General features: G+C 73.6%; 415 protein-coding genes, 7 tRNA genes, 3 rRNA genes, 3 pseudogenes and 3 riboswitches (2 of these 431 only partly in view). Of the genes and pseudogenes, 252 read left to right on the top strand and 176 right to left on the bottom strand.

All coding sequences use genetic code 11. The features are described from left to right. Together E4U91_RS06760 and E4U91_RS06755 are read left to right on the top strand one after the other, a co-directional pair. Window positions 1-1155, top strand: the 3' portion of a protein-coding gene (locus tag E4U91_RS06760; RefSeq protein WP_137305981.1) for an acetylornithine transaminase. The gene continues 45 nt to the left of window position 1, outside the view; 1155 of the gene's 1200 nt are visible here — the last part of the coding sequence; its start codon lies off the left edge, out of view; it ends in the stop codon at window positions 1153-1155. A gap of 7 nt (window positions 1156-1162) precedes the next feature. Next, a complete protein-coding gene (locus E4U91_RS06755) occupies window positions 1163-1711 on the top strand; it encodes an arginine repressor (protein ID WP_137305980.1) in 549 nt (182 codons plus the stop codon). A gap of 162 nt (window positions 1712-1873) precedes the next feature. Here E4U91_RS06755 and E4U91_RS06750 read toward each other — a convergent pair whose 3' ends face one another. The 5 genes from E4U91_RS06750 to E4U91_RS06730 form a co-directional block, all read right to left on the bottom strand. Continuing rightward, the gene (locus E4U91_RS06750) at window positions 1874-2665 is read right to left on the bottom strand and encodes an FAD:protein FMN transferase (protein ID WP_137310700.1); all 792 of its coding nucleotides are present in this window, start codon (window positions 2663-2665) and stop codon (window positions 1874-1876) included. A 4-nt stretch (window positions 2666-2669) separates the two neighbouring features. Next, the gene (locus E4U91_RS06745; protein WP_174867762.1) at window positions 2670-3455 is read right to left on the bottom strand and encodes an FMN-binding protein; all 786 of its coding nucleotides are present in this window, start codon (window positions 3453-3455) and stop codon (window positions 2670-2672) included. A 79-nt stretch (window positions 3456-3534) separates the two neighbouring features. After that, window positions 3535-4917, bottom strand: coding sequence for a ferredoxin reductase family protein (locus tag E4U91_RS06740; protein ID WP_168218074.1), 1383 nt, complete (start codon window positions 4915-4917; stop codon window positions 3535-3537). A 75-nt stretch (window positions 4918-4992) separates the two neighbouring features. After that, entirely contained in the window at window positions 4993-5508 is a 516-nt protein-coding gene (locus E4U91_RS06735) for an FMN-binding protein (protein ID WP_137305979.1), read from the bottom strand. Between the two features lie 6 nt (window positions 5509-5514). After that, window positions 5515-6870, bottom strand: a complete 1356-nt coding sequence (locus E4U91_RS06730) for a ferredoxin reductase family protein (protein ID WP_137305978.1) — start codon at window positions 6868-6870, stop codon at window positions 5515-5517. Between the two features lie 149 nt (window positions 6871-7019). Between E4U91_RS06730 and E4U91_RS06725 the strand changes: the two genes are divergently transcribed. Together E4U91_RS06725 and E4U91_RS06720 are read left to right on the top strand one after the other, a co-directional pair. After that, window positions 7020-7760, top strand: a complete 741-nt coding sequence (locus E4U91_RS06725) for a response regulator transcription factor (RefSeq protein WP_137305977.1) — start codon at window positions 7020-7022, stop codon at window positions 7758-7760. After that, window positions 7757-9244, top strand: coding sequence for a sensor histidine kinase (locus E4U91_RS06720; RefSeq protein ID WP_241678521.1), 1488 nt, complete (start codon window positions 7757-7759; stop codon window positions 9242-9244). Before E4U91_RS06725 ends, E4U91_RS06720 begins: the two co-directional genes overlap by 4 nt. Before the next feature lie 39 nt (window positions 9245-9283). Here E4U91_RS06720 and E4U91_RS06715 read toward each other — a convergent pair whose 3' ends face one another. The 3 genes from E4U91_RS06715 to E4U91_RS06705 form a co-directional block, all read right to left on the bottom strand. After that, the gene (locus E4U91_RS06715) at window positions 9284-9994 is read right to left on the bottom strand and encodes a L,D-transpeptidase family protein (RefSeq protein ID WP_137305976.1); all 711 of its coding nucleotides are present in this window, start codon (window positions 9992-9994) and stop codon (window positions 9284-9286) included. A 3-nt stretch (window positions 9995-9997) separates the two neighbouring features. Further along, window positions 9998-10585 carry a pyridoxamine 5'-phosphate oxidase family protein gene (locus E4U91_RS06710; RefSeq protein WP_137305975.1) on the bottom strand — a complete coding sequence of 196 codons (588 nt, stop codon included), beginning with the start codon at window positions 10583-10585 and terminating at the stop codon, window positions 9998-10000. Window positions 10586-10703: 118 nt separating this feature from the next. Continuing rightward, window positions 10704-11561: a hypothetical protein gene (locus E4U91_RS06705; RefSeq protein WP_137305974.1), complete on the bottom strand. Its 858-nt coding sequence runs from the start codon at window positions 11559-11561 to the stop codon at window positions 10704-10706. Between the two features lie 231 nt (window positions 11562-11792). Here E4U91_RS06705 and argH point away from each other — a divergent pair, with 231 nt between their 5' ends. The 4 genes from argH to E4U91_RS06685 all read left to right on the top strand — a co-directional run bounded on the left by argH (window position 11793) and on the right by E4U91_RS06685 (window position 16431). Continuing rightward, window positions 11793-13220 (top strand): argininosuccinate lyase, encoded by a 1428-nt coding sequence (gene argH / locus E4U91_RS06700; RefSeq protein WP_137305973.1) that lies wholly within the window; start codon window positions 11793-11795, stop codon window positions 13218-13220. A 72-nt stretch (window positions 13221-13292) separates the two neighbouring features. Continuing rightward, entirely contained in the window at window positions 13293-14264 is a 972-nt protein-coding gene (locus E4U91_RS06695) for an aldo/keto reductase (RefSeq protein WP_137305972.1), read from the top strand. A gap of 98 nt (window positions 14265-14362) precedes the next feature. Then, complete coding sequence (locus E4U91_RS06690) at window positions 14363-14911, top strand: TetR/AcrR family transcriptional regulator (protein ID WP_137305971.1); 549 nt, start codon at window positions 14363-14365, stop codon at window positions 14909-14911. After that, entirely contained in the window at window positions 14908-16431 is a 1524-nt protein-coding gene (locus E4U91_RS06685) for an MFS transporter (protein WP_137305970.1), read from the top strand. The genes E4U91_RS06690 and E4U91_RS06685 overlap by 4 nt, the downstream gene beginning before the upstream one ends. 184 nt (window positions 16432-16615) lie before the next feature. Here the strand turns inward: E4U91_RS06685 and E4U91_RS06680 are convergent, their stop codons facing one another. Then, on the bottom strand, window positions 16616-17287 hold the full coding sequence (locus E4U91_RS06680) for a lysophospholipid acyltransferase family protein (RefSeq protein WP_137310697.1): 672 nt from the start codon (window positions 17285-17287) through the stop codon (window positions 16616-16618). Window positions 17288-17644: 357 nt separating this feature from the next. Here E4U91_RS06680 and E4U91_RS06675 point away from each other — a divergent pair, with 357 nt between their 5' ends. The 3 genes from E4U91_RS06675 to E4U91_RS06665 all read left to right on the top strand — a co-directional run bounded on the left by E4U91_RS06675 (window position 17645) and on the right by E4U91_RS06665 (window position 19959). After that, window positions 17645-18811 (top strand): glycerophosphodiester phosphodiesterase, encoded by a 1167-nt coding sequence (locus tag E4U91_RS06675; RefSeq protein ID WP_137305969.1) that lies wholly within the window; start codon window positions 17645-17647, stop codon window positions 18809-18811. 110 nt (window positions 18812-18921) lie between these two features. Beyond that, window positions 18922-19416, top strand: a complete 495-nt coding sequence (locus tag E4U91_RS06670) for an RNA polymerase sigma factor (protein WP_422070932.1) — start codon at window positions 18922-18924, stop codon at window positions 19414-19416. Window positions 19417-19461: 45 nt separating this feature from the next. Next, window positions 19462-19959 carry a GNAT family N-acetyltransferase gene (locus tag E4U91_RS06665; RefSeq protein WP_137305967.1) on the top strand — a complete coding sequence of 166 codons (498 nt, stop codon included), beginning with the start codon at window positions 19462-19464 and terminating at the stop codon, window positions 19957-19959. Between the two features lie 14 nt (window positions 19960-19973). On the opposite strand, the gene E4U91_RS06660 is transcribed toward E4U91_RS06665, so the two are convergent. Together E4U91_RS06660 and E4U91_RS06655 are read right to left on the bottom strand one after the other, a co-directional pair. Then, window positions 19974-20432, bottom strand: a complete 459-nt coding sequence (locus tag E4U91_RS06660) for a hypothetical protein (RefSeq protein ID WP_137305966.1) — start codon at window positions 20430-20432, stop codon at window positions 19974-19976. Continuing rightward, the gene (locus tag E4U91_RS06655; protein ID WP_137305965.1) at window positions 20413-20772 is read right to left on the bottom strand and encodes a hypothetical protein; all 360 of its coding nucleotides are present in this window, start codon (window positions 20770-20772) and stop codon (window positions 20413-20415) included. Before E4U91_RS06655 ends, E4U91_RS06660 begins: the two co-directional genes overlap by 20 nt. Before the next feature lie 91 nt (window positions 20773-20863). Here E4U91_RS06655 and E4U91_RS06650 point away from each other — a divergent pair, with 91 nt between their 5' ends. The 9 genes from E4U91_RS06650 to E4U91_RS06610 all read left to right on the top strand — a co-directional run bounded on the left by E4U91_RS06650 (window position 20864) and on the right by E4U91_RS06610 (window position 33530). Then, window positions 20864-21514: an HAD-IA family hydrolase gene (locus E4U91_RS06650; RefSeq protein WP_137305964.1), complete on the top strand. Its 651-nt coding sequence runs from the start codon at window positions 20864-20866 to the stop codon at window positions 21512-21514. 411 nt (window positions 21515-21925) lie between these two features. Further along, the gene (locus E4U91_RS06645) at window positions 21926-22969 is read left to right on the top strand and encodes a methionine ABC transporter ATP-binding protein (RefSeq protein ID WP_067235375.1); all 1044 of its coding nucleotides are present in this window, start codon (window positions 21926-21928) and stop codon (window positions 22967-22969) included. Then, window positions 22966-23691, top strand: coding sequence for a methionine ABC transporter permease (locus E4U91_RS06640; protein WP_137305963.1), 726 nt, complete (start codon window positions 22966-22968; stop codon window positions 23689-23691). Before E4U91_RS06645 ends, E4U91_RS06640 begins: the two co-directional genes overlap by 4 nt. A 66-nt stretch (window positions 23692-23757) precedes the next feature. Next, window positions 23758-24597, top strand: coding sequence for a MetQ/NlpA family ABC transporter substrate-binding protein (locus E4U91_RS06635; protein ID WP_137305962.1), 840 nt, complete (start codon window positions 23758-23760; stop codon window positions 24595-24597). Between the two features lie 128 nt (window positions 24598-24725). Then, entirely contained in the window at window positions 24726-25364 is a 639-nt protein-coding gene (locus tag E4U91_RS06630) for a GNAT family N-acetyltransferase (protein WP_137305961.1), read from the top strand. A 205-nt stretch (window positions 25365-25569) separates the two neighbouring features. Further along, on the top strand, window positions 25570-26784 hold the full coding sequence (gene cbiE / locus E4U91_RS06625; RefSeq protein ID WP_137305960.1) for a precorrin-6y C5,15-methyltransferase (decarboxylating) subunit CbiE: 1215 nt from the start codon (window positions 25570-25572) through the stop codon (window positions 26782-26784). Window positions 26785-27130: 346 nt separating this feature from the next. Continuing rightward, window positions 27131-31168 (top strand): nicotinate-nucleotide--dimethylbenzimidazole phosphoribosyltransferase, encoded by a 4038-nt coding sequence (cobT, locus tag E4U91_RS06620; RefSeq protein ID WP_137305959.1) that lies wholly within the window; start codon window positions 27131-27133, stop codon window positions 31166-31168. A gap of 237 nt (window positions 31169-31405) precedes the next feature. Further along, a complete protein-coding gene (gene cobA, locus E4U91_RS06615; RefSeq protein ID WP_137305958.1) occupies window positions 31406-32647 on the top strand; it encodes a uroporphyrinogen-III C-methyltransferase in 1242 nt (413 codons plus the stop codon). A gap of 64 nt (window positions 32648-32711) precedes the next feature. Then, window positions 32712-33530: a TrmH family RNA methyltransferase gene (locus E4U91_RS06610; protein ID WP_137305957.1), complete on the top strand. Its 819-nt coding sequence runs from the start codon at window positions 32712-32714 to the stop codon at window positions 33528-33530. Here E4U91_RS06610 and E4U91_RS06605 read toward each other — a convergent pair. Further along, window positions 33497-35023 carry a serine/threonine-protein kinase gene (locus E4U91_RS06605; protein WP_168218248.1) on the bottom strand — a complete coding sequence of 509 codons (1527 nt, stop codon included), beginning with the start codon at window positions 35021-35023 and terminating at the stop codon, window positions 33497-33499. The genes E4U91_RS06610 and E4U91_RS06605 overlap by 34 nt on opposite strands. A gap of 196 nt (window positions 35024-35219) precedes the next feature. On the opposite strand from E4U91_RS06605, the gene E4U91_RS06600 reads away from it, so the two are divergent. From E4U91_RS06600 to E4U91_RS06585, 4 genes are all read left to right on the top strand, one after another. Next, window positions 35220-35495: a hypothetical protein gene (locus E4U91_RS06600; RefSeq protein WP_137305955.1), complete on the top strand. Its 276-nt coding sequence runs from the start codon at window positions 35220-35222 to the stop codon at window positions 35493-35495. 197 nt (window positions 35496-35692) lie between these two features. Continuing rightward, window positions 35693-35899 carry a hypothetical protein gene (locus E4U91_RS06595; RefSeq protein ID WP_137305954.1) on the top strand — a complete coding sequence of 69 codons (207 nt, stop codon included), beginning with the start codon at window positions 35693-35695 and terminating at the stop codon, window positions 35897-35899. Window positions 35900-36502: 603 nt separating this feature from the next. Then, window positions 36503-37435, top strand: coding sequence for a phosphotransferase enzyme family protein (locus tag E4U91_RS06590; protein WP_137305953.1), 933 nt, complete (start codon window positions 36503-36505; stop codon window positions 37433-37435). Window positions 37436-37515: 80 nt separating this feature from the next. Beyond that, on the top strand, window positions 37516-37809 hold the full coding sequence (locus E4U91_RS06585; RefSeq protein ID WP_079084145.1) for a TFIIB-type zinc ribbon-containing protein: 294 nt from the start codon (window positions 37516-37518) through the stop codon (window positions 37807-37809). Window positions 37810-37859: 50 nt separating this feature from the next. Here the strand turns inward: E4U91_RS06585 and E4U91_RS06580 are convergent. From E4U91_RS06580 to E4U91_RS06560, 5 genes are all read right to left on the bottom strand, one after another. Then, window positions 37860-37931: transfer RNA gene (locus E4U91_RS06580), tRNA-Val, on the bottom strand. A gap of 34 nt (window positions 37932-37965) precedes the next feature. After that, a tRNA-Val gene (locus tag E4U91_RS06575) sits at window positions 37966-38037 on the bottom strand. A 23-nt stretch (window positions 38038-38060) separates the two neighbouring features. After that, window positions 38061-38132 (bottom strand) — tRNA-Val (locus E4U91_RS06570). A 1-nt stretch (window position 38133) separates the two neighbouring features. Continuing rightward, window positions 38134-38207 (bottom strand) — tRNA-Cys (locus E4U91_RS06565). Window positions 38208-38244: 37 nt separating this feature from the next. Beyond that, window positions 38245-38317 (bottom strand) — tRNA-Gly (locus tag E4U91_RS06560). A 197-nt stretch (window positions 38318-38514) separates the two neighbouring features. Between E4U91_RS06560 and E4U91_RS06555 the strand changes: the two genes are divergently transcribed. Genes E4U91_RS06555 through E4U91_RS06545 form a run of 3 tightly spaced genes read left to right on the top strand, consistent with a single transcriptional unit; the run spans window position 38515 to window position 41266 of the window. Then, window positions 38515-39570, top strand: a complete 1056-nt coding sequence (locus E4U91_RS06555) for a chorismate-binding protein (RefSeq protein ID WP_137305952.1) — start codon at window positions 38515-38517, stop codon at window positions 39568-39570. Next, entirely contained in the window at window positions 39567-40388 is an 822-nt protein-coding gene (locus E4U91_RS06550; protein WP_137305951.1) for an aminotransferase class IV, read from the top strand. The genes E4U91_RS06555 and E4U91_RS06550 overlap by 4 nt, the downstream gene beginning before the upstream one ends. Window positions 40389-40441: 53 nt before the next feature. Then, window positions 40442-41266 (top strand): GNAT family N-acetyltransferase, encoded by an 825-nt coding sequence (locus E4U91_RS06545; protein ID WP_174867761.1) that lies wholly within the window; start codon window positions 40442-40444, stop codon window positions 41264-41266. Between the two features lie 7 nt (window positions 41267-41273). Here the strand turns inward: E4U91_RS06545 and E4U91_RS06540 are convergent, their stop codons facing one another. Beyond that, window positions 41274-41861: a DsbA family protein gene (locus E4U91_RS06540; RefSeq protein WP_241678520.1), complete on the bottom strand. Its 588-nt coding sequence runs from the start codon at window positions 41859-41861 to the stop codon at window positions 41274-41276. Between the two features lie 197 nt (window positions 41862-42058). On the opposite strand from E4U91_RS06540, the gene E4U91_RS06535 reads away from it, so the two are divergent. Both E4U91_RS06535 and E4U91_RS38030 read left to right on the top strand, forming a co-directional pair. Further along, window positions 42059-42505, top strand: a complete 447-nt coding sequence (locus tag E4U91_RS06535; protein ID WP_137305949.1) for a hypothetical protein — start codon at window positions 42059-42061, stop codon at window positions 42503-42505. A 170-nt stretch (window positions 42506-42675) separates the two neighbouring features. Further along, the gene (locus E4U91_RS38030) at window positions 42676-42840 is read left to right on the top strand and encodes a hypothetical protein (protein WP_168218073.1); all 165 of its coding nucleotides are present in this window, start codon (window positions 42676-42678) and stop codon (window positions 42838-42840) included. Between the two features lie 111 nt (window positions 42841-42951). On the opposite strand, the gene E4U91_RS06530 is transcribed toward E4U91_RS38030, so the two are convergent. Then, window positions 42952-43512, bottom strand: coding sequence for a CGNR zinc finger domain-containing protein (locus E4U91_RS06530; protein ID WP_067235421.1), 561 nt, complete (start codon window positions 43510-43512; stop codon window positions 42952-42954). A gap of 238 nt (window positions 43513-43750) precedes the next feature. After that, a complete protein-coding gene (locus tag E4U91_RS06525) occupies window positions 43751-44164 on the bottom strand; it encodes an SsgA family sporulation/cell division regulator (RefSeq protein ID WP_004002642.1) in 414 nt (137 codons plus the stop codon). A gap of 191 nt (window positions 44165-44355) precedes the next feature. Here E4U91_RS06525 and E4U91_RS06520 point away from each other — a divergent pair, with 191 nt between their 5' ends. From E4U91_RS06520 to E4U91_RS06490, 7 genes are all read left to right on the top strand, one after another. Beyond that, a complete protein-coding gene (locus E4U91_RS06520) occupies window positions 44356-44820 on the top strand; it encodes a TIGR02611 family protein (RefSeq protein ID WP_137305948.1) in 465 nt (154 codons plus the stop codon). A gap of 75 nt (window positions 44821-44895) precedes the next feature. After that, window positions 44896-44970 (top strand) — tRNA-Val (locus E4U91_RS06515). 268 nt (window positions 44971-45238) lie between these two features. After that, the gene (locus tag E4U91_RS06510) at window positions 45239-46528 is read left to right on the top strand and encodes an ABC transporter substrate-binding protein (RefSeq protein WP_137305947.1); all 1290 of its coding nucleotides are present in this window, start codon (window positions 45239-45241) and stop codon (window positions 46526-46528) included. 14 nt (window positions 46529-46542) lie between these two features. Further along, complete coding sequence (locus E4U91_RS06505; RefSeq protein WP_137305946.1) at window positions 46543-47499, top strand: carbohydrate ABC transporter permease; 957 nt, start codon at window positions 46543-46545, stop codon at window positions 47497-47499. Further along, the gene (locus E4U91_RS06500) at window positions 47496-48371 is read left to right on the top strand and encodes a carbohydrate ABC transporter permease (protein ID WP_137305945.1); all 876 of its coding nucleotides are present in this window, start codon (window positions 47496-47498) and stop codon (window positions 48369-48371) included. The genes E4U91_RS06505 and E4U91_RS06500 overlap by 4 nt, the downstream gene beginning before the upstream one ends. 10 nt (window positions 48372-48381) lie before the next feature. Further along, window positions 48382-48978, top strand: a complete 597-nt coding sequence (locus tag E4U91_RS06495) for a hypothetical protein (protein WP_137305944.1) — start codon at window positions 48382-48384, stop codon at window positions 48976-48978. Window positions 48979-49098: 120 nt separating this feature from the next. Beyond that, entirely contained in the window at window positions 49099-51834 is a 2736-nt protein-coding gene (locus E4U91_RS06490) for an exo-rhamnogalacturonan lyase family protein (RefSeq protein WP_137305943.1), read from the top strand. Between the two features lie 73 nt (window positions 51835-51907). Here E4U91_RS06490 and E4U91_RS06485 read toward each other — a convergent pair whose 3' ends face one another. Then, window positions 51908-54436 carry an SCO7613 C-terminal domain-containing membrane protein gene (locus E4U91_RS06485; protein WP_241678519.1) on the bottom strand — a complete coding sequence of 843 codons (2529 nt, stop codon included), beginning with the start codon at window positions 54434-54436 and terminating at the stop codon, window positions 51908-51910. A 136-nt stretch (window positions 54437-54572) separates the two neighbouring features. On the opposite strand from E4U91_RS06485, the gene E4U91_RS06480 reads away from it, so the two are divergent. Both E4U91_RS06480 and E4U91_RS06475 read left to right on the top strand, forming a co-directional pair. Then, entirely contained in the window at window positions 54573-55028 is a 456-nt protein-coding gene (locus E4U91_RS06480; protein WP_137305941.1) for an SRPBCC family protein, read from the top strand. 39 nt (window positions 55029-55067) lie between these two features. Next, window positions 55068-55139: transfer RNA gene (locus E4U91_RS06475), tRNA-Val, on the top strand. Between the two features lie 82 nt (window positions 55140-55221). Here E4U91_RS06475 and E4U91_RS06470 read toward each other — a convergent pair. Next, window positions 55222-55947 carry a 3'-5' exonuclease gene (locus E4U91_RS06470; RefSeq protein ID WP_137305940.1) on the bottom strand — a complete coding sequence of 242 codons (726 nt, stop codon included), beginning with the start codon at window positions 55945-55947 and terminating at the stop codon, window positions 55222-55224. Window positions 55948-56115: 168 nt separating this feature from the next. On the opposite strand from E4U91_RS06470, the gene E4U91_RS06465 reads away from it, so the two are divergent. The 3 genes from E4U91_RS06465 to thrS all read left to right on the top strand — a co-directional run bounded on the left by E4U91_RS06465 (window position 56116) and on the right by thrS (window position 60010). Then, complete coding sequence (locus E4U91_RS06465; protein WP_137305939.1) at window positions 56116-56682, top strand: DUF4365 domain-containing protein; 567 nt, start codon at window positions 56116-56118, stop codon at window positions 56680-56682. Next, window positions 56679-57905: a hypothetical protein gene (locus E4U91_RS06460; protein ID WP_137305938.1), complete on the top strand. Its 1227-nt coding sequence runs from the start codon at window positions 56679-56681 to the stop codon at window positions 57903-57905. Before E4U91_RS06465 ends, E4U91_RS06460 begins: the two co-directional genes overlap by 4 nt. 128 nt (window positions 57906-58033) lie before the next feature. Then, window positions 58034-60010, top strand: coding sequence for a threonine--tRNA ligase (gene thrS, locus E4U91_RS06455; RefSeq protein ID WP_137305937.1), 1977 nt, complete (start codon window positions 58034-58036; stop codon window positions 60008-60010). A gap of 54 nt (window positions 60011-60064) precedes the next feature. On the opposite strand, the gene E4U91_RS06450 is transcribed toward thrS, so the two are convergent. Beyond that, a complete protein-coding gene (locus E4U91_RS06450; RefSeq protein WP_137305936.1) occupies window positions 60065-60721 on the bottom strand; it encodes a potassium channel family protein in 657 nt (218 codons plus the stop codon). Window positions 60722-60788: 67 nt separating this feature from the next. Here E4U91_RS06450 and E4U91_RS06445 point away from each other — a divergent pair, with 67 nt between their 5' ends. Beyond that, window positions 60789-61349: an HIT family protein gene (locus tag E4U91_RS06445; RefSeq protein WP_137305935.1), complete on the top strand. Its 561-nt coding sequence runs from the start codon at window positions 60789-60791 to the stop codon at window positions 61347-61349. Window positions 61350-61382: 33 nt separating this feature from the next. Here the strand turns inward: E4U91_RS06445 and E4U91_RS06440 are convergent, their stop codons facing one another. Further along, on the bottom strand, window positions 61383-63044 hold the full coding sequence (locus E4U91_RS06440) for a hypothetical protein (protein WP_137310695.1): 1662 nt from the start codon (window positions 63042-63044) through the stop codon (window positions 61383-61385). 227 nt (window positions 63045-63271) lie between these two features. Continuing rightward, entirely contained in the window at window positions 63272-65467 is a 2196-nt protein-coding gene (locus E4U91_RS06435; protein WP_137305934.1) for an elongation factor G-like protein EF-G2, read from the bottom strand. A gap of 246 nt (window positions 65468-65713) precedes the next feature. On the opposite strand from E4U91_RS06435, the gene pgsA reads away from it, so the two are divergent. From pgsA to E4U91_RS06355, 15 genes are all read left to right on the top strand, one after another. Further along, a complete protein-coding gene (gene pgsA, locus E4U91_RS06430) occupies window positions 65714-66448 on the top strand; it encodes a phosphatidylinositol phosphate synthase (RefSeq protein ID WP_137310694.1) in 735 nt (244 codons plus the stop codon). Then, window positions 66445-67362 (top strand): phosphatidylinositol mannoside acyltransferase, encoded by a 918-nt coding sequence (locus E4U91_RS06425; RefSeq protein ID WP_137305933.1) that lies wholly within the window; start codon window positions 66445-66447, stop codon window positions 67360-67362. The genes pgsA and E4U91_RS06425 overlap by 4 nt, the downstream gene beginning before the upstream one ends. Next, complete coding sequence (locus E4U91_RS06420; protein ID WP_137305932.1) at window positions 67359-68528, top strand: glycosyltransferase family 4 protein; 1170 nt, start codon at window positions 67359-67361, stop codon at window positions 68526-68528. Before E4U91_RS06425 ends, E4U91_RS06420 begins: the two co-directional genes overlap by 4 nt. A gap of 146 nt (window positions 68529-68674) precedes the next feature. Continuing rightward, window positions 68675-69217, top strand: a complete 543-nt coding sequence (locus E4U91_RS06415) for a LemA family protein (protein WP_137305931.1) — start codon at window positions 68675-68677, stop codon at window positions 69215-69217. Between the two features lie 161 nt (window positions 69218-69378). Further along, complete coding sequence (gene pdxS, locus E4U91_RS06410; protein ID WP_137310693.1) at window positions 69379-70284, top strand: pyridoxal 5'-phosphate synthase lyase subunit PdxS; 906 nt, start codon at window positions 69379-69381, stop codon at window positions 70282-70284. Between the two features lie 6 nt (window positions 70285-70290). Next, window positions 70291-70899, top strand: a complete 609-nt coding sequence (gene pdxT / locus E4U91_RS06405) for a pyridoxal 5'-phosphate synthase glutaminase subunit PdxT (protein ID WP_137305930.1) — start codon at window positions 70291-70293, stop codon at window positions 70897-70899. A gap of 48 nt (window positions 70900-70947) precedes the next feature. Further along, window positions 70948-71700 (top strand): YebC/PmpR family DNA-binding transcriptional regulator, encoded by a 753-nt coding sequence (locus E4U91_RS06400; RefSeq protein WP_137305929.1) that lies wholly within the window; start codon window positions 70948-70950, stop codon window positions 71698-71700. 143 nt (window positions 71701-71843) lie between these two features. Beyond that, on the top strand, window positions 71844-72383 hold the full coding sequence (gene ruvC / locus E4U91_RS06395; RefSeq protein WP_137305928.1) for a crossover junction endodeoxyribonuclease RuvC: 540 nt from the start codon (window positions 71844-71846) through the stop codon (window positions 72381-72383). Beyond that, window positions 72380-72985 carry a Holliday junction branch migration protein RuvA gene (gene ruvA / locus E4U91_RS06390; protein WP_137305927.1) on the top strand — a complete coding sequence of 202 codons (606 nt, stop codon included), beginning with the start codon at window positions 72380-72382 and terminating at the stop codon, window positions 72983-72985. Before ruvC ends, ruvA begins: the two co-directional genes overlap by 4 nt. Window positions 72986-73134: 149 nt before the next feature. After that, window positions 73135-74223 carry a Holliday junction branch migration DNA helicase RuvB gene (ruvB, locus tag E4U91_RS06385; protein ID WP_137305926.1) on the top strand — a complete coding sequence of 363 codons (1089 nt, stop codon included), beginning with the start codon at window positions 73135-73137 and terminating at the stop codon, window positions 74221-74223. A 187-nt stretch (window positions 74224-74410) separates the two neighbouring features. Beyond that, window positions 74411-74908 carry a preprotein translocase subunit YajC gene (gene yajC, locus E4U91_RS06380; RefSeq protein ID WP_137305925.1) on the top strand — a complete coding sequence of 166 codons (498 nt, stop codon included), beginning with the start codon at window positions 74411-74413 and terminating at the stop codon, window positions 74906-74908. A 134-nt stretch (window positions 74909-75042) separates the two neighbouring features. After that, window positions 75043-76809 carry a protein translocase subunit SecD gene (secD, locus tag E4U91_RS06375; protein ID WP_174867760.1) on the top strand — a complete coding sequence of 589 codons (1767 nt, stop codon included), beginning with the start codon at window positions 75043-75045 and terminating at the stop codon, window positions 76807-76809. A gap of 3 nt (window positions 76810-76812) precedes the next feature. Next, entirely contained in the window at window positions 76813-77934 is a 1122-nt protein-coding gene (secF, locus tag E4U91_RS06370; protein WP_137305924.1) for a protein translocase subunit SecF, read from the top strand. Further along, a complete protein-coding gene (locus E4U91_RS06365) occupies window positions 77931-78470 on the top strand; it encodes an adenine phosphoribosyltransferase (RefSeq protein WP_137305923.1) in 540 nt (179 codons plus the stop codon). Before secF ends, E4U91_RS06365 begins: the two co-directional genes overlap by 4 nt. Before the next feature lie 187 nt (window positions 78471-78657). Further along, a complete protein-coding gene (locus tag E4U91_RS06355) occupies window positions 78658-81270 on the top strand; it encodes a RelA/SpoT family protein (protein ID WP_137305922.1) in 2613 nt (870 codons plus the stop codon). Between the two features lie 85 nt (window positions 81271-81355). Here the strand turns inward: E4U91_RS06355 and E4U91_RS06350 are convergent, their stop codons facing one another. Both E4U91_RS06350 and E4U91_RS06345 read right to left on the bottom strand, forming a co-directional pair. Beyond that, window positions 81356-82585 (bottom strand): DUF349 domain-containing protein, encoded by a 1230-nt coding sequence (locus tag E4U91_RS06350; protein WP_137305921.1) that lies wholly within the window; start codon window positions 82583-82585, stop codon window positions 81356-81358. 144 nt (window positions 82586-82729) lie between these two features. Further along, window positions 82730-83545 carry a peptidylprolyl isomerase gene (locus tag E4U91_RS06345; RefSeq protein WP_137305920.1) on the bottom strand — a complete coding sequence of 272 codons (816 nt, stop codon included), beginning with the start codon at window positions 83543-83545 and terminating at the stop codon, window positions 82730-82732. A gap of 129 nt (window positions 83546-83674) precedes the next feature. On the opposite strand from E4U91_RS06345, the gene E4U91_RS06340 reads away from it, so the two are divergent. The 19 genes from E4U91_RS06340 to nusB all read left to right on the top strand — a co-directional run bounded on the left by E4U91_RS06340 (window position 83675) and on the right by nusB (window position 102924). Further along, complete coding sequence (locus E4U91_RS06340; protein WP_137305919.1) at window positions 83675-84397, top strand: MBL fold metallo-hydrolase; 723 nt, start codon at window positions 83675-83677, stop codon at window positions 84395-84397. Between the two features lie 13 nt (window positions 84398-84410). Then, on the top strand, window positions 84411-85673 hold the full coding sequence (gene hisS, locus E4U91_RS06335; protein WP_137305918.1) for a histidine--tRNA ligase: 1263 nt from the start codon (window positions 84411-84413) through the stop codon (window positions 85671-85673). Window positions 85674-85941: 268 nt separating this feature from the next. Continuing rightward, entirely contained in the window at window positions 85942-86601 is a 660-nt protein-coding gene (locus E4U91_RS06330; RefSeq protein ID WP_137305917.1) for a vitamin K epoxide reductase family protein, read from the top strand. Window positions 86602-86644: 43 nt separating this feature from the next. Beyond that, window positions 86645-88000, top strand: a complete 1356-nt coding sequence (locus E4U91_RS06325; protein ID WP_137305916.1) for a replication-associated recombination protein A — start codon at window positions 86645-86647, stop codon at window positions 87998-88000. Between the two features lie 298 nt (window positions 88001-88298). Continuing rightward, window positions 88299-88913 (top strand): 30S ribosomal protein S4, encoded by a 615-nt coding sequence (rpsD, locus tag E4U91_RS06320; RefSeq protein WP_067235497.1) that lies wholly within the window; start codon window positions 88299-88301, stop codon window positions 88911-88913. Window positions 88914-89093: 180 nt separating this feature from the next. Beyond that, window positions 89094-89525 (top strand): DUF948 domain-containing protein, encoded by a 432-nt coding sequence (locus E4U91_RS06315; RefSeq protein WP_067235500.1) that lies wholly within the window; start codon window positions 89094-89096, stop codon window positions 89523-89525. A gap of 12 nt (window positions 89526-89537) precedes the next feature. Beyond that, on the top strand, window positions 89538-89882 hold the full coding sequence (locus E4U91_RS06310; RefSeq protein ID WP_137302273.1) for a hypothetical protein: 345 nt from the start codon (window positions 89538-89540) through the stop codon (window positions 89880-89882). Further along, window positions 89882-92554 carry an alanine--tRNA ligase gene (gene alaS / locus E4U91_RS06305; protein ID WP_137305915.1) on the top strand — a complete coding sequence of 891 codons (2673 nt, stop codon included), beginning with the start codon at window positions 89882-89884 and terminating at the stop codon, window positions 92552-92554. The genes E4U91_RS06310 and alaS overlap by 1 nt, the downstream gene beginning before the upstream one ends. Window positions 92555-92627: 73 nt before the next feature. After that, on the top strand, window positions 92628-93092 hold the full coding sequence (ruvX, locus tag E4U91_RS06300; protein WP_067235508.1) for a Holliday junction resolvase RuvX: 465 nt from the start codon (window positions 92628-92630) through the stop codon (window positions 93090-93092). A gap of 122 nt (window positions 93093-93214) precedes the next feature. Next, entirely contained in the window at window positions 93215-95029 is a 1815-nt protein-coding gene (gene mltG / locus E4U91_RS06295) for an endolytic transglycosylase MltG (RefSeq protein ID WP_137305914.1), read from the top strand. After that, entirely contained in the window at window positions 95010-95849 is an 840-nt protein-coding gene (locus tag E4U91_RS06290; protein WP_137305913.1) for a shikimate dehydrogenase, read from the top strand. Before mltG (E4U91_RS06295) ends, E4U91_RS06290 begins: the two co-directional genes overlap by 20 nt. A gap of 62 nt (window positions 95850-95911) precedes the next feature. Further along, entirely contained in the window at window positions 95912-96340 is a 429-nt protein-coding gene (locus E4U91_RS06285; RefSeq protein WP_241678518.1) for a hypothetical protein, read from the top strand. A 232-nt stretch (window positions 96341-96572) separates the two neighbouring features. Then, window positions 96573-97757, top strand: a complete 1185-nt coding sequence (aroC, locus tag E4U91_RS06280) for a chorismate synthase (RefSeq protein WP_137305912.1) — start codon at window positions 96573-96575, stop codon at window positions 97755-97757. Continuing rightward, complete coding sequence (locus E4U91_RS06275) at window positions 97754-98269, top strand: shikimate kinase (protein WP_137305911.1); 516 nt, start codon at window positions 97754-97756, stop codon at window positions 98267-98269. Before aroC ends, E4U91_RS06275 begins: the two co-directional genes overlap by 4 nt. Further along, window positions 98266-99357 carry a 3-dehydroquinate synthase gene (gene aroB / locus E4U91_RS06270; protein ID WP_137305910.1) on the top strand — a complete coding sequence of 364 codons (1092 nt, stop codon included), beginning with the start codon at window positions 98266-98268 and terminating at the stop codon, window positions 99355-99357. The genes E4U91_RS06275 and aroB overlap by 4 nt, the downstream gene beginning before the upstream one ends. A 162-nt stretch (window positions 99358-99519) precedes the next feature. Beyond that, entirely contained in the window at window positions 99520-100641 is a 1122-nt protein-coding gene (locus E4U91_RS06265; RefSeq protein WP_137305909.1) for an AAA family ATPase, read from the top strand. A 118-nt stretch (window positions 100642-100759) separates the two neighbouring features. Further along, window positions 100760-101866, top strand: a complete 1107-nt coding sequence (locus tag E4U91_RS06260) for an aminopeptidase P family protein (protein ID WP_137305908.1) — start codon at window positions 100760-100762, stop codon at window positions 101864-101866. A gap of 60 nt (window positions 101867-101926) precedes the next feature. Continuing rightward, a complete protein-coding gene (gene efp / locus E4U91_RS06255) occupies window positions 101927-102493 on the top strand; it encodes an elongation factor P (RefSeq protein ID WP_067235525.1) in 567 nt (188 codons plus the stop codon). A 2-nt stretch (window positions 102494-102495) separates the two neighbouring features. After that, entirely contained in the window at window positions 102496-102924 is a 429-nt protein-coding gene (nusB, locus tag E4U91_RS06250; RefSeq protein WP_067235528.1) for a transcription antitermination factor NusB, read from the top strand. 144 nt (window positions 102925-103068) lie between these two features. Here the strand turns inward: nusB and bldD are convergent, their stop codons facing one another. After that, window positions 103069-103572 carry a transcriptional regulator BldD gene (gene bldD / locus E4U91_RS06245; RefSeq protein ID WP_137305907.1) on the bottom strand — a complete coding sequence of 168 codons (504 nt, stop codon included), beginning with the start codon at window positions 103570-103572 and terminating at the stop codon, window positions 103069-103071. Between the two features lie 299 nt (window positions 103573-103871). Here bldD and pyrR point away from each other — a divergent pair, with 299 nt between their 5' ends. From pyrR to E4U91_RS06175, 14 genes are all read left to right on the top strand, one after another. Further along, window positions 103872-104486 (top strand): bifunctional pyr operon transcriptional regulator/uracil phosphoribosyltransferase PyrR, encoded by a 615-nt coding sequence (gene pyrR / locus E4U91_RS06240; RefSeq protein WP_137305906.1) that lies wholly within the window; start codon window positions 103872-103874, stop codon window positions 104484-104486. 92 nt (window positions 104487-104578) lie between these two features. Then, entirely contained in the window at window positions 104579-105559 is a 981-nt protein-coding gene (locus E4U91_RS06235; RefSeq protein ID WP_067235535.1) for an aspartate carbamoyltransferase catalytic subunit, read from the top strand. Between the two features lie 5 nt (window positions 105560-105564). After that, a complete protein-coding gene (locus tag E4U91_RS06230) occupies window positions 105565-106851 on the top strand; it encodes a dihydroorotase (RefSeq protein ID WP_137305905.1) in 1287 nt (428 codons plus the stop codon). Beyond that, entirely contained in the window at window positions 106848-107414 is a 567-nt protein-coding gene (locus E4U91_RS06225) for a PH-like domain-containing protein (protein ID WP_137305904.1), read from the top strand. The genes E4U91_RS06230 and E4U91_RS06225 overlap by 4 nt, the downstream gene beginning before the upstream one ends. Continuing rightward, complete coding sequence (gene carA, locus E4U91_RS06220) at window positions 107411-108568, top strand: glutamine-hydrolyzing carbamoyl-phosphate synthase small subunit (RefSeq protein WP_137305903.1); 1158 nt, start codon at window positions 107411-107413, stop codon at window positions 108566-108568. Before E4U91_RS06225 ends, carA begins: the two co-directional genes overlap by 4 nt. Beyond that, window positions 108561-111869 carry a carbamoyl-phosphate synthase large subunit gene (gene carB, locus E4U91_RS06215; RefSeq protein ID WP_137305902.1) on the top strand — a complete coding sequence of 1103 codons (3309 nt, stop codon included), beginning with the start codon at window positions 108561-108563 and terminating at the stop codon, window positions 111867-111869. The genes carA and carB overlap by 8 nt, the downstream gene beginning before the upstream one ends. A 66-nt stretch (window positions 111870-111935) precedes the next feature. Continuing rightward, entirely contained in the window at window positions 111936-113093 is a 1158-nt protein-coding gene (locus tag E4U91_RS06210; RefSeq protein ID WP_137305901.1) for a quinone-dependent dihydroorotate dehydrogenase, read from the top strand. Next, window positions 113090-113935, top strand: a complete 846-nt coding sequence (gene pyrF, locus E4U91_RS06205) for an orotidine-5'-phosphate decarboxylase (protein ID WP_168218072.1) — start codon at window positions 113090-113092, stop codon at window positions 113933-113935. Before E4U91_RS06210 ends, pyrF begins: the two co-directional genes overlap by 4 nt. 324 nt (window positions 113936-114259) lie before the next feature. Further along, entirely contained in the window at window positions 114260-114583 is a 324-nt protein-coding gene (locus E4U91_RS06200; RefSeq protein WP_003977346.1) for an integration host factor, read from the top strand. Window positions 114584-114643: 60 nt separating this feature from the next. Then, entirely contained in the window at window positions 114644-115237 is a 594-nt protein-coding gene (gene gmk / locus E4U91_RS06195) for a guanylate kinase (RefSeq protein ID WP_137305900.1), read from the top strand. A gap of 95 nt (window positions 115238-115332) precedes the next feature. Beyond that, window positions 115333-115605, top strand: coding sequence for a DNA-directed RNA polymerase subunit omega (gene rpoZ / locus E4U91_RS06190; RefSeq protein WP_003977348.1), 273 nt, complete (start codon window positions 115333-115335; stop codon window positions 115603-115605). Between the two features lie 132 nt (window positions 115606-115737). Continuing rightward, a complete protein-coding gene (coaBC, locus tag E4U91_RS06185; RefSeq protein WP_137305899.1) occupies window positions 115738-116940 on the top strand; it encodes a bifunctional phosphopantothenoylcysteine decarboxylase/phosphopantothenate--cysteine ligase CoaBC in 1203 nt (400 codons plus the stop codon). Window positions 116941-117178: 238 nt separating this feature from the next. Continuing rightward, the gene (gene metK, locus E4U91_RS06180) at window positions 117179-118402 is read left to right on the top strand and encodes a methionine adenosyltransferase (RefSeq protein ID WP_137305898.1); all 1224 of its coding nucleotides are present in this window, start codon (window positions 117179-117181) and stop codon (window positions 118400-118402) included. Window positions 118403-118530: 128 nt separating this feature from the next. Then, entirely contained in the window at window positions 118531-120699 is a 2169-nt protein-coding gene (locus E4U91_RS06175) for a primosomal protein N' (protein WP_137305897.1), read from the top strand. 127 nt (window positions 120700-120826) lie between these two features. Here E4U91_RS06175 and E4U91_RS06170 read toward each other — a convergent pair whose 3' ends face one another. Further along, entirely contained in the window at window positions 120827-121369 is a 543-nt protein-coding gene (locus tag E4U91_RS06170; RefSeq protein WP_137305896.1) for a hypothetical protein, read from the bottom strand. A gap of 206 nt (window positions 121370-121575) precedes the next feature. Between E4U91_RS06170 and fmt the strand changes: the two genes are divergently transcribed. The 10 genes from fmt to E4U91_RS06120 all read left to right on the top strand — a co-directional run bounded on the left by fmt (window position 121576) and on the right by E4U91_RS06120 (window position 133834). Further along, complete coding sequence (fmt, locus tag E4U91_RS06165) at window positions 121576-122508, top strand: methionyl-tRNA formyltransferase (RefSeq protein ID WP_137305895.1); 933 nt, start codon at window positions 121576-121578, stop codon at window positions 122506-122508. A gap of 56 nt (window positions 122509-122564) precedes the next feature. Then, the gene (locus tag E4U91_RS06160) at window positions 122565-123974 is read left to right on the top strand and encodes an RsmB/NOP family class I SAM-dependent RNA methyltransferase (RefSeq protein ID WP_137305894.1); all 1410 of its coding nucleotides are present in this window, start codon (window positions 122565-122567) and stop codon (window positions 123972-123974) included. A 203-nt stretch (window positions 123975-124177) separates the two neighbouring features. Further along, window positions 124178-124864 (top strand): ribulose-phosphate 3-epimerase, encoded by a 687-nt coding sequence (gene rpe / locus E4U91_RS06155; RefSeq protein ID WP_137305893.1) that lies wholly within the window; start codon window positions 124178-124180, stop codon window positions 124862-124864. A 92-nt stretch (window positions 124865-124956) separates the two neighbouring features. After that, window positions 124957-126000 carry a sugar-binding transcriptional regulator gene (locus tag E4U91_RS06150; RefSeq protein WP_137305892.1) on the top strand — a complete coding sequence of 348 codons (1044 nt, stop codon included), beginning with the start codon at window positions 124957-124959 and terminating at the stop codon, window positions 125998-126000. Window positions 126001-126230: 230 nt separating this feature from the next. Beyond that, on the top strand, window positions 126231-127682 hold the full coding sequence (locus tag E4U91_RS06145; protein ID WP_137305891.1) for a GuaB1 family IMP dehydrogenase-related protein: 1452 nt from the start codon (window positions 126231-126233) through the stop codon (window positions 127680-127682). Between the two features lie 252 nt (window positions 127683-127934). Next, window positions 127935-129410 carry an amino acid permease gene (locus E4U91_RS06140; protein WP_137305890.1) on the top strand — a complete coding sequence of 492 codons (1476 nt, stop codon included), beginning with the start codon at window positions 127935-127937 and terminating at the stop codon, window positions 129408-129410. 10 nt (window positions 129411-129420) lie between these two features. After that, a complete protein-coding gene (locus tag E4U91_RS06135; RefSeq protein WP_137305889.1) occupies window positions 129421-129873 on the top strand; it encodes an Lrp/AsnC family transcriptional regulator in 453 nt (150 codons plus the stop codon). A gap of 123 nt (window positions 129874-129996) precedes the next feature. Continuing rightward, window positions 129997-131181, top strand: a complete 1185-nt coding sequence (locus tag E4U91_RS06130; RefSeq protein WP_137305888.1) for an MFS transporter — start codon at window positions 129997-129999, stop codon at window positions 131179-131181. A gap of 111 nt (window positions 131182-131292) precedes the next feature. Further along, complete coding sequence (locus E4U91_RS06125) at window positions 131293-132081, top strand: carbon-nitrogen hydrolase family protein (protein WP_137305887.1); 789 nt, start codon at window positions 131293-131295, stop codon at window positions 132079-132081. A 55-nt stretch (window positions 132082-132136) separates the two neighbouring features. Further along, window positions 132137-133834: a flavin monoamine oxidase family protein gene (locus tag E4U91_RS06120; RefSeq protein WP_137305886.1), complete on the top strand. Its 1698-nt coding sequence runs from the start codon at window positions 132137-132139 to the stop codon at window positions 133832-133834. A gap of 40 nt (window positions 133835-133874) precedes the next feature. Here the strand turns inward: E4U91_RS06120 and E4U91_RS06115 are convergent, their stop codons facing one another. Both E4U91_RS06115 and E4U91_RS06110 read right to left on the bottom strand, forming a co-directional pair. Next, on the bottom strand, window positions 133875-134561 hold the full coding sequence (locus E4U91_RS06115) for a DUF5995 family protein (protein WP_137305885.1): 687 nt from the start codon (window positions 134559-134561) through the stop codon (window positions 133875-133877). 92 nt (window positions 134562-134653) lie between these two features. Continuing rightward, entirely contained in the window at window positions 134654-136093 is a 1440-nt protein-coding gene (locus E4U91_RS06110) for a uracil-xanthine permease family protein (RefSeq protein ID WP_241678516.1), read from the bottom strand. Between the two features lie 124 nt (window positions 136094-136217). On the opposite strand from E4U91_RS06110, the gene E4U91_RS06105 reads away from it, so the two are divergent. After that, window positions 136218-136676, top strand: a complete 459-nt coding sequence (locus E4U91_RS06105; RefSeq protein WP_137305884.1) for an acyl-CoA thioesterase — start codon at window positions 136218-136220, stop codon at window positions 136674-136676. On the opposite strand, the gene E4U91_RS06100 is transcribed toward E4U91_RS06105, so the two are convergent. After that, window positions 136636-137847: an MFS transporter gene (locus tag E4U91_RS06100; protein WP_137305883.1), complete on the bottom strand. Its 1212-nt coding sequence runs from the start codon at window positions 137845-137847 to the stop codon at window positions 136636-136638. The genes E4U91_RS06105 and E4U91_RS06100 overlap by 41 nt on opposite strands. Window positions 137848-137984: 137 nt before the next feature. Here E4U91_RS06100 and E4U91_RS06095 point away from each other — a divergent pair, with 137 nt between their 5' ends. Continuing rightward, complete coding sequence (locus E4U91_RS06095; RefSeq protein ID WP_137305882.1) at window positions 137985-139283, top strand: ROK family transcriptional regulator; 1299 nt, start codon at window positions 137985-137987, stop codon at window positions 139281-139283. Between the two features lie 118 nt (window positions 139284-139401). Here the strand turns inward: E4U91_RS06095 and E4U91_RS06090 are convergent, their stop codons facing one another. Beyond that, entirely contained in the window at window positions 139402-141813 is a 2412-nt protein-coding gene (locus E4U91_RS06090) for a chitinase C-terminal domain-containing protein (RefSeq protein ID WP_137305881.1), read from the bottom strand. A gap of 232 nt (window positions 141814-142045) precedes the next feature. After that, a riboswitch (FMN riboswitch) is annotated at window positions 142046-142176 on the top strand. A 145-nt stretch (window positions 142177-142321) separates the two neighbouring features. On the opposite strand from E4U91_RS06090, the gene E4U91_RS06085 reads away from it, so the two are divergent. From E4U91_RS06085 to E4U91_RS06045, 9 genes are all read left to right on the top strand, one after another. After that, complete coding sequence (locus E4U91_RS06085; protein ID WP_137305880.1) at window positions 142322-142936, top strand: riboflavin synthase; 615 nt, start codon at window positions 142322-142324, stop codon at window positions 142934-142936. Then, entirely contained in the window at window positions 142933-143574 is a 642-nt protein-coding gene (locus E4U91_RS06080) for a nicotinamide mononucleotide transporter family protein (RefSeq protein ID WP_137305879.1), read from the top strand. The genes E4U91_RS06085 and E4U91_RS06080 overlap by 4 nt, the downstream gene beginning before the upstream one ends. Then, entirely contained in the window at window positions 143571-144860 is a 1290-nt protein-coding gene (locus E4U91_RS06075; RefSeq protein ID WP_137305878.1) for a bifunctional 3,4-dihydroxy-2-butanone-4-phosphate synthase/GTP cyclohydrolase II, read from the top strand. The genes E4U91_RS06080 and E4U91_RS06075 overlap by 4 nt, the downstream gene beginning before the upstream one ends. A 58-nt stretch (window positions 144861-144918) precedes the next feature. Continuing rightward, the gene (ribH, locus tag E4U91_RS06070) at window positions 144919-145404 is read left to right on the top strand and encodes a 6,7-dimethyl-8-ribityllumazine synthase (protein ID WP_137305877.1); all 486 of its coding nucleotides are present in this window, start codon (window positions 144919-144921) and stop codon (window positions 145402-145404) included. A gap of 34 nt (window positions 145405-145438) precedes the next feature. Beyond that, complete coding sequence (locus tag E4U91_RS06065) at window positions 145439-145711, top strand: phosphoribosyl-ATP diphosphatase (protein ID WP_137305876.1); 273 nt, start codon at window positions 145439-145441, stop codon at window positions 145709-145711. A gap of 72 nt (window positions 145712-145783) precedes the next feature. Next, window positions 145784-146632: an ATP phosphoribosyltransferase gene (gene hisG, locus E4U91_RS06060; protein ID WP_137305875.1), complete on the top strand. Its 849-nt coding sequence runs from the start codon at window positions 145784-145786 to the stop codon at window positions 146630-146632. A gap of 77 nt (window positions 146633-146709) precedes the next feature. Continuing rightward, window positions 146710-147174: a PH domain-containing protein gene (locus E4U91_RS06055; RefSeq protein WP_137305874.1), complete on the top strand. Its 465-nt coding sequence runs from the start codon at window positions 146710-146712 to the stop codon at window positions 147172-147174. A 220-nt stretch (window positions 147175-147394) separates the two neighbouring features. After that, window positions 147395-148720: a hemolysin family protein gene (locus E4U91_RS06050; protein ID WP_137305873.1), complete on the top strand. Its 1326-nt coding sequence runs from the start codon at window positions 147395-147397 to the stop codon at window positions 148718-148720. Beyond that, entirely contained in the window at window positions 148717-149808 is a 1092-nt protein-coding gene (locus E4U91_RS06045) for a hemolysin family protein (RefSeq protein WP_137305872.1), read from the top strand. The genes E4U91_RS06050 and E4U91_RS06045 overlap by 4 nt, the downstream gene beginning before the upstream one ends. 27 nt (window positions 149809-149835) lie before the next feature. Here the strand turns inward: E4U91_RS06045 and E4U91_RS06040 are convergent, their stop codons facing one another. Both E4U91_RS06040 and E4U91_RS06035 read right to left on the bottom strand, forming a co-directional pair. After that, entirely contained in the window at window positions 149836-151707 is a 1872-nt protein-coding gene (locus tag E4U91_RS06040; protein WP_137305871.1) for an AAA family ATPase, read from the bottom strand. Between the two features lie 444 nt (window positions 151708-152151). Continuing rightward, entirely contained in the window at window positions 152152-152778 is a 627-nt protein-coding gene (locus E4U91_RS06035; protein WP_137305869.1) for a uridine kinase family protein, read from the bottom strand. 187 nt (window positions 152779-152965) lie between these two features. Between E4U91_RS06035 and E4U91_RS06030 the strand changes: the two genes are divergently transcribed. The 3 genes from E4U91_RS06030 to E4U91_RS06020 all read left to right on the top strand — a co-directional run bounded on the left by E4U91_RS06030 (window position 152966) and on the right by E4U91_RS06020 (window position 155396). Further along, window positions 152966-154369 (top strand): peptidase C39 family protein, encoded by a 1404-nt coding sequence (locus tag E4U91_RS06030; RefSeq protein ID WP_137305867.1) that lies wholly within the window; start codon window positions 152966-152968, stop codon window positions 154367-154369. Between the two features lie 162 nt (window positions 154370-154531). Then, the gene (locus tag E4U91_RS06025; RefSeq protein ID WP_137305865.1) at window positions 154532-154675 is read left to right on the top strand and encodes an SCO1431 family membrane protein; all 144 of its coding nucleotides are present in this window, start codon (window positions 154532-154534) and stop codon (window positions 154673-154675) included. Between the two features lie 61 nt (window positions 154676-154736). Next, a complete protein-coding gene (locus E4U91_RS06020; protein WP_137305863.1) occupies window positions 154737-155396 on the top strand; it encodes a TetR/AcrR family transcriptional regulator in 660 nt (219 codons plus the stop codon). A 103-nt stretch (window positions 155397-155499) separates the two neighbouring features. On the opposite strand, the gene E4U91_RS06015 is transcribed toward E4U91_RS06020, so the two are convergent. The 3 genes from E4U91_RS06015 to E4U91_RS06005 form a co-directional block, all read right to left on the bottom strand. Beyond that, the gene (locus E4U91_RS06015) at window positions 155500-156738 is read right to left on the bottom strand and encodes a glycoside hydrolase family 18 protein (protein WP_137305861.1); all 1239 of its coding nucleotides are present in this window, start codon (window positions 156736-156738) and stop codon (window positions 155500-155502) included. Window positions 156739-156898: 160 nt separating this feature from the next. Further along, complete coding sequence (locus E4U91_RS06010; protein ID WP_241678515.1) at window positions 156899-157162, bottom strand: hypothetical protein; 264 nt, start codon at window positions 157160-157162, stop codon at window positions 156899-156901. 219 nt (window positions 157163-157381) lie between these two features. Further along, window positions 157382-157840: a hypothetical protein gene (locus tag E4U91_RS06005; protein ID WP_137305859.1), complete on the bottom strand. Its 459-nt coding sequence runs from the start codon at window positions 157838-157840 to the stop codon at window positions 157382-157384. A 264-nt stretch (window positions 157841-158104) separates the two neighbouring features. On the opposite strand from E4U91_RS06005, the gene E4U91_RS06000 reads away from it, so the two are divergent. The 4 genes from E4U91_RS06000 to fxsA all read left to right on the top strand — a co-directional run bounded on the left by E4U91_RS06000 (window position 158105) and on the right by fxsA (window position 162265). Beyond that, the gene (locus tag E4U91_RS06000; protein WP_067235638.1) at window positions 158105-158545 is read left to right on the top strand and encodes an Lrp/AsnC family transcriptional regulator; all 441 of its coding nucleotides are present in this window, start codon (window positions 158105-158107) and stop codon (window positions 158543-158545) included. A 49-nt stretch (window positions 158546-158594) separates the two neighbouring features. Beyond that, the gene (locus E4U91_RS05995) at window positions 158595-160196 is read left to right on the top strand and encodes an amidohydrolase (RefSeq protein WP_137305857.1); all 1602 of its coding nucleotides are present in this window, start codon (window positions 158595-158597) and stop codon (window positions 160194-160196) included. A 592-nt stretch (window positions 160197-160788) separates the two neighbouring features. Further along, entirely contained in the window at window positions 160789-161592 is an 804-nt protein-coding gene (locus E4U91_RS05990) for a polyprenol monophosphomannose synthase (RefSeq protein ID WP_137305855.1), read from the top strand. 103 nt (window positions 161593-161695) lie between these two features. Then, window positions 161696-162265, top strand: a complete 570-nt coding sequence (gene fxsA, locus E4U91_RS05985) for an FxsA family membrane protein (RefSeq protein WP_137305853.1) — start codon at window positions 161696-161698, stop codon at window positions 162263-162265. A gap of 136 nt (window positions 162266-162401) precedes the next feature. Here fxsA and E4U91_RS05980 read toward each other — a convergent pair whose 3' ends face one another. The 4 genes from E4U91_RS05980 to yczE all read right to left on the bottom strand — a co-directional run bounded on the left by E4U91_RS05980 (window position 162402) and on the right by yczE (window position 165912). Next, the gene (locus E4U91_RS05980; protein ID WP_020128921.1) at window positions 162402-162776 is read right to left on the bottom strand and encodes an RNA polymerase-binding protein RbpA; all 375 of its coding nucleotides are present in this window, start codon (window positions 162774-162776) and stop codon (window positions 162402-162404) included. Window positions 162777-163054: 278 nt separating this feature from the next. Next, on the bottom strand, window positions 163055-164419 hold the full coding sequence (locus E4U91_RS05975; protein WP_137305851.1) for an MFS transporter: 1365 nt from the start codon (window positions 164417-164419) through the stop codon (window positions 163055-163057). A 63-nt stretch (window positions 164420-164482) separates the two neighbouring features. Beyond that, a complete protein-coding gene (locus E4U91_RS05970; protein ID WP_137305849.1) occupies window positions 164483-165250 on the bottom strand; it encodes a glycerophosphodiester phosphodiesterase family protein in 768 nt (255 codons plus the stop codon). Next, on the bottom strand, window positions 165247-165912 hold the full coding sequence (yczE, locus tag E4U91_RS05965; protein ID WP_137305847.1) for a membrane protein YczE: 666 nt from the start codon (window positions 165910-165912) through the stop codon (window positions 165247-165249). The genes E4U91_RS05970 and yczE overlap by 4 nt, the downstream gene beginning before the upstream one ends. A gap of 99 nt (window positions 165913-166011) precedes the next feature. On the opposite strand from yczE, the gene E4U91_RS05960 reads away from it, so the two are divergent. Continuing rightward, a complete protein-coding gene (locus E4U91_RS05960; RefSeq protein WP_137305845.1) occupies window positions 166012-167514 on the top strand; it encodes an SCO1417 family PLP biosynthesis transcription factor in 1503 nt (500 codons plus the stop codon). Window positions 167515-167622: 108 nt separating this feature from the next. Here E4U91_RS05960 and E4U91_RS05955 read toward each other — a convergent pair whose 3' ends face one another. Further along, window positions 167623-169299, bottom strand: coding sequence for a hypothetical protein (locus tag E4U91_RS05955; RefSeq protein ID WP_137305843.1), 1677 nt, complete (start codon window positions 169297-169299; stop codon window positions 167623-167625). 64 nt (window positions 169300-169363) lie between these two features. Further along, on the bottom strand, window positions 169364-169558 hold the full coding sequence (locus tag E4U91_RS05950) for a hypothetical protein (protein ID WP_007380617.1): 195 nt from the start codon (window positions 169556-169558) through the stop codon (window positions 169364-169366). Between the two features lie 265 nt (window positions 169559-169823). On the opposite strand from E4U91_RS05950, the gene E4U91_RS05945 reads away from it, so the two are divergent. From E4U91_RS05945 to E4U91_RS38885, 6 genes and pseudogenes are all read left to right on the top strand, one after another. After that, window positions 169824-170216 carry an ankyrin repeat domain-containing protein gene (locus E4U91_RS05945; RefSeq protein ID WP_137305841.1) on the top strand — a complete coding sequence of 131 codons (393 nt, stop codon included), beginning with the start codon at window positions 169824-169826 and terminating at the stop codon, window positions 170214-170216. A 359-nt stretch (window positions 170217-170575) separates the two neighbouring features. Continuing rightward, window positions 170576-171994 (top strand): HEAT repeat domain-containing protein, encoded by a 1419-nt coding sequence (locus E4U91_RS05940; protein ID WP_137305839.1) that lies wholly within the window; start codon window positions 170576-170578, stop codon window positions 171992-171994. Between the two features lie 189 nt (window positions 171995-172183). After that, complete coding sequence (locus E4U91_RS05935) at window positions 172184-173311, top strand: glycosyltransferase family 4 protein (protein WP_137305837.1); 1128 nt, start codon at window positions 172184-172186, stop codon at window positions 173309-173311. After that, window positions 173308-174480, top strand: coding sequence for a glycosyltransferase (locus tag E4U91_RS05930; protein ID WP_137305835.1), 1173 nt, complete (start codon window positions 173308-173310; stop codon window positions 174478-174480). The genes E4U91_RS05935 and E4U91_RS05930 overlap by 4 nt, the downstream gene beginning before the upstream one ends. Continuing rightward, a pseudogene (locus E4U91_RS38890) lies at window positions 174477-174689 on the top strand (GDSL-type esterase/lipase family protein); the annotation flags it as partial. The gene E4U91_RS05930 and the pseudogene E4U91_RS38890, both read left to right, overlap by 4 nt. A 162-nt stretch (window positions 174690-174851) precedes the next feature. Continuing rightward, window positions 174852-175508, top strand: a pseudogene (locus E4U91_RS38885) (GDSL-type esterase/lipase family protein); the annotation flags it as partial. Window positions 175509-175606: 98 nt separating this feature from the next. Here E4U91_RS38885 and E4U91_RS05920 read toward each other — a convergent pair. The 5 genes from E4U91_RS05920 to E4U91_RS05900 are packed head-to-tail and all read right to left on the bottom strand — an operon-like array spanning window position 175607 to window position 180012. Continuing rightward, window positions 175607-176476, bottom strand: a complete 870-nt coding sequence (locus E4U91_RS05920; RefSeq protein WP_137305833.1) for a 5-oxoprolinase subunit C family protein — start codon at window positions 176474-176476, stop codon at window positions 175607-175609. Next, a complete protein-coding gene (locus E4U91_RS05915) occupies window positions 176473-177117 on the bottom strand; it encodes a 5-oxoprolinase subunit B family protein (RefSeq protein WP_137310688.1) in 645 nt (214 codons plus the stop codon). The genes E4U91_RS05920 and E4U91_RS05915 overlap by 4 nt, the downstream gene beginning before the upstream one ends. Before the next feature lie 2 nt (window positions 177118-177119). Continuing rightward, window positions 177120-177878: a LamB/YcsF family protein gene (locus tag E4U91_RS05910; RefSeq protein ID WP_137305831.1), complete on the bottom strand. Its 759-nt coding sequence runs from the start codon at window positions 177876-177878 to the stop codon at window positions 177120-177122. A 20-nt stretch (window positions 177879-177898) separates the two neighbouring features. Then, complete coding sequence (locus E4U91_RS05905) at window positions 177899-178720, bottom strand: putative hydro-lyase (RefSeq protein WP_137305829.1); 822 nt, start codon at window positions 178718-178720, stop codon at window positions 177899-177901. Beyond that, window positions 178717-180012 (bottom strand): MFS transporter, encoded by a 1296-nt coding sequence (locus E4U91_RS05900; protein WP_137305827.1) that lies wholly within the window; start codon window positions 180010-180012, stop codon window positions 178717-178719. Before E4U91_RS05900 ends, E4U91_RS05905 begins: the two co-directional genes overlap by 4 nt. Before the next feature lie 180 nt (window positions 180013-180192). Here E4U91_RS05900 and E4U91_RS05895 point away from each other — a divergent pair, with 180 nt between their 5' ends. The 5 genes from E4U91_RS05895 (at window position 180193) to E4U91_RS05875 (ending at window position 188537) form a co-directional block, all read left to right on the top strand. Continuing rightward, the gene (locus tag E4U91_RS05895; protein WP_137305825.1) at window positions 180193-180900 is read left to right on the top strand and encodes a GntR family transcriptional regulator; all 708 of its coding nucleotides are present in this window, start codon (window positions 180193-180195) and stop codon (window positions 180898-180900) included. Window positions 180901-181233: 333 nt separating this feature from the next. Further along, window positions 181234-182760 carry a hypothetical protein gene (locus E4U91_RS05890; protein WP_137305823.1) on the top strand — a complete coding sequence of 509 codons (1527 nt, stop codon included), beginning with the start codon at window positions 181234-181236 and terminating at the stop codon, window positions 182758-182760. Next, window positions 182760-182945 carry a hypothetical protein gene (locus E4U91_RS05885; protein WP_137305821.1) on the top strand — a complete coding sequence of 62 codons (186 nt, stop codon included), beginning with the start codon at window positions 182760-182762 and terminating at the stop codon, window positions 182943-182945. The genes E4U91_RS05890 and E4U91_RS05885 overlap by 1 nt, the downstream gene beginning before the upstream one ends. After that, a complete protein-coding gene (locus E4U91_RS05880; protein ID WP_137305819.1) occupies window positions 182942-183829 on the top strand; it encodes a hypothetical protein in 888 nt (295 codons plus the stop codon). The genes E4U91_RS05885 and E4U91_RS05880 overlap by 4 nt, the downstream gene beginning before the upstream one ends. A 73-nt stretch (window positions 183830-183902) precedes the next feature. Continuing rightward, complete coding sequence (locus E4U91_RS05875; protein WP_137305817.1) at window positions 183903-188537, top strand: coiled-coil domain-containing protein; 4635 nt, start codon at window positions 183903-183905, stop codon at window positions 188535-188537. Between the two features lie 101 nt (window positions 188538-188638). Here E4U91_RS05875 and E4U91_RS05870 read toward each other — a convergent pair whose 3' ends face one another. Further along, window positions 188639-189286 (bottom strand): hypothetical protein, encoded by a 648-nt coding sequence (locus tag E4U91_RS05870; RefSeq protein WP_137310687.1) that lies wholly within the window; start codon window positions 189284-189286, stop codon window positions 188639-188641. A gap of 416 nt (window positions 189287-189702) precedes the next feature. On the opposite strand from E4U91_RS05870, the gene E4U91_RS05865 reads away from it, so the two are divergent. From E4U91_RS05865 to E4U91_RS05850, 4 genes are all read left to right on the top strand, one after another. Continuing rightward, on the top strand, window positions 189703-192645 hold the full coding sequence (locus E4U91_RS05865) for a nitrate- and nitrite sensing domain-containing protein (protein ID WP_137305815.1): 2943 nt from the start codon (window positions 189703-189705) through the stop codon (window positions 192643-192645). Next, window positions 192642-193076 (top strand): roadblock/LC7 domain-containing protein, encoded by a 435-nt coding sequence (locus E4U91_RS05860; RefSeq protein WP_137305813.1) that lies wholly within the window; start codon window positions 192642-192644, stop codon window positions 193074-193076. Before E4U91_RS05865 ends, E4U91_RS05860 begins: the two co-directional genes overlap by 4 nt. A gap of 9 nt (window positions 193077-193085) precedes the next feature. Continuing rightward, a complete protein-coding gene (locus tag E4U91_RS05855) occupies window positions 193086-193481 on the top strand; it encodes a DUF742 domain-containing protein (RefSeq protein WP_137305811.1) in 396 nt (131 codons plus the stop codon). Window positions 193482-193626: 145 nt separating this feature from the next. After that, window positions 193627-194232, top strand: a complete 606-nt coding sequence (locus E4U91_RS05850) for a GTP-binding protein (protein WP_137305809.1) — start codon at window positions 193627-193629, stop codon at window positions 194230-194232. A 129-nt stretch (window positions 194233-194361) separates the two neighbouring features. On the opposite strand, the gene glpK is transcribed toward E4U91_RS05850, so the two are convergent. Both glpK and E4U91_RS05840 read right to left on the bottom strand, forming a co-directional pair. After that, window positions 194362-195882 (bottom strand): glycerol kinase GlpK, encoded by a 1521-nt coding sequence (glpK, locus tag E4U91_RS05845; protein ID WP_137305807.1) that lies wholly within the window; start codon window positions 195880-195882, stop codon window positions 194362-194364. A 418-nt stretch (window positions 195883-196300) separates the two neighbouring features. Then, a complete protein-coding gene (locus E4U91_RS05840) occupies window positions 196301-197968 on the bottom strand; it encodes a GGDEF domain-containing protein (RefSeq protein ID WP_137305805.1) in 1668 nt (555 codons plus the stop codon). Between the two features lie 147 nt (window positions 197969-198115). On the opposite strand from E4U91_RS05840, the gene E4U91_RS05835 reads away from it, so the two are divergent. Together E4U91_RS05835 and E4U91_RS05830 are read left to right on the top strand one after the other, a co-directional pair. Beyond that, entirely contained in the window at window positions 198116-198967 is an 852-nt protein-coding gene (locus tag E4U91_RS05835; protein WP_137310686.1) for a M15 family metallopeptidase, read from the top strand. Between the two features lie 38 nt (window positions 198968-199005). After that, entirely contained in the window at window positions 199006-199542 is a 537-nt protein-coding gene (locus E4U91_RS05830) for an NUDIX domain-containing protein (protein WP_137305803.1), read from the top strand. Between the two features lie 18 nt (window positions 199543-199560). On the opposite strand, the gene E4U91_RS05825 is transcribed toward E4U91_RS05830, so the two are convergent. Further along, on the bottom strand, window positions 199561-201927 hold the full coding sequence (locus E4U91_RS05825) for a glycoside hydrolase family 31 protein (RefSeq protein WP_137305801.1): 2367 nt from the start codon (window positions 201925-201927) through the stop codon (window positions 199561-199563). 212 nt (window positions 201928-202139) lie between these two features. On the opposite strand from E4U91_RS05825, the gene E4U91_RS05820 reads away from it, so the two are divergent. Both E4U91_RS05820 and E4U91_RS05815 read left to right on the top strand, forming a co-directional pair. Beyond that, window positions 202140-204107 (top strand): acetoacetate--CoA ligase, encoded by a 1968-nt coding sequence (locus tag E4U91_RS05820; RefSeq protein ID WP_137305799.1) that lies wholly within the window; start codon window positions 202140-202142, stop codon window positions 204105-204107. A gap of 141 nt (window positions 204108-204248) precedes the next feature. Continuing rightward, window positions 204249-205142 carry a hypothetical protein gene (locus tag E4U91_RS05815; RefSeq protein ID WP_137305797.1) on the top strand — a complete coding sequence of 298 codons (894 nt, stop codon included), beginning with the start codon at window positions 204249-204251 and terminating at the stop codon, window positions 205140-205142. An 84-nt stretch (window positions 205143-205226) separates the two neighbouring features. Here the strand turns inward: E4U91_RS05815 and ptsP are convergent, their stop codons facing one another. Both ptsP and E4U91_RS05805 read right to left on the bottom strand, forming a co-directional pair. Beyond that, on the bottom strand, window positions 205227-206897 hold the full coding sequence (ptsP, locus tag E4U91_RS05810) for a phosphoenolpyruvate--protein phosphotransferase (protein ID WP_137305795.1): 1671 nt from the start codon (window positions 206895-206897) through the stop codon (window positions 205227-205229). Window positions 206898-207013: 116 nt separating this feature from the next. Continuing rightward, entirely contained in the window at window positions 207014-207463 is a 450-nt protein-coding gene (locus E4U91_RS05805) for a PTS sugar transporter subunit IIA (RefSeq protein WP_137305793.1), read from the bottom strand. A 580-nt stretch (window positions 207464-208043) separates the two neighbouring features. Between E4U91_RS05805 and E4U91_RS05795 the strand changes: the two genes are divergently transcribed. The 13 genes from E4U91_RS05795 (at window position 208044) to E4U91_RS05735 (ending at window position 223440) form a co-directional block, all read left to right on the top strand. Continuing rightward, window positions 208044-209569: ribosomal RNA gene (locus tag E4U91_RS05795) — 16S ribosomal RNA — on the top strand. 271 nt (window positions 209570-209840) lie between these two features. Continuing rightward, window positions 209841-212962 (top strand): 23S ribosomal RNA (locus E4U91_RS05790). 70 nt (window positions 212963-213032) lie between these two features. Next, window positions 213033-213149 (top strand): 5S ribosomal RNA (rrf, locus tag E4U91_RS05785). The 16S, 23S and 5S rRNA genes sit together here, the layout of an rRNA operon. 107 nt (window positions 213150-213256) lie before the next feature. Continuing rightward, on the top strand, window positions 213257-213865 hold the full coding sequence (gene clsA / locus E4U91_RS05780) for a cardiolipin synthase ClsA (protein ID WP_137305789.1): 609 nt from the start codon (window positions 213257-213259) through the stop codon (window positions 213863-213865). 113 nt (window positions 213866-213978) lie between these two features. Next, on the top strand, window positions 213979-216474 hold the full coding sequence (locus E4U91_RS05775; RefSeq protein ID WP_137305787.1) for a mannose-1-phosphate guanyltransferase: 2496 nt from the start codon (window positions 213979-213981) through the stop codon (window positions 216472-216474). A gap of 99 nt (window positions 216475-216573) precedes the next feature. Further along, window positions 216574-217479, top strand: coding sequence for a DUF881 domain-containing protein (locus E4U91_RS05770; protein ID WP_137305785.1), 906 nt, complete (start codon window positions 216574-216576; stop codon window positions 217477-217479). Then, window positions 217476-217808, top strand: coding sequence for a small basic family protein (locus tag E4U91_RS05765; RefSeq protein WP_067227382.1), 333 nt, complete (start codon window positions 217476-217478; stop codon window positions 217806-217808). Before E4U91_RS05770 ends, E4U91_RS05765 begins: the two co-directional genes overlap by 4 nt. A 5-nt stretch (window positions 217809-217813) precedes the next feature. Continuing rightward, complete coding sequence (locus E4U91_RS05760) at window positions 217814-218653, top strand: DUF881 domain-containing protein (RefSeq protein WP_137305783.1); 840 nt, start codon at window positions 217814-217816, stop codon at window positions 218651-218653. A gap of 82 nt (window positions 218654-218735) precedes the next feature. Then, window positions 218736-219611, top strand: coding sequence for an FHA domain-containing protein (locus tag E4U91_RS05755; protein WP_137305781.1), 876 nt, complete (start codon window positions 218736-218738; stop codon window positions 219609-219611). Window positions 219612-219655: 44 nt separating this feature from the next. Continuing rightward, a complete protein-coding gene (ftsR, locus tag E4U91_RS05750; RefSeq protein WP_137305779.1) occupies window positions 219656-220396 on the top strand; it encodes a transcriptional regulator FtsR in 741 nt (246 codons plus the stop codon). Window positions 220397-220510: 114 nt separating this feature from the next. Beyond that, window positions 220511-220984: a bifunctional nuclease family protein gene (locus E4U91_RS05745; protein WP_026253112.1), complete on the top strand. Its 474-nt coding sequence runs from the start codon at window positions 220511-220513 to the stop codon at window positions 220982-220984. Between the two features lie 285 nt (window positions 220985-221269). Next, on the top strand, window positions 221270-221914 hold the full coding sequence (locus tag E4U91_RS05740; RefSeq protein ID WP_137305777.1) for a MerR family transcriptional regulator: 645 nt from the start codon (window positions 221270-221272) through the stop codon (window positions 221912-221914). A gap of 101 nt (window positions 221915-222015) precedes the next feature. Further along, a complete protein-coding gene (locus tag E4U91_RS05735; RefSeq protein WP_137305775.1) occupies window positions 222016-223440 on the top strand; it encodes a DNA polymerase IV in 1425 nt (474 codons plus the stop codon). A 776-nt stretch (window positions 223441-224216) separates the two neighbouring features. Here the strand turns inward: E4U91_RS05735 and E4U91_RS05730 are convergent. Beyond that, complete coding sequence (locus E4U91_RS05730; protein WP_174867758.1) at window positions 224217-224591, bottom strand: PRC-barrel domain-containing protein; 375 nt, start codon at window positions 224589-224591, stop codon at window positions 224217-224219. Window positions 224592-224713: 122 nt separating this feature from the next. Continuing rightward, window positions 224714-224808: riboswitch (glycine riboswitch) on the top strand. Between the two features lie 176 nt (window positions 224809-224984). Here E4U91_RS05730 and gcvP point away from each other — a divergent pair. Further along, on the top strand, window positions 224985-227870 hold the full coding sequence (gene gcvP, locus E4U91_RS05725; protein WP_137305773.1) for an aminomethyl-transferring glycine dehydrogenase: 2886 nt from the start codon (window positions 224985-224987) through the stop codon (window positions 227868-227870). A 98-nt stretch (window positions 227871-227968) separates the two neighbouring features. Here the strand turns inward: gcvP and E4U91_RS05720 are convergent, their stop codons facing one another. Then, complete coding sequence (locus E4U91_RS05720; protein WP_137305771.1) at window positions 227969-229924, bottom strand: APC family permease; 1956 nt, start codon at window positions 229922-229924, stop codon at window positions 227969-227971. A gap of 350 nt (window positions 229925-230274) precedes the next feature. Between E4U91_RS05720 and E4U91_RS05715 the strand changes: the two genes are divergently transcribed. The 4 genes from E4U91_RS05715 (at window position 230275) to E4U91_RS05700 (ending at window position 234507) form a co-directional block, all read left to right on the top strand. After that, complete coding sequence (locus E4U91_RS05715) at window positions 230275-231570, top strand: extracellular solute-binding protein (protein WP_137310684.1); 1296 nt, start codon at window positions 230275-230277, stop codon at window positions 231568-231570. 6 nt (window positions 231571-231576) lie between these two features. Then, on the top strand, window positions 231577-232575 hold the full coding sequence (locus E4U91_RS05710) for a carbohydrate ABC transporter permease (protein WP_137305769.1): 999 nt from the start codon (window positions 231577-231579) through the stop codon (window positions 232573-232575). Between the two features lie 62 nt (window positions 232576-232637). Further along, window positions 232638-233402: a carbohydrate ABC transporter permease gene (locus E4U91_RS05705; protein WP_241678828.1), complete on the top strand. Its 765-nt coding sequence runs from the start codon at window positions 232638-232640 to the stop codon at window positions 233400-233402. Between the two features lie 55 nt (window positions 233403-233457). Beyond that, window positions 233458-234507, top strand: coding sequence for an endo-1,4-beta-xylanase (locus tag E4U91_RS05700; RefSeq protein ID WP_137305765.1), 1050 nt, complete (start codon window positions 233458-233460; stop codon window positions 234505-234507). Here the strand turns inward: E4U91_RS05700 and E4U91_RS05695 are convergent. The 3 genes from E4U91_RS05695 to E4U91_RS05685 form a co-directional block, all read right to left on the bottom strand. Then, window positions 234480-235493, bottom strand: coding sequence for a LacI family DNA-binding transcriptional regulator (locus E4U91_RS05695; RefSeq protein WP_241678827.1), 1014 nt, complete (start codon window positions 235491-235493; stop codon window positions 234480-234482). The genes E4U91_RS05700 and E4U91_RS05695 overlap by 28 nt on opposite strands. Window positions 235494-235851: 358 nt before the next feature. Continuing rightward, on the bottom strand, window positions 235852-236058 hold the full coding sequence (locus E4U91_RS05690) for a DUF5999 family protein (RefSeq protein WP_137305761.1): 207 nt from the start codon (window positions 236056-236058) through the stop codon (window positions 235852-235854). A gap of 420 nt (window positions 236059-236478) precedes the next feature. Continuing rightward, window positions 236479-237057: a hypothetical protein gene (locus tag E4U91_RS05685; protein ID WP_137305759.1), complete on the bottom strand. Its 579-nt coding sequence runs from the start codon at window positions 237055-237057 to the stop codon at window positions 236479-236481. Between the two features lie 549 nt (window positions 237058-237606). On the opposite strand from E4U91_RS05685, the gene E4U91_RS05680 reads away from it, so the two are divergent. Both E4U91_RS05680 and E4U91_RS05675 read left to right on the top strand, forming a co-directional pair. Then, window positions 237607-239124 carry a glutamate-cysteine ligase family protein gene (locus E4U91_RS05680; protein ID WP_137305757.1) on the top strand — a complete coding sequence of 506 codons (1518 nt, stop codon included), beginning with the start codon at window positions 237607-237609 and terminating at the stop codon, window positions 239122-239124. 210 nt (window positions 239125-239334) lie between these two features. Next, a complete protein-coding gene (locus E4U91_RS05675; protein ID WP_241678514.1) occupies window positions 239335-240138 on the top strand; it encodes a CPBP family intramembrane glutamic endopeptidase in 804 nt (267 codons plus the stop codon). A gap of 31 nt (window positions 240139-240169) precedes the next feature. Here the strand turns inward: E4U91_RS05675 and E4U91_RS05670 are convergent, their stop codons facing one another. Further along, the gene (locus tag E4U91_RS05670) at window positions 240170-240982 is read right to left on the bottom strand and encodes a PhzF family phenazine biosynthesis protein (protein ID WP_137305755.1); all 813 of its coding nucleotides are present in this window, start codon (window positions 240980-240982) and stop codon (window positions 240170-240172) included. Window positions 240983-241101: 119 nt separating this feature from the next. On the opposite strand from E4U91_RS05670, the gene E4U91_RS05665 reads away from it, so the two are divergent. The 4 genes from E4U91_RS05665 to E4U91_RS05650 all read left to right on the top strand — a co-directional run bounded on the left by E4U91_RS05665 (window position 241102) and on the right by E4U91_RS05650 (window position 244935). Further along, a complete protein-coding gene (locus tag E4U91_RS05665; protein ID WP_241678513.1) occupies window positions 241102-242139 on the top strand; it encodes an NAD-dependent epimerase/dehydratase family protein in 1038 nt (345 codons plus the stop codon). Between the two features lie 131 nt (window positions 242140-242270). Further along, complete coding sequence (locus tag E4U91_RS05660) at window positions 242271-242912, top strand: PadR family transcriptional regulator (protein ID WP_137305753.1); 642 nt, start codon at window positions 242271-242273, stop codon at window positions 242910-242912. Window positions 242913-243112: 200 nt separating this feature from the next. Then, on the top strand, window positions 243113-243769 hold the full coding sequence (locus tag E4U91_RS05655; protein ID WP_422070888.1) for a Clp protease N-terminal domain-containing protein: 657 nt from the start codon (window positions 243113-243115) through the stop codon (window positions 243767-243769). A 167-nt stretch (window positions 243770-243936) separates the two neighbouring features. Beyond that, complete coding sequence (locus E4U91_RS05650; protein WP_174867757.1) at window positions 243937-244935, top strand: EamA family transporter; 999 nt, start codon at window positions 243937-243939, stop codon at window positions 244933-244935. A gap of 32 nt (window positions 244936-244967) precedes the next feature. On the opposite strand, the gene E4U91_RS05645 is transcribed toward E4U91_RS05650, so the two are convergent. Continuing rightward, window positions 244968-245678, bottom strand: a complete 711-nt coding sequence (locus E4U91_RS05645; protein WP_174867756.1) for a pyridoxamine 5'-phosphate oxidase family protein — start codon at window positions 245676-245678, stop codon at window positions 244968-244970. A gap of 23 nt (window positions 245679-245701) precedes the next feature. On the opposite strand from E4U91_RS05645, the gene E4U91_RS05640 reads away from it, so the two are divergent. Beyond that, window positions 245702-247033 carry an aminotransferase class I/II-fold pyridoxal phosphate-dependent enzyme gene (locus tag E4U91_RS05640; protein WP_137305749.1) on the top strand — a complete coding sequence of 444 codons (1332 nt, stop codon included), beginning with the start codon at window positions 245702-245704 and terminating at the stop codon, window positions 247031-247033. Window positions 247034-247054: 21 nt separating this feature from the next. On the opposite strand, the gene E4U91_RS05635 is transcribed toward E4U91_RS05640, so the two are convergent. Next, window positions 247055-248050 (bottom strand): DMT family transporter, encoded by a 996-nt coding sequence (locus E4U91_RS05635; protein ID WP_137305747.1) that lies wholly within the window; start codon window positions 248048-248050, stop codon window positions 247055-247057. Between the two features lie 74 nt (window positions 248051-248124). Here E4U91_RS05635 and E4U91_RS05630 point away from each other — a divergent pair, with 74 nt between their 5' ends. Next, window positions 248125-249027 carry a LysR family transcriptional regulator gene (locus E4U91_RS05630; protein ID WP_137305745.1) on the top strand — a complete coding sequence of 301 codons (903 nt, stop codon included), beginning with the start codon at window positions 248125-248127 and terminating at the stop codon, window positions 249025-249027. Between the two features lie 181 nt (window positions 249028-249208). Here the strand turns inward: E4U91_RS05630 and E4U91_RS05625 are convergent, their stop codons facing one another. Together E4U91_RS05625 and E4U91_RS05620 are read right to left on the bottom strand one after the other, a co-directional pair. After that, window positions 249209-249676: a pyridoxamine 5'-phosphate oxidase family protein gene (locus tag E4U91_RS05625; RefSeq protein ID WP_137305743.1), complete on the bottom strand. Its 468-nt coding sequence runs from the start codon at window positions 249674-249676 to the stop codon at window positions 249209-249211. A 124-nt stretch (window positions 249677-249800) separates the two neighbouring features. Next, the gene (locus E4U91_RS05620) at window positions 249801-250292 is read right to left on the bottom strand and encodes a Rieske (2Fe-2S) protein (RefSeq protein WP_137305741.1); all 492 of its coding nucleotides are present in this window, start codon (window positions 250290-250292) and stop codon (window positions 249801-249803) included. Window positions 250293-250500: 208 nt separating this feature from the next. Here E4U91_RS05620 and E4U91_RS05615 point away from each other — a divergent pair, with 208 nt between their 5' ends. Both E4U91_RS05615 and E4U91_RS05610 read left to right on the top strand, forming a co-directional pair. Then, window positions 250501-251265 (top strand): HipA family kinase, encoded by a 765-nt coding sequence (locus E4U91_RS05615; protein ID WP_137305739.1) that lies wholly within the window; start codon window positions 250501-250503, stop codon window positions 251263-251265. Further along, complete coding sequence (locus E4U91_RS05610) at window positions 251262-251711, top strand: DUF3037 domain-containing protein (RefSeq protein WP_137305737.1); 450 nt, start codon at window positions 251262-251264, stop codon at window positions 251709-251711. Before E4U91_RS05615 ends, E4U91_RS05610 begins: the two co-directional genes overlap by 4 nt. Before the next feature lie 250 nt (window positions 251712-251961). Here the strand turns inward: E4U91_RS05610 and E4U91_RS05605 are convergent, their stop codons facing one another. Beyond that, window positions 251962-252432: an excalibur calcium-binding protein gene (locus E4U91_RS05605; protein WP_137305735.1), complete on the bottom strand. Its 471-nt coding sequence runs from the start codon at window positions 252430-252432 to the stop codon at window positions 251962-251964. Window positions 252433-252740: 308 nt separating this feature from the next. Here E4U91_RS05605 and fabG point away from each other — a divergent pair, with 308 nt between their 5' ends. The 5 genes from fabG to E4U91_RS05580 all read left to right on the top strand — a co-directional run bounded on the left by fabG (window position 252741) and on the right by E4U91_RS05580 (window position 257544). Further along, complete coding sequence (gene fabG, locus E4U91_RS05600; RefSeq protein WP_137305733.1) at window positions 252741-253502, top strand: 3-oxoacyl-ACP reductase FabG; 762 nt, start codon at window positions 252741-252743, stop codon at window positions 253500-253502. 11 nt (window positions 253503-253513) lie between these two features. Then, on the top strand, window positions 253514-254266 hold the full coding sequence (locus tag E4U91_RS05595) for an SDR family oxidoreductase (RefSeq protein WP_174867755.1): 753 nt from the start codon (window positions 253514-253516) through the stop codon (window positions 254264-254266). A gap of 230 nt (window positions 254267-254496) precedes the next feature. Beyond that, window positions 254497-256080, top strand: coding sequence for an ABC transporter substrate-binding protein (locus E4U91_RS05590; RefSeq protein ID WP_137305729.1), 1584 nt, complete (start codon window positions 254497-254499; stop codon window positions 256078-256080). A 77-nt stretch (window positions 256081-256157) separates the two neighbouring features. After that, window positions 256158-256841 (top strand): uracil-DNA glycosylase, encoded by a 684-nt coding sequence (gene ung, locus E4U91_RS05585; protein WP_137305727.1) that lies wholly within the window; start codon window positions 256158-256160, stop codon window positions 256839-256841. A gap of 208 nt (window positions 256842-257049) precedes the next feature. Then, window positions 257050-257544, top strand: coding sequence for a hypothetical protein (locus tag E4U91_RS05580; RefSeq protein ID WP_137310679.1), 495 nt, complete (start codon window positions 257050-257052; stop codon window positions 257542-257544). Between the two features lie 33 nt (window positions 257545-257577). Here the strand turns inward: E4U91_RS05580 and E4U91_RS05575 are convergent, their stop codons facing one another. Together E4U91_RS05575 and E4U91_RS05570 are read right to left on the bottom strand one after the other, a co-directional pair. Beyond that, window positions 257578-258051, bottom strand: a complete 474-nt coding sequence (locus tag E4U91_RS05575; protein ID WP_338326662.1) for a hypothetical protein — start codon at window positions 258049-258051, stop codon at window positions 257578-257580. Window positions 258052-258147: 96 nt separating this feature from the next. Beyond that, window positions 258148-258666 carry a DinB family protein gene (locus E4U91_RS05570; RefSeq protein WP_137305725.1) on the bottom strand — a complete coding sequence of 173 codons (519 nt, stop codon included), beginning with the start codon at window positions 258664-258666 and terminating at the stop codon, window positions 258148-258150. 130 nt (window positions 258667-258796) lie between these two features. On the opposite strand from E4U91_RS05570, the gene E4U91_RS05565 reads away from it, so the two are divergent. Then, a complete protein-coding gene (locus tag E4U91_RS05565; RefSeq protein WP_137305723.1) occupies window positions 258797-259708 on the top strand; it encodes a Gfo/Idh/MocA family protein in 912 nt (303 codons plus the stop codon). On the opposite strand, the gene lnt is transcribed toward E4U91_RS05565, so the two are convergent. The 6 genes from lnt to E4U91_RS05535 all read right to left on the bottom strand — a co-directional run bounded on the left by lnt (window position 259626) and on the right by E4U91_RS05535 (window position 264417). Next, on the bottom strand, window positions 259626-261197 hold the full coding sequence (gene lnt, locus E4U91_RS05560) for an apolipoprotein N-acyltransferase (RefSeq protein ID WP_137305721.1): 1572 nt from the start codon (window positions 261195-261197) through the stop codon (window positions 259626-259628). The genes E4U91_RS05565 and lnt overlap by 83 nt on opposite strands. A gap of 142 nt (window positions 261198-261339) precedes the next feature. Continuing rightward, a complete protein-coding gene (locus E4U91_RS05555; protein ID WP_137305719.1) occupies window positions 261340-261819 on the bottom strand; it encodes a nuclear transport factor 2 family protein in 480 nt (159 codons plus the stop codon). Window positions 261820-261881: 62 nt separating this feature from the next. Beyond that, window positions 261882-262487: a chloramphenicol phosphotransferase CPT family protein gene (locus tag E4U91_RS05550; protein WP_137305717.1), complete on the bottom strand. Its 606-nt coding sequence runs from the start codon at window positions 262485-262487 to the stop codon at window positions 261882-261884. A 44-nt stretch (window positions 262488-262531) separates the two neighbouring features. Further along, window positions 262532-262711, bottom strand: coding sequence for a hypothetical protein (locus tag E4U91_RS05545; protein WP_137305715.1), 180 nt, complete (start codon window positions 262709-262711; stop codon window positions 262532-262534). 128 nt (window positions 262712-262839) lie between these two features. Beyond that, window positions 262840-263715, bottom strand: coding sequence for an undecaprenyl-diphosphate phosphatase (locus E4U91_RS05540; protein ID WP_137305713.1), 876 nt, complete (start codon window positions 263713-263715; stop codon window positions 262840-262842). Between the two features lie 231 nt (window positions 263716-263946). After that, window positions 263947-264417, bottom strand: coding sequence for a winged helix-turn-helix transcriptional regulator (locus E4U91_RS05535; RefSeq protein ID WP_137305711.1), 471 nt, complete (start codon window positions 264415-264417; stop codon window positions 263947-263949). 105 nt (window positions 264418-264522) lie between these two features. Here E4U91_RS05535 and E4U91_RS05530 point away from each other — a divergent pair, with 105 nt between their 5' ends. Continuing rightward, window positions 264523-265692, top strand: a complete 1170-nt coding sequence (locus E4U91_RS05530; protein WP_137305709.1) for a thiolase family protein — start codon at window positions 264523-264525, stop codon at window positions 265690-265692. Window positions 265693-265750: 58 nt separating this feature from the next. Here the strand turns inward: E4U91_RS05530 and E4U91_RS05525 are convergent, their stop codons facing one another. Continuing rightward, the gene (locus E4U91_RS05525) at window positions 265751-266560 is read right to left on the bottom strand and encodes a TVP38/TMEM64 family protein (RefSeq protein ID WP_137305707.1); all 810 of its coding nucleotides are present in this window, start codon (window positions 266558-266560) and stop codon (window positions 265751-265753) included. Between the two features lie 49 nt (window positions 266561-266609). On the opposite strand from E4U91_RS05525, the gene E4U91_RS05520 reads away from it, so the two are divergent. Together E4U91_RS05520 and E4U91_RS05515 are read left to right on the top strand one after the other, a co-directional pair. Beyond that, window positions 266610-267368 (top strand): DNA alkylation repair protein, encoded by a 759-nt coding sequence (locus E4U91_RS05520; RefSeq protein WP_137305705.1) that lies wholly within the window; start codon window positions 266610-266612, stop codon window positions 267366-267368. 43 nt (window positions 267369-267411) lie between these two features. Continuing rightward, entirely contained in the window at window positions 267412-268257 is an 846-nt protein-coding gene (locus E4U91_RS05515; protein WP_137305703.1) for a spermidine synthase, read from the top strand. On the opposite strand, the gene E4U91_RS05510 is transcribed toward E4U91_RS05515, so the two are convergent. After that, window positions 268219-269610 (bottom strand): MFS transporter, encoded by a 1392-nt coding sequence (locus E4U91_RS05510; protein WP_137305701.1) that lies wholly within the window; start codon window positions 269608-269610, stop codon window positions 268219-268221. The two genes, E4U91_RS05515 and E4U91_RS05510, sit on opposite strands and share 39 nt — an antisense overlap. Window positions 269611-269717: 107 nt before the next feature. Further along, window positions 269718-270764: a DUF8017 domain-containing protein gene (locus E4U91_RS05505; RefSeq protein WP_137305699.1), complete on the bottom strand. Its 1047-nt coding sequence runs from the start codon at window positions 270762-270764 to the stop codon at window positions 269718-269720. Between the two features lie 141 nt (window positions 270765-270905). Between E4U91_RS05505 and E4U91_RS05500 the strand changes: the two genes are divergently transcribed. Continuing rightward, window positions 270906-271343 (top strand): DUF4442 domain-containing protein, encoded by a 438-nt coding sequence (locus E4U91_RS05500; RefSeq protein ID WP_137310677.1) that lies wholly within the window; start codon window positions 270906-270908, stop codon window positions 271341-271343. A 57-nt stretch (window positions 271344-271400) separates the two neighbouring features. Here the strand turns inward: E4U91_RS05500 and E4U91_RS05495 are convergent, their stop codons facing one another. Both E4U91_RS05495 and galU read right to left on the bottom strand, forming a co-directional pair. After that, window positions 271401-272135, bottom strand: coding sequence for a dienelactone hydrolase family protein (locus E4U91_RS05495; protein WP_137305697.1), 735 nt, complete (start codon window positions 272133-272135; stop codon window positions 271401-271403). A gap of 217 nt (window positions 272136-272352) precedes the next feature. Continuing rightward, window positions 272353-273306, bottom strand: coding sequence for a UTP--glucose-1-phosphate uridylyltransferase GalU (galU, locus tag E4U91_RS05490; protein ID WP_137305695.1), 954 nt, complete (start codon window positions 273304-273306; stop codon window positions 272353-272355). A 592-nt stretch (window positions 273307-273898) separates the two neighbouring features. Between galU and E4U91_RS05485 the strand changes: the two genes are divergently transcribed. Together E4U91_RS05485 and E4U91_RS05480 are read left to right on the top strand one after the other, a co-directional pair. Further along, complete coding sequence (locus E4U91_RS05485; protein WP_241678512.1) at window positions 273899-275554, top strand: RICIN domain-containing protein; 1656 nt, start codon at window positions 273899-273901, stop codon at window positions 275552-275554. A 137-nt stretch (window positions 275555-275691) separates the two neighbouring features. After that, window positions 275692-276351: a DedA family protein gene (locus E4U91_RS05480; RefSeq protein ID WP_137305692.1), complete on the top strand. Its 660-nt coding sequence runs from the start codon at window positions 275692-275694 to the stop codon at window positions 276349-276351. 127 nt (window positions 276352-276478) lie between these two features. Here the strand turns inward: E4U91_RS05480 and E4U91_RS05475 are convergent, their stop codons facing one another. Further along, entirely contained in the window at window positions 276479-277006 is a 528-nt protein-coding gene (locus tag E4U91_RS05475; protein WP_137305690.1) for a gamma carbonic anhydrase family protein, read from the bottom strand. A gap of 108 nt (window positions 277007-277114) precedes the next feature. Between E4U91_RS05475 and E4U91_RS05470 the strand changes: the two genes are divergently transcribed. Then, a complete protein-coding gene (locus tag E4U91_RS05470; RefSeq protein ID WP_241678511.1) occupies window positions 277115-277993 on the top strand; it encodes an acyltransferase in 879 nt (292 codons plus the stop codon). Window positions 277994-278186: 193 nt separating this feature from the next. Here the strand turns inward: E4U91_RS05470 and E4U91_RS05465 are convergent, their stop codons facing one another. Further along, complete coding sequence (locus tag E4U91_RS05465; protein WP_137305688.1) at window positions 278187-279044, bottom strand: DMT family transporter; 858 nt, start codon at window positions 279042-279044, stop codon at window positions 278187-278189. 106 nt (window positions 279045-279150) lie between these two features. On the opposite strand from E4U91_RS05465, the gene E4U91_RS05460 reads away from it, so the two are divergent. Beyond that, window positions 279151-279723: a helix-turn-helix domain-containing protein gene (locus tag E4U91_RS05460; RefSeq protein ID WP_137305686.1), complete on the top strand. Its 573-nt coding sequence runs from the start codon at window positions 279151-279153 to the stop codon at window positions 279721-279723. A gap of 68 nt (window positions 279724-279791) precedes the next feature. Then, window positions 279792-280352 (top strand): YbaK/EbsC family protein, encoded by a 561-nt coding sequence (locus E4U91_RS05455; protein ID WP_137305685.1) that lies wholly within the window; start codon window positions 279792-279794, stop codon window positions 280350-280352. A gap of 302 nt (window positions 280353-280654) precedes the next feature. Here the strand turns inward: E4U91_RS05455 and E4U91_RS05450 are convergent, their stop codons facing one another. Beyond that, entirely contained in the window at window positions 280655-281824 is a 1170-nt protein-coding gene (locus E4U91_RS05450) for a cation diffusion facilitator family transporter (RefSeq protein ID WP_422070887.1), read from the bottom strand. A gap of 64 nt (window positions 281825-281888) precedes the next feature. On the opposite strand from E4U91_RS05450, the gene E4U91_RS05445 reads away from it, so the two are divergent. After that, on the top strand, window positions 281889-282248 hold the full coding sequence (locus E4U91_RS05445; protein WP_137305684.1) for an ArsR/SmtB family transcription factor: 360 nt from the start codon (window positions 281889-281891) through the stop codon (window positions 282246-282248). Between the two features lie 197 nt (window positions 282249-282445). On the opposite strand, the gene E4U91_RS05440 is transcribed toward E4U91_RS05445, so the two are convergent. Next, window positions 282446-282856 carry a CoA-binding protein gene (locus E4U91_RS05440; RefSeq protein ID WP_137305683.1) on the bottom strand — a complete coding sequence of 137 codons (411 nt, stop codon included), beginning with the start codon at window positions 282854-282856 and terminating at the stop codon, window positions 282446-282448. Between the two features lie 188 nt (window positions 282857-283044). On the opposite strand from E4U91_RS05440, the gene E4U91_RS05435 reads away from it, so the two are divergent. From E4U91_RS05435 to E4U91_RS05415, 5 genes are all read left to right on the top strand, one after another. Further along, the gene (locus E4U91_RS05435; RefSeq protein WP_137305682.1) at window positions 283045-283773 is read left to right on the top strand and encodes a hypothetical protein; all 729 of its coding nucleotides are present in this window, start codon (window positions 283045-283047) and stop codon (window positions 283771-283773) included. 72 nt (window positions 283774-283845) lie between these two features. Beyond that, window positions 283846-284415 (top strand): SixA phosphatase family protein, encoded by a 570-nt coding sequence (locus E4U91_RS05430; protein ID WP_137305681.1) that lies wholly within the window; start codon window positions 283846-283848, stop codon window positions 284413-284415. 9 nt (window positions 284416-284424) lie between these two features. Then, a complete protein-coding gene (locus tag E4U91_RS05425; RefSeq protein WP_137305680.1) occupies window positions 284425-285051 on the top strand; it encodes a YigZ family protein in 627 nt (208 codons plus the stop codon). A 130-nt stretch (window positions 285052-285181) separates the two neighbouring features. Then, on the top strand, window positions 285182-286345 hold the full coding sequence (locus E4U91_RS05420; RefSeq protein WP_137305678.1) for an exonuclease SbcCD subunit D: 1164 nt from the start codon (window positions 285182-285184) through the stop codon (window positions 286343-286345). Beyond that, the gene (locus E4U91_RS05415) at window positions 286342-289332 is read left to right on the top strand and encodes an AAA family ATPase (protein WP_137305676.1); all 2991 of its coding nucleotides are present in this window, start codon (window positions 286342-286344) and stop codon (window positions 289330-289332) included. Before E4U91_RS05420 ends, E4U91_RS05415 begins: the two co-directional genes overlap by 4 nt. On the opposite strand, the gene E4U91_RS05410 is transcribed toward E4U91_RS05415, so the two are convergent. Next, entirely contained in the window at window positions 289326-289772 is a 447-nt protein-coding gene (locus tag E4U91_RS05410) for an Lrp/AsnC family transcriptional regulator (protein ID WP_137305674.1), read from the bottom strand. The genes E4U91_RS05415 and E4U91_RS05410 overlap by 7 nt on opposite strands. A gap of 157 nt (window positions 289773-289929) precedes the next feature. Here E4U91_RS05410 and E4U91_RS05405 point away from each other — a divergent pair, with 157 nt between their 5' ends. Further along, a complete protein-coding gene (locus tag E4U91_RS05405; protein WP_137305672.1) occupies window positions 289930-290445 on the top strand; it encodes a rhodanese-like domain-containing protein in 516 nt (171 codons plus the stop codon). Between the two features lie 74 nt (window positions 290446-290519). Here E4U91_RS05405 and E4U91_RS05400 read toward each other — a convergent pair whose 3' ends face one another. Continuing rightward, window positions 290520-292214, bottom strand: coding sequence for a DUF885 domain-containing protein (locus E4U91_RS05400; RefSeq protein WP_137305670.1), 1695 nt, complete (start codon window positions 292212-292214; stop codon window positions 290520-290522). A 48-nt stretch (window positions 292215-292262) separates the two neighbouring features. Continuing rightward, complete coding sequence (locus E4U91_RS05395) at window positions 292263-292757, bottom strand: Lrp/AsnC family transcriptional regulator (protein WP_137305668.1); 495 nt, start codon at window positions 292755-292757, stop codon at window positions 292263-292265. Window positions 292758-292817: 60 nt separating this feature from the next. On the opposite strand from E4U91_RS05395, the gene E4U91_RS05390 reads away from it, so the two are divergent. After that, a complete protein-coding gene (locus tag E4U91_RS05390; RefSeq protein ID WP_137305666.1) occupies window positions 292818-294038 on the top strand; it encodes a trans-sulfuration enzyme family protein in 1221 nt (406 codons plus the stop codon). Window positions 294039-294138: 100 nt separating this feature from the next. On the opposite strand, the gene E4U91_RS05385 is transcribed toward E4U91_RS05390, so the two are convergent. The 4 genes from E4U91_RS05385 to E4U91_RS05370 form a co-directional block, all read right to left on the bottom strand. Beyond that, on the bottom strand, window positions 294139-295542 hold the full coding sequence (locus E4U91_RS05385) for a GNAT family N-acetyltransferase (RefSeq protein ID WP_174867754.1): 1404 nt from the start codon (window positions 295540-295542) through the stop codon (window positions 294139-294141). Between the two features lie 195 nt (window positions 295543-295737). Further along, the gene (locus E4U91_RS05380; RefSeq protein WP_137305664.1) at window positions 295738-297324 is read right to left on the bottom strand and encodes an alkaline phosphatase D family protein; all 1587 of its coding nucleotides are present in this window, start codon (window positions 297322-297324) and stop codon (window positions 295738-295740) included. Between the two features lie 162 nt (window positions 297325-297486). Further along, window positions 297487-298317, bottom strand: a complete 831-nt coding sequence (locus E4U91_RS05375; RefSeq protein WP_137305662.1) for an alpha/beta fold hydrolase — start codon at window positions 298315-298317, stop codon at window positions 297487-297489. A 155-nt stretch (window positions 298318-298472) separates the two neighbouring features. Next, the gene (locus E4U91_RS05370) at window positions 298473-299126 is read right to left on the bottom strand and encodes an NADPH-dependent F420 reductase (RefSeq protein ID WP_137305660.1); all 654 of its coding nucleotides are present in this window, start codon (window positions 299124-299126) and stop codon (window positions 298473-298475) included. A gap of 258 nt (window positions 299127-299384) precedes the next feature. On the opposite strand from E4U91_RS05370, the gene E4U91_RS05365 reads away from it, so the two are divergent. Together E4U91_RS05365 and E4U91_RS05360 are read left to right on the top strand one after the other, a co-directional pair. Then, entirely contained in the window at window positions 299385-300266 is an 882-nt protein-coding gene (locus E4U91_RS05365; protein ID WP_137305658.1) for an RNA polymerase sigma-70 factor, read from the top strand. Window positions 300267-300510: 244 nt separating this feature from the next. Further along, window positions 300511-301272: a GntR family transcriptional regulator gene (locus E4U91_RS05360; protein WP_137305656.1), complete on the top strand. Its 762-nt coding sequence runs from the start codon at window positions 300511-300513 to the stop codon at window positions 301270-301272. 175 nt (window positions 301273-301447) lie between these two features. Here the strand turns inward: E4U91_RS05360 and E4U91_RS05355 are convergent, their stop codons facing one another. Next, entirely contained in the window at window positions 301448-302605 is a 1158-nt protein-coding gene (locus E4U91_RS05355; protein WP_137305654.1) for an ROK family transcriptional regulator, read from the bottom strand. 156 nt (window positions 302606-302761) lie between these two features. On the opposite strand from E4U91_RS05355, the gene E4U91_RS05350 reads away from it, so the two are divergent. After that, complete coding sequence (locus E4U91_RS05350) at window positions 302762-303202, top strand: hypothetical protein (protein WP_241678510.1); 441 nt, start codon at window positions 302762-302764, stop codon at window positions 303200-303202. Here the strand turns inward: E4U91_RS05350 and mug are convergent. From mug to bioB, 12 genes are all read right to left on the bottom strand, one after another. Beyond that, on the bottom strand, window positions 303180-303812 hold the full coding sequence (gene mug, locus E4U91_RS05345; protein WP_241678509.1) for a G/U mismatch-specific DNA glycosylase: 633 nt from the start codon (window positions 303810-303812) through the stop codon (window positions 303180-303182). The genes E4U91_RS05350 and mug overlap by 23 nt on opposite strands. 30 nt (window positions 303813-303842) lie before the next feature. Further along, the gene (gene purB / locus E4U91_RS05340) at window positions 303843-305285 is read right to left on the bottom strand and encodes an adenylosuccinate lyase (RefSeq protein WP_137305652.1); all 1443 of its coding nucleotides are present in this window, start codon (window positions 305283-305285) and stop codon (window positions 303843-303845) included. A 96-nt stretch (window positions 305286-305381) separates the two neighbouring features. Further along, on the bottom strand, window positions 305382-306179 hold the full coding sequence (locus tag E4U91_RS05335; RefSeq protein WP_137305650.1) for an SGNH/GDSL hydrolase family protein: 798 nt from the start codon (window positions 306177-306179) through the stop codon (window positions 305382-305384). 88 nt (window positions 306180-306267) lie between these two features. Continuing rightward, window positions 306268-307281, bottom strand: a complete 1014-nt coding sequence (locus tag E4U91_RS05330) for a hemolysin family protein (protein WP_137305648.1) — start codon at window positions 307279-307281, stop codon at window positions 306268-306270. Next, entirely contained in the window at window positions 307278-308612 is a 1335-nt protein-coding gene (locus E4U91_RS05325) for a hemolysin family protein (protein ID WP_137305646.1), read from the bottom strand. The genes E4U91_RS05330 and E4U91_RS05325 overlap by 4 nt, the downstream gene beginning before the upstream one ends. A gap of 177 nt (window positions 308613-308789) precedes the next feature. Next, entirely contained in the window at window positions 308790-309212 is a 423-nt protein-coding gene (locus tag E4U91_RS05320) for a GNAT family N-acetyltransferase (RefSeq protein WP_137305644.1), read from the bottom strand. Between the two features lie 75 nt (window positions 309213-309287). Beyond that, complete coding sequence (locus tag E4U91_RS05315; protein ID WP_137305642.1) at window positions 309288-311855, bottom strand: ABC transporter permease; 2568 nt, start codon at window positions 311853-311855, stop codon at window positions 309288-309290. Window positions 311856-311859: 4 nt separating this feature from the next. Then, a complete protein-coding gene (locus E4U91_RS05310; RefSeq protein ID WP_241678508.1) occupies window positions 311860-312717 on the bottom strand; it encodes an ABC transporter ATP-binding protein in 858 nt (285 codons plus the stop codon). A gap of 293 nt (window positions 312718-313010) precedes the next feature. Next, window positions 313011-313679, bottom strand: a complete 669-nt coding sequence (locus E4U91_RS05300) for a class I SAM-dependent methyltransferase (RefSeq protein WP_137305640.1) — start codon at window positions 313677-313679, stop codon at window positions 313011-313013. Window positions 313680-313803: 124 nt separating this feature from the next. Beyond that, window positions 313804-314520, bottom strand: a complete 717-nt coding sequence (bioD, locus tag E4U91_RS05295; protein ID WP_137310673.1) for a dethiobiotin synthase — start codon at window positions 314518-314520, stop codon at window positions 313804-313806. A gap of 2 nt (window positions 314521-314522) precedes the next feature. Further along, entirely contained in the window at window positions 314523-315803 is a 1281-nt protein-coding gene (locus E4U91_RS05290; protein ID WP_137305638.1) for an adenosylmethionine--8-amino-7-oxononanoate transaminase, read from the bottom strand. After that, complete coding sequence (gene bioB / locus E4U91_RS05285; RefSeq protein ID WP_137305636.1) at window positions 315796-317046, bottom strand: biotin synthase BioB; 1251 nt, start codon at window positions 317044-317046, stop codon at window positions 315796-315798. The genes E4U91_RS05290 and bioB overlap by 8 nt, the downstream gene beginning before the upstream one ends. Before the next feature lie 148 nt (window positions 317047-317194). Between bioB and E4U91_RS05280 the strand changes: the two genes are divergently transcribed. Continuing rightward, window positions 317195-318322 (top strand): 8-amino-7-oxononanoate synthase, encoded by a 1128-nt coding sequence (locus tag E4U91_RS05280; RefSeq protein ID WP_137305634.1) that lies wholly within the window; start codon window positions 317195-317197, stop codon window positions 318320-318322. Between the two features lie 39 nt (window positions 318323-318361). Here E4U91_RS05280 and E4U91_RS05275 read toward each other — a convergent pair whose 3' ends face one another. Then, a complete protein-coding gene (locus E4U91_RS05275) occupies window positions 318362-318586 on the bottom strand; it encodes a DUF397 domain-containing protein (protein WP_137305632.1) in 225 nt (74 codons plus the stop codon). 9 nt (window positions 318587-318595) lie between these two features. After that, window positions 318596-319456 (bottom strand): helix-turn-helix domain-containing protein, encoded by an 861-nt coding sequence (locus tag E4U91_RS05270; RefSeq protein ID WP_137305630.1) that lies wholly within the window; start codon window positions 319454-319456, stop codon window positions 318596-318598. Between the two features lie 214 nt (window positions 319457-319670). Between E4U91_RS05270 and E4U91_RS05265 the strand changes: the two genes are divergently transcribed. Then, on the top strand, window positions 319671-320171 hold the full coding sequence (locus E4U91_RS05265) for an ATP-binding protein (RefSeq protein ID WP_137305628.1): 501 nt from the start codon (window positions 319671-319673) through the stop codon (window positions 320169-320171). 267 nt (window positions 320172-320438) lie between these two features. Here the strand turns inward: E4U91_RS05265 and E4U91_RS05260 are convergent, their stop codons facing one another. Both E4U91_RS05260 and E4U91_RS05255 read right to left on the bottom strand, forming a co-directional pair. Next, entirely contained in the window at window positions 320439-320912 is a 474-nt protein-coding gene (locus tag E4U91_RS05260; RefSeq protein WP_137305626.1) for a C40 family peptidase, read from the bottom strand. 3 nt (window positions 320913-320915) lie between these two features. After that, window positions 320916-321056, bottom strand: a riboswitch (cyclic di-AMP (ydaO/yuaA leader). Window positions 321057-321443: 387 nt separating this feature from the next. After that, complete coding sequence (locus E4U91_RS05255) at window positions 321444-321761, bottom strand: hypothetical protein (protein WP_137305624.1); 318 nt, start codon at window positions 321759-321761, stop codon at window positions 321444-321446. A 73-nt stretch (window positions 321762-321834) separates the two neighbouring features. Between E4U91_RS05255 and E4U91_RS05250 the strand changes: the two genes are divergently transcribed. Then, on the top strand, window positions 321835-322113 hold the full coding sequence (locus E4U91_RS05250; RefSeq protein WP_137305622.1) for a type II toxin-antitoxin system Phd/YefM family antitoxin: 279 nt from the start codon (window positions 321835-321837) through the stop codon (window positions 322111-322113). A gap of 363 nt (window positions 322114-322476) precedes the next feature. On the opposite strand, the gene E4U91_RS05245 is transcribed toward E4U91_RS05250, so the two are convergent. Continuing rightward, a complete protein-coding gene (locus E4U91_RS05245) occupies window positions 322477-323481 on the bottom strand; it encodes an ABC transporter permease (RefSeq protein ID WP_137305620.1) in 1005 nt (334 codons plus the stop codon). A gap of 103 nt (window positions 323482-323584) precedes the next feature. Between E4U91_RS05245 and E4U91_RS05240 the strand changes: the two genes are divergently transcribed. The 8 genes from E4U91_RS05240 (at window position 323585) to E4U91_RS05205 (ending at window position 330795) form a co-directional block, all read left to right on the top strand. Continuing rightward, window positions 323585-324211 carry a TetR/AcrR family transcriptional regulator gene (locus E4U91_RS05240; RefSeq protein ID WP_137305619.1) on the top strand — a complete coding sequence of 209 codons (627 nt, stop codon included), beginning with the start codon at window positions 323585-323587 and terminating at the stop codon, window positions 324209-324211. 122 nt (window positions 324212-324333) lie between these two features. After that, entirely contained in the window at window positions 324334-324636 is a 303-nt protein-coding gene (locus E4U91_RS05235) for an urease subunit gamma (RefSeq protein WP_137305617.1), read from the top strand. Window positions 324637-324646: 10 nt separating this feature from the next. Next, window positions 324647-324958, top strand: coding sequence for an urease subunit beta (locus tag E4U91_RS05230; protein ID WP_137305615.1), 312 nt, complete (start codon window positions 324647-324649; stop codon window positions 324956-324958). After that, window positions 324951-326672, top strand: coding sequence for an urease subunit alpha (locus E4U91_RS05225; RefSeq protein ID WP_137305613.1), 1722 nt, complete (start codon window positions 324951-324953; stop codon window positions 326670-326672). Before E4U91_RS05230 ends, E4U91_RS05225 begins: the two co-directional genes overlap by 8 nt. Before the next feature lie 46 nt (window positions 326673-326718). Further along, complete coding sequence (locus tag E4U91_RS05220; protein WP_137305611.1) at window positions 326719-327393, top strand: urease accessory protein UreF; 675 nt, start codon at window positions 326719-326721, stop codon at window positions 327391-327393. Window positions 327394-327565: 172 nt separating this feature from the next. Further along, complete coding sequence (gene ureG, locus E4U91_RS05215) at window positions 327566-328252, top strand: urease accessory protein UreG (RefSeq protein ID WP_137305609.1); 687 nt, start codon at window positions 327566-327568, stop codon at window positions 328250-328252. Beyond that, entirely contained in the window at window positions 328249-329061 is an 813-nt protein-coding gene (locus E4U91_RS05210) for an urease accessory protein UreD (protein ID WP_404767913.1), read from the top strand. The genes ureG and E4U91_RS05210 overlap by 4 nt, the downstream gene beginning before the upstream one ends. Before the next feature lie 138 nt (window positions 329062-329199). Continuing rightward, entirely contained in the window at window positions 329200-330795 is a 1596-nt protein-coding gene (locus E4U91_RS05205; protein ID WP_137305605.1) for an alpha/beta hydrolase, read from the top strand. A gap of 91 nt (window positions 330796-330886) precedes the next feature. On the opposite strand, the gene E4U91_RS05200 is transcribed toward E4U91_RS05205, so the two are convergent. The 6 genes from E4U91_RS05200 to E4U91_RS05175 all read right to left on the bottom strand — a co-directional run bounded on the left by E4U91_RS05200 (window position 330887) and on the right by E4U91_RS05175 (window position 338404). Beyond that, a complete protein-coding gene (locus E4U91_RS05200) occupies window positions 330887-331612 on the bottom strand; it encodes a lysophospholipid acyltransferase family protein (protein WP_137305604.1) in 726 nt (241 codons plus the stop codon). Between the two features lie 156 nt (window positions 331613-331768). After that, on the bottom strand, window positions 331769-333010 hold the full coding sequence (locus E4U91_RS05195; RefSeq protein ID WP_137305602.1) for a PP2C family protein-serine/threonine phosphatase: 1242 nt from the start codon (window positions 333008-333010) through the stop codon (window positions 331769-331771). A 100-nt stretch (window positions 333011-333110) separates the two neighbouring features. Next, window positions 333111-335591: a SpoIIE family protein phosphatase gene (locus E4U91_RS05190; RefSeq protein ID WP_137305600.1), complete on the bottom strand. Its 2481-nt coding sequence runs from the start codon at window positions 335589-335591 to the stop codon at window positions 333111-333113. A gap of 148 nt (window positions 335592-335739) precedes the next feature. Continuing rightward, window positions 335740-336966 carry an ornithine--oxo-acid transaminase gene (gene rocD / locus E4U91_RS05185; protein WP_137305598.1) on the bottom strand — a complete coding sequence of 409 codons (1227 nt, stop codon included), beginning with the start codon at window positions 336964-336966 and terminating at the stop codon, window positions 335740-335742. Beyond that, window positions 336966-337775: a dimethylargininase gene (gene ddaH / locus E4U91_RS05180; RefSeq protein WP_137305596.1), complete on the bottom strand. Its 810-nt coding sequence runs from the start codon at window positions 337773-337775 to the stop codon at window positions 336966-336968. Before ddaH ends, rocD begins: the two co-directional genes overlap by 1 nt. Window positions 337776-337912: 137 nt before the next feature. After that, on the bottom strand, window positions 337913-338404 hold the full coding sequence (locus tag E4U91_RS05175) for an Lrp/AsnC family transcriptional regulator (protein WP_137305594.1): 492 nt from the start codon (window positions 338402-338404) through the stop codon (window positions 337913-337915). Window positions 338405-338492: 88 nt separating this feature from the next. Here E4U91_RS05175 and E4U91_RS05170 point away from each other — a divergent pair, with 88 nt between their 5' ends. From E4U91_RS05170 to E4U91_RS05155, 4 genes are read left to right on the top strand one after another with little or no spacing between them, the layout of a single operon-like run. Beyond that, a complete protein-coding gene (locus E4U91_RS05170) occupies window positions 338493-339245 on the top strand; it encodes a LytR/AlgR family response regulator transcription factor (RefSeq protein WP_137305592.1) in 753 nt (250 codons plus the stop codon). A gap of 2 nt (window positions 339246-339247) precedes the next feature. Further along, entirely contained in the window at window positions 339248-339631 is a 384-nt protein-coding gene (locus tag E4U91_RS05165) for a hypothetical protein (protein WP_137305590.1), read from the top strand. 18 nt (window positions 339632-339649) lie between these two features. Further along, entirely contained in the window at window positions 339650-341365 is a 1716-nt protein-coding gene (locus E4U91_RS05160; protein WP_137305588.1) for a sodium/solute symporter, read from the top strand. Further along, on the top strand, window positions 341362-342567 hold the full coding sequence (locus tag E4U91_RS05155; protein WP_137305586.1) for a sensor histidine kinase: 1206 nt from the start codon (window positions 341362-341364) through the stop codon (window positions 342565-342567). The genes E4U91_RS05160 and E4U91_RS05155 overlap by 4 nt, the downstream gene beginning before the upstream one ends. An 18-nt stretch (window positions 342568-342585) precedes the next feature. Here the strand turns inward: E4U91_RS05155 and E4U91_RS05150 are convergent, their stop codons facing one another. From E4U91_RS05150 to E4U91_RS05130, 5 genes are all read right to left on the bottom strand, one after another. Beyond that, window positions 342586-342753 carry a hypothetical protein gene (locus tag E4U91_RS05150; RefSeq protein ID WP_107119452.1) on the bottom strand — a complete coding sequence of 56 codons (168 nt, stop codon included), beginning with the start codon at window positions 342751-342753 and terminating at the stop codon, window positions 342586-342588. Between the two features lie 67 nt (window positions 342754-342820). After that, window positions 342821-343771, bottom strand: coding sequence for a cytochrome c oxidase assembly protein (locus E4U91_RS05145; protein ID WP_137305584.1), 951 nt, complete (start codon window positions 343769-343771; stop codon window positions 342821-342823). Between the two features lie 140 nt (window positions 343772-343911). Further along, a complete protein-coding gene (locus tag E4U91_RS05140; RefSeq protein ID WP_137305582.1) occupies window positions 343912-344937 on the bottom strand; it encodes a 6-phosphofructokinase in 1026 nt (341 codons plus the stop codon). A gap of 168 nt (window positions 344938-345105) precedes the next feature. Continuing rightward, a complete protein-coding gene (locus tag E4U91_RS05135; RefSeq protein ID WP_137305580.1) occupies window positions 345106-345834 on the bottom strand; it encodes a type 1 glutamine amidotransferase in 729 nt (242 codons plus the stop codon). Window positions 345835-345850: 16 nt separating this feature from the next. Further along, window positions 345851-347089 (bottom strand): MurT ligase domain-containing protein, encoded by a 1239-nt coding sequence (locus E4U91_RS05130; RefSeq protein WP_137305578.1) that lies wholly within the window; start codon window positions 347087-347089, stop codon window positions 345851-345853. A 188-nt stretch (window positions 347090-347277) separates the two neighbouring features. Between E4U91_RS05130 and def the strand changes: the two genes are divergently transcribed. Then, complete coding sequence (def, locus tag E4U91_RS05125) at window positions 347278-347817, top strand: peptide deformylase (RefSeq protein WP_137305576.1); 540 nt, start codon at window positions 347278-347280, stop codon at window positions 347815-347817. Between the two features lie 70 nt (window positions 347818-347887). On the opposite strand, the gene E4U91_RS05120 is transcribed toward def, so the two are convergent. Beyond that, entirely contained in the window at window positions 347888-348544 is a 657-nt protein-coding gene (locus E4U91_RS05120; RefSeq protein WP_137305574.1) for a TetR/AcrR family transcriptional regulator, read from the bottom strand. A 174-nt stretch (window positions 348545-348718) separates the two neighbouring features. Between E4U91_RS05120 and E4U91_RS05115 the strand changes: the two genes are divergently transcribed. Then, a complete protein-coding gene (locus tag E4U91_RS05115; protein WP_137305572.1) occupies window positions 348719-349945 on the top strand; it encodes an acyl-CoA dehydrogenase family protein in 1227 nt (408 codons plus the stop codon). Between the two features lie 81 nt (window positions 349946-350026). On the opposite strand, the gene E4U91_RS05110 is transcribed toward E4U91_RS05115, so the two are convergent. From E4U91_RS05110 to E4U91_RS05090, 5 genes are all read right to left on the bottom strand, one after another. Further along, window positions 350027-350260, bottom strand: coding sequence for a DUF6213 family protein (locus E4U91_RS05110; protein ID WP_067227582.1), 234 nt, complete (start codon window positions 350258-350260; stop codon window positions 350027-350029). Between the two features lie 25 nt (window positions 350261-350285). Continuing rightward, entirely contained in the window at window positions 350286-351671 is a 1386-nt protein-coding gene (locus tag E4U91_RS05105) for an NADP-dependent succinic semialdehyde dehydrogenase (protein ID WP_137305570.1), read from the bottom strand. Between the two features lie 92 nt (window positions 351672-351763). After that, on the bottom strand, window positions 351764-352228 hold the full coding sequence (locus E4U91_RS05100) for an NUDIX hydrolase (protein ID WP_137305568.1): 465 nt from the start codon (window positions 352226-352228) through the stop codon (window positions 351764-351766). Next, window positions 352225-353763, bottom strand: a complete 1539-nt coding sequence (locus E4U91_RS05095; protein ID WP_137305566.1) for an ATP-dependent DNA ligase — start codon at window positions 353761-353763, stop codon at window positions 352225-352227. Before E4U91_RS05095 ends, E4U91_RS05100 begins: the two co-directional genes overlap by 4 nt. A gap of 29 nt (window positions 353764-353792) precedes the next feature. Further along, window positions 353793-354788 carry an NAD(P)/FAD-dependent oxidoreductase gene (locus E4U91_RS05090; protein ID WP_137305564.1) on the bottom strand — a complete coding sequence of 332 codons (996 nt, stop codon included), beginning with the start codon at window positions 354786-354788 and terminating at the stop codon, window positions 353793-353795. Window positions 354789-354866: 78 nt separating this feature from the next. On the opposite strand from E4U91_RS05090, the gene E4U91_RS05085 reads away from it, so the two are divergent. The 6 genes from E4U91_RS05085 (at window position 354867) to E4U91_RS05060 (ending at window position 360181) form a co-directional block, all read left to right on the top strand. Further along, a complete protein-coding gene (locus tag E4U91_RS05085; RefSeq protein ID WP_137305562.1) occupies window positions 354867-355451 on the top strand; it encodes a helix-turn-helix domain-containing protein in 585 nt (194 codons plus the stop codon). Window positions 355452-355580: 129 nt separating this feature from the next. Then, on the top strand, window positions 355581-356558 hold the full coding sequence (locus tag E4U91_RS05080) for an NADPH:quinone oxidoreductase family protein (RefSeq protein ID WP_137305560.1): 978 nt from the start codon (window positions 355581-355583) through the stop codon (window positions 356556-356558). Next, a complete protein-coding gene (locus E4U91_RS05075) occupies window positions 356555-357745 on the top strand; it encodes an acyl-CoA dehydrogenase family protein (protein ID WP_137305558.1) in 1191 nt (396 codons plus the stop codon). Before E4U91_RS05080 ends, E4U91_RS05075 begins: the two co-directional genes overlap by 4 nt. Continuing rightward, window positions 357742-358827 carry an acyl-CoA dehydrogenase family protein gene (locus E4U91_RS05070; RefSeq protein ID WP_137305556.1) on the top strand — a complete coding sequence of 362 codons (1086 nt, stop codon included), beginning with the start codon at window positions 357742-357744 and terminating at the stop codon, window positions 358825-358827. The genes E4U91_RS05075 and E4U91_RS05070 overlap by 4 nt, the downstream gene beginning before the upstream one ends. Before the next feature lie 181 nt (window positions 358828-359008). Next, the gene (locus tag E4U91_RS05065; RefSeq protein ID WP_137305554.1) at window positions 359009-359866 is read left to right on the top strand and encodes a phosphatidylinositol-specific phospholipase C/glycerophosphodiester phosphodiesterase family protein; all 858 of its coding nucleotides are present in this window, start codon (window positions 359009-359011) and stop codon (window positions 359864-359866) included. A gap of 120 nt (window positions 359867-359986) precedes the next feature. Next, window positions 359987-360181, top strand: coding sequence for a hypothetical protein (locus E4U91_RS05060; RefSeq protein ID WP_137299993.1), 195 nt, complete (start codon window positions 359987-359989; stop codon window positions 360179-360181). Window positions 360182-360193: 12 nt separating this feature from the next. Here the strand turns inward: E4U91_RS05060 and E4U91_RS05055 are convergent, their stop codons facing one another. Then, the gene (locus E4U91_RS05055; protein WP_137310672.1) at window positions 360194-361429 is read right to left on the bottom strand and encodes a phosphodiester glycosidase family protein; all 1236 of its coding nucleotides are present in this window, start codon (window positions 361427-361429) and stop codon (window positions 360194-360196) included. Window positions 361430-361924: 495 nt separating this feature from the next. Between E4U91_RS05055 and E4U91_RS05050 the strand changes: the two genes are divergently transcribed. Then, window positions 361925-362422: a hypothetical protein gene (locus E4U91_RS05050; protein ID WP_137305552.1), complete on the top strand. Its 498-nt coding sequence runs from the start codon at window positions 361925-361927 to the stop codon at window positions 362420-362422. 100 nt (window positions 362423-362522) lie between these two features. Here E4U91_RS05050 and E4U91_RS39555 read toward each other — a convergent pair whose 3' ends face one another. Both E4U91_RS39555 and E4U91_RS05045 read right to left on the bottom strand, forming a co-directional pair. Then, on the bottom strand, window positions 362523-362651 hold the full coding sequence (locus E4U91_RS39555) for a hypothetical protein (RefSeq protein WP_266813053.1): 129 nt from the start codon (window positions 362649-362651) through the stop codon (window positions 362523-362525). 84 nt (window positions 362652-362735) lie between these two features. Further along, a complete protein-coding gene (locus E4U91_RS05045; RefSeq protein ID WP_137305550.1) occupies window positions 362736-363692 on the bottom strand; it encodes an AraC family transcriptional regulator in 957 nt (318 codons plus the stop codon). A gap of 221 nt (window positions 363693-363913) precedes the next feature. On the opposite strand from E4U91_RS05045, the gene E4U91_RS05040 reads away from it, so the two are divergent. Then, window positions 363914-364303, top strand: coding sequence for an ANTAR domain-containing protein (locus E4U91_RS05040; protein WP_241678507.1), 390 nt, complete (start codon window positions 363914-363916; stop codon window positions 364301-364303). Window positions 364304-364381: 78 nt separating this feature from the next. Here the strand turns inward: E4U91_RS05040 and E4U91_RS05035 are convergent, their stop codons facing one another. From E4U91_RS05035 to E4U91_RS39895, 5 genes and pseudogenes are all read right to left on the bottom strand, one after another. Beyond that, on the bottom strand, window positions 364382-364546 hold the full coding sequence (locus E4U91_RS05035; RefSeq protein WP_137305548.1) for a response regulator transcription factor: 165 nt from the start codon (window positions 364544-364546) through the stop codon (window positions 364382-364384). A gap of 42 nt (window positions 364547-364588) precedes the next feature. Further along, on the bottom strand, window positions 364589-365176 hold the full coding sequence (locus tag E4U91_RS05030) for a hypothetical protein (RefSeq protein ID WP_137305546.1): 588 nt from the start codon (window positions 365174-365176) through the stop codon (window positions 364589-364591). 586 nt (window positions 365177-365762) lie between these two features. Then, window positions 365763-368441, bottom strand: a complete 2679-nt coding sequence (locus E4U91_RS05025; RefSeq protein ID WP_137305544.1) for a hypothetical protein — start codon at window positions 368439-368441, stop codon at window positions 365763-365765. Between the two features lie 170 nt (window positions 368442-368611). After that, window positions 368612-369193, bottom strand: a complete 582-nt coding sequence (locus tag E4U91_RS39900) for an MFS transporter (RefSeq protein ID WP_422070947.1) — start codon at window positions 369191-369193, stop codon at window positions 368612-368614. A gap of 82 nt (window positions 369194-369275) precedes the next feature. After that, window positions 369276-369467 (bottom strand): annotated as a pseudogene (locus E4U91_RS39895) (MFS transporter); the annotation flags it as partial. 228 nt (window positions 369468-369695) lie between these two features. Between E4U91_RS39895 and E4U91_RS05010 the strand changes: the two are divergent. Further along, window positions 369696-370661, top strand: a complete 966-nt coding sequence (locus tag E4U91_RS05010; RefSeq protein WP_137305542.1) for a D-2-hydroxyacid dehydrogenase family protein — start codon at window positions 369696-369698, stop codon at window positions 370659-370661. Between the two features lie 52 nt (window positions 370662-370713). On the opposite strand, the gene E4U91_RS05005 is transcribed toward E4U91_RS05010, so the two are convergent. The 5 genes from E4U91_RS05005 to xylB all read right to left on the bottom strand — a co-directional run bounded on the left by E4U91_RS05005 (window position 370714) and on the right by xylB (window position 378843). After that, a complete protein-coding gene (locus tag E4U91_RS05005; protein ID WP_168218071.1) occupies window positions 370714-372600 on the bottom strand; it encodes a rhamnogalacturonan lyase in 1887 nt (628 codons plus the stop codon). Between the two features lie 192 nt (window positions 372601-372792). Beyond that, the gene (gene exaC, locus E4U91_RS05000) at window positions 372793-374316 is read right to left on the bottom strand and encodes an acetaldehyde dehydrogenase ExaC (protein WP_137305540.1); all 1524 of its coding nucleotides are present in this window, start codon (window positions 374314-374316) and stop codon (window positions 372793-372795) included. A gap of 116 nt (window positions 374317-374432) precedes the next feature. Next, on the bottom strand, window positions 374433-375770 hold the full coding sequence (locus E4U91_RS04995) for a GAF domain-containing protein (RefSeq protein WP_137305538.1): 1338 nt from the start codon (window positions 375768-375770) through the stop codon (window positions 374433-374435). A 94-nt stretch (window positions 375771-375864) separates the two neighbouring features. Then, window positions 375865-377073, bottom strand: a complete 1209-nt coding sequence (locus E4U91_RS04990; RefSeq protein ID WP_137305536.1) for an ROK family transcriptional regulator — start codon at window positions 377071-377073, stop codon at window positions 375865-375867. A gap of 333 nt (window positions 377074-377406) precedes the next feature. Continuing rightward, window positions 377407-378843 carry a xylulokinase gene (gene xylB, locus E4U91_RS04985; protein ID WP_137305534.1) on the bottom strand — a complete coding sequence of 479 codons (1437 nt, stop codon included), beginning with the start codon at window positions 378841-378843 and terminating at the stop codon, window positions 377407-377409. 117 nt (window positions 378844-378960) lie between these two features. Here xylB and xylA point away from each other — a divergent pair, with 117 nt between their 5' ends. Together xylA and E4U91_RS38880 are read left to right on the top strand one after the other, a co-directional pair. Next, a complete protein-coding gene (gene xylA, locus E4U91_RS04980; RefSeq protein ID WP_137305532.1) occupies window positions 378961-380127 on the top strand; it encodes a xylose isomerase in 1167 nt (388 codons plus the stop codon). Window positions 380128-380302: 175 nt separating this feature from the next. Then, on the top strand, window positions 380303-380896 hold the full coding sequence (locus tag E4U91_RS38880) for a hypothetical protein (protein WP_241678506.1): 594 nt from the start codon (window positions 380303-380305) through the stop codon (window positions 380894-380896). A 36-nt stretch (window positions 380897-380932) separates the two neighbouring features. Here the strand turns inward: E4U91_RS38880 and E4U91_RS04970 are convergent, their stop codons facing one another. The 3 genes from E4U91_RS04970 to E4U91_RS04960 form a co-directional block, all read right to left on the bottom strand. Further along, the gene (locus E4U91_RS04970; protein ID WP_137305530.1) at window positions 380933-382276 is read right to left on the bottom strand and encodes an esterase-like activity of phytase family protein; all 1344 of its coding nucleotides are present in this window, start codon (window positions 382274-382276) and stop codon (window positions 380933-380935) included. Between the two features lie 264 nt (window positions 382277-382540). Further along, the gene (locus E4U91_RS04965; protein WP_137305528.1) at window positions 382541-383881 is read right to left on the bottom strand and encodes an SWIM zinc finger family protein; all 1341 of its coding nucleotides are present in this window, start codon (window positions 383879-383881) and stop codon (window positions 382541-382543) included. Further along, the gene (locus E4U91_RS04960) at window positions 383878-386970 is read right to left on the bottom strand and encodes a DEAD/DEAH box helicase (RefSeq protein WP_137310668.1); all 3093 of its coding nucleotides are present in this window, start codon (window positions 386968-386970) and stop codon (window positions 383878-383880) included. The genes E4U91_RS04965 and E4U91_RS04960 overlap by 4 nt, the downstream gene beginning before the upstream one ends. Window positions 386971-387244: 274 nt before the next feature. On the opposite strand from E4U91_RS04960, the gene E4U91_RS04955 reads away from it, so the two are divergent. Continuing rightward, the gene (locus E4U91_RS04955; protein ID WP_067227620.1) at window positions 387245-387427 is read left to right on the top strand and encodes a hypothetical protein; all 183 of its coding nucleotides are present in this window, start codon (window positions 387245-387247) and stop codon (window positions 387425-387427) included. A gap of 26 nt (window positions 387428-387453) precedes the next feature. On the opposite strand, the gene E4U91_RS04950 is transcribed toward E4U91_RS04955, so the two are convergent. The 3 genes from E4U91_RS04950 to E4U91_RS04940 form a co-directional block, all read right to left on the bottom strand. Further along, window positions 387454-388845, bottom strand: coding sequence for a tannase/feruloyl esterase family alpha/beta hydrolase (locus E4U91_RS04950; RefSeq protein ID WP_137305527.1), 1392 nt, complete (start codon window positions 388843-388845; stop codon window positions 387454-387456). Window positions 388846-389195: 350 nt separating this feature from the next. Beyond that, on the bottom strand, window positions 389196-390086 hold the full coding sequence (locus E4U91_RS04945) for a hypothetical protein (protein ID WP_137305525.1): 891 nt from the start codon (window positions 390084-390086) through the stop codon (window positions 389196-389198). 138 nt (window positions 390087-390224) lie between these two features. Continuing rightward, window positions 390225-390575 (bottom strand): hypothetical protein, encoded by a 351-nt coding sequence (locus tag E4U91_RS04940; RefSeq protein ID WP_137305523.1) that lies wholly within the window; start codon window positions 390573-390575, stop codon window positions 390225-390227. A gap of 111 nt (window positions 390576-390686) precedes the next feature. On the opposite strand from E4U91_RS04940, the gene E4U91_RS04935 reads away from it, so the two are divergent. Beyond that, window positions 390687-391568 carry an oxygenase MpaB family protein gene (locus E4U91_RS04935; protein WP_168218069.1) on the top strand — a complete coding sequence of 294 codons (882 nt, stop codon included), beginning with the start codon at window positions 390687-390689 and terminating at the stop codon, window positions 391566-391568. A gap of 71 nt (window positions 391569-391639) precedes the next feature. On the opposite strand, the gene E4U91_RS04930 is transcribed toward E4U91_RS04935, so the two are convergent. Further along, window positions 391640-392686 carry a chitinase gene (locus tag E4U91_RS04930; RefSeq protein WP_137305521.1) on the bottom strand — a complete coding sequence of 349 codons (1047 nt, stop codon included), beginning with the start codon at window positions 392684-392686 and terminating at the stop codon, window positions 391640-391642. Between the two features lie 248 nt (window positions 392687-392934). Here E4U91_RS04930 and E4U91_RS04925 point away from each other — a divergent pair, with 248 nt between their 5' ends. From E4U91_RS04925 to E4U91_RS04915, 3 genes are all read left to right on the top strand, one after another. After that, window positions 392935-393822, top strand: a complete 888-nt coding sequence (locus E4U91_RS04925; protein WP_137305519.1) for a prohibitin family protein — start codon at window positions 392935-392937, stop codon at window positions 393820-393822. Window positions 393823-393983: 161 nt separating this feature from the next. Continuing rightward, a complete protein-coding gene (locus tag E4U91_RS04920) occupies window positions 393984-395051 on the top strand; it encodes a hypothetical protein (RefSeq protein ID WP_137305517.1) in 1068 nt (355 codons plus the stop codon). Window positions 395052-395430: 379 nt separating this feature from the next. Continuing rightward, window positions 395431-396420, top strand: coding sequence for an ornithine cyclodeaminase family protein (locus E4U91_RS04915; protein ID WP_137305515.1), 990 nt, complete (start codon window positions 395431-395433; stop codon window positions 396418-396420). A 138-nt stretch (window positions 396421-396558) separates the two neighbouring features. Here the strand turns inward: E4U91_RS04915 and E4U91_RS04910 are convergent, their stop codons facing one another. Beyond that, on the bottom strand, window positions 396559-397854 hold the full coding sequence (locus E4U91_RS04910; protein WP_137305513.1) for a glycoside hydrolase family 6 protein: 1296 nt from the start codon (window positions 397852-397854) through the stop codon (window positions 396559-396561). 58 nt (window positions 397855-397912) lie between these two features. Next, the gene (locus tag E4U91_RS04905) at window positions 397913-398878 is read right to left on the bottom strand and encodes a glycoside hydrolase family 6 protein (protein WP_137305511.1); all 966 of its coding nucleotides are present in this window, start codon (window positions 398876-398878) and stop codon (window positions 397913-397915) included. A 392-nt stretch (window positions 398879-399270) separates the two neighbouring features. Here E4U91_RS04905 and E4U91_RS04900 point away from each other — a divergent pair, with 392 nt between their 5' ends. Continuing rightward, on the top strand, window positions 399271-400284 hold the full coding sequence (locus tag E4U91_RS04900) for a LacI family DNA-binding transcriptional regulator (RefSeq protein ID WP_137305509.1): 1014 nt from the start codon (window positions 399271-399273) through the stop codon (window positions 400282-400284). A 52-nt stretch (window positions 400285-400336) separates the two neighbouring features. Here E4U91_RS04900 and E4U91_RS04895 read toward each other — a convergent pair whose 3' ends face one another. Continuing rightward, a complete protein-coding gene (locus E4U91_RS04895) occupies window positions 400337-400957 on the bottom strand; it encodes a class I SAM-dependent methyltransferase (RefSeq protein WP_404767939.1) in 621 nt (206 codons plus the stop codon). A 163-nt stretch (window positions 400958-401120) separates the two neighbouring features. Here E4U91_RS04895 and E4U91_RS04890 point away from each other — a divergent pair, with 163 nt between their 5' ends. The 5 genes from E4U91_RS04890 (at window position 401121) to E4U91_RS04870 (ending at window position 406203) form a co-directional block, all read left to right on the top strand. Next, complete coding sequence (locus E4U91_RS04890; protein WP_137305506.1) at window positions 401121-401939, top strand: MHYT domain-containing protein; 819 nt, start codon at window positions 401121-401123, stop codon at window positions 401937-401939. Window positions 401940-402099: 160 nt separating this feature from the next. Then, window positions 402100-404712 carry a sensor histidine kinase gene (locus E4U91_RS04885; RefSeq protein WP_137305504.1) on the top strand — a complete coding sequence of 871 codons (2613 nt, stop codon included), beginning with the start codon at window positions 402100-402102 and terminating at the stop codon, window positions 404710-404712. Next, the gene (locus E4U91_RS04880; protein ID WP_137305502.1) at window positions 404709-405146 is read left to right on the top strand and encodes a roadblock/LC7 domain-containing protein; all 438 of its coding nucleotides are present in this window, start codon (window positions 404709-404711) and stop codon (window positions 405144-405146) included. Before E4U91_RS04885 ends, E4U91_RS04880 begins: the two co-directional genes overlap by 4 nt. 22 nt (window positions 405147-405168) lie before the next feature. After that, the gene (locus tag E4U91_RS04875; RefSeq protein ID WP_137305500.1) at window positions 405169-405579 is read left to right on the top strand and encodes a DUF742 domain-containing protein; all 411 of its coding nucleotides are present in this window, start codon (window positions 405169-405171) and stop codon (window positions 405577-405579) included. Between the two features lie 18 nt (window positions 405580-405597). Then, entirely contained in the window at window positions 405598-406203 is a 606-nt protein-coding gene (locus E4U91_RS04870; protein WP_137305498.1) for a GTP-binding protein, read from the top strand. A 119-nt stretch (window positions 406204-406322) separates the two neighbouring features. On the opposite strand, the gene E4U91_RS04865 is transcribed toward E4U91_RS04870, so the two are convergent. After that, window positions 406323-406751: a PPOX class F420-dependent oxidoreductase gene (locus E4U91_RS04865; protein WP_137305496.1), complete on the bottom strand. Its 429-nt coding sequence runs from the start codon at window positions 406749-406751 to the stop codon at window positions 406323-406325. A 124-nt stretch (window positions 406752-406875) separates the two neighbouring features. Between E4U91_RS04865 and E4U91_RS04860 the strand changes: the two genes are divergently transcribed. Together E4U91_RS04860 and E4U91_RS04855 are read left to right on the top strand one after the other, a co-directional pair. Then, window positions 406876-407289: a roadblock/LC7 domain-containing protein gene (locus E4U91_RS04860; protein ID WP_137305494.1), complete on the top strand. Its 414-nt coding sequence runs from the start codon at window positions 406876-406878 to the stop codon at window positions 407287-407289. 123 nt (window positions 407290-407412) lie between these two features. After that, the gene (locus E4U91_RS04855) at window positions 407413-408333 is read left to right on the top strand and encodes a DUF6397 family protein (protein ID WP_137305492.1); all 921 of its coding nucleotides are present in this window, start codon (window positions 407413-407415) and stop codon (window positions 408331-408333) included. A 1-nt stretch (window position 408334) separates the two neighbouring features. Here E4U91_RS04855 and E4U91_RS04850 read toward each other — a convergent pair whose 3' ends face one another. Both E4U91_RS04850 and E4U91_RS04845 read right to left on the bottom strand, forming a co-directional pair. Continuing rightward, window positions 408335-409201 carry an acyl-CoA thioesterase gene (locus E4U91_RS04850; protein WP_137305490.1) on the bottom strand — a complete coding sequence of 289 codons (867 nt, stop codon included), beginning with the start codon at window positions 409199-409201 and terminating at the stop codon, window positions 408335-408337. A 79-nt stretch (window positions 409202-409280) separates the two neighbouring features. Next, window positions 409281-411794 (bottom strand): DEAD/DEAH box helicase, encoded by a 2514-nt coding sequence (locus E4U91_RS04845; RefSeq protein WP_168218068.1) that lies wholly within the window; start codon window positions 411792-411794, stop codon window positions 409281-409283. Window positions 411795-411939: 145 nt separating this feature from the next. On the opposite strand from E4U91_RS04845, the gene E4U91_RS04840 reads away from it, so the two are divergent. After that, on the top strand, window positions 411940-412734 hold the full coding sequence (locus E4U91_RS04840) for a metal-dependent hydrolase (protein ID WP_137305486.1): 795 nt from the start codon (window positions 411940-411942) through the stop codon (window positions 412732-412734). 104 nt (window positions 412735-412838) lie between these two features. Here the strand turns inward: E4U91_RS04840 and E4U91_RS04835 are convergent, their stop codons facing one another. From E4U91_RS04835 to E4U91_RS04815, 5 genes are all read right to left on the bottom strand, one after another. Continuing rightward, the gene (locus tag E4U91_RS04835; protein ID WP_067227662.1) at window positions 412839-413096 is read right to left on the bottom strand and encodes a type B 50S ribosomal protein L31; all 258 of its coding nucleotides are present in this window, start codon (window positions 413094-413096) and stop codon (window positions 412839-412841) included. Window positions 413097-413168: 72 nt separating this feature from the next. Continuing rightward, window positions 413169-413639, bottom strand: coding sequence for a DUF5709 domain-containing protein (locus E4U91_RS04830; RefSeq protein WP_137305484.1), 471 nt, complete (start codon window positions 413637-413639; stop codon window positions 413169-413171). A 306-nt stretch (window positions 413640-413945) separates the two neighbouring features. Continuing rightward, the gene (locus E4U91_RS04825; RefSeq protein WP_137305482.1) at window positions 413946-415727 is read right to left on the bottom strand and encodes an ABC transporter ATP-binding protein; all 1782 of its coding nucleotides are present in this window, start codon (window positions 415725-415727) and stop codon (window positions 413946-413948) included. Then, window positions 415724-417616: an ABC transporter transmembrane domain-containing protein gene (locus tag E4U91_RS04820; RefSeq protein WP_137305480.1), complete on the bottom strand. Its 1893-nt coding sequence runs from the start codon at window positions 417614-417616 to the stop codon at window positions 415724-415726. The genes E4U91_RS04825 and E4U91_RS04820 overlap by 4 nt, the downstream gene beginning before the upstream one ends. A gap of 240 nt (window positions 417617-417856) precedes the next feature. Further along, complete coding sequence (locus E4U91_RS04815; protein WP_137305478.1) at window positions 417857-418306, bottom strand: MarR family winged helix-turn-helix transcriptional regulator; 450 nt, start codon at window positions 418304-418306, stop codon at window positions 417857-417859. A 118-nt stretch (window positions 418307-418424) separates the two neighbouring features. Between E4U91_RS04815 and E4U91_RS04810 the strand changes: the two genes are divergently transcribed. Together E4U91_RS04810 and mltG (E4U91_RS04805) are read left to right on the top strand one after the other, a co-directional pair. After that, a complete protein-coding gene (locus E4U91_RS04810; protein WP_137305476.1) occupies window positions 418425-420257 on the top strand; it encodes an ABC transporter ATP-binding protein in 1833 nt (610 codons plus the stop codon). 43 nt (window positions 420258-420300) lie between these two features. Then, on the top strand, window positions 420301-421146 hold the full coding sequence (mltG, locus tag E4U91_RS04805; protein ID WP_137305474.1) for an endolytic transglycosylase MltG: 846 nt from the start codon (window positions 420301-420303) through the stop codon (window positions 421144-421146). A 13-nt stretch (window positions 421147-421159) separates the two neighbouring features. Here the strand turns inward: mltG (E4U91_RS04805) and E4U91_RS04800 are convergent, their stop codons facing one another. Further along, window positions 421160-422326: an NAD(P)-binding domain-containing protein gene (locus tag E4U91_RS04800; protein WP_137305472.1), complete on the bottom strand. Its 1167-nt coding sequence runs from the start codon at window positions 422324-422326 to the stop codon at window positions 421160-421162. Between the two features lie 76 nt (window positions 422327-422402). On the opposite strand from E4U91_RS04800, the gene E4U91_RS04795 reads away from it, so the two are divergent. Together E4U91_RS04795 and E4U91_RS04790 are read left to right on the top strand one after the other, a co-directional pair. Next, window positions 422403-422831: a YjbQ family protein gene (locus E4U91_RS04795; protein ID WP_137305470.1), complete on the top strand. Its 429-nt coding sequence runs from the start codon at window positions 422403-422405 to the stop codon at window positions 422829-422831. A 95-nt stretch (window positions 422832-422926) separates the two neighbouring features. Then, window positions 422927-423397 carry an SRPBCC domain-containing protein gene (locus E4U91_RS04790; RefSeq protein ID WP_137305468.1) on the top strand — a complete coding sequence of 157 codons (471 nt, stop codon included), beginning with the start codon at window positions 422927-422929 and terminating at the stop codon, window positions 423395-423397. 94 nt (window positions 423398-423491) lie between these two features. Here the strand turns inward: E4U91_RS04790 and E4U91_RS04785 are convergent, their stop codons facing one another. Together E4U91_RS04785 and E4U91_RS04780 are read right to left on the bottom strand one after the other, a co-directional pair. Then, window positions 423492-423881 carry a cold-shock protein gene (locus E4U91_RS04785; protein ID WP_137305466.1) on the bottom strand — a complete coding sequence of 130 codons (390 nt, stop codon included), beginning with the start codon at window positions 423879-423881 and terminating at the stop codon, window positions 423492-423494. A gap of 127 nt (window positions 423882-424008) precedes the next feature. Further along, window positions 424009-424905 carry a LysR family transcriptional regulator gene (locus E4U91_RS04780; RefSeq protein WP_241678505.1) on the bottom strand — a complete coding sequence of 299 codons (897 nt, stop codon included), beginning with the start codon at window positions 424903-424905 and terminating at the stop codon, window positions 424009-424011. Window positions 424906-425099: 194 nt separating this feature from the next. Between E4U91_RS04780 and E4U91_RS04775 the strand changes: the two genes are divergently transcribed. Beyond that, complete coding sequence (locus E4U91_RS04775; RefSeq protein ID WP_174867913.1) at window positions 425100-425960, top strand: EamA family transporter; 861 nt, start codon at window positions 425100-425102, stop codon at window positions 425958-425960. On the opposite strand, the gene E4U91_RS04770 is transcribed toward E4U91_RS04775, so the two are convergent. Further along, window positions 425923-426312 carry a DUF5997 family protein gene (locus E4U91_RS04770; RefSeq protein ID WP_137305462.1) on the bottom strand — a complete coding sequence of 130 codons (390 nt, stop codon included), beginning with the start codon at window positions 426310-426312 and terminating at the stop codon, window positions 425923-425925. The two genes, E4U91_RS04775 and E4U91_RS04770, sit on opposite strands and share 38 nt — an antisense overlap. A gap of 59 nt (window positions 426313-426371) precedes the next feature. Here E4U91_RS04770 and E4U91_RS04765 point away from each other — a divergent pair, with 59 nt between their 5' ends. Further along, window positions 426372-427238, top strand: coding sequence for a LysR family substrate-binding domain-containing protein (locus E4U91_RS04765; protein WP_179959687.1), 867 nt, complete (start codon window positions 426372-426374; stop codon window positions 427236-427238). Between the two features lie 15 nt (window positions 427239-427253). On the opposite strand, the gene E4U91_RS04760 is transcribed toward E4U91_RS04765, so the two are convergent. Continuing rightward, window positions 427254-427730 carry an Lrp/AsnC family transcriptional regulator gene (locus E4U91_RS04760; RefSeq protein ID WP_137299939.1) on the bottom strand — a complete coding sequence of 159 codons (477 nt, stop codon included), beginning with the start codon at window positions 427728-427730 and terminating at the stop codon, window positions 427254-427256. A 293-nt stretch (window positions 427731-428023) separates the two neighbouring features. Between E4U91_RS04760 and E4U91_RS04755 the strand changes: the two genes are divergently transcribed. Further along, window positions 428024-429544: an FUSC family protein gene (locus tag E4U91_RS04755; RefSeq protein ID WP_137305460.1), complete on the top strand. Its 1521-nt coding sequence runs from the start codon at window positions 428024-428026 to the stop codon at window positions 429542-429544. A 181-nt stretch (window positions 429545-429725) separates the two neighbouring features. After that, window positions 429726-430787: a lactonase family protein gene (locus tag E4U91_RS04750; RefSeq protein WP_137305458.1), complete on the top strand. Its 1062-nt coding sequence runs from the start codon at window positions 429726-429728 to the stop codon at window positions 430785-430787. A gap of 113 nt (window positions 430788-430900) precedes the next feature. Here E4U91_RS04750 and E4U91_RS04745 read toward each other — a convergent pair whose 3' ends face one another. The 4 genes from E4U91_RS04745 to E4U91_RS04730 all read right to left on the bottom strand — a co-directional run bounded on the left by E4U91_RS04745 (window position 430901) and on the right by E4U91_RS04730 (window position 434966). Next, on the bottom strand, window positions 430901-431821 hold the full coding sequence (locus E4U91_RS04745; protein ID WP_137305456.1) for a sirohydrochlorin chelatase: 921 nt from the start codon (window positions 431819-431821) through the stop codon (window positions 430901-430903). Between the two features lie 95 nt (window positions 431822-431916). After that, window positions 431917-433050, bottom strand: a complete 1134-nt coding sequence (locus E4U91_RS04740; RefSeq protein ID WP_137305454.1) for an N-acetylglucosamine kinase — start codon at window positions 433048-433050, stop codon at window positions 431917-431919. Beyond that, entirely contained in the window at window positions 433047-433724 is a 678-nt protein-coding gene (locus E4U91_RS04735; RefSeq protein WP_067227687.1) for a uracil-DNA glycosylase, read from the bottom strand. Before E4U91_RS04735 ends, E4U91_RS04740 begins: the two co-directional genes overlap by 4 nt. A gap of 156 nt (window positions 433725-433880) precedes the next feature. Next, window positions 433881-434966: a WD40/YVTN/BNR-like repeat-containing protein gene (locus E4U91_RS04730; protein ID WP_137305452.1), complete on the bottom strand. Its 1086-nt coding sequence runs from the start codon at window positions 434964-434966 to the stop codon at window positions 433881-433883. A 123-nt stretch (window positions 434967-435089) separates the two neighbouring features. Here E4U91_RS04730 and E4U91_RS38025 point away from each other — a divergent pair, with 123 nt between their 5' ends. Both E4U91_RS38025 and E4U91_RS04725 read left to right on the top strand, forming a co-directional pair. Beyond that, a complete protein-coding gene (locus tag E4U91_RS38025) occupies window positions 435090-435230 on the top strand; it encodes a hypothetical protein (protein ID WP_168218067.1) in 141 nt (46 codons plus the stop codon). A gap of 17 nt (window positions 435231-435247) precedes the next feature. After that, window positions 435248-435832, top strand: a complete 585-nt coding sequence (locus E4U91_RS04725; RefSeq protein WP_137305450.1) for an Rv1733c family protein — start codon at window positions 435248-435250, stop codon at window positions 435830-435832. A gap of 19 nt (window positions 435833-435851) precedes the next feature. On the opposite strand, the gene E4U91_RS04720 is transcribed toward E4U91_RS04725, so the two are convergent. Next, complete coding sequence (locus E4U91_RS04720) at window positions 435852-437888, bottom strand: HEAT repeat domain-containing protein (RefSeq protein WP_137305448.1); 2037 nt, start codon at window positions 437886-437888, stop codon at window positions 435852-435854. Between the two features lie 133 nt (window positions 437889-438021). Then, the gene (locus tag E4U91_RS04715; protein ID WP_137305446.1) at window positions 438022-439680 is read right to left on the bottom strand and encodes an acyl-CoA dehydrogenase family protein; all 1659 of its coding nucleotides are present in this window, start codon (window positions 439678-439680) and stop codon (window positions 438022-438024) included. A gap of 73 nt (window positions 439681-439753) precedes the next feature. Here E4U91_RS04715 and E4U91_RS04710 point away from each other — a divergent pair, with 73 nt between their 5' ends. After that, the gene (locus E4U91_RS04710; RefSeq protein ID WP_137305444.1) at window positions 439754-440530 is read left to right on the top strand and encodes a PaaX family transcriptional regulator C-terminal domain-containing protein; all 777 of its coding nucleotides are present in this window, start codon (window positions 439754-439756) and stop codon (window positions 440528-440530) included. Window positions 440531-440630: 100 nt separating this feature from the next. On the opposite strand, the gene E4U91_RS04705 is transcribed toward E4U91_RS04710, so the two are convergent. After that, on the bottom strand, window positions 440631-441431 hold the full coding sequence (locus tag E4U91_RS04705) for a pectate lyase (protein WP_137305442.1): 801 nt from the start codon (window positions 441429-441431) through the stop codon (window positions 440631-440633). Window positions 441432-441471: 40 nt separating this feature from the next. Beyond that, complete coding sequence (locus E4U91_RS04700) at window positions 441472-442464, bottom strand: pectate lyase family protein (RefSeq protein WP_137305440.1); 993 nt, start codon at window positions 442462-442464, stop codon at window positions 441472-441474. A gap of 305 nt (window positions 442465-442769) precedes the next feature. Here E4U91_RS04700 and E4U91_RS04695 point away from each other — a divergent pair, with 305 nt between their 5' ends. From E4U91_RS04695 to E4U91_RS04680, 3 genes are all read left to right on the top strand, one after another. Then, complete coding sequence (locus E4U91_RS04695) at window positions 442770-444128, top strand: extracellular catalytic domain type 1 short-chain-length polyhydroxyalkanoate depolymerase (RefSeq protein ID WP_137305438.1); 1359 nt, start codon at window positions 442770-442772, stop codon at window positions 444126-444128. A 502-nt stretch (window positions 444129-444630) separates the two neighbouring features. Then, window positions 444631-445455, top strand: a complete 825-nt coding sequence (locus E4U91_RS39755) for a hypothetical protein (RefSeq protein WP_174867752.1) — start codon at window positions 444631-444633, stop codon at window positions 445453-445455. Between the two features lie 9 nt (window positions 445456-445464). After that, window positions 445465-449985 (top strand): cation-translocating P-type ATPase, encoded by a 4521-nt coding sequence (locus E4U91_RS04680; RefSeq protein WP_241678504.1) that lies wholly within the window; start codon window positions 445465-445467, stop codon window positions 449983-449985. A 109-nt stretch (window positions 449986-450094) separates the two neighbouring features. On the opposite strand, the gene E4U91_RS04675 is transcribed toward E4U91_RS04680, so the two are convergent. Continuing rightward, complete coding sequence (locus E4U91_RS04675; protein WP_137305434.1) at window positions 450095-451171, bottom strand: NADH:flavin oxidoreductase/NADH oxidase; 1077 nt, start codon at window positions 451169-451171, stop codon at window positions 450095-450097. Between the two features lie 118 nt (window positions 451172-451289). Here E4U91_RS04675 and E4U91_RS04670 point away from each other — a divergent pair, with 118 nt between their 5' ends. Continuing rightward, entirely contained in the window at window positions 451290-451661 is a 372-nt protein-coding gene (locus tag E4U91_RS04670; protein WP_137305432.1) for an ArsR/SmtB family transcription factor, read from the top strand. Window positions 451662-451735: 74 nt separating this feature from the next. Here E4U91_RS04670 and E4U91_RS04665 read toward each other — a convergent pair whose 3' ends face one another. Further along, on the bottom strand, window positions 451736-453094 hold the full coding sequence (locus E4U91_RS04665; RefSeq protein ID WP_137305430.1) for an FAD-dependent oxidoreductase: 1359 nt from the start codon (window positions 453092-453094) through the stop codon (window positions 451736-451738). A 160-nt stretch (window positions 453095-453254) separates the two neighbouring features. After that, window positions 453255-453896, bottom strand: coding sequence for a DUF305 domain-containing protein (locus tag E4U91_RS04660; RefSeq protein ID WP_137305428.1), 642 nt, complete (start codon window positions 453894-453896; stop codon window positions 453255-453257). A gap of 190 nt (window positions 453897-454086) precedes the next feature. On the opposite strand from E4U91_RS04660, the gene E4U91_RS04655 reads away from it, so the two are divergent. Further along, the gene (locus E4U91_RS04655; protein WP_137305426.1) at window positions 454087-455589 is read left to right on the top strand and encodes an LVIVD repeat-containing protein; all 1503 of its coding nucleotides are present in this window, start codon (window positions 454087-454089) and stop codon (window positions 455587-455589) included. 8 nt (window positions 455590-455597) lie between these two features. On the opposite strand, the gene E4U91_RS04650 is transcribed toward E4U91_RS04655, so the two are convergent. Then, window positions 455598-456287 carry a TetR/AcrR family transcriptional regulator gene (locus E4U91_RS04650; RefSeq protein ID WP_137305424.1) on the bottom strand — a complete coding sequence of 230 codons (690 nt, stop codon included), beginning with the start codon at window positions 456285-456287 and terminating at the stop codon, window positions 455598-455600. 134 nt (window positions 456288-456421) lie between these two features. On the opposite strand from E4U91_RS04650, the gene E4U91_RS04645 reads away from it, so the two are divergent. After that, entirely contained in the window at window positions 456422-456679 is a 258-nt protein-coding gene (locus tag E4U91_RS04645) for a DUF2630 family protein (protein ID WP_277755273.1), read from the top strand. A 105-nt stretch (window positions 456680-456784) separates the two neighbouring features. Here the strand turns inward: E4U91_RS04645 and E4U91_RS04640 are convergent, their stop codons facing one another. The 3 genes from E4U91_RS04640 to E4U91_RS04630 form a co-directional block, all read right to left on the bottom strand. Further along, window positions 456785-457483, bottom strand: a complete 699-nt coding sequence (locus tag E4U91_RS04640; protein WP_137305420.1) for an HAD family hydrolase — start codon at window positions 457481-457483, stop codon at window positions 456785-456787. Window positions 457484-457560: 77 nt separating this feature from the next. Next, complete coding sequence (locus E4U91_RS04635; protein WP_137305418.1) at window positions 457561-458250, bottom strand: phosphatase PAP2 family protein; 690 nt, start codon at window positions 458248-458250, stop codon at window positions 457561-457563. Between the two features lie 129 nt (window positions 458251-458379). Beyond that, the gene (locus tag E4U91_RS04630) at window positions 458380-458886 is read right to left on the bottom strand and encodes a winged helix-turn-helix transcriptional regulator (RefSeq protein WP_137305416.1); all 507 of its coding nucleotides are present in this window, start codon (window positions 458884-458886) and stop codon (window positions 458380-458382) included. A 106-nt stretch (window positions 458887-458992) separates the two neighbouring features. On the opposite strand from E4U91_RS04630, the gene E4U91_RS04625 reads away from it, so the two are divergent. Beyond that, window positions 458993-459110, top strand: partial view of an MFS transporter gene (locus tag E4U91_RS04625; protein ID WP_137305414.1) — the 5' end (the start) only. The gene runs 1334 nt beyond the window's last position; only the first 118 of its 1452 coding nucleotides appear in the window; it begins with the start codon at window positions 458993-458995; the stop codon falls past the right edge of the window.

The following is a 459110-nucleotide window of genomic DNA, read 5'->3' as shown; positions in this document are numbered from 1 at the left end:
AACAACTACGGCACGCCCAGGCTGCCGTTGGTCCGCGGGGCGGGCACCCGGGTGTGGGACGCCGGGGACCGCGCGTACCTCGACTTCGTCGGCGGCATCGCCACCAACGCCCTCGGCCACGCCCACCCGGCGATCGTCGAGGCCGTCAGCACGCAGATCGCGTCCCTCGGGCACATCTCCAACTTCTTCATGGCCGAGCCGACCGTCGCCCTCGCCGAACGGCTCCTCCACCTCTTCGGCCGCGACGGCCGGGTGTTCTTCTGCAACTCCGGCGCCGAGGCCAACGAGGCCGCCTTCAAGATCGGCCGGCTGACCGGGCGCACCCACATGGTCGCCACCGAGGGCGGCTTCCACGGCCGCACGATGGGCGCCCTCGCGCTCACCGGACAGCCCGCCAAGCAGGCCCCGTTCCTGCCCCTGCCCGCCGACGTCACCCACGTGCCGTACGGCGACGCGCAGGCCCTCGCGGCCGCGGTCACCGAGGAGACCGCCCTCGTCGTCATCGAGCCCATCCAGGGCGAGAACGGCGTCGTCGTGCCCCCGGCCGGCTACCTCAAGGCCGCCCGGGCGATCACGGCGGCCACCGGCGCGCTGCTCGTCCTCGACGAGGTGCAGACCGGCGTCGGGCGCACCGGGTCCTGGTTCGCCTACCAGGCCCACGAGGGCGTGCTGCCCGACGTGGTCACCCTGGCCAAGCAGCTCGGCGGCGGCCTGCCGCTGGGCGCGACCGTCGCCTTCGGCCGGGCCGCGGACCTGCTGCAACCGGGCCAGCACGGTACGACGTTCGGCGGCAACCCCGTCGCCTGCGCCGCCGGGCTCGCCGTCCTGGACACCATCGCCTCCGAAGGGCTGCTGGAGAACGTCAAGCGGCAGGGCGAGAGGTTGCGCGAGGGGATCGAGGCGCTGAATCACCGGTTGATCGACCATGTCCGGGGCGCGGGCCTGCTCCTGGGTATCGTGCTCACCGAGCCGCTCGCGCCCCAGGTGCAGCAGGCGGCTCAGGAGGCCGGGTTCCTGGTGAACGCGCCCGCCGCCGACGTCGTACGGCTGATGCCGCCGCTGAACCTCGGCGACGACGAGGTGGAGGCGCTTCTGCGGGCGCTGCCCGGCATCCTCGACGCAAGTGCGCACGGGGACGGACGAGCCGGAGAATGAGACGACGATGAGCCAGGCGCAGGACGACCACGGGCACCCGGATGCGGCCGGCCCGGCCGTGCCGCAGACCCGCACCGCACGCCACCGCCGGATCGTGGACATCCTCAACCGGCAACCGGTGCGGTCGCAGAGCCAGTTGGCGAAGCTGCTGGCCGACGACGGGCTGAGCGTCACCCAGGCGACGCTGTCGCGGGACCTGGACGAGCTGAACGCGGTGAAGATCCGCAACACCGACGGCGAGCTCATCTACGCGGTGCCCAGCGAGGGCGGCTTCCGCACCCCGCGGGCCCCGCTCGGGGAGTCGGCCAAGGAGGAGCGGATGCGCCGCCTCTCCTCGGAACTCCTGATCTCCGCGGAGGCCTCGGCCAACCTCGTCGTCCTGCGCACCCCGCCGGGCGCCGCCCAGTTCCTCGCCTCGGCGATCGACCAGGCCGAACTGCACGACATCCTGGGCACGATCGCCGGCGACGACACCCTGCTGCTCATCAGCCGCAACCCGACCGGGGGGCAGGCCCTGGCGGACCACTTGCTTCGCTTGGCCCAGAACGGCCACTGACGCCGGTGCCCGGCTCAGCGAGCGGTCACGGTGGTCGGGCGGCTGCGGGCGCGTGGGGGCTGGTCGCGCAGTTCCCCGCGCCCCTGGGGGTCTAGGGGTGGTGACGGTGGTCGGGCGGCTGCGGGCGCGTGGGGGCTGGTCGCGCAGTTCCCCGCGCCCCTTTCAGCCGAGCCGCGCCGCCAACCCCCCGGTGCACCGCACCTCGTCCCCCGCCGTGATCAGCAGGGCCTCCGTGTCAGGGAGGGAGTCCAGCCAGGTCAGGCCCGCGCGGGAGCCCATTGCGAAGGCTGCCGTGGCCCAGCAGTCCGCCCAGGTCAGGCGGGGGGCGACCACCGTCACGGCCACCAGGTCCGTGACCGCGGAGCGGCCCGAGCGGGGGTCCACGATGTGGGCGCCCCGCTCCGCCGTGCCGGACGTGGCCACCGCCAGCTCGGACACCCCCGCCGCCGAGATGACGGCCGCCAGGCCGCCCGGCCGCAGCGGGTCCGCGACGCCGACCCGCCAGGGCCGGCCGGGCGCGGGCACACCCAGCAACTGGACGTCGCCGCCCCCGTTGACGCTGACCCCGCACACCCCGGGAACCTCCGCGAGCAGCCGCGCGGCGCGCTCCGCGGCCCAGCCCTTCACGATCCCGGTCGGGTCCAGCCGCCCCTGGTAGCGCAGGCTGAACCACCCGTCGCTCGTCCGCTCCGCCCGCGCCCCGAGCTCCAGTACCTCGGCCACCTCGGGAGCGCAGTCGGCGACGGCCAGTTCCCCGCGCGCCAGCCGGGACACCTCGCTGTCGTCGCGGTAGGTGCTGAACACCTCGTCCACCCGGTGCAGCCCCGCGACCGCCGCGTCCAGCGCCCGGCGCACCGCCCCGGGCTCCCCGCCGCGCACGTCGAAGGAGAAGACCGTCCCCATGACGTCCTCCGCGTGCCGCACCGCCACGGGCGCCCCGGCCGGCTCGGTCACCGTGTCAGCCACCGGCCCGGTCCAGCGCGGACTGGAGCGACTTCTTGTAGCCCTCGCTGGTGTACGTGGCCCCGGAGACCGAGTCGATGTCCGCGCTGCCCGCCGCGACGGCCTCCCGGTTGAGCCGCGGGACGGCCAGCGCGGTCTTCTGGTCGCTCTCCCCGCCCTTGGGCGCCTGCACCGCCTCCGCCGCGGTGATCCGCCCGCCGCTTACGGTGACACGAACCTGGACGGGACCGTACTGCGTCTGCGCCACCGCACCGGTCACGGTCCGCGCCGCCCCGGCCGCCGCCCCACCCGCGCCCTGCGAGGCCGGGGCCGACGGCGCGGGCGCGGGCGCCGCCTTCGCCTTGTCGATCGCCGACTGAAGGGACTGGCGGTAGCCCGCGCTGGTGTACGTCGCCCCGGACACCGCGTCGATGTCCGCGCCCTGCGCGGCGACCGCCTCCCGGTTCAGCCTGGGCACCGCGTCGGCGGTGACGGAGTCGCTCCGGCCGCCCTTGGGCGCCTGGACGGCCTCCGCCTTGGTGATCTTCCCGCCCGCGACGGTCAGCCGGACCTGCACGACGCCGTACTGGGTCTGCGCCGCGTCCCCGGTGACCGTGGAGCCCGCGGCGGCACCGGCCCCGCCCTGGGCCGACTCCTGCACCGCACCTGGGGCCCCCGGGGCCGCGCCCGCCGCCGCGGACGCCGGGTCGGACCCGGGCTTCAGCGACAGCAGCAGCACGATCCCGGACACGGTGGCGGCGGTCGTGAGCACGACGCGCCGGATCGGGTGGCTCTTCCTCATCTGTTCCCAAGCTCCTGGTTCCGCGGGTTCGGCGAGTCCTGCGGGGTCCGCAGTCCGCGTGCGAAGGCCGTTGCGGCGCTCACATCTCGAACGACTCGTGGTGGATGCGGCGGGCCGGCACCCCGGCGCCGCGCAGCGCGTCGTACACCGACTGGGCGAAGCCCGCCGGGCCGCACATGAAGACGTCGTGGTGGTCGATGTCCGGGATCTTGCGCTGCAGCGACTCCGCCGAGATGTCGGGCCGCTCCCCGTCCGGGCTGTTCACCGCGTACATCAGCCGCGCCCCGCGCTCGTCGGCGATCTTCGCCAGCTCGTCCCACAGGGCCAGGTCCTGCGTGCTGTTGGCCCGGTACAGCAGCGTGATGTCCCCGGCCGCGCCCGGCAGCGTCTCGAACAGCGCCCGCATCGGGGTGATGCCCACCCCGCCGGCCACCAGCAGCACCTTGCCGCGGCTGCGCCGGGAGGCGGTCAGGGCGCCGTACGGGCCCTCGGCCCACACGCGCGTGCCCGGGGCCAGCTCGCGCAGGGCGGCGCTGTGGTCGCCGATCGCCTTGACCGTGATGCGCAGCAGGTCCGGGCGGGGCGCCGCCGACAGCGAGTACGGGTGGGAGCTGAAGCGCATCCCCGGCGCGAGGAACCGCCACCGGAAGAACTGCCCCGCCTCCGCGCCCATCCGGTGCAGCTTGCGCCCGCCGATCAGCACGGACACGATCCCGGGCGTCTCCTCGATGACCGCCTCGACCCGCATGCGGTGGCGCAGGTTCAGCCGGATCGGGGTGAGGATCCGGTACCACAGGACCAGCGCGGTGACCGTGCCGTACAGCGCGTACCAGGCGGTCCTGGCGGCCGGTTCGACGGCGAAGTCGTTGCCGGTGGTGATCTGGTGCCAGAACGTCAGGAACACCGCGGCGTACGTCATCAGGTGCACGTGGTACCAGGTGTCGTACGGCATCCGCCGGCGCACCCCGCCCGCGGAGACCAGCCCGATGAGGACCAGCAGGCCGGTGCCGATGGCCGCCTTGCCCATGTCCGGCAGCTGGTTGATGGAGTCGACCGTCTGCTGGACGATGTCGCCGAGCGACTTGCCGGCCTGCAGCGCGTACCCCCACATGATGAGGAACACGTGCGCCACCACCAGGCAGAGCGTGTACCGGCCGCTCATCGCGTGCCAGCGCGCCACCCGGTCGGAGCCGACCCGCCGCTCCAGCGCGGGCACCCGCGCCATCTGCAGGACGACCAGGGCCATCAGGTAGCCGGCCAGCAGTCCGGTGATCCGGCCCGCGTTGAGGATGCGGCTGTTGTCGTCCGCGATGGACGGGGTGTTGGCCCACCACAGCCACAGCACGCCCGCCGCGCCCGCCCACACGGCGATCAGCAGCGGGACGGCGGGGGAGCGGCGCGGGCGGATGCGGCGCATCGTCTGGCGGCGGGCGGCACGTCCGCCTGCGATCGTGGTGGTCACGGTTCCTCCGGGGGACTTGACCCTTGGCCCACAGATACGTGCCGCGACGACGGAGTGTTCAGCGCGCCGCCGGGGTCACAGGCCCGCCGCATCCAGCGCGGACTGGAGTGACTCGCGGTAACCGTCACTCGTGTACGTCGCTCCCGACACGGTGTCGATGTCCGCGCCCTGCGCCCGCAGGGCCTCGCTGCGCAACTCGGGGAGGGCGTAGGAGTTGATCTGCTGGTCGCGCGGGTTGTCCTGCGGGTACGTGACCGCCGTGACGTCCGTGAGCCTTCCGTCCGCCACGGTGACGCGGACCTGGACCGGGCCCCAACGGGTCTGCACCGACTCGCCGGTGACGGTCCGCGTGCCGGACGCGCTCCCCCCGCCGGGCCCGGTCGACCCCGATCCGCTCGACCCCGATCCGCTCGACCCGGACCCGCCGGACGCGCCCGCACCCACGCTGCTCGACGGCGCGGGCGCCGGTGCCGCCGCCGGCTCCGGCAGGCCGTGGGGCTTCAGCGACAGCAGCAGGACGAAGGCCGACACGGTGCCGGCGCTCGCCAGCACCACCCGGCGCAGCGGACGGCTCTTCCTCAACGGGTGCACGGTGCCTCACAGTTCGAACGACTCGTGGTGGATCCGCCGGTCCGGCACACCGGCGGCGCGCAACGCCTCGTACACGTCCCGGGCGAAGCCGTGCGGGCCGCAGACGTAGACGTCGCGGCCGGGCAGGTCCGGGACGGCCGCGCGCAGCGACGCGGCGGTGAGCGCGGGGCGCCGGCCGTGCTCGTCGTTGAGCGCGTACAGCACCCGCGCGCCGCGCCATCGGGCGATCGCCTCCAGCTCGCCGCCCAGCGCCAGGTCCTCGGCGCCGTGCGCCCGGTAGAGCAGGGTGACCTCGCCGGGCAGCGTCTCGAACAGCGCCCGCAGCGGGGTGATGCCGACGCCCGCCGCGATCAGCAGGACCTTCGGCGAGGTCTGCCGGCCGGCGGTCAGCGAGCCGTACGGGCCCTCCGCCCACACGCGCGTCCCGGGCCGCAGCAGCGCCACGGCCGCACTGTGGCCGCCGAGCGCCTTCACCGTGATCCGCAGCAGGTCCCCGCGCGGTGGCGCCGACAGCGAATACGGCGTCGACGTCCAGCCCAGCCGGGCGCCGAGGAAGCGCCAGCGGAAGAACTGCCCGGCCCGCGCGTCCAGCCGGTCCAGGTGCCGCCCCCGCACGACGACCGAGTACACGCCCGGCGCCTCCGGGTGAACCGACTCCACCCGCAGCCGGTGCCGCAGGTTGAGCCGGACCGGCACCAGCACCCGGAACCACAGCACCAGCGCGGCGACGCCGAGGTACAGCGCGTACCAGGCGGCCGTGGCCACGGGCCGGCCGTTCAGGTCGTCGCCCAGGGCCAGTTGGTGGCCGAACGCCAGGAACACCGCGGCGTAGGTGAGCAGGTGGACGTAGTACCAGAACTCGTAGCCGGTACGGCGGCGCACCGCGCGCACCGAGGTGACGCCGACCGCGAGGAGGACCACCGTGCCGGCGGTGGCCTTGAGCATCTCGGGGTAGTCCAGGACGACGGTCAGCGCCTCGGCGACCAGCGAGCGGTGGTCCTGGGCCGCGTACCCGGCGAGGACCAGCACGACGTGCGCCACCAGCAGGCAGACCGTGTAGCGGCCCGCCCCCGCGTGCCAGCGGGCCACCCGGTCCGAGCCGATCCGCCGCTCCAGCAGCGGCACCCGCGCCATCAGGCCCACGAGCACCGCGCACGCGTACCCGCACAGCAGCCCCGCGATCCGCCCGGCCCCGGTGAGCCAGCCGGCCGCGCCGACCACCGAGGCGGTGTCCGCCCACCACAGCGCGACCACGGCCGCCGCCCCGGCCCACAGCGCGGCCAGCAGCGGGCCGGCGGGGGAGCGCGGCCGCCCGGCGGCCCGGGGAGGGGCCGTCGGTCGTCGCTCGTACACGGTCGTCATGGGCGGGTCCTTTCGCCTCGTCGCCCGCCACTGTGCGGGCCGAACCTCTGAGCGGGCTCTGAGCGGCCGGTCCGCGCGCGGACTCAGAGGAAACTCAGAGCCGCCCGAGAGGATCCGGGCGCCGTGCAGGGGCGATGCTGGGAGCAGCCATGAACACGACCCGCTCCGGGCGCCCCGCCCTCACCCGCCCCGACGGCACCCCGCTGCGCGTGCTCGTCGTCGACGACGACCCGGACCTCGCCGAGGTGCTCTCCGGCGCCCTGCGCTACGAGGGCTGGCGGATCCGCACCGCCGGCGACGGCGCCTCCGCGCTGGCCGCCGCCCGCGAGCTGCTGCCCGACGCGGTGGTCCTCGACGTGATGCTGCCCGACACCGACGGCTTCGCCGTGCTGCGCGACCTGCACGCCGTGAAGCCGGACGTCTGCGTGCTGTTCCTGACCGCGCGGGACGCCGTCGAGGACCGCATCGCCGGGATCACGGCCGGCGGCGACGACTACGTGACCAAGCCCTTCAGCCTGGAGGAGGTCGTCGCCCGGCTGCGCGGCCTGCTGCGCCGGGCCGGCATGGCCCGCCAGCCGGACGAGGGCCCCCGGCTGGTCGTCGGCGACCTGGTCATGGACGAGGAGGCCCGCGAGGTGACCCGGGCCGGCGAGCTGGTCGAGCTGTCCCCGACCGAGTTCGAACTCCTCCGCTTCCTGATGCGCAACCCCCGCCGCGTCCTGAGCAAGGCCCAGATCCTCGACCGGGTCTGGTCCTACGACTTCGGCGGCCGCGCCCATGTCGTGGAGCTGTACATCTCCTACCTCCGCAAGAAGGTCGACGCCGGCCGCGAGCCGATGATCCACACCGTGCGCGGGGCGGGCTACGTGCTCAAGCCGGCCGCGCAGTGAGGTCCGTCCGGATCGGCCGGCCCGGCTGGCCGCGCACCCTGCGGGCCCGGCTGACCGTCGGGCTCGTGGTGCTGCTCGCCGTCAGCTGCGCGGCGGTGGGCGTGGCCGCCGTGGTCGAGCTGGAACGCTTCCTCACCAGCCGAGTCGACCAGCAGCTGGGCGACGTCGGCACCCGCTTCCCGGCGAGCCTGGAGCACAGCGGCCGGCTCCCCGGCGAGCGCGACGACCACGACGGCGACGAACGCGGCGACACCCGCCACCAGGCCACCGGCACCTTCGGCGCCCGGCTGGTCGACGGGCGGGTCACCAACGCGGCGGTGGTCCGCTCCGGCGACGTGACGGCGGACCTGAACGTCCACCTGACCGCCCGGGACGCGCGGCACCTGGCCGCCGTGCCCGTCGACGGCCGGGGCCACAGCGTGCACCTGTCCGCCCTCGACGACTACCGGGTCTCGGCCGGCCGGGGCCTGGACGGCGACGTGCTGATCACCGGGCTGCCGCTGGAGCCGGTGGAGGCCGCCGTGCACCGGCTGGAGCTGGTCGCCGGCAGCGTCTTCGGCGTCGCGCTCGCGGTCACCGGCGTGGCCGGCGCCCTGTGGGTGCGCTGGTCGCTGCGCCCGCTCAGCCGGGTCGCGGCCACGGCCACCCGGGTCAGCGAACTCCCGCTCGCCAGCGGGGAGGTGGCCCTGCCGCCCCGGGCCCCGGCTGCGGACCCGCGCAGCGAGGTGGGCCGGGTGGCGAGCGCCTTCAATCGCATGCTGGGCCACGTCGAGGACGCGCTGACCAAGCGCCACGCGAGCGAGGAACGGCTGCGCCGCTTCGCCGCCGACGCCAGCCACGAGCTGCGCACCCCGGTGGCCTCGGTGCGCGGCCACGCGGAGCTGGCCCTGCTGCACCCGGGCCCGGTCCCGCCGGAGGTGACCCGGGCCCTGGAGCGGATCGCGGCGGAGTCCTGCCGGATGGGGGAGATGGTCGACGAGATGCTGCTCCTGGCGCGGCTGGACGCGGGCCGCCCGCTGGAGCGCGGCGCGGTGGACCTCACCCGGCTGGTCCTGGACGCCGTCACCGACGCGCGGGCCGCGGGGCCCGGCCACCGCTGGACCCTGGACCTCCCGGAGGAGCCGGTCACCGTGCCCGGCGACGCCCACCGCCTCCAGCAGGTGCTGGCCAACCTGTTGGCCAACGCGCGGTTGCACACACCCGTGGGCACCGCCGTGACGGTGACGCTGCACACCGAGGCGGGCTCCGCCGTCCTCACCGTCCACGACGACGGCCCCGGCATCCCGGACGACGTCCGCCCCTCGGTCTTCGAGCGCTTCACCCGGGCCGACCGCCGCCGCCCGGACGGCTCGGGCGGTGGCGCGGGCCTCGGCCTGTCGATCGTCGCCGCGGTGGTCGAGGCGCACGGCGGGAGCGTGGCGGTGGACAGCGGCCCGGGCGCGACGACGTTCACGGTGCGGCTCGCCGTGGCGGACACCGCGTGAACTCATGGGCTCCGTGAGCCGGTACGCCGTCGGGCCCGGTCAGTACCGGGTGACCGCCGTGGCCCCGCCCGTCGTCCCCACGGCGATGTGCGGCCCCCGCGCGGGATCCGCCCACCGCAGGATCCGCCGCATGTCCGCGGCCGGCACCGACACGCAACCCGCCGTCGCGCCCCGCCCGTTGACGTGCAGAAAGATCCCGGCGCCCCGACCGCGCACCGGAGTGCGGTAGTTGAACCCGATGACCAGCGCGTGGGCGTACTGCGTCGGGTAGAAGACGAGGTGCTCCGACTCCGCCGCCCGGCAGTCCGCCGGGCGCGGGTCGGTCCAGCGGTTGTACGACCGCGAGTCATTGTCCTCGCACCACCACGAGCTCCGGCGCACGGCCCGGTACGGGTACCGCGTCCCGGACGGTGCCGCCCCGGTGCCGAAGGCGAACGGCAGGTCGTACAGCCCGGTCGGCGTCGTGTAGGTGCCCTGCCGGCGCTTCGTCCCCTCGACGAGCCCCTTCGCCCCGAACCGCGCGGACGCCGACCCCCCCTCCACCCAGCGCCCGCCCACCCGGTCCCACCAGGTCACGGTGCCGGTCGTCGAGCCGGTCCGGGCGGCCACGGCGGTGATCAGCTGGGTGCCGCCGCCGGTGTCCCGCATCCGCGTGGGCAGCGGCTGCGGCGGAGCCCCGGCCGCACCGACGGGCGTGGCGCCGAGCAGCAGGAGGGACAGGGACGCGAGGGCGACGGCACCGGGGCGCATGCCTCAGACCGTAGAGGGCGGCAGCGGCAACGGCAGCCCGGGTAGTCCGTCCAGGCTGGTCGCGATGTGGTCCTTCTTGGTGAAGTACGCGCTGAGCGAGGCGTCGTCCTCGCGCGCGAACCGCTTTTCGTGCAGGTCGCGTTCGGCGTCGTAGCTCATGAAGGGCACCGCGTAGCCGCAGGTGTCGCGCACCAGTTCGGCGTGCACGAGGATGACGGCGCGCAGGCCGTGCGGGGTGGGATCGATGCCCGGGAAGTGCGCGAGGAGGCCGGCGAAGCGGGGGTCGTCGCGGAAGACGGGCTCCCCGCGGCCGTGCACCCGCACGATGTTGGGCGGTCCCTGGAAGGCGCACCACATCAGGGTGATCCGGCCGTTCTCCCGCAGGTGGGCGATGGTCTCGGCGTTGGAGCCCGCGAAGTCGAGGTAGGCCACGGTGTGCTCGTCGAGCACGGCGAAGGATCCCTTGAGGCCCTTGGGGGAGAGGTTGATGGTGCCGTCGTCCGAGAGGGGCGCGGTGGCGGTGAAGAAGACCGGCTGGGACTCGATGAAGGTGCGGAGTCTGCCGTCGATGCGCTCGTAAGTCTTTCCCATGTCTAACGATTATCGTGGCGGATGGTTCGGCTGTCTAAGGAATTGGCCGATCATTTCCGCGCACCCCAGTGGCCGCCCCGGCCGGCGCTTCCTGCGGGGCGGCCACCGGCCTGTCACGTCACCGGTTCAACGTGCAGGCGGCCAGGGCGTCGAGGCCCTGGGGCTTGGTGCCCTGGCGGCCGATGGAGATGGCGATGCGGTCGATGGTGGAGACGCGCTTGTCCTTGAGGGGGCCGAGGATGGCGTTCTGGACGAAGTTGGGTCCGCCTTGTCCGACGGTCTTGACGAGGCGGGTGTTGGCTTCGTCGATCTGGGTGCGCAGGAGGGCGAGGTTGCGGTCGACCTCGGCCTTGGCGGAGGCGGGGACGGCGGGGAGCCGGGAGGCGACGTCCGGGCAGGCGATGGTGCCGACACCGGTGTTGCCCGCGTTCCCGGTGTTCCCCGCGTTGCCGTTGCCGCCGGCGTTCCCCGCGTTCCCTGAGTTCCCCTGGCCGGCCGGCGCCTGGGTCGCCGCGCCGCCCGCGCCCCCGGCGCCCAGGGTGCAGGCGGCCAGGGCGTCGAGGCCCTGGGGCTTGGTGCCCTGGCGGCCGATGGAGATGGCGATGCGGTCGATGGTGGAGACGCGCTTGTCCTTGAGGGGGCCGAGGATGGCGTTCTGGACGAAGTTGGGTCCGCCCTGTCCGACGGTCTTGGCAAGGCGGGTGTTGGCTTCGTCGATCTGGGTGCGCAGGAGGGCGAGGTTGCGGTCGACCTCGGCCTTGGCGGAGGCGGGGACGGCGGGGAGCCGGGAGGCGACGTCCGGGCAGGCGATGGTGCCGGGGCCGGCGGCGAGCGTCCGGGCGTCGGCCGCGCCGCCCTTGCCCGGTTCCCCGGCCAGCGCGGAGTTCACCACCACCGCGCCGGTCAGGGCCAGAGCGGCGGCGCCACCGACGATCGCCACACGGCGCTTGTTGTACTTGGGGAGAGCCCTGGACATGCGGAAGCCTCACTTGGGTCGAGAGCGGGTGGGGCGGACGCGGCGCCTGCGTCCAGCGGTGAGTACGGGCAAGCGCTTGCGGGTGTTCAAGGTTGTTCAAGGTTGTTGCGAAAACCCGCATCGCTTCCACCACGGTCGCCGCCACGCGCTCCCTCCTGAATTGACGAATCATGCAGAGCTCTGCATACTCATGCACAACGTGGTGACCGGCAGCGGTGAGGAGCAGCGCAAGTGAGCAGCAACAGCGGTGACGTACGGCTCTGGGGCGGCCGTTTCGCCGACGGCCCCGCCGAGGCCCTGGCCAAGCTGTCCGCGTCCGTCCACTTCGACTGGCGGCTGGCGCCCTACGACATCGCCGGGTCGCGCGCCCACGCGCGCGTGCTGCACAAGGCGGGCCTGCTTACCGAGGACGAGCTGGAGCGCATGATCGCCGGGCTGGACCGGCTGGAGGCGGACGTGGCCTCGGGCGCGTTCGTCGGCACCATCGCCGACGAGGACGTCCACACCGCCCTGGAGCGGGGCCTGCTGGAGCGCCTGGGCCCCGACCTGGGCGGCAAGCTGCGCGCGGGCCGCTCCCGCAACGACCAGGTCGCCACCCTCTTCCGGATGTACCTGCGCGACCACGCCCGCGTCATCGGCGGTCTGGTTGCCGACCTCCAGGAGGCGCTGATCGGCCTGGCCGAGGCCCACCCGGACGTGGCCATGCCCGGCCGCACCCACCTCCAGCACGCCCAGCCGGTGCTGTTCGCCCACCACGTCCTGGCCCACGTGCAGGCGCTGTCCCGGGACGCCGAGCGGCTGCGCCAGTGGGACGCCCGCACGGCCGTCTCGCCGTACGGCTCCGGCGCCCTGGCGGGTTCCTCCCTCGGCCTGGACCCCGAGGCGGTCGCCCAGGACCTCGGCTTCGAGCACGGCAGCGTCGGCAACTCCATCGACGGCACGGCGTCCCGCGACTTCGTCGCCGAGTTCGCCTTCATCGCCGCGATGATCGGCGTGAACCTCAGCCGGATCGCCGAGGAGATCATCATCTGGAACACGAAGGAGTTCTCCTTCGTGACCCTGCACGACGCCTTCTCCACCGGCTCGTCGATCATGCCGCAGAAGAAGAACCCGGACATCGCCGAGCTGGCCCGCGGCAAGAGCGGCCGCCTGATCGGCAACCTGACCGGTCTGCTGGCCACGCTCAAGGCCCTGCCCCTCGCGTACAACCGCGACCTCCAGGAGGACAAGGAGCCGGTCTTCGACTCCTGCGACCAGCTGGAGGTTCTGCTGCCCGCCTTCACCGGCATGGTCGCCACCCTCACCGTCCACCGCGAGCGGCTGGAGGAGCTGGCCCCGGCGGGCTTCTCCCTGGCCACCGACATCGCCGAGTGGCTGGTCAAGCAGGGCGTGCCGTTCCGGGTGGCCCACGAGGTCGCCGGCGAGTGCGTCAAGGCCGCGGAGGCCGAGGGCAAGGAGCTGGACGAGCTGACGGACGAGCAGTTCGCCAAGATCAGCGCCCATCTGACCCCCGAGGTCCGCACCGTCCTCAACGTGCCCGGCGCCCTGGCCTCCCGCAACGGCCGCGGCGGCACGGCCCCGAGCGCCGTCGCGGTCCAGCTGGCCGAGGTGAAGGCCGACGTCGCGGCCCAGCAGGAGTGGGCGAACGCCAAGAGGTGAACGCCGGAACGTGATCCCGGGGCGTCGCGGGTTACGTTGGTCCGGCACCCGCCCGACCGAACGGAGCCCGCGATGCCCTTCGCCCGTCTCGCGACCGCCACGACGCCCACCTGCCACCTCGGGCTGGGCCTCGCCGCCGTCGGACGGCCCGGCTACATCACCCTCGGTCGCGACCGGGACCTGCCCGCCGACCGCAGCGTCGACGCCCTGCGGGCCCGCACCCATGAACTCCTCGACGCCGCCTACGCCCAGGGCGTCCGCTACCTCGACGCCGCCCGCTCCTACGGCCGTTCCGAGGAGTTCCTCGCGGACTGGCTCGCCGCCCGCCCCGACGTCACCGACGTCGTCATCGGCAGCAAGTGGGGCTACACCTACACCGCCGGCTGGTCGGCGGACGCCGAGACCCACGAGGTCAAGGACCACACCCTCGCGACGTACGAGCGCCAGCGCGCCGAGACCGACGCCCTGCTCGGCGACCGCCTCGACCTCTACCAGATCCACTCGGTGACCCCGGACAGCCCCGCCCTCACCGACAAGGAACTCCACGCGCGCCTCGCCGAGGCCGCCGCCGCGGGCCTGACCGTCGGGTTCTCCACCAGTGGCCCCGCCCAGGCCGACGCGATCCGTGCGGCTCTGGAGGTGACCGTCGACGGTGCCCCCCTCTTCCGGACCGTGCAGTCGACGTACAACGCGCTGGAGACCGCGGCGGGCCCCGCCCTCGCCCAGGCGCACGACGCGGGGCTGACCGTCATCGTCAAGGAGGGCATGGCCAACGGCCGCCTCGCGGACCCGCACGCCCCGGCCGCCCTGCGGGCCGTGGCCGAGGAGACCGGCCTCGGCTGCGACGCCGTCGCCCTCGCCCTGGTCCTGAGGCAGCCCTGGGCCGGCGTCGTCCTGTCCGGCGCCGCTACGGCCGCCCAGCTCACGTCCAACCTGCACGCGGCGGCCGTCGACCTGGACGAGGATCAGCTCGCCCGCCTGGCGACGCTCGCCGAGGAACCCCACGCGTACTGGGAGCGGCGCGCACACCTCCCCTGGCACTGAGGAACCCCGCACCCTCCCGCGTCCCCCCTGCGCCCCTCTCCTGACACACGCATGCCCACGGTGAGACATCCATGTCTCAGGTGAGCTACACTCGTCTCATGGCCGTTGATCGTGACCAGGTGCTCCGCAGCGCCGCCGCCCTGCTGACCCGCACCCCCACCGCGACCATGGACGAGGTCGCCAGGGCGGCGGGCATCAGCCGCGCCACCCTGCACCGGCACTTCGCCGGCCGGGACGCGCTCGTCCGCGCGCTGGAGTCGCTCGGCGTCGCGGAGTGCGAGGCGGCGCTCGACCGGGCCCGGCTGGACGACGGGTCCGCCGGGGAGGCGCTGCGCAGACTCGTGCGGGAGATCGAGCCCGCCGCCGGACTGCTCGCCTTCCTCTACGGAGAGAACCAGCTCTGGGAGGACGGCGGCGACGAACCCTGGGCCCGGCTCGACACCCGGATCGCCACCGTGTTCGTCCGCGGTCAGCAGAGCGGCGAGTTCCGCATCGACCTCAGCCCGGCCTGGCTCACCGAGGCGCTCTACGGCCTCGTCGCCTCCTGCGCCTGGGCCACCCAGGCCGGGCGCGTCGCCCCCAAGGACTTCACCCACATGGTCGTCGAGCTGCTGCTCGGCGGCGCACTACGGAGAGAGGAACCATGACCAGCACCCTGCAGCCGGCGCGCACGACCGAGGCGGTGAAGCGCCCGGGCCGCTGGCTCGCGCTGTCCGTCCTGGTGCTCGCCGTGCTGCTGGTGGCCGTCGACGCGACCGTCCTCGGTCTCGCGACCCCCTACATCAGCGAGGACCTCGAGCCCTCCGGCACCCAGCTCCTGTGGATCGGCGACGTGTACTCGTTCGTCATCGCGGGCCTGCTGGTCTCGATGGGCAGCCTCGGCGACCGCATCGGCCGCAAGCGGATCCTCCTCTTCGGCGCCACGGCGTTCGGCGCGCTCTCGGTGCTCAACGCCTACGCCACCACGCCCGAGGCGCTGATCGCCGCCCGCGCCCTGCTGGGCGTCGCCGGCGCGACCCTGATGCCGGCCACCCTGGCCCTGATCCGCCACCTCTTCCACGACCCGCGCGAGCGCAGCCTGGCCGTGGGCATCTGGGGCGCGGCGGCCTCGGCCGGCACGGCGGTCGGCCCGATCGTCGGCGGCTTCCTGCTGGAGCACTTCTGGTGGGGCTCGGTCTTCCTGATCAACCTGCCCGTGATGGCGGTGCTGGTCCTGGTCGGCATCCGCACCCTGCCCGAGTCCCGCAACCCCGACCCGGGCCCCTGGGACCTGCCGAGCGTGCTGCTGTCCCTGGTCGGCATGATCGCCGTGGTGTACGCGGTGAAGGAGGCCGCGGCCCACGGGTTCGCGTGGCCCACCCTGGGCGCTGGCGTCCTGGGCGCCGCCGCGTTGTACGGCTTCGTCCGACGCCAGCTCACTCTGCCGGCGCCGCTGCTGGACATGCGGCTGTTCCGCAACCGCGGGTTCTCCGGGGCGGTGCTGGCCGACCTGCTGACCGTGCTCGGCCTGTCCGGGCTGGTGTTCTTCCTGTCGCAGTTCCTGCAACTGGTGCAGGACCGGCCCCCGTTCGAGGCGGGCCTGGCCGAACTGCCCGCCGCGATCGGCGCCGTGGCCGCGGGCCTGGTGGCCGGCCGCGTGGCGCGCCGCTTCTCGGTGCGCGCGGTGGTCTCCGGCGGCCTCGCGGCGATCGGGCTGGCCCTGGCCGTGATCACGGTGATCGACGCGTCCACCGGCTACCCGCTGCTGGGAGCGGCCCTGCTGGTCGTCGGCGTCGGCGCCGGCTTCTCCTTCACGGTGACGGCCGACGTCATCCTCTCCGCGGTCCCCAAGGACCAGGCGGGCGCGGCCTCGGCGGTCTCCGAGACGGCGTACGAACTGGGCGCGGCCCTGGGCATCGCCGTGCTGGGGTCCATCGTGACGGGCGCCTACCGTGACTTCACCGCACCGGCGGGCACGCCGGCCGGGGCGCACGAGTCACTGGGCGGAGCGGTCGAAGCGGCGTCGCACCTGCCGGCGCCCACCGCGGACACCCTCCTGACCTCGGCCCGCGAAGCCTTCGTCCACGGCCTCCACCTGGCCTCGGGCGCGGGAGCAGCAGTCCTCCTGGTCACAGCGGCAGCAGCCTGGTTCCTCCTGAGGAACCAACACCTGGAATCTGCCGACTGACCAGCACCCTCCCCACCCAGGGGCGCGAGGAACCGCGCACCCAGCCCCAACCCACCCGCACCTGCCGGACGCCGAGCACCGCCCCCACCCAGGGGCGCGAGGAACCGCGCACCCAGCCCCAACCTACCCGCACCCGACCGACCACAGGCACCCGCCGTAGCCTTCCGGCCCAACCCCCGGAGGGCTACGCCGCCTTCGCCTTCGTGGCGTACATGTCCACATACTCCTGCCCCGACAACCGCATGACCTCCGTCATCACGGAGTCCGTCACGGCCCGCAGCACGTACCGGTCGCGGTCCATCCCCTCGTAGCGGGAGAACTCCATCGCCTCGCCGAACCGCACCTTCACCCGGCACGGCCGCGGCATCCCTGACCCGCCCGGCTGGATCTTGTCCGTGCCGATCATGGCGAACGGCACCACCGGCGCACCGGTCATCAGCGTCAGCCGCGCGATACCGGTGCGCCCCCGGTACAGCCGCCCGTCGGGCGAGCGCGTGCCCTCGGGGTAGATCCCGAAGACCCTGCCCTCCTCCAGGATGCGCCGCCCGGTCATCAGCGCGGCCACCCCGCCCTTGCCGCCGTCGCGGTCCACCGGGATCATGCCGACGCCGGTGAAGAACCAGGCCATCAGCCGGCCCTTGATGCCCTTGCCGGTGACGTACTCGTCCTTGCCGATGAAGCAGACCTGACGGTCGCACACCAGGGGCAGGATCATCGAGTCGATGAACGTGAGGTGGTTGCCGGCCAGGATGACCGGTCCGTCGCCCGGGATGTGCTCCACGCCCTCGACCCGGGGGCGGAACATCAGGCGCATGACCGGTCCGAGCACTGCCTTGATGAACACGAAGCGGGACAACGGGCCCTCCGGGGTCAAGGGGGTTCTGTATGAGTCTGTGCAGGTGAGGACGATACTCGCGGGCCGGGGGGTGACGCACATCGGGTTCACCCGCGTCTTACGAGGTATTGACGCACCTTTACCTGCGGCGGCACCCCGTAACGCCCCCGTCACCCGGCCGGAACGTGTGACGGACGTCGCGTTCTCCTCACTCCCCGGGTACCCGTCCGGCCGCACCCGATACCGACGGACCGTCAGCCGTTCGTACCACCACGCGCCATGCGCCGGCACCCGTCCGTTCGGCCCGCCGCCTCCCGTCCGTCATGTCCACGCCCCTACGATCGGCGCGCACCGCACGAGCCGACGGCAGGAGGCGCCATGGGAACGCAGGAGTCGAACCAACAGCAGCGCGGCACCGGACGACGGGCCCTGTTGGGCGCCGCCGTCCTGGGCGCGACCGGGACCGTGCTCGGTCTGCCGGGCACGGCACAGGCCGGTGGGGCGCGGCACACCGGCCGCGGGCTGGGGAGCCTGCCGGTGCCGACGGTCATCGGCCACCGGGGTGCCAGCGGCTACCGCCCCGAGCACACCTTCGGCTCCTACCAGCTGGCCCTGGACCTGGGCGCCGACATCGTCGAGGCCGGCGACCTGGTCCCCACCAAGGACGGCCACCTGGTCTGCCGGCACGAGCCGGAGATCGGCGGCACCACCGACGTCGCCGACCACCCCGAGTTCGCGGGCCGCCGCACCACCAAGGTCCTGGACGGCGTGCCCACCACCGGCTGGTTCACCGAGGACTTCACGCTCGCCGAGCTGAAGACCCTCCGCGCCGTCGAGCGCATCCCGGCGAACCGGCCGCACAACACCCTCTACAACGGCCGCTGGGACATCCCCACCTTCGAGGAAGTCCTCCGGTGGCAGGACGAGCAGACCCGCAGGCGCGGCAAGCAGGTCTGGATCTACCCGGAGACCAAGCACCCCACCTACTTCCGCAAGCTCGGCCTCGGCCTGGAGGAGCGTCTCGCCAAGCTGCTGCGCAAGCACGGCAAGGACAAGCGCCACTCGCCGGTCATCCTGCAGTCGTTCGAGCCGACCAGCATCCAGCGCCTGAACAAGCTGGTCGACAACCCGCTGGTGGTCCTGCTGTCCGGCGCGACCAGTCGTCCCTGGGACTTCGTCGAGACGGGCGACCCGCGCACGGTCGCCGACCTCGTCACCAAGCAGGGCCTGCGCGAGATCGCCTCCTACGCCCAGGGCATCGGCCCCACCCTGGACCTGGTCGTCCCCAAGGACGCGAACGGCAGGCTCACCACGCCGACCAGCCTGGTGAAGGACGCCCACGCGGTCGGCCTGATCCTGCACCCGTACACCATGCGCAACGAGAACCCGTTCCTGCCCGCGGAGTTCCGCAAGGGCACGGACGCCGACGGGTACGGCGACGCCTTCGGCGCCTTCCGCGCGTACTTCGCCACCGGCATCGACGGCGTCTTCACCGACAACCCGGACACGGGCCTGCTCGCGCGCCAGGAGTTCCTCGAGGGCTGACCCCGCGCCCCCGCGCGAACAGGAACGCGCGCCCTCCCATCGAGTGACAGTCGGCCGTCCGGGCAACCCACCGCCCGGGCGGCCGCGTCGTGCCGCACGTGAAGTACGACATGCTCCTCCGGCTCGGCCCTCTCCTCGCCGCCGAGGCGTCGGCCGAGGCCCATGCCACCGGCACCGAACCCGCGGACCTGGAACAGGCCGTCTGGCTCCGGCTCCTGGAACACCTCCGGGCCGACGGACCCCCGGCCGACCCCCACGGCTGGCTGCGCAGGGCGGTGCGCGCCGAGTCCCGCCGCACCCGCCGTACCCACCGCCGGGAACGCCCGTACGACGGCGACCCGGCCGACGACGCGGAGCGCGACCCCGCGCAGCTCGCCCTGACCGCCGCGCGGGGGCGCGCGCTGCGCGCGGCGGTCGGCCGGCTCCCCGGCCGCTGCCCGCGGCTGGTCGAGGCCCTGTTGTCGCCGCGGGACCCGACCTACCGGGAGATCGCGGGGGAGTTGGGTATCTCACAGGGCTCCCTCGGACCGGAACGTTCCAGATGTCTCGGATGTCTGCGGAGATTGCTCGCCACGGAGGTTGCGGCGGGAACGGGGCGGGGATAGGAGTGGGGGACAACCGGTGATCAGGTGAGCGGGAGGCGTGCGCACATGGGCATGAGCGTGACCATCTCGGTGGCGACCGAGCAGGACGCGGAGCAGATCTTCAAGCTCCAGTACCTGTGCTTCCAGAGCGAGGCGGCGCTGTACGGCAACTACCGCATCGACCCGCTCGTGCAGAGCCTGGACTCCGTGCGCGAGGAACTCGCCGCCGACTGCGTGTACGTCGCCCGCCTCGGCGACGAGGTGGTCGGCTCGGTCCGCGGCCGGGTCACCGAGGACGGCGCCGCCGCCATCGGCAAGCTCTGCGTCCACCCCCGTCTGCAGGGCCACGGCATCGGCGCGCGGCTGCTGCGCGCGGCCGAGGCGGCCCTGGAGGGGGAGCGCGGCGCGACCCGGTTCCGCCTCCACGCCGGCCACCGCAGCGAGGGCAACCTGCGCCTGTACCGCCGCGTCGGCTACGAGACGGTGGGCACGGCCCAGGGCACGGACGGCGTGCCGATGATCGTCCTGGAGAAGCAGGCCGGCACCTACGCGGTCACCGCGTGACGGACGGCCGCCCCTCAGCCCTGCGGCGTGCGCTCCGGGTCGCGCGACCTGCGCAGCCAGTACAGGGCGGACACCGGCAGCAGCACCGGGATGAAGACGTAACCCATCCCGTACTTGGACCACACCGTGGCGTCGGGGAACGCGGACGGCTCGATCAGGGTCCAGGTCCCCACGATCAGCACCCCGGCCAGCTCGGCGGCGCAGCACACCTGCGCCGCCCGGCGGGCGCCCTCGCTCCCGCGCACCAGCGTGTAGGTGATGAATCCGTAGACCACGCCCGCCACCGCCGACAGGGAGTACGCCAGCGGCGCCCGGTCGAACTCGGTGGCGATCTGGTACGCGGAGCGCGACACCGCGCCCACCACCATCACGCCGTACAGCCAGACCAGCAGGGTCCCCGGTCCGCTGGTCAACCGCCTGGACCTCCCGGCCGACCCGTCCCCCGTCGCCACCTCAGCCTCCCCAGATGTCATACAGCCGCACCTCCAGCACCGCCAGCACCACACCGCCGGCGGCCGCGGTCACCGAGCCCCAGCGGGTGCGCTCACCCAGCGACATGAAGCCCGCCGCGGGCACGCACGCGAACGCGCCGAGCAGGTACGCCACGAAGATCGTCGTGCCCTGCTCCGGCTTCTCGCCCCGCGCCAGCTGCACGATCCCGATCACCAGCTGCACCAGCGCCAGCACCGAGACCACGGCCATCCCGATGAAGTGCCAGTCCTTCGTCGGCTGGTCACGGTAGGCCGCCCAGCCGCACCACGCGGCGAGCAGCAGCGCGGCGACACCGGTCACCAGCGTCAGGGCATCGAGCATGGGGCGACCTTATTACGGCGCGGGAGCCGCGCCGAGGCCGCCCCCGGTCCACCGCCATGGGGTCTAGACCACTGGGCGTAGGGTCGAGGTCATGACGATCCACGCGCACGCCCTCCTGTTCGACAACGACGGCACCCTCGTCTCCAGCCTCGCCTCGGTGGAGCGCTGCTGGACCAAGTGGGCACGCGAGTACGGCGTCACCGCGGAGGTCTTCGCCGGGATCGCCCTGCACGGCCGCACCGCCGTGGAGATCGTGGGCGACCTGCTGCCCGCCGACCGGGTCGCCGAGGCCGTCGCCCGCGTCGAGCGGCTGGAGGTGGACGACGTGGCCGACGGGGGAGTGGAGCTGCTGCCCGGCACCCGGGACCTGCTCGACGCCCTGCCCGCCGACCGCTGGGCCGTGGTCACCTCCGCCACCCACCGCCTGGCCGCCGCCCGCCTCGACGCCGTGGGCATCCGCCCCAAGACCCTGGTCACCGCCGACGAAGTCACCCACGGCAAGCCCCACCCCGAGCCCTACCTGCTCGCCGCCCGCCAGCTCGGCGTCGACCCGGCCCGCTGCGTGGTCTTCGAGGACGCCCCGGCCGGACTCGCGGCCGGCCGCGCCGCCGGCATGACCACCGTGGCCTTGGCCACAACCCACCGTGCCGAGGAACTCGACGCCGACCTGGTGGTGAGCGACCTGTCGGCCCTGTCGGTGCAGGTCACGGCGGCCGGGATCGAGATCTCCGTCCGCGGGTGAGGGTCGTCCGCGGCCGTCCCGGAACCTGTCCACGGCCGTCCGCAATGCGGACAGTCATGCCGTGTCAGGACCGTCCGTCTGCTTTACTGATCGCATGACCACGACGAGCTGCCGCACCCTTGCGACCGAGGCGACCATGACGCCCGGTGCTCGTTGTATGTGTCGCACGCGCCGAATGTGTGCCTGCTAGAGGGCCCCTGCACCACCTGAGCCTCGCGCCCCGAAGCGAGTGCCCGCTCACGTCCCGCCGTACGCCACGCGTACGCGACTGAGCCCGCCCCCCGCGCACGTGCTCCCCGTGCCCCACCGCGCCCTCGCGCGCGGACGTGCCGCGCCGGGCTGCCTTCGCCCCTGCATGCCCCGTGCCGGCGCCCACGACGCGCCGCGCACTCGACAGTGACGGAAACCCACGTGATCACCACCTCGGGCCTCACCAAGGTCTACCGCTCGCGCGGTCGCGAGGTCACCGCCCTCGACGGCGTCGACCTGCACGTCCGCGAAGGAGAGGTCTACGGCGTCATCGGCCAGTCCGGCGCCGGCAAGTCCTCCCTCATCCGCTGCGTCAACCTGCTCGAACGTCCCACCTCCGGCACCGTCACCGTGGCCGGGCAGGACCTCACCGCCCTCGCCGGGCGCGGACCGCGGGCCGGCAAGGAACTGCGGCGGGCGCGCAGCCGCATCGGCATGGTCTTCCAGCACTTCAACCTGCTCTCCTCGCGGACCGTGCAGGACAACGTCGAACTCCCGCTGGAGATCCTCGGCACCTCCGGCAGGGCCCGCTCCGCCAAGGCGCTGGAACTGCTCGACCTGGTCGGCCTCGCCGACAAGGCCGGCGCCTACCCCGCCCAGCTGTCCGGCGGCCAGAAGCAGCGCGTCGGCATCGCCCGCGCCCTCGCAGGCGACCCCAAGGTGCTGCTCTCCGACGAGGCCACCAGCGCCCTGGACCCCGAGACCACCCGCTCGATCCTCGCGCTGCTGCGCGACCTCAACCGCCAGCTCGGCCTCACCGTCCTGCTCATCACCCACGAGATGGACGTCGTGAAGTCGGTCTGCGACTCCGCGGCCCTCATGGAGAACGGGCGCATCGTGGAGTCCGGCACCGTCAGCGAACTGCTCGCCACCCCCGGCTCCCAGCTGGCCTCGGCGCTCTTCCCGGTCGGCGGCGAGGCCACCGGCGACGACCGCACCGTCCTCGACGTCACCTTCCACGGCGAGCACACCACCCAGCCGGTCGTCTCCCAGCTCGCCCGCACCTACAACATCGACATCTCGATCCTCGGCGCCGCCATCGACACCGTCGGCGGCCTGCAGATCGGCCGGATGCGCATCGAACTGCCCGGCCGCTACGAGGACAACGTCGTCCCGATCGGCTTCCTGCGCGAGAAGGGTCTGCAGATCGACGTCGTCGACTCCGCCGCCCGGCAGACCGCCCTGGTGAAGGAGAGCGCCAAGTGACCTGGAACGAGATGCAGCCCCTGCTGTCCCAGGCCTGTTGGGACACCCTCTACATGGTCGGCTGGTCCACCCTCATCGCCGTCGCCGGCGGACTGCCGCTGGGCATCCTCCTGGTGCTGACCGACCGGGGCGGGCTGCTCCAGAACGTCGTCGCGCAGAAGGTGATCGGGCAGGTCGTGAACATCGCCCGCTCGATGCCGTTCATCATCCTGATGGTCGCGCTCATGGGCTTCACCCGCTGGATCACCGGCACGACCATCGGGCGCGAGGCCGCCATCGTGCCCCTCGCGATCGGCGCCGTCCCGTTCTTCGCGCGGCTCGTCGAGACCGCCGTGCGCGAAGTGGACGGCGGACTGGTCGAGGCCGTGCAGGCCATGGGCGGCAACACCTGGACGATCGTGCGCAAGGTCCTCGTCCCCGAGTCCCTGCCCTCCCTGATCGCCAGCACCACCACCACGGTCGTCGCCCTCATCGGGTACTCCGCGATGGCGGGCACGGTCGGCGCCGGCGGCCTCGGCGACATCGCCATCCGCTACGGCTACCAGCGCTTCGAGACCCAGCTGATGTGGATCACGGTGGCGATCCTCGCGGTCGTCATCTCCCTCATCCAGTTCGCCGGCGACTACGCCGCCCGCTCGCTGCACCGTCGCGACGGCCGGTCCGGACCCGCCCCCAGGCTCCGTCTGCTCAAGGCCGACGCGGCCGCCGGCGAGACCGCCTGACCCCCTCCCAGAACTCCCCGTCCACCCACGACGGGGCCGCTCCACCCTTCAGGAAAGGCACTTTTCGTGCGTAACACCGCCAAGATCACCACCGCCGTCCTCGCTGCCGGAGCCCTCACCTTCGGGCTCTCCGCCTGCGGCTCGGGCTCCGACTCCGACTCCAAGGCCGACGGCGGCGACACCCTCACCGTCGCCGCCACCCCGACCCCCCAGGGCGAGATCCTCACCTACGTCAAGGACCACCTGGCGCAGAAGGCCGGACTTAAGCTGGAGGTCAAGGAGTTCACCGACTACGTGACGCCCAACACGGCCGTCCAGCAGGGCGAGGTGGACGCCAACTACTTCCAGCACCAGCCCTACCTCACCGACTTCAACAAGAAGAACGGCACCGACATCGTGGCCGTGCCCGGTGCGACCGTGCACCTGGAGCCGCTCGGCGTCTACTCCAAGGGCGTCAAGAAGCTCGACGACCTCAAGAAGGGCGCCACCGTCGCCCTGCCGAACGACACCACCAACGAGGCCCGCGCGCTGAAGCTGCTCGCGGCCAACGGCGTCATCGGCCTGAAGTCCGGTGTGGGCTACGACGCGACCCCGAAGGACGTCACCACCAACCCCAAGGGCCTGAAGTTCAAGGAGCTGGAGGCCGCCCAGCTGCCGCGCTCCCTCGGTGACGTCGACGCCGCGGTGATCAACGGCAACTACGCCCTGGAGGCCGACCTCAGCCCGGCCAAGGACGCCATCGCCGCCGAGTCCCCCAAGGACAACCCCTACGGCAACTTCCTCGCCGTCAAGAAGGGCAAGGAGGACGACCCGCGCGTGCAGAAGCTCGCCAAGCTCCTCACCTCGCCCGAGGTCAAGAAGTTCATCGAGGACAAGTACCAGGGCGCCGTCGTCCCGGCGTTCTGACCCCTCACCACCACGGGGTCCACTGCGGAAAAGGCAGTGGACCCCGTGGTGCGGTCAGGTGCTTTCATGCTGCATGCTGGGCAGTTCAGCAGGCCCTGACGGTTCTTCCGAAGGTTACGGAGCGGCGCATGACTGGCACCTTTCCCAACGTCTCCATCAGCACGGAGCGGTTGGTCCTGCGCCCCTTCGAGGACTCCGACGTCGACGCCCTCGCCGAGATGATGAACGACGAATCCGTCGTCGCCTGGACCTCCGTGCCCCACCCCTACACCCGGGCCGACGCCCGCGCCTGGGTCACCGAGGCCGCCCCCGCCGAACGCACCGCCGGCCGCGGCATCGTCTTCGCCGTCACCGAGTTCCTCACCCAGCGCCTGGTCGGCACCGTCCACCTGCGCCACGCCGACTGGCGCGTGCGCTCCGCCGAGATGGGCTACGTCGTCGCCCCCTGGGCCCGCGGCGAGGGCTACGCCAGCGAAGCCGTCCTCGCCACCGCCCAGTGGCTGTTCCACGACCAGAAGTTCGAGCGCCTGGAACTGCGCACCGCCGCCGACAACACCGCCTCCCAGCAGGTCGCCCAGAAGATCGGCTGCATCAGCGAGGGCGTCCTGCGCGGCGCCTGGATAGCGCGCGCCAAGGACGACGGCGGCGCCTGGACGGACGTCCGCACCGACCTCATCGTCTGGAGCCTGCTCCCCGAGGACCTCGAGGGCGTCGCCGACCGGCTCACCGACGGCGACGGCTACCCGTCGTACGACGACTGGAACTGACCGACCGGAACCGACCGGACCTGACCGACCGGAACCGACCGACCGGACGTGGGCGACCAGCGCCGACCGGCCCGAACCGGACGACCGGCATCGACCGCCACCCCGCGGCCCCTCCGACCCGGGACCGCCGTCGCGCCCCGGACCGCGCGACCAGGTACCCTCACGGAGCCCGCAGCCTGCGCACATCCCCGGGAGACTGACGACCATGGCCGACCGCGTCACGGTGATCGGCTGGGACGGCTCACCGCTGACCGCCGCGGCACGTTCCGCACTGGGCGCCGCCACGCTGGTGGCCGGCGCCGCCCACCACCTGGCGCTGCCCGAGGTACCGCCCGCCGCCGAACGCGTCCGCCTCGGCAGCACCGCCCTCGCCGCCCGCCGCATCGCCGGCCACCGCGGCACCGCGGTGGTGTTCGCCGACGGCGACCCCGGCTTCTTCGGCGTCGTACGCACCCTGCGCGCACCGGAGTTCGGCCTCGAGGTCGAGGTCGTGCCCGCCGTGTCCTCGGTGGCCGCCGCCTTCGCCCGCGCCGGGATGCCCTGGGACGACGCCCAGGTGGTCGTCGCCCACCGCCGCACCCTGCGCCGCGCGGTGAACGTGTGCCGCGCCCACGCCAAGGTCGCCGTCCTCACCTCACCCGGCGCCGGCCCCGCCGAACTCGGGCTGCTGCTGGAGGGCGTCCACCGCACCTTCGTGGTCTGCGAGGAACTCGGCACCGACCGCGAGCAGGTCAGCGTCGTCACCTCCGACAAGGCCGCCGACCACATCTGGCGCGACCCCAACGTCGTCATCGTCATCGGCGGCCCGGTCACCCCCGGGGACGACGGCGACTGGATCGCCGGGCGCGACCCGGCGGCGTCAGGGCCGCGCGGCTGGACCCTGCCGGCCGAGGCCTACGGCGGCGGACTCGGCGAGGGCGAGGCGGAGTTGCTGCGCGCCGCCCAACTCGCCCGCCTCGGGCCCCGGATCGGCGACCTGGTCTGGGACATCGGCTGCGCGAGCGGCGCGTTCGCCACCGAGGCCGCGCGGGCCGGCGCCGCCGTGCTCGCCGTCGACCGGGACGCCGAGGCGTGCGCCCGCACCGAGGCCGCCGCCCGCCGCCACGGCGTCCAGCTCCACGTCGTCCACGGCACCGCCCCGCACGTCCTGGAGAACCTGCCCGAACCGGACGTCGTCCGGATCGCCGGCGGCGGCGCGGCCGTCGTCTCCGCGGTCGCCGACCGCCGCCCCCAGCGCATCGTCACCCACGCCATGACCCGTGACGCCGCCGAACTCGTCGGCCGCGACCTGACCGAACACGGCTACCGCGTCGAGTGCGCCCTCATCCAGTCCGTCGAACTCGACACCCGTGCCTGGACGGAGACCGAGCGGAGCGTCGCGTTCCTGCTCAGCGGGGTTCTGCCGGATCGCGCCCCGTGATCCTCTTGTCGTACCGCGCGCGGTAGGGTGGCCGATCGTCGTACCGCTTTCGGGCACCCGGCACCTCGTCGGTCAATGTCCGGAAAACCCATCCGTTTTGGGGTGCGTGTGGTACGGCGTGACCGGAGGACGCGCAACGTGGCGCAGTCCACAGCGGAGCGTCGCGGATCATGCTGTCGCGACGGCCGGACGACCGCGACAATGCCACTGAATGGCTTTGTCGTCTTTTTCGGGCGGGTCGTTCGTGCCGCTGGGCACGGACGCTCGTTCTTCACTACGGGGCGGTCGGTGCGCCGTTCCGGGTGAGCTGGTCGTAGGAGCACTAACCGATGGGCGAGGGGTACGCATGACCGACACCGGCCAGATCCCGGGCGAGGGGCTGCCGGAGAGCGCAGGCACGGTGGAGCAGCCGGGCGTTGTCGAGCCCGGTGCGTACCCCTACCTCTCCGAGACCACCGCCGCCGACGAGGACCTGCTGCTGCCCGGCTCCGGCGGAGCCTGGGGCAACGAGGTGCCGCCGCCCGCGCCGGAACCGGTCCTGGAGGCCCTGCACGAGCCCGGCCCCGCCGAGCCCGGCGTCCACGAGCCAGGCCCGCACGAACTGTCCGGCCGGGACAGCGGCGCCGTCGACCTGACCGCCGTGCGCCGCCCGGTGCCCACCGCGCCGACCACCCCGATCCCGCCGATCACTCCGCGTCGGCCGCTGCACCTGGGCCCGCCGATCCCCGACGCCTCCGCCAGCCCGGTCCGCTCGCTCGCCGACCGCGGCCCCGCGGGCGCGCCGGTGCGCCACCCCGGGCCGCCCGCGACCGGCCCCGAGTACCTCGACGCCCAGCCCACCGGTGACCTGCCCCCGCAGGGCGCCGCGCCGTGGGGCGCCCCGGCTCCGGCCGGCATCCCCGCCGAAACGGTTGGCCCGGTCGCCGCCGCGCAGCACCCGGAGCCGGTGGGCGCGGCCCAGGCCGTCGTCGCCCGCCTGGCCACGGAGGCCATCGCCGCCACGGCCCCCCAGCCGGCCGAGGAGGAGACTCCCGCGGCGCAGGCCGTGGCGGAGGCCGTCGCCGCCGCTCCGGAGAACCCGGGTACGGCTGACGCGGGCGCGCCCGCGGACGTGCCGGTGACCGTGACCGAGGCGGTCGCAGGTGGCGCTGCCGGGGTGCCCGAGGGCGCGGACCAGGCTCCCGCCGAGGACGCCGTTGCCGGTGTGCCTGCGGAGCAGGCGGTCGCCGCTCCGGAGGACGCTGTCGAGCCGGAGACGCCGGAGACGCCGGAGACGCCGGTGACCGGCGCGCCGGAGCCGGTGCAGACGCCTGCGGCGGAGGCCGTCGAGGCCGCGCCGACGGAGGCCGACAGCCCCGAGGCCGTCGAGCCCGCCGAGCCTGGCGATCAGGCTGCCGAGCCCGTCGCCGTCCAGCAGGCGGTTGCCGCCCCTGAGGCGGTGGTCCCGGCGACCGCCGACACGGCCGCGCTGTCCGCGCCGGTGCCCGGCGACGACGCGGTCCCCGCCGTGCCCCCGGCCCCGGCTCAGGAGGCGGTGGCGGTGGCCGTACCGGCCGCACCCCTCGTCGTCCAGACCCCGGAGCCGCAGGCTCTTCCCGAGCTCCAGGAGGCCGAGGCGCCCGCGCAGTTCCCCGAGGCCGTCGAAGCGGCGCCGGTCCAGACGGTCGCCCCGGCGGTCACCGAGGAAGTCACCGAGGAAGCCCACGCCCTCGCGGAGGTCCCGGCCGCGGTTGCCGTCGCCAGCGAGCCGACGGTCGCCGAGGAGGCTCCGGCCCCTGCGGCCGTCCCCGTCGCCCCGCACGCTGAGCCCGCCGTCGCAGACCCTGTCGCCGATGCTCAGCCGCCGACGCACGAGGCCGGCACCACTCCCGACCCCGACCAGCTCGCGCAGCCGTCGACCACGGCAACCGAGCCCCAGGTTCAGCCCCACCCCGAGCCGCAGCCGCAGCCGCAGGGCGAGGCCACGGACCACACCCCGGACGCCGCACCCCTGGCCGCGGACGTCGCGCCCTCCACTCCGGACACACCGGCCGTCCCCGCCCCCCTGGGAGGCCCCGTGCACCTCGACCCCGCAGCCCGGGCGCAGAGCGCGCCCGGTGCTCCCGTGGCGGGCCCGCAGGTGCAGGGCGAGCAGGCCCCGGGCCAGTTCGCGCCGGCCGACGGCGCGGTGCCCGGCGTCCCTACCCCGCCGCACTCCCTCGTCCTGCCGGCCGAAGCCGCACCGGCCGCCGACGCGGTACCGGTTGCCGAAGCCGCACCGGTCGCCGACGCCACCCCGGCCGAGGCAGCACCGCACCCCGCCGCGCCCGCCGCCCCCGCCGTGCACCCGCAGGAGCTCCCGGAGCTGTCGGACCTGCCCCAGGTGCCCCAGACGCCCCAGGCGCCGGAAGCCCCGCAGCCCCCCGCCGCACCGGACCTCGCGACCCCGCCCGCCGACCAGCCCCTGGCAGTCGCGGCAGTCACCCCGGCCGCCCCCGCAGCCCCCGTCGCCGTCCCCGCCCCCCGCGCCGCGGACCCCGCCCCGGTCGCCCCCGCCCCCGCCCACGAGCCCGACCCCGAGGTCGCCCAGAGCGCCGAGGACCTGGACACCAGGGCCGCCGAGCAGGACGAGGAGGACAGCGCGGCGACGCAGGAGGCGGCCCGGCCCACCGGTCCCGCCGCGCCCGGGTACGACGACGCCGAGCGCGAGGCCGTCCTGAAGGTCATGCGTGAGCGCCGGGACATCCGCAACGGCTTCCGCAGCGACCCCATCCCGCACGAGGTGCTGCTGCGCGTCCTGGAGGCCGCGCACACCGCGCCGTCCGTCGGTCACTCCCAGCCCTGGGACTTCGTCGTCATCCGGTCCGCCGAGACCCGCCGCGCGATGCACGAACTGGCGATGCGCCAGCGCGACGCGTACGCGAGGTCGCTGCCCAAGGGCCGGGCGAAGCAGTTCAAGGAACTGAAGATCGAGGCCATCCTCGAGACGCCGGTGAACATCGTGGTCACCGCCGACCCGACCCGCGGCGGCCGCCACACCCTGGGCCGGCACACCCAGCCGCAGATGGCGCCGTACTCCTCGGCCCTCGCGGTCGAGAACCTCTGGCTCGCCGCCCGCGCCGAGGGCCTGGGCGTCGGCTGGGTCAGCTTCTTCGACGAGCGCGAGATGGTCCGCGCGCTGGGGCTCCCCGAGCACCTGGAGGTCGTGGCCTACCTGTGCGTCGGGTACGTCGACGAGTTCCCGGACGAGCCCGAGCTGATGCAGGCCGGCTGGGCCAAGCGCCGCCCGCTGTCCTGGGTCGTGCACGAGGAGACGTACGGGCGGCGGGCGCTGCCCGGCGAGGACCCGCACGACCTGCTCGCCGAGACGGTCGCCGGCATCCGCCCGCTGGACGCCAAGGCGCTCGGCGAGGCGTGGGAGCGGCAGAAGCGCATGACCAAGCCGGCCGGCGCGCTCGGCATGCTGGAGATCATCTCCGCGCAGCTGTCGGGCCTGTCCCGGCAGTGCCCGCCGCCCATCCCGGAGCCCGCGGCCGTCGCGATCTTCGCGGGCGACCACGGGGTGCACGCCCAGGGCGTCACCCCCTGGCCGCAGGAGGTGACCGCCCAGATGGTGGCCAACTTCCTCGGCGGGGGAGCGGTCTGCAACGCCTTCGCCGGCCAGGTGGGCGCCGAGGTCTGCGTGGTCGACGTGGGTGTCGCGTCCGACCTGCCGGCCACCCCCGGCCTGCTGCCCCGCAAGGTCCGGGCCGGCACGTCCGACATGACCACCGGCCCCGCGATGACCCGCGAGGAGGCCAAGCAGGCCATCGAGGTGGGCATCGAGACCGCCCGCGACCTGGTGGCGGCCGGCAACAAGGCGCTGCTCACCGGGGAGATGGGCATTGCCAACACCACCGCGTCGGCCGCGCTGATCTCCGTGTTCACCGGCGCCGACCCGGCCGAGGTGACGGGCCGCGGCACCGGCATCAACGACGAGACCCTGGCCCGCAAGACCGAGGTCGTGCGCCGCGCCCTGGAGTTCCACCAGCCGGACCCGGCCGACCCGATCGGCGTCCTCGCGGCCGTCGGTGGCTTCGAGCACGCGGCGATCGTCGGCCTCCTGCTCGGCGGCGCTTCCCTGCGCACGCCGGTCATCCTGGACGGCGTCAGCGCCGGTGCCGCCGCCCTGGTGGCCCGCGCGATCGCCCCCGAGGTGCTGGCGGCCTGCATCGCGGGCCACCGCAGCGCCGAGCCCGGCCACGTGGCCGCGCTCAACAAGCTGGGCCTGCGCCCCCTGGTCGACCTGGACCTCCGCCTCGGCGAGGGCACCGGCGCCCTGCTCGCCCTGCCGCTGGTGCAGAGCACGGCCCGGGCGATGCACGAGGTGGCCACCTTCGACTCGGCGGGCGTCACCGAGAAGTAGCACCGCACCGCGCCGGGGTCGGCGGGGTACGCGCTCCCGCGTGCCCCCCGGCCCCGCCGTACGCCGCGCGGACGGCTAAAATCCGCACGTCAGGGCCGCTCCACCGCCGCAGCGCCCTTCCCGACCTCGCGGGGACCCCCGGCGTCCCCGTACCGTCGCCCAGGACCTTCGCAGTCGCCCGGGGCCCCGGCAGTCGCCCAGGACCCCGCAAGCCGCCCGGACGAGGAGCCGTACCCCATGGCCGAACACCCCGCCTACCCCGTAGGTCTCCGTCTCACCGGCCGTCGCGTGGTCGTCCTCGGCGGCGGTCAGGTCGCCCAGCGCCGGCTGCCCGCCCTGATCGCGGCGGGCGCGGACGTCCTGCTGGTGTCACCGGAGGCGACCCCGTCCGTCGAGGCCATGGCGGACGCGGGCGAGATCACCTGGGAGCGGCGCGCCTACACCTCGGGCGACCTCGCCGACGCCTGGTACGCCCTGATCGCCACCAGCGACCCCGACGCCAACGCCGCCGCCTCCGCCGAGGCCGAGCGGCACCGCGTCTGGTGCGTGCGCTCCGACGACGCCGACGCGGCCACCGCCTGGACCCCGGCGACGGGCCACAGCGAGGGCGTCACGGTCGCCGTCCTGACCACGAACGCGCGCGGCCGCGACCCGCGGCACACCGCCGCCATCCGTGACGCGGTCGTGGAGGGGCTGCGCGACGGCACGCTCGTCGCCCCGCACCACCGCACCCGCACCCCCGGCGTCGCCCTGGTCGGCGGCGGCCCCGGCGACCCGGACCTGATCACCGTGCGCGGCCGCCGGCTGCTCGCCGAGGCGGACGTCGTCATCGCCGACCGGCTGGGCCCGCGCGACCTGCTCGCCGAACTCCCGCCGCACGTCGAGGTGATCGACGCGGCCAAGATCCCCTACGGCCGGTACATGGCCCAGGAGGCCATCAACAACGCCCTGATCGAGCACGCCCGGCAGGGCAGGTCCGTGGTCCGGCTCAAGGGCGGTGACCCGTACGTCTTCGGCCGGGGCATGGAGGAGCTGCAGGCGCTCGCCGAGGCCGGCATCCCGTGCACCGTGGTCCCCGGCATCTCCAGCTCCATCTCGGTGCCGGGCGCGGCCGGCATCCCCGTCACCCACCGCGGCGTCGCCCACGAGTTCACCGTGGTCAGCGGGCACGTGGCCCCCGACGACGAGCGCTCGCTGGTCGACTGGCCGGCGCTGGCGAAGCTCACCGGCACCCTGGTGGTCCTCATGGGCGTCGACAAGATCGGCCGGATCGCCGAGACGCTCGTGGCGCACGGCAAGTCGCCGGACACCCCGGTCGCCCTGGTCCAGGAGGGCACCACGGCCGCCCAGCGGCGCGTGGACGCCACCCTCGCCACGGTCGCCGAGACGGTCGTCGCCGAGGACGTGAAGCCGCCGGCCGTGATCGTCGTCGGCGAGGTCGTCGCCGTCGGTTCCCGGACCCCCGCGTCAGGCGCGTGACCACGGGCGGCGTGGTCGTTCCCAGCCGTTTGGCACCCCACCCAGGACGAGGCAGTATCACCCCGTGGCCGAACTCATCACCGTCGAGGACCCCGACGACCCGCGCCTGCGCGACTACACCGGACTGACCGACGTCGAGCTGCGCCGCAGGCGCGAGCCGGCCGAGGGCCTGTTCATCGCGGAGGGCGAGAAGGTCATCCGGCGGGCCAAGGACGCGGGCTACGCGATGCGCTCGATGCTCCTGTCCGCCAAGTGGGTCGACGTCATGCGCGACGTCGTCGACGAACTGCCGGCGCCCGTCTACGTGGTCACCCCCGAGCTCGCCGAGCGGGTCACCGGCTACCACGTGCACCGCGGCGCCCTCGCCTCGATGCAGCGCAAGCCCCTGCCCACGGCCACCGAACTCCTGCGCCCCGCCCGCCGGGTCGTCGTCATGGAGTCCGTCAACGACCACACCAACATCGGGGCGATCTTCCGCTCGGCGGCCGCCCTCGGCATGGACGCGGTGCTGCTCTCCCCGGACTGCGCCGACCCGCTGTACCGGCGCAGCGTGAAGGTGTCGATGGGCGCCGTCTTCTCCGTGCCGTACGCCCGGCTCGACACCTGGCCCAAGGGGCTCGGCCCGCTCCGCGAGGAGGGCTTCACGCTGCTCGCCCTCACCCCGGACGAGAAGGCCGTCTCCCTGGACGAGGCGGCCCCGCACCGGATGGACCGCGTCGCGCTGATGCTGGGCGCGGAGGGCGACGGCCTGTCCGCCCGGGCCCTGGCCGCCGCGGACGCATGGGTCCGCATCCCCATGGCGCACGGCGTCGACTCCCTCAACGTCGGCGCCGCGGCCGCGGTCGCCTTCTACGCCGTGGCGACGGGCCGCCCGACGGCCTGACCGCCGTCCCCGGACACGCCCCGCGCCGCGGGAACCTGCCGTACGGCGTCCTGCCGTGCCGCACCGTGCCGTGCCGCATCCTGCCGCACGACGGCCTGCCGTACGACGCCGTGGTGGTCGTCGCCCAGGCCGCGGGCCGGGCCCTGGCAGCCCTGGACGATGCCGATGCCGAGGGCGACCAGCAGCGTCACGACCACGAAGACGAACAGCCGCTGCCGCAGCAGCCGCGGATTGGCCGGCCGCCGCCCGGTCCCGGTGGGCCGGGGCCCCGGACGGCCGGCGCCGTTGCGGGGACCGGGCCGGCCGCCGGTACCGGGCCGGGTGCCACGCCCGGTCGGCGTGCCGCGCCCGCCGGACGGGCTGGTGCGCCCGCCGGTCGGCGTGCCACGTCCGGCCGGGGTGGAGCGGGCGGCCTGGGCGGGCCGCGGCGTACCGGAGCGCGACCCCGGGACGGCGCCCCGCGCGCCGGTCCCGCCGCGCGGCCCGGCGCCGTTGCGGGGGGCGCTCCCGCCCCGCGAGGCGGGTGCCCCGCCGCGGGACGGTGTGCCGGCACCGCCGCCCTGCGGGCGCTGGACCCGCTGCGGATACGTCGGTTCCGACAACCGCCCGGTCGGCCGCTCGGCCTCCAGCGCGCGCGGCACCGGCGGACGCACGTCGCCCGCCCCCTGCGCCTCGCGCGCCGCGATCTCCTTCAGCCGCAGCGAGAGGTCCAGGGTGCTGGGCCGCTCCTCGGGGTCCTTCGCCAGGCAGGCCCGCACCAGCGGCGCGAGGGCGTCGGGCACGCCGTGCAGCTGCGGCTCCTCGTGCACCACCCGGTACAGCATCACCTCGGAACTGCCGTGCCCGAAGGGCGAGTCGGCCATCGCGGCGTAGGCGAGCGTGGCACCGAGGGAGAACACGTCCGTGGCCGGGGTGACCGCGGCCCCGCGCACCTGCTCCGGGGCGAGGAAGCCGGGGGAGCCCACGGCGGTCCCCACGTGCGTGAGCGTCGAGGCACCGGTGGCCCAGGCGATGCCGAAGTCGATGATCCGCGGCCCCTTCGGGGACAGCAGGATGTTGGACGGCTTGAGGTCCCGGTGGACGACACCGGCCTCGTGCACCGCGACCAGCCCCTCCGACAGGGCGGCACCGATGGCGGCGACCTCGGCGGCCCCGATCGGACCCTCGTCGGCGACCTTGTCGTGCAGGGAGGGGCCGGGCACGTACTGGGTGGCGAACCAGGGGCGCTCGGCGTCCAGGTCGGCCGCGACCAGCCGGGCGGTGCACCCGCCGCGGATCCGCCGCGCGGCCGACACCTCGCGCGCGAACCGCGACCGGAACTCCTGGTCCTCCGCGAGATCGGGCCGGATCACCTTCAGGGCGACCCGCTGTCCCTTCTTGTCGGAGCCCAGGTAGACGACGCCCATCCCGCCCGCGCCGAGCCGTCGGTGAAGCCTGAACGAGCCGACGACGCGCGGGTCCTCGCGCCTCAGGCGCATCATCGCCATGTTCATCCCCGCTGCCCGGTCCGTCTGACGTGGCACAGCTTACGTTTCCACGGCCGCTCGCGCGCAGAGGCCGCGCCCTCTCGTCCCGACGGATTGTCAGTGCCGGGTGGGACACTTGAGGGGTGGTCAGAAGGCGGGCGAACAGGGCGCATTCGGCCTGCCCCCGACCTCAACCACTAGTCACAGAAGGGGGATTGGGCCCATGAAGGGTGACCGAGTGGAAATCGTCGTGGACGCCGGGGACACGACGCGCACGTACGAGGTGGTGGCCAGCAGGGCGGGCCGCCGGGTGGAGACGGCGGTGCGCAGGGGGGTGGTCGAAGTGAGCGAAGTCACCCGTACCGGGGTGGTCGTCAGGACGGCCCGGTTCATGGCGAACCGGGTCCTGGCCCTGGTCGAACAGCCGGTCCCGCGCGAGGACGGTTCGGAGATATCGGGCCGGACCGGGCACCCCCTCCGGGAAGACCCCGAGACGTAGGACCCGGTCTCCACCCAGGGGAGTACACCGCCGGGGGTGGCTCATCCTCCGGGAGGCCCGGCAATCGGTACGAGGGCATGACGTCCGCCGGACGCCGCACGCCTAGATTTGAGGTCAAGCGGCGGGTGCAGCACTCGTCCCCCGAGGTCAGACACCCGCCGCTGCAGACGACAACCGACACGGTCAGGAGAGGGACCATGGCCCAGACGGCACCGCGGACGCTGTTCCGCGACGCAGGACGCACGGCGCACGCCGGCTCCCGCCCCCGCCGCCAAGGCCGTCGCCACCCACTGGTGGCGACCCTGATGGCCCTTCCCCTGGCGGCCCTGCTCCTCCTCGTCTTCGACGGCTGGGAGACGGTGGCCACACAGGCGTCGTCCGTGGGCGTGATGCTGGGGCGCTGAGCGGCGACCCCAGGCCCGGAAGAGCGGTCCGGGCGGGGACATCCACCCATGAAACCCCGTGGGGACGGGGGTGCGGCGGACGGCAAAATGCCGGCGCAGCTGGGGAGCTGCGCCGGCATTGCTTTTCCCGGACGACGGCACGGATCCCTCACCTGGCCCCCCTGGCGACCGCGCCCGTCTTGGGCCTTCCCGCACCGAGACCCTGCCCGCCGCAATCTCCGGCTCCGCGCATGCCCAACGCCCTCTCGCACCGGGCCCCCTGCCTGCCGTGATCTCCGGTGCCCTGCATGCCCTCCGCCCTCCCGCGCCCGGGGCGTCCTGCCCACGGCCGTTTCCGACAGCCGCGTATGCCCTCCGTCCTCCCGCGCCGGGGCGTCCTGCCCCCGGCCATTCCCGGCAGCCGCGCACGCCCTCCACCCTCCCGCACCGGGCCGGCCCCACCCGCCGCCCACGTCCTTGGCCCTCCTGCACCTGGGCGCGCCACCCGCCGCTACCCCCGGCGGCCACCCACAGCCTTGGCCTTCCCTCACCGAGTCGCCCGCCCACCGCGCCCCGCCCGGACACCGCCGCCGTCGACCCGCCCCACGCCGTACGCTCGCCCCCATGTCGCCGTCCCCGAGCCTCGCCGCACGTGTGCGGCAGGCAGCTCACCCCGGCCGGGACCTGTCCGGCTGCGTCTGCGAGACGGGCGTGCTCGCCGACCGTCCGGACGCCACCGTCGTCCGGCACGGCTCCCTCGTCGGCAAGGCGCACGCCGCCGGCACCGATCCCGAGGCCCTGGCCGCCCGGCTCCGGGTCGCGGCGCGCCTGCCCGGCGTCCTCCTGCCCCCGGTCACCACGGCACCGGACGGCCGGCCCCGCCCGCACACGCTCTGGCCCTACGGCGCCCCCGTGGACCCCGACGACCCGGACGCCGCCCCCTGGGAGGCCGCCGGCACCCTGCTCGCCCGGCTGCACCGCACCCCCGCCCCGCCCGGCCTGCCCCCGATGCGCGGCCCGGCCAAGGCCGCCGCAGCCGTGCGCCGGCTCCGCCGGACCGTGGGCCCCGGGCACCCGGCCACCGCCCCGGTCCTCGCCGCCTGGGCCGGACTCGACCCCTGGGCCCGCGCCGAGGCCCCCATGCCCGCCGGCGTCCTGTGCCACGGCGACCTCCACCTCGGCCAGCTGGTCCGCCACCCCGCCCCCGACGGCCCGTGGCACCTCATCGACGTCGACGACCTCGGCACCGGCGTGCCCGCCTGGGACCTCGCCCGCCCGGCCGCCTGGTACGCCTGCGGACTGCTCCCGCCCGAGGAATGGGCGCGGTTCCTCGGCGCGTACCGCTCCGCCGGCGGCCCGGCCGTCCCCCCGGACGGCGACCCCTGGCCCGCCCTGGACGTCCCGGCCCGCGCCCTGACCGTGCAGACCGCCGCCCGCTCCGTCACCAAGGCCGCCGCCGAGGACCGCCCGCTGGACGAGGTCGAACAGGCCCTGGTGGACGCCTGCGCCCGGATGGGCGGGCTCCCCGCGTCCCCGGCACCGAATCCGCCGACGTAGGGTGCAACCGACCGCGGCGGGGCAGAGTCTGTCCTGGCGGAACGCGAAGCAGGACCGACCCGCGAGGAGTTGAGCAGACCATGCAGTGTCCGAAGTGCCATGCGGCGATGCACACGTACAACCGCAACGGAGTCCAGATCGAGCAGTGCAGCAACTGCCGGGGAATCTTCCTGGACTACGGCGAGCTGGAGGCGCTGACCCGCCTGGAGTCCCAGTGGTCGCCGGCCGCGCCGCCGGCCCCGCCCGCCCCGCAGGCGTACCCGGCCCCGCCCGCCCCGGCCTGGGGCGCCCCGCAGCACGGCGGTCACCACGGAGGGCACTACGGCGGCCACCACCGCCACAAGAGCTTCGGCCACATGCTGTTCTCCAGCTGAGCCGGACACGACGAAGCCCCCGGTCGCGGGACCGGGGGCTGTTCGCTGTGTGGACGATACTGGGATTGAACCAGTGACCTCTTCCGTGTCAGGGAAGCGCTCTCCCGCTGAGCTAATCGTCCTCGGGACCTCGACCCACGGGTCAAGGGCACTGCGTGCGCGATACTGGGATTGAACCAGTGACCTCTTCCGTGTCAGGGAAGCGCTCTCCCGCTGAGCTAATCGCGCGGGTCGAAGCCGAACGGCTCCAGTGGACGATACTGGGATTGAACCAGTGACCTCTTCCGTGTCAGGGAAGCGCTCTCCCGCTGAGCTAATCGTCCTTGGAGGTGGAGACGGGATTTGAACCCGTGTAGACGGCTTTGCAGGCCGTTGCCTCGCCTCTCGGCCACTCCACCAGGAGTGCAGGGGCCCGGGAAGACCCCTCTTCCTTCGAGCGGACGACGAGGCTCGAACTCGCGACCTCAACCTTGGCAAGGTTGCGCTCTACCAACTGAGCTACGTCCGCCTGTCGGTTCGGTCCGCTCACGCGTCCCGGCGACGTGTTGAACTCTAGCGGATTCCCGGGCCAGTACAAAAACGCGTTTGCGCAGCGTGCTGCCCTGCGTTCCACCGCCGACCAGCTCAGGGCCCCTGACGGTCACGTCCGGGTCACCGCGGGGACGCGCGACCGGACCGCCGCACACCCCTCATAGACTCGACACCGTGCTCGACCTGCCCGCCCTCGCCCGCTTCGGTGACCGCCTCGCCACCGGCCTCCTCGACGTCACCGACGACCCCGCCGCGCTGGACTCGGCCGGCTTCTGGGCCGTCAGCGCCGACTTCGAGGGCCGGCTGGTCTGCGCGCGCTTCGCGGACGTGCGCCACGCGCCCGTGCCCGCACCGGTGCCGGGCCGCTGGCGGGGCCCGTCGGCCGGCGACTGGACGTCCTCGCTGGACGGCGCCGCGTACCAGGAGGGCGTGCGGCGCATCCGCGCGCACATAGCGGCCGGCGAGGTCTACCAGGCCAACCTCTGCCGGGTGCTGTCCGCCCCCGTCGCCCCGGACGCCGACGTCGACGCGCTCACCGCGCTGCTGGCCCGCGGCAACCCGGCGCCGTACGCGGGCACGATCCGGCTGCCCGGGCACGGCGTCGAGATCGCCACCGCCTCCCCCGAGCTCTTCCTGCGCCGGGACGGCCGCACCGTGCTGTCCGGCCCGATCAAGGGCACCGGCCGCACCGAGGCGGACCTGCTCGACAAGGACTACGCCGAGAACGTGATGATCGTCGACCTGGTCCGCAACGACATCGGCCGGGTCTGCGCCACCGGCAGCGTCACCGTGCCGGACCTGTGCGCCGTGGAGAAGCACCCCGGCCTCGTCCACCTCGTCTCCACCGTCCGCGGCGAGCTGCGCGACGGCGCCGGCTGGCCCGAGCTGCTCGCCGCGGCCTTCCCGCCCGGCTCGGTCACCGGAGCGCCCAAGTCCAGCGCCCTGCGGATCATCGACGCGCTGGAGCCGGCACCGCGCGGACCGTACTGCGGCGGCATCGGCTGGGTGGACGCCGACCGGGGGACCGGCGAGCTGGCCGTCGGCATCCGCACCTTCTGGATCGACCGGCCGGAGCCGGACGCCGCGGTGCTGCGCTTCGGCACGGGCGCCGGCATCACCTGGGGGTCCGACCCCGAGGGGGAGTGGCGGGAGACCGAGCTGAAGGCGTCCAGGCTCCTCGCGGTAGCGTCGGGGGCGTACGAGGTGAGTGGAGAGGGACTGCACACGTGAAGATCTGGCTGGACGGCGGGCTCCAGAACACCGACTCCGCCCGCGTCTCCGTCTTCGACCACGGCCTGACCGTGGGCGACGGCGTCTTCGAGACGGTCAAGGCACAGGAGGGCAGGCCGTTCGCCCTCACCCGGCACCTGGACCGGCTCACCCGCTCCGCGCGGGGCCTGGGCCTGCCCGACCCGGACCTCGACGAGGTCCGCCGCGCCTGCGCCGCCGTCCTGGAGGCCGACCCGGTGCCGCTGGGCCGGCTGCGCATCACCTACACCGGCGGGTACGGACCCCTCGGCTCCGACCGGGGCGAGCACGGCCCGACCCTGGTGGTCGCCCTCGGCGGGACCTCCCGCCGCGCCGACACCACCGCCGCGGTCACCGTCCCCTGGACGCGCAACGAACGGGGCGCGGTGACGGGCCTGAAGACCACCTCGTACGCCGAGAACGTGGTCGCGCTCGCCCGCGCGCACGAGCACGGCGCCACCGAGGCGCTGTTCGGCAACACCGTCGGACAGCTCTGCGAGGGCACCGGCTCCAACGTCTTCGTCGTCCTCGACGGTGAGATCCACACCCCGCCGCTGCGCTCCGGCTGCCTGGCGGGCATCACGCGCGCGCTGACGATCGAGTGGACCGGCGCCCAGGAGACCGACCTGCCGCTGGACGTCCTGCGCAGCGCCGACGAGGTCTTCCTGACCTCCACCCTGCGCGACGTGCAGGCCGTGCACCGCGTCGACGACCGCGAACTGCCCGGCGCGCCGGGCCCGGTGACGGCCAAGGCCATGCGCGTCTTCGAGGAGCGGGCGGGCGACGACCTCGACCCCTGATCTCCCGGATATGCAGCTGACCGGTGGGGCGGGCACGGGGTAGAAATCAGCTGATGACCACGACCCTGCGGCCCACCGAGCCGCTCCAGCGAGCCGCCGACGGGGCGGTGTCACGCCACTACCAGGTGTGTGTGAACAGCCGTCCCGTCGGCGAGATACGCCTGTCCACCCACCCCGACTTCGGCCCGGGCGTGGGCCGCATCGACGAGCTGCGCATCGACGAGCCCGACCGCCGTCGCGGCCGGGGCACGGTCGCCGCCCTCGCCGCCGAGGAGGTGGCGCGCGGCTGGGGCTGCCGGATGCTCGAGGTGCGGGTCCCCGCGACGGCACCGGTCGCCCTGCGGCTGGCGACGACGCTCGGCTACGTCCACCGCAACCGCGGCATGGAGAAGACCCTCGGCACGGTGGCCCCCGACCTGCCCGCCGGCAGCCGCGGCAGGCCGCTCACCGAGGCCGAGTACGAACCCTGGCGCGAGCACGGCCTGCGCGAGTACGCGCAGACCTGGATCAGCCGCGGGGTGCCCGAGCGGGAGGCGCTGGCCAAGGCCGAGGCGGACGACCGGCGCCTGCTGCCGCACGGCACCGCCACCGAGAACACGCTGATCAGCGTCCTCGAACACGAGGGCACCCGGGTCGGCACCCTCTGGCTGCACGTCGAGGGGGACCGGGCCTTCGTGTACGACGTGGAGGCGGACCCCGCCTTCCGCGGCCGGGGCCACGGCCGCAGCCTGATGCTGCTGGCCGAGGCCCAGGCGATCGCCGCCGGCGCGCACGTCATCGGGCTCAACGTGTTCGCGGACAACACCCCGGCCGAGCGGCTGTACGAGTCGCTCGGCTACGAACCGGTGGGCTACTCGATGGCCAAGTCCCTGCTCTGACGCCCGCTCAGGAGGACTCGGCCAGCAGCCGGTCGGCGATCTCCTCGACGCGCTCGCGCAGCCCTTCCTGGCTCGTGCCGCCGTCGAGGCGTTCGCCGCCGATGACGTACGTCGGGGTGCCGGTCACGCCGATGGCCTTGCCCTCGGCCTGGTCGGCGTCCACGATCAGGATGTGCCGGCCGTCGATCAGGGCGGTGTCGAACTCCTCCGTGTCCAGCCCGAGTTCCCCGGCGACCTGGACCAGGAAGGGTTCTCCCGTACGGTCCAGCTCCTCCACCCGCTCCAGCACGGCCTCGACGTAGGCCCAGCCCCTGCCCTGCTCCGCGGCCTCCTCGGCGGCCTGCGCGGCGGCGAAGGCGTGCCGGTGCTTGTCCAGCGGGAAGTGCCGCAGCCGCAGCTCCAGCCGGTCGCCGTAGCGCTCCCGCAGGACCCGCAGGTCGGCGAGGGCGCCCCGGCAGTCGGGGCACTGCAGCTCGCACCAGACGTCGAGCACGACGGCGGGGCGGGCGGCGCCGGAGCCGGCGTCGGTGCCGGGGGAGGGGGCCGGGGCGGTGGCGTCGGCGGGGGTGGTGGCGTCGGAGGAGGTGTCGCTCATGCGGCCAGTCTTCCAGCCCGGGGCGCCGCTCCCCAATCCGCGGCGGTCCGGCCCGGGGCGGCACCTGGGGAGGACGCGACCCGGAGATGTCCCTGATGTCCGCTCGGAGCGTGGCCCCGGGACCGTCCGCAGGTGCACGATGGAGGGGCAGGGGACGGTTCCGTCCCCTGGAGCGACCGTGCCCCCTGGAGGACCGGATGATTGCCGAGACCGTGTGTTCCGCCGTCGCCGCGGCCGGCCTGGGCATCGCCGCGGTCACGGCCTACCGCAGGCGTTTCCTCGCCGCGACCCGTATCGCGGCCTACGCGCTCGTCCCGCTCGGCCTGGTCCTGACCGGCGTCGTCGAGTGGCTCGCGGACACCGCCTTCAGCCCGACGGCCTGGGCCGGCTTCGTGCTGCTCGGTGTGGCCTGGGGCCTCTTCGCCCTCACCCGCACCGTGGAGCGCCGCCGGGGCGGCACCCGCAAGGAGCGCAGGGCGGCGGCCAGGTCCGCGCGGCAGGAAGCGGCGGCCCCCGGCGCCTCCGCGCCCTCCCTCGGCACCGCCGCCCCCCGTCCGGCCGCCCGCCCCGCTGCCGCGCCGCGCGCGAACTCCTCCGACGACTTCAGCGACATCGAGGCCATCCTCAAGAAGCACGGCATATGACCGCCGTGGGCGTCCCCGGCCGCCGGCTCCGCTGAAACGACACAGGGGAACGGCAGGTGGACGGAACTGATCACTCCGCGGACGGGAGATCGAGGAAAGGTGCGCCGACCCGCTCATTCCGGGCGTGGTGATCGCGAAGAGGGTGCCCGCTGCGCCATCATCGCCGCGAGATGCTGGACACGACACAGAGCGAGGCACAGACCGACCCCGCGCCGCCGGAGCACGAGCCGCGTGGATGCCTCTTCGCCCTTTCCCAGCCACCGCTGATGATCTTCCTGGCGGTGATCGGGTGTCTGCTGCTCATGGCTGCGCTGCACGACCTGCTGCTGCTGTGAGCCGTACCCGCGGTCCCCGGCGCCACCCGCCGGGGCCGCGTCGGCATCGATCCACGACCCGACGTCCGGCGCGCACGACGCGCGGCGTTACCGCGCTCCCCGCGGCAGGGCTCAGCCGGCCGCTTCCTTGCGGCGGGCCCGGTACGCGGCCACGTGCAGGCGGTTGCCGCAGGTCCGGCTGTCGCAGTACCGGCGCGACCGGTTGCGGGAGAGGTCCACGAAGGCCCGCCGGCAGTCCGGGGCCTCGCAGCGCCGCAGCCGCTCCTGCTCGCCGGCGACCACGAAGAACGCCAGCGCCATCCCGCAGTCGGCGGCCAGGTGGTCGGCGATGGAGGCACCCGGCGCGAAGTAGTGGATGTGCCAGTCGTAGCCGTCGTGGTCGGTGAGCCTCGGCGTGGTGCCGGCGGCCGCCACCAGCTCGTTGATCAGCCCGGCCGCGGTCCGGGGGTCGGTGGCCGCGAAGATCCCGGCGAACCGGCCGCGGACCTTGCGCACCGCCGACAGGTCGAACTCGGACAGCACTCCGACGTCACTGATGTCGTGGCCGCGCACGAACTCCTCGAGGGAGGCGACGTCCGACAGCCCGTCCGGGGTGGTGTCGTCCTCCGGGGCGGTGTTCACCAGATCCACCACGGCATCGAGCGCACACCGGGTGTCGTGGGTGATCAGCACGTTTCGCTCCCTGGCCTGGGGACGGGCGGGCGCCCGCCGATGCTGGCCGATGGTAGCCGCACCTGGCCGCCCCGCGGAGGGTCCGTCCCCGCCGGTTTCCCGCGCGCACGCGCAGGCGCCGCTCCCCGGATCCCTGTGGATCTCCGGGGGACGGCGTCGGCGCGTGCCCTATGCGGTTGTCCTGGCCCGAGCCGTCTCCCCGAGTGGACGGCGCCGGGCGGCTCGTAGGGGCCCCGCTCTAGCTCTCCGCCAGAATGTGCGAGAGCTCCTGGTCGAGGTCGAAATGGCGGTGCTCCGTGCCCGGGGGCACGGCGGCGTCCGTCCGCTTCAGGAAGGACTCCAGCGCCCGGGCCGGGGCCTCGAGCAGGGCCTCGCCCTCGGGCGAGCTCAGGGCGATGCACACGACGCCCTGACCGTGGCTGCGCGACGGCCAGACACGGACGTCGCCGGTACCCGTGGGCCGGTGCAGGCCCTCGGCGAGGAGGTCGCGGGCGAACACCCACTCGACGGTCTCCTCGGCTCCGGTGTGGAAGGTGGCGTGCACGGCGTAGGGGTCGGCCGTGTCGTACCGCAGGCCTGCGGGGACAGGCAGGGATGACTCGCTCGACACAACGAGGCGCAGGTGCAGCTCGCAGCTGACCGTGGTGTTCATAAGCGCCAGGGCCTTTCGCTCAGTGTGCGCTCGGGGATTCGCACGTCGGCGAAATCGACATGCCACCTACGGTGCCGTTGTAAACCCCTCTGAGTGTTTTGCGTGTCTTTACGTAACTCTTCCGGCCGAGGGCGCCTTCGGTGGGTACGACCATTCCGGTGACGTGTTGATCTCCGGTAGGGTCTGGCCGTATGAATACGGGGAGTGACGTGCCGGGCGAGGTCGCCGTGCCGTCGGACGGAGCGGAAGTGGGCGAGGCCAACAGCGGGCAGCACGAGCACGAGGGGCTCGGTTCCCGTGCGCCGGAGTTCGTCAAGGAACGCCGTCTGCTGCATGTGAGCTGGCAGGTCGGCGTCTTCGTGGTCGGCCTCGCGGTCGTCGCGGCCGGCGTGGTGATGCTGCCGCTGCCCGGACCGGGCTGGGTGGTGATCTTCGGCGGCATGGCGATCTGGGCGACCGAGTTCGTCTGGGCCCAGCTGGTGCTCCGCTGGACGAAACGCAAAGTCACCGAGGCGGCCCAGCGGGCCCTCGATCCGCGCGTCCGGCGCCGCAACATCGTCCTGACGTCGATCGGCCTGGTGGTCGTGGGCGTGCTCGTCGGCGTCTACGTGTGGAAGTTCGGGTTCGTCATGCCGTGGAAGATCGAGAACCAGTGAGCCGGGAGGGCGCGCGGGCCGCCCGCCGCTGGTCACAGGCACCCCCTGACATGGGGTAATGTTCTCCGTGCGCCCGGGCGATTAGCTCAGTGGGAGAGCGCTTCGTTCACACCGAAGAGGTCACTGGTTCGAACCCAGTATCGCCCACCACCCACACACCGGCCCGCCTGCGAGAACGCAGGCGGGCCGGTGGCGTTCCCGGTGCCGACGGGTCCCCTTCGGCGGGCCCTGACGGCCGCCTCCGGCCGCTCGGCCTCCCCGCCCGCCCGGCGAGAAAATCCTGCGCGCATCATTGACGCCCTCCCACCCCCCTCGTACCTTGTGCCAGCAAGCGCTTACTTGAAACGATTCACGCGACCGGCACGCGGCACACATGCACCGACATGCAGCAGCGACGACGCTGCGGGGAGGCCCGACTGTGGGAACCAGCAGGGATGTGGAGAGGCGAACGATCCTCAAGGCGGCCGGGGCCTCGGTGGCCGCCTTGGGCCTGGCCGCCACGACGGGCTGCGGGGGGAGCGGCGGCACCTCGGCCGACGGCACGGTGACCCTCCGTTACGCCTGGTGGGGCGGCGAGCCGCGGGCCATCGCCATCAAGAAGACGATCGCGCTGTTCGAGAAGAAGCACCCGAAGATCAGGGTCAAGCCGGAATTCACCGACTACGAGGCGTTCTGGGAGAAGTTCCAGACCCAGGCCTCGGGCGGAAATCCCCCGGACGTATTCCAGAATGCGGTCGGATTCCTGCGCAAGTACGACCGGCGCGGCGTGCTCATGGACCTCAAGTCCCAGGCGGACGCGGGGAATCTGAAGCTGGAGAACTTCCGCAACGGGGTGCTGGCGAACGGTCAGGCCGACGGCAAGCAGATCGCCGTCCCGGTCGGCGCCAACACCATGGCCCTCGTCATCGACCGGAAGGCCTTCGAGAAGGCGGGCGTGCAGGCGAAGTTCGGCTGGACCTGGGACGAGTACTTCGACGCGCTGCAGACCGTGCGGGACAAGCTGAGGATCGCCGGGGACACCGGCTACTTCAGCATCATGTACCTCTACGACCTGTACCTGCGCCAGCACGGCAAGGCCTTCTTCACGGAGGACGGCCTCGGCTTCACGCAGGACGACCTGACGCAGTGGTGGGAGGACGGCTACAAGCGGGTGAAGTCCGGGCTCGTCGCCGACCCGAAGAAGGTCGAGCAGGTCAAGCCCAAGTCCGCGCTGTCGGCGGGGCTCGCCGCCTCCGAGTTCACCTGGGACAACTTCTCCATCCGCTACGAGGGTGAGGGCGAGTCGGACTACGGCCTCGCGCCCATCCCCACCACGGACGGCAAGGACACCGGCCAGTACCTCGGATCGCTGATGCTGAGCGCCTTCGCCGGGACCGAGCACCCCGAGCAGGCGGCCCGGTTCATCGACTTCATGGTCCACGACCCCGAGGTCGGCTCGATCATGGGCTACGACCGCGGCATCCTCGCCACCACCGAGCAGTACGCGGCGTTCACGCCCACCGACCCGACCGCCAAGGGCGTGGCGGCGTACGAGGAGGAGGTCGCCACGGCGGGCGTCCTGGGGAAGATCACCCCGCACCCGTCCGGCGCCGACGTCGTCGAAGCGGCGTTCCTGCGGATCGGCGGCGAGGTCGCCCAGGGCAGGACCAAGCCGCCCGAGGCCGCCAGGACGCTGTTCGGCGAGGCCAAGGCCGCGTTCGCGGGCTGAGGGGACGTACCGCCATGACCCTCGTCAAGGAAGCACCCGCGCGCCCGGCCGGGAAGCGGTCCGCCGCGCCCGTCGCCGGGCGGCGCGGGCGGCGCCGCGAGAACCTCGCCGGCTACCTGTTCATGTCGCCGTGGATCGCGGGCTTCGTGCTCCTCACGGCGGGCCCGATGATCGCGTCCCTCTACTACGCGTTCACCAACTACAACCTGTTCGCGCCGCCGCGCTGGGTCGGTCTCGACAACTTCACGACCATGTTCCAGGACCCGCGCTGGCAGAAGTCGGTGCAGGTCACGCTCAAGTACGTGATCGTGGCCACCCCGCTGAAGCTGCTGCTGGCGCTCGGCGTCGCGCTGCTGCTCGCGCAGCGGCGGCGCGGACAGGCCCTGTACCGGGCCGCGTTCTACCTGCCCTCGCTCATCGGCGCGAGCGTCTCCGTGGGCTTCGTGTGGCGGGCGCTGTTCTCGGACGACGCGGTCGTGGACCGCACCCAGCGGCTCTTCGGCGTCGACGTGGGCGGCTGGATCGGCAACCCCGACTACGTCCTCTACTCCCTGGTCGCCCTCAGCGTCTGGCAGTTCGGCGCCCCGATGGTCATCTTCCTGGCCGGCCTCAAGCAGGTCCCGCGCGAGCTGTACGAGGCCGCCGAGGTGGACGGGGCCGGCCCGCTGCGCAGGTTCTGGAACATCACCCTGCCGATGATTTCCCCCGTGCTGTTCTTCAACGTGCTGCTGGAGTCGATCCACGCGTTCCAGGTGTTCGGCTCCGCGTACGTCGTCTCCGACACCCGGTGCGGTCCCGCCGACGCGACGCTCGTCTACACCTGTTACCTCTACCAGAAGGGCTTCAAGGAGGCCCAGATGGGCTTCGCCTCCGCGATGGCCTGGACGCTGGTGGTCGCGGTGGCGCTCGTCACGGCGGTGCTGTTCTGGTCGCAGAAGAAGTGGGTGCACTACGAGGAGGCCGCCAAGTGACCACCGTGACCAGCCCCGTCGTGCGCACCGCCGGTGAACGGCGGCGCGCCGGCTCGATCGCCTGGCACGTGGGCGCGCTCGTCGTCCTCGCGGTCGTCCTCTACCCCGTGGTGTGGGTGGTCGGCGCCGCGTTCAAGCCGGGCAAGGACATCGTCGCCAGTCTCGACCTGCTGCCGACCGAGCCCGTCGGGGAGAACTTCTCCGGGCTCGCCGACGGCATCTCGGGCATCTCCGTCGGCACCTTCTTCACCAACTCGCTGCTGTACGCGGTCCTCGCCGTGGCCGGTGTGGTGGTGTCCAGCTCGCTGACCGCCTACGCCTTCGCCAAGATCCGGTTCGCCGGACGGAACCTGCTGTTCACCCTGATGATCGGGACGCTGCTGCTGCCGTACCACGTGCTGCTCATCCCGCAGTACGTGATGTTCCGCAAGCTGGAACTGGTCGACACCCTGGTGCCGTTGGTCGCGGGCAAGTTCCTGGCCACGGAGGCGTTCTTCGTCTTCCTGATGGTGCAGTTCATGCGCGGGCTGCCGCGCGAGCTGGACGAGGCCGCCCGGCTCGACGGCTGCGGGCACCTGCGGACCTACTGGTCCGTCGTCCTGCCGCTGAGCAGGCCCGCGATCATCACCAGCGCGATCTTCACCTTCATCAACGCGTGGAACGACTTCATGGGGCCGCTGATCTACCTCAACACGCCGTCCAAGTACACGGTGTCGCTGGGCCTGATGATGTTCCGCGACCAGGAGGGGATCTCCGACTACGGCAGCATGATCGCCATGTCCCTGGTCGCCCTGGTGCCGGTCGTCGCGTTCTTCATGGCCTTCCAGCGCCACCTGATCGACGGCATGGCGACCTCCGGACTGAAGGGCTGAGGCGACCACCATGGCGCAAGCGCGTGTGAAGGCCCGTGCCCGCGGGGAATCCCCGTTCGGCGAGCGCTTCGCGGTCTTCGCCGAGTGCCTGCTCACCGGCGTGTGGATCGCCGTGGCCTGCCTCGGCCTCGTCACCTACCCGGCCGCCTTCGCCGCCGGGGCCCGGCACCTGCGCCACCGTACCGGCCATCTCGCAGGCGGGCTGGGGGAGTTCGTCGCCGACTTCCGCGCCGCGCTGCGCGGCGGGTGGGTCGTCGGGCTCGCCGGGTGGGCGGCGGCGGCCACCGTGTGGGTGGACGTCCGGGCGGCGCGGGGCGGCATCCCCGGCGGGGCGTTCGTGGGGACGGTCGGGCTGTGCGCGCTGCTCGGCGCCGTCGTGGCGCTGCTGCGGGCCGCGGCCGTGTGGACCCCGGACGCGCGCTGGCGGGCGCTCCTCGCGGACGCCGGGCGACGCACCCTGCTCGACCCCGCCGGATCGTTCCTCATCCTTGCCGGGCCGGCCGTGCTCGCCGTGTCCGCCTGGGTCGTCGCGCCGCTGGCGGTCCCGGCCCTCGGGGCCGTCGTTGCGGCCGCGGTCGCCGTGGAGGAGCGCTCGCGGCGCCGTTGACGTGCGGGGGTTCCCCTCGCCGCCGGGCCGACGCCGTTCGCGCCGCCCCTATATCTGTCATGCCCCTGACCAATTGGTCGGCATCCGCCCGCACGACGTCCCGCACGGAAAGGAAGCCCCATGTCCCCCATCCCCCGCAGGTCCCTGCTCAAGGCGGCCGCGGTCGCCGGAGCCGCCGCGCAGTTCAGCTGGGCGCTCGGCGCCGGGGACGCCCAGGCCGCGCCCCCGGCCGCGCCCACCGACGCCGACCCGGTGATCCTCGACTGGCTGGAGGACGGCGGCCTGGGTGCCGCCCCCGGCTCCACCGTCGGTGTGCCCTGGCCCAAGGGCGCCCACCCGGCGGACCGCAGCTTCGCGCTCACCGACGCCGACGGCAGAGGGGTGCCCGTGCAGTCGTGGCCCCTCGCGTACTGGCCCGACGGCTCGCTGAAGTGGACCGCCCACGCGGTCGGTTCGGGCACCGGCGAGCTCACCCTGACCACCGGCACCCCCGCGGCCCCCGACCACCGGGTGACCGTCACCCGGAAGGGCGGCACGATCGACGTCTCCACCGGCGTCGTCACCGTCCGCGTCGGCACGTCCGGCACCACCCTCGTCAAGTCCGTCACCCGCGGGTCCACCGAGATCGCCAGGGACGGCCGGCTCGTCCTGCTCCGCCAGCCGGAGATCGAGGACGGCGACCAGGGCGGCGTCAGGACCGAGCGCTTCGACGGCACCGTCGAGGACGTCACCGTGGAACAGGACGGCCCCGTCCGTGCCGTCGTCCGCATCGACGGCAAGCACCGCAGGGGCAGTCGCAGTTGGCTGCCGTTCTCGATCCGCCTCTACTTCTACGCGGGCGCCGACTCCTTCCGCATGGTGCACACCGTCACCTTCGACGGCCCCCAGGAACCCGGCAGGGCGAGCGGCGACTTCGTCCGCGGGCTCGGGGTGCGCTTCACCGTGCCCCTGCGCGACGCCCCCTACGACCGTCACATCCGCATCGGCGGGGAGGGCACCGGCCTGCTGCGCGAGGCCGTGCAGGGAGTCACCGGACTGCGCCGCGACCCGGGCGCGGCCGTGCAGGCCGCCCAGTACGCGGGCGAGAAGCTGCCCGACCCGTCCACCTGGGACCAGCGGGTCACCACCCGGCTGCAGTACGTTCCCCAGTGGGGCGACTACACCCTCTCCCAGCTCTCCGCCGACGGCTTCACCGTCCGCAAGCGCACCAACAAGGGCCACGGCTGGATCGGTGCCGGCGGCGGCCGACGGGCCTCCGGCTTCGGCTACGTCGGCGGCCCGGGCGGCGGGTTCTCCTTCGGCCTGCGGGACTTCTGGGAGAAGTTCCCCGCCCAGCTCGACATCCGCGGCGCGCAGACCGACGGGGCGGACGTCACCCTGTGGCTCTGGCCGCCCGAGGCCCAGCCCATGGACCTGCGCTTCTACCACGACGGCATGGGCCAGGACACCTACGCCGAACAACTCGAGGGCCTCAACATCACCTACGAGGACCACGAGCCCGGCTTCGGCACCCCCTACGGCATCGCCCGTACCTCCGAACTCCTCTTCTGGGCCAACGCCTCGACACCCACCCCGCAGGAGCTCGCCGCGCAGGTCCAGGCGGTCCGGGTGCCGCCCCAGCTCGCCGCCCCGCCCCGGCAGCTCATCGCGGCCCGCGTGTTCGGCCCCGGCCTGTACGCCGAGCCCGACCGCTCCACCCCCGCCAAGGCGAGGATCGAGGACCACCTCGACTTCCTCTTCACCTACTACAAGGACCAGGTGGAGCAACGCCGTTGGTACGGCTTCTGGGACTACGGCGACATCATGCACACCTACGACACCGTCAGGCACCAGTGGCGGTACGACGTCGGCGGCTACGCCTGGGACAACTCCGAGCTGTCGCCCGACCTGTGGCTCTGGTACGCCTACCTGCGCTCCGGCCGTGCCGACATCTTCCGCTTCGCCGAGGCCATGACCCGGCACACCGGCGAGGTCGACGTCTACCACCTCGGCCGGTGGGCGGGCCTCGGCACCCGGCACGGCGTCCAGCACTACGCCGACAGCGCCAAGCAGCAGCGCATCGCCAACACCACCTACCGGCGCTTCTACTACTTCCTCACCGCCGACGAACGCGTCGGCGACCTCATGCACGCCAACGTCGACTCCGACGAGACGTTCCTCGTCCTCGACCCGCAGCGCAAGGTCCGCACCGACCCCTACACGCCCGACCGGCACGCCCTGTCCATCGGCTTCGGCACCGACTGGAGCGGCCTGGTCTCCGCCTGGCTCACCGAGTGGGAACGCAAGGGCCCGAAGTGGGAGAAGGCCAGGGCGCGCGTCCTGTCGACCATGGAGGGCATCGCCGCCCAGCCCAACGGGTTCGTCCAGGGCAGCGGCCTCTACGACCTCGACACCGGCCGGTTCGCCGTCGCCGCCACCCCCGTCGTGAGCGTCTCGCACCTGTCGGCGGTGTTCGGCCTCAACGAACTGTGCGCCGAACTGATCGACCTGGTCGACATGCCGGCGTTCGAGGAGGCGTACTACGACTACTGCCGCTACTTCAACGCCACCAAGGCGGAGCAGACCGCCCGTTACGGCGCGGACTTCGGCACCCTGCTGCTGTTCCAGGGCCACTCGCGCCTGGACGCCTTCGCCGCCGTGCGCACCGGCGACGACCAGCTCGCCCGGCGGGCCTGGGAGAAGTTCTACCGCTCCGACGGCTACCCGGAGTCCGCGCCCTGGAGGACCGAGCGGGTGACCGGGCCGACCGCCCTGGTGGCCGGCAGCGAGGCGAGCTGGGTGTCCACCAACGACACCGCCCTGTACGGCCTGGCGGCCATCGAGAACCTGGCCCTGCTGGGGGACAGGATGCCGTGACCCCTGAGGGGGGCGACCGGCGGGCGCACCCGGTGCGGGGGCCGCCGGTCGCCTCGTGCCCGGGACGGACGCCTCAGCTCATCCGGCCCAGCACGTCCCGCACCCGCCGGACGTCCCGCAGGCGCCGCTCGTACGTCGCGCCCAGCGCGAGCAGCAGCAGCCCGGCCAGCGCGGGCGGCACCCAGCGGGGCAGCGCGTCGGCGAACTGCACCAGATACGCCGCCAGTTCGTGCAGCGCGGTCAGCACCAGCACCGCACCGCCGAGGACCAGGGGCGCCCGCAGCCGGTGGCGGGCACCGAGCAGTGTGACGAGCAGCGCCGCCGAGCCGAGCAGCAGCGGACGCGGCCAGCCCTCGTCCCGCCACAGCGCGGCGAGGCTCGGCAGCAGCGTCACCGCCAGCCCGGGACCGTACGCCGCCCACGACCCGGTCAGCGGATCCCGGCGCCTGCGCCAGGCGCCGACCAGCAGGGCCGGGACGGTCACCGGCAGGGTGTACGCCTCCGGGGCGGTGACCTCCCACGCGGCCAGCCGCACCCAGGCGGCCAGCGCGAACAGGGCGGCCGCCGCGTAGCCGGCCGAGCGGCGGTCCGGCCGCACCGCCGTCGCCGCAGCGAGCACGCCGAGCGAGGACAGCACCAGGGCCAGCACCGGCGCGTCCGTCACCGCCAGGCCGACCGCCACCAGGGCGGCGACGACGCCCGTCACCTCGCAGGCGCCCCGCGCCGTGGTGGCGAGCCGGGGCGCGACGGCCACCGCGACCGCCGGGACCACCAGGACCAGCAGGGCCGTGTGCGGCGGCTGCCACCCGGCCGCCGCCCCGGTCGCGCAGGCCAGCGCGGTGGCGTACGCCAGGGCCGCGGGCGCCGTCAGCGGGGCGAACCGCGGGCGCGTCGAGGCCGCCGCGTACAGCACGGTCAGGGCGGACAGCACGGTCAGCGTCGCGGTCCGGTCGGCCAGCGCCAGGAAGGCCAGGTCGACCGAGGTGACCAGCGCCAGGACGGTACCGGTCGGCGGGAGGACCGGCAGCGCGAGGACGGCCGCGGTCAGCAGGCCGAGCACCAGCAGCCCAGCCACGTACGGGAGTTCCAGCGCGGCCGGCAGGGACAGTGCCGCCGCCCAGGCGAGCACCGCGGCACCGGCCAGGGCCCGCGGGCGCCACGCGGCGTTCCGCACGAGCAGCGCGAGGGCACCGGCGAGGAGGCCGAGCACCGCGAGCGCCGGACCGGAGTGCGACAGCCAGGGCGCGTGCACGGTCACCGCGTCCCGCGCGTCCGCCGGGCGACCCGACCAGGGCCGGTCCGCCCAGCCGAACGGACCGAACAGGGCCACGGCCACGAGCGGCAGCGCCCACAGCAGGGCGATCCCCTGTACCGCGGCGCAGGCCCAGGCCACACCGAGCCGCACCCGCTCGGGCATCCCCGGGACCCGCAGGGCCGCCAACAGGGCGAGGGCGCCCAGCAGTTCCCCCGGCACCGCCCAGCCGCCGGGCAGCGTGACGCGCAGGACACCGCCGAGCGCGGCGAGGAGCACCAGGATCCCGAGGAGGGCGGTCGCCGTGGGGAGGGTGGTGGTGAGCGGCTGGGCGGGGAGGGTGGGGAGGGCGGGGGAGGGCGTGCCGGGGGCCGCCGGGGCATGTGTGGGACCCGTAGTACTCGTCGCACCCGCACTGCCCGTAGTACCTGTGACGCCCGTAGTGCTCGTGGCACCCGTAGTACCCGGGGCGGCCGTCCCCGCCGTCCGCCAGGCCGCCGTCACCGCCACCGCCGAGGCCGGGAGCAGCAGCGCCGCCGCGCGGGCCGCGGCGCCCGGGCCCGGAGCCGTCCAGGAGAGCCAGAGCGCTCCCAGCAGGCCCCAGCCGCCCGTGCCGTAGGCGCCGATCGCGGCGGTGATCCGTACGGGGCGCAGCGCGGGGGAGGTCACCAGGAGGGCCGCCGCCGCGTCGGCCGTGGCCGTCAGCAGCAGCGCGGCCGAGATGCCGTAGGGGCCCGCGTCGGCCGCGAGCGCGGTGAGCAGCAGGGGGAGTTGGGCGGCGGCCAGCGCGGCCGGCCGCGGCAGGCGCAGCGCGCCCAGGGCGGTGCCGTAGGCCGCCCACGCACCGGCCAGCACGGTCGCCGCCACGGCCGCGTACGCGGTGCCGTCCGTGTCCGCGAGGGCCGCCTCGTGCAGGGCGTAGCCGTCCAGGACCGTCAGGGCCAGCCCCAGTCCGGCCACCGACTCCGCCGTGGAGCGCAGGCCGCGGCGCAGCAGCGGCACCGGCGCCGCGAGCGCCGCCGCGGTCACCGTGCCGAGCACCGCGGCCCGTCCGGCGATCCCCAGGTGTCCCCAGCTGACCAGGGTGAACGCCATCGCCGCGATGGTCAGCAGGACACCGCCGAGCACCAGCAGCACGTTCTGCACGCGGGGCGCGGACGCCTCGGGGCGCGGGACGGTGGCGGGCGCGGGTCCGGTGAAGGGCGGCGCGGCGGGCCCGGGCGCCGCCGACTGGAGGACCGAGACCAGCCAGGCGCGGCGGGCCAGCAACTGGGCGCGGTGCGCGTCCAGTCGGCGCAGCTCGGCGTCGAGGAACCGCAGCTCCTCGGCCGGGGGCGGAAGGTACGTCATGCTTCGGAGTGTGGCCGTGGTCACGCCCCGCGCCATGAGTACCGGTACTCAGGACCGGCCGGGCGAGCTACTCGGTCGAAGTACCGGATCTTCTCGGTCACGGGGGAGTCCGCCGCGTACGGGGAAGACGCAGGTCATGGACTGGACCCACTACCGCTTCGTCAGCCGCTGGCCCCTGCCCGCGCCCGCCCCGGTCGTCTACGCGCTGCTGGAGCGGCCCGAGGACTACCCCCGCTGGTGGCCGCAGGTGCGCGAGGTGACCCGGCTCGACGACACCAGCGGCGTCTTCCGCATCCGCTCCCTGCTGCCGTACGACATGACGTTCACCGCGCGCGAGACGCGCCGCGATCCGGTGGCCGGGGTGCTGGAGACCGCGCTGACCGGCGACATGGAGGGATGGGCCCGCTGGACGGTCACCCCGGCCGCGGGCGGCTGCCTGGCCCGCTACGACCAGGAGGTCGACGTGACCAAGCCGCTGCTGCGGCGCTTCGCCGTGCCGGGACGGCCGCTGTTCCGCGCCAACCACCGGCTGATGATGCGCGCCGGACGGCGCGGACTGCACGAACTGCTCGGCGCGCTCGACGCGGTTTGAAGGATCGCCGAGGGGACCTGTATTGTTCAGTGCGTTCCCGGGCGATTAGCTCAGTGGGAGAGCGCTTCGTTCACACCGAAGAGGTCACTGGTTCGAACCCAGTATCGCCCACCGGGAAAAGGCCGGTCCGCCACAGCGGGCCGGCCTTCTTCGTGCCCCCGCCGCTTCGCGCGGCGCGTCCCGCCGAGTGCCCTCACGCCGCCGCCGGCAGCTCCGGACGCAGGGGCCAGGCCGGGTCCACCGTCTCCTCCTGGCCGCTGCGCGCGAACCACGCCTGCAGGCCCCGCGCCTGCGCCGCGTGCCAGCCCGTCTGCAGCGCGTGCAGCTCGCTGGGGGACAGGCGCTCCAGGCGGCCCGCGAAGCGCCGGCCCAGCGCGCGGACCACCTCCAGCGCGGCCAGCGCGTCCGCCGCCGCGTCGTGCGCCTCGGCCAGGCTCACCTCGTAGTGCGCGCACAGGTCGGTCAGGGTGCGCCGGCCCTTGCGGTAGCGGTCCAGGTGCTTGTCCAGCACCCTCGGGTCGAGCACCACCAGCGCGTCCGGGTCCACCCAGCGGGCCAGCGACGACGCACGGTGCCGGCGCAGCTCGCGGTCGAGCAGCGTCAGGTCGAAGGGCGCGTTCATCACCACCAACGGCCGTCCCGCGGCCGTCTGTTCGGCCAGCAGCTCGGCTATCTCGTACATCACCGGCGCCGGCCAGCGGCCGGTGCGCTGCAGGTGGTCCTCCGTCAGCCCGTGCACCGCCGTCGCCGCCTCCGGCACCGGCACGCCCGGGTTGACCAGCCACCGGCTCACCCGGGGCCGGGCGCCCGCGGTGTCCTGGACGACGAGCGCGGCCGACACGATCCGGTCGCTCTCGACGTCCACCCCCGTCGTCTCCGTGTCGAACGCGGCCAGCGGGCCTTCGTACCAGCAACTCATACCAACCCAACCCCTCTATCAGCCGCGGCAGCTGACGCCCCGTCTTCTGCCCGTTTGGTGATACCCGGGCTGTTTGCGGCGTACGCCGCGAGGAGACAACAGGAGTACGGGTCTTTGCAGTTCAGCGACCCGACGCGGGTATTCACCTGGTTCGGAAGGCTGTTGCCCATGGCGATAGCGCAGCCCGAGCGGGGCGGGCTGCTGCCCGACCGCACGGGTCCTCATCGCGGCACGCTCGCCACCACCGCCTGCATGGAGACCTTGCAGGTCGGTTACCTGCACGCCGTCGCGGCGGCCGCGGGGTGTTCGCTGTCCCAGCCGTTCCCGGACAACGGCATCGACTGGCACGTCAGTCACAGCGCGCCCGGGCACACCGTCGACGACGAGGTGACCATCAAGGTGCAGCTGAAGGCGACGTACCAGATCCCGCCCGGCCCCCCGGGCCGCTCCTTCTCGTTCACGCTCGACAACGACCACCTGAGGAAGCTCGCCCGCACACCGGTCTCGGTGCACAAGATCCTCGTCGTGATGATCGTGCCCCGGTCCCGGGACCAGTGGCTGCGCGCCGGTCACGACCGGCTGGACCTGCGGCACTGCTGCTACTGGGTCAACCTGGCCGGCCACCCGGTCACCGGCCGCACGCGCACCACCGTGCGGATCCCGACGGCACGCATCTTCGACGACCGGGCCCTGTGCGAGATCATGACGCGGGTCGGGACGGGAGGACGACCATGACCCACCGCCCCCCGGAGGACCACCCGCGACCGGTGCGGCCGCACCCGGCCGACGTGCCCCGGGACCGCGCCCCCGAGCCCGGCGACGTCGACCCGGCCGTCCTCGGCGCCCTGCTGCTGCGCCACGGCTGGCGGCGGCGCGGCGGCGCCGCCGGACGCTACGGCCGCTGGACCCCGCCCGGTCCCGGCGCGGCCGGCACCAGTCTGCTCGTGCCCGTCAGCCGCGCCTTCCCCGACAGCGACGACCTGCTCGGGGAGGCGCTGGACGCCCTGGCCCGCAGCGCCTCGCCGTCCGCGCGGGAGGTGTTGGTGTCCCTGGCCGTGCCCAGCGACGAGGTCCGCTGGCGGCGGGACGTGCCCGGCGGGCCCGCCGGGACCGCGTCCTGGACGGCCGAGGAGCGGCTGCGCGCCGCGGCCCGCCGGACCCTGCTGGCCGCGGCCCTCGCGACCCGTGCCCGCGCCGGCTACCACGGCGCCCGCCACCGCCGGACCGCCGCCGCGCTGCTGGAGGGCGTGCTGGTGGGGCCGGCCGCCGGGGGCCGCGCGCTGACCGCGTTCGTGCCGGTCGCGACCGCCCGGGCGCTGGCGGTGCGACTGCACCAGTCCCTGTGCGCGGCCCGCGAGGCCATCGACTACCGGCGGGCCACCGGCGGCATGGACGCCTTCGACAGCGCCGTCGGGGCGGGCGTCAGCCGGGAGCTCACCGAGGCGCTGGTCGCCCTCGTCCAGGGCACGGAGGGCGCCCGGGTCGCCGTCGAGTGGGCGCCCGCCGCGGGCGTCCCCGAGGACTGCGCGGCGAGCGGCGAGCCCGTCGAGTTCTCGCCCGGCGATCTGCCCGCACTGCGCGAGGCCGGCGCCCGCTACCTGCGCGAGGAGCCCGCCGTCACGGTGCGGATCACCGGCACCGTCGTCCGGCTGCGCAGGTCCGGCCCGCGCGGCGAGGGCAGCGTCCGGCTGCGGGTGCTGGCCGGCGCCGAGGTGCCGCACGTCCGCCTCACCCTCGACGAGGACGGCTACCGCACCGCCGGGCAGGCCCACCTCGCCGGTCTGCCCGTGCGGGTGCGGGGCCGGCTGGAGAGCCGGGGCGGCTTCCGCCGGGTCACGGCGGCCTCGGACGTCGAAGCGGTGCAGGTGGACGAGGCGGAACGGGACCGCCTGATGAAGTCCCTCCAGGAGACCGCCGGCACCGCGGCGTTCCTGGCGGAGACCTGCGAGGGGGACTGACGGGCACCGGGCGCCGGTGCGGGGGACCGGAGCACTGGTTTCGCGGTGGGCGGGTGCGGGTCGGTACGATCCCCCTCATGCGTGCGCTCCGGTATGGCGCCGCACCCCCCTTCAGTCAGGAGAGACCGGTGGCAGACGTCCGTGTGATCATCCAACGCGATTCCGAGCGGGAAGAGCGCACGGTGACGACGGGCACCACGGCCGCCGAGCTCTTCGCCGGCGAGCGGTCGGTCATCGCCGCGCGGGTGGGCGGCGAGCTCAGGGACCTGTCGTACGCACTCGCCGACGGCGACGAGGTCGAGGGCGTCGAGCTCTCCTCCGAGGACGGCCTGAACATCCTGCGCCACTCCACCGCGCACGTGATGGCGCAGGCGGTGCAGGAGCTCTTCCCCGAGGCCAAGCTCGGCATCGGCCCGCCCGTCAAGGACGGCTTCTACTACGACTTCGACGTCGAGCGGCCGTTCACGCCCGAGGACCTCAAGGCCGTCGAGAAGAAGATGCAGGAGATCCAGAAGCGGGGCCAGAAGTTCTCCCGCCGGGTCGTGACGGACGAGGCCGCCCGTGAGGAGCTGGCCGACGAGCCGTACAAGCTGGAGCTGATCGGCCTCAAGGGCTCGGCGTCGTCGGACGACGGCGCGGACGTCGAGGTCGGCGCCGGCGAGCTGACGATCTACGACAACCTGGACGCCAAGACCGGCGAGCTGTGCTGGAAGGACCTCTGCCGCGGTCCGCACCTGCCCTCCACCCGCCTCATCCCGGCGTTCAAGCTGATGCGCAACGCTGCCGCCTACTGGCGCGGCAGCGAGAAGAACCCCATGCTCCAGCGCATCTACGGCACCGCCTGGCCGTCCAAGGACGAGCTGAAGCAGTACCTGGACTTCCTCGCCGAGGCGGAGAAGCGCGACCACCGCAAGCTGGGCAGCGAGCTCGACCTGTTCTCCATCCCGGAGCAGATCGGCTCCGGCCTCGCGGTGTTCCACCCCCGCGGCGGCGTCGTCCGCCGGGTCATGGAGGACTACTCGCGCCGCCGCCACGAGGAGGAGGGCTACGAGTTCGTCTACACCCCGCACGCGACGAAGGGGAAGCTCTTCGAGACCTCGGGCCACCTGGACTGGTACGCCGACGGCATGTACCCGCCCATGCAGCTCGACGAGGGCGTGGACTACTACCTCAAGCCCATGAACTGCCCGATGCACAACCTGATCTTCGACGCGCGCGGCCGCTCCTACCGCGAACTGCCGCTGCGCCTCTTCGAGTTCGGGACCGTGTACCGGTACGAGAAGTCGGGCGTCGTGCACGGCCTGACCCGCGCCCGCGGCTTCACCCAGGACGACGCGCACATCTACTGCACCCGTGAGCAGATGTCCGAGGAGCTCGACAAGACGCTCACCTTCGTGCTGAACCTGCTGCGCGACTACGGCCTCACCGACTTCTACCTGGAGCTGTCCACCAAGGACCCGGAGAAGTTCGTCGGCTCCGACGAGGTGTGGGAGGAGGCCACCGAGACGCTGCGCCAGGTCGCCGAGAAGCAGGGCCTGCCCCTGGTGCCGGACCCGGGCGGCGCCGCCTTCTACGGCCCGAAGATCTCCGTGCAGACCAAGGACGCCATCGGCCGCACCTGGCAGATGTCGACCATCCAGCTCGACTTCAACCTGCCGGAGCGCTTCGACCTGGAGTACACCGCGGCCGACGGCTCCAAGCAGCGCCCGGTCATGATCCACCGCGCGCTGTTCGGCTCCATCGAGCGGTTCTTCGCCGTCCTGCTCGAGCACTACGCGGGTGCCTTCCCGGCGTGGCTCGCGCCCGTCCAGGCCCTCGGCATCCCGATCGGCGACGCGCACGTGGAGTACCTGGAGAAATTCGCCGCCGCCGCGAAGAAGCGGGGCCTGCGGGTCGAGGTGGACTCCTCCTCGGACCGCATGCAGAAGAAGATCCGCAACGCCCAGAAGCAGAAGGTGCCCTTCATGGTCATCGCGGGCGACGAGGACATGTCGAACGGCTCGGTGTCCTTCCGCTACCGAGACGGCTCGCAGGAGAACGGCATCCCGTTCGACGAGGCCATCGCCAAGATCGCCCAGGTCGTCGAGGAGCGGACGCAGGTCTGATCCCGGCGGCCGGCCGGTCCGGCGGCCCGACGGTCACGGCCCCCGGGGAGGTGCTCACCTCCCCGGGGGCCGTTCGTCCTCCTCCCGGGAGAACACCTGGATCAGCCACGACGAGAACGAGCCGGTGACCGCGCCCAGCAGCGCCAGCCCGCACGCCATCAGCCCGACCGCGATCAGCCGCCCCACCGGGGTCACCGGGGTGACGTCGCCGTAGCCGACGGTCGCGAGGGTCGAGCAGGCCCACCACACGGAGTCCCCGAAGGTCCTGATCGTCGCCCCGGGCGCACCGCGCTCGTGCTGGTACACGGCGAGGGAGCCGGCGAAGCCGAGCAGCACCGTCGACACCCCGGCGTACGTGATCACGCGCGCGTGCAGCGACAGCCGCGGCTCGCCGTGCCGGCGCTGGACGACCTCGTACAGCCGGACGATCCGCAGTGGGCGCAGCAGCGGCAGCACCACCACCAGGGTGTCCAGCCAGTGCGTGTGCACGAAGCCCAGCCGTCGTCCGCTCAGCCGCCAGCGCACCGCGTAGTCCAGGAGGAACAGGCCCCACGTGGCCACGGTCAGCGTCAGGCACACGTCGTGCCACACCGCGGGCATGCCGGGGACCAGGACGTGGAGGGCGTAGGCGCCGAGGAAGATCAACGAGGCGATTCCGAGCGGCACCTCGGTGCGCTGCTCCCAGCGGGTCTGACGGCTCTCGTGGTCCACCGGCCCAGCTTCGCCCGCGGGGGCCGCGCCGCAACCCCGCCGACACGCCGCGAACGGGCGAAGCCATATGCTGCCTGGTATGACGAGTGAGCCGGAGCAGCAGATCGGAGCGGGGACGCAGGACGCGTTCCAGCGCCTGTGGACGCCCCACCGGATGGCCTACATCCAGGGCGAGGGCAAGCCCAGCGGCCCGGGGGCCGACGACGGCTGTCCCTTCTGCTCACTCCCGGGGAAGTCCGACGAGGACGCCCTGATCGTCGCCCGTGGCGAGCACGTGTACGCGGTGCTGAACCTCTACCCGTACAACGGCGGTCACCTGATGACCGTGCCCTACCGGCACGTCGCCGACTACACCGGCCTCACGGCGGCGGAGACCGTCGAGCTGGCCGAGCTGACCAAGCAGGCGATGACGGCCCTGCGCAGCGCCTCCGGCGCCCACGGCTTCAACATCGGCATGAACCAGGGCGCCGTCGCGGGCGCGGGCATCGCCGCCCACCTGCACCAGCACATCGTCCCGCGCTGGGGCGGCGACACCAACTTCATGCCGGTCGTCGGCCACACCAAGGTCCTGCCCCAACTCCTCGCGGACACCCGCAAGATGCTCGCGGAGGCCTGGCCCACGGCCTGAGCGCGGGCCGCGGCCCGCCGGCCGCACGGCGGCCTACGCGTCGTAGACGTCGACCTTCCTGGGGGTGGGGTCCTGGACCGCCGTGCTCAGGAAGGCCGACCGCGAGCCGAACTTCTCCGTGTCCACGTCGTGCTCCTTGAGCACCTTGATCGCGGCGGCGTGCACCACCCGCAGCACCGGGGTGGCCGCGCGCAGCGCGTCGTCGGCCATGAAGCGGTGGCGCCAGGGCTGGTCGGCCCACGCGTGCCGCAGGCCGAAGGGCTCCGGCAGTCCTATCGAGCCGCCGAGCCAGTTCAGCAGCGGCGGGTACCAGCTGAGCGTCGCCCGCGCGGCGAGGCGGACCACCTCGTCCGGGGTGACCAGCGGCAGCGTGACCTTGCGGGTCTCCCAGAACCGGACGGTCTTGGCGACCTCCTTGGTCGGGGTCTCCGGCTTCGTGGTGAACAGCCCGTTGACCGGGCCGAGCGCGTGGCCCGTGACCTCGATGCGCAGCGTCTCGTGCAGCACCGTCACGGTGATCATCATGGTGATGATCAACTGCCCGTCCCACAGCGGCCACTGCACGCCCAGGTAGTGCCGGTCGCCGCCGCCGAACTGCTGGTTGTTGCAGATGTTCTCTATGGCCGACGGCTTGACCTGGTACGCCTCGACGTCCGTGCCCTCCGGCCGGGCGACCGCCTTGGCGTTCTCCCCGACCGGGGTGACGACCCAGTGCCGCACGCTGGGCGGCGGGAAGCCGCCGGTCTTCAGGCTCTGCCGGTTCAGCAGGGTCAGCTGGTCGTGGATCGCGCGGATCACGGTCCAGCTGCGGAACTCGTGCACGCCCTTGTTCGGGTCGAGGGGCGTCAGCTCCTCGGCGAGGTGCCAGGCGCCCCAGCGCGTGCCCATGCCGAGGATGCCCTTGGGGCCGGCGTAGAAGACGGAGTTGGACTGCTGTTCGGCGCTGAGCCGGGCCAGGGACTGGCGCAGCTGCTCGGCGGCGGTCTGGTTGGGGCTGGTGGGCACGGCCTCGGGGACCTTGGCGCCGATGCTGCTGCCGGCCAGCAGGCTGTCCCAGCGGCCGCGCAGGTCCTGCGCGGTGCCCTCACAGACCCGCTTGGCCAGGAACCACCCGACCACCGGCGCGACGACCGCACCGCGCGCGTACCAGCCCACCAGGCCGCCGAAGGGCATCTTGAGCAGGAACAGCAGCGCCAGGGCGCCGACCGCGAACAGCAGCACGGTGGCCATGCCGGACACCCGCCGGTTGTCCAGCCTGCCCACGGTCGCCCGGAGCTGGAAGACCAGCAGCCACACCAACAGCCCGGGCAGGAACAGCACCCCGAACAGCAGCATGATGCCGGTGAGCTTCTTGTCGCGCTCGCGGCGGATGCGGTTGGCCGCCAGACAGTGCTCGACGACGACCTGCGGCTCGGTGCCGAAGGACTGGATGAGGGGCTTGCGGCCGACGCCCAGCATGCGGTCGACCACCGCCTGCGAGAACGCCTCGCCGAGGTTCGGCCGGAAGATCTTGGCCCAGGAGCGGCCCACGGAGACCGTGGACTGGTGCCACTCGTTGTCGGCCTTCTTGATGTCCTGGACCGGGTTGTCCCGGTAGGCCGCCGACGCCAGCGCGAAGGTCGCCGTCTGCCCCTCGTCGCCCGCCCGCGGCACCTGAGGTCCGAAGAAGTCCGCGTAACTGCCGTCCACGCTCATTCCCCCCAACGCCGCAACGCTCGCTCCTGCGGCCTTCCCGACTTCCGTGCTCCGCACACCTGTTGATCAGGTCATCAGGGTATCCGCCGGCGCGGACGCGCGTCGGCGGACGGCCGAAGCCGCCCGCCGATCCGGAGGGAACCGCTCCGTTCCGGCCCCGGTGCCGGGCGCCCCGGCCGCCCGCCCGGTTGCCCCACCGGCCACTTGGGACCGGCGCGCACCAACCCTCAGCTCTCCCGGGCCTGTTCGCGGACCTTCTCGGCGACCTGCGCCGGCATCGGCTCGTGCCGCACGTACCGGCGGTCGAACCGCGCCGTGCCGTGCGACAGCGAGCGCAGGTCCACCGCGTACCGGCCGATCTCGATCTCGGGCACCTCGGCCCGGATCACCGTCCGCCCGCCCGCGGTCTGTTCGGTGCCCAGCACCCGGCCGCGCCGGCCGGACAGGTCGCTCATCACGGCGCCCACGTAGTCGTCGCCGACCAGCACGCTCACCTCGGCCACCGGCTCCAGCAGGTGGATCCTCGCCTCGGCCGCGGCCTCCCGCAGCGCCAGCGCGCCCGCCGTCTGGAACGCGGCGTCGGAGGAGTCCACCGAGTGCGCCTTGCCGTCGAGGAGCGTGACCCGCACGTCGATCAGCGGGTGGCCGGCCGCCACCCCCTTGGCCGCCTGCGCCCGTACGCCCTTCTCCACCGACGGGATGAACTGGCGCGGCACCGCCCCGCCGACGACCTTGTCCACGAACTCGATGCCCGAGCCGCCCGGCAGCGGCTCCACCTCGATCTCGCAGATGGCGTACTGGCCGTGCCCGCCGGACTGCTTGACGTGCCGCCCGCGCCCGGCCGACCGGTGCGCGAACGTCTCGCGCAGCGACACCCGGTGCGGGACGACGTCGACCTGGACGCCGTAGCGGGTGCGCAGCCGCTCCAGGGCCACGTCGGCGTGCGCCTCGCCCAGGCACCACAGGACGACCTGGTGGGTGTCCTGGTTCTGCTCCAGGCGCATCGTGGGGTCCTCGGCGACCAGCCGGGCCAGGCCCTGGGACAGCTTGTCCTCGTCGGCCTTGCTGTGCGCCTGGATGGCCAGCGGCAGCAGCGGGTCCGGCATCCGCCACGGCTCCATCACCAGCGGGTCGTCCTTGGCGGACAGCGTGTCGCCGGTCTCCGCGCGGGTCAGCTTCGCCACGCACACCAGGTCGCCCGCGACGGCCTGCGGCACCGGGCGCTGCTGCTTGCCGAACGGCATCGACAGCGCGCCGATCCGCTCGTCGAGGTCGTGATCCTCGTGGCCCCGGTCGGTCATGCCGTGCCCCGACACGTGCACCGTCTGGTCGGGCCGCAGCACGCCGGAGAAGACGCGCACCAGCGAGATCCGGCCGACGTACGGGTCGGACGACGTCTTGACGACCTCCGCGACCAGCGGGCCGTCGATGTCGCACGGCTTGATCTCGCGCGGGGTGCCGTCGATCGTGGTCACGCCCGGCGTGGGGTGCTCGAACGGCGTCGGGAAGCCCCGCGTGATCAGCTCCAGCAGCTCCACCGTGCCGATGCCCTGCCGGGCGCCCGCGGCCGCGGGGGCGGCGGCCAGGACGGGGAAGAACGTACCGCGCGCGACGGCCCGCTCCAGGTCCTCGATCAGGGTCTTGACCTCGACCTGCTCACCGCCGAGGTAGCGGTCCATGAGGGTCTCGTCCTCGCTCTCGGCGATGATCCCCTCGATCAGCCGGTTGCGGGCCTGCGTCATGTCCGGCAGCTGCTCCGGGCCCGGCTCGGACTCCTTGCGCTCGCCGGAGGAGTAGTCGAACAGCTTCTGCGACAGCAGCCCGACCAGCCCCGTCACGGGCGCGTGCCCGTCCGGCCCCTGCGGGCCGTGCAGCGGCAGGTACAGCGGCAGCACGGCGTCCGGGTCGTCCCCGCCGAACGTCTCGGCGCACACCCGGGTCATCTCCTCGAAGTCGGCCCGTGCCGCCTCCAGGTGCGTGACGACGATCGCGCGCGGCATGCCGACGGCGGCGCACTCCTCCCACACCATGCGGGTGGAGCCGTCCACGCCGTCCGATGCCGAGACGACGAAGAGGGCCGCGTCCGCCGCGCGCAGACCGGCCCTGAGCTCCCCGACGAAGTCGGCGTACCCGGGGGTGTCGAGGACGTTGACCTTGATGCCGTCCCACTCCAGCGGCACCAGGGAGAGCTGCACCGAGCGCTGCTGGCGGTGCTCGATCTCGTCGTAGTCGGAGACGGTGCCGCCGTCCTCCACGCGGCCCGCCCGGTTCACCGCCCCCGCGGTCAGCGCGAGGGCCTCCACCAAGGTGGTCTTGCCCGATCCCGAGTGGCCGACCAGCACCACATTCCGAAGGGATGCGGGGTGGTCGGCCGCCACTGCCCTGCCGGCGGCTCCGGGGTGTGTCTGTGTCTTGTCGCCCATGATCCTGCCTCCCGTGCACGGTGAGGTCACTGGGGCGCGGCGAAGCGGCGGATCCGCGTGGGGGCGGCTCCGGCGACGCCCGCGGTCCTTCGAGCTTTCCACTCCCGTCACGGTGCGTCCATACGAGGGACCCGAACCCGTCACCCGGCGGCCCGCCGTCCGCGATCGGGCCGTGACCCGGATGCCGTCAGGACGTGACCCCGGCCGCGGGTGCCCGGCCGTCGGACCCCCGCGCGCGTGACTACGATGGGCCAGCCGGGGACCAGCAGGGGTCGCGGCGCCACACCGACCGTCGGGAAGGCCATGCTGAACAAGTACGCGCGTGCATTCTTCACGCGTGTCCTCACACCGTTCGCCGCGTTTCTCATCCGCCGGGGCGTCAGCCCCGACGCCGTCACGCTGATCGGCACCGCCGGCGTGATGGCGGGCGCGCTGGTCTTCTACCCCCGGGGCGAGTTCTTCTGGGGCACCGTCGTCATCACGCTCTTCGTCTTCTCCGACCTCGTCGACGGCAACATGGCCCGCCAGCTGGGCCGTTCCAGCCGCTGGGGCGCCTTCCTCGACTCCACGCTCGACCGGGTCGCCGACGGCGCCATCTTCGGCGGCTTCGCGCTCTGGTACGCCGGCAACGGCGACGACAACGTCCTGTGCGCCGTCTCGATCTTCTGCCTGGCCAGCGGCCAGGTGGTGTCGTACACCAAGGCGCGCGGCGAGTCGATCGGCCTGCCGGTCGCCGTCAACGGACTCGTCGAGCGCGCCGAGCGCCTGGTGATCTCCCTGGTCGCGGCCGGTTTCGCGGGCCTGCACAAGTTCGGCGTGCCCGGCATCCAGTACCTGCTGCCCGTCGCCCTGTGGATCGTCGCCGTCGGCAGCCTCGTCACGCTGGTCCAGCGGGTCGTCACGGTGCGCCGCGAGTCCGCCGAGGCGGAGGCCGCGGCCGCCGCGCAGCCGGGGTCCCAGGGGAGGGAGACCGCCCAGTGAGCGCCCAGGAGCGGCTGACCGACGCGCTGTACGGCCTCGGCTGGGGCACCGTGAAGAAGCTCCCCGAACCCGTCGCGGTGCGCCTGGGCCGCTCGGTCGCCGACCTCGCCTGGAAACGGCGCGGCAAGGGCGTGCAGCGGCTGGAGCGCAACTACGCGCGCGTGGTGCCGGACGCCTCGCCGGAGCGCCTGGCGGAGCTGTCCCGGGCGGGCATGCGGTCCTACCTGCGGTACTGGATGGAGTCCTTCCGGCTGCCCGCCTGGAGCGCCGAGCGCGTCCGCGACGGCTTCGAGCCCAGGGACCTGCACCACCTGACCGACGGCCTCGCCGCCGGCCGGGGCGTCGTCCTCGCCCTGCCGCACCTGGCCAACTGGGACCTGGCCGGCGCCTGGGTCACCACCGCGCTCGGCACGCCGTTCACGACGGTCGCCGAGCGGCTGAAGCCGGAGACGCTCTACGACCGGTTCGTCGCCTACCGCGAGGGCCTCGGCATGGAGGTCCTCCCGCACAGCGGCGGCGCCGCCTTCGGCACCCTCGCCCGCCGGCTGCGCGACGGGGGCCTGGTCTGCCTGGTCGCCGACCGCGACCTGTCCGCCTCCGGCGTCGAGGTCACCTTCTTCGGCGAGACCGCGCGGATGCCCGCCGGGCCCGCCCTGCTCGCCCAGCAGACGGGCGCGCTGCTGCTGCCCGTGACCCTCTGGTACGACGACTCGCCCGTGATGCAGGGCCGGGTCCACCCCCCGATCGAGGTGCCCGCGTCAGGCAACCGGGCCGAGAAGGCGTCCGTCATGACACAGGCGCTGGCCGACGCCTTCGCCACGGGGATCGCCGAGCACCCGGAGGACTGGCACATGCTGCAGCGCTTGTGGGTCGCGGACCTGGAGCCGCGTCCGTCCGAGGGGGAGCCCGCGTGAGGATCGGGATCGTCTGCCCGTACTCCTGGGACGTGCCGGGCGGCGTCCAGTTCCACATCCGCGACCTCGCCGAGTACTTCCTCCGGCTCGGCCACGAGGTGTCCGTCCTCGCCCCCGCCGACGACGACACCCCGCTCCCGCCGTACGTCGTCTCCGCGGGCCGCGCGGTCCCGGTGCCGTACAACGGCTCGGTGGCCCGGCTGAACTTCGGGTTCCTGTCCGCCGCGCGCGTGCGGCGCTGGCTGCACGACGGCGCGTTCGACGTGGTCCACATCCACGAACCGACCTCGCCGTCCCTCGGCCTGCTGACCTGCTGGGCCGCGCAGGGCCCGATCGTCGCCACGTTCCACACGTCCAACCCGCGCTCCAAGGCGATGATCGCCGCCTACGCCATCCTCCAGGCGGCCCTGGAGAAGATCAGCGCCCGGATCGCGGTCAGCGAGTACGCCCGGCGCACGCTGGTGGAACACCTCGGCGGGGACGCCGTCGTCATCCCCAACGGCGTCGACGTCGACTTCTTCGCCGATGCCGACCCGAACCCCGCCTGGCAGGGCGACACCATCGGCTTCATCGGCCGCATCGACGAGCCCCGCAAGGGCCTCCCGGTGCTGATGCGGGCCCTGCCGCAGATCCTCGCCGCCCGCCCCCGGACCCGGCTGCTGATCGCCGGGCGCGGCGACGAGGAGGAGGCGGTCGCCTCCCTGCCGGCCGAGCTGCGCCCGCGGGTGGAGTTCCTGGGCATGGTCAGCGACGAGGACAAGGCGCGCCTGCTGCGCAGCGTCGACCTGTACGTGGCGCCCAACACCGGAGGCGAGAGCTTCGGCATCATCCTGGTCGAGGCGATGTCCGCGGGCGCCCCCGTGCTCGCGTCCGACCTCGACGCCTTCGCCCAGGTCCTCGACCAGGGGGCGGCGGGCGAGCTGTTCACCAACGAGGACGCCGACGCCCTCGCCGAGGCGGCCGTACGGCTCCTCGGCGACCCCTCCCGCCGCGCCGGGCTGAGCGCCCGCGGCAGCGCGCACGTGCGCCGCTTCGACTGGTCCACGGTGGGCGCGGACATCCTCTCGGTGTACGAGACGGTCACGACGGGCGCGGCAGCGGTGGCCGCCACGGACGACCCCCGGCCCCCGGGCCTGCGCTCCCGCTTGGGCCTGGCCCGCGACTGAGCGGACCGTGCCCCGGCCCGTGACGGAGCGGGCCGTGCCCCGGCCCGTGACGGAGCGGGCCACCGCCCGGCCGTGATCGAGGAGGCCGCCGCCACCCTGCGGCCCGCGCCGCGCCTCCCGTCGCCGGCCGCGTACTCTTTCCGCCCGTGACCGCAACCCTCATCTGGATCCTCGTCGCCCTGCTGGCGATCGGCCTCTACCTGAGCTGGACGGCGGGGCGGCTGGACCGGCTGCACGCGCGGATCGACGCGGCGCGGGCGGCGCTGGACGCGCAGTTGCTGCGCCGCGCCTCGGTGGCGCAGGAGGTGGCGACGTCGGGCATCCTCGACCCGGCCGCCTCCATCGTGCTGTACGAGGCCGCGCACGCCGCCCGGCAGGCCGAGGAGGAGCAGCGGGAGGTCGCCGAGAGCGAGCTGAGCCAGGCGCTGCGCGCGGTGTTCGCCGACCCCCGGCAGGTCGAGGTGGTCCGGGAGGCACCGGGCGGCGACGAGGCCGCACGCGAGCTCACCGAGGCGGCCCGGCGCGTGCCGATGGCCCGCCGCTTCCACAACGACGCCGTCGGCGCGGCCCGCCGCCTGCGCGAGCACCGCAAGGTCCGCTGGTTCCGGCTCGCGGGCCACGCGCCGTTCCCCTTGGCCTTCGAGATGGACGACGAGCCGCCCGCCGCCCTGGCCGACCGGGCCGCCTGACCCTCCCCGGGCAGGGGCCCGCACGGCGTCCGCACGGCGTCCGCGGCGCAAAAGGATCCACCGGCTCGGCATTGGCCCTTGCTGTGGACTGGTCCACTCGCGTTTCCTCGGTGCTTGCAGAAACCCCTTCGCCCCAGTGAGGTCACCCCGTGTCCAGCCCCGTGTCCACCACCGAGAACCAGGCTCCCGAGACCGGCACCGCCCGCGTGAAGCGCGGCATGGCCGAGCAGCTCAAGGGCGGCGTCATCATGGACGTCGTCACCCCGGAGCAGGCGAAGATCGCCGAGGACGCGGGCGCCGTCGCCGTCATGGCCCTCGAGCGGGTCCCGGCCGACATCCGCAAGGACGGCGGCGTGGCCCGCATGTCCGACCCGGACATGATCGAGGGCATCATCGAGGCCGTCTCGATCCCGGTCATGGCCAAGTCCCGCATCGGCCACTTCGTCGAGGCCCAGGTCCTGCAGTCCCTCGGCGTCGACTACATCGACGAGTCCGAGGTCCTCACCCCGGCCGACGAGGTCAACCACTCCGACAAGTGGTCCTTCACCACCCCCTTCGTCTGCGGTGCCACCAACCTCGGCGAGGCCCTGCGCCGCATCTCCGAGGGCGCCGCGATGATCCGCTCCAAGGGCGAGGCCGGCACCGGCAACGTCGTCGAGGCGGTCCGCCACCTGCGCCAGATCAAGGGCGACATCGCCCGGCTGCGCGGCCTGGACAACCACGAGCTGTACGCCGCCGCCAAGGAGCTGCGCGCCCCGTACGAGCTGGTCAAGGAGGTCGCCGAGCTGGGCAAGCTCCCGGTGGTCCTCTTCTCCGCCGGTGGCGTCGCCACCCCGGCCGACGCGGCCCTGATGCGCCAGCTCGGCGCCGAGGGCGTGTTCGTCGGCTCCGGCATCTTCAAGTCCGGCGACCCGGCCAAGCGCGCCGCCGCCATCGTGAAGGCCACCACCTTCTACGACGACCCGAAGATCATCGCGGACGCGTCCCGCAACCTCGGCGAGGCCATGGTCGGCATCAACTGCGACGTGCTGCCCGAGTCCGAGCGCTACGCCAACCGCGGCTGGTAACCACCCATGACCGACGCACCTGTCATAGGCGTCCTGGCGCTCCAGGGCGACGTACGGGAGCACCTCATCGCCCTGGCCGCGGCCGACGCCGTGGCCAGGCCGGTGCGGCGCCCGGAGGAACTCGCCGAGGTCGACGGCCTCGTCCTGCCCGGCGGCGAGTCCACCACCATCTCCAAGCTGGCCCTCCTCTTCGGGGTGATGGAGCCGCTGCGCGCACGCGTGCGGGACGGCATGCCGGTCTACGGCACCTGCGCCGGCCTGATCCTGCTCGCCGACAAGATCCTCGACCCGCGCTCGGGCCAGGAGACCGTCGGCGGCATCGACATGATCGTGCGCCGCAACGCCTTCGGCCGGCAGAACGAGTCCTTCGAGGCCGCGGTCGACGTCCGTGGCGTCCCCGGCGACCCCGTGGAGGGCGTCTTCATCCGCGCCCCCTGGGTGGAGTCCGTCGGCGCGGCGGCCGAGGTGCTCGCCGAGCACGAGGGCCACATCGTCGCCGTCCGCCAGGGCAACGCGCTCGCCACGTCGTTCCACCCGGAACTGACCGGCGACCACCGGGTGCACGCCCTGTTCGTCGACATGGTGCGCGCCAACCGGACAGCCGAGTCCTTGTAGGATTCCTGCGTTCGTTGCTGAGATAGGTTACGCGAAGGAGACAGGCAGATGTCCGGCCACTCTAAATGGGCTACGACGAAGCACAAGAAGGCCGTGATCGATGCCAAGCGCGGCAAGCTCTTCGCGAAGCTGATCAAGAACATCGAGGTCGCGGCGCGGATGGGCGGCGCGGACATCGAGGGCAACCCGACGCTGTACGACGCCATCCAGAAGGCGAAGAAGTCGTCGGTCCCGAACAAGAACATCGACTCCGCGGTCAAGCGCGGCGCGGGCCTGGAGGCCGGCGGCGCCGACTACGAGACGATCATGTACGAGGGCTACGGGCCGAACGGCGTCGCGGTGCTCATCGAGTGCCTCACCGACAACCGCAACCGCGCCGCCTCCGAGGTCCGCGTCGCCATGACCCGCAACGGCGGCTCCATGGCCGACCCGGGCTCGGTGTCGTACCTGTTCAACCGCAAGGGCGTCGTGATCGTCCCCAAGGGCGAGCTGACCGAGGACGACGTGCTCGGCGCCGTCCTGGACGCCGGTGCCGAGGAGGTCAACGACCTCGGCGAGACCTTCGAGGTCATCAGCGAGGCCACCGACCTGGTCGCGGTCCGCACCGCCCTCCAGGACGCCGGCATCGACTACGACTCCGCCGACGCCAACTTCGTCCCGACCATGCAGGTCGAACTGGACGAGGACGGCGCCCGCAAGATCTTCAAGCTGATCGACGCGCTGGAGGACAGCGACGACGTGCAGAACGTCTTCGCCAACTTCGACGTCAGCGACGAGGTCATGGAGAAGGTCGACGCGTAGCCGCCCGCGCGGGGCGCAGGGTTCAACGGGCCGACGGGACACACCCGTCGGCCCGTCCCTTTGCGCGGCGTTGTCGGTGGCACCCGATAGCCTGCACAAACAGGCGAACGAGTCGCCGGTCGGGCCGTCGGAGGGAGGGGCGCGTGCGCGTACTGGGGGTGGACCCCGGGCTGACCCGCTGCGGTGTCGGCGTCGTCGAGGGGGTCGCGGGACGGCCGCTCACCATGGTCGGCGTGGGGGTCGTGCGCACTCCCGCGGACGCCGAGCTCAGCCACCGCCTGCTCGCCGTCGAGCGCGGCATCGAGGAGTGGCTGGACGAGCACCGGCCGGAGTTCGTGGCCGTGGAGCGCGTCTTCAGCCAGCACAACGTCCGCACCGTCATGGGCACCGCCCAGGCCAGCGCCGTCGCCATGCTGTGCGCCGCCCGGCGCGGCATCCCCGTCGCCCTGCACACCCCGAGCGAGGTCAAGGCCGCCGTCACCGGCAGCGGCCGCGCGGACAAGGCCCAGGTCGGCGCCATGGTCACCCGGCTGCTGCGGCTCGCCGCGCCGCCGAAGCCCGCCGACGCCGCCGACGCCCTCGCCCTCGCCATCTGCCACATCTGGCGCGCCCCCGCGCAGAACCGGCTGCAGCAGGCCGTCGCCCTGCAGACCGCCAGAACACCGAAAGGCCGCCTCGCATGATCGCCTTCGTCAGCGGCACGGTCGCCGCCCTCGCCCCCGACGCCGCGGTCGTCGAGGTCGGCGGCGTCGGCATGGCCGTCCAGTGCACGCCGAACACGCTCTCCACGCTGCGGCTCGGCCGGCCCGCCAAGCTGCACACCTCCCTGGTGGTCCGCGAGGACTCGCTGACCCTGTACGGCTTCGCCGACGACGACGAGCGGCAGGTCTTCGAGCTGCTGCAGACCGCGAGCGGCGTCGGCCCCCGCCTCGCCCAGGCCATGCTCGCCGTGCACACCCCGGACGCGCTGCGCCGTGCGGTCGCCACCGGGGACGAGAAGGCGCTCACGGCCGTGCCCGGCATCGGCAAGAAGGGCGCCCAGAAGCTGCTGCTCGAACTCAAGGACCGCCTCGGCGAGCCGCTCGGCGCCCCCGCCGTGGGCGCGCCCGTCAGCAGCGGCTGGCGCGACCAGCTGCACGCCGCGCTGATCGGCCTGGGCTACGCGACCCGCGAGGCCGACGAGGCCGTGGCCGCCGTGACCCCCCAGGCCGAGGCCGCCGAGGGCACGCCGCAGGTCGGCGCCCTGCTCAAGGCCGCCCTCCAGACACTGAACAGGGCCCGCTGAGACACCGGCCGAACGCCGACGCCGAACACCGACAGCACCGCTCGCAGAGACACCGACAGCACCAGCACGCCGAACATCGGCAGCACCGCCCGCAGCACCGCCCCTGGAACACGGCCCGCCCGCCGACCCGACCTCCGTAAGGCACACACATGAACTGGGACGACCCGACCGACCCGACCGACACCCCCGCCGCTCCCGCAGCGGAGCGCCTGGTGGACTCGGTCGCCGACCGGGAGGACCAGGCCGTCGAGGCCGCCCTGCGCCCCAAGGACCTGGGCGAGTTCATCGGCCAGGAGAAGGTCCGCGAACAGCTCGACCTGGTGCTGCGCGCCGCACGCGCGCGGGGCGCCACCGCCGACCACGTGCTGCTCTCCGGCGCCCCCGGCCTCGGCAAGACCACCCTGTCGATGATCATCGCGGCCGAGATGGGCGCCCCCATCCGCATCACCTCCGGACCCGCCATCCAGCACGCCGGCGACCTCGCGGCGATCCTGTCCTCCCTCCAGGAGGGCGAGGTCCTCTTCCTCGACGAGATCCACCGCATGTCCCGGCCCGCCGAGGAGATGCTCTACATGGCGATGGAGGACTTCCGCGTCGACGTCATCGTCGGCAAGGGCCCCGGCGCCACCGCCATCCCCCTCGAACTGCCGCCGTTCACCCTGGTCGGCGCCACCACCCGCGCGGGCCTCCTGCCGCCCCCGCTGCGCGACCGCTTCGGCTTCACCGCGCACATGGAGTTCTACGAGCCCGCCGAGCTGCAGCGCGTCATCCACCGATCGGCGCACCTGCTCGACGTCGAGATCGACCCGGCCGGCGCCGCCGAGATCGCCGGACGTTCGCGCGGCACGCCCCGCATCGCCAACCGCCTGCTGCGTCGCGTCCGCGACTACGCGCAGGTCAAGGCGGACGGCGTCATCACCCGCGACATCGCCTCGGCGGCCCTCGCCGTGTACGAGGTCGACGGGCGCGGCCTGGACCGGCTGGACCGCGCCGTCCTGGAGGCCCTGCTGAAGCTGTTCGGCGGCGGCCCGGTCGGCCTGTCGACGCTGGCCGTGGCGGTGGGGGAGGAGCGCGAGACCGTCGAGGAGGTCGCCGAGCCCTTCCTCGTACGGGAGGGACTGCTCGCCCGCACCCCGCGCGGCCGGGTCGCCACCCCGGCCGCCTGGAACCACCTGGGCCTGACCCCGCCCCGCTCGCAGGGCGGCGGAAACGGACAACAGGACCTGTTCGGGGCGTGAGGGGCCCGGGCCCGCGCCCACCGCGGCCCGGACATTCGCGGGGTGAGGAACCCAGGTGCCATGCTGAGCGTTGTTCCTTGCGCGCGGACTCGCTTAGACTCCGCCGATGCCGCCCTCGCGGGCAGCGCGCAAACCCCCAACCATCAGGCCGCTCACCATCGCGGTCGTGTGAAGGAAGTTCCGACCCGTGAGTCTCGTGACCCTCCTCCCGTTCATCGTGCTCATCGGGGCCATGTTCCTGATGACGCGGTCGGCCAAGAAGAAGCAGCAGCAGGCCGCTGCCATGCGGAACGACATGCAGCCCGGCAGCGGCATCCGCACCATCGGGGGCATGTACGCCACGGTCAAGGAGGTCAACGACGACACGGTCCTCGTCGACGCGGGCCCGGGCGTGGAACTGCTCTTCGCGAAGAACGCCATCGGTGCCGTCCTGACCGACGACGAGTACAACCGCATCGTCCACGGCATCGAGCACGACCTGAAGTCCGACGCCGCGGTCGTCCCGGACGACGCCTCCTCCCTCACCGAGACCCCCGACACCGACGGGTCGGCCGACGAAGCTGCCGCCGCCCCCGCCGACAAGTCCGTCGACCTCGGCAAGAAGGACGAGACCGAGGAGCCGGCCGCCGGGGCCGACCCGGCCGTGGAGCCGAAGAAGGCCGACGGCGACTCCGGCGCGAAGTGACCGTGTCCCCGGGCCGCGCGGGCCGCTCCCGCGCGCTCCGGGGTGCCCGCACCTCGCAGCGGATCGACGACACCATGTCATGGCCGTCCCCGCGCTGACCCGGCGCGGAGCGGCCCGAGAGGGAGTACGAGAAGGTGGCAGCACCCAAAAAGGGCAGGAGCGCGAGTGCCCAGAGCAAGCCGGGGCGCTCGCTGGCCCTGATCCTGATCGCCATCGTGGGGCTCACCGGGGGCATGTTCGCCTCCGGGCACACCACCCCGCGCCTCGGCATCGACCTGGCCGGCGGCACGAGCATCACGCTCGAAGCCAAGTCCGGCCAGGAATCCGCGATCAACAAGGCCAACATGGACACCGCGGTCGACATCATGAACCGCCGTGTCAACGGTCTGGGCGTCTCCGAGGCGGAGGTGCAGACCCAGGGTGCCCGCAACATCATCGTGAACATCCCCAAGGGGACGAACTCCGAGGAAGCGCGCGCCCAGGTCGGCACCACCGCCAAGCTCTACTTCCGCCCGGTGCTCGCCACCGAGGCCACCGGCCCGGCCGGCAACGCCTCTCCGAGCGCGTCCCCCAGCGGCTCCGGCAGCCCGTCGCCGAGCGCCTCCGCCACCGGTGAGAAGGCCTCGTCCTCCTCCTCGGAATCCCCGGCGTCCTCGGTATCCTCGAGCCCGTCCGCCTCCGCGACCTCCCAGGGCCGCGCGGTCAGCGACGCGCTGAAGGCCGACTCCTCGCCGTCCGCCAGCCCCTCGGCGAGCAGCAGCGCCGGCGCCTCGACGCCGGACACCACCAAGCTCCAGGCGCAGTACGCCGCCCTGGACTGCTCCAAGAAGTCCGCCCGCACCACCGCCGGCGAGCGCGCCAAGCCCGCCGACCCCACCGTCGGCTGCGGCAAGATGAACGGCGTCTGGTACAAGTACCTGCTCGGCCCCGCCGCCGTCGACGGCACCGAGGTGAAGAAGGCCCAGGCGGTCTACGACACCCAGAACGCCGCCGGCTGGCAGGTCACCATGGACTTCACCGGCAAGGGTGCCAAGAAGTTCGCGGACATCACCGGCAAGCTCGCCCAGAACCAGCAGCCGCAGAACGAGTTCGGCATCGTCCTGGACGGCGAGGTCGTCTCCAGCCCGTACGTCAGCCAGGCCATCACCGGCGGCCAGGCCCAGATCTCCGGCAGCTTCACCCAGGAGGAGGCCCAGAGCCTCGCCAACATGCTGTCCTACGGTGCTCTCCCGCTCTCCTTCAAGGAGCAGAGCGTGACCACCGTGACCGCCGCCCTCGGCGGTGAGCAGCTGCACGCGGGTCTGCTGGCCGGTGCCATCGGCCTCGCGCTGGTGATCATCTACCTGGTGGCCTACTACCGCGGCCTGTCGCTCATCGCGATCGCCTCGCTGCTCGTCTCCGCCGCGCTCACCTACGTGATCATGTCGCTGCTCGGCCCGACCATCGGCTTCGCGCTGAACCTGCCGGCCGTCTGCGGCGCCATCGTCGCCATCGGCATCACGGCGGACTCGTTCATCGTGTTCTTCGAACGCATCCGGGACGAGATCCGCGAGGGCCGCACCCTGCGCCCCTCCGTCGAGCGGGCCTGGCCGCGCGCCCGGCGCACCATCCTGGTCTCCGACTTCGTGTCGTTCCTGGCCGCCGCGGTCCTGTTCATCGTCACCGTCGGCAAGGTCCAGGGCTTCGCGTTCACGCTGGGCCTGACGACCGTCCTCGACGTGGTCGTGGTGTTCTTCTTCACCAAGCCGCTGATGACGCTCGCCGCCCGCCGCCCGTTCTTCGCGAACGGCCACAAGTGGTCCGGCCTCGACCCGAAGAGCCTGGGGGCCAAGCCGCCGCTGCGCCGCACCCGCCGTCCCGCCGGTCCCGTCTCCGGCCCTGTCGACCCCAAGGAAGCGTGAGCGATGTCGAAACTCGGCAACCTCGGCGCCCGACTGCACCGTGGCGAGATCAGCTACGACTTCATCGGTCACCGCAAGATCTGGTACGGCATCTCGATCCTGATCACCATCACGGCCATCCTCGGCCTGGCGGTGCGCGGTCTGAACATGGGCATCGACTTCCAGGGCGGCGCCGTCTTCACCACCCCGAAGACGTCGGTCTCGGTCAGCCAGGCCGAGGAGTACGCCAAGGACGCCTCCGGCCACGACGCGGTCGTGCAGAAGCTCGGCAACGGCGCGCTGCGCATCCAGATCGCCGGCATGGACACCCAGCAGTCCGACCAGATCAAGACCGAGCTGGCCCAGGACTTCAAGGTCGACAAGGAGAAGATCGCCGCCGACCTGGTCGGCCCGAGCTGGGGCGACCAGATCGCCAACAAGGCCTGGCAGGGCCTGGCGATCTTCATGGTCCTGGTCGTGATCTACCTGGCGATCGCCTTCGAGTGGCGCATGGCCATCGCCGCGCTCGTCGCCCTGATCCACGACATCACCATCACCACCGGCATCTACGCCCTCGTCGGCTTCGAGGTCACGCCCGGCACGGTGATCGGTCTGCTGACCATCCTCGGTTACTCGCTGTACGACACGGTCGTGGTGTTCGACTCCCTCAAGGAGCAGACGAAGGACATCACCAAGCAGACCAGGGTCACCTACAGCGAGATCGCCAACCGCTCGATCAACGGCACCCTGGTCCGCTCCATCAACACCACCGTGGTCGCGCTGCTGCCGGTCGCGGGCCTGCTGTTCATCGGCGGCGGCTTCCTCGGCGCGGGCACGCTCAACGACATCTCGCTGTCGCTGTTCGTCGGCCTCGCCGCCGGTGCCTACTCGTCGATCTTCATCGCCACGCCGCTCGTCGCCGACCTCAAGGAGCGCGAGCCGCAGATCAGGGCGCTGCGCAAGCGGGTGCTGGCCAAGCGGGCCCAGGCCGCCTCCGCGGAGGACCTGGTGGAGGCCCGTACGGGCGCCGCCGGTGAGCCCGCCGGTGAGCCCGAGGACGCCACGCCCGCCGTGGTCGGACCGCGCCACCAGCCCGCGTCCCGCGGCCGCGGCCGCGGTGGCCGGCCGTCCGGGAAGCGCCGATGACCGACATCCAGGAGCTGCTGCTCAGCCGGATCCGGGACGTGGCGGACCACCCCGAGCCGGGCGTGGTGTTCAAGGACATCACCCCGCTGCTCGCGGACCCGGCGGCGTTCACCGCGCTCACCGACGCGTTCGCGGAGATCGCCACGCGTACCGGCGCCACCAAGGTCGTCGGCCTGGAGGCCCGGGGCTTCATCCTCGGTGCACCCGTGGCCCTGCGCGCCGGCCTGGGCTTCATCCCGGTGCGCAAGGCGGGCAAGCTCCCGGGCGCCACCCTCAGCCAGGCGTACGACCTGGAGTACGGCTCGGCCGAGATCGAGGTGCACGCCGAGGACCTGGCCGCCGGTGACCGCGTCCTGATCGTCGACGACGTGCTGGCCACCGGCGGCACCGCCGAGGCGTCGATCCAGCTGATCCAGCGCGCGGGCGCCCGGGTCGTCGGCGTCGCCGTGCTGATGGAGCTCGGCTTCCTGCACGGCCGCCCCCGCCTGGAGGCGGCGCTGGACGGCGCACCCCTGGAATCCCTGCTCACCGTGTGACAGGGTGGCCGCAGGCCGAAAGCCGCTGTACCGCGCTGGGGCGGGCCCGGAGGAATCCGGTGCCCGCCCTTCGCGTTTCCCGGGTACACGGCCCTCACAGGCCTGAAGGCGATCCCGCGGTCCGGGATCGCTACGATGGGTGCTCCGGAGCCTGACCGGGGACCCGGATCGCGCACGAGGAGTCCTCTTGCCAGACGAGGCCCAGCACCTGACCGCCGCCAAGCCCGAGGACGCCTCGGCGCCCACGGCGAAGCCCGCGGCGCACGCGCAGGACGACACCCGCGGGCCGGTCGAGCACGACCGCTCCGCGCCGGCCGACCGCGCGGCCGAGGCCCCGCGCCCCAAGCCGTCCCCCGACGCCGGACCCGAGGGCCCTGGCTCCGCCGCGTCCGGACGCCCCTCCCCGGCCGGGACGGACCCCGAGCAGGAGCAGTCGGCCGCGCCCCAGCCGTCCTCCGCGCCCGCGGCCCGGCCGCCCGCCGGCCAGGGCGCCCGCTCCGGCTCCTCCAACCGGGTCCGCGCCCGCCTCGCCCGCCTCGGCGTCCAGCGCGCGAACCCGTACAACCCGGTCCTGGAGCCCCTGCTGCGGATAGTGCGCAGCAACGACCCCAAGATCGAGACGTCCACGCTCCGCCAGATCGAGCGCGCCTACCAGGTCGCCGAGCGCTGGCACCGCGGCCAGAAGCGCAAGAGCGGCGACCCGTACATCACCCACCCCCTCGCGGTGACGACCATCCTCGCCGAGCTGGGCATGGACCCGGCGACCCTGATGGCGGGCCTGCTGCACGACACCGTCGAGGACACCGAGTACGGCCTGGAGGACCTGCGCCGCGACTTCGGCGACGTGGTCGCGCTGCTCGTCGACGGCGTCACCAAGCTGGACAAGGTCAAGTTCGGCGAGGCCGCGCAGGCCGAGACCGTGCGCAAGATGGTCGTCGCCATGGCCAAGGACCCGCGCGTCCTGGTCATCAAGCTCGCCGACCGCCTGCACAACATGCGCACCATGCGCTACCTCAAGCGCGAGAAGCAGGAGAAGAAGGCGCGCGAGACCCTGGAGATCTACGCGCCGCTCGCCCACCGCCTGGGCATGAACACCATCAAGTGGGAACTGGAGGACCTCGCCTTCGCGATCCTCTATCCCAAGATGTACGACGAGATCGTCCGGCTGGTGGCCGAGAGGGCGCCGAAGCGTGACGAGTACCTGGCCATAGTGACCGACGAGGTCCAGGCCGACCTGCGCGCCGCCCGCATCAAGGCGACCGTCACCGGACGCCCCAAGCACTACTACAGCGTCTACCAGAAGATGATCGTCCGCGGCCGTGACTTCGCGGAGATCTACGACCTGGTCGGCATCCGTGTCCTGGTCGACACCGTCCGGGACTGCTACGCCGCCCTCGGCACCGTGCACGCGCGATGGAACCCGGTCCCCGGCCGGTTCAAGGACTACATCGCGATGCCCAAGTTCAACATGTACCAGTCGCTGCACACGACGGTCATCGGGCCCAACGGCAAGCCGGTCGAGCTGCAGATCCGCACCTTCGACATGCACCGCCGCGCCGAGTACGGCATCGCCGCGCACTGGAAGTACAAGCAGGAGGCCGTGGCCGGCGCCTCCAAGGTGCGCACCGACGTACCCAAGGCCGGCAAGAAGGACGACCATCTCAACGACATGGCGTGGCTGCGCCAGCTGCTCGACTGGCAGAAGGAGACGGAGGACCCCAGCGAGTTCCTGGAGTCCCTGCGCTTCGACCTGTCCCGCAACGAGGTCTTCGTCTTCACCCCCAAGGGCGACGTCATCGCGCTCCCGGCCGGGGCGACCCCGGTCGACTTCGCCTACGCGGTCCACACCGAGGTCGGCCACCGGACCATAGGGGCACGCGTCAACGGCCGGCTGGTCCCGCTGGAGTCCACCCTGGACAACGGCGACCTGGTGGAGGTCTTCACCTCCAAGGCGGCCGGCGCAGGCCCCTCCCGCGACTGGCTGGGCTTCGTCAAGTCACCGCGCGCCCGCAACAAGATCCGCGCCTGGTTCTCCAAGGAGCGGCGCGACGAGGCGATCGAGCACGGCAAGGACGCCATCGCCCGAGCCATGCGCAAGCAGAACCTGCCGATCCAGCGCATCCTGACCGGCGACTCCCTGGTCACCCTGGCGCACGAGATGCGCTACCCGGACATCTCCTCGCTGTACGCGGCGATCGGCGAGGGCCACGTGGCCGCGCAGAACGTCGTGCAGAAGCTGGTGCAGGCCCTCGGCGGCGAGGAGGCGGCCACCGAGGAGATGGACGAGGCGGTCCCGCCGTCGCGCACCCGCGGCCGCAAGCGGCGCAGCAGCAACGACCCCGGGGTGGTCGTCAAGGGCGTGGACGACGTGTGGGTCAAGCTGGCCCGCTGCTGCACGCCCGTGCCCGGCGACCCGATCATCGGCTTCGTCACCCGGGGGAGCGGCGTCTCGGTCCACCGCAGCGACTGCGTCAACATCGAGTCGCTCTCCCGGGAGCCCGAGCGCATCCTCGAGGTCGAGTGGGCGCCGACGCAGTCCTCGGTGTTCCTGGTCGCCATCCAGGTCGAGGCGCTGGACCGCTCCCGGCTGCTGTCGGACGTCACCCGCGTGCTGTCCGACCAGCACGTCAACATCCTCTCGGCGGCCGTGCAGACCTCCCGGGACCGGGTGGCCACGTCCCGCTTCACCTTCGAGATGGGCGACCCCAAGCACCTCGGCCACGTCCTGAAGGCCGTCCGCGGCGTGGAGGGCGTGTACGACGTCTACCGGGTCACCTCGGCCCGCCGGCCCTCCGACTGACCGGACCGGCCGGCGCTGTCCGGACACGCGAGGGGCCCCCGTACACCGTGTACGGGGGCCCCTCGCGTGCCGCGCGTGGGCGGGATCAGCCGCCGAACTCGTGCAGGCCCTTGAGCGCCTGGTCCAGCAGGGCCCGGCGGCCCTCCAGCTCACGCTCCAGCTTCTCGGCCCTGGACGTGTTGCCCTGGGCCCGCGCCTGCTCGATCTGGCCCTCGAGCTTGTCCACCGCGGCCTGCAGCTGACCCGTCAGACCCGCGGCACGCGCGCGTGCCTCCGGGTTGGTGCGGCGCCACTCGGCCTCCTCGGCCTCCTGCAGCGCGCGCTCCACGGTGTGCATCCGGCCCTCGACCCGCGGCCGGGCGTCCCGCGGGACGTGACCGATGGCCTCCCACCGCTCGTTGATCGAGCGGAACGCGGCCCGGGCGGCCTTGAGGTCCTCGATGGGGAGCAGCTTCTCGGCCTCCTCGGCCAGCTCCTCCTTCAGCTTCAGGTTCTCCGCCTGCTCGGCGTCGCGCTCGGCGAACACCGAGCTGCGCGCGGCGAAGAAGACGTCCTGGGCACCGCGGAAGCGGTTCCACAGGTCGTCCTCGTGCTCGCGCTGGGCGCGGCCGGCGGCCTTCCACTCGGCCATCAGCTCCCGGTAGCGGGCCGCCGTGGGACCCCAGTCCGTGGAGCCCGACAGCGCCTCGGCCTCGGCGACCAGCCGCTCCTTGACCCGGCGGGCGTCCTCGCGCTGCGCGTCCAGCTGCGCGAAGTGCGCCTTGCGGCGCTTGGAGAACGCCGAGCGCGCGTGCGAGAAGCGGTGCCACAGCTCGTCGTCGGACTTGCGGTCCAGCCGCGGCAGGCCCTTCCAGGTGTCCACCAGGGCCCGCAGCCGCTCACCGGCCGCCCGCCACTGGTCCGACTGGGCCAGCTGCTCCGCCTCGACGACCAGGTCCTCCTTGGCCCGGCGGGCCTCGTCGGACTGCTTGGCCCGCTGCGCCTTGCGCTCCTCGCGGCGCGCCTCGACGGTCTCGACCAGCTTGTCCAGACGCGACCGCAGCGCCTCCAGGTCGCCGACCGCGTGGTGCGCGTCCACCTGCTCGCGGATGTGGCCGATGGCGACCTGGGCGTCCTTGGCGGACAGGTCGGTGGTCCGCACCCGCTTCTCGAGGAGGCCGATCTCGACCACCAGGCCCTCGTACTTGCGCTCGAAATAGGCCAGCGCCTCCTCGGGGGAGCCCGCCTGCCAGGAGCCGACCACCTGCTCGCCGTCGGCCGTACGCACGTACACGGTCCCCGTCTCGTCGACGCGGCCCCACGGGTCGCTGCTCACAGCGCCTCCTCCACATGATGCCTGCGGGGGGTTTCACGGCCCCCGGGCATCGTCCACAGTTTCGTCACGGCCAATCTAGGCGACCGGCAGGGCGCCTGTCCGCATCCCGCACGACCGAAATTGCGCTGCTGGCCGCCCTGGTCGTCAGGATTTCCCGACGGTCGCCTTGTCGATGACCACGGTCGCGTTCGGCGCGCCGTCACCGCCGCCGGTGTTCTCGCCCGCCGCGGCGATCTTCTTGAGGACCTTCATGCCGGCGGCCGAGACCGTACCGAAGGGCGTGTAGCTCGGCGGGAGCTGACTCGCCTGGTAGACCAGGAAGAACTGGCTGCCGCCGGTGTGCGCCTGACCGGTGTTGGCCATCGCGATCGTGCCCGCCGGGTAGGTGTTGTTCTTCAGGCTCGGGTCCTTGAGGTTCTCGTCCGGGAGGGTGTAGCCCGGACCGCCCGAACCGCTGCCCGTGGGGTCGCCGCACTGGAGCACGTAGATGCCGTTGGTCGTCAGGCGGTGGCACTTCGTGTGGTCGAAGTAGCCCTTGCCCGCGAGGAAGGCGAAGGAGTTCACGGTGTGCGGGGCCGCCGACGCCTTCAGCGCCACGTCGATCGCGCCGCAGGTGGTGTCCAGCGTCATCGTGTACTTCGCCGACTTGTCGATCGACATCGCCGGCTCCTTCTTCCAGGTCTGCGTCGCGACCTTGCCGGCGGCCGGCTTCTCGCACGGGTCCTTCGCCGCGCTGGGCGACGGGGCCGTCGACGCGCTCGCGCTCGCCTTGTCGTCCGAGTCGTCCTTCATGACGCCGGTCGTGTACAGCGCCAGGCTGCCCACCAGGACCACGCCGAGCACCGACGCGATCACCGAGGTGCGGACCTTCGCCTTCCGCCGTGCCTCGGTCCGCCGCTGCTGCTGCCGCAAGAACTTCTCCCGGGCGAGCTGTCGCCGCCGCTGTTCCTGGGTGACCACGGGGTTGTCTCCTCATGCGTCCGTCTGTGTGTGCCCCGTACCGTATATGGGTTCGCTGAGGATTCGGCAGCGCCGGTAGGCTCGGGCGCAAGCCGTAGCCACCCGTATCGACACAAACGAAGGACGAACGTGCTCATTGCCGGGTTCCCCGCCGGTGCCTGGGGGACGAACTGCTACCTCGTCGCCCCCGCCCCCGGTGAGGAGTGCGTGATCATCGACCCGGGCCACGAAGCGGCCCCCGGAGTCGAGGAAGCACTCCAGAAGCATCGGCTCAAGCCCGTCGCCGTCGTCCTCACCCACGGCCACCTCGACCACGTGGCCTCGGTCGTCCCCGTGTGCGGCGCGCACGACGTGCCGGCCTGGATCCACCCCGAGGACCGGTACATGATGAGCGACCCCGAGAAGGCGCTCGGCCGGTCGATCGGCCTGCCGCTGCTCGGCGACCTGACGGTGGGCGAGCCGGACGACGTCCGGGAGCTGACCGACGGCGCGCGGCTGGAACTGGCCGGCCTGGAGCTGACCGTCGCGCACGCCCCGGGCCATACCAAGGGGTCGGTGACCTTCGGGCTCCCCGAGAACGCGGACGTCCCCCCGGTGTTCTTCTCGGGCGACCTGCTCTTCGCCGGCTCCATCGGACGCACCGACCTGCCGGGCGGATCCATGGCGGACATGCTCGAGTCGCTGGCCCGCGTGTGCCTGCCGCTCGACGACTCCACCGTGGTGCTGTCCGGCCACGGCCCCCAGACGACCATCGGCCGGGAGCGCACCGCCAACCCGTACCTGCGCCAGGTGGCCGACGGCCGCCAGGACCCCGGCGCGGACACCGGCACCGCTCCCCGACGAGGAATGTGAACGAGAGACTCCCGTGAGCACCTTCCAGGCCCCCAAGGGCACCTACGACCTGATCCCGCCGGACTCCGCGACCTACCTCGCGGTCCGCGAGGCCATCGCCGCCCCGCTGCGCACCTCCGGCTACGGCTACGTCGAGACACCCGGCTTCGAGAACGTCGAGCTGTTCGCCCGCGGTGTCGGCGAGTCCACCGACATCGTGACCAAGGAGATGTACGCCTTCGAGACCAAGGGCGGCGACCGGCTCGCCCTGCGCCCCGAGGGCACCGCCTCCGTGCTGCGCGCCGCCCTGGAGGCCAACCTGCACAAGCAGGGCAACCTCCCGGTCAAGCTCTGGTACTCCGGCTCGTACTACCGCTACGAGAAGCCGCAGAAGGGCCGCTACCGCCACTTCTCCCAGGTCGGCGCCGAGGCCATCGGGGCCGAGGACCCGGCCCTGGACGCCGAGCTGATCATCCTGGCCGACCAGGCCTACCGCTCGCTGGGCCTGCGCTCCTTCCGCATCCTGCTGAACTCGCTCGGCGACAAGGAGTGCCGCCCGGTCTACCGCGAGGCGCTCCAGGCGTTCCTGCGCGGACTGGACCTCGACGAGGACACCCTGCGCCGGGCCGACATCAACCCGCTGCGCGTGCTCGACGACAAGCGGGCCGACGTGCAGAAGCAGCTCACCGGCGCCCCGCTGCTGCGCGACTACCTGTGCGACGCCTGCAAGGCGTACCACGAGGAGGTCCGCGAGCTGATCACCGCCGCGGGCGTCGCCTTCGAGGACGACCCGAGGCTGGTGCGCGGCCTGGACTACTACACGCGCACCACGTTCGAGTTCGTCCACGACGGTCTGGGCGCGCAGTCCGCGGTGGGCGGCGGCGGCCGCTACGACGGCCTGTCCGAGATGATCGGCGGTCCCGCGCTGCCGTCCGTGGGCTGGGCCCTCGGCGTCGACCGCACGGTCCTCGCCCTGGAGGCCGAGGGCGTGCGGCTGGACCTGCCGTCCGCCACCTCGGTCTACGCGGTCCCGCTCGGCGAGGAGGCCCGCCGGGTGCTGTTCGCCAAGGTCACCGAGCTGCGCAAGCTGGGCGTCGCCGCCGACTTCTCCTACGGGAGCAAGGGGCTCAAGGGCGCGATGAAGAACGCCAACCGCAGCGGTGCGCGCTTCACCCTCGTGGCGGGGGAGCGCGACCTCGCCGAGGGCGTCGTCCAGCTGAAGGACATGGAGTCCGGCGAGCAGGTGGCCATCGGCGTGGGCGAGATCGTGGCGGAGCTGGAGTCCCGGCTGGGCTGACCGGCCCGAGGGGGCCGCACAGCGCCGCCCCGAACGTCATCTCCGGGGCCCCGGGACGTCAACCCGGCGGCCCCGGATTCGTCCCCCGGGACGGTTTTCGACGCGGGGGCACGCGGCTCACGGGTGCCCCGCACCACGGCCGGAACCGAACGGTCCGGCCCGTGCGCGCGTATCTCCTTATGCGCAACGAACGGTGACCAGCGGGCCGCGTGCGGCACAATGGCCCTGCCCGAAGCAGGTCCACCTCTCACGTGACGGAACCGGCGGAATGAGCAAGACGACAGTGAAGGACGTCTCCACCGACCCCGAGCCGCAGCACGCCGGGGTCGCCGGACCGCGCGCCCTGGGCGGCAGCCGTGCGTTCGCCATCCTGCTGCTGGTCACCGGCGCGGCCGGGCTGCTCGCCGCGTGGGTCATCACGATCGACAAGTTCAAGCTCCTCGAGGCCAAGGTCGCCGGCACGAGCTTCACCCCCGGCTGCAGCCTGAACCCCGTGGTCTCCTGCGGCAGCGTCATGGAGTCCAAGCAGGCCGCCGCCTTCGGGTTCCCCAACCCGATGCTCGGCCTGGTCACCTACGGCATCGTCCTCTGCGTCGGCATGAGCCTGCTGGCCGGCGCCCGCTTCCCGCGCTGGTACTGGCTGACCTTCAACTTCGGCACGCTCTTCGGGGTGGGCTTCATCACCTGGCTGCAGTTCCAGTCGCTGTACCGGATCAACGCCCTGTGCCTGTGGTGCTGCCTGGCCTGGGTCGCCACGATCATCATGTTCTGGTACGTCACCTCGTTCACCGTGCGCAACGGCCTGCTGCCCGGCCCGCGCTGGCTGAAGGGCTTCTTCAGCGAGTTCACCTGGGTCGTGCCCGTGCTGCACATCGGCATCATCGGCATGCTGATCCTGACCCGCTGGTGGGACTTCTGGACCAGCTGACAGCCCCGAGGGGATTGTCAGTGCGGTGTTCTAGGGTTTCAGGGTGGAGCCCGATCTGTTCACCGCCGCCGCCGAAGAACGCCAGGAGAAGGACCCGTCGGCCAGCCCCCTGGCGGTCCGCATGCGCCCCCGCACCCTCGACGAGGTCGTGGGCCAGCAACACCTGCTGAAACCGGGTTCGCCCCTGCGCCGCCTGGTCGGCGAGGGCGCCAAGGGCCCGGCCGGCCCCTCCTCGGTGATCCTGTGGGGCCCGCCCGGCACCGGCAAGACCACCCTGGCCTACGTCGTCTCCAAGGCCACCAACAAGCGCTTCGTGGAACTGTCCGCGATCACCGCCGGGGTCAAGGAGGTCCGCGCGGTCATCGACGGTGCCCGCCGCGCCTCGGGCGGCTACGGCCAGGAGACCGTCCTCTTCCTCGACGAGATCCACCGCTTCAGCAAGGCCCAGCAGGACTCCCTGCTGCCCGCCGTCGAGAACCGCTGGGTGACGCTGATCGCCGCGACCACCGAGAACCCGTACTTCTCGGTGATCTCCCCGCTGCTGTCCCGCTCGCTGCTGCTCACCCTCGAACCCCTCACCGACGACGACCTGCGCGGCCTGCTGCGCCGCGCCCTCACCGACGAGCGCGGCCTCAAGGGCGCCGTCACCCTCCCCGAGGACACCGAGGCCCACCTCCTGCGCATCGCCGGGGGCGACGCCCGCCGCGCCCTGACCGCGCTGGAGGCCGCCGCCGGGGCCGCCCTCGACCAGGGCGCGGCGCAGATCGACCTCGCCACGCTGGAGCAGACCGTCGACCGGGCCGCCGTCACGTACGACCGCGACGGCGACCAGCACTACGACGTGGCCAGCGCCCTCATCAAGTCCATCCGCGGCTCCGACGTGGACGCCGCCCTGCACTACCTGGCCCGGATGATCGAGGCCGGCGAGGACCCCCGCTTCATCGCCCGCCGCCTGATGATCTCCGCCAGCGAGGACATCGGCCTGGCCGACCCCAACGCCCTGCCGATCGCGGTCGCCGCCGCCCAGGCCGTCGCCATGATCGGCTTCCCCGAGGCCGCGCTCACCCTCAGCCACGCCACCATCGCGCTCGCCCTGGCCCCCAAGTCCAACGCCGCGACCACCGCGATCGGCGCCGCCCTGGACGACGTGCGCAAGGGACTGGCCGGCCCCGTCCCGGCCCACCTGCGCGACGGCCACTACAAGGGCGCCGCCAAGCTCGGGCACGCCCAGGGCTACGTGTACCCGCACGACGTGCCGGAGGGCATCGCCGAGCAGCAGTACGCGCCGGACGCCCTGAAGGACCGCACGTACTACACCCCGACCCGGCACGGCGCGGAGGCGCGGTACGCGGACGCCGTCGAGTGGACCCGCCAGCACCTCGGTCGCAAGCGGTCCTGAGCGGCCTGTAGACTGGTCCGAAGTGCCGAGTCCCGCGCTGTCAGAGCGGGACAACCGGCCGGAGACCCCCTCGGGGGACTCCAGGAGCGTCGCGCACCGTCGAACGGTGTCGCGGGCCGCCCACCACCACCCGGTTCCCGGGACAGGTCGGTGGGCCACTCGCGTGCTGCACGTAGTTGCCCAGACCAGGGGAGCGGCTGCCCGGCAGGTCCCGAGCGGACCCGGCGGGTTTCCCCGGCTGCGGATGCGACCTCCCTGAACCCTGACGAGCCGGAAACAGCGAAAAGAGATTGAGACAGTGGCGAACCAGTCCCGCCCCAAGGTCAAGAAGTCGCGTGCCCTCGGCATCGCGCTGACCCCGAAGGCCGTCAAGTACTTCGAGGCCCGCCCCTACCCGCCGGGCGAGCACGGCCGCGGCCGCAAGCAGAACTCGGACTACAAGGTCCGTCTGCTGGAGAAGCAGCGCCTGCGCGCGCAGTACGACCTCTCCGAGCGTCAGCTCGTCCGCGCCTACGAGCGCGCGTCCAAGGTCCAGGGCAAGACCGGTGAGGCCCTGATCGTGGAGCTCGAGCGCCGTCTCGACGCCCTGGTCCTGCGTTCGGGCATCGCCCGCACCATCTACCAGGCCCGCCAGATGGTCGTCCACGGCCACATCGAGGTCAACGGCCAGAAGGTCGACAAGCCGTCGTTCCGCGTCCGTCCCGACGACGTCGTGATGGTCCGCGAGCGCAGCCGCGAGAAGACCCTCTTCCAGATCGCCCGCGAGGGTGGCTTCGCCCCCGACGGTGAGACCCCGCGCTACCTGCAGGTGAACCTCAAGGCCCTGGCGTTCCGCCTGGACCGCGAGCCGAACCGCAAGGAGATCCCGGTGATCTGCGACGAGCAGCTCGTCGTCGAGTACTACGCCCGCTGATCCGAGATCGACGGTCGTAGACCCGCAGCACCGGAACCCGTCGTCCCGCCGCCCTCCCGGGCGGCCGGGGCGGCGGGTTCTTCCGTCCCCGGCGCCGTCTAATCGAGTACGGAGCGCCACCCCCGGCGCGATAGGCTCGACCCCTGTCAACAGTGACCGAAGAGCGGAAGCGGGTGCGCAGTGTCCGGTGGAGAGGTGGCCGGAATTCTGGTGGCCGTCTTCTGGGCGATCCTGGTCTCCTTCCTCGCCGTCGCGCTGGCGAGGCTGGCCCAGACGCTCAGGGCGACCACCAAGCTCGTGGCGGACGTGACCGACCAGGCCGTCCCGCTGCTGGCCGACGCCTCCGCGGCGGTGCGGTCCGCGCAGACCCAGATCGACCGGGTCGACGCGATCGCCTCGGACGTCCAGGAAGTCACGTCCAACGCCTCCGCGCTCTCGACCACGGTCGCCTCCACCTTCGGGGGCCCGCTGGTCAAGGTCGCCGCCTTCGGCTACGGCGTCCGCCGCGCCCTCGGCGGCCGCAAGGAGAACGCGCCCGCCCGGGAGCCCCGGCGCACGGTGATCGTGGGCCGCACCGTCCCGGCCGCACGGCGGAAGAACCGGCGAAAGTAGGAGCCAGCTCAGATGTTCCGCCGTACCTTCTGGTTCACCTCCGGTGTGGCCGCCGGTGTCTGGGCCACCACCAAGGTGAACCGCAAGATCAAGCAGCTGACGCCCGAGAGCCTCGCCGTCGCCGCCGCCCACAAGGCGCTGGAGACCGGCCAGCGGCTCAAGGACCGGGCCGTCGGCTTCGCGCACGACGTGCGCGACAACATGGCCCAGCGGGAGGATGAGCTGGGGGAGGCGCTGGGCATCAACGCCGCCCCCGAACTCCCCGCACCCCGGCGGTTCACCGCCCTGGAGAACAGCAACCCCTCGCAGTACGTCGCCCCGCCGACGCACTCGTACAACCGGAATGAGGACCACTGATGGAGTCGGCCGAGATTCGCCGCCGTTGGCTGAGCTTCTTCGAGGAGCGCGGGCACACCGTCGTCCCTTCGGCGTCGCTCATCGCGGACGACCCGACTCTGCTCCTCGTCCCCGCCGGCATGGTGCCCTTCAAGCCCTACTTCCTCGGTGAGGTCAAGCCGCCCTTCGACCGCGCCACCAGCGTGCAGAAGTGCGTGCGCACGCCCGACATCGAAGAGGTCGGCAAGACCACCCGGCACGGCACGTTCTTCCAGATGTGCGGCAACTTCTCCTTCGGCGACTACTTCAAGGAAGGCGCCATCAAGCTCGCCTGGGAGCTGCTCACCGGCTCCCAGGACCAGGGCGGTTACGGCCTGGAGCCGGAGAAGCTCTGGATCACCGTCTACCAGGACGACGACGAGGCCGAGCGCATCTGGCACGACGTCGTCGGCGTACCGATGGAGCGCATCCAGCGCCTGGGCAAGAAGGACAACTTCTGGTCCATGGGCGTGCCCGGTCCGTGCGGCCCCTGCTCCGAGATCAACTACGACCGCGGCCCCGAGTTCGGCGTCGAGGGCGGCCCCGCCGTCAACGACGAGCGGTACGTGGAGATCTGGAACCTCGTCTTCATGCAGTACGAGCGCGGCGAGGGCACCGGCAAGGACGACTTCGAGATCCTCGGGGACCTGCCGAGCAAGAACATCGACACCGGTCTCGGCCTCGAACGCCTCGCCATGATCCTGCAGGGCGTGCAGAACATGTACGAGATCGACACCTCGATGGCCGTCATCGACAAGGCCACCGAGCTGACCGGCGTCCGCTACGGCGACGCCCACGCCTCGGACGTGTCCCTGCGCGTGGTCACCGACCACATGCGCACCGCCACCATGCTCATCGGCGACGGCGTCACCCCCGGCAACGAGGGCCGCGGCTACGTGCTGCGCCGCATCATGCGCCGCGCCATCCGCAACATGCGCCTGCTCGGCGCCACCGGACCGGTCGTCCAGGACCTGATCGACACCGTGATCAGGATGATGGGCCGGCAGTACCCCGAGCTCGTCACCGACCGCGAGCGGATCGAGAAGGTGGCCCTCGCCGAGGAGAACGCCTTCCTCAAGACGCTGAAGGCCGGCACCAACATCCTCGACACCGCCGTCACCGAGACCAAGCAGGCCGGCGGCAGCGTCCTGGCCGGCGACAAGGCCTTCCTGCTCCACGACACCTGGGGCTTCCCGATCGACCTCACCCTGGAGATGGCCGCCGAGCAGGGGCTGTCCGTGGACGAGGACGGCTTCCGCCGCCTGATGAAGGAGCAGCGGGAGCGCGCCAAGGCCGACGCCCGGGCCAAGAAGACCGGCCACGCCGACCTCGGTGCCTACCGCGAGATCGCGGACCGGGCCGGCGCCACCGACTTCATCGGCTACACCGACACCGACGCCGAGTCCACGGTCGTCGGCATCCTGGTCGACGGCGCGTCCTCCCCGGCCGCCACCGAGGGCGACGAGGTCGAGATCGTCCTCGACCGCACCCCGTTCTACGCCGAGGGCGGCGGCCAGATCGGCGACACCGGCCGCATCCGGATCGACTCCGGCGCCGTCATCGAGGTCCGCGACTGCCAGAAGCCGGTGCCGGGCGTCTACGTCCACAAGGGCGTCGTCCAGGTCGGCGAGGTCACCGTCGGCGCCAAGGCCCACGCCTCGATCGACTCGCGCCGCCGCACGGCCATCGCCCGCGCCCACTCGGCCACCCACCTGACCCACCAGGCCCTGCGCGACGCCCTCGGCCCGACGGCCGCCCAGGCCGGCTCCGAGAACCAGCCCGGCCGTTTCCGCTTCGACTTCGGCTCCCCGTCCGCCGTGCCGACGGCCGTGATGACCGACGTCGAGCAGAAGATCAACGAGGTGCTCGCCCGCGACCTCGACGTGCGCGCCGACGTCATGGGCATCGACGAGGCCAAGAAGCAGGGCGCCATCGCCGAGTTCGGCGAGAAGTACGGCGAGCGGGTCCGCGTCGTGACCATCGGCGACTTCTCCAAGGAACTGTGCGGCGGCACGCACGTGCACAACACCGCCCAGCTGGGCCTGGTGAAGCTGCTCGGCGAGTCCTCCATCGGCTCCGGGGTGCGCCGCATCGAGGCCCTGGTCGGCGTGGACGCCTACAACTTCCTCGCCCGGGAGCACACGGTCGTCGCCCAGCTCCAGGAGCTGATCAAGGGACGTCCGGAGGAGCTGCCGGAGAAGGTCTCCGCGATGCTCGGCAAGCTGAAGGACGCCGAGAAGGAGATCGAGAAGTTCCGCGCCGAGAAGGTCCTGCAGGCCGCCGCCGGTCTCGCCGAGTCCGCCAAGGACGTGCGCGGCGTGGCCGTGGTCACCGGTCAGGTGCCGGACGGGACGACCCCGGACGACCTGCGCAAGCTGGTCCTCGACGTGCGGGGCCGCATCCAGGGCGGACGGGCCGCGGTCGTGGCCCTGTTCACGGTCAACAACGGCAAGCCGCTCACCGTCATTGCCACCAACGAGGCCGCCCGTGAGCGGGGCCTCAAGGCCGGCGACCTGGTCCGCACGGCCGCCAAGACCCTCGGCGGCGGCGGGGGCGGCAAGCCCGACGTCGCCCAGGGCGGCGGCCAGAACCCGGCCGCCGTCGGCGAGGCCGTCGACGCCGTCGAGCGGCTCGTCGCCGACACCGCCAAGTGAGCGCCGCCGGACGGGTGCACGGGGCGGTCCGGTGAACGGCGACGGACGGACCGGAGAGGACGGCGGCCCGGTCATGCGCCGCGGCCGCCGCCTCGCCGTCGACGTCGGGGACGCCCGGATCGGGGTCGCCTCGTGCGACCCCGACGGGATCCTCGCGACGCCGGTGGAGACCGTCCCGGGCCGGGACGTCCCCGCGGCGCACCGCAGGCTGCGGCAACTCGTCGAGGAGTACGAGCCCATCGAGGTCGTCGTCGGTCTCCCGCGCTCCCTCAAGGGGGGCGAGGGCCCGGCGGCGGCCAAGGTCCGCGTCTTCGCCCGGGAACTGGCCCGCATGATCGCGCCGATCGGGGTCAGACTGGTGGACGAGCGCATGACGACCGTGACGGCCAGTCAAGGGCTGCGCGCCTCCGGCGTGAAGTCCAAGAAGGGCCGCTCCGTCATCGATCAGGCGGCCGCAGTGATCATCCTGCAGCAGGCGCTGGAATCCGAACGGGTGTCAGGCAGACCACCCGGCGAGGGCGTCGAAGTGGTCATCTGATCGCGATACGGTAACGTTCCGCGCGATGCGGCGGCGTTCGAACAGCCGCCGCACAGCAAGAGACGGAACGGACGCCGGACCCGCCGGCCGCGTGACCGCCGCCTCGCGGCTCTAGGGGATCGATGACTGAGTATGGCCGGGGCCAGGGCTCCGAACCGTGGCCTCCCGAGGACCCGTTGTACGGGGACGACGGGTGGGGAGGGCAGCAGCCCCACGCGGGCCACCAGCCTGCCCACGGCGGCCAGCAGCAGCACCCGCAGAACCCGCAGCAGCCGCACCAGCAGTCGCAGTACGGCGACTGGAGCGGGCACCAGGGTTACGACCCGGGCCAGCAGCAGTACGACCAGCAGCAGTACGACCAGCAGCAGTACACCGGCGGGCAGTACCAGGGCGGTCACCAGCAGTACCCCGAGCAGCACCAGCAGTACGGCGGCCGGCAGCAGTACCCCCCGGCGGACCAGCAGTACGGCGAGCAGCAGCAGTACGCCCACCAGGGACAGCAGGTGTACCAGCAGGGCGGCTGGGACGGCACCGGCACGCACGCGCACGTGCCGTACGCCGCCGACCCCGGTGACCCCTACGGGCAGCAGCCCGCCGCCTACGGTGCCGAGCAGCCCGACCTCTACGGCACCCAGGACGCCTACCCGCCGCCGGAGCCGCCCGGCCGCCGCGGGGCCGAGCCGGAGCCCGAGGCCGAGCCGCAGGCCGCGACCGACTGGGACCCCGGGCCCGACCGGGGCGAGCACGCCTTCTTCGCGGGCGGCGGGGACACCGTCGCCGACACGGACGACGCCGACGACGACGAGCACGGCGGCGCCGGCCGCCGCGGGCGGGGCGGCAAGGGCGACAAGTCCAAGAAGCGCCGCAACGGCTGTGCCTGCCTGGTGGTGCTGCTGGTGTTCGGCGGCGGCCTCGCGGGCGTCTCGTACGTCGGCTACACCTTCTACCAGAACCGCTACGCCTCGGCCCCCGACTACACGGGCGACGGCACCGGCCAGACCGTCAGCATCGAGGTGCCCAAGGGCGCGGGCGGCGCGGAGATCGGCCGCCGGCTGAAGGAGGCCGGCGTCGTCAGAAGCGTCGACGCCTTCGTGTCGGCGTTCACGCACAACCCCGAGGGCGACAAGATCCAGGCCGGCGCGTACATCCTGAAGAAGCAGATGTCCGCCGCCAGCGCCGTCGAGATGATGCTCGACCCGAAGAGCCAGGCCAACGTGATGGTCAAGCCGGGCCAGCGCAACGTGCAGGTCTACCAGGCCATCGACGACAAGCTCGGCCTGTCCGCCGGCACCACGAAGGGCGTCGCGCGCAAGGAGTACGCCGACCTCGGACTGCCGAGCTGGGCGAAGGCCGGCGAGAACGTCAAGGACCCGCTGGAGGGCTTCCTCTACCCGGGCACCTACGCGGCGGCCAAGGGCATGAAGCCCGAGGCCGTCCTCAAGGAGATGGTCGAGCAGGCCGACGCGGCGTACGCCAAGTACGACCTGACGGCCAAGGCCAAGCAGTTCAAGCTGGACGGCCCGATGCAGGTCATCACGGTGGCGAGCCTGGTCCAGGCCGAGGGCAAGACCATCGACGACTACCGCAAGATGGCCGAGGTCGTCTACAACCGCCTCGACTACTCCAACCCCGAGACCTACGGGTTCCTCCAGTTCGACTCGACGTACAACTACGTCAAGAACCAGAGCAACATCGACATCTCGCTGGCGGAGATCAAGCAGAACAAGGACCCGTACAACACCTACAGCCACAAGGGACTGCCGCCCGGGCCGATCGGCAACCCGGGCGAGACCGCCCTGAAGGCGACGCTCGACCCGACCGACGACGGCTGGTACTACTTCGTGGCGACCGACGGCGTCAGCAAGACCGAGTTCGCCCGCACCCACGCGGACTTCGAGAAGCTCAGGGACAAGTTCAATGCACGCTCGGACGACTGAGGCCCGCCGGGCCGCCGTGCTCGGCAGCCCCATCGCGCACTCCCTCTCCCCGGTGCTGCACCGCGCCGCGTACGACGCGCTGGGCCTGACCGAGTGGACCTACGACCGCTTCGAGGTGGACGAGGCGGCCCTGCCCGGCTTCGTCGACGGCCTCGGCGCCGAGTGGGCGGGACTGTCGCTGACCATGCCGCTCAAGCGGGCCGTCATCCCGCTGCTCGACGGGATCAGCGACACGGCCGCCTCGGTGGAGGCGGTCAACACCCTGGTGTTCACCGGGGACGGCCGCCGCACCGGCGACAACACCGACGTCCCCGGCATGGTCGCCGCCCTGCGCGAACGCGGCATCGAGGAGGTCGGGTCGGCCGCCGTCCTGGGCGCCGGCGCCACCGCCTCCTCCGCGCTCGCGGCCCTGTCCCGCGTGTGCACCGGCGAGGTCGTCGCCTACGTCCGCAGCGAGGCCCGCGCCGCCGAGATGCGCCAGTGGGGCGAGCGGCTGGACGTCGAGCTGCGCACCGCCCGCTGGGAGGACGCCGCCGAGGCGCTGCGGGCCCCGCTGGTGATCGCCACCACCCCGGCCGGAGCGACCGACGCGCTCGCCCACGCCGTACCGGAGCGGCCCGCGACCCTCTTCGACGTGCTCTACGAACCCTGGCCGACCCCACTCGCCGCCCGCTGGTCGATGGCCGGCGGGGCCGTCGTCGGCGGACTCGACCTGCTGGTGCACCAGGCGGTCCTCCAGGTGGAGCAGATGACAGGCCGCGCCCCGGCCCCGCTGGACGCCATGCGGAAAGCGGGCGAACACGCGCTCGCGTCCCGCTAGGATCCCCGTGTTCCGCGGGTGAGCGAACCCCGCGGACGACCGTCACGGGGGGAGCACCGACCATGTCCAGCGTGCCCGCGGACGTCTCACTGGCGTCCGGGAAGTCCGAGATCTTCGAGATCGTCCTGCGGTTCCTGCCGGACTGGATCCAGCACGTGGTGCTGGTGCTGATCCTGCTGGCCGTCGTCGCCTCGTGGGTCCTCAAGCTGAAGCGCAAGCTCGCCCACCGGCGCGCGGTGCGACAGGGCGGGCCCGCCGTCGTGCCGACGACACCGCACCAGGGCAGCGGCGCCGACCACCTGGGGGCCTACGCACCGCAGCAGCAGGCGGCCCGGCAGCCGAGCGGCGCGGACTTCCTCGGGCCCTACGCCCCGCAGCACCGGCCGACGGTCCAGCAGCCCGCGCCCCCGGTCGCCGCTCCCCAGCCGAGCGGCGCCGACTTCCTCGGCTCGTACGCGCCGCCGCGGGCCCCGGGCGACGCCGCGCGGTGACGGCGGCTCCGGCGTCACTGCGTCCGCACCGCTGCCGGCCCTCGGGTCCGCCCTCGCGGCTGCCCCGGTGTCCGCGCCGCCGTCCGCCAGATGGACCGGCGGCCGGGGCGGGGGCCGGGACGTGGGAGGATCGGAGGTGGCGGACCCGGGTCGCGCACCCGGTCACGCCGCTGCCGTGCGCGAGGACGCGCGTACGCAGGGCAGTACCAGGCGCGAGCACTGAGGAGCACCGTTGAGCAGGTTGCGCTGGCTGACCGCGGGGGAGTCCCACGGCCCCGCACTCGTCGCGACGCTGGAGGGCCTCCCGGCCGGCGTGCCGATCACCACGGAGATGGTGGCGGACCACCTGGCCAGGCGGCGGCTCGGCTATGGCCGCGGCGCGCGGATGAAGTTCGAGCGTGACGAGGTCACCTTCCTCGGCGGCGTGCGGCACGGTCTGACCCTCGGCTCCCCGGTGGCGGTCATGGTGGGCAACACCGAGTGGCCCAAGTGGGAGCAGGTCATGGCGGCCGACCCGGTCGACCCGGAGATCTTGGCGGGTCTGGCCCGCAACGCGCCGCTGACCCGGCCCCGCCCCGGCCACGCCGACCTGGCGGGCATGCAGAAGTACGGCTTCGAGGAGGCGCGGCCGATCCTGGAGCGTGCCTCGGCGCGGGAGACGGCCGCCCGCGTGGCGCTGGGTGCGGTGGCGCGTTCGTACCTGAAGGAGACGGTGGGCGTCGAGATCGTCTCCCACGTCGTGGAGCTGTGCTCGGTGAGGGCGCCGCGGGGTGTGTACCCGACGCCGGCCGACGTCGAGCGGCTGGACGCCGACCCGCTGCGCTGCCTGGACGCGGACACCTCGAAGGCGATGGTCGCGGAGGTGGACCAGGCCCACAAGGACGGTGACACGCTCGGCGGTGTGGTCGAGGTGCTGGCCTACGGCGTCCCGGTCGGCCTCGGCTCGCACGTGCACTGGGACCGCAAGCTGGACGCCCGGCTCGCCGGTGCCCTGATGGGCATCCAGGCGATCAAGGGCGTCGAGGTCGGTGACGGGTTCGAGCTGGCCCGGGTGCCCGGTTCCAAGGCGCACGACGAGATCGTGAACACCCCCGAGGGCATCCGCCGCGTCTCCGGCCGCGCGGGCGGCACGGAGGGCGGTCTGAGCACCGGGGAGCTGCTGCGGGTGCGGGCCGCGATGAAGCCGATCGCCACGGTGCCGCGCGCCCTGCAGACCGTCGACGTCACCACCGGCGAGGCCACCCAGGCCCACCACCAGCGCTCGGACGTCTCCGCGGTCCCGGCCGCCGGGATCGTCGCCGAGGCGATGGTGGCGCTGGTCCTGGCCGACGCGGTCGCCGAGAAGTTCGGCGGCGACAGCGTCACCGAGACCCGCCGCAACGCCCGCTCGTACCTCGACTCCCTCCACATCCGATGAGCGGTCCGGTGATCGTCCTGGTCGGCCCGATGGGCGTGGGCAAGTCGACGGTCGGACAGCTGCTGGCCGAGCGGCTCGGCACCGGGTACCGCGACACGGACGACGACATCGTCGCGGCGCAGGGCCGCACCATCGCCGAGATCTTCCTCGACGAGGGCGAACCGGCCTTCCGTGCGCTGGAGAAGGACGCGGTGCGCGACGCGCTGGCCGCGCACACCGGCGTCCTCGCCCTCGGCGGCGGGGCCGTCCTCGACCCGGACACGCGCGCCCTGCTGAAGGACCGCAGCGTGGCCTACCTGTCGATGGACGTCGAGGAGGCGGTCAAGCGCACGGGTCTGAACGCCGCCCGTCCGCTGCTCGCGGTCAACCCGCGCAAGCAGTGGCGCGAGCTGATGGACGCCCGCCGCCACCTGTACGAGGAGGTCGCCACCGTCGTGGTGGCCACCGACGGCCGGACGCCCGAGGACGTCACCCGAGCCGTCCTGGACGCACTGGAGTTGAAGGAAGCATGAGCGAGTCGGTGACGCGGATCCTCGTCGGCGGCAGTGCGGGCAGCGAGCCCTACGAGGTCCTGGTGGGCCGTCAGCTGCTCGGCGAGCTGGCCGGGTTGATCGGGGACCGGGCCAAGCGGGTCGCGGTGATCCACCCCGAGGCGCTCGCCGAGACCGGTGACGCGCTCCGCGCCGATCTGGCCGGGCAGGGCTACGAGGCGGTCGCCATCCAGGTGCCCAACGCCGAGGAGGCCAAGACCGCCGAGGTCGCCGCGTACTGCTGGAAGGCACTCGGCCAGTCCGGCTTCACCCGCACCGACGTCATCGTCGGCGTCGGCGGCGGCGCGACCACGGACCTCGCCGGCTTCGTGGCCGCCACCTGGCTGCGCGGGGTGCGCTGGGTGGCCGTCCCGACCACCGTGCTGGCCATGGTGGACGCGGCGGTCGGCGGCAAGACCGGCATCAACACCGCCGAGGGCAAGAACCTCGTGGGCTCCTTCCACCCGCCCGCGGGCGTGCTGTGCGACCTGGCCGCGCTGGAGTCGCTGCCGGTCCACGACTACGTCTCCGGGCTGGCGGAGATCATCAAGGCGGGCTTCATCGCCGACCCGGTGATCCTGGACCTGATCGAGTCCGACCCGCAGGCGGCGCGCACCCCGGCCGGCCCGCACACGGCCGAGCTGATCGAGCGCTCCATCAAGGTCAAGGCGGACGTGGTGTCGTCCGATCTCAAGGAGTCCGGCCTCCGGGAGATCCTGAACTACGGCCACACCCTCGCCCACGCCATCGAGAAGAACGAGCGCTACAGCTGGCGGCACGGGGCGGCCGTGGCGGTCGGCATGCACTTCGCCGCCGAACTCGGCCGGCTCGCGGGCCGCCTGGACGACGCCACCGCCGACCGCCACCGCACGGTCCTGGAGTCGGTCGGGCTGCCCCTGCACTACCGCTACGACCAGTGGCCCAAGCTGCTGGAGGCGATGAAGGTCGACAAGAAGTCCCGCGGCGACCTGCTGCGCTTCATCGTCCTGGACGGGCTGGCCAAGCCGACCGTCCTGGAGGGACCGGACCCGGCGATCCTGCTCGCCGCGTACGGCGAGGTGGGCGAGTAGGGCCTGAGCGCCCCCCGTGCCCGATCCGCTTCTCCCGTCGGGCACTTCACGACGCCCCCGGCCGTTCACCGAACGACAGCCGGGGGCGGTACCGTTCCGTACGGAGCGGGGCCGGACCCCGCCCTGGACCGAGCCCAGTAGAACGAGACGGAGTGGCACCGGATGCAGCACGCAGTGGGTTCTCCGCTGCCGCCGCCCCACCAGTCGGGGCACGGGCCGATCGCCGGATGGTCACCGGCCGCACACCACCCGGGCCCGCAGCAGCAGCCCGCCCCCGCGCCACCGCCCCCGGGCCGCACCGGCACCCCCTCGGGCCCGGTCCCCCCGGCACCCCCACACGCCCCGGCCCCGCAGCCCCCGGCGCAGGCGCCGCCCCGGCCCGGCGGTCCGGCCCAGCCTCAGGCTCCCGCGCCGCACCACGGTGGTCAGCCGCAGCCGCCGGCCCCGCAGCCGCCGGCTCCCGCGCCGCACCACGGTCATCCGCCGCAGCCTCCGGCCCCCCAGCCGCAGCACGGCGCTCCGCCGCAGCCCCCGGCCCCGCAGCCCCCGGCTCAGGCGCCGCCCCAGCACGGCTCCCCGCCGCAGCCCCCGGCCCCCGCCCCGCAGCACGCCCCCGCCCCGCAGGGGTCACGGCCGCCGGAGACCACCGGTCACCTCCCGTTGCCGCCCGGCGGTCCGGTCGGCATGCCCAGCGTGCCGCCCGCCCCGGTCGCCCCCGACCCGACCACGACCACCCTCGCGGTCCTGCTGATCGGCCCCGCGGGCGCGGGCAAGACCAGCGTGGCCAAGTACTGGGCCGACCACCGCCGGGTGCCCACGGCCCACATCAGCCTCGACGACGTGCGCGAGTGGGTCCGCTCGGGCTTCGCCGACCCCCAGCGCGGGTGGAACGACCACTCGGAGGCGCAGTACCGCCTGGCCCGCCGCACCTGCGGCTTCGCCGCGCGCAACTTCCTGGCCAACGGCATCTCCTGCATCCTCGACGACGCGATCTTCCCCGACCGCCCCGCGGTGGGCCTCGGCGGCTGGAAGCGCCACGTGGGCCCCGGCCTGCTGCCGGTCGTGCTGCTGCCCGGCCTGGAGGTCGTGCTGGAGCGCAACGCCGAGCGCTCGGGCAACCGCCGCCTCACCGACGAGGAAGTGGCCCGCATCCACGGCCGCATGGCCGGCTGGTACGGCTCGGGACTGCCGATCATCGACAACTCGCAGCTGGACGTCCCGGCCACGGCCCAGGTCCTCGACGACATCCTGGCCCGGGCGATGGCGAGCCCGCCGAAGTGGTGACCGACCGGCGCGCCGACCGCCGGACGCGCCGCTGCCCGAACACCACGAGCCCCGCCGCCGGAACACCACCGGCCCCTCCCGAACGGCACGAATCGCCCGCCGCTCCTACGCTCATCTCATGTCAGAGATGCACGCAATCCGCCGCACCCGGCTCAGGGAACGCTGCAGCGCCGCCGGCAGCGCGGCTGCGCTGATCTCGCGCCCGGCCAACGTCCGCTACCTCGCCGGCGCCGCCCCGCGCGACGCGGTGCTGCTCCTCGGCCCCGACGAGGACACCCTCGTCTGTCCGGGCCCGCTGGACGACCGCGCGCCGGGCGGCCGCCTCGACGAGTCCGTCCGGCTGCACACGCTGCCCGGCTCGGCCGGGGACCCCGCCGTCGCCGCCGTCGGCCTGCTCACCGACCGGGACGTCCCCTCCCTGGCCGTCGAGGAACACCACCTCACGGTCTCCCGCCACCGGGCGATCCGCTCCGTCGCGCCCCAGGTGCGCCTCGGCGACCTCGGCGGCGGGGTCGAGCAACTGCGCGTGGTGAAGGACGAGGAGGAGATCTCCAGCATCCGCATCGCCGCCGAGATCGCCGACCAGGCCCTCGGCGAGCTGCTGGAGTCCATCCTCGTCGGCCGCACCGAACGGCACCTCGCCCTGGAACTGGAGCGCAGGCTCGTCGACCACGGCGCCGACGGCCCCGCCTTCCCCACCTCCGTCGGCACCGGCCCGCACTCCGGCCGCGGGGGACACCGGCCCACGGACCGCCGCGTCGAGGAGGGCGACTTCCTCTCCGTGTGCCTGGGGGCGACGTACCGCGGCTACCGCTGTGAGATCGGCCGTACGTTCGTCATCGGCACGGCGCCCGCCGACTGGCAGATCGAGCTGTACGACCTGGTCTTCGCCGCCCAGCGCGCCGGGCGAGAGGCCCTGACCCCGGGCACCGCCTGCCGTGACGTGGACCGTGCCGCACGCCAGGTGCTGGCCTCCGCCGGGCACAGCGAGGGCCTGCCGCGGGCCGTCGGACACGGCGTGGGACTCGAAATCGACGAGGACCCGCAGTTGGCCCCCGCCGCCATGGGTAAACTGGACGCTTGCGTGCCGGTCACCGTCGAACCGGGGGTCCACCTCCCGGGCCGGGGCGGTGTCCGGATCGATGACACGCTCGTCGTGCGCCCCGAGGCGGACGGCGGACCCGAGCTACTCACCATCACGACCAAGGAGCTGCTCGCGCTGTAGGGGCAATCCACCGCGGCGCCTGCCCCGGGGTCGTACGTCAGTCCAGGAGATTCCGCAACCGTGGCTTCCACGAACGACCTCAAGAACGGCCTGGTGCTCAAGCTCGAAGGCGGCCAGCTCTGGTCCGTCGTCGAGTTCCAGCACGTCAAGCCCGGCAAGGGCCCGGCCTTCGTGCGCACCAAGCTCAAGAACGTGCTGTCCGGCAAGGTCGTCGACAAGACGTTCAACGCCGGCGTCAAGGTCGAGACGGCCACTGTCGACAAGCGCGACATGCAGTTCTCGTACATGGACGGCGAGTACTTCGTCTTCATGGACATGGAGACCTACGACCAGCTCATGGTCGACCGCAAGTCCGTGGGCGACGCCGCCAACTTCCTGATCGAGGGCTTCACGGCCACCGTCGCGCAGCACGAGGGCGAGGTCCTCTTCGTCGAGCTGCCGGCCGCCGTCGAGCTCGTCGTCCAGGAGACCGAGCCGGGCCTGCAGGGCGACCGCTCCACCGGTGGCACCAAGCCGGCCACGCTGGAGACCGGTCACCAGATCCAGGTCCCGCTCTTCATCACCACCGGTGAGAAGATCAAGGTCGACACCCGTACCAGCGACTACCTCGGCCGGGTGAACAGCTAACCGTGGCTGCCCGCAACACGGCCCGCAAGCGTGCCTTCCAGATCCTCTTCGAGGGCGACCAGCGCGGCGCCGACGTCCTGACGGTCCTCGCGGACTGGATCCGGCTCTCCCGGGACGACACCCGGCAGCCGCCGGTGAGCGAGTACACGATGCAGCTGGTCGAGGGCTACGCCGAGCAGGCGCGGCGCATCGACGAGCTGATCGCGCAGTACTCGGTCGGCTGGACGCTGGACCGGATGCCCGTCGTGGACCGCAACATCCTGCGTCTCGGGGCCTACGAGCTGATCTGGGTCGACGAGACGCCGGACGCGGTGGTCCTGGACGAGATGGTGCAGCTGGCGAAGGAGTTCTCCACGGACGAGTCGCCGGCCTTCGTCAACGGGCTGCTCGGCCGCCTCAAGGAGCTCAAGCCGTCCCTTCGACGCGCCTAGGACCTGTCGGCCCCAGCCGGCGCCGGCCGGGACGGAGCGTGCACCGCTCCGGCCGGGCGCCGACAGCGAAGCCGCCGGGTGGCCGGAAACCCCCTCAGGGTTCCGGCCACCCGGCGGCAACGTTTCTGCTCGGTGGTGGGGCGCTCAGGCCTCTTCGTGGGTCGCCACCGCGCGACGGGCGTCCGCGTCCAGCACGCCCCAGCTGATCAGCTGCTCGGTGAGGACCGAGGGCGACTGGTCGTAGATGACGGCGAGGGTGCGCAGGTCGTCCTGGCGGATCGAGAGCACCTTGCCGTTGTAGTCACCACGCTGGGACTGGATCGTCGCCGCGTAGCGCTGGAGGGGTCCCGCCTTCTCGACCGGCACGTGGGCCAGCCGCTCCAGGTCCAGGACCAGCTTCGGCGGGGGCTCGGCGGCGCCGCCCGGGGTGGTGCCCGGGAGCAGCTCCTGCACCGGAACGCCGTAGAAGTCCGCCAGCTCGGCGAGGCGCTGCACGGTCACGGCGCGGTCGCCGCGCTCGTACGACCCGACCACGACCGCCTTCCAGCGTCCCTGGGACTTCTCCTCGACACCGTGGAGGGAAAGGCCCTGCTGGGTGCGGATCGCCCGGAGCTTGGCCCCGAGCTGTTTGGCGTATTCGCTGGACATATAGCTCCCCGGCACTGTGTCGACGCGGCCCGGCTTGGTTCCGCACCGCGCGGCTGGTAACTCATTGTGAGGTTACGCAGCGTGATTCTTCTGCGTCAAGCCGAATGGTCCACACCGACGCTTCCGTGGTAACCGCCCCCCGCTGCGCCGACCGGGTGATCCGGTACGGCCGTCGGGGTGACGCAGCGCGTGTCGGGGACCCGGCCCGGGGCCGCCGTGGGGGCCTGCTACCGTGGATGGCGCAAACCCGACGTCCTTTAAGGTCCGTCCCGTGAGGCGGAGAAGGAGGTCCGTTTCTTATGGACACGCACGCCGACGCGCAAGCGTCCGAAGTATCCGAAGCACCTGGGGCACCCGACGCGCAAGCGTCCGACGCCCGGCCCGTTCTCGAGGCCCCCGACATCGCGCGGGTGCTCACGCGCATCGCCCACGAGATCGTCGAGCGCGCCAAGGGCGCCGACGACGTGGTGCTCCTCGGCATCCCGACCCGGGGCGTCTTCCTCGCCCAGCGGCTCGCCGCCAAGCTCGAGCAGATCACCGACCGCACGGTCCCCGTGGGATCGCTCGACATCACCATGTACCGCGACGACCTGCGCATGCACCCGCCGCGCGCGCTCGCCCGCACCGAGATCCCCGGTGACGGCATCGACGGCCGGCTCGTCGTCCTCGTCGACGACGTGCTCTTCTCCGGCCGCACCATCCGCGCCGCCCTGGACGCCCTGAACGACATCGGGCGCCCGCGGGCCGTGCAGCTCGCCGTGCTGGTCGACCGCGGCCACCGCGAACTGCCCATCCGCGCCGACTACGTCGGCAAGAACCTCCCCACGTCGCTGCGGGAGACGGTCAAGGTCCAGCTCGCCGAGGAGGACGGTCGCGACACCGTGCTGCTCGGTGCGAAGCCGGCCGCCCAGTAGCGGTACAGGCGGGTCCGCGCGCCCCGCGGCGCCCCGGCACGCGCCTGTCTGCCCAGAATCTCCCGAATGAACTGCCTTACGGAGCCTGACAGATGCAGCGTCATCTCATCTCGGCCGCCGACCTCACCCGCGACGACGCCGTCCTGATCCTCGACACCGCCGAGGAGATGGCCCGGGTGGCCGACCGTCCCATCAAGAAGCTGCCGACCCTGCGCGGCCGCACGATCGTCAACCTCTTCTTCGAGGACTCCACCCGGACCCGGATCTCCTTCGAGGCCGCCGAGAAGCGGCTGTCCGCCGACGTCATCAACTTCTCCGCCAAGGGCTCCAGCGTCTCCAAGGGCGAGTCCCTGAAGGACACCGCGCAGACCCTGGAGGCCATGGGCGTCGACGCGGTCGTCATCCGGCACGGCGCGTCCGGCGCGCCCTACCGGCTCGCCACCTCCGGCTGGATCGACGCCGCCGTCATCAACGCGGGCGACGGCACCCACCAGCACCCCACCCAGGCCCTGCTGGACGCCTTCACCATGCGCCGCCGGCTGATCGGCCGGGACGCCGGGCTCGGCCAGGACCTGGCCGGCAAGCGCATCACCCTGGTCGGCGACGTCCTGCACAGCCGGGTCGCCCGCTCCAACGTGGACCTGCTGCACACCCTCGGCGCCGAGGTCACCCTGGTCGCCCCGCCCACCCTGGTGCCGGTCGGCGTCGAGCAGTGGCCCTGCGAGGTGTCGTACGACCTCGACAGCACGCTGCCCAAGTCCGACGCGGTGATGATGCTGCGCGTGCAGCGCGAGCGGATGAACGCCGCGTTCTTCCCGACCGAGCGCGAGTACTCGCGGCGCTACGGCCTGGACGGCGAGCGCATGGCGCGGATGCCCGAGCACGCCATCGTGATGCACCCCGGCCCGATGGTCCGCGGCATGGAGATCACCGCCGAGGTCGCCGACTCCGACCGCTGCACGGTCGTCGAGCAGGTCGCCAACGGCGTCTCCATCCGGATGGCCGTCCTCTACCTGCTGCTCGGCGGCAACGAGCCCGCCGTCAGCCACGCCCGCACTGCCGAGGAGAAGTGACCGACATGAGCAAGACCCTGATCCGCGGCGCGAAGGTGCTCGGCGGCGCCCCCCAGGACGTGCTGATCGACGGGCAGACCATCGCCGAGGTCGGCACCGGCCTGAGCGCCGAGGGCGCCGAGGTCGTCGAGGCCGACGGCAAGGTGCTGCTGCCGGGCCTGGTCGACCTGCACACCCACCTGCGCGAGCCCGGCCGCGAGGACTCCGAGACGGTCCTCACCGGCACCCGCGCGGCGGCCTCCGGCGGCTACACCGCGGTGTTCGCCATGGCCAACACCTTCCCCGTCGCCGACACGGCCGGCGTGGTCGAGCAGGTCTACCGGCTCGGACAGCAGCACGGCTACTGCGACGTGCAGCCCATCGGCGCCGTCACCATCGGCCTGGAGGGCCGCAAGCTCGCCGAGCTGGGCGCCATGCACGAGTCGGCGGCCGGCGTCACCGTCTTCTCCGACGACGGCAAGTGCGTCGACGACGCGGTGATCATGCGCCGCGCGCTGGAGTACGTGAAGGCGTTCGGCGGGGTCGTCGCCCAGCACGCCCAGGAGCCGCGGCTCACCGAGGGCGCCCAGATGAACGAGGGCGTCGTCTCCGCCGAGCTGGGCCTGGGCGGCTGGCCGGCCGTCGCCGAGGAGTCGATCATCGCGCGGGACGTGCTGCTCGCCGAGCACGTCGGCTCCCGCGTCCACATCTGCCACCTGTCGACCGCGGGCTCGGTGGAGATCGTCCGCTGGGCCAAGTCCCGCGGCATCCAGGTCACCGCCGAGGTCACCCCGCACCACCTGCTCCTCACCGACGAGCTGGTGCGCAGCTACGACCCGGTCTACAAGGTCAACCCGCCGCTGCGCACCGAGCGCGACGTGCTGGCCCTGCGCGAGGCGCTCGCCGACGGCACGATCGACATCGTCGCCACCGACCACGCCCCGCACCCGCACGAGGACAAGGACTGCGAGTGGGCCGCGGCCGCCATGGGCATGGTCGGCCTGGAGACCGCGCTGTCGGTGGTCCAGGAGACCATGGTGGAGACGGGCCTGCTGGACTGGGCGCAGGTCGCCGACCGGATGAGCGTCAAGCCCGCGGAGATCGGCCGGGCCACGGGCCACGGGCGTCCCGTCTCGGCTGGTGAGCCCGCCAACCTCACGCTGGTCGACACGGCATACCGTGGAGCGGTGGACCCCGCGGGCTTCGCCTCGCGCAGCCGCAACACCCCCTACGAGGGGCGTGAGCTGCCGGGCCGTGTGACGCACACCTGGCTGCGGGGCAAGGCCACGCTCGTCGACGGGAAGCTCACGTGACACCTGTAATCCTGCTGGCCGCCGACCAGAAGTCGGCGGAAGTGACCGACTGGGCCGCCCGCGTCGGCTGGGTCGTCGGCCTCCTGCTGTTCGTCGCGCTCGTCTACTGGCTGATGCGCGAGGGCTGGAAGTGGCGCGGGACGCTCCAGGGCGACCTGCCGGAGCTGCCCACCGCGCCGTCGGCGCCGGGTGCGGCGAGACTGACCATGACCGGCCGCTACCACGGCTCCACCACCGCGGGGCAGTGGCTCGACCGCATCGTGGCGCACGGCCTCGGCACCCGCAGCCGGGTCGAGCTCACCCTGACCGACGCGGGACTGGACGTCGTGCGCCCCGGCGCGAGCGACTTCTTCATCCCGGTCGGCGCGCTGCGGGAGGCCGTGCTCGGCAAGGGCATCGCCGGCAAGGTCCTCACCGAGGGCGGCCTGCTGGTGGTGACCTGGGAGCACGGCGGGCGGCTGATCGACTCCGGCTTCCGCTCGGACCACGCGGCCGAGCACGGCGCCTGGGTCGACGCCATCAACTCCATGATCAACAAGAGCGAAACGGAAGGCGCACGATGACGACCTCCACGAAGGGGAACGCCTCGCAGCGGAAAGGGGTGTCTCCCGCGGTACTCGTCCTGGAGGACGGCCGCGTCTTCCGCGGCCGCGCCTACGGGGCCGTGGGGGAGACGTTCGGCGAGGCGGTGTTCTCCACCGGCATGACCGGCTACCAGGAGACCCTCACCGACCCGTCGTACGACCGGCAGATCGTCGTCGCGACCGCCCCGCAGATCGGCAACACCGGCTGGAACGACGAGGACGACGAGTCCCGGCGCATCTGGGTCTCCGGCTACGTCGTGCGCGACCCCGCGCGCGTGCCGTCCAGCTGGCGCGCCACCCGCTCCCTGGACGACGAGCTGGTCGCCCAGGGCGTGGTCGGCATCTCCGGCATCGACACCCGCGCCCTCACCCGCCACCTGCGCGAGCGCGGCTCCATGCGCGCCGGCGTCTTCTCCGGCGAGGCGATCGCCCCCGACGCCGAGCTCCTCGCACGCGTGCAGGCCCAGCCGCACATGAAGGGCGCGAGCCTCTACGAGGAAGTCGCCACCCAGGAGGCGTACGTCGTCCCCGCGGTCGGCGAGAAGCGGTTCACCGTGGCCGCCATCGACCTCGGCATCAAGGGCATGACCCCGCACCGCATGGCCGAGCGCGGCATCGAGGTGCACGTGCTGCCCGCCACCGCCACCCCCGACGACGTGTACGCCGTCGCCCCGGACGGCGTGTTCTTCTCCAACGGCCCCGGCGACCCCGCGACCGCCGACGGCCCCGTCGCCCTGATGCGTGCCGTCCTGGAGCGCAGGACCCCGCTGTTCGGCATCTGCTTCGGCAACCAGATCCTCGGCCGCGCCCTCGGCTTCGGCACGTACAAGCTGAAGTACGGCCACCGCGGCATCAACCAGCCGGTCCAGGACCGCACCACCGGCAAGGTCGAGGTCACCGCGCACAACCACGGCTTCGCCGTCGACGCGCCGCTCGACAAGGTCAGCGAGACGAAGTTCGGCCGCGCCGAGGTCTCCCACGTCTGCCTGAACGACGACGTCGTGGAGGGCCTGCAGCTGCTCGACCAGCCGGCCTTCTCCGTCCAGTACCACCCCGAAGCGGCCGCCGGCCCGCACGACGCCGCCTACCTGTTCGACCGCTTCGTCTCCCTGATGGAGGGCCAGCGTGCCTAAGCGCACCGATATCCAGTCCGTCCTGGTCATCGGCTCCGGCCCGATCGTCATCGGCCAGGCCGCGGAGTTCGACTACTCCGGCACCCAGGCGTGCCGCGTGCTCAAGGCCGAGGGCCTGCGCGTCGTCCTCGTCAACTCCAATCCGGCGACGATCATGACCGACCCGGAGATCGCCGACGCGACCTACGTCGAGCCGATCACCCCGGAGTTCGTCGAGAAGATCATCGCCAAGGAGCGCCCCGACGCCCTGCTGCCCACCCTGGGCGGTCAGACGGCCCTGAACACCGCCATCTCGCTGCACGAGAACGGCGTCCTGGAGAAGTACGGCGTCGAGCTGATCGGCGCCAAGCCCGAGGCCATCCACAAGGGCGAGGACCGCGACCAGTTCAAGGTGGTCGTGGAGGAGGTCCGCCGCAAGATCGGGCACGGCGAGTCGGCCCGCTCGGTCATCTGCCACACCATGGACGACGTCCTCCAGGGCGTCGAGACCCTCGGCGGCTACCCGGTCGTCGTCCGGCCCTCCTTCACCATGGGCGGCGCCGGTTCCGGCTTCGCCCACGACGAGGAGGAGCTGCGCCGCATCGCCGGCCAGGGCCTCACGCTCTCCCCGACCACCGAGGTCCTCCTGGAGGAGTCCATCCTCGGCTGGAAGGAGTACGAGCTGGAGCTGATGCGCGACAAGCACGACAACGTCGTGGTCGTCTGCTCCATCGAGAACTTCGACCCCATGGGCGTGCACACCGGCGACTCGATCACCGTCGCGCCCGCGATGACCCTGACCGACCGCGAGTACCAGATCCTGCGCGACGTCGGCATCGCCGTGATCCGCGAGGTCGGCGTCGACACCGGCGGCTGCAACATCCAGTTCGCGGTGAACCCCGAGGACGGCCGGGTCATCGTCATCGAGATGAACCCGCGCGTGTCGCGTTCCTCCGCCCTGGCCTCCAAGGCGACCGGCTTCCCCATCGCCAAGATCGCGGCCAAGCTCGCCGTCGGCTACACCCTCGACGAGATCCCCAACGACATCACGCAGGAGACCCCGGCCTCCTTCGAGCCGACGCTCGACTACGTGGTCGTGAAGGCCCCGCGCTTCGCCTTCGAGAAGTTCCCCTCCGCCGACTCCGGCCTCACCACCACCATGAAGTCCGTCGGCGAGGCCATGGCCATCGGCCGCAACTTCCCCGAGGCCTTCCAGAAGGCGCTGCGCTCGCTGGAGAAGAAGGGCAGCCAGTTCACCTTCGTCGGCGAGCCCGGCGACAAGGACGAGCTGCTGCGGGAGGCCGTGCGGCCCACCGACGGCCGGATCAACACCGTCATGCAGGCCATCCGCGCCGGTGCCACCCCCGAGGAGGTCTTCGACCACACGAAGATCGACCCGTGGTTCGTCGACCAGCTCTTCCTGATCAAGGAGATCGCCGACGAGCTGGCCGAGGCCGCCGAGCTCACCCCCGCCCTGCTCGTCGAGGCCAAGCGGCACGGCTTCTCCGACCAGCAGATCGCGGAGATCCGCGGGCTGCGCGAGGACGTCGTGCGCGAGGTGCGGCACGCCCTGGGCGTGCGCCCGGTGTACAAGACGGTCGACACCTGCGCCGCCGAGTTCGCCGCGAAGACCCCGTACTTCTACTCGGCCTACGACGAGGAGAGCGAGGTCGCGCCGCGCGAGAAGCCGGCCGTCATCATCCTCGGCTCCGGCCCCAACCGCATCGGCCAGGGCATCGAGTTCGACTACTCCTGCGTCCACGCCTCCTTCGCGCTGAGCGACGCGGGCTACGAGACGGTGATGGTCAACTGCAACCCGGAGACCGTCTCCACCGACTACGACACCTCCGACCGCCTGTACTTCGAGCCGCTCACGCTCGAGGACGTGCTGGAGATCGTCCACGCCGAGCGGCAGGCCGGCCCGATCGCGGGCGTCGTCGTGCAGCTCGGCGGCCAGACCCCGCTGGGCCTCGCCCAGGCGCTGAAGGACAACGGCGTGCCGATCGTCGGCACCCCGCCCGAGGCCATCCACGCGGCCGAGGACCGGGGCGCCTTCGGCCGGGTGCTGAAGGAGGCCGGCCTGCCGGCCCCCAAGCACGGCACCGCCACCACCTTCACCGAGGCCAAGGCCATCGCCGACGAGATCGGCTACCCGGTCCTGGTCCGCCCGTCGTACGTCCTCGGCGGCCGCGGCATGGAGATCGTCTACGACGAGACCCGCCTGGCCGCGTACATCGAGGAGTCGACCGAGATCAGCCCCACCCGGCCGGTGCTCGTCGACCGCTTCCTGGACGACGCCATCGAGATCGACGTCGACGCCCTCTACGACGGCGAGGAGCTGTACCTCGGCGGCGTCATGGAGCACATCGAGGAGGCCGGCATCCACTCCGGCGACTCGGCGTGCGCCCTGCCCCCGATCACCCTGGGCGGCTTCGACATCAAGCGGCTGCGCGCCTCCACCGAGGCCATCGCCCACGGCGTCGGCGTGCGCGGCCTGATCAACATCCAGTTCGCGATGGCCGGCGACATCCTGTACGTCCTGGAGGCCAACCCGCGCGCCTCCCGTACGGTCCCCTTCACCTCGAAGGCGACCGCGGTGCCGCTCGCCAAGGCCGCCGCCCGCATCTCGCTGGGCGCGACCATCACCGAGCTGCGCGCCGAGGGCCTGCTGCCCGCGCGCGGCGACGGCGGCGAGCTGCCGCTGGACGCGCCGATCTCCGTCAAGGAGGCCGTGCTGCCCTGGAGCCGCTTCCGTGACACCTCCGGCCGCGGCGTCGACACCATCCTCGGCCCGGAGATGCGCTCCACCGGCGAGGTCATGGGCATCGACTCGGTCTTCGGCACGGCCTACGCCAAGTCGCAGGCCGGCGCCTACGGCCCGCTGCCCACCAAGGGCCGCGCGTTCATCTCGGTCGCCAACCGCGACAAGCGCTCGATGATCTTCCCGGCGCGCGAGCTGGTCGCCCACGGCTTCGAGCTGCTGGCCACCTCCGGCACCGCCGAGGTCCTCAAGCGCAACGGCATCAGCGCCACGGTCGTGCGCAAGCAGTCCGAGGGCACCGGCCCGAACGGCGAGAAGACCATCGTCCAGCTCATCCACGACGGCGAGGTCGACCTCATCGTCAACACCCCGTACGGCACCGGCGGCCGCCTGGACGGCTACGACATCCGCACGGCGGCGGTGGCCCGCTCGGTGCCCTGCCTGACCACGGTCCAGGCGCTCGCCGCGGCCGTCCAGGGCATCGACGCCCTCAACCACGGCGACGTGGGCGTCCGCTCCCTGCAGGAACACGCGGAACACCTGACCGCGGCCCGCGACTGACAGCCCACAGGGGGACACCGGAAACGGTGTCCCCCTCCGTCTGAGGACCCCGAGGACCCACCCGAGATGTACGACCTCTTCTTCCGCCTGGTCTTCCGGCGGATGGACCCGGAGCGGGCGCACCACCTGGCCGTCCGCTGGATCCGCCTCGTCGCCCGCGTCCCCGTGCTGCGCACGTTCGCCGCGGCCTTCCTCGCGCCCCGCGCGAAGGAGCTGCGCACCGAGGCGTTCGGCCTGCGGCTGCACAGCCCGTTCGGGCTCGCCGCCGGCTTCGACAAGAACGCCGTCGCGATCGACGGGATGGCGATGCTCGGCTTCGACCACGTCGAGATCGGCACCGTCACCGGCGAGGCCCAGCCCGGCAACCCGAAGAAGCGGCTGTTCCGCCTGGTCGCCGACCGGGCGCTGATCAACCGCATGGGCTTCAACAACGACGGCTCGCTGGCCGTCGCCGCCCGCCTGGCCTCCCGCGAGCCCGTCTTCCGCACGGTCGTCGGCGTCAACATCGGCAAGACCAAGGCCGTCCCGGAGGCGGACGCCGTCGCCGACTACGTGAAGTCGGCCGAGCGGCTCGCGCCCCACGCCGACTACCTGGTCGTCAACGTCTCCTCGCCCAACACGCCCGGGCTGCGCAACCTCCAGGCCACCGAGGCGCTGCGCCCGCTGCTGACCGCCGTGCGCGAGGCCGCCGACCGCGCGGCCCCCGCGCGCCGCGTGCCGCTCCTGGTGAAGATCGCGCCCGACCTGGCCGACGCCGACGTCGACGCGGTCGCCGATCTCGCCGTGGAGCTGGGCCTGGACGGGATCATCGCCACCAACACCACCATCGCGCGCGAGGGACTGGGCCTGCGGTCCGGCCCGGACCTGGTCGGGGAGACCGGCGGCCTGTCCGGCGCACCGCTGAAGGCCCGCTCGCTGGAGGTGCTGCGCCGCCTCCACGCACGCGTGGGCGACCGCGTCACCCTGGTCGGCGTCGGCGGCGTCGAGGACGCCGAGGACGCCTGGCAGCGCATCCTGGCCGGCGCCACCCTGGTCCAGGGCTACAGCGCCTTCATCTACCAGGGGCCCTTCTGGGGCCGCGCGATCCACAAGGGCCTCGTCGCACGCCTGCGCACGAGCCCGTACGCCACCCTCGCCGACGCGGTCGGCGCCGACGTGAGGAACACCGTGAACGGCACGGACACCGGGGACACGACCGTGGGCAGGGCGGGGGCGGCCGGATGAGCGCGCTGGAACCCTTCGGCGCCCGGCTGCGCCGCGCGATGGACGAGCGCGGCCCGCTGTGCGTGGGCATCGACCCGCACGCGTCCCTGCTCCTGGAGTGGGGCCTGAACGACGACGTCGCCGGCCTGGAGCGGTTCAGCCGCACGGTCGTCGAGGCGGTGGCCGACCGGGTCGCCGTGATGAAGCCGCAGAGCGCGTTCTTCGAGCGCTTCGGTTCCCGTGGCGTCGCCGTGCTGGAGACGGTGGTCCGCGAGGCCCGCGCGGCGGGCACCCTGGTCGTGATGGACGCCAAGCGCGGCGACATCGGCTCCACCATGGGCGGGTACGCCGAGGCCTACCTGCACAAGGACGCCCCGCTGTTCTCCGACGCCCTCACGGTGTCGCCCTACCTCGGCTACGGCTCGCTCGGCCCCGCCGTCGCCCTCGCGCGCGAGAGCGGCGCCGGCCTGTTCGTCCTGGCGCTGACCTCCAACCCGGAGGGCGGCGAGGTGCAGCACGCGGTGCGCGCGGACGGCCGCAGCGTCGGCGCGACCATGCTGGCGCACCTGGCGGCCGAGAACGCGGGGGAGCGGCCGCTGGGCTCCTTCGGCGCGGTGGTCGGCGCGACCGTGGGTGACCTCGCCTCGTACGACCTGGACGTCAACGGTCCGCTCCTCGCCCCCGGCGTCGGCGCGCAGGGGGCCACCGCGGCCGACCTCCCGCGGGTGTTCGGGCCGGCGCTGCGCAACGTCGTGCCGAACGTGAGCCGTGGGGTGTTGCGCGAGGGTCCCGACCCGGTCGCGCTGCGTGACGCCGCCCGCAGGTTCGCCGACGGGATCCGGGACGTGGTGGCGGGTGCCTGAATCCGCTCGCGCGTGCGTTCGGATGCTCTGACGAGGGGTTCCGTGTCGGCCGGAGCCCGGATACATCCTCAAATCCCGGGCAGTATGTTCGCAATTGTCCGTCCCGGCTGAGGCTGACCAGGACTTTTCCGCTGTTCTCGCTGACTCCGGCGGACTTGACCGCTAGTCTCCGACGTGTGAGGGCGCCTCCCCCGGCTGGTGGAGCCCCTCCGTACAAGTGGGGGAGGCCGGGCAGGCGTGTTGCTCGTGGCTCCCCAGGTGTGGGGCGTACTAGGTTCCTCACCGGTCCGTATCCGACAGTTCGACATCCGAGGTGACGTAGGCGTGGCTCTTCCGCCCCTTACCCCCGAACAGCGCGCAGCCGCGCTCGAAAAGGCCGCCGCGGCTCGCCGGGAGCGGGCCGAGGTCAAGAATCGACTCAAGCACTCCGGCGCCTCCCTGCACGAGGTCATCAAGCAGGGTCAGGAGAACGACGTCATCGGCAAGATGAAGGTCTCCGCCCTGCTGGAGTCCCTGCCGGGCGTGGGCAAGGTCCGCGCCAAGCAGATCATGGAGCGACTCGGCATCTCCGAGAGCCGTCGCGTGCGCGGCCTCGGTTCCAACCAGATCGCCTCCCTGGAGCGTGAGTTCGGCAGCACCGGCTCCTGACGCCGGCCGTCGCCGGGAAGGGAGTCCCGGGCACACCGGGATTGCTGGAATAATCGCTGCATGGCTGCAACATCCCGGGGGACGACCCCCGAGCCCCCGGACGTACGTCCGCGGCTGACCGTGCTCTCCGGCCCCTCCGGGGTCGGCAAGAGCACGGTCGTCGCCCATATGCGCAAGGAACACCCCGAGGTCTGGCTCTCGGTGTCGGCGACGACCCGCAAGCCCCGCCCCGGTGAGCAGCACGGAGTGCACTACTTCTTCGTCTCCGACGACGAGATGGACAAGCTCATCGCCAACGGCGAGCTGCTGGAGTGGGCCGAGTTCGCCGGCAACCGCTACGGCACGCCCCGCGCGGCCGTGCTGGAGCGGCTGGAGTCCGGGGAACCGGTCCTGCTGGAGATCGACCTCCAGGGCGCCCGGCAGGTCCGCGGCTCCATGCCCGAGGCCCAGCTGGTGTTCCTGGCCCCTCCCTCCTGGGACGAGCTGGTGCGCCGGCTCACCGGGCGCGGCACCGAACGGCCCGAGGTCATCGAGCGCCGGCTGGACGCCGCCAAGGTGGAACTGGCCGCCGAGCCCGAGTTCGACGAGACGCTGGTCAACACCTCCGTCGAGGACGTGGCGCGTGAGCTGCTAGCCTTGATGGATGTGGTGTGACCGGAGTGCTGTGCTCACGCACGCGTGACAGCGGCCCGGCGATCACCACCGTGTTCTGGTTCTTCGTTTCTTTCCCATCCATCGGAAGGTAGAGCGTGTCCTCTTCCATCTCCGCGCCCGAGGGCATCATCAACCCGCCGATCGACGAGCTGCTCGAGGCCACCGACTCGAAGTACAGCCTCGTGATCTACGCGGCCAAGCGGGCCCGCCAGATCAACGCGTACTACTCGCAGCTCGGCGAGGGCCTCCTCGAGTACGTCGGTCCGCTCGTGGACACCCACGTGCACGAGAAGCCGCTCTCGATCGCCCTGCGCGAGATCAACGCGGGCCTGCTCACGTCCGAGGCCATCGAGGGTCCGGCGCAGTAGTACCAGCATCGTGCGAACGGCTCTTCCACGGGCCCGGCAGTTCTCCTGCCGGGCCTGTGGTGTGTCATGGGGTCGTACGGTTGCCGAGCCGTTCCGAATCATGTCGAGCCATTCCGATTCAGGGGAGAGACGGTGGACAAGCCCAAGGTCGTGCTGGGGGTCAGCGGTGGCATCGCCGCCTACAAGGCCTGCGAGCTGCTGAGGAGGTTCACCGAGTCCGGTCATGACGTCCGGGTCGTCCCCACCGCGTCCGCCCTGCACTTCGTCGGCGCCGCCACCTGGTCGGCCCTGTCCGGCAATCCGGTGGCCACCGACGTCTGGGAGGACGTCCACGAGGTCCCGCACGTCCGGATCGGCCAGCACGCCGACCTGGTCGTGGTCGCCCCCGCCACCGCCGACACCCTCGCCCGGGCGGCCCACGGCCTGGCGAACGACCTGCTCACCAACACCCTGCTCACCGCCCGCTGCCCGGTGGTCTTCGCGCCCGCCATGCACACCGAGATGTGGGAGCACCCGGCCACCCGGGAGAACGTGGCGACGCTGCGCCGCCGCGGCAGCGTCGTCATCGAACCCGCCGTGGGCCGTCTCACCGGCGTCGACACCGGCAAGGGCCGGCTGCCCGACCCGGCCGAGATCTTCGAGGTCTGCCGCCGGGTCCTGGCCCGGGGAGCCACCGAGCCCGACCTCGCCGGGCGGCACGTCGTCGTCAGCGCCGGCGGCACCCGCGAGCCGCTCGACCCCGTGCGCTTCCTCGGCAACCGCTCCTCCGGCAAGCAGGGCTACGCCCTCGCCCGCACCGCCGCCGCCCGGGGCGCCCGGGTCACCCTGATCGCGGCGAACACGGGCCTGCCCGACCCGGCGGGCGTCGACGTCGTCCCGGTCGGCACGGCCGTCCAGCTGCGCGAGGCGGTCCTCAAGGCGGCCGCCGACGCCGACGCGGTCGTGATGGCCGCCGCCGTCGCCGATTTCCGGCCCGCCGCCTACGCGGCCGGGAAGATCAAGAAGAAGGACGGCCAGGAGCCCGAGCCGGTCGTGCTGGTGCGCAACCCCGACGTGCTCGCCGAGATCTCCGCCGAACGGAGCCGGGCCGGACAGGTGATCGTCGGCTTCGCCGCCGAGACCGACGACGTCCTCGCCAACGGCCGCACCAAGCTCCGCCGCAAGGGCTGCGACCTGCTCGTGGTCAACGAGGTGGGGGAACGCAAGACCTTCGGCGCCGAGGAGAACGAGGCGGTCGTGCTGGGCGCCGACGGCAGCGAGACGCCCGTGCCGCACGGCCCGAAGGAGGCCCTGGCCGACACGGTGTGGGACCTGGTGCGGGAGCGTCTGGTGTGACGCGTCACCGGACCGGAGCAGCGCCGGAGACCGGCTCGATCCGGGCGTGGCGCCCCTGGCCACGCCGTGCGGCATTGGGCAGAATGCCCCGTGCCGCAGGTCACAGCGCTCCCGAGAGGCGAGACGGTGGGGCCGCGGCCGGGCTCGACCGATAAACTGTCCCCGGACGACGCCGGGCGCAGCCCCCGTCGCGTCCACCAATGATCAGCCAGCAGCCGCTGCAACCCCAGGGAGCGTTGTGTCCCGTCGCCTGTTCACCTCGGAGTCCGTGACCGAGGGTCACCCCGACAAGATCGCTGACCAGATCAGCGACACCATTCTCGACGCGTTGCTGCGCGAGGACCCCACCTCCCGGGTGGCGGTCGAGACCCTGATCACGACCGGCCTGGTGCACGTGGCCGGAGAGGTCACCACGAAGGCCTACGCGCCGATCCCCCAGCTGGTGCGGGAGCGGATCCTCGAGATCGGCTACGACTCCTCGAAGAAGGGCTTCGACGGCGCCTCCTGCGGCGTGTCGGTCTCCATCGGCTCGCAGTCCCCGGACATCGCCCAGGGCGTGGACACGGCGTACGAGACCCGGGTCGAGGGTGCCGCCCGTCGGGACGAGGGGGACGAGCTGGACCGCCAGGGCGCCGGTGACCAGGGCCTGATGTTCGGCTACGCCTCGGACGAGACGCCGACCCTGATGCCGCTGCCGATCTTCCTGGCCCACCGGCTGTCCAAGCGCCTGTCGGACGTGCGCAAGAACGGCACCATCCCCTACCTGCGCCCGGACGGCAAGACGCAGGTCACCATCGAGTACGACGGCGACAAGGCGGTCCGCCTGGACACCGTCGTGGTCTCCTCGCAGCACGCCTCCGACATCGACCTGGAGTCGCTGCTCGCCCCCGACATCCGCGAGTTCGTTGTGGAGCCGGAGCTCAAGGCGCTGCTCGACGAGGGCATCAAGCTCGACACCGAGGGCTACCGCCTGCTGGTCAACCCCACCGGCCGCTTCGAGATCGGCGGCCCGATGGGCGACGCCGGCCTGACCGGCCGCAAGATCATCATCGACACCTACGGCGGCATGGCCCGCCACGGCGGCGGCGCCTTCTCCGGCAAGGACCCGTCCAAGGTGGACCGCTCGGCGGCGTACGCGATGCGCTGGGTCGCCAAGAACGTGGTCGCCGCGGGCCTGGCCTCCCGCTGCGAGGTCCAGGTGGCCTACGCGATCGGCAAGGCCGAGCCGGTGGGCCTGTTCGTGGAGACCTTCGGCACCGAGAAGGTCGACATCGACCGGATCGAGCAGGCCATCGACCAGGTCTTCGACCTGCGCCCGGCCGCGATCATCCGCGACCTGGACCTGCTGCGCCCGATCTACGCCCAGACCGCCGCGTACGGCCACTTCGGCCGTGAGCTGCCCGACTTCACCTGGGAGAAGACGGACCGCGTGGACGCGCTGCGCAAGGCGGCGGGCCTGTAAGTCCGCCCCGCCCGTACGACGGCGAAGGCCCGGTGTCCCCTCGGGGAACCGGGCCTTCGGCCTCTCCGGGCCCGGGCGCCGGTCGTCGTGCCAGTGGTGTGTCAGTGGCGTTTGGTAAGAATGCAAGCGTGAGCAGCGAGAACGGGGTCGGTGAGGGCGGTGCCGAGGGGGCGCCGCCCGAGCAGCTCGCGCTCATCCGGGAGAGCGTCCGCAAGGCCAGGGAGCCGCGGGCCAAGCCGCGCACCTGGCGGGGCGCGGCCCTCGCCGAGCGGCTGCCCGTCGCCCGGGTCCTCGTCGACAAGGGCGTCCTGCACCTCGACCGCTACTTCGACTACGCGGTGCCCGCCGACCTCGACGCCGACGCCCAGCCCGGGGTGCGCGTGCGGGTGCGGTTCGGCGCCGGGCGCGGCCGGGTGCGCGAGGGGCGGCGCGAGGGCGGCGGGCTGATCGACGGCTTCCTGATCGAGCGGCTGCCCGAGTCCGACTACTCCGGGCCGCTCGCCGCGCTCGCCCAGGTCGTGTCGCCCGAGCGGGTGCTGGGCCCGGAGCTGCTGGCCCTCGCCCGAGCCGTCGCCGACCGCTACGCCGGCAGCCTCGCCGACGTCCTCCAGCTCGCCGTGCCGCCGCGCAACGCCCGCGCCGAGCAGCGCCCCTCGCCGGCGCCCCTGCCGCCGCCGCAACGCCCCCAGCCGGGCTCCTGGAGCCGCTACGAGCACGGCGGGGCCTTCCTGGACGCCCTGGCCACCGGAGCCTCCCCACGGGCCGTGTGGAACGCCCTGCCGGGACCCGGGTGGAGCGACGAGCTGGCCCGGGCCGTGGCCGCCACGCTCGCCTCCGGGCGCGGCGCCCTCGTCGTCGTGCCGGACGGGCGGTCCGCCGCGCGCATGGACGCCGCCCTGACGGCCCTGCTGGGCGAGGGACGGCACGCGCTGCTGACCGCGGACGCCGGGCCCGAGAAGCGCTACCGCGAGTGGCTCGCCGTGCGCCGCGGGTCCGTGCGGGCCGTGGTGGGGACCCGCGCCGCCATGTTCGCGCCGGTCCAGGACCTGGGCCTGGTCGCGCTGTGGGACGACGGCGACGACAGCCACAGCGAGCCGCACGCCCCCCAGCCGCACGCCCGCGACGTCCTGCTGCTGCGGGCCGCCCAGGACGGGTGCGGCTTCCTGCTCGGCGGGTGGAGCTGCACGGTCGAGGCCGCCCAGCTCGTGGAGAGCGGCTGGGCCCGGCCGCTGGTCGCGGGCCGCGAGCAGGTGCGCCGCGCGGCTCCGCTCGTGCGGACGGTCGGCGACCTGGACCTCGCGCGCGACGAGGCCGCCCGCGCCGCCCGGCTGCCCACCCTCGCCTGGCAGGTCGTCCGGGACGCGCTGCGCCAGGGACCCGTGCTGGTGCAGGTGCCCCGCCGCGGCTACGTCCCGCGCACCGCCTGCGCCCGGTGCCGGGCCGCCGCGCGCTGCCGGCACTGCTCCGGGCCGCTGGAGGCGCGCGACGGGGGCGCGCTGGCCTGCGGCTGGTGCGGACGCGCGGAGACCGACTGGAGTTGCCCGGAGTGCGGCTCCGTCCGGCTGCGCGCCCAGGTGGTGGGCGCCCGGCGCACCGCCGAGGAGATGGGCCGGGCGTTCCCGGCCGTGCCGGTGCGCACCTCCGGGCGCGAGCACGTGCTGGACACGGTGCCCGCGGCGCCCGCCCTGGTCGTCAGCACCCCCGGGGCCGAGCCGGTGGCCGAGGGCGGGTACGCGGCCGCCCTGCTGCTGGACGGCTGGGCCATGCTCGCCCGTCCCGACCTGCGGGCCGGGGAGGACGCGCTGCGCCGCTGGATCGCCGCCGCCGCGCTGGTGCGTCCCCAGGAGGCCGGCGGGACCGTGGTGGCGCTGGCCGAGCCGACGCTGCGGCCGGTGCAGGCGCTGGTGCGCTGGGACCCCGTCGGGCACGCGGTGCGGGAGCTGGCGGAGCGGGCCGAGCTGGGCTTCCCGCCGGTGTCGCGGATGGCGGCCGTGTCGGGACCCCGGGACGCGGTCATCACGTTCCTCGACGCCGTGGAGCTGCCGGCCGAGGCCGAGGTGCTCGGACCGGTGCCGCTGCCGGTGACCCCGGCCGGCAGCCCCCGGCGCACCGGGGCGCCGCCGCCCGGGGAGCACTGGGACCGGGCCCTGGTCCGGGTGCCACCGGGACGGGGGGCCGCGCTCGCGGCGGCGCTGAAGGCCGCGCAGGCCGCGCGGATGGCGCGGGGCGGGAGCGGCGGCGCCGCGGGGGGCGCGGAGGCGGTACGGGTGCGGATCGATCCGCCGGACATCGGGTGACGGGGGCACCGCCCGGCCGCCGGTCCCGACAGGGCCGCGCCGCCGGCCCGCCGGTCCCGACGGGCCCCGACATGCGGCTGCCCTCCCGGGGCGGCCGGGAGGGCGGGGGAGGAGAGGCGGGGGCGGGTCAGCCGTTGCGCGGGCCCGGGAACGCCGTCGGTCTCACCTCGTCGCGCAGCGCGGGGCTGCCGGCCGTCGGCTGCGTCGGCATCGAACGGGCCGCCGGGACGGTGGGGACCGGGGCGATGCCGGTGCCGACGTTGACCGTGCGGGTCGCCGCGGGCTCCGTGGCCCGGTCCGCGTCGGCCGCCGCCCGGTCCGCCGCGCGGCGGGCGCCGTAGCGCCGGTGCACCGCCTGCTTGGTCACGCCGAGGGCCGAGCCCACCGCGTCCCACGAGAAGCCGAGCGAGCGGTCGAAGTCGACGGCCGCGGTGACCAGGGTCTCGACGCTGTCCCGCAGCTCCTGGGCCAGGCGGACCGTGGGGGCGGGGGCGCGTCCGTAGACGACGAAGCCCGTGGAGGGGCCGGAGCGGCGGGGTCGGTAGACGTTGCCCAGCTGGGCGGTGAGGGTGCGCAGTGCGTCCACCTGCCGGCGGACCCGCTCGATGTCCCGCACCAGCAAGTGCAGGCTCGCCCGGGCCTGGGCGTCGTGGGTTGCGTGGTCGGCCATGAACAAGCCTCTCGAACCGGCGTGAAGAGAAGGTCAACTCCTACGTGACCAACGCGGTCGCGCTCCGCTGGTCACGCTCTGGGGGCGTATGGGCATATGCGTACGCCCCCTGGTGCGGCGCATCGGCGGCCCGCTCCCGCCATAGACTTGTGCGTTGCCCGTCGATTGCCCGTCGTTCGTTCCGTCCGAGAGGTCCGTGTCCTTCCATGAAGCTCGTCTTCGCCGGTACCCCCGAGGTCGCCGTTCCCGCGCTGGACGCTCTGATCTCCTCCGGGCGGCACGAGGTGGCCGCCGTGGTGACGCGGCCCGACGCACCGGCCGGGCGGGGGCGCCGGCTGGTCGCCTCGCCGGTGGCGCAGCGGGCCGAGGAGGCGGGGATCGAGGTGCTGAGGCCGGGGCGGCCGCGCGACCCCGAGTTCCTGGAGCGGCTGCGGCAGATCGCCCCCGACTGCTGCCCCGTCGTCGCCTACGGCGCGCTGCTGCCCAAGGTGGCGCTGGACATCCCCGTGCACGGCTGGGTCAACCTGCACTTCTCGCTGCTGCCCGCCTGGCGCGGGGCCGCGCCCGTGCAGCACGCGCTGATGGCGGGCGACGAGATCACCGGCGCCTCCACCTTCCTCATCGAGGAGGGGCTGGACTCCGGGCCCGTCTACGGCACCCTCACCGAGGAGGTCCGCCCCACGGACACCAGCGGTGACCTGCTGACCCGGCTCGCCTTCGCGGGCGCCGGGCTGCTCGCCGCCACCATGGACGGCATCGAGGACGGCACCCTGCGGGCCGTGCCGCAGCCGGGCGACGGCGTCACCCTCGCCCCGAAGATCACCGTCGAGGACGCCCGGGTCGACTGGGCGGCGCCCGCGCTGCGGGTCGACCGGGTGGTGCGCGGCTGCACCCCCGCCCCCGGCGCCTGGACCACGTTCCGCGGCGAGCGCCTCAAGCTGATCCAGGCCCGGCCCGTGCCGGAGCGCACCGACCTCGCCCCCGGGCAGCTCGCCGTCGGCAAGAACGACGTGTTCGTGGGCACCGGTTCGTACGCCGTGGAGCTGCTGTGGGTGCAGGCCCAGGGCAAGAAGCCGATGCGCGCCGCCGACTGGGCGCGGGGCGTGCGGATCACCGAGGACGAGCGGCTGGGCGCCTGACAGCCACCGCGTAGGCTGGACGGACAGCCCGTTCTGCGATCCGGAGCACCTTTTTCGTGAGCGACCAGCCCCGCCGTCCGCACAAGCCCCACCGCCGCCCCCAGAAGGACCCCGTCCGCATCCTCGCCTTCGAGGCGCTGCGCGCGGTGGACGAGCGGGACGCGTACGCCAACCTCGTGCTGCCGCCGCTGCTGCGCAAGGCCCGCGAGAAGGGCGACTTCGACGGACGGGACGCCGCACTGGCCACCGAGCTGGTGTACGGCACGCTGCGGCGGCAGGGGACGTACGACGCGATCGTCGCCGCCTGCGTGGACCGGCCGCTGCGCGAGGTCGACCCGCCGGTGCTGGACGTGCTCGGACTCGGCGCGCACCAGTTGCTCGGCACCCGGATCCCGCCGCACGCGGCGGTGTCCGCGACCGTCGAGCTGGCCCGGGTCGTGCTCGGCGACGGACGGGCCAAGTTCGTCAACGCCGTGCTGCGCAAGGTGGCCCAGCGCGACCTCGACGGCTGGCTCGAGAAGGTCGCCCCGCCGTACGAGGACGACCCCGAGGATCACCTCGCCGTGGTCCACTCGCACCCCCGCTGGGTCGTCTCCGCCCTGTGGGACTCCCTGGGCGGGTCACGCGCCGGCATCGAGGACCTGCTGGAGGCCGACAACGAGCGGCCCGAGGTCACCCTCGTCGCCCGTCCCGGCCGGTCCACCACCGAGGAACTCCTGCGCGAGGAGGCCGCGGTGGAGGGACGCTGGTCGCCCTACGCCGTGCGGCTCACCGAGGGCGGCGAGCCCGGCGCCGTCGAGGCCGTCCGCGAGGGGCGGGCCGGCGTGCAGGACGAGGGCAGCCAGCTGGTGGCGCTCGCCCTCGCGCACGCGCCCGTGGAGGGCCGTGACGCACTCTGGCTCGACGGGTGCGCCGGACCCGGCGGCAAGGCCGCGCTGCTCGGCGCGCTCGCCGCGGAGCGGGGCGCGGTGCTCCTCGCCTCCGAGAAGCAACCGCACCGGGCCGGTCTCGTGGCGCGGGCGCTCGACGGCAACCCCGGGCCCTACCAGGTCATCACCGCCGACGGGACCCGCCCGCCGTGGCGGCCCGGCTCCTTCGACCGCGTCCTGATGGACGTCCCCTGCACCGGCCTGGGCGCGCTGCGCCGCCGCCCGGAGGCACGGTGGCGCCGCCGCCCCGAGGACCTGGACGGCTTCGCCCCGCTCCAGCGCGAACTGCTGCGCACCGCGCTGGAGTCGGTACGGGTCGGCGGCGTCGTCGGCTACGCCACGTGCTCCCCGCACCTCGCCGAGACCCGGGCGGTCGTGGCGGACGTCCTCAAGCAGTTCCCCGACACGGAACTGCTCGACGCCCGCCCCCTGCTCCCCGACGTACCGGCCCTGGGCGAGGGCCCCGACATCCAACTCTGGCCCCACCTCCACGGCACGGACGCGATGTACCTGGCCTTGATCCGCCGCACAGCCTGACCCACGCACAAAAGGGGCGCGGGGAACTGCGCAACAACCCCCACGCACCGGCACCCAACAACGCACTCCCGCCCCCCCCCCCCCAGGGGCGCGGGGAACTGCGCAACAACCCCCGCCCCCACCCACCCGCACCCGACAACGCACCCCCACCCCACGCACCCCCACCGCCCCAGCCAAGCGCAGCGACATGGCAGGCTTGGGACATGGCCGCGCAGATCAACCCCAGCATCCTGTCCGCCGACTTCGCCCGCCTCGCGGACGAGGCCATGGCGGTCGAGGGAGCCGACTGGCTCCACGTCGACGTGATGGACAACCATTTCGTCCCCAACCTCACCCTCGGCGTGCCGGTCGTGGAGTCCCTGGCCCGGGCGACGGACACCCCGCTGGACTGCCACCTGATGATCGAGGACCCCGACCGGTGGGCCCCCCAGTACGTCGAGGCGGGCGCCTCCTCGGTCACCTTCCACGTGGAGGCCGCCGCCGCCCCGGTGCGCCTGGCCCGCGAGATCCGCGCCAAGGGCGCCCGCGCCTCCATGGCGCTCAAGCCCGCGACGCCCATCGAGCCGTACGAGGACCTGCTCCCCGAGCTCGACATGCTGCTGATCATGACGGTCGAACCGGGCTTCGGCGGCCAGGCCTTCCTCGACATCATGCTCCCCAAGATCCGCCGCACCCGTGAGCTGATCGGCAAGCACGGCCTGCAGCTGTGGCTCCAGGTGGACGGCGGGGTGTCGGCCTCGACGATCGAGCGCTGCGCCGAGGCGGGCGCGGACGTCTTCGTCGCCGGCTCCGCGGTCTACGGCGCCGACGACCCGGCCGAAGCGGTGCGTGCGCTGCGCTCCCGGGCCGAGGCCGCGACCGCCGGAGCGTCCTGGGCGTGCGACCACTGAGCCACAGGTACGTGAACGACTCCCATCCGGGCTGATCGGCCGCGCCGGATCTGCAAGGATGAACGGCGAGTCCAGAGTGTGAACACCAGAGTGTGAACAGCAGTGAGGAGATCGCCGTGTCGGGTATGTCGGCGGGCCGGTCAGCCATGCGGATGGGACCCGCTGAGCTGGTGCAGGCGGCGGCCATGGCCCGCCGCTTCTACCTCGAGGGGAAGTCCAAGATCCAGATCGCCGAGGAGTTCGGCGTCAGCCGCTTCAAGGTGGCCCGCGTTCTGGAGACGGCCCTCGAACGGGATCTCGTGCGCATCGAGATCCGCGTGCCGGCCGAGCTGGACGCCGAGCGCTCCGACGCGCTCCGCGCCCGCTACGGCCTCAGGCACGCCGTCGTGGTCGAGTCCCCGGCCGATGCCGAGGAGACACCCGACCCGGAGAACCTGGGGGAAGTGGCCGCCGACCTGCTCGGCGAACTCCTGAACGAGGGGGACGTACTGGGACTGGCCTGGGGCCGGTCCACCATCCACATGGCGGCGGCGCTGGACCGGCTGCCGCCGTGCACGGTGGTGCAGCTGACGGGCGTGTACGACGCCGGGACCGCCGAGCGCGGCTCGGTCGAGGCGGTGCGCCGGGCCGCCCAGGTCTCCGGCGGCGACGCGCACCCCATCTACGCGCCGATGCTGCTGCCGGACGCGGCCACCGCGGCCGCGCTGCGCAACCAGACCGGGCTCGCCCGGGCCTTCGAGTACTTCGACAAGGTCACCGTCGCCTGTGTCTCCATCGGCTCCTGGGAGCCGGGCATCTCCACGGTGCACGACATGCTCAGCGACGAGGAGCGGGCGCACTACGCCTCGCTCGGCGTCGCCGCGGAGATGTCGGCGCACCTGTTCGACAGCGAGGGGCGGCGCGTCGGACGGGACCTGGGGGAGCGGTGCATCACGGTCAAGGCCGACCAGCTCCGCCGCATCCCCGAGGTGGTGGCGATCGCGGGCGGGCAGCGCAAGGCGGCCGCGATCGACGCGGTGCTGCGGTCGGGGCTCGTCACCAGCCTGGTGACGGACACCTCCGCGGCCGACTACCTGATGACCGCGGGGCCGACCCCCAGGTCCGCGCTGAACCGGGCCGACCCGGACGGCATCTGACCACAGCAGCACAGCAGCACAGCAGCACAGCGCCGAGGAGCCGCGGTGGCAGGGGGACCCGCCGCCGCGGCTCCCGCGCACGCGCCCGTCCTGGAGGATCCTCCCAACGGCCGCTGACCAGCCTGGACGTTCTGCCCGGGTATGACCGCGCGGACGTCATGGGAGAATGAAGTACGTGCTCTTTTCCCCCTGGCACACCTGTCCGGGGGTCACCTCTGATCGACTGGGATGTGCAGCACGTGCGTTTCCTCAACGACATCCAGCCCGCGTACGACCTGACGTACGACGACGTCTTCATGGTGCCGAGCCGCTCCGCGGTCGGATCGCGGCAGGGCGTCGACCTCTCCGCCCCGGACGGCACCGGCACCACGATCCCGCTGGTCGTCGCCAACATGACCGCCATCGCCGGCCGCCGCATGGCCGAGACCGTGGCCCGGCGCGGCGGTCTGGTGGTGATCCCGCAGGACATCCCGATCGACGTCGTCACCGAGGTCGTCGGCTGGGTCAAGAGCCGCCACCTGGTCCTCGACACCCCGATCGTGCTCGCCCCGCACCAGACGGTCGCCGACGCGCTGTCCCTGCTGCCCAAGCGCGCGCACAACGCGGGCGTCGTCGTCGACGCCGAGGGCCGCCCCGTCGGTGTCGTCACCGACCGGGACCTCACCGGCGTCGACCGCTTCACGCAGCTCGAGCTGGTCATGTCCAAGGACCTGCTGCTGCTCGACGCGGACATCGACCCGCGCGAGGCGTTCAACCGGCTCGACGCGGCCAACCGGCGCTACGCCCCGGCCGTCGACGCCGACGGGCGGCTGGCCGGCATCCTCACCCGCAAGGGCGCCCTGCGGGCCACCCTGTACACCCCGGCCGTCGACGCGAACGGCAGGCTGCGCGTCGCGGCGGCCGTCGGCATCAACGGCGACGTGGCCGGCAAGGCCAAGCAGCTGCTCGACGCGGGCGTGGACACCCTCGTCATCGACACCGCGCACGGCCACCAGGAGTCGATGATCAGCGCCGTCCGGCTGGTGCGCGCGCTCGACCCCCAGGTGCCGATCGTGGCGGGCAACATCGTCTCCGCCGAGGGCGTCAGGGACCTGGTCGACGCGGGCGCCGACATCATCAAGGTCGGTGTGGGCCCCGGCGCCATGTGCACCACCCGCATGATGACCGGCGTCGGCCGGCCGCAGTTCTCCGCGGTCCTGGAGTGCGCCGCCGAGGCGCGCAAGTACGGCAAGCACGTGTGGGCCGACGGCGGTGTCCGCCACCCCCGCGACGTGGCGATGGCCCTCGCGGCGGGCGCGTCCAACGTGATGATCGGCTCCTGGTTCTCCGGCACCTACGAGTCGCCGGGCGACCTCCAGCACGACGCCTCCGGACGCCCCTACAAGGAGTCCTTCGGCATGGCCTCCGCGCGGGCCGTGGCCAACCGGACCTCGGAGGAGTCGGCGTACGACCGGGCCCGCAAGGCGCTGTTCGAGGAGGGCATCTCCACCTCGCGCATGTTCCTCGACCCGGCCCGCCCGGGCGTCGAGGACCTGATCGACTCGATCATCGCGGGCGTCCGCTCCTCCTGCACCTACGCCGGCGCCGCCTCCCTGGAGGAGTTCGCCGACAAGGCGGTCGTCGGCATCCAGAGCGCGGCCGGCTACGCCGAGGGCAAGCCGCTGCACGCCAGCTGGAGCTGAACCGGCCGCCCCGCGCGGGCCCGTGGCGCGCAACGCCGCCGGGGGCCCGCGCAACGAACACGCGCGGCGCGCCGAGGAACGCAACGTTCGTGCGGCGAGGCGCAAGGTTGCTGCATTTCACCAGCAACGCCCGGGCTCGTAGGGTTCTGGGCTGTACATAGCTCGGCGGGGACCCCGCTCGGTGGGTCCCTGCTGACGCAGGGCCGCTGCCGGTTCCCCGCCGCCCGGACGGCAGCGACGAAGGAGTCATGCGTGATCGACCAAGGCGCACCCCCGCAAGGGCGCGGTCAGACCGTCCCCCGGACCCCCGGGCTCGGTGCGCGCCTCATGCGCCGCAAGCCCGTGGAAGTGCTGGTCGCCGAGGGCGGCCAGGGCGAGGGCGGAACCCTGCGGCGCTCGCTGGGACTGTGGCAGCTCACCATGATCAGCATCGGTGCCACCCTCGGCACCGGCATCTTCGTCGTGCTCGGCGAGGCGGTCCCCAAGGCCGGTCCCGCGGTCACCCTCTCGTTCGTGATCGCCGGTCTCACCGCGCTGTTCTCGGCCCTGTCCTACGCCGAGCTGGCGGGCACCATCCCGGTCGCCGGCTCCTCGTACTCGTACGCATACGCAACGATGGGCGAGCTGATCGCCTGGGTGTGCGGCTGGTGCCTGGTGCTGGAGTACGGCGTCTCGGTGGCCGCCGTGGCCGTCGGCTGGGGCGAGTACCTCAACGAGCTGCTCGACGGCACGATCGGCGTGACCCTGCCGGACGCCCTGTCCGCCCCGCCCGGCGACGGCGGCGTGTTCAACCTGCCCGCGCTGATCGTCGTCCTGCTCGCCATGGCGTTCCTGCTCGGCGGGGCCCGTGAGTCGGCCCGCGCCAACACCGTCATGGTGGCCGTGAAGATCGCCGCGCTGGTGCTGTTCTGCGCCATCGGCGTGCAGGGGCTGCGCAGCGGCAACTACGAGCACTTCATGCCGCTCGGCATGAGCGGGGTCAGCGCGGCCGGCGCCACGCTGTTCTTCTCGTACATCGGCTTCGACGCCGCCTCCACCGCGGGCGAGGAGGCCAAGGACGCCCAGCGCGACCTGCCCCGCGCGATCATGCTGTCGCTGGTCATCGTCACCGCGCTGTACGTCCTGGTCGCCGCCGTCGCCGTGGGCGCCAAGCCCTGGCGGCAGTTCAACGACTCCGAGGCCGCGCTCGCCCAGATCATGCGCGACGTCACCGGCCAGGGCTTCTGGGCCACGCTGCTCGCGGCCTGCGCGGTCATCGCCATCGCCAGCGTCGTGCTGACCGTGCTCTACGGCCAGACCCGCATCCTCTTCGCGATGTCCCGCGACGGGCTCGTGCCCAAGGTGTTCTCCCGGGTGCACCCGAAGACCGGCGCCCCCCGCGCCAACACCGTGATCGTGTCCCTGTTCTGCGGTGTCCTCGCCGCCGCCGTCCCGCTGGGCCAGCTCGCCGACGCCACCAGCATCGGCACGCTGTTCGCCTTCGCGCTGGTCAACGTGGCCGTCGTGGTGCTGCGCCGGACCCGCCCGCAGATGAACCGCACGTTCCGCGTCCCGCTCTCGCCGCTGCTGCCCGCGCTGGGCTTCGCCTTCTGCCTCTGGATGATGGGCAGCCTGTCCACGGTCACCTGGGTGGTCTTCGGCGTCTGGATGGCGGTCGGGCTCGTGGTCTACTTCAGTTACGGCCACCGCCGTTCCCGTCTCGCCCCGCCCGCACCATCCGAGAAGTGATCGACCGAACGTGCTGAACGATCTCGACGAACGCATCGTGCACGCCCTCGCCGAGGACGCCCGCCGCTCCTACGCGGACATCGGGCACCTGGTCGGCCTGTCCGCGCCCGCCGTCAAGCGGCGCGTGGACCGGCTGCGCGCCACCGGGGCCATCACCGGCTTCACCGTACGGGTCGACCCGGCGGCCCTCGGCTGGCAGACCGAGGGGTTCGTCGAGATCTACTGCCGGCGCCACACCTCCCCGGAGACCATCCAGCGCGGTCTGGAGCGCTACCAGGAGGTGGTGTCCGCGTCCACCGTCACCGGCGACGCGGACGCCGTCGCGCAGGTCTTCGCCGCCGACATGCGCCACTTCGAGCGCGTGCTGGAGCGGATCGCCGGGGAGCCGTTCGTGGAGCGCACCAAGTCCGTGCTGGTGCTCTCCCCCCTGCTGCGGCGCCACTCGGCGGGCTCGCCGACCTGAGGGGGGAAGCCCGGTCCCGCCGTCGGGGGGCCGGGAAACCGCTGGTGCCCCCGTCCGGCCCCGGCCTACGATCGGGACATGACCCGACGACATTGATCCTCCACGAGATCACCTGAGACCCGGCTGACGCGCACCCTGTACGCGTACGCCTTCCTCGACGAGTTCGTCCTGCTGTACCCGGTGTACGCGCTGCTGTTCGCCGACACCGGGCTGTCCCTCTGGCAGATCACCTCCCTGTTCGTGCTCTGGTCGCTGACGGGCGTGGCGCTGGAGGTCCCCTCGGGCGCGTGGGCCGACGCCTTCTCCCGCCGGGCCCTGCTGCGGCTCGGCCCCCTGCTGGGCGCCGTGGGCTTCGCCCTCTGGGTGGCCGTGCCCTCGTACGCGGCCTTCGCGGCCGGGTTCGTGCTGTGGGGTGCCCGCGGCGCGCTCGGCTCGGGCGCGCTGGAGGCGCTGGTCTACGAGGAGCTGGACCGCCTCGGCGCCGCCGACCGCTACGCCCGCGCCATGGGACGGGCCCACGCCGCCGGACAGGTCGCCGTGGTGACGGCGATGGCCCTGGCCGGGCCGGTGCTGGCGTGGGGCGGCTATCCGGCCGTCGGCGCGGCGAGCGTCGCGGCCTGTCTGCTGACCGCGCTGGTCGCGGGCCGCCTGCCGGAGCACCGCACCGGCGACACGGCACTCGAACACTGGGCCGCGAGCCTGCGCTCCGGGCTCGCCGAGGCCCGCCGCGACCGGTCCGTGCGCGGAGCCCTGCTGCTGGTCCCTGCGGTGGCGGCGGTGTGGGGCGCGCTCGACGAGTACACACCCCTGCTGGTCCACGACACCGGGGTTGCGGAGAGCGCCGTACCGTACGCCCTGGTGCTCGTCTGGACCGGGGTGACCGCGGGCAGCCTGCTGGCCGGACCGGGCGGACGGCTCGGTCGCCGGGGCCTCGCCGCGCTGCTGGCGCTCTCGGCGCTCGCGCTGGCCGCCGGCGCGCTCAGCGGCGTCCCGGCGGGCATCGCCCTGGTCGCCGTGGCCTTCGGCGGCTTCCAGCTCGCCACCGTCGTCGCCGACGCCCGCCTCCAGGAGCGCATCGAGGGCACCGGCCGGGCCACCCTCACCTCGCTCGCGGGCCTCGGCACCGAGGCCCTCACCCTCACCGTCTACGGCGGGTACGCCGTCCTCGGCACCACCGCCGCGCACGGCACGGTGTTCGCGGTCTGCGCGGTCCCGTACCTGGTCACGGCCCTGTGCCTGGCCCTGGCACGCGGGCAGCGAAAGATCGTCCGGCGGCCGCGCAACGAATCGCCGCGCGGCGGCCGATGAGCGCAACGAACCGCGCACCAGCGCGCAACGGCTCCGCCTTGTCCGGTTCGCGCGGCCGACCGTACGGTCTACGTGGCCCCCCGACCCCCTCCGCACCGGTGAGGAACACGCATGCGCACAGCCCTGCTCCAGAGCTCCGGCCGCCCGGGCTCGGTCGCCGAGAACCTCAAGGTCCTCGACGAGGCCGCGGGCCGTGCCGCCGCCGCGGGAGCCGGACTGCTGATCACCCCGGAGATGTTCCTGACCGGCTACGCGATCGGCGACGACATCGCCCGCCTGGCCGAGCCCGCCGACGGCGACTCGGCCGACGCGGTCGCCGAGGTGGCCGGCCGGCACGGGCTGGCCGTCGCCTACGGCTACCCCGAGAGGGCGGGGGAGGACGTGTACAACGCCGTGCAGCTGATCTCCGCCGACGGCGTCCGGCTCGCCGGCTACCGCAAGACCCACCTCTTCGGCTGCTTCGAGCGCGACCACTTCACGCCGGGCGCCCAGCAGGTCGTCCAGGCCGAGCTGAACGGGCTCACCGTCGGCCTGCTGATCTGCTATGACGTCGAGTTCCCGGAGAACGTCCGGGCCCACGCCCTCGCGGGCACCGACCTGCTGGTCGTGCCGACGGCGCAGATGCACCCCTACCAGTTCGTGGCCGAGTCGGTGATCCCGGTGCGGGCCTTCGAGAGCCAGATGTACGTCGCCTACGTCAACCGGGTCGGCCCGGAGGGCGACTTCGAGTTCGTCGGGCTGTCCACCCTGGCCGGCCCCGACGGGGTGGCCCGCGCCCGCGCCGGACGCGCCGAGCAGCTGGTGTTCGCCGACGCCGACCCCGTCTTCCTGGCCGCCTCCCGCGAGGCCAACCCGTACCTGAAGGACCGCCGTCCCGGTCTGTACGGGTCCCTGGTCTGACCCCGCCGGCCCGACACCCCCACGCAGTCCCACTTGTGCAAGGAGTCCGTACCCCATGACGTCCACGGTGCCCAACGCCGTCGAGCACACCGACGAGCAGCAGCCGCCGATCACCATGTTCGGCCCGGACTTCCCGTACGCCTATGACGACTTCCTCGCCCACCCGGCGGGCCTCGGGCAGATACCGGCGACCGAGCACGGCACCGAGGTCGCGGTCATCGGCGGCGGCCTGTCCGGTCTGGTGGCGGCGTACGAGCTGATGAAGATGGGCCTGAAGCCGGTCGTCTACGAGGCCGACCAGCTCGGCGGACGGCTGCGCACGGTGGGCTTCGACGGCTGCGACGAGTCGCTCAACTGCGAACTCGGCGCGATGCGCTTCCCGCCGTCCTCCACGGCCCTGCAGCACTACATCGACCTGGTGGGCCTTGCGACCCAGCCCTTCCCCAACCCGCTGGCCGAGGCGACCCCCTCCACGGTCGTCGACCTCAAGGGCGAGTCCCACTACGCCGAGACGATCGACGACCTGCCACAGGTGTACCGGGACGTCGCCGCCGCCTGGGGCAAGTGCCTGGAGGAGGGCGCCGACTTCTCCGACATGAACCGGGCCATGCGCGAGCGCGACGTGCCGCGCATCCGCGAGATCTGGTCCCGGCTGGTCGAGAAGCTCGACAACCAGACGTTCTACGGCTTCCTCTGCGACTCCGAGGCGTTCCGCTCCTTCCGCCACCGCGAGATCTTCGGCCAGGTCGGCTTCGGCACCGGCGGCTGGGACACCGACTTCCCCAACTCGATCCTGGAGATCCTGCGGGTCGTCTACACCGAGGCCGACGACCACCACCGCGGCATCGTCGGCGGCTCGCAGCAGCTGCCGCTGCGCCTGTGGGAGCGCGAGCCGGAGAAGATCGTCCACTGGCCGTACGGCACCTCGCTGAAGTCCCTGCACGCGGCCGGCGAGCCCCGGCCGGCCGTGACGCGGCTGCACCGCACAGCGGGCAACCGGATCACCGTGACGGACGCGCACGGCGACATCCGCACCTACCGGGCGGCGATCTTCACCGCGCAGTCCTGGATGCTGCTGTCGAAGATCCAGTGCGACGACTCGCTGTTCCCGATCGACCACTGGACGGCGATCGAGCGCACGCACTACATGGAGTCCAGCAAGCTGTTCGTGCCGGTGGACCGGCCGTTCTGGCTGGACAAGGACGAGGACACGGGCCGGGACGTCATGTCGATGACGCTCACCGACCGCATGACGCGCGGCACCTACCTGCTGGACAACGGCCCGGACCGGCCCGCCGTCATCTGCCTGTCCTACACCTGGTGCGACGACAGCCTGAAGTGGCTGCCGCTGTCCGCGAACGAGCGGATGGAGGTCATGCTGAAGTCCCTCGGCGAGATCTATCCCAAGGTCGACATCAGGAAGCACATCATCGGCAGCCCGGTGACCGTCTCCTGGGAGAACGAGCCCTACTTCATGGGCGCGTTCAAGGCCAACCTGCCCGGCCACTACCGCTACCAGCGGCGCCTGTTCACCCACTTCGTGCAGGACCGGCTGCCCGAGGACAAGCGGGGCATCTTCCTCGCCGGCGACGACATCTCCTGGACGGCCGGCTGGGCCGAGGGCGCGGTGCAGACCGCCCTGAACGCGGTCTGGGGCGTCATGCACCACCTCGGCGGCGCCACCGACCCGTCCAACCCGGGCCCCGGCGACGTCTACGACGAGATCGCCCCGGTCGAACTGCCCGAGGACTGACCGGGCCGGGGTCCGCGGGGGCGCCGTCCGCGGGGCCGCGTCAGTCGGCCAGCGGGGTCAGCAGCATCCGGCTCGCGAAACCGACCGCCGCGTCCAGGCGGTCGGTGAACCCCTGCGCGACGTCGGGCAGTCCGCGCAGCGCCCACAGGGCGCGGGCCGCCGCCCAGGTGGCCTCGCGGGCCCGCTCCAGGCTCCACGCGCCGAGGAGGTGGGTGAGCGGGTCCGCGATCTGCAGCAGGTCGGGGCCCGGCATCAGCTCCTCGCGGATGTGCTCCTCCAGCGCGATCAGCAGGTCGCCCACCCGGTCGAACTCGTCCTCCAGCTCGCCCGGTTCGCAGCCGAGCGCGTGACAGGCGTCGACCACGGCGAGCGCCAGGTCGTGGCCGATGTGGGCGTTGATCCCGGCCAGCGCGAACTGCAGCGGCCGTACGCCGGGATGGCGCCGCCACTGGAACAGCGGCCGCCAGCAGGCGGGCGGGCGGCGGTCGGAGCAGGCGGCGTCCACGGCCGACAGGTAGCGCTCGGCGAACCGCACGTCCAGCGTGCTCGCCGCGCGCGGGTCCGCGAACCGGCCCGTGTCGAGCTGCCGGTCGACCTCCTGGGTCACGGCCAGGTAGACGCGGTTGAACACCGCGACCCCGTCCCGGGCGGGCAGCGTCGCGGCCAGGGCGCGCATACGGGAGAGGACGGTGTCCACCCCGGTGGTGAGCTGTTCCGAAGGCGGCATGGGACGAAGGGTGGCAGTCCCGGGCCGTGCCGGTGGCCGACCGGCCCGGGACTTCGCCGGAACGGGGGAACCCCGTCCGATGCCGCCCGGGACTACGGCCGGGTGTGCGGGGCCCCTCCGCCACCGGAGCCGGTGTGCGTGTCCGTGTTCGTGTCGTTGTTGTCCGCGTCGTAGGAGCTGGTTCCCTCGTCCAGCAGGGGCTGCTGGGTCTTGAGGTGGGCCGGGGCGAAGGCGCGCAGGGCGTGGTAGCCGGTGATGACGACCAGCGTGCCGAGCGCGATGCCGCTCAGCGAGAAGTTGTCGCTGATCTTCATGGTGACGTTGCCGACGCCGATGACGACGCCCGCGGCGGCCGGGACCAGGTTGAGCGGGTTGCGCAGGTCCACCCCGGCGTTGAGCCAGATCTGCGCGCCGAGCAGGCCGATCATGCCGTAGAGGATCACCGTGATGCCGCCGAGCACCCCGCCGGGGACGGCGGCGACCACCGCGCCGAACTTCGGACACAGGCCGAACAGCAGCGCGAAGCCCGCGGCGGCCCAGTACGCGGCCGTGGAGTAGACCCGGGTCGCGGCCATCACGCCGATGTTCTCGGAGTAGGTGGTGTTGGGCGGGCCGCCCAGCGCGGTGGACAGCATCGAGCCGAGGCCGTCGGCGGAGATCGCCGTGCCGAGCTTGTCGTCCAGCGGGTCGCCGGTCATCTCGCCGACCGCCTTGACGTGCCCGGCGTTCTCCGCGACCAGCGCGATCACCACGGGCAGCGCGACCAGCACCGCCGACCACTGGAACGACGGCCCGTGGAAGGACGGCAGGCCGATCCAGTCGGCGTGGGCCACGCCCGACAGGTCCAGGCGCCAGTGGTCGGTGACCTTGCCGCTCGCGTCGGCCGAGTGGATCCGGCCGAAGACCCGGTCGCCGGCCCAGGACAGGACGTAGCCGAAGACCAGGCCCAGGAAGATGGCGACGCGGGACCAGAAACCGCGCAGGCAGACCACGGCCAGACCGGTGAACAGCATCACCAGCAGGGCGGTCCACTGGTCCTGCGGCCAGTACGTCGACGCGGTGACCGGTGCCAGGTTGAAGCCGATCAGCATGACCACCGCGCCCGTCACCACGGGCGGCATCACGGCGTGGATGATCCGCGCCCCGAAGCGCTGTACGGCGAGCCCGACGGCGAACAGCGCCACGCCGACCACGAACACCGCGCCGGTCACCGTGGCGCTGGTGCCGCCCTGGGCGCGGATCACCGCCGCGACACCGACGAAGGACAGCGAGCAGCCGAGGTAGCTGGGCACCCGGCCGCGGGTCGCCAGCAGGAAGATCACGGTCGCGACGCCCGACATCATGATCGCCAGGTTGGGGTCCAGGCCCATCAGGACGGGTGCCACGAAGGAGGCCCCGAACATGGCCACCACGTGCTGTGCGCCCAGTCCGACCGTCCGGGGCCAGGTGAGCCGCTCGTCGGGGCGGACCACCGCCCCGGGCGCCGGGGTGCGTCCGTCGCCGTGCAGTGTCCAGCGGACGCCAAGATCCATGGTGCGGGTCGCTTTCGTCGTACCGTGCGGTTGTCCGGACCATTGTCACGTGGAACGAGAGGGTGAGCGTCCGCTTAGGATGGGATGCCTGTCCCGTGCACCGAGTTCGCCCAGGAGCGCCCCCGTGACCGCCGAAGCGCCGACCGCCCCCGCCCTGTCGTACGGCCGGCTGATCCCCGTCACCGTCCACTTCGACGACCTGGACGCGCTCGGCCTGCTGCACAACGCGCGCTACCCGCTGCTCGTGGAGCGCGCCTGGACGGAGCTCTGGCAGCAGCACGGGGTGCGGTTCGAGGGCGACTGGGCGGCGGCCGGGGACGCCTGCAACGCGGTGAAGGAACTCCGCGTCACCTACGAGGCCCCCGTCACCCGGCCCGGCACCTACGCCGTGCACCTGTGGCTGGACCGCCTGGGCACCACCGGGCTGACGTACGGCTTCCGCTTCTGCTCGGCCGACGGGGCCACCACCTACGCCCGCGGCACCCGCGTCCTGGTCCGGCTGGACCCGCACACCCTGCGGCCGGCCCCGTGGAGCGACACCCTCAGGACCGCCGGTCGGGAACTGCTGCGGCCGGCCGACTGAGCTTCGGCCGGTTGCGCTCACCGGACCGCAGCACGCCCGCGAAGGCGGCGAGACCGCATGCCAGCACCGTGACCACCGCGAACGACACCGTCAGGTTCGTCGCCTGCGCCACCCCGCCGATCAGGCTCGGGGCGACCAGCCCCGAGGTGTAGGTGATCGTGGCGACACCCGCGATGGCCTGACTCGGGTTGGGGCCGCTGTGGCCCGCCGCCGCGAAGCACAGCGGGACGACCACGGCGATCCCGAGGCCCATCAGCGCGAAGCCGGTCATGGCCACGGCCGGGTGCCCGGCGAGCACGATCATCAGACCGCCGAACGCGGCGAGCACACCGCCGGCCCGCACGGTCCCCACCGAGCCGAACCGGTTGACCACCGCGTCCCCCGCGATGCGGGCCACCGCCATGGTGAGCATGAAGCCGGTCGTGCACGCCGCGGCCAGCCCGGCCGAGGACTCCAGCCGGTCCCGCAGGTACACCGCGGACCAGTCCAGGCTCGCGCCCTCCGCGAACACCGCGCAGAACCCCACCGCGCCGATGAGCAGCGCCGACCGGGGCGGCAGCGCGAACCGCGGGGGCGCCTCGTCCTCCTCGGCCGCCCGCAGGTCCGGCACCCAGCGGCAGACCACCAGGCCCAGCACGGTCAGCACGGCCGCCGCCAGCGCGAAGTGCACCCGGGCGTCCGAGCCGAGGTGGGCGGCGAGGGTGCCCGCCGCCGAGCCGACCAGCGCGCCCGCGCTCCACATGCCGTGCAGCCCGGACATGATCGACTTGCCGAGCCGGTGCTCGACCTCCACGCCCAGGGCGTTCATCGCCACGTCCGCCATCCCCGCGCTGGCGCCGTAGACGAACATCGCCAGGCACAGCGTGAGCAGGTTCGGCGCCAGCGCCGGCAGCACCAGGGACACGGTCCACATCGCGAGCAGGACGCGCAGGGACGCACGGCTGCCGAAGCGGTGCGTGATCCCCCCGGCCAGCGGCATCGCGCAGGAGGCCCCGAACGCCGTGAACGCCAGCGCGAAGCCCAACTGGCCCGAGCTCAGCGAGGCGTGGTCCTGGACCCAGGGCACCCGGGTCGCGAACGTGCCCGTGACGGCGCCGTGCACGGCGAACACGGCCGCCACCGCGTACCGGGCGTGCCGTACCGCGCGCTGTTCGTCCACCACTTCCGTCATCCCGGACCCTCCCCGACGTACGTCTCCCGGTCGTGCCGACGTAAACTATCAGGAACCCTGCCTGATAGATAGCGGGGAGAGAGCGGTTACTCCGACCGCGGCCCCGGTGGCCGCGCCGATCTGGGAGGATCCCCGGCATGCCCGCATCCCCGAGCACCGCCCGGGCCATCAACGACCGGCTCGCGCTGCGCCTGCTCCAGCAGCAGGGCCCGCTCACGGCGGCGCAGCTCAAGCAGCACACCGGCCTGTCCCGGCCGACCGTCGCCGACCTCGTGGACCGGCTCGCCGCGTCCGGCCTGATCCAGGTCGTCGGCGAGGCCGGCGAACAGCGCCGCGGCCCCAACGCCAAGCTCTACGGCATCGTCGCCGACCGCGCCCACCTGGCCGCCCTGGACGTGCGCACCGAGGGCGTCTCGGTGCTGGTCTCCGACCTGGTCGGACGGGTGCTCGGCGAGGCGTCGGTGCCGATCGGCGGCGACACCGGCACCGGACACGCCGTCGAACAGGCGGTGGCGCTCGTGGAGCGGGTGGCGAAGGAGGCGGGCGCCGACCGCCTGCACACCGTGGGGATCGGAGCGCCCGGGCTCATCGACCCGGCCACCGGTGAACTGCGCGACTCCGGGGGCCTGCCCGCCTGGCACCGGCGGCTGGTGGCCGTCCTCCAGGAGCGGCTGCCCGCGGCCCGCGTCACCGTGGAGAACGAGACCAACCTCGCCGCCCTGGCCGAGCAGCGCGACGGCGCGGCCCGGGACCGCGACACCTTCGTGCTGCTGTGGCTGGGCTTCGGCACCGGCGCCGCCGTCGTCCTCGACGGCCATCTGCGCCGGGGCGCCTCCGGCGGCACGGGCGAGATCGGCTTCCTGCCGGTGCCGTGGACGCGGGGCCTGCCGTCGGCGACGGACTGCGCGGGCGGCTTCCACTCCCTGGCCAGCTCGGCGGCGATCACCGAACTGGCCGGGCGGTACGGGGTGACGGCACCGCCCGGCACGGAGGAGCCGCTGGGGGCGGGGCTGGTGCGGGCGGCGGTGCAGGCCGTGTCGGCGGGCGGTGCCGGGGCCGGGGACGCGGGTGTCGTGCCCGTCGGCGTGGCCGGGGCCGGGGGAGCGGGCGTCGGGTCGGCGGGCGGTGCCGCGGGCGCCGGGAGTGCCGAGGGCGGTGCCGGGGCCTTCCTCGACGCCCTCGCCGACCGGGTCGCCCTCGGGGTGGCCTCCGTGGTCGCCGTGCTGGACCCCGGGTGCGTGGTCCTCGGCGGGGAGGTCGGCCATGCGGGCGGGGAGGAGCTGGCCGGCCGGGTGGAGGAGCGGATCCGGCGCATGGCGCCCCTGCCGACCGAGGTGCGCGCCGGCGTCCTGGGCGGCGCCGCGGTGCTGCGCGGGGCGCTGCTGACGGCCCGTGAGGCGGCCCAGGAAGTACTGTTCGCGCCCTTCGACCGCTGAGACCGCGCCCCCGGGCCCTCGGTGGGCTTCGGGGGCGCGGTCCCAGCGGTCGCTGCACGTTGGGAGGCCCGGCGGCGGGCAAGGGCCGTCGTCACCGCCGCCGGGCCCGCTCAGCGGGTCAGCAGGCTCCGAGGTCCTGCCAGACCCCCCACTCGCCCGTGGTGCCGGGCTCCTCGCCCTTGGTCCACCACTTGGCCTTCCACGAGTGCCCCTTGTGGGAGACGACAGTCCCCCCGGGGTACTCGCTCGTGGTGTTCCAGGCGGCCGCCGTGCAGGCGCCGTTGGACGGGGAGGGGCTGCCGGACGGGGAGGGGCTGCCGGAGGGGGAGGGGCTGGTGGACGGTGAAGGGCTGCCGGACGGGCTGGGGCTGCCCGAGGGGGACGGGCTCGGGCTGGTGCCCGGGTTCACCACCGTGGTCCCGCGGGCCAGGTCCCCGGCCAGCGCGTACGTCCGGCCGCCGAACGTCACCGTCCAGTTGGACGGCGTCGACACCGGCAGGTAGTACACGAAGTCCAGCTCCACCGACGCCCCGGGGGCCAGCGTCTGCCAGCTCGGCAGCTTCAGCGACACGCGGTGGTAGTCGCCCTTGAGCCCGCCGACGTTGCTCCCGGTGTGGTCGCTGCGGATCACCGAGGTGCCCCAGCCGGACTGGTCCTTGGCGTTGCCGGGCGCGGAGGTGCCGTAGTCGAACTGGAACTCCGTGCCGCCCGGCAGCGTCACCTGGGTGTTGTTGGTGATCTTCAGCTTGGGGCTGATCGGGTAGTTGGAGTCGCCGAGCGGGAACTGACCGAAGTCCACGCCGATGTCCAGCGCCTGGGTCGGCAGGTCGGTGGTGGCCCGCTTGGCGCCGTACGGGGAGGCCGACTTGAACTTGTCGTACATCGCGGAGGTCAGCGTGGAGCCGGGCTCGTACTGTCCCTTGGCCGCGTTCCAGCCGTAGTCCCCGGCCAGCTCCCACACCATCGTGCCGCCGATGCCGTGGGAGACCACGTAGTCGGCCTTGGCGTTCACCGACTGCTCGTCCTCCGTGGACAGGAACACCTTCTTCTCGGCGTTCCACAGCCAGGGCGCCACCAGCGTGGCGTCGTACTTGCGGGCGTAGGTCCCGGTGAGCTTGGTGCCGGCCGGGAAGCCGTAGCGGGTGACGTAGTCGCCGACGACGCCCTTCTCCAGGTTCTTGGCGTGCCACATCGGGTTGGACCCGGCGGGCGCCTCCCGGCCGGCCGTGTCCTGGTCGTGCCAGAGGTTGTCGATGCCGACGGCGCCGTCGCCGCACTTGGTCAGGCCGGACCCGGCCGGGCAGGTGGTGGTGGCCGCCCTGCCCCACAGGCCGTCGGTGCCGCCGGTGACGTTCTTGAAGCCCCGGGTGTAGTACGGCAGCCCGATGTTGATCCGGCCGGCCGGCATCGACCCGCGGAAGTAGTGGTAGGCCCAGTCGGTGTTCAGGTAGCCGGTGCCGCCGTACTGGGAGGTGGAGTAGACGCCCGCCGCCGCCAGCTCGGCGTCCTTGCCGTCGTCGAAGAGCGAGGCGTTGGGCCCCACGTACTCGTTCCAGGCGCCGTGCAGGTCGTAGGACATGATGTTGACGTAGTCCAGGTACTTCTGGACCTGGAAGGTCTCCATGCCGCGCAGGAGGTAGCCGGAGGAGGGGGCGGCGACCGACAGCAGGTAGTGCCTGCCGTCCGACGCGCCCGCGCGGTCCAGCTTCTCGCGCAGCGTCTTCATCAGCGCCGCGTACCCCTTGACCAGGCCGGCCCGGCGGGCGTTGGACAGGGACCAGTCAAGCGGGTTGCCCGAGTCCTTCATGGTCGTCGGGTACTCGTAGTCGATGTCGACGCCGTTGAAGCCGTACTTCCGGACGAAGTCCACGGCCGAGTTCGCGAACGTGTCGATGCCGGCCTGGTTGACCGAGCCGTCGGCGTTCGTGGCCACGGCGTAGAAGCCGCCGGAGTTCACCCGGGTGCCGCTGTCGTCGAAGTAGCCCCCGGTCTCGGCCCAGCCGCCCACCGAGATCAGCGTCTTGACGTTCGGGTGCTGCTTCTTGAACTTGTTCAGCAGGTTGAAGTGGCCCTGGTACGGCAGCGCCGGGTCCATCTCGGCCCCCGCCACGCCCGGCCAGGTCATCCCGGTCGCCGCGTTGGCCGCGCCGTCGGCGCCCACGGAGATCCGGTTGCCGCCGTCGACGTGCGCGAAGGCGTAGTTGACGTGGGTGACCTTGTCCCACGGGATGTCCGGGGCCAGGTAGGCGGGCGTGCCGTCCTTGCCGGTGCGCCAGCCGGTGAAGTAGCCGATCACCCGGCGCTGGTGGTCGGGGCCCATCTTCTCCCGGCCGGCCGAGTCGTAGACCGAGCAGTACGGGACCTGGACGCCGGGGGTCTGGTACAGCCCGTCGGGTCGGCAGGCCTCCTGGTCGGCGGCCTGCGAGACGGTGGCCGGGAGCCCGGCGAGCAGCAGGCCGGCGATCGCCGCGACGCCCGCGTACAGCGCGGGTCCCGGGCGGCGGCGGGGATGACGTGAGGGGGACGGCACGGTCGGTTCCTCTCCACGGAAGTTGCGCAGACCCTAGAGAGGACTAGACCACTGCGTCAATAGGTATGGACCAATCCCAAGGCATCGGCGCCGGCGGGGAGTTGGCGGTCGGGGCGCAGGGGGCGTCGCGGGAGGATCCGGAGAAGTCCCCACTCGTCGCTTGTGAGCCAGCCCACACGGCTCACCCGCGTGGACGCCGAGCGGTCGTGGCACACTGGCCCTGTACCAACAGCAGCGCACTCCGGGGTCGGTGAAAGTCCGAACCGGCGGTTACAGTCCGCGACCCGGTCGCTTCCAGCGACCGGTTGACCAGGTGGAATTCCTGGACCGACGGTTAAAGTCCGGATGGGAGGCAGTGCGCGGCGGGCGAGCATGCGTGCGCGCCGCCGATCCAGCTCGTCCCCTGGGACGAGTCCGTCCGGCGTCGCTCCCGGCGTTCTCGCGCGTTCCTTCTGTCGTCTCGACAGGCCCCGGAGTCCGTGCCCGAAGAGGCAGGAGGACCCGGGAAGTGTTCACCGGAATCGTCGAAGAGCTGGGCGAGGTCACGGCCGTCGAGACCCTCGACGACGCGTGTCGCTTCCGGCTGCGCGGCCCCGTCGTCACCGACGGCGCGAAGCACGGAGACTCCATCGCCGTCAACGGCGTCTGCCTCACGGTCGTCGAGCACGAGGGCGACGAGTTCACCGCCGACGTCATGGCGGAGACCCTCAACCGCTCCAGCCTCGGCGCCCTCACCGTCGGCTCCCGCGTCAACCTCGAGCGCCCCACCGCCGTGGGCGCGCGCCTCGGCGGGCACATCGTCCAGGGACACGTCGACGGCACCGGCGAGATCGTCGCCCGCACGCCGTCCGAGCACTGGGAGATCGTGGAGATCTCGCTGCCCGCGCACCTGTCCCGGTACGTCGTGGAGAAGGGCTCCATCACCGTCGACGGCATCAGCCTCACGGTCGTCGAGGCGGGCACCGACCGCTTCACCGTCAGCCTCATCCCCACCACCCTCGCCCTGACCACGCTCGGCCGCAAGCAGCCCGGCGACCCGGTCAACCTCGAGGTGGACGTCGTCGCCAAGTACGTCGAGCGCCTGCTCGCGGCGGGACAGGCGGGACAGGAGGCGGCACGGTGAACTGGCTGAACTCCGAGGCCTTCGTCCTCTTCGACCAGCACATCATCTGGTCCGACATGATCGGCAACATCCTGGGCCTGATCGCCCTCGGCCTCGGCTGGCGCCGGTCCCTCATGACCTGGCCCGTGCAGTTCCTGTCCGGCCTGGTGCTGTTCACCGCCTTCTACGGCCACCTCGCCGGCAGCGCCGGCAAGCAGGTCGTCGTCATGGTCGTCGCGCTCTACGGCTGGTGGCAGTGGCAGCGCGGCCGGGGCCGGGCCGACGACGGCCGGATCACCGTCCGCTTCGCCGGCTGGCGCGAGCGCGGCGCGATGCTGGCCGCGGCCGCCGCCGGCACCGTCGCGGTGGCCCTGCTGTTCAAGGCGTACCCCAGCCTGTCCTGGGACCCCTGGCCCGACGCCTACATCTTCGTCGGCACCATCGTCGCCATGTACGCCCAGGCCAAGGGCATGGTCGAGTTCTGGATCGCCTGGCTGCTCGTCGACGTCGTCGGCGTCCCGCTGAACTTCGCCAACGGCTACGCCTTCTCCGGCTTCGTCTACGTCATCTACGGCGCGCTCGTCCTGTGGGGCCTGCGCGACTGGTGGCTGCGCTCCCGCCGGGACCCGCGGCCCACTCTGGAGGGAGCACCGGCATGAGCACGGCACCGATCCTCTACAGCACCGACGGCATCGAGGACTTCGCGCTCGACCCGGTCGAACAGGCCGTCGCCGACATCGCGGCCGGCCGCCCGGTCGTGGTCGTCGACGACGAGGACCGCGAGAACGAGGGCGACCTCGTCATCGCCGCCGAGATGGCCACCCCCGAGATCGTCGCCTTCATGATGAGCGAGTGCCGGGGCCTGATCTGCGTCCCCATGGAGGGCGACGAACTGGACCGGCTCCAGCTGCCGCAGATGGTCCAGGACAACACCGAGTCGATGCAGACCGCCTTCACGGTCTCCGTCGACGCCTCCGGCGCCCACGGCGTCACCACCGGCATCTCCGCCGCCGACCGCGCCACCACCCTGCGGCTCCTCGCGGGCGGCGACGCGGGACCGGGCGACTTCGTCCGCCCCGGCCACGTCTTCCCGCTGCGCGCCCGGCCCGGCGGCGTCCTGGTGCGCAACGGCCACACCGAGGCCGCCGTCGACCTGGCCCGCCTCGCGGGGCTGCGCCCGGCCGGCGCCATCGTGGAGATCGCCGGCGAGGACGGCCGCATGCTGCGGCTGCCCGAGCTGATCCCCTTCGCCCGCAAGCACGGCCTGACGATCATCTCCATCGAGGACCTGATCGCCTACCGCCGCGGCGCCGAGCCCACCGTGCGCCGCGAGGCCGAGGTCCACCTGCCCACCACGCACGGCACCTTCACGGCGTACGGCTACCGCTCCACCGTCGACGGCGTCGAGCACGTCGCCCTGGTCCACGGCGACCTCGGCGACGGCCAGGACGTCCTGGTGCGCATGCACTCCGAGTGCCTGACCGGCGACGTCTTCGGCTCGCTGCGCTGCGACTGCGGCCCCCAGCTCGACGCGGCCCTGGAGCGCGTCCGCGCCGCCGGCCGCGGGGTCGTCGTCTACCTGCGCGGACACGAGGGGCGCGGCATCGGCCTGCTGTCCAAGCTGCGCGCCTACGAACTCCAGGAGCGCGGCCACGACACCCTGGACGCCAACCTGGAGCTCGGCCTGCCCGCCGATGCCCGCGACTACGGCGCCGGCGCGCAGATCCTCACGGACCTCGGCGTGCGCAGCGTGCGCCTGATGACCAACAACCCCGACAAGTCCGACGCGCTGGCCCACCACGGCATCACCGTCTCCGCGAGGGAGCCGATGCCCGTCCAGGCCGACGAGCACAACATCCGCTACCTGCGCACCAAGCGGGACCGGATGGGTCACGACCTGCCCTGGCTGGACACGGCCCCCGTGTCCCCCTGCGGCACCCAGTGACACCGAGCAGGACCCCCAGCGCATCGAGCAACACCCGCACAGGCACTGAAGGAGACACGTGAGCGGCAAGGGTGCACCGGAGCTGTCCGTACGCAATGTGGGCGACCTGCGGGTCGCCGTCATCGCGGCGCAGTGGCACGAGAAGGTGATGGACGGCCTGGTGGACGGCGCCCTGCGCGCCCTGCACGAGCTGGGGATCGACGAGCCGACCCTGCTGCGCGTGCCCGGCAGCTGGGAACTGCCGGTGGTGGCCAAGGTGCTGGCCGGCCGGGGCTACGACGCGATCGTCGCCCTCGGCGTCGTCATCCGCGGCGGCACCCCCCACTTCGACTACGTGTGCCAGGGCGTCACCCAGGGCCTGACCCAGGTCTCCGTGGACACCGGCGTGCCCGTCGGCTTCGGCCTGCTCACCTGCGACACCGAGGAGCAGGCCCTGGACCGCGCGGGTCTGCCGGGCTCGAACGAGGACAAGGGGCACGAGGCGGTGACGGCCGCCGTGGCCACGGCGGCCACGCTCCGCTCAGTATCCGAACCGTGGCACTAGGTCCCGCGGCACAGCGCGTAAAGTGGGCGCCACCATGTCCAAGAAGACGTTCGAGGAGCTCTTCGCCGAGCTCCAGCAGAAGGCCGCCCAGGGCGACCCCGCCACCTCCCGCACCGCCGAGCTGGTCGGCAAGGGGGTCCATGCCATCGGCAAGAAGGTCGTCGAAGAGGCCGCCGAGGTCTGGATGGCCGCCGAGTACGAGGGCAAGGAGGCGGCCGCCGAGGAGATCTCGCAGCTGCTGTACCACGTCCAGGTGATGATGGTCGCCCGCGGGATCTCCCTGGACGACGTCTACGCCCACCTCTGAGCCGTACCGCCCGCCCCATTCAGCGCGTTTCCCAGCGCATCCGCCAGCGAACGAACGAAGGAAGCCGACCTCATGCTGCGCATCGCCGTCCCCAACAAGGGTTCCCTCTCCGGCCCTGCGGCGGACATGCTGCATGAGGCCGGCTACCAGCAGCGCCGCGAGTCCAAGGAACTGCGCATCGTCGACCCGGAGAACGAGGTCGAGTTCTTCTACCTCCGCCCCCGCGACATCGCGATCTACGTCTCCTCCGGCCGCCTCGACATCGGCATCACCGGCCGCGACCTGCTGATCGACTCCGGCGCCAACGCCGAGGAGATCCTCCCGCTCGGCTTCGCCCGCTCCACCTTCCGCTTCGCCTCCAAGCCGGGCACGGCGGACGGCATCGACGACCTGGCGGGCAAGACGGTCGCCACCTCCTACGAGGGCATCGTCGCCAAGCACCTCGCGGACAGCGGCGTCGACGCCTCGGTCGTCCACCTCGACGGCGCCGTGGAGACGGCGATCGAGCTGGGCGTGGCCGAGGTCATCGCGGACGTCGTCGAGACGGGCACCAGCCTGCGCAACGCCGGCCTCGAGGTCTTCGGTGAGCCGATCATGAAGTCCGAGGCCATCGTCGTCCGCCGCACCGGCGCCGACGCCGAGGAGCCCAAGGTGCAGCAGTTCCTGCGCCGCCTCCAGGGCGTCCTGGTCGCCAGGACCTACGTGATGATGGACTACGACTGCCGCGTCGAGCAGCTCGAGAAGGCCGTCGCGCTCACCCCGGGCCTGGAGTCGCCGACGGTCTCCCCGCTGCACAACGAGGGCTGGGTCGCCGTCCGCGCCATGGTCCCCGCCAAGGAGGCCCAGCGGATCATGGACGACCTGTACGCCATCGGCGCCCGGGCCATCCTGACCACGGCCATCCACGCCTGCCGCCTCTGACCCCGGCCGGCCGTCCACGACGGCCGTCCCCGGCCGAGGCCGTCACCACCCCGTCGCCTGTGAGGGACCACCCCCCGATGTCCGACCCGACCCCGCTGCCCGACCTCCCGGTCACCTTCCGGCCGGGCCGCACCCGCGTGATCCTGCTCACCGCGGGCCTCGCCATCTTCGTGGTGATCACGACGATCGCGATGCTCCTGGAACAGCTCGGCCCGGGGGAGCGGCTCAGCTTCATCCTCACCGGCGCGCTGATCTTCGGCGTGCTCGCGCTGCTGGCCCGGGTGCGGGTCGTCGCCGAGGACTCCGGGGTGACCGTGGTCAACATCGCGAGCCGACGGCGCCTGGAGTGGGCGCAGATCCTCCGGGTGAACCTGCGTCCGGGTGATCCCTGGGTGTTCCTCGACCTCAGCGACGGCACCAGCCTGCCCGCGCTCGGCATCCAGCCCGGCGTCGACAAGCAGCAGGCCATCGCGCACGCCCGCACCCTGCGGGCGCTGGCCGAGGCCCGCCCGGTCCACGACCCGGGGCGGCCCCAGGGCTGATCCCGCCCGGGATCCGGGACGGCTCCGGGTGGTTCACCCTGCCCGAAGCGGGCCCGTCCCGATTAACCTGGTGGCGGAGGCGTTGTCGTGCCTCCGCCACTGATGCACCACCCGGACCCAGTGGTTCCCGACTACCCGAGGAGTGACTCCCTCCAGCGATGGACGGATCGTCCTGTAGTACCTGCGCCGCCCCCGTGCGACCTCACGAGGCGGCGGCCCCATGACCATCCCCCTGCTCCTGCTCGCGGCGGCCTTCCTGCTCATCCTGGCCAACGGCTTCTTCGTCGCCGCCGAGTTCGGTCTCGTCACAGTCGAGCGCCCGGAGGCCGAGAAGGCCGCCGCCGAGGGCGACGCGCGTGCCCGTACGGTCGTCGAGTCGCTGCGGCAGCTGTCCTTCCAGCTCTCCGGCACCCAGCTCGGCATCACCATCACCTCCCTCGTCGTCGGCATGCTCGCCGAGCCCGCGCTCGCGGAGCTGCTGCGCGGCCCGTTCACGGCGATCGGCATTCCCACGGGCGCCGTCTCCGGCGTCGCCGTGGTCGTCGGCATGCTGCTGGCCTCCGCCGTGCAGATGGTGATCGGCGAGCTCGTGCCCAAGAACTGGGCCGTGTCCCGGCCGTTGCAGGTCGCCCGCTTCGTGGCGGGCCCCCAGCACGCCTTCGCGCGTCTGTTCCGGCCGGTCATCGCCGGCCTGAACACCGTCGCCAACCGCTTGGTGCGCGCCCTCGGCGTCGAGCCCGCCGACGAGCTGGCGTCCGCCCGCACCCCCGGCGAACTGGTGTCGCTGGCCCGGCACTCCGCCCAGGCGGGCGCCCTCGAACAGGACACGGCCGACCTGTTCGTGCGCACGCTGTCCCTGGCCGAGCTGACCGCGCAGCACGTGATGACCCCGCGCGTGAAGGTCAGCGCCCTGCAGTCGACGGCCACCGCCGAGGACGTGGTCAACCTGACCCGCGCCACCGGCCTGTCCCGCTTCCCCGTCTACCGAGAGAAGATCGACGAGGTCGTCGGCATGGTCCACCTCAAGGACGCCCTGGCCGTCCCGGTCCACGACCGGCTGCGCACCCCCGTGGGCCGCATCGCCCGCCCGGCCCTGCTGGTCCCCGAGACCCTCCCGGTCCAGCCGCTGCTGGCCCGGCTGCGCAGCGAGCAGCCCATCGCCGTCGTCGTCGACGAGTACGGCGGCACGGCGGGCGTGGTGACCCTGGAGGACATCGTCGAGGAGATCGTCGGCGAGGTCCGCGACGAGCACGACGGGCAGGACACGCCAGAGCTGGCCCCCGCCCCGCCGGAGGACGGCCGGCCTGCCTGGGACGTCGACGGCAGCTGCCGCGTCGACGCCCTGCGGCGCATCGGCCTGGCGGTCCCCGAGGGGCCGTACGAGACGGTCGCCGGCCTCGTCGCCGACCTGCTCGGCCGCATCCCGGCCGTCGGCGACCGGACCGAGCTGCCCGGCTGGCGGCTGTCCGTGCGCCGGGTCGGGCACTACCGCGCCGAGCGGATCCGCCTCGTGCGCACCGGGACCGTCGTGGAGGCGGCCCGATGAGCCTGCTGCAACTGCTGTTCGCCGGGCTGCTGGTGCTCGCCAACGGCTTCTTCGTCGGCGCCGAGTTCGCGCTGGTCTCCGTGCGGCGCAGCCAGATCGAACCGCTCGGCACGGCCCGCGCCCGCCAGGTCCTCCACGGCCTGGAGCACCTGCCGCAGATGATGGCCGCGGCCCAGTTCGGCATCACGGTCTGCTCGCTGACCCTGGGCGCGGTCGCCGAGCCGACCGTGGCCCGGCTGCTGGAGCCGCTCTTCGAGGCGGTCCACCTGCCGCACGGCGTGATCCACCCGCTGGGCTACGTCATCGCCCTGGCCGCGGTGGTCTTCTTCCACCTCGTCATCGGCGAGATGGTCCCGAAGAACCTGGCCATGGCCGCGCCCGAGAAGGCCGCGCTGTGGCTCAGCCCCGGCCTCGTCTGGTTCGCCCGGCTGTGCCGGCCGATCACGGTCGCCCTCGGTTTCTGCGCCCAGGGCATCCTGCGGCTCTTCCGCGTCGAGCCCAAGGACGAGGTGGAGGCCGTCGTCACCAGCGAGCAGCTCAACCGGCTGCTGGAGGACTCCGGGCAGGCTGGCCTGCTCGACCCCGAGGAGCAGGAGCGGCTGGAGGACGCCCTGGAGCTGGGCTCCCGCCCGGTGACGGACGTGCTCCTGAAGCGGGAGTCGCTGATCACGGTGCCGCCCTCGGTCACCCCCGGGCAGATCGTGGAGCTCACCGCCCGCACCGGCTACTCGCGCTTCCCGATCGCCGCGGAGAAGAGCGCCAAGGGCACCTTCATGGGCTACCTGCACGTCAAGGACGTCCTCGACCTGGAGGAGTCCGACCGCGCGGTGCCGCAGCAGGTGTGGCGCCCCATGACGACGCTGCGTCCGGAACTCCCGCTGGACGACGCCCTGACCGTCATGCGGCGCGCGGCGACCCACCTCGCGCAGGTGGCGGACGCCGGCGGACGGGTGCTGGGCCTCGTCGCCCTGGAGGACGTCCTGGAACTGCTGGTCGGCGAGGTGCGCGACCCGGCGCACCGCGAGGCGCGCAACGTCCGGCTGACGTCGCCCCGGGTGAGCGGGGAGCCGGAGGAGGCGCTCGCCTAGGGAGCACCGAGGGGCGTGACGAGGGGACTACAGGGCCGAGGGGTCCTGTGGTCCCCGTCCCGACAGCACCTCGCCGTACGCCTGCATCAGGTCCGGCAGCCGCAGGGTGGCCAGGTCGGCGCGAGTCAGCGCCCCGGGGTAGGTCGACAGCCTGAGGTCCCGGTACGCGCAGCTCTTCTCGTACAGCGTCCGCAGGAACCGCCCGTTGCCCAGCTCGTCGATCCACCCCTGGTCCACCACGTGCCCGGCGATCGACCGCAGCTCGTCCAGGGCCTCCTCGTCCCAGAGGTCGCCGTTCTCCGCCGCGAGGACCTTGCCGATCTCGGTGAGTTCGAGCGGCCGGTAGGAGGGGAAGTCCACCCGGCTCGTGAACCGCGAGGACAGTCCCGGGTTGGCGGCGAGCAGCCGGTCCATCCCCTCGGGATAGCCGGCCAGGATGACCACGAGGTGGTCCCGGTTGTCCTCGGCGCGCTTGAGCAGCACCTGCAGCGCCTCGTCGCCGTACGCGTCGCCCTTGCCGTACCCGGTGTTGGACAGTGAATAGGCCTCGTCGACGAAGAGGACACCGCCCAGCGCGGAGTCGATGAGCTCGTTGGCCTTCACGGCCGTCTGGCCCAGGTACTCGCCCACCAGGTCGGCCCGCTGCGCCTCCACGAGGTGGTCGCCGCCGAGCAGCCCGAGCGCGTAGAAGACCCGGCCGAGGATGCGGGCCACGGTGGTCTTGCCGGTGCCGGAGGGCCCGGAGAAGACGAAGTGCCGCTTGGGCGGCTGGACGGGCAGGCCCTGCCCGGCGCGCAGCCGCGCCATGTTCAGCTGCGCGGACAGCGCCTTGACCTGCCGTTTCACGGGCTCCAGGCCCACCATCCGCTCGAGTTCGGCCAAGGCCTCCTCGAGCAGGCCGGGGTCGGTGGGGCCCGCCGGCAGCGACGGCGTCGGGACGGCGGTCTTGTGGCGCGCGGCCCCGCCGGACGCCGGGGGCGGGGCGCCGACCGGGGGCAGGTCGGCGGGCTCGCCCAGCCGCAGGTCCCGGCCCTCGGTACCGAACAGCGGGTCCAGCACGTCCGGCCCGTCCACGCTGTCCTGGCCGAAGCCGCCCAGCGCGATGGCGGCGAAGTCCGCCGGGTCGTCGTCGTACCCGTCGCCCTCGGCGATCGCCGCGAGCCGCGCGGAGGTGTCCATGAACGCCGGGTCGACCCGGTGCACGGCCCGGTACAGGGGGAGCGCGGCGGCCGACCGTCCCGTCCCCTCGTGGGCCCGGGCCAGCCAGTACCGCAGCTCCTTGCGCTGCGGCTGCTCGCTGCGGCACCGCATCAGCGCCGTCGACAGCAGTGGCTCGGCCTGGCCGTACATCTCCAGCCGCACCCGGGCCATGCCGCCGAACAGCCCGGCCTCGATGCCGAGCAGGGGGTCGTCGAGCAGCGGGTCGGTGTGCCGGACCAGCTGCTCCCAGTCCTTGACCAGGTAGGCGCGGCAGGCGTGCAGGAAGCGCACCTGGTGGTCGGTGTCGACCGGGGGCAGTCCGGCGAGCGCCCGGTCCAGCTCCGGCACGTGGCGGCCGTCGAGCCAGTGGGAGGCGTGCGCGAGGAGCAGGTCGCGCGGGCTCTCCAGCACGGGCTGGACCCACCAGCCGAGCCAGTACCAGGAGTTGAGCGTGCGGCGGTGCCGGGCGCGCTGCTCGCCGAAGCGTTCGCGGTGCCGGAACATCCGCAGCAGCGCGGTCGTCGTGTCCACCCGCAGCGCGTGCAGTCCGAGCCAGCCGTCGGCCATGCCCGGGTCGATCCGCACCGCGGTGCGGAACTCCTCCTCCGCCTGGGGATAGGCGCCCATGGTGTAGGCGTCCACGCCTCGCAGCCAGGCGAGGTCGGCCGGGGCCTGAGGGCCCTGGGTGCCGAAGTCCATCACGTCCCCCACAAACCGTGCCCCCGTCGCCCGTCGGCTGCCGTGGTCGAACCGCTGTGCCGCGGAACGGAGTTGAGTGCGGAGCAGCCGTCCGCAGGTCGCACCGATGGCATCGTACCTGCGGGGGAGGGGCCCGCCGTAGGGTGCCGCACGAGCCGTTTGGCGAGGTGGGAGCACGGGGGGCGCGTCGGGCGCGGTGACCCAGGGTGAGCATCCGGCGCCGTGACGGGCCCGGATCGGGGCCCGCGGGGGCCTTTTCGGGGCAGAACGAAGCCCCCGATCACGGGGGAACAACCGGGGGCTTCGCGTCTGCGGGCGGCTACCCTGCCGCACATTGAGAACGTAAGTCCTGTACGGGCCGCCGGTCAAGCGCAGTTGAGGCACTCGGAGAAGTTCCCCCGCAAGGGTCTTCACAGGTTCACCACATCGCGTGCGGACCCTCACTCAGGGTGACGAAGGCCCCGCGCCAGAGGGCGCGGACGGCCCCGGGAGCACCTCGTACCCCTGCTCGGACTGCCGTACCAGCGCGTGCGCGTGGGGCCGCGAGGGATCGGCCGCGAAGTGCGCGCGCTCGGCCGCGACCCAGCCGTCCCAGAACTCCCGCTGCTCCGCTCCGTCCCGCGCGCGGCCCCGCGCCCACGACTCCTCGGGCGGCAGGTCCATCCACAGCAGGCACGCCAGGCTCGGCCGCACCGCACGGCGCCCCACCCCCACGCCCTCCACCAGCACCACGGGTGCCACGGGCAGCGGCCGGGGCGGCCCGTAGCGGCGGGCCCGCCAGTCGTACGGCGCGTAGTGCGCGGTCGTGCCGCGGGCGAGCGGCTCGATCACCTGGGCCCGCAGGCGCCCGGTCCACCCGAACAGGTCGTGGTGGCAGGCGAGGTCGTCGAGGTGGAGCACCGGCGCCCCGCCCAGCGCGGCGGCCACCCGCCCGGCGAACGTCGACTTCCCCGAGCCGGCGTGCCCGTCCACGCCGACCAGGCGGACCGGACCGCAGGACGGGGGGAGCCGGCGGAGCCGGGAGACGAGCGCGTGGACGACGGGGTCGTGGATGGCGGGGTCCTGGGGCATGCGGGGGCGGGAGTGTGCGGCCCGCAGTCTAGTGCCGGCCGCCGCGGGTCCTGCCAGTGGACTCGACCAATGATTCGTGACGCGCGTGGACCGAAGTGCTGGCAGGAGCGGGCGTGGGCGGCCATAGTGGGCGCACCACCGTGCACCCGGACCCGCCCCGACTCCGACACCTGGGGGTCTCCCGCCCATGAGCAGAGCCGAACAGCCGTCCCACAGGGCCCCGCAGCCCTCCCGCAGGACCGTCCTGACCGCCGCGGTCGTCGCCGCCATGACGTCGGCCGCGACGGCCGGCGCCCTGGCCCCGGCCTCCGCCGCCGTCCCCGACGGCCCGGCCGGTCCCGCCGGCCCGGACGCCCCGGCCCGCCCCGTCGACTACCGCTCCTGGACCACGTACGCCGACTGGCGCTCGGGCACCGCGCAGGGCACCCGCCCGGTGGCCGGCGCCCGGCCGGGCCTGGTGATCGCCGCCGCCCACGGCACCGTCGACTACACCGACCCGCACACCGGCACCACCGCGGCCTGGGAGTACGCGACCTGGACCTCGCCGGTGCACCACCTCCCGGTGCCGTCCACGGAGGCCATCGCGTCCTGGAACGCGCACACCCCCGAGGGCACCTGGCTCCAGGTCGAGCTGTCCGGGACGTACTCCGACGGCACCGCGACCCCCTGGTACGTGATGGGCCGCTGGGCGGCCGGCGACCAGGACATCCGCCGCACCTCCGTCGACGACCAGACCGACGGCCGGAGCACCATCTGGACGGACACCTTCTCCATCGACGACGCCTCCACCGGCCTGCGCCTGGCGTCGTACCGGCTGCGCCTGACCCTGTACCGGCGGCCCGGCACGAAGCTCACGCCGACCGTGTGGCGGCTCGGCGCGATGGGCTCCGACATCCCCGACCGCTTCACCGTCCCGGCCAGCGCCCCGGGCCTCGCGCGGGAACTGGCCGTCCCGCGGTACTCGCAGGAGATCCACAAGGGCCAGTACCCCGAGTACGACAACGGCGGCGAGGCCTGGTGCAGCCCCACCTCCTCGCAGATGATCGTCGAGTACTGGGGCGGCCGGCTCACCCCGGAGCAACTGGCCTGGGTCGACCCGTCGTACGCCGACCCGCAGGTCTGCCACGCGGCCCGGTACACCTACGACTACCAGTACGAGGGCTGCGGCAACTGGCCGTTCAACGCGGCCTACGCGGCGACCTTCAAGGACCTCCAGGGCGTCGTCACCCGCCTCGTCTCGCTCACCGACCTGGAGACGCTGGTCGCGGCCGGGGTCCCGGCCATAACGTCCCAGTCGTTCCTGAAGGAGGAGCTCACCGGCGCCGGGTACGGCACCTCCGGGCACCTGATGACGGTGATCGGCTTCACCGCCGACGGCGACGTGATCGCCAACGACCCGGCCTCGCCGAGCGACGAGGCGGTGCGCCGGGTCTACCGGCGCCGGGAGTTCGAGAACATCTGGCTGCGGACCAAGCGCTACAACGCCTCCGGCAAGGTCGTCGGCGGCACCGGCGGCGTCTGCTACCTCTACTTCCCCGCGCACCCCACCCCGCGCCAGCGCAAGGCGCTCGCCGCGGTGGGAGTGCGGTGAGCGGGGGCGGGCGCGCCCGCGTGTGAGCAACCTCTCCGCCGCGAACGGCGCGGACGGTGGCAAGGTGGACGGATCGACCGGGCGGCGCACCCGCCCGGCCGAGCTCGACCGGGGCGAGTCGACCGGACCGCCCCGACCGCACGACCACCGCAGTGAGACGCCATGACCGCACACTCCGCCACCGCCCGCGCCCACGCCCGCACCGGGGGCCCGAAGGACGACGGCCCCCGTACGCTCGAACACCTCGCGGGCTGGACCCTCGTCGTGGTCGTCGCGATGCTGATGACGCAGCTGGGGCTGCTGTAGGGCCCTCCTTGACCTGACATACTGCGGATGTCACCGCCGACCGTTGGAATCAGGGTCGAAATTGAACATCCCGCAGCAGCGTGCCGCCGCCCTCCCCGGGGTGCGCGGAACCGAGCGCTCCGTGGCGCGTCGCGCCGAACTCATCGCCATCGGGCGGAGGTTGTTCGCCGACCGGTCCTACGACGCGCTGTCCATGGACGACATCGCGAAACAGGCGCACGTCGCCAAGGGGCTCATCTACTACTACTTCCGGTCCAAGCGCGGCTACTACCTGGCGATCATCCAGGACTCCGTCGCCGAGCTGGTCTCCTTCGCGGCGGGCGGCGCCGGACTGCCCCCGGTGGACCGCGTGCACCGCACCGTCGACGGCTACCTGCGCTACGCCGAGAACCACCAGGCCGCCTTCCGCACGATCGTCAGCGGCGGGGTCGGCTTCGACGCCGAGGTGCACGCCGTGCGCGACGGCGTGCGGGACGCGATCGTCACGACCATCGCCGAGGGCGCGTACGGCTCCGGCGACATCGCCCCGGTCGCCCGGGTGGGCCTGCTGGCCTGGGTGTGCGGTGTGGAGGGCGCGACGCTCGACTGGATCGACCGCCCCGAGCTGTCCCGCGACACGCTGCGGGAGTACCTGGTGAAGACCCTCGGCGGTGCCCTGCGCGCCATCGAGGAGCTGGACCCGACCCATCCGGCCCCGCGGCCGGCCCGCCGGGACGCCTGAGCCGCGCACCGGCACCGCCCGGCCGTCGTGGGGCCCGGGGGACGCGCGAAGGGCGGAGGCTCGTGGACTCCGCCCGTCGCACCCCGTGGGGGTCCCGGTTCCCCTAGCCGATGGCCTTGATCAGCTCACCGTTGGCCGTGTCGCCGCTGAGCTCCCAGAAGAAGGTCCCGCCCAGCCCCTGCTGGTTCTTGTACGCCGTCTTGGTCGCGATGGTCGCGGGGGTGTCGTAACTCCACCACTCGCTGCCGCACTTGGCGTAGGCCGTGCCGCCGACGGTGCCGGTCGCGGGGCAGCGGCTCTTCAGCACCTTGTAGTCCTCGATGCCGTTCTCGTAGGTGCCCTTCGCCGGGCCGGTCGCGGTGCCGCCGGGCGCCGCCTGGGTGACGCCGGTCCAGCCGCGGCCGTAGAAGCCGATGCCGAGCAGCAGCTTGGCGGCGGGGACGCCGAGGCCCCGGAGCTTGGCGATGGTCGCCGAGGTGTACATGTCCGCCTTGGGGATCCCCGCGTAGGAGGTCAGCGGCGAGTGCGGGGCGGTCGGCCCGGTTGCGTCCCAGGCGCCGAAGTAGTCGTAGGTCATCGGGTTGTACCAGTCCACGTACTGTGCCGCGCCCCCGTAGTCGGCGGCGTCGATCTTGCCGCCCGCGGTGGCGTCGGCCGTGATGGCGGCCGTGACCAGGTTGCCGCTGCCGAACTTGGTGCGCAGGGCGCCCAGCAGGTTCTTGAAGGCCGTCCGCCCGCTGGTGTCGCAGGTGTTGCCGCAGGCGTTGGGGTACTCCCAGTCGATGTCGATGCCGTCGAAGACGTCGGCCCACTTGGAGTTCTCGACCAGGTCGTAGCAGGACTGGGCGAACGCGGCCGGGTTCTTCGCGGCCTCGCCGAAGCCGCTCGACCAGGTCCAGCCGCCGAAGGACCACAGCACCTTCAGGCCCGGGTGCTTCTTCTTCAGCTTGCGCAGCTGGTTGAAGTTGCCGCGCAGTGCCTGGTCCCAGGTGTCGGCGACGCCGTCGACGGACTCGGCGGCGGTGTACGCGCGGTCGGTGGCCGCGTAGGCGTCGCCCATCGCGCACTTGCCGCCGGTGACGTTGCCGAAGGCGTAGTTGATATGCGTCAGCTTCGCCGCGGAGCCGGACGTCTCGACGTTCTTGACCAGGTACTTGCGGTCGTAGGTGCCCCACTCGGTGAAGTAGCCGACGACCTTGGAGCCGGCGGCCGCGGCGCGCGGGGCGGGGCTCGCGGTCGCGGTGCTCGCCCCGGCGCCGGCCAGCAGGCCGACCCCCAGGGCGGTGGTACACAGACCGGCGACGAGTGCGCGGAGTCGGGAGCGGCGGGGGGTGTGCTGCATCGGTGGCTCCTCGTGGGGGAGAGGGGAACGCACGCCGATTGGCATGAACGCGGTAACGCGGTGACCGTGAGCGTAGGAGGACTAGACCAGTACGGTCAATGGTGCGTACCAATTCACCTACGCGGCGCGGTGTCCCGCCCCCACGGGGTCCGGGGGACGGTCAGCGCACGTCGCCCAGCGGGTCCACGGAGGCGCTGAACTGTCCCGGCCGCACCGGCGGCGCCGAGAGCCGCACCCACTCGGGGTCGTGCCGGCCCGGCAGGGTGCGGCCGCGGTCGGCCCACGCCCGCATCAGAGCGCGGTAGATGGGCGGGTCCTGGGGCGGCGCGGGACGCGGCACGGCCCGGGTGACCGGTTCCGCGCCGAGGGGAGCGGGGACGAACAACTGGCGGTGACGCCCGGGAGCGGCAGACGTGGGGGTCATGCCGGGCCAACGCGCGCGGCCGCGGCCGGGTCACCGGCGCACGGGGTCGCGCGTGCGTTCGCGGAGTGCCCCCGGCGCGCGGTCACTTCGCACGGTGCTCCGTCATCGGGGCGTCGGCAGGCCGCACTTGACGGCGCATCAGGACGCACTGGACCCGCACCACGACCTTGCGGAACGTGGCGCGGGGCAGCTGCGGCTGGGAGGTGAGCCGGATCCGGCTCAGGCGGCCTGGCGGCGCATCACCGGCACGCGCATCGGGCGCGAGCCCGGGCCGCCGACGTGGGAGAAGGGCTGCGTGCGCCAGTCGAGTCCCTGAGGGAGCGTCAACAGCAGTGCGGTGTCCTGCTCCTGGGGCTCCACGCTCTCGTCGGCGGGGCGGGCGTCGGACGCCGCGCGGCCGGTCCCGGCACACACCGTGAGCCCGAACGGGTTCCACGGCGAGGCGCACAGCGCGTGCTCCGGCAGGGACTCCTCGTCCGCCAGCAGGGCGATGGGCTGGGCGCAGTCCGGGCAGATCACCCGGTACATCTCGAACGTGTCGTAGGCGTCGAACTCGTCGTCGAACGCGTCGAGTTCAAGGGAGTCGTCGTCGGGTTCGACGCCCTCCGGCTCGGGCTCGACGACGACCGACTGGAGCCGCTTGGACGCGGATCGACCAGGGCGCTTGACACTCTGCATGGGATTCTCCCCCTCGGGCTGGGCCGTGACGGCACTGCGGCCTCGACCACAGCAAGCACTTCCCGCGGGGTCCCGGTGGTAATCACGGGACCATCACGAAGCCCGACCACGGCCTGTGGCGTTCGTCACACGTCCTGCACGGGTGTCGCGGGCCGTCCGCACGGCCCCCGATCCGCGCCCGCCTCCCCGGTCACATCACGAACCGGCCATGACCTGGGCTGCATAGGTATACGTGGAGATCAGCGGCACTGTAGGTTCTGCGCCATGGAGGAGCTGGACCGCCACATCGTGCAGCTGCTCGTCAAGGACGGGCGGATGAGCTACACCGACCTGGGCAAGGCCACGGGCCTGTCCACGTCGGCCGTGCACCAGCGGGTGCGCCGGCTGGAACAGCGGGGCGTGATCCGCGGGTACGCGGCCGTCGTCGACCCCGAGGCCGTCGGGCTGCCCCTGACCGCCTTCATCTCGGTGAAGCCGTTCGACCCGAGCGCCCCCGACGACATCGCCGAACGGCTCGCCGGCGTGCCCGAGATCGAGGCCTGTCACAGCGTGGCCGGCGACGAGAACTACATCCTCAAGGTCCGCGTGGCCACGCCGCACGAGCTGGAGGAGCTGCTGAGCCGGCTCCGGGCCCTGGCCGGCGTCTCCACCCGGACGACGGTCGTCCTGTCCACCCCGTACGAGGCGCGCCCGCCGCGCATCTGACCAGGGGGCCCGGTACGGGGCGGCGGGGGAGAAGCGCGAGACTGTCCCCATGAGTGAACGCACCCCCGAGCCGAAGACCGTCCTGCTTCGCCGCGGAGAGGTCCACAGTCCCGCCGATCCGTTCGCGACCGCGATGGTCGTCGAGCGCGGACAGGTCGCCTGGGTCGGCTCGGAAGGCGCGGCCGACGCCTTCGCGGACGGCGTCGACGAGGTCGTCGACCTCGACGGCGCCCTGGTCACCCCGGCGTTCACGGACGCCCATGTGCACACCACCGCCACCGGCCTCGCCCTGAGCGGCCTCGACCTGTCCGACGCGCCCTCCCTGGAGGCGGCCCTCGTCCGCGTGCGGGAGTTCGCCGCCGCCCGACCGCAGGACAGGGTGCTGCTCGGCCACGGCTGGGACGCCGCCCGCTGGCCCGGCGGCCGCCCGCCCACGCGCGCGGAGCTGGACGAGGCGACCGGGGGCCGCCCCCTGTACCTGTCCCGGATCGACGTGCACTCGGCGGTCGTCACGACGGCCATGCTCGAACTGGCCCCCGGCCTCACCGCGGGCGACGGCCCGCTGACCGCCGACGCCCACCACGCCGTGCGCGCGGCGGCGTTCGCGGCCGTGACGCCCGCCCAGCGCGCCGAGGCCCAGCGCACCGCCCTCGCCCACGCGGCCTCCCTCGGCATCGGCTCGGTCCACGAGTGCGGCGGCCCGGAGATCTCCTCCGAGGACGACTTCACCGGCCTGCTGCGGCTGGCCGCCGAGGAGCCGGGGCCGCGCGTGGTCGGCTACTGGGCCGAGCAGGACGTGGCGAAGGCCCGTGCGCTGGGCGCGGTCGGCGCGGCGGGCGACCTGTTCGTCGACGGCGCCCTCGGCTCGCACACCGCCTGTCTGCACGCCCCCTACACCGACGCGGAGCACACCGGGACCGCCTACCTGGACGCCGAGGCGGTCGCCGCGCACGTCGTCGCCTGCACGGAGGCCGGCCTCCAGGCGGGCTTCCACGCCATCGGCGACGCCGCGGTCACCGCCGTCGTCGAGGGCGTCCGCACGGCCGCCGAAAAGCTGGGCCTCGCCCGGATCCGCGCGGCCCGGCACCGCGTCGAGCACGCCGAGATGCTCACGCCCGAGACCGTGGCGGCCTTCGCCGAGCTGGGCCTGACCGCCTCCGTGCAGCCCGCCTTCGACGCGCTGTGGGGCGGCGAGGACGGCATGTACGCCCAGCGCCTCGGCGCCGAGCGCGCCCGCACGCTCAACCCGTTCGCCGCCCTGCTGCGGGCCGGCGTCCCGCTCGCCTTCGGCTCGGACAGCCCGGTCACCCCGCTCGGCCCCTGGGGCACCGTGCGGGCGGCCGCCTTCCACCGCACCCCCGAGCACCGCGTCTCGGTGCGTGCGGCCTTCACCGCCCACACCCGGGGCGGCTGGCGGGCGGTCGGCCGGGACGACGCCGGCGTGCTGGTGCCCGGCGCACCCGCCGACTACGCGGTGTGGCGCACCGGCGAGCTGGTCGTGCAGGCCCCCGACGACCGGGTCGCCCGCTGGTCCACCGACCCCCGCTCCGGCACGCCCGGCCTGCCCGACCTCAGCCCCGGCCGTGACCTGCCCGTCTGCCTGCGCACGGTCGTCGCGGGCCGGACCGTGTACGTACGCCCGGGCGAGTGACCGGGCCCGGTACGGCGACGGCCGGGCGGGTGATCCGAGGTCACGGCCGCGGCAAGATCACCCGTCCGCCCGTGCCGGGGCCGGCCGCGCCGCATCGGCCCTGACCTGCGCTTCGGCCGAAGATCCGCAGGTCACGTGGTGGTTGACAGCCGACGGCCGCGGGCCGGTAGGTTCGGCGGAGTCCACCACCGGACGCCCCACCGGGGAACCTCCGCGACTCGGCCGCCGCGCCACTGGGTCAGGGACGGCGTGCCGCACCGGCGCACCGCCACTGGGAGCCAGGCTCAGCGCAAGCGCAGCGCCGAGGGAACGTTCCGTCGGCCGGGGAGGTGTGACCCGGGTGGGGCCCGGGCGCTCAGTAGACAACGGCTTCAGGTCGATCCGCAGCCAGCGGGTCCCAGGTCGGCCCGAAGGGCGCCGGGCCCCCATCCGCAGCAGCGCGCGGCCTCCGCCGCCCCACCGGGGGAGCCCCCGAAAGGTGATCTCTTGCCCACCTCGGGGGAAACGGCACCACCTCGCGGTCCTCCTGTCACGTCGGCGCAGGCGAAGGCCACTATGGTGGTCCCCTGCGTACGGACATGAAGGGGCAGCAGTGAACGACGGCGACGGGACCCCCGCGGCACAGGAGCGAGGGAGGAAGTTCGGCCCGCTCGGCACGACCTTGGTGATCATCCCGACCTACAACGAGGCGGAGAACGTCAAGGGCATCGTCGGCCGGGTGCGCGAGGCCGTCCCCGAGGCCCACGTCCTCGTGGCCGACGACAACAGCCCCGACGGCACGGGCAAGCTCGCCGACGAGCTGGCCGCCCACGACGACCAGGTCCACGTCCTGCACCGCAAGGGCAAGGAGGGGCTGGGCGCCGCGTACCTGGCCGGCTTCCGCTGGGGCCTGGAGCAGGGCTACGGCGTGCTCGTCGAGATGGACGCCGACGGCTCCCACCAGCCGGAGGAGCTGCCCCGGCTGCTGACCGCGCTGAAGGGCGCCGACCTGGTCCTGGGCTCCCGCTGGGTGCCCGGCGGGCGCGTGGTGAACTGGCCCAAGTCCCGCGAGTTCCTCTCCCGGGGCGGCAGCACGTACTCGCGGCTCATGCTGGACGTGCCGCTGCGCGACGTCACCGGCGGCTACCGCGCCTTCCGCCGGGAGACCCTCGAAGGGCTCGGCCTCGACGACGTCGCCTCCCAGGGCTACTGCTTCCAGGTCGACCTGGCCCGCCGCGCCGTCAAGGCCGGCTACCACGTGGTCGAGGTCCCCATCACGTTCGTCGAGCGCGCGCTCGGCGACTCCAAGATGAGCCGCGACATCGTCGTGGAGGCACTGTGGCGGGTCACCGCCTGGGGTGTGGGGGCGCGGGTCGGCAAGATCACCGGCAAGGGCGGCGACCGCCCGCAGGAGTGAGGAGGCCCGTCCGCGCCGGCTGCCCGCGGCCCGTGCCGGACTGCTCCGGACCTGGGGGATCGCGCTTATCCCGCGCTGAGCCCCGGCCAGGCACACTGGACGCATGACGACTGGTGCCCCGATCACTTCCTCCTCCTCGTCCTCCGGCCGGCCCCGCCGGTCGCGGCTGCGCACCGTGCTGCCGCTGGCCGTCGTGGCGTGGCTGGTGCTGGAGGTGTGGCTGCTGACCGTGGTCGCGGGCGCGTCGAGCGGGCTGGTCGTCCTGCTGCTGATCGTCGCCGGGGTCGTCCTCGGCTCGGCCGTGATCAAGCGCGCGGGCCGCCGGGCCTTCCAGAACCTGAACGAGGCGCTGAACCGCGGCACGGCCCCCGGCCGGGGCGGCGGCAACGGCCTGATGATGCTCGGCGGCCTGCTGCTGATCCTCCCCGGGCTCGTCTCCGACGTCCTCGGCCTGCTCCTGCTGCTGCCGCCGGTGCAGAAGGCCGTCGGCCGCTACGCCGAGCGCACGGTCGACCAGAAGCTGCGCGCGGCGGTCCCCGGGTCCCTGGGCGACGCCTTCCAGCAGGCCCGTATGCACCACCCGGACGGCAAGGTCGTCCCGGGCGAGGTCGTCCGGCACGACACCGGCACGGACCCGTCCGCGGAGGACCGCCGCCCGCCGCTCACCCGCTGAGCCCGCCGTAGCCGGCGGGAGTCGGGGGAGCGGCGGCCGGGGAACACGCAGAACGACCGCGGGCGCCGTACGTCACCTTCACGTACGGCGCCCGCGGTCGTTGTGCGCGCGGTGCGCTGATCCTGCCGAAAGCCCGCTAGGCGCTCTTGCGGCTGTCCCGGGGATGAACCGCGAGGTTCATCGCCCCGGACCGCAGAACGGCCAGCCGCTCCTCGAGGACCTCTTCGAGTTCCTCGCGCGTGCGCCGCTCCATCAACATGTCCCAGTGCGTACGCGCAGGCTTCGCCTTCTTCTCCTCAGGGCCGTCGCCGTCCACGAGGAGTGCCGGCGCACCGCAGACCTTGCACTCCCACTCCGGCGGGATCTCCGCCTCGACCGAGAAGGGCATCTCGAAGCGGTGCCCCTTCTCGCATGCGTACTCCACGGCCTGGCGGGGGGCCAGGTCGATGCCGCGGTCCGTCTCGTAGCTGGTCACCACGAGGCGCGTGCCGCGAAGAGCTCGCTCACTCATGAATCGTGCCTCCCGGGCTTGTCGCCCACAGGACAGGTGTCGCTGTCGTCGTCATCCGGTCAACGTCCGGTCGGCGGTAAAGATTCCCGTTCCGAGTCCCGTTCCGGGCAATGCGTCGCCGTCGTAGCCGCAGCCTTGTCAACCAGTGCAGTACCCACCGGCGCCCGGTTTGTCACATCTGTTAGGAGATGTCACCCAGTGCTTCGGCATCTTTGACGCGCAGTAACGGTACGCCTGGCAGGCCAAACGCGTACACTACCGCCCTTTCGCCGCCAGCGCTAAATCCTCTCGGGTACGGGATTGCCCGCGTCACCGATCGCTCGCCGTACGGGTACCCGCGCCAGCAGGACGAACCCTATGACGAAGAACGCGACCAGGGAGACGATCGCGTCCCGGTAGCTGCCGGTGACCTGGTAGGTCACGCCGAACAGCAGCGGGCCCAGCCAGCTCATGCCGCGGTCGCTCATCTCGTACGCGGAGAAGTACTCGGCCTCCTTGCCCGGCGGAACCAGGTGGGAGAACAGGGAGCGGGACAGCGCCTGGCTGCCGCCCAGCACCAGCCCGATCGCCGCGGCCAGCGCGAAGAACCCGGCCGGCGCCCCGGCGGGCAGGAAATAGCCGACGGCCAGGACCAGCGTCCAGGCGAGCAGGGAGCCGAGGACGGTCCGCTGGGCGCCGTAGCGGCGGGCCAGCCGTCCCATCCCCAGGGCGCCCGCGACCGCCAGCACCTGCACCAGCAGGACCGCCGTGATCAGCGTGGACTGCCCGAGGCCCAGCTCCTCGGAGCCGTACACCGACGCCTGGGAGATCACCGTCTGGATGCCGTCGTTGTAGACGAGGTAGGCGAGGAGGAAGCCGAGGGTCAGCGGGTGGCGGCGCATGTCGCGGACGGTGGCCACGAGCCGGCGGAACCCCGGCGCGGTCGGCTCCCGGCCGTCGCCCGGGGCGCGGTCCGGCGCCGGTCGGTCGCGCAGCCGCAGCAGCGGCACCAGCGTGAAGCCGCCCCACCACAGCCCCGCCGAGGCCAGACAGATCCGCACCGCCGTCGTCTCGGAGACACCGAAGGAGTCGTGGGCCAGGTAGAGCACCAGGTTGACGACCAGCACCAGCGAGCCCGCCGCGTACCCGAACGCCCAGCCGCGCGAGGACACCGCGTCGCGCTCCTCGGGCGGCGCGATCTGCGGCAGGTAGGAGTTGTAGAGCATCATCGCCACGGACTGGGCCGCGTTCGCCACGACCAGCAGCGCCCCGCCCAGCAGGTAGCGGTCGCCCTGGAGGAAGAACATGCCCGTGGTGGCCGCGGCCCCCAGGTAGGCGGCCGCGCCCAGCAGCGGCTTCTTGCGGCCACTGCGGTCGGCGGCGGCCCCCACCAGCGGCATCACCAGGACGGCCACGACCACCGACAACGACACCGAGTACGCGAAGAACGACCCGGCCCGCACCGGCACGCCCAGCGGGTGGACGTAGCCGTCGGCGTCGGCCGCGTGCCGGGCGACCGACGTGAGGTAGGGGCCGAGGAACACGGTGAGCACGCTCGTCGAGTAGACCGAGCACGCCCAGTCGTAGAAGTACCAGCCACGCTGCTCGCGCCGCCGCCCGGCGGCCCCGTCGGCCGCCGCCGTCCGCACGGTGTCGGTGCTCACCCGTGCCCTCGCTTCCCCGCTGAGGAGTGCCGCGCGTCCGGTCCGGCGGGGGCGGCCGGGCGCTCACGCCCAGGTGCCGCGCTCCTCCATGACCTTGCGCAACGTGTCGATGTGATCGGTCATGATGCCATCGACGCCCAGGTCCAGGAGCCGGTGCATCCGCTCCGGCTCGTTGACCGTCCACACGTGCACCTGCAGCCCGCGCGCGTGGGCGGCGCGCACGAAGCGTGCGTCGACCACCGGCACGCCCGACTGGCTCTCCGGCACCTGGGCCGCCACCGCCGGACGCCGCGGCGCCGCGGGCAGGCCCCAGGAGCGCAGCCGCAGCCCGAGCACGCCCCGGGTGCCGTACGAGGTCGCCAGACGCGGGCCGGCCAGCCGCTGGGCCCGCACCACCCGGGCCTCGGAGAACGACCCCACGCACACCCGGTCCCAGGCGTTCGCCCGGCCGATCAGGTTGAGCAGCGGGTGCAGGGCCGGCTCCGCCTTGAGGTCGACGTTCCAGCGCGCCTCGGGGAAGGCCTCCAGCAGTTCCTCGAAGAGCGGCACCGGCTCCTTGCCCGCCACGCGCGCGTGCCGCACGTCGGACCACAGCAGGTCGGCGATGCGGCCGGCGCCGTCCGTCACCCGGTCCAGCGTCGCGTCGTGGAAGGCGACCAGCTTGCCGTCCCTCGTCGCGTGCACGTCCGTCTCGAGGTAGCGGTAGCCCGCCTCCAGCGCGCGCCGGAACTGCGCCGCGGTGTTCTCCAGGCCGTCCGCGGCACCGCCGCGGTGGGCGAAGGGGATCGGGCCCGGATGGTCGAGGTAGGGGTGGCGTATGAGGGTGGTCACCCGCGCAGTATGGCCCCGCGCGGTGACCCGGTGGCAACCACCGGGCTGCCGTCCGGTGCCGGCCGCACGGCGAACACGCGGAGGAACAGCTGGGCGAGCGGTCCGATCGACAGCGCGTACAGCAGCGTGCCCGCGCCGAGGGTGCCGCCCAGCACGAAGCCGGTCACCACGACCGCCACCTCCACCGCCGTGCGCATCAGCCGGATCGACCGGCCGGTACGGCGGTGCAGCCCCGTCATCAGCCCGTCGCGCGGACCGGGCCCGAAGGAGGCGGCGATGTAGAGGCCCGTGGCCACGCCGTTGAGGACGATCCCGGCCAGCATGAGCGGGACCCGGACGGCGAGCGCGTGCGCCTCCGGGACCAGCGCGAGCGTGGCGTCCATGGCGAGGCCGACCACGAACACGTTGGAGACCGTGCCCAGGCCCGGCCGCTGGCGCAGCGGGATCCACAGCAGCAGCACCACCGCGCCGACCACGATCGACACCACGCCGATCGACAGCCCGGTCCGCTCGGCGAGGCCCTGGTGCAGGACGCCCCACGGCTCCAGACCCAGGCCCGCCTCCACGAGGAGCGCCGAGCTGGCGCCGTACAGCGCGAGCCCGGCGTACAGCTGCACCAGTCGCCGCGTGAGCCGGCGGACGGGACGGTGTGCGGTGGACAAGGGGCCCCCTGGGTGGTCGTCGTGGACTGGCTCATGTCACTCTGTGGCTTGGCGGTACACGCCATCCATGGCCAATTCGGGGAAGGTGGACTGGTAATCATGGCGCAGTGGACCTCGGCGGTGGGCCCCGCGCAGCTCGCCCGGTTGCTCACCTCCCAGCAGGATCGCCCGGCCGGGCCCGGCACCCGGCGCCCGCCGGCCTACCGCGCGCTCGCCGACGGCATCCGCCTGCTCGTCCTGGAGGGGCGCGTCCCGGTCGCCGCCCGCCTGCCCGCCGAACGCGAACTCGCCCTCGCCCTGTCCGTCAGCCGTACGACCGTCGCCGCCGCCTACGAGGCCCTGCGCACCGAGGGCTTCCTGGAGTCCCGGCGCGGCGCCGGCAGCTGGACGGCCGTGCCGGCGGGCAACCCGCTCCCGGCCCGCGGTCTGGAACCCCTGCCCCCGGACGCCCTCGGCTCGATGATCGACCTGGGCTGCGCCTCACTGCCCGCGCCCGAGCCGTGGCTCACGCGCGCGGTGCGGGGCGCCCTGGAGGAGCTGCCGCCGTACGCCCACACGCACGGCGACTACCCGGCCGGGCTGCCCGCGCTGCGCGCGATGATCGCCGAGCGGTACACGGCGCGCGGCATACCGACCATGCCCGAGCAGATCATGGTGACGACCGGCGCGATGGGCGCCATCGACGCGATCTGCCACCTGTTCGCCGGCCGCGGCGAGCGCATCGCCGTCGAGTCGCCCTCCTACGCCAACATCCTCCAGCTCATGCGGGAGACCGGCGCCCGGCTGGTGCCCGTCGCCATGGCCGAGGGGCTCGCGGGCTGGGACCTCGACCGCTGGCGCCAGGTGCTGCGCGAGGCCGCGCCGCGCATCGCGTACGTCGTCGCCGACTTCCACAACCCGACCGGCGCGCTCGCCGACGAGGACCAGCGGCGCCGGCTGGTGGAGGCGGCCCGCTCGGCGGGCACCGTGCTGGTGGCCGACGAGACGATGACCGAGCTGTGGCTCGACGACGACGTGGAGATGCCGCGGCCGGTGTGCGGCTTCGACCCCGCCGGGTCGACCGTGGTCACCGTCGGCTCGGCCAGCAAGGCGTTCTGGGCCGGCATGCGCATCGGCTGGGTGCGGGCGGCCCCCGACGTCATCCGCAGCCTGGTCGCCGCGCGCGCGTACGCCGACCTCGGCACGCCCGTGCTGGAGCAGCTGGCCGTGAACTGGCTGTTCAGCACGGGTGGCTGGGAGCAGGCGGTCGCGCTGCGGCGCGCCCAGGCCCGGGAGAACCGGGACGCCCTCGTCGGGGCGCTGCGGCGCGAGCTGCCCGACTGGGAGTTCTCGGTGCCCCGCGGCGGCCTCACGCTCTGGGTCCGGGCCGGCGGGCTGTCCGGCTCGCGCCTCGCCGAGGCGGGGGAGCGGGTCGGCGTGCGGGTGCCCTCGGGCCCCCGTTTCGGGGTCGACGGCGCTTTCGAGGGGTTCGTCCGGCTGCCGTTCACCGTGGGAGGGGCGGTGGCGGACGAGGCGGCGGCCCGGTTGTCGGCGGCGGCCCGGATCGTGGAGACGGGCGGCACGGTGGGGGCGGCGGAGGGGCCGCGGACGTTCGTGGCGTAAGCCGGGATGGTGGGGGTCGGCCGGTGTGGTCTGCGGGGCGCGGGTGCGCGGTGGCTGGTCGCGCAGTTGCCCGCGCCCCCTGGGATCGGTCTCGTGAACGGAGCCGCGTCAGGAGGACGTGTCCGCCGGGACCGCCTCGGCGGCCAGCGCGGGTTCGGCCTTGATCAACTCCGGCTTGATCAGATCCGCCTTGATCAGGTCCGGCTCGGCCATCGCCGACGGCACAGGTTCCGACGTCGCCGGCTCCGCGTCGGGCAGCGGCTCCTCGTCGGCCGGGGTGCTCTTGGGCGGCAGCAGGTCCAGGACCGCCTGGCGGTGCGCGTCGCTGGTCGCGTCGTCGTAGGGGTCGGGCGTGGCGGGCACCTGGAGCCGGTGCACCGGACCGGTCCCGAGCCGGGCGTACCCCCGCCCCGGCGGCACGTGGTCGACGGGCGTGGTGTGCGGGGGAGCCCCGAGCACCGTCTCCAGTTGCTCCGCCGACGCCGGTCCCAGCACCACACGCGCGCGGGTGTGCTGCCGCACCGGGTCGCTCAGCGCGTCCAGCGCGTCGAACTGCTCGGCCACGACGACCGTGACGAACGCGGCGCGCCCGTGCCGCAGCGGCGCCTGGAGGAGCGACTGCGGGTCCTGGTGGCCGTCGGCCGCCGCGATGTGCGTGAACGTGGTCGGGCGGTCCAGCAGGATCCACAGGGGGCGCCGCGTGTCGTCCGGCGGGGCCTGTCCGGCCTGCCGGGCGCGGTTGGCGGCGATGAGCCGCCGCTCCGTCTCACCGGACGCCCACTCCAGCGCGGCCAGTGCTCCGGCCAGGCCCACCTCGACGCCCAGGACGCCGTCCCGGCCGGTGAGGCACGCGTACTCGCCGGTGCTGCCGCCCTCGACGATCAGGACGTCGCCGTACTGCAGGGCCTGGAGCGCGAGGGAGCGCAGCAGGGTGGAGGTGCCGCTGCCGGGCTGGCCGACCACCAGCAGGTGCGGCTCGGTGGAGCGGATGCCGGTGCGCCAGACGACCGGCGGGACGTCGCGCTGCTCCTCGCCGTGGGTGAGCGGGAGCGTGCGCGGGACGCCGCTGGGGTCGGTGAAGCCGAGGACGGTCTCGCCGGGCGCGGTGACGAAGCGCTGGGCGGCGATGTCGGTGGGCAGCGGGGCGAGGACGCTCACGTCGAGTTCGTTGCCCTCCTCGTCCCAGGAGAAGAGGTACTCGCGGCCCCGGCCCGCCTTGGCGCTGAGCAGGTGCTGCACGCGGGCGCGTGCCTCGGCCTCGCCGTCCGGGAAGTACGCCGGGTAGCGGATCGACAATTGCGCGACGCGGCCGGAGTCGTCGAACTCGTAGGACGAAATGGCCTTCTCCCACTCCCCGCCGTGGGTGTAGAGGGGAGCGGGGTCCTCGGCCGTGGAGAAGAGCGGCACCAGGGCCTCGTAGAGCGCCTGGAGCCGCTGGAGCTGCGACGCGTCGGGGCCCTCGGGCGCCGACGGGGTGCGGTCGCGACCGTGCCAGGCCGCCGCCGCCATCACGGTGATGACGGCGAGCAGCGGCCCGTACGGCATGAGGGCCACCACCAGGACCGCCGAGGCCAGCAGGAACAGCAGTGGCCCGCGCCGGTCCTTGGGGGTCTCCGCCCACCGGCGCCGGCCGGCCGCGGCCAGCCGGCGCATCCCCCGGCTGATGGTGATCAGCGGGTGGAGGACGTCGGTGGCGCTGTCCGCCGCCGTCCGGGCCAGCTCCCGGCTCCGGGCGATCTGCGCGCTGCCTGTGCTCAGGATGCGGGGGAGGGGGCGCCGGGCCACTGCTGTCTCCTGGAGGTGCGTACGGAAGGGACGGTCGGCGGGTGGGACGGCGGGGTGGGCGGCGTCAGAACTTGATGCCGCCGAGGAGGCTCGCCAGGCTCTCGCCGCCGGCCTTGATGCTGGGGGCGATGGCCGTGCTCGCGAGGTAGAAGCCGAACAGGGCCGAGATCAGCGCGTGGGAGGCCTTCAGGCCGTCCTTGCGGAAGAAGATGAAGACGACGATGCCGAGAAGCACGACGCCTGAGATGGACAGGATCATGGGGGATCTCCTGGTGTTCGGTGGGGACAGTCACCATGAGTACTTCCAGGATCACAGGATGTATCTATACGATAAAAGGTGCAACTGAGTGAAATACCCCGGATTTCACCCTGCTGGGGCAGTGTCGCGCGGCACCGTCGCTCCGACGCGTTGCGGCGGACGGCTTCGTCCGTGATCTTTGCCTCGAGCGGCGTCCGGCATGTGCCCGACGAGCCAGTACCCTGACGATTCACCCGAACGGTTGCATGGAGAGGTGGTCCGGCCGATGACTGAAGCCCCCGACCCCGAGGTCGTGGAGCTGGCGACCAAGATCTTCGACCTGGCCCGGCGGGGCCGGACGGAGGAGCTGGTGGCGTACGTCGACGCGGGCGTGCCGGCGAACCTCACCAACGACCGCGGCGACTCCCTGGTCATGCTGGCCGCCTACCACGGCCACGCCGGGGCCGTCCGCGCGCTGCTCGCGCGCGGCGCCGAGGCGGACCGGATCAACGACCGGGGCCAGACCCCGCTCGCCGGGGCCGTCTTCAAGGGGGAGACGGACGTCATCGAAGCGCTGCTGGAGGCCGGGGCGGACCCCGCCGCCGGCACGCCGTCGGCCGTCGACACCGCCCGGATGTTCGGCAAGGCCGACCTCCTGGAGCGGTTCGGCGTCCACTGAGCGACGCGCGCGGGTCGCCCCTTCAGGGCGGCGGCCGGGCGCCGCCGGCCGGGCGCGGACCCGGTATCGGACCAGGCAGGACGACGACCACGGGGGAGGGCGGTACGGGGCCGCCGGAAATTTCGGTCGCGGCAGGGAGAACTGCCGAGTCATCATGACGTCGTGATTCACGGACGCGATGGCTGGGCAGGTGTTGCCGCACCGCGCGGGCCGTGATGCGGCCCGCATGGGCCACCGACGAGAGGCAGGGAGAGATGGTCTGCAGCAAGCAGGAAACGGCGGGCGCCCCGACGTGTTGTCACGCGGCCAGGTAATGCACGTCCCCGGTTGCGTCGACGCTTGATGTGAGGCTGTTTCCCATGTTCGATCCGTTCATAGCGCCCAGCGGTACGCTGCTCGGCCTGCTCCAGCGGGGCCGTGGCGACGGCACACTGCACGCGCTGACCGCCCCGCGCGCCGAGGCGCTCGCGGCCCTGAACCACTGTGTGCTGCGCGACCCCCGCCGCGACTGGCAGGTCGAGAACCGCTCCCTCTACTACGCCCGTCTCTACCTCGACCTCAACGGCGGACTCGACGACATCGAGGCACACCTGTTCGATGTCGAGGACGCCTTCGACACCGAGGAGTGCCGCACCGGCCTCGCCCTCGCGGTGCTCGGCCACCTGGCCTCCTACGGCCGGCGCGACGCCCTGGAACTGCTGCGCCGCTACGCCGCCGCCGGCTCCAACTGGGCCTGGGCGCTCGACGAACTCGCCCTGCGCGACGACGACGCGGGCCTGCGCGCCCTCGCCGCCCCGGTGCTGGCCCGCTTCGGAACCGACGCCGAGGGCGAGGCCGAGCTGGCCGCCGCCGTACGCGACGCCTTCGAGCCCCGGCCCTGGCGGCTGTGGGCCGAGGACCCGCGCGAGTACGTCTCGGCACGCGTGCGTGCCGCCCAGGAGGCCGGCTGCTTCGACCGGTGGCAACGGCAGATGCGCTCCGGCGGGCCCCGGCCCGGCTGGAGCGTGCAGGCCGTGTTCGAGTGGGCCCAGCAGGGCCTGGAACGCGGCTCCGCCCTGCACGTCCCCGCCGCCCGCTGCCTCGTGGCCGTCGCCGGCCCCGAGGACCGCCCGGAGATCGTCCGCGCCGCGCAGGACGGCACCGAGGGAGCCCGGTGCACCGCCCTGCGCTACCTCGCCGACAGCAACGACCCCGACGCCCTCGGCCTGATCGAGACGGCGGTGGCCACGGGCACCACGACCGTGGTGGAGGCCGCCGTCGACGCCTTCGAACGCATGCGCTCCTTCGCCGCCGTCGAGCGCGCCCGCGGCTGGGCCCACCGCCGCGACGCCCTCGGCGCCGCCGCCGGACGGATGCTCGCCTGCCGCGGCGCCCGCAAGGACAGCGACCTGGTCCTCGGCGCCCTGCGCGAGGCCGTCCGCGGCGAGGGCTGCGACGCGCCGACCCTGTGGACCCTGGTCGACGGCGCCGGACGCCTCGGCATCGTCTGCGCGGCACCCCTCCTGCGCCACATCTACCGGGAGACCGCCTCCTCCCACCTGCGCGGCCGCTGCGCCCGGGCGCTCGCCGCGACCGACCCCTCCTTCCCCACCGGCTTCGCCGTCGAGTGCCTGTGGGACTGCGAGGAGGCCACCCGCGAGATCGCCGCCCGGCACGCCGAGACGGGTGACGCCCGCGTGGTGGAGCGACTGCGCCGCCTCGCCGCCGACCCCGCCGAGGAGGACGACGTGCAGACCGTCGTCCGCAGCCGCATCGGACCCGACACGACCGCCCGCTGACGCCCCCGGGGGTGTCCCGGGCGCCGGGCGCACCCGCGCCCGGCGGGTGAACGCGGGACGACCCGCGGGCAGGGCCGGCATGGACGCCGTCCGACCTGCCCGGGTGCGCAGCGCAACGCTCATGGGACGTTTGTCGTCCGGAAAGATCCACGTTGACGCGGGCACGTCCAGCACGGCGACAACACCCGTATGCGTGTCGTCATCGTGACCGAATCCTTTCCCCCCGACGTGAACGGCGTGGCCCACTGCGCGCTCCAGACCGCCCGGCACCTCGTGGATCGCGGTCACTCCCCGCTCGTCGTCGCGCCGGCCACCCCGGCCGGTCCCGGGCCGGACGCCCTCGCGCCCTGCCCCGTCGTCCGTGTCCCCTCCCTGCCGCTCCCGGGCTACCCCCAGGTCCGCGTCGCCCTCCCCAGCCGGCGCGTCACCGCGGCCATCGCCGAGCACCGGGCCGACCTGGTGCACCTGGCCAGCCCGTTCATCCTCGGCGTGCGCGGCATGGCCGCCGCCGCCCGGCTCGGCCTGCCCGCCGTCGCCGTCTACCAGACCGACCTCGGCGGGTACGCCCGCACCTACATGGGCGTCGGCGAGGCCGCGGCCTGGCGGCGGATCCGCTCCGTCCACGCCGCCGCCGACCTCACCCTCGCCCCGTCCAGCGCCGCCCTGCGCGACCTGGAGACGCACGGCGTCCCGCGCGTGAAGCTGTGGCCGCGCGGGGTCGACACCGTCCGCTTCCGCCCCGAGCACCGCGACGAGACCCTGCGCCGCGCCCTCGCCCCGAACGGCGAGCTCCTCGTCGGCTACGTCGGCCGCCTCGCCCCCGAGAAGCACGTCGAACTGCTCGCCGGGGTCTGCGGCCTGCCCGGCGTGAAGGTCGTGGTGGTCGGCGACGGGCCCAGTGAGCCCCACCTGACCGAGGCCCTGCCCGGCGCCGCCTTCCTCGGCCGGCGCACCGGCGACGAGCTCGCCCGGATCTTCGCCTCGCTGGACGTCTTCGCGCACACCGGCCCGTTCGAGACGTTCTGCCAGACCGTGCAGGAGGCCATGGCGAGCGGCGTGCCCGTCGTCGCCCCGGCGGCCGGCGGGCCGCTGGACCTGGTCGCCCACGGGCGCACCGGCCTGCTAGTCCCGCCCCGCGACGCGTCCGCCGTCCGGGACGCGGTCCGCACCCTGGCCGCCGACCCCGACCTGCGCGCCGCCTACGGCGCCGCCGCCCGGGACACCGTCGAGGGCCGCACCTGGGCCGCGATCGGCGACCGGCTCATCGAGCACTACGCCGACGTCCTCGGCGCGCGCCGACCGGTGGTGGCGGCATGAGGACCGAGGGACTGCGGATCGTCCGCCTCGCCAACTTCGTCGCCCCCGCCTCGGGCGGCCTGCGCACGGCCCTGCGCGAACTGGGCAAGGGCTTCCGGGCGGCCGGCCACGAGCCGGTACTCGTCGTGCCGGGCGACCGCCACGACGACCGCGACACCGAGCAGGGCCGGGTCATCACCCTGCCCGGACCGCTGCTGCCGGGCACCGGCGGCTACCGCGTGCTGACCGACCGGCGGCGCGTCGCCGCGCTCCTCGCGGAGCTCGCCCCGGACCGCCTGGAGGTCTCCGACCGCACGACCCTGCGCTGGACGGGCAAGTGGGCGCGGCGCGCCCGGGTCCCCGCCGTGATGGTCTCCCACGAGACCGCCGATGGCGTCCTGCGCACCTGGGGCGTCCCGGAGGCCGCCGCCCGGCGCGCCGCCGACGCGCTCAACGTCCGCACGGCGCACACCTACGCGCGCGTGGTGTGCACCACCGAGTTCGCCGAGCGGGAGTTCGTGCGCATCGGCGCCCGCAACGTGGTGCGGGCCCCGCTCGGCGTGGACCTCGTCGAGCGGCACCCCTCGCTGCGCGAGCCCGGCCTGCGGGCGCGGTACGCGCGTGCCGACCAGGTGCTGCTGGTGACCTGCACCCGGCTGTCCGTCGAGAAGCGGCCCGGCACCGCCCTCGACGCCCTGGAGGCGCTGCTGGCGCGCGGGACGCGGGCCGTGCTGGTGGTCGCCGGCGACGGGCCGCTGCGCCCGCGCCTGGAACAGCGGGCCCGGGAGCGGCGGCTGCCGGTCACCTTCCTCGGGCACCTCTCCGACCGGCGGGCCCTGGGCGCGCTCCAGGCGAGCGCCGACGTCTGCCTGGCCCCGGGTCCCGCGGAGACGTTCGGGCTCGCCGCGCTGGAGGCCATGGCGTGCGGCACGCCCGTCGTGGTCAGCGCCTCCTCCGCGCTGCCCGAGGTGATCGGCTCCGCGGGGGCCACCGCGGTCGACCGGGGCGAGGCCTTCGCGGACGCCGTCGAGGCCCTGCTGGACACCCCGGAACGGGCCCGCCGCGAGGCCGCACGCGCGCGGGCCGAGTGCTTCGGCTGGGACACCGCGGTCGCGGCGTTCCTGGCCGCGCACGACGCCGCCGTGCCGGACCGGCCCGCCCGCCCGATCGTGTCCGGGAGCCGGGGATGAGACCCGTCCGCTTCGTGGCGCTCGGGGACTCGCTGACGGAGGGGGTGGGCGACCCCACGGGCGACGGCTGGCGCGGCTGGGCCGCGCTGCTCGCCGACGGACTCGGCGCCGGGCCCGCGACGCCGGTGCGGTTCACCAACCTCGCCGTCAGCGGGGCCCAGACGCGCGACGTGCTGGAGCGGCAGCTCCCGGCCGCGCTCGGCCTGCGCCCCTAGGGGGTGTCTCGTCGATCAGGCCGGATCAGAGAGCGGCGTCTGGTGCCGTGCATCGCAAGGCGGAGGAGGGCGGCGATGCGGAGCATCGCCAACCGACGACAACGCGGCGAGGCGCGGTGCCAGACGCCGCGAGCCCGGCCTGATCGACGAGACACCCCCTAGGTCGCGGCCGTGGTGGTCGGCGTCAACGACACCCTGCGCCGCACCTTCGACATCCACGCAGTCGCCGCCCGGCTGGACCGCGTGTACGGCGCCCTCGCCGGGCAGGACGCGGTGCTGCTCACCGCCTGTCTGCCCGACCCGGGCGGCGTCCTGGGCCTGCCGGGCGCGCTGGCCCGCCCGCCGGCCCGGCGGCAGCAGGCGGTCAACGCCGTCGTGCACGCCCTGTCCGAGCGGTACGGCGCCGTCCACCTGCACGCTGCGGAGGGCGCCTGGGTCACCGACCGCGCCCTGTGGAGCGCGGACCGGCTGCACCCCGGTGAGCGCGGGCACCGGCACCTGGCCCTGCGCTTCCACGCCCTGCTGGCCGAGGCGGGCCTCGCGCGCGGCGCCGCGCCGTCGGCCGAGCCGGAGTTCCCGGTCCCGACCCGGGCGGCGAGCCTGCGGTGGCTGGCGACGGCGGGCACGGGCTGGGTGCTGCGCCGGTGCACCGACCTGCTGCCGAACCTGCTCACCCTGGCCGCCGACGAGGTGCGCCACCGGGCCCGCGGCACGAGCGCCCACCTCGACCTGCGGGCGAGCGCCGCGGTGTCGGCCGCGCTGGCGGCGGTGACGGTGCCGGAACGGGGGATGCGGCGGAGGGAGGCGGCGTAGGGAGGCCGCGTAGGGAGGCGGCATAGGGCAGTCGGGGTGGTGGCGCGGCGGCTCGGCGCTCGGCGGTCCGGCCACCGGCGACGATGCGGGCCGGCCGCTCAGCGGTGGCGTACGGCCACGAAGCGGAGCGGGGTGCCCGGGGCCGCCTGGGCCGCCGCGGGCAGGTCGGCGGCGCGGACCACGCCGATCACCGGGTAGCCGCCGGTCGTGGGGTGGTCGGCGAGGAACACCACGGGCCGGCCGTCCGGGGGCACCTGGACCGCGCCCAGGACCATGCCCTCGCTGGCCAGCTCACCGGTCAGGGCCCGTTCCAGCGCGGGGCCCTCGGTGCGCAGCCCGATGCGGTTGCTCGCGGAGGACACGCGGTACGCGCGCGTGGTGAAGTCGCGCACCGCCCGCCGCGTGAACCAGTCGTCGCGCGGACCGAGGGTGACGCGCAGGACGAGTTCGGCCGGGGGAGCAGGTTGGGGCGCGACGTCCACGCGCGCGGGGGACGGGACCCAGCACCCCAGCGGGAGCACCGCGCCGTCGGACAGCGGCGGGGGACCGAGCCCCGAGAGCAGGTCGGTGGAGCGGCTGCCGAGCACGCGCTCGACGGCGACGCCCCCGCCGACGGCGACGTAACTGCGCACCCCGGACGTCGCCGTGCCCACGTCCAGCAGCGCGCCGACGGGCACGCGGACGGGCGCGCCCCACGCCACCGGACGGCCATCGACGGTGACCGGGCAGGGCGCGCCGCCCACCGCGACGGTCACCTCGCACCGCGGGCGCAGCGCGCAGCCGGTGAGCGTGGTCTCCAGGACGGCCGCCCCGGAGTGGTTGCCCACCAGCCGGTTGACCAGCGCGGCGGCCGGTGCGTCCAGCGCGCCGGAGCGCGGCACGCCCAGGTGCGCGTGACCGGGCCGGCCCCGGTCCTGGACGGTGGTGAGGGCCCCCGCGCGGACGACGGCGAGCGCACGGTCGGTCATCCGCCCGCCCCCCGCTCCGCCGCGGCGCCCGCCGCCCGGTCGACGAACCGCACGCGCGTGCCCGGCGACAGCAGCGCCGCTGGTACGCGCGCGGCGTCCCACAGCACCGCGTCCGTGGTGCCGATCAGTTGCCAGCCGCCGGGGGAGGAGCGCGGGTACACGCCCGTGTAGGGCCCGGCGAGCGCCACCGCGCCGGCCGGCACGGCGGTGCGCGGAGTCGGGCGGCGCGGCACGTCGTAGCGCGGCGGCAGGCCGGTGAGGTAGCCGAAGCCGGGAGCGAAGCCGCAGAAGGCGACCCGGAACTCGTGACCGGCGTGGATCCGCGCCACCTCACGCTCCGCGACCCCCCAGTGCGCGGCGACCCCGGCCAGGTCCGGCCCGTCGTAGCGCACGGGGATCTCCACCACGTCGCCCTCCCGCGCGGGAGCGGGCGGTACGTCGGAGGCGAGCAGCTCGCGGGCGAGGCGTGCCGGGTCGGCGACGCCGTCGAGCAGGACCGTACGCGCGGCGGGGACGATCTCCCGGGCCGCCAGCAGGCCCTGGGCCCGGCGCCGCAGCAGCTCCGCGTGGAGGGCCTGGGCCTCGGTGCCGGAGGCCAGTTCCACGAGGAGCGCGTCGTCGCCCACGGGCAGCACCCTCATGCTCATGCGAACGCCCCGACCCGCACGCCCGATTCCTCCAGTCGCCGCCGCACCCGGCGCGCGAGGTCCACCGCGCCGGGCGTGTCGCCGTGCACGCACAGGGACCGCGCGCGTACCTCGACCGAGGCGCCCGAGCGGGCGGTGACCCGGCCGTGGCACGCCAGGCCGACCGACCGCTCCACCACGGCACCCGGGTCCTCCACGACGGCGCCCTCCTGCCCGCGCGGCACCAGCGTGCCCGCGTCGGTGTACGCGCGGTCCGCGAACGCCTCCGGGACGGCGCCCAGGCCCGCCTTCCCGGCCAGCTCCAGCAGCCGGGAGCCGGGCAGCCCCAGCACCGGCAGCGCCGGGCCGGCCAGGAGCACGCCCTCGACCACGGCGGCGGCCTGCTCCTCGTCGCGCACCACTCGGTTGTACAGCGCGCCGTGCGGCTTGACGTACGCCACGCGCGCGCCGGCCGCGCGGGCGAACACCTCCAGGGCGCCGATCTGGTACGCCACCTCGGCCGCCAGCTCGGCGGACGGCACGTCCATGGCGCGCCGCCCGAACCCGGCCAGGTCCCGGTAGGAGACCTGCGCGCCGATCGTCACGCCCCGCTCGGCGGCCAGCGCGCACACCCGGCGCATGGTGGCGGCGTCCCCTGCGTGGAAGCCGCACGCCACGTTGGCACTGGTGACGACGGACAGCAGCCCCTCGTCGTCGGTGAGCCGCCAGCGGCCGAAGCCCTCACCGAGGTCGGCGTTCAGATCGATCGCGCTCATGGGGTCATCGTGTCTCCTGCTCAGGCGACGCGGTACTGCTCGTCGCGGGCGTCGGTGAGGAACATCTGTCCCGGCGCGTGCGTGAGGGCGAACGGCGGACGGGAGGCCATGACCGCCGCCTGCGGGGTCACACCGCAGGCCCAGAACACCGGGATGTCGTCCGGCTCGGCGTCCACCGGGTCGCCGAAGTCGGGCCGGCCGAGGTCCTCGATGCCCAGCGCCGACGGGTCGCCGCAGTGCACGGGGCCGCCGTGCACCGCCGGGAGCAGACTGCTCTCCCGGATCGCCGCATCCAGGTGCCGCGGCGGCACCGGACGCATCGAGACCACCATCGGGCCGTGCAGCCGCCCCGCCGACCGGCACTGACGGTCCGTCACGTACATCGGCACGTTGCGGCCCTGCTCGACGTGCCGGATCGGCACGCCGGCCCGGTCCAGCGCCCACTCGAAGGTGAAGCTGCACCCGAGCAGGAACGTCACCAGGTCGTCCCGCCAGTACCCGCGCACGTCCGTCGGCTCGTCCACCAGCCGGCCGTCCTGCCACACCCGGTAGCGCGGCAGGTCGGTGCGCAGGTCGGCGTCGTCGGCCAGCACCGTCGACCAGGAACCGGCGTCGGTGACGTCGAGGACCGGGCAGGGCTTGGGGTTGCGCTGGCAGAACAGCAGCATGTCGTACGCCCAGTCCTGGGGCACCGAGATCAGGTTGGCCTGGGTGCGGCCCGCCGCCACCCCGGCCGTGGGGCCGGTCAGGCCCTCCCGGAAGCGGGCCCGGGCGGCCTGCGGGCTCCACGCGTGCGCGTGCTCGTCGACGAGGGTCACCGGGCGGTCGTCCGTGCGGTTCACACCAGCTCCTTCCCGCGCGTCTCGGGCAGGCCGAGCAGCGCCAGTGCGGCGATCGCGTAGCCGATCGCGCCGAAGACCAGCGCGCCGCCCACGCCCCAGCCGTCGGCCAGGAAACCGACGGTGGTGGGGAAGACGGCGCCGACGGCGCGCCCGGTGTTGTAGGTGAAGCCCTGACCGGTGCCGCGCACGGCGGTCGGGTACAGCTCGCTCAGGTACGACCCGAACCCGCTGAAGATCGCCGACATGCAGAACCCGAGCGGGAAACCGAGCACGAGCAGCAGCGAGTCGGCGCCGCCCGGGATGTTCGCGTACGCCAGGATGCACACCGCCGACAGCAGCGCGAACAGCCAGATGTTGCGGCGCCGGCCCAGCCGGTCGGTGAGGTAGCCGCCGGTCAGGTAGCCGAGGAAGGCGCCCGAGATCAGGAACGTGAGGTAGCCGCCGGTGCCCACCACGGACAGGCCGCGCTCGGACTTCAGGTACGTCGGCACCCAGGTCGCGAGCGTGTAGTAGCCGCCCTGGACGCCGGTGGAGAGCAGCCCCGCGAACACGGTGGTGCGCAGCAGCGGGCCGCGGAAGATCGCCGTGAACGAGCCCTTCTCCGCGCTCCGTTCCCGCGCGGCGGTGGCCTCCGGCGCGTCCTCGACGCGCCGCCTGACCCACACGACGAGCAGCGCGGGCAGCGCGCCCGTCCAGAACATCACCCGCCAGGCGAGGTCGTCGCCGCAGAACGAGAAGACCAGCGTGTACACGATCGCCGCGAGCCCCCAGCCGACGGCCCAGGAGCTCTGGACCGCGCCGAGGGTACGGCCGCGGTGGCGCGCGCTCGCGTACTCGGCGACCAGGATCGCGCCGACCGCCCACTCGCCGCCGAAGCCGAGGCCCTGGAGGGCGCGGAAGACCAGGAGGGTCTCGTAGGTGGGGGCGAAACCGCAGGCGACGGTGAAGACGGCATAGGTCACCACCGTGATCATCAGGGCCCGCACCCGGCCGATCCGGTCGGCCACCACACCGGCGAGGGCGCCGCCGATCGCCGAGACGACGAGGGTCACCGTGGTGAGCAGGCCGGTCCGACCGCTGTCGAGGCCGAAGTGGGCCGCCAGGGCGACCATGCTCAACGGCAGGGTGAAGTAGTCGTACGAGTCCAGCGCATAGCCGCCGAACGCGCCGGCGAAGGCGCGCCGGCCGCGCGGACCGAGGGCGCGCAGCCAGCCGAACGCGCCTGACGCGTCGGCGTGTTCGGCAGCCGGTGGGTGTGGGGTCACGGTCGGGGACGGAGGGGTCGTGCTCATGGAAGCACCTCGCAGAGGGATGACGGAGGGTGCGGGGGTGAGCCGGGCCGTGCTGCGGCGCCGTGGCCTTCCGGCCTTCCGTGGGGACGGGGGCGCCGTGGGCAGCAACGTAGAGGATCGTTGAACGATCCTTCAATACCCCCGTTGTTTCGTTCCTCGGTCTGCGATTGAATTCCGGGCATGGCAGAGCAGCTGGCGGGACTGGCGGACGACCGAGCCCTCCTGGGGCGCACGAGCACGGCCGAGCGCGTCGCCGACATCCTCAGGAGCCGCATCGCCGAGGGCTACTTCCCGCCGGGCACCCGCCTGTCGGAGGACAGCATCGGCGGTGCGCTCGGGGTGTCCCGCAACACCCTGCGCGAGGCGTTCCGGCTGCTCACCCACGAGCGCCTGCTGATCCACGAGCTGAACCGGGGCGTGTTCGTGCGCGTCCTGACCGTGGAGGACGTCGAGGACATCTACCGCACGCGCGCGTTGGTCGAGTGCGCGGTGGTCCGGGGGCTCGGGGAACCGCCGTACGCGCTCGACGGCCTCGCCGGAGCGGTCGCCGAGGGCCAGCGGGCGGTGCGCGAAGGTGACTGGAAATCGCTGGGTACCGCGAACATCCACTTCCACCGGGAACTGGTCGCGCTGGCGGGCAGCGAACGCACCGACGAGCTGATGCGCAGCGTCTTCGCCGAACTGCGCCTGGCCTTCCACGTGGTGGACGACCCGCGCCGGCTGCACGAGCCGTACCTGGCCCGCAACCAGCAGATCCTCCAGGCCCTCCAGGCCGGCGAGGAGGACCGGGCCGAGGAACTGCTCGCCGTGTACCTCGCCGACTCGCTGGAGCGGGTGGTCGAGGTGTACCGGCGCCGGGTGGGGGAGGAGGGGGCGGGGGCGGGCTGAGCGGGCTGAGCGGGCTGAGTGGGGAGCGGGGCGGGACCGGGCCGGTCGGGCGGAGGTCGGGACGGGGCCGGGGCTGACGGGGGAGCGGGCGGGACCGGGCTGACCGGGGAACGGGGCGGGTCAGGGCCGGGCGGGCGGAGGTCGGGGCGGGGCCGGGGCGACCGGGGCGCGGGGCGGAGTGGGGCCGGAGCGGCCGGGGCGCGGGGCGGAGTGGGCTGAGCGGACGCGAGGTGGGGGCCGGTCCGGCCGCCGGAGGCCTCTCGCGCCGCCGTGACGGCCGTGGCATCTGCGTCGTTTGGGTCGATGTCAGACCGAGGACCTAGTCTGTGCACCGTGACTTCGCCTGCATCGACGGACCGTGTTCCGCCCCAGCTCAGCGCGGGGCCGCGTCCCGCGCCGGGGCCGGCCGCCGACGAGGGACTGGCGCGGCGCCTGCGCGCGCTCGCCTGCACCGCGCCGATCCACGACCTCGACGCGCGCAAGGCCAACCTCGCCGGCGAGTACTCGGTCTACGGCATGGCGGAGATCGCCCTCGCCGCGATCGACCTCGTCACGCTCACCATGGACTTCGACACCGGCGCCGACCACGACGAGATCGTGGCCCGCCTCGTCCCGCGCATCGCCGCCCAGGCCCCGCAGCGGCCCGGCGCCGAGCACGAGCGCGTGGCCCGCTGGGTCCTGGAGAACCTGATCAACGTCGGCAGCGTCGACCGCGGCTTCCGCGCCGTGTACGGCACCTTCGCGTCCGACGGCACCTATGTGCGCCGGGACTACGACTTCAAGCTGGTCGAGGAGGTCCCGGGCTACGGCGGCGCGGTCTACCTCCGCACCACCGACGAGGCCGTCAACGTCCTGGTGGGCGCCCTCGACACCGACGTCACCAGCGCCCAGATCGCCGCCGAGGTCAAGCTCGAGGTGCTCATCCGGCGCGGCCGCCTCGCCGACGCCCAGCTGGCCGCCGAGCAGGCCCGCTACCGCACCGTGCAGTACTCGGAGACCCTGCGCAGGGCCCTGGAGGCCACCCGGCGCAACGTCCGCGCGGTGGACTGGCTCAACGCCGTGCCCGACATGATCGCCGAGGCGCTCGACCACGTCGCCGACCGCTACCGCCACGAGAACGCGATCCTCACCAACATCCGCAAGGCTCGCGACGAGTCCGAGGACCCGGAGAACAAGCGCCGCGCCGCCGAGCTCGTCGACATCGTCAAGGACTGCATCCGCCGCCACACCCAGCTGCAGTCCCGCCTGCTGGAGGCCGGCCCCCTCTTCCGCGCGGAGCAGGACCGGCAGGCGTTCGCCACCCCCCTGACGACGTCCGGGCTGGACCTCTACGGCCAGCTCGTCGCGCCCGTGCTGCCGTTGCCGCTGGAGCAGGCGATCCGGGTCACGGACGCGTTCTTCGCCCGTGGGACGGGACTGCGCACCCCCGTGTCCGTGCGGGTGACCGACCTGGTCGACATCCTGCTCACCCCGCCGGTGGAGCGGGAGCACCTGGGCGCGGAGATGCCGGAGCCCGACCTCATCGCCACGCCGGACGACAGCCGGTTCAGCGAGGAGCAGCTGGCCGCCGCCATGGAACTGCTCGACCTCCCGGCGGACGCTCCGCGCAGGCTCTCCGGGCTGCTCGCCGAGGCCCGTCGCAAGGACCGCGAGCTGCCCTACCTGGTCGCGCTGCTCGCCGTGCACGCCGCGAGCCCGCCCGTCGGCACGGCGTACCGGCAGGGCGAGCAGAAGCTGCTGTTCGCCGTGGACGACGGCACCGAGCTGGACGACGAGGAGTTCGGCGGCGCGGACCTGATCGTGGGGACCGCCCTGCTGGACGCGGCCGGCATGGCGGCGGACCGGACGGAGGCGGCGTGATGCCCGACGTCCACCGCGCCACCCGGGCCACCGCCCGGTACGGCACGGCGAACAGCAGCGTCTGCTCGCCCCGCCGGACGCGCACCCGCACCCCCGCCGGGGGCGCCCGCACGCGTGACACAGCCCGCACCCCCGACGGAGTCGTCCGTCGCCCTCGTCCCCTGAGCAAGGAGTTGCCGTCGTGACCGAGCACGTCGAGTGGAGCGACGCGGAGGTCCCCGCCCCGGCGGCCGGTGCCGCCGTCACCCCCGCCGACGCCGCCGACGCGGCGCGGCTCGTCGCCTTCGGGCTCCAGCCCAAGCTGCAGCCCGCCCGCGACCAGGAGTACGCCGACCTGCTGCGGCGCTACCGCGAGGACCCGCCCTTCGCCCGGCTCGCCGACGCCGTCGCCGCCGGGCTCGGCCTGATCGTGCTGGAGGTCTCCGCGCGCGCGGGGATGGCCGTGACCGCGGCCGAGGACTCGGTGTTCGCCGTGCGCATGGGCGACTACGCGCGCCGCACGGCCGCCGACTCCGGCGACCGCTTCCTGCACGGCCTCGCCCACCTCGCGGTCGCCGCGATGGCCTTCCCCCGCCCCGAGGACCTCGCCGACGACGGGTACATCGGGCGGGTCACCGTCAACGGCGTCGACGCGTTCGTGCGCCAGGCGTGCCGCCGCCTGGAGGAGCGCGCCGAGGAGCAGGGCGAGAACACCGACCCGGCCACCGACGCGCCCGGCCTGGAGGCCGCCTGGCGGATCTGGGCCCGCCGCAGCGCCGCCGGTGCCACCAAGGACGCCCGCCGCCTCGCCGGGTCCACCACCGGCATCGTCGGCAAGGCCGTCGCGTTCCTCACCGACTCCGGTTTCCTCCAGCGCACCGGCGACGACAACGGCGGCACGTACCGCACCACGGCCCGCTACCAGCTCCAGGTGCGCGACCTGGCCGGCAGCGCCGCCATGGCCGAGCTGCTGGAGCTGGGCGTCGTCCCGGTCACCGACGGCACACCGTCGCTGCTGCCCCCCGAGGAATCCGACGACCTGCACCTGGTGGCCGACGCCGGACTGCCGTTCCACGCCCCCACCTCCTGATCCCCCGACCACGTCCTTCCCGACCCCGCCCACCGACCCTCCCGAAACGCCAGAAGACTGACGAGAGTCCGCCATGTACGAGCTGTCCCGGGTCCGCCTCTACTCCATCGGGCCGGCCGGTGCGCGCTACGCCGACACCGTGCTCGACCTGCGCGGGGTGGGTGACGTCGTGCCCGACCCCGCCCCCGCGCAGGCGGAGTTCTTCGAGGAGGAGCCGGTCGGCCCGCCGCGCCGTCCCGCGCCCGCCGGCGTGCTCTTCCTGGAGAACGGCGGCGGCAAGTCCGTCCTGCTGAAGCTGATCTTCTCGGTGATGCTGCCGGGCCACCGCAACACCCTCGGCGGCGCCAGCTCCGGCGTGCTGCGCAAGTTCCTGCTCGCCGACGACTGCGGCCACGTGGCCCTGGAATGGCAGCACGTGCAGACCGGCGAGTGCGTCGTCGTCGGCAAGGTCAGCGAGTGGCGCGGCCGCCAGGTGTCCAACGACCCGCGCAAGTTCGCCGAGGCCTGGTACTCCTTCCGCCCCGGGCCCGGACTCGCCCTGGACAACCTCCCCGTCGCCGAGGCCACCGCCGTACGGCCGCCCGTCGAGGGCCAGTCCGGCGCACAGGGCCGCCGGCGCACCATGAAGGGCTTCCGCGACGCCCTCACCGAGGCGGGCAAGGCGTACCCGCACCTGGAGGTGCACTGGGAGGAGATCCACGAGCGCTGGACCGAACACCTCGGCGACCTCGGCCTGGACCCCGAACTCTTCCGCTACCAGCGCGAGATGAACGCCGACGAGGGCGAGGCGGCCGGCCTGTTCGCGGTGAAGAAGGACTCCGACTTCACCGACCTGCTGCTGCGCGCCGTCACCGACACCCGCGACACCGATGGCCTCGCCGACCTCGTCAGCGGCTTCGGCAACAAGCTCGGTCGGCGCGCCGAACTGATCGCCGAGCGGGACTTCACGGCCGGCTCCGTCGACCTGCTCGGCCGGATCGTCGAGGCCGCCGACACCCGCGCGCGGGCCCGGGAGATCCACACGGCCGCCGAGCGCCGCACGCGCACGCTGGCACGACGGCTCTCCGCGCGCGCCGCGCAGGAGCGCGCCCGTGCCGCCGACCTCGCCCAGCGGGTCACCGGTGCCGCCCACGCCGTCACGCACGCCGAGGCCGCCCGCGGGCGCAGCGCGCTCGTCGCCGCCGAACTGGCCTATCGGCACGCCTCGTTGGCGCTCGCCGGGGCCGAGAAGTCCGCCGCCGCGCAGAAGCGTGAACTCGCCGACGCCCGCACCCTGCACGCCGCCTGGCAGGCCGCCGAGGCCGTGCTGCGCCACCGCGCCTCGGCCGACCGCGCCGCGCGCGTGTCCGTGGCGATCCAGGAGGCCGAGCGGGACGCGGCCCCCGCGCTCGCCGCCCGCGCCAAGGCCGCCGTCGACCTCGTCCGGGCCCTGCACGCGGCTGCCGACCGGGCCGAGCACCTCGCCAACGAGGAGGAGGAGCGATCGGCCTCCCTCCAGGACGTCGGCGAGGCGGCCCACCGTGACGCCACCGCCGCCGCCACCGAGGCGCAGCGCGCCCGCAGCGAGGCCGGGCACCTGCGCCAGCGGCTCGCCGAGGTCGAGCAGGAGACTGCCGAGGCCGTCCGGGCCGGCTGGCTCGACGACAGCGCCCCCGACGCCGACCCCGCCCGGGCGGCCCTCGCCGCCAGCGACGCCGAGAAGACGGCCGTCGCCGCCTGGGACACCGCCCGGGAGGCCTCCCGCCGGGCGAGCGAGCACGCGCGCGAGGCCGCCTCCGCCGAGTCCCGCGCCGAACTGACCGCGGCCCGCGCGGCCGACGCGGCGACGGCGGCGCAGCGGTCGTACGACGGGGAGCGCCGCCTCGCCGAGGCGCTGGCCGGCGAGGACCGGCTGGCGGAGCTGCTGGGGCTCACCGACGGCCGCACCAGCATCCCGCGCCCGCGCCACGAGAGCGCGGCCCCGGAGGACGGTGGGAGCCCGGAGGACGGCGCCCTCGCGGCCGAGGACCTCGACCGCTGCGCCGACGAGCTGCGCCAGTTGCTGGACGACGCCGTCGCGTCCGCCGAGCGCCAGCTGTTCGACCTGCGGACGGCGGCCGCCGACGACGCCCGCATCCTCGGCGCCCTCGGCGACGGCGGCCTGCTGCCGCCCGGTCCGGACGTCCTGGCCACCGTCGAGTTCCTCGGCGAGCACGGCATCCCCGCGCTGCCCGGCTGGCGCTACCTCGCCCAGGCCGTCGACCCGGCGGACCATGCGCGGGTGCTGGCCGCGCGCCCCGAGCTGGTCGACGGTGTGATCATCACCGACCCCGACTCGCACGCACGAGCGCGGGAGGCGCTGGGCGACGCCGCCCTGCTGCCGCGCTCCGCGGTCGCCGTCGGCACGGCCGCCGCTTTGCTCGCCCCGACCCCGGCCGAGGACTCCCTCGGCGGAGAGGTGTTCCTCGTCCCGCCGAACCCGGCCATGCACGACGAACACGCCGCCGACGAGGAACGGCAGGCCCTGCGCGCCCGCGCCACCGAGCGCGACGAGGAGATTCGCCGCCTCGCCGCCCGGCTCGGCAAGGACCGGGAACTGTCCGCGCGGCTCACCTCGTGGCGCACCGGCTGCCCGGCCGGCCGGCTCGCCGAACTCGCCCGTGCCGCCGAGGAGGCCCGGGCCTTCACCGAGGAGGCCGAGGCCGAGCTCACCGAGGCACGGACCGTGCGCGCCGAGACCGAGGAGGCAGCCGCCGAGGCCTCCAGGGTGCGGGACGAGAAGCAGGAGGCCGCCCAGAAGGCCCGGCGCGCCGCCGACGCCCTCGCCGGCCTCGCCTTCCGGCTGCGCGAGCGGGCGGGCTGGCAGGCCAGGCTCCGTGAACTCGCCGACGAGGCCACCGGGTCCGAGGCCCGCGCCCAGGTCTGTCTCGAGCGGGCCCGCGCCGCCGACGAGGACCGGCGTGCCGCCCAGCGCGCCGCCGACGACGCCCGCCGCACCGCGCGTGCCCTGCGCGCCGAGCGCGCCGAGGTCGCCGGTGCCCCCGACGACGTACCCCAGGGCGAGGGCGACGAGGCGCCCGACGCGTCCCTGCCCGCCCTGCGCGAGGCCTACCGGGCTGCCTCCCAGCTGTACGAGAAGGTCGGTGTCGGCGCCGACCTGCGCGCCGAGCAGGCCCGCGCGGAGAGCGACGAGAGCGCGGCCCGGGCCGAACTGGACCGGCTGAGCAACAAGGTGCGCACCCGCGCCGAGCAGCTCCTCCAGTCGCCCGACGGCTCCGACGGACCGTCCCGGCAGGCCGCCGCCGCCCGCGCGGAGGAACTGGTGCAGCTCCTGGAGACGCGCGTGTCCAGCGCGAGCGAGCAACTGGGGCGGCTGCGCGGCGAGGCCGAACGGCACGCGCCCGAGGACGGCGAGGCGCACACCGAGCTGTCCGAGGAGCTCCAGCCGCGCGACGCCGAGCACGCCCAGGCCCTGCTGCGCACCGCGACCGCCGAAGTCGCCTCCCGCACCGAGGCGCTGGGCCAGGCCCGCGAGGCGCACGCCGAACTCCTCGACGCCCACCGCGCCGCCGAGGACGCGGCCGGCGGCTTCGACGAGATCGCCGCCATGCTCCGCGACCTGCTGCGCGAACACACCACCGACGAGGAGCAGGAGGAGCCGGAGCCGTACCCCGGCAGCCTGGAGGACGCCCGGCAGTCGGCCGCCGAGACCCGCCGCTCGCTGCGCGGCTGCGCCGCCGACCTGTCCGCGGCCGAGGCCGCCGTGCGCGAGGCGAGCGACGTGCTGGTCCGGCACGCCAACTCCACGCGCTACGAGCAGGTCCGCACCCCCGCACGCCAGCAGATCCGTGAGCTGCCCGCCTCCGCGCTGCCCGAGCACGCGCAGAAGTGGGCCGACGCGTTCGCGCCCCGGCTGCGGGTGCTGACCGACGAGCTGGCGCAACTGGAGCGCAACCGCGACTCGATCGTGGACCGGCTGCGCGGGCTGGTGGAGTCCGCCCTTGCCACCCTGCGGTCCGCGCAGCGGCTCTCCCGGCTGCCCGAGGGGCTCGGCGAGTGGTCCGGACAGGAGTTCTTGCGCATCCGCTTCGAGGAGCCCGACCAGGCCACGCTGACCGAGCGGCTGGGAGAGGTCGTCGACGAGGCCACTCGCGCGGCCGTGAAGAAGAACTCCGACCTGCGGCGCGACGGCATGTCCCTGCTGCTGCGCGGAGTGGCGGCGGCCCTGCAGCCCAAGGGGGTGGCCGTCGAGATCCTCAAGCCGGACGCGGTGCTGCGCGCCGAGCGGGTGCCGGTGGGTCAGATGGGCGACGTGTTCTCCGGCGGCCAGCTGCTGACGGCCGCCATCGCCCTGTACTGCACGATGGCCGCCCTGCGCTCCAACGACCGGGGCCACGACCGCCAGCGGCACGCGGGCACGCTGTTCCTCGACAATCCGATCGGCCGGGCCAACGCCACGTACCTGCTGGAACTCCAGCGTGCGGTGTCCGACGCCCTCGGTGTCCAGCTCCTCTACACCACGGGCCTGTTCGACACCACGGCCCTGGCGGAGTTCCCGCTGGTCATCCGGCTGCGCAACGACGCCGACCTACGGGCGGGCCTGAAGTACATCCGGGTGGAGGAGCATCTGCGGCCGGGCCTGCCGCAGCAGGCCCCCACCGGGGAGACGGTGCACAGCGAGATTACGGCGACGCGGATGTTCAAGCGGCCGGCGCCCACCGGGTCGTAGACCCCGGGCCGGGACCGGCGGCCGTGGCCGCTGCGCGTCCGGTGCGGGTCCGGTGCGGGGCACGTCCGTCAGGAAGTGCCCCGCCCGGTCGTCCGCCTGTCTCAGGAGTGCGACAGCTGCCCGGCGCCGCTCCGCCGGCCTATGCGCCCCTGGGCGCGCTCGGCGGCGCGCTCCTGACGCTGTGCCCGGCGCCGCTCCCGGCGCAGGGCACGGGCGGTGCTGCTCGGGGTGGAGACGACGCCGTGGCGCTGGTTCCACACCTGGCGCGTCACCCAGACGTCGAGCACACCCCACGTGGCGGCGATCGTGCTCACCACACTGCTGATCACCATGGGGAAGGCCAGCCACGACCCGGCCATGGCGCACAGGAACGCCACCATCGCCTGCAGCAGCGTCACGGCGGCGAAGAGCACCGCGCGCACCGCCGCCGTCCGCACCGGGTCCGGCAGGCGTCGCCGCCTGGCCGGCTCCTCCACCCACAGCGGCCGGTACTCGGGCTCCGCCCGGGCACTGTCCCGCACCTCGGCCCGCGCGGCTCTCCCGCCGCGGCGGACCGTCCTCTCGATCCCCACTGCCGTCATCTCTCGGTCCCCCGTCCCCGCCCCCGCATCCACCGGGGCGTCGCGTCGGTCGGCCGTGTCGCGTCCGCTTGCCGGAATACCGCGATCCGGTGCCCCGGGTTCCCGCGACGCCGCCTCGTACGCCACCGCGTCGTCCTCGGGCGCTCCGCGCCGCTCCGCCGTGCCCATCACCGTGTCACTCCCCACCGCCGACAGACCACTCGCCCGGATCACGACCCGGCTCCCCAGTGGCTGCCCGGCTTGCGCTGATATACGCCGCCGCGGGGTCGCATCCGGCTCAACTGGCCGATTCCGCCCCACGTCCCGATGAGAAGGACGAACAAGACGCCCAGAAGATTCCCTCACGACGATAAATTCTGGCCAATTCGCCGTAGCGGTGGCTCCCACCCGATCCCCCCGCCCGTACGCCAGGTGGGGCGGCATCTCCCGCAATGCCCGGACACCTCCCCATGTCCGAGCCCCTGTGCGGAAGTTCGGGTTCCGGACGGCTCTTCGAGTTAACTGTGCGGCGGTAGTAGGCTCGCCCGCGTTTGTTGACGCACACGCGTACCCCCCTCCGCCGGGGGTCCGAGCTGGGGGAGGCCATGCGCTTTCGCGGGAAGTCCATCCGCCGGAAGATCGTGGCGCTGCTCCTCGTGCCGCTGGTGTCCCTCACCGCCATCTGGGTCTTCGCCACGGTGCTCACCGGCCGCGAGGCGAGCAGGCTGTTCTCCGTGTCGACGACCACGGAGAAGGTCGGCTACCCCGTCGAGGACACCATCCGCGGCGTCCAGCAGGAACGCCGCCAGAGCCTCGTCTACCTCGCCGACCCCCGGGCCGCCGGAGCCCTCGACGCCCTGCGCCGCACGCGCACCGCGACGGACAAAGCCGCGGCCGAACTGCGCCGCAACGCCAAGGACTCCGACCTGCGCGACTCCCTCGACCAGGACGACAACGACGGACTGACCGCCGTCCTGGACGCCCTCGGCGGAGTCGACGCCCTGCGCACGAGCGTCGACCAGCGCACGGTCACCCGGGCTCAGGCCCTCGACCTCTACAACCACCTCGTCGACCCCGGCTACGAACTGCTCGCCAAGCTGGACGCCGTCGACAGCGTGGAGATGGACAAGCAGTACCGCGCACTCGTCAACGTCGCCCGGGCCCGCGAACTGGTCTCCCGCGAGGACGCCCTGCTCGGCTCCGCCCTCGTGGCCGGCCGGCTCACCCGCGCCGAGATCCGCGCGGTGTCCGACCTCGAGGCCCAGCGCGAGGCGGTGTACGCCATCAGCCTCCCCCAACTGCCCGACGGGGAGAGCGAACGCTTCGAACGCTTCTGGGCGAACGCCACCACCGCACCGCTGCGCGCCGCCGAACGGGCCGTCGTCACCACCGAACCGGGCGACATGCCGCGCGGGGTGACCGCCCGCGGCTGGGACACCGCCGCCGGCGACGTCCTCCAGGAACTCGGCACCCTCGACGAACAGGCCAACGACCGCTACCAGGACCGCGTCCGCCCGGTCGCCGTCGAAGTCATCCTGAAGGTCGCCGTCGGCGGTGTCCTCGGACTGGTCGCCGTGCTGCTGTCCCTCTTCCTGTCCGTGCGCATCGGCCGCAGCCTCATCCGCGACCTGCGCCAGCTGCGGCTCGACGCCCACGAGGCGTCCGGTGTCCGGCTGCCCAGCGTGATGCGCCGCCTCTCCGCCGGCGAACAGGTCGACGTCGAGACCGAAGTGCCGCGCCTGGAGTACGAGAAGAATGAGATCGGCGAGGTCGCCCAGGCCCTCAACACCCTCCAGCGGGCCGCCGTCGAGGCCGCCGTGAAACAGGCCGAGCTGCGCGCCGGCGTCTCCGAGGTCTTCGTGAACCTCGCGCGCCGCAGCCAGGTCCTGCTGCACAAGCAGCTCACCCTCCTCGACACCATGGAGCGCCGCACCGAGGACACCGACGAGCTCGCCGACCTGTTCCGCCTCGACCACCTGACCACGCGCATGCGCCGCCACGCCGAGGGCCTGGTGATCCTCTCCGGGGCCGCCCCGTCCCGGCAGTGGCGCAAGCCCGTCCAGCTGATGGACATCGTCCGCGCCGCCGTGGCCGAGGTCGAGGACTACGAGCGCATCGAGGTCCGCCGCCTGCCCCGCGTCGCCGTCACCGGTCCCGCCGTCGCCGACCTCACCCACCTCGTGGCCGAACTCCTGGAGAACGCCACGGTGTTCTCCCCGCCGCACACCGCCGTGCAGGTCCTCGGCGAACGCGTCGCCAACGGCTTCACCCTGGAGATCCACGACCGCGGCCTCGGCATGGCCCCCGAGGCCCTGCTCGACGCCAACCTGCGCCTCGCCGAGACCCCCGAGTTCGAACTGTCCGACACCGACCGGCTCGGCCTGTTCGTCGTCAGCCGGCTGGCCCAGCGGCAGAACGTCCGCGTCTCCCTGCAGCCGTCCCCCTACGGCGGCACCACGGCCGTCGTGTTCATCCCGGACGCCCTGCTCACCGACGACGTCCCCGACACCAACGGCATCGGCTTCCGCCTGGACCGTCCACGGCCGCCCAAGGAGAAGGACGGCGCCGACGGCCGCACGGCCGCCGCGGTCCAGCTCCCCGGACTGCCCGCCCCCGTGCTGGACGGCCCGGTCGAGCTCGAGGCGCCCGTCGACCTGGACGCCCTCGCCGGCTTCCCGGACGCGCTGGACGAGGACGACGGCGAGCACGGCGGGCTCTTCCTGCCGCGCCACCCCCTCGTCCGCGCCCACGACGACCGGCCGGCCCCCGCCGACGACCAGCCCCGCGGCCTGCTCGCCCCGCTCGACAGCGCGGCCGGCGACCCCGACGGCCCGGTCGTCCTGCCGCGCCGGACCACTCCGAAGCTGGTCAGCTCGCACGGACGCCCCGTCGGCGACCGCCGGTCCCGGCGCGGCGGGCCCGACGAGGACCCCGCCCGCCGCACGGACGGCGGCTCCCTCGCCCCCCTGCCGACCCGCCGCCGCGGCGCCACGGCACAGATACCGCGGAACGACGCCACGGACGAACAGCCCACCCGTGGTGCAGCGGCACGGACACCGCGGGCCGGCGCCTCCGACGAGCGGCCCACCGGCCGCCCGACGTCCCGCCCGGACCGCGTCCCGGACGGCCCGTCCCGCCCGCCCGCCCTGCCCCAGCGCTCCGCGCAGGACCCGGCCGCGCCCGACCGCCGGGACGAGCGGACCCGACCGGCCGGGCCCCCCGCGCCCCGCCCGGCGGACGCCCCGCCCGCGGGACAGCCGGGCGGCCCCGACGACACCACCGCAGGACCCCCGGCGCACGGGCCCGGCTCCGCCCCGGGCGGCCTGCCCCGACGCGTGCGGCAGGCCAACCTGGCCCCCCAGCTGCGAGAGGGCCCCGCGCGGCGCACCGCCGACCGCCCCGAGCTCGCCGACCGGGACGCCGACGAAGTACGCAGCCGTATGGCCTCGCTCCAGCGCGGCTGGCAGCGCGGCCGCGCAGAGAACGCCGAGGGCGACGACGCCCACCGCGGCACAGCACCACAAGGAACTAAGGGGGACGGTCGATGACCGCACCGAAGGCGACCGGCCACACCGCGACCGAGGGCCACGAGCTGAACTGGCTCCTCGACGAACTCGTCGACCGCGTGGCCAGCATCCGCAAGGCCGTCGTGCTCTCCGGCGACGGCCTGGCGACGGGTGCGTCGAAGGACCTCACGCGTGAGGACAGCGAACACCTGGCCGCCGTGGCCTCCGGGTTCCACAGCCTCGCCAAGGGCGTGGGCCGCCACTTCGACGCGGGCAGCGTCCGGCAGACCGTGGTCGAGCTCGACGACGCGTTCCTGTTCGTCACGGCCGCCGGCGACGGCAGCTGCCTCGCCGTGCTGTCGGACGCCGACTCCGACGTCGGCCAGGTGGCGTACGAGATGACGCTGCTCGTGAAGCGGGTCGGTGTGCATCTGGGGACCGCTCCGCGCACCGATCTGCCCGCCGGTGGGTAGTGGGATGGCATGAGCACAGAGGGTCAGGGACGGAGCCACTGGTTCGACGACGAGGCCGGACCGGTCGTCCGTCCGTACGCCATGACGCGGGGCCGCACCAGCCACGCGGCCCAGCACCGCCTCGACCTGATCGCGGTCGTCGTCGCCGAGCCCGACGCGGACCACCCGGAGACCGACCCCGCGCTGTCCCCGGAGCACGTGGACATCGTCGGACTGTGCCGTGACGCTCCCCAGTCGGTCGCGGAACTCGCCGCCGGACTCGACCTGCCGATCGGCGTCGTCCGGGTCCTCGTCGGCGACCTGGTGGACGCCCGGTTCGTGCACGTCAACCGGCCCGTCCCCCCGGCCGACCTGCCGGACGAGAGCATTCTGCGCGACGTCATCAACGGCCTCCGGGCGCTGTGAGCAGGGCGGGCACGAGATGACGAGGCGACGAGGTGACGAGGTGACCGGCAGACAGCGTCGGGCGGACCGCGGCGGCACCCCCACGGACAGCGTGCGGCCACGTCCCCCCGCCCACCGACCCCCCATCGAGCAGGAGAAGTGACCGATGATCTTCGGGCGATCTGAGCGCGGCAAGCCCCCGGTCGAGCCCGTCACGCTCAAGATCCTGGTGGCCGGCGGTTTCGGCGTGGGCAAGACCACCCTCGTCGGCGCCGTCAGCGAGATCCGACCGCTGCGCACCGAGGAGTTCCTCACCGAGGCCGGGCGGCCCGTCGACGACACGACGGGCGTCGAGGGCAAGCACACCACCACCGTCGCCATGGACTTCGGGCGCATCACCCTGCGCGAGGACCTGGTGCTGTACCTGTTCGGCACCCCCGGGCAGGAACGGTTCTGGTTCATGTGGGACGAGTTGTCCGAGGGCGCGCTCGGTGCCGTGGTCCTGGCCGACACCCGCCGCCTGGAGGACTGCTTCGCGGCCGTCGACTACTTCGAACGGCGCGCCATCCCCTTCGTCGTCGGCGTCAACTGCTTCGAGGGAGCCCCCCGGTACCCCGTCCAGGACGTACGGCGGGCGCTCGACCTGGACGACCACGTGCCCGTGCTGCTGACCGACGCCCGTGACCGCGAGTCGGTCAAGGACGTCCTGGTCGGCGTGGTCCAGCACGCCATGCGGGTCGGCGCCGAGCGCCGACAGACCGTCACGACCTGACCCGCCCGGCGTCGCACCGCGGACCGCGGACACGGCCCGTACCCCCGCCGACAGGGGTACGGGCCGTGGCTCACCGGGCGACCCGCACGCACGCGTAGCGCGAGGTGGTGCACCGCGCGGACCGCGTGCCTACGCGTCGCCGTCCTCGATCCAGCCGAAGCTCCTCTCCACGGCCCGGCGCCAGTGGTGGTACTCGCGCTCCCGCACCGACACGTCCATGGCCGGCGTCCACTCGGCGTCCGGCTGCCAGTGCGCCGCCAGCTCGTCGAGGTCGTTCCACACGCCCGTGGCCAGCCCGGCCGCGTACGCCGCTCCCAGACACGTCGTCTCGGAGACCCTGGGCCGGATCACGGGCACCCCGAGCACGTCGGCCTGGTGCTGCATCAGCAGGTCGTTCCCGGTCATGCCGCCGTCCACCTTCAGGGTGGTGATCTGCACCCCGGAGTCCTGCTGCATGGCGTCCACGACCTCACGCGTCTGCCAGCCGGTGGCCTCCAGCACCGCCCGCGCGAGGTGCGCCTTCGTGACGTAGCGCGTGAGACCGGTGACGACTCCGCGCGCGTCGGGGCGCCAGTACGGCGCGAACAGTCCCGAGAACGCGGGCACGACGTACGCGCCGCCGTTGTCGTCGACGCTCGCCGCCAGGGTCTCGATCTCATCGGCCGTCCGGATGAGGCCGAGCTGGTCGCGGAACCACTGCACCAGCGCGCCCGTTGTCGCGATGGACCCCTCCAGACAGTAGACGGGCGCCTCACCGCCGATCCGGTAGCCCACCGTCGTCAGCAGGCCGTGCTTCGACGCCACCGGCCGGCTGCCGGTGTTGAGCAGCAGGAAACTCCCCGTGCCGTACGTGTTCTTGGCGGTGCCCACGGCGTAGCAGGCCTGGCCGAACACGGCGGCGTGCTGGTCGCCCAGCGCCGCGGCGACCGGTACGCCGTCGAGCACGCCCACCGCCGTGCCGTACACCTCGGCGGAGGACCGGATCTCCGGGAGCACCGCCTCGGGCACGTCCATCGCGGACAGGAGGGAGGGGTCCCACTGGAGGGTCTCCAGGTTCATCAGCAGGGTGCGGCCGGCGTTGGTGACGTCGGTGACGTGCCGGCCGCCGTCCGTGCCTCCGGTGAGGTTCCAGACGAGCCAGGAGTCGATGGTGCCGAAGGCGATCTCCCCGCGCTCGGCGCGCGCCCGCAGCCCCGGCACCCTGTCGAGCAGCCAGGCCACCTTGGGCCCGGAGAAGTAGCTCGCCAGGGGCAGGCCCGTCCGCGCGCGGAAGCGGTCCTGCCCGTCCGGGCCGCCGAGTTCGGCGCACAGCGCGGCGGTCCGGGTGTCCTGCCAGACGATCGCGTTGTGCACGGGCTTGCCGGTGACCCGGTCCCACAGCACCGTCGTCTCGCGCTGGTTGGTGATGCCGAGCGCGCTGATCTGCCCGGCCCGCAGCCCGGCCCGGGCGAGCGCCCCGGCGACCACCGCCTGCACCTTGGCCCAGATCTCGGCGGCGTCGTGCTCCACCCAGCCGGGCTGGGGGAAGATCTGGCGGTGCTCGCGCTGGTCGACGGCGACGATCGCGCCGTCGCGGTCGAAGATGATGCAGCGGCTGGAGGTGGTGCCCTGGTCGATCGCTGCGACGTACCCATCGGCGTGATCCGTCATGGCTACCCCCTCGTGCCGGGTGCAGAAGGCTGCCGCGCAGGGGGTTCCCGCCCGGCCTCCGTGACGAGCGTGCCGTCGTGGCCGAATCGCCGGTGGGGGAGGGGCCGTGGACCGCACGGCACGCGGGACGCATGCCGGGATCCGCCGAGAATGTACGGCGATGTCGGCTGACACCCGGAAGTGTTCACCGGCGGCCAGGGAGCGTCAAGGAGCCCGGCAGCAACGGTTGTTGCGTCCACTCCGACCGAGTGGGAAGGCCGAAAACCGCCCCTCGTGGAGGTCGGTCGACCTCCGGCCGCTCAGCCGTCGCAGTCAGGGGGCGCCGACGGCCCCTCCGGTGGGGAATCCGACCGCGACCTCCGGCCGCCCAGCCCCCGCAGTCACAATCCGACCCACCCCGGCCGGCGGAAGCCGTCCGTCAGCCCAGCCCCGGCTCCGCCCCCACCGGCGCCGACCCGGCCGCCTGCACCGGCAGCGAGCCGCGCCGGATCTCGTGCCCGGGCAGTCCCGCGCGGCCGAGCACCCAACTCGCCCCGTGGAGGGCCTTGGCGGCCCTCTTCAGCGGTGCCAGACGGGCCGCGGCCTCCTGGTGGCCGGCCACGCTGCCCGGCGGGCAGACCACGGTGGCCAGCGACAGGGTCACCGGCCGGCCGGCCGCCGACCACGGCGGGTCCAGCACCGCGGCGGCCACCGGCTCGAGCCCCTCCGGGTCCGCGAGCACCAGGAAGTCGTCCCCGCCGATGTGGCCCACGCGCGTGGCGCCGAACCGGTCGGCCGCCGCCGCGCCGTGCAGGGTGCGCCCGACCGCGCGGATCAGCTCGTCGCCGGCCGCGAACCCGGCCGTGTCGTTGACCTGTTTGAAGTGGTCGACATCCAGCCAGCTCAGGGCGAACGGCCGCCCATCCGCGATCCGCCGGTCCACCTCACCGGTGACCGCGTCCGAACCGGGCAGCCGCGTCAGCGGGTTGAGCCGCGCCGCCTCCTCGACCCGGGTCTCCGCCAGCGCCCGTACCAGGTCCGCCAGCCGTACGACGCCGACGCACCGGCCGTGGCGGTCCACGACGGCCACGTCGTCCGAGGTGCGGTCGCGGTCACCGACCGCCACCACGTCGAGCACCTCCCAGGCGGTGGCGTCGACACCGACCGTGCGGGGCGGATCGCCCAGCTTGGCCGCCGGCCGGTCGGCGTACAGGGCGTGCCCGTAGCGGCCCGACATGGACAGCAGGAAGCGCGACCGGTGCACCGACCGGACCGGCACCCCCGTGCGGTCCACGAGCAGCACGCCGGACACGTCCGGCGATCCCGTCAGCAGCGCCCGGACCTGTCCGGCCGAGGCGGTCACCGGCAGCAGCGCCGCGGGCCGGACGAACTCCCGGACCGACGGCCCCGACCGGGGTGCCGCCACCGCACCGGGGAAGCGCGGCGGAACGTACACGTCCGCGGCCGGCAGCCGGGCCGGCGGCGCGAACAGCTCGCCCTGGGCCAGCTGCGCGCCCGCCGACACCGCGACCGCGCACTGCCGCTCGGTCTCCACGCCCTCCACGGCCAGCAGCGCGCCCAGTTCGTCGCACAGCGTCCGCATCGCCCGTACCGCCGCCGGCCGCCGCAGCAACGACCGGTCGAGCTTGACGAGGTCCGGCGCCATGTCCACGAGCAGCCGCAGGGGCACGTCACCGTCCCCGGCGCCGTCCGCACTGATCCGGAACCCCTGCTCGCGCAGCCCGCCCAGCGCCTCCAGCAGGGCCTGCTGCGGGACGTGCGTGAACGGCGGCACGACGTCCAGCGTCACCTCCCACGGCAGCCGTCCCGAGGCGCGCACGGCGTCGTGCAGCGGGCTGAGCCCGCCGAGGTCGGCCAGCGTGCCCGCGAACACGTTGACGTGCAGCGGCAGCAGCGTCTCCTTGCGCGCGGCCGCCCGGATCGCCGACACGGCCAGCGCGCCGTCGAGTTCCGGGTCGCGGCGGGCCTCCGCGAGGACGTCACCGCCCTCCGGACGGGCGAGTATCTCCAGACCGGCCACGGCGCCGGTGGTCAGGTTGACCACCGGTTGGAAGGCGAAGCGGAGAGTGTCCGTCCAGGAGCGCACGGGAGCATGATGGCGCCGCCGGGGTGCGCCCAGGGCCAGTTCATGAGACGTTCACGCAGGATTCCTGACCGATCACACAGCGTGTGAGGGTCCGTCGTGGAGGACATGACAAAAACTATGGAAGGAAAAGTGACCGGAACCCCCAGGATGCGCCCCGCAGGCTCCACTCGGCCCGTCACCCGGCAGCGGTTCACCCGCTCGGCCTGCGCCGTTCTCACCGCGCTGACCGCCCTGCTGACCGTCGTCGCGGCCCCCGCGACCGCCCGGGCCCACCAGGAACCGAAGGCGCCCGCGGACTTCGTGTCCCTCAGGGCCGTCGACCCGACGATCCTCCAGGACATGCGCTACTCCACCGTCCACAACTTCGTGGGGGAGCGCATCGACGGCTACCGCCGGCCCCTGTGCATCCTCACCCGCCCCGCCGCCGAAGCGCTCCACCAGGCCCAACGGCGCCTCCTGCGCCAGGGCTACACGCTCAAGGTCTACGACTGCTACCGGCCGCAGCGCGCCGTCGACCACTTCGTCCGCTGGGCCGAGGACCTCGACGACCAGGCGATGAAGCAGGAGTTCTACCCGGACGTCGACAAGACACGGCTGTTCGCGGACGGCTACATCGCCGAGAAGTCCGGCCACAGCCGCGGCTCCACCCTGGACCTCACCCTCGTCGAGCTGCCCGCGAGGCCGACTCGGCCCTACCACCCCGGACAGCCGCTCGTGCCGTGCTACGCGCCCCGGGCCGAGCGGTTCCCGGACAACTCCGTGGACATGGGCACCGGGTTCGACTGCTTCGACACCCGCTCCCACACCCTCGACTCCCGCATCCAGGGGGCACAGCGCGCCCACCGGCTGCTGCTGAAGGGCACCCTGGAGAGCCTCGGCTTCGTGAACCTGGCCGAGGAGTGGTGGCACTACACCTTCAAGCCCGAGCCCTACCCGGACACCTACTTCGACTTCCCCGTCTCCGCCGCGTCCCTGTCCCGCGGACAACGAGCCAGGTGAAGAAGACGCCCTCCCCGCGATCGGATACAGTCCGCCGCGTGTCCGAAACTCAGCACACCACTTCGAACTCCGCACAGGATGCGCATTGTTCGCGCTGCGGAGCGCCCTACGGGGAGGGCGTCACCGGCTGGCCCCGCACCTGCTCCGCGTGCGGCACCGTGGCCTACCGCAACCCGTTGCCGGTCGCGATCGCGCTCCAGCCCGTGTACGACACCCAGGGCACCGCCCTGGTCGTCATCACCCGCACCATCGAACCCGCGCGCGGTGGCATCGCCCTGCCCGGCGGCTACATCGACGACCGGGAGGACTGGCGGCAGGCCGTCGTCCGCGAACTGAAGGAGGAGACCGGCATCGACGCCGCGAGCCGTGACGTACGGCTCGTCGACGCGATGAGCTCCCCCGACGGACACCTGCTGCTGTTCGGGCTCCTGCCCGAGCGCCCCGCCGACCGGCTGCCGACCTCGGCCGCGACCGACGAGACCGAGGGCTGGCACCTGCTGCGCCGACCGGAGGAACTCGCCTTCCCCCTGCACACGCACGCGGTGCGGGCGTTCTTCGAGGGCCGCTACATCTGAGTCCGGCCGCGCCCGGGCTCAGCGCCCGGCGAGCCCTCGTACGCGCACGGGGTGGGACGGCTCCCGCACGCCGTCCTCACCCTCCCGTTCGACGACGACCTGGCGGCCCTCCCACCGGGCGACGTACCGCTCGATCTCCGGCTCGCCCCAGCCGTCGCCCGCGTCCCGCACCACCAGGCCCCCGCCCGTCCGGCCCCGGGCGGGCGCCCACACCTCCAGCTCCAGACCGCCGCTCTCCCCGCGGACGGGCAGCACGGCACCCGCGCGTGCGAGCACCGGGATCCGGGACAGCGGCGCGTCCACCAGCACCTGCCCCGGCCCCTGGTACGCCCGCTGCGTCGCCGTGTCGTACCAGAGCCCGCGCGGCAGGTGCACCGCACGCCGGTCGGTACCGGGATCCAGCACCGGCGCCACCAGCAGGGCGTCGCCCAGCAGGAAGGCGTCCCCGCAGTCGCGCAGGGTCCGGTCCTCGGGCGACCCCCACCACAGCGGACGCACGTAGGGCGCCCCCGTGCGCCGCGCCACGTGCGCCAGCGTCACGAAGTACGGCAGCAGCCGCCGGCGCTCCAGCAGCGCCGCACGCGCGTGCGTGAGCACCTCGGCGCCGAACTCCCACGGCTCCCTGCGCCCCGCGCGCGGGCCCGCGTGCGTGCGGAACAACGGCAGGTGGGCGCCCAGCTGGAACCAGCGCAGGAACAGCTCCGGTGACGGGCTGCCGTCGAACCCGCTGACGTCGGGCCCCGAGTAGGGCACCCCGCACAGCCCCAGGCCCACCACCAGGGACAGGGACGCCCGCAGCCCCGGCCAGCCCGTGGCGACGTCCCCGGACCAGGTGCCGCCGTAGCGCTGCAGGCCGGCCCAGCCGGATCGTGAGAACACGAAGGGCCGCTGCTCCGGGGCCAGCTCGCGCACCCCCTCGTACGCGGCCCGCGCCATGCACAGCCCGTACACGTTGTGCGCCTCGCGATGGTCACCGCCCCGCCCGTCCAGCGCGTGCCGGGCCGACCGCGGCAGCGTCGACTCGCCGAACGTCGTGAACGACGTCGGCTCGTTCAGGTCGTGCCGGAACCCCGAGAAGCCCTGCGCGAGCCGCTCGGCGTACAGCCCGCCCCACCACGCGCGCACCCGCGCGTGCGTGAAGTCGGGGTACACCGACTCGCCGGCCCGCACCACACCCTCCACCAGCTGCCCGGAGCCGTCCCGCACGAACGCGTCCTCGGCGAGCCCGCCGTCGTACACCGCGTTGCCGGGCGCCGCCCTGACCGCCGGGTCCACGACCGACACCAGGTGGATCCCGTCGCGCCGCAGCTCGTCCGCCAGCACCGGCAGCTTCGGGAAGCGGTCCCGGTCGACGGTGAACACCTGGTGCTCGTCGTGGTGGTCGACGTCCAGGTGGACGGCGTCCAGCGGCAGCCCGCGCTCCTGGTACCCGGTGACGACCCGCCGCACCTCCTGCTCGCTGCCGAACCCCCAGCGCGCGTGCTGGTGCCCCAGCGCCCACGCCGGCGGCACCGCCGGCGCCCCCGTCAGCGAGGCCCACACCAGCAGCACGCGCGCGGGAGTACCCACCACGACCCAGGAGCGCAGCGGACCGCCCGCCATGCGCAGCTCGCTGCCCCCGGGCCGGTCGTGCCCGGATCCGGCCCCCTCCTCGCCCTCGCGCAGCACGACCGTCCCGTCCCAGGAGTTGTCGTGGAACACCAGGTGCGTGCCCGCGTCGGCCACCACCAGCTGCACCGGCATGGTGAGGTACAGCGGATCGTCGTCCGGCCCGAAGGGACGCCCGGGATCGGTGTTCCACAGGCGGTACGTCCCACCCCGCAGCCGCGGCCCCGAGGCCCGCCCGCCCAGCCCGAAGAACCGCGCGTCCGCCGCCACCTCGGACCGCAGCATCCAGCGCCCCGGCCCCCCGGCCGACGGCTCCCACCAGCGCGGCGGCAGGTCACGCCGCAACCGCACCCCGCCCGGCGTGCACACGTCGACCGCGCCGTGACGCGACACGGTGACCGTGACCCGCTCGGCCACGACCCGCCAGCCGCCGTCCTTGTCGGGCTCCAGCACCGCCCGCGGATCGGGCTCGGGACAGCGGCCGGCCAGCGCGTACGACGGCTCCGGAGCGGCCCCGTCCCAGCCGAGGAACACCGCGCCGTTCACCGCGACCAGCACCCGCAGCCGCGAACGGCCGAAGTGGACGACACCGCCCCCGGGACCCGGCTCGACGTCCCCCACGGCCCCGGGCACCCGCGCGCGCTCGGCACCACGCGTCGGCAGCCCCGAGGCGTCCGCACGCCGCCTGCGCCAGGCGGCCCGCACGGTCCGCACCCCCTGGGCCGCCCCCGCGGAACCGACCGACATCACCGAACGCACCAGGTCACGACCGTCCATGCTGCTCACCCTGCCACTCACCGCCCCACGCGCGGGTGGCGTTCAACTTCCGTTCACCCGTGCCATGGCCACATCTCGATGACACGGACTGTGTGGGGCGCGCCCTGGTGCGGAAGTCGATCACATGGCATCGTCCCTGTCAGCCGCGTCACGCGCACACCCCGCACGTGCGCGGGTGACGCACACGACGCGCACAGTCCGGGAGCCGCCCCATGTCGACCGAGAACCCCCAGCCGCTCTGGCAGCCCGATCCGCAGCGCATCGCCCGTGCGCAGGTGACCAGGTTCCAGACCTGGGCCGCGCAGCGGTACGGAGCCCCCGCGGACGGCGGCTACGCGGCCCTGCACCGCTGGTCCGTCGACGAGCTCGAGACGTTCTGGACGGCCGTCACGGACTGGTTCGACGTCCGGTTCTCGACGCCTCCCGCGCGCGTGCTCGGCGACCGCTCCATGCCCGGCGCCGAGTGGTTCCCCGGCGCCACCCTCAACTACGCCGAGCACGCCCTGCGCGCCGCCGACACCCGCGCGGACGAACCGGCCCTGCTGCACGTCGACGAGTCCCACGAACCCCGCCCGGTCAGCTGGGCCGAGCTGCGCCGCCAGGTCGGCTCCCTGGCCGCCGAACTGCGCGCCCTCGGCGTACGCCCCGGGGACCGCGTCAGCGGCTACCTCCCCAACGTCCCGCAGGCCGTCGTCGCGCTCCTCGCCACCGCCGCCGTGGGCGGCGTCTGGACCTCCTGCGCCCCCGACTTCGGCGCCCGCAGCGTCCTGGACCGCTTCCAGCAGGTCGAACCCGTCGTGCTGTTCACCGTCGACGGCTACCGCTACGGCGGCAAGGAGCACGACCGCCGCGAGGTCGTCGCCGAACTGCGCCGCGAGCTGCCCACCCTGCGCGCCGTCGTGCACATCCCGCTGCTCGGCACCGACGCCCCCGAGGGCGCCCTGGACTGGGCCACCCTGACCGGCGGCGACGCGGAACCCGTCTTCGAGCAGGTGCCCTTCGCCCACCCCCTGTGGGTGCTCTACTCCTCGGGCACCACCGGCCTGCCCAAGGCCATCGTCCAGTCCCAGGGCGGCATCCTCGTCGAGCACCTCAAGCAACTCGGCCTGCACTGCGACCTCGGACCCGAGGACCGCTTCTTCTGGTACACCTCCACCGGCTGGATGATGTGGAACTTCCTCGTCTCCGGCCTCCTCACGGGCACCACGATCGTCCTGTACGACGGCAGCCCCGGCTACCCCGACACCGGCGCCCAGTGGCGCATCGCCGAACGCACCGGCGCCACCCTGTACGGCACCTCCGCCGCGTACGTCATGGCCTGCCGCAAGGCCGGCGTGCACCCCGCGCGTGACTACGACCTGTCCGCGGTGCAGTGCGTGGCCACCACCGGCTCGCCCCTGCCCCCCGACGGCTTCCGCTGGCTGCACGACGAGGTCCGCGACGACCTGTGGATCGCCTCGGTCAGCGGCGGCACGGACGTCTGCTCCTGCTTCGCCGGCGCCGTGCCCACCCTGCCCGTCCACACCGGCGAGCTCCAGGCGCCCGGCCTGGGCACCGACCTGCAGTCCTGGGACCCCGAGGGCCACCCCGTCGTCGACGAGGTCGGCGAACTCGTCGTCACCAACCCCATGCCGTCCATGCCGGTCCACTTCTGGAACGACCCCGACGGCACCCGCTACCACGACAGCTACTTCGCCACCTACCCCGGCGTCTGGCGCCACGGCGACTGGATCACCATCACCGCACGCGGCTCCGTCGTGATCCACGGCCGCTCCGACTCCACGCTCAACCGCCAGGGCGTACGCATGGGCTCCGCCGACATCTACGAAGTCGTCGAACGGCTGCCGGAGATCAAGGAATCCCTGGTCATCGGCATCGAACAGCCCGACGGCGGCTACTGGATGCCGCTCTTCGTGCACCTCGCCCCCGGCGCCGTCCTCGACGATGCGCTGCTCGACCGCATCAAGCGGGCCATCCGCGAGCAGCTCTCCCCGCGCCACCTCCCCGACGAGGTCATCGAGGTCCCGGGCGTCCCGCACACCCTCACCGGCAAACGCATCGAGGTCCCGGTCAAGCGCCTCCTCCAGGGCACACCGCTGGACAAGGCCGTCAACCCCGGCTCCATCGACAACCTGGAACTGCTGCACTTCTACGAGGACCTCGCCCGCAAGCGCTCCTGAGACGACCCCCTCCCACGGCACGCACGGTCACCATGGCGCCCCGCCGACCATGGTGACCTGCGCTTTTCCCTGGACGCGACCGCGTTGTCAGTGCCCCCGGTTACTGTGAGTGAGCATTGACGACTGCGCTCAGGGGGAGACATGGAGTACAGCGACGACCACCACATGAGGCGCTCTCTGCGTCGAGAGATCGCCGGCACCATCGGCCTGCTCACGGACGAGCACGACTTCCGCGCCATGCGGCGCTACCGCAGCTTCACCTTCGACGATCACGCCGCCTACCTGCGGCAGGTCGAGTCACTGCTGAAAACCCGAGCCCTCCAGGGCAACCACACCACCGTGGCACTCTTCGACCCCGTGGAGTACGCCGATTTCTGCACCGAACGCGGCCTCGACCCGGACCTCCCGGCCACCCGCTCCCGCTTCACCGCCGAACTCGCGACCACCGGCCCCGCCCTGCCCTATGAGGGCCAGCCCCTGGCCGATCTCGTCCCCGCCCTCGTCGACGAAGCCGTCCGCCAGGCCACCTGGGAGTACGCCTCCACCCTGCTCGCCCGCTTGGGCTCCTGCGCCTTCTGCGGCGAGGACATCGGCCACGCCGCCTTCACCCGGGCCTCCGACCTCCTCCTGCGGATCCTCGACGCCGCACCACCGGGCGACCGCCACCTCGTGTGCAGCGTCACCGGCACCCCCGAGGCGCTGGTGGCCGTGCTCCGCGCCGAGCGGGCAGCCGACGGCACCACCCGGCTCGACGAGGCCGAGGCCCTGGAGTTCACCACCGTCCTCGCCCTCGGCCTCGCCACCCGGAGCCCCGGCGGCCTCGTCATGCGCACCACCGCACCCGACACCCCCGACCGCGTCTGCGGCTGGCGGATCCGCACCGGAACCCTCGAACCCCTCACCGCCGGAGAGGTCTTCGACGCCTACTGCACCGACGCCCCGTCCGGCGACCTCATCCCACCCGAGTCCGACGTCGACTACTGCGTGCCCCCCGACCTGGGAGAGGAGGGACCCGCACCGGGCCACCGCCACTGAACCCGCACCACCCGGACACACGGAAGGGGCGCCCCACCCCAAGAAGGGGACGCCCCGGACCGTGCACCGCCTACGCGGCCCCGGCTACTCGCCGGACAGCACCGCCTGCGCAGCGGCACGCGCCTCCTCGGCGCTGTCTGTCGCTCGCGCGGCCACCGCGGCCCGCTCGCACTGCGCCAGCGTGTACTTCGCCAGCGTCGCCCGCACGTACGGAATCGAAGCCGCACCCATGGAGAGGGAGGTGACCCCCAGACCGGTCAGCACACACGCGAGCAGCGGGTCGGACGCCGCCTCACCACAGACACCACAGCTCTTGCCCTCGGCCCTGGCCGCCTCCGCGGACAGCGCCACCAGGTCCAGCAGGGCCGGCTGCCAGGGGTCCTGCAGACGGGACACCGCACCCACCTGACGGTCCGCGGCGAAGGTGTACTGCGCGAGGTCGTTCGTGCCCAGCGACAGGAACTCCACCTCCCGCAGGATCGACCGCGCCCGCAGCGCCGCCGACGGGATCTCCACCATCGCGCCGAACTTCGCCCGCAGCCCCGCCTCCCGGCAGGCGTCCGCGAACGCCTTGGCGTCGGCACGGTCCGCCACCATCGGGGCCATCACCTCGAGGTGGACGGGCAGCCCCTCCGCGGCCTTCGCCAGGGCGGTCAGCTGGGTCCGCAGGACCTCCGGGTGGTCCAGCAGCGTCCGCAGCCCCCGCACGCCCAGCGCCGGGTTGGGCTCGTCGCCCGGCGTGAGGAACTCCAGCGGCTTGTCCGCGCCCGCGTCCAGCACCCGCACGACGACCCGCCCCTCGGGGAACGCCTCGAGCACCTGACGGTAGGCCTCGACCTGCTTCTCCTCCGACGGCGCGTTCTTGCTGTCGTCCAGGAAGAGGAACTCCGTACGGAACAGACCGACACCCTCCGCGCCCGCCTCCACGGCCGCAGGGACATCGGCCGGACCGCCGACGTTGGCCAGCAGCGGCACCTTGTGCCCGTCCGCCGTGACACCCGGCCCCGTCGAGGCGGCCAGCGCGGCCCTGCGCTCGGCGGCCGCGGCCTCCAGCTGCGCCTTCTTCTCCTCGCTCGGGTTCACGAAGATCTCACCGCTGCTGCCGTCGACCGCGATCAGCGTGCCCTCGGCCAGCTCACCGGCACCCGGCAGCGCGACCACGGCGGGCACCCCGAGCGCCCGCGCCAGGATCGCGCTGTGACTGGTCGGCCCGCCCTCCTCGGTGACGAAGCCCAACACCAGCGCCGGGTCCAGCAGCGCCGTGTCGGCCGGCGCCAGGTCACGCGCCACCAGCACGTACGGCTCGTCGCTGTCCGGCACGCCCGGCATCGGCACGCCCAGCAGCCGCGCGACGATGCGGTTCCGCACGTCGTCCAGGTCCGCCACCCGGCCGGCCAGGTACTCGCCGGCGTTCGCGAGCAGCTCGCGGTACGCGGCGAACGCGTCGTACACCGCACGCTCGGCCGTGCTGCCGACCGCGATGCGACGCTCGACGTCCGCCATCAGCTCGGGGTCCTGGGCCATCATGGCCTGCGCCTCGAGCACCGCCTGCGCCTCGCCGCCCGCCAGGTTGCCGCGCGCGGTCAGGTCGGCGGCCACGGCGTCCACGGCCTGGCGGGCGCGGCCCTGCTCACGCTCCGCGTCCTGCGGCGGTATCTGCTTGGCCGGCGGCTCCAGGACCGCCGTTCCCATGTGCCGAACCTCGCCGATGGCCACACCGTGGCTCACGCCGACGCCTCGCAGCGTTGTCTCCATCTCACCCGTCTCCGATAGTGCGGCGGGTCCCGCCGCCGCTGTGGTGGTCCTACCTGCCGTCATGACGACGGCGACGGCATCACTGCCGGAAAAGCGTCACTGCAGGGGGAAGCGCGTCACTGCCAGGAGAAGAGGGTGTCCCCGGCCTTCACGTCGCCGCTCTCGCGCAGCTCGCCGAGGGAGTCGGCCGTGGCCTCCAGTGCGACGACGGGGCACACCGCGGACTTGCCGGCGGCCTCCACGGCGGCGGGGTTCCAGCGCACCACGGCCTGACCGCGGGTCACGGTGTCGCCCTTGTTCACGAGGAGCTCGAAACCCTCGCCGTTCAGCTGCACGGTGTCGATGCCGAGGTGGGTGAGCACGCCGTGGCCCTCACTGTCGACGACGACGAAGGCGTGCGGGTGGAGGGAGACGATGACACCGTCCACGGGGGCGACGGCCTCGGAGGGCTCGCGGACCGGGTCGATGGCGGTACCCGGGCCGACCATGGCCCCGGAGAAGACCGGATCCGGCACGGCGGCCAGTCCGATGGCGCGTCCTGCCAGCGGGGACGTCACGGTGGTCATGGGAAGCCTCCCAGAGGAGTGGAGTTGTACATGGGCCGTCACGGCCAGTCCCGGACGGCGCACTGTGCAGCAGGGTATGTCATAGGAAGTACCGGTTCCGCACGAGAGCTACCGATCCGCGACGTGAGCCGTGGTCTAGACCACTAGCCTAATGGATTTGCACGCCGTCCGCGGCCCCCTGTACAGTCGTACTCCTGCTTGGCGATGAGCTACGCGGTTCCGCGTGCCGATCAAGCAGCACCCAACTTGTCGGATCCTATCCAGGGTCGCCTTCCGCATGCCTGCGGGACGGTGGTCAGGGAGACGGAAAAACGCTGATAGAGTTGGGAACACCGAAGGGAAGCGCCCGGAGGAAAGCCGCGAGAGAGTCTCTCGGGTGAGTACAAAGGAAGCGACCGTTCCTTGAGAACTCAACAGCGTGCCAAAAATCAACGCCAGATATGTTGATACCCCGTCTCCGGTCATCACGACCGGGACGAGGTTCCTTTGAAGAAAACACAGCGAGGACGCTGTGAACCGTTGAGCTTATTCCGCTCGACGGTTCCGCTCTCGTGTGTGTGCACCGGATTACCGGTAAACATTCACGGAGAGTTTGATCCTGGCTCAGGACGAACGCTGGCGGCGTGCTTAACACATGCAAGTCGAACGATGAACCACTTCGGTGGGGATTAGTGGCGAACGGGTGAGTAACACGTGGGCAATCTGCCCTTCACTCTGGGACAAGCCCTGGAAACGGGGTCTAATACCGGATATCACTCTTGCAGGCATCTGTGAGGGTCGAAAGCTCCGGCGGTGAAGGATGAGCCCGCGGCCTATCAGCTTGTTGGTGAGGTAACGGCTCACCAAGGCGACGACGGGTAGCCGGCCTGAGAGGGCGACCGGCCACACTGGGACTGAGACACGGCCCAGACTCCTACGGGAGGCAGCAGTGGGGAATATTGCACAATGGGCGAAAGCCTGATGCAGCGACGCCGCGTGAGGGATGACGGCCTTCGGGTTGTAAACCTCTTTCAGCAGGGAAGAAGCGAAAGTGACGGTACCTGCAGAAGAAGCGCCGGCTAACTACGTGCCAGCAGCCGCGGTAATACGTAGGGCGCAAGCGTTGTCCGGAATTATTGGGCGTAAAGAGCTCGTAGGCGGCTTGTCACGTCGGGTGTGAAAGCCCGGGGCTTAACCCCGGGTCTGCATTCGATACGGGCTAGCTAGAGTGTGGTAGGGGAGATCGGAATTCCTGGTGTAGCGGTGAAATGCGCAGATATCAGGAGGAACACCGGTGGCGAAGGCGGATCTCTGGGCCATTACTGACGCTGAGGAGCGAAAGCGTGGGGAGCGAACAGGATTAGATACCCTGGTAGTCCACGCCGTAAACGGTGGGAACTAGGTGTTGGCGACATTCCACGTCGTCGGTGCCGCAGCTAACGCATTAAGTTCCCCGCCTGGGGAGTACGGCCGCAAGGCTAAAACTCAAAGGAATTGACGGGGGCCCGCACAAGCAGCGGAGCATGTGGCTTAATTCGACGCAACGCGAAGAACCTTACCAAGGCTTGACATACACCGGAAACGTCTGGAGACAGGCGCCCCCTTGTGGTCGGTGTACAGGTGGTGCATGGCTGTCGTCAGCTCGTGTCGTGAGATGTTGGGTTAAGTCCCGCAACGAGCGCAACCCTTGTCCTGTGTTGCCAGCATGCCCTTCGGGGTGATGGGGACTCACAGGAGACCGCCGGGGTCAACTCGGAGGAAGGTGGGGACGACGTCAAGTCATCATGCCCCTTATGTCTTGGGCTGCACACGTGCTACAATGGCCGGTACAATGAGCTGCGATACCGTGAGGTGGAGCGAATCTCAAAAAGCCGGTCTCAGTTCGGATTGGGGTCTGCAACTCGACCCCATGAAGTCGGAGTTGCTAGTAATCGCAGATCAGCATTGCTGCGGTGAATACGTTCCCGGGCCTTGTACACACCGCCCGTCACGTCACGAAAGTTGGTAACACCCGAAGCCGGTGGCCCAACCCCTTGTGGGAGGGAGCCGTCGAAGGTGGGACTAGCGATTGGGACGAAGTCGTAACAAGGTAGCCGTACCGGAAGGTGCGGCTGGATCACCTCCTTTCTAAGGAGCACATAGCCGACTGCAAGCAAATGTCTTGCACGGTTGCTCATGGGTGGAACGTTGATTATTCGGCACGGTCGGTCTGAAGGACCCGCTAGTACTGCTTCGGCGTGGAACGTGAGTCTGGATGAACGATCGGGTCGGGCACGCTGTTGGGTGTCTGAGGGAATGAACTTCCTCAGTCGCCGGCCCCAGTGAACTCCGGAGTGATCCGGGGGTGATGGGTGGCTGGTCGTTGTTTGAGAACTGCACAGTGGACGCGAGCATCTGTGGCCAAGTTTTTAAGGGCGCACGGTGGATGCCTTGGCACCAGGAACCGATGAAGGACGTGGGAGGCCGCGATAGTCCCCGGGGAGCCGTCAACCAGGCTTTGATCCGGGGGTTTCCGAATGGGGAAACCCGGCAGTCGTCATGGGCTGTCACCCACTGCTGAACACATAGGCAGTGTGGAGGGAACGAGGGGAAGTGAAACATCTCAGTACCCTCAGGAAGAGAAAACAACCGTGATTCCGGGAGTAGTGGCGAGCGAAACTGGATGAGGCCAAACCGTATGCGTGTGAGACCCGGCAGGGGTTGCGCATACGGGGTTGTGGGATCTCTCTTTCACAGTCTGCCGGCTGTGAGGCGAGTCAGAAACCGTTGATGTAGACGAAGGACATGCGAAAGGTCCGGCGTAGAGGGTAAGACCCCCGTAGTCGAAACGTCAGCGGCTCGTTTGAGAGACACCCAAGTAGCACGGGGCCCGAGAAATCCCGTGTGAATCTGGCGGGACCACCCGCTAAGCCTAAATATTCCCTGGTGACCGATAGCGGATAGTACCGTGAGGGAATGGTGAAAAGTACCCCGGGAGGGGAGTGAAATAGTACCTGAAACCGTGTGCCTACAAGCCGTGGGAGCGTCGGAGTGGAGCTTGCTCCATTCTCGTGACTGCGTGCCTTTTGAAGAATGAGCCTGCGAGTTTGCGGTGTGTTGCGAGGTTAACCCGGGTGGGGTAGCCGTAGCGAAAGCGAGTCCGAACAGGGCGTTTCAGTAGCACGCTCAAGACCCGAAGCGGAGTGATCTAGCCATGGGCAGGTTGAAGCGGAGGTAAGACTTCGTGGAGGACCGAACCCACCAGGGTTGAAAACCTGGGGGATGACCTGTGGTTAGGGGTGAAAGGCCAATCAAACTCCGTGATAGCTGGTTCTCCCCGAAATGCATTTAGGTGCAGCGTCGTGTGTTTCTTGCCGGAGGTAGAGCACTGGATAGGCGATGGGCCCTACCGGGTTACTGACCTTAGCCAAACTCCGAATGCCGGTAAGTGAGAGCGCGGCAGTGAGACTGTGGGGGATAAGCTCCATGGTCGAGAGGGAAACAGCCCAGAGCATCGACTAAGGCCCCTAAGCGTACGCTAAGTGGGAAAGGATGTGGAGTCGCAGAGACAACCAGGAGGTTGGCTTAGAAGCAGCCACCCTTGAAAGAGTGCGTAATAGCTCACTGGTCTAGTGATTCCGCGCCGACAATGTAGCGGGGCTCAAGCGTACCGCCGAAGTCGTGTCATTGCAGCATATACGGCCAACGCCGGCTGTGATGGGTAGGGGAGCGTCGTCTGCCGGGTGAAGCGGCACTGGAAGGTAGTCGTGGACGGTTGACGAGTGAGAATGCAGGCATGAGTAGCGATACACACGTGAGAAACGTGTGCGCCGATTGACTAAGGGTTCCTGGGTCAAGCTGATCTGCCCAGGGTAAGTCGGGACCTAAGGCGAGGCCGACAGGCGTAGTCGATGGATAACCGGTTGATATTCCGGTACCCGCTGTGAAGCGTCAAACATCGAATCCAGTGATGCTAAGGCCGTGAAGCCGCCCTGATCTCTTCGGAGTTGAGGGGAGTGGTGGAGCCGCTGACCCGATCTGGTAGTAGGTGAGTGATGGGGTGACGCAGGAAGGTAGTCCAGCCCGGGCGGTGGTTGTCCCGGGGTAAGGGTGTAGGCCGTGATCCAGGCAAATCCGGATCACACGAGGCTGAGACCTGATGCCGAGCCGATTGTGGTGAAGTGGATGATCCTATGCTGTCGAGAAAAGCCTCTAGCGAGTTTCATGGCGGCCCGTACCCTAAACCGACTCAGGTGGTCAGGTAGAGAATACCGAGGCGTTCGGGTGAACTATGGTTAAGGAACTCGGCAAAATGCCCCCGTAACTTCGGGAGAAGGGGGGCCACATCCGGTGATGAATCTTGCACTCTGAGCTGGGGGGGGCCGCAGAGACCAGCGAGAAGCGACTGTTTACTAAAAACACAGGTCCGTGCGAAGCCGTAAGGCGATGTATACGGACTGACGCCTGCCCGGTGCTGGAACGTTAAGGGGACCGGTTAGCTCCATTTCGGTGGGGCGAAGCTGAGAACTTAAGCGCCAGTAAACGGCGGTGGTAACTATAACCATCCTAAGGTAGCGAAATTCCTTGTCGGGTAAGTTCCGACCTGCACGAATGGCGTAACGACTTCTCGACTGTCTCAACCATAGGCCCGGTGAAATTGCACTACGAGTAAAGATGCTCGTTTCGCGCAGCAGGACGGAAAGACCCCGGGACCTTTACTACAGTTTGATATTGGTGTTCGGTTCGGCTTGTGTAGGATAGCTGGGAGACTTTGAAGCGGCCACGCCAGTGGTTGTGGAGTCGTCGTTGAAATACCAGTCTGGTCGTGCTGGATGTCTAACCTGGGTCCGTGATCCGGATCAGGGACAGTGTCTGATGGGTAGTTTAACTGGGGCGGTTGCCTCCTAAAGGGTAACGGAGGCGCCCAAAGGTTCCCTCAGCCTGGTTGGCAATCAGGTGTTGAGTGTAAGTGCACAAGGGAGCTTGACTGTGAGACCGACGGGTCGAGCAGGGACGAAAGTCGGGACTAGTGATCCGGCGGTGGCTTGTGGAAGCGCCGTCGCTCAACGGATAAAAGGTACCCCGGGGATAACAGGCTGATCTTCCCCAAGAGTCCATATCGACGGGATGGTTTGGCACCTCGATGTCGGCTCGTCGCATCCTGGGGCTGGAGTCGGTCCCAAGGGTTGGGCTGTTCGCCCATTAAAGCGGTACGCGAGCTGGGTTTAGAACGTCGTGAGACAGTTCGGTCCCTATCCGCTGTGCGCGTAGGAGTCTTGAGAAGGGCTGTCCCTAGTACGAGAGGACCGGGACGGACGAACCTCTGGTGTGCCAGTTGTCCTGCCAAGGGCATGGCTGGTTGGCTACGTTCGGGAGGGATAACCGCTGAAAGCATCTAAGCGGGAAGCCTGCTTCGAGATGAGGACTCCCACCCACTTGATGGGGTAAGGCTCCCAGTAGACGACTGGGTTGATAGGCCGGATCTGGAAGCACGGTAACGTGTGGAGGTGACCGGTACTAATAGGCCGAGGGCTTGTCCTCAGTTGCTCGCGTCCACTGTGTTGGTTCTGAAACCACGAACAGCCTTCGGTTGTTGTCTGTTTCATAGTGTTTCGGTGGTCATAGCGTAGGGGAAACGCCCGGTTACATTTCGAACCCGGAAGCTAAGCCTTACAGCGCCGATGGTACTGCAGGGGGGACCCTGTGGGAGAGTAGGACACCGCCGAACTCCTTTTACAGCTCCGGCTCTTGGGCACTGCCCAGGGGTCGGAGCTTTTTTGCGTTGAGGTAAGGTCAGTGAGCATCGTTGGCTCGTTTCCCACTGGAGGCCCCCGGGTGGAGGTCCAGGAGACCCGTGTCCAGACGGACCGGGTCCTCACCATCCCGAACATCCTGAGCATGGCTCGCCTGCTCGGCGTGCCCCTGTTCCTGTGGCTCATTCTGAGGCCCGAGTTCGGCGGCCCCAAGAGCGACGGCTGGGCCCTGCTCGTGCTCGCCCTCAGCGGGATCAGCGACTACCTGGACGGCAAGCTGGCGCGACGCTGGAACCAGATCAGCAGCCTCGGCCGGCTGCTCGACCCGGCCGCGGACCGGCTGTACATCCTCTCCACGCTGGTCGGCCTCACCTGGCGGGAGATCCTGCCGCTCTGGCTGACCGCCGTACTGCTCGCGCGCGAGCTGGTCCTGCTGGTGATGGTGGGCATCCTCCGGCGCCACGGCTATCCGCCGCCCCAGGTGAACTTCCTCGGCAAGGCCGCCACGTTCAACCTGATGTACGCGTTCCCGTTGCTGCTGCTCAGTGACGGAAGCGGATGGATCTCGTCACTCGGAGCCATTTTCGGATGGGCGTTCGCCGGATGGGGTACAACCCTCTATTGGTGGGCAGGAGTGCTGTATGTGGTGCAGGTCCGCCGCCTTGTCCGCGCGGACGCCATGGCCGACTGATCCCGCAGCGTAGCGGTGAGCAATCGCTCGATGAGCCCGCGGCGTGAAAGTGCGGGACAATCTTGACGGGTGAAGTCGGCTCACCGTCGTCTCTGTAGGAGGACGCTTCCGACATGAAGGCCGTCGTGATGGCCGGAGGCGAAGGCACGCGCCTTCGCCCTATGACCTCGAGCATGCCCAAGCCGCTCCTGCCGGTGGCCAACCGGCCGATCATGGAGCACGTTCTGCGGCTGCTCAAAAGGCATGGGCTCAACGAGACCGTCGTCACTGTGCAGTTCCTGGCCTCGCTGGTCAAGAACTACTTCGGTGACGGCGAGGAGCTCGGGATGGAGCTCACGTATGCCAATGAGGAGAAGCCACTCGGTACCGCCGGAAGCGTCAAGAACGCCGAGGAGGCGTTGAAGGACGATGCCTTCCTCGTCATCTCCGGCGATGCCCTGACGGACTTCGACCTCACCGAGCTGATCAACTTCCACAAGGAAAAGGGCGCGCTCGTCACCGTCTGTCTGACGCGGGTGCCCAACCCCCTGGAATTCGGCATCACCATCGTCGATGAAGAGGGCAAGGTCGAGCGCTTCCTGGAGAAGCCGACCTGGGGCCAGGTGTTCTCGGACACCGTGAACACCGGTATCTACGTGATGGAGCCCGAGGTCTTCGACTACGTCGAGGCCGACGTCCCGGTCGACTGGTCCGGCGACGTCTTCCCCCAGCTCATGAAGGAAGGCAAGCCGATCTACGGCTATGTCGCCGAGGGCTACTGGGAGGACGTCGGCACCCACGAGAGCTACGTGAAGGCCCAGGCCGACGTGCTCGAGGGCAAGGTCGACGTCGAACTCGACGGGTTCGAGATCTCGCCCGGGGTGTGGGTGGCCGAGGGCGCCGAGGTGCACCCGGACGCCGTGCTCCGGGGGCCGCTCTACATCGGTGACTACGCCAAGGTGGAGGCCGGCGCCGAGATCCGTGAGCACAGCGTCGTGGGCTCGAACGTGGTCGTCAAGAGCGGTGCCTTCCTGCACAAGTCCGTCGTCCACGACAACGTGTACGTCGGACCGCACAGCAACCTGCGGGGCTGTGTGGTGGGCAAGAACACCGACATCATGCGGGCCGCCCGGATCGAGGACGGCGCCGTCATCGGTGACGAGTGCCTGATCGGTGAAGAATCGATCGTGCAGGGCAACGTCCGCGTCTACCCGTTCAAGACCATCGAGGCCGGCGCGTTCGTCAACACCTCGGTGATCTGGGAGTCGCGCGGCCAGGCGAACCTGTTCGGCGCCCGGGGCGTCTCCGGCATCCTGAACGTCGAGATCACGCCCGAGCTCGCCGTGCGCCTCGCCGGTGCCTACGCGACGACCCTGAAGAAGGGCGCGACGGTCACCACGGCCCGCGACCACTCCCGAGGAGCCCGCGCGCTGAAGCGGGCGGTCATCTCCGCGCTGCAGGCCAGCGCCATCGACGTACGCGACCTGGAGAACGTGCCGCTGCCCGTGGCGCGGCAGCAGACCGCGCGCGGGAGCGCCGGCGGCATCATGATCAGGACGTCGCCCGGGGTGCCCGACTCCGTGGACATCATGTTCTTCGACTCCCAGGGGGCCGACCTCTCCCAGGGCAGCCAGCGCAAGCTCGACCGGGTGTTCGCGCGCCAGGAGTACCGGCGGGCGTTCCCGGGCGAGATCGGTGACCTGCACTTCCCGTCCAGCGTCTTCGACTCGTACACCGGGTCGCTGCTGCGCAACGTCGACACGACCGGGATCTCCGAGTCCGGGCTGAAGGTCGTCGTGGACGCCTCGAACGGCAGCGCGGGACTGGTCCTGCCAAGCCTGCTCGGCAAGCTGGGCGTCGACTCGCTGACCATCAACCCGGGTCTGGACGAGTCGCGGCCGACCGAGACCGCCGAGATGCGCCGCAAGGGCCTCGTGCGGCTGGGGGAGATCGTGGCGTCCTCGCAGGCCGCGTTCGGCGTGCGGTTCGACCCCGTGGGCGAGCGGCTGTCGCTCGTCGACGAGAAGGGCCGGATCATCGAGGACGACCGGGCCCTGCTGGTGCTGCTCGACCTGGTGGCCGCCGAGCGGCGCAGCGGGCGCGTCGCGCTGCCCGTGACGACCACGCGGATCGCCGAGCAGGTCGCCGCGTACCACGGGACGCAGGTGGAGTGGACGACCACGTCGCCCGACGACCTGACCCGGGTCGGGGCGGACGAGGGAACCATCTTCGGCGGTGACGGCAAGGGCGGCTTCATCGTCCCCGAGTTCAGCAGCGTCTTCGACGGCACGGCCGCGTTCGTGCGGCTCATCGGCCTGGTGGCGCGCACGCAGCTCACGCTCAGCCAGATCGACGCGCGGATCCCGCGGGCGCACGTCCTCAAGCGGGACCTGGCGACGCCGTGGGCCGTCAAGGGCCTGGTCATGCGCCGGGTCGTCGAGGAGGCCGGGGACCGGTTCGTGGACACCACCGACGGCGTGCGCGTGGTGGAGGCCGACGGCCGCTGGGTGATGGTGCTGCCCGACCCGGCCGAGGCGGTCACGCACCTGTGGGCCGAGGGCCCGGACGACGCCTCCGCGCAGGCCCTGCTCGACGAGTGGGCGGCGGTCGTGGACAGCGCCGGGCGCTGACCGACCGCCGTACGCACGCGTGCCGGACAAGTGTCCCCAAGGGGGCCTGTCCGGCACGCCGGTGGCCCCGTTCGGAGGTACCGGTCGCGACGTGCGACGATGTGCGGCATGCCGCAGCAGCCCCCCGTTCGGAGCACACCCGCGCGTCCGGCGCGCCCGGACGCGTCCATGTCGCTGCTCACCAACGTCATGGACCACAGCCTCGACGACGGGTACGGCGAGGCCGCCGCCCGCAAGCAGGGTGACGGTGGCATGCCCAAGACGTTGCGGGCGAAGCTGGGTCTCGCCGCCGGCCTGGTGCTGGCGGCGCTCGTCGTGACCGTCGGCGCGGCCCAGGCGCGCGTCGCCGCGCCGGTCGTCGCCAAGGAGCGCGAGGAACTGATCGACCGCATCGACCGCGAGACCGAGGCGGCCGACAAGCTCGAGGCGTCCGTCGACAAGCTGCGCGACGACGTGAGCGCCCGCCAGCGCGCCGCCCTGGAGAAGAGCGGCGGCGGCGACCGCGGCGACCTGGTGGGTGTCCTGTCCGGTGCCCTCGCCGTGCACGGCCCGGGCGTGAAGCTCGTCGTGAACGACGCCAAGGAAGCCAGCAGCGGCGGCAACGGCGACCCCCGCGAGACCGCTGACTTCTCCGACACCGGGCGCGTGCGCGACCGCGACATGCAGCGCGTGGTCAACGGCCTGTGGGAGTCGGGCGCCGAGGCCGTGTCGATCAACGGGCAGCGACTGACGTCCCTGTCGGCGATCCGGGCGGCGGGCGACGCCATACTGGTCGACAACAAGCCGCTGGTGCCGCCGTACACGGTGCTCGCGGTGGGGGACGGGAAGAACCTGAGCACCCGGTTCCAGGACAGCGCCGACGGCCTGTACCTGGACGCCCTGCGGGAGAACTTCGGCATCCGGACCGCGATCTCCGTGGAGGACGACGTCCGGCTGCCCGCGGCACCGAGTGTGATCGTACGAACAGCTCAGCCGAGCACCGAGACGGAGAAGGGCACATCGTGATCGCCGTACTGGGCCTGGTCCTGGGAGTCGTGGCCGGACTGTTGGTCCGGCCCGAGATCCCGGCGGCCGTCGAGCCGTATCTGCCCATCGCCGTCGTGGCGGCGCTGGACGCCGTGTTCGGCGGCCTGCGGGCCATGCTGGACGGCATCTTCGACGACAAGGTCTTCGTGGTGTCGTTCCTGTCGAACGTGGTCGTGGCCGCGCTGATCGTCTTCCTGGGCGACAAGTTGGGCGTGGGGGCCCAGCTGTCCACGGGCGTGGTCGTCGTGCTGGGCATCCGCATCTTCTCCAACGCCGCGGCGATCCGCCGCCACGTGTTCCGGGCGTGACGCCGATGAGCGAGCAGGACAGGACCCCCGAGAACCCGCTGCGCAGGGAACTGCCCGAGGAGGTGCCCGCGGCGCCCGCCGAGCCCCAGGCGCCGCAGGAGCACGGCCGGGAGCAGGACCGGCTGAGCGGGCGGCAGCGGCTGGCGAAGGGCCTGTGGCCGCCGCGGGCGAGCCGCGCCCAACTCATCGTGGCCGTGCTGCTGTTCGGCCTCGGCTTCGGCCTGGCGGTGCAGGTCGCGTCGAACAGCGACAGCGACAGCGCGCTGCGCGGCGCCCGCCAGGAAGATCTCGTGCGCATCCTCGATGAACTCGGCGACCGCAGTCAGCGTCTTGGTGACGAGAAGCAGGGACTTGAGAAGCAGCAGCAGGAGCTGGAGAACAGCTCCGACCAGGCCGAGGAGGCCCGCCGGCAGACGGTCGAGAAGGAACGGCAACTCGGCATCCTGGCGGGCACGGTGGCGGCCCAGGGCCCCGGCATCACGATGACCATCGAGGACACGAAGGGGACGGTCAAGGCGGACATGCTGCTCGACGCGATCCAGGAGCTGCGTGCGGCCGGGGCGGAAGCGATCCAGGTCAACGGCGTGCGGGTGGTCGCCAATACGTACCTGACGGACTCCGGCAAGAGCGTGAGCGTCGACGGGAACAAGATCAACGCGCCCTATCGTTTCAAGGTCATCGGCAAGCCGCAGGACCTCGAACCGGCGCTCAACATCCCTGGAGGCGTGGTGCAGACCCTGGAGAAGGAGCAGGCCACCGTTACGGTGGAGCGGTCGGACAAGATCGTCGTGGACGCCTTGCGAGCGGCGAAGCAGCCTGACTACGCTCGGTCGTCCTCCCAGTGAACCGGGGGTGCATGGGGGACGTCCGGCAAGGGCATGAGGCTGCGGGGGGTCGACGCACCGATCCGGTGGTGCGTGGTGGAAACTGTCTGGTGGATACGGACGTTGTGAAGGTGTCCGGGTCGACCGGTGTGTTCAGTCAGGGTTCGTCCTGCCCCACGGGCGGGTCTGTTTCGGTCAAGGGGAATCGCCCGTGAAGTTGTTTGCGAAGTTGTTCGGCAAGAGCGCGCGAGAGGGCAGCGACAACGCGACCGCCCGCCATCGCGCACAGCCCGACGCGGAGGGCCAGCGGCCGCTGTTCCGGGACCAGGTGGCTGGTCCGGGTGACCTTTCCGGAGGTCAGGGCGCGCCGTCTGTTGACCCTGCACAGTCCGGCGGCATAGGTTTCGGACAACCGTCAACCTCAAGTGCGGGTGGAGGGTTTTCCCCTATGTCGGCCCTGGTGTGTACGAGGTGCGGTAACCGCAACGCGGAGAACAGCCGCTTCTGCTCCAACTGCGGTGCTCCGCTGCGGGCCGGTGCCGAGCGCCCGTCGGAGACGACGTCCACCATCTCGATCTCCGGTCTCGAGGCCTACGACGCGGAGGCCACCGGTCAGACGCAGCTGCCCGCCCTGTCGCCCGAGGCGCAGGCCGCGGTGGACGCGCTGCCGCTGGGTTCCGCGCTGCTGGTCGTGCGACGCGGGCCGAACTCGGGCAGCCGCTTCCTGCTGGACGGCGACCTGACCACGGCCGGGCGTCACCCGCAGAGCGACATCTTCCTGGACGACGTGACGGTCTCCCGCCGCCACGTGGAGTTCCGCCGCAGCCCGGACGGGACGTTCACGGTCGCCGACGTCGGCAGCCTGAACGGCACGTACGTCAACCGCGAGCGGATCGACCAGGTCGCCCTGGCGAACGGGGACGAGGTGCAGATCGGCAAGTACCGGCTGGTCTTCTACGCGAGCCAGCGAGGTTACTGACCCTCCCCGGACTCCGGTCCGGGGGACACCCCTGGGGAAGGTCCATGCTGCGAACACCGAGGGGCGGTGCCGGGCACGGCACCGCCGCCGTGGACAGCGGGCTGATGAGCATCGGCACGGTGCTGAACGTGCTGCGCGACGAGTTTCCCGAGGTCACCATCTCCAAGATCCGGTTCCTGGAGTCGGAGGGTCTCGTCGAGCCGCGGCGGACCCCGTCGGGGTACCGCAAGTTCAGCGCCGAGGACGTCGAGCGGCTGGCCCACGTGCTGCGGATGCAGCGGGACCACTACCTGCCGCTGAAGGTCATCCGCGAGCACCTGGACGCCATGGAGCGCGGCGAGGCCGGCCCCTTGCCCAGGCTGGGTCGGCAGCGCGACGGCGAGACGGCCCCCGAGGAGCAGTCCGAGGCGCCCACCGCCGCCCGGATCGGGCGGGCCGAGCTGCTGGCGGCCGCGGACATCGACGAGGCCGAGCTGACCGAGTGGGAGTCGTACGGCCTGGTCGTCCCGCTGGAGGACGGGGTCTACGACGCGGAGGCGGCCACCGTGGCCTCCCTGATCGCCGAGCTGGGCCGGTTCGGCATCGAACCCCGGCACCTGCGGGTGATGAAGGCGGCCGCCGACCGCGAGGCCGGACTGGTGGACCAGGTCGTCGCCCCGCTCAGGCGGCACCGCAACCCGCAGACCAGGACCCATGCCGAGGCCCGTACGAAGGAACTGGCCGGTCTGACGGTCAGACTGCACGCCGCGCTGGTGCAGACCGCGCTCGGCGTACGGTTGCCCTGACGGCCCGCCGACGGCCCGCGGCACCCTCCGTCGGCGCCGTTCGCCCTGGGCGGATCGGCCGGTCGATCCGGGCCCGACTACCCAAACGTCTCGGACACGGCCTAGGGTTGCTGTGTGAACGAGCTCGATGTCGTAGGTGTCCGGGTCGAAATGCCCTCCAACCAACCGATCGTGCTCCTGCGTGAAGTGGGAGGCGACCGGTACCTCCCCATCTGGATCGGACCGGGGGAGGCGACCGCGATCGCCTTCGCCCAGCAGGGCATGGCTCCCGCACGGCCGCTGACCCACGACCTGTTCAAGGACGTGCTGGAGGCCGTGGGCCAGGAGCTCACCGAAGTGCGCATCACGGACCTGCGGGAGGGCGTCTTCTACGCGGAGCTGGTCTTCGCCAGCGGCGTCGAGGTGAGCGCCCGCCCGTCCGACGCCATAGCGCTGGCCCTGCGCACCGGGACGCCGATCTACGGCAGCGACACGGTGCTCGACGACGCCGGTATCGCCATCCCGGACGAGCAGGAGGACGAGGTGGAGAAGTTCCGCGAGTTCCTCGACCAGATCTCGCCCGAGGACTTCGGCACCAGCAGCCAGTAGCAGCCGCGGCAGGCGCGCACCACGGGCCGGGTGGCCGGCAGGATGCCGCCGGGCCGGTCGGCGGGGTGTGCGTCGCGCTCACCCGGGGTTCCCGGCATGTGCCACCGGCCACGGGGAGCGTCATACCGCCCGTCCCCGAGCGCATTCGGCTAGCCTTTCCCCGCGGTGGGGTACGGGAAACCACTCTTAGGGTGATTATCACTCGGCGTGCCGAGTGTGGCGATCGTTGACGCACCCCTGGTGACTGCCTACCGTCGAGAAGGCAGTTCAAGGACGGAGGTCGGCGTGAGAAGCAGCGGCGACGGTACGGCTGGGGGTGCCCCCGGACGCGAGACCGGGGGAAGCGGTCCGTATGCGCTCCACGGCGGCGCGGCCGACCACGCCCCACAGCGACCGACGGCCGTGCCGAGCGGCGGAGGGGCGACGTCCATGGCGTCCGAGCAGATCGGCTACCGCGGCCCGACGGCCTGCGCGGCCGCCGGCATCACCTACCGCCAACTGGACTACTGGGCCCGCACCGGGCTCGTCGAGCCGAGCGTGCGGCCCGCCCACGGGTCCGGGACCCAGCGCCTGTACAGCTTCCGGGACGTCGTCGTCCTGAAGATCGTCAAGCGCTTCCTGGACACCGGCGTGTCTTTGCAGAACATCCGCACCGCCGTGCAGCACCTGAGGGAACGCGGTTTCCGCGACCTGGAGCGCATGACGCTGATGAGCGACGGCGCGACCGTCTACGAGTGCACCTCGCCCGACGAGGTCCACGCCCTGCTCCAGGGCGGCCAGGGCATCTTCGGCATCGCCGTGGGCGTGGTGTGGCGGGACGTCGAGAGCGCCTTGTCCCAGCTGCACGGGGAGCGCGTGGACACCGGCGAGACGCTCGTCGGGCACAACCCGGCCGACGAGCTGGCGCGCCGGCGCAACCGGGCGGTCTGAGGGCGCCGCACCGGCGGTTCCGCGGAGGTCGCGGGGCACCGTCCCGGCTCGCGCGGGGTCGTTGGCTGCCGTTGTCAGTGGTGTGGTGCAGCATCAGAGGTGTGCGGAACGCGCCCACCATCCTGCATCTCGACATGGATGCCTTCTTCGCCCAGGCGGAGCAGGCGTCCAAGCCGAGCCTGCGCGGCAAGGCGGTGGTCGTGGGCGGCCTCGGTCCCCGCGGGGTGGTCGCCACCGCTTCCTACGAGGCACGGGTCTTCGGAGTGCACTCGGCGATGCCCATGGCCCAGGCGCGCCGCCTCGCCCCCAACGCCGCCTACCTCACCCCCCGCTTCACCTTCTACCGGGCGATCAGCGACCAGGTCATGGCGTTGCTGCGGGCCCTGTCGCCGCTCGTGGAGCCACTGAGCCTGGACGAGGCGTTCGTCGACCTGGAGGCCGGGGGAGCGGCCTGGGACAGCGAGTCGGCGCAGCTGACCGGGGTCCGGCTGCGGGCCGAAATCCGGGCGGTCACCGGGCTCACCGGGTCGGTCGGGCTGGCCGCCTCCAAGATGCTCGCCAAGATCGCCTCCGAGCAGGCCAAGCCGGACGGCCTGGTGCTGATCCAGCCGGGGACCGAGCGGGCGCTCCTCGGGCCGCTGTCGGTGCGGACGCTGCCGGGCGTGGGCCCGGCGACGGGCGACCACCTGCGGCGGGCCGGGATCACCACGATCGACGAGATCGTGGAAGCCGGCGAGGACGAGCTGGTGCGGCTGCTCGGCAAGGCCCACGGGCACGGCCTGTACGCCATGGCGCTGGCGCGCGACGAGCGGCCCGTGGTGGCCGAGCGGGAGACCAAGTCCGTCTCCGTCGAGGACACCTACGACGTGGACATCCACGACCGGCTCCGCGTGGGGCTCGAGGTGCAGCGGCTCGCCGACCGGTGCGTGCGGCGGCTGCGCGGGGCCGGGCTGTCGGGGCGGACGATCGTGCTCAAGGTGCGGCGGTACGACTTCTCCACCCTGACCCGTTCGGAGACCCTGCGCGGGCCCACGGACGACCCGGCCGTGGTCCGGGAGGCGGCGGCCCGGCTGCTGGACTCGGTGGACACCACCGGCGGGGTGCGGCTGCTCGGGGTGGGCGTGTCGGGACTGGCCGACTACACCCAGGAGGACCTGTTCGCGCAGGCCGCGGGGGAGCGCACCGTCGGGCCCGAGGAGGAGGCGGCGGTGCCGGACGAGCCCCGGCCGGCCGTCACCGCCCCCGCCGAGCACTCCTGGCGGCCCGGGCACGACGTACGGCACGCCTCGCTCGGGCACGGGTGGGTGCAGGGCAGCGGTCTGGGCCGGGTCACCGTGCGGTTCGAGACGCCGTACTCGGAGCCCGGGCGGGTGCGGACGTTCCGCGTCGACGACCCGGACCTGGAACCGGTCGACCCGCTGCCCCTGGTGCCGGTCCGGCCGTCCGGGGAGGGCGGGGCCGCCCAGGCGGGCGGTGGGGTGGGCCCGGAGCAGTCGGGGGTGGGGAGCGGGGCTGTGGGGGGCTGAGTGGGGGCACGGGGGTGGCTGGTGCGGGGGAGGTGCGCTGGGGCGTCGGTGGAGGACGGCTGGTGAGGGGTGGAGGCGTGGGGGAGCGTCGGTCGAGGGTGACCGGAGGCGTCCGACCGGCTCGTCCGGGCGGTGGAGGCCGAACGGAGCCAGGGTCGGGGATCGCTCGGCGCGCGGTCGGGCCGACCGCTGGCGGGGTCGAGGCCGACCGGAGCACCGGTGGACGGCGCTCGGGGCCGCGCTCGGGCCGGACCGGCGGCGCGGTGGAGGCCGTCGGCCGCTCGAGGGCGGCTGGGCCCGGGGTGGGGCCGGGCTCTCGGCGGGGTGGAGGCCGGCCGGAGTGGGGGTCGAGACCGGCTGGGGCGGACGGGCCGGCTGTCCGGGCGCCGGGGCGGGCCGCCCGTGGGATGGAGGCGGGCTGTGCTTGTGGTGGAGGGCCGCCGGAGTGCCGGTCAGGGGCGGCTGGGGCCCCGGTCCAGCGGGGTTGGTGGCGCGGTGGAGGGAGCGGGGTGGGTTGCCGCTGGGTGGAGGCGAACCGTCCTCGTGATGGAGGCCTGCCGGAGCGTCGGTCCGGGGCGGCTGGGGGCTCGGTCCAGTGGGGCCGGTGGCGTGGTCGAGGGAGCGGGGGTCGCTCCACGTCGTACCGACCGGAGGTCGAGGAGCGGAGGGTGCCGTGCGACCGCGGGCGGGGTCGGCTGTCGGCCGGGTGGGGGTGTGGTGCCGTCCGGGGCGTCGGGCCTCGGCCGGGCGGCGGGGGCGCGGGGCAGGCCGGCTCGTCAGACCTCGTCCGGGTTGCTCGCCAGGCGGCCGAAGTCGTGGTCCGGCGGCGGGGGCGTGGCGGCCACGTCGAGGCCGTAGTGGTGGTAGAGCTGCAGTTCCTGCTCCGGGGAGAGGTGGCGGCCCACGCCGAAGTCCGGGGCATCCTTGATCAGGGCCCGGTCGAAGGGGACCCGCAGGGCGCCGTCGACCAGCTCGCTGGGCTCCAGCGGGACGAACGCGTCCCGGGAGAACAGACCGGTCCGTATGGCCGCCCACTCCGGTACGCCGGTCGCGTCGTCGAGGTAGACCTCGTCGATGGTGCCGATCTTGGTGCCGTTGCGGTCGAACGCCTTGCGGCCGATCAGGTGGCGCGGATCGATGTCGGTCTGCACGGTCCCTCCATATGGTCGCAATGGGCGCACCTCGTCCGTCAGCACTACGAAAGAGCACATTCGCCCCGGCGGCCACTCGAAGGCCACGGCGTTGACCTCGCTGGTACGCTGACAGCGGCTGCTGACCCCGTGCGGGAGAGTCCTCCGAGCACCATGGAGGCGCCGAAGGAGCAAATCCTCCCCGGAATCTCTCAGGCCCACGTACCGCACGGACGAGGTCACTCTGGAAAGCAGGGCGGGTGTCGACGGCTTCCGCTCTCACCGACGGTGAAAGCCGGACGCCCCCGGGCCGTCCGGTGAAGCTCTCAGGTTGAGATGACAGAGGGGGAGGCCGTCGGGACACCCGTGCCGTGGTGTCCCTCGAAGGTCGCGTCAGACCAGGAGGCCTCCGCAATGACCGCCCACCGCACTCCGCTCACCGAGCTCGAAGAGGGCATCCCCTTCGAGCAGCGCCACATCGGGCCCGACCAGGAGGCGCGGGCCAAGATGCTCGCGCAGGTCGGGTACGGCTCGCTCGACGAGCTCACCGCCGCCGCCGTGCCGGACGTGATCAAGAACGCCGACGCGCTGGACCTGCCCGGCGCGCGCAGCGAGGCCGAGGTGCTGGCCGAGCTGCGGTCCCTCGCCGACCGCAACCAGGTGCTCGGCTCGATGATCGGGCTCGGCTACCACGGCACGTTCACGCCGCCCGTCATCCTGCGCAACGTCATGGAGAACCCGGCCTGGTACACGGCGTACACGCCCTACCAGCCCGAGATCTCCCAGGGCCGCCTGGAGGCGCTGCTCAACTTCCAGACCATGGTCGCGGACCTGACGGGGCTGCCCACCTCCGGCGCCTCGCTGCTCGACGAGAGCACGGCCGCCGCCGAGGCGATGGCCCTGTCCCGGCGCATGGGCAAGAACAAGAAGGGCCTGTTCCTGATCGACGCGGACGCGCTGCCGCAGACCGTCGCCGTGATCCGCACCCGGGCCGAACCGACCGGCGTCGAGGTGGTCGTCGCCGACCTCGCCGAGGGCATCCCGGCCGACCTCGCCGCCCGCGAGATCAACGGCGTGCTGATCCAGTACCCGGGCGCCTCCGGCGCCGTGCGCGACATACGGCCCGTCATCGAGCAGGCCCACGAGCTGGGCGCGGTCGTCACGGTCGCCGCCGACCTGCTGGCGCTGACCCTGCTGACGTCGCCCGGTGAGCTGGGTGCCGACATCGCGGTGGGCACGACGCAGCGCTTCGGTGTGCCGATGGGCTTCGGCGGCCCGCACGCCGGCTACATGGCCGTCCAGGAGAAGTTCGCGCGGAGCCTGCCCGGGCGGCTCGTCGGGGTGTCCGTGGACGCGGACGGGCACAAGGCCTACCGGCTGGCGCTGCAGACGCGTGAGCAGCACATCCGGCGCGAGAAGGCCACCAGCAACATCTGCACCGCGCAGGTCCTGCTGGCCGTCATGGCCGGCATGTACGCGGTCTACCACGGCCCCGAAGGGCTGCGGGCGATCGCGCGGCGCACCCACCGGTACGCCTCGATCCTGGCCGCCGGGCTGACCGCGGGCGGCGTGGAGGTCGTGCACGGCGCCTACTTCGACACGGTGACCGCGCGGGTGCCCGCCCGGGCCGCCGAGGTCGTCGCGGCCGCCCGCGACAAGGGCGTCAACCTGCGGCTCGTCGACGCCGACCACGTGTCGGCCGCCTGCGACGAGACCACCACGCGCGCGCAGCTCACCGCGGTCTGGGAGGCCTTCGGTGTCCGGGGCGACGTCGAGGCGCTCGACGCGTCCGCCGGGGACGTGCTGCCCGAGGGGCTGCTGCGGTCCGACGACTTCCTGACCCACCCGGTCTTCCACCAGCACCGCTCCGAGACGGCGATGCTGCGCTACCTGCGCCGGCTCTCCGACCGCGACTACGCGCTCGACCGCGGCATGATCCCGCTGGGCTCCTGCACCATGAAGCTCAACGCGACGACCGAGATGGAGCCGGTCACCTGGCCGGAGTTCGGGCAGCTGCACCCGTTCGCGCCCGCCGAGCAGGCCGAGGGCTACCTCACGCTGATCCGTGAGCTGGAGGAGCGGCTCGCCGAGGTCACCGGGTACGACAAGGTCTCCCTCCAGCCCAACGCCGGGTCGCAGGGCGAGCTGGCCGGTCTGCTGGCCGTGCGCGGCTACCACCGCGCCAACGGCGACGAGGGCCGCACGGTCTGCCTCATCCCGTCCTCGGCGCACGGCACCAACGCCGCCAGCGCCGTCATGGCCGGCATGAAGGTCGTCGTCGTGAAGACCGCCGAGGACGGCGAGATCGACGTCGAGGACCTGCGGGCCAAGATCGAGCAGCACCGCGACCAGCTCGCCGTGCTGATGATCACCTACCCGTCGACGCACGGCGTCTTCGAGGAGCACGTCGCCGACATCTGTGCGCAGGTGCACGAGGCGGGCGGCCAGGTCTACGTCGACGGCGCCAACCTCAACGCGCTGGTCGGCCTCGCCAAGCCGGGCCACTTCGGCGGCGACGTCTCCCACCTGAACCTGCACAAGACGTTCTGCATCCCGCACGGCGGCGGCGGTCCCGGCGTCGGACCCGTGGCCGTACGGTCGCACCTGGCGCCGTACCTGCCGAACCACCCGCTGCAGCCCGCCGCCGGGCCCGAGACGGGCGTCGGCCCGATCTCGGCCGCGCCGTGGGGCTCCGCGGGCATCCTGCCGATCTCCTGGGCCTACGTGCGGCTCATGGGCGGCGAAGGGCTCAAGCGGGCCACCCAGGTGGCCGTGCTGTCCGCGAACTACGTCGCCAAGCGCCTGGAGCCGCACTACCCGGTGCTCTACACCGGCCCCGGCGGGCTGGTCGCCCACGAGTGCATCATTGACCTGCGGCCGATCACCAAGGCCACCGGCGTGAGCGTGGACGACGTGGCCAAGCGGCTCATCGACTACGGCTTCCACGCGCCGACGATGTCCTTCCCGGTGGCCGGCACGCTGATGATCGAGCCGACCGAGTCGGAGGACCTGGCCGAGCTGGACCGCTTCTGCGACGCGATGATCGCCATCCGTGCCGAGATCGAGAAGGTCGGCGCGGGCGACTGGCCGGCCGAGGACAACCCGCTGCGGGGCGCGCCGCACACCGCCGCCGCGCTCGGCGGGGAGTGGGAGCACGCGTACACCCGCGAGGAGGCCGTGTTCCCGGGCGGGGTGTCGGCCGCCGACAAGTACTGGCCGCCGGTGCGCCGCATCGACCAGGCGTACGGCGACCGGAACCTGGTCTGCTCCTGCCCGCCGCTGGACGCGTACGACGACTGAGCGGACGGGCCGCCGGGCGGCTGAGCCGGTCCGGCCGCGCCGGGCACAATCGAGGGCCCCCACCGACGGGTGGGGGCCCTCGGCCGTGTCAGCCCGGGTCAGCCCGTGTGGACGCGGGGCCGGCGGGCCGGGTCCGGTTCGGCCTCGCGCAGCACCTCGCGGGTGACCGGGGCGACCTCGCCCTGGCCGAAGAGGAAGAAGCGCAGGAAGTTGGTGAACGGGCTGCCCTCGGTCCACTCGAAGTAGATGTGCGGCGTGCAGCCGGTGGTGTCGCGCACGTGCAGGAGCAGCGCCGCCAGGGCGTTGGGGATGGAGGAGGACTCCAGGACCAGGACGCGGTAGCGGCCGTGCAGGACCTCGCCGCGCACCACCAGCCGGCCCTCGAACTCGGACGGGTCGGTGACCGTGACCTCGGCGAAGACGAAGTCCTCGTGGGCGGGGAGGTCGTTGTCCTCGCGGATCTGCTCGACCTTGTCGCGGTACTCGGCGCGGTCGCGGCGGTCGGGCTCGTTGGCGATGAAGCGCATCTTGCGGCTGGCCATGTCCCGCACGAACCGGTCCGCCAGCGGGTCGAGCGTCACGTCGGTGACGCGCAGCTCGAAGGCGCGGGCCAGCCGGGACAGCAGCGAGACGGCGATGATGCCGGCGATGAAGCAGGCACCGATCTTCACGCCGTCGGGGCGCTCGATGACGTTGACGACGGTGACGTAGAGCAGCACCGCCGAGACCACGCCGAAGGCGACGGTCCAGCCGCGCTGTCCGGCCCGGCGCGCGGCGATGGTGACCGCGATCGCGGCGGAGGACATCAGCACCAGCACACCGGTGGCGTAGGCACCGCCCTGGGCGTCGACGTCGGCGTCGAAGACCCAGGTGACCAGGAAGGCGATCAGGGTGAAGACCAGCACCATCGGACGCACGGCGCGGGCCCAGTGCGGGGCCATGCCGTAGCGGGGCAGGTAGCGCGGCATCAGGTTGAGCAGGCCGGCCATCGCGGAGGCGCCGGCGAACCACAGGATGGCGATGGTGGACACGTCGTAGACCGTGCCGAAGGTGTTGCCGAGGTATTCGTGCGCCAGGTAGGCGAGGGCGCGGCCGTTGGCCTGGCCGCCGGACTCGAACTCCTTCTCCGGGATGAGCACCGTGGTGAGGAAGCTGGTGACGATCAGGAAGACGCTCATGATGAGGGCGGCGGTCGTCAGCAGCTTCTTGGTGTCGCGGATGCGGCCCGCCGGGTGGTCCTCGGTGTCGCCGGGGTCGCCCTTGACGTGGGGCATCACGGCGACGCCGGTCTCGAAGCCGGACAGGCCAAGGGCGAGCTTGGGGAAGACCAGCAGGGAGACGCCGACCATCGCGAAGACGTTGCCGTGCTCGGCGGTCAGCGCGTGGGACCAGTCGGTGACGACGTGACCGGCGGTGACCACGTGCCAGAAGCCGGCGGCCACGACGACCGCGTTCAGGACCAGGTAGGTGGCGACCAGGGCGACGGCGACGCCGATCGCCTCCAGGAAGCCCTTGAGGAACACCGCGCCGAGCAGGGCGACGAGCAGCAGGGTGATCAGCATGCGCCGGCCCTGCAGGGCGTCGGTCAGGTGCGGGTTCTCCACCAGGTGGGTCGAGGCGTCGGCCGCTGACAGGGTGATGGTGATCAGGAAGTCGGTAGCGGCGAAGCCCAGCAGGGTCAGGACGAACAGCTTGCCCTTCCAGAAGGTGAGCAGCCGCTCCAGCATGGCGATCGAGCCCTCGCCGTGCGGTGACTCCTCGGCGACCCGGCGGTAGACCGGCAGGGCGCCCGCGAGGGTCACGACCACCAGGACGACGGTCGCGACGGGGGAGAGCAGCCCGGCCGCGAGGGCGGCGATGCCCGGCTGGTAGCCGAGGGTGGAGAAGTAGTCGACGCCCGTCAGGCACATGACCCGGTACCAGGCCTGGCCGCGGTGCGGGGGCTCCGGGGTGGCGTGCGGTCCCGCGACGCCCTGGCCCTTGCCCATGTCCGACAGCCCCTCCAGCATCCAGGAGCGCAGACGACTGGGCGCGGGGTGCTCGGTCGCGGTCATGGCGGCGCTCCTGGTGCTGGTCAGCGTGGGTGGGGGCCATCACGCGGACGGCGGCTCCAGCGTAGGCCGGGGGTGCGGCAGCGGCCCGCGGATCAAGGGGGCGGGGCCGTCAAGCCTGCGTTAAGGGTTTCACCCCAGGGGTCGGTCGGCCCGGATGGGGACCGTCTCGCACCGTCTCCCGCGCCGTGATGTTCGAGGGGCTGAACGAATGTTTCGCCGCCTCCTTCGGCTCGGCTGTCCGGTGCCCGATTGGCCGTGTCCGAGGGGTTGCCACCCTTCGGACCGCGTCCCTAGGGTGCGGCGCAACCGAAGTTTTCTGGATGCGCACCGAAACTTTCGAGGAGTACTCCATGGCCGACCCGGCACTGTCCCGCCGCGCCTTCCTGGCGGCCTCCGCCGCCGCCGGCGTCAGCATGACGGCGCTGAGCGCCTGCGGCGGCGACTCGGACGGGGGCTCATCGTCCGGTACGACCACCGTCGAGTGGTGGAACATCTCCACCACCCAGCCGACCAAGGACGTCTGGGCCGGCCTGGCCCGGCAGTTCGAGGCGCAGAACCCCACGGTCAAGGTCAAGGTCGTCCAGCTCGAGAACGACGCGTACAAGTCGAAGATGACCGCACTGACCGCCTCGGGCAAGCTCCCCGACATCTTCCACACCTGGGGCGGCGGGGTGCTCAGGCAGCAGGTCGAGGCCGGACTCGTCGAGGACCTCGGCGAGCGGACCGCGCCGTGGTCCGAGGGCCTGCTGAAGGTCGCCAAGGAGCCCTACCTGATCGACGACAAGGTCTACGGCATCCCCTTCGACATCGGCATGATCGGCTTCTGGTACAACAAGGCCCTCTTCCGGCGGGCCGGGATCGCCCAGCCGCCCACCACGTGGAGCGGGTTCCTCGACGCGGTCAGGAAGCTGAAGGCGGCCGGCACCACGCCCATCGCGCTGGCCGGCAAGGAGAAGTGGCCCGGCATGTACTACTGGGCCTACCTGGCGATGCGCACCGCGGGTGCCGACGCGCTCGGAAAGGCCAACGACGCCAAGGACTTCACGGGCGACGGCTTCGTCCGGGCCGGGCAGCACCTGAAGGAACTGGTGGACCTCCAGCCCTTCCAGAAGGGCTTCCTCGGCGCCGCCTACTCCACGCCCACCGGCCAGGCCGCCGCCGTCGGCAACGGCAGGGCCGCCATGGAACTCATGGGCCAGTGGGCCCCGGTGGTGGAGGCCGACGCCGGCAAGGGCCTCGGCGCCGACCTGGGCTTCTTCCCCTTCCCCGCGGTCGAGGGCGGCCGGGGGGCCATCACCGAGGTGTTCGGCGGGGGCGGCGGACACGCCCTGCGCAAGGGCGCCCCGCAGGCGGCGGTGGACTTCCTGAAGTTCTTCGCCTCCGCGGCCACCGACACCACCCTCGTCAAGAAGACCGGCGTGCTCCCCGTCGTCCCGTCCGCCGAGAGCGCCCTGAGCGACCCCAACCTCAAAGCCGTACAAGCCCAGTTGAAGGCCGCCACCGGGTTCCAGCTCTACCTCGACCAGGCCTACGCGCCCGCCGTCGGCCAGGAGGTCAACGACAGCGTCGCCGCCCTCGTCGCGGGCTCCAAGTCGCCCCGGCAGGTGGCCGAGTCGATCACCAAGGCCGCGAAGGAAGAGCAGTAGCAGGCGATGGCCTCCACCTACCTCCCCGAGGAGCGGAGCGGCGTCGACGCCCCCTCCCCGGCCCCGGCCGCCGGACGGCCCCGCGGCCGGGCGCGGCGGCGCGTGGCGCACCACCTCACCGCGTACGGCCTCCAGGTGCCCGCTCTCGTGCTGTTCGGCACGCTGGTGCTGCTGCCGCTGCTGTTCGCGCTCTACGCGTCGTTCTTCCGCTGGGGCGGCTTCGGCATGCCCGAGGACGCGGTCGGCGGCGACAACTTCACCCGGCTGTTCCAGGACCCGGTGTTCCGGGGCGACCTGTGGCGCTGCCTGGTGCTCGTGCTGCTGTCGCTCGGCCTCCAGTTGCCGTTCGCGCTGGCCCTGGCGGTCGCACTCAACCAGCGGCTGCGCGGCCGGGCGGTCTACCGCATGCTGTTCTTCGCGCCGTACGTCCTGTCCGAGGCGATCACCGGCGTGCTGTTCGGCATGATCTTCGCGCCCGGCGACGGGCTCGCCGACCACGTCCTCGGCGGGATCGGCCTGGACGGTCCGGCCGGGAAGTGGTTCTCCGACCCCTCCACCGTCATGGCCACCCTCTTCCTCGTCATGATGTGGAAGTACTTCGGCTTCCACATGATGCTCTACCTGGCCGGACTCCAGGCCGTCCCGGCCGAGTTGACCGAGGCGGCGCTGATCGACGGGGCCGGTCCCTGGCAGCGCTTCCGGCACGTCACGCTGCCGCTGCTCGCACCCACCCTGCGCATCAGCGTCTTCCTGTCGGTCATCGGCTCCGTCCAGCTCTTCGACCTGGTGTGGGTGATCACCGCGGGCGGACCCGACCACCACTCCGAGACGATGGCCGTGACCATGTTCCAGTACGGCTTCAAGCGCTACCAGGTCGGCTACGCCAGCGCGATCAGCGTGGTCATGTTCGGCATCAGTCTCGTCTTCGCCCTCGTCTACCAGCGGTTCGTGCTCCGCCGCGACCTGGCGGGCGCCACCACGACCATGCGAGGAGGCGGCGCGTGAAGGCCCCCCGGACGTCGAAGACCCTGTCGCTGCATGCCGTCCTGGTGGTGGTCGGCGCGGTGATGGCCGTACCGCTGCTGTACGCCGTGCTGTCCGGCTTCAAGTCGACCGACCAGCTCTCCCGCAACCCCGTCGGGCTGCCCGACCCGTGGGTCACCTCCAACTACACCGGCATCCTCGCCTCCGGCAGCTTCTGGCAACTGGTCGGCAGCAGCACCTTCATCGCGATCGGGACGACGGTGCTGGTCGTCGCGGTGTCCGCGCTCGCCGCGTTCTCCTTCGCCCGGTTCGCCTTCCGCGGGCGGGAGGTGCTGTTCACCCTCTTCACCATCGGCCTGATGTTCCCGTTCGCGGTGGCGGCCCTGCCGCTGTTCCTGCTGCTGCGCTCGATGGGGCTGCTGGACGACCCGCTCGGTGTGATCCTGCCGCAGGCGGCGTTCGGACTGCCGATGACCATCGTCATCCTGCGCGGCTTCTTCCGGGAGATCCCGGCCGAGCTGGAGGAGGCGGCCACCCTCGACGGCTGCGGCCCGCTGGGCTTCTTCTGGAGGGTGCTGCTGCCCATGGCCCGTCCCGCCCTCGGCACCGTCTCGGTGCTCGCCGTGGTGGCCAGCTGGAACAACTTCCTCCTGCCGCTGCTGGTGTTCACCGACGACACCTGGTGGACCGTCCCGATCGGCGTCCAGCAGTTCCAGGGCCAGTACTCCTCGGACACCGCCCGGGTGTTCGCCTACCTGGTCCTCGCCATGGTCCCGGCCCTGGCCTTCTACTCGGTCGCCGAGCGCCAGCTCGTCGGCGGCCTCACCGCCGGCGCCACCAAGGGATGACCCGCGCCCGCGGACGTACGACCCCTGCCCGCACCCCGTCGTGAGGAGTCGCACCATGCCCAGCACCGCCCGGACCCGTCTCAAACTCGCCGGGGCGCTCGCCACCGTGCTGGTCGCCGCCGGCCCGGCCGCGCAGGCCGGCGAACGCCACCCCCGGCAGCCCACACTCGCCGACCTGGCCGAACGCCACGGCCGCTACTTCGGCAGCGCCACCGACAACCCCGAACTCACCGACACCGCCTACACGGGCGTCCTCGGCCACGAGTTCGACATGATCACGCCCGGCAACGGCATGAAGTGGTACGCCACCGAACCCCAGCAGGGCGTCTTCGACTGGACCGCCGGCGACGAGATCGTGAATCTCGCCCGCTCACACCACCAGCGGGTGCGCGCCCACACCCTGGTCTGGCACAGCCAGCTCCCGGACTGGCTGACCAGCCGCACCTGGACGGCCGACGAGCTGCGCGCCGTGCTGAAGAACCACATCCAGACCGAGGTGCGCCACTACCGCGGCAAGGTCTACTCCTGGGACGTCGTCAACGAGGCGTTCAACGAGGACGGCACCTACCGGGAGACCCTGTTCTACAACACCCTCGGCCCGGGCTACATCGCCGACGCCCTGCGCTGGGCCCACGAGGCCGACCCACACGCCAGGCTCTACCTCAACGACTACAACATCGAGGCGGTCGGCCCCAAGAGCGACGCCTACTACGCCCTCGCACGACAGCTGAAGGCCCAGCGCGTCCCGCTCGACGGCATCGGACTGCAGGCCCACCTCGCCCTCCAGTACGGCTACCCGGCCACCCTGGAGGACAACCTGCGCCGCTTCTCCCGCCTCGGCCTGGACACCGCGCTCACCGAGGTCGACGTGCGGATGCTGCTCCCGGCCACCGCGGACAAGCTCGCCCAACAGGCCGACTGGTACCGGGACATGACCGAGGCGTGCCTCGCGGTGCGCCGCTGCGTCGGCATCACCGTCTGGGACTACACCGACAAGTACTCCTGGATCCCGGCCTTCTTCCCCGGTGAGGGAGCGGCCCTGCCGTGGGACGAGCAGCTCGCGCCGAAGCCGGCGTACTACGCGATCCGGGAGGCGCTGGACTGAGCCGCCGGCGGCGCGGTGCTGCAGCGCACCACCAGCTCCGTGCCGAGCTCGACCCGCGGCGAGCCGAGGTGCTCGCCGCGGGCCAGCCGCAGCACCGTGCGGACGGCCAGCCGGCCCATGTCGGCGAGCGGCTGGCGGACCGTGGTCAGGGGCGGCGCGGACCAGCGGACCTCGGGCAGGTCGTCGAAGCCGACCACGCTCATGTCCTCCGGGACGCGCAGCCCCCGCCGGCGCAGCGCCTCGATCGCGCCGAGCGCCATCTGGTCACTGGTGGCGAACAGCGCCGTCGGCGGCTCGGGCAGGTCGAGGAGGGCGGTGCAGCCGGCGAAGCCCGACTCGGGGCGGAAGTCACCGGGGACCACCAGGGCCGGGTCGACGGTGAGCCCGGCGGCCTCCAGGGCCGCGCGGTAGCCGTCGTGGCGGGCCCGCGAGCACAGCAGCCGGGACGGACCCGCGATCAGCGCGATCCGGCGGTGGCCCAGGGACAGCAGGTGCTCGGTGGCCGCCAGCCCGCCGGCCCAGTTGGCGGCGCCGATGGTCGGGGTGTCGGCGCCGGGCGAGCCCGTCGGGTCCACCACGACCAACGGGACCCCGAGGACGCGCAGTTGGTCCTGGAGGCCCGGCTCCAGGGCGGAGGTGACCAGGATGACGCCGTCGGAGGCCCGGGCACGCAGGTTGTGCATCCACTCGCGGGCGGCGCCCGAACGGCCGTGGATCGCCGACACGACGGTTCCGGCGCCGGCGGTGTGCGCGACCTCCTCGACGCCGCGCAGGATCTCCACCGCCCACGGGCTGTCGAGGTCGTGGAAGACCAGGTCGAGCAGGGCGGCGCGGGTGGAGGGGGCGGGGGGGCGCCGGCGGTATCCGTGCCGGCGCAGCAGGTCCTCGACCCGCGCGCGGGTCCGGGGCGCGACGTCGGAGCGCCCGTTGACCACCCGGGACACCGTCGGCACGGAGACCCCGGCCTCGCGGGCGATCTCCGTGATGGTGACCTTTCCCCGGGGCGCCGGCGGGCCGGACGCCGTGGACGGTCCCTCGCCGTCGCCCTCGTACGCTGCCACTGCCCCACCTCCGTCACCGCGGGCGCCCCGACGCGCCGCGCCGCCCTCTCCGAAACGTCCAGGAGTCTTCCGGAAACCGGGCGGTGCTGGGAAGGCGTACCGAGGAGGAAACGGCGGCTACGGGCAGTGACCGGGGGACCTCATGCGTCGGGGCCGGCGCGCAGCGGCGGTCTGCGTCCGGCCCCTCGGTGCCGCGGGCGACGCGTCGGCCGCCCGGTGGTGGTCGGGTGCCGTACCGGGCGCCCGGTGCTGGTCGGGCGGCGCGTCGGCCGCCCGGTGGTGATCAGGCTGCCGTCACGACCCGGCCGGTGGCCAGCGGGCGGTGCGGGGCGATGATCTGGCCGTCCGGCAGGAGCTCACCGGTGTCCTCGAAGAGGAGGACGCCGTTGCACAGCAGGCTCCAGCCCTGCTCCGGGTGGTGCGCCGCGAGGCGGGCGGATTCCCGGTCGGCGGAGTCTGCGGTCGGACACGGTGGCTGGTGCTGGCACATGGAAGGGATCTCTCGCTCTGACATGAGGTGTGGAAGGTGCGTGGTCGTCGTCCCGCGGCGTGAAACGTCGTTCATGGCCGCCCCCCGTTGTGATAAGTCGGTCGGAGTCCAGTGTTGCCCCACGGGCGTCGATCCGCAGGGATTTCGCGGCACCGCTTCTCACAGGTTCATGACGCGTCACCCGGGCGGGGGGTTCAGCGTCGCCGCGGGGTCACTTCGGGGGGTTTCCAGGGGGCCGGAAGGGACTAGTCCCGGGTCGGTGCGACGAGTTGGCGGCGGCGGACGGCGTGCCGACGCACCGCACCCCGCCGCCCGGGCCACGGCGGCGGGGTACGGGAGACGGGGTTCGGGCGCCAGGTGCGGGCTCCGGGGTGCGGAGGCCGGGGTGGCACGGGGCCGGGGTGGCGCGGGGCCGGCCGGTCAGGCCGACAGCAGGGGCGCGGGCGTCACCCGGAGCGTGAGCAGCGGGAGCAACTCGGCGACCCGGTGCGGCCGGTGGGCCGCGATGCCGGGCGGGGCGGGCGCGAGCGGGACCAGCAGGTCGGCCGGGGCGGGGTGGCCGCCGGTGCCGTCCGAGGCGCAGTCCCCGTGCAGCCACAGGGTGAGCATGTACAGGCCCGGCACGGACAGCAGGCGGGCCTGGTACGGCTGGGCCGTCGACTCCGCCTGCCGCACGGCGAGTTCGGTCGACGCGATGTAGGGGCCCTCGAAGAAGTACGCGAAGGCCCAGCCGTCCGGAGTCAGCCGGGTCTCGGCCGCGGCCACCGCGCGCTCGCCGCTGCGGATCAGGAACCGCCAGCCGGCCAGCCGGGTCACGGCCTGGCCCTCGGGGGTGATCCGGTCCAGGACGTGGACGGGCAGCGGGAGTTCGGGCGTGGTGGGGCCCTGCGCGGCGCGCAGGGACGGGGTCCGGGCCTCTCGGACGGCGGTGGGTGATCCGAGTGCGGTGAGGACGGAGCGCAGGGCGGGCGCGGGAGCCGGGGGAACGTGCAACGGCATGGTGGGTCGCCTCTCAATCGACAGGCCACGGTGCGAGGGCGGGGGCGGACGGCGCTGTCAGCTCGCGGGGGCAGTCGGGCGGGGCCGGAGTCGGAGTCGGTCGCGGAGACAGGTGTGGCCTGCCGTCCGTCACCTCGACGACAGGCTGTTGCGACGTGGGCGCCCACCTTCTGCCTTGTCGCGGAGTTTATACGACACGTGTTCAGACTGTGTTTCGGCTAGCCGATTGCGGGGCACGCGACAAGGGTGAATTCGGTCGGCGACAAGTGGGGAATCATCCCGATTCTTCGGGGGAGGCAATCCGGTGACCTCGTGATATGCACGCACAACGGTCGGCCAATTCTTGTCGGCGTTTTTCACGAGTTACCCGGCCCGTGAAAACACGATCTGCGTCATGCCCCGTGAATGTGCCTCCGGTCACTCCGCAAGCGTAGCGGGCGATCGGGCGGCGCGGGGACGTTATCGATCGTCCCGGCGGGGCATCATCCACCGTGACCGGGACACCGGCGGCCGCGCCCGCGGCCCGCCCAGGCGAGGAAGGACCCTTCGATGGGGGAGAAGATCGAGGCAGGCGGCTTCGACCTGTCCGATCGTCAGCGCTACCGCGACAAGCTCCGGCAGTGCCTGACGGGGCTGGAGCGACTCCTGGCCGACGAGCGCTTCGACCGCCCGAAGAACCTCATGGGGCTCGAGATCGAACTGAATCTCGCGGGCGGCGACGGCATGCCGAGAATGTTGAACGGCGAGGTGCTGGAGAGGATCGCCAGCCGCGATTTCCAAACGGAACTCGCCATGTTCAACCTGGAAGTCAACATCGCCCCGCACCGGCTCGGCGGCCGTGTATTCGACCGGCTCGCCGAGGAACTACGCACGTCCCTGGCCTATGCGGACCGCAAGGCGGCCGAGGTCGACGCGGGAATCGTGATGATCGGCATTCTGCCGACGCTGGAGCGGGACGACCTGGTCTCCTCCAACCTTTCCGAGGTCGACCGCTACGCCCTGCTCAACGAACAGATCGTCGCGGCCCGGGGCGAGGAGTTCACCCTCGACATCGAGGGCGTGGAGCGGCTGTCCTGCACGGCGAAGTCGATCACCCCCGAGGCCGCCTGCACCTCCGTGCAGCTGCACCTCCAGGTGACCCCGGCCCGCTTCCCCGCCGTGTGGAACGCGGCACAGGCGGTGGCCGCCGCGCAGGTGGCCGTCGGCGCCAACGCGCCGTTCCTGTTCGGGCGCGAGCTGTGGCGCGAGTCCCGGCCCCCGCTGTTCCTCCAGTCCACCGACACCCGCCCGCCGGAGCTCCAGGCCCAGGGGGTGCGGCCGCGGACCTGGTTCGGGGAGCGCTGGATCTCCTCCGCCTACGAGCTGTTCGACGAGAACCTGCGGTACTTCCCCGCCCTGCTGCCGATCTGCGACGAGGAGGACCCGCTGGAGGTCCTCGACGCGGGCGGGGTGCCCAAGCTCGCCGAACTCGTCCTGCACAACGGCACGGTGTACCGCTGGAACCGGCCCGTCTACGACGTCGCCGACGGCGTCCCGCACCTGCGGGTGGAGAACCGCGTCCTGCCGGCCGGTCCGACCGTCACCGACGTCCTCGCCAACGCGGCCTTCTACTACGGCGTGGTCCGCGCCCTCGCCGAGGAGTCGCGGCCGGTGTGGACCCGGATGCCCTTCGAGACGGCCGCCGACAACTTCGACGCCGCCTGCCGCTACGGCATCGACGCCCGCCTGCAGTGGCCCCGGCGCGGACGGCTCGGGGGCCTCGCGGAGGTCGACGCCGTGAGCCTCGTACGGGACGAACTGCTGCCGCTGGCCGAGGCGGGGCTGGACGCGTGGGGCGTGGAGCCCGCCGACCGGGACCTGTACCTCGGGGTGATCGACGAGCGCTGCCGGCGGCGGGCCAACGGGGCGTCCTGGCAGGCGGCCACCTTCCACCAGGGGCTGGAGGCGGGGCTGTCCCGCGAGGAGGCGCTCGCGGCCACCACGCGGCGCTACCGCGAGCTGATGCAGAAGGGCGAGCCGGTGCACCTGTGGCCGGTGGGACTTCGGGAGCCCGTGCCCATGGGGTAGGGGCGCCGCGCGAGCCACCGGCTCGAGCGGACAGCGGCGTGAGGTGGGGCCGACGCGGCTCCGGTCAGGATGATCGGGCATGCTGTGTCGGCCCCTCGTCGTGCCCCGGCCGCCGGCGGTGAGCTGCTGGGCCTGACCGGTCGGCGGACGTGCGAGGCTGAGGGGCGCCCCGCGGGGGCACGCGGTCGTCGACATGAGGCAGGTGGGCAGGTGGAGGCAGGCTCGGTGGGCCCGGTGGACGTGGGCCGCCCCCCGGAGCGGCTCACGCGCCGACTGCTCAGGGACGAGACCCTCCTGGTGCTGGGCCTCTCCCTCGGGGCCAGCGGAGTGTCCGCGCTGATCAGCTTCATCGGGTCCGTCACCAGACCCGGCGGCCTGAAGGACCAGGCGGCCACCCTCAACGCGTCCGCCGCGCCGGGCCGGCCCTGGCTGGACCTCGCCTGGCAGCTCTTCGGGATCGCGTCCTCGCTCGTGCCCGTCGCCCTCGTGGCGCACCTGCTGCTGCGCGAGGGCCGCAGCCTGCGCACGCTCGGCTTCGACCGTACGCGGCCCTGGACCGACCTCGGCCGCGGGGCGCTCGTCGCGGCGGTCATCGGCAGCACCGGCATCGCCTTCTACCTGGCCGCCCGCGGCCTCGGCTTCAACCTCACCGTGGTGCCCGAGGCGCTGCCCGACGTGTGGTGGAAGTACCCGGTGCTGGTCCTGTCGGCGCTGCAGAACGCGGTCCTCGAAGAGGTCATCGTGGTGGGCTACCTGCTGCGCAGGCTCGGCCAGTTGGGCTGGACGCCGGGCACCGCGCTGGTGGCCAGCGCGGTGCTGCGCGGTTCGTACCACCTCTACCAGGGCGTCGGTGGCTTCCTCGGCAACATGGTGATGGGCGTCGTCTTCGTCTACCTGTACCGCCGCTGGGGCCGGGTGGGCCCGCTCGTGGTCGCGCACTCCCTGCTCGACATCGGGGCGTTCGTGGGCTACGCCCTGCTCGCCGGCAAGGTGGGCTGGCTGCCGACCGCGTGAGTGCCGGGCGGCCGTCGCCCCTCTCTGACGGTCAGGCCAGCAGCTCGCCGTCGATGACCGTCACCGCGGATCCGGTGAGCAGGGTGCGCTCGCCGCGCAGCCCGGTGCGCACCAGGCCGGAGCGCGGGGAGGCCTGCAGTCCCGTCAGGTCCGGCCGGCCCAGCCGCTCGGACCAGAACGGCGCCAGCGCGGTGTGCGCGCTGCCGGTGACCGGGTCCTCATCGATGCCGACGTTCGGGAAGAAGCAGCGCGAGACGTAGTCGTACGGGCCCGCCGGGTCCTGCGCGCGGGCGGTGGCGATGACGCCGCGGGCCGAGTGGGCGCCGAGCGCCCGGTGGTCGGGCCGCAGGGCGCGCACCGCCTCCTCGTCGGCCAGCTCGACCAGCAGGTCGCCGACGTTCGGCCCGGTGTCCAGGACGCCGAGCGGCTCGGCGCCGAGGGCGTCGGCGAGCCCGGCCGGGGTCTCGGCGGGGGTGAGCGGCGCGGTGGGGAAGTCCAGCGTGACCGAGCCGTCCGCGGCGGGCGTGGCGACCAGGACGCCGCTGCGGGTGGTGAAGCGCACCGGGCCCTGGTGCGCGCCGGTGCTGTGCAGCACGTGCGCGGTGGCGAGCGTGGCGTGGCCGCACAGGGCCACCTCGGTGACCGGTGTGAACCAGCGCAGCGCCCAGTCGGCCTCGCCGCCCTCCGGGAGGCGGTGGGCGAAGGCGGTCTCGGCGTGGTTGACCTCCTTCGCCACGTTCTGGAGCCAGGCGTCCTCGGGGAAGGCGTCGTCCAGCAGGACGACCCCCGCGGGGTTGCCGGCGAAGGGGCGGTCGGTGAAGGCGTCGACGATTCGGATGCGCATGGTCCGACGGTAGGGGCAGGGCGAAGGGTCCGGCCAAGGCCAATTCCCGACGGCTGGCCCCGATCCGTGCGGGAAGATCGACGACGGACGTCTGGAGGAGGACAGGAGGGAGACCGGACGTGAACGGCGAGGGCATCGCGGGACGCGGTGCGACGAGTGGTGAGGGCCCGGGGAGCGGCGGGACCGTGGTGATCACCGGGGCCACCGGCTTCATCGGCGGGGCCGTGCTCGGAGCTTTGCTGCGGGGCGGCGGCACGGGTGACGGTGGTGACGGCGGGAGTGACCGGAGTGACGTCCCGCGGGTCCGGGCGCTGGCCCGGCGGATCCCGGCCGAGCCGCGGGACGCGGTGGAGTGGGTGCGCGGGGACGTCACCGACCCGGCGTCGCTGCGCGGGCTCTGCGAGGGCGCGACGGCGGTGCTGCACCTGGCCTCGTACGTCGGCTCCGACGAGGCACTGGGCGAGGCGGTGAACGTCGCCGGCACCCGGGCGGTGATGGCGGAGGCGGCGCGGGCCGGGGTGCCCCGAGTGGTGCACCTGTCGACGGCGGCGGTCTACGGCACCGGTCCGCACCGGGGGATCACGGTGGACGAGGTGCCGCCCGAGCCGGTCTCGGCGGCGAGCCGTACGCGGCTGGCGGGGGAGCGGTACGCGCGCGAGGTGGGAGCGGTCGTCCTGCGTCCCGGGATCGTGACGGGCCCCGGCGACCGGTGGGTCGTCACGGGACTGCGCGAACTGGTCGAGCGGGTACCCGCGACCTGGGACGGCGGGGGCGCTCTGCTGTCGGTGGTCGACGTGGGGGACCTGGGCCGGCTGGTCGCCCGGCTCGCCACGGGGCCGCGCCCGGTGCCGTCCGGCGTGTACCACGCGAGCCACCCCGAGCCGGTGCGGATCGCCGACCTGCTGCTGGAGCTGGCGGCGCTGGGCCTGCTGCCCCCGGTGCGCGACGACGACTGGTCCTACGCGGCGTGCCTGGAGGCCCTGCGGAGCACGCCGGGCCGCGCCTCGGAGCGACAGTTCGCGCTGGTGGCCCGCGACCATTGGTACCGGTCGGAGGAGATCTGGCGGCTCGCCGACTGTCCGCCCGGTCCGGGGCCGCTGGCCCGGCTGGCGGAGGCGCTGGGGTGGTACCGGCGTTCGTCGGGGGCGGCCGGCTGAGGCCGTGGGGGCGCGGACGGCGGCAGGCCTGCGCCCCGCAAGGTTCGAGCGTGCTCGGGCCTTGTCACGTGGACCGTTCCGATATATCGTTGACGCATCGCGACAGATCAACGATGGATGGAGTGATGGCGATGCGTACCCACGGATACGAGCGTGGACACGGACAGGAACACCCCTTCGGCCGCGGCCGGGGCGGCTTCGACGGGCGGCGTGCGGCCTTCGGTCCCTTCGGGCCGGGTGGCCCGGGCGGGCCGGGCGGACGCGGCTTCGGTCCCGGCGGACCCGGGTTCGGACCCGGCCCCTGGGGCCGGGGGCGTGGCGGACCGAGGGGACGGGCGCGGCGCGGTGACGTACGGGCCTCGATCCTGGCCCTGCTGAAGGACCGCCCGATGCACGGCTACGAGATGATCCAGGAGATCGCCGAGCGCAGCGGCGGCGCGTGGAAGCCGAGCCCCGGCTCGGTGTACCCCACCCTGCAGCTGCTGGAGGACGAGGGGCTGATCATCAGCGAGACCGAGGGCGGCAAGAAGCTGTTCTCGCTCACCGAGGCGGGGCGCACGGCGGCCGAGTCCGGTCCCGAGGCCCCCTGGGAGGAGGCCTCGCGTGGGATCGACTTCGAGGCCCTGGGCGAGATCCGCCAGGCGGGCTTCGGCCTGATGGAGGCCTTCGGGCAGGTCTGGAAGACCGGCACGAAGGAACAGCGCGACAAGGCGCTGACCGTCATCAACGACGCCCGCAAGAAGCTCTACCTCATCCTCGCCGACGAGGACTGAGCCCCGCCCGGCGACCTCATGGCCGCCCGGCCGGAAGGCGCCCCGCGCACGGCCGCGGGGCGCCTTCCGCGTGTCGGGGCATGGCCAGATCTCCTCCTTGGGGAGGAGATTTCCGCCGGCGCCGTCCGCTGTCCGTGGGACGCCGAGATGCTCCGCTGCGCCGATGACCGGGGGCGGCCGCGGCTGATGGGGTGGGGGACGTGCACTCCCGTATCCCCCCGCAGCCGGAGCAGGAACCAGCCACGTCCGGCGCGGACGACGCGAACGGGCTCGACGACGAGCTCGCCGCGGTCGGCGAGGACGAGTTCGCCGCGATTGACGAGGACGCGTTCGCCGCGGTGGTCGACGGCGCCCGTCGCCGGGCCGTCCGCGACGGGGACCGGCAGATCGACACCGCGCACCTGCTGCACTCCCTGCTGGAGCGCGACGCGGAGGTGCGGGCCGCGTTCGGCGACGGCGCGCGGATCGCCCGGCTGCTCGGCTACCTCGTGCAGCGCAGCATCGGCTACGGGCTGCGCTGGCAGAGCGCCGTGGAGGGCTCCGCCCCAGGGTCCCCGACCGTGATGCGGGCGGCGGACGGCACCGGTGGCCAGCCCGGCGAGTGCTTCTCGCCGCTCGCCGCCGTCGCCATGGCCCGGACCCGGGCCCGCGCGACCGGCCGGGGCGCGGCCGGGACGCACGGCCTCGACCTCCTCGCCGCGCTGGTCGCGGATCCGCGGGCGCGGGCCGTGGAGGTCCTCGGCCGGGCGGGGGTCGACGCGCGGGAGCTGCTGGAGCGGATCGGGGAGCGGGTCCGGGACGCGTCTTGCGCGAGTGCTGCGTTCGAGTGCGCCCCGGGAGGCGACCTCGCCCGGTGACCGGTCCCACCGGTCCCACTGGTCCCGACCTCGCCCGGTGACCGGTCCCGCTGGCCCCGCCGGTCCGCCCGGTCCGCCCGGTCCGGCCGGCCGTCGTGGTCCGTCCAGTCGGCGAGACAGGTGTCATCGGGGGTGACGCTCATGTCATCGCCTGTCATCATGGCCCGGTGCGTACGTCAGTGAGCAGTCAGGGCAGCCGCGGCAAGGGCGTCGGGCTGGCCCTCGCGGTGGGGTCGGCCGTCGCCTTCGGCGGGTCGGGGGTCGCGGCCAAGCCGCTGATCGAGGCGGGGCTCGACCCGCTGCACGTGGTGTGGCTGCGGGTGACGGGCGCGGCCCTGGTGATGCTGCCGCTCGCCGTGCGCCACCGGTCCCTGGTGCGCCGCCGCCCGGCGCTCCTGGTCGGGTTCGGGCTGCTCGGCGTTGCCGGGGTGCAGGCCTTCTACTTCGCCTCCATCTCCCGCATCCCGGTCGGCGTGGCCCTGCTCGTGGAGTACCTGGCCCCGGCGCTCGTGCTGGGCTGGGTGCGGTTCGTGCAGCGGCGCCCGGTGACCCGCGCCGCCGCGGTCGGCGTGGTCCTCGCGGTCGGGGGCCTCGCCTGTGTCGTCGAGGTGTGGTCGGGGCTGAGCTTCGACGCGCTGGGCCTGCTGCTCGCCCTCGGGGCGGCCTGCTGCCAGGTGGGCTACTTCGTCCTGTCCGACCAGGGCACCGACTCAGCCGACGAAGCGCCCGACCCGCTGGGCGTCATCGCCTACGGCCTGCTCGTCGGCACCCTCGTGCTGACCGTGGTGGCCCGGCCCTGGGGCATGGACTGGTCGGTGCTCGCGGGCACCGTCGGCATGGACGGCACCCAGGTGCCCTCGTGGGTGCTGCTCGCCTGGATCGTGCTGATCGCCACGGTCCTGGCCTACGGCACCGGTGTGCTGTCGGTGCGCCGGCTCTCGCCGCAGGTCGCCACGGTCGTGGCCTGTCTGGAGGCGGTCATCGCGACGGTGCTCGCCTGGGTGCTGCTCGGCGAGCACCTGTCCGCCCCGCAGATCGTCGGCGGCGCGGTCGTGCTGCTGGGCGCGTTCATCGCCCAGTCGACCACACCGGTCAAGGCTGCCTCGGACCCGGTCGCGGGCGGCACTCCCGAACGGGAGCTGTCCGCCCGCGGAACGGCGGCCTGACCCGCACCGTCACCTCCCGGTGAAGGGGTGCGTCACAGCGCCGTGAGGTAGCCGGGTACGTCGGTGCCGGGGGCCAGGGCCTCGTCCGGGACGGGGGCGCCGTAGCCCTTGCGCAGCGGGAGCACGCCGGCCCAGTGGGGCAGGGCGTAGTCCTCCGGCTCGTCGTTCACGCCGCCGGTGCGGAGCTTGGCGGAGACCTCGTCCAGGTCGAGGCGGATCACCGCGGTGGCGGCCAGCTCCTTGCGGTTGGCGGGGCGTGAGTCGGCTGCCCGGCCCGGCACCACGTGGTCGACCAGGGCGTCCAGCGCGGTCCGCTTCTCCTCCGGGTCGGTCACGTCGTGCGCGATGCCGTGCACCACGACGGAGCGGTAGTTGATCGAGTGGTGGAAGGCCGAGCGGGCCAGCACCAGGCCGTCCACGTGGGTCACGGTCAGGCACACCGGCAGCCCCGGGTCGGCCTGGCCCGTCATGCGCAGGGGGCGCGAGCCGGTCGAGCCGTGCACGTACAGCCGCTCGCCCACCCGGCCGTACAGCGTGGGCAGCACCACCGGCGCGCCGTCGCGCACGAAGCCGAGGTGGCAGACGTAGCCCTCGTCGAGTATCGAGTGCACCAGCTCGCGGTCGTACGACGCCCGGTCCGCGGAGCGCGTGGGGACCGTGCGCTCGGTCGGGGCATAGGCGGCGGGCGGTGTCGTCGACCGGTCGGTGCCTGACGGTGCGGTGCCCTGCATGGCGTTCTCCATTGTACTAGTGCATAATCGGCTTTGTGCTAGGAGACTATCCGATCCAGGGGCGGCGTGCGGCGGAGATTTCCGCGAGCATCGAGCGCGCGGTCGGCACCGGCGCGCTGGAGCCGGGACAACCGCTGCCGCCGATGCGCGAGTTGGCGACCACGCTGGGCGTGAACCCGAACACGGTGGCGGCCGCGTACCGCACGCTGCGCGAGCGCGGGGTCATCGAGACCGACGGGCGCCGCGGCAGCCGGGTGCGGCCCAAGCCGGCCACCACCGACCGTGAGAAGGTCCGCCTCGACGTGCCCCCGGGGGTGCGCAACCTCGCGGACGGCAACCCCGACCCCGCGCTGCTGCCGCCGCTGGCCGGGGCGCTCGCGGCCGCCGCCGCGCAACAGGACCGCGCTCCGGTGCTCTACGGCGCCGAGCCCGTCGAACCGGAGCTGGCCCGCACCGCCCGCGCGGAGTTCGACGCCGACGGGGTTCCGCCCGGGCCGCTCACGGTGGTCTCCGGGGCGCTGGACGCGGTCGAGCGGGTTCTCACCGCCCACCTCAAGGCCGGTGACGCCGTCGCCGTGGAGGATCCCGGCTGGGGCAGCACCCTCGACCTCGTCCCGGCGCTCGGGCTGCGCACGGTGCCGGTGCGCGTCGACGACGACGGGCCGCTGCCCGCCGACCTGCGCCGGGCCCTGGAGGGCGGGGCGCGCGCCGTCGTCGTCACCGACCGCGCCCAGAACCCCACGGGCGCCTGCGTGAGCGCGGCCCGCGCGCGGGAGCTGCGCGCGCTCCTCTCCGAGCACCCCGGGACCGTGCTGATCGAGGACGACCACGGGCACGGCATCGTGGACCTGCCGTTCCACCCGCTGGCCGGGGTCACCGACCACTGGGCCGTCGTCCGCTCGGTCGCCAAGGCGTACGGCCCCGACCTGCGGCTCGCCCTGCTCACCGGCGACGACGTCACCGTGGACCGGGTGCGCGGCCGGCACCGGCTCGGCCCCGGCTGGGTGAGCCTGCTGCTCCAGCGGGCGGTGGTCCGGCTGTGGACCGACGGCGTCCTGGACGGCGCGGCGGTCGCGGCCGCGTACCGGCAGCGCCGCGAGGCGCTGATCAGCGCGCTCGCCGCGCGCGGGGTCCCGGCGCACGGCCGCAGCGGCATGAGCGTCTGGGTACCGGTCCCCGACGAGACCGCGGCGGTCGCCCGCCTCCTGCACGCGGGCTGGGCGGTCGCTCCCGGCGCCCGCTTCCGCCTGTCCTCACCGCCGGCGGTGAGGATCACCGTGTCGACCCTGACCGAAGCCGAGGTGGCGCCGCTGGCGGACGCGGTGGCGTCGGCGGTGGGGCCGGCTCCGGCGCGGAGTTACGTGTGAAAGGCGGTGGGGCGCTGCTGCCTAGGTGCGCGGCTTCACCTGGGTGAGTGCCGCGCCCAGCAGGACGATCACCGCTCCGACCGGGGTGCTCCACCGCAGCGACTCGCCGAGGATCGCCACTCCGGCGGCCGTCGCGATCACCGGGATGAAGTAGGTGACCATCTGCGCGGTCGTCGGCCCGACCTCGACCACCAGCCCGTACTGGATGAGCACCGCAACGCCCGTGCCGAGCACGCCCAGGGCGGCGACACACAGCAGCGGCAGCACCGGGAAGTGTGTCGGCAGTGAGGTGAACAGCGGCGTCACGAGTGCGAGTTGCACGGTGGCCAGCCCCAACTGGGCTCCGGTCAGGGACAGGTTCGAGTTCCCGGTGCCGGCCAGGGTGCGGCGGACGTAGATCCAGCCCACCGGGTAGCTCAGCGAGGCGAACAGGGCCATGGCGGTGCCCTTCGCGTCCAGGCCGGAGAAGCCCTGCCAGGCGCCCAGGACGGTCAGCACGCCGAGGAAGCCCAGGCCGAGCCCCGCGACCCGGACACGGGTCGGGCGGTCCTCGGAGAGCGCGACCAAGGACAGCGCCATGCCCCACAGCGGCGAGGTGGCGTTGCAGATCCCGGCCAGCGTCGAGGGGATCGTCAGCTCGGAGTAGGCGAACAGCGAGAAGGGCAGCGCGTTCAGCAGGAACGCGGCGACCGTCAGGTGCGCCCAGGTCCGCGCCCCGCGCGGCAGCCGCTCCCGCTTCACCACCAGCGCGGCCACCAGCACGGCCGTGCCGAACGCCAGCCTGCCGAACGTGACCTGGAAGGGGGCGTAGCCGTCCGTGCCCACCTTGATCAGCAGGAAGCTGAAGCCCCAGATCAGGGACAGGGCGCCGAAGCGCAGCCGCCAGTCCAGGCGCGGGCGGCCCGGCCGCACGTCGGAGGGGGCGACGGAGGCCCGGTGGGGCGGAACCGCGGGGGCGGCCGGGGTGCCGGAGGGGGTCGGTCCGGCGGCCGCGGGCATGTCGGTGGCGCTGCTCATGGTCCCTACGATGCGCGAGACGACCTCTTAGCACAATCGAGAATTCAATGCCGGTACCGCGTAGCATCGCTTACATGTTGAACCTGGAGCGCCTGCGCACCCTCGACGCCTTGTCCCGGCACGGCTCGGTCAGCGCCGCCGCCGAAGGGCTGCACGTGACCACGTCCGCCGTCTCGCAGCAGCTGGCCAAGCTGGAGCGGGAGGTCGGACAGCAGCTCCTCGCCAGGAACGGGCGGGGAGTGCGGCTCACCGACGCCGGGCGGCTGCTCGCCGAGCACGCCTCCCGCATCCTGTCCCAGGTGGAGCTCGCCCAGGCGGACCTGGAGGCCCAGCGGGGCCAGGTGGCGGGGGAGCTGCGGCTGTCGGCGTTCCCCACGGCCGCGCGGGGCCTGTTCCCCGTCGCGCTGTCCGCGCTGCGCCGGGAGCACCCCGCGCTGCGGCTGCGCTCGCGTGAGCTGGAGCCGGCGCGGGGCATCGCGGGCGTGGTGCGCGGCGACCTCGACCTCGCGGTGGTGCTCGACTGGTACAACAAGCCGATGCCGCTGCCGGACGGCCTGGTCAAGGCACCCGTCCTGGACGACCCGGCCGACGTCGCGCTGCCCGCCGGGCACCGGCTCGCCGACCGGGACGAGGTCGACCTGGGGGAGTTCGCCGAGGACGAGTGGATCACCTGGGGCGAGGGCGAGTTCTGCCATGAGTGGCTGATGTTCACGCTGCGCTCCCGCGGCGTCGAACCGATCGTCGGCCACCGGGCCGCCGAGACGCACACCCAGCTCAACCTGGTGCAGGCGGGACTGGGCGTGTGCATCGCCCCGCTGCTGGGCCGGCACCCGGTGCCCGAGGGCGTGGTCATGGTGCCGCTCAAGCAGCGCGTGCGACGGCACGTCTACGTCGTCTGGCGGGCCGACGCCGACCGCCGCCCCTCGATCCGGGCGGCGGTGCGGGCGCTGCAGGAGGCCGCGGCGAAGGTCGGCTGAGCGGGAGGCGGAGGCGGAGCCGGAGTCGAGGCCGGAGGGGGGCCGGGGGTCGGGGGCGCGAGGCCGGAGCGGGGCCCGGAAACCGGGGTCGCGAGGCCGGAGCGGGCCGCGGTGGCGCCGTGCACCGGGCGTCGCTCCGGCGTTCAGGCTTCGCCCTGGGGTTCAGGCGTCGCCCTGGCGTTCAGGCGTCCCCCAGCTTGCGGAAGTCCCAGGAGACCACCTTCTCGGGCCGCAGCCGCACCCACGCGTGCCGGCCGTCGTGCGGGATCGTGTCCAGGCCGAAGTTCTTGCGGGCGAACAGCGTCTCCACCGCGTCCAGTTCGGCGCACAGCTCCCCGGTCCGCGGCACCTCGCCGACGAACTCCACGGTGCCGGACAGTTCGACGCCGCGCAGCTGGCCGTACTCCTCGCCCGTGTCGACCACGATCGCCACCCGGGGGTCGCGGCGCAGGTCGGCCCAGCGCTTGCTGCGCACGACCGAGTACAGCCACAACGCGGTGCCGTCCCACAGGAACCACAGCGCGCTGACGTGCGGGGCGCCCCCGGCGGACACGGTGGCGACCCGGCAGGTGCGCTGCGTGGTGAGGAACGCGTCCACCTCACCGGGCGTCATCATGATCCTGCGGCCCCGGCGCTGACCGACCGTCATCCGGCCCCCCGTCCTTCGTCTGGTGGTGACTCCCCGGCACTCTCGCCGCCCGGGCACGGCGGTGTCCAGACCGGCGCGTCCCCGTGCGGTCCGGCGACCGGGGCGCTCCCGGCCGTCACGCGGCTCAGGCCAGGGTGATCGAGTCCCCGCTGACCTTGATCGGCACCGACGGCAGGGCCTTGGTCGCCGGACCGGACTTCACGCTGCCGTCCGTGATGGAGAAGTTGCTGTTGTGGCAGGGGCAGTGGATGACCCCCTCCTGGACGCTCTTCACGGCACAGCCCTGGTGGGTGCACACCGCGGAGAACGCCTTGAAGTCGCCGGCGGTCGGCTGGGTCACGACGACCTTCTTGTCCCCGAAGACCTTCCCGCCGCCCTCGGGGATGTCGGACGTGGTGGTGAGGGCGGCACCGGCCGCGGCGTCGCCGCCCCCCGTGCCGCCGCTGCTCGCGGACGCCTCGCCGGTGCTGCCGCCCGTGCCGTTCTGCGTGTCCGACGAGTCGTCGCCGGAGCCTCCGCACGCGGTCAGCGCGACGGCGAGGCCGGCCGCTCCGGCAGCCGCCACGACGGTACGACGGGCCGGGCCCGACGCGGGGTTGAGCGATGCGCTGGTCATGCTGACGCTTCCCTTCCGGGGAGGATGACGTGATCGTGATGTGCCAGGAGGTACGGGCCGTGGGCGCCGCGCGTTCAGCGGGCCGCGGCCCGGCCCCGGACGACGTGCAGAGCCTGACCGCTGCGGCATGAGCGGGGCGTAAGCCAGAGCTGTCGCGGAGCTGTCGGCCCGGTCGGGGACGGCCGCGCACCACCAGTAACCTGGGGCGATGCTCAAGGACGTCATCGCGACGCGCTACATCACGCCCCTGCGCGAGGGCGGTTCGCTCCCGGGACTGGTCGAGGCCGACGACTTCGGGACCTACGTCGTGAAGTTCACCGGCGCGGGCCAGGGCCGCAAGACGCTCGTCGCGGAGGTCGTCTGCGGGGAGCTCGCCCGCCGGCTGGGCCTGCGCGTGCCCCGGCTGGTCACCGTCGAGCTGGACCCGCTGCTGGGCCTCGGCGAGCCCGACCAGCAGGTGCAGGACCTGCTGCGGTCCAGCGGCGGCACCAACCTCGGCATGGACTTCCTCTCCGGCGCCCTCGGCTACGACCCGCTCGCCTTCCCCGTGGACGCCGGGGAGGCCGGCCGGACCGTGTGGTTCGACGCGCTGGTCAACAACGTCGACCGGTCCTGGCGCAACCCGAACCTGCTGGTGCACCACGGCGACCTGTGGCTCATCGACCACGGCGCGACGATGATCTGGCAGCACAACTGGCCGTCCGCCGAGACCTCCGCCGCCCGCCCCTACGACGCCTCCGACCATGCCCTGGCGCGCTTCGCACCGGACGTGCGGGGCGCCGCCGCGGACCTCGCACCGCTCGTCACCGAGGACCTGCTCGCCGAGGTCACCGCCGCGGTCCCGGACGTCTGGCTGGCCGACGAGCCCGGCTTCGACCACCCGGACGACCTGCGCCGCAGTTACGCCCGGCCGCTGCTGGCGCGGGCGGCCGTCATCCAGGACCGCATCACGGGGATCGAGGGGGCAGCATGACCGGGAACCACATCAACGTCGCGGGTCACCTGACCGAACGGCACATCACCCGGACCGGGCAGGGCGGCGGCCGGGACGTCTTCGAGTACGCCCTGCTGCGGGTCGTCCCGCGCGTGGAGCGCGGCGAGTGCGTCAACGCGGGCGTGCTGGTCTACTGCCGTGCCCGGGGGTTCCTCGGCGCCCGCGTCCACCTGGACGAGGCGCGGCTGCTGGCCCTGGACCCGGCGGCGGACGCCGGCGGGGTGCGGGCCGCGCTGGGCGCGGTGGAGGCGGTGTGCGGCGGGGGGGACGCGGCGGGACAGGCGGCGGGCGACGACCCCGGGCGCCGGTTCCGCTGGCTGGTCGCCCCGCGCTCGACGATCGTCCAGCCCGGCCCGGTCCACACCGGCCTGACCGCGGACCCGTCGGCGGAAACGGAACGCCTCCTCGACCTGTTGGTGCGCTGACGTCCCTGACGGGGCCGAGCTCGGCGCGCCCAGAGGGGCCCGGCTAGGCCGAGCGCAGAGGCCGAGAGCTTCGCCGAGCGCAGAGGCTGGCCCGGTCGCGACCCGGCACCGGCCCCGTGAATCCGGCCGGCCGGGGACTCGGCCAGGCCCAGCCCTTGAGCTCGGGCAGGCTCGACCCCTTGGGTTCGGCCGGGCTCCGCCCCAGGTCACGGCGGGGCTGTGCCTCCGGGCGCGTTCGGGACGCGGGCCGTCACCCGCGTCGGCGTCGGACCACGAAGCCCGTCGCGACGGCCGCCCCCGCGACGAAGGTCGCGCCGATGGCCACGTCCCAGCCGGTCGGGCCGGTGCTGGAGCCACCGCCCAGGCCGCCCTGCACGCCCCGGGTCGGCACGACCGTCGTGGGCCGGACCGTCGGGGTGGGGGTGACCGTCCGGGTGGGGACGGGCGTGGGGACGGCCGTCGGGGTGGGCTTCGGGCGGTGGGTGGAGGACGTCGTCGCGCCGGTACGCCGGGGCAGCGCCTCGCAGGCGATCCCGTCGTCCGGGCCCTGGTCCTCGTCCAGGCGGTGGCGGTCGGTGCGATCGGCGTCGAAGACCGCCTGGGCGTCCTCCTGGTAGACGAAGTCGTGGCAGTCCAGGTCCTGCGCGTGGGCGGGCGCGGCCGACGGCACGAGCGCGGCGAGGGCGAACAACGTGCCGACGGCACCGGTTCTGCGAAGCACGGGGTGCCTCCTTCCCGGCCCGGGCGGGCCGCCCTTCGACGCTAGGAGCGTCATCCCCTCCGGCGCGCGCAGCGGTAGGCCGATCGGGTGCGCGGACGCCGCGGCGGACCACTCCGGCGGGCGGGTGATCGGTCACACCGCAGGGCGTCCCGTTGACACCGCGTGCCAGGGCTTCTAGCGTCGCCCTGCGGAAGGTACTAAGCGGTCGCTCACCGAGGGGTGTACCGTCGCGGCCGCGGCCCCGGGTGCCGGTGCCACACCTTCCGCAGGTGTTCCCAGGCGTTCTCGACGGCGAGGAGATCCAGAGCATGTCCACCACAGAACAGCGGGTCGCAGTAGTCACCGGCGCGGCGCGCGGCATCGGTGCCGCCACCGCCGTACGGCTGGCCGCCGAGGGGCGCGCGGTCGCGGTGATCGACCTCGACGAGGCGGCCTGCAAGGACACCGTGGAGAAGATCACGGCGGCTGGCGGCAAGGCAGTCGCGGTCGGCGCCGACGTCTCCGACGAGGCGCAGGTCGAGGCGGCCGTCGCCCGGATCGTCGAGGAGCTCGGGGCCCCGACGATCCTGGTCAACAACGCGGGCGTGCTGCGCGACAACCTGCTGTTCAAGATGAGCGCCTCCGACTGGGACACCGTCCTGAACGTGCACCTGCGCGGCTCCTTCCTGATGACCAAGGCGGTGCAGAAGCACATGGTGGACGCCGGCTTCGGCCGGATCGTCAACCTCTCCTCGTCCTCCGCGCTCGGCAACCGCGGCCAGGCCAACTACTCGGCCGCCAAGGCGGGTCTGCAGGGCTTCACCAAGACCCTCGCCATCGAGCTGGGCAAGTTCGGCATCACCGCCAACGCCGTCGCCCCCGGCTTCATCGCCACCGACATGACCGCCGCGACCGCCGAGCGCGTCGGCATGGGCTTCGAGGACTTCAAGAAGGCCGCCGCCACGCAGATCCCGGTGCAGCGCGTCGGTGAGCCCGAGGACATCGCCAACGCCATCGCGTTCTTCACCGGTGAGGCGGCCGGCTTCATCTCCGGCCAGGTGCTGTACGTGGCCGGCGGCCCGCTCAACTGAAGGTGACGGACATGACTGAACTCTCCGGCAAGGTCGCCCTGGTCACGGGCGCCAGCCGCGGCATCGGCTACGGCGTCGCGGAGGCCCTCGTGGCCCGCGGCGACCGGGTCTGCATCACCGGCCGCAACGAGGACGCCCTCAAGGAGGCCGTCGACGCGCTCGGCGCCGACCGGGTCATCGGCGTCGCGGGCAAGGCCCACGACGAGGCGCACCAGGCCGAGGCCGTCGCCCGCGTGATGGAGGCCTTCGGCCGCGTCGACTACCTCGTCAACAACGCCGGTACCAACCCGGTGTTCGGGCCGATCGCCGACCTCGACCTGAACGTGGCGCGCAAGGTGTTCGAGACCAACGTGATCTCGGCGCTCGGCTTCGCGCAGCAGACCTGGCACGCCTGGCAGAAGGACAACGGCGGCGCCATCGTCAACATCGCCTCCGTCGCGGGCATCGCGCCCTCGCCGTTCATCGCCGCCTATGGCGTCAGTAAGGCCGCGCTGATCAACCTCACCCAGCAGCTCGCCCACGAGTTCGCGCCCAAGGTGCGGGTCAACGCGATCGCGCCGGCCGTCGTGAAGACCAAGTTCGCCCAGGCCCTGTACGAGGGCCGCGAGGAGGAGGCCGCCGCGGCCTACCCGCTGGGCCGGCTCGGGGTGCCCTCCGACATCGGCGGCGCCGCGGCCTTCCTGACGTCCGGGCAGTCCGACTGGGTCACCGGTCAGACCCTCGTCGTCGACGGCGGCATCTTCCTCAACGCCGGCGTCGGCTGACCGTCCCGGGACCGCTCGCCGACCGGTCACGAAGGGCTCACGAAGGGCGCCGTTCCCTTGACGGGAACGGCGCCCTCGTCGTGTTCCGCAAGGCCTGCGGAGGCCCGCGGAGGTCTGACAACGTAGTCGGCAACGGGTGGATCAAGACCGCCTTCCGAACCAGGTTCAACCCCCGTGGCACTGCGGTATGGTCGGCCGACCCTTGGTACGGCAGATCGAGGAGCGTGCGCGTGTTCAACCGGAAGCGAAGCCTTCGGCCAGTGGCGGCGATCGCATCCATAGGCATGGTCGCCGGGTGCGGTTACTTCTCCGGCAGCGGCTCCGACGACCAGGGGCCGATCGTCGTCGGCACCACCAGTGCCCCGAGCACGCTGGACCCCGCCGCGTCCTGGGACGGCTCCTGGGAGCTGTTCCGCAACATCTACCAGACCCTGCTGGCCTACCCCAGCGGCGCGACCACGCCCGAGCCCGACGCCGCCAAGAGCTGCGCGTTCACCGACACCACCAACCGCGCCTACCGCTGCGAACTGCGCGCGGGCCTGACCTTCTCCAACGGCGACAAGCTCGACGCGCAGGCCGTGAAGCACTCCTTCGACCGGATCCGCGAGATCAACGCGCCCAGCGGCCCGGCCGGTCTGCTCGGCAGCCTCGACCACGTGCAGGCGCTCGGCGACCGCGAGGTCGTCTTCCGGCTCAACAAGGCCGACGCCACCTTCCCGTTCGTGCTCGCCACGCCCGCCATGTCCCTCGTCGACCCCAAGGGCTACCCCGCCGACGCGCTGCGCAAGGACTCCGGCGTCATCGGCTCCGGGCCGTACAAGCTCCAGGACTACCAGGAGGGCAAGACCGCCCAACTGGTGCGCAACGAGCGGTACAAGGGCTTCGCCGACCGGAGGAACGGCGCGGTCACCATCCGGTACTTCCAGGACTCGGCCCCCATGGTCAAGGCGCTGCGCAGCAAGAAGATCGACGTCACCTACCGCGGTCTCGCCGCCGACGACATCGTCGCCCTCGGGCGCAAGGACGCCGCCAACAAGGGGCTCCAGCTCGTCGAGGGCGCCGGCACCGACATCAACTACCTGGTGTTCAACCCCAAGGACCCGTGGGCCGCCAAGCGCGCCGTGCGCCGGGCGGTCGCCCAGGTCGTCGACCGCACCGCCCTCGCCCACACCATCTACAAGGACACCGTGGAGCCGCTGTACTCCATGGTCCCGCAGGGCCTGACCGGGCACACCACGCCGTACTTCGACACCTTCGGCGACCCCGACCCCGCGAAGGCGAAGCGGATCCTCACCGGCGCGGGCATCGACGAGCCGGTGCCGCTGACCCTCTGGTACACCACCGACCGCTACGGCTCCGAGACCGCCCTGGAGTTCAAGGAGCTCAAGCGCCAGCTCGAGGACTCCGGCCTGTTCACGGTCACCCTCAAGAGCCGCCCGTGGAAGACGTACGTGGTCGGCTACCAGAAGGGCGAGTACCCGGTGTTCGGCCGCGGCTGGTTCCCCGACTTCCCCGACGCCGACAACTTCATCGCCCCCTTCGTCGGCGAGCAGAACGCCCTCGGCACGCCCTACCCGTCCAAGGAGATCACCACCACCCTGCTGCCCCGCTCCCGCCAGGAGAGCGACCGCGGCCAGGTGGTGAAGGACTTCGAGCAGGCCCAGCGGGTCCTCGTCGACGACGCCCGGCTGCTCCCGCTGTGGCAGGGCAAGGCGTACGTGGCCGCCAGCGAGGACATCTCCGGCGGCGAGCGGGCCCTCGACCCCTCGACGATCATGATGATGTGGGAACTGTCCCGCAAGACCAGCTGGTAGCGGACGCGGACGCCCGGTGTCAGTGGTCGCCTGTAGGTTCTGAGGACCGGACGACCGTACGACCGAAGGACGTTGACGTGACCGACACCGCCATGCTGCCCGAGTCCTGGCGCGGGGTGCTGGGCGACGAGCTGCAGCAGCCCTACTTCAAGGAGCTGACGGAGTTCGTCGAGGAGGAGCGGGCGAGGGGGCCGGTCTACCCGCCGCGCGAGGAGGTCTTCGCCGCGCTCGACGCCACGCCCTACGACCGCGTGAAGGTCCTGGTCCTCGGCCAGGACCCGTACCACGGCGAGGGCCAGGGGCACGGGCTGTGCTTCTCCGTGCGGCCCGGGGTGAAGATCCCGCCCTCCCTGCGGAACATCTACAAGGAGATGCACCAGGAGCTGGGCACGCCCGTCCCGGACAACGGCTACCTGATGCCGTGGGCCCACCAGGGTGTCCTGCTGCTCAACGCGGTCCTCACCGTCCGCTCCGGCGAGGCCAACTCGCACAAGGGCAAGGGCTGGGAGAAGTTCACGGACGCGGTGATCCGCGCCGTCGCCGACCGGCCCGACCCGGCCGTCTTCGTCCTGTGGGGCAACTACGCCCAGAAGAAGCTCCCGCTGATCGACGAGACGCGGCACGCGGTCGTCAAGGGCGCGCACCCCTCCCCGCTGTCGGCGAAGAAGTTCTTCGGCTCCCGCCCGTTCACGCAGATCAACGAGGCGGTGGCCCGCCAGGGGCACGAGCCCATCGACTGGACGATCCCCGACCTCGGCTGACCCCGCGGCCACGGCCACGCGGCCGCGCCGGCCCGCTCCCGGCGGTCGGGCACCCTCCGGCCGGTCCCGCGCCGGCCCGCCGCCGCGCCGTCCGGGCCCCCGTCGCGCGCCCGCCGGGTGCCCGCCGTCCGGGCGCGAACGCCGGCGGCTGGGGCTAGCGTCGGGGGCAGCAGCGGTGCGGCAGGCCGACGAGGACGCGGAGGACGCGGTGGCGGAGCGAGGGCAACGGACGGCGCCGGACGGCGTGCCGGCACGGATCGGCCAGGTCGTCATGCTGCACCACGGCGGCGACCGCGAGGAGGCCCGCCGCCGCCTCCTCGACCTGTGGACCGAGCTGGGCGAGCACGGCGACCCGCTCCACCGCTGCACCCTCGCCCACTACCTGGCCGACACCCACGACGATCCCGAGGACGAGCTGGCCTGGGACCTCAGGGCGCTGACGGCCGCCGAGGAGCAGCGGGAGTCGGTCGCGGTGCGCGCCCTGTACCCCTCGCTGCACCTCAGTCTCGCCGCGGACTACGCCAAGCTGGGCCGCTTGGCCGCCGCCCGCACCCATGTGCGCCGGGCCCGGGCCGCGGCGGACGTCCTCGTGGACGACGGCCACGGCGCGGGGGTGCGCGCGGCGATCGGACGCCTGGAGCTGCGGCTCGGCGACGGGGGCCCGGGCGAGGAGCTCGGCATCCCCTCGCGCCGAGGGGGCTGACGCCACGGAGCGGCGACCGCTGAGCGCCTGCGCCTAACGGCCGTACGTCCCCTCGCAGATCACCGCCTGGGGGCTGTCCGCGCGCCAGCCCCCGTACCGCTCGCCCAGCGCGCACACGTCGGTGCCGCGGCGTGCCGCGTCGGACGTGGCCTTCGCGACGCCCCGGGCGTCGGGCACCTCGACGTGGGACCGGCCGGTCCGGTGCGGTGCCGGATGAGCGGGCCGGGGGCGCGGGGCGGGCCGCCCGGCCGAGTCCTCCGCGGCCGCCGTCCGCCGCCCCTCGCCGGACGCCGGGTGGGAGGGGCCGGACGCGTCGACCCTCTCCAGCGCCTCCCGCGCGGGCGCCTGCGCGACCTGGGCCCCGGCCGGGCCTTCCGGCCCCGGCCGTGCGGACGCCGAGGGCGGGGCGCCGGGCGCGGACGGGTGGTCCTGCACGGTCACGCACCCGGTGAGGGCCGTCAGGGCCGTCGCGACCAGGAGCGTTGCGGTAGTCGTCGTTCGCTGCACCCGCGCCACTCTGGTGCCTGCGGTGTCCCGGACGACAGCGGACGGGCGCAGGTTGCTCCGCACGGGTGACCGCCCGCCCGCCCCGCCGGACGGGGCTCAGTCGCCGGTCGTGCCGTCGACGCGTTCGCGCAGGAGGTCGGCGTGGCCGTTGTGGCGGGCGTACTCCTCGATGATGTGGGTGTAGATCCACCGCAGGGAGAACGGCTCGCCGGTGGAGCGGCCCTTGCCGACGGAGAGGTCGTCCAGCGCGTGCCGGGCGGCGTTGCGCCGGGCCTCCTCGATCTCCGCCTGCCAGGTGCCGTGGGCCTCGTCCCAGGTGTCCTGCTCGCCGGTGTGGAAGTCGCCGTCGGGGTCGGCCTCGTCGTAGTAGATCGGGTCGGGGGCGTCGCCCACCAGGACCCTGCGGAACCAATGGCGCTCGACCTCCGCCATGTGCCGCACCAGCCCCAGCAGGGACAGCTCGGACGGTGGTACGGCGGCGGTCCTGAGCTGGGCGTCGGTCAGGCCCTCGCACTTCACGGCGAGGGTCTGGCGGTGGTAGTCCAGCCAGCCCTCCAGCATGGCGCGCTCGTCGGCGTTCTGGGCGGGCTGGGTGCGTTGCGTCGTCGTGGTCATGGGGGCATCGTGTCGCGTCGGCGGGTGGGTCCACCACGCCTTTTCCTCCCGGGGGACGGGCGGCCCGGCACCGTATGCTGCCGTGCAGGCATGCGAACACGCATCCGCACACAGCAGGGAAGGGGCTCCCGTGAAGGTCGGCTGCATCGGACTCGGTGACATCGCGCAGAAGGCGTACCTGCCGGTCCTCGGCGTGCAGCCCGGCGTGGAACTGCACCTGCAGACCCGCACCCCGGCCACCCTCGACCGGGTCGCCGACTCCCTCCACCTGCCCCCGGCGCAGCGCCACCGCGACCTGGACGGGCTGCTCGACGCCGGCCTGGACGCGGCCTTCGTGCACGCGCCGACCGGCGCCCACCCGGAGATCGTCGCCCGGCTGCTGGAGGCGGGCGTCCCGACGTACGTGGACAAGCCCCTGGCCTACCACCTCGCCGACTCCCAGCGGCTGGTGGAGCTCGCCGAGGCGCGCGGCACCTCTCTCGCCGTCGGCTTCAACCGGCGGCACGCGCCCGGGTACGCGCAGTGCGCCGACCACCCGCGCGAGCTGATCCTGCTCCAGAAGAACCGGGTCGGGCTGCCCGAGGAGCCCCGCACGATGGTCCTCGACGACTTCATCCACGTCGTCGACACCCTGCGCTTCCTGGTGCCCGGCCCGGTCGACGACGTGACCGTGCGGGCGCGGGTCGAGGACGGGCTGCTGCACCACGTCGTGCTCCAGCTCGCCGGGGACGGCTTCACCGCGCTCGGCGTGATGAACCGGCTCAGCGGCTCCAACGAGGAGGTCCTGGAGGTGTCGGGGCAGGACACCAAGCGCCAGGTCGTCAACCTCGCCGAGGTGATCGACCACAAGGGGCAGCCCACGGTGCGCCGGCGCGGTGACTGGGTGCCGGTGGCCCGCCAGCGCGGCATCGAGCAGGCCGCGCTCGCCTTCCTGGACGCCGTGCGCGCCGGGACGACGCTCAGCGCCCGGGACGCGCTGGCGACTCACGAACTGTGCGAGCGGGTGGTGCGAGCGGTCCAGGAGCGCTCCGGCGCGGCCTGAGCGCCCGGGCCCCCTCCGTGAGGCCCAGCGCGACCAGCACCAGCAGGCTCACGTGCACGGGCCAGTCGCCGAACCGCACGTACGGCGTGACGCCGTGCGCGAGCGGCACCTCGAACACCGCCGTGCTGCTCGCGTCCGTGCCCACCCAGGACCCGAGCCGCCGGCCGCTCGCGTCGTACACCGCGGAGACGCCCGTCAGGGTCGCGTGCACGAACGGGCGGCCCGTCTCGGCGGCGCGCAGCGCGCCCAGCGAGGCGTGCTGCGCGGGCGCCCAGCTGTGCTGGAACGACGACGTCGACGACTGGGCGACCAGCACGTCGGCGCCGTCGTCGGCGAGGTGGCGGCTCATGTCGGGGAACGCCGTCTCGAAGCACACCATCGGGCCGATCCGCAGCCCGGGCCCGGCGTGCATCACCACCTGCTCGGTGCCGCGCCGGCGGTCCTCACCGGCCGCCTTGCCGACCGAGGTGGCCCAGCCGAGCAGGGAGCGGGCCGGTATGTACTCGCCGAACGGCACCAGGCGCATCTTGTCGTACCGGTCGCCGGTCGGTCCCTGTGGTCCGACGAGGACCGAGCTCTTGTAGATGCCGGGTCGGTCCGAGCGGCGGGCGTCCACGTTGACCAGGATGTCCGCGCCGGTCGTGCGGGACAGGGCGGCGAGCCGGCCGGCCAGGTCGGGGCGGGCCGCCAGGTCGTAGCCGACGCTGCTCTCGCCCCAGACGACCAGGTCGACGTCCTGGCCGGCCAGGCGGCGGGTGAGCTGCTCCTCCCGGTCGAAGCGGCGGTCGACGCCGTCGATCACACCGGGCTGCACGACGGCGATCCGGGTGCTCCCGTCACTGCCCGGGCGCGGTGCCCACACCCAGGCCGCCGAGGTCGCGGCCGCGGTGGCGACCAGGCCGGCGACGGCGGGCGCCCGGGAGGACGGCACGGCGACGAGCACCGCGGCGGCGACGTTCACGGCGACGACCAGGAAGCTCAGCAGCCACACCCCGCCGATCGAGGCGAGCCGCAGGGCGGGCGCCACCTGCCACTGGGTGGAGCCGAGCATGCCCCACGGCCCGCCCAGGCCCTGCCAGGAGCGGACCAGCTCCACCGCCAGCCACGCCGACGGCAGCACCAGCAGCGCCACCACGACCCGCCCCCGCGACGCCCCCGCCCCCGCGGCCAGGTACCGGCGCGCCAGCCAGGCCCAGGGTGCCCACAGCACACCGAGCAGGGCGGCGATGACCAGGGTGAACACGTTCAGGCTCGGCAGCAGCCAGTGGTGCAGGGCCAGCATGAAGCCGAAGCCGCCGCTCCAGCCGTCGTACAGGGCACGGCGCCCGGTCGGCGCGGACCGGGCGAGCAGCAGCCAGGGGACCAGCGCGACGTAGGCCCACCACCACAGGGCGGGGGCCGGGTAGGCCAGCACGGGCAGGGCGCCGGCGAGGGCGGCGAGGGCCGAGCGGCGCCAGGGGGAGGCGGGCCGGCGGTCGAGCGTCTTCATGGGCGGCTCCCTACCCCGTTGTGCCTCCAGTGTGCGTGCTGCGGACGATCTCCGACAGGGTGCGCCGGGTCGGCCGGGGCGCGGCGGGGGCGGGGGTGTCCCGTGCGGGCGGGCGGTGGCACGCACCACCGCCGCGCGCGGCTCAGCCCGTACGGTCCGGCAGGCGGCGCCACTTCTCCTGCACGACGAGTTCCCGCACGCGCCAGCCGGCGTCGGTGCGCAGCAGGGCGAAGGCGTACCGTCCGCCGCACACGACGTCGGGCGCCGGGACGTCTTCCTCCGCCCCGCCGTCCGCCGCGCGGCCCAGCGGGCTGAGGTAGTCGGCCAGGACGCGCGCGGTGTCGCCGGTGTCCTGGTCCAGGACACCGAACCGCACCCGGCGGTTGACGATCAGGTGCTGGTGCACTGCGAACGGCCGCATGCTGTCGGCGAGCCAGTCGGCGACGTCCCGGGCGGCGCCCTCGATGCCGCCCGCGGAGCGGTAGTCGGCGCGTCCGTCGGGGGTGAACAGGTTCCGGTACGCCGGCCAGTCGCCGTCGTCCACCGCCACGGCGTAGTCGGTGATCAGTTCGTCGACGGCCAGCCGGTCCATCACGGCGGCGAGTTCCACACGCTGCGTCATGCGCCGAGTGTTGGGCATGGGGACGGCACAGCCAAGAGGCGTGCGCCGGGCGCGCTACATCACTACTCCTGCGCGGTGAGGCGCAGTTGCGTCCCGTCCCGCAGGTCGCCGCGGAGTTTCTCGAAAGCGGTGGGGGAGGGGCGGCGGGGGAGGAAGTCCTTGATGCGGTGGGCGACGGCGGTGGCGTCCTCGCGGGCGGTGTCGCACTCCAGGTCGTAGACGCCGTGGGCGTGGACCTGGGGGAGCTGGCGGGCGGCCAGGCCCGTGGGGCGGTCGCCGCGCGCCCGCTCGCGGCGTTCGAGCTCCGCGCGCGGGCAGTGCACGCCGACGAACACGACGTCGCGGGGGTCGAACAGGGCCAGGCAGTCGCGCAGTCGCCACTCGGCGCTCAGGACGTGGTCGACGACGACGTCGTTGCCGGCGGCCGCCATCCCGGCGACGGCCCGGTGGAAGCCCTGCCAGGTGCGGTGGAGGACGTCGTCCAGCCGCTCGGCGGGGACCGGCGCGCGCGAGCGCATGGCGTGGAACGCGTCGACCGCCATGTGGAAGCAGGGTTCGTCGAGCACACGGGTCAGTTCGGCCGCGATCGTGGACTTGCCGGAGCTGGACGTGCCGTTCAGGAAGATGATCGTCCCGCGGCGGGCCGGGACGGAGCTGAGGTGCCGCATGCGTGCCTGTGCGCTCCGCTCGAAAGGGCCCCCCGGGGAGGCGTTCAGGCCGCCTTGACGACGGCGCCGCGGATGGCCGCGGCCCACTCGACCACCAGCAGTTCGTACTCGGCGCGCTCCGTGGCGGACAGGGAGCCGCCCGCACGCAGCCAGAGGGCCCTGATCCGCTCGTTCAACTCGGCGGCGGACCGCACGGAACCAGGGTCGGCAGAATCGGGGAACATGCGGACCAGCGTAGGGCCAAGAGCTGACAGTGCGCTACCGGACGGCTACGCAGACCGTATGGGGTCGGTCACGGCCGGGCCCGTGGTGACCGTCGGTGCCGGTCCTGACGCTCCGCAGTGCCCGCAGGTCAGCCCGCCGACTCGGCCGCGTGGGGGCTCAGCACGCCCGTCGCCACCAGCGCGATGATCACGATGCCCAGGGCGACGCGGTACCAGACGAACGGCATGAAGGACTTGGTGCTGATGTACTTCATGAACCACGCGATGACGGCGTACCCGGACGCGAAGGCGATCACCGTCGCCAGCAGCGTCGGGCCCCACGCCACGTGGCCGCTCTCCATCGCGTCCTTCAACTCGAAGACGCCGGAGGCCAGTACCGCCGGGATCGCGAGCAGGAACGAGTAACGGGCGGCCGCTTCGCGCCGGTAGCCCATGAACAGGCCGCCGCTGATGGTCGCGCCGGAGCGGGAGACGCCCGGGATCAGCGCGCAGGCCTGGCACAGCCCGTAGATCAGGCCGTCCTTGATGCCCAGGTGCTCCAGCGTCTTGCGCTGCTTGGGCGCGCGGTGCCGGCCGCCCTTCTCGTCACGGGCCGCCAGCCGGTCGGCGATGCCGATGACGATGCCGACGACGACCAGCATGGTGGCCGTCACCCGCAGGTCGCGGAACGGGCCCTCGATCTGGTCCTTGAGCGTCACGCCGAGCACGCCGATCGGGATGGAGCCGACGATCACCAGCCAGCCCATCTTGGCGTCGTGGTCCTCACGCTTGCCCTTGTCGACCAGGGAGCGGCTCCACGCGGCGATGATCCGCCCGATGTCCTTGCGGAAGTAGATCAGCACCGCCGCCTCCGTGCCGATCTGCGTGATCGCCGTGAACGCGGCCCCCGGGTCGTGCCAGCCGGAGAACGCCGCGGTCAGCCGCAGGTGCGCGCTGGAGGAGACGGGGAGGAACTCGGTCAGCCCCTGGACGAGTCCGAGGACGAGGGATTCAAACCAAGACATGGAGTTAAGGAGTCCAAGTGCCGATCGGGACAGGGGCGACGGACACGACGGCCGCCCGCGGCGGTGATCACGTGTGTCGGGGGCAGCCTAGCGCCCCGGTGTGACAAGCCCGCCACAGGGGTTTGGCGGAAGCCTTGGCGGGTCCTTGGGCGGTGCTTGGAGCTGCTTTGGGTGTCCCTTGACCCGGGGAGTCCGCCGGCGTCCCGCTCCATGACACCCGTGCGCGCCCGCTCAGGCCGCCGTCGGGCCCTTGACCGTCCAGCCCGGAGCCTGGGGGTGGGCGGTCAGGTCCTCGTGGTGGACCTCCGTCCCGCACGCCGCGCAGGTGACCACGGGGAGCAGCTCGTTGCCGCAGGAGTGCTCGATCACCATCGGGCGGCCGTCTCCGCCGCGCAGGTGGCGGTCGCCCCACGCCATCAGGCTCATCAGGACCGGTTCCAGGTCCAGCCCCGCCCGGGTGGCCCGGTACTCGAAGCGCTGCGGCCGCTCCTGGTAGGCCCGCTTGGTGAGCAGACCGGCGTCGACCAGGCGCCGCAGCCGGGTGGCCAGGACGTCGCGCGGGGCGCCGATGTTGCGCACCAGCTGGTCGAACCGGCCGTTGCCCAGGCAGACCTCGCGCAGCACGAGCAGGGAGTACTTCTCGCCGACGACGGCGAGGGCGTCGGCGATCGAGCAGGGGCGCGGGTCCTTCGTGGCGGCCATGCCGTCCAGTCTAGGCGAGGGTTTGTTTTTCCAACCCACAGGTCTATGGTGGGTCCAGATTTCCTACTCACTGGTAATCGCCCTGGCGGCCAAGGAGGCCCGCACATGCGTGACGCAGTCATCGTCGAAGCCGTACGCACCCCTCTCGGCAAGGGCAAGCCGAACGGCTCCCTCGCGCACGTCCACCCCGTCGAGCTCCTCGCCCACACCCTGCGCACCCTCGTCGAGCGCTCCGGCGTCGACCCGGCGCTCGTCGACGACGTCATCGGCGGCACCGTCGACCAGGTCGGCGAGCAGGCGATGAACACCACCCGCTACGCCGCCCTGTCCGCCGGCTTCCCCGAGTCGGTGCCCGCGACCACCGTGGACCGCCAGTGCGGCTCCTCCCAGCAGGCCGTGCACTTCGCCGCCCAGGGCGTCCTGGCCGGCGCCTACGACCTGGTCGTCGCCTGCGGGGTGGAGTCGATGAGCCGCGTGCCCATGTGGTCCAACGTGCCGCCCGGCAAGGACCCCTTCGGTCCCGGCGTCGCCGCGCGCTACCCGGAGGGGCTGGTCCCGCAGGGCATCAGCGCCGAGCTGATCGCCGCCAAGTGGTCGCTGGGCCGCGACCGGTTGGACGACTTCGCCGTCTCCTCCCACCACCGGGCCGACGCCGCCTGGCGGCAGGGCCTGTTCGACGCCGAGGTCGCGCCCCTGGACGGCGTCTCACGCGACGAGTGCGTCCGCCCGGACAGCACCCCCGAGGTCCTTGCCGGCCTCCGGCCCGCCTACCACGACCCGGTCTTCGCCGAGCGCTTCCCGCAGATCGAGTGGAACATCACCGCCGGCAACGCCAGCCCGGTCAACGACGGTGCCTCCGCCGTGCTCATCACCTCGAGCGAGACCGCCGCCCGCCTCGGGCTGCGCCCGCTGGCCCGGCTGCACAGCTTCGCCGTCACCGGCTCCGACCCGCTTCTGATGCTCACGGGTGTCGTGCCGGCCACCGAGAAGGTGCTGCGCCGGGCCGGGCTGCGCCTGGACGACATCGACCTGTTCGAGGTCAACGAGGCGTTCTCCAGCGTCGTGCTGGCCTGGCAGCAGGAGACCGGCGCGGACCTCGCCAAGGTCAACGTGCACGGCGGCGCCATCGCCCTCGGCCACCCGCTCGGCGCGAGCGGGACGCGGCTGACGACGACCCTGGTCCACGCCCTGCGCCGGCGCGGCGCGCGCTACGGCCTGCAGACCATGTGCGAGGCGGGCGGCCTGGCCAACGCGATGATCCTGGAGACGGTCTGACCCCGCGTCGGGTGGTGCTCCGGTCACGGTCCGGGCATCGCGCCCGCCCGCCCGAGCCCTACCGCGCGCGCAGGTGGTGGCGCTTGCGCCAGGCCAGCACCGTGCCCGCGAGCGCCGGCAGGGCGATGGCGGCCACCGCGATCAGAAAGACCGGCGAGGTCGGCGACGCGGCCCGGGCGCCGGCGACGACGTACGCGGCCGTGTTGGGCAGCGAGCCCAGCGCGGTCGCGAGCAGGAACGCCGGCCAGCGCATCCGGGAGACGGCGGCGCAGTAGTTCGCGGCCCAGAACGGCACGCCCGGGAACAGCCGTGCCGCCAGCATCGAGCGGAAGCCGTGCCGGCTGAGCTGGCCGTCGGCCGCCTTCAGCCAGCGCCCCCGCAGCAGCGGACGCAGCGCGTCCTGCCCCAGGAGGCGGCCGAGCCCGAAGGCGGCGCCGGCGCCCAGCACCGTGCCGGCCAGCGCCGCGGCCAGCCCGAACTGCGAGCCGAACAGCGCGCCCGCCGCCAGGTTCAGCAGCGGCCGTGGCACGAACGCCACGGTGCACAGGCCGTACGCCACGGCGAACGCCAGGGTCGCGGCGGCCCCGCCCAGCTGGGGTGGCCAGCCGTCGGCGAGCAGCCGCTGTGGCTGGAACAGCAGCACGCAGGACGCGGCGCCCGCGAGCAGCGCGACCAGCAGGGCGAAGCGCGACCAGGGGGACAGCAGCACGCGCGTGCAGCGTGCGGCGAGACCTCTCCGGGCTCGCGCGGGACGGACGGTGGCCGGGGGGACGACGGCCGCCGACGGGACGGTGAGCTCCGTGGCCAGGGCTTGGGGAAGGGCCGTGGCGGTCATGGTGCCCCCAGAGCGGGTGGTGGCATCGAGCATCCGGCGACCCTAACCGACGGACATGTCTGATCGCCGTATGGTTCGTCTCATGACGGTGACAGCGGCCGGTCCGCCCGACGTCCCGCACAGCGCCCTGGCCGACACCGTGCTGGAGCGGCTGACCACCGCCTTCGGCGCCGCGGCCGACCCCGCGCAAGCCGCGGTCATGCGGGCCTACATGAAGGACGTGGCCCCCTTCCTGGGCATCCCCGCACCGGAGCGCCGCGTCCTCACCCGCGCCGTGCTCGCGGGCACCCCGCGCCCCGACGAGACCGACTGCACCGCCGTCGCGCTGCGCTGCTGGCGGCTGCCCGAGCGCGAGTACCACTACTTCGCCGTCGACTTCCTGCGCCGCCATGCGGGCCGGCTGTCGTCCGGCTTCCTCCCGGTGGCACGCCGGCTCGTCAGCACGGTCCCCTGGTGGGACACCGTCGACCTGCTCGCCGTGCACGTCGTGGGCGCCCTCGTCGCGGCCGACCCCCGGCTCACCGCCGCCATGGACGCCTGGAGCGCCGACGCCGACCTGTGGGTCGTGCGCACCGCCCTGCTGCACCAGCTGCGCTACAAGGAGCGCACCGACGTCGACCGGCTCTTCGGGTACAGCCTGCGCCAGGGCGCGCACCCCGACTTCTTCGTGCGCAAGGCCATCGGCTGGTCCCTGCGCGAGTACGCCAGGACCGACCCGGACGCCGTACGGGGCTTCCTAGCGCGCGAACGGCACCGGTTCGCCCCGCTGACCGTGCGCGAGGCGCTGAGGAACATCGGCGACACCGGCGACCCCCGCGACACCGGGGACGGCGGCACCTGAGGGCGGCTCGGGCCCGCGGACCCGGTCACCGCACAATGGGACGGTGACCGAGTCCCTCCCCGTCAGCCGGACCACCGACTTCGGCGTCGCCAAGCTGATGCCCGACGTCGACCGCGAGCGGGCCTGGCTGCTCACCGTCGACGGGGCGCCGCAGTCGTACGTCGACCTCGACGAGCCCACCCACCTGGAGTTCGAGTACGCCCGGCGGCTCGGCCACGTGCTCGACCTGGCCGCCGAGGACGGCCGGCCGCTGGACGTGCTGCACCTCGGCGGGGGCGCCCTCACGCTGCCCCGCTACCTGGCGGCCACCCGGCCCGGCTCGCGGCAGGACGTGGTGGAGGCCGACCGGGGCCTGCTCGACCTGGTCGCCGAGCACCTGCCGCTGCCCCCGGACGCCGCGATCACCCTGCACACCGCCGACGCCCGGGCCTGGCTGGAGGCGGCCCCCGACGACAGCGCCGACGTCCTGGTCGCCGACGTCTTCGGCGGCTCCCGGGTGCCCGCCCACCTGACCTCGCTGGCCTACGCGCGCGAGGCCGAGCGGGTCCTGCGCGCCGACGGCGTCTACCTGGCGAACCTCGCCGACACGGCGCCCTTCGCCTTCCTGCGCTCCCAACTCGCCACGTTCGCGGCACTCTTCGAGGAGCTGGTGCTCGTCGCCGAGCCGGCGGTGCTGCGCGGACGGCGGTTCGGCAACGCGGTCCTCGTCGCCGCGCACCGCCCGTTCGACACGGCGGCACTGGCCCGCCGCACGGCCGCCGACGCCTTTCCGGCGCGGGTCGAACACGGGCTCGGCGTCCGGCGGTTCACCGGCGACGCGCGCCCCGTGACGGACGAGGACGCCGTGCCCTCACCCGTGCCGCCCGAGGGCGCCTTCGGCATCGGCTGAGGCATCGGCTGAGGCGCCGGCCGGGGGACCGGCGGCGGGACCGGCGGCGCCGTGGCCGGCGTCCGTGATCCCGCCGACGCCCACCGGAGCGCTCGGCGCACCCGCCGGAGACACCCGCTCGGTACGCCGCTGGAGGGTGCGTACGTCGGGTACGCACAGCACCGCCGCCGTGACCACGATCACCAGCGCCGAGCAGCCCCACAGGGACGTGCCGCGCCCGAACGCGCCCTCGGCCGGTCCGGCCAGCGCGGTGGCCAGCGGGACCAGGGCGACGGAGCCGAACCAGTCGTAGGCCGAGACCCGCGACAGCTTCTCCTCGGGGATCTCCTGGTGCAGGGCGGTCATCCAGGACACGCCGAACACCTCCAGGGTGACCCCGGTCAGGAACATCACCGTGCACAGCACGGTGACCGGCACCGGCACCGCCAGCGCGGCGGACGGCAGGGCCAGCGGGAACACGCCCAGCGTGCCCGCGAGCAGCAGGCGGCGCGGCTTCCAGCGCGTCATCAGCAGCGCGCCCGCGACCGTGCCCGCGCCGAAGAACCCGAGCGCGAGGCCCCAGGGACCCGGCCCGCCGAGGTGCTCGTCGGCCACCAAGGGGCCGTAGACGGCGTCGGCGGCGCCCACCACGGCGTTGGCGATCGAGAACTGCAGGACGACGCCCCACAGCCAGGGCCGGCCGCTGAACTCCCGCCAGCCCTCGCGCAGGTCGGTCAGCAGCCCGCCGCCCGGCACGCGCGCGGGGATGTGGCTCACGTCGAGGCCCGCACGCAGCGCCCCGGCGACGGCGAAGGCCACGGCGTCCGCCGCGAGGACCCAGCCCGGGCCGACCACGGCGACCAGCGCCCCGCCGAGGGCCGCCCCGCCGAGCCCCGCGCCCTGCATCGCCATCCGGAACACCGCGAACGCCCGCCCGGCGTGCTCGCCCTCGACCGAGGACAGCAGCATGCCCTCGGCGGCGGGACTGAAGAACGCCTGACCGGTGCCGCCGAGCGCGGCCAGCAGCATCATCTGCCACAGCCGCGGCTCACCGACCAGTACGAGGGCGGCGAACGCGCCCTGCGAGACACAGTTCAGCGCGTTGGCCGCGACCATCACCCGGTGCCGGGGGAGCCGGTCGGCGACCGCGCCGCCGATCAGCAGGAACAGCACCAACGGCAGGGTCCGCGCCGCGGCCACCAGACCGACGTCGCCGCCGTCGCCGCCCGCCTGGAGCACGGCGAAGGCGGCGGCGATGAGCGCCCCTTGGCTGCCGAGGCCGGTCACGAACGCCGCGGCGGTCAGCAGGCTGTAGTTGCGGCCCGCCCAGGCGGGTCCGCGCGGACGGCGGCGGGGATCGGCGGCTGTGGTCACCGGGCGACTATCGCCGCCCGGACCCCGATGTGCCAAACCGATGACACGTCATTTCCGCTGATCACACGGGATGGACCGGTCAGGCCCGCGCCGCGCCGCCGCCCGGGTCAGTTCTGCGTCGGCGTCCCGTGCAGCCGGACCGTGCTCAGGATCTTCATGATCGTCTCCTTGGGCACCTCGTCCTTGACGCCCTTGGCCGTGTACAGGTTCCAGGACACGTAGTCGCCGTTGGAGTTCTTGAAGCCGAAGGTGATCGCCTTGCCGTCGCTCGCGCACGTGCCCTTCTGGGGCGTGTTCGTCGACTGGGCCCAGGCGTAACTGCCCTGCACACCGGAGGCGGTCGTGAAGGGCGTGGCCTTCTTGTCGAAGCTCAAGCTCTTCTTGTCGGGCTGCGTGTAGCCGCCGAAGACCCACCAGGCGGGCGTGTTGATCGCGATCTCGTCGGTGCTCTTCGCGCCCTGCGCACCCTTGGTGCCGACCACGGCGAGCGCGGAGTCGTCGGTCTTGCCGTCCTTGTCGTCGTCCTCGGTGCACCACTTCGACTTGTACTTGGCGGTGCCGCCCATCAGGATCCGGCCGTAGCCGTCCTGCTCCTTCTTGTCCTCCCACTCGAAGCCGTAGCTCGTGCCGGGGTTCTGCACCTCCCAGTCGGCCGGCACGTCGAACGCGGTGCCCCACTTGGGGTTGACGACGACCTTCCAGCCCGCGACCGTCGGCTTCTCCGCCTCCCCGTTGCGCGGGTTGTCGCCGGAGCCGGTGGTGGCCGTGTCGCTCGGCCCGGCGCTCGCCGTGGCCGTCGGGGACGCGCTCCCGCCGCCCTTCGCCTCCGTGTCGTCGTCCTTGCCGCCCAGCACCAGGAAGGCGGTCACACCGGCGGCCACCACGACCGCGGTGGCGGCCACGATCGCCACCACCTTGGTGCGGTTGCCCCCGCCACCGCTCCCGCCGCCCGGCTGGGGCTGCGGTGCGAGCGGAACCGTCGGCGCGCCCCACTGCGGCTGCTGCGCATAGGGGTTGGGCTGCTGGAACCCGGGCTGCTGGTACGGATTGGGCTGCTGGTACCCCGGCTGCTGGTACGGGTTGTCCTGCCCCTGCGGGGTGTTCTGTGCCTGCGGGTTCGGCTCTCCCCCGGGCTGCTGCTGTCCTGGCCACATGGTGCAGCACCCTAGTGCCGCGCGGGAAACGAATGGGTCACGGCCCCTCGTCAGTGCGGTGGCAAGCGCGGGGAGATGCCGGCGCGCGTCTGGCGGGCGCGCGCTACTCGTGGGTAACATCGCGGTATGAGCGCAGACCAGATGTCCATCGGCGAGATGCTCGCCGCCACGGTGCCCATGGCCCGGACCCTGAACCTCGAGTTCCTGGAGACCGGGGCGGAGCGGGCCGTGGTCGCCCTGCCGGACCAGGGCGCCTTCCACAACCACGTGGGCGGCCCGCACGCCGGTGCGATGTTCACGCTCGGCGAGTCCGCGAGCGGCGCCATCGTCCTCGCCGCCTTCGGGGACCAGCTCGCGCGCGCGGTGCCGCTCGCCGTCCGCGCCGAGATCGCCTACAAGAAGCTCGCCATGGGCGCCGTCACCGCGACCGCCACGCTGGGCCGCCCGGCCGCCGAGGTCGTCGCCCAGCTCGACGCGGGCGAGCGGCCCGAGTTCCCCGTCGCGATCGAGATCCGCCGCGCCGACGGGGCGGTCACGGGGGAGATGACCGTGGTGTGGACCCTGCGCCCCAACGGCTGAGCGGACCAGCGGGGGTCGTGCGGTTCCCTGGCGCCCTCGCTTCCCGTCCCGGAGTGGTCAGCTCCGGGTCAGGGTGCGGCCGAGGAGGGGGAGCAGGCGGTCCCAGTGGAGCCGCAGCGCGGCCGGGTCGAAGGCATCGGTGTCGGACATGGTGAACCCGTGGACGGTGCCGGGGTAGATCTCGGAGGTGTAGCCGACACCCGCCGCGTCCAGGGCCTTGTCGAGCTCGCCGAGAGCCTCGGGTGTCACGTCGCTCTCCGCATGGCCGAAGTGGATCTCGGCAGTGATCCGGGAAAGGCTGCCGGGTCCGTCGGCTCCCACCGGGCCGTGGAACGCGGCGAGGGCGGCGATCCGGCCGGGGTGGGCCGCGGCGGTGCGCGTCGCCAGGAGGCCACCGATGCAGTAGCCGGTCACCGCGACCGGTCCTGCGCCGACCTCGGGCTGAGCGGTGAGGAACCTGAGGTAGGCGTCGGCGTCCCGCAGGACACGGTCGGCGGTGTGCGCCTCGATCAAGGGCATCAGCCGGGCGAGGACCGCGGGCCGTGCCTCTTCTCCGATGTGCTCGGGGAGTTCGGTCACCGGTGCCGGGCCGTGCCGGTAGAAGAGGTGGGGGACGAGCACGTAGTACCCGTGCCCGGCCAGCTCGCGGGCCATTTCCCGCAGTACGGGCCGGATGCCGAAGCCGTCCGTGTACATCAGCACCCCCGGGTGCTGCCCGTCGTGCTCGGGGAAGGCGGCGAAAGCGTCGGCCTGACCGTCCGCGGTGGGGATCTGCAGCGTCTTGGTGGGCATGGACCCTCCTGTCGTGGTTGATGTCTCGAGCTTGTGATCAACACGACGGAGGCGGAGCCCGCTCGGCAGCGCGGCACCCTCGACCGGACAGCGGGCCCGCACTGGCCCGTACGGCGCTCAGGAGGGCACCGGGTCACCGATCCGTGTGTGGCGCGAGGCCGTCCCGGTAGTCATGTCTGCAACATAGCCCACCCGGAGGAACCGCCGCGCAGCTGTTTCACGCCGCCAAGCGGTCGTCCTCCGGGGCCGTGGCCTCCAGTTCGGCCACGAACTGCCTGAGCCAGGCCCGGAACTGCGGTCCCAGGTCCTCGCGCGCGCAGGCCAGCCGGACCACCGTGCGCAGGTAGTCCGCCTTGTCGCCGGTGTCGTAGCGCAGGCCGTCGAAGACGACCCCGTGGACGGTGCCCGCGGCGGCCAGCTCCCCGAGGGCGTCGGTGAGTTGGATCTCGCCGCCGCGCCCGGGCGGGGTGCGCTCCAGGACGTCGAACACCGCCGGGTCGAGGACGTAGCGGCCGATGACGGCGTAGCGGCTCGGCGCCTGCGCGCGGGCCGGTTTCTCCACCAGCCCGGTGACGCGCACGATCCCGTCCTCGCCGGACGGCTCGACCGTCGCGCAGCCGTAGAGGTGGACCTGCTCCGGGGGCACCTCCATGAGCGCGACCACGCTGCCCCCGTACCGGCCGCGCACCTCCAGCATCCGGCTCAGCAGCGTCTCGCGCGGGTCGATGAGGTCGTCGCCGAGCAGCACCGCGAACGGCTGCTCGCCCACGTGGTGGCGCGCGCACAGCACGGCGTGCCCGAGGCCCAGCGGGTCGCCCTGCCGGATGTGGTGGATGTCGGCCAGCCGGGCCGGGTCGCGCACCGCGTCCAGCCGTACCGTGTCGCCCTTGGCCGCGAGCGCCTGCTCCAGTTCGAAGGCGTGGTCGAAGTGGTCCTCGATGGCCCGCTTGTGCCGGCCGGTGACCATGAGGATGTCGTCCAGGCCGGCCGCCGCGGCCTCCTCGACGACGTACTGGATGGCCGGCTTGTCGACGACCGGCAGCATCTCCTTCGGTGTCGCCTTGGTGGCGGGCAGGAAGCGGGTGCCCAGCCCGGCGGCCGGGACCACCGCCTTGCGAACCGTGGCGAGGGGCGCGGGCGGGAGAGTCGGGGAGGAGTGGGGGGCGATCATGCGGGCCATGCTGGCGCAGGCGCATGGGAGTGGCCCGGGAGCCGCCTCGGAGAACCCTGTGAAGAACGCTCGGGAAGCTCGGGAGGGGCCCCGAGAAGAGGAGGTTCTGTGTCCCGTTCCCCTTTGTGTGCGCACAAGTTGGCGCTCCTCTCCGGCCCTTTTTCGAAAGCCGGTGCGGATACCGCGGGTAACTCATCAGCAATTCCCGCGTCTTGAACGCGGGCCGTTCGAACTCCTTGTTTCCTGAGAGGCGCTTGTGCGAAGGTGAGCCACCCTCGGAAGGAAATAGTCCCCGTGTCCTCCCCCCACCCGCCCCCCCCCCCCCCCGCCCCGCCCGCCCTACCCCCCACGCCCGGGCCGGCCCCCGGGCGACTCCGACCGCGCGCTCGCCGCCGAGATCGCGGCAGGACGCCCCGCCCGGGCCGTCCCGCTGCTGCTCGCCCGGCACTGGCGCCCGGCCTACGACTACGCCGCCGTCTGTCTGGCCTCGGACGGCACCGCCGCGGAACTCGTCACCGCCACCGCCTTCCACCAGGTACTCGGCCGTCTGGAGCGCGGCCGGCCCGGAGGTGCGCTGCGGCCGCAGATCCTCGTGGCCGTCCGCGACACCGTCCGGGAATGGGCCGGCGCCGAGGGCGTTCCCGCGGCCCTGCCCGCGGTGGGCCGGACCACCGGCGGCCGCGGACTGCGTGCCGCGCGGGCCGGTACCCCGGAAAGGCGACAACTCGCCGAGCGCGCATTCCAGTCCCTTCCGCCCGCCGCGCAATGCCTGTTGTGGCACACGGAGGTGGAGGCCGAGCCGATATCCGTACCGGCCGGTCTGTCGGGCATCGACGGCATCACCGCGACCGCCGCTCTGGAACAGGCCCGCGAACAATTCCGCGCGCTCTGCGTCCGCGCCCACCGGGACCTCGCGCCGACCAGGGAATGCCGTTTCCACAATCGTCTCGTCGACATCCCCCTGCGACGCGGCGCCGGGCTCCTGCCGGATGTGCGGCGGCACCTCGCCGAGTGCCGTTATTGCCGGCACGCGGCCGAACAACTCAGCCACTTCGACGGCGCCCTGGACGTCCTGCTCGCCGAGACCGTGCTCGGCTGGGGCGCCCGCCGCTACCTCGACTCCCGCCCCGGCCGCGCCACGGCTCCCGGAGCCCGCCGACGCCGTACGGCCCCCCGGGCACCCCTCGGCCGGCACCGCAGCGCCCCGGCCGCACCGCGGGGCGCCACGGCCCGCGGTGGGAAGGGCGTGCTCCTGGGGGTCGGCCTGACCTCCCTCGCCCTGCTCGCCGCGTTCCTCGTGGGCCGCGGATGGGCCGACGACAGCGGTGTTCCCATGCCGGGGGCCACCTGGGGCGCACCCGTCGCCGGCACCACCGCCCCCGGGGGTTCCTCTGGGTACGGGCCCACCTCGGCCGACCCCGCGGGGCACCGCTCCGAGACCGCCCGCGGCAGGCTCCGCGTCCGGGGCGGCGGGCTGTGCCTGGACGTCGAGGACCGCCGGGTCCGGGCCGGCGCGCGGGTGGTCCTCGCGGACTGTTCGGGCGCCGCCTCGCAGCAGTGGTCGTACCGGAGTGACGGACTGCTGCGCAGCCTCGCCGCGCCCGCCCCGGGCCTCTGCCTGACCGCCGACCCCGTGCGCCGTGACGTGACGCTCGACGGGTGCGCGTCGCACGCGGGGGAGGTGTTCTACGACGTCACCGTGCGCGGCGAGCTGCTGCTGCGCCATGGGGACGGCCTGGTCGTCGTCCCGGCACCGGGCGGCTCGGGCCACGGGGTGGCCGTGAGGGAACGGGACGGCTCCGCACGGCAACGCTGGCAGTTCGACACGGCCCCCGCACCGACCGGTCCCGGCAACGGCCCGGCGGCGCCGCCCGCCCCCGGGCTCCCGTCCCGCAGCCCCACGCCCCCGCCCACCGGTGGCGCTCCCGTCCCGGCCCCGCGCAGCGCACCCCGCTCCGCGGCACCTCCCGCCGCGCCGCACCCCGCGGCCCCGCCGTCCCTCCGGCCGCCGACCGCGGTGCCCCCCTCGCCGTACGAGACGCGCGTCGACCAGGTCTCCTGCTGCGAGGACACCCCGGAGACCTCGCGGCCGGCCCCGGTGCCCGGCTCCGTGGTGCGCGGCTCCGTGGTGCCGGGAGCCGCGGGTGCTGTGCTGGAACCGGTGCTCGGCCTCGGGCAGCGCTCGGCATCCGGCGTGGCACCACGTCTGGCGCCCGGTCCGGAACACACAGGGCGCGGCGGACGTTGACGCTCGGGGCGGCGAAGGCCGTGGCCGGGCCCGTGGGCCGGTCCAGCGCGACCCGGTAGGCTGCCCGGGGGCGTCGTCCGGGGGCACGGCGGCCCACGTCGGCACCACGCACAGCGCAGGGAAACGGGAGGAACCGGGTGCACGTCCAGGAGTGGCTCGACACGGTGCCCGCGGTCGCCGTCTACGCGGTGGTGGGGCTGGTCATCGGCCTGGAGAGCCTGGGCATCCCGCTGCCGGGCGAGATCATCCTGGTGTCCGCCGCCCTGATGGCCTCCCAGCACGGCGGCATCAACCCGGTGATCCTCGGCACGTGCGCCACCGTGGGTGCCGTGGTCGGCGACTCCATCGGCTACGCCATCGGACGCAAGGGCGGCCGGCCCCTGCTGGCCTGGCTGGGACGGAAGTTCCCACGGCACTTCAGCGAGGGACACGTCGCCACCGCCGAGCGGTCCTTCGAGAAGTGGGGCATGTGGGCCGTCTTCTTCGGCCGGTTCATCGCCCTGCTGCGCATCTTCGCGGGCCCGCTCGCGGGCGTCCTGCACATGCCGTACTGGAAGTTCCTCATCGCCAACGTGCTGGGCGGCATCGTCTGGGCCGGCGGTACGACGGCGGTCATCTACTCCGTGGGCGTCGTCGCCGAGTCCTGGCTGAAGCGCTTCTCGTGGCTGGGCCTGGTGCTCGCCGTGCTGATCGGTGTGACGTCCATGCTGGTGATCAAGCGCAAGGCGAAGAAGGCCCAGGCGACGGCGGTGGCCGAGCGGTCGGCCGAGCCCGAGCCGGTCACCGCGGGCGACTGACGAGCGCGTCGGACCGGCCGCTGCCGGGCCGGCCGTCCCCGAGCCCGCCGCCGTCTCCCGGCCGACCCCCTCCTGGCCGCTCGTCCGCCGGTCGGTCGTTCGCCGGTCGGCCGCCCCGCCCGGTCTCCTAGGCGTGGACCTCCCTGTGGGCCTTCGCCAGCTCCGCGTACATCGTGCCGTTCAGGGTCACGCCCTGACGCTCTTCCTCGGTCAGCTCCCGCTTGACCTTCGCGGGCACGCCCGCGACCAGGGACCCCGGCGGCACCCGCATGCCCTGCGGCACCAGCGCCTGGGCCGCGACCAGCGAACCGGCGCCGATCACCGCGCCGTTCAGGACGGTCGCGCCCATGCCGACGAGGCAGTCGTCCTCCACGGTCGCCCCGTGCACCACGGCGTTGTGCCCGACCGACACGCGCTCCCCGACGGTCACCGGGAACCCGGGGTCGGCGTGCAGGGTGCAGTTGTCCTGGATGTTGCTGTGCGCGCCGACGGAGATGCGCTCGACGTCGCCGCGCAGGACGGCGCCGTACCAGACGCTCGCCCCCGCCCCGAGCGTCACGTCCCCGATCACCGTGGACCCCGGTGCCACGAACGCCTCCGGGTCGATATTCGGCTCCCGGCCCGCGATGCCCTTGATCAGCGGCTGGTCCGTCATCGTCGCCTCCTGCTGCTCGTCCTCCCCGGCACCGTAACCCACCCGGTGGGGTGAAGATCACAGGCCCTCGGCCCGGTGGCGCCCGTACCCGCTGAGTACCGTGAGGTCGTGCCGAAGCAGAACACGTTCTCATCCTGGCGGGGCCGCCTCGCGCAGCGCGCCGTCCACGGCGCCTGGGCCTGGGTGCAGCGCACCGGCTCGGTCACGGCCGAGCGGCCCGGCCGCTTCCGCTTCGGCTCCCTGGGCACCGGCACGCGCCTGGCGTTCCCGCTGGGCACCGTCTTCGGCGAACCGTGGATCCACCTGGGCGCCCACTGCATCGTCGGCGAGCAGGTCACCCTCACGGCTGGGCTGATGCCCGACCTGGACCTCGGCCCGGACCCGATCCTGCGCATCGGCGACGGGGTCGTCCTCGGCCGCGGCAGCCACGTCATCGCGGACACCACGGTCACCATCGGCAGCGACTGCTACTTCGGGCCGTACGTCTACGTCACGTCCACCAACCACTCCTACGACGACCCCCACCAGCCCATCGGCAAGCAGTGGCCGCGCATGGAGCCGGTGGAGATCGGGTCCGGCTGCTGGATCGGCACCGGCGCGGTGATCCTGCCGGGCGCGCGGATCGGACGGAACGTGGTGGTCGCCGCGGGCGCGGTGGTACGCGGTGAGGTCCCCGACCACGCGGTGGTGGCGGGCGCCCCCGCCAAGGTCGTACGGCGCTGGACGCCGGCCGACGGCTGGCAGCCGCCGTTGCGCACGCCCGCGCCGGTGCCGATCCCGGACGGCGTCACGCCCGAGCAGCTCGTCGCCCTCTCCGACCTCGACGACCAGACGGTGGCCCGGCTCGCGGAGCTGGACGCGGGCGAGAACGGGGTCGCCGTCGAGGTCCAGGAGGGGACGGGCGCCCGTACGCGGTCGCTCGGCCCGGCCGCACCGGGCGCAGGGGAGCCCGCGGCGAGGCTGGCGGCACTGGACGGCGACGGCTGAGCGGACGGCCGGCGGGCCGGCCCCCGCCGGGGCGACGCCTCGAGCTTGTCGGCCGCCTCGGTCTCGCGGTCGATGCGGTCGATCAGGGCGGCCGGCGGACCCGTCTTCGCCAAGGGCCGGGTGACTTCAGGGGAGCGCTGCCCGGACCGCCCCCGGCAGATGGAGACCCAGGCGCCGTGGGCGCCGTTCGGCGTCAGCCCGTCGCCAGCAGCACCGTCCCGACCAGGGCGAGGCCCGCGCCCGCTGCCTGTATCGCGCGCAGGCGCTCCCGCAGGAACCCGCGGGCGGCCAGCGCGGTCACCACCGGGTAGAGCGAGGCGAGCACCGCGGCCACGGTGACCGGGCCGTGCTGGGCGGCGACCGTGTAGGTGCCGTTCGCCGCCACGTCGGCCAGGCCCACGAAGGCGAGCGCCGGCAACGAGGCCCAGGGGAATCCCCCGTCGGGGAACGCGGACGCCCCGCGCCGCACGCTCACGGACAGCGCGGCGCCGCCCACCGCCACGCTCACCAGGCGCTGCACGCACAGGGCCAGGAAGAGACCGGTGACGGACGTCGACGCCTCGGCGATCAGGACGAACACCGTGCCGAAGCCGAGCGCGGCGACCAGCGTGAGCAGCACGGCCGTGCGCTGCACCGCCGCCCCGCGCAGCTGCGGCCCGCCCGCCAGGGCGACGCCCGCCACGGCCACCGCGATGCCCGCGACCTGGACCAGTCCCGGACGCTCGCCCAGGAACAGTCCGACGGACACCGGCACGGCCACGCTCAGGGTGGCCAGCGGGGAGACCACGCCCATCGGGCCGAGTGCGAGCGCCTTGTAGAAGGAGAGCAGTGCGACCGGTCCGGCCAGGCCCGCCGCCACCGCGAACCACAGCCGCGGGCCGGCCTCGCTCCAGCCGCCCGTGGCGACCACGATCGCGCCGAGCACGACGGCCGCGGCGCCCTGGGAGAGCACGACGACCGTCAGCGCGGGGAAGCGCCGGGTCAGCAGCCCGCCGCCGAAGTCGGCCAGACCCCAGAGCAGGCTGGTGGCCAGGGCGAAGAATGCTGTCACCGCTCGCCTCGCAGTACAGTTCGGTGCACGATCAGGTGCACCACACGGTAGTGCAGAGTGGTGAACTCTGTCATCCAGAATATTGAACTCCGGAATGGGATGAATCGTGTCGGACCTCGACCTGCTGACCCAGTCGCTGGCGCGCAACGTCAAGCACTGGCGCGCGGTGCGCGGCTTCACCCTGGACGTGCTGGCCGCGCGGGCCGGGGTCAGCCGCGGCATGCTCATCCAGATCGAGCAGGCCCGCACCAACCCGAGCCTCGGCACCGTCGTCAAGATCGGTGACGCGCTCGGCGTCAGCATCACCACGCTGCTCGACTACGAGCAGGGCCCGAAGGTCCGCGTCGTCCCCGCCGACCAGGCCGTACGGCTGTGGCACACCGACGCCGGCAGCTACAACCTGCTGCTCGCCGGCACCGAGGCCCCCGGCCCGCTGGAGATGTGGGAGTGGCGGCTGATGCCCGGCGAGGGCAGCTCCTCCGACCCGCACCCCACCGGCACGGCCGAGCTGGTGCACGTGATCGAGGGAGAGCTGACGCTGACGGTGGACGGCATCGAGTACCGCGTCCCGGCGGGCGCGACCGCCTCCTTCGAGGCCAACACCACTCACACCTACGGCAACACCGGCGACGTGCCGATGGTGATGGTCATGGCCGTCTCCGTCCCGCCCGTTCCCTGAGGCCGGCCCCGCTTCCGGCCTTCGAGACGTCCGTCCGGCCGCCCCGGAACGGCTGTTAACGTGCGCCCATGCGTGCACCGATCGGAGACTTCGACACCGCCACTCCCGCTCCCGACTGCCTCGACGAGCTGACCGCCCCGGTCGCCGACGCCGTGCGCCGCTGGAGCGGCAGCGTCCCCGTCGAGCAGATCCTCTACGTGGAGACCGACCCCCAGTGGGCCGACACGGCCGTCTTCGTGGAGCACTACGGGCGCGAGCTGCTGGAGCAGTCCGCGAACTGCGTCGTCGTCGTCGGCAAGCGCGGCGGCGAGAGTACGCTCGCCGCCTGTCTGGCCCTCTCCACCACACGGGTCGACGTCAACGGCGTGGTGCGCCGCCACCTCGGCGCCCGCAAGGCGTCGTTCGCGCCCATCGACGTGGCCACCGGCGGGAGCGGCATGGAGTACGGCGGCATCACGCCCGTCGGACTGCCTGAGTCGTGGCCCCTGTTGGTGGACTCCGCCGTCGTCGACCTGCCGTGGGTACTGGTCGGCAGCGGACGCCGCCGCGGCAAGCTGCTCGTCCCGGGCAAGGTCCTCGCCGCGCTGCCCGGCGCGGTGGTGCTGGACGGACTGGGCACGCCGGTCTGACGGTCCGGCCTCCGGTGTCGTGCGATGTCGTCCGTCCCCCGATGCCGTTTGCCGTCCGTTGTCGTCAGTCGTCCGGTGTCGTCCGCCGTCCGATTGCCGTCCGTTTGCCGCCCGATGTCGCGTCCGTCGTCCGGTGTCGTCCTAGGGGGTGTCTCGTCGATCAGGCCGGATCAGGGAGCGGCGTCTGGTGCCGTGCATCGCAAGGCGGAGGAGGGAGTCGATGCGGAGCATCGGGGACCGACGACAACGCGGCGAGGTGCGGTGCCAGACGCCGCGAGCCCGGCCTGATCGACGAGACACCCCTAGGCCGTGAGGTGGTGCGCCAGGGCGAGGTGAGGGTCCCCCTCGCCCGGCACCGGCGCGGGGTCGGCGTGCACCAGGGCGGCCGTCAGGCGCGGTACGGCGTGCAACAGGGCGTGTTCGGCGTCGACGGCGACCGCGTGGGCCTGACGCACCGTCACCTCGCCGTCCACCACGACCGCCACCTCGGCGCGCAGCCGGTGCCCGATCCAGCGCAGCCGCAGCTCGGCCACCTCCCGTACCCCGGGGACCTCCCGCAGGGCCTGCTCGGCGCGCTCCGTGAGCGCCGGGTCCACCGCGTCCATCACCCGCCGGAACACCTCGCGTGCCGCGTCCCGCAGCACCAGGGCGATCGCCGCCGTGATCGCCAACCCGACCAGCGGGTCGGCGAGTTGCCAGCCGAGCGCCGAGCCGCCCGCGCCCACCAGCACCGCGAGCGAGGTGAACCCGTCGGTGCGGGCGTGCAGTCCGTCCGCGACCAGCGCCGCCGAACCGATCTCCCGGCCCACCCGGATCCGGTGCCGGGCCACCCACTCGTTGCCCGCGAAGCCGACCAGCGCGGCCACCGCGACGGCCCCGACGTGCGCCACCGGGCGCGGGTCGAGGAGCCGTTCGACGGCCGTCCACCCGGCGAAGAGCGCCGACGCGGCGATCGTCAGCACGATCACGATCCCGGCCAGGTCCTCGGCCCGCCCGTAGCCGTAGGTGAAGCGGCGGGTGGCCGCGCGCCGGCCCAGCACGAACGCGATGCCCAGCGGTACGGCGGTCAGCGCGTCCGCCGCGTTGTGCACCGTGTCGCCGAGCAGCGCCACCGACCCGGACACCGCCACGACCGCGGCCTGCGCCAGCGCGGTCACGCCCAGCACGGCCAGCGACACCCACAGGGCGCGCATCCCGCGGGCCGAGGACTCCAGCGCGGGATCGACCTTGTCGGCCGTCTCGTGGGAGTGCGGGGTGAGCAGGTGCCGGAGGCGGTGGAGCAGGCCCGGGGACGAGGAGGGGTGGTGCTGGTGCGCGCCGTGGTGGTGCGGCCCGGGGTCGTGCGGCGCGTGGTGGTGTCCGCCGTCGCCGTGGTGCGGGTGGCCATGACCCCGGCCGTGACTCCCGCCGTGGCCGTCCTCTGGGCCGTCCCCGTGGCCGTCTCCGTGGCGATGGGTGGGGTGCTCGCTCACGTCCGTCCCCTTCCGGTGCGCGCGGTGGTGGCCGGCTTCCCGTCCACGGCGCCATTATGTGCGTATGAGCGCACGCACGCACCCGTCATCCGCGCACGAAGGGCATCCGCCCGCCCCCGGGGAGGAGCACTTCGCCCTCGCCGCCGAGATCCTCGCCCTGCTCGGCGACCGCACCCGCCTCACCCTGCTGCACGCCCTGACCGCCGGCGAGGCCGACGTCACGACGCTCACGGAGGTGTGCGGGGCGGCCCGGCCCGCGGTCAGCCAGCACCTGGCCCGGCTCCGGCTCGCGGGCCTGGTGAGCACGCGCAAGGAGGGCCGCCGCGTGGTGTACGCCCTGCGCGACGGACACCTGCGCAGGCTGGTCGACGAGGCACTGAACGTCGCCGACCACCGGCTCGGCGACCGCCCGGTGCACGACTAGGGCCTGTCGTTCGGATCAGTCCGGCCCGGCCCACGGCGCCTTGTCGCCGACCCGAGCGGGGTCTGGTGCGGGCAGTTGCAAGGCGGAGGAGGGCGGCGACGCGGAGCGTCGCCAACTGACGACAACGCCGCAGATGCGCGTGCCGGACCCCGCGACGCCGGAATGATCCAAACGACAGGCCCTGGGGCGGAACGTGCTCAGCCCAGCCGGGGGATCTCGATCGCCGGGCAGCGGTTCATGACCATGTCCAGGCCGGCGGCACGGGTGCGCTCGTACGCCTCCTCGTCCACGACGCCGAGCTGGAACCAGACCCCCTTCGCGCCCTTGGCGACCGCCTCGTCCGCGACGGCCCCGGCCAGCTCGCTGTTGACGAACACGTCGACGACGTCCACGTCGAACGGGATGTCGGCCAGGGAGGCGTACCCCTGCTCGCCGTGGACCGGCTCGGCCTTGGGGTGCACGGGCACGACCCGCTTGCCGTAGCGCCGGAGCACCTCGGCCACGCCGTAGGCGGCCCGGGAGCGGTTGGTGGACAGGCCGACCACGGCCCAGGTGTCGCCGAGTTCGGTGAGGATCTTGCGGACCGTCGCGTCGTCGTCGCGGTGCACGGCCGGCCTCCTGTCGTTCGTCGGGCCACGGGCCCGCGGTGAGCGGCCCGTGGGGGAAGGGAACTCTTCGCCCCTACCCGCTCAACCGTGCCCGAGCGGCCCTGATTCCGTCGGCCCGGGCCTGTGCACGTGTCCGGAATGCACGCCGCCCACCTGCGCGGCGGCGCCCGCGCGCCTACGCTCGGGCCGTGCTCCGCATCACTGACGCCCGCACCGGCCACCCCGTCCCCGCCGCGCCCGTCCGCCGTGGCCTGACCCGCGTCGAGGTCCACGCCCCGGCCCACGGCACCGGCGCGCTGCGCGTGCTGCTCGTCGCCGACGTGCTCGTCCGGGCGCTGGAGCTCGACGGCACACCCGTGTGGACGCTGCTCACGGGGGACCACGAGCGGGCCGACCTGCGCGCCGCCGCGGCCCTCGGCATCCGCCCCTTCGAGGACACCGGGGGCGGCGCAGCAGGCCTCGGCGGGGCGCAGGCCCTGCACGTGGCACCGGCCGGGGCGGATGTACCGGACGGGGTGCTGGTGGAGGTGGCCGACGTCGACGCACAGGACGCGGTGCCGATGGAGGGCGCCGGTCCGGACCCCGCCGCCCTGCGGCTCGCCCTGCTGTCCGAGCGCCGTGACGTGCCCGTCCGGCTCGACGCGGCGGCCCTGGGCGAGGCCGGCGACACCCTCGGGCGCTGGCGGCGGACGGTGGCCGACTGGGCACGGCTGCCCTCGCGGCCGGTCCCCGAAGCGCTGCGCGTCCGGCTGCGCGCGGCCTGGGAGGACGACCTGGACGTGCCGCAGGTGCTGCGCGTCCTGCGCGAGGTCGAGGACGACCCGGATCTGCCGCCGGGCGCCCGCTTCGAGACGTACGCCTACGCCGACCGCCTCCTGGGGCTCGAACTCACCCGGGAGATCGGCACGCACGCGTGAGGAACCCGGCACGCGCGCGTGAGGGATGCGACACCCTGGGGGACGCGACACGCGTCAGGGAGGTGGGCGCACATGACCGGTGACCCGAGCGACGGGCCCCTGCGGCGGCTGGTCGTGCTGCGGCACGCCAAGTCGGCCTGGCCCGAGGGCGTGCCCGACCACGAGCGGCCGCTCGCCCCCCGGGGACGGCGCGACGCCCCCGCCGCGGGACGCGCCCTGGCCGACGCCGGCTGCCTCCCGGACCTCGCCCTGTGCTCCACCGCGCTGCGGGCCCGCACGACGTGGGAGCTGGCCTCGGCGCAGTGGGGCGGCCCGCCGCCGGTCCGCTACGACGAACGCCTGTACGGGGCCGGCGTCCCCGCGCTGCTGCGGGTGGTGCACGAGACCCCGCCGGAGGTGGCGACCCTGCTCCTGGTCGGCCACAACCCGGGCCTGGAGGACCTGGTCCACGCCCTCGCCGGTGACGCCCTCGACGACACGCTGCCCAGGATCCGCGCCGAGTTCCCCACCTCGGCCCTCGCGGTGCTGACCCGGCCCGCCCCCACCTGGCGGTCCCTGGCCCCGGGCACGGCCCTGCTGACCTGGACGGCCGTGCCGCGCGGCAGGAAGGGCGCGGCGGGGGAGGGCGGGGGCACCGCATAGGCTGGCCCGATGCAGGACCAGTACCGCACGATCGCCCACGCGGGCGTGCACGAGACCGAGGTGAACCGCTCGCGCTTCCTGTGCGCGCTCGCCCCCGCCGCCACCGAGCGGGAGGCGCAGGAGTTCGTCGCCGCGGTCCGCAAGGAGCACGCCGACGCCAACCACAACTGCTGGGCCTACGTCATCGGCGCCGACGCGTCCGTGCAGAAGGCGAGCGACGACGGCGAGCCGGGCGGCACCGCGGGCGTCCCCATGCTCCAGATGCTGCTGCGCCGGGACATGCGGTACGTCGTCGCCGTCGTCACCCGGTACTTCGGCGGGGTCAAGCTGGGCGCGGGCGGTCTGATCCGCGCGTACGGCGGCGCCGTCGGCGAGGCCGTCGACGCGCTCGGCACCGTCACCCGCCGGCGCTTCCGGCTGGCCACCGTCACCGTCGACCACCAGCGCGCCGGGAAGGTGCAGAACGACCTGCGCGCCACCGGCCGCGCCGTGCGGGACGTGCGCTACGGCGAGGTCGTGACGATCGAGATCGGCCTTCCCGACGCGGACGTGGCCGCCTTCCGCGCCTGGCTCGCCGACGCGACCGCCGGGACGGCCCGCTTCGACCTGGGCGGGGAGGCGTACGGGGACGCCTGAACGGACAGGTCTGACGAACCGCTCTAAAAGGGTAAATCGGGCACAACGGGCCCGATAGGACCCGGTGATGACGGTTCGAAACGGGAGTAACCGCCCGTGGTGTCAGACCCGGCCGTTAGTCTCGGGGATCATGAGGCTGCTGCACACTTCCGACTGGCATCTCGGCCGGGCGTTCCACCGGGTGAACCTGCTCGGCGCCCAGGCCGAGTTCATCGGTCACCTCGTCGCGACCGCGCGGGAGCGCGAGGTCGACGCGGTGGTCGTGTCGGGAGACGTGTACGACCGCGCCGTCCCGCCGCTCGCCGCGGTCGAGCTGTTCGACGACGCCCTGCACCGCCTCGCGGACCTCGGCGTGCCCACGGTGATGATCTCCGGCAACCACGACTCGGCCCGCCGCCTCGGCGTGGGCGCGGGACTCATCGACCGCGCCGGCATCCACCTGCGCACCGACCCCGCCGCGGTCGGCACCCCCGTGGTGCTCGCCGACGCCCATGGTGACGTCGCCTTCTACGGCCTGCCGTACCTCGAACCCGCCCTGGTCAAGGACGCGTTCGGCGTCGAGCGGCCGAGCCACGAGGCGGTGCTCGCCGCCGCCATGGACCGGGTGCGCGCCGACCTCGCCGCCCGCGCCCCCGGCACCCGCTCCGTCGTCCTCGCCCACGCCTTCGTCACCGGCGGCGAGGCCAGCGACAGCGAACGGGACATCACCGTCGGCGGCGTGGCGTCCGTCCCGGCCGGCGTCTTCGACGGCGTGGACTACGTGGCACTGGGCCACCTGCACGGCTGCCAGACCCTCACCGAGCGCGTGCGCTACTCCGGCTCCCCGCTCGCGTACTCCTTCTCCGAGGCCGGCCACCGCAAGAGCATGTGGCTGGTCGACCTGGCGGCCGACGGCTCGCTCGGCGCCGAGCGCGTCGACTGCCCCGTGCCGCGCCCGCTGGCCCGGCTGCGCGGCACGCTGGAGGACCTGCTCGCCGACCCCGGCCTCGCCCGCCACGAGGACGCGTGGATCGAGGCGACCCTCACCGACGCCGTGCGCCCCGCCGACCCCATGGCCCGCCTCACCGAGCGCTTCCCGCACACCCTCAGCCTCGCCTTCGCCCCCGAGCGCGCCCCCGACGACCCCGGCGGGAGCTATGCGAGCCGCCTGGCCGACCGCGACGACCGGCAGGTCGCCGAGGACTTCGTGGCCCACGTGCGCGGCACCGCACCCGACGACGACGAACGCGCGGTGCTGCGCGAGGCGTTCGACACCGTGCGCGCGGACGCGGCCGTGCGGGAGGTGACCCGGTGAGACTGCACCGCCTCGACCTCACCGCCTTCGGGCCCTTCGGCGCCGCCCAGAGCGTCGACTTCGACGAGCTGTCCGCCGCCGGCCTGTTCCTGCTGCACGGCCCCACCGGCGCCGGCAAGACCTCCGTGCTCGACGCCGTGTGCTACGCGCTGTACGGCTCCGTGCCCGGCGTCCGCCAGAGCGGCCAGGGACTCGCCCTGCGCAGCGACCACGCGGCCCCCGGCACCCGCACCGAGGTCACCCTCGACCTGACCGTCGCCGGACGCCGGCTGGAGATCACCCGGCAGCCGCCCTGGGAGCGCCCCAAGAAGCGCGGCACCGGCACCACCCTCGACAAGGCCCAGACCTGGCTGCGCGAGTACGACCCGGTGGCGGGCGCCTGGAAGGACCTCAGCCGCTCCCACCAGGAGGTCGGCGAGGAGGTCACCCAGCTGCTCGGCATGAGCCGCGAGCAGTTCTGCCAGGTCGTCCTGCTGCCCCAGGGCGACTTCGCGCGGTTCCTGCGCGCCGACGCCGAGGCCCGCGGGCGCCTCCTCGGCCGCCTGTTCGACACCCAGCGCTTCGCCGAGGTGGAGAAGCGCCTCGCCGAGCGCCGCCGCACCACCGAGGCACGCGTGCGCGAGGGCGACGCCGACCTCCTTGCGGACGCACACCGCATGCAGCAGGCGGCCGGCCACGCCATGGAGCTGCCCGACCTCGCTCCCGGCGAACCGGGCCTTACCGAGGCCGTGCTGACCGCCGCCGCGATCGCCCGCAGCACCGCGCGCGAGCAGCTCACCGTCGCCCACTGCGGGCGCCTGGCCGCCGAGTCCGCCCAGGCCGCCGCCGAACGCGAGCTGGCCGAGGCCCGTGAACTGGCCCGGCTGCAACGGCGGTTCGACGAGGCCCGGGAGCGGGCCGCCCGGCTCCAGGACCGCGCGGACGCCCACGAGGAGGCGCAGGAGCGGATGCGGCGGGCGCGCAAGGCGGAGGCGGTGGCACCGGCGCTGGAGCTGCGCGAGGCCGCCGAAGCCGAGCACCGCCGCGCCGCCGGGGTGGAGGCCCACGCGCGGGCCCGGCTGCCCGAGCGGTTCACCGACGCGGGCGCCGCCGGGCTCGCCGCCGCCGCGCGCCGGGCCGCCGAGGAGCTGGGCGGCCTGGAGTCGGCCCGCCGCGCCGAGCGCCGGCTCGCCGACCTGTCCGCCGAGCGCGCCGACCTGGAGCGCCAGGAGCGGGCCGACCAGGAGGTCGTGGAGGAGGCGGACGCCTGGCTCGCCGGGTGGCAGGAGACCCGGGCCGCCCTCCAGGACCGGATCGCCGTCGCCCAGGAAGCCGCGACCCGGGCCGAGCAGTACGCCGCCCAGCGCGAGCCCGCGCAGCGGCGGCTGTCCGCCGCCCGGCTGCGCGACCAGCTGGCCCGCGACACCGAGGACACCGCCGAGCGGGAGCGCCGCGCGCGGGAGCGGGTGCTGGAGGCCAAGGAGCACTGGCTGCGGGTGCGCGAGCGCCGGCTCAACGGCATCGCCGCCGAGCTGGCCGCCCGCCTCCAGGACGGCGAGCCCTGCGCGGTCTGCGGTGCCACCGAACACCCCGCCCCGGCCCGCAAGGACGCGGGACACGTCGACCGGGAGGCCGAGGAGCGGGCGCTCGCCGCCCACCAGGAGGCCGAGGCCGCGCACGACGAGGCCGAGCAGCGCCTCTCCACCGTCCAGCGCGCACTGGCCGCCGCCGAGGCCGAGGCGGGCGACGAGCCCACCGACCGGCTGGCGTCCGCCGTCGAGGAGCTGGAGGCGCGGCACGCCCTGGCCCGGGACGCGGCCGCCGACCTGCACGCCGCGAGCGAGGAGCTGCGCCGCGCCGAGCAGGAGCGCGAGCGGCGCACCGCGCTGCGGCAGGAGGCGGCCGTGCGCTCCGCGTCCCGCGGCTCCCGGCGCGAGGCGCTCGACGAGGAGCGCACGGCGCTGGAGTCCGAGCTGGTCCAGGCCCGCGGCGACGCGGACAGCGTGGCCGCCCGGGCCGCGCAGCTGGAGCGGCGGGCCGCACGGCTCACCGAGGCCGCCGAGGCCGCCCGGGCCGCGGAGGAGGCCGCCGAGCGCCTCAAGGCCGCCGACGGGCGTCTGGACGAGGCCGCGTTCCGGGCCGGGTTCGACACCCCGCAGGCCGCCGCCGACGCCCTCCTCGACGACACCGCCCACCGCGAGCTGCAACGCCGCCTGGACGCCCGGCAGGCCGAGGAGGCCGCCGTACGGGCCGTGCTCGCCGAGGCCGACACCTCGGCCGCCGCCCGGCGCCCGCCCGCCGACCTCGCCGCGGCCGAGGACGCCGCCCGGGCCGCCGCCGAGCGGCTGCGCCGGGCCGCCTCCGCCCAGGACGCCGCCGCCCGCCGCTGCGCCGAGCTCGACCGGCTGTCCGCGCGCGCGGCGGCCGGCGTACGACGGCTGGCGCCGCTGCGCGAGGAGTACGACCGGGTGGCCCGCCTGGCCGGGCTCACCGCGGGCACCTCCGCCGACAACGAGCGGAAGATGCGGCTGGAGTCGTACGTCCTCGCCGCCCGCCTGGAGCAGGTGGCGGCCGCCGCGACCGCGCGGCTGCACCGGATGTCCGCCGGCCGCTACACCCTCGTCCACTCCGACGACCGCACCGGCCGCGGCCGCAGCGGACTCGGACTGCACGTGGTGGACGCCTGGACCGGGCGGGAGCGGGACACCGCCACCCTGTCCGGCGGCGAGACGTTCTTCGTGTCACTCGCCCTCGCGCTGGGCCTCGCCGACGTGGTCACCGACGAGGCGGGCGGGGTGCGGCTGGACACGCTGTTCATCGACGAGGGCTTCGGCAGCCTGGACGACCAGACGCTGGACGACGTGCTCGACGTCCTCGACGCGCTGCGCGAACGCGACCGCAGCGTCGGCATCGTCAGCCACGTGGCCGACCTGCGGCGCCGGGTGCACGCCCAGCTGGAGGTGGTGAAGGGACGCTCGGGTTCGGTGCTGCGCCTGCGCGGTCACTGACCCAGCGGGCGCCGGGGGAGGGGCGAGGAGTAGACGACGCTGGTCGTCACCGACCCCAGGGCGCCGATCTTCCCGGACACCTCCTCCAGGTGGCGCATCGAGCGGGTGGCGACCTTGATGACGAAGCAGTCGTCCCCCGTGACGTGGTGCGCCTCCAGGATCTCCGGCGTGACGGCGACCAGGTCGTGGAAGGGCTTGTAGTTGCCGTGCGGGTAGCGCAGCCGCACGAACGCCAGGATGGGCAGGCCGATCCGCTCCGGGTCGACGACCGCCGCGTACCCCTGGACGACGCCGGCCTCCTCCAGCCGCCGCACCCGCTCGGTGACCGCGCTCGCGGACATGGACACCGCGCGGGCCAGGTCGGCGAAGCTGACCCGTCCGTCGCGCTGGAGGACGTCGAGGATGCGCCAGTCGGTGGCGTCCGGGGAATACGCGGTCATCCGGCAGGGATAGCAGGGGAATCCACGGCGGAGCAAGCCGCGGGCCGGGAATCGTACCTTCCTGGCAGCGGTCACGAACCGTAGATTTTCGGTCATCGGCCACCACGTCGACCCGGCGGCCGACCCCGACGCCCGGCCCTCCGACGAAGGACCCGCGATGACCTCCCTGAGCCCGTTCCCCGCTGCCACCCACCCCGTGTCCCCCGCCCCCGCCCACCCCGTGCTGCGCGTCCCCCCGGCCCCGCCCGCCGAGGCCGCCGCCCACTTCCGGGCGATGCTCGCCTTCCACGCCGACGTCTCCGACGTGGCCGCCGCCCTCGCCGCCGACGGCGACCCCGGCTTCGTCCTGCTCGACTCCCGCTCCACCGAGGCGTGGGAGCAGGGCCACGTCCCCGGCGCCGTCCACCTGCCCACCGCGCTCGTCGCCGAGCAGGCGGAGCAACTGCTCGACCGGTCGGTGCCTGTGGTGACGTACTGCTGGGGCCCCGGCTGCAACGGCGCCACGCGCGCCGCCCTCGCCCTCGCCGAACTCGGCTTCCAGGTCAAGGAGATGCTCGGCGGCTTCGAGTACTGGGTGCGCGAGGGCTTCGCCTACGACACCTGGCAGGGGCCCGAGCAGCGCCCCGCCGACCCGCTGACCGCGCCCGTGGGCGCCGACGACTGCGGTTGCTGAACGGGACCGCGCCCGCCCCCAGCCCGCGACCGCGGACGGGGGGCGGGCGACCACTCACCCGGGGCCGAAGGCCCTCACAGCCGGGCCAGTTCGTCCACCAGGTCGTCCAGGCCCAGGGAGCCCTGGGACAGGGCCGCCATGTGCCACGCCTTGAGGTCGAAGGCGTCGCCGTGGCGGGCGCGGGCCTTCTCGCGGCCCAGCAGCCAGGCGCGTTCGCCCAGCTTGTAGCCGATCGCCTGGCCCGGGATGGACAGGTAGCGGGTCAGCTCGCTCGTCACGTAGTCCGCCGGGCGGCTGCTGTGCGCCCCGAAGAATTCCTCCGCCAGCTCCGGCGTCCACCGCTCGCCCGGGTGGAACGGCGAGTCCGCGGGGATCGGCAGCTCCAGGTGCATGCCGATGTCGACGATCACCCGCAGCGCGCGCATCATCTGCGCGTCGAGGTAGCCGAGCCGCTGCTCCGCGTCCGTGAGGAAGCCCAGTTCGTCCATCAGCCGCTCCGCGTACAGCGCCCAGCCCTCGGCGTTGGCGCTGACGATGCCGACGGTGGCCTGGTAGCGCGAGAGGTCCCGGGCGACGTGCACCCACTGCGCCAGTTGCAGGTGGTGGCCCGGGACACCCTCGTGGTACCAGGTCGACACCAGGTCGTAGACCGGGAAGCGGGTCGCGCCCATGGCGGGCAGCCAGGTGCGCCCCGGACGGGAGAAGTCCTCCGACGGACCCGTGTAGTACGGCGCCGCGGCGCTGCCCGGGGGAGCGATGCGCGACTCCACCCGGCGGACCCGCTCGGCGAGTTCGAAGTGCGTGCCGTCCAGCTTCTCGATCGCCTCGTCCATCAGGCCCTGGAGCCAGTCGCGGACCTCGTCGACGCCCTCGATGTGCCGGCCGTGCTCGTCGAGGTGCGCGAGCGCCACCCACGGGGTCGCGGCGCCCGGCAGGACCTTCCCGGCCTCCTCCTCCATCTCGGCGAGCAGCCGGTGGTACTCGGACCAGCCGTAGGCGTACGCCTCGTCCAGGTCCAGGTCCGTGCCGTTGAAGTAGCGCGACCACCGGGCGTACCGCTCGCGGCCCACCGTGTCGGGCGCGCCCTCGACCGCCGGGGCGTACACCTCGCGCATCCAGTCCCGCAGTCCGGCGACCGCCGCCGTCGCGCCGCGGGCCGCCTCGTCCAGCTCGGCGCGCAGCGCGTCGGGGCCGCCGGCCACGAAGTCCTCGAACCAGCCGCGGCCCGAACCGTCCGTGTCCGTCCACTCGGTCAGCTGCGCCACCAGGGTCGCGGTCGGGCGGGGCGGGCCGTACAGCTTGCGTTCCAGGCCGAGTTCGAGGGACGCGCGGTAGCCCGCGAGGGCCGCCGGGACCGCGCGCAGCCGCTCGGCGACCGCCGCCCAGTCCTCGTCGCTGGCCGTCGGCGTCACGGTGAACACCTCGCGCACGTGGTGCGCGGGCGTCGACATGTTGCCGACCGCGCGCAGGCCCTCCTCGGCCTCGTGCACGGCGAGTTCGGCGGTGAGCCGTTCGCGCAGCAGCCGGGCGCACCGGCGTTCCACGTCGCTGTCCGCGCCGGGCCGCCGCTCCGCCTCGTCGAGCCGGGCCAGGGTGTCGCGCGCCAGCCGGGCGAGCGCCTCCTGGCCCTCCGGCGAGAAGTCGGGCAGGCGGCGCGCGGACTCCGCCACGCCGAGGTAGGTGCCGGTGACCGGATCGAGGGCGACGAGCTCGTCGACGTAGGCGTCGGCGACCTCTCGGGGCAGCGGGCTGCTCTTCGTCTCTGACATGCGGACATCCTCGTACGGATACCGGTGCCGCGTCAGCAGTGCCCTCGGTCAGCCCGGCGGTGCCCCGGACGCCCCCGGCGGCAGCAGCGGGCCGCAGTCCCAGCGCTGGAAGATCAGCCGGGTCTCCACCCGGGCGACCTCCCGCCGGGAGGTGAACTCGTCGATGACGAGCCGCTGCAGGTCGGCCATGTCCGCCACGGCGACGTGCACCAAGTAGTCGTCGGGGCCGGTCAGGTGGAACACCGTCAGCGCCTCGGGCAGCGCCCGCACCCGTTCCACGAACGGCCCCACCAGCTCCCGCCGGTGCGGCCTGACCTGCACGGACAGCAACGCCTGGAGCCCGCGGCCCAGTTTGGCCGGATCCAGTCGCAGCTGGTGCCCGAGGATCACGCCCGAGCGCCGCAGCCGCGCCACCCGGTCCAGGCACGTCGACGCCGCGATGCCCACCTGCGCGGCGAGGTCCCGGTAGGTCGCCCGGGCGTCGTTCTGCAACAGCCGCAACAGCTGGAGATCCACCGGGTCCAGTACGACGGATTCGGCCATGTGCCGAACGTAACACGGGATCCGGCGCCCGGAACCCGCTCGGTGTTCACTCTTCCGCCCATGGACTCAGCGAGCACGCACGCGTACGACGACGTACGGCGCCCCGCCCCACGAGCGCCCCGCGCACTGGCCACCGAGGCCGTGCACGCCGGCCGGGACGACCTGGCCCGCCAGGGACTGCACGCCCCGCCGATCGACCTGTCCACCACCTACCCCTCCTACGACAGCCGCGGCGAGGCCGAGCGCATCGACGCGTTCGCCACGACCGGCGCCGAACCGGACGGCCCGCCGGTCTACGGCCGCCTCGGCAACCCGACCGTGGCCCGCTTCGAGACGGCCCTCGCGCGGCTGGAGGGCACCGAGTCCGCCGTCGCCTTCGCCAGCGGCATGGCCGCGCTCACCGCCGTGCTGCTGGTGCGCGCCGCGCAGGGACTGCGGCACGTGGTCGCCGTACGCCCGCTGTACGGGTGCAGCGACCACCTGCTGACGGCGGGGCTGCTGGGCACCGAGGTCACCTGGACCGACCCGGCCGGGATCACCGACGCGCTGCGCCCCGACACCGGGCTGGTCCTCGTCGAGTCGCCCGCCAACCCGACGCTCGCCGAGGTCGACCTGCGGGCCGTCGCCCACGCCTGCGGCTCCGTGCCGCTCCTCGTGGACAACACCTTCGCCACGCCGGTGCTCCAGCGCCCGGCCGCCGCGGGCGCGCGGCTGGTGCTGCACAGCGCCACCAAGTACCTGGGCGGTCACGGGGACGTGCTCGCCGGAGTCGTCGCCTGCGACGAGGAGTTCGCCGGACGGCTGCGCCAAGTCCGGTTCGCCACCGGGGGCGTGCTGCACCCGCTGGCCGGATACCTGCTGCTGCGCGGCCTGTCCACCCTGCCGGTGCGGGTGCGCGCGGCCTCCGCCACCGCCGCCGACCTCGCCGGGAGGCTGGCCGCCGACCCGCGGGTGGCCCGGGTGCACTACCCGCGGATCGGCGGGGCGATGGTCGCCTTCGAGGTGCACGGCGATCCGCACGAGGTCATCGCCGGGGTCCGGCTGATCACCCCGGCGGTCAGCCTCGGCAGCGTCGACACGCTCATCCAGCACCCGGCGTCCATCAGCCACCGCATCGTCGACGCCGACGACCGCAGGGGCGCCGGGGTGAGCGACCGGCTGCTGCGGATGTCGGTGGGCCTGGAGGACGTCGAGGACCTGTGGGCCGACCTCGACGCGGCGCTCGGAGCCGCGGCGCAGGTCGGCGGTCGCACGCGGAGCACCGCGAGCAGCGGGGTCTAGCGCCGGAGGGGGTGGGGCACTTCGGCGCGCCCACCGCCGGAAGGGGTGGGGCCCGTCGGCGCCCCACCCCCTCCGTCACCGCCCCGCCGTCATCCGTGGGTCACGGCTGCGGCGTGTCCGTCGTCGGCGCGCCCGTGGCGACCAGCGAGGTGTCCAGCCGTGCCGTGATGACCAGCGTGCCCTCCTCGACCTGGTAGTCGAGCGGCAGGCCCAGTCCCCGCATCGCCGCGATCATCCCGGTGTTGGACGCCTGCGTCACCGCGTACACGCTCGCGCAGCCCGCCTCGGCGGCCATCGCCACCAGCCGGCCGAGCAGTTCACCGCCGATGCCCCGCCGCTGCCACTGGTCCTCGACCAGCAGCGCGACCTCGGTCTCGTCGCCGTCCCACAGCAGGTGGCCGAGGCCGACGATGCGGCCCGAGGCGGTCTGCACGGCGAGGGTGCGGCCGAAACGGGGGCTGAGCAGGTGGTTGAGGTAGCGGTCGGCGTCGCCGGCCGGGCCGTGGTACCGCATGCTCAGCGTGTGGGACGAGCAGCGCTCCTGCATGGCCTTCGCGGCCTCCAGGTCGCTCGGGTCGGCCCGCCGCACGGTGATGTCCCGCCCCTCGGGCAGGGTGAGGACGTCCTGGCTGCGCGGGACCCGCGAGCCGAGCCGGGTGTCCAGCTCGACCAGGGCCCGGGCGCGGGCGAACTCCGTCGGGGTGAACGGCAGGTACGGCCGCTCCACGGTGATCACTCCGCCCTCGGGAGCCCGCAGGCGCAGCACGGTCTCCTCCAGCACCCCCTCCGCGGGCACCTGGTCCGCCCCGCCGTGCGTCCTGGCGGGCAGCGAACGGATGGTGCAGCGCCCCAGCAACTGGCGCAACGCCAGCGGCAGCTCCGCCGCGTCCAGGGCGGTGCGGGTGGCGAGGCCGAGCACCCGGGTCGGGGCGTCGACCAGGTCGTGGGCATCGGCCCGCTCGATCCAGGTGTCGGAGCCGCCGGCCCGCGACACCGCCCGGGTGAGGTCGGCGGAGGACAGGGCGCCGGGGGCGCGCAGCAGGAACTCGTCCACCGTCTCCGTGCCCAGCGGGTGCGTCTGGAGGCTGAGGATGTCGACCTCGTGGGCCGCGAGCGCCGCGCACAGGGAGGCCAGCGCGCCCGGTGCGTCCCGCACCGTCGTCCGCACCCGCCACAGCGTGCTCGTGCCGGTCACACCGTCGGTCGGGGCGGACGGCCCGGCCTGCCGCTCCGAGGAGGGCGGCCGGGCACCGGTATCGCTCGTCGGCGGTGCGTGGCCGTGGCGGCGTGACCACCAGACGTGGAAGGCCGCCGTGGCGAGCAGGGCGGCCGCCGACACCGCGAGGGTCAGCGGCCCGTCCGGGCCGTGGCCGACCAGGTTCGCCACCACGTCGGCGACGGCCACGGCCGTGAACAGGGCGGCGAGTTCGACGGCGTCGCGCCGCCAGTGGTGCACGGGCCGGCCGTTGCGGGCCCGTGTCACGCCAGACAGGTCTCGAGTCATGCATCCACTGTGAAGGAACGGTGTTGCGTGATCACGAACGGTTTGTGACCGGGTGGTAAAGACCGCCAATGTCCCTTTTGTTTTATGTTGAAGTGAAGTGTTGCCCGGCGAGGGTGGCGGACGGCCCGCGGACACGGCCGCGCACCGGGGGATGACACCGGTGCGCGGCACGGTCACCGAGGGTACGGGAGCGGGCTACTGGCCGACCCGTCCCGGCTGGAGCACCTGCGTGAACAGCACGGTGCCGTCCTGCTCGCGCAGCCGGACCGTCAACTCGCCGCTGTCGCCGTCGATGTCGACCTCGCCGAAGAACTGGTAGCCCTCGGCGGGCGAGACGTTGGACGCGGTCGGCGCCTTCACGAAGACCCGCTCCGGGCCGAAGGTGCCGTCCAGTGCGCTGGCCGGGAAGGCGCCCGCGTTGAGGGGCCCGGAGACGAACTCCCAGAACGGCTCGAAGTCGGTGAACGCCGCCCGCGACGGCTGGTAGTGCTGCGCCGAGGTGTGGTGCACGTCGGCCGTGAGCCACACCGTGCCCGTGATCCGGCGGTGCTTGATGAACCGCAGCAGCTCGGCGATCTGCAGCTCACGCCCCAGGGGGGCGCCCGGGTCGCCCTGCGCGACGGCCTCGTAGTTCGGCCGGCCCTCGGTCGTGTCGGGCACCACCAGCCCGATCGGCATGTCGGCGGCGATCACCTTCCACACCGCCCGCGAGCGCGACAACTCCTTCTTGAGCCACTCCAGTTGCTCACGGCCCAGGATGCCCTGCGGGTCCACGGTCTGGTCGTCGGGCGAGTTGGCGTTGCGGTAGGTGCGCATGTCCAGCACGAACACGTCCAGCAGCGGACCGTGGCGCACGACCCGGTGCACCCGGCCCTCCTTGGCGCCCGGGCGCAGCGTGGAGACGGGGAAGTACTCGCTGAACGCCCGCCGGGCGCGCCCCGCGAGGACGTCCACGCTCTTCTCCGTGTACCGCGTGTCGGAGGCCGCGACGACCTCGCCCGGGTACCAGTTGTTGCGGACCTCGTGGTCGTCCCACTGGATGATGGACGGCACGCGGGCGTTGAAGCGGCGCAGGTTGTCGTCCAGCAGGTTGTAGCGGAAGTTGCCGCGGAACTCGGCCAGCGTCTCGGCGACCTTGGACTTCTCCACGGTCGTGAGGTTGCGGTAGGTGCGGCCGTCGGGCAGCGCCTGGGTGGCGGCGATGGGGCCGTCGGCGTAGATGTTGTCGCCGCTGCACAGGAAGAAGTCGGGGTCCAGCTTCGCCATCGCGTCGTAGATGCGGTAGCCGCCGATGTCCGGGTTGATGCCCCAGCCCTGTCCGGCCAGGTCGCCGGACCACAGGAACCGCACGCCCCGCCGGCGCCCGGCCGAGACCGTGCGGAAGGTGCCGGTCACCGGCTCGCCCGTGCGGCGCGGGTCGTCGGGGTCGGCGAGCAGCACGCGGTAGTGGACCTGCTCGCCGGGGGGCAGGCCGTGCAGCCGGGTGGTGCCGGTGAAGTCGGTGCCCGCGCCGAGGAGCGGGCCGTGGAAGCGGTGCGCCCGCCGGAACGACTCCGTGGCCGACGTCTCGACGATCATCCGGGCCGGCCGGTCGGACCGGACCCACACGAGGCCGGAGTCGGAGGTGATGTCACCGGCCTGCACGCCCCAGTCCGCCCGGGGCCGGCCGGACAGGGCGAGGGCGGGGGCCGCGCCGACGGCGGCCGGCAGGGTGAGGGCCGCGGACGCGGCCAGCGAGCCGCGCAGGACGCTGCGGCGTCCCGGGAACGGGCGTGCGGACATGGAGGGACCTCCAGGGACGGGATCCGGCCGGCGTGGGTGCCGTGTGCAGTGCCAGGACTACTCGGACGCCGCAGCGCGCACGGAAACCACAGGTGAACAACTGGCCCCGGAGCCACCACCGGGCCCCCGCTCCTCCTGGACGACCCTCCCGCGGCCCCCGGTTCAGCGGCTCCCGTCCAGGATCACGCGCGCCACCAGCGCCGGGTCGTCGTTCATCGGGCAGTGGCCGCAGCCGGGCAGCCGCACGAGCCGGGCCCGGGGCACGATCTGCTTGGCCCGTACGCCCTGGCGCCGGACCAGGATCATGTCGCGGGTGCCCCAGGCCACCGTGACCGGGACCTGTGGGACGTCCTCCACGAACCGGACGGTGGCGCCCGACCGGAGGGTCTGCTCGAACCCGGTGGCCCGGGCCAGCGCGAGCGTCTCGGCGACCACCGCCTCGGGCGAACGGCGGGCCGGGCGGGCGTAGATGGTGCTCGTCAGCGCCGTCCGGCCGGCCGCCGTGCGGGACAACTGCTCGACCAGCGGCAGCGGCAGCCGTCGCGCGATGTGCCGCATGGTCAGCAGGACCCCGAAGGCGTACCGGCGTTCGGCCGGTGACCAGAACCCCGCCGGGGACAGGGCGGTCACGGACCGCACCAGCCGGGCGCGGCCCAGCTCCAGGGCGAGCAGCCCGCCCAGGGAGTTGCCCGCCACGTGCGGGCGGTCCAGCTCCAGCGCCTCGCACAGCGCGCCGAGCACGGTGTTCGTCGTGGGCAGGTCGTAGGCCAGCCCGTCGGGCAGCGCCGGGGAGGCGCCGAAGCCCGGCAGGTCCACGGCGATCACGTCGCGGTCTGCGGCCAGGAGGTCCACCACCGGGTCCCAGGCCTGCCGGTGGTGCCCGATGCCGTGCAGCAGGAGCAGCGGCTCACCCCTGCCCACGCGCGCGTAGGACACCGTGACCGGCTGCGGGCCGTTCGGGGAGGGGACCTTGAAGGAGACGGTGGCGGACATGGGGGTGCTCCTCGTCTGGGATCGCCTGGGGCGCCGGGCGGACGCCGTAGACAGCTTGTCAGCAATTGCTACCGGCGGGTAGCCCTCCGGGCTGCGGGGACGCCCGGGGTACCGGACGCCGCGCGTGGCGAACCGTCCGGGCTGCCGGACGCCGCTCACTGCCCGCTGCGCAGCTCCAGGTTGAAGTGCGCGTGCCCGAACTTGCCCATGAGGGTCAGCCACAGCGGCAGGTACATCTCCATCGCGCGCGACGCCGTGATGCCGCCCAGGTCCAGCACCCGCCCCGCCGGCCACCCGAACTCGCCCAGCAGCCCGGTCACCTGCTCCTTGGCGCCCGCGTCGTCCCCGCACACGAAGAGCTGGTGCTCGCCCGGCACCAGCGAAGGCTCCACCATCACCTCGCAGTTGACGGTGTTCAGCGTCTTCACCACGCGCGCGGCCGGGAACGTCCGCTGGATCTGCTCGCCCACGCTGTCCGACTCGACCGGCGACAGCCGCACCAGACCGTCCTCGAACGCCAGCGGGTTGGAGACGTCGACCAGCACCTTCCCGTCGAGGTGTCGCGCGCCGGCCGCCTCCAGGGCTGCGAGCGCCACCCGGCCGCCCACGGCGTTGACGACCACCTCGCCTGCCGCGGCCGCCTCCGCGAACGTACCGGCCGCGGCGCCCCCGCCCGCCGACCGCACCCACTCCAGGGCCGCCGGGTTGTCCGCGGAGCGCGAGCCGAGGGTCACCTCGTGCCCCAGCTCGACCAGTTTCGTGCCCAGGGTCCGACCGACCACGCCCGTGCCCAGCACCGCGTACCGCATGCCCACCTCCGGTTCCCGCCCACGCCCCGAGGCGTGCGGCCCGTCATCGACGCCCGCCATTCTGCGCCGCCGGGGCCCGCGCCGTGACCCGGACACGACGGGAACGGACGCCGGGGTGACCCGGCCGGGGCACGGGCCGGCCCGGAGGACCGGGCTCCGGCCGACACGCCCGCACCGTCGACTGGGACGACGTGCGCGGGCCACCGCCGGGCGGGTACCGGCTGGACACGGCGGGGCCGGGTCGGTTGGGATGGTCCTGTGCTATCCGACACCGCGACCGACGTCTTCGAAGAGCACCGACCCCTCCTCATGGGAGTCGCCTACCGCATGCTCGGGCGGGTGGCCGACGCCGAGGACGTGGTCCAGGACGCCTGGCTGCGCTGGTCCGGCGTGGACCGCTCCACCGTGCGCGAGCCCCGGCCCTACCTCGTCCGCGTCACCACCCGGCTGGCCATCGACCGGCTCGCCCGCATCAAGTCGCGCAACGAGGCCTACGTCGGCCCCTGGCTGCCCGAACCCTGGGTCACCGACTTCGGGGACACCGTCCCGGACGGCGCCGAGCGCGCGGTGCTCGCCGACACCGTCTCCCTGGCCGTCCTGGTCGTCCTGGAGTCGCTGTCCCCCCTGGAACGCGCCGTGTTCGTCCTGCGCGAGGCGTTCGGCTTCCCGTTCGCCGAGATCGCCGCGATGCTCGACCGCAGCGAGACCGCGGTGCGCCAACTGGCCGGCCGCGCCCGCCGGCACGTGGCCGAACGGCGCCCGCGCTACGAGGTCGACCCGGTCCAGCGCCGCGAACTGACCGAACGCTTCCTCGCCGCGGCCTCCGGCGGCGACCTGGACGCCCTGATGGAGCTGCTCGCCCCGGACGCCCGGCTCGTCGGCGACAGCGGTGGCAAGGCCAAGGCCCCGGTGCGGGTGCTGGAGAGCGCCGACGCCGTCGGCCGCTTCCTGCTCGGCGCCGCCCGCAAGGGCGTCGAGGACGTGTCCTACCGGTTCCTGGAGCTCAACGGCGGCCCGGCCCTGCTGGTGCTGTCCGGGGACCGGCCCGACTGCGTCTTCCAGCTGGAGGTGGCGGACGGCCGGATCCAGGCCGTCTACGTCGTGCGCAACCCCGACAAGCTGCGCGCCCTTCCCGCGTAGCCGCGCCCGCCCCGGCACCCGGCCCCCGTCCTGCGACGGGGGCTTTGCCGTCGTGTCACGGGAACGCTGCCGTACGAACGCCCCGTGAACGCTTCCCGGCCGGTCACCTGTCGGCTTCCCAAGGGTTCCAGGATTGGTCTTGACCAAGGGTGGGGGCCGCCCTATGGTCGCAGACAAGTGCAACAACCTTTAATAAACAAGGGCGCGAAAACGCCGCCGGGACACGGCGATTGCGGAGGACAGGGTGGGGACCACGCAGCTGGAATCGGTGCCGGAGCCAAAGTACTGGCACCTCAAGACCGTGCTCAGCGAAGCACTCGACTCGGAGTTCGCGGTAGGCGAGATCCTGCCCAACGAGCGTGAGCTGGCGGCCCGTTTCGGCGTGGCCCGCGCCACGCTCCGGCAGGCACTGGAACAACTGGAGCTGGAAGGCCGCCTGCAGCGCCGACGGGGGGTCGGCACGACGGTGGCGCCGCCGCGCATGGGGGTCGACGTCGGCACCGGCGGCCAGGTCTGGCCGGGCACGGCCGACGACGGCTGGCAGCCCGTCGACTGCGACCTCGCGCAGCCGCCCGCCGCGGTCGCGGAGGCGCTGGAGACCGGGCGGGACGAGCCCGTGCACGTCGTGCGCCGCTCGCGCGTGACCCACGGCCAGACCGTCGCCGCCGAACTCCTCTACGTCCCGCAGTCCTCGGTGCCCGAGCTGAGCGCCATCGACGCCCCGTCCGGCGCCGCACGCGCGCGTGCGGTGCTGCGCGAGCTCCAGCGGCGTGAGCTGGAGAGCCAGGACCGCTCGGTGGAGCTGGGCTCGGCCCGCGCCGACGACGCCAAGGAACTCGACCGCCTGCCCGGCGCCCCGGTCCTCGTCGTCACCACCCGCTTCGTCGCCGAGGGCCGCACCGCCGCGCTCTCCGTCGCCACGTACCGCGCCGACACCTGCCGCCTGACCTTCGGCGCCACGGGAGACGTGGAGATCCACCACGGCCCGGAACGCCAGGCATCCTGACAGACCGAAAACCGCCCCTGTGCCCCGGCAAGCCCGGGGCACAGGGCCTACGGCGCTGACCCTGAGGGCTCGGGCCATCCCCACCTAGGGGCGCGGGGAACCGCGCACAGCACCGGTCCCACCCGCCCCTCACAGCCAACGCCCACCACTCCCACCCCACCGCTCAAACCCCCCGTCACCGCCTGGCGGTCACCGTCCCCTCCACCGCGAACAACTGCTCCTCCACATGGTCCAGCGCCAGCCGCAACGCCCCCGTGGCCACCGCGGCCTCGCCCAGCAGGGACAACGCCACCTTCGGCGGCCGCAGACAGTACCGCGCCAGCTCCCGCCGCAACGGCTCCAGCGCCCCGTCGAGCCCCGCCGCCCAGCCGCCGATCACCACCAGCTCCGGATCGAGCGCCAGCACCAGCGCCGCCACGTCGTGCACGAGCCGTTGGATGAACCGCTCGACGGCGGCACGGGCCCGCTGGTCACCGTCACGCGCCTTCGCGAACACCGCCGCGACGGCCTGCTCGTCGAGCGGGTGCAGCGGCTCGTCCGTGGTGGACAGCAGCGTCTCCGGGGTGTCCCCGCGCCCCAGCAGGTGCAGCGCGCCGATCTCCCCGGCCGCCCCGCCGTACCCGCGGTGCAGCCGCCCGCCGATGAGTGAACCGGCCCCCGGGCTCAGCCCCGCGAGCACGAAGACGACGTCGTCGGACTCCGTCGCGGCGCCCTTCCAGTGCTCGGCGACCGCCGCCGCGTTCGCGTCGTTCTCCACCAGCACCGGGCACTTGAAGGACCGGCTCAGCCGCTCGCCCAGCCGCAGCCCCGTCCACTCGGGCAGCGCGGTGCTCAGCCGCACCGTGCCGTCCGCCTCGACGATGCCGGGCGTGGCCACGCCGACCGCCCGCAGGGAGCTGCGCGGCACCCCGGCGCGGCGCAGCAGTTCGGCGACCGCCGTGCGCAGCCGCTCCAGCCGTTCGTCGGCCGAGGCGGTCTCGTCCACGTCCTTGGCCTGAGCGCCCATCACCCGGCCGTCCAGGGCGGAGAGCAGCGCCGCCACGCGGTGCGGTCCGATCTCCAGGCCCAGCAGGTGACCGGCCTCCGCGCGGAACCGGAACCGCCGCGCCGGCCGCCCCTGCCGCCGGGCCGCGCCCTCCTCGGCCGCCTTCTCCATGACCAGCCCGGCCGCGATGAGGTCCTCGACGACGCCCTCGACCGTCGGCCGGGACAGTCCGGTCACCCGGGTGATCTCCGTCAGCGTCGCGCAGTCCGTGGCACGCATCGCGTGCAGCACCACCGCGGAATTGATCCTTCGCAACAGCGAGGGATCCCCGCCGGTCAGCCGCCCCAACGTCCGTCCTCCCAGCTCGTGCGCGTGTTGGGCGGATCGTACTCGGCGCGGCGGCCCGCGGCGACCGCGGACCCGCCCGGAGCCCGAACCGTGCCGTGCGGGGCGGGCCGGCTGACTCCCCGCCAATTGTCAGTGGCGGCCGGTTTACTGGACCGCATGGGCATCGAGACGTATCTCGCCGTGGCCGACCTGCTGCGTTCCCGGGACTTCCCCGACCGGGACGACAGGTCGGAGCTCGGGTTCGGCGGGCCCGGTCACTTCACGGCCGAGTTAAGGATCAGCCAGGGCTTGCGGGACGCGGACCCCGCGCTGCGGGCCGCGCGGGCCGAGGAGTTCCGTGCGGAGTGCGAGCGCCTGGTCGACGGCCTGGCCGCGCGGTGGGGGGAGCCGTTCGAGCACGGCCTGCAGGGGATACGCCTGCGCACCGAGAAGGGGGAGATACCCGAGCCCTGGGCCGGGTTCGGCACGGCGGTCGCCCACGCCTGCGTCTGGGAGCCGTCCACGGACGGGCGGTGGGCCGCCGCGGGGGTCGCCGACCTCGACCCCTCCGACGAGATCCGGCTGTTGCTGGTCGTCACCGAGGTTCCGCTGCCCTGACCGCAGGCGCCACCTCGTCCGCCGCGCCGCCGACCGCGCGGGTCGCGCCGGACGCGCCGGATGCCTCCCGGTCCGCCGCCACCCGCAGCCGGGCGAACTCCTCCGCCATCGTCGCCGCCGTCCAGTGGGCGTTCAGGCCGCTGGGGTTGGGCAGCACCCACACGCGCGTGTCCCCGATCGTCCGCTCCTGCGGGCCGACCCGGGCCTTCCGGTCGTCGAAGGCCGCGCGGTAGGCGGTCACCCCCACCACGGCCAGCCACCGGGGCCTGAGCCGGGCCACCTTCGCCGCCAGCAGCCGGCCGCCCTCGCGGTACTCCTCCGCCGTCAGCTCGTCCGCCCGCGCCGTGGCCCGGGCCACCACGTTGGTGATCCCGAGCCCGTACGACAGCAACTCCTGCTGCTCGGCCGGCTCGAGCAGCCTCGGGGTGAACCCGGACAGGTGCAGCACCGGCCAGAACCGATTGCCCGGCCGCGCGAAGTGGTGCCCCGTCGCGGCCGTCATCAGTCCCGGGTTGATCCCGCAGAACAGCACGCGCAGGTCCGGTGCGACCACGTCCGTGACGAGCCGGTCGCGGGCGGCTTCCAGTTGCGCCGGGGTGAAACGGGGCACGGGTCCCTCCAGTTCAGCGGTCGGGGTGGATCAGAGGATCGCCCCCGGCGAGTACCCCGCGGCCTCCGGACGCTGCTTCACGATCTCGTCGATCCGCGCGACGACCGTGCCGACCTGGTCGGCGGCGGCGCCCGTGAAGGACAGCTTGTCGGCCATCAGCGCGTCCAGGCCCTGCCGGTCCAGCGGGATGCGCGCGTCCGCGGCCAGCCGGTCGAGCAGCTCGTTGCGCTCGGCGCCCTGCTCGCGCATCGCCAGCGCGCACGCCACGGCGTTCTCCTTGATCGCCTCGTGGGCCTCCTCGCGGCCCACCCCGGCGCGCACCGATGCCATCAGCACCTTGGTGGTGGCGAGGAACGGCAGGTAGCGGTCCAGCTCGCGGGCCACCACGGCCGGGAAGGCGCCGAACTCGTCGAGCACGGTCAGGAACGTCTCCAGCAGGCCGTCCAGCGCGAAGAACGCGTCCGGCAGCGCGACGCGGCGCACCACCGAGCAGGACACGTCGCCCTCGTTCCACTGGTCGCCCGCCAGCTCGCCGGTCATGGAGGCGTAGCCGCGCAGGATCACCATGAGGCCGTTGACGCGTTCGCAGGACCGGGTGTTCATCTTGTGCGGCATCGCCGACGAGCCCACCTGGCCCGGCTTGAAGCCCTCGGTGACCAGCTCGTGCCCCGCCATCAGACGGATGGTCTTCGCCAGCGAGGACGGCGCCGCCGCCAGCTGCACCAGCGAGGTGACGACCTCGTAGTCCAGCGAGCGCGGGTAGACCTGCCCGACCGAGGTGAACGCCTGCCCGAAGCCGAGGTGGTCGGCGATCCGCTGCTCCAGGTCGGCCAGCTTCGCCGCGTCCCCGCCGAGCAGGTCCAGCATGTCCTGGGCGGTGCCGACCGGGCCCTTGATGCCGCGCAGCGGGTAGCGGCCGAGCAGCTCCTCGACGCGGCCGTACGCCACCAGCAGCTCGTCGGCGGCGGTCGCGAAGCGCTTGCCGAGGGTGGTGGCCTGGGCGGCCACGTTGTGGGAGCGGCCGGCCATGACCAGCTCGCCGTACTCGGCGGCCAGCTTGCCGAGCCGGGCGAGGACGGCCACGGTGCGGTCGCGGACCAGCTCCAGGGAGAGCCGGATCTGCAGCTGCTCGACGTTCTCCGTCAGGTCGCGGGAGGTCATGCCCTTGTGGACCTGCTCGTGCCCGGCGAGGTCGTTGAACTCCTCGATCCGCGCCTTCACGTCGTGCCGGGTGACCTTCTCGCGCTCGGCGACGGAGGCCAGGTCGACGGTGTCGAGGACACGCTCGTAGTCGGCGATCGCCGCGTCCGGCACCTCGATGCCGAGGTCCTTCTGGGCGCGCAGCACGGCGAGCCAGAGCCGGCGCTCCAGCTTGACCTTGTGCTCGGGCGACCAGAGCGTGGCGAGCTCGGTGGAGGCGTAGCGTCCGGCGAGGACGTTCGGGATGCGGGGCTTGGCGGGCGCAGAAGTCACGTGTACGGATTCTACTGGCGATTCGTGCAGGCCAGCGCCACGGCCGGGTTCGGCGGAACCTACGAGACCGGCGTCACCCGGGACGGCCCCGCGCCCCTACGCGCGCGGATCGTCCCAGGGCAGCAGGTCGGGGCGCTTGGCCGGACGGCCGTCGCCCGAGGAGCGGCCCGTCAGCCGGCGCCCTATCCACGGCAGCAGGTGCTCGCGGGCGAAGCGGGCGTCGGCGATGCGGCGGGCCACCCAGCGGGGCGGCGGGGTGGCCGCCAGCGGCGTGCGCCACTCGGTGTCCTCGGGGTCGTAGCCGAGCGCCTGCCAGACCGCCTCCGCGACCCGGCGGTGCCCGTCGGCCGTCAGGTGCAGCCGGTCGACGTCCCACATCCGCGGGTCGGTGAGGGAGGGCGCGCCGTACAGGTCGACGACGACGGCGCCGTGCCGGGCGGCCAGGTCGTCGACGCAGGCGAACAGCTCCTCCATGCGCGGCCGGAACCGCTCCAGGACCGGCCCCTGGCGGCCCGGGCTGTGCATCAGCACGAGCTGCTTGCAGTGCGGGGCCAGGCGCTCCACGGCCTCGGTGAGCAGACCCGTGACCCGGGCCATGTCGCACTTGGGACGCAGGGTGTCGTTCAGGCCTCCGACCAGGGTGATCACGTCGGCGCCCATGGCGGCCGCCACGTCCACCTGCTCGTGGACGATCTGCCCGATGAGCTTGCCGCGCACGGCGAGGTTGGCGTAGCGGAAGCCGGGCGCCTGGGCGGCCATCCGGCCGGCCAGCAGGTCGGCCCAGCCGCGGTAGGTGCCGTCGGGCAACAGGTCCGACATGCCCTCGGTGAACGAGTCGCCGACGGCGACCAGGCTGGAGTACGGGGGAGCCGGGGAAGGAGGGTTCGTCTGCATGGCGTCAGCGATGGTATCCCGGCTCCATACCCGCCGGTCGGTCGGCCTGCGCACCGGAGTCCCCAGGTCGACCCACCCCTCGGTGCGCCTACACCCGCTGCCCGAACAGCTCCCGCAGCACGTCCTCCATCGTGACCAGGCCGGCCAGCCGGCCGTCCGTGCCCAGGACGGCCGCCAGGTGGGTGCGGCTGCCGCGCATCGCGGTGAGGACGTCGTCCAGGGGCGTCGTCTCCCGCACGCGGGCGATGGACCGCATGTCCCGCAGCCGGAACGGCACGTCCCGCGGCGAGGCGTCCAGCGCGTCCTTGACGTGCAGGTAGCCCACGATGCGCCGTCCCTCGTCCACGACCGGGAAGCGGGAGAACCCCGACGCGGCCGCCAGCCCCTCCAGCTCCTCCGGGGTGACGCCCACCCGCGCGTACACGACCCGCTCCAGCGGCACGACGACGTCCCGCACCGGGCGGCGGCCCAGCTCCAGCGCGTCGTGCAGCCGCTCCTGGGCGGCCTCGTCGATGAGGCCGGCCTCACCGGCGTCCTTGACGATCTGCGCCAGCTCGGCGTCCGAGAACGTCGCCGTGACCTCGTCCTTCGTCTCGATCCGCAACAGCTTCAGCAGCGCGTTCGCGAAGGCGTTGATCGTGAAGATCACCGGCCGCAGCGCCCGGGACAGGGCCACCAGCGGCGGCCCGAGGAGCAGCGCGCTGCGCACCGGTTCGGCGAGCGCGACGTTCTTCGGCACCATCTCGCCGAGCAGCATGTGCAGGTACGTCGCCAGCGCCAGCGCGATCACGAAGGACACCGCGTGGCCCGCGCCCTGCGGTACGCCCACCGCGTGGAACACCGGCTCCAGCAGGTGTGCGATCGCCGGCTCGGCGACCACACCGAGGACCAGGGTGCACAGGGTGATGCCGAGCTGGGCGGCGGCCAGCAGCGCCGACACGTGCTGCAGGCCCCACAGCACGCTCCGCGCGCGCCGGTCGCCCGCCTCGGCGTGCGGTTCGACCTGCGAGCGGCGCACGGAGATCAGCGCGAACTCGGCGCCGACGAAGAAGGCGTTGACGACCAGGGTCGCCAGGCCGATCAGCAACTGGACCGCGGTCACTTCCCGACCTCCTGCTCGCTCTGGTCGTCGAGCGGCGCGTGCAGCAGCACGCGCGCGGCCCGGCGGCCGGACGCGTCCACCACGTCCAGGCGCCAGCCGCCGACCTCGACGCTGTCCCCGACGTCCGGGATGCGGCCCAGCTCCGTGGCCACCAGCCCGGCCAGGGTCTCGTACGGCCCGTCCGGCGCGCGCAGGCCCACGCGTGCGAGCTGGTCGGTGCGGGCGGCCCCGTCGGCGGAGTACAGGGCGTGGCCCGAGTCGTCCGTGCCCGCGGGGGCCAGGTCGGGCGTCTCGTGCGGGTCGTGCTCGTCGCGCACCTCGCCGACGACCTCCTCCACGATGTCCTCCAGGGTCGCCACACCCGCCGTGCCGCCGTACTCGTCGATGACGACGGCCATCGTGCGCCTGCCGGACAGCCGGTCCAGGAGCCGGTCCACGGTCAGGGACTCGGGGACCAGCAGCGGTTCGCGCATGATCTCCGCGACCGGCACGCGCGTGCGGCGGACGGCGGGGACGGCCAGCACGTCCTTGACGTGGGCGGTGCCCACGACGGAGTCGAGGCTGCCGCGGTAGACGGGGAAGCGGGACAGGCCGGTGGCGCGGGTCGCGTTGGCCACGTCCTCGCAGGTCGCCTGGGCGTCCAGGGCGATGACCTGGACGCGCGGGGTCATCACGTTCTCCGCGGTGAGGTCGGCCAGGTTCAGGGTCCGCACGAACAGCTCGGCGGTGTCGGCCTCCAGGGCGCCCTCCTTGGCGGAGTGCCGGGCGAGGGCGGCCAGCTCCTGGGGCCCGCGCGCGGAGGCCAGCTCCTCGGCGGGCTCGATGCCCAGGCGCCGCACGAAGCGGTTGGCGGTGTTGTTCAGGTGGGTGATGAACGGGCGGAAGGCCGCGCTGAACCAGCGCTGCGGGGTGCCGACCCGCTTGGCCACCGCCAGCGGCGAGGAGATCGCCCAGTTCTTGGGCACCAGCTCGCCGACGACCATCAGGAACACCGTCGACAGGGCCGTGCCCAGCACGAGCGCGACCGAACTCGACGCGGACCGGGACAGGCCGAGCGACTCCAGCGGACCGGCGATCAGCTTGGCGATGGACGGCTCGGACAGCATGCCGACCACGAGGTTGGTGACGGTGATGCCGAGCTGCGCGCCGGACAGCTGGAAGGTGAGGTTGCGCGCGGCCTTCAGCGCGCCGGACGCGCCGCGCTCACCGCGCTCCACCGCGCGTTCCAGCTCGCTGCGCTCGACCGTGGTCAGCGAGAACTCGGCGGCCACGAAGGCGCCGCAGGCCAGCGACAGCAGGACGGCCACCAGCAGTAGGAGCACTTCGGTCATCGGGGCACCTCCGTCCCATGGTCGGGCGGGGCAGGACGGGGCGCGCGACGGCGCGGACTGGGAGGCTCGCCCATGGGCGGACGCTCACGACCTTTCATCGAGGGACCGAGTGTCCCGTCAATGGTAAAGGATGAGCAAAGGAGTCGGCGGAGCGGCCCTCGTCCAGCCGGGGAACGGTCAGGCGAGCGGCTTGACCCACCGGCGCCACTGCTCCTGCGGCGTGTACCCCGCGGCGCGCCAGGCATGGTGCGCCGTCTCGTTGCGGGTCAGCACCATCGCGTCCCCGCGCCGTCCGCCCAGCCGTACGAAGCGCTCCTCGGCCGCCGCCAGCAGTGCCGAGCCGATGCCCCGGCGCCGGTGCCCGGGGTGCACGGCGAGCCGGTACAGGTGGCAGCGCCAGCCGTCGAACCCGGCGATCACCGTGCCGACCAGTTCACCCGCGCTCTCGGCGAGGACCAGCGCCTCCGGGTCGCGTGCGAGCAGCCGCTCCACGCCGTCGCGGTCGTCACTGATGCTCGTGCCCTCCGCGGCGGTCCTCCAGAAGGCGAGCACGGCGTCCAGGTCCCCGGGCTCGGCGGCCCGTATGCGCAGTTCAGACATGCGCGGATCCCATCACGGTCCGGGTGCCGGCACCCGGAATTCCAGCATCCGGACGCGGCCCCCGGCCCGCCCCGCTCACTCGTGCGCGATCGCCGCCAGCACGTTCATCCGCGAGGCCCGCAACGCCGGGAGCAGCGCGGCCACCACCCCCACCACCGCCGAGCCGGCCACCACCGCGACGATCGTGCCCCACGGCACCGCCAGCGCCCCCATGCCCTGCAGCGCCAGCACCTGCTGGGTGCACACGCCCCACACCAGGCCCAGCGCCAGCCCCAGCACCGCGCCGAACACCGCGATCACCACCGACTCCAGCCGGATCATCCGCCGCAGCTGACGCCGGGCCAGCCCGATGGCGCGCAGCAGGCCGATCTCCCGGGTGCGCTCCACCACCGACAGGGCGAGGGTGTTCACCACCCCCAGCACCGCGATCACGATCGCGAGCCCGAGCAGCGCGTAGACCAGGTAGAGCAGCACCGCGATCTGGTCGTGGACGAGCTCCTTGTAGTCCGCCTGGTCGCGCACCTGCACCTGCGGGTACGCGTCCAGGGCCCGCTCCAGGCGCGGCCGCAGCCGGTCCGCGTCCGTGCCGGCGGCGGCGTTGACGTACAGCGCGGTGTCCTGGCCGCCCGGGATGTACCGCTCGACGGTGGCGAGGCCCAGGAAGACGCCGCCCTGCATGCCGAAGCCCTCGGCGCCGTCCTGGTCGGTGAGCGCGCCGACCTCCAGCGCGGCGCGCCGGCCGCCCGGGAACTCCACCGGGAGCACGCTGCCGAGCCGCACGCCGTGCTCGCGCGCGAAGCCGGCGTCCATGCCGACGCCGCCGTCCGCGAGGGCCGCCGCCGAGCCGCCCCCGACGTACGTGACGTGGGCGACGTCGTCCACCCGCGGGTCGTACCCGGAGGCGGTCGTCGTCACCCGCCGGCCGTCCGGCAGCCGCAGCGCGACCGGCGCGAACCGCTGCCGTACGACGAGACCGACGCCCTCCGTGCCGCGCACCCGGTCGGTGACCTCCTGGGAGAACGGCGCGAAGTTGGCGTTCTGCACCACGAAGTCGGCGCCGAGCGTGCGGTCGATCTGCTGGTCGAACGACGCCGACATCGACGCGCTCGCCACGGACATGCCGCCCACCAGCGCCAGGCCCACCATCAGCGCCGCCGCCGTGGCGCCCGTACGGCGCGGGTTGCGCAGGGCGTTGCGCTGGCTCATGCGCCCCACCGGGCCGAACAGCGCCGGGAAGGCGCCGCCCAGCACCCGGATCACCGGCCGCACCAGCAGCGGGCCCGCGACCACGGTCGCCACGAGCGTGAGCACCACCCCGAGCCCCAGCAGCGAGGCCGCCGTCGCCGTCCGCGAGGCCGCCGCGCAGCCGGCCAGCGCCGCCACGCCCAGCGCCCCCACGACGGCGCCGACCACGGCGCGCGTCCGCAACGGCCGCCCCACGCCGGCCACGTCGGCGTCCGCCAGCGCCGCCATCGGGGAGACCGCGGCCGCACGCCGGGCCGGGAGGTACGCGGCGACGAACGTGACGCCGACGCCGACGACGTACGCCGCCACCGGGGTCGGCCAGCCGACGACCATGTCGGCGGCCCTCAGGTTCATGCCGAACGCGCCCATCAGCCGGATCAGCCCGGCCGCGAGCCCGATCCCCGCCGCGAGGCCCAGCGTCGAGCCGACGAGCCCCAGCAGGACCGCCTCGGTGAGCACCGAGCGGCGCACCTGGCGGCGGTCCGCGCCCAGGGCGCGCAGCAGGCCGAGCTCGCGGGTGCGCTGGGCGATCAGCATCGAGAAGGTGTTGACGATGAGGAAGATGCCGACCAGGACGGCGATCCCGGCGAAACCGAGCATCACGTACTTGATGACGTCGAGGAACGTGCCCAGCTGCTCCGCGGAGGACTTGGCGTGCTCGCCCGCGGTCTTCACGTCGTACGCGCCGGCGCCGACCGCGGCCACGACCCGCTGCTTGAGCAGGGCGTCGGACACGCCGGGCGCCGCCTGCACCGAGACGCTGGTGGCGCGGGCGGGGGAGCCCAGCAGTTCCGCGGCGGCGACGCGCGGGTCGAGGTAGACCAGGGAGGCGCCCGGGTTGGTGGTGGTGAACGTGGCGATGCCGACCACCCGGACCCGCAGCGTCCCGGGCTGGGCCATCACCGTGAGGGTGTCGCCGATCCGCACGTGCTTGCGGTCGGCGGTGTCCGCGTCGAGCAGGGCCTCACCGGCGCCGCGCGGGGCGTGCCCGGAGGTCAGCTCGACCGGGCTGCGGTCGGTGACGTGCCAGTCGGTGGCGATGGTGGGGGCGCCGGTGGTCGAGCCGAGGAACCGGCGGCGGGCGTCCACCACGGTCACGTTGTCCGCGCGGACCTCGGCGTGGGCGGAGGCCGCCCCCGGGACCCGGGCCAGCCGGTCGGCGAGCGCGGCGGGCACGGTCTGCACCGCGCCGGTCGCCACCCGGGAGCCGAAGTCGTCCTTCGGCGCCACGGTCACGTCCGCCGCGGTGGACGCGAAGAGCCGGTCGAAGGTGCGCGAGACCGTGTCCGAGAAGATCAGACTGCCCGCGACGAACGCGACGGACAGCACCACGGCCAGGGCCGACAGCAGCAGGCGGCCCTTGTGCGCGAGGAAGCTCCTGAGTGTCGCCCTGAGCACGGGCTCAGCCCTTCCGATCCCCGCTGGTGCCGGTGCCGGTGCCGGTGCCGGTCCCGTCCGCCCCGCGCCCCGTCTCCTCGACCGCCGCGCGCACCACGTCGAACCGCTTCAGCCGCTCCAGCACCGCCTCCGCCGTCGGCCGCTCCATCTCGTCCACGATCCGGCCGTCCGCCAGGAACAGCACCAGGTCGGAGTGGGCCGCCGCGCCGGGGTCGTGGGTCACCATGACGACCGTCTGCCCCAGCTCGTCCACCGCCTGCCGCAGGAAGCCGAGCACCTCCAGGCCCGCCCGCGAGTCCAGGTTGCCCGTCGGCTCGTCCGCGAAGATCAGCTCGGGCCGGGAGACCAGCGCCCGGGCGCAGGCCACGCGCTGCTGCTGGCCGCCGGACAGCTGGGCGGGCCGGTGCCGGAGCCGGTCGCGCAGCCCAAGCGCGTCGATCACCTGGTCCAGCCACGCCGGGTCCGGTCTCCGCCCGGCGATGTCCATGGGCAGCGTGATGTTCTCGGCCGCGCTGAGCGTCGGGATCAGGTTGAACGACTGGAACATGAACCCGATCCGGTCGCGCCGCAGCTGGGTCAGCTCCCGCTCCCGCAGTCCCGTGATCTCCGTGTCGCCGAGCCAGACCTGCCCGGCCGAGACGGTGTCCAGGCCCGCCAGGCAGTGCATCAGGGTGGACTTGCCGGACCCGGAGGGGCCCATGACGGCGGTGAAGCGGCCGCGCACGACGTCCACGTCCACCGAGTCCAGCGCCAGCACGGCCGTCTCGCCCGAGCCGTACGCCTTGGTCAGACCGCGGGCGCGGGCCGCGATCCCGTCGGCCGGGGACCGACCGGGGGCGTGCTCCGCAGCAGGTGTGGACAAGGCGGCCTCCTCGCGCGCGGGGGACAGGGCGACGCACTGGCGCCGAGCCTAATGTGACCGCCCCCACACCGGGTATCCGCCCCCCGACCGATGTCCTAGGGGGTGTCTTGCCGATCACGCCGGGCTCGCGGCGCCTGGCACCGCACCTCGCCGCGTTGTCGTCGGTTTCCCCCGCTCTCGGCTCCGCTCGAGCGGGAGGGGCCCCCACCGCTCCGCATCGCCGCCCTCCTCCGCCTTGCGATGCACGGCGCCAGACGCCGCTCCCTGATCCGGCCTGATCGGCAAGACACCCCCTAGCGCACGTCCGGCTCGGGTCGGTGCGCCCGGCCGAGCACGCAGAACGAGCTGGGGGTCCTCGGGCCCGTGTCCGGCACCAGCAGGCTGCGGTGCGGGCCCAGGGCGAAGCCCGCCGACCGGATCGCGTCGAGCGGGTCCCGGTGCAGGTGGCAGCCGCCGAACAGCAGCGGCCACACCGTGCGGTCCAGCGCCCGCTGGCTCAGCCGCATCGCCCGGCCGCCGCCCGCGCCGTGCTCGAAGAACCGCACCTCGCCGCCCGGGCGCAGCACGCGCCGCACCTCCGCGAGGGCCCGCTCGACGTCGCGCACGCTGCACAGCACCAGGGACAGCACGGCCGCGTCGAACGCCTCGCCCTTGACCGGCAGCGCCTCCGCCGCGCCCGGCACCACGTCCACCGGCACCTCCGCGCGCAGCGCCGCCGTACGGGCCAACTGCCGCAGGGTGCGCTCGGGTTCGATGGCGACGACCTCGGACACCGTCGGCGGGTAGTGCGCGAAGTTCAGCCCGTTGCCCGCGCCGATCTCGATGACCCGTCCCGCGAGCCCGTCCAGCAGCTCGGCCCGGTGCGGACCGACCCCGGCCTCCAGCTTGAGGCTCAGACGGGCGTAGAAACGGGCGAAGAGGGGGTGGTGGACGGCGTCCTTGGTGACGGAGCGCGACGACATGGCTGACCTCCTCGGGTAGCCGCTACGTCGATTGTCCCCCGTGGGCGCCGCCCGCACCCCCGCGCACCGGACCGACCGGGAGCGCGGGGGGCGCGAGCAGCGCAGTCCCCCTCAGGGCCGTGCCTCAGGCGTCCGCCGCCTCGCGGAACGCCTCCGCGCGCCACGTCCCGTCCAGCCGCGGCGCCACCCAACCCGGTGCCGCCGCGCGGAAGTCGGCCGGGGCCAGCGCCCCGGCGCCCTCGGGCAGCGCCCCCAGCAGGGGCGCGCCCGACACCTCCGGCAGGTCCGTGACGTTGCACCGCATCGCCAGGTCCGGCGTCCCCGGCCAGCTGCCGATCACCACGCCGAGCAACTCCAGTCGCCGCCCCCGCAGTTCACGGGCCGTCAGCTCGGTGGTGTTCAGCGTGCCCAGGCCGGCCGACGCGACCAGCAGCACCGGCGCGCGCAGCAGCTCCGCCACGTCGGCCAGCGTGCCGCCCGCCTCGTCGAACCGGACCAGCAGGCCGCCCGCGCCCTCCACCAGCACCAGGTCGTGCTCGGTGGCGAGCTTCTGCGCCGCCTCCGCCACGTCGGCCGGCCGCACCGGCTCCCGCCCGGCCCGCCGGGCCGCGGTCGCCGGGGCCAGCGGCTCGGGGTAGCGGGCGACCTCGGCCACGGTGACCGGGCCCGCCAGCCGCGCGACCTCGGCGGCGTCCCCGCGCTCGTCGGGCCCCACGCCGGTCTGCGCGGCCTTCAGCACCGCGACGGTCCGGCCGGCCGCGAGCGCGGCGGCGGCGACCGCCGCCGTCGTCACCGTCTTGCCGACCTCCGTGCCGGTACCCGTGATCACCAGGATCGGCATGCTCATCCCTCCCGCGCCGCGGCGCACACCGCGCGCGCGATCCGTGCCACGTCCTCGTCCCCGGTGACGTACGGCGGCATCGTGTAGACCAGGTCGCGGAACGGCCGCAGCCACACGCCCTCGGCCACGGCGGCCCGGGTCGCCGCCGCCATGGCGACCGGGTGGTCGAGCTGGACCACCCCGATCGCGCCCAGGACGCGCACGTCCCGCACCCCGGGCAGCTCCGCGGCCGGCGCCAGCCCCTCGACCAGCCCGGCCTCGATCCGCTTCACCTCGGACAGCCAGTCCTGGCCGAGCAGCAGCCCGATCGAGGCGCAGGCCACGGAGGCCGCCAGCGGGTTGCCCATGAACGTCGGCCCGTGCGCCAGCACCGGCACCTCGCCCCGGGAGATCCCGTCGGCCACCCGCGCGGTGCACAGCGCGGCCGCCATCGTCAGGTAGCCGCCGGTCAGCGCCTTGCCCACGCACATCACGTCCGGGGTCACCGCCGCGTGCTCCGCCGCGAACAGCGCGCCGGTGCGCCCGAAGCCGGTGGCGATCTCGTCGAACACCAGCAGCACGTCGTGCGCGTCGCACGCCTCGCGCAGCACCCGCAGGTAGGCGGGGGAGTGGAAGCGCATCCCGCCCGCGCCCTGCACCACCGGCTCGACGATCACCGCGGCCAGTTCGTCGGCGTGCCGTTCGACCATCGCCCGCAGGTGGTCCGCGTACGACTCCTCGTACGCGGCCGGGGGCGGGTCGGCGAACAGCTGGCGGGGCAGCACCCCGCTCCACAGCTCGTGCATCCCGCCCTCGGGGTCGCACACCGACATCGGCTGCCAGGTGTCCCCGTGGTAGCCGCCCCGCCAGGTCAGCAGCCGCTGCTTGCCCGGACGGCCCAGCGAACGCCAGTACTGCAGGCACATCTTGACCGCGACCTCGACCGACACCGACCCGGAGTCGGCGAGGAAGACGTGCTGCAGCCCGTCGGGCGTGATGTCGACCAGGAGCTTCGCCAGCCGGACGGCGGGCTCGTGGGTGAGCCCGCCGAACATGACGTGGCTCATCCGGCCCAGCTGGTCGCGGGCGGCCTCGTTGAGCACGGGGTGGTTGTAGCCGTGGATCGCCGACCACCAGGACGACATGCCGTCGACCAGCTCGCCGGATCCGTCCGCGAGACGCAGCCGGACCCCGCTCGCCGACTCCACGACGAGCGGGTCCGACCGGCCCGGCATCGGACCGTAGGGGTGCCACACGTGCCGCCGGTCGAGGTCGAGCAGCCCGGCGACGTCCAGCTCAGGCATTGGGCGCGAGGTCCGTCCCGGCGCCCCGGCGGCGGACGGCGACCAGGTCGGTGCGCGGCTCGGCGGCCGAGGGCACCGGCGCGGGGGCGGCCGTACCGCAGACGCCGCCGTCGGCGGCGGACCCGCAGCCCGCCTCGGCGTGCGAGCCGCAGCCGCCGCCCTCGTGCGAGCCGCAGCCCGCCTCGGCGTCGGAGCCGCACCCGGCCCCGGCGTGGGAGCCGCAGCCGCCGGCCACGTCCGCCCGGTGCTGCGGCAACGTCACCTGGTCGGCGCCCTCCACCTCGAAGCCGGCGTCGGCGATCATGTCCAGGTCCGCCTGGCCGGCCTGGCCCTCACTGGTGAGGTAGTCGCCGAGGAAGATGGAGTTCGCCAGGTTCAGCGCGAGCGGCTGCATCGTGCGCAGGTGGACCTCGCGGCCGCCCGCGATGCGCACCTCCACGTCCGGGCAGACGAAGCGGACCATCGCCAGGATCCGCAGGCAGCGCTGCGGGGTGAGGTTCCACTCCTTGGCCAGCGGGGTGCCCTCGAACGGGATGAGGAAGTTGACCGGCACCGAGTCCGGGTCCAGCGCGCGCAGCGAGAACACCACGTCGACCAGGTCCTCGTCGCTCTCGCCCATGCCGGCGATCAGCCCCGAGCAGGCCGACAGTCCGGCCGCGTGCGCCTTCTGCACCGTTTCCACCCGGTCGGCGTACGTGTGCGTCGTCGTGATGTCGCCGTAGGTGCCCTCGGAGGTGTTCAGGTTGTGGTTGTAGGCGTCCGCGCCGGCCTCGCGCAGCCGTTCGGCCTGGCCGTCGGAGAGCAGCCCGAGACAGGCGCACACCTCGACGCCCTCGTTCTGGTCCTTGATGGCCCGGATGGTCTGCGAGACCCGGTCCACGTCCCGGTCGGTCGGCCCGCGCCCGGACGCCACCAGGCACACCCGCTTGGCGCCTCCCGCCAGTCCGGCGGCCGCGGCCCGGGACGCCTCGTCGGGCTTGAGCCAGGTGTACTTCAGGATGTCGGCCTTCGAGCCGAGCCGCTGGGAGCAGTAGGAGCAGTCCTCGGGGCACAGGCCCGACTTGAGGTTGACCAGGTAGTTGAGTTTCACCCGCCGTCCGAACCAGTGGCGGCGCACCCTTCCGGCCGCGGCCACCACGTCGAGCAGGTCGTCGTCGGACGTGGCCAGTACGGCCAGCGCCTCCTCGCGGGTCGGCAGCTCGCGCCGAAGCCCCTTGTCCACCAGCGTGTTCAGCAGGTCCATGAAAGCCGATCCTGTCCTAATCACCCGCTCCGGGCCAAGGTAGGGATCGCACAACACACCCGGATCGACGTGTGGGTATCGCCACACCGTGTGTGGCCGGTCGTCCCGCTAGTGTCTGTCCGCTACCTACAAAAGCACCGGAGGAGCCATGGCGTTCGGCTGGATCGACGCGCAGGCGGAGCAGCGCCGCCGCGCCGGACTCGTACGGACCCTGCGGCCCCGCCCCGCCGACTCGCCGCTGCTGGACCTGGCGAGCAACGACTACCTGGGCCTGGCCCACCACCCCGAGGTCGTCGAGGGCGCCGCGGCGGCGGCCCGCACCTGGGGCGGCGGCTCGACCGGCTCGCGCCTGGTGACCGGCACCACCGAGCTGCACACCGAGCTGGAGCGGGAGCTGGCCGCGTTCTGCGGCTTCGAGGCGGCGCTGGTCTTCTCCTCCGGGTACGCGGCCAACCTGGCCGCGGTCACCGCCCTCGCCCCGCACGGCTCCCTGGTCGTGTCCGACGCGGGCAACCACGCCTCCCTCATCGACGGCTGCCGGCTGGCCCGCGGGACCACCCAGGTGGTGGGGCACGCCGACCCGGAGGCGGTGGGCAAGGCCCTGCGCACGCACGCGGGTCCCGCGGTCGTCGTGTCCGACAGCGTGTTCTCCGTGGACGGCGACGCGGCCCCCCTCGACGCCCTCGCGGCGGCCTGCCGGGAGCACGGCGCCGGTCTGGTGGTGGACGACGCGCACGGGCTCGGGGTACTGGGCGACGGCGGCCGGGGCGCGCCGCACGCGGCGGGGCTGGCCGGCGCCGACGACGTGGTGGCCACGGTGACGCTGTCCAAGTCCCTCGGCAGCCAGGGCGGCGCGGTGCTCGGGCCCGCGCGGGTGATCGACCACCTGGTCAACGCGGCCCGGACGTTCATCTTCGACACGGGACTCGCCCCCGCGGCGGCGGGCGCGGCCCTCGCGGCCCTGCGGCTGCTGCGCCGCGAACCGCAGCGGGCGGCGCGGGCCCGCGCGGTGGCGGGCGACCTGCACACCCGGCTGACGGCCGCGGGCCTGGACGCGGTGCGTCCGGACGCCGCGGTCGTCTCCGTGCGCGCCCCCTCCCCGGAGGAGGCCGTTCAGTGGGCGGCCGACTGCCGTACGGCGGGCCTGGCCGTGGGGTGCTTCCGTCCTCCTTCCGTGCCCGACGGCATCTCCCGGCTCAGGCTGACCGCCCGCGCGGACCTCACGGAGGTCCAGCTCGATGGCGCTGTACGGGTGATCGGCGAAACACGACCATGAGTCGGCGTGACACGGCCGTGGTCCGTCCGGTGCCGGGCGTCAGCGGAACGCGGCCGTGAAGCCCGCCCAGCTCTCGGGGGAGAAGAGCAGCGCGGGTCCGGCCGGGTCCTTGGAGTCGCGTACGGCGAGCAGTCCGGCGTACGGTCCTGCGGCCGGCCGGGCCGTCTCGACGCAGTTGTTGGCTCCGGTGCTCCGGCTGCTGCGCAGCCAGCGCACCCCGGTCAGGGTGGTGGAGGAAGGTACGTTCCGAGGCAGTGCGGTCATGGTGCCTCCTTACGCGCCGTCACCTATCGCGGCGATGTATTCCAGCGAATCCTCGGGTGAAAGGGCATGGATGCGAAGGGCGTTGAAGGCCTCGGTATAGGCCTCCAGGTCTTCTTTCCGTTCGAGATGGAGGCTACTCGTCAAATGGTCGAGAACGACGACGTCCAGATCAGAAGTGTTCGAAAATGAGAAGATGACGAAAGGCCCCGTCACACCGATGTGTGCCCCGGCCGCGAACGGCAGCACCTGCAACCGCACTTGGGGCAGCCGCCCGGCCTCCACCAGTCGTCGCAGCTGACGCGCCATCACCTCCGGGCCGCCCACCTCCCGGCGCAGCACCGCCTCGTCCAGGACCGCGCTCAGCACCAGCGGCGGATCCGCGCGCAGCACGTCCTGCCGGGCCAGCCGCACCTCCACCAGGGTGTCCAGCCGGTCCTCGTCCACCCCCTCGACGGCCGCCCGGGTCACCTCACGGGCGTACTCGGCCGTCTGCAACAGCCCCGGGACCACGGTCGTCTCCAGCGTCCGCATCGCGGTGGCCTGCGACTCCAGGCTGATGAAGTCGCGGTAGGTCGGCGGCAGCACCCCCCGGTAGGCGTGCCACCAGTGGTCCCGCCCGGCGCCGTCGTCGGCACCCGCCAACAGCAGCATCATCTCGCGCAGTTGGGGGTCGTCCACCTCGTAGGCGTCGAGCAGTGACCGCACGTCGGCCGGTTTCGCGCCGCTCGTGCCGGTCTCGATCCGGCTCACCTTGGACTGGTGCCAGCCGACCAGCCGGGCCGCCTCACCGCTGGTGAGTCCCGTGCGGGCGCGTAACGCCCGCAGTTCCGCGCCCAGTTTCCGGCGGCGCACCGCGGGGCCGTGCTGCATGGAACCGCTCCTTACTCCTTCCGAGCCGCCCGGAAACGCTCTGCCGTGGCAGAGTTCACCGCTTCGAGCGACAGATATATGCATATCTTGGTGGATCGCCGTCCGGGACCCGCGCGGCAATGGCAGTCTGGCGACGAAGCACCAGTCCGGGACCGTACTCGAACCTTCCGCACCGCGTCGGACTGCGGTCCCGTGAGAAAGGGACGACGTCTTCATGGCAGACCATCTGGAAGCATCCGTCACTCTGCCGAGCGATCCCGCCTCGGTGTCCACGGCGCGCGCGTTCGCGAGCGGTGTGCTAGCGGAGTGGGGTCTGCCGACGGACGCGGACCTGGTCGACACCGTCCGTCTGATCGTCTCCGAACTGGCCACCAACGCGGTGCAGCACACCTCCGGCCAGTCACCCACCTTCACCCTGGACCTGGCCCTGCGCCGCGACGAGCGGCTGAGCGTCGGCGTCACCGACAGCCATCCACGGTTCCCCAGACGACTGCCGGCCGCCGTCCAGCAGGACAACGGCCGAGGTCTGGCGATCATTCGCTGGCTGACCGCCGAGCACGGCGGGCGGCTGCGGGTGCGGCCCACCCGGGAGGGCGGCAAGACGGTCGCCATCGAGCTGCCCTGGACGCTGCCCGCGCAGCCGGTCCGGGCGATCGGACAGCACGAGGCGGTGCCGCCCGTGGGCGGGGGGCAGATCCACCGTCAGGGGTGCTGAGGGGGCGCGGCGGGCTGCGCCGGGACGCCGGGCTCGGGGGTGCGGACATCGGGCCCGAGGGCGCGGACATGGCTCCGGCGGCCGGACCGGGCCGGCTCGCCCCGTTGCGAGCGGCCCCTGTGCGGTTCTCGGGTCGTGCGTGGCGCCACGCACGACCCGAGAGCGCTGTGAACCCCTCGCGGAGCCCCGGGGAGCCCCTGCGCGGCCCCGGGGAGTCCCGGAGCGGCCGACGGCGTGTCAGGGGCGCCGCCGGCCGCTCCGGGAGTGTCACTTCACCCGGCCGTACCAGACGCTCTTTGTCCAGATCTTCTGCAGCCGGACGACGTCCCCGGTCTTCGGGGCGTGCCATATCTTGCCCTTGCCGGCGTAGATGCCCACGTGGTAGACGCTCGACCCCGAGTGGAAGAACACCAGGTCCCCGGCCTTGCGGCTCTTCGAGGAGATGTGCTTCGTCTTGTTGTACTGCTGGGCCGCAGTGCGGGGCAGCTTCTTGCCCGCCTTCTTGAACGAGTACAGCGTCAGCCCGGAGCAGTCGAACCGGCGCGGCCCGGTGGCGCCGTACCTGTACGGCGCACCCTTCTTGGACGCCGCGACCTGCAGTGCCTTCGTCGCCGGTGTGGCGGCCGCAGCGTCGGCGGCGACGCCCGGGACCACGATCGAGCCGCCGACGGCGGCGATGGCGAAGGCCGAGGCCGTACCGGCCCGGGCCATGAGCGACGGGACACGATTGAGCGCAGTCATGCGCAACCCTTCGTCAGCCGCCTGTGAAGGATGACCTGTCGGATTCGGGCTGGCGAAGTTGCCCGGCCGCTGACGCGGCTTCACCCCAAGGGCTGCTCGGCCCGGTGCCTCCGTGCGGAGACCTCGGTCCGGCGACCCGTCATGCTTGGGTCCTCCACTCCTGCCGATCCACTCCTGTCGACCTGTCATCCGGGCGGCGGCAGGACTCGGCGTCCGCCCGGATCGCCCCGCCGCTTTGGCGGGGTCTTGTCGTCAGACAGGGATCTTGGCTCACACATGTCCGAAAATCCCAACGGAACCAGGGATTTGTGTTGTTACTCACCACTCACCCGTTCGAGTGGATTCCCTGATGCCCGGTCAGCCGTCCACGCCCGGACACGCGCCCGGACCAGGCAGGGAACGCCCGATTCCGTGTCCTGTCCACGCCGGTTGCGCAACTCGAACCCGCCGGTAACGGCAGGTGCGTCTACACCGATCGGCGGTACCCCGTTTGGTCCGTCCGAGGCCCCGCACGCGTCACGCCGGCGTGGCTCAACTGTCGGCGGGCGGGGGGACGGTGACGCGTGCCGTGCGGCGCTCGCCGTCCAGCACGCGCAGGGCCCGCGCCAGCGTCGGCGCGTGCAGTTCGCTCTCACCCCGTTGGTGCATCAGGGCCAGCGCTTCCCGCAGCGCGGTCGCCTTGGCGACCAGCGCCTGGGCGGCGCGCAGTCCACGGTAGGTGTCCCCGTCGTGGGCGGGGTTGATGCGGCCGAGGAGGTCGACCACCTCCAGGTAACGGTCGATCAACTCGCCCTCGGCGCGGGTCAGCGCGGGCAGCGGCGGGAGCTCGGGAGGCAGCGGTCGGGTCATGGCTCACGCCTTCCTGGGGCAGGACTGCCGCCGTGAAAAATGTACAGGACGTACATGACGTAATGTGGGGAGCATGGCCTACGAGATTCCGGTGACGCAAGCCAGGGCTGAGCTCGCCGACCTGATCAACCGGGTCGTCTACGGCGGTGAGCGCGTCGTCGTGACACGCCACGGCAAGCCCCTCGTCGCCCTGGTCTCCGCCGCTGACCTGGAGCGACTCGACGCCCTCGACGCGCCGGACGACGAGCAGGTGCTCAGCGCGGTCGCACGCGTCCGCGAGGTCGCGTCCGCTCCCCGCGAACACCGGCGGTTCGACGTCGCGGCGGAACACCGGGGGCCGGAAGCCCGGTAGCGGCGGCGAACGCACCGCGCGACCGGGTGCACGCGGGCGGCCCGGCCCCGCCTCCGGTGCTACGCCCCCCCGCCCCCGCCTCGGGGGCACCACGTCCCTCGCGCCTCCCGGCGCTACGTCCCCCGCGTCCGCCTTGGGGTGCCACGTCATTCGCCCTGCCTTCGTGGCGCTCCTGCCCTCGCCCTGCCCTCGCGCGACGCCCCCCGCCCCCGCCTTGGAACACCACGGCCCTCGCGGGCCTGCCTCGCGGCGCCACGCCCCCCGCCACCGACGTCACACCCCCCACCCACAACGCGACCGCGCACCCCACCCGCCTCGCGGCGGCCGGGAATGCGCGGTCGTTCGGGAAGGGGTGGGTCGTCGTCAGCTCACGGCGACCGGTTCCCGGGTCTCCGTCGGCGACTCGGTGCTTGCCGTGCGGGGCCCCAGCGCGTCGCCGAGCAGGACCGCGCCCAGGCCCAGGACCGCCCACCAGGTCAGCGTGAGCGCCGGGCCGACCGCTGCCGCGCCGTCGAAGAACGCCACCGAGCGCAGCAGCGAGGCGCCCGCGCCCGGCGGCAGCCACTGGCCGATCGCGCCGGCCGGCTCCGGCAGCATCCGCGGGGCCGACGCGGCGCCGGAGAACGGGTTGCCGACCAGCATCACCAGGGCGCCCACGACGCCCAGCCCGGCCCGGCCGACGAGGGACGACAGTCCTGCGGCCGCGGCGGCCACGGCCAGCGTCGACAGGCCCAGCACCCCCGCCTCCGCCCACCAGTCGCCGGTGAGCACGCCGAGCCAGCTGTCCGCGATGCCCGCGGCGGCCAGGCCGACCAGTGCCGAGGCGCCGGAAAGGGCGAGGGCGGCACGGACCCCGCCGAGTCCCAGGAACGTCACCGCGGCTCCCGTGGCCAGGCCCGCCATGACGAGCGGCAGCACACTCGCCGTCAGGGCCGCGCCGCGCGGGTCGGAGGCCGGGGCGGCGACCACGTCCACGGTCCTCACCCGCGCCCCCGTGGCGGCCGCCTGCTCAGTGACGGCCTGCTGGAGCAGCTGGGCGACGACCGGGCTCGCCGCGGACGCGGTCAGCGCCTCGGGGCCCTCGGGGGTGACCACCACCGCGCCGTACACCGTGCGGTCCTCGATCGCGGCGCGGGCGGCGGCCTCGTCGTCGTAGCGGTGGATCTCGAAGGCGCCCGGGTGGCGTCCGGCCAGTTGCCGTTCCAGGGCCGAGGTGGCGGACGCCGGACCCGCGACGCCGAGCGGCAGGTCGCGGGGTGCCGTCCGCGCGGCCGGCCAGGCGAACGCCCAGAGCGCGAGGGCGGCCAGCAGCGGGGCGAGGACGACGGCGACCGTGAGGCGGCGGGCGCCGGGGGAGGGCTGAGCCATGGGGTTTCCCCTAAAAAGAAGGATCGTTCGTTTTACGTCTACCAACACCGTGCGCCGTCCGCGGTGACTTGTCAAGAAGGAACGTTCGTTTTACGTTGGCGGCATGGCCCGTGTATCCCAGGCGCACCTCGACGCCCGCCGCCGGCAGATCCTCGACGCCGCCGCCCTGTGCTTCGCCCGCAACGGCTTCCACGCCACGTCCATGCAGGACGTGCTGAAGGAGGCGGACCTCTCGGCGGGCGCCGTCTACCGCTACTTCAGGGGCAAGGACGAGCTCATCACGGCCATCGTCGCCGAGGTGCTCGGCGTCCTGCGCGAGACCTACGAGGGGGCCGCCGAGGAGGCGCCGCCGCCGCTGCCCGACGTCCTCATCACGCGGGCCCTGGCGCGGATGCGGGAGGTCAGGCCGGGGCTGCTGGAGGACGGTTCCTGGGCCTTCCCGCGCCTGGTCGCCCAGGCCTGGACGGAGGTCGGGCGCAACGACGAACTGGCCGTCCAGGTGCACACCGGCTACACCGCCGTGCGCTCCGCCTGGATGCGGGTGGTGGAGAGCTACAAGGCGGCCGGCCTGATCGACCGCAGCGCGGACGCCGACGCCATGTCCCGCGTGATGGTCGCGCTCGCCCAGGGCTTCGTCGCGCACCTGGCGGCGCTGGGCCCCGTCCCCGACGGCACCCTGGAGCGCGGGCTGCGGGCGCTGATGAGCATGCGCGACCCGCGGGCGCGGTGAGCGCGGTTAACGTCCTCGAAACGCACCCCCACTAGCGTTCCCCGACACGTCATCGGAGAGGTCCGCCGGTGGCCGCGGCAGGCGGGCCCCGCACGGCCCGCCGCGAGGAGGTGAGGTGGGACGTGCAACTGACCCCGCACGAGCAGGAGAGGCTGCTGATCCACGTGGCGGCCGACGTCGCCGGGAAGCGCCGGGCCCGGGGGCTCCGGCTGAACCACCCGGAGGCCGTGGCCCTCATCACCTCCCACCTCCTCGAGGGCGCCCGGGACGGGCGCAGCGTCGCCGAGTTGATGGCTTCCGGGCGCACGCTGCTCACCCGGGACGACGTCATGGACGGTGTGCCCGAGATGATCCCCGACGTGCAGGTCGAGGCGACCTTCCCGGACGGCACCAAGCTCGTCACCGTCCACGACCCGATCGTCTGAGGGGGCGCCCGTGATTCCCGGTGAAGTCCTGTTCGGCGACGGCCCGATCGTGTACAACGCGGGCCGCGCGGTCACCCGGCTGACCGTCCTCAACGCCGCCGACCGGCCCGTGCAGGTCGGCTCCCACTACCACTTCGCGGAGGCCAACCCGGGCCTGGAGTTCGACCGTGCCGCCGCCCGCGGCAAGCGGCTGAACGTGCCCGCGGGCACCTCCGTTCGCTTCGAGCCGGGCCTCCCCGTCGACGTCGAACTCGTCCCCCTCGCCGGCGCCCGCGTCGTGCCCGGACTGCGCGGGGAGACCGGAGGTCCCCTCGATGCCTGAACTCTCCCGCGCCGCCTACGCCGACCTGTTCGGGCCGACCACCGGCGACCGGATCCGCCTCGCCGACACCGATCTGCTCGTCGAGATCGAGGAGGACCGCTCGGGCGGCCCCGGACTCGCCGGGGACGAGGCCGTGTTCGGCGGCGGCAAGGTCATCCGCGAGTCCATGGGCCAGTCGCGTGCCACGCGCGCCGAGGGCACCCCGGACACCGTGATCACCGGCGCGGTGATCGTCGACCACTGGGGGATCGTCAAGGCCGACGTCGGCATCCGCGACGGCCGGATCACCGGCATCGGCAAGGCGGGCAACCCCGACACCATGGACGGGGTCCACCCGGACCTGGTGATCGGGCCCGAGACCGAGGTCGTCGCGGGCAACGGACGGATCCTGACGGCGGGCGCGATCGACGCGCACGTGCACTTCATCTGCCCGCAGATCGCCGACGAGGCGCTGGCGGCCGGCATCACCACCCTGGTGGGCGGCGGCACCGGACCGGCCGAGGGCTCCAAGGCGACCACCGTGACCCCGGGGCCCTGGCACCTGGCGCGCATGCTGGAGGCGATGGAGCACTACCCGCTCAACATCGGCTTCCTCGGCAAGGGCAACACCGTCTCGCACGAGGCCATGCTGTCCCAGATCCGGTCCGGCGCCCTGGGGCTGAAGCTGCACGAGGACTGGGGATCGACGCCTGCCGTCATCGACGCCGCGCTGACCGTCGCCGACCGCACCGGAATCCAGGTCGCGATCCACACCGACACCCTCAACGAGGCCGGTTTCGTGGGCGACACGCTCGCCGCGATCGCCGGGCGCGGCATCCACGCGTACCACACCGAGGGCGCGGGCGGCGGGCACGCGCCCGACATCATGACCGTGGTCTCCGAGCCGCACGTGCTGCCCAGTTCGACGAACCCGACCCGGCCGTTCACCGTCAACACCGCCGAGGAACACCTCGACATGCTGATGGTGTGCCACCACCTCAACGCGGCGGTGCCCGAGGACCTGGCCTTCGCCGAGTCCCGGATCCGGCCGTCCACGATCGGCGCCGAGGACGTCCTGCACGACCTGGGCGCCATCTCGATCATCTCCTCCGACTCCCAGGCGATGGGCCGGGTCGGCGAGGTCGTCCTGCGGACCTGGCAGACCGCACACGTGATGAAGCGGCGCCGGGGCGCGCTGCCCGGCGACGGACGCGCGGACAACCACCGCGTACGGCGCTACGTCGCCAAGTACACGATCAACCCCGCGCTCGCCCAGGGCCTCGCGCGGGAGATCGGCTCGGTCGAGACCGGCAAGCTCGCCGACCTCGTGCTGTGGGAACCGGCGTTCTTCGGCGTCAAGCCGCACCTCGTCCTCAAGGGCGGGCAGATCGCGTACGCGCAGATGGGCGACGCCAACGCCTCCATCCCCACCCCGCAGCCGGTCCTGCCCCGCCCGATGTACGGGGCGATCGGCCGGGCCCCGGCGGCCAACTCGTTCAACTTCGTGGCCCCGCTCGCGATCGAGGACGGCCTGCCGGAGCGGCTCGGGCTCGGGAAGCGGTTCGTGGCCATCGAGTCGACCCGTGGGGTCACCAAGGCCGACCTGCGCGAGAACGACGCCCGGCCACGGGTCGAGGTGGACCCCGACAGCTTCGCGGTGCGCATCGACGGCGACCTCGTCGAGGTCGCTCCGGCCGCCGAACTGCCCATGGCGCAGCGGTACTTCCTCTTCTGAGGAACGGGCAGTCGACGGATCGTACGAGTGGGCGGGAGAGAAGGGCATGACCAGGGCCGCACTTCTGGTCCTCGCCGACGGCCGGTTCCCCGCCGGAGGGCACGCGCACTCCGGCGGCGCCGAGGCGGCCGTCCGGGCGGGACGGATCACCGGGGCCGCGGACCTCGAAAACTTCTGCCGGGGGAGGCTGCACACCGCCGGGCTGGTGGCGGCGGCGCTCGCCGCGGCCGCCGCGCTCGGTGTGGACCCCGTGGCGCTCGACGAGGCCGCCGACGCGCGGACCCCCTCACCGGCCCTGCGCGGCACCGCCCGCAAGCTGGGACGCCAGCTGCTGCGGGCCGCCCGGGCCGCCTGGCCCGACGCCGAACTCGACGCGCTGGCGCGGACGTTCCCCAGGGGTGCCCACCAGCCGGTCGTGCTCGGCATGACCGCGCGGGCGGCGGGACTGGACCCGCGGGACGCCGCGTACTGCGCCGCCTACGAAAGCGTGAGCGGCCCGGCGACCGCCGTGGTGAGGCTGCTCAGCCTGGACCCGTTCGACGCGACCGGCGTCCTCGCGCGGACGGCCGGCGAGGTGGACCGGGTGGCCGACCGGGCGGTGCGGGCGGCCCGCGCCGCTTCGACCGGTGGAGTGGACGCGCTCCCGGCCGCCTCCGCGCCGCTGCTGGAGATCGGGGCGGAGGCACACACCGGGCTCCCGACACGGCTGTTCGCCTCCTGACGGAGGGCGGTTGGCCTGCCCCACCCGGATACGGCTGCCCTGCCCACCCGCTTCCGGCCGCGCATCAGGAACCCACCACCCCGGCGGGACCCTGCCGCCCCTCCCCGGGTGGCCGTCGCCTCACCCGATCCGCCCCCGGCCCGGCCGGTCCCCACGACACCCAGGAGCCCCCATGCACCTCGACCACCCCCACCCCCACCTCCACGCCCCGGCCGCGGTCGGCGCCGACGCCCGCCGTCCCGACGGCCGTCGCCGTGCCCTGCGCATCGGGCTCGGCGGGCCCGTGGGCTCCGGCAAGACCGCCACCGTCGCCGCGCTCTGCCGGGAACTGCGGGACGAGTTCGCGCTCGCCGTCGTCACCAACGACATCTACACCCGGGAGGACGCCGAGTTCCTGCTGCGCGAGGCCGTGCTGCCGCCCGAGCGGATCGCCGCCGTGGAGACCGGCGCCTGTCCGCACACCGCGATCCGCGACGACATCTCCGCCAACCTGGAGGCCGTGGAGGACCTGGAGGACGCCGTCGGCCCCCTGGACCTGGTGCTGGTGGAGTCCGGCGGCGACAACCTCACCGCCACCTTCTCCAAGGGGCTGGTGGACGCGCAGGTCTTCGTCATCGACGTGGCGGGCGGCGACGACATCCCGCGCAAGGGCGGCCCGGGCGTGACCACGGCCGACCTGCTCGTCGTCAACAAGACCGACCTCGCCCCCCACGTCGGCTCCGACCTCGCCCGCATGGCCGCCGACGCCAAGGCGCAGCGCGCCGGACTCCCCGTGGTCTTCCAGTCGCTGCGCGCCGGGAGCGGTGTGGGCGACGTCGCCGCGTGGGTACGGGACCGGCTCGCCGCGTGGACCGCGTGACCGGGCCCGTCCTCCCGGCGCACCCGGCCGGGCACCGGGCCCCCGCCCCGGCCACCTCGTCCGGCGTGCACGCCACCGCGCGGCTCGTGGCCCGGCGCGACGGGCGGGGCGGGACCTGCCTGCCCGTGCTGGAGAGCGACGGGCCCCTCGCGCTGCGCCGCACCCGCGGTGACGGCGACGAGGCGCGGGTCGTGCTCGTCGGGGCCATGAGCGGGCCGCTCGGCGGCGACCGGTTCGCCGTCCGGGCCGACGTCGAGGAAGGGGCCCGGCTGCGCCTGACCTCCGCCGCGGCCACCATCGCCCTGCCGGGCCAGGCAGGCGGCGACGCACACTACGACGTGCGCGTCCGGGTCGGGGACGGGGCGCGGCTCGGCTGGCTGCCCGAGCCCCTCATCTCGGCCCGCGGCAGCGACCTGCGCGTCACCACCCGCGTCGACGTCGCCCCCACGGCCACCCTCGTGCTGCGCGAGGAGCAGGTGCTCGGACGCGTCGGGGAGGAACCCGGGCGGCTCGCCGGCCGTCTGGTCCTGCGGGTCGGCGCACGGCTCGTCCTCGACCAGGAGGTGGCGTGCGGCCCGGGGGCGCCGGGCGGCTGGGACGGGCCCGCCGTACTGGCGGGGCACCGTGCCCTCGGGCAACTCCTCGTCGTACGGCCGTCGTTCACCGAGCACCCGCCCGCGCCACGGCTGCTGGGGGAGACGGCCTGTATGGTGCCGCTCGCCGGGCCCGCGGTGCTCGTCACCGCCCTCGCGCCGGACGGGCTGCGCCTGCGCCGGGTGCTCGACGCGGCCCTCGCCGAGCTCGGCTGACGGCACCGCATCCGGTCAGCGGTGCGCCCGGCCCGGTTATCGGATTGGCAAAGAAGGTCAACGACACCTGTTCTCAGGTGCCCCACAGGAGAAAGGATCCCCCCTATCTGTCGACTCTAGGTAGGGGGAGAGCCTCACTTGAGGGAGATACGACCGAACAGGCGGACGGCGGTGCTCGGTTCGGCCGGTGCGCTGGTCGCTGCGACCCTGATCGCCGGTGCCGTGGCGGCGCCCTCCGCGGGCGCGACCAGCGGCAGCGGGCAGAACCGTGAGCAGCGTGGCGCCGCGATCGCCGCCGAGCGGGCCGCGAAGGCCGGCATCGCCTGGCAGGACTGCCCGGCGGACTGGGGCCTCGAGAAGCCCATCCAGTGCGGTTACGTCAGCGTGCCGCTCGACTACGCCCGGCCCAACGGCAAGCAGATCAAGCTCGCCGTCGACCGCATCGGCAACACCGGGAGCAAGGCGGAGCGCCAGGGCGCCCTCGTCTACAACCCGGGCGGCCCCGGAGGCTCCGGCCTGCGTTTCCCGCGCCGCGTCACCACCAAGGCCCCCGTGTGGGCCAACGTGGCCAAGGCCTACGACTTCGTGGGCTTCGACCCGCGCGGCGTCGGCCACTCCGCGCCCATCTCGTGCGTGGACCCGCAGGAGTTCGTCAAGGCGCCCAAGGCCGACCCGGTGCCCGACTCCGAGGCGGACAAGCTCGCCCAGATCAAGCTGGCCCGCGAGTACGCCGAGGGCTGCTACGAGCGCAGCGCCGAGATGCTGCCGTACATGACCACGCCGAACACGGTGCGCGACCTCGACGTCATCCGCGCCGCGCTCGGTGAGAAGAAGCTCAACTACCTGGGCGTCTCCTACGGCACCTACATCGGTGCGGTCTACGGCACCCTGTTCCCGGGCCACGTGCGCCGCATGGTCGTGGACAGCGTGGTCAACCCCGCGCGCGAGAACATCTGGTACGAGGCCAACCTCGGCCAGGACATCGCGTTCGAGGGCCGCTGGAAGGACTGGCAGGACTGGGTCGCCGCCAACGACGCCACGTTCCACCTGGGCACCACCCGGGCCGCCGTCCAGGCCAAGTGGCTCCAGCTGCGGGCCGAGGCGAAGAAGAACCCGATCGGCGGGGTCGTCGGCCCGGCCGAGCTGATCTCCTTCTTCCAGGGCGCCCCGTACTACGACTCGTCGTGGATCCCGGTGGCGACGGTCTTCAGCAAGTACTTCGCCGGAGACACCCAGGCCCTGGTCGACGCCGCCGCCCCGGACATGACGGACACGGCCGGCAACATCGCCTCGGAGAACAGCAACGCCGTCTACACGGCCGTCGAGTGCGTGGACGCCAAGTGGCCCACCGACTGGCGCACCTGGAACCGCGACAACACCCGGCTGCACAAGGACTACCCGTTCCTCACCTGGGCCAACGCCTGGATGAACCTCCCGTGCGCCTACTGGCCGGTCAAGCAGCAGACGCCGGTGGACGTCAAGACGCACAAGGGCCTGCCGCCCGTGCTGATCGTGCAGTCGGAGCGGGATGCGGCCACCCCGTACGAGGGTGCCGTCGAGCTCCACAAGCGCTTCAAGGGCTCCCGCCTGATCACCGAGAAGAACGCGGGCTCCCACGGTGTCACCAGCCTGGTGAACCCGTGCATCAACCCGAAGGTCGACGCCTACCTGCTGGGCGGCACGGTGGACAGCGCGGACGTGACCTGCGCCCCGCACGCCACGCCGAAGCCGTGAGCACCCGGTAGCACCAGGGGACACGCGAAGGGGCGGTCGGAAAGCCATCCGACCGCCCCTTTCCCGTGCCCGGGTCCACGGACCCGCCGCGTCAGCTGAGCGGCAGCCTGCGGAACCTGCGCTCGCGCGCGGCCTCGGCGGCCGCGGCCTGCGCCTTGGCGTCGGCCGCGTACCGGTCGACGTACTCCTGCCCGGACAGCGACAGGATCGCGTACATGATCTCGTCGGTGACGGCGCGCAGGACCGCCTTCTCGTTCTCCATGCCGGTGTAGCGGGAGAAGTCCAGCGGCTCGCCGAAGCGGATGGCGACGGGGCGCAGGCGGGGCACGACCGTGCCGGGCGGCTGCGCCTCGAACGTGCCGATCATCGCGCACGGCACCACCGGGACCCCCGCCCTGAGCGCCATCACCGCCACGCCCACCTTGCCCTTGTACAGGCGGCCGTCGTGCGAGCGGGTGCCCTCCGGGTAGATGCCGAGCAACTCGCCTTTGCCGAGCACCCCGAGGCCCTCGCGGATGGCGGCCTGGCCCGCCTCCTTGCCGGAGCGGTCCACCGGGATCTGCCCGGCGCTGCGGAAGAAGGCCGCGGTGAGCCGTCCCTTGATGCCGGGACCGGTGAAGTACTCGGCCTTGGCGAGGAAGGTGATGCGCCGCTTGAGCACCGCCGGCATGAGGAAGTGGTCGGAGAACGACAGGTGGTTGCCGGCCACGATGGCCGCGCCCGTCTCCGGCACGTGCTCCAGACCCTCGATGCGCGGCCGGAACAGCAGCCTCAGCAGCGGTCCCAACACCACGTATTTCAGCAGGTAGTAGAACAACGGGGTGCTCCTCCGTCCACCGGACCGGTCCGGCCCCCGGGTGACCCACCGTGTTCCAGCAGGTCAACCGGCGGGCCGTGGGGCTGTCAGTGTAGGCGCGGCGGGGTGCCGCCGGAACCGTCGCGCGACCCCGTCCGCCGAGTGTGTGACGAGGCGTCAGAGCCGCACGATCACCAGGGCCGTGTCGTCCGTCGCGCCGCCGGGCGGCAGCAGCTCCATCAGCACGGCGTCGGCGAGGAACTCCGGGTCCTCGTCGCGGTGGCGGGCCAGCGACTCGGCGAGCCGGGTCAGACCGGTGTCGATGTCCTCGTGGCGCCGCTCCACCAGCCCGTCGGTGTACAGCGCGAGCGTGGCGCCCGCGCCGTAGCGGGTGCCCGCCTGGGGCCTCGGTGTCGGCTCGGGACGCGCGTCCAGGGGCGGGTCGGTGGCGCGGTCGAGGAACTCCACGCGGCCGTCGCGGTGGACCAGCACCGGCGGGGGGTGGCCCGCGCTGGAGTAGGTGATCCTGCGGTCGTCGAAGTCGATGAACGTGGTGACCGCGGTGGCCGACTCGGCGCCGTCCACGACGTGGGCGTAGCGCCCGAGCACGTCGAGCGCCTGGGCCGGCCCGCCGGCGACCCGGGAGGCGGCGCTGAGCGCGCTGCGCAGCTGCCCCATCACCCCGGCCGCCTCCAGGCCGTGTCCGACGACGTCGCCGACGGACACGCCGATGCGGTTGCCGCCGACCAGGTCGACCAGGTCGTACCAGTCGCCGCACACGTTGAGCGCGCCCACCGCCGGCCGGTAACGCACCGCCACCTGACGGTACTTGACCTGGGGCCGGGCGGGCAGCATCGCCTCCTGCAGGGCGAGCGCGACCTCGCGTTCGCGGGCGTGCGCCTGGCGCAGCCGTTCGTTGAGCTGCTGCAGCTCGCGGGCCCGCGTGTACAGCTCGGCCTCCAGGACACGGGCGCGACTGCCGACCCGGGAGGTGTCCCGGCGGCCCCGGGCGCGGATCAGCTCGGTGACCTCCTCGACGCGGTGCACCACCAGCACCACGGAGCCGTCGGGTCCGAGCACCGGGGTGTTGACCGGGCTCCAGTACCGCTCGTCCCACTCGCCGGGCCGCTCGGGGTTCTCCACGTCGTAGCGCTGGAGGGCCATCGCGTCCCGCTCGCCGGTGGTCACGGCCCTGCGCAGGGACGCCTCCAGGTTGCGCATGCCGGTCGCGGCGGGGTCGTGCGGGTTCTCGGGGAAGACCTCGAACAGGCTCCGGCCCACCACCTGTTCGCGGGAGCGGCCGGTGCCGCGCAGGAACTCCACGTTGGCGTCGGCGACCACCAGGTCGGGGGTGAGCAGGGCCACCATGCCGGGCAGGGCCTGGAACACCGCCGCGTAGTCGATCACCGTGCCGTCCATGACCACGCCCCATCCTGCCCGGTCCGCGCCCGCTCCCCATCGTCCGCCGTCCGCCGTCGGACGCTCCCGGCGGATCCGCTCGCCGGCCGGCCGGGGGCCGTCATCCGGCGCCCTCGTCGTCGGCGCCGCCGTCCAGCGGCTGCTCGGCCCAGATGATCTTCCCCTCGGGGGTGAACCGGGTGCCCCAGCGCCGGGTGAACCGGGACACCAGCAGCAGCCCGCGCCCGCCCTCGTCCGTGGTGCGCGGATGCCGCAGGTGGGGCGCCGTCGCCCCGCCGTCGTACACCTCGCACACCAGCGCGCGCCCCCGCAGCAGCCGCACCCGGATCGGGCCGGCCGCGTGCCGGATGGCGTTGGTGACCAGTTCGCTCACCACCAGTTCCATGGTGAAGGCCAGGTCCTCCAGGCCCCACTCCGCCAGCCGGCGGCTCGCCGTGCGGCGGGCGTCGGCCACCGCCGCGGGGTCGGCCGGCACCTCCCACTCGGCGACCCGGCCCGCGTCCAGGCGCCGGGTGCGGGCCATCAGCAGCGCCACGTCGTCGTTCGGCTGGTCCGGCGCCAGCGCGTCGATCAGCGCACGGCAGCGCAGTTCCAGCGAGTCGGCCTGCCGCTCCAGGGCGCGGCGCAGCCGGTCCCGGTCGGCGTCCGGCGTCCCCCGCCCGCCGCGCGCCAGCAGCCCGTCCGTGTGCAGCGCGAGGGTGCTGCCGTCGGGCAGGTCCAGCTCGACCGCCTCGAAGGGCGGCCCGCCGGTGCCGAGCGCCGGGCCCTGCGGCAGGTCGACGAAGCGGACGTCCCCGTCGGGCAGCACCACCGCGGGGGCCGGATGCCCGGCGGCCGCCATGGCACACCGTCCGTCGACCGGGTCGTAGACCACGTACAGGCACCCCGAGCCCACCTGCCGCGCGTCCTGTTCGGGGGGCGGGTCCACGGCGGCGCCCTCCTCGCGGTCCGTGCGCCCCACCAGGTCGTCGAGGTGGGCGAGGACCTCGTCCGGCGGCAGGTCCAGCGCGGCCAGCGTGCGCACCGCCGTGCGCAGCCGCCCCATGGCCGCCGCCGCGCCGATGCCGTGCCCGGGCACCTCGCCCACCACCAGCGCCACCCGCGCGCCCGACAGCGGGATCAGGTCGTACCAGTCGCCGCCCAGCCCGGTCAGCTCGTCGGCCGGGCGGTAGCACGCGGCCACCTCCACCGCGTCCTGCTCGGGCAGCCGGCGCGGGAGCAGGCTGCGCTGGAGCACCAGGGCCGCGTTGCGCTCCCGGGTGTAGCGGCGGGCGTTGTCCACGCACACCGCCGCACGCGAGACCAGGTCCTCGGCCAGGCTGACGTCGTCCACGTCGAACGGCTCCTGCCGGTGCCGCCGGAAGAACGTCGCGATCCCGAGCGTCACGCCCCGGGCGCGCAGCGGGACGACGAGGACGCTGTGCGCGCCCGGGTCCGGCCCGGCGGCCGCCCGGTCGCCCGGGCCCCGCGACGTCCAGGCGCCCGCCGGGTCGAGCCGGGTCTCGCGCCAGGGACGCCCCGTGGCGAGCGCCCGCAGCGGGGGCGACCCGGGCAGGTACACGGCGGGGGCGCCGATGCCGACGGCGGCCCCGGGGTCGCCCTCGTCCACCGACCGGTGCCCGGCCCGCCGCAGCGGCCCCACCGCCGCGCCGCCCTGGGGATCGGGGGCGGGCTCCGCGCCCCGCAGCACGGACTCCAGCAGGTCCACGGCGACGAGGTCGGCGAAGTCCGGCACCGCCACGTCGGCCAGCTCCTGGCCGGTGCGCACCGGGTCCAGGCCGCTCCCGATGCGCTGCCCGGCCCGGTCGAGGAGCGCCAGCCGCTGCCGTGCCCGGTGCCGGTCGGTCACGTCGATCACCGTGTAGTACACGCCCATCGGCCGGCCGTGGTCGTCGTCGAGCCGGGTGAACGACATCATGTGGGCCGTCTCGCGGTGCGGCGCGGACCGGATGCGCCCCACGTGCTCGTAGCCGAGGACCGGCTCGCCGGTCGCCAGCACCCGTCGCATGATCGCCTCGATCGGCTCCGCGCTCACCCCCGGCTGCACGTCGGCGAGGCGCATCCCGAGCCGGCTGGCCGGGGCCCCGCCGCCGAACCGGGCCAGCGCCGCGTTGGACCACACGAACCGCAGGTCGGTGTCGACGATCGCGATGCCGATGGGGGAGCCGGAGACCATCTGCTCCAGCACCCCGCGGTCCAGGTCCCAGCCGGGCGCCTGGGCCGCCCGGCCCACGTCGTGCATCAGCAGCAGCCAGCGCGAGGGCCCCTGCACGTCGGCCGCCGAGGTCATGCGCACCATCAGCCTCACCGGCAGGCCGTCCCGGCGCCGGGCGGTCAGCAGCCCCGCCCAGCCGCCGTCGGTGCGGCAGTGGGCCAGCAGCCCGGGCAGCCGGGCCGCGTCCTCCTCGCCCAGCAGCCGCGTCAGCCGCGTACCGACGACCTCCGCGGCGGGGTACGCCAGCAGCCGCCCCGCGCTCCCGGTCCAGCTCGTGATCACGCCGTCCGCGTCGAGCAGCACCGGCGCGGCGTCGGCCACGCCGAACCAGCGGCGGGCGACGTCATGGTTCTCGTCAGCGCCCACGACCGGCCTCTCTGTCGCTGAGCGTGGTCCACCACCTCGTTGCCTCCCTTCACCCTGCACGCACCTAGGGAGGTCGGCTACCCGGGACGGTGGCAGCACGACGGGGGGCGCCGCCCGGCGGCGCCCCCCTGCCCGGTGTCCGCCCAGGTCAGGCGCCCGACACCAGCACCTTCTCCAGCGAGGCCAGCGCTGAGGTCAGCTCGTCGGCGGTGATCGTCAGCGGGGGAGCCAGGCGGATCGTCGAGCCATGGGTGTCCTTGGCCAGGATGCCCTCCCGCATCAGCCGCTCACTGACCGCGCGGCCGGTGCCGAGCGCCGGGTCGACGTCCACGCCCGCCCACAGCCCGCGCGAGCGGAACCCGACGACGCCCCGGCCGACCAGCGCGGCCAGGCCGTCCCGTAGGACCTCTCCCAGCTCGGCCGCCCGGCGCTGGAACGCGCCGGTCTCCAGCAGCTCCACCACCGCCGTGCCGACGGCCGCCGCCAGTGGGTTGCCGCCGAACGTCGACCCGTGCTCGCCCGGGTGCAGCACACCCAGCACCTCCCGGCGGCCCACCACGGCCGACACCGGCACGATGCCGCCGCCGAGCGCCTTGCCCAGCAGTACTACGTCCGGGACGACGCCCTCGTGCTCCACGGCCAGGGTGCGCCCGGTGCGGCCGAGCCCCGACTGGATCTCGTCCGCGACGAACAGGCAGCCGGCGCGGCGGGTCACCTCCCGCACGCCCGCGAGGTAGCCGTCGTCCGGGATGAGGACGCCCGCCTCGCCCTGGATGGGCTCGATCAGCACCGCCGCCGTCGTCTCGTCGACCGCGGCCTCCAGCGCGGCCAGGTCGTTGTACGGCACGATCCGGAAGCCCGGTGTGAACGGGCCGAAGCCCGAGCGGGCCGTCTCGTCCGTGGAGAAGCTGACGATCGTCGTCGTGCGGCCGTGGAAGTTGTCCGCGGCCACCACGATCGTCGCCCGGTCCGCGGGCACGCCCTTGACGTCGTAGGCCCACTTGCGGGCCAGCTTGATGCCGCTCTCCACCGCCTCCGCGCCGGTGTTCATCGGCAGCACCATGTCCTGCCCGGTCAGCGCCGCCAGCCGCTCCGCGAACCCGGCGAGCCGGTCGTTGTGGAAGGCCCGCGAGGTCAGCGTGAGCCGGTCGAGCTGGCGGTGGGCGGCCTCGACCAGCGCCGGGTGGCGGTGGCCGAAGTTGAGCGCCGAGTATCCGGCCAGCATGTCGAGGTAGCGGCGCCCCTCGACGTCCTCCACCCAAGCGCCCTCGGCACGGGCGACGACCACCGGCAGCGGATGGTAGTTGTGCGCGAGGACCGGCTCCTCGGCGCGGATCAGCTCGTCGGAGGTGCGCGGGTGTGTGGGTGCGGTCATCAGCGGATCTCCTGGGTGCAGCACTTGATGCCCCCGCCGGCCTTGTGCAGCTCCGACAGGTCGACGGGGACGGGGACGTAGCCGTGCTCGGCGACACGGGCGGCGAGCGCCTCGGCCCGTGGCGCGATGAAGACGTGGCGGCCGTCGGACACGGAGTTCAGGCCGAACGCCAGCGCGTCCTCCCGGGTGGCGAGAACCGCGTCCGGGTACAGCCGCGCCAGCACCTCCCGGCTGCCCGGCGAGAACGCCTGCGGGTAGTAGGCGATGTTGTCGTCGTCGAGGACGAACAGCGCCGTGTCCAGGTGGTAGAAGTACGGGTCCACCAGGGTCAGCCCGATCACCGGGTGCCCCAGGACCTCCTGGGCTTCGCGGTGCGCGTCCCGGGTGGTGCGGAACCCGGTGCCGGCCAGGATGTAGCGGCCCGTCCACACCAGGTCGCCCTCGCCCTCGCAGACGCTGCGCGGACGGTGGACGGGATAGCCGGCCGACGTGAACCACGTCTCGTAGTGCAGGGACTCGGGGCGCCGCTCGGGCGCGTGGAAGAGGGAGCCGAAGACGCGGCCGTCGACGACGACCGCCGAGTTCGCGGCGAAGACCATGTCGGGCAGGCCCGGCACGGGCTCCACGCTGTCCACGTCGTGGCCGTGGGCACGGTAGGCACTGATCAGCCCGTGCCACTGTTCCTGGGCCAGGTCGACGTCGACGGGGGTGTCGGGATGCATCCAGGGGTTGATGGAGTACCGCACGGCGAAGTGTCTGGGTTCGCAGACGAGAAAGCGCCGGCGGCGCGGCACACGGGTGTCGGACACAGAGGGGTTCCTCCGCTGCTCCTCCGCATGTCCTGCGGTGTCTACGGTGGGTTGAGACCACGGTAGGAAGGGACCGAACCGCTCGACAATGGACGAAAGCTGCGCGTCGGCGCAACGATGCTGCGTTGTGGGGCCCCTCAACGCACTTCTGGTGCGGCGTGAATGGCTCCCGCCTCCGGACTCTCCGGCAGCAGGTGGGACAGCACCATCACACTGATCGTCTTGCGGATGAACGGCTCGGCGCGGATGCGCTCCAGCACCTCCTCGAAGTGCTCCACGTCCCGCGCCCGCACGTGCAGCAGCGCGTCCGCGCCCCCCGTCACCGTCATCGCCGCGGTGATCTCCGGATGGTGGCGCACCACCTCCGCCAGCCGCCGGGGCGGCGCCGCGCCCTCGCAGTAGACCTCGACGTACGCCTCCGTGCGCCAGCCCAGCGCCGACGGCTTGACCGTCGCCGTGTACCCGGTGATCACGCCCGCCTCGCGCAGCCGGTCCACGCGCCGCTTCACCGCCGTCGACGACAGCCCGATCGCCGTGCCGATCTCCGCGAAACTCGTCCGGGCGTTCGCCATCAGCGCCGTGAGGATCTTCCGGTCGAGCTCGTCGAAGGACGCGGGGCCGCTGTTCATGGAGGCACTGTAAGCGGCACCGCACCCCGCGCGGACCTCCGCGCCAGCCCGTGTCCAGCCGTGCGGATTGCTCCTACACTCCACCTTCATGTTGCGCGCCCTCGCCGTCGACGACGAACGGCCCTCGCTCGAGGAACTGCTCTACCTGCTGACCGCGGACCCCCGAATAGGCGCCGTCGAGGGCGCCGGCGACGCCACCGAGGCGCTGCGCCGCATCAACCGGGCCCTGGAGAGCGGGCCCGACGGACCGGACGCCCTCGACGTGGTCTTCCTCGACATCCAGATGCCCGGCCTCGACGGCCTCGACCTGGCCCGGCTGCTCACCGGCTTCGCCCACCCGCCGCTCGTCGTGTTCGTCACCGCCCACGAGGACTTCGCCGTCCAGGCCTTCGACCTCAAGGCCGTCGACTACGTCCTCAAGCCCGTCCGCAAGGAGCGCCTGGCCGAGGCCGTGCGCCGCGCCGCCGCCCTGCGCGGCACGCCCGCGGCCCGCATCCCCGTGCACGAGCCCGACCCCGACCAGCTCCCCGTCGAACTCGGCGGCGTCACCCGCTTCGTCGCCGTCGACGACATCACCCACGTCGAGGCCCAGGGCGACTACGCCCGCCTGCACACCGGCCGGGGCAGCCACCTCGTGCGCATCCCCCTGTCCACCCTGGAGGAGCGCTGGCGCGCCCGCGGCTTCGTGCGCATCCACCGCCGCCACCTCGTCGCCCTGCGCCACATCGGCGAACTCCGCCTGGACGCCGGCACCGTCAGCGTCCTGGTCGGCGGCGAGGAGCTCCAGGTCAGCCGGCGCCACGCCCGTGAACTGCGGGACCTGCTGATGAGGAGGACCTGACGGTGCCCCAGGACCCCGCCGAGCGGCGGGCGGTCGTCACCGGCCCGCCCCGCCGCACCCGGACCGGCTCCCGCGGCCGCCCCGCCTACGCCCCCGGCCACTACCGGCCCCGCACCGAGATCGACGAGCAGACCACCCTCGGCCACACCTACGTGCGCTCCCTGATGCGCAGCCAACTGCGCGCCGGACTGGCCGGGTTCGCCGTCCTGGTGCTGCTCGTCGGCCCGCTGCCCCTGCTGTTCGCCGCGCTGCCGGGCGCCCGCCGGCTCCAGTGGGCCCTGCTCGGCTTCGGCCTGTACGCGCCGCTGGTCCTGCTCGCCCGCTGGTACGTCCGCCGCGCCGAACGCAACGAACGGGACTTCGTGCGCCTGGTCGAGGACCGCTGAGACGAGGCCACCGCCACCGTGAACTCCGGCTACGCCGTCCCCGCCGTCGCCCTCGTCGTCGTCGCGACCGTCCTCGTGGGCGCCTTCGGGCTGCGCATCTCCCGCACCACCTCCGACTTCTACGTCGCCTCCCGCACCGTGGGGCCCCGCCTCAACGCCGCCGCCATCAGCGGCGAGTACCTCTCCGCCGCGTCCTTCCTCGGCATCGCCGGACTGGTCCTGGTCCAAGGCCCCGACATGCTCTGGTACCCGGTCGGCTACACCGCCGGCTACCTGGTGCTGCTCCTGTTCGTCGCCGCCCCGCTGCGCCGCTCCGGCGCCTACACCTTGCCCGACTTCGCCGAGGCACGGCTCGCCTCCCGGCCGGTGCGCCGGCTCGCGGGCGCCTTCGTCGTCGGCGTCGGCTGGCTCTACCTGCTGCCCCAGCTCCAGGGCGCGGGACTGACCCTCACCGTCCTGACCGGCGCCCCCGACTCGCTCGGCGGGGTGATCGTCGCGGTCGTCGTCACCGCGACCGTGGCGGCGGGCGGCATGCGCAGCATCACCTTCGTCCAGGCCTTCCAGTACTGGCTGAAGCTCACCGCCCTGCTGGTGCCCGCCCTCTTCCTCGTCCTCGCCTGGCAGGGCGACGGAGCGCCCCGGCACGCCTTCGCGGAACCCGCGACCTTCCGGGAGCAGCGGGCCGTCCGCGTCGACGACACCGTCGACCTCACCCTGGAGGCCCCCCTGACGGTGACCGTCACCGGGACCGTCGACGGCCGCCGCCACGACGCCACCGCGCTGCGGCTGCGCGCCGGCACCCACCGCATCGAGCGGGGCACCCGGCTCACCTTCGCCCGCGGCGCCGCCGTCCCCGCCGCCGACCGCAGCGCCGACGGCACCATGTCCGCCTCCCTGGCGGCCGGCCGCGCGGAACGCCCGCTGTACGCCACCTACGGGCTGATCCTCGCCACCTTCCTCGGCACCATGGGCCTGCCGCACGTCGTCGTCCGCTTCTACACCAGCCCGCACGGCGTCGCCGCCCGCCGCACCACGGTCGCCGTACTCGCCCTCATCGGCTGCTTCTACCTGCTCCCGCCCCTCTACGGCGCCCTCGGCCGCCTCTACGCCCCCGAGCTGGCCCTCACCGGCGACGCCGACGCGGCCGTCCTGCTGCTGCCCGACCGGATGATCGGCGGCCCGGGCGGCGACCTGCTGGGCGCGCTGGTCGCGGGCGGCGCCTTCGCGGCGTTCCTGTCCACCGCCTCCGGCCTCACCATGGCCGTGGCCGGCGTGCTCACCCAGGACGTCCTGCCCTCCCGCGGCGTGCGGCACTTCCGGCTGGGCACCGGGCTCGCCATGGCCGTGCCGCTCGCGGCCGGCGCAGTGGTCGGCGGACTGCCGGTCGCGGACACCGTCGGGCTCGCCTTCGCGGTGTCGGCGTCCTCGTTCTGCCCGCTGCTGGTCCTCGGCATCTGGTGGCGGCGGCTCACCCCGCCCGGCGCCGCCGCCGGGATGCTGGCCGGCGGCGGCTCGGCGTTCGTCGCCGTGGCCGCGACCATGGCCGGCCTGCCGGCCACCGGGAGCCTGCACGCCCTGCTCGCCTGGCCCGCCCTGTGGTCGGTGCCGCTCGGCTTCCTCACCATGGTCCTGGTGTCCCTCGCGACCGCGAGCCGCGTCCCGCCGGGCACGGCGGCGGTCCTGGCCCGCTTCCACCTCCCCGAGGCCCTCGGCACGACGGAGGTGAAGGCGTGAGCGGATTCCTCGCCGGGCTGCTCGTGGCGATCCTGCCGCTGCTGGCCGCCGGGTTCTGGCTGGGCCGCCGCACCGCCCGGCCGCAGAGCCTCGGCGGACTCGGCACGCCCGTCGAGCACGCCACCTTCCAGACGCTGCACACCGCCTCCCTGGCCGCGCCTCCGCTGCGCGCCGGGCTCACCGAGGAGACGGCCCGCAAGTCGGCCCGCGGACTGCGCTCGCTGCTCGGCACCGACGCGCTGTGCCTCGCGGACGAGAAGGACGTCCTCGTCTGGGACGGGGTGGGCGCCCACCACCGCGCCGAGATCGCGGAACGGCTCGCCGGGCCCCTGGAGACCGGCCGCGGCGAGGCGTTCCCGCTGCACTGCGGCTCACCCGACTGCCCGGTCCGCTGGGCGGTCGTCGCCCCGCTCACCGTCGACGACCGCGTCCACGGCGCCCTGGTGGCCTGCGCGCCCCGCGAGTCCGCCGTGCTGGTGCGGGCCGCCGGCGAGGTCGCCCGGTGGGTGTCCGTGCAGCTGGAGCTGGCCGACCTCGACGACTCGCGCACCCGGCTGATCGAGGCGGAGATCAAGGCCCTGCGCGCGCAGATCTCCCCGCACTTCATCTTCAACTCGCTCGCGGTGATCGCCAGCTTCGTGCGCACCGACCCCGAGCGCGCCCGGGAGCTACTGCTGGAGTTCGCCGACTTCACCCGCTACTCGTTCCGCCGGCACGGCGAGTTCACCACCCTCGCCGACGAGCTGCACGCCATCGACCAGTACCTGGCGCTGGTGCGGGCCCGCTTCGGCGACCGGCTCGCGGTGACCCTCCAGATCGCCCCCGAGGTGCTGCCGGTCGCCCTGCCGTTCCTGTGCCTGCAGCCGCTGGTGGAGAACGCGGTGAAGCACGGCCTGGAGGGCAAGGCCGACAAGTGCCACATCCGCATCACCGCGCAGGACGCCGGCGCGGAGGCCCTGGTGGTCATCGAGGACGACGGCGCCGGCATGGACCCCGAGCTGCTGCGCCGCATCCTGGCCGGCGGCGGCAGCCCCTCCGGGGGCATCGGCCTGTCCAACGTCGACGACCGGCTCCGCCAGGTCTACGGCGACGGCCACGGCCTGGTCATCGAGACAGCGCCCGGCGCCGGCATGAAGATCACCGCGCGGCTGCCGAAGTACCAGCCCGGGGTGCACTCGGGCGCCCGGCTCAGCCCGGAGTGAGCCCGGCGCGCCGCACCCTCAGGTGCGCATCACGATCAGCGCGAGGGTGATCAGGCCCAGCACCACCCAGCCGAACCACAGCCAGCCGTTGCTGCCGAGCGCCACCGTGTAGGCCGTCACCACGACGAGGCCGCCGACGGTGAGCACCCCCATCGTCCGTGTGGAACCGTCCGTCGAACCGGGCATCGCGACACCCTCCTGGCACACCCTCCACAGGGTGCGTCCCCCTCCATGGTGCCCCGGAGCCGCCCGATCAGCTCCCGCGCGTGTTGAGAGAGGCCAGATACGCGTTGTACGCCTCGAGCTCCTTGTCGCCGTCCCGGTCGGCGGCCCGGTCCGTGCGCCGGGCCTGCCGCTGCTCGGAGCGGTACCACTGGAACAGCAGCGCGATCAGCACCAGCACGGACGGGACCTCGCTGAACGCCCAGGCGATGCCGCCGGCCGCGTTCTGGTCGGACAGCGCGTCGATGCCGAGCGAGGCCGGCGGGTTCCTGAACGTCTCCACCATGGGCGTCGACGCCATCATCAGCGCGATCCCGAAGAACGCGTGGAACGGCATGCCCGCGAACAGCTCCAGCATCCGCATCAGGTAGCCGGGCCGGTGCGGCCCCGGGTCCACGCCGATGATCGGCCAGAAGAAGACCACGCCCACCGCGAGGAAGTGCACCATCATCGCGAGGTGCCCGGTCCTGGAGCCCATCAGGAAGTCGAACAGCGGGGTGAAGTACAGCGCGTACAGGCTGGCGATGAACAGCGGGATGGTGAACCCCGGGTGCGTCACGATCCGCATGTACCGGCTGTGCAGGAACGCCAGCAGCAGCTCGCGGGGCCCCTTGCGGCCCCGGCCGGCCACCGGCAGCGCGCGCAGCGCCAGGGTGACCGGGGCGCCCAGCAGGATCAGGATCGGCGACAGCATGCTGATGACCATGTGCTGGACCATGTGCACGCTGAACATGACCATGCCGTAGTCGTTCAGCCGGGTGCACATCACCAGACCGATGGTCAGCACGCCGACGACGTACGACACCGTCCGGCTCACGGGCCAGGCGTCCCCGCGCCGCCGCAGCCGCAGCACCCCCCACCCGTACAGGGCGAGCCCCGCCACGCAGGCGACGAGGAAGAACGGGTCCGCCGACCACTGGAGCCCGCGCCCTAGCGTGAAGGGCGCCAGATCCATGGGCATGCCGTGCCCGCTGTGGTCCATCGGCCGGCTCCTGTTTCGTGGGGGTTGTACGAATCGTCCGGACCAAGACTAGAGCGGCCCCCGGCCGACGCTTCGACCGGGGGCCACGACAGCCGGGCGGGGCCGGGGCGCGGGGGAGACCCCGGCGCCCCGGCGGACGGCTACAGCACGCACTCCGCCTCGGCGTACCGCTCCGCCGGTACGGTCTTCAGCGTCTCGACGGCCTCGGCCAGCGACACCATCACGATGTCCGTCCCGCGCAGCGCCGTCATCATCCCGAAGTCGCCCCGGTGCACGGCCTCCACCGCGTGCCAGCCGAACCGCGTCGCCAGCACCCGGTCGTACGCCGTCGGCGTCCCGCCGCGCTGCACGTGCCCGAGGATGACCGGCCGGGCCTCCTTGCCGAGCCGCTGCTCCAGCTCCAGGGAGAGCTGGCGGGCGATCCCGGCGAACCGCTCGTGGCCGTAGATGTCCTTGCCGCCCTCGTCGAAGTCCATGGACCCGGGCGCCGGCTTGGCGCCCTCGGCGGCGACGACGATGGCGAACCGCTTGCCCGCCTCGAACCGCTCACCGACCCGCCGGGTCAGCTCCTCGATGTCGAAGGGCCGCTCGGGCACCACGATCGCGTGGGCGCCCGCCGCCATCCCGGAGTGCAGCGCTATCCAGCCGGTGTGCCGGCCCATGACCTCCACGACCAGCACCCGCTGGTGGGACTCGGCGGTCGTCTTCAGCCGGTCGAGGGCGTCCGTCGCCACCCCGACGGCCGTGTCGAAGCCGAAGGTGACGTCGGTGACCGCGATGTCGTTGTCGATGGTCTTCGGCACGCCCACGACGGGCAGCCCGCTGTCCGACATCAGCCGGGCCGCCTTCAGCGTGCCCTCGCCGCCGATCGGGATGATCGCGTCGAGACCCAGCTCCTCCAGGTGGCCCTTCGCCCGCTCCACCCCGTCCCGCAGGTGCGAGGGCTGGACCCGGGAGGAGCCGAGGATGGTGCCGCCGCGGGCGAGGATGCCGCCCACCGCGTCGAGGTCGAGCTTGAGGTAGTCGCACTCCAGGAGGCCCTTCCACCCGTCCCGGAAGCCGATGACCTCGTCGCCGTGGTCGACGACGGCGCGGTGCACGACGGACCGGATGACGGCGTTCAAGCCGGGGCAGTCGCCGCCGGACGTGAGGACACCAATGCGCATAGCCCGAAACAACCTTCTCAACGTGGGCACAGGACCGGACCACGCTGTCCGGCTCGATCCCCGCCACCCTAACGGCAGCGGGGGTCCAGTCCGTAGCGTCCGTCCGCCTGCTGGACGACCCCGCTCACCTGTGCGGACGTCGTGTCAGACGGGCTCGGGCGGCCGGTGTCAGGCGGGCTGCTGCGCGGAGGCGATGCGCTCGGTGCGCAGCGCCTCGTACCAGCGGTCGTCGGTCGGCGGCAGCGCGTTCACGTCGAGCGCCAGCTTCAGCAGCAGGTCCGCGATCTGCGGGTTGCGGGCCAGCACCGGGCCGTGCATGTACGTGCCGAACACGGTGTCGTTGTACGCGCCCTCGGTGCCGTCGCCGGTGCCGTTGCCCTTGCCGAAGCGGACCCGGGCCAGCGGGCGGGCGGTCGGACCCAGCTGGGTGATGCCCTGGTGGTTCTCGAAGCCGGTCAGCGCCGGCAGGCCGAGCGGGGCGTCGATGTCGGCGAGGACGTCGCCCACGCAGCGCTCGCCGGTGCCGCGCACGGTGGTCACGTCGAGCAGGCCGAGGCCGGGCTGGCGCTGGCCGAGGTCGTTGACGAACTCGTGGCCCAGGATCTGGTAGCCGGCGCACACCGCGAACACGATGGCGCCGTTGTTCACCGCCTGGAACAGGTGCCCGTCGCGCAGCAGCCGCTCGGCCGCGAGCCGCTGCGGGCGGTCCTCGCCGCCGCCGATCAGGTAGATGTCGCCCGAGGTGGGGATCGGCTGGTCGCTGCGCACGTCGAGCCGGGCCACGTCGAGGCCGCGCTGGCGCGCCCGGCGCTCCACGACCAGGACGTTGCCCTGGTCGCCGTAGGTGCTGAGCAGGTCCGGGTAGACCCAGACGACCCGCAGGCTGTTGTCGCTCACAAAAGTCCCCTGTGTGTCAGTTGCCGACGCGGCGGCGCAGGTCCTGGAAGGCGGTGTAGTTCGCGATGACCTCGATCCGCCCGGGCGGGGCGGCGCGCACGGCCTCGTCGAGGTCCGCGCACACCTGGAAGTGCTGGTTGGCCACCTCCAGGCGCACCGCGAGGTCCAGCTTGCGGTCGCCGATCACGCAGATCGGGTGGCCGGTCAGCCGGGTGTAGTCCACGTCCCAGAGCCAGGAGGTGTCGGTGCCGTCGGCGCCGCGGGCGTTGACGGAGAGGATCACCGGGGTGGGCGGGGGGTCGATCAGGCTGAACGTCTCGAGCCAGCCCGCGGGGTTCTTCGCCAGCAGCAGCCGCAGGTCGCGCTGCATGAACTGCACCACGTCGTAGCGGCCGGCGACGGCCTGCACCTGGTACATCCGCTCCAGGGCCACCTGCGGCGGCACCCCGAACACGGCGGCGACGGCGGCGGAGGAGGCGGCGTTGGCCTTGTTGGCGCGGCCCGGCAGCTGCAGGTGGATCGGCCAGGCTGAGCCGTGCGGGTCGAGGACGTGGTCGCCGGACAGGGCCCAGCTCGGGGTCGGCCGGCGGAAGCCGCACTCGCCGCAGAACCAGTCCTCGCCCGGGCGCTGCATGACGCCACCGCAGGACGGGCAGGACCAGGCGTCGTCCTTCCACATCTGCCCGGCGGCCACCCACACCACGTTGGGGGAGGAGGACGCGGCCCACACGACCAGCGGGTCGTCGGCGTTGGCCACGATCACGGCCTTGGAGCCGGCGAGCCCCTCGCGCCAGTTCTCGGCCAGCATCCGGGTCTCGGCGGCGCGGTCGAGCTGGTCGCGCGAGAGGTTGAGCAGGGCGATGCACTTGGGGTCGGTGTCGCGGGCGACGCCGGCCAGGTACTTCTCATCGACCTCGATCACGCCGTACCGGGCCTCCGAGCCGCCGGCCAGCGCGGAGGTGATGCCGGCCGGCATGTTGGCGCCGAGGGCGTTGGAGACGACCGGCCCCGCGGCGCCCAGCGCCTCGGCGATGAGCCGGGTGGTCGTGGTCTTGCCGTTGGTCGCCGAGACCAGGACGACGTCCAGGTTCTGGGCGAGGCGGGCGAGGAGGTCGGGGTCGAGTTTCAGCGCCACCCGGCCGCCGATCACCGAACCGCTGCCGCGTCCGGCGGCACGGGACGCCGCCGCGACCGCCTTGCCCGCGGTCACGGCCAGCTTGGCCCGCGGCGAGAGCGGGTCCGAGTTGCCTGCCATCAGTTCTCGATCCTCCTTGCGTACGCGCCGCGCTCAGGGTGTGCCTGACATTTCCGGCAGACTGCGAGCCTGACGGCACCGTGGTGGTGGTCAGCCTATCGAGATCGCTGCACACTCCCGAATCCCGGCCCGCGCCTGCGCGGCGGGGGCGGACCGGTTCCCGGGAGCGGGACCGTACCCTTGCCGCCATGCGACACGGCTCGATCCCGGGCGCCCGCGGGCGCGTCCGGCCCCTCACCCTGCTCGGCAGCCCGGTGCTGCACGAGCCCTGCAAGGATGTCACGGACTTCGGTCCGGAACTGGCGTCCTTCGTGGAGGATTTGTTCGCGACGATGTACGCGGCGCGCGGGGTGGGCCTGGCGGCCAACCAGGTGGGCGACCCCAGGCGGGTGTTCGTGTACGACTGCCCGGACGACGACGACGTCCGCCACGTCGGCCACGTGGTCAATCCCCGCCTGGTGGAGGCGGACGGCGTGGTGGTCCGCGGCCCCGAGGGCTGTCTGTCCCTGCCGGGGCTGGAGGCGGGCACCGAGCGCTACGACCACGCGGTGGTCGAGGGCCGCACGGTGACGGGGGAGCCGGTGACCGTGCACGGGACGGGGTTCTTCGCCCGGTGCCTGCAGCACGAGACGGACCACCTGGAGGGCACGGTGTACGCGGACCGCCTGACGGGCTGGCGCCTGCGCAGGCTGGCGCGCCAGGTGGCACGGGCGCCCTGGAGCCGGTGACCGCGAGGCGGTGCGGGACGGTGGGCGGACTGCGGGGAGCCGGAGCCGGACGGCACCGCCTCGCCGGGGCTCAGAAGCCCGGGCCGCCGACCCTGTCCCCGGCGGCGGCGAGCCGGCCCCACAGCAGGTCCGCCAGGCCGCGGACCAACTCGGCCCGGGTGCAGGGCCGTTCGCCCAGCCACCAGTCCCCGGCCGCGTGCATCATGCCGACGATGCCGTGGCCCCAGACCCGGGCGAGCTGCTGGGTGCCCGGTCCGAGGTCCAGCCGCTCCTCGATGACCGTGGCCAGCTCCTCGCCCATCCGCCGCAGCAGGGGGGCCGAGTGCTTGCCGACGTCGAAGCCCTGGTCCGCGCTCTGGTCGCCGCTCTGGGACCCCTCCGCCGGGTGCATGAGGAACCGGTAGACCTGCGGCCGGGCCTCGATCGCCGCGAGGTAGGTGTCCAGGGTGGCCTCCACGCGCTCGCGCCGGTCCGCCGGGGCGTCCAGCGCGGCGCGCAGGGAGGCGAGGAGCGCGTCGGTGTGCCGCTTGGCGAGGGCGGCGTACAGTCCGCCCTTGTCGCCGAAGTGGCGGTAGAGGATCGGCTTGGTGATGCCGGCCTCCGCGGCGATGGCGTTCATCGAGGCCTGCGGTCCGTCGCGGAGCACCACCCGGTCGGCGGCCTCCAGCAGCTCGCGCCGGCGGCGGTCGGCGGACCGCTGCTGCTCGGTCCGCTGTGTGGTGTCCATCTGCTCTCCCCACCCGTGCTGATTCGGTGACGCCTGCGCAAACTAACACCCGAGCGTGTCCAGGCATCGAACGGGCTGCCGGGCGGTCATCAGGAGTTGACTTTTCCTACTGGCGGGTAACAGACTGCGTGTTACCGTAAGTAACACCGCACGTGCGCCGCCGCTGGAGGGGACATGGCCGAGTTCACCATGGAGCTCAACGACGAACAGAAGGAGGTCCGCGACTGGCTCCACGGGTTCGCCGCCGACGTGATCCGCCCCGCGGCCGCCGAGTGGGACGAGCGCGAGGAGACCCCCTGGCCGGTCATCCAGGAGGCCGCGAAGGTCGGCATCTACTCCCTGGACTTCTACGCCCAGCAGTACTTCGACGCCACCGGCCTCGGCATCCCGATGGCCATGGAGGAGCTGTTCTGGGGCGACGCGGGCATCGCGCTGTCGATCGTCGGCACCGGCCTCGCCGCGGTGGGCGTCCTCGCCAACGGCACCGAGGAGCAGATCGGCACCTGGATCCCCCAGATGTACGGCGACGCCAACGACGTGAAGGTCGCCGCGTTCTGCTCCTCTGAGCCCGACGCCGGCTCCGACGTCTCCTCGATGCGCACCCGTGCCGTCTACGACGAGGCCAAGGACGAGTGGGTCCTCAACGGCACCAAGACCTGGGCGACCAACGGCGGCATCGCCAACGTGCACGTCGTGGTGGCCGTCGTCGACCCCGAACTGGGCTCCAAGGGCCACGCGTCCTTCATCGTCCCGCCGAACACCCCCGGTCTGGCCCAGGGCCAGAAGTTCAAGAAGCACGGCATCCGCGCCTCGCACACCGCCGAAGTGGTCCTCGACGACGTGCGCGTGCCCGGTTCGTGCCTGCTGGGCGGCAAGGAGAAGCTGGACGAGCGCCTGGCCCGGGCCCGGGAGCGGGCCAGGACGGGCGGCGAGCGCGTGAAGAACGCGGCCATGGCCACCTTCGAGGCCTCCCGCCCGGCCGTCGCCGCGATGGCCGTCGGCACGGCCCGCGCCGCGTACGAGGTCGCCCTCGACTACGCGTCGACGCGTGAGCAGTTCGGCCGCCCGATCATCGACAACCAGGGCGTCGCCTTCCAGCTCGCCGACATGCGCACCCAGATCGACGCGGCCCGCCTGCTGGTGTGGCGCGCCTCCTGGATGGCGACCAACGGCAAGCCGTTCACCGCGGCCGAGGGCTCCATGTCCAAGCTGTTCGCCAGCGAGACCGCCAAGAAGGTCACCGCCCAGGCCATCCAGATCCTCGGCGGCAACGGCTACACCCGCGAGTACCCGGTGGAGCGCATGCACCGCGACGCCGCCATCTACACCATCTTCGAGGGCACGAGCGAGATCCAGCGCCTGGTCATCGCCCGCACCCTGTCGGGCCTGCCGATCCGCTGACGCGCCGGCACCCGTGCGGTCCCGCGGCGATCCCCGGGACCGCACGCACCCGCCCGCCCCGAAGCCCCCGGCAGGGACGGGTCAGGAGGCGCCGCCGCTGCTGTGCGCGATGCACGCGACGTCGATCCGGTCGGCCAGTTTCGCCAGTTCGATGGCCAGGGCCGCCACCGTGTCCTCGTCCAGGTCCTCACCCGCCTCGACGAGCCGCACCCACCGCGCACCCACCGTCCGCAACAGCTTGCTCACGTCGGCCGCGGCCACCTGCAGGGCGCCGTGGTCGTCGACGATCAGGGGGAGAGTCACTTCGCGGTTCACACAGCGGATCGTAGCCGCGGAACCGTCACGCGCCGTGCCACACCGTGGTGATGTTGCAGAACTCGCGGATTCCGTGCCCGGACAGCTCACGCCCGTAGCCCGACCGCTTCACCCCGCCGAACGGCAGCGCCGGGTGCGAGGCCGTCATGCCGTTGACGAACACGCCCCCGGCCTCCAGGTCCCGCACGAAGCGGTCCACCTCGGCCTCGTCGCGCGTCCAGACGTTGGAACTCAGGCCGAACAGCGAGTCGTTGGCGATGAGCACCGCCTCGTCCAGGTCATCGGCCCGGTACAGCGTCGCGACCGGCCCGAACGTCTCCTCGCGGTGGATGCGCATCTCCCGGGTGACGTCCGCGACGACGGTCGGCGGGTAGTACCAGCCGGGGCCCTCGGGCCGTTCGCCGCCGCACAGCACCCGCGCCCCGCCGCGCCGGGCGTCGTCGACCAGTTCCTCCAGGTCGTCCCGGCCCCGCTCGCTCGCCAGCGGCCCGACCTCGGTGTCCTCCTCCATCGGGTCGCCCACCGTCAGCGCCCGCATCCCGGCGACGAACCGCTCGGCGAACGCGTCGTACACGTCCGCGTGGACGATGAACCGCTTGGCGGCGATGCAGGACTGGCCGTTGTTCTGCACCCGCGCGGTCACCGCGACCTGCGCGGCACGGTCGAGGTCCGCGGACGGCATCACGATGAACGGGTCGCTGCCGCCCAGCTCCAGCACCGTCTTCTTGATCATCTCGCCCGCGGTGGACGCCACGGCCCGCCCGGCCGGCTCACTGCCGGTGAGCGTCGCGGCCTTGACCCGCTCGTCGCGCAGGATGTCGTCGATCGCGCCCGAGCCGACCAGCAGCGTCTGGAAGCAGCCCGCCGGGAAGCCCGCCCGGTGGAACAGGTCCTCCAGGTACAGGGCGGTCTGCGGGACGTTGGACGCGTGCTTGAGCAGGCCCACGTTCCCCGCCATCAGCGCCGGCGCGGCGAACCGGACCACCTGCCACAGCGGGAAGTTCCACGGCATCACCGCGAGCACCGGGCCCAGCGGCCGGTAGCGCACCACGGCCCGGGAGGCGCCGGAGTCGGTCACGTCGGAGGGGTCCGGCTCCTCGTCGGCGAGCAGCGCCTCGGCGTGCGCGGCGTACCAGCGCATCGCCTTCGCGCACTTGGCCGCCTCCGCACGGGCCTGCTTGACCGGCTTGCCCATCTCGGTGGTCATCACCCGTCCGATGTCCGCCTGGTCCTCCTCGAGCAGGTCGGCGGCCCGCTCCAGCAGCGCGGCGCGCTCGGCGAACGACGTCGTGCGGTAGGTGCGGAACGTGGCCTCGGCCAGCTGGAGCCGGCGCTCCAGCTCCTCCTCGTCCATCGGCTCGTACGTCTTGATCGTCTCGCCGTTCGCCGGGTTGACCGTCGCGATGGGCATGACCGACCTCCTGGAAGCTGAACTGTGTTCCGACCTTCCCGCGCGGCGGCGGGAGCCGCAACGCGTGCGCCCGGGTCCGGGCGCCGGGCCGCTCAGGCCGAGTGCTCCGCCAGCCGGTCGAGAAACGCGGCCTGCGCCGTGACGATCACCGCACGGGCCTGCTCCAGGCCGAACCAGGCGACCCGGTCCAGCTCCGGGAACTCCCGCAGCCGGCCCGACCGCGGCGGCCACTCCATCGTGAAGGTGCCCGGCACGACGGCCGCCGGATCGAGGTCGGCCTCCACGGCCCACGCCGTGACGAGTTTGCCGTTGGTCTGCTTGACCTCGCCGAGCGCGATCGCCTCCCCGTCCGGCGGTTCGAGGCCCAGCTCCTCGCGGAACTCGCGCCGGGCCGCGTCCCAGGCCGGCTCGTCCGGCTCGTACTCGCCCTTGGGGACCGTCCACGCCCCGGCGTCCTTCCGTGCGAAGAACGGGCCGCCCATGTGGCCGAGCAGCACCTGCGGGCCGTCCGCCGCGCGCCGGAACAGCAGCAGGCCCGCGCTGCGCCGGACCGTCACCGGGCCACCTCCGGGTGTGCGGCGAGCAGGGTCTCCACGGTGTCGGCGTCCTCGGGGCGCTTGTCCTCGCGGTAGTGCAGCACCCGGGCGAACCGCAGCGTCACCCCGGCCGGGTAGCGCGTCGAGCGCTGCAGTCCGTCGTAGGCGATCTCCACGACGAGCTCCGGGCGGACGGTCACCCCCCAGCCGTGCTCCTCGACGGCCAGGCCGCGCAGCCGTTCGGTCTGCCAGGCCAGCATCACGTCGGTCATGCCCTTGAAGGTCTTGCCGAGCATCGCGAAGCCGCCGTCGGCGGTGCGGGCGCCCAGGTGCAGGTTGGACAGCCTCCCGGTGCGCCGGCCGTGGCCCCACTCGGCGGCCAGGACCACCAGGTCGAGCGTGTGCACCGGCTTCACCTTCAGCCAGGACGCGCCCCGCCGGCCCGCGCTGTACGGCGCGTCGAGGGCCTTGACGACCACGCCCTCGTGGCCGCGCGCCAGCGTCCCGGCGAGGAAGCCCTCCATGGCGGGCACGTCGTCGGGCCCCGAGGCCAGCGCGCGCCGCACCCGCATCGGCTCGGGCACCAGCCGCGCCAGTTCGGCGTGCCGCTCGGCGAAGGGCAGGTCGAGCAGGTCGCGGTCGTCGACCGACAGCGCGTCGAAGAAGACGGGGGAGACGGGGACCGCCTCCGCTGCCGTCGCCACGTCGACCCGGGAACCGACCCGGCCGGCCGTCTCCTGGAAGGAGCGCGGCCGCCCGGTGTCGTCGAACGCGATCACCTCGCCGTCCAGCACGAACCGGCGGCCCGCCAGCCCGAGGGCCGCCCGGGTCACCTCGGGCAGCCGGTCGGTGATGTCGTCCAGGGTGCGGGTGTACACGCGCACCGCGTCGCCGTCCCGGTGCACCTGGACCCGGATGCCGTCCAGCTTCTCCTCCACCGCGCAGGCGCCCAGCTTGCCGACCGCCTCCGCCACCGAGGACGCGCTGTGGGCGAGCATCGGCAGGACCGGTCGGCCGACCGTGAGCCGGAACCGGTCCAGCGCCGTGGGGCCCTCAGCGAGCAGCGCCTGGGCGACCGTCTGCAGCGAGCCCGCCAGCATCACCGCCCGCCGCACGTCCGCCGACGGCGCCCCGGTGGCCTGCGCCAGCCCCTCGGCCGCGAGCGCGTCCAGCGCGCCCTGGCGGACCTCGCCGGTGATCAGGCCCAGCAGGAAGCGCTGCTCCTCGGCGGTGGCCGCGCCCATCAGCGCGGCCACCAGCCGGGCCCGCTCCGCCTGGGAACCGGCGCCGGAGACCTTGCCCAGCTCGGTGAGGCGGGCGTCCACCTCCCGCACGGTCAGCGTCGGCCCGTCCGCCGGGGCGACGGACCGGCCCAGCGCCTTCCAGCCGACGCCGAGCCGGCCCTGCGGCAGCCGGCCCGCGAGGTAGGGGATGACGATCGGCACGTCGTCCGGCTCGGCGTCCCGGAACAGTTCGGCGAGCAGGGCGATCTTGCGGGAGCGTGCCGCGGTGGCGGCGACCTCCCTGGACACGTCGGCGAGCCGGGTCAGCAGCATGCAGCCATGGTGCAACGCCGGGCCGGCGCCTACACCCCGGCGGGCCCGGCCGTCGCCCCGGCCGGCTCCTTCCGGCCACCGGCCGACACCGCCGCGTCGAGGTCCGCCATCAGCAGCTCCCCGTTGATCGCGGCGCCGGCCCGGTAGCCGCGGCTCGCGGCGTTGACGACCTGCTCGGCGAAGCCGCTCGCGTTGCCCGCCGCCCACAGGCCCGGCACGGTGGTCAGGCCCCGCTCGTCGACGACCGGGTAGGACCCGAACGGAGTCTCGCGCAGTTCGGCGCCGAGCCGTTCCAGCAGGCCGGTGCGCGGGACGGCACGCGGCGCGACGAACAGCGCCTCGCGCGCGTGCACGGCGCCGTCGGCGAGCCGTACGCCGGTCAGCCGGTCGTCCTCGACCACCAGGCCCGCCACCTCGCCGGGCACCACCGCGACCCCGGCCGCCGCCAGCCGCCGCACGTCCGTCCCGGACAGCTCCGCCTCGTCGACCCGGTGCAGGAAGAGGGTCACGTCCTTCGACCACTGGGTCACCATCAGGGCCTGGTGGACGCTGAGCACACTGGACGCGAGCACGCCGAACGCCTGGTCGCGCACCTCCCAGCCGTGGCAGTACGGGCAGTGCAGGACGTCCCGGCCGAAGCGCTCGGCGACGCCGGGCACGGGCGGCAGCTCGTCCTTCAGGCCGGTCGCGACGACCAGCTGCCGGGCGCGCAGGGTCCGGCCGCCGTCCAGGGTCACGAGGAAGTCCCCGTCCCGGCGGGCGTCCACCACCCGGTCCCGGACGAGGTCCACGCCGTACCGGGCGATCTCCGCGCGCCCGGCGGCCAGGAACTTGGCGGGCGGCACGCCGTCCCGGGACAGGAAGCCCTGCAGGTGCGCGGCGGGTGCGTTGCGCGGCTCGCCCGCGTCGACCACCAGGGTCCGGCGCCGGGCGCGGCCGAGGACGAGCGCGGCGGACAGGCCCGCGGCCCCGCCGCCGATGACGATCACTTCGTAGGCGTCGGTCAGGTCGTGGTTCTCGGTCATGGGTGACCACCTCCACGGGCACGGTCGCTCCGTCCCCGCCGCATTGACAAAGCCGTTTGCCGAAACTGCAATGAACCCATGACGGACGACGACGCCATGGAACAGGTCCTCGCCGAGGTGGGCCCCCGCCTGCGGCGCATCCGCAAGGAGCGGGGCGCGACCCTGGCCGGCCTGTCCGAGGCGACCGGCATCTCGGTCAGCACGCTCTCCCGCCTGGAGTCGGGCCTGCGCAAGCCCAGCCTGGAGCTGCTGCTGCCCATCGCCCGGGCCCACGAGGTGGCGCTGGACGAGCTCGTGGGGGCGCCCTCGGTGCGCGACCCACGGGTGCGGGCCCAGCCGGTCGTGCGCTACGGCCGCACCCACTGGCCCCTGACCCGCCAGCCGGGCGGGCTCCAGGCGTTCAAGGTGCTGGAGCCCCAGCGCGAGCTGGACCCCGAGCCGCGCAGCCACGAGGGCTACGAGTGGCTCTACGTGCTGTCCGGGCGGCTGCGGCTGGTGCTGGGCGAGCACGACGTCGTGCTGACCGCGGGGGAGGCGGCCGAGTTCGACACCCGGGTGCCGCACTGGTTCGGCTCGACGGGGGAGGGCCCGGTGGAGTTCCTGAGCCTGTTCGGGCCGCAGGGCGAGCGGATGCACGTACGGGCACGCCCGAAGGGGGCGTGAGGCGGGCCCGCGCCCCGCAGCGGGCCGGTCTGCGCCCGAGTGACGCACTCGACTGTTCCCCCCGGAGCAAGCGACCGCTTAGTATGCAGTCGACCCCGGTCAGACGAGGCAGTCCCCTGGAGGCTCCGCATGCAGGCATGGCAGGTGCACGAGAACGGCGAGCCGAGCGAGGTGATGCGGCTCGAGGACGTCGAGCGGCCCGCCCCGCGCGACGGCCAGGTCCTGCTGAAGGTGCGCGCCGCGAACATCAACTTCCCGGACGCGCTGATGTGCCGGGGCCAGTACCAGGTCACCCCGCCGCTGCCGTTCACCCCCGGCGTGGAGATCTGCGGCGAGACCGAGGACGGCCGCCGGGTCATCGCCAACCCGGCCCTGCCGTACGGCGGTTTCGCCGAGTACGCCGTCGCGGACGCCGCCGCCCTGCTGCCCGCGCCCGACGCGCTGGACGACGCCGAGGCCTCCGCGCTGCACATCGGCTACCAGACGGGCTGGTTCGGGCTGCACCGCCGGGCGCACCTGGAGGCCGGCGAGACGCTGCTCGTGCACGCCGCGGCCGGCGGGGTCGGCAGCGCGGCCGTCCAGCTCGGCAAGGCGGCCGGCGCCACCGTGATCGGCGTCGTCGGCGGCGCCGACAAGGCCGCCGTGGCCCGCGAGCTGGGCTGCGACGTCGTCGTCGACCGGCGCTCCGAGGACGTCGTCGCCGCCGTCAAGGAGGCCACCGGCGGCCGGGGCGCCGACGTGATCTACGACCCGGTCGGCGGGCAGGCGTACGCCCAGTCCGCGAAGGTCGTCGCCTTCGAGGGCCGCATCGTCGTCGTCGGCTTCGCCAGCGGCACCATCCCCAGCCCCGGCCTCAACCACGCCCTGGTGAAGAACTACTCGATCCTCGGCCTGCACTGGGGCCTGTACAACACCAAGAACCCCCAGCTGGTGCAGCACTGCCACGAGCAGCTCACCGCACTCGCCGCCCGGGGCGCCATCAAGCCCCTGGTCAGCGAGCGCGTGACGTTCGACGGGACCGCGGCCGCCGTGCAGCGGGTCGCCGACGGCGTCACCACCGGCCGCGTCGTGGTCGTGCCCGCCCAGCAGGACGGAGTGGCCGCATGAACGTCGACGCAGCGGAACTCAGGCGCCGCACCGCCGAGTTGCTGGCCACGCACCCGCCCGCCGCCACCGACCGGCTGGAGTTCCTGCGCGCCCGCTTCGACGCGGGCCTCGCCTGGGTGCACTACCCCGAGGGCCTGGGCGGTCTGGGCGCCCCGCGCTCCCTCCAGGTCGTCGTGGACGCCGAGCTGGAAGCGGCCGGCGCCCCCGACAACGACCCGCGCCGCATCGGCATCGGCCTGGGCATGGCCGCCCCGACGATCCTGAAGTACGGCACCGACGAGCAGAAGCGGCGCTACCTGCGGCCGCTGTGGACCGGCGAGGAGGTCTGGTGCCAGCTCTTCAGCGAGCCCGGCGCCGGATCCGACCTGGCCGCGCTCGGCACCCGCGCCGTCCGGGAGGAGGGGAGCGGCGACTGGGTGGTCAACGGGCAGAAGGTGTGGACCTCCAGCGCCCACCTCGCCCGCTGGGCCATCCTCATCGCCCGCACCGACCCCGACCTGCCCAAGCACGCGGGCATCACCTACTTCCTGTGCGACATGACCGACCCCGGGGTCGAGGTCCGCCCGCTGCGCCAGATCACCGGCGAGGCCGAGTTCAACGAGGTCTTCCTCACAGGCGTCCGCATCCCCGACGACCGCCGCCTCGGCGAGGTCGGCGACGGCTGGCGGGTCGCGCAGACCACGCTGAACAACGAACGCGTCGCCATCGGCGGCATGCGGCTGCCCCGCGAGGGCGGCATGATCGCCCCGGTCGCGAAGACCTGGCGGGAACGCCCCGAACTGCGCACCCACGACCTGCACCAGCGGCTGCTGAAGCTCTGGGTCGAGGCCGAGGTCTCCCGCCTGACCGCCGAGCGGCTGCGCCAGCAGCTCGTCGCCGGCCAGCCCGGCCCCGAGGGCGCCGGCATGAAGCTCGCCTTCGCCCGCCTCAACCAGGAGATCAGCGGCCTGGAGGTCGAACTGCGCGGCCCCGAGGGCCTGTTGTACGACGACTGGACCATGCGCCGGCCGGAGCTGGTGGACTTCACCGGCCGCGACGCCGGCTACCGCTACCTGCGCTCCAAGGGCAACAGCATCGAGGGCGGGACCAGCGAGGTCCTGCTGAACATCGTCGCCGAGCGCGTCCTGGGCCTGCCCGCCGAGCCGCGCACCGACAAGGACGTCGCCTGGAAGGACCTCGCCCGATGAGCCGCACCGAGCCCGACCTGCTGTACTCGGAGGAGGAAGAGGCGCTGCGCGCCGCCGTCCGGGACCTGCTCACCGACCACTGCGACCCCGCCGGGGTGATCGCCCGCGCCGAGTCGGACACCCCGCACGACCGCGCGCTGTGGAAGTCCCTCGCCGAGGGCATGGGCCTGGCCGGTCTCCTGGTCCCCGAGGAGCTGGGCGGCCAGGGCGCCACGCACCGCGAAGCCGCCGTCGTGCTGGAGGAGTTGGGCCGCGCGGTGGCGCCGGTGCCGTACCTCGCCAGTGCCGTGGCGGCCACCGAGGCGCTGCTGGAGTGCGGTGACCGGGAGCTGCTGGGCCGGCTGGCGTCCGGCCGGACGGTCGGCGTCCTGGCCGTCGGGCTGCACCTGGCCCCGGGCGGCGCCCAGCCCGTCGTACGGCTGGAGGACGGGCGCCTGCACGGGGAGGTGACCGGCGTCGCGGACGCCGCGGCGGCGGACGTGCTGCTGGTACCGGCGCGGGACGGCGGGCTGTACGCCGTCGAGGCCGACGCCGCGACCGTCACCCCGCAGACCTCGCTCGACCTGACCCGCCCGCTCGCCACGGTCACCCTCACCGGGGCCCAGGGCCGCCACCTCGGCGACGCGGAGCCCGCGGTGCGACGCGCCCTGCGCAGCGCCGCCGGACTGCTCGCCTCCGAGCAACTGGGCCTCGCCGAATGGGCGTTGACCGAGACCGTGCGCTACCTCAAGGAGCGCAAGCAGTTCAACCGCCCGGTCGGCGGCTTCCAGGCGCTCAAGCACCGGCTCGCCCAGCTGTGGCTGGAGGTCGTCAGCCTCCGCGCCGCCGCGCGGGCCGCCGCCGACGCGCTCACCACCGGCGAGGACACCGACCTGACGGTGGCCGTGGCCCAGTCCTACGCCGGCCCCGTCGCGGTCCACGCCGCCGAGGAGGCCCTGCAACTGCACGGCGGCATCGGCATGACCTGGGAACACCCGGTCCACCTCTGCCTGAAGCGGGCCAAGGCCGACTCGATCGCCTACGGCACGGCGGGCGCCCACCGCGCGGCCGTGGCCGGACTCGTGGGCCTCCAGGCTCCCTGACGGCCACCGGCGTCCACCCCGAGGAGCCCGCCCCACCTGGGGCGGGCTTCTGCGCGCCCGCCCGCCACCGGAGTGAACGGGCGGCGGCGAGTCGGCCAACTCCTGCGTCGTACGGGTTCGTTGGGCCCGGCCCGGCTCCATACTCCCTGTGGTCCCGTCCCGCCCCACAGGGAGGCAGCGCATGGCCCTCATCACCCGTCGCAGAGCGCTCACCACCGCCGGCGCCGCGCTCGCCGCGGTGCTCGCCCCGCCCGCAGGCAGCGCCTTCGCCGCCGAACACCGGCGCGGCCCCCGCCCGTTGTGGCGCGCCCACGCCCACAACGACTACGAGCACCCCCGTCCCCTCCTCGACGCGCTCGACCACCGCTTCGGCAGCGTCGAGGCCGACATCTTCCTCGTCGGCGACCAGCTCCTGATCGCCCACGACGCCACCCAGCTGGACCCCGCCCGCACCCTGGAGGCCCTCTACCTCGACCCGCTCGCCGCCCGCGTCAGGGCGCAGCACGGCTCGGTCTACCGGGGCCGGCGCACCCCCCTCCAACTCCTCATCGACATCAAGACCGAGGGCTCCTCGACGTACCTCGAACTCGACCGCCACCTCAGGCGCTACCCGCACCTGTTCACCACGTACGCCCACGGCCGCGTGCACCCCGGTCCGGTCACCGCCGTCATCTCCGGCGACCGCGCCGCCCGCGTGCCGATGGAGGCCCAGACGGTCCGGCGTGCCTTCTACGACGGGCGCCTCACCGACCTCGGCACCTCGGCGCCCTCCTCGTTCGTGCCGCTCATCAGCGACAACTGGACGCTCAACTTCACCTGGCTCGGCGTGGGCGCCTTCCCCGACGCCGAGCGGCGCAGGCTGCGCACCCTGGTGTCCACCGCGCACCGGCGCGGGCAGAAGGTGCGCTTCTGGGCCACCCCCGACACCCCGGGGCCCGCCCGGGACGCCCTGTGGGCCGAACTGCTCGCGGCCGGCGTCGACTACCTCAACACCGACGACCTGGCGGGCCTGGAGACCTTCCTGGACGCCCGCGCCTGACGGTCCGCCCACGGGACACCACCCGTTCGGACGACGGCCACGCCGCCCTGACGAACCCTCCGCTACGCCACACTTGCGGCCGAACGCCGCGAACCGGACGCGTGGCGGAGGAGGGTGACGATGGCCGTAACGATTTCCGCCGTGCTGTTGCTGCTGATCCTGGCGGTGATCTTCGTGCGCAGCGGCGGACTCAAGATGTCCCACGCGGTGGTCTGCCTGCTGCTCGGCTTCTTCCTGGCGGGCACGAGCATGGCCCCGACCATCTCCAGCGGCCTCATGGCCACCGCCGACATCGTCAGCGGCATCCGGCCGTGACGCCGTCCGCGGTCATCGGGTGAACACCCCGATGCCGTTGGCCACGGGGCGCTCCGAGCCGTCCGAGGGGTGGTTGCGCACCGTCACCGACGCCGCCCCCGACGGCCGGGCGGCCAGCGTCGAGGAACCGCCCCCGTCGAGGCTGAACCCCTCGGTCGCGCCCAGTCCCGCGAGCAGGCGCGCCACCTCCGCGATCGTCAGCCCGGTGCGGTAGGGCCGGGCGCCGTCCAGCGCCACCAGGTACACCGTCCGGCCGCCGTCGGCGAGACCGACGGCCGTGCGCACCGCCGAGGCCCGTGTGTCCAGGCCCGGCAGCGGCTGTCCGCCGGACAGCACCGGGTAACCGCCGAGGGCGAACCGGTAGGCGGCCCGCCGGCCCGACGTGAGCGTGTACCGCACCGACACCCGGGCGCCCCGGGCCAAGGTGCGCAGCCGCTGGGCGCCCCTCTCCCGGCCGACCAGGACCGTGGTGCCGGCGGCGACGGCGCCGCTGCCCGGGCGGGCGGAGACGGACATCACCCGGCCGTGACGGACGGTCACCTCGTGGGTGTCGGCGCTGCACGGCGCGGCCCGCTCGGTGTCGGAGCCGCAGGTGGCCCGCACCCGGGAGGCACTGCCCCAGGCCGGCGTGTAGGCGCCGACGGAGTTCTCGGGCAGCGCGTACTGGTTCAGCCCGCCGAGGGGCGTCCGCTGCCCGGCGGTGACGACCGAGCCGGCCAGGGACAGGTCGTCCAGGTGGGCCCGGCCGTCGGTGCCGACGCCGAACACGGCCGTCGTGTGCGTGCCCGGCGGCAGGGCGGGCCCGAACCGCTGGGCGTCCGGCACCGCGCCCTTCAGGATCCGGCCGTCCGCGATCGCCGGACCCACACTGGCCCCGGTCGGCACGACACCGGGGTGCTGGGCCTCGCTGATGTTGAAGAAGTCCCCGTTGACCCCGGCGACGGCCCCCTGACGGTCCGCCATGTGCGACACCGTGTCGCGGGCCGCCACCGCCCCGGGACGCAGCAGCCCCAGCCGTACGTGAGCGTCGGTCAGGTCCGCGCTGAGCAGGTGCACATGGGTCACGCCCGCGGCCGCCGTCAGGTCGTACTGCCGGTACGTCACCCCCGGGGCGACGGCGGTCCAGTCCGACGCGGCACCGGCCGGGGTCCCCCCGACGAGGGCGGCGCCGGCCAGGGTGCCCAGTGCCGTGAGGACGGTGACCGATCTCCGGGCGGCGCGGAACGTCCTGCTTCGCCCTGTTCCCACCGACGCTTGACGCAGTGTCACGAAGCCCCCTCATGAGTCGGCACACCTTCTCACGGCACCGGGGGCGACCCGTACGGGACAGGCGCGAACTCCACGAGAACGGGTGAGGAAAGGCACGTGTCGGCGGGGCGTTCGGGTGCGGGAGGGTCATCCGAACGGGGGAGGGGAGCGACGGGTGGGGATCAGCGCGTGCGGGATCCGCCCAGCGGGGTACCCGGGCGCGTCATGACCGTCCGACGGAGGTGGAACGGTGGCCTACGTGGCTGATCGGAGCAGGGGTCCCCGGGGCCCCCGGAGAGGGCGCACCGTCGGTGCGGCCTGCGCGCGCGGGGGTGCGGGACGCCGCCCGCGACCACCCGGCGGGGCAGGCGGCCGGGGCGGCGGCAGCGGTGGGGGCGCGTTCACTCACGGGGTCCCCGTCCTGGACGGGGACCCCGTCTCAGGACGACAGCCGTTCACGTCGGGCGCCGCCCGCACCGAGGAGGGGAACTCCCTATGACGTCCACGGGCATCACGCTCACGCTGCGCACCCTGCACGACGGCGAACGCTCACTGGAGCGGAACCTGTTGGCGGCTGCCGTGCGGCACCGCACCGAGCACGAGTTCCACCACGGCGCCATGGACGTCGCGCGCTGGTCCCACGAACACTGCTCCCGCCTCGCCGACAGCGGCCACGGACGGGGTATGGGGCTGTCCGGTCCGCCCGGCGACCCGGCGCCCGGCGTCCTCGCCACGCTGCGCGAGAAGACCGCCGGGGTGCTGGGCCGACGGCCGGAGAACGGTCTGCTGCTCCTGCAGGACCTGTGCGATGTGCTCCTGGCCGCCACGCGCAACTCCCTGCACTGGGGGATGCTCGCGCAGGCGGCCCAGGCGACCCGTGACGAGGATCTGCTGACGCTGGCGAGTGAGTGCCACCCGCGGACGCTGCGGCAGATCCGGTGGACGAACACGCTGCTCAGGGAGCACTCGCCGCAGCTCCTGAGCAGCGTGTGAGCGGCGTATCGGCGTACTGGCGTTTCCGCGTACCGGTGCGTTTTCGCGTACTGGCGTCTCCGCGTACCGGCGTGCAGCGGCGGAGCGGGTCTGCGCGGGCTCAGGCCTCCTCGTCCGCGTCCGGTTCGCGGTCGCCCTCGGCCTGCGAGGGGGTCGAGCGGTCGGGCTCGGTGGGCACGTCGTCGGGCTCGCGCTCGCCCTCGGCCTGGGACGGGGTGGACTCGGTCATGGTGCTGCCTTTCGCCGTGGGGGTTCGACGGGCACCGGGTACCCCGGTCGCCGCGGGTGGTACGTGCGCATCCGGGCGCGTCGGTCAGGGTTCGACCAGGGTCCGGTGCGGGGAGCGGCCGTACGCGGCGCGGTAGAGCGCGGCGAAGCGGCCCGGGTGGGCGAAGCCCCAGCGGACGGCGACCTGCGTGACCGTGGTGCCGTCGCTGGGGTCGGCCGCGAGCAGCTCGTGGTGGGCGTGCGCGAGCCGCACCCGGCGCAGGTGGGCCAGGGGGGTGGTGTCCAGGTGTCGCCGGAAGGCGTACTGCAGGGCGCGCACCGTGATGTGCGCGGCGGCGGCGATCTCCGCGACGGTCACGGGCTCGTCGGCGTGGTCGTCGATGTAGGTGAGGGCGCGGCGCAGCGCGGCCGGGTGGGCGTCGGCGCGGTCGGACCCGGTCGGGTCGGTGAGCGCGCTGTTCGGGAACGTGGCCAGCACGGTGGCGGCCAGGTGCTGGGCGGCGGTGGAGGCCACCAGCGGCTGGTCGGCGAGGTCGGGGTCGGCCAGGACGTGGTCGCGCAGGTACGCGATCGCGCCGCGCAGCCGGTCGGCCGCCGCCGGGGAGTGCGGCCGGTGCCCGGTCAGCCGGACGGGGCCGGCGTGCGCCGCCGGCGCCGCCGTGGCGACCTGGTCGAGCAGGGCCGGGTCCAGCATCGTGATGTTGTACCGGGCGGCGCGCACCACCCCCGCGTAGGCCTGGTCGGGCGGGACGAAGGACACCACGTCGCCCGGGCCGAAGGAGTCCTGGACGCCCGGGTACACGTGGTCCTCGATGGTCCCGTCGTGCACGACGCACAGGCAGATCCGGCCCAGCGGGGTGACCGCGTAGCTCATGTCGAAGTCGAGGGCGAGCTCGTCGACGCTCAGCGACGGCGTGGCGCTGCGCCGGACGCGGGCCCGGCTGCCGGCGGGGCTGCCGCCGATGCGCATCCTGGCGTAGGCGCGGCTGAGGAAGTCCTCGGTGAGGTCCAGGTCGTCGCTGTCGAACGTGAGGGTCTGCACGGTGCCCTTGTCTCCTCGCCCGGACGGCCGTCAGCCGGGTCTCTCCCCGCGGGTACCCCGATTCGTCCCCGCCGGTCGCCCCCTTTCGTTTTCCGTACCGGTACGGCCCGCATCGTTCGTCCGGCGGCTGGCCGAGCGGCCGTGCGCTGCGCAAGGTGGAACGGGAGGCACGTGCCGCGCCGGGCCGGGGGCGCCGGGGCGCGGGTGACGGGAAGGTACCGATGGGAGACGAACGGCCGGAGATGACCGAAGAGCACGACCTGGTCGGCAGGATCGCCGCCCTGCAGGAGGAAGTCGACCAGCTGCGCCGGGCCGTGGCCTCGCACGCCGTGGTCGACCAGGCGATCGGCGTGATCATCGCGGTGAGCGGACTGCGTCCCGAGCAGGGCTGGGAGGTCCTGCGGGAGGTCTCCCAGCGCACCAACACCAAGCTGCGGGTGGTCGCGGCCCAGGTGGTGGGCTGGGCGGACCGCGGAGCCCTGCCCGACCCGACCCGCGCGACCCTGAGCACCGTCCTCGCCGCCCACCACCCACCCCTGGGCCGGGCCCTGGTGCGCCGGCCGTACCGGGCGTGGGGGGCGGAGGTGCGGGAGCGGTCGCCGCGGGCGTGACGACCGGGGAGCCGGCCCCAGGTGCCGCCACGGCTCACTCGTCGCCGTCGCCGTAGTCGCGTCCGCCGCCCGTCCCCGTCACCGGCTCCTGAGCGCTCCTCCCGGTTCGAGGCCGTGGTCGTGGACGTACCGGGCCAGGGCGACGCCGGAGCGGATGCCGAGCTTGCCGTAGATGCGCCGGAGGTAGTAGTTGACCGTGTGCGGCGAGAGGTGCACGCACTGGGCCACCTGACGATTGGGCAGGCCCCGGGGCGACGAAGTCGGCGATGGCGCGCTCCCTGCCCGTCAGCGCCTCCGCGTCGCCGGCCGGGGGCGGGCTGCCGCCGGTGGGCCGCGGCGTCGACGAGGGTCGTCCGGCCCACGTGGTCGCGGGTGGTCCACGGACCGGGCCGGGGCGCGCCCGGTGTCCCCGGCAGCGCGGGTGAGGTGCCCGGCCGCCGATCCCGTGTCGTCCGCGAGGAGGTCGGCGCGGCACAGCGTGGCCCACGCCCAGGCCGCGAGGCCCGGCAGTCCACTATCGGACGCGGCCGACCCCGCGTCCCGCGCCCGCCGTCGGGCGGCGTTCAGGTCCCCGGCCCGCAGCCCCGCCGCCCGCACCAGGTCCGCGGCCGGCCGGTGAACGGCGTCGTCGCTCTTCGCCGACACCTGCCCGAGCAGTTCCTCCGCCTCCTCGGTCCCGCCCAGCGCGACGAGCTTGGCCGCCAGTGCCAGCCGGGGTACGCGCCGTCGGCCGCCGGGACGGGCGGCAGCGGCTGGTCGACGGCCACAGTGGAGGGCTTGCGCCGTACGGCCCTCGGCCCACTCCAGACTGGACGGGACTACCGCGGCCGACCGCGCGGCCGCCGGCTCCGCCCCGGCCAACTGATCGATCACGGCGTGGCCCAGGCGTCGGTCGGCGGTACGGAACCGGCCGCCGACCCGGTCCGCCCCGAGCGCCCGCGTGCCCGCCCGCCATAAGGAAGTCGGTCATCGGGCCCCGTAGGACCAGTTCCTCCGGGGCAGGGAGCCGCCGGTTGAGTGCGCTGCGGACCGGCAGGACGGCCGGCTCGGAGTGCCCGGTGCGCAGCAGCGTCCGGATCGCGCCCGTCGACTTCGCGCTACCGGAGCGTCCTGCTGCCGTGCGCTCTCTCGGCGCCCCAGCTCGACCAGCCCCAGCTCGGCCGCCCCCAGCTCGGTCATGCCCGGGCCGGTCGCGGCGTGGACGGGCGCGCCGGGCCGCGCACCGCTGCGCCTCCTGGTGTACCTGCCTCTGTGAGCACGGCCGTTCTCCGGCTCCGATGGGTCTGAGCGGTGAAGTGGCCGAAGTGCGGGCAGGGCGGACCGCGCCCGCACCCGGGCCAGGTGCCGGCACGGCATCATCGGCGCTGTCACCGTCGGCGTCCCGCGCTCAGTGGTGGTCGGGTGCGGTGACAGGGACGTCGGTTCGGCGGGGTGCGCGGGGGACGGAGGAGCCATCAGCTCATCGTCCGGCGCCTCTGCTCGCATTCCGCGTGGATCGGTGATGCCGCGGGCAGGCCCTGTTCCGGGGCGGCGGGACAGCGGCGAGCAACGGGTCGATGGCCGGAGAGGGCAGACCCCAGGCCACACGGATACCGTCGATGAGACGTCTGGCGCTGTGGGGGGATATCGCGAGTTCCAGCCGGGCCTGCGCGAGGAGTTCGGGGTCACCGTCAGGCCCGTGGACCGCGGCCGCGGCCAAGGGGGCGTTGAATGGGTCGCGTCCGAAGATGCCGAGCAGAGTGAGCGAGAAGTACGCATACCCGGCGGCCTCGTCCATGAGCTCACGGGTCTCGGCGGGGAGAGCGCCGACCGTCGACAGGTGTTGCTCACGTGCGGCGTGGAGGGCGAAGTGCTTCAGGGCCAGCTCGAGTTGCTCGGTGCGGTCGCGGCAGGGACAGGCGGTCCGCAGGTGGCCCACGAGGTCGCGGAAGGAGCCGAGGATCGTGATGGTCTCCGGTGACCACTGCTGCTTGGCCAGCAAGGTCCGGAAGCCGGCCAGCGTCTCGGAGAGCTCGTCCAGGACCACCTTCCGCGAAAGACTGCTCAGTTCACGGTCGTCCGGGCTGCTGCGGACCTCCATGAGGCGGCGCGCGTAGCGCATCAGGTCACGTGGGATGCCTCCGGACAGGGCGTGCGCCAGCAGGACGAAGCGCCGTGGGAGTTCATCGCCGGGGTCGTCGTCGGCGCGCTTGCGGAGTATGGCTGTGGAATCCTCCAGCGTCCCCGGCTGTACGTGCAGGACGTCGTCGAAGGAACTGTCCGTCACGTCGCGATAGGGCATGCCGCGGCGGACGAAGGCCGCGCCGACGTCCTCGGCGACCGAGATCAGGAAATGCACGTAGGGCACGCCGAGTATCGCCTTGATCTCGCGCAGGAAGTCCAATGCCTGTGCGTCGGTGCCCAGCCGGTCCACTTCGTCGATCGCGACGATGAAGCTCTGCCGGTTCTCGTGCAGTTCGTCGGCGATCGCCCTGAGGACCCGACGGAAATCCTCTACCAGAGACGGGTAGTTCGGCGGGACGGTGGAGAGGGAGGTCGTGTGTGAGGTTCCCAGGCTCAGCAGCTGGGCGGCGGCTCCGGTGTTCACCGCGGCCGATGAACTCTGCACGGTCTGAAGTCGGTAGAGCTGCTTCCGGCAGTCCTTCACCAGGTCCGACTCGGGGCGTGCGAAGAAGGCGTGCGGAAAACGGATCTTGCCGAGCAGGATGCCGAGAAGCCAGACACAGATCCGCAGCGGGTTCTCGGAGTCGGTGAAAATCGCACGTCCGCTCGGAGAGAGAGCGAGAACGGCCAGAGCGGCCAGGGGAATGAGCACCAGCAGCGGGCTGAGAACCGTTCGCGTCGTCCACTCCCTTCCGGCGAGGGTCACGTTCTGCGGGCCGGCGATCACGCAGAACGAGCAGGCGACCCACAGGCCGAACAGCAGGCCCCACCGTCCGAGCGTGCCGTCAGTGGCCAGAGTCGCCGCGTGGTGCCGGACGTCGGGGTCGAAACCGAGTGAGACGAAGGGACCGAGGCACAGGACGACGAAAGTGACGGCGAAGAGCACGCGCCAAGCCCTGCGCAGGACCTTGCCGGTGAACGCCGAGCGGCGAAGCAGCCAGATGATCACACCCGCGCACGTCACCGCGAGGCCGAGCCCCCGTGCCTCTCCGTGCCACACGTCCATGGCGTGGTCCCGCACCGTGTCCGCGACCCCAAGGACCCGTCGATGGATCGCGGCGGAGTGCTCGGCCTGCAGTGAGCGGACCGTGGCGAACAGCCCCAGCGTGATCAGTGCGGCCGCGGGCACCGCGTAGGCCAGCCACCGGATCAGGCGCTGCGCCGGCGGGCCCAGACGGCCCAGTATCCGGTGCAGATAGGGGAGGCGGACGAACTCCGGTACCTCGGCCCGCTCCCGTACGAGATAGCTTTCGCACACCTGGACGAACAGCGAGGTCAGGAAGTCGAGCGGGGCATAGGCGGCGGGTGCCTGGGCGAAGACGGAGAAGTCGGCCTTGTCCGTGCACCATTGCAGCAGAGAGGTCTTGCCGACGCCGCGCGGTCCGCTGACGGCGATGGTTCCGCCGTCGATCTGCTGGAGCTTCCAGTTGAGTCTCTCGATCGTGGTGTTGTTGACGAGGTACTCCCGCCCCCTCACGGACCTCAGCCCCGCGTACTCGTCAGCGAGGAGGAGCGCGTCGTGGTCCTCACCGAGCAGTGCGTCGACTGCCGTGCGGACGACCGGGGGCGCCGCCTCCCGGACCATGGCGCGGGACCATCGGCGGGCCCGGATCTCCACCGCCGGTTGCTGCGCGAGCGCGAGGAAGAGGAACACGCCCGTCGACGCCCAGATCCAGAGCTGTCGACGGGCGTGAGCGTCCTGAAGGGAGACAGCCAGGGCACAGACGGTGAGAGCGAGCGTGACCAGGAGGGTGGGAAAGAACGGAGCGCCGCCGTACCAAAGCACAAAAGTCAGTCCGCCCGAGCCGTACGACGCCAGCGCGCGGCCGTCGAGACGGGCCTCCGACACGGCGCTTCTGAAGATCTCGAGGGCCCGGGCCTGTCGTCGGGCACAGGCGCGGAACGCTGTGTGCTCGGAACTGCATCCCGCGAGTACCTGTTGGACGTTGTCCGGCGAGTTCATCTCGGCAAGCACGGAGTCCTTCGTGAGGACCTCCGAACGTGCGCTGAACTGCTTCGCGAAGCGGGGCTCGGTCAGGCACGCCCGTACGCTGCGCGCGTAGACGCGAGGTTCGGCACGGGTCTCCCATCTGTAGGACCCCAAGGACGCCCCCCGAACCATCCGGCTGCTGACAGGACAACGCATCATCCGAGCACAACAGTTGCCTGCCCCGCCACCGATTCGCCGGCTGTCGTGGGGAAGCGCGCGGCCGAGCCGCAGGCCCCGTCACCGATGAACTCCGAGCCCGTGGCGAAAGACGCTGTACTGCGAGGTGATGAAGAGCAACAGGCGGGTGACGTCGAGAGGTTCGGCGAGACGGGGGATGCTCGCCCGGTTCGGCGGGCAGGGAAGCAGCAGCGCCTGAGACACCGGGTGCCCTCCCCGTGCAAGGGGGCGGGAATGCGGCACGGCAGGTGTGCAGCCTCACCCCATCCGTTCCGGCACCGGACCAGCCGCGTCGCCGCTGCCTTTCGGTGGCTCTCCCACAGGCCCGCCGCGACGGCCGCCGTGGTGAGGCCCAGGACGCTCACCGCGCCGGCGAGCGAGCCGACCCCCACCTCCGCGGCGAGCAGCACCAGCGGGCAGAGGAACTCGCCGCCGAAGAAGGCAGCCGTCCACAGTCCGGTGCCCCGGCCCCGGTTCGCGAAGGACAGGCGGGACAGGGCGCTGGTCAGCAGGGCGGGCAGCAGCATGCCGGTGCCGACGCAGTTGACGACCGCGCCCACGACCAGCAGCGGGGCGTTGCCGGCCAGGAACAAAGAACGGCAGCCGCCAGCCCGCCGCCCCCACGGCGCCGCCCAGCACGAAGAAGACGGTGGCCGACGCCGGCGCGCACATGGTCTGCAGGGCCAGGTACCGCACCCGTCGGCGGCCCGTGCAGTAGTCGCCGATCAGCGTGGTGCAGCAGGTCATGATGGCCGCCTCGGTCACCCCGACGAGCGCCCGGCTCACCAGGACGGCACCGAGCGAGTCCAGCCACAGCGGGGCCGTGCCGAACACGGCGTACAGCAGGGTCGCCACGGGCCCGAGTGGCGTGCCGTTCAGGACGCCGCACGGGGAAACCCGCAGGCCCCGGCGGCGATGGAGGTCGACGCGGTGGCGGAGCCGCCCGGCGCCGTCCCGCGGGTGGACCGCGAACGCCCAGGCCGCCGGCAGGGGCGTACCCGTGCCCCCGGCGGACGTGGAGCCGCTGTCCGCGCGGAGCGGCGGGCGCGGCACAATCCCCGCATGATCCTCCACTGCGCCGTACTCGACGACTACCAGGACGCCGCCCTCGCCCACGCGGACTGGAGCCCCCTCGCCGGCCGGGTCGAGGTGCGCACGCTGCGCGAGCACCACACCGACCAGGACCGGTTGGCGGCCGAGCTGGCCGACTGCGAGATCGTCGTGGCCATGCGGGAGCGCACCCCGTTCGACGCCGCCCTGCTGCGCCGCCTGCCCCGGTTGCGCCTGCTGGTCACCACCGGCCGGCGCAACCCGTCCATCGACCTGGACGCGGCGGCCGCGCAGGGCGTGACGGTGTGCGGCACCGCGAGCAGCCCCACCCCGCCCGTCGAACTCACCTGGGCGCTCCTGCTCGGCCTCGCCCGCCACCTCACCACCGAGAACCGGGCCCTGCGCGAGGCCGGACCCTGGCAGTCCACCGTCGGCCAGGACCTGGCCGGCCGGACGCTGGGCCTGCTGGGACTGGGCCGGATCGGCAGCCGGGTCGCCCGTGTCGCCTCCGCGTTCGGCATGGACGTCCTCGCCTGGAGCCCGCACCTCACCGCCGAGCGGGCGGCCGAGGGTGGTGCCGAACTCGCGGCGGGCAAGGAGGACTTGCTGCGGCGCAGCGACTTCGTGTCCCTCCACCTCGTCCTGTCCGACCGCACCCGCGGTCTGCTCGGCGAGCCGGAACTGCGCGCGATGCGCCCGCACGGCTACCTGGTCAACACCTCCCGCGCCGGCCTCGTCGACCGGCCCGCGCTGCTGCGCGCCCTGCGCGAGGGCTGGATCGCCGGGGCCGGGCTCGACGTCTTCGACACCGAGCCGCTCCCCGCCGACGACCCCCTGCGCTCCCTGCCCAACGTCCTGGCCACCCCGCACCTCGGCTACGTCACCGGGGGCAACTACCGCACTTTCTACGGCGAGGTGGTGGAGGACATCGCCGCGTACCTCGACGGCAGCCCGGTGAGGGTGCTGACGGGGGACTGACGCCCGGGAAGGGTCGGGAGTTCCGGCCCTTCCCGGTGGCCGTGGGCCGCCGTCAGGGGGTGTACACGCCGGGCCGCGGGGCGGCGGCCATGCCCGCGCCGATGAAGAAGCTGGGGTGCGGCGGCTGGTTGTAGGCGGTGTTCTGCCAGGCCAGGGCGGTGCGGTACTGGGTGTCGTGGAGCAGCGTGGTGATCCTCGTGCTGGTCTGGTACGGCGTGGAGTAGATCCGCAGGTTCTTGTTGTCGCTGGTCGGCCAGACGACCTCTTCGCGCCAGTCGCCGAGGATGTCCCCGGACAGCGACGGCGTGGCCTTGGTGCCGTTGTTGGCGTGCACGCCGGAGCCGGTCAGCAGCCGGGTGTCGGCCGAGGTGCCGTACTTGTCGATGTGGGTGGAGTCGAGGAGTTCGCGCACGGTGTCGCCGTCCCACCAGGACAGGAAGTTGGTGCTGGAGGGCTTGCGACTCGCCACGACCGCGCCGGACGGGCCGCGCACGCCGCTCTCCGCCGAGGACCACGACTCGGCACCGGCGCTGCCGGACCAGATGTCCCCGGAGACCCCGCGGCCGTTGTCACCGTTGGCGGGGGTGGACCACAGGACCTGCCCGGTGCGGGCGTCGGCCATCCACGACGACGGCTTGGCGGAGTCCTCGTCGACCTTGAACTCCTCCAGCCCCGGGCGCGCCGGGTCCAGGTCGCCGACGTGCATCGCGTCGCCGTGGCCGTTCCTCGTGGTCCACAGGCCGGCGCCGTTGTCGTCGACGGCCATCGACCCGTACACGATCTCGTCGCGGCCGTCGCCGTCGACGTCCGCGACGGCCAACTGGTGGTTGCCCTGGGCGTCGTAGCCCTTGCCGGCGTTGGTGGAGGAGGTGGTGTCGAAGGTCCACCGCCGGGTGAAGGCGCCGCCGCGCCAGTCCCAGGCGGCGATCACGGTCCGGGTGTAGTAGCCGCGGGCCATGACCAGCGAGGGGCGGGAACCGTCCAGGTAGGCGGTGCCGGCCAGGAACCGGTCGACGCGGTTGCCGTAGGAGTCGCCCCAGGAGGAGACGGTGCCGCGGGCCGGGACGTAGTCGACCGTGCCCATCGCCTTGCCGGTCTGTCCGTTGAACATCGTCAGGTACTCCGGGCCGGACAGCACGTAGCCGCTGGAGTTGCGGTGGTCGGCCGAGGAACTGCCGATGACCGCGCCGGTGCCGTCCCGGGTGCCGTCGGCGGTTTTCATCGCGACCTCGGCGCGGCCGTCGCCGTCGTAGTCGTACACCTGGAACTGCGTGTAATGGGCGCCGGAGCGGATGTTGCGGCCCAGGTCGATCCGCCACAGCCGGGTGCCGTCGAGCCTGATGCCGTCCACGACGGTGCTGCCGGTGTAGCCGGACTGGGAGTTGTCCTTGGCGTTGGTCGGCTGCCACTTCAACACGATGTCCAGCGCGCCGTCGCCGTCCAGATCGCCCACCGAGGCGTCGTTCGCCTCATAGGTGTACGCCACCCCGTCCGGGGTGGTGCCCCCGGCCGGGGGCGAGAGGGGCACGTCCTTGTAGCCGGCCCGGAACTGGACCGCGTGCTCGGAGGACGCCTGCTCGGCGCCGTTCACCACCGCGCGCACCGTGTAGTCGGCCGAGTCGGGGGCCCCGGAGTCGAAGTAGTCGGTCGCGGTGGTGACGGGGGAGGCGGTCAGCTTCGTCGACCCGCGGTAGACGTTGAACGCCACGTCGTTCGCGTCGGTGGCCAGCCACCGCCACGAGACCAGGTTCCCGCCGCTGGTGTGGACGCTGACCAGCCCCCGGTCGAGGCGCTCCACCTGCCGCGCGGTCGCCGCGTGCGCCGTCTGCGGTGCCGCGCCGAGCGCGCACGCGGCGAGTGCGGCGGCCGTCATGGCGCCGAACAGTCGGCCGCGCGGCCGTGACGACGCCGTACGGGGGCGCCGTTGTGCGTAGGTCATGGTGACCTCCGGGGTGGGGGACGGGGGCGGCCCGGGGAAGCTGTGGGAGCGCTTCCACGGCGTGAGCGTGAGAGTAGAAAGCGGTTGCTGGGCCGTCAAGGACTCGCACACGAACGCAGGGGCGCCCGGTGCCGCGGCTCGCGCGGCACCGGGCGCCCCTGGGGGTGCCGACCGGGTGGGGCTCCGGGGTGTCTAGAAGAAGCCCAGCTTCTTCGGCGAGTACGACACCAGGAGGTTCTTCGTCTGCTGGTAGTGCTCCAGCATCATCTTGTGCGTCTCCCGGCCGATCCCGGACTGCTTGTACCCGCCGAACGCGGCGTGCGCCGGGTAGGCGTGGTAGCAGTTCGTCCAGACCCGGCCCGCCTGGATCGCCCGGCCCGCGCGGTACGCGGTATTGATGTCCCGCGTCCACACCCCGGCCCCCAGGCCGTACGCCGTGTCGTTCGCGATCTTGATGGCGTCGTCGAAGTCGTCGAACGACGCCACCGAGACGACCGGCCCGAAGATCTCCTCCTGGAAGACCCGCATGCGGTTTTCGCCCTCGAAGATGGTCGGCCGGACGTAGTACCCGCCCCTCAACTCGCCGTCGTACTCGGCACGTTCGCCGCCCGTGAGGACCTTCGCGCCCTCCTCGCGGCCGATGTCGATGTACGACAGGATCTTCTGGAGCTGCTCGCCGGACGCCTGGGCGCCGATCATCGTGTCGGTGTCCAGCGGGTGCCCCGGCTTGATCAGCTCGGTGCGGGCGACGGCCGCCGACAGGAAGTCGCCGTAGTTGCCGCTCTGGATCAGGCCGCGCGACGGGCAGGTGCACACCTCGCCCTGGTTGAGCGCGAACATGGTGAAGCCCTCGAGCGCCTTGTCCCGCAGGTCGTCGTCCTTCTCCCACACGTCGTCGAAGAAGATGTTCGGGGACTTGCCGCCCAGTTCCAGCGTGACCGGCTTCAGGTTCTCCGCCGCGTACTGCATGATCAGCCGGCCCGTGGAGGTCTCCCCGGTGAACGCCACCTTGGCCACCCGGGGGCTCGACGCGAGCGGCTTGCCCGCCTCCGGCCCGAAGCCGTTGACGATGTTGAGCACGCCCGGCGGGAGCAGGTCCGAGACCAGGCTCAGCCAGTAGTGGATGGACACCGGGGTCTGCTCGGCGGGCTTGAGCACCACCGCGTTGCCCGCGGCCAGCGCCGGCGCCAGCTTCCACGCGGCCATCAGGATGGGGAAGTTCCACGGGATGATCTGCGCGACCACGCCCAGCGGCTCGTGGAAGTGGTACGCCACCGTGTCGTCGTCGACCTCGCTGAGCGAGCCCTCCTGCGCGCGCACCGCCCCCGCGAAGTAGCGGAAGTGGTCGATGGCCAGCGGGATGTCCGCGGCCAGGGTCTCGCGCACCGGCTTGCCGTTCTCCCAGCTCTCCGCGACCGCCAGCGGTTCGAGGTGCGCCTCCATGCGGTCGGCGATCCTCAGCAGGACGTCCGACCGCTCGGTGGCCGAGGTGCGGGCCCAGCCGGGTGCCGCCGCGTGCGCCGCGTCCAGCGCCTTCTCCACGTCCTCGGCGGTGCCCCGCGCCACCTCCGTGAACGGCTGCCCGTTCACGGGGCTCGGGTTCTCGAAGTACTGCCCCCGGGCCGGCGGCACGTACTCCCCGCCGATGAAGTGGTCGTAGCGCGACTGGTAGGAGACGATCGCGCCTTCGGTGCCCGGCGCGGCGTAACGAGTCATGCGGGTTGCCTCCCTCACCAAGCGCCGCCCGCCGTTGGGCGGCTCTCGGTGCGAGGCTAGGAGCCGCTACGTTGCACGAAGGTTGCGTGCCGTCGGGGGCCGTGCCGGGCCCGGGGTCACACCCCTGCGGGACGTGTCCGCGGCATGCCCGGCCACGCCGCCGGATGTCGGGTCCCGGCCGCGCGGCCCGCCCGGTCCCAGCCGGCCGGTGCGGCGAGCTCCGCCTCCAGCGCCGCGAGCCGGGCCCGCACCGCCGCCGTGGGGCGCGCCGCCGCCAACGCCCGCCACACGTCGAGGTCTTCCTCGCCCCACGCCGCGTGGACCCAGTCCGCCAGCAGGTCGGGATCGCCGCGGGCGATCAGCGCCGCCCGCACCTCGTCGGCCAGCCGCTCCCGCATCCGGACGACCGCCGGGGCCTGCGACGCCGGGAGCAGCGGACCGGCGTACGCCGCCGCCGCGCCCGTGACCGAGCCGGCCGCCAGACGGCGCGCCACCACCGCGACGTCGCAGGTCACCGGCACCGTGAGCCGGTACGGCCGCGACGCCAGCAGCCCCGGCCCCAGCACCCCGCGCAGCCGGGCCAGTTCCGCGCGCAGCGTCACCGGCGTCACCGACTCGTCCTCGTACAGCGCGCACAGCAGCTCGTCCCCGCTCAGGCCCTCCGGGTGCCCGGCCAGCAGCACCAGGATCTCGCTGTGCCGCCGGCTGAGGCGGAGCCGCCGTCCGCCGGTGCACAGCAGCGCCTCGTCGCGCCCGAGCGCCGTCAACTCCGGTGTGTCCACCTGCGGCTGGGGCGGCGCGAGCAGCGCCAGGTGCGACTCGGCGGCCCGCGCGACCGCCTGGACGAAGCCCAGGCTGTGCGGGTGCGCCAGCCCGTCGCCCCCGGTGATGTCCACCGCGCCCAGCACCCGCCCGGTGCGCGGGTCGTGCACCGGTGCCGCCGCGCACGTCCACGGCTGCACGCGCCGGATGAAGTGCTCGGCCGCGAACACCTGCACCGGCCGGTCCACCGCGACGGCCGTCCCCGGCGCGTTGGTGCCGACCTCGCTCTCCGCCCACCGCGCACCGGGCACGAAGTTCATCCGCCCGGCCTTCCTGCGCGTCGCCGGGTGCCCCTCGACCCACAGCAGCCGCCCGTGCGCGTCGCACACCGCGAGCAGGTGCTCGCCGTCGGCGGCGAACGTGCCCAACAGCTCTCGGAACAGCGGCATCACCGCGGCCAGCGGGTGCTCCGCCCGGTACGCGCCGAGGTCGCCGTCGCTCAACTCGACGCGCGCGGCGCCGTCCGGCCCGACCCCGGCCCGCGCCGACCGTCTCCAGGAGTCGGCCACCACGGTCCGTACCGGCCGCGGCACGGTGCCCGCCGCGGTGAACGTCTCGTGCGCGCGCCGCAGGACCCGTACGCGTTCTCCGGGATCGGCGCCCGGCTCCAGAGCCACCCAGGGATCGGTCAACTCGGCCTCCCGACAGCGATACGGCTGGGGACCATCCTCACGCGGGGACCGGGACCCGACAACAGGTGCCGCCGATACGGCGCCTGTCGCACCGTCAGGAGTGCGTGGCCACGCCCGCCGGATCGTCCAGCACGCCCCGCACCACCGCGTGCGCCGCGCCGAGCAGCGGCCCCTGCGGACCCAGCGGTGACACCGACACCGGGCAGGCGGGTCCCGCCGTGCGCCGCGCCAACTCCTCCTCCAGGGAGGGCAGGAGCCACGGCGCGAGCCCGGCGAGGGCGCCGCCCAGCACCACCGACCGCGGGTCCAGGAGGTTGACCGCGCCGGTCAGGGCGATGCCCAGGGCCGTCCCGGCGTCGCGCAGGGCGCGCCGTACGTCCTCGTCGCCGTCGGCCGCCCGCCCCGCCAGCAACCCCACGCGGTCCTCGCCCAGTTCGAGACCGGCCGCCCGCAGCACGGCCTCCTCGCCGGCGTACTGCTCCAGGCAGCCGCGCCCCCCGCACCCGCACGCGGGCCCTTCGGGGTGGACGGGGACGTGGCCCAGTTCGCCGGCGAAACCGCGCGTGCCGCGCAGCAGGCTGCCGTCGACCACGACCGCGCCACCGATGCCGATCTCCGCCGACACGTGCAGGAAGTCCCGCGGGGTGCCCTCGGTGAGCCACAGCTCGGCCAGGGCACCGAAGTTGGCCTCGTTGTCCACGGTCAGCGGGTGGTCCACGGGCAGCAGGGCGCCCAGGTCCGTGTCGAGCCAGTCGAGGTTCGGGGCGCGGACGACGGTGCGGCCGTCCCGGGCCACCAGTCCGGGGACGGCCACCGCCAGCCCGGCCGGCCACAGCCGCTCGCCCCGCGCGGCCGTGACCACCTCGTCGATCAGCTCGGCGAGTTCGGCGACGACCGGCTCGGGGGAGCGGCCCCGGTTGGTGCCGTGCCGCACGGCCCGCGCCCGCACCTCGCCGCGCAGGTCCATCGCGCACACCGCGAGGTGGTCGACGCCGATCTCCGCCCCGATCCCCGCGGGTCCGTGGCCGCTCACGGCGAGGGCCGAGCCGGGGCGGCCCACCCGGCCGGGCCGCTCGGGGCCCAGCTCCTCGAGCAGTCCGGTGCGTATCAGCTCGTCGACCAGCGTCGACACGGCCGCCCGGGTCAGCCCGATGCGCGAGGCGACCGCCGCCCGTGACAGCGACCCCTCCGCGCGGACGGCGTGCATCACGCGCGCCAGGTTGCGGCGCCGCATGCCCTGCTGGGTGTCGGGCAGCGCCGGCCCCCGGCCGGTGGGTCGGTCCTCGTGCAGCGGTGCGCTCATGCCTCCGTCAGTCCTCAGGTCGGCCTACGTGGTCCTCGCGGCGGCCTTCGCCGGTGCCCGGGACGGCCGATGTCGTCGGTCCGTCCCCGGGCCCCTCGTCGGTCCGCCCCCGGTCCCTTCGTCGGTCCCGGCGCCGCTCGACGCGGTCCCGGCACCTCGCTCCCTCGGCACGGTCGCCGAAGTCCTCCGGAAACCGCGCCGGTCCCGGTCCGGTCACCGGAGTTCACCGGTAACCGCGCCGGTCGGGGCCCGGTCACCGGAGTGTTCCGGAAACCGCCCGGTCCCGGCCGGTCGCCAAGGTCCGCCGGAGCCCGGGCCGGCGCTTGTCCGGCCTCAGTCCGTGCCCCGCTCCAGCAGCGCCGCGGCATCGGAGAGTACCCCGGAGATCCGGTCCATGGTCGCCCCGTCCCGCTCCACGGGCTCCAGCACCGGACCGCGGGCGGTGTCCCAGCGCCGGGCCACGGCGGCCGGGTCCTCACCGGTCAGCAGGCCCGCGGCCTGGGCGGCGGCGCCGAGCGCGACCAGTTCCCTGGCCTCGGGCACCTGGACCGGGCGTCCGGAGAGCCGTCGTACCGTCTGCTGCCAGGCGGTGCCGCGGGCGCCGCCGCCGATCAGCAGCAGCGGGGCGGAGCGGTCCGCGTCCGCGTCGAGGACCAGGTCGAGCGCGGCGAGCAGTGCGTGCACGGCGCCGTCGTAGGCGGCCTGGAGGATCTGGCCGGCGGTGGTGTCATGGCGCAGGCCGTGCAGCAGCCCGGCGGCGTGCGGGAGGTTGGGGGTGCGCTCGCCGTCCAGGTAGGGCAGGAGCGTGACGCCGCCCGCGGGCTCGACGGCCTCGCGGTCCAGGCCCAGCAGCGCGGCGAGCCGGTCGACGGCGAGCGTGCAGTTCAGCGTGCAGGCCAGCGGCAGCCAGTCGCCGTGCGCGTCGGCGAACCCCGCGACGGTGCCGGTCGGGTCGGCGGGGCGGTGCCGGGAGACGGCGTACACCGTGCCCGAGGTGCCCAGGCTCAGCACCGGGGTGCCGGGACGCAGCCCGAGGCCCAGTGCGGCCGCCGCGTTGTCACCGGTGCCGGGGGCGACCAGGGTGCCCTTCGAGAACGGCAGGTCGTGGCGGTGCACGGTGCCCGCGACCTCGCCGGGCCGCACCACGCGGGGCAGCAGCGCCTGGTCGAGGCCCACGTGCGCGAGGATCTCCGGGTCGTACGCCTCCGTCGACGAGGCCCACCAGCCCGTGCCGGAGGCGTCGCCGCGGTCGGTGGTGCCCTCGCCGGTGAGGCGCTCGGTGAGGTAGTCGTGCGGGAGGCGCACCGCGCGCGTGGCGCGGACGGCCTCGGGCTCGTTCTCGGCGAGCCACGCCCACTTGGTGACCGTGAACGAGGCGGCCGGGACCGAGCCGGTGCGCTCCGCCCAGAACTTCGCCCCGCCGAGGTCCTCGGTCAGCCTGCGGGCCTGGGGCGCCGAGCGCACGTCGTTCCACAGCAGGGCGGGGCGGACCGGCTCGCCCTGCGCGTCCAGCGTCACCAGCCCGTGCTGCTGGCCGCCGATCGACACCGCGGCGGCCTCGTGCGCCGCGTCGCCGCACTGGCGCAGCGCCTCGCACAGCGCGTCCCACCACTGCCGGGGGTCGCTCTCGCGGCCGGCTCCGGAGGACACGGTGTGCGGCGCCTGGCCGCTCGCGACGACCCGGCCGGTGGCCACGTCGACGACCAGCGCCTTGGTGGACTGGGTGGACGTGTCCACGCCGACGACGAGCGGACCCTCGGCTGCTGACATCGGTCTCTCCCTAATTTTTTCCGCGGCTCCGCGGGATCTGTCTTCCCAGGGATGCTCAGGCATACTAATTTGTAAACGGCCATGACGAAATAGTCTCAGCACGCAAGGAGCCGCGGCATGAACTACCAGCCCACCCCCGAGGACAGGTTCACCTTCGGCCTGTGGACCGTCGGCTGGCAGGGAAGGGACCCGTTCGGCGACGCCACCCGGCGTGCCCTCGACCCGGTCGAGTCGGTGCAGCGCCTCGCCGAGCTCGGCGCCTACGGCGTCACCTTCCACGACGACGACCTGATCCCCTTCGGGTCCTCCGACAGCGAGCGCGAGGAGCACATCAAGCGCTTCCGCCAGGCCCTGGACACGGCCGGCCTGACCGTCCCCATGGCCACCACCAACCTCTTCACGCACCCGGTCTTCAAGGACGGCGCGTTCACCGCGAACGACCGCGACGTGCGCCGCTACGCCCTGCGCAAGACGATCCGCAACATCGACCTCGCCGCCGAGCTGGGCGCCGAGACCTACGTCGCCTGGGGCGGCCGCGAGGGCGCCGAGTCCGGCGCCGCCAAGGACGTGCGCGTGGCCCTCGACCGCATGAAGGAGGCCTTCGACCTCCTCGGCGAGTACGTCACCTCCCAGGGCTACGACCTGCGCTTCGCCATCGAGCCCAAGCCGAACGAGCCGCGCGGCGACATCCTGCTGCCCACCGTCGGCCACGCCCTCGCCTTCATCGAGCGCCTGGAGCGCCCCGAGCTGTACGGCGTGAACCCGGAGGTCGGCCACGAGCAGATGGCCGGCCTGAACTTCCCGCACGGCATCGCCCAGGCGCTGTGGGCGGGCAAGCTCTTCCACATCGACCTCAACGGCCAGTCCGGCATCAAGTACGACCAGGACCTGCGCTTCGGCGCCGGCGACCTGCGCGCCGCGTTCTGGCTGGTCGACCTGCTGGAGAGCGCCGGCTACGCCGGTCCGCGCCACTTCGACTTCAAGCCGCCGCGGACCGAGGACCTCGACGGCGTGTGGGCGTCCGCCGCGGGCTGCATGCGCAACTACCTGATCCTCAAGGAGCGCGCGGCCGCCTTCCGCTCCGACCCGGAGGTCCAGGAGGCCCTGCGCGCCTCCCGCCTCGACGAGCTGGCCCAGCCGACCGCCGCCGACGGCCTGCAGGCGCTGCTCGGGGACCGCTCGGCGTTCGAGGAGTTCGACCCGGAGGCCGCCGCCGCGCGCGGCATGGCCTTCGAGCGCCTCGACCAGCTGGCGATGGACCACCTGCTGGGGGCGCGGGGCTGAGTACGCGCGCGTGCGCGGGTCGAGCACCCGCGCACGCCCCCCACGTCGCTCCGGGCGCGAGGTCAGGGCCTGCGCGCGGCCGTTGCGCCGGAATCGTGTCTTCCGTGGCACGACTCCGTGCCGACGCCCGCGCGGGGGCTCGCGCCCGGAGCGACTTCTCGACACCCTGGGCGGCATGGCCACGCCGCCCGTACCGCCGCGCCCGCCCCACCCGCCGAGCGACATGCCGCCGCCCCCTCCGGGCGACGGCTTCGGACCGCCTCCGCCGGGTCCTCCGGGTCCGCTGGGTCCTCCGGGCGACGGCTTCGGACCGCCTCCGCCGTCTCCGCCGGGCCCACCGGGGGACGGCTACGGGCCGCCCCCGCCGCCCTACGACCCGGGCCCCGACCCCGGTGAAGGGTCCGGCGGCCGGGGCCCGCGCGGCCACCGGAACCCGCTGCTCATCGCCCTCGGCGTGCTGGTGGGCGTGGCGGCCGTCGTGGTGGTCGTGGTGCTCGCCTCGGGCGGGGACGACGGCTCGGACGAGTCGCCCGGCGGGAGCACCACCGGCACGGGCACGCGCAGCCCGTCCTTCCGCCTGCCGACCCGGCTCCCCACCGCCCTGCCGTCCCGGCTGCCGACGGAGCTGCCCAGCGGCTTCCCGACGGCACTGCCGAGCGGCCTGCCGACGGAGCTGCCGAGCGGGTTCCCCTCCGAGTTGCCCAGCGGTCTGGAGTCCTTGCTGCCGAGCGGCCTGGAGTCCTTGCTGCCGTCGGGGTTGGTGCCGTAGGCGGCGCGGGTGCGGGCGGGCGACGAGGCGGGGGACTCAGATCCCGCGCGGGAGGCGGACGTGGACGACCTTCGTCTCGATGCCGCTGTCCACGAGCCTGCCCTGCGCATCGAACGCCCCGGTCCCGTCGGTCATCCCGAAGTCGTTGTCGTTGATCAAGGCGAGCGTGTCGTGGTCCACGCGTGCGACGCCCTCGATCTTCCCGGGCACGCCCGCCACCTTGCCGAGGTCCACCGCCAGCCGCTTGGCGAGCACCGGGACGCCGGAGCCCGCCGGGTCGGCGAGCTGCTCCAGGGAGGGCGACGTCGTGTCGTCGTCCCAACGGCCGCCCAGGATGTCCGCCTTCCGGTCCAGCCGCACCACCTGGAGCCGCGCGGCCCTGTCGGTGCGCTCCTCCACCAGCAGCCGGTCGCCGCCCACCGCGACCACCGAGGAGATCTTCAGCTCGGAGGTGTCGTCCTCACCGGGGTCGACGACGCCCACCGGGTCGAAGCGGTAGGCGTACTCGGCGGTGACGGCCTTCCTCTTCGGTGAGAAGCGCAGCAGCCGCGTGGTGAGCGACGCCTCGCCCGCGTCCGTGTCGGGCAGCGACAGCGGGCTCTGCAACGCGATCACCAGGTCGCCGCCCGGCAGTTGGGCGAGTCCCTCGAAGCCGCGGTTGATCTTCCGGTGCAGCAGCACCTCGGGCAGCGCCTCCACCACCGGGTAGTCGGTCCCGGTCAGCCCGAGCCCTCGGGGCACGTACCGCGTCAGCACCTCCCCGCGCGCGGAGACGTGCACCAGCGAGGGCCCGTACTCGTCGACGAGCCAGAACGAGCCGTCCGCGGCCCGCACGATGCCCTCGGTGTCCAGACCGTTCGGGTCGTACGACAGCGCCGTGCGCGCGTCGTAGGAGTACGGCGCCTCGTCGCGCCCCGCCTGGTTCGGCAGACCGGTGACCGGCTTGCCGGACGAGGTGGTGATTGGAACGGCCCGCAGCACGTGCACGGAGTCGCCGGTCACCTTGATCCGCACGATCGCCGGGTCGAAGCCCGGCACCGGGAAGGTGCGCCGCTTGCTGCCGTTCACCTTGATCTGGCCGTTGGGCCCCCGGTCGGTGACGGTCCAGAACTCGCCCTTGCGGCCCGCCGGGTAGATGTCGCTGCCGATGCCGCCGAGGTCCACGCCCCGGTCGTCGGCCACGGAGCCGGGCAGCAGCCCGTTGCTGAACGTCCCCAGCGGCACGTCCCCGAGCGTCGCGGTCCGCACGACCTGGGCCTGCGCGGCGGGAGCGGACGCGTCGGCCGACCGGGCGGACAGCAGCGCGGCTGCCACGGCGAGCGGCACGACCGCCGCGACGGAACGGTGGACGCGGCGCCGGCCGGCGGCGTACGGGGACATCGGGCCTCCTGAGGGGCGAACGGGGTGACAGCGCACACAGTTGAGTCACTCCTGGAACGCGGCACGACGACGCGGTGAACGCCGTGCGTCGGCCGCGGGTCGGGCCGACGCACGGGGTGGTTCGGCGTGCGCAGCGAGCCGCGAGCCGCGGTCAGGCGTGGGCTGCGGGCCATGGTCAGGCGTGGGCGGCGGTGAGGCGTGAGCCGTCACCCCCGTTTCGCGAGGCCGTCGGCTGGCCGGTGATCTCCGCGCCCGCACCCGAGGTCAAACCTGCGCGTCCCCCTCGCCGTCCCCGAAGGACATCGCCGTCGCCAGGGCCGTGGCCGGGTCCCGGGCCGCGTCCCCCGCCGGGGCCCAGCGCCCGCGCTCCTTGCGGTACGGCCACCAGCGACCGTCCCGGTCCAGCCGGAGCTGGCAGGACGTGCCCGCCACCGTCCACCGGTTGCCCCGGACGCGCAGCACCGGCCGCTCGTCGTCCTCCCAGGCCGACTCGAGCGCACTGCGCGCGCGTGCCCACGCCTCGCCCTCGACCGCCCACTCCTCCTCGAGCACGGACAGCGCCGCCGCACCGCCGTACCGCCAGGCCCGCACGGCCGACGCCAGACCGTCCCGGGTGCGCCCGGAACCCGTGGCGAGGCGCTGACCGACGGCCGTGCGGAACGCGCGCGGCGTTCCGGCGAGCCCGGCGGCCAGCCGCACCGCGTCCTGACCGGCCGTGAGCTCCACGCACGCGTGCGTGGAGCCGCCCAGCGCCTCGGCCAGCATCCGGTGCGCCTCGTCCGCCGTGCGCGCCGCCAGGAACTCCAACGCGGTCGGATCGACGCCCGCAGCGGGGGGTGTCTCCGCGTCCAGGGAGGGCGGCAGCCCGGGCTGCCCGGGGAGCTCGGGCGGCGCGGGCAGGGGCGGTCGCACCGCCGCGTACGCCTGTGCCGCGTCGACGCCGTTCCGCCGGGGCCGTGCCACGGCCGGCTCCGGTGCGGCAGCGGCCGTACCGCGGGCCTGGAGGTCGTCCAGGACGGCCCGTGGCGAGCGGCCGCGCAGCAACAGCAGGACGAACGGGTCGTCGTCCAGCAGCCGCGCCACCTGGTAGCAGAGCGCCGCGGTGTGCCCGCAGTGGTCCCACGCGCCGCAGCCGCAGGAGGCCTCCAACTCGCCCAGTCCCGGCAGCAGGTCGATCCCGGCCGTCGCCGCGTCCTCGACGAGCTGCGGCGGCATCTCACCGTCCAGCAGGGCGGCCACGTCACCCGACCGCTCGACGGCCAGGTCCAGCAGCCGGTCCCACTGCCCCTGCGACAGCTCCGCCAGCAGCACGTCCGCGCGCTGCCCCGTCCCGTCCCGGTCCCGTACGACGGCCGTGACCCGCCCCGGACGCACCGACACGGCGCCCACGGCACCCGCGCGTGCGAGCCGGCGGCCGGCGCGGACCTGGGCCCCGTCCAGCGCGCCGTCCTCCAGCGCCGCGAGCCACGCCCGCCCCCACCAGGTCCGGGCGAGGCTCCCGCCCCGCTCGGGGGGCCGCGCGGCGAAGACGCGCTCGGTGGCCCCGTCGTAGCGGCTGGTCGTCCCGTCGTGTCGGCTCGTCTCCGTGTCGTCCCCGTGGTTCATCGCTCGTCCCCTCGCAGTGCGACCAGGTCGGCCAACTCGGTGTCCGTCAGCTCCGTGAAGGCCGACTCGCCGGACCCGAGCACCGCGTCGGCCAGCCGGCGCTTGCGCGCGAGCAGATCGGCGATGCGGTCCTCGACGGTGCCCTCGGCGACGAGCCGGTGCACCTGCACCGGACGCGTCTGGCCGATGCGGTACGCGCGGTCGGTGGCCTGCGCCTCCACGGCCGGGTTCCACCAGCGGTCGTAGTGCACGACGTGTTCGGCCCGCGTGAGGTTGAGCCCGGTGCCCGCCGCCTTCAACGACAGCAGGAAGACCGGCACTTCACCGTCCTGGAAGCGCCGTACCATCGCCTCCCGCTCGGCGACCGGCGTACCGCCGTGCAGGAACTGCGTGGCCACCCCGCGCGTCGCCAGGTGCCGTTCGACGAGCCGTCCCATCCGCACGTACTGGGTGAACACCAGCGCGCTCGCGCCCTCGGCGAGGAGGGTGTCGAGCAGTTCGTCCAGCAGCTCCAGCTTGCCGGAGCGTCCCGCGATCGTCGGGCGTTCCTCGCCCAGGTACTGCGCCGGGTGGTTGCAGATCTGCTTGAGCGCGGTGAGCAGCTTGACGACCAGTCCGCGCCGCGCCATGTCGTCGGCCGCGGCGATCGCGGCCAGCGTCTCGCGCACCACGGCCTCGTACAGGCCGGCCTGTTCCGCGGTCAGGGCGACCGGGTGGTCCGTCTCGGTCTTGGGCGGCAGTTCGGGCGCGATGCCCGGGTCCGACTTGCGGCGGCGCAGCAGGAACGGCCCCACCAGCCGCGCGAGCCGTTCGGCCGCGGCCGGGTCCGCGCCGCCCTCGACGGCACGCGCGTAGCGCCGGCGGAAGGTGCCGAGCCGGCCCAGCAGGCCGGGCGTCGTCCAGTCCAGGATCGCCCACAGGTCCGAGAGGTTGTTCTCCACGGGCGTGCCGGTGAGCGCCACCCGCGCGCGTGCGGGGAGGGTGCGCAGGGCACGGGCGGTCGCCGAGTACGGGTTCTTGACGTGCTGCGCCTCGTCGGCGACGACCAGCCCCCAGCGCACCTCGGCGAGTCGCGCCGCGTCCAGGCGCAGCGTGCCGTACGTCGTGAGGACGAACTCCCCGTCGGCCGGGGCGTCGCCCCCTGCGTGGGCGTGGGCGTGGGCCGGGGTGCCGGTCGGCGTGTCGGTCGACGTGCCCGCCGAGGTGTCCCCGGGGGTGCCCAGGGCGCGGCGCGGCCCGTGGAAGCGCCGCACGCGCGTGCCGGGCGCGAAGCGCTCGATCTCGCGCTGCCAGTTGCCCATCAGGGACGTGGGGCAGACCACCAGCGTGGGGCCCGCGGACTCCGGCGCCGCCCGGCGGTGCAGGTGCAGGGCGATCAGGGTGACGGTCTTGCCGAGGCCCATGTCGTCGGCCAGACAGCAGCCGAGCCCCCACTCCGTGGTGCGGGCCAGCCAGTCGAGGCCGCGGCGCTGGTAGTCGCGCAGCACGGCGGCCAGCCCCGGTGGCTGCGGTACCGGCTCCGCCTCCTCCCGGCCGAGCAGCCGCTCCCGTACGGCCGCGGGCCACCCTGCGGCCTCGACGTCCACTTGGCGGCCGTCGACCTCGACGGTGCCGCTCAGGGCGGCGCCCAGGGCGTCGATCGGCGTGACCTTGCGGTCCTGGCGGGCCCGGGCACGCCGCACCTCCTGCGGGTCCACCAGGACCCACTGGTCGTGCAGCCGCACGATCGGCCGGTTCGCCTCGGCCAGGCGCTCCAACTCCTCGCGCGTGAGGGGCTGGTCGCCGAGCGCGAAGCGCCAGGTGAAGGTCAGCAGGGCGTCGGCGGAGAGCGAGACGCCGCGGTGGCCGGTGCCGGTGCCGACGCCCGCGCCGGCGCCTGCGCTGCGGATTTCGGCGTCCGTTCCGGTGGCGGAGGGCATGGGTGGGGCGTCCTGCGGGGAGCCCACCGTCGCGCCCGTGCTGAGCGTGCGCACCAAGTCCCGCGGCCAGTGCACCTCGACACCGGCGGCCGCCAACGCGCGCGTGCCGTCGCCCAGCAGGTCGGCCACCTCGTCGTCCAGGAGGTCCACGGCGTCCGGCACGGCGGCCGAGAGCAGCGGCAGGAGCGCGGGCCAGGCTCTCGCCGCGCGGCGCAGGGCGAGCAGCACGTCCATCCGCACGCGCGGGCCGAAACCCCCGTTCGCCGCACCATCCGCGGCGGCCCAGACGTCGGCGGCGTCCGCGACCAGCGCGGGGTCGCTCACGCTGTGCACCTGGAGAACGGCCCGCAACGTCGGAGCCGTCCCGGCGCCCGCACCCGCCTCGGGATCGGCCGCCTCAGCCCGCGCCGCGCACGCGTCGAGGCCCTGGGCTTCGACGCGCAGCGAGATCCGCACGCCCGCGTCGTGGCCGGCGGCGACGTCGGCCGCCCAGGCGCGCTGCTCGGGCAGGTGCTGCGGTGCGAGCGCCGCGTAGGCCGGGCCGTCGGTCACGAGGTGGGCGGCGGGGGAGCGGGGCAGGGCGTCGGCGACCGCGTCCAGGAAGGCCCGCAGGAGGGTCTCCGGGGCGGGGAGCTGCAAGGGGGCTGGTCCGGGGGCCGCCATTCCGTCGTCGGCCGGCGCGTCTGCGGTCTGTCCGCCGCCCGTCCGTCCGCCGTCGGTCTGCCCTTCGTCCACCGGCACGGCGTGGGCCTCGGGCGGCATCGCCGCGGCCAGGTGCCGGATCAGCTCGGTGTCGTCCGGTCCCAACGGGCCGATCCGCCAGGCGTCGTGGTCGCTCTCCGACAGCCCCGGCAGCACCAGTCCGCGCGCCACGAAGTGGAGCGCGAGGAGCGTGGCCGCGCCCCAGAAGGCCGTGGCCGGATGCGCGTCCGACGCTCCCCGCGCGCGGACGAGGAGGGGCAGGGCGGTGCGCACCGGGAGCAGCACCGCCGGCACCGTCACCGTGCCCACGCCGTCGGCCGTGGGCCGGACGACCGTCAGTTCGGCGACCGCCGGATCGGCGGCGGCGCGTGTCCTGTCGTCGCCGACCGCCCCGTCCGGGCTCCAGAAGGCGATGGTGCCGGAACGGGCCGGGTCGCCCGGCAGGAAGACGGCGCACGCGCGGGCCAGTCGGGCGGCGTCCGTGACGAGCGGGGGTGTCGTGGGGTCGTCGGGGGTGGGTTCCGTGGGTTCCGTGGGAGGCCTCTGCACGAAGACGAACCTACTCCTCAAATTTGACTACCGGGTGGAGTGGTCGAGGGTACAACACCTCCGCACGGTGCGCCTCAGGGATGCGTAGGGGGCGTGGTTCAGGGTCGACTCAGGGTCGGGATGCGGAACTGCGCGCCGCGTGGGGCCGTTCTCCGGACAGAGAGCGGCAGGGGCCGCGGAGGAGGCGACACACATGTCGAAGAACGCCAAGATCGCCGCAGGAGGTGTGGCGGCCGGGCTGCTCCTGCTGATCTGGCTGCCCTGGTGGGCGGCGCTGCTGATCGTGCTGGGAGTCCCGGCGGCCGCGTACCTCGCGCTCGACCCTTCGCAGCGGCGCCGTCTGCGCCGCATCCGTCGCAGGGAGCTCGGCCGCTGACCGCCGGGGACCCGTCGTCAGGCGGGTCAGGAGCTGGGCCGGAGCCCTTCGCCCAGCGAGCACGAACCGACCACGTCACCGTCCGCGGGCCTGCCCAGCGTGTGGTCCGCGGGCGGCGGGGTGCCGTGCTCCACCCAGGCCACCAGCGCGTCGAACGCCGAGCGGTAGCAGGGCAGGATCGGCCGCAGCCGGTCGGGATGGGTGTCGTACAGCCCGTCCACGTGCGTGCCGCCGGCCACCGTGTAGTACCGGTGCAGCGTGCCCCGTCCGCGCGCGTCGATCATCCGCGCGTACACGTCGGAGTCGGCGCTCTGCGGCAGCAGCGTGTCGAGGTCGCCGTGCAGGGTGATGAGCGGCCGGCCGATCCGGCCCGTCAGCGCCACCCGGGCCACCGCGCGGTGCACCGCCGCCGGACGGGAGGCGTAGTCGTAGTCCGCGTCGGAAGGACAGGGGGCCAGGATCTGCTCCGCCGTGGTCCCGGCGGAGGGACCGGGGCACGCGGGGTCGTAGCCCGGGTCGAACTCGGCCCGGTAGATCTTCTGCGTGACGCCCCAGTACGCCTTCTCGTGGTACGGCCACAGGAACTCCGAGCCCCGCGCGAAGCCCACGGCGTACAGGTCCTCGACGCGTGCCGCGCCGTAGGTACGGGCCACCGCCGTGGGCAGGGAGGTGAGCAGGCTGGGCCCGTGGGCCGTCCACAGGGCGCCCTCCCAGTCCACTCCGCCGTCGTACAGCTCGGGGTGGTTCTCCAGCTGCCAGCGGGTGAGGTAGCCGCCGTTGGAGATGCCGGTGACGTACGTCCGGCGCGGGGCGTGGCCGTAGCGCTGGGCCACGACCCGGCGAGCGGCCCGCGTGAGCTGGGTGGTGCGGGCGTTCCACTCGGCGACGGCGTCGCCGGGCCGCACGCCGTCGCGGTAGAAGTCCACCCCGTTGTTGCCCTTGTCGGTCGCGGCGTAGGCGTAGCCCTGGGCGAGCACCCGGTCCGAGATCGCCTTGTCCGTCGCGTACTGCTTGCGGGTCCCGGGCGCGCCGGTCACCACGAGCCCGCCGTTCCACCGGTCGGGCAGCCGGATCACGAACTGGGCGTCGTGCGCCCACCCGTGCGTGGTGTTGAAGTGCGACGAGTCCGGGAAGTAGCCGTCCACCTGCACCCCGGGTACCCCGGACGGCACCGGCGTGTCCCGCGCGGTCAGCCCCGCCTGGTCGGCCAGGTCGGTGTACGACGTGCCGGGCAGCCCGGTGGTCGTCAGGTCGGCCAGGCAGGCGCTCTGTTGCAGCGCCGCGCCCGGCACGCGCACGTGCCCCTGCCGGGCGCAGTGGCCGTCGGCGCCCGCACCGGCTGCGGCGGGAGTGGGTCCGCCGACGACCGCCGCCAGCAGCAGCGCGGCGACGAGCGGAACACCTCGGATGGGACGCATGCACGACCTCCAGGAGCAGACGGCGCGGAGCGCGCCGGGCGCCCGGGGTGGCACCGGCGATCCGCGCGGGCTGCCCATGCTGTGCGGGAAGCCGCCGACGGACCATGGAGCCGGACCACACCCCGTCCTCAGCCCAAGTGGGCCGTAGCCCTACACGGCGTCGACACGAGGACGGCCCGACTCATGGGCGCTGCGCGGCGGCCGACAGGCGGGGAGCCGCACGGCCGCGAGCGGGCACGGACGTGCCGTCCCGAAGCACGGACATGCCGTCCCGAAGCGCTGACCGCCTCAGGGGACCCGACAGCCCGACCGGCAGGCCAAGACACCGCCCGGCCACGGCCCCCACCGCCTCACAGCGGCCGCACGGCCATCTTGTCGAGCGCCTCCAGCAGCCCGGGCAGTTCCGGGCCCCGGCCGACCGGCAGTACCTCGCCGGGCTCCTCGTCGAGCAGCACGAACGCGATGTCGTCCGTGCGGGCCACCAGCGACCAGCCCGGACCGTCGGCACGCAGGGTGCGCGCGTCACCGGACGCGAAGGACGACCGCACGCGGCCCAGCGGCGGGGGCGAGTCGACGTACGCCCGCGCCTCGGCGAGCACCCGCCGTATGCCGTGGTGCCCCTTGGGGCCGCCCTCCGCGTCCGGGCCGGCGGCCCCGCCGCCCTGCCCAGCCGGAGCGTCGCCCGGCTCGGCGACTTCGACGCTCCCAGCTCCTTCTGGCCCCTGCTCCGGCACGGCGAACTCGGCGTCGTCGATCTGCTCCCGCCACAGCGCCCACTGGAGCGCGATCTCGTCGGCGCCGAGCCGTCGCTGGGCCGGGCCCCACCGCGTCGTGTCCGGAGGACACAGCGGGGGCCCCTCCGCGATCTCCGGGCCGGGATCGTGCGGCGCCGGCACACCGGGTGCGGCCACGGCGACCGCGAGCGGCCAGCCGGGCAGGGCGGCGACCACCGTGCGGTCGTCCGGCGACAGGTCGTACTCCATGCCGCAGTCCCAGGACGCGATGGCGACGGCCACCAGCGACACGTCGTCGATGACCACCGTCCACCGCGCACCGTCGCCGTCCTGGCCCAGTACCAGGCCGTAGCCGTCGGCCAGCGGCGGCAGGCCGAGCGCGGCGCAGGCCTCCGGGTAGTCGTCGCCCAGCACGCTCGGGAACTTCGCCGGTGTCAGCAACACCGCCGTGAGCACGTAGAGCGCGTCGTCCGCGGCGGCGACGGCCTCCTCGTCCGTCCCTGCCATCCCAGCCTCCCCATCGGTTCGTCCATCGGCGCGCACCCTAATGCGCCGGGAAGGAGCTTGTCACGACTCCCAGGACCACCCGGAGCTGCAGTTTTCCGGCCCGGACGGGGCGAATCGGCCAACTTTGCCCCGGCCGTCTCAGCCGTTGGGCAGCCCGAGGAGTGCACGGGCGACGGTCCGCGGCGATTCGTCCCGCTCCCGCGCGAGGGCGACGACCGCGCGACAGGCCAGCTCGCTGGTCCCGAACGACAGCGCTTCCGGTGTCACCCAGCCCGCCGCCTCGTCGATCCCTTCCTGGTCGTCCTCGACACGGGCCGAGACGTAGGCGGCGGCTGCCTCGAAGAGATTGGGCGCGCGCCGGCCGGCGGTCCCCGTACGCCCCGCCCCGGCGCCTCCGCCGTCGCCTGCCCGCCCTCCGGCGGCGGACCGCGCCTGCCCGCGCGGGGCGTGCAACAGCCGCGCCCAGCCCTCCCGGACCCGGTCGAACATGGTGACCACCTTCCCCAATGTGGTGTGCGTCGACGGTTGCGTCGACCGACCGTCCGTCCCCCGTCACTCACCGTAGAGTGGGAACTTCGGCGGCAGAAGGGGGACGGCCCGGTGGAGCGCTTCGCACGGCTGGCACAGATCCGGCGGATGGACCCGTACGAGCAGGCCTCGGAGATCTACCTCCTCACCACCGCCTACGAGTTCCCCTGGGACGTCACCCGAGCCCTTGAACTGGCGCTCTACCGCACCTACGCGGTGCCGAGCATCGGCCGCCTGCTCGCCGCGACCGCCGAGCTCACGGACCGCACGCAGAAGCGCTACGACGACACCTCGCTGCTCCTCGACGCCGTCATCGAGCACGGCTTCGACAGCAGGGAAGCCCGCACCGCGATCCGGCGCATCAACCAGATGCACCGCAGCTACGACATCTCCGACGACGACATGCGCTACGTGCTGTGCACGTTCGTCGTCGTGCCCAAGCGGTGGATCGACGCCTACGGGTGGCGCAGGCTCTCCCGGCACGAGACGGTCGCCTCCGCCGTCCACTACCGCACGCTCGGGCGCCACCTGGGCATCAAGGACGTCCCGCAGACGTACGAGGAGTTCGAGGACTGCCTCGACTCCTACGAGGCGGCCCACTTCGGCTGGGACGCGGACGCGCGCCGCGTCGCGGACGCCACGCTCGACCTCATGGCCTCCTGGTACCCGCGCCCCCTCGCACCCCTCCTGCGCGCCTCGACGCGCGCCCTGCTCGACGACCCGCTCCTTCGGGCGTTCCGCTACACGCCTCCCGGCCCCCTCGCACGCGCCCTGGTACGACGGGCCGTACGCGCGCGTGGACGAGCGGTGCGCCTGCTGCCACCGCGCCGCGCGCCGCACCACGGGCGGCAGAACTGGGAGATCAAGAGCTACCCGGACGGCTACCGCCTGGACGAACTGGGCACCCGCCCCGTCCCCGGCCTGCGCGGCTGCCCGGTCCGGCACCCGGACTGAAGGAGACCTCCCCGAGGGTGCTCGGGGAGGTCCGGCGTCCGTGCGTCCGGCATCCGTGCGTCCGGGGCCGCTCAGCGGCCCTGCAGGGCCTTCACGTTGTCGCCGAAGGTCCAGTTCTTCGAGCCGTCCCAGTTCAGGGACCAGGTCATCAGGCCCTTGAGGGCGCCGCCGTAGTGCCGCCACGCCTGGGAGACGAGGGACGGTGCCATGTACCCGCCGCCCGCGCCGGGTTGCGCGGGCAGGCCCGGGACCTGCTTGTCGTACGGCACCCGGATCGTCGTGCCCTGGACCACCAGGCCCTTGGCGAGGCAGTCGCTCTGGGCGGTGAAGCCCTGCACGGTGCCCGCCTGGTAGGAGTCGCCCGCGCAGCCGTACATGCTGCCGTTGTAGTACTGCATGTTCAGCCACCACAGCCGGCCGTTGTCGGCGTACTTCTTGATGATCGGCAGGTAGGCGCCCCAGATCGAGCCGTAGGTGATGCTGCCGCCCGTGACGTACGCCGTCTCCGGGGCCATCGTCAGGCCGAAGCCGGCCGGCATCCGTGCCAGCACGCCGTCGATGATCCGGATCAGGTTGGCCTGGGACGTGGACAGTTGGTTGATGTTCCCGCTGTTCGTCAGGCCGGTCTCGATGTCGATGTCGATGCCGTCGAACTGGTACTTCTGCAGGATCGGCACGATCGTCGCGACGAAACGGTCCGCCACCGCGGTCGAGTTCAGGTCGATGCCGGCCGCGGCACCGCCGATGGACAGCAGGATCGTCTGCCCCGACGCCTTGGCCGCGCACATCTCCTGCGGGGTCGCCACCTTCACGCCCGCGTCCATGCCGTCCTCCCACAGCGCGGTGCCGTCGGAACGGATCACCGGGAAGGCCGCGTTGATCACGTTGTAACCGTGCGCGGCGATGCGGGAGTCGGTGATCGGGGTCCACCCGAAGGGCGGGTGCACGCCGTTGGCCGCGCCGTCCCAGTTTTCCCAGTAGCCCTGGAGGACCTTGCCGGTCGGCTTCGGCTGCAACGCGCACGTGTCGGCGGCGGAGGCGGCGGGGGCTTGCGCGAACTGCGTGAGGGCCGCGGTCGCCAGCGCGGCGGCGAGCAGGGACAGGGCACGGCGGAGCATACGGGCCTCCCGGTGGGGGGTGCGGTGAGGTGTCGTAGACATGACAGTGCTCTGGTCCAGACCTTTCGTCAAGAGGTCTGGACCAGACGTACGGGAGAGCCGGCCGGCGGCAGAAGGTGATCTTGTGTTCGCCTGCCCGCACCGCGGGTGAACCGTGGTGAGGCTCGGGCGTCATCTTCGGTCGCTACGATGCGCGCCGGGGTCGCGTCCCAGGAGGGCGCGGGAACGTTTCCTGAGGGGGATCACCTGTGTTCGTGCTGTCCATCGTGCTGCTCATGGCGGCCGTCGTCCTCTTCCTCGTCGGCCGGCACCGGGAGGTGACGGGCTGGAAGCTCGGGGCGGTGCTCAGCGGGGTGGCGGGGCTGCTGGCGGCGGCGTTCGCCTGTGTGCACGTCGTGAGCGCCTACGAGGTCGGCGTCCCGGTGACCTTCGGCACGATCGGTACGCCGCTGAGGTCCGGCGTGCACTTCAAGTCGCCGTTCACCGACGTCACGTCCTTCTCGACCCGCCCGGTCGATCTCGACCTCAACGGCAAGGACGTCGTCGAGGTCCGCTCCTCGCAGGGCGGTGTGCTGTACGCCGACGTCACCATCAAGTGGGCCGTGGCGCCGGCGAAGGCGGTCGAGCTGTACCGGCTGGCGGGCAGCGAGGAGGCCGTCGAGCAGCGGCTGGTGCTGCCCGACGCCCGCGAGATCATCCGCAACGTCTTCGCCGAGCAGACCAGCGAGGAGGGGTACGCCTCCGCGCGCGAGCAGATCGGCTCCGAGATCGCCCGCCTGGTGAAGGAGCGCCTGGCGCCGCGCGGGATCGACGTCACCACCGTCAACCTGCGCAACGTGCGGCCGTCGGACAGGCTGCAGGAACAGATCGACAAGAAGATCCAGCAGGAACAGGCCACCGAGCGGGCCACGGAGGCGGCCCGTACGGCGAAGGCCGAGGCGGAACGCAAGCGGATCGAGGCGGAGGGCATCGCCGCCGCCAACAAGATCCTCGAACGTTCGCTCAGCGACAAGGTCCTGTACAACCAGTGCCTGGAGGCCTACAGGGAGGCCGCCAAGGCCAACCCGGTCTACGCGGTCCCGTGCGGCACGGACGCCAACGGCACACCGGTGATCGTGGACAGCGGCAAGAGGTGACACGGCCGCCCCGGTGGGCCCGGTCAAGCGCGACCACGGCGACTGCCCGCTGGGCACCGGAGGGCGGTGGGTGCAAGGATCGGTCTCCCGTGGCTCGCCAGTGCGCTGCTGTCGCAGCGGGATGGACGGGCCCACGTTTGCGGCAGGGGGACGGACCAGGCATGCCGACGATTCACCGTGAACCGCGCTTCACCTACGACGAGTTGCTCGACCTCGTCGAAGGCCAGCTCCGGGTGGTGGAGCTGACCGCCATCAACGCAGAGATCGGCGGCCCCGGCGAGCGGCTGTGGCTGACCGAACCGGGAGCGGGTGCGGACGTCTACCGGCTGTGGCGCAAGGGCAGGGGCACACGCACGTACTGGGCCGTGGACAAGGACCGCCCCTGGGAGGCGCTGGTCTGGCTGCGCGAGGGACTCACCGATGTGCTGGAGCGCCTCACCAGGCCCGGATCGGCGACCCGGTACGCCCTGGAGGAGGGCCGCGAGGAGCGGGACCTGGCCGTGCTGACCGAGCTGGAGACCGTATGGCTGTCCGGTGTGTCGCCGCTGGGTGAGGCGTACGGCCCGCGGGGCGCGGATGTGGCGGTGAACCACTTCCTCCTCATCCCGGCCCAGGCCGAACTCGCCCGGGCCACCGCAGTGCGCTCCCGCGTGCTGCGGGAACACTTCGGCACCGGCCCGCAGGCCGCACAGCGGGTCGCCTCCGAGATGGGCTGGGAGCCGGCCAGAGCGCACAAGACACTGGCCGCGTGGGACGAGTACCGGCGCTGGGTGCGCGAAGGAGCGGCCCACGCCCGTGCGACGGTCCCGGTACACCGGCCGGCGGGCGACACCGGCCTGCCCGACCTGCTGGCGGCCACGCTGATGACCGCTGCCTGCGGAAGCGAAACCATCGTTCCCGGCCGGCCCAGCCCCATCGCTCTGCCGGACGCACTGGCGTGCTGGTACGTCTTCAGCCGGGACCTCGGCGCCTGCATCGCCGTCGCGGACGAGGCCACCTACGGGCCTGGCGCCGATCCGGGGGAGTACATGCACCTCGTCCCGGTCGCCATGGTCCTGGACATCGGCTGGACCGTACGGGACGGCCTGATCGTCTCACTCCTGCCTCACGACGGCTTCGGTGTCTCGTACGACGAGGAGGCGATCCTCGCCGGCGGCGGCAGACCCGTCGAGAGCTGGGGAAAGGCCGACACGGCGAGCTCCCCCGACGGGCCGACGGGTGAGCTCTGAAGCACGGCCCAGCAGGGCGTGTTGCACCCCGTACGTGCGCTACCAGAAGCTCAACGACGGCCGCTGGAAGCGGGAGTGGACGGGTCCTTCCAGTGGGGCGACTCCTCGGTGCAGGGCGTCGTGGTGGCCGTGTGCGCGGGGACCAGGGCACCGTGGCAGCGCGGCAGCCACTGCAAGCTGGTCTGACGAGCCGGTCCGCCTTGCGGGCACGGGCGTGACCGCCGCACGTCGGTCCCATCCGTCGGGGAAGCGCTCAGGCGCGTACGGAGGAACGTCCTCGGGCAGGACGGCGTGTCGTCGCCGGGTCGACGCGGGCTGCGGTCGAGGCTGTGGCCGTGCGACGGCTCGATGGACGACCGGCATCAGGAGGGTGAGGCGCATGCTCGTTCTGGGCCGTTCGCAGGTGGAAGCCCTGCTCGACATGGACGCGCTGATCGATGCCCTCGCCCCGGCGATGGCAGACCTCAGTGCGGGCCGCGCCTCCGTGCCCGACCGTGTCGCCGCCCTGGTACCCGAACGCGAGGGATTCCTCGCGGCCATGCCGGGCCACCTGCCGTCGGCCGGGGCGCTCATCACCAAGCTGGTGTCACTCTTCCCGCACAACGACGGGGTACGGCTGCCCACGCACCAGGCGCTGATCGTGGCGTTCGACCCGGACACCGGCCGGCCCGCCGCACTGCTGGACGGTACGGCCATCACCGCGGCGCGGACCGCCGCCTGCTCCGCGCTGTCGGCCCGGCTGCTGGCCCGCGAGGACGCGACGGTGCTGGCGGTGCTGGGCACCGGCGTGCAGGCACGGTCCCACGCCCGCGCGATCTGCAGGGTCCGCCCGATCCGGCAGATCCGCGTCGCCGGCCGGGACGCGGCTAAGGCAGCCGCCCTGGCCGAAGAACTCTCGGCCCGGTTCGAGGGTGAGGTCCGGGCCGTGTCCGGCTACGCCGAGGCGCTCGACGGCGCGGACATCGCCGCGGCGACGACGCACGCCGTCGAACCGGTGATCCGCCGTTCCTGGCTGACGCCCGGCGTGCACATCACGTCCGTGGGGTACAACCCGGCCGGCCGCGAGGTCGACGACGCCACGGTCACCCAGGCACTGGTGTGCGTCGAATCGCGGCAGGCCGCGCTTGCCCCGTTCCCCGCCGGCAGCAACGACCTGCTCGTGCCGATCCGCGACGGCCTCATCACAGCCGAGCACGTGCACGCCGAGCTGGGCGAACTCGTCGCGGGCAGCAGACCGGGACGCACCTCACCGGACCAGATCACCCTCTACAAGTCGGTCGGCGTGGCAGCGCAGGACGCCGCGGCCACGGCCCTGGTCGTCGCCTCCGCGCGCGAGCAGTCGATCGGCGAGGAGATCACGCTGCAGTGATGCCCGTACCCGCAAAGGACCACGGCGGCCGTCATGTGAAGGCGCGGTCCATCGCGGACCTCCGCACGTACCCCGCCCCGCTACGGGTTCGCGGGTCCGGGGAACCGGGCGGCGGGCCCGGCTCCCCGGAGGGCGGTGTCAGCGGTTGAACGTCAGGCGCGGTGCCGCGTTGCGGGCCAGGCCGTGCACCTGGTCGGGCCACCACGCGCCGGCGGGCGGGTCGACGATCCCGTACTCGGGGTCGACGGTGCCGCCCGTGCCGCGGGTGCAGCTGCCGTCGGACTCGCCGGGCACCTTGATCCACAGGTAGGCGTCGGTGAGCGGCACCCCCGTGTCGGCGGTGGGCCGCGGGCCGAGACCGCGGCCGGGCGCGTTGCACCAGGGCTCCGGGTCGCCGCTGTACTTGCCGGGCTCCGGTGTCCAGGCGCCCAGGCCGTTGCGGCTGGTGTCGATGACGAAGTGGCTCAGCGCGGTGGCCGGCGGCGTGCCCGCGTTCTGGTCGAACCAGGCGTCCGTCCACCGCCAGGTGGCGGGGTCGGCGGAGTTGACGCTGTTGCCGGGCGTGCCGTCGTTGGGGGCGGCCGCCGAGTAGTACTGGCTGGCGCACCAGTCGGTGTGGCCGCGGGCCGGTGCGGGCCCCTCGGTGGCGTACCACATGCACTCGGCTATCCAGGTGCCGTACCGGGCGTTGTGGTCGGTGGGGTGGGTGTTGGACACGTTGAGCGAGAAGCCGTCGCCCTGGCGGACCCCGGCGTCCAGCAGCCGCTGGGCGATGTCCCCGACCGCCCGCCACTGCACGTTCCCCGCGTCCAGGTAGACGGCCGTGTGCGGCCGCGCCTTCAGGGTCTTCACGGCGTACGCGAGGTCGGCGACGCGGGTGGCCGTGAGCTCGCCGGTCGGATCGGTGGCCGGCCCGCAGTCCTTGGGCAGCAGCGCGAGCCCGTCGGGTTCCACGACGACGACCGCACTGCGGTCGCCGATCCCGGCGGCGAAGGCGTCGATCCACTGCCGGTACGCCGCCGAGGACGCGGCCCCGCCGCTGGAGTACTGCGAGCAGTCCCGGCCCGGGACGTTGTACGCGACCAGGACCGGGGTCCGGTGCACGGCCCCGGCCCGCCGGACCAGCGTGTTCACCCCGGCCCGCACCTCCTGGGGCGTGCCCTCGGTGAACCACGCGGCCTGGGGCCAGCTCGCCAGCTTCGCCATGTTCGCGGCGTCCGCGAAGTCCCCGCTGCGCACGTCCGCGAGCGCCTGCTTCGCCGCCTTGCTGTGCGGATCCACGTAGAACCGGGTGGCCGGGGTGACCTCGCCCCGGCCCTGGGCGGCACCGCCCGGCACCGGGGCGGCCGCCGCCTGCGTGGCGGTGAGCGCCAGGCAGGCGGTGAGGGCGGCGACGGCGGCGGCCGTGCCGCGTCCCGGGCTGCGTGCTGTCATGACTGCTCCTGATCGACGAGAGGGGTGGGTGGGGGCGTGTGGGGGTCGCGGGGGCGCGTCAGTAGCCGTAGATCATCTTGTAGGCCACTTCGGGGAGGAACTGCCCGGCCGTGGACCCGGCGCCCACGCCGCAGTTGCCGTCGGACTCGCCGGGCGTCTTGATCCACAGCAGCATCTCGGCGCCGCCGCCGAGCCGTGTGGGGGTGCCGATGCGGCGGCCCGACGGATTGCACCACTGTCCGTTGGAGCCGTTGCCGTTGCGGCTGGTGTCCACGACGAACGGCTTGGTGTAGCCGTAGCGGGCGCTCAGCGCGCTGTTCACGGCGTTGCCGTAGGCGGTGTTCTCCGCCGTGGTGAAGTAGTTGGAGATGTTGAGGGAGAAACCGTGGGCCTGGCGCAGGCCGGCGTCGTTGAGGCGCTGGGCCATCGTCGCGGCGCTCGCCCAGCCGGGGTTGCCGGCGTCCAGGTAGACCCAGGTGTTGGGGGCCTGGCGGGCGAACTGGCCGAGCGCACCGCTCAGCATGCCCTGCCGCTCGGTGATCTGAGCCTGCGTCATGCAGCCGTAGTCGCCGAGGGAGTCGGGTTCGAGGAGCACCACGGCCGGGCGGTTCGCGATGCCGCCCGCGAACTGCGCGATCCAGGTGGCGTACGCGGACGCCGATGACGCCCCGCCGGCCGAGTGCCCGCCGCAGTAGTCGCGGTTGTAGATGTTGTAGGCGACGAGCAGGGGCAGCTTGTCCCGGGCGTCCGCGGCCCCCGCGTACGCCCCCGTGGCGGTGCCGATGCTGCCGCTCCAGGAGCCGAACCAGCGGGCCATCGGGGTGTTCGCGATCGCGGAGTTGATCGCGGACGCCCGGCCGTCGCCGGGGTTGGCGGCGGCCCACCGCTTGGCGCTGGAGTCGGGGTCCACGTAGAACCCGCTGGTCATGCCGGTCGGGTCCGCGGCGTGGGCGGACGGTGCGACGGCGAGCGCCAAGGGCAGGGCGATCAACCCTGCCACCAGGGCGCGGAGTCTGCGGCGCATGACGTACCTCGATTTCCTGGCAGGGACGCGCGCACGCCTCGTCCGGGCGTGCGACGCGCTGGTCAGGTGCGGTGGAACGGCGCCCCGGGACGGCGGCTCTCCGGCGGGGGTGCCCCACCCATGGGCCGGACGCCGATCTCTGGGAGCGCTCCCATTGGAAGCGGTTCCAGTCACGGCGAGGGGGCTCCGGGGTGTGCTAGGTATCGTGTGGCGAGCCGCAGGAGCTGTCAAGAGCCGTCACACGAAGCCCTGTTCACGACGGCTCGGGGCTGCGCACGGCTCTTCCCGCGGGGCGATCCACACCCTAGAGTCGGCAGAACTGGAAGCGTTTCCAGTCATGTTCAGCGCCGCCGGTCCGTGCCGGCGGCCGACGACCGAAGGGGCAGCGGCCGATGCCAGCAGGTCCGTCACGACGGCAGCCCACACTCGACGAGGTCGCCGAACACGCCGGCGTCTCCCGCTCCGTGGCCTCCCGTGCTCTCAACAACGCCCCCCACGTCAGCCGCGCCAAGCGCGAGGCGGTCGAGCGGGCGGTACGGCTGCTCGGCTACGTCCCCCACCCCACCGCCCGCGCCCTGGCCACCCGGCAGACGGGAGCCGCCGCCCTGGTCGTCTCCGGGGAGGACCCCTCGATCTTCGCGGACCCCTTCTTCGCCGAGGTGATCGTGGGCGCGTCGGCCGCCCTCGACGAGGCGGACCTGCACCTGATGCTGTGCCTGGCCGCCTCCGACCGGGGCCGCAAGCGGGTGGAGGACCTCCTGCGGTGCAGGGGGGCCGACGGCGTCATGCTGATGGCGCTGCGCGAGGACGACCCGCTGGCCCGACTCGCGGAGGAGGCCGACCTGCCCGTCGTGTTCGGCGGCCGGCCGGTCGGCCCGGCCCCCCGCCACTACGTGGACGTCGACAACACCGGCGGCGCGCGCGAGGCGACCGAGTACCTCCTCGCCCAGGGCCGCAGGCGGGTCGCCACCCTCTGCGGGCGGCTGGACACCGAGGCGGGCCGCGCCCGGTACCGCGGCTACCGGGACGCCATGCTGGGGGCCGGACTCGAGCCGCTGCCGCCGCAGGAGGGCGACTTCACCGAGCCCAGCGGGGCCGCCGGGATGACCGCGCTGCTGTCGCGGCACGCCGACGTCGACGGGGTGTTCGCCGCCAACGACAACATGGCGGCGGGGGCCCTGCGCACCCTGCGGGCGGCCGGCCGGTCCGTGCCGGACGACATCGCGGTGGCCGGGTTCGACGACCTCGCCGTCGCCCGCATCGCCGACCCGCCCCTGACCACCGTCCACCAGCCCGTCCGGGCGCTCGGCCGGGAGATGGCGCGCATGCTCGTCGCGCTGGTCAACGGGCAGGACCCCACCCCGCTGATCCTGCCGACCCGGTTCGTGGTCCGCGCGAGCGCCTGACCGCCGCGCCGGCCACCGGGGACGACGGAGCACCGGCCCGAGGACGCACCGCTCAGCCCTGACGCACCGCCAGCGCAAGGAAGCGGTCGTCCTCGTCGACGTACGACGTCAGGCGCCAGCCGGAGTCGGCGAGGAGCGGCCGCAGGCGCGGCTCGGCGCGCAGGTCGTCGTCGGTGATCTGCCGTCCCTGACGGGCGGCGAGGGCCGCCCGGCCGATCGGGTGGAACAGGGCCAGCGTGCCGCCGGGGCGCACCACGCGCGCGAGTTCCCGCAGGTTCTCGGCCGGGTGCGGCAGGTGGGCGACGAGCCCCGCGGCGAAGACCGCGTCGAGGCACGAGGAGCGCAACGGGAGCGCCACCACGTCGGCCAGCAGCAGCCGCCCGTCGCGGTCGCGCCCGGCCCGCACGGCGGCCTCCAGCATCGCGGCCGTCAGGTCCGCTCCCACGACCACCCCGGAAGGCCCCACGGCCGTCCGCAGCGGCGGCAGGGCCCGGCCCGTGCCGCAGCCCGCGTCGAGCACCCGGTCACCCTCCCGCAGGCCCAGCTCGGCGACCGCCGCCGCGTAGGCGGGGCCGTCGTCGGGGAAGCGCCTGTCCCAGTCCGCGGCGCGCGCGGCGAAGAACTCCCGCACGCGCGTGTGGTCGTTCGTGTGATCGTCGCTCATACGACGCATGATCCCTCACCCGACCGTCACCGGCACGGATGACGGATCTGCGCACACGTTCGAGCGCGAGTCGGTGCGAGGCGGTCGCTCCGGCGTATTTCCCTGTCATGTTCCGCCGGCTTTCGAAACGCGCCCCCTCGGTGCGCCGGTGCCCCCCTAACGTCCTCTGGCCATGGGACACCTGGACCACGCCACCTTCGGCTGGCTGACCCCCGTGCTGTCGTACGCCATGGCGTGCATCGGCGCCGCCCTCGGGCTGCGCTGCACCGTCCGCGCGCTCGGTGCCACCGGGCGCTCACGGCGCAACTGGCTCCTCACCGCCGCCTCGGCGATCGGCACCGGCATCTGGACGATGCACTTCGTCGCCATGCTCGGCTTCGGCGTCAGCGGCACCGACATCCGCTACGACGTGCCGCTGACCGTGCTCAGCCTCCTCGTCGCCATGGTGGTCGTCTGCGCCGGCGTGTTCGCCGTCGGCTACGGCCGCGACCGCACGCGCGCGTTGCTGCTCGGCGGCCTGACCACCGGGCTCGGCGTGGCGAGCATGCACTACCTCGGCATGGCCGCCGTCCGGCTGCACGGCGACATCACCTACGACCCGGTGCGCGTCGGGCTGTCCGTCCTCATCGCGGTCGTCGCCGCCACCGCGGCCCTCTGGGCGGCCCTCCACACCACGTCACCCGTCGCCGTCACCGTCGCCTCCCTCGTGATGGGCGCGGCGGTCAGCAGCATGCACTACACCGGGATGTTCGCGGTGAGCGTGCGGGTGACGCCCTCGGGGACCGCGCTGCCCGGGGCCACGGCGATGCAGTTCATCTTCCCCCTCGCCGTCGGCCTCGGGTCCTACCTCTTCCTGACCTCGGCCTTCGTCGCCCTGTCGCCCACATCGGGGGAGCGTGGGGCGTCCGCGTCGGCACAGGGCCACGACGAGCGGGGCACACAGCCGGGCGAGCGGAGCGGCACCGGTGGCCGGCCGGCCCGGACCGCGTGAAGCGCTCCGACACGCCGACCGACGCCCGGACCGCGTGACCCGCCCCGACAGGCCGACCGGTGCGAACCGCGTGAACCGCCCCGGCCGGCCGGACGACCCGCACCGGACCAGCGGGCCGGTGACCCGACGACCCGCCCCACCCGCCCCCAGCGAGGAGGCCATGCGTACACCCCGCAGGACCCCGACAGCCGGCGCGCAGCCGCCGCGCCCGGTACGCGGCCGCCGCGCACACGCCGGACCACCGGCCGACGAGACCCCGGACGAGCTCCTGGCCGACGCCGCCCCCGACGCCGGACCTGACGCCGACGCCGACGTCGGTGCTTCCGGCAGCGCGACCCCCCGGCCGCGACGCCGGAGCATCCGCCCCCGCACCGTCCGCGCCAGGATCGTCTGCCTGCTGATGGTGCCCGTCGTCTCCCTGCTGGCCCTGTGGGGGTACGCCACCGTCACCACCGCCCAGGACGTCTCCCGGCTGCGGCAGTTGCAACGGGTCGACGCCCAGGTGCGCGCCCCCCTCGCCGACGCCGTGGCCGCGCTCCAGGCCGAGCGGCAGGCCGCCGTCCGCCGGGCCACTGCCCCGCGCGCGGAGCAGGACGCCGACCTCGGGGGACTCGCCCGGGACACCGACCGGGCCGTGGCCGCGCTCCGCCTCGGCGACGACGGCACCGTCGCCGACGCCCAGGAGCTGCCCTCCGGAGTGGCCCAGCGCCTCGAGGCGTTCGTCTCCGGCACCGAGCAACTGCGCCCCCTGCGCACGGCGGTTCTCGACGGCCGCGCCGACTGGCGGACCGTGTACGACCGCTACTCGGCCACCATCGCGCGCGCCTTCGCGGTGGGCGGCGCGCTGAGCGGCATCCAGGACGCCGAACTGGGCTCCGACGCACGCGTCCTGCTCGAGTTCTCCCGCGCGGGCGAGGCACTCGCCCAGGAGGACGCGGTCCTCGCGAGCGCCCGCCCGGCCGGCCGCCTTGACGGCGAGCGCCTGCGCCTGCTCACCGGCGCCGTCGACACCCGGCGCGCGCTCACCGCATCGGCCGTCACCGACCTGCGCGGCCCCGAACGCACCGCCTGGCGCACCCTGTCCGGCAGCGCCCCCTACGCCACCCTGGCCGCCGCCGAGGACGACGTACTCGCCGAACGGCCCGGGACGCGCGCCCTCGCCGCCGTTCCCGCCGACCCGTGGGACACGGCGCACGCACGCGTGCAGGACGGCATGCGCTCCATCGAGGCGGACGCCGGGCGCGAGGTCGCCCGTCGCGCCGACCCCTTCACCCGCGGCCTGCTCACCCCGGCCGGCGCCGCCGTGCTGCTCGGCCTGCTCGCCGTCTCCGCCTCGCTCGTCATCTCCGTGCGCATCGGCCGCGGCCTCGTCGTCGAACTCGTCGGCCTGCGCAACGGCGCCCTGGAGATCGCCCGCCACAAGCTCCCCGAGGCGATGCGGAGGCTGCGCGCGGGCGAGGAGATCGACATCCGCGCCGAAGCACCGCCGGGACCGCCCGCCGAGGACGAGACGGGACAGGTCGCCGAGGCCCTGGGCACCGTGCACCGCGCCGCCCTGCGGGCCGCCGTGGAGCGCGCCGAACTCGCCAGCGGCATCTCCGGCGTGTTCGTCAACCTCGCGCGCCGCAGCCAGGTCCTGGTCCACCGCCAGCTCAGCCTCCTGGACAGCATGGAGCGCCGCTCCGACGACCCCAACGAACTCAGCGACCTCTTCCGCCTCGACCACCTCACCACCCGCATGCGCCGCCACGCCGAGAGCCTGATCATCCTGTCCGGAGCGGCACCCGGCCGGGCCTGGCGCACGCCGGTCTCGCTGACCGACGTCGTCCGCGCGGCCGTGTCCGAGGTCGAGGACTACGCACGCGTGGAGGTGCGCCGGCTCCCCGAGACCGCCGTGGCCGGCGCCGCCGTCGCCGACGTCACCCACCTGCTGGCCGAACTCGTCGAGAACGCGGCGCAGTTCTCACCGCCGCACACGCGCGTGCGCGTCACCGGGGAACCCGTCGGCAACGGCTACGCCGTCGAGGTGGAGGACCGCGGGCTGGGCATGGGCAGGGAGACCCTCGCGGAGGCCAACCGGCGCATCGCGCAGTCCGAGGCGCTCGACCTGTTCGACAGCGACCGCCTCGGCCTGTTCGTGGTCAGCCGGCTCGCCTCCCGGCACGGCATCAAGGTCCACCTGCGCACCTCGCCCTACGGCGGCACCACCGCCGTCGTCCTGCTGCCCACCGCGTTGCTGCACACCGGCGAGCCGCAACGGTCCCGCCCGGAGCGGGCGATCGCGGGGCGGGGCACAGAGGACGCGTACGCGCGCGTACCCGCCGACGACCGCCCCGAAGCGGCCGTACCGCACGAGGAGTTCACCCCTCGGCGCGAAGCCGCCCGCAGAGGGGCCGTCCCCGCGCCCACCGACCGGCCGGCCCTCGTCGCCCCCGCGCGCGTGGACGCCCGGGGCCCGGACGACGGCGACCCGCCGCCCCCCAAGGTCACCGCCCTGCACCCGCACCGCTCCCCGGACGACGCCGACGGCACGGACGGTCTCCCGCGCCGGGTCCGCCAGGCGAGCCTCGCCCCCCAACTGCGCCGCGCACACGCCGAGGACCCCGCCGGGCCGGACCACGCGCGCGAGGACGGGTCCCGTACGCCCGAAGTCGTACGGGACCGGATGGCCGCCCACCGGGACGGCTGGGCACGCGGCGGCGGCAGACGACCCGGCCGCGGTGCCGGCCTCGAGTCCGCACCGGGCAGCGACAGTGAAGGAGATCCCGCATGATCCAAGGCCCGAGCTCGAGGATGTCCCAGCGGTCCGGTGAACTCGACTGGCTGCTGGACGACCTGGTGCTGCGCGTGCGCGAGGTGCGGCACGCGGTGGTGCTCTCCAACGACGGCCTCGCCGTGGGCGCCTCCGACGGCCTGACCCGTGAGGACGCCGAGCACCTGGCCGCGGTGGCGTCCGGCTTCCACAGCCTCGCCAAGGGGGCCGGCCGGCACTTCGGCGCCGGCGGCGTCCGCCAGACCATGGTCGAGATGGACGACGCCTTCCTGTTCGTGGCGGCCGCGGGCGACGGCTCCTGCCTGGCCCTCCTCACCGCCGTCACGGCCGACATCGGCCTGGTGGCGTACGAGATGGCCCGGCTCGTCAAGCGCGTGGGGGAGCACCTCTACACGCCCCCACGGGTCGGCTCGCACCCGCCCGCCGCCGGATGAGAGCGGAAGGCGGCGCACCCGCATGACCGAGGAGGACCTGACCGGCTCCCCGCATGAGCCGGGCAGCCAGTGGTACGACCACGAGGCCGGACCCCTCGTCCGCCCGTACGCCATGACGGGCGGACGCACCCGGCCCGGGCCCGCCGGGGTGCGCTTCGACCTGATCGCGCTGGTCACCCTCGACCGGGGCGCGCCGGCCGACGACCCCGCGCTCGGCCCCGAACACCGCGCGCTGGCCGACCTGTGCCGCGCGGAGACGCAGTCCGTGGCCGAACTCGCCGCGGGCGCGGACCTGCCGGTGGGGGTCGTCCGGGTGCTCCTCGGCGACCTGCTGGAACTCGGCCGCGTCACCGTCAGCCGTCCTGTCCCGCCCGCGCAGCTGCCCGACGAACGCATCCTGCGCGAGGTGATCGCGGGGCTGCGGGCCCTATAGAGGAAGAGGGAAGTCACCATGGACTCCGAGCACGCCGACACCACGGGCGGCGAGACGTCCCCCCTGGCGTTGAAGATCCTGGTCGCCGGCGGATTCGGCGTCGGCAAGACCACCCTGGTGGGCGCCGTCAGCGAGATCCGGCCGCTGCGGACCGAGGAACTGCTCAGCGAGGCGGGCCAGTCGGTCGACGACACCGACGGGGTGGACCACAAGGTCACCACGACGGTCGCCATGGACTTCGGCCGCATCACCATCCGCTCCGGGCTCTCGCTGTACCTGTTCGGCACGCCCGGCCAGGACCGCTTCTGGTTCCTGTGGGACGAGTTGTCCCAGGGCGCCCTCGGTGCCGTGGTCCTCGCGGACACCCGGCGCCTGGAGGACTGCTTCCCCGCGGTCGACTACTTCGAGCACCGGCACATCCCGTTCGTGGTGGCCGTCAACTGCTTCACGGGCGCGCGGACGTACGGCGTCCCGGACGTCTCGCGCGCCCTCGACCTCGACAACGGGACCCCCGTCGTGCTGTGCGACGCGCGCGACCGCGACTCGGGCAAGGAGGTCCTGATCCGGCTCGTGGAGTACGCCGGGCGGATGCACACCGCCCGGCTGCTCGACTCGGTGGGCTGACCGCGGCCGGCGCCGGGTGCGGCCCGCCGGCGCGGGAAGCCGTCAGTCCGCGCCGTCACCCGTGTCGCCGGCCCGCGCTGTCAGTCGGCGCCATCAGCCGGTGCCTTCAGCCGGCGCCGTCAGTCCGCGACGGCCTTCTGCGCCAGCACCTTCTCGATGCCGACCCGCACCAGCAGCTCGCCCGGCACCCCGTTGCGCGCGCCGAACTCCTCGGCGCGCTCCTCGCCCATGTAGCGGGCGCCGATCCGGGCCGCCCAGTGCCGCAGCTCGCCGGGGTCCTCCGAGAGCCGCGCCCGGCCCTGCAGGACCACGAAGTCGAACGGCGGCCGGTCGTCGTCCACACACAGGGCGACCCGCCCGTCCCGCGCCAGGTTGCGCCCCTTGACGGTCTCCTTGCCGGTGTTGAACACCAGCTCGTCCCCGTCGAGCAGGAACCAGATCGGCGCCACGTGCGGGCTCCCGTCCGCCCGGACGGTGCACAACTTCCCTGTGCGGGTGCCCTCGGAGACGAACGCCCGCCATTCCGTGTCGGTCATCTTCTGTGCCATGCCCCCATCCTCCTTGCCCGCCGCCCGGTCGTGGGGAAGGCTTGCTGACACGTCCCGTCCGGGCGTCACGGGACGCCTCGCGCGGGGAACGCACACGGGGAACGGCACTGGGGGAGAACCGACCATGGCTCAGAAGCAGGGACTCGACTGGCTCCTGGACGACCTGACCGAGCGCGTCGACCACGTACGGCACGCCCTGGTGCTCTCCAACGACGGCCTGGTCGCCGGCGCCAGCACCGGGCTGCGCCGCGAGGACGCCGAGCACCTCGCCGCCGTGTCCTCGGGGCTGCACAGCCTCGCCAAGGGCTCCGGGCGCCACTTCGGCGCGGGCCAGGTGCGCCAGACGCTGGTCGAGTTCGACGACGCGGTGCTGTTCGTGACCGCAGCGGGCACCGGCAGCTGCCTGTGCGTCCTCAGCGGGGCCGAGGCCGACTTCGGGCAGATCGCCTACGAGATGACCCTGCTCGTCAACCGCGTCGGCGAGCACCTCACGGTCGACGCCCGACGCCCGGAACAGGCCCCGGACACAGAGCTCTGACCTGGGGTTTCGGTGTGGCCGCGGAGTTATCCACAGGCCTCTGCGGGGTGACGCGGATCCGGCTACGGTTTTTTCCGAGGCCGCCGCGGACGGCGCGGGGCCCGCCACTCCACGGGGGAGACCATGTCCGTGCACACCGTCACCGCATCCCCGGCCGAGACCTGCGCACCCGGCCGCGCCGCCCGCGAACTCGGCCTCAAGCGCAGCGAGCTGGACCTCGCGGCCCGCCTGGGCCGGATCAGGACCGTGCCCGACGAGGGCGGCGGGGGTCGCCGTGTGCCGCGTGCCGAGATCGACCGGCTGAGCGCCGAGCCGGGCTTCCCCGAGGCGCTGCGGGAGAGCGTCCGGACCGTCGGGACCCGGGAGGCCGCGGAGCTGATGGAGGTGGCACCCACCCGGTTCACCCGCTTCGCGCGGGCCGGGCTGGTGGTGCCCGTGACGTTCTACCTCAACCGCTACCGCGCCGTCGTCTGGCGCTACCTCGCCGACGAGCTGCGCGCCTTCGCCGCCGCCCCGGAACACGCGGGCCTCCTGCACGGCCCCACCCCCGAGACGCTGCGCGGCCCCCTGGCGGCGGGCCTGGACCTGCGGGCCCGCAACTGGCGCGGCCGGCACCTCGGCTTCCTGCTGCGGCAGGCCGAGGACCCGTGGCAGTGCGCCGGCGCCCTGGCCGCCCTGCTGGACCCCGTGCACATCGCGGAGGTCGTCACCGACCCCTACGAGCGCGCCCACCTCGGCCGGTTCCGGCCGGCGCCACCCGGTCACGGCACCCCGGGCTCGCCGGCCGCCCTGCTCGCCGAGCGGATCGCCACGGCCGACGACCCGGACGAGATCGCCTGGCTGCGGGCCGACCTGACCCACGCCCTGGCGCAAGCCCGCGACGAGCGGCCCGCGCCCCGCCCCGCGACGGCCGCACCGACAGCCCCCATGCCGACCGCGACGGCCGCACCGGCACCCGTACCGCCGACCGCACCGCCCGGCGAGCGGCTTCCCGAGCGTGGCCGAGTGCGCCTGCTCGGCTGGCTGCGGCGCGGCGGGACATGACCTACAGGGCGCGGAACAGACCCTCCTGGACGACCGACACCAGCAGACGCCCCTCGACGTCGTAGATCCGGCCGCGGGCGAGGCCCCGCCCGCCCGTCGCGATCGGGGACTCCTGGTCGTACAGGAACCACTCGTCGGCGCGGAACGGCCGGTGGAACCACATCGCGTGGTCCAGCGACGCCATGTCGAAGGTGCGCGGCCCCCACAGGGGTTCGATGGGGATGCGGACGGCGTCCAGGAGCGTCATGTCGCTGGCGTAGGTGAGCGCGCAGGTGTGCACCAGCGGGTCGTCGCCGAGCGGGCCGACCGCCCGCATCCACACCGCGCTGCGCGGCTCGGCGCCCTTCACTTCCTCCGGGCTCCAGCGCAGACGGTCGGCGTACCGGATGTCGAAGGGCTGCCGGCGCGCCATCCGCTCGAACTGCTCCGGCAGCGCGCCCAGGTGCTCCCGGACCTCGTCCGCCACGGTCGGCAGCGACTCGGGGTCCGGCACCACGCGGGCCGGCGGCAACTGGTGCTCGAAGGGACCGTCCTCGGGCCGATGGAAGGAGGCGGTGAGATTGAAGATGGTGCGCCCCTGCTGCACCGCGGTGACCCGGCGCGTCGTGAACGACCGGCCGTCGCGCACCCGCTCGACCTGGTACACGATCGGCACGCCCGGCCGGCCCGGGCGCAGGAAGTACGCGTGCAGCGAGTGCACGGGCCGGTCGCCCTCGGTGGTGCGCCCCGCCGCGACGAGCGCCTGGCCCGCCACCTGGCCGCCGAAGACCCGCTGCAACGACTCGTGCGGGCTGCGGCCGCGGAAGATGTCGACCTCGATCTGCTCCAGGTCGAGCAGGTCGACCAGCCGTTCGGCCGGGTTCGTCATGGGCGTGCTTCTCCTGTGGTCGGGACGGGGTGGGATCCGCTGTGCCGCCCGCCCCGGGGGCCGGTGGTGCGGGGTGCGCTCACAACTGCCCGACGGCGGTGACCCGCAGCACGGCGCGGCCCTCGGCGTCGGAGGCGTCGAGGTCGACCTCGGCGCTGATGCCCCAGTCGTGGTCGCCGTTCGGGTCGTCGAAGATCTGGCGGACCCGCCACAGGCGCCGCTGCGGCTCCTCCTCGATGACGAGCAGCTTCGGACCGCGGGCGTTCGGGCCGGTGCCCAGGTCGTCGTACTCGTCCCAGTACGCGTCCATCGCCTCGCCCCAGGCGTCCGCGTCCCAGCCGGACTCGGCGTCCATCTCGCCCAGCTCGTCGACGTGGTCGAGCGCGGCGAGCTCCACCCGGCGGAACATCGCGTTGCGCACCAGGACCCGGAAGGCACGCGCGTTGTTGGTGACCGGCTTGACCTCGTCGGCCTTCTCCTGGGCCTCCTCGGCGGTCATCACCTCCGGGTTGGCCAGTTGCTCCCACTCGTCCAGCAGGCTGGAGTCGACCTGGCGGACCATCTCGCCCAGCCACTCGATCAGGTCCTGCAGGTCCTCCGACTTCAGGTCGTCGGGGATGGTGTGGTCCAGGGCCTTGAAGGCGCTGGCGAGGTAGCGCAGCACGATGCCCTCGGTGCGCGCCAGCTCGTAGTGCGACACCAACTCCGTGAAGGTCAGCGCCCGTTCGTACATGTCGCGGATGACGGACTTCGGCGACAGCGGGTGGTCGCCGACCCAGGGGTGGCTCTTGCGGTACGTGTTGTACGCGTGGAAGAGCAGCTCCTCCAGCGGCTTGGGGTAGGTGACGTCCTGGAGGCGCTCCATGCGCTCCTCGTACTCGACGCCGTCCGCCTTCATCGCGGCCACCGCCTCGCCGCGCGCCTTGTTCTGCTGGGCGGCGAGGATCTGCCGCGGGTCGTCGAGGGTGGACTCCACGACGGACACCATGTCCAGCGCGTACGACGGCGACTCCGGGTCGAGCAGTTCGAACGCGGCCAGCGCGAAGGTGGACAGCGGCTGGTTGAGCGCGAAGTCCTGCTGGAGGTCGACCGTGAGACGGACGATGCGCCCCTCGGCGTCGGGCTGGTCGAGCTTCTCGACGATGCCGCCGTCCAGCAGCGAGCGGTAGATCGCGATGGCCCGGCGGATATGGCGCAGCTGCTGCTTGCGCGGCTCGTGGTTGTCCTCCAGCAGGTGGCGCATCGCCTGGAAGGCGTTGCCCGGCCGGGCGATCACCGACAGCAGCATGGTGTGCGTCACCCGGAAACGGGACGTCAGCGGCTCCGGATCCGACTCGATCAGCTTCTCGAAGGTGTTCTCCGTCCAGCCCACGAAGCCTTCCGGGGCCTTCTTGCGGACCACCTTGCGGCGCTTCTTCGGGTCGTCGCCGGCCTTGGCGAGCGCCTTCTCGTTCTCGATGACGTGTTCCGGCGCCTGCGCGACGACGTAGCCCGCCGTGTCGAACCCGGCCCGCCCGGCGCGCCCCGCGATCTGGTGGAACTCCCGCGCGCGCAGGGTGCGCACGCGGTTGCCGTCGTACTTGGTGAGGGCCGTGAACAGCACCGTGCGGATCGGCACGTTGACGCCGACGCCGAGCGTGTCCGTCCCGCAGATCACCTTCAGCAGACCGGCCTGCGCGAGCTTCTCCACCAGCCGCCGGTACTTGGGGAGCATGCCGGCGTGGTGCACGCCGATGCCGTGGCGGACGTAACGGGAGAGGTTGCGGCCGAAGGAGGTGGTGAAGCGGAAGTTGCCGATCAGCTCGGCGATCTTCTCCTTCTCCTCCCGCGAGCACATGTTGATGCTCATCAGCGCCTGCGCCCGCTCGACGGCCTGCGCCTGGGTGAAGTGCACGATGTACACCGGGGCCTGCTTGGTCTCCAGCAGGTCGGTCAGGGTCTCGGTGAGCGGCGTGTACCGGTAGGCGTAGGACAGCGGGACGGGGCGGGTCGCCGAGCGGACCACCGAGGTGGGGCGGCCGGTGCGGCGGGTGAGGTCCTTCTCGAAGAAGGACACGTCACCGAGCGTGGCCGACATCAGGACGAACTGCGCCTGGGGCAGTTCGAGCAGCGGGATCTGCCAGGCCCAGCCGCGGTCCGGCTCCGCGTAGAAGTGGAACTCGTCCATGACGACCTGGCCGACGTCCGCCTGCCTGCCGTCCCGCAGCGCGATCGACGCCAGCACCTCGGCGGTGCAGCAGATGACCGGGGCGTCGGCGTTGACGGAGGCGTCGCCGGTCAGCATGCCCACGTTCTCCGTGCCGAACTGCTTGCACAGCTCGAAGAACTTCTCCGAGACCAGTGCCTTGATCGGCGCCGTGTAGAAGGTGACCTCGTCGCGAGCCAACGCCGCGAAGTGCGCCCCCGCCGCGATCATGCTCTTGCCGGACCCGGTGGGCGTCGAGACGATCACGTTCGCCCCCGAGACCACCTCGATCAGCGCCTCCTCCTGGTGGGAGTAGAGGGTCAGACCGCGCTCCTGCGCCCACGACTCGAAGGCTTCGTACAGGGCGTCGGGGTCGGCGGTCGGCGGCAGCTGATCGATGAGGGTCACGTCCCCATCTTGCCTGCCCCGGCCCCCGAGGGGGGAATCGGCTGCCGGTCCGAAGATCGCGACCGTTACGCTGTGGCGCCGACGGAGCGTCATCGCACCGGGTCAACTGGACAGCGGCACATGAGGAATGGGGCGGACGAGGGCCATGATGGGACCAGCACACTCACTGTCGGGCGCCGCCGCCTGGCTCGGCGTCGGGGCGGCCGTCGCCGCGGCCGGACACCCGATGCCCTGGCCCGTCCTGCTGACCGGCGCGCTGATCAGTGCCGGTGCCGCGCTGGCTCCCGACCTGGACCACAAGGCCGCCACCATCTCCCGCGCCTTCGGCCCGCTCTCGCGGTGGCTGTGCGAGATCGTCGACAAGCTGTCCTACGCCGTCTACAAGGCCACCCGCAAGCAGGGCGACGCCCGCCGCTCCGGTGGGCACCGCACCCTGACGCACACCTGGCTGTGGGCGGTGCTGATCGGCGCGGGCGCCTCGGCGCTGGCGGTGGCCGGGGGCCGCTGGGCGGTGCTGGCGATCCTGTTCGCGCACATGGTGCTGGCCATCGAGGGCCTGCTGTGGCGGGCCGCCCGGGGCTCCAGCAGCGATGTGCTGGTGTGGCTGCTGGCGGCGACCAGCGCGTGGATCATCGCGGGGATGCTCGACAAGCCGGGCAACGGTTCGGGCTGGCTGTTCACCGAGCCGGGGCAGGAGTACCTGTGGCTGGGGCTGCCCATCCTGTTGGGCGCCCTGGTGCACGACATCGGGGACGCCCTGACCGTCTCGGGCTGCCCGATCCTGTGGCCGATCCCGATCGGACGCAAGCGCTGGTACCCGCTGGGCCCGCCGAAGGTGATGCGGTTCCGGGCGGGCAGCTGGATCGAGCTGAAGGTGCTGATGCCGGTGTTCATGCTGCTCGGGGGGCTGGGCGGCGCGGCCGCGCTCGGCTTCGTCTGAGGAAGCCCGCGGGCCCCGGCCGCGTCACCTGTGGCCACCGCGTCGACGCGGGCGCCGAAGGATCAGCCTTCCGCGTCCGCGTCCGTTCCGGCTTCCGCGTTCGCTCAGGCCTTCGCCGAGCCCTCGCCGTAACGGCGCTCGAAGCGGGCGACGCGGCCCTCCGTGTCCACAGTGCGGGCCTTGCCGGTGTAGAAGGGATGGCTCTCGGAGGAGATCTCCACGTCCACCACCGGGTAGGTCTCGCCGTCGTCCCACTCGATGGTCTCGTCGCTGGAGGCCGTGGACCGGGTCAGGAAGGCGTAGCCGGCGGCGCGGTCGCGGAAGACGACCGGGTGGTAGTCGGGGTGCTTGTCCTGCTGCATGCGTGCTCCTCGTGCCGGGTCGGTGCGTACGGCGGGCGCGGCGGGGGCCGCGTCGCCCCGGGAGGCGGCGGGTCAGCCGGACAGGGCGTCCCCGTCGACGATGTGCATCGCGGCCTCCTCGGCGGAGGCGGCCGCCCCGTCGATGCCCACGTCGGTGGCGACCAGGGCGCTCTCCTCGTCCTCGTGCACCCCTTCGTCCGGTGCCACGAGCCGTCCGGAGCGGGCCGCGCCGACCTCCTCGTCGAGGAGTTCCCCGTCGGTGTCCTCCGAGTCACCGAGACCGTCACCGTCCGGGACGGCCAGGTCCGGCAGCTCCTCGGCCAGCCGCTGGTCCAGCGTCTCGCCGCGCAGCCGCTCGGCCGCCGTGATGCCCTCGTGCTCCACGGCCCAGGGCTTCTCGGGAGGGGACCAGCCGCGGTCCAGGGGGTTGTCGACGTCGTCGTCCTCGAGGGTGTCCTCCTCGTCGAGCAGCCCCGAGTCGTCCTGGATGTCGGAGGCATCGGGCTGGTAGACGTCGTCTCCCCATCCGTCGGCGCTGTTCACGGGTACCTCCAGGGGGTGGGGACGGGCCCGTACGCTCCACGGCCGACGGGGATCCGACGCCGGGCCGGGCACCGACCGCGCACGGAAGGCGCCGGACACGGCCCGGTCGCTCCCCGTACGGGTGCCGCTTACCAGCGTTCCATCCCGCTCGGCGACCGCGCAACGGCAGCGCGTCCGCGAGGGGCCGGCCCGCGGCGGAGCGACCCGGCCGCGCCCCGGTGGGCGGAGCCCCGGCGCCCCCGCCCACCGCGACCACCCTCCGCCGGGGCCGACCTGCCTCTTTCCCCGAGGGCCGCCCGCTCCTCCTCACCCATGCCACGACCTCCACAGCGCCGCGTACGCTCCGTCGGCCGCCACCAGCTCGGAGTGGCTGCCCAGCTCGCTGATGCGGCCGTTCTCGACGACGGCGATGACGTCGGCGTCGTGGGCGGTGTGCAGGCGGTGGGCGATCGCGACGACGGTGCGGCCGTCGAGGACGCGGGACAGGGAGCGCTCCAGGTGACGGGCGGCACGCGGGTCGAGCAGCGAGGTCGCCTCGTCCAGGACCAGCGTGTGCGGGTCGGCCAGCACCAGACGGGCGAGCGCGATCTGCTGGGCCTGCGCCGGGGTGAGCGCGGCCCCGCCCGAGCCGACCTCGGTGTCCAGGCCGTCATCCAGCGCCCGTGCCCAGCCGTCGGCGTCGACCGCGCCGAGCGCCGCCCACAGCTCGGCGTCCTCGGCGTCGGTGCGGGCCAGCCGCAGGTTGTCGCGCAGGGAGCCGACGAAGACATGGTGCTCCTGGTTGACGAGGGCGACGTGGGAGCGGACCCGTTCGGCGGTCATCCGGGACAGTTCGGCGCCACCGAGGGTGACGTGGCCGTCCCGGGGCGCGTAGATGCCCGCGAGCAGCCGGCCCAGGGTGGACTTGCCGGCACCCGAGGGGCCGACCAGGGCCAGCCGGGTGCCGGGTGCGACGGCGAGGGACACCTCGCGCAGCACGTCGACGCCCTCGCGGTAGCCGAAGCGGACGTCGTCGGCGCGCACGTCCCGGCCCTCGGGGGCGAGCGAGGCGCGCCCGGCGTCGGGCTCGATCTCCCGCACACCCACCAGCCGGGCCAGGGACACCTGGGCGACCTGGAGCTCGTCGTACCAGCGCAGGATCAGGTTGACCGGGTCGACGAGCATCTGCGCGACGAGCGCGCCCGTGGTCAGCTGGCCCACGCCGATCCAGCCCCGCAGGACGAACACCCCGCCGAGCATCAGCACCGAGCCGAGCACGGTGAGGTGCACCAGGTTGATCACCGGGAACAGCACCGAGCGCAGCCAGAGCGTGTACCGCTCCCACGCCGTCCACTGCCGGACCCGCAGCTCCGACAGCTCGACGCGCCGCCCGCCGAGCCGGTGGGCCTCGACGGTGCGTCCGGCGTCCACGGTCTCGGCGAGCGCGGCGGCCACGGCGGCGTACCCCGCGGCCTCCGAGCGGTAGGCGGACGGGGCGCGCCGGAAGTACCAGCGGCAGCCGACCACCAGCAGCGGCACCGCGACCAGCACGGCCGGCGCCAGCGGCGGCGCCACGACCACCAGCCCGGACAGCAGCAGCAGCGCCCACATCACGCCGATGGTCAGCTGCGGCACGGCCTCGCGCATCGCGTTGGCGAGCCGGTCGATGTCCGTGGTGATCCGGGACAGCAGGTCGCCCGTCCCGGCCCGCTCCAGCACTCCCGGCGGCAGCCGCACCGACCGCACCAGGAAGTCCTCGCGCAGGTCGGCCAGCATCCGCTCGCCGAGCACGGCCCCGCGCAGCCGCATCTGCCGCACGAAGACCGCCTGGACGACCAGCGCGACGACGAACAGCGTGACGGTCCACCCGAGACGCAGTTCCCGGGTCCCGTCGGCCACCCGCTCCACGAGGTCGCCCAGGAGCCAGGGGCCCACCATCGAGGCGACGGTGGCGACCGTGTTGGCCGCGACGAGCAGCAGGAAGGCACGCCGGTGCCGGCGCAGCAGTTCGCCCACGTAGCCGCGTACGGTGGCGGGGGCTCCGACGGGCAGCGTGTGGGCCGTCGTCGGGGCCGCCGGGTCGTACGCCGGGGGCGCGACGCCGATCATGCGGTCTCCTCGATCTCTTGCAGCTCTTGCAGCTCTTCCAGCTCTTGCAGTCCGGCCAGGTCCTCCGCGACCGGCGCCGCCGCACCGACCCGATGCGGACGCCGCTCATCCCCGCGCCGCTCACCCACCTGCCGCTCGCCCGGGCCTGCTTGTCCCTCGCCGTCCGGTTCGCGCGTGACGACGGCCCGGTACCGCGGCTCCTCGTGCAGCAGGTCCCGGTGCGTGCCGACCGCCGCGACCTCGCCGTCGTGGACGAGGACGACCCGGTCGGCCCGGTCCAGCAGCAGCGGCGAGGAGGTGAACACCACGGTCGTGCGTCCGGACCGCAGGTCGCGTACGCCTTCGGCGATGCGGGCCTCGGTGTGGGAGTCGACGGCCGACGTCGGCTCGTCCAGCACCAGCACCTCGGGGTCGGTGAGCAACGACCGCGCCAGGGCGAGCCGCTGGCGCTGGCCGCCGGACAGGGAGCGCCCGCGTTCGGTGATCCGCGCGTCCATCGGGTCGTCGGCGTCCAGGGAGCCCTGCGCGAGCGCGTCCAGGACGTCGGCGCACTGCGCCGCCCCCAGCGCGGCCGCGGCGCTGACCTGGCCGGACGCGGGCACGTCGAGCAGGTCGCGCAGCGAACCCGACAGCAGCACCGGGTCCTTGTCCTGGACGAGGACGGCGGCCCGCGCGCTGTCCAGGGGCAGTTCGTCGAGCGGCACGCCGCCGAGCACGACGGAGGGCCCCTCCTCGGAGGCGTGTCCGCCGAGCCGCTCCGCCAGGCGCCCGGCGGTGTCCGGGTCGCCGCAGACCACCGCGGTGAGCCGGCCGGCGGGCGCGAGCAGCCCGGTCGCCGGGTCGTCCAGGTCGCCGGAGGGCGCGTCCGCGGCGCGCGACCCGCCCGCGTCCGTGAGCCGCTCCAGCGACAGCACGCGTGCGGCGCGCTTCGCGGACGGGCGGGAGAAGGAGTACGCCATGGCGATCTCCTCGAAGTGCCGCAGCGGATACGCCAGCACCATCACGGAGCTGTAGACGGTGACGAGTTCGCCGACGGAGATGCGGCCCTCGCGGGCCAGGTGGACGCCGTACCAGACGACCGCGATGAGCAGCAGCCCCGGCAGCAGCACCTGGATGGCGCTGATCAGCGACCACATCCGGGCACTGCGCACGGCGGCGTGGCGGACCTCCTGGGAGGCGCTGCGGTAGCGGTCGAGGAACAGGTCCTCACCGCCGATGCCGCGCAGCACCCGCAGCCCGGCGACGGTGTCCGAGGCCAGCTCGGTGGCGCGGCCGGCCTTCTCGCGCTGGACGTCGGCCCGCCGGGTGGCGGGCGGCAGCAGCGGCAGCGCCGCGAACGCCACCACGGGCAGCCCGACGGCGACGACCACGCCGAGCGCCGGCTGGTAGACGACCAGCCCGACGCAGACCAGCAGGACGGTGAGCGCGGCCGCGGAGAACCGGGACACGGCCTCCACGAACCAGCCGATCTTCTCGACGTCACCGGTGGAGACCGCCACGACCTCACCCGCCGCGACCCGCCGGGTCAGCGCGGAGCCCAGCCGCGCGGCCTTGCGGGCGAGCAGCTGCTGCACGCGTGCGGCGGCGGTGATCCAGTTGGTGACGGCGGCGCGGTGCAGGAAGGTGTCCCCGACCGCGGTGGCCGCGCCGCACAGGGCCATCAGGCCCCCGGCGAGGGCGAGCCGCGAGCCGGAGCGGTCGACGACGGCCTGTACGGCGTACCCGACGCAGAACGGCTGCGCCGAGACGGCGACGAAGTGCAGCAACCCCCAGGCGAGGGACTTGAGTTGCCCGCCCAGCTGGTTCCGGCCCAGCCACCACAGGAAGCGGGGGCCCGAGCGCGCGTCCGGCACACCGGGGTCGGGATAGGGAAGGTCTTGGATACGCATGACGTCCCAGTGACTCGTGTCGGGGAGTGGGGTGGAGCGAGTGGCAGAGGAGGGGACAGGCCGCGGCCGCGGCTGCAAACCGTGACAGGTTCGCGCTGCGGGAAGGTGGAATTCAACCCGTTTTCCGCGGCACCCTCGCGATCCGGCTACGGCCCGTCATGGCCCGGCCGGGTGCGACCGGGCGGCCGGAGCCCCTCCGCCGACTCCCCGTCGACGGGCCCCGCCAGAGGGCTCGGCCCCTCAACACCCAGGCAACGGCGCCCCGTCGATCAGCGTGTCCAGCAACTCCCCAAGCGTCTCGCGCTGTTCGTCCGTCAGGGGCGCCAGGATCTCCCGCGCGGCCGCGCGTCGGGCGTCGTGCAGCGCGTGCAGCGTCGCCCGGCCGGTGTCCGTGAGTTCGATGCGGATGACCCGTCGGTTGGCGGGGTCCGGGACCCGCCGCACCGCGCCGCTCGCCTCGAGGCCGTCGACCAGCGTGGTCACGGCGCGGGGCACGACCTCCAGCCGTTCGGCGAGGTCCGCCATGCGCGGCGGCCCGCCGAAGTGGGCGAGGGTGCGCAGCAGGCGGGACTGGGCCGGGGTGATGCCCAGGTCGGCCTGGTGGAGGTGGCGTTTCTGGATCCGGTGCACCCGGTGGGTCAGCCGCAGCAACTGGTCGGCCAGCGCTCCGTCGCGATCGGGGGTGGTCATGCCGGGAACAATATCAGGACGTCGTTCATTATGAGCATAGGTAACAATGAGCTACGCTCCCTCCCGTCGTCGCCGACCGCGCCCGCGGCCCGGCGCCCACCCACCTCCGTAGGAGCCCATGCACCCCGATCGCGAACCCTCCTGGAGCCCGCCCGCCGACGCCGGGGAACAACCCCGGCAGGTGCGCCGCATCCTGAAGCTGTTCCGCCCCTACCGCGCGCGGCTCACGGTCGTCGGCCTGCTGGTCGGCGCCGCCTCGCTCGTCTCGGTCGCCACGCCGTTCCTCCTCAAGGAGATCCTGGACGTCGCGATCCCGCAGGGCCGCACCGGCCTGCTGAGCCTGCTCGCCCTCGGCATGATCCTCAGCGCCGTCCTCACCAGCGTCTTCGGCGTGCTGCAGACGCTGATCTCCACCACGGTCGGCCAGCGCGTCATGCACGACCTGCGCACCGCCGTCTACGGCCGGCTCCAGCGCATGTCGCTGGCCTTTTTCACCCGCACCCGCACCGGCGAGGTGCAGTCCCGCATCGCCAACGACATCGGCGGCATGCAGGCGACCGTCACCTCGACCGCCACCTCGCTGGTCTCCAACTTCACCAGCGTGGTCGCCACGGTCATCGCGATGATCGCCCTCGACTGGCGGCTGACCGTGGTCTCCCTGCTGCTGCTCCCGGCGTTCGTCTGGATCAGCCGCCGCGTCGGCAACGAACGCAAGAGGATCACCACCCAGCGCCAGAAGCAGATGGCCGCGATGGCCGCCACGGTCACCGAGTCGCTGTCCGTCAGCGGCATCCTCCTCGGCCGCACGATGGGCCGCGCCGACTCCCTCACCGCGTCCTTCGCCGAGGAGTCCGAACGCCTGGTCGACCTGGAGGTGCGCTCCAGCATGGCGGGCCGCTGGCGCATGGCCGTGATCACCATCGTGATGGCCGCCATGCCGGCCGTCATCTACTGGACCGCGGGCATGGCCCTGCACCTCGGCGGGCCCGACGTCTCCCTCGGCACGATCGTCGCCTTCGTCTCCCTCCAGCAGGGCCTGTTCCGCCCCGCCGTCAGCCTGCTGTCGACCGGTGTGCAGATCCAGAGCTCGCTAGCCCTGTTCCAGCGCATCTTCGAGTACCTCGACCTGCCCATCGACATCACCGAGCGGCCGGACCCGGTCCACCTCGACCGCATCAAGGGCGAGGTCCGCTTCGAGAAGGTCTCCTTCCGCTACGACGACCGGGGCGCGCCCGTCCTCGACGGCATCGACCTCACCGTGCCGGCCGGCGGCAGTCTCGCGGTCGTCGGACCGACCGGCGCGGGCAAGTCCACCCTCGGCTACCTGGTGCCCCGGCTCTACGACGTGACCGGCGGCCGGGTCACCCTCGATGGCGTCGACGTGCGCGACCTGGACTTCGACACCCTGGCACGCGCGGTCGGGGTGGTCTCGCAGGAGACGTACCTCTTCCACGCCTCGGTGGCCGACAACCTGCGCTTCGCCAAGCCCGACGCCACAGACGAGGAGCTGTACGCGGCCGCCCGGGCCGCCCAGATCCACGACCACATCGCCGCGCTGCCCGACGGCTACGACACGGTGGTCGGCGAACGCGGGCACCGCTTCTCCGGTGGCGAGAAGCAGCGCCTGGCCATCGCGCGCACCATCCTGCGCGATCCGCCGGTGCTGATCCTCGACGAGGCGACCAGCGCGCTGGACACCCGCACCGAGCACGCCGTGCAGCAGGCCATCGACTCCCTGTCCGCCGATCGGACGACCCTCACCATCGCCCACCGGCTCTCCACCGTCCGGGGTGCCGACCAGATCGTGGTCCTCGACTCCGGGCGCGTGGCCGAACGGGGCGCGCACGAGGAACTGCTGGCGCGCGACGGCCGGTACGCCGCACTGGTCCGCAAGGACGCCCGCCCGCCGCAGGCCTCCGGCGACCCGGCCCCCCTGGAGCCGACGAGATGAAGATATGCCGGGTTTGTGCGGGTGTGCGGGTTACCGTGCCCGCATGCAGAAGAACACTCCGTCACGGAACACGATCCGGCTGACGCGTCGGGGGCGGCTCGCCCTCATCGTGGCCGGAGCCGTCGTGGCCGGCACCGCCGTGGCGGTGCCGCTGCTGACCGTCGAGGGAACCCACCGGGCGACCGCGCCCGCGACGCTCGTCATCCCGGAGGGCTGGCGCGCCGCCCAGGTCTACGACGCCGTCGACAAGGCCCTCCACCTGGCCCCCGGCACCACCCGGCGCAGTCTGCCGCAGGCCGGCCTGAAGCTGCCGAACGACGCCGGCGGCAACCCCGAGGGCTACCTGTTCCCCGCCACGTATCCACTGGACGCGCGGACGACGCCCCGGTCGCTGCTGTCCGCGATGGTGGAGACCGCCGACCGGAGGTTCAACGGGGCGCCCGTCGCGGCCGGCGCCCGGCGCACCGCGCTGAACGTCTACCAGGCGGTCACCGTCGCGAGCATCGTCCAGGCCGAGGCCGCCACCAGGGACGACATGGGGAAGGTGGCGCGGGTGGTGTTCAACCGCCTGGCGCGCGGCATGCCGCTGCAGATGGACTCCACCCTCAACTACGCCCTGAACCGGTCCACCCTGAGGACCACCGAGAAGGACACCCGTCTCGACAGCCCCTACAACTCCTACCGCCGGATGGGCCTGCCCCCGACGCCCATCGACAACCCGGGGGAGGAGGCGATGCGCGCCGCCCTCGACCCTCCGGCCGGCAACTGGCTCTACTTCGTCACCGTCGGACCCGGCGACACCCGCTTCACCGCGAGCCTGGAGGAACACGAGCGCAACGTCGCCGAGTTCAACCGCAACCAGCAGCGCGGCGGGCCCACGGCCCGGTGACCCCGGGGCGCCGTCAGGCCGCGTACTCGGCCGGGACGGCGTCGGGCGACGCGTCCGCCGGGGCGGCGTCGTTCGTGGCGCCGACCGGGACGTCCTCCTCCGTGGCGCCGGCCGGAGCGGTTCCGGCCAGCAGCCGCCTGATGTCCCGTACCGCCGCGCGGCCGGCCCGGTTGGCGCCGATGGTGCTCGCCGACGGGCCGTAGCCCACCAGGTGGATCCGCGGATCGGCGACCACCCGTGTCCTCTCGACGCGGATGCCCCCGCCGGGCTCGCGCAGCCGCAGCGGCGCCAGGTGGTCGACGGCCGCGCGGAAGCCGGTCGCCCACAGGATGACGTCGGCGTCCACGCGCCGGCCGTCGTCCCACTCCACGCCGTCCGGGGTGATGCGGTCGAACAGCGGCAGCCGGTCCAGCACCCCGCTCTCCAGCCCCTGCCGCACGGCGTCGTTGAGCGGCAGCCCGGTCACCGAGACCACGCTGCGCGGCGGCAGGCCCTGGCGGACCCGCTCCTCGACCAGCGCGACGGCCGAGCGGCCCGCGTCCTCGTCGAACGGGCCCTCGCGGAAGACAGGCGGACGGCGCGTCACCCAGGTGGTGGCGGCCGCGTAGGGGGCGAGCTCCAGCAGGTGCTGCGTGCCGGACGCCCCGCCGCCCACGACGACGACCCGCAGGCCGGTGAACGCCTCGGGCCCCGGGTACTGCGCGGTGTGCAGTTGCCGGCCCCGGAAGGTCTCCTGGCCGGGGTAGTGCGGCCAGAACGGCCGGTCCCAGGTGCCGGTGGCGTTGATCAGGGCCCGGGTGGACCACGTGCCGACCGAGGTCTCCACCAGCAGCCGTCCGCCGGTGCCCTCGCGCACCGCGCGCACGTCCACGGGCCGCCGGACCCGCAGGTCGAAGGCGCGCTCGTAGGCGTCGAAGTAGGCGCTGACGACCTCGGAGGACGGCCGGGCGGGATCGGCACCCGTCAGCTCCATGCCGGGCAGCGCGTGCATCCCGTGCACCTTGCCGTACGTCAGCGAGGGCCAGCGGAACTGCCAGGCGCCGCCCGGGCCGGGGGAGTGGTCCAGCACCACGAAGTCCTCGTCCGGCGCGAAACCCGTGCGACGCAAGTGGTAGGCGCTGGACAGGCCCGCCTGACCGGCGCCCACGACGACGACCTCGACCTCGCGCGTGTTGTTCACGTTTGCACCAACAGCGCCGCGCGCGGGGATCTTCCCCTTCCGCCGCGGCGCCCGGCGCATGGGTCAGGATGGAGGCATGTCCGATGCCTTCACCACGCACGTCCTGACCGTCCCGTCCGGCTCCCGCGAGGCCGTCGTCGACCTCACCCGCGACTGCGAGTCCTTCCTGCGCGAGGCGGCGGCCGGCCGGGACGGACTGCTGAACGTGTTCGTCCCGCACGCCACGGCCGGCGTGGCCGTCATCGAGACGGGCGCCGGCAGCGACGACGACCTGCTCGCCGCCCTGCACACCCTGCTGCCGGCCGACGACCGCTGGCAGCACCGCCACGGCAGCCCCGGGCACGGCCGCGACCACGTCCTGCCGGCCTTCGTCGCACCGCACGCGACGCTGCCGGTGGTGGGCGGCCGCCTGGAGCTCGGCACCTGGCAGTCCGTGTGCCTGGTGGACACCAACCGGGACAACCCCGAGCGCAAGGTCCGGCTCAGCTTCCTCGCCGGCTCCTGACCGGCGCGGCCGCAGACGGGCGGACGGGACGGGCCGCACGGCCCCTTGACCGTCCGCCCGCTCGGGCGTCCCGGCGTGACGCGTAGCGTGGGCCCATGTACTCCATGCGGATCTCCGGACACGTGAAGGCCCCGCGCGCCGCCGTCTTCCGCGCCCTCGTCGACGCCGACGCCGTCGCGCGGTGGCGGGCGCCGCAGGGCATGACGGCGCAGGTGCACACCTTCGACCCCCGCGAGGGCGGGCGGTTCCGCGTGTCACTCACCTACGCGTCACCGGACGCCGCCGGGAAGACGGACGCGCACACCGACACCTACCACGGCCACTTCGTGCGCCTGGTACCGGACGAACAGGTCGTGGAGGTCCTCGCGTTCGAGACCGACGACCCGGCGCTGGGCGGCACCATGACCATGACCACCACCCTCACCGACGCGGCGGACGGCGGCACGGACGTCACGATCGAGCACGCGGGCGTACCCGACGCGGTGGTGGCCGAGGACAACGAGACGGGCACTCGCATGGCCCTCGCCAACCTGGCACGGCTGGTGGAGGCGGGGCCGAGCGCGTAGGGCCGCGCCGTACGATCGGCCCGCCCCCCGGGTCCCGCGCAGAGCGGGGGCGGGCCCGCGCCGGATCACCGGTGGGCCGCCCCCGTCGGTCGCGTCAGCCCTCGACCCAGCCGTGGTGCTTGGCGAACTGGGCCAGCCCGGACCGGACCTGGAGGATCTGCTCGGCGGTCAGCGTGGGTGCCGCCGCCAGCAGCGCCTCGGTGACCTCGCGGGTGAACTCCTCCGTGTTGAGCACGTCGCACATCATGTCGTCGTCCAGGCTGAGCGGCTTGCCGTCCTCCCCGCGCGCGAGGCGCACCGACGACGCCTTCGGCCCGCGCTCGCCGTCCTCGATCTCGAACTCCACCACGATGCCCCGCCGCACCTGCGACTCGGGCATCAACATGTCGTTGACGTGCAGGAAGACGTCTTCCCCGCCGTCGTCGGGGGCGATGAACCCATAACCCCGCGCGTTGTCGAAACGCACCACACGACCGGCAACCATCCCAACCCCCAACAGCCTCATCACACCCACTCCGGTGCACCTGGGCCCGATCGTAGCCATGGGGAGGGCCGGGGAGCGACCTCGGCGTCGCCGCCGCTTGCGGGGCGCGCCTTCTCGGCCCGTGGTGTCAGGGCGCGCGGTAGAGGGCGGTCAGCAGCTCGATCACGGCCTGGGTCGCCGGGTGCGGGTCGTCCCGCCACCAGGCCAGGCGTACGGCGACCGGCTCGGCGTCCCCCACCGGCCGGTACACCACGCCCGGCCGCGGGTACTGGTGGGCGGTCGACTCGGCGGTCACCCCGACGCCGCGCCCGGTGGCGATCACGGTCAGCCAGTCGTCCACGTCGTGGATCTCCTCCACGGCCGGGCGCGCGTCCGGCGGCCACAGGTCCGCCGTGGTCGTGCCGGTGCGCCGGTCGATCAACAGGGTCCGGCCGCCGAGGTCGGCGAGCCGCACCGACCGGCGCCGGGCCAGGGGATCGTCGACGGCCAGCGCGCACAGCCGTCGCTCGAGACCCACGATCGCGGTGTCGAAGCGACGGTCGTCCAGCGGGCGGCGCACCACCGCGAGGTCGCACGCGCCCTCCGCCAGACCGGCACTGCTCGCGTTGACGCGCACGAGGTGCAGCTCGGTCCCCGGATGCCGTTCGGCCCACTGCCGCTGGAACGCGACGGTGTGCCGACCGAGCGCCGACCAGGCGTAGCCGATCCGCAGCCGGGTGTGCCCCGAGGCGACCTCCTGCACCAGGGCGTCCACCTCGCCGAGCACCCGCCGCGCGTGCGCCACCACCCGCAGCCCGGTGGCGGTCGGCGCCACCACCCGCGAGGTCCGCCGCACCAGCCGTACGCCCAGCGCCCGTTCCAGGGAGGCCAGGGTGCGCGAGACGGCCGCCTGGGAGACACCGAGCACGGCGGCGGCGTCCGTGAACCCGCCCTCGTCGACGATCGCCACCAGACACCGCAGCTGCCGCAGCTCCACGTCCCGCACGTCCCCGGGCGCCCCTACCTGCCCCGTCGCTCCGTCCATACGCTCATCGTATGGACGGAGCGAGGAATGCATTTTGCGCAACGCACGGACGGGTGCACGCTCCGGGTATGCCTGCCGCATCGCCCTCCGCCGCTTCCCCGTCCGCCGGAGCCCCCGCGCCGCTGACGCCGCCGGGCCCGCTGCCGGCCGCCGCGGCGACCCCGGCCGGGGGCCGGCTGGCCGGCGTGGTCTCCATGATCGGCAGCGGGGTGTCCAACCAGACCGGCGCAGCGATCGGCTCGCTCGCTTTCCCCGTGCTCGGGCCCGCCGGGGTGGTCGCGGTGCGGCAGTACGTCGCCGCCCTCGTCCTGCTCGCCGTCGGCCGGCCACGGCTGCGCTCGTTCACCCGGCGGGAGTGGACGCCGGTCCTGCTGCTCGCGCTGGTCTTCGGGACCATGAACCTGTCCCTGTACACCGCGATCGACCGGATCGGCCTCGGTCTCGCGGTGACGCTGGAGTTCCTGGGACCCCTCACCCTCGCCCTGGCGGCCGCGCGCCGCAGGGTGGACGCGTGCTGTGCGGTGGCCGCCGCGGCGGGCGCGGTCACCCTGATGCGCCCGCAGCCGTCGACGGACTACGTGGGGATGGGCCTGGGCCTGCTGGCCGCGGCCTGCTGGGCGTCGTACATCCTGCTCAACCGGACCGTCGGCCGGCGCCTGCCCGGTGCCGAGGGGTCGGCGGCGGCCGCGCTGGTGTCGGCACTGGTGTTCCTGCCGGTCGGCGTCGTCCTCGCGGTCCGCACCCCGCCGACCCTCCCGGCCCTGGGCTGCGCGGTCACCGCCGGGGTGCTGTCCTCGGCCGTCCCCTACCTCGCGGACCTGTTCACCCTGCGCCGGGTGCCCGCGGCCGCGTTCGGCCTGTTCATGAGCGTCAACCCGGTCCTCGCCGCGCTCGTCGGTTGGATCGGCCTGGGCCAGCGGCTCGGCCTGCTGGACTGGGCGGCGGTCGCGGCCGTCGTCCTCGCGAACGCCCTCAGCATCCTGGCCCCCTCCGGGCGCGCTCCGGAGCGGCCTCCGGTCAGGCGGACTCGGCGCGCTCGGCGTCGCGCTGCTTGAGGCGCGCCGCCTCCTTGCGCACCTCCGCCTGGGTGGCGCGCTCCTTGGCCAGCCACTCCGGCATCTCGCTCTTCAGCGCCTCGATCTGCTCCGTGGTGAGCGCCTCCGTCACCCCGCCCCGGGCCAGGCCCGAGATGGACACACCGAGCTTCGCCGCGACCACCGGACGCGGGTGCGGTCCGTTGTGCCGCAGCTCGCGCAGCCACTCGGGCGGGTTCGCCTGGAGCTCGTCCAGCTCGGCGCGCGAGACGGCCCCCTGCTGGAACTCGGCGGGGGTGGCGGGGAGGTACACGCCCAGCTTCTTCGCCGCGGTCGCGGGCTTCATGGTCTGGGCGCTCTGGTGCGACGTCATGCCGTCCAGCCTATCCGCCACGGGAAAGGCCCCCGACCACAGCCGGTAACCTTGAGCGGGTGACTGACTCGGCGGATTCCTCCACGTTCCGGCTGGCCTACGTCCCCGGAGTGATGCCCGCCAAGTGGGTGCGCGTGTGGGGCGAACGCCACCCCGACACCCCCCTCACCCTCCTGCAGACGACCGTCGCCGAGGCGCCCGCCCTCCTGCGCGACGGCTCCGCCGACGCCGCCCTGGTCCGCCTGCCGGTCGACCGTACGGTGTTCAGCGCGATCCCCCTCTACACCGAGACCACCGTCGTCGTGGCCCCCAAGGACCACCTGGTGACCGCGGCGGACGAGGTGACCCTCGACGACCTCGCCGACGAGGTGGTCCTGCATCCCCTGGACGACGTCCTCGGCTGGGACCGGCTGCCCGGCGAGCCCGCCTTCGAGCGCCCGGCGACCACGGCCGACGCGATCGAACTGGTCGCGGCCGGGATCGGCGTCCTGATCGTGCCGCAGTCCCTGGCCCGCCTGCACCACCGCCGCGACCTCACCTTCCGCCCGCTCACGGACGCCCCCCGGTCGGACGTCGCCCTGTCCTGGCCCGAGGAGGCCACCACCGACCTGGTGGAGGACTTCATCGGCATCGTCCGCGGCCGCACGGTCAACAGCACGCGCGGCCGGGCGAGGCCGGAGCAGGCGGACGACAAGCGCGGCGCGAGGACCGGCGGGAAGACCGGCGGGAAAACCGGAGGGAAAGCCGGGGGGAAGGCCTCCGGCGGCGGTGGCGGGAAGTCCACCGGCGGCGGTGCGCGGTCCGGCAGCGGCACGCGGTCGGGCGGCGGCACCCGCTCCGGCGGAGCGGCCCGCGGCCGGAGCGGCGGCAGCGGCGGCAGCGGTGGCGGGCGCGGCGGCAGCGGACGGCCGCGCCGCCGGTCCTAGAACGGACCCGGGACACTACTTCCCGGTCGCCCGCCCGATCTCCTCCACCAGCGGCAGCAGCCGGTGCGGCACGCGTTCGCGCAGGGCGACCTCCGTCCGGGTGCGGACCACGCCCGGCAGGCTGATCAGCTTCTGGATGACGTCCTCGAGGTGGGCGTTGTCCCGGGCGACGACCCGGGTGAGCAGGTCCCCGCCCCCCGTGATCGAGAAGGCCTCCACGATCTCCGGCACACCGGCCAGCGCGTCGCCCACGTCGTCGAGGTGCCCCTGGGTGACCTCGATGTGCACGAACGCCAGCACCGGGTGGCCCAGCGCGGCGGGAGAGAGGGACGGCCCCGTTCCGGTGATCACGCCGTCCCGCTCCAGGCGGTCCAGGCGAGCCTGGAGGGTGCCGCGGGCGACGCCCAGGACGCGCGCGTACTCCCGGACGCTGGTGCGCGGTTGCTCCAGCAGCAGCCTGAGGATGCGGGTGTCCAACTCGTCCACGGCCATGGCGCCCGGCCTCCTCGCTCCGTACCTGATCGCCCCCGACTGTACCAATGGCCCAGCCCGGCGCCGCCCCGCTGAGCCGTCCGCCCTGGTCCGTTGGCTCGTCGGCGGACCGGCGTGGAGCGTCCCCGGTGGGCCAATGGACCAGCGGGGCGGTGGTCGCTTGAGCAGATGGCGTCCGGGATGCTCTCATGGACCCGTCGATGGCGCTGCGGATCCCGCGGCGCCTTTTCCATGCCGGTGCACCGACCGGCGCCCGGAGTTGTCCGCAGTTGTCGCACAGGGGGCGGTACGCAGTGTTGAAGAGGGTGTTCGTGGCTCCGGACCCGGGGCGGGCGCGGCTGCGCTTCGCCGCCCGGGCCGTCCTCGGCATCGGGCTGGCGGTCGTGGTCTGCGGCCTCGCCGGACACTCCCTGACGGGGGCGGTCACCGGCGGACTGGCCGCGCTGCTCGCCCTCTTCACGGTCGCCGACGCGACGGTCCGCGGCCAGGCGGTCACCACCGTCCTGCTGCCCGTCGTCGGCCTGCCGGTCCTCACGGCCGCGGCCCTGCTCCACGACGTCCCCGTGGCCCGGGACCTGACCTTCCTCGCCGTCACGGGCGCGGGCGTGTACGCCCGCCGCTGGGGCCCGCGCGGGCACAGCCTGGGCGTCTTCGCGTTCATGATGTTCTTCGTCGCGCAGTTCCTGCACGCGAGCGCGGCGCAGCTGCCCGAGCTGTACGCGGCCCTCACGCTGTCCGTGCTCAGCGCGGCGGCGGTCCGCTTCGGCGCCTGGTGCTACGAGCGCCGGACGCCCCCGGCGGCCGTGCCCGCCCCGCCCGGGGGCAGCGGCCTCGCCCGGGTGACCACCCGCCAGGCCGTGCAGGCCACCGCCGGCGCCGGGTTCGCCCTGGTGGTGGGCCAGCTGGTGTCCGGGCAGCGCTGGTACTGGGCGGTCGGCGCCACCTGGTGGATCTTCGTCAACACCACCTCGCGCGGCGAGACCCTGGTCCGCGGCTTCCGCCGCGTCCTCGGCACCGTCATCGGCATCGGCCTGGGCGTGGTCGTCGCCGTGCCGATCGCGGGCACGCCCGTCCCGACCGCCGTGCTCGTCGCCGTCAGTGTCTTCGGCATCTTCTACACGGCCGCCGTCTCCTACACCTGGATGATGCTCTGGGTGACCCTGCTCGCCGAGCTCCTCTACGGTCTCCTCGGCGTCCTCACCCCCGGCCTGCTGGCCCTGCGCCTCGCGGAGACCGGTGTCGGCGCCCTCGGCGCGGCCCTCGCCGTGCTGTTCCTGCTGCCGGTGACCACCCACGCCATCACCGACGCCTGGATCCAGCGCGCCCTGCGCTGCGTCCACGCGTGCACCGCGGAGGCCGCCGCCCGGCTCGCCGGGCACCCGACGGCCGACCCGGCCCGGCGGGTCGCCGAGCTGGAGCAGCTCCTCGGACGCGTACGGCTCGCCGTCGCCCCGCTCGTCCACCCGCTGAACCCGGTGCTCGCCCGCAAGGCGCGCGCCCGGCGGGTCCTGGACCTGCTCGACACCTGCGCCCGCGAGATCCGCGGGCTGGTCGCCGTGGCGACCGACCCGGAGGCCTCCCACGACGCCCGCCTCGCGGCGGCCTGCCGGCGGGTCGAGGCCGCGGTGGAGGCGCTCACGGACGGGGGAGCGACGGCCGAGCCGCTCGCCGCGCCGGTCCCGGCGCCCCGGACGGCGCCCGAGCCGTCGCCTGCGCACGGCCCCCTCGCCCACCTGCACGGCCTGGAGCGCGCCCTCGCCGACCTGGCCCACCCGCTGCGCGCGCCCGCGGGATCCTCGCTGGTCGACGCCTGAGAAGGCGGGGCGGGCGCAGGGGGAGTGCAGGGCCGGCGGCCGGGAGGACCCAGCCCTTCCGGCCGCGCGCCGCCACGTGCACGACTCACCCGAAGTGGCCATTCTTGGTCTAGACCTCAGGTGATCGACTGCTACCGTCACTCGGAACAGCGGCTACCCGACAGGGCGAGAGGGGACAGCGGTGGCGGACGGCGGCAGGCGAGGGCGGGCGTTCATCGGATCGTTCACGGCGGCCGGCGGCCCCGGGATCGTGACGGCGGCCGTCGACCCACGAAGCGGCGCCCTGTCGCCGCTCAGCAGCGTGAACGGCGTGCCCGACCCCTCCTACCTGGCCCTCTCCCTGGACGGCGCCACCCTGTACGCGGTCAGCGAGACCACCGACGGCGCGGTCGCCGCGTACCGGGTGGCCGGTGACACGCCCGAGCGGACGGGACCCCCGGTGGCGGTCGGCGGGAGCGGTCCCACGCACCTCAGCGTGCACGACGGCCACGTCCTGACCGCCAACTACGGCTCCGGAAGCGTCAGCGCGCTCCCCGTCCGCCCCGACGGCAGCCTCGCCCGGGCCGCCTCCGCCGTCCTCGCCCACACCGGCTCCGGGCCGTACACCCCCCGCCAGCAGGGGCCGCACGCCCACCAGGTGCAGCCCGACCCGAGCGGGCGATGGGCGGTCAGCGTCGACCTCGGCACCGACTCGGTGCGGGTGTGCACGCTGCGCGACGGCGCCCTCGCCGTGCACCGCGAGAGCGCGCTGCGCCCCGGCTCCGGGCCGCGCCACCTGGCCTTCCACCCCGACGGCACGCACGCCTACGTCGTCAACGAGCTCACGCCGTCCGTCACGGTCTGCCGCTGGGACCCGTCCGACGGGGCGCTGAAGCCCCTGGGCGAGGTACCGGTGCTGCCGGCGGTCCCGGCCGGCGACGCCTACCCGTCGGGGATCGTCGTGGCGCCCGACGGACGGTTCCTGTGGACCGCGACGCGCGGTGAGGACGTGCTGTCGGTGTTCGCGGTCGAGGACGGGGGCGACACCCTGCGGCTCGCCGGCACCGTGCCCTGCGGCGGTCACTGGCCGCGCGCCCTCACCTGGTCCGACGGCCGCCTGTACGTCGCCAACGAACGCTCCGGCGACGTGACCTGGTTCGACGTCGACCCGGCGACCGGCCGGCCGGCCCGGGGCGGCTCGATCGCCGTACCGGCGGCGTCGTGCGTGGTGTTCGACGGCCGCCCCGCACCGGCCGCGCGCTGAGCGCCGCCCCGCGCCGCACACCACCTCGCCTCCCGAGGACCGCACCGGACACGCGAAGGGCCCGCCTCCCCCGAGGGAGCGGGCCCTTCGCGTGGTACGGCCGCGGCACCGGGTCAGCGCACCGGCGCGCCCTGCGGCTGCGGGGCGATGCCCAGGGCGGTCGTGTACTTGGCGAGCGCGAGCTTGCCGATCGCCGGGTACGGGCCGAGCGCCTCGGCCGCCGGGCAGCCCGCCTCCTCGGCCGCCGCGGCGAGCAGCGAGGCGTCGATCTCCGGCCCGATCAGGTACGGCGCGAGGGCCAGCTGCTGGGAGCCGGACGAGCGCAGCTGCTCGGCGACGGACGCGATGGAACCCTCCTGGTCGAGCGCGGCGGCCATCACCGGCACGGCGAGGCGCGCGGCGAGCAGCATGCCGGTGATCCCGGCGGCCTGCACGGCCTCCTCGCCGCCCACGGAGGCGAGGATGATGCCGTCGGCGGCCGTCGCCACGGTGAACAGGCGCGCGCGGTCCGCGCGGGCCAGGCCGGCCTCGGACAGCCGGACGTGCAGCGCCTCGGCGAGCAGCGGGTGCGGGCCCAGCACATCGGTGAGGTCGGCCGCCACGCGGCTCTCCATGACGGCCTGGCGGACCTGGCGCAGCAGGGCACTGTCCGGCCCGGCGAGCAGCGGCACGACGACCGCGACGGGGCCGTCCGGCTGCTTCACGTCCGCACCGGCGGCCACGGCCAGCTCGTACCGCGCCGTCCGCTCCTCGGAGATCCGGGCGAGCACGGACTGGAGCGTGGGGTACTCCGCTCCGTCCCCGTCCAGGTAACCGATGCGCGCGTCCAGGCCGGGGAGCTCGGAGCGGGCGATGCTCACGACCTCCTCGGCGAGGCCGCGGGTGGCCCCGCTCGGCGTGCCCGGCACCGCGAGGACGAGCGCGGGCGCGCCCTCGGGAGCCGCCAGGGGTTCGGGTCGGCGGTGCCGCCCGGGCTGGCGGGGGCGCGGCATTCGTACTGGCAGGCCGGACGCGGGCCCAGTGGGGGAGCTCATGGCGCCGCATGTTACTTGTTTCCGTGGCTCCCCTGTTCGGGGAGGGTGCAGGTGAGCGGTATCCGTCCGCTTTTGTCTGATGAGTTACGTACGGATCAGAAGTGATCAGCGTGTTTTCCGTACGACTTGTCCCCGACGGTGCCTTCCACCTGCTCCGTCGCCGACGTCACCACGTGCAACAGGGAGGCGTCGAGCGGCAGTGCGAGGGTGCCTCTGGCCAGCGCGGTGGCGAGGGCGGTCGCCCCGTGCAGCGGGTCCCCCTCGGCCGGCACCGGGCGGGCGTGCGGCAGTCGGCGGGCCAACTCCTCGCGCACGGGCGTGAGCAGGGCCTCGCCCGTCCTGAACAGCCCGCCGGTGAGCGCCACTCGGGCCCCGTCCCCGGCCGGGCACACCGCCGCCGCCGAGTCGGCCATGTGCCCGGCCGCCGCCCGCAGGATGTCCGCGGCGACCGGGTCCGTCGCCGCGCAGTCGGCCACCCGTGGCGCGAACGACGCCAGCACCGCCGGCCGGTCCGCCCGCGGGTACAGCAGCGCCGGCAGCCCGGTGACCGGCCCGAACTCCTCCTCCGCACACGCCAGCAGCGCAGCCGACCCCCTGGGCCGCCCGTCGTGCGCGCGTACGGCGGCCTCCAGGCCGGCCCGGCCGATCCAGGCCCCGCCGCCGCAGTCGCCGAGCAGATGGCCCCAGCCGTCCGCCCGGCGCCAGCGGGCGAGGTCCGTGCCGAGCGCGATCAGCCCCGTACCGGCGGCGACCACGGCCCCCGGACGCACCCCGAGGGCGCCGACGTAGGCGGTGACGGCGTCGGCGGCGAGGGCGACCCTGCGGACCCCGAACTCCCGGGCCAGCGCGCCGGGCAGCTCGGCGCGCAGGGCGTCGCCCAGCGTCCCGAAGCCGGCCGCGCCCACCGCGGCCGCCGCCAGGTGGCTGACCTCCGTCTCGGCCGTCAACGCCCGGACGGCTGGAACCAGTTGCTCCATCAGGTGCTCGGGGTCGATGCCCCGGGGCCCGGTGCGCACCGGTTCCTTCGTGGCCACCTCGGCCACCGCGTCTCGCGGCACGCCTCCCAGCGACCCGGCCTCCCGCAGCCCGTCACCGCGCGATCCGGCCTCCTGCGGTACGGCGCCGTGCGCCCCCGCTTCGCTCTCGACCACCCGCACCGCGACGCGCAGTCCCGAGCCGCCCGAGTCGACGGCGAGGACACCGGGCCGCCGGGGCGGGCCGCCGGTCACGGCAGGCGCCAGTCCACGGGCTGTCCGCCCTGACGGATCAACAGGTCGTTGGCCCGGCTGAACGGACGCGAACCGAAGAAGCCGCGGTCGGCCGACATCGGCGACGGGTGCGCGGACTCCACCGAGGGCAGATCGCCCAGCAGCGGGCGGAGGTTACGGGCGTCGCGGCCCCACAGGACGGACACCAACGGCTTGCCGCGCGCGGCCAGCGCGCGGATCGCCTGCTCGGTGACCTCCTCCCAGCCCTTGCCGCGGTGCGCGCCCGGGCTGCGCGGCGCCGTCGTCAGCGCCCTGTTGAGCAGCAGCACGCCCTGCCGCGTCCACGGCGTCAGGTCACCGTTGGACGGCTGGGGCACCCCCAGGTCGGCGGTGAGCTCCCGGAAGATGTTGATCAGGCTGCCGGGCAGCGGCCGCACCTCCGGCGCGACCGAGAACGACAGGCCGACCGCGTGCCCCGGCGTGGGGTAGGGGTCCTGCCCGACGATGAGGACACGGACCTCGTCGAAGGGCTGCTGGAAGGCCCGCAGGACGTTCGCCCCGGCCGGCAGGTAGGAGCGTCCCGCGGCGATCTCCGCGCGCAGGAAGTCGCCCATCGCGGCGATCCGTCCGGCGACGGGTTCCAGGGCCTTCGCCCAGCCCGGTTCGACGATTTCATGCAAGGGTCGTGGTGCCACGGGCGTCACCCTACTGCCGTACACGAGGTGACGATCAACCGATGGCCAAGACCCGGCCAGGACCATGTGCGCACAGACGTGCCCCCCCTTGTTTCCCCTGCTGTCTCTTGCCGCTGTGTCTCGTTGCTCCGGTCTGCTCTTCCCGTGGCTGCCCGCTCAGTCCACCACGGCGGCCCGCACGCACAGGACGTCGGGCAGGTGGGACGCCAACTGCCGCCAGCTGTCGCCGTCGTCGGCCGAGGCGTACACCTCGCCGTTGCGGTTGCCGAAGTAGATGCCCGCCGGGTCCGCGTCGTCCGTGCACAGGGCATCGCGCAGCACGGTGCCGTAGTGGTCCCCCTGGGGCAGGCCGGCCGCCAGCGGCTCCCACGTCCTGCCCGCGTCCGACGTGCGGAAGACCCGGCAGCGGCGCCCGGCGGGCACCCGGTCGGCGTCGGCGTTGATCGGGAACACGTAGGCGGTGCCCCCGCGGTGCGGGTGTGCCGCGACCGCGAAGCCGAAGGTGGACGGCAGGCCCTCGCCGATGTCGGTCCACTGCCCGCCCGCGTCGTCGCTGCGGTAGACGCCCCAGTGGTTCTGCAGGTACAGCCGGTCCGGACGGGCCGCGTCCCGGGCGACCTTGTGCACGCACTGGCCGAACTCCGGGTTCGGATCCGGCAGGAACACCGCGGACACCCCGGAGTTGGCCGGCGCCCAGCTGGTCCCGCCGTCCGTGGTGCGGAACACCCCCGCCGTGGACACCGCGACCGTCACCGCGCGCGGGTCGCGCCGGTCGGTGAGCACCGTGTGCAGGCCCTCACCGCCGCCGCCCGGCACCCACTTCGAGCGGGTGGGGTGCTCCCAGAGCGGGCGCACCAGCTCGAAGCTCTCCCCGCGGTCCTCCGAGCGGTACAGCGCGGCGGGCTCGGTCCCCGCGTAGACCACGTCCGGCTCGGCCGCCGCCGGGTGCAGCTGCCACACCCGCTCCAGCGAGGCCCCGGTGTCCTGGGGAAACTTCACGGCCGGCTTCGACGGCTCGGTCCAGGTGCGGCCGAGGTCGTCGGAGTGGAACACCGACGGGCCCCAGTGCGCGCTGTCCCCGCCGGCCAGCAGCCGCGGTTGGCCGCCCCGGGTGTCGATGGCGACCGAGTAGATCGCCTGTGCGTTGAAGGCGGGCGCGTCGTCGAACTCCCACGCGTCCCCGCGCCTGCGCCCCAGGAACAGGCCCTTGCGCGTGCCCACGGCGAGCAGTACCTCGGTCATCTGCGACCACCTCCGCGACGTCTTCGTCCCAGCCACCGGCCAGTCTGCACCCAGCCACTGACAGTCACCCCCCGGAAGGGCGTCGCCGCAGGTCACGACGGCGAGGGCAGAGGACCGTGAGCGGTGGACCGGCCGTCTTCGGCCGTCGGCGTGCGCGAGGTGGGGGACCCGTGCGACCGTCGGGACGAGGGAGTCGTCCTGAGCATCCGGGCGGCCGCCGCCGTATGGAAGGACGACAGCAGGTCCGGGATGTTCGCGCGCTGACGAGGAGGAAGCCTTCGATGGCGTTCCGTGGTCAGAAGGTGTGGCTGTGGCGCTGGCGGCGCAACCCGCTCAAGCGCCGTGCCGACACGCTGGAGGCCTGGGTGCTGCTCGGCGCCTGGGCGATCACGCTCCTCGTCGGCGTCTTCACCGGCTGGGCGTCCGCCGGTGCCGTGGAACACGAGCTGGCCCGGGAACGCGCCACCTGGCGGCCGCTCCAGGGGCTGCTGACCGAACAGGCCCCCGGCAAGGCGTCCGCCCAGCCCGGCGCCGCCGGTGACCGGGTGTGGGCGAAAGTCCGCTGGACCGCGCCGGACGGCTCGTCCCACACGGGCCAGGTCCGCGTGGACCCCGGCAGTCCGGCCTACAGCACGGTCACGCTGTGGACGGACCCGCGCGGCCACCTGGTCACCGAGCCCGCCGATCCGGACCAGGCCCGGGTGCGCGCCGCCCTGGTCGGCGTCCTCGCGGGCTGCGCCTGCGCCGCCGTCCCCTTCGTCGGCGGCCGTCTCCTGCGCGGCCGACTGGAGCGCCGCCGCGTCGACCAGTGGGACGCCGACTGGGCGCGTTTCGACCCGCTGTGGGGCCGACGACAGCCCGGCTAGCCGGGACCGGGCCGTGCGCTCACGCCCCCTCCACCACTACACGGCACAGCCGCAGCAGCTCCTCGTCGCAGGGAACGTCGTGGCTGCCGTACCCGTACGTCCGGGCCGTGTGCCGCCGCAGCCGGGCCAGTTCCGTCGCGGCCAGGTCCCGCAGGGGTGCCGCCGCCGGGCCCAGGGCCGCCAGACAGGCGGCGACGGCCCGCCGGACCGGAGGGTGCGCCGTCCACAGCTCCCGCAGGGGCCGGGCGACCTCCTCCGTGCCGCCGGTTATGGAGCACACCGCACCCGCGGCCGCCGCACGCTCCTCGGCGTCCCGGAGGTCCCGTCCGTGCTGCCCGTCCCGCGCCCCGTGCCCGTCGACCGCGCGTCCGCGCAGGGCGGGCAGCGCCGCCCCGGCCGCCGGGCCCAGCCGGGCGAGCCGGCGCGCGGCCAGGGTCCGGCGTCGCGCGTCGCCCGCCGCCAGGTCCTCCCGCAGCACGGGGAGGACGGCCGGCGCGTCCCGCTCGACGGCCCAGAGCGCAGCCGCCGCCGCACCCGCGTGTTCCCCGCCCAGCGCCGCCCGCAGGACGGGGACGGCCTCGCGTGCGGGAGGCCCGATGCCCTCCAGCGCCTCCAGCGCGACCTCCGTCAGCCGGGCACCCGGACCCCCGCCCCGGCCCCCCACCAGCCGCACCAGCTCCGGCACCGCCTCCGCCGCGCGCAGCGCCCCCAGTGCCCGGACCAGGGGAGCGGCACGCTCCACCGCGCCCGGCCGGTCGAGCGGGACCCGGCCGAGCGCGTGCCGTAACGCCGGGACCAGCGGAGCCCCCGCCCGGCCGAGGCACAGCACGGCCGAGCCCGCGTCCCGTGGCGGCTCCGGGAGCGACAGGACCTCCGCCAGCACCGGCACCGCCCGGGCGTCCCCCGTGCGGGCCAGCGCGTCCAGGGGAGCGCCCAGCACCGGACCGGAACCGCGCCAGTGCTGCACCCACAGATCGGGACGGGCGCCCACGAGCGCGTGCAGGTGATCGGCGGCCGGAGCGGCCAGGGCGAACAGGGTGCGCAGCACGGAGACGGCGGCGTCGCGCAACCGGCCCTCACCCTCGGCGAGTTGCTCCCCGACGCGCCTCACGGTGGCCGTGTGGTCCCCGCGCCACCCGCGGACCAGCGCCGCCGCCATCCACACGGCGTGGCACCGGTCGGTCGGGTCGGGACAGCCCAACTGGCCCTCCAGCAGCGCGGTCCGCTCGGCCAGCCGGTCGTCGAGGGCCGCGTGCAGCGTGCGCAGCAGCCGGGCGCCCTCCTCGTCCGAGGGGTGCGCACCGTGCAGCCGGTCCACCAGCGAGTCACCGCCCGGCCGAACGGGCGCGTGCGACACCCGCGCGCGCTGTGCGGACCGCTCCCGCAGCAGCCGTAGGGCCGTCGCCACCAGGTCCGGGGGCACGCGCTCGGGGGCGCAGCCGGTCAGCTGGGCGAGCGCGGCGAGGCGCGGCGCGGGCCCGTAGGGCGGGGCGCTCTGGGCCGCGAGCAGGTCCAGCGCCTCACCGGCCACCGCGGGACGACGCCGGACGACGAGGCCCAGGGCCTCGATGAGGCCGATCAGGACGCCGTCCTCGCGCTCGGCCGTCAGGCGCTCCCGCACCACCGCCAGGGCCCGCGCCGGGTCGTCGAGGAAACGGACGACCGCACCGGCCGCCGCCCGGCGCACGCCCGGGTCCGGGTCGGTGGTCAGCCGTACGAAGACCTCCGCGCCCGCGCGGACCGCCCCGGCCCCGTCACCGTCGCCACGGCCGTCGGCCCGGTCCCCGTCGCCGATGCTCACCAGCAGGTCCACGAGACCGGCCCGCTCCGGCACCCCTTCGTGGGCGGCCAGCCGGAGCAGGAACGGCACGCACGCGAGGGTCGCGTCGTACACCCGGCCCTGGTGGTGCAGCGAGCCGTACAGCTCGTCGAGCGCCGTGCCGCGCTCGGCGGGGTCCGCGGAGGTCAGCCCCCTGAGCAGTCCGGGCACGTCCTCCGCGCTGCCGTGCGCGTGCCGCAGCGAGGCCCAGTCGACCTCGTGGATCCCCGTGAACACGTTGTCCTCCCCCGGACGAAGTGTCGGACGCGCCGGCGGTCGTACCGGCTGATCACGAGTCTGCACCACGCCACTGACAACGAACCGGAATCGAGTGGTGACTCACAGAAACCCCCCAGGGGGGCCCGGCCGCTCAGCCCGCCGCGGGCAGCGCCCTCTCCAGGATGGCGTCCACGTCGGCGCCGTCGGGCAGCGTGCCGAAGGAGTGGCCCCAGTCGCCGCCCAGCCGGGTGGCGCAGAACGCGTCGGCCACTGCCGAGGGGGCGTGCCGCACCAGCAGGGACGCCTGGAGCGTCAGCGCCATGAGCTCCACCAAGCGGCGCGCGCCGGACGGGGTCGCCGTGGCCAGGGTGTCCTTCAGGCGGGTGACGGCGGCGTCCAGGCGCGCGTCCGCCCCGCGCGCGGGGGCGAGTTCGGCGAACAGGGCGTCGACCGTCGCCGGGTCGCGGCCCAGCGCCCGCAGGACGTCGAGGGCGTTGACGTTGCCGGAGCCCTCCCAGATCGACAGCAGGGGGGCCTCGCGGTAGTGGCGGGGCATGCCGGAGTCCTCGACGTAGCCGTTGCCGCCCAGGCATTCCAGGGCCTCCGCGGTGAAGGCCGGACCGCGCTTGGTCACCCAGTACTTGCCGACGGCCGTGGCCAGGCGCCGGAAGGCGCGCTCGCCCTCGTCCCCGCGCACCGCGCGGTCGGCGGCCCCGGCCAGTCGCAGCGCGAGGGTCGTGGCCGCCTCGGACTCCAGCGCCAGGTCGGCCAGGACGTTGCGCATCAGCGGCTGGTCGACCAGCCGCGCCCCGAAGGCGCTGCGGTGCCGCACGTGGTGGCCGGCCTCCACCAGGGTCTTGCGCATCAGCGTCGCCGACGACATCACGCAGTCCAGGCGCGTGCAGTTGACCATCTCGATGATCGTCTTCACGCCCTGCCCCTCGGGCCCCACCAGCCACGCCACGGTTCCGTCGAACTCGGGCTCGGAGGACGCGTTGGAGTGGTTGCCGAGCTTGTCCTTCAGGCGCTGGATGCGGAACGCGTTGCGGGTGCCGTCCGGCAGCACCCGCGGCACCAGGAAGCAGGACAGTCCCTCCGGGGCCTGCGCGAGCACCAGGAAGACGTCGCACATCGGCGCCGAGGTGAACCACTTGTGCCCGCGCAGGGTGTACACGCCGGCCTCGGCGGTCGCAGTGGCCGTCGTGGTGTTGGTGCGCACGTCGGAGCCGCCCTGCTTCTCCGTCATCCCCATCCCGGCGAGCAGTCCGCGCTTGTCGGCGGGCACGCGCAGCCCCGGGTCGTACGCGCGCGAGGTGAGCAGCGGCTCGTAGACCTTCGCGAGGTCGGGCTGCCGGCGCAGGGCGGGGACCGCCGCGTACGTCATCGACGTGGGGCAGCCGTGCCCGGCCTCCGTGTGCCCCCACACCAGGCCGCCCGCGGTCCGGGCGACGTGGGCGCCGGGCCGCGCGTCCGCCCAGGGCGCTCCCGCGAGGCCTTCCTCCACCGCGACCCGCATCAGCTCGTGCCAGCTCGGGTGGAAGTCGACCTCGTCCACGCGGTGGCCGTACCGGTCGTGCGTGCGCAGCACGGGCGCGTGCCGGTTGGCCAGCTCGCCCCACTCCTGCGCCTCCTCGCTCCCGGCCCGGCGGCCCAGCCGGCGGATCCCCTCCTCGGCCCAGTCCGCGCCCTCCCGGCGCAGGCCCTCCAGCAGGGCGGCGTCCTGCGAGGCGTCGTACGGCGCGAGGGGCGGCGGCTGGTTGCTGACGGCGTGGGTGGAGTACGGCTGCGGCGACGCGGGTGTATGGACCATGCGGCCATGTTGCACCTTCGCTGCGGGCGCAGCAATACTGCAACACGACGCGGCGCACGTAAGGTACCTGGCCATGCGGAGGAACGTGGCGGAGGACGCCGGCGAGGCCGGTCTGCGGCCCCTGTCGGCGCGGTCGGTGGTGCTCAGCCTGCTGCTCGGCGCCGATCCGCCCGAGCTGCCCGTGAAGGACCTCGTGCGCCTGATGGAGCCCTTCGGCATCGGCGGTTCCACCCTGCGGGCCGCGCTGAGCCGCATGGTGGCCGCCGGCGACCTGCGGCGCGCGGACGGCGTCCACGGCCTGAGCGACCGGCTGCTGGAGCGCCGGCGCCGCCAGGACGAGGCCGTGCACCCCCGCACGCGCGCGTGGCACGGCGACTGGGAGACCGTCGTCATCACCGCGACCGGCCGCGGCCCCGCCGAACGCGCCGACCTGCGCGCCCGGCTGACCGACCTGCGCCTGGCCGAACTCCGCGAGGGCGTGTGGCTGCGCCCCGCCAACCTCGACCGCCGCCTCCCCGCGGTGCTCCCCGCCGCGCTCGCGGACGCCGTACGGTGCCTCACCGCGCGGCCCGAGGAACCCGCCCGGGAACTCGCCGCCTCCCTCTGGCCGTTGGAGGAGTGGGCCGCCACCGCCCGGACCCTCCTCGGTCGTGCCGCCCGTGCCGAGGACCCCGCCGACCGCTTCACCACCTACGCCGCCGTGGTGCGGCACCTGCTCGCCGACCCCGTCCTGCCCACCGTGCTGCTGCCCGCCGACTGGCCCGGCGCCCGGCTGCGCACCGCGTACGACGGCTACCGCCGGGAGCTGACCGACTCGGTGCGCGGCGTGTCGGCCGGACGCGTACCGTGACCTGGCGCGGGGGCACGCGGCGCGGGGCACGGAGAGGCCGCCGGCCCGCGGCGGGCGGGTCGGCGGCCTCCTTCCCGTGGGAGCGGGCTGCTCGGGCGCGCTACTTGTAGGTGATGTCCGACGAGGAGTACTTGCAGTAGGTCCCGTCCGGGCCGGAGCCGTTGGTGGTCGGCTCCTTGCCCGTGTTGTTCCCGATGTACTTCTGGCACGGGACGATCTTCTTGCTGCTGTCCCCGACGATCGTGACGGCCTTCAGGGTCGCGCTGTCGCCGTAGTTGGTGTTGATGCCGACGAGCTTGTTGCCCTTGTAGGTCGCCTCGATCGTGTTGAGGTTGATCGTCCGCTTGTACTGCGTCTTGCAGTTGCCGCAGGAGCGGACGAACGTGCCGAAGTTCTTCACGGCGAAGTTCGACACGTTGAGCGTCCCGGCGCCGTTGAACTGGAAGACCTTGTCACTGGCCTCCTTCGCACCGCCGCCGGAGACGGTGTACACGTTCGACGAGGAGGAGCCGAGGAAGGTCGCCGCGTCCTCGCCGACGTCCTCCCACCAGACGTTCTGCAGCGTGCAGCTGCCCAGGCAGTGGATGCCGTCGGCGGCGGGGGAGCCGATGATGACGTTCTTCAGCACGGCGCCGGCGGCCAGCTCCAGGATCGGGCCCTGGTCCTCGTCCTGGCTGCCGGAGCCGAGGTCGCCGCTGCCGTAGAGGCGCTTCATGCCGTAGTCCTTGGTGCCGGACACGGAGATGGTCGAGGAGACCGCCTGGCTGCCGTTGGCCGTCGGCCAGGTGGCCGCGCTCGCCGGGGTGAGGCCCCCGCTTACCATGATCATGCCAAGCGAGAGTCCGAGTGTGGCGAGGGCGCCGGTCAGGGCGCGCCCCCGGGGGAGTCCTGCTGCGTTCATGTGGCGTTGCCTTTCGCGTGGGGGAGTGGGGTGGACGGGGTCAGATCTTCCCTGCGCCCGCGCCGGCCGTCACCGAGGCGACCACCGACGAGGCGGGCTCGGCGGTGTAGCCGTACGGCGCCTTCGTGAACGTGCCGACCCGGGAGATCTCGGTCGCGGCTCCGCCGAGGTCGTTGCCGGTCAGGTTGGCGTAGCCGTCCTCGTCGCTGTCACGGCTCGTGGTGACCGCGACCGTCGTCGAGCGGAACACGTTGTTCTCCACGAGCATCTGCGCGCCCATCCGCGAGTGCACGGCCGTCTCGGCGCCCACGACGTAGTTGTCGTAGAAGTGACCAGTGCCGAACCGCAGGCTGGGGATGCGGGAGTTGACGTTGTTGAACCAGTTGTGGTGGTACGTCACCCGCAGGTGCCCGGTGTCCTCGCCCGCGTTGCTGTCGCTGTGGCCGACGAGCGAGCCCTTGTAGTGGTCCTTGAAGGTGTTCCAGGACACGGTGACGTAGTCCGACCCGTGCGTGACGTCCACCAGGCCGTCGTAGTAGTCCTTGCCGTGACTCCGGTCCGAGGACAGGGAGTTGTGGTCGATCCACACCTTCGTCGACGCCTGCACGGTGATCGCGTCCGTCGAGACGGGCTTGCTGAGGTTCAGGTTGCGCAGGACGACGTTGGAGACCTTCTTCAGCCGCAGACCGCCGCCGGTGAACCCGGACGACGAACCGACGCCCAGGACGGTGGTGTTGGAGCCGACGTCCACCTGACCGCTCAGCGAGATCAGGCCGTTGACCTTCACGACCTTCGCGGTGCCGCCGGACACGGCGGTCTTGAAGGCGTCCAGCGTCGAGACGGTCACCGCGGAGGCGCTGCCGCCGCCGGTCGTTCCCGCGCCGAACCCGACGGGTGCCGAGTCGGCCGCGGCGGCCGGCTGGGGCAGGGCGACCGCGACGGCCGCCGCGAGCGCCGCCGCGACGGCGGTCAGGCCGGTCGTCGCCTTGCGTGCGGAACGGTGCGCCTGGGTGCGTGGGGGGCGAGTGCGCATGGGGGTGCGTCCCTTCGAGAAGCCTGTGGGGTCATGTACGTGAACGATAGTCGTGCTGATGAACAGCGTTCCCGTGGGATGCGACCTTTCTGGGGTCTGGCGGAGCGGCTCGGTCACATCGCTGAACGGACCGTAGGGGGCAAGCGCTTTCTAGTCAACGCCTCGCGCGCCCCGCTTTCCGTCGTCCCAGGTGGGAAGAGAGGGCTTTCCGGCCAGGGGCGTGGGAGCGCTTCCACGGACGGCGTGTGCATGCCACCATGCGAGGCGAAGTCAGCCCGGACACCCGCCCGAGAGGGACCCCCCCCATGTCCGACATCCCCGTGATCGCGCCGCCCCGCACCGCTCGCCCCGGCCCGCCGCGTCCCCGCGGCCCCCTGCGTTCCGCCCTCGCCGCCCTGCTCCTGCTGTGCGCGGCGGTGCTCGGCGCCGCGGCACCCGCCGCCTCCGCCCACACCGGTGACCGGCCCGCAGCGGCCGTCCCGGCGGCCGCCCTCACCGAGGTCACCGGCTTCGGCGCCAACCCCAGCAACCTGCGGATGTACGTGTACGTCCCGGCGAGCGTCACCGCGCACCCGGCGGTCGTGGTCGCCGTCCACTGGTGCACGGGCTCCGGCCCGGACATGTACAACGGCACCGAATACGCCTCGCTCGCCGACCGGTCGGGCTTCGTCGTGGTGTACCCGTCGGTCACCCGCGCCAGCAAGTGCTTCGACGTCTCCTCGCCGCAGGCCCTGCGCCGCGACGGCGGCAGCGATCCCGTCGGCATCCGTTCCATGGTCGACTGGGTCACCCGCACCTACGCCGCCGACACCTCCCGCGTCTTCGTCACCGGCATCTCCTCCGGCGCGATGATGACCAACGTGCTGCTCGGCGACTATCCCGACGTGTTCGCCGCGGGCGCCGCGTTCGCCGGCGTCCCCTTCGGCTGCTTCGCCACCACCGACGGCTCCGAGTGGAACAGCGCCTGCTCCGGCGGCACGATCAACCGCACGCCCCGCGAGTGGGGCGACCTCGTCCGCGCCGCCTACCCCGGTTACACCGGCCCCCGGCCGCGCATGCAGCTCTGGCACGGCACCGAGGACGACACGCTGCGCTACCCGAACTTCGGCGAGGAGATCGACCAGTGGACCGACGTGCAGGGCGTGAGCCGGACCCCCGCCGCCACCGACGCGCCGGCCGCCGGGTGGACCCGCACCCGCTACGGCAGCACCGGTGACCGCGCCCCCGTCGAGGCCATCAGCCTCCAGGGCGTCGGACACGGCGTCTACGCCCGGGGCATGGGCTCCCGGGTGCTGACCTTCTTCGGGCTGGACGGCACCGGCACCACGCCCCCGCCGCCCGTACCCGGTGGCTGCGTGGTCAAGTCGGCGGTCAGCGCGTGGAACACGGGCCTCACCAACTCCGTCACGATCACCAACACCGGTACCGCGGCGATCAACGGCTGGCAGCTCGCCTTCACCCTGCCGACGGGACAGACGATCACCAACGGATGGGGTGCCACGTACGCGCCGGCCTCCGGAGCCGTCACGGCCACGAACGCGTCGTACGACGGAACCATCGCGCCGGGCACGAGCGTGACCATCGGCTACCAGGCGGCCCACTCCGGCAACAGCGCGGCGCCCGCGGCCTTCACCCTCAACGGCCAGGCCTGCACGGCCGGGTGACGGGCGCGGGCCGACGGCGGCCCCGGCACCCGTGCCGGTGCCCGACGTCACGACGGTGCCCGGGGGTCAGGTCCCCGGGCACCGTCGCGCGACAGTGGCCGGCCACTGCGGCCGGGCGGATCGGGTCAGTAGGGCAGCAGGCGGCCCGACGGCGTCCGACGGTCGATCTCCGTCTCGCGGGCCGTCGGACGGGGGCGGTGGCTCACACGGATACGGGTCTGGCGGTTCATGGCGCCCTCCTCACGTCCGATGCGCCCAGCCTCGTCGAGGACGGCGCCCGGCACATCGTGCCCGGGGAGTCGATCTACCCCCTCCAGGGGGTGGAGATGCGGCGCGCGCCGTACTTCTCGGGAAGGACGCGGAACGTTCCCGGACGGATCCGGATCTTTCGCTCACCCACGTCGAGGACAAGTCGGGCGAAACGGTCGAGGGAACCGCGTGATGACCGGCGCGTCGAGGGCACCCGGAGAGGCCGACGGCGAAGTCTCGCGAGGTGAGGGCCATGACCGTGCAGCAGTCGTCCACGTCGGCGCACCCGGGGCCGGTGCGCACCGCGGCGTCGACGCTGGGGAAGGTGCCGGGTGCCGGTCTGGTGGGCCGGGTGGCCGGCGGCGCGTGGCACAGGGCCGGTGCCCTGTCCCCGCGCGGACGGCGCATGGCGGTGTACGCCGGCGCCGGCGTCCTCGGTGTCGCCGGGGTCGTGGAGTGGCCGGTCGCGGTCACCGGGGCCGCGGTGGCCTGGCTGACCCGTCCCCGGCCCGAGGAGCGGTGGGACGCCGGCCCGCAGGGGAAGGGCGGGGCGCACGGCGTCACCGGGAGCGCGGCGCACGGCGCGGCGAAGGCGTCGACCGGCGGCCGCGCGGCACGGACCGCACAGCGCAAGGGCTCGGCGACCTGGACCACTCGGGCGGGCACGTCCGCGCATGCTGCCGGTGGCGAGCGGGCAGCGGAGTCCTCCGGTTCCGAGCAAGCGGCGCAGACCTCCGGTGGCGAGCGGACGGCCGGTCCGGCTCACGCGGCCGGTCCCGGACCGGCGGGCGGCACGGGTGGGGCGGCCGGTGCGGCCCAGGGCGAGGGCACCAGCTCCGCTGCCGATGCGGCCCAGGGCAAGGACACCGGCCCCGAGGCGGGCCCCTCCCGCAGCGAGGACACCAGTGTCGCGGCCGGCGCTGCGAAGGACACGGGCACCGGCCCCGCGGCCGGCGACGGGGCGACCACCGGTGCGACCGCTGAGCGCAGCGCCCCGCAGGACACTCCGGCCGCCGGAGCCCGCGACGGGGCGGTGGCCCCCACGGACGGGTCCGGTTCGGCCGACGGCGGGAAGTGAGGGACGGCGATGGCGCTGGGAGTGTGGAAGGTCCCGGCCGCGGTGGCCGCCGGGGTACTGCCGGGAGGTCCGCGGCTGGAGCGGGGCGGTTCGCCCGTCGCCGACCTGGCCGTGGGCGCCGTGGGTGTCGCCGCGGGCGCCGCGGCCGGAGCCGTACGGGCCGGCGTGCGCGGGGTCGACACCGCCGCCCGGGTCGGCCGGGTGACCCGCCACGCGGTGACGGGCGCGCGCGGCGCCTGGCGGTCCGGTCGCCGCGCGCACCTCGCGCTGCGGCCCACCTCGGGCGAGAAGGTCGACCGGCTGGGCGGCCTGGAACAGGCGGCGCGCCGGGTGGCCCGCACCCTGGCCGAGCGGCCGGACGTCGCCTACGCCTACTGGGACGGCGGGCTGGGCCGGCTGGTGCTGGCCGCGACCGAGGACGCCGTCGCCGACCGGGTGCTCGACCGGGCGGCCGAACTGGCCGAACGGCACGGTCTCGGCCCGAGCGACGACCCGGTGGAGGAGTTCCCCCACCCCGGCGACCCGGCCGGGGTGCGCAACGCCACGGCCGCCCTGCTGACCGACCTGGCGGGCACCGCGGCCGGGCTGACCGCGTACGCGCTGCGCCTGCCGCCCTCGCCGCGCCTGGTCACGGCCGCGGTGACGCTGCTGCGCGAGAACCCCCGCTTCCGCGGGCTGCTGAGCCGGCGCGTCGGCCGGTCCCGCATGGACCTGCTGCTCGCCGCGGCCAATGCCACCGCGCACGCGGCGGGCCAGACGCCGACGGCCCTGGTCCTGGACGGCACGCTGCGGGGCCTCCAGCTCACGGAGACCGTCGCGCGCGCCACCGCCTTCGACGCGGCCCACGACCTGCTGTGCGCGCCGGATCGCGTCCGCGCCTCCGCCGGGACCGTGCCCCGGCCGCCGCTGCGTCCGTCCCCCGCCGCGGAGTACGCCGCCAACGCGGGCACCGGGAGCGTGCTGGGTGCCGCGGCGACCCTGCTGATCAAGCACGACGCGAACGAGGCGGCCGAGGCCGTGCTCGCCGGCTCGCCCAAGGCGGCCCGCTACGGCCCCGCGGCGTTCAACGCGGTCCTGTGCTGTGCGCTGGCGCGCTCGGGCGTGGTGGTGCGCGACAGCGAGCGGCTGCGCCAGCTGGAGACGGTGGAGTCGGTGCTGCTGCACCCCAGTGCGCTGCGCGCGCCGGGCGGCGGTGTCGACGCCTGGGCCGAGGCCGTGCTGGACGCGGCGCGCGGCGCCGGGCTGCGGGTGGTGATGGTGGACGACCCGGCCCTCGCGGACTTCACCGTCCTCGCGGACCACGTGGTGCCGGCGGACCGGCCCCTGACCGAGGCGGTCGCATCCCTGCGCCGTCGCGGCAGGGTCCTCACCGTGGCCCGCCACCTCCCGGCGCCCGCGGACGACGGCGCTGCGCCTGGCCCGGACACGGCACGCGCACCGGGCGAGGTGCCCGAGGCGGGCACCGCCCGCGCACCGAGCCAGGCGTACGACCCCGGCGCGACGCCCGGCCCCGACGGCCCCGCACACCGCGGCGACGGGTCCCCGGACGCCACCGGCCCCCGGGCACCCGGCGACGCCGGGCGGCCCTCCCACGGCACCGGTGACGGGACGACCGCCCCGGACGACGTCCTGGCCGGTCTGCTGGCCGGTGACGTGGCCGTGGCGACGGCGAACGGCGACGCCGCCGTCGCCTGGGCCGCCGATGTGATCGCCCCCGGCGGCCTCCCGGACGTCTGGCGGCTGCTGCGGGCCGTACCGGCCGCGAAGGCCGTGAGCGGCCGGGCCCAGACCCTGGCCAAGTCGGGTGCCGCCCTGTCGGGACTGATGGTGGCCGTCGGCGATGCCGGCCGCGGCGGGCGCCGCACCCCGCTGCCCGGTCTGCGCCACGCGCCCGTGGACGTGGCCGCCGCCGCTGCCCTGCTGGGCGGCGCACGGAGCGCCCTGGGCGTCGCGCTGGCCCGCTCCCCGCACCCACGGGAGCGCGTCGCCTGGCACGACCTGCACCCCGACGACGTACGGGACCGTCTGGCGCGGCGTCCGCAGGAGCAGCCCGGTCTGTCGGAGCAGGCGGCCAACCGGGTCCAGGCCGCCGCCGGGCGCGCCGGACGCGTCCCCGCGCTGAAGCCGCTGGGCTGGACGGTCCAGCTGGCCCGGGCGGTGCGCCACGAGCTGGACGATCCGCTCACGCCGGTGCTGGCGGTGGGCTCCGCCGCCGAGGCGGTCCTCGGCTCGGCCGCGGACGCCCTGCTGGTCGTCGGCGCGCTCGACCTGAACGCCCTGGTGGGCGGCGTCCAGCGGTTGCGGGCCGAGCGCGCGGTGGCCGCACTGCTCAAGGAGCACCGGCAGAAGGCCCGTATCGCCGCCGAGGACGCCGGGGACGACGGACCGCGCACCGTCGACGCCGCCAAGCTGCACCCGGGCGACGTGATCGAGCTCCAGGCGGACGACGTGGTGCCCGCCGACGCGCGCCTGCTGTGGGCGGACGGGCTCGAGGTCGACGAGTCGGCGCTCACCGGTGAGTCGCTGCCCGTGGACAAGCAGACCGAGCCGACACCGCGGGCCTCGGTGGCCGACCGCCGCTGCATGGTGTTCGAGGGCACCACGGTGGTGGCGGGCCACGCGCGTGCGGTGGTCGTGGAGACCGGCGACCGCACCGAGGCGTCGCGCGCCGTCCACCTGGCCGCGCGCACGCCCCCGGCCGCCGGTGTCCAGGCCCGGCTGCAGGAACTCACCCGTAAGGCCCTGCCGTTGACCCTCGCCGGGGGCGCCGCGGTGACCGGTCTGTCGCTGCTGCGGGGCACCCCCCTGCGCGACGCGGTGAGCGGCGGCGTCGCGGTGGCCGTGGCCGCTGTGCCCGAGGGGCTGCCGTTGGTGGCGACCGTCGCCCAGCTCGCGGCGGCCCGCCGGCTCAGCCGGCGCGGGGTGCTGGTGCGCGCGCCGCGCACCCTGGAGGCGCTGGGCCGCATGGACACCGTGTGCTTCGACAAGACCGGCACCCTCACCGAGAACCGGCTCCGGCTGGTCCGGGTCACCGAGGCCGACGGCACGGCCCACGGCCGGGACGAGGCGGTGGACGGCCACACGCTCACCGTCGCCGCGCGGGCCTGCCCCCGGACGAACGGCGGCTCCGACCGCCCGGTGCACGCCACCGACGAGGCGGTGCTGGAGGCGGCCGGTGACGACCCGGAGTGGACCCAGACGGAGGGCCTGCCCTTCGAGGCGGCCCGGGGCTACGCCGCCGCCGTGGGCCACGCCGCCGACGGCGGGCGCACCCTGGTGGTCAAGGGCGCCCCGGAGAACGTCCTGCCCGCCTGCACGGCCGGTGCCGACGAGGCGGACGACACCGCGCACCGCCTGGCCGGGAACGGGCTGCGGGTGCTGGCGGTCGCCGAACGCCGCCTGCGCGACGGCGAGACGGACGCCGACGCCCTCGAAGGGCCGCTGGGGGAACTGGAGTTCACCGGACTGGTGGCGCTCGCCGACGTGGCCCGTGAGACCTCCCCGGAACTGGTGCGGTCCCTCGAAGAGGCGGGCGTGCGGCCGGTGATGCTCACCGGTGACCACCCGCAGACCGCGCGGGCGATCGCCGTCGAGCTCGGCTGGTCCGAGGACACCGTCGTGGTCACCGGCGACGAGCTGGCGTCGGCCGACCGCTCGGAACGCGCCGGCATCCTGCGCGACGCCGGGGTCGTCGCCCGGGTCGCGCCGGAGCAGAAGCTCCAGGTGGTCGAGGCCCTGCGGGACGCCGGCCGGGTGGTCGGCATGGTCGGCGACGGCGCCAACGACGCCGCCGCGATCCGGGCCGCCGACGTCGGCGTCGGCCTCAACGCGCGCGGCTCGGCCGCCGCCCGCAACGCCGCCGACATCGTCCTGACCGACGACGACATGCGGGTCCTCATCGAGGCCGTCCACGAGGGCCGCGCCCTGTGGCACAGCGTCGCCGACGCCATCGCCATCCTGATCGGCGGCAACGCGGGCGAGGTGGGCTTCGGCATCGTCGGCACCCTGCTGGGGCGCAGGGCGCCGCTGTCCACGCGGCAGATGCTGCTGGTGAACCTGTTCACGGACCTGTTCCCGGCGATGGCCGTGGCGGTCACCCCGGTGCCGCGGGCGACCGAGGAGACGGACGGACCGCTCGGCACCTCGCTGCTGGGCGCGCCGCTGATCGAGCAGATCCGGCACCGCGCGCTGACGACCTGTCTGGGCGCCGTGGCGGCCTGGCTGTTCGGTCGCTTCACGCCGGGTACGCAGCGCCGGTCGACCACGATGGCGCTGTGCGCGGTGGTCGGTACCCAGCTGGCGCAGACGCTGGCCGACCGCCGCGAGAGCGGACTGGTGCGGGCGACCGTGCTGGGCTCGGCCGTCGCCCTGGTGCTGCTGGTGCAGACGCCCGGCGCGAGCCGTCTCTTCGGCTGCACCCCGCTCGGACCGGTCGCGTGGGCCGGGGTGTGCGGCTCCATCGCCCTCGCCCTGGCGGGCCAGCGGGTCCTGCCCCGCCTGGAGGAGACGGTGCTCCGCCTGAAGCGGTGAGGGGCGGACGTGGGCCGGTGCCACGGACAGGAGCCGCACCGGGCCGGCGGCAGGGACGGTGCGGGCGGGGGCCACCGCGGTACGGACCGCGGTGGCCCCCGCCCGCACGTCACACCGACCGGTGGTACTGGTCGGGCACCCGCACCTCCCCGCCGAGCGCCCGGGCCGCGTGCTGGGCCCAGGACGGGTTGCGCAGCAGTTCGCGGCCGAGGAGGACCGCGTCCGCCTCGCCGTTGGCGACGATCTTCTCGGCCTGTTCGGCGTCGGTGATCAGGCCCACGGCCGCGACCGGCATCGGCGTCTCGGCCTTGACCCGGGCGGCGAAGGGCACCTGGTAGCCGGGGCCGGTGGGGATGCGGACGGAGGCGTTGCCCCCGGTGGAGACGTCCAGCAGGTCGACGCCGTGGGCGTGCAGCTCCCGCGCCAGGCGCACGGTGTCGTCCGCCGTCCAGCCGTCCTGCTCCAGCCAGTCGGTGGCGGAGACGCGGAAGAACAGGGGCTTGTCCTCGGGCCAGACGGCGCGCACGGCGTCGACGACCTCCAGGGCGAAGCGGGCGCGGTTCTCGAAGGAGCCGCCGTAGGCGTCGGTGCGGTGGTTGCTGTGCGGCGAGAGGAACTCGTGGATGAGGTAGCCGTGGGCGCCGTGCAGTTCCACGACCTCGAACCCGGCGGCGAGCGCGCGCCGGGCCCCGTCCACGAACTGCTGGACCACGTCGCCGATCTGATCGATCGTCAGCTCGTGCGGTACCGGGTGGCGTTCGTCGAAGGCGACCGCGCTCGGCGCGACCGGCTGCCACCCGCCCTCCGCCGGCGCGAGCGGGGTCCCGCCCTTCCACGTCCGTTCCGTCGACGCCTTGCGCCCGGCGTGGGCCAGCTGAACGGCCGGGACGGCGCCCTGTTCCGTCAGGAACCGGGTGATCCGGCGGAAGCCCTCGACCTGGTCGTCGTTCCACAGGCCCAGGTCGTACGGCGAGATGCGCCCCTCGGGGCTGACGGCGGTGGCCTCGGTGATGATCAGGCCGGTGCCGCCGGTCGCGCGAGCGCCGTAGTGGGCGAGGTGCCAGTCGGTGGGAACGCCCGTCGCGGGGCCCTCGGGGGCCGCCGAGTACTGGCACATGGGAGTCATCCACACGCGGTTCGGGATCGTCACGTCGCGCAGTGTCCAGGGCTCGAAGAGCGCACTCACGGAAAACTCCGTTCGTCGGGGTGCCGGTGTCCTGTCGTACGGTACTCGTCGTACTACGGGAGATGTCAAACTACGATGGACCTCGTACGATGGGGGACCCCGAGGAAGTGGAGCCACCGTGACCACCGCAGCGTCCGCCCCCGTCCCCGCCGCCGGCGGCCGCGATCTCCCGCACCCGGCGCCCGGGGAGATCCGGCTGGAGTCGGTGCTGCACGCGCTCTCGGACCCGATGCGGCTGCGGATCGTGCGGGAGCTCGCCGTCGAGGGGGACGAGCTGTCCTGTTCCCAGTTCGCCCTGCCGGTGACCAAGTCCACGAGCACGCACCACTTCCGGGTCCTGCGCGAGGCGGGCGTGATCCGCCAGGTCTACCGGGGCACGGCGAAGATGAACGGGCTGCGCAAGGACGACCTGGACGAGCTGTTCCCAGGGCTCCTCGACCGCGTCCTCACCGCCGCCGAGCGGCAGGCCCTGCGCCTCGGGGACGGCTGAGCCGGCTCCCCGGGCCGTCCGAGGCACCCACCCGCGGATGCGTGGCGCAGCCTTCGGCCGCTTCCCCGGCGACCTCAGTCGTGCCGCCGGTCCGCGCCCGCCCCGCCGATCGCCGCGCGCAGCGCCGCCCGGTCCGGCAGCTTGACCGGGCCGCCTCGCCCCAGCGCGGCCCCGAGCGCCGCCTCGGCGCGCTCGATGTCCAGCCAGCCGCTCCACTCCACCGGCTCGGCCCCCGCCGCCCGCAGCAACGGCAGGGGATCCGCCGGCACCTCCCGGCGGACGAGCGCCGGGGCGTCCGCGAGGAGCGAGGCGGCCGTCTCCTTGGCGCAGGGCCGGTTGGTGCCGATGACACCGGTGGGCCCGCGCTTGATCCAGCCGGCCACGTACTCGCCCGGCGCCACCGCCACTCCGCGCAGCACGCGGCCCGCCCGGTGCGGCACGGTCCCGCGCGCGGGGTCGAACGGCAGCCCCTCCAACGGCACTCCGCGGTAGCCCACCGACCGCAGCACCAACTGGGCCTCGATCTCCTCGAACCGGCCCGTGCCGGTCACCCCGCCGTGCCCGTCCGGCGCCGTCCGCTCGAACCGCACGGCGCCCACCCGCCCGTCCCGGGCGAGGAGTTCGACCGGCCGCAGGAAGAACCGCAGCCGGATGCGCCGCCGCGCCGCTCCCGGCGGCCGCGCCGCCCAGCCCCGCAGCACCTCGACGTTGCGCCGCTGCGCCGCGGGCAGCCCGGAGGGCTCGGCGGCATCGGGATCGAGCGTCAACTCGGCTGCTTCCACGACCGGTTCGGTATCCGGCAGGGACCCGAGCTCGCGCAGTTCCTTGGTGGTGAAGCGCGCCTGGGAGGGGCCGCGCCGCCCCACCATGTGCACCGTGTCGACCCGGCTCGCGCCCAGCGCGGTCAGTGCCGCCTGCGGCATGTCGGTGGCGCTCAGCTCGGCCGTGCCCCGGGCCAGGATGCGGGTGACGTCCACCGCGACGTTGCCCACCCCGACGACCACCGCCGACCGGACGTCGCGCAGGAAGCCGTCCGTGACCGCGTCCGGGTGGGCGCTGTACCAGGACACGAACTCGGTCGCCGACCAGCTGCCCGGCAGGTCCTCACCGGGGATGCCGAGTCGCCGGTCGGTCGCCGCGCCCACGCAGTACACGACCGCGTGGTACAGCTCGCGCAGCCGGGCCACGGGCACCCCGCCGGCGCCCACCTCGACCCCGCCGAGGAAACGCACCCGCTCCTCCTCCAGCACCGTGCGCAGCGTGTGCTGGAGGGACTTGATCTTCTCGTGGTCCGGGGCGACGCCGTAGCGCACCAGCCCGTAGGGGCACGGCAGTCGGTCCAGGACGTCGACGCGTACCTCGGGGTCCTGCTGGAGCAGACTCTGGGCGGTGTAGACCCCGCTCGGCCCGGAGCCGACCACGGCGACTCGCATGGCCCCAGCATCGCACCGCGGGCGCCCCGCCGACAGGGGTACCGCACGCACCGGCCGCACGTGTCACCCGGCCGGCGGCACCCCACGGGCAACGGGGCCCGCCCGAGCAACGACGCCCGACCGCCCCCAGCCCTCAGCCCTCAACCCCCAGCCCTCAGCCTCACCGCATCGTCAGCATCCGCTGGATCTCCGTGGTCTGCTGGGCGACCACGTCGTCCGCCATCTCCTCGATCCGCAGGTTGTTGCCCTGGGCCTTGACGTCCGTGGCCATGGTGATGGCACCCTGGTGGTGGGTGATCATCAAGGTCAGGAACAGCTGGTCGAACGCCGCGCCCCGCGCCGCCCGCAGCCGTGCCAGCTGTGCCTCGGTCGCCATCCCCGGCATCGCCGCGTGGTCGTGCCGGCCGGGCGTCCCGTCCTTCTTGTACGACGTCAGCCAGCCCCGCATCGACGTGATCTCCGGCCCCTGCGCGGCGGCGATCCGGGACGCCAGCCGCTTGACGTCGCCCGACGCGGCACGGGTGGGGACGAGCGCGGCCATGTCCAGGGCCTGCTGGTGGTGGACGATCATCATCCGCGCGTACGCCACGTCGGCCGCGTTGGGGGTGTCGTCCTCGGCGCGCTGCTGGGCCGCCTCCTGGGCGGAGAGGGTGCGGTTCCCCTCCCCGGGCGCCCCCGGGACGATCACCGAGGGGCCGCTCCCGCCGGCCGGTTCCGGACCGGCGTCCGACGCGGAGTCGCAGCCCGCGAGGGCCAGGGCCAGGGCGGCGGTGACGACCAGGGACGCACGGCGGAAGAGCACAACGACCTCCTGGGGCGGGAGACTTGGTGGTCCGTCAGGACCGACCGTCAGGACCCGTACCTGTCCTGTGTGTCACCTGTCGAAAAGTTGTGGGATGAACGCGTTGCCATCTGTTGGCTTGAGCATGACTAAGACGATACTGCGGAGGACCGTGATCCGTTCCCCGTGAACGGCAACGAGGGAGGAAGCAGTGACCCTGTTGAACGCATCCCGAACGCGGCACAGACGACTGGGAGTCGTGGCGGCCGGGGCGGGCCTCCTGGCCGCCCTGCTCACCGCCTCCCCGGCGGGCGCCACCCCCGACCCGGGGGACGCCCCCACCGCCGACAAGGCGGTGTCCGCCCGGACGCAGGCCGACGCGGCCGAGGCGATCGCGGCCGGCGAGATACCCGGCCAGGACGAGATCGTCCACTCCGCCAACCTCGAGCACCTCGTCAACATCCCCAAGGACGCCCTCACCGGCATCAACTCCGACCTCGCCTTCCAGGGCCGGTACGCCTTCGCCGGCAACTACGACGGCTTCCGCGTCTTCGACATCAGCAACCCGAAGGCGCCCAGGACGATCGCCCAGGTGCTGTGTCCGGGCTCGCAGAACGACGTCTCCGTCTCCGGCGACCTGCTCTTCCTGTCCACGGACTCCTCGCGCAGCGACAGCAGTTGCAACAGCACCACGCAGCCCGCGACCGAGAAGTCCTCCTGGGAGGGCATGAAGGTCTTCGACATCAGCGACAAGCGCAACCCGAAGTACGTCGCGGCCGTCGAGACCGCGTGCGGCTCGCACACCCACACCCTGGTGCCCGAGCGGAAGAACGTGTACGTCTACGTCTCCTCCTACTCGCCCAGCGCCAGTTACCCCGACTGCCGGCCGCCGCACGACGGCATCTCCGTCATCAAGGTGCCGCGCAAGGCGCCCGAACAGGCGGCCGTGGTCAACTTCCCCGTCCTGTTCCCCGGTGAGGGCCCGGACGGCGGCGGCAACCCGGGCGCGCCCACCAACCCCGGCGTGTCCAAGACGACCGGCTGCCACGACATCACCGTGCTGCCGGAGCAGGACCTCGCGGCGGGCGCCTGCATGGGTGACGGCATCCTGTTCTCCGTCAAGGACCCGGAGCACCCCAAGGTGATCGACCGGGTCCAGGACAACGTCAACTTCGCCTTCTGGCACTCGGCGACCTTCAACCAGAAGGCGAACAAGGTCGTGTTCACCGACGAGCTGGGCGGCGGCGGAGCCGCGACCTGCAACGCCGCCATCGGCCCGAACCGCGGTGCCGACGGCATCTACGACATCGTCGGCAAGGGCGACAAGCGCAAGCTCGTCTTCCGCGGCTACTACAAGATCCCGCGCGAGCAGGCCGACACCGAGAACTGCGTGGCCCACAACGGCTCGCTGATCCCGGTCCGGGGCCGCGACATCATGGTCCAGGCCTGGTACCAGGGCGGCGTCTCCGTCTGGGAGTTCACCGACTCCGCCCACCCGAAGGAGATCGCCTACTTCGAGCGCGGCCCGCTGACCACCGACGCGCTCAGCGTGGGCGGCTCCTGGTCGGCGTACTACTACAACGGCTACATCTACTCGAACGACATCGCCAAGGGCTTCGACGTCCTGAAGCTCACCGACCGCCGCACCGACCCGGCCCAGCGCGTCCGGCTGCCCGAGCTCAACGTCCAGACCCAGCCCGACTACTTCGACTGAGCCCTCGACTACGGCGACGGAGCAGGCCGCGGCTGTTCCCCGGGCCGCGTGCCGGTCGCGAAGTACCGCGACAGGTCCGTCTCGCACGTCCCGCCGGGCGCCTCGACGTCCGGCGGGACACCCAGCTCCCAGTCCAACCCGTAGCGCCGGAACAGCTCCGCGCGCATCGTCGCGAACGACATCGGCACATTGGGCAGGACCATCGCGAACACCGCGCCCATCAGCAGCGAGCGCATCATCGGGTAGTCGGCGTCGACGTCCCGCGAGCCGTGCCGCACCACCGTCTCGCGCAGCAGCTCCGCCAGCCGCCGCTGCTCCGGACACTGCACGAACCCCTCGGTGTCCAGCAGCCCCGCCATGTGCTGGCGCATCAGGACCGTGCGGTCCCGGGCCAGTCCCAGTACCGCGTCGATGGCCCGGGCCATCCGTTCCCGGCCGTCCTCGGTGTGCGGCTCGCGCTCCAGGGCCTCCTCCAGCGTGCGGTGCATCAGCCGGTGCACGGCCGACTGGACCAACTGGCGCTTGCCCGGGAAGTAGTACGAGACCAGACCGCGTGCCGAGCCGGCCCGGTCCGCGATGTCGGCCAGCGTCGTGGCGTCGTAGCCGCGCTCGCCGACCAGCTCCAACGACGCCTGCAGCAGCCGCTCCCGGGAGCGCCGTCGCAATTCTTCATTGACCGATGCGCTGCGCGGGGACATGCTGGACTCCTGCGTTGATTGGCTGCCAGCCAATATACTCAACGCATGCCGGTCGGCCCCCTGGGGCGCACGACCGGAATCCGCCTCGGACGACACGGGGGATCGTCCGAGGCGGACCCTTTCCACCCTGAAAGTTGGCTCAGGCTACTTTCGTCCCGGGGCGCCGGTCGAGGATCTCGGAGATGGTCGAGCACGAGCACACGCTCCGGTCGGACCTCGCCGCCGGGCGCATCGACGGCGACACCGAGCGGCAGCGGCTGGCCGAGCTGGAGCGCGCGCTGGACCAGTGCTGGGACCTGCTGCGCCAGCGGCGCGCCAAGAGCGAGTACGGGGAGAACCCCGACGAGGCCCGGGTGCGCCCCTCGTCGCAGGTGGAGGACTACCGGACCTGAACGGCCCGCGGCCGGGGGAGCGGTCGGCCCGCGCGGGGCGCCGTGCACCGCGGCGGACCACCGGGGCGCCATGCACCGCGGCGGGACCACCGCCACGGCCCGGCGTCAGCCGAGCGCCGCCGCCAGGTCAGGCACCGGGCGCAGGGCGTCCGGGCGAAGGCGCGCGGGCAGGTGGTCCACGAAGTGCACGGCACAGCCCAGCGCCGCCGTGCCGCCGTCCGCCCGCCGGTTGTCGCCCACCATCAGCGTGCGCCGCGGGTCCGCGCCGAGCGCCTCGCAGGCCACCCGGAACAGCCTCGGGTCCGGCTTCTGCACGCCGTGCTCGTACGACAGCACGTAGGCGTCCACATGCGCGTCGAGGCCGTGCGCGCGGAACACGGGGCGCAGGTCCCAGCCGATGTTGCTCACCACGCCGACGCGGATGCCGCGGTCCGTGAGCGCCCGCAGCACCTCGGCGGCGTCCGGGTACGGCGCCCACGCGGCCGGGCTCATGTGCCGTTCGTACAGGGCGTCGTAGAGCGCCGGGTCGGGCAGCGGCACCCGGCGGGCGAGCCCGGTGAACGCCGCCCGGTGCAGCGCGGCGCTCTCGTCGCGCCGCCGCCACAGTTCCGCCAGTTCCTCCGGGACCCGCTGCGGGGGCGCGCCGCCGGGCAGGGCCCCGGCCGCCTCCAACGCCCGCGCCGTCTCCTCCAGTTCCGCGTCCGGGAGGGTTGCGCCGGCCTCGTCCAGGGTGGCCCGCAGCCAGGAACCGGCGGACTCGGTGCGGAACAGCGTGCCGGAGAAGTCGAACAGGACGGTCGCCATGGCACCGATCCTAGGATCAGGTGATCGCGTGCGTGGCCCGCTTCCTCCAGGCGCACGGGCGCACGGGCGCACGGGCGTCACGGCCGGGTCGGACGCACCGGCTGCCACCGGTGGTGCGCGGTGATCGCCGCCGCCACCAGGGTCGCGCCCAGCAGCCAGCCGCCGAGCACGTCCGACGGCCAGTGCACACCGAGCCACACCCGGGTCAGGCCGACGCCGACCACCGAGACCACCGCCAGCGCCACCGCCGTGCGCCACAGCGCAGCGGGCGGGTCGGCGCGGTGCAGCAGCCACAGCAACAGGCCGCACACCACGGTCGCGGTCAGGGCGTGCCCCGACGGGTACGCCCCGAAGTGGGCGGTGTCCACCGGGTCGGGCCACCAAGGGCGGGGGCGGCCGACCGCGGCCTTGAGGCCCTGCTGCACCAGGGTGCCGAGTGCCGACACGGCCACCAGCCAGCAGGCCGTCCACCAGGCCCCGCGCCGCCACACCAGCCACACCGCCACCGTCGCGCCCAGCAGCCGCATCGTGTTGGGGTCCCACACCCAGTCGGACAGGATGCGGAACACGTGGGTGACACCCGGCTCGTCGACCGCCCAGCGGTGCGTGGTGCGGGAGATGGCGCCGTCGACGGACATCAGCGGCTCCCATCTGACGGCCACCAGCACCAGCAGCACCAGGGAGCACAGCGACAGCAGCACCGTGGCGCGGACGGCCGTACGGGGCACGGGCGGACGGGGCGGGGCGTCGACGGGCGGGGTGCTCATGCAGCGATCCTCGCCGAAGGGCGGGGCGGAAGGCCAACCCGGACGGCGGTGCCGGCGGGGTCGTCACACGGCGGGGGCCGCCTGTTGGGGCAGGGTGCTGAGCACGTGCACGTCCGACCCGCGGGCGGCCTACGCGTCCCGGGCGCCCCGGCCGGTCGAATCGGCGACCGGCCCCGCCAGCGTCCAGCCGGCCGCGGCCACCTCCGCGTGCACCTCGCCCTGGGTGACCGGCTCGCCGCAGTGCGCGCAGACCGGACGGAGGCCGAAGTCGTGGTCGTGGTGCCGCAGCTTCATCGGCGGGGCGGTGGTCAGCCAGCGGTCCCCCCAGCGCAGCAGTTCGCGGATGACGCCGAGCAGGTCGCGGCCGGCCTCGGTCAGGTAGTAGCCGTCGTGGCGCGGCTCGTCGGGCAGCGGGCGGCGCTCGAGGACGCCGTCGGCGACCAGGCTCTTCAGCCGGGCGGACAGGCGGTCCGTGGGGGCGCCGGTGTTCCTGGCGATCTGGCGGAAGCGGTGGTTGCCGAACGTGACCTCGCGGACGGCGAGCAGCGACCAGCGGTCGCCCACGACCTGCAGGGTGGCGGCGATCGAGCAGGGGCGGCCGGGGACCTCGTACGGGTCGGTGCGTTCAGTGGTCACGGTCCGAGTATCGCGCGCGGGCTTTGGATGTCAAAGCTTGAGCAATGTCGGACCCCGCTCCCGTAACGGTTTGAATTTCAAACCGTGCCGTGCTTCGCTGACCCCCATGAGTCCATCGGTTTGGTTTTCACATCAACGCCTGGCGTCGATCGTCATCCTGCTGGCCGTCTTCATGACGAACCTCGATCTGTGGATCGTCAACGTGGCGCTGCCCGCCATCGGCT

The sequence above is a fragment of the Streptomyces lasalocidi genome (assembly GCF_005280215.1).
In the GTDB taxonomy this organism is placed as follows: Bacteria; Actinomycetota; Actinomycetes; order Streptomycetales; family Streptomycetaceae; genus Streptomyces; species Streptomyces longwoodensis.
Note: the sequence above shows the minus strand (reverse complement) of the source record. Positions and strands in the feature narration are given on the sequence as shown.

Coding starts and splice junctions, on each gene's coding strand:
- E4U91_RS06755 (WP_137305980.1), top strand. CDS start 1,163: ATGAGCCAGGCGCAGGACGACCACGGGCACCCGGATGCGGCCGGCCCG.
- E4U91_RS06745 (WP_174867762.1), bottom strand. CDS start 3,455: ATGAGGAAGAGCCACCCGATCCGGCGCGTCGTGCTCACGACCGCCGCC.
- E4U91_RS06730 (WP_137305978.1), bottom strand. CDS start 6,870: ATGACGACCGTGTACGAGCGACGACCGACGGCCCCTCCCCGGGCCGCC.
- E4U91_RS06725 (WP_137305977.1), top strand. CDS start 7,020: ATGAACACGACCCGCTCCGGGCGCCCCGCCCTCACCCGCCCCGACGGC.
- E4U91_RS06715 (WP_137305976.1), bottom strand. CDS start 9,994: ATGCGCCCCGGTGCCGTCGCCCTCGCGTCCCTGTCCCTCCTGCTGCTC.
- E4U91_RS06710 (WP_137305975.1), bottom strand. CDS start 10,585: ATGGGAAAGACTTACGAGCGCATCGACGGCAGACTCCGCACCTTCATC.
- E4U91_RS06705 (WP_137305974.1), bottom strand. CDS start 11,561: ATGTCCAGGGCTCTCCCCAAGTACAACAAGCGCCGTGTGGCGATCGTC.
- E4U91_RS06695 (WP_137305972.1), top strand. CDS start 13,293: ATGCCCTTCGCCCGTCTCGCGACCGCCACGACGCCCACCTGCCACCTC.
- E4U91_RS06690 (WP_137305971.1), top strand. CDS start 14,363: ATGGCCGTTGATCGTGACCAGGTGCTCCGCAGCGCCGCCGCCCTGCTG.
- E4U91_RS06685 (WP_137305970.1), top strand. CDS start 14,908: ATGACCAGCACCCTGCAGCCGGCGCGCACGACCGAGGCGGTGAAGCGC.
- E4U91_RS06675 (WP_137305969.1), top strand. CDS start 17,645: ATGGGAACGCAGGAGTCGAACCAACAGCAGCGCGGCACCGGACGACGG.
- E4U91_RS06670 (WP_422070932.1), top strand. CDS start 18,922: ATGCTCCTCCGGCTCGGCCCTCTCCTCGCCGCCGAGGCGTCGGCCGAG.
- E4U91_RS06665 (WP_137305967.1), top strand. CDS start 19,462: ATGGGCATGAGCGTGACCATCTCGGTGGCGACCGAGCAGGACGCGGAG.
- E4U91_RS06660 (WP_137305966.1), bottom strand. CDS start 20,432: ATGACATCTGGGGAGGCTGAGGTGGCGACGGGGGACGGGTCGGCCGGG.
- E4U91_RS06655 (WP_137305965.1), bottom strand. CDS start 20,772: ATGCTCGATGCCCTGACGCTGGTGACCGGTGTCGCCGCGCTGCTGCTC.
- E4U91_RS06650 (WP_137305964.1), top strand. CDS start 20,864: ATGACGATCCACGCGCACGCCCTCCTGTTCGACAACGACGGCACCCTC.
- E4U91_RS06630 (WP_137305961.1), top strand. CDS start 24,726: ATGACTGGCACCTTTCCCAACGTCTCCATCAGCACGGAGCGGTTGGTC.
- cbiE (WP_137305960.1), top strand. CDS start 25,570: ATGGCCGACCGCGTCACGGTGATCGGCTGGGACGGCTCACCGCTGACC.
- cobT (WP_137305959.1), top strand. CDS start 27,131: ATGACCGACACCGGCCAGATCCCGGGCGAGGGGCTGCCGGAGAGCGCA.
- cobA (WP_137305958.1), top strand. CDS start 31,406: ATGGCCGAACACCCCGCCTACCCCGTAGGTCTCCGTCTCACCGGCCGT.
- E4U91_RS06605 (WP_168218248.1), bottom strand. CDS start 35,023: ATGAACATGGCGATGATGCGCCTGAGGCGCGAGGACCCGCGCGTCGTC.
- E4U91_RS06600 (WP_137305955.1), top strand. CDS start 35,220: ATGAAGGGTGACCGAGTGGAAATCGTCGTGGACGCCGGGGACACGACG.
- E4U91_RS06595 (WP_137305954.1), top strand. CDS start 35,693: ATGGCCCAGACGGCACCGCGGACGCTGTTCCGCGACGCAGGACGCACG.
- E4U91_RS06590 (WP_137305953.1), top strand. CDS start 36,503: ATGTCGCCGTCCCCGAGCCTCGCCGCACGTGTGCGGCAGGCAGCTCAC.
- E4U91_RS06585 (WP_079084145.1), top strand. CDS start 37,516: ATGCAGTGTCCGAAGTGCCATGCGGCGATGCACACGTACAACCGCAAC.
- E4U91_RS06545 (WP_174867761.1), top strand. CDS start 40,442: ATGACCACGACCCTGCGGCCCACCGAGCCGCTCCAGCGAGCCGCCGAC.
- E4U91_RS06540 (WP_241678520.1), bottom strand. CDS start 41,861: ATGAGCGACACCTCCTCCGACGCCACCACCCCCGCCGACGCCACCGCC.
- E4U91_RS06535 (WP_137305949.1), top strand. CDS start 42,059: ATGATTGCCGAGACCGTGTGTTCCGCCGTCGCCGCGGCCGGCCTGGGC.
- E4U91_RS38030 (WP_168218073.1), top strand. CDS start 42,676: ATGCTGGACACGACACAGAGCGAGGCACAGACCGACCCCGCGCCGCCG.
- E4U91_RS06525 (WP_004002642.1), bottom strand. CDS start 44,164: ATGAACACCACGGTCAGCTGCGAGCTGCACCTGCGCCTCGTTGTGTCG.
- E4U91_RS06520 (WP_137305948.1), top strand. CDS start 44,356: ATGAATACGGGGAGTGACGTGCCGGGCGAGGTCGCCGTGCCGTCGGAC.
- E4U91_RS06505 (WP_137305946.1), top strand. CDS start 46,543: ATGACCCTCGTCAAGGAAGCACCCGCGCGCCCGGCCGGGAAGCGGTCC.
- E4U91_RS06495 (WP_137305944.1), top strand. CDS start 48,382: ATGGCGCAAGCGCGTGTGAAGGCCCGTGCCCGCGGGGAATCCCCGTTC.
- E4U91_RS06490 (WP_137305943.1), top strand. CDS start 49,099: ATGTCCCCCATCCCCCGCAGGTCCCTGCTCAAGGCGGCCGCGGTCGCC.
- E4U91_RS06485 (WP_241678519.1), bottom strand. CDS start 54,436: ATGACGTACCTTCCGCCCCCGGCCGAGGAGCTGCGGTTCCTCGACGCC.
- E4U91_RS06480 (WP_137305941.1), top strand. CDS start 54,573: ATGGACTGGACCCACTACCGCTTCGTCAGCCGCTGGCCCCTGCCCGCG.
- E4U91_RS06470 (WP_137305940.1), bottom strand. CDS start 55,947: ATGAGTTGCTGGTACGAAGGCCCGCTGGCCGCGTTCGACACGGAGACG.
- E4U91_RS06465 (WP_137305939.1), top strand. CDS start 56,116: ATGGCGATAGCGCAGCCCGAGCGGGGCGGGCTGCTGCCCGACCGCACG.
- E4U91_RS06460 (WP_137305938.1), top strand. CDS start 56,679: ATGACCCACCGCCCCCCGGAGGACCACCCGCGACCGGTGCGGCCGCAC.
- E4U91_RS06445 (WP_137305935.1), top strand. CDS start 60,789: ATGCTGCCTGGTATGACGAGTGAGCCGGAGCAGCAGATCGGAGCGGGG.
- E4U91_RS06440 (WP_137310695.1), bottom strand. CDS start 63,044: ATGAGCGTGGACGGCAGTTACGCGGACTTCTTCGGACCTCAGGTGCCG.
- E4U91_RS06435 (WP_137305934.1), bottom strand. CDS start 65,467: ATGGGCGACAAGACACAGACACACCCCGGAGCCGCCGGCAGGGCAGTG.
- pgsA (WP_137310694.1), top strand. CDS start 65,714: ATGGGCCAGCCGGGGACCAGCAGGGGTCGCGGCGCCACACCGACCGTC.
- pdxT (WP_137305930.1), top strand. CDS start 70,291: ATGACCGACGCACCTGTCATAGGCGTCCTGGCGCTCCAGGGCGACGTA.
- E4U91_RS06400 (WP_137305929.1), top strand. CDS start 70,948: ATGTCCGGCCACTCTAAATGGGCTACGACGAAGCACAAGAAGGCCGTG.
- ruvA (WP_137305927.1), top strand. CDS start 72,380: ATGATCGCCTTCGTCAGCGGCACGGTCGCCGCCCTCGCCCCCGACGCC.
- ruvB (WP_137305926.1), top strand. CDS start 73,135: ATGAACTGGGACGACCCGACCGACCCGACCGACACCCCCGCCGCTCCC.
- secF (WP_137305924.1), top strand. CDS start 76,813: ATGTCGAAACTCGGCAACCTCGGCGCCCGACTGCACCGTGGCGAGATC.
- E4U91_RS06365 (WP_137305923.1), top strand. CDS start 77,931: ATGACCGACATCCAGGAGCTGCTGCTCAGCCGGATCCGGGACGTGGCG.
- E4U91_RS06330 (WP_137305917.1), top strand. CDS start 85,942: ATGAGCAAGACGACAGTGAAGGACGTCTCCACCGACCCCGAGCCGCAG.
- E4U91_RS06310 (WP_137302273.1), top strand. CDS start 89,538: ATGTTCCGCCGTACCTTCTGGTTCACCTCCGGTGTGGCCGCCGGTGTC.
- alaS (WP_137305915.1), top strand. CDS start 89,882: ATGGAGTCGGCCGAGATTCGCCGCCGTTGGCTGAGCTTCTTCGAGGAG.
- ruvX (WP_067235508.1), top strand. CDS start 92,628: ATGCGCCGCGGCCGCCGCCTCGCCGTCGACGTCGGGGACGCCCGGATC.
- mltG (WP_137305914.1), top strand. CDS start 93,215: ATGACTGAGTATGGCCGGGGCCAGGGCTCCGAACCGTGGCCTCCCGAG.
- E4U91_RS06290 (WP_137305913.1), top strand. CDS start 95,010: ATGCACGCTCGGACGACTGAGGCCCGCCGGGCCGCCGTGCTCGGCAGC.
- E4U91_RS06285 (WP_241678518.1), top strand. CDS start 95,912: ATGTCCAGCGTGCCCGCGGACGTCTCACTGGCGTCCGGGAAGTCCGAG.
- E4U91_RS06275 (WP_137305911.1), top strand. CDS start 97,754: ATGAGCGGTCCGGTGATCGTCCTGGTCGGCCCGATGGGCGTGGGCAAG.
- aroB (WP_137305910.1), top strand. CDS start 98,266: ATGAGCGAGTCGGTGACGCGGATCCTCGTCGGCGGCAGTGCGGGCAGC.
- E4U91_RS06265 (WP_137305909.1), top strand. CDS start 99,520: ATGCAGCACGCAGTGGGTTCTCCGCTGCCGCCGCCCCACCAGTCGGGG.
- E4U91_RS06260 (WP_137305908.1), top strand. CDS start 100,760: ATGTCAGAGATGCACGCAATCCGCCGCACCCGGCTCAGGGAACGCTGC.
- bldD (WP_137305907.1), bottom strand. CDS start 103,572: ATGTCCAGCGAATACGCCAAACAGCTCGGGGCCAAGCTCCGGGCGATC.
- pyrR (WP_137305906.1), top strand. CDS start 103,872: ATGGACACGCACGCCGACGCGCAAGCGTCCGAAGTATCCGAAGCACCT.
- E4U91_RS06235 (WP_067235535.1), top strand. CDS start 104,579: ATGCAGCGTCATCTCATCTCGGCCGCCGACCTCACCCGCGACGACGCC.
- E4U91_RS06230 (WP_137305905.1), top strand. CDS start 105,565: ATGAGCAAGACCCTGATCCGCGGCGCGAAGGTGCTCGGCGGCGCCCCC.
- carA (WP_137305903.1), top strand. CDS start 107,411: ATGACGACCTCCACGAAGGGGAACGCCTCGCAGCGGAAAGGGGTGTCT.
- E4U91_RS06210 (WP_137305901.1), top strand. CDS start 111,936: ATGTACGACCTCTTCTTCCGCCTGGTCTTCCGGCGGATGGACCCGGAG.
- pyrF (WP_168218072.1), top strand. CDS start 113,090: ATGAGCGCGCTGGAACCCTTCGGCGCCCGGCTGCGCCGCGCGATGGAC.
- gmk (WP_137305900.1), top strand. CDS start 114,644: ATGGCTGCAACATCCCGGGGGACGACCCCCGAGCCCCCGGACGTACGT.
- E4U91_RS06170 (WP_137305896.1), bottom strand. CDS start 121,369: ATGGCCGACCACGCAACCCACGACGCCCAGGCCCGGGCGAGCCTGCAC.
- fmt (WP_137305895.1), top strand. CDS start 121,576: ATGAAGCTCGTCTTCGCCGGTACCCCCGAGGTCGCCGTTCCCGCGCTG.
- rpe (WP_137305893.1), top strand. CDS start 124,178: ATGGCCGCGCAGATCAACCCCAGCATCCTGTCCGCCGACTTCGCCCGC.
- E4U91_RS06125 (WP_137305887.1), top strand. CDS start 131,293: ATGCGCACAGCCCTGCTCCAGAGCTCCGGCCGCCCGGGCTCGGTCGCC.
- E4U91_RS06120 (WP_137305886.1), top strand. CDS start 132,137: ATGACGTCCACGGTGCCCAACGCCGTCGAGCACACCGACGAGCAGCAG.
- E4U91_RS06115 (WP_137305885.1), bottom strand. CDS start 134,561: ATGCCGCCTTCGGAACAGCTCACCACCGGGGTGGACACCGTCCTCTCC.
- E4U91_RS06110 (WP_241678516.1), bottom strand. CDS start 136,093: ATGGATCTTGGCGTCCGCTGGACACTGCACGGCGACGGACGCACCCCG.
- E4U91_RS06100 (WP_137305883.1), bottom strand. CDS start 137,847: ATGACGGAAGTGGTGGACGAACAGCGCGCGGTACGGCACGCCCGGTAC.
- E4U91_RS06095 (WP_137305882.1), top strand. CDS start 137,985: ATGCCCGCATCCCCGAGCACCGCCCGGGCCATCAACGACCGGCTCGCG.
- E4U91_RS06075 (WP_137305878.1), top strand. CDS start 143,571: ATGAGCACGGCACCGATCCTCTACAGCACCGACGGCATCGAGGACTTC.
- E4U91_RS06065 (WP_137305876.1), top strand. CDS start 145,439: ATGTCCAAGAAGACGTTCGAGGAGCTCTTCGCCGAGCTCCAGCAGAAG.
- hisG (WP_137305875.1), top strand. CDS start 145,784: ATGCTGCGCATCGCCGTCCCCAACAAGGGTTCCCTCTCCGGCCCTGCG.
- E4U91_RS06055 (WP_137305874.1), top strand. CDS start 146,710: ATGTCCGACCCGACCCCGCTGCCCGACCTCCCGGTCACCTTCCGGCCG.
- E4U91_RS06050 (WP_137305873.1), top strand. CDS start 147,395: ATGACCATCCCCCTGCTCCTGCTCGCGGCGGCCTTCCTGCTCATCCTG.
- E4U91_RS06045 (WP_137305872.1), top strand. CDS start 148,717: ATGAGCCTGCTGCAACTGCTGTTCGCCGGGCTGCTGGTGCTCGCCAAC.
- E4U91_RS06040 (WP_137305871.1), bottom strand. CDS start 151,707: ATGGACTTCGGCACCCAGGGCCCTCAGGCCCCGGCCGACCTCGCCTGG.
- E4U91_RS06035 (WP_137305869.1), bottom strand. CDS start 152,778: ATGCCCCAGGACCCCGCCATCCACGACCCCGTCGTCCACGCGCTCGTC.
- E4U91_RS06030 (WP_137305867.1), top strand. CDS start 152,966: ATGAGCAGAGCCGAACAGCCGTCCCACAGGGCCCCGCAGCCCTCCCGC.
- E4U91_RS06025 (WP_137305865.1), top strand. CDS start 154,532: ATGACCGCACACTCCGCCACCGCCCGCGCCCACGCCCGCACCGGGGGC.
- E4U91_RS06015 (WP_137305861.1), bottom strand. CDS start 156,738: ATGCAGCACACCCCCCGCCGCTCCCGACTCCGCGCACTCGTCGCCGGT.
- E4U91_RS06010 (WP_241678515.1), bottom strand. CDS start 157,162: ATGACCCCCACGTCTGCCGCTCCCGGGCGTCACCGCCAGTTGTTCGTC.
- E4U91_RS06005 (WP_137305859.1), bottom strand. CDS start 157,840: ATGCAGAGTGTCAAGCGCCCTGGTCGATCCGCGTCCAAGCGGCTCCAG.
- E4U91_RS06000 (WP_067235638.1), top strand. CDS start 158,105: ATGGAGGAGCTGGACCGCCACATCGTGCAGCTGCTCGTCAAGGACGGG.
- E4U91_RS05995 (WP_137305857.1), top strand. CDS start 158,595: ATGAGTGAACGCACCCCCGAGCCGAAGACCGTCCTGCTTCGCCGCGGA.
- fxsA (WP_137305853.1), top strand. CDS start 161,696: ATGACGACTGGTGCCCCGATCACTTCCTCCTCCTCGTCCTCCGGCCGG.
- E4U91_RS05980 (WP_020128921.1), bottom strand. CDS start 162,776: ATGAGTGAGCGAGCTCTTCGCGGCACGCGCCTCGTGGTGACCAGCTAC.
- E4U91_RS05960 (WP_137305845.1), top strand. CDS start 166,012: ATGGCGCAGTGGACCTCGGCGGTGGGCCCCGCGCAGCTCGCCCGGTTG.
- E4U91_RS05950 (WP_007380617.1), bottom strand. CDS start 169,558: ATGATCCTGTCCATCTCAGGCGTCGTGCTTCTCGGCATCGTCGTCTTC.
- E4U91_RS05945 (WP_137305841.1), top strand. CDS start 169,824: ATGACTGAAGCCCCCGACCCCGAGGTCGTGGAGCTGGCGACCAAGATC.
- E4U91_RS05940 (WP_137305839.1), top strand. CDS start 170,576: ATGTTCGATCCGTTCATAGCGCCCAGCGGTACGCTGCTCGGCCTGCTC.
- E4U91_RS05935 (WP_137305837.1), top strand. CDS start 172,184: ATGCGTGTCGTCATCGTGACCGAATCCTTTCCCCCCGACGTGAACGGC.
- E4U91_RS05930 (WP_137305835.1), top strand. CDS start 173,308: ATGAGGACCGAGGGACTGCGGATCGTCCGCCTCGCCAACTTCGTCGCC.
- E4U91_RS05920 (WP_137305833.1), bottom strand. CDS start 176,476: ATGACCGACCGTGCGCTCGCCGTCGTCCGCGCGGGGGCCCTCACCACC.
- E4U91_RS05915 (WP_137310688.1), bottom strand. CDS start 177,117: ATGAGGGTGCTGCCCGTGGGCGACGACGCGCTCCTCGTGGAACTGGCC.
- E4U91_RS05910 (WP_137305831.1), bottom strand. CDS start 177,878: ATGAGCGCGATCGATCTGAACGCCGACCTCGGTGAGGGCTTCGGCCGC.
- E4U91_RS05900 (WP_137305827.1), bottom strand. CDS start 180,012: ATGAGCACGACCCCTCCGTCCCCGACCGTGACCCCACACCCACCGGCT.
- E4U91_RS05895 (WP_137305825.1), top strand. CDS start 180,193: ATGGCAGAGCAGCTGGCGGGACTGGCGGACGACCGAGCCCTCCTGGGG.
- E4U91_RS05885 (WP_137305821.1), top strand. CDS start 182,760: ATGCCCGACGTCCACCGCGCCACCCGGGCCACCGCCCGGTACGGCACG.
- E4U91_RS05875 (WP_137305817.1), top strand. CDS start 183,903: ATGTACGAGCTGTCCCGGGTCCGCCTCTACTCCATCGGGCCGGCCGGT.
- E4U91_RS05870 (WP_137310687.1), bottom strand. CDS start 189,286: ATGGGCACGGCGGAGCGGCGCGGAGCGCCCGAGGACGACGCGGTGGCG.
- E4U91_RS05865 (WP_137305815.1), top strand. CDS start 189,703: ATGCGCTTTCGCGGGAAGTCCATCCGCCGGAAGATCGTGGCGCTGCTC.
- E4U91_RS05860 (WP_137305813.1), top strand. CDS start 192,642: ATGACCGCACCGAAGGCGACCGGCCACACCGCGACCGAGGGCCACGAG.
- E4U91_RS05855 (WP_137305811.1), top strand. CDS start 193,086: ATGAGCACAGAGGGTCAGGGACGGAGCCACTGGTTCGACGACGAGGCC.
- E4U91_RS05850 (WP_137305809.1), top strand. CDS start 193,627: ATGATCTTCGGGCGATCTGAGCGCGGCAAGCCCCCGGTCGAGCCCGTC.
- glpK (WP_137305807.1), bottom strand. CDS start 195,882: ATGACGGATCACGCCGATGGGTACGTCGCAGCGATCGACCAGGGCACC.
- E4U91_RS05835 (WP_137310686.1), top strand. CDS start 198,116: ATGCGCCCCGCAGGCTCCACTCGGCCCGTCACCCGGCAGCGGTTCACC.
- E4U91_RS05825 (WP_137305801.1), bottom strand. CDS start 201,927: ATGGACGGTCGTGACCTGGTGCGTTCGGTGATGTCGGTCGGTTCCGCG.
- E4U91_RS05820 (WP_137305799.1), top strand. CDS start 202,140: ATGTCGACCGAGAACCCCCAGCCGCTCTGGCAGCCCGATCCGCAGCGC.
- E4U91_RS05815 (WP_137305797.1), top strand. CDS start 204,249: ATGGAGTACAGCGACGACCACCACATGAGGCGCTCTCTGCGTCGAGAG.
- ptsP (WP_137305795.1), bottom strand. CDS start 206,897: ATGGAGACAACGCTGCGAGGCGTCGGCGTGAGCCACGGTGTGGCCATC.
- E4U91_RS05805 (WP_137305793.1), bottom strand. CDS start 207,463: ATGACCACCGTGACGTCCCCGCTGGCAGGACGCGCCATCGGACTGGCC.
- E4U91_RS05775 (WP_137305787.1), top strand. CDS start 213,979: ATGAAGGCCGTCGTGATGGCCGGAGGCGAAGGCACGCGCCTTCGCCCT.
- E4U91_RS05770 (WP_137305785.1), top strand. CDS start 216,574: ATGTGCGGCATGCCGCAGCAGCCCCCCGTTCGGAGCACACCCGCGCGT.
- E4U91_RS05760 (WP_137305783.1), top strand. CDS start 217,814: ATGAGCGAGCAGGACAGGACCCCCGAGAACCCGCTGCGCAGGGAACTG.
- ftsR (WP_137305779.1), top strand. CDS start 219,656: ATGCTGCGAACACCGAGGGGCGGTGCCGGGCACGGCACCGCCGCCGTG.
- gcvP (WP_137305773.1), top strand. CDS start 224,985: ATGACCGCCCACCGCACTCCGCTCACCGAGCTCGAAGAGGGCATCCCC.
- E4U91_RS05720 (WP_137305771.1), bottom strand. CDS start 229,924: ATGACCGCGACCGAGCACCCCGCGCCCAGTCGTCTGCGCTCCTGGATG.
- E4U91_RS05715 (WP_137310684.1), top strand. CDS start 230,275: ATGGCCGACCCGGCACTGTCCCGCCGCGCCTTCCTGGCGGCCTCCGCC.
- E4U91_RS05710 (WP_137305769.1), top strand. CDS start 231,577: ATGGCCTCCACCTACCTCCCCGAGGAGCGGAGCGGCGTCGACGCCCCC.
- E4U91_RS05705 (WP_241678828.1), top strand. CDS start 232,638: ATGGCCGTACCGCTGCTGTACGCCGTGCTGTCCGGCTTCAAGTCGACC.
- E4U91_RS05700 (WP_137305765.1), top strand. CDS start 233,458: ATGCCCAGCACCGCCCGGACCCGTCTCAAACTCGCCGGGGCGCTCGCC.
- E4U91_RS05690 (WP_137305761.1), bottom strand. CDS start 236,058: ATGTGCCAGCACCAGCCACCGTGTCCGACCGCAGACTCCGCCGACCGG.
- E4U91_RS05685 (WP_137305759.1), bottom strand. CDS start 237,057: ATGCCGTTGCACGTTCCCCCGGCTCCCGCGCCCGCCCTGCGCTCCGTC.
- E4U91_RS05680 (WP_137305757.1), top strand. CDS start 237,607: ATGGGGGAGAAGATCGAGGCAGGCGGCTTCGACCTGTCCGATCGTCAG.
- E4U91_RS05670 (WP_137305755.1), bottom strand. CDS start 240,982: ATGCGCATCCGAATCGTCGACGCCTTCACCGACCGCCCCTTCGCCGGC.
- E4U91_RS05660 (WP_137305753.1), top strand. CDS start 242,271: ATGCGTACCCACGGATACGAGCGTGGACACGGACAGGAACACCCCTTC.
- E4U91_RS05645 (WP_174867756.1), bottom strand. CDS start 245,678: ATGGAGAACGCCATGCAGGGCACCGCACCGTCAGGCACCGACCGGTCG.
- E4U91_RS05635 (WP_137305747.1), bottom strand. CDS start 248,050: ATGAGCAGCGCCACCGACATGCCCGCGGCCGCCGGACCGACCCCCTCC.
- E4U91_RS05630 (WP_137305745.1), top strand. CDS start 248,125: ATGTTGAACCTGGAGCGCCTGCGCACCCTCGACGCCTTGTCCCGGCAC.
- E4U91_RS05625 (WP_137305743.1), bottom strand. CDS start 249,676: ATGACGGTCGGTCAGCGCCGGGGCCGCAGGATCATGATGACGCCCGGT.
- E4U91_RS05620 (WP_137305741.1), bottom strand. CDS start 250,292: ATGACCAGCGCATCGCTCAACCCCGCGTCGGGCCCGGCCCGTCGTACC.
- E4U91_RS05615 (WP_137305739.1), top strand. CDS start 250,501: ATGCTCAAGGACGTCATCGCGACGCGCTACATCACGCCCCTGCGCGAG.
- E4U91_RS05610 (WP_137305737.1), top strand. CDS start 251,262: ATGACCGGGAACCACATCAACGTCGCGGGTCACCTGACCGAACGGCAC.
- fabG (WP_137305733.1), top strand. CDS start 252,741: ATGTCCACCACAGAACAGCGGGTCGCAGTAGTCACCGGCGCGGCGCGC.
- E4U91_RS05595 (WP_174867755.1), top strand. CDS start 253,514: ATGACTGAACTCTCCGGCAAGGTCGCCCTGGTCACGGGCGCCAGCCGC.
- E4U91_RS05570 (WP_137305725.1), bottom strand. CDS start 258,666: ATGACCACGACGACGCAACGCACCCAGCCCGCCCAGAACGCCGACGAG.
- lnt (WP_137305721.1), bottom strand. CDS start 261,197: ATGAAGACGCTCGACCGCCGGCCCGCCTCCCCCTGGCGCCGCTCGGCC.
- E4U91_RS05555 (WP_137305719.1), bottom strand. CDS start 261,819: ATGACGCAGCGTGTGGAACTCGCCGCCGTGATGGACCGGCTGGCCGTC.
- E4U91_RS05550 (WP_137305717.1), bottom strand. CDS start 262,487: ATGCGGCACCTCAGCTCCGTCCCGGCCCGCCGCGGGACGATCATCTTC.
- E4U91_RS05545 (WP_137305715.1), bottom strand. CDS start 262,711: ATGTTCCCCGATTCTGCCGACCCTGGTTCCGTGCGGTCCGCCGCCGAG.
- E4U91_RS05540 (WP_137305713.1), bottom strand. CDS start 263,715: ATGTCTTGGTTTGAATCCCTCGTCCTCGGACTCGTCCAGGGGCTGACC.
- E4U91_RS05535 (WP_137305711.1), bottom strand. CDS start 264,417: ATGGCCGCCACGAAGGACCCGCGCCCCTGCTCGATCGCCGACGCCCTC.
- E4U91_RS05530 (WP_137305709.1), top strand. CDS start 264,523: ATGCGTGACGCAGTCATCGTCGAAGCCGTACGCACCCCTCTCGGCAAG.
- E4U91_RS05525 (WP_137305707.1), bottom strand. CDS start 266,560: ATGCTCGATGCCACCACCCGCTCTGGGGGCACCATGACCGCCACGGCC.
- E4U91_RS05520 (WP_137305705.1), top strand. CDS start 266,610: ATGACGGTGACAGCGGCCGGTCCGCCCGACGTCCCGCACAGCGCCCTG.
- E4U91_RS05505 (WP_137305699.1), bottom strand. CDS start 270,764: ATGTGGCCAGGACAGCAGCAGCCCGGGGGAGAGCCGAACCCGCAGGCA.
- E4U91_RS05500 (WP_137310677.1), top strand. CDS start 270,906: ATGTCCATCGGCGAGATGCTCGCCGCCACGGTGCCCATGGCCCGGACC.
- E4U91_RS05495 (WP_137305697.1), bottom strand. CDS start 272,135: ATGCCCACCAAGACGCTGCAGATCCCCACCGCGGACGGTCAGGCCGAC.
- galU (WP_137305695.1), bottom strand. CDS start 273,306: ATGATCGCCCCCCACTCCTCCCCGACTCTCCCGCCCGCGCCCCTCGCC.
- E4U91_RS05475 (WP_137305690.1), bottom strand. CDS start 277,006: ATGACGGACCAGCCGCTGATCAAGGGCATCGCGGGCCGGGAGCCGAAT.
- E4U91_RS05455 (WP_137305685.1), top strand. CDS start 279,792: ATGCGTGCACCGATCGGAGACTTCGACACCGCCACTCCCGCTCCCGAC.
- E4U91_RS05445 (WP_137305684.1), top strand. CDS start 281,889: ATGAGCGCACGCACGCACCCGTCATCCGCGCACGAAGGGCATCCGCCC.
- E4U91_RS05430 (WP_137305681.1), top strand. CDS start 283,846: ATGACCGGTGACCCGAGCGACGGGCCCCTGCGGCGGCTGGTCGTGCTG.
- E4U91_RS05425 (WP_137305680.1), top strand. CDS start 284,425: ATGCAGGACCAGTACCGCACGATCGCCCACGCGGGCGTGCACGAGACC.
- E4U91_RS05420 (WP_137305678.1), top strand. CDS start 285,182: ATGAGGCTGCTGCACACTTCCGACTGGCATCTCGGCCGGGCGTTCCAC.
- E4U91_RS05410 (WP_137305674.1), bottom strand. CDS start 289,772: ATGACCGCGTATTCCCCGGACGCCACCGACTGGCGCATCCTCGACGTC.
- E4U91_RS05405 (WP_137305672.1), top strand. CDS start 289,930: ATGACCTCCCTGAGCCCGTTCCCCGCTGCCACCCACCCCGTGTCCCCC.
- E4U91_RS05400 (WP_137305670.1), bottom strand. CDS start 292,214: ATGTCAGAGACGAAGAGCAGCCCGCTGCCCCGAGAGGTCGCCGACGCC.
- E4U91_RS05395 (WP_137305668.1), bottom strand. CDS start 292,757: ATGGCCGAATCCGTCGTACTGGACCCGGTGGATCTCCAGCTGTTGCGG.
- E4U91_RS05390 (WP_137305666.1), top strand. CDS start 292,818: ATGGACTCAGCGAGCACGCACGCGTACGACGACGTACGGCGCCCCGCC.
- E4U91_RS05385 (WP_174867754.1), bottom strand. CDS start 295,542: ATGACTCGAGACCTGTCTGGCGTGACACGGGCCCGCAACGGCCGGCCC.
- E4U91_RS05380 (WP_137305664.1), bottom strand. CDS start 297,324: ATGTCCGCACGCCCGTTCCCGGGACGCCGCAGCGTCCTGCGCGGCTCG.
- E4U91_RS05375 (WP_137305662.1), bottom strand. CDS start 298,317: ATGTCCGCCACCGTCTCCTTCAAGGTCCCCTCCCCGAACGGCCCGCAG.
- E4U91_RS05370 (WP_137305660.1), bottom strand. CDS start 299,126: ATGCGGTACGCGGTGCTGGGCACGGGCGTGGTCGGTCGGACCCTGGGC.
- E4U91_RS05350 (WP_241678510.1), top strand. CDS start 302,762: ATGGGCATCGAGACGTATCTCGCCGTGGCCGACCTGCTGCGTTCCCGG.
- E4U91_RS05335 (WP_137305650.1), bottom strand. CDS start 306,179: ATGCAGACGAACCCTCCTTCCCCGGCTCCCCCGTACTCCAGCCTGGTC.
- E4U91_RS05325 (WP_137305646.1), bottom strand. CDS start 308,612: ATGACCGAAGTGCTCCTACTGCTGGTGGCCGTCCTGCTGTCGCTGGCC.
- E4U91_RS05320 (WP_137305644.1), bottom strand. CDS start 309,212: ATGTCTGAACTGCGCATACGGGCCGCCGAGCCCGGGGACCTGGACGCC.
- E4U91_RS05300 (WP_137305640.1), bottom strand. CDS start 313,679: ATGTCGTCGCGCTCCGTCACCAAGGACGCCGTCCACCACCCCCTCTTC.
- bioD (WP_137310673.1), bottom strand. CDS start 314,520: ATGCCGATCCTGGTGATCACGGGTACCGGCACGGAGGTCGGCAAGACG.
- E4U91_RS05290 (WP_137305638.1), bottom strand. CDS start 315,803: ATGCCTGAGCTGGACGTCGCCGGGCTGCTCGACCTCGACCGGCGGCAC.
- bioB (WP_137305636.1), bottom strand. CDS start 317,046: ATGGACCTGCTGAACACGCTGGTGGACAAGGGGCTTCGGCGCGAGCTG.
- E4U91_RS05280 (WP_137305634.1), top strand. CDS start 317,195: ATGGCGTTCGGCTGGATCGACGCGCAGGCGGAGCAGCGCCGCCGCGCC.
- E4U91_RS05275 (WP_137305632.1), bottom strand. CDS start 318,586: ATGACCGCACTGCCTCGGAACGTACCTTCCTCCACCACCCTGACCGGG.
- E4U91_RS05270 (WP_137305630.1), bottom strand. CDS start 319,456: ATGCAGCACGGCCCCGCGGTGCGCCGCCGGAAACTGGGCGCGGAACTG.
- E4U91_RS05265 (WP_137305628.1), top strand. CDS start 319,671: ATGGCAGACCATCTGGAAGCATCCGTCACTCTGCCGAGCGATCCCGCC.
- E4U91_RS05260 (WP_137305626.1), bottom strand. CDS start 320,912: ATGACTGCGCTCAATCGTGTCCCGTCGCTCATGGCCCGGGCCGGTACG.
- E4U91_RS05255 (WP_137305624.1), bottom strand. CDS start 321,761: ATGACCCGACCGCTGCCTCCCGAGCTCCCGCCGCTGCCCGCGCTGACC.
- E4U91_RS05250 (WP_137305622.1), top strand. CDS start 321,835: ATGGCCTACGAGATTCCGGTGACGCAAGCCAGGGCTGAGCTCGCCGAC.
- E4U91_RS05245 (WP_137305620.1), bottom strand. CDS start 323,481: ATGGCTCAGCCCTCCCCCGGCGCCCGCCGCCTCACGGTCGCCGTCGTC.
- E4U91_RS05240 (WP_137305619.1), top strand. CDS start 323,585: ATGGCCCGTGTATCCCAGGCGCACCTCGACGCCCGCCGCCGGCAGATC.
- E4U91_RS05225 (WP_137305613.1), top strand. CDS start 324,951: ATGCCTGAACTCTCCCGCGCCGCCTACGCCGACCTGTTCGGGCCGACC.
- E4U91_RS05220 (WP_137305611.1), top strand. CDS start 326,719: ATGACCAGGGCCGCACTTCTGGTCCTCGCCGACGGCCGGTTCCCCGCC.
- ureG (WP_137305609.1), top strand. CDS start 327,566: ATGCACCTCGACCACCCCCACCCCCACCTCCACGCCCCGGCCGCGGTC.
- E4U91_RS05195 (WP_137305602.1), bottom strand. CDS start 333,010: ATGGACGGCACGGTGATCGACTACGCGGCGGTGTTCCAGGCCCTGCCC.
- rocD (WP_137305598.1), bottom strand. CDS start 336,966: ATGACCGCACCCACACACCCGCGCACCTCCGACGAGCTGATCCGCGCC.
- E4U91_RS05175 (WP_137305594.1), bottom strand. CDS start 338,404: ATGAACAGCGGCCCCGCGTCCTTCGACGAGCTCGACCGGAAGATCCTC.
- E4U91_RS05170 (WP_137305592.1), top strand. CDS start 338,493: ATGTTGCGCGCCCTCGCCGTCGACGACGAACGGCCCTCGCTCGAGGAA.
- E4U91_RS05150 (WP_107119452.1), bottom strand. CDS start 342,753: ATGCCCGGTTCGACGGACGGTTCCACACGGACGATGGGGGTGCTCACC.
- E4U91_RS05145 (WP_137305584.1), bottom strand. CDS start 343,771: ATGGACCACAGCGGGCACGGCATGCCCATGGATCTGGCGCCCTTCACG.
- E4U91_RS05140 (WP_137305582.1), bottom strand. CDS start 344,937: ATGCGCATTGGTGTCCTCACGTCCGGCGGCGACTGCCCCGGCTTGAAC.
- E4U91_RS05130 (WP_137305578.1), bottom strand. CDS start 347,089: ATGGCAGGCAACTCGGACCCGCTCTCGCCGCGGGCCAAGCTGGCCGTG.
- def (WP_137305576.1), top strand. CDS start 347,278: ATGCGACACGGCTCGATCCCGGGCGCCCGCGGGCGCGTCCGGCCCCTC.
- E4U91_RS05120 (WP_137305574.1), bottom strand. CDS start 348,544: ATGGACACCACACAGCGGACCGAGCAGCAGCGGTCCGCCGACCGCCGC.
- E4U91_RS05115 (WP_137305572.1), top strand. CDS start 348,719: ATGGCCGAGTTCACCATGGAGCTCAACGACGAACAGAAGGAGGTCCGC.
- E4U91_RS05105 (WP_137305570.1), bottom strand. CDS start 351,671: ATGCCCATCGCGACGGTCAACCCGGCGAACGGCGAGACGATCAAGACG.
- E4U91_RS05095 (WP_137305566.1), bottom strand. CDS start 353,763: ATGCTGCTGACCCGGCTCGCCGACGTGTCCAGGGAGGTCGCCGCCACC.
- E4U91_RS05090 (WP_137305564.1), bottom strand. CDS start 354,788: ATGACCGAGAACCACGACCTGACCGACGCCTACGAAGTGATCGTCATC.
- E4U91_RS05085 (WP_137305562.1), top strand. CDS start 354,867: ATGACGGACGACGACGCCATGGAACAGGTCCTCGCCGAGGTGGGCCCC.
- E4U91_RS05080 (WP_137305560.1), top strand. CDS start 355,581: ATGCAGGCATGGCAGGTGCACGAGAACGGCGAGCCGAGCGAGGTGATG.
- E4U91_RS05075 (WP_137305558.1), top strand. CDS start 356,555: ATGAACGTCGACGCAGCGGAACTCAGGCGCCGCACCGCCGAGTTGCTG.
- E4U91_RS05070 (WP_137305556.1), top strand. CDS start 357,742: ATGAGCCGCACCGAGCCCGACCTGCTGTACTCGGAGGAGGAAGAGGCG.
- E4U91_RS05065 (WP_137305554.1), top strand. CDS start 359,009: ATGGCCCTCATCACCCGTCGCAGAGCGCTCACCACCGCCGGCGCCGCG.
- E4U91_RS05060 (WP_137299993.1), top strand. CDS start 359,987: ATGGCCGTAACGATTTCCGCCGTGCTGTTGCTGCTGATCCTGGCGGTG.
- E4U91_RS05050 (WP_137305552.1), top strand. CDS start 361,925: ATGACGTCCACGGGCATCACGCTCACGCTGCGCACCCTGCACGACGGC.
- E4U91_RS39555 (WP_266813053.1), bottom strand. CDS start 362,651: ATGACCGAGTCCACCCCGTCCCAGGCCGAGGGCGAGCGCGAGCCCGAC.
- E4U91_RS05040 (WP_241678507.1), top strand. CDS start 363,914: ATGGGAGACGAACGGCCGGAGATGACCGAAGAGCACGACCTGGTCGGC.
- E4U91_RS05010 (WP_137305542.1), top strand. CDS start 369,696: ATGATCCTCCACTGCGCCGTACTCGACGACTACCAGGACGCCGCCCTC.
- E4U91_RS05005 (WP_168218071.1), bottom strand. CDS start 372,600: ATGACCTACGCACAACGGCGCCCCCGTACGGCGTCGTCACGGCCGCGC.
- exaC (WP_137305540.1), bottom strand. CDS start 374,316: ATGACTCGTTACGCCGCGCCGGGCACCGAAGGCGCGATCGTCTCCTAC.
- E4U91_RS04990 (WP_137305536.1), bottom strand. CDS start 377,073: ATGAGCGCACCGCTGCACGAGGACCGACCCACCGGCCGGGGGCCGGCG.
- xylB (WP_137305534.1), bottom strand. CDS start 378,843: ATGTCAGCAGCCGAGGGTCCGCTCGTCGTCGGCGTGGACACGTCCACC.
- xylA (WP_137305532.1), top strand. CDS start 378,961: ATGAACTACCAGCCCACCCCCGAGGACAGGTTCACCTTCGGCCTGTGG.
- E4U91_RS38880 (WP_241678506.1), top strand. CDS start 380,303: ATGGCCACGCCGCCCGTACCGCCGCGCCCGCCCCACCCGCCGAGCGAC.
- E4U91_RS04970 (WP_137305530.1), bottom strand. CDS start 382,276: ATGTCCCCGTACGCCGCCGGCCGGCGCCGCGTCCACCGTTCCGTCGCG.
- E4U91_RS04965 (WP_137305528.1), bottom strand. CDS start 383,881: ATGAACCACGGGGACGACACGGAGACGAGCCGACACGACGGGACGACC.
- E4U91_RS04955 (WP_067227620.1), top strand. CDS start 387,245: ATGTCGAAGAACGCCAAGATCGCCGCAGGAGGTGTGGCGGCCGGGCTG.
- E4U91_RS04950 (WP_137305527.1), bottom strand. CDS start 388,845: ATGCGTCCCATCCGAGGTGTTCCGCTCGTCGCCGCGCTGCTGCTGGCG.
- E4U91_RS04945 (WP_137305525.1), bottom strand. CDS start 390,086: ATGGCAGGGACGGACGAGGAGGCCGTCGCCGCCGCGGACGACGCGCTC.
- E4U91_RS04940 (WP_137305523.1), bottom strand. CDS start 390,575: ATGTTCGACCGGGTCCGGGAGGGCTGGGCGCGGCTGTTGCACGCCCCG.
- E4U91_RS04930 (WP_137305521.1), bottom strand. CDS start 392,686: ATGCTCCGCCGTGCCCTGTCCCTGCTCGCCGCCGCGCTGGCGACCGCG.
- E4U91_RS04920 (WP_137305517.1), top strand. CDS start 393,984: ATGCCGACGATTCACCGTGAACCGCGCTTCACCTACGACGAGTTGCTC.
- E4U91_RS04915 (WP_137305515.1), top strand. CDS start 395,431: ATGCTCGTTCTGGGCCGTTCGCAGGTGGAAGCCCTGCTCGACATGGAC.
- E4U91_RS04910 (WP_137305513.1), bottom strand. CDS start 397,854: ATGACAGCACGCAGCCCGGGACGCGGCACGGCCGCCGCCGTCGCCGCC.
- E4U91_RS04905 (WP_137305511.1), bottom strand. CDS start 398,878: ATGCGCCGCAGACTCCGCGCCCTGGTGGCAGGGTTGATCGCCCTGCCC.
- E4U91_RS04900 (WP_137305509.1), top strand. CDS start 399,271: ATGCCAGCAGGTCCGTCACGACGGCAGCCCACACTCGACGAGGTCGCC.
- E4U91_RS04895 (WP_404767939.1), bottom strand. CDS start 400,957: ATGCGTCGTATGAGCGACGATCACACGAACGACCACACGCGCGTGCGG.
- E4U91_RS04890 (WP_137305506.1), top strand. CDS start 401,121: ATGGGACACCTGGACCACGCCACCTTCGGCTGGCTGACCCCCGTGCTG.
- E4U91_RS04885 (WP_137305504.1), top strand. CDS start 402,100: ATGCGTACACCCCGCAGGACCCCGACAGCCGGCGCGCAGCCGCCGCGC.
- E4U91_RS04880 (WP_137305502.1), top strand. CDS start 404,709: ATGATCCAAGGCCCGAGCTCGAGGATGTCCCAGCGGTCCGGTGAACTC.
- E4U91_RS04875 (WP_137305500.1), top strand. CDS start 405,169: ATGACCGAGGAGGACCTGACCGGCTCCCCGCATGAGCCGGGCAGCCAG.
- E4U91_RS04870 (WP_137305498.1), top strand. CDS start 405,598: ATGGACTCCGAGCACGCCGACACCACGGGCGGCGAGACGTCCCCCCTG.
- E4U91_RS04865 (WP_137305496.1), bottom strand. CDS start 406,751: ATGGCACAGAAGATGACCGACACGGAATGGCGGGCGTTCGTCTCCGAG.
- E4U91_RS04860 (WP_137305494.1), top strand. CDS start 406,876: ATGGCTCAGAAGCAGGGACTCGACTGGCTCCTGGACGACCTGACCGAG.
- E4U91_RS04855 (WP_137305492.1), top strand. CDS start 407,413: ATGTCCGTGCACACCGTCACCGCATCCCCGGCCGAGACCTGCGCACCC.
- E4U91_RS04850 (WP_137305490.1), bottom strand. CDS start 409,201: ATGACGAACCCGGCCGAACGGCTGGTCGACCTGCTCGACCTGGAGCAG.
- E4U91_RS04840 (WP_137305486.1), top strand. CDS start 411,940: ATGATGGGACCAGCACACTCACTGTCGGGCGCCGCCGCCTGGCTCGGC.
- E4U91_RS04835 (WP_067227662.1), bottom strand. CDS start 413,096: ATGCAGCAGGACAAGCACCCCGACTACCACCCGGTCGTCTTCCGCGAC.
- E4U91_RS04825 (WP_137305482.1), bottom strand. CDS start 415,727: ATGATCGGCGTCGCGCCCCCGGCGTACGACCCGGCGGCCCCGACGACG.
- E4U91_RS04820 (WP_137305480.1), bottom strand. CDS start 417,616: ATGCGTATCCAAGACCTTCCCTATCCCGACCCCGGTGTGCCGGACGCG.
- E4U91_RS04815 (WP_137305478.1), bottom strand. CDS start 418,306: ATGACCACCCCCGATCGCGACGGAGCGCTGGCCGACCAGTTGCTGCGG.
- E4U91_RS04810 (WP_137305476.1), top strand. CDS start 418,425: ATGCACCCCGATCGCGAACCCTCCTGGAGCCCGCCCGCCGACGCCGGG.
- mltG (WP_137305474.1), top strand. CDS start 420,301: ATGCAGAAGAACACTCCGTCACGGAACACGATCCGGCTGACGCGTCGG.
- E4U91_RS04795 (WP_137305470.1), top strand. CDS start 422,403: ATGTCCGATGCCTTCACCACGCACGTCCTGACCGTCCCGTCCGGCTCC.
- E4U91_RS04790 (WP_137305468.1), top strand. CDS start 422,927: ATGTACTCCATGCGGATCTCCGGACACGTGAAGGCCCCGCGCGCCGCC.
- E4U91_RS04785 (WP_137305466.1), bottom strand. CDS start 423,881: ATGGTTGCCGGTCGTGTGGTGCGTTTCGACAACGCGCGGGGTTATGGG.
- E4U91_RS04780 (WP_241678505.1), bottom strand. CDS start 424,905: ATGGACGGAGCGACGGGGCAGGTAGGGGCGCCCGGGGACGTGCGGGAC.
- E4U91_RS04775 (WP_174867913.1), top strand. CDS start 425,100: ATGATCGGCAGCGGGGTGTCCAACCAGACCGGCGCAGCGATCGGCTCG.
- E4U91_RS04770 (WP_137305462.1), bottom strand. CDS start 426,312: ATGACGTCGCACCAGAGCGCCCAGACCATGAAGCCCGCGACCGCGGCG.
- E4U91_RS04760 (WP_137299939.1), bottom strand. CDS start 427,730: ATGGCCGTGGACGAGTTGGACACCCGCATCCTCAGGCTGCTGCTGGAG.
- E4U91_RS04745 (WP_137305456.1), bottom strand. CDS start 431,821: ATGAGCTCCCCCACTGGGCCCGCGTCCGGCCTGCCAGTACGAATGCCG.
- E4U91_RS04730 (WP_137305452.1), bottom strand. CDS start 434,966: ATGACCGAGGTACTGCTCGCCGTGGGCACGCGCAAGGGCCTGTTCCTG.
- E4U91_RS04725 (WP_137305450.1), top strand. CDS start 435,248: ATGGCGTTCCGTGGTCAGAAGGTGTGGCTGTGGCGCTGGCGGCGCAAC.
- E4U91_RS04715 (WP_137305446.1), bottom strand. CDS start 439,680: ATGGTCCATACACCCGCGTCGCCGCAGCCGTACTCCACCCACGCCGTC.
- E4U91_RS04710 (WP_137305444.1), top strand. CDS start 439,754: ATGCGGAGGAACGTGGCGGAGGACGCCGGCGAGGCCGGTCTGCGGCCC.
- E4U91_RS04705 (WP_137305442.1), bottom strand. CDS start 441,431: ATGAACGCAGCAGGACTCCCCCGGGGGCGCGCCCTGACCGGCGCCCTC.
- E4U91_RS04700 (WP_137305440.1), bottom strand. CDS start 442,464: ATGCGCACTCGCCCCCCACGCACCCAGGCGCACCGTTCCGCACGCAAG.
- E4U91_RS04695 (WP_137305438.1), top strand. CDS start 442,770: ATGTCCGACATCCCCGTGATCGCGCCGCCCCGCACCGCTCGCCCCGGC.
- E4U91_RS39755 (WP_174867752.1), top strand. CDS start 444,631: ATGACCGTGCAGCAGTCGTCCACGTCGGCGCACCCGGGGCCGGTGCGC.
- E4U91_RS04680 (WP_241678504.1), top strand. CDS start 445,465: ATGGCGCTGGGAGTGTGGAAGGTCCCGGCCGCGGTGGCCGCCGGGGTA.
- E4U91_RS04665 (WP_137305430.1), bottom strand. CDS start 453,094: ATGCGAGTCGCCGTGGTCGGCTCCGGGCCGAGCGGGGTCTACACCGCC.
- E4U91_RS04650 (WP_137305424.1), bottom strand. CDS start 456,287: ATGTCCCCGCGCAGCGCATCGGTCAATGAAGAATTGCGACGGCGCTCC.
- E4U91_RS04640 (WP_137305420.1), bottom strand. CDS start 457,483: ATGGCGACCGTCCTGTTCGACTTCTCCGGCACGCTGTTCCGCACCGAG.
- E4U91_RS04635 (WP_137305418.1), bottom strand. CDS start 458,250: ATGAGCACCCCGCCCGTCGACGCCCCGCCCCGTCCGCCCGTGCCCCGT.